At 65.7% G+C, this 450396-nt stretch carries 422 protein-coding genes, 2 tRNA genes and 1 pseudogene (2 of these 425 cut by a window edge); 221 read left to right on the forward strand and 204 right to left on the reverse strand.

All coding sequences use genetic code 11. From position 1 onward, the window contains the following. From ACLD02_RS02695 to ACLD02_RS02715, 5 genes are all read left to right on the forward strand, one after another. Positions 1-74: the end of a FecR domain-containing protein gene (locus ACLD02_RS02695; protein WP_410297861.1), read on the forward strand. The gene continues 931 nt to the left of window position 1, outside the view; only the last 74 of its 1005 coding nucleotides appear in the window; the start codon falls outside the window, past its left edge; it ends in the stop codon at positions 72-74. A gap of 78 nt (positions 75-152) precedes the next feature. After that, positions 153-2552, forward strand: coding sequence for a TonB-dependent siderophore receptor (locus ACLD02_RS02700; protein WP_410297862.1), 2400 nt, complete (start codon positions 153-155; stop codon positions 2550-2552). A gap of 82 nt (positions 2553-2634) precedes the next feature. Beyond that, entirely contained in the window at positions 2635-2931 is a 297-nt protein-coding gene (locus tag ACLD02_RS02705) for an iron uptake protein (protein ID WP_203103714.1), read from the forward strand. Positions 2932-2944: 13 nt separating this feature from the next. Next, a complete protein-coding gene (locus ACLD02_RS02710; RefSeq protein ID WP_203103712.1) occupies positions 2945-4609 on the forward strand; it encodes a PepSY-associated TM helix domain-containing protein in 1665 nt (554 codons plus the stop codon). Further along, positions 4602-4922, forward strand: a complete 321-nt coding sequence (locus ACLD02_RS02715; protein WP_203103710.1) for a DUF3325 family protein — start codon at positions 4602-4604, stop codon at positions 4920-4922. The genes ACLD02_RS02710 and ACLD02_RS02715 overlap by 8 nt, the downstream gene beginning before the upstream one ends. Before the next feature lie 15 nt (positions 4923-4937). Here ACLD02_RS02715 and ACLD02_RS02720 read toward each other — a convergent pair whose 3' ends face one another. From ACLD02_RS02720 to ACLD02_RS02735, 4 genes are read right to left on the reverse strand one after another with little or no spacing between them, the layout of a single operon-like run. Continuing rightward, positions 4938-5702 carry an SDR family NAD(P)-dependent oxidoreductase gene (locus tag ACLD02_RS02720; RefSeq protein WP_203103708.1) on the reverse strand — a complete coding sequence of 255 codons (765 nt, stop codon included), beginning with the start codon at positions 5700-5702 and terminating at the stop codon, positions 4938-4940. Positions 5703-5741: 39 nt separating this feature from the next. Further along, positions 5742-6452: a DUF6901 family protein gene (locus tag ACLD02_RS02725; protein WP_203103706.1), complete on the reverse strand. Its 711-nt coding sequence runs from the start codon at positions 6450-6452 to the stop codon at positions 5742-5744. Continuing rightward, positions 6442-7902 carry an ATP-binding protein gene (locus tag ACLD02_RS02730; RefSeq protein ID WP_410297863.1) on the reverse strand — a complete coding sequence of 487 codons (1461 nt, stop codon included), beginning with the start codon at positions 7900-7902 and terminating at the stop codon, positions 6442-6444. The genes ACLD02_RS02725 and ACLD02_RS02730 overlap by 11 nt, the downstream gene beginning before the upstream one ends. 29 nt (positions 7903-7931) lie before the next feature. Further along, on the reverse strand, positions 7932-8381 hold the full coding sequence (locus ACLD02_RS02735; RefSeq protein WP_203103701.1) for a response regulator: 450 nt from the start codon (positions 8379-8381) through the stop codon (positions 7932-7934). Positions 8382-8644: 263 nt separating this feature from the next. On the opposite strand from ACLD02_RS02735, the gene ACLD02_RS02740 reads away from it, so the two are divergent. The 11 genes from ACLD02_RS02740 (at position 8645) to ACLD02_RS02790 (ending at position 20114) form a co-directional block, all read left to right on the forward strand. Continuing rightward, on the forward strand, positions 8645-8956 hold the full coding sequence (locus tag ACLD02_RS02740) for a hypothetical protein (RefSeq protein ID WP_203103699.1): 312 nt from the start codon (positions 8645-8647) through the stop codon (positions 8954-8956). A 75-nt stretch (positions 8957-9031) separates the two neighbouring features. Further along, entirely contained in the window at positions 9032-10318 is a 1287-nt protein-coding gene (locus ACLD02_RS02745) for a TolC family protein (protein ID WP_410297864.1), read from the forward strand. Further along, a complete protein-coding gene (locus ACLD02_RS02750) occupies positions 10315-11457 on the forward strand; it encodes an efflux RND transporter periplasmic adaptor subunit (RefSeq protein ID WP_410297865.1) in 1143 nt (380 codons plus the stop codon). The genes ACLD02_RS02745 and ACLD02_RS02750 overlap by 4 nt, the downstream gene beginning before the upstream one ends. Positions 11458-11466: 9 nt before the next feature. Next, entirely contained in the window at positions 11467-14640 is a 3174-nt protein-coding gene (locus ACLD02_RS02755; RefSeq protein ID WP_410297866.1) for an efflux RND transporter permease subunit, read from the forward strand. Positions 14641-14717: 77 nt separating this feature from the next. Further along, a complete protein-coding gene (locus ACLD02_RS02760; protein ID WP_203103691.1) occupies positions 14718-14933 on the forward strand; it encodes a hypothetical protein in 216 nt (71 codons plus the stop codon). Positions 14934-15009: 76 nt separating this feature from the next. Continuing rightward, positions 15010-15735: a lipopolysaccharide kinase InaA family protein gene (locus ACLD02_RS02765; protein ID WP_410297867.1), complete on the forward strand. Its 726-nt coding sequence runs from the start codon at positions 15010-15012 to the stop codon at positions 15733-15735. Next, complete coding sequence (locus ACLD02_RS02770) at positions 15728-16375, forward strand: class I SAM-dependent methyltransferase (RefSeq protein WP_203103688.1); 648 nt, start codon at positions 15728-15730, stop codon at positions 16373-16375. Before ACLD02_RS02765 ends, ACLD02_RS02770 begins: the two co-directional genes overlap by 8 nt. Then, positions 16375-16770 carry a GtrA family protein gene (locus ACLD02_RS02775; RefSeq protein ID WP_410297868.1) on the forward strand — a complete coding sequence of 132 codons (396 nt, stop codon included), beginning with the start codon at positions 16375-16377 and terminating at the stop codon, positions 16768-16770. Before ACLD02_RS02770 ends, ACLD02_RS02775 begins: the two co-directional genes overlap by 1 nt. Continuing rightward, positions 16745-17776 carry a glycosyltransferase family 2 protein gene (locus ACLD02_RS02780; RefSeq protein ID WP_410297869.1) on the forward strand — a complete coding sequence of 344 codons (1032 nt, stop codon included), beginning with the start codon at positions 16745-16747 and terminating at the stop codon, positions 17774-17776. The genes ACLD02_RS02775 and ACLD02_RS02780 overlap by 26 nt, the downstream gene beginning before the upstream one ends. Beyond that, positions 17760-19223: a phospholipid carrier-dependent glycosyltransferase gene (locus ACLD02_RS02785; RefSeq protein ID WP_410297870.1), complete on the forward strand. Its 1464-nt coding sequence runs from the start codon at positions 17760-17762 to the stop codon at positions 19221-19223. Before ACLD02_RS02780 ends, ACLD02_RS02785 begins: the two co-directional genes overlap by 17 nt. Positions 19224-19319: 96 nt before the next feature. Further along, on the forward strand, positions 19320-20114 hold the full coding sequence (locus ACLD02_RS02790; RefSeq protein ID WP_410297871.1) for a DODA-type extradiol aromatic ring-opening family dioxygenase: 795 nt from the start codon (positions 19320-19322) through the stop codon (positions 20112-20114). A gap of 27 nt (positions 20115-20141) precedes the next feature. Here ACLD02_RS02790 and nhaD read toward each other — a convergent pair whose 3' ends face one another. Together nhaD and ACLD02_RS02800 are read right to left on the reverse strand one after the other, a co-directional pair. Continuing rightward, positions 20142-21383, reverse strand: a complete 1242-nt coding sequence (gene nhaD / locus ACLD02_RS02795) for a sodium:proton antiporter NhaD (protein ID WP_410297872.1) — start codon at positions 21381-21383, stop codon at positions 20142-20144. 95 nt (positions 21384-21478) lie between these two features. After that, complete coding sequence (locus tag ACLD02_RS02800) at positions 21479-21895, reverse strand: MerR family transcriptional regulator (protein WP_410297873.1); 417 nt, start codon at positions 21893-21895, stop codon at positions 21479-21481. 183 nt (positions 21896-22078) lie between these two features. On the opposite strand from ACLD02_RS02800, the gene ACLD02_RS02805 reads away from it, so the two are divergent. The 10 genes from ACLD02_RS02805 (at position 22079) to ACLD02_RS02850 (ending at position 30501) form a co-directional block, all read left to right on the forward strand. After that, positions 22079-22276: a type II toxin-antitoxin system VapB family antitoxin gene (locus tag ACLD02_RS02805; RefSeq protein ID WP_203103669.1), complete on the forward strand. Its 198-nt coding sequence runs from the start codon at positions 22079-22081 to the stop codon at positions 22274-22276. Then, entirely contained in the window at positions 22273-22680 is a 408-nt protein-coding gene (locus ACLD02_RS02810) for a type II toxin-antitoxin system VapC family toxin (protein ID WP_410297874.1), read from the forward strand. The genes ACLD02_RS02805 and ACLD02_RS02810 overlap by 4 nt, the downstream gene beginning before the upstream one ends. A gap of 56 nt (positions 22681-22736) precedes the next feature. Further along, positions 22737-23669, forward strand: a complete 933-nt coding sequence (locus ACLD02_RS02815; protein ID WP_410297875.1) for a cation diffusion facilitator family transporter — start codon at positions 22737-22739, stop codon at positions 23667-23669. Positions 23670-23702: 33 nt separating this feature from the next. Continuing rightward, positions 23703-24341: a cation transporter gene (locus ACLD02_RS02820; protein ID WP_410297876.1), complete on the forward strand. Its 639-nt coding sequence runs from the start codon at positions 23703-23705 to the stop codon at positions 24339-24341. A 70-nt stretch (positions 24342-24411) separates the two neighbouring features. Further along, a complete protein-coding gene (locus ACLD02_RS02825; protein ID WP_203103663.1) occupies positions 24412-24639 on the forward strand; it encodes a DUF3820 family protein in 228 nt (75 codons plus the stop codon). A gap of 87 nt (positions 24640-24726) precedes the next feature. Next, complete coding sequence (locus ACLD02_RS02830) at positions 24727-25863, forward strand: efflux RND transporter periplasmic adaptor subunit (RefSeq protein WP_410297877.1); 1137 nt, start codon at positions 24727-24729, stop codon at positions 25861-25863. Next, the gene (locus ACLD02_RS02835; RefSeq protein ID WP_203103659.1) at positions 25863-27806 is read left to right on the forward strand and encodes a MacB family efflux pump subunit; all 1944 of its coding nucleotides are present in this window, start codon (positions 25863-25865) and stop codon (positions 27804-27806) included. Before ACLD02_RS02830 ends, ACLD02_RS02835 begins: the two co-directional genes overlap by 1 nt. Positions 27807-27813: 7 nt before the next feature. Beyond that, positions 27814-29217 (forward strand): efflux transporter outer membrane subunit, encoded by a 1404-nt coding sequence (locus tag ACLD02_RS02840; RefSeq protein ID WP_410297878.1) that lies wholly within the window; start codon positions 27814-27816, stop codon positions 29215-29217. Positions 29218-29224: 7 nt separating this feature from the next. Then, entirely contained in the window at positions 29225-30130 is a 906-nt protein-coding gene (locus ACLD02_RS02845; RefSeq protein ID WP_410297879.1) for a histone deacetylase, read from the forward strand. Positions 30131-30132: 2 nt separating this feature from the next. Next, entirely contained in the window at positions 30133-30501 is a 369-nt protein-coding gene (locus tag ACLD02_RS02850) for a sirohydrochlorin chelatase (RefSeq protein ID WP_410297880.1), read from the forward strand. Positions 30502-30518: 17 nt separating this feature from the next. On the opposite strand, the gene ACLD02_RS02855 is transcribed toward ACLD02_RS02850, so the two are convergent. The 4 genes from ACLD02_RS02855 to cfa all read right to left on the reverse strand — a co-directional run bounded on the left by ACLD02_RS02855 (position 30519) and on the right by cfa (position 36883). After that, entirely contained in the window at positions 30519-31703 is a 1185-nt protein-coding gene (locus ACLD02_RS02855) for a lipid A deacylase LpxR family protein (protein ID WP_410297881.1), read from the reverse strand. Positions 31704-32043: 340 nt separating this feature from the next. After that, positions 32044-34350, reverse strand: coding sequence for a TonB-dependent siderophore receptor (locus tag ACLD02_RS02860; protein ID WP_203103651.1), 2307 nt, complete (start codon positions 34348-34350; stop codon positions 32044-32046). 112 nt (positions 34351-34462) lie between these two features. Further along, positions 34463-35617: a sigma-70 family RNA polymerase sigma factor gene (locus tag ACLD02_RS02865; RefSeq protein ID WP_410297882.1), complete on the reverse strand. Its 1155-nt coding sequence runs from the start codon at positions 35615-35617 to the stop codon at positions 34463-34465. Between the two features lie 105 nt (positions 35618-35722). Then, positions 35723-36883 carry a cyclopropane fatty acyl phospholipid synthase gene (gene cfa, locus ACLD02_RS02870; protein ID WP_410297883.1) on the reverse strand — a complete coding sequence of 387 codons (1161 nt, stop codon included), beginning with the start codon at positions 36881-36883 and terminating at the stop codon, positions 35723-35725. A 260-nt stretch (positions 36884-37143) separates the two neighbouring features. Here cfa and ACLD02_RS02875 point away from each other — a divergent pair, with 260 nt between their 5' ends. Next, a complete protein-coding gene (locus tag ACLD02_RS02875; protein ID WP_410297884.1) occupies positions 37144-38175 on the forward strand; it encodes a metal-dependent hydrolase in 1032 nt (343 codons plus the stop codon). Between the two features lie 3 nt (positions 38176-38178). Here ACLD02_RS02875 and ACLD02_RS02880 read toward each other — a convergent pair whose 3' ends face one another. Beyond that, positions 38179-39189: a zinc-binding alcohol dehydrogenase family protein gene (locus tag ACLD02_RS02880; protein WP_410297885.1), complete on the reverse strand. Its 1011-nt coding sequence runs from the start codon at positions 39187-39189 to the stop codon at positions 38179-38181. 80 nt (positions 39190-39269) lie between these two features. On the opposite strand from ACLD02_RS02880, the gene ACLD02_RS02885 reads away from it, so the two are divergent. From ACLD02_RS02885 to ACLD02_RS02910, 6 genes are all read left to right on the forward strand, one after another. Further along, positions 39270-40754 carry an amidase gene (locus tag ACLD02_RS02885; protein WP_410297886.1) on the forward strand — a complete coding sequence of 495 codons (1485 nt, stop codon included), beginning with the start codon at positions 39270-39272 and terminating at the stop codon, positions 40752-40754. Positions 40755-40975: 221 nt separating this feature from the next. Further along, positions 40976-42490 (forward strand): tripartite tricarboxylate transporter permease, encoded by a 1515-nt coding sequence (locus tag ACLD02_RS02890; protein ID WP_410297887.1) that lies wholly within the window; start codon positions 40976-40978, stop codon positions 42488-42490. Beyond that, the gene (locus ACLD02_RS02895) at positions 42487-42939 is read left to right on the forward strand and encodes a tripartite tricarboxylate transporter TctB family protein (RefSeq protein ID WP_410297888.1); all 453 of its coding nucleotides are present in this window, start codon (positions 42487-42489) and stop codon (positions 42937-42939) included. Before ACLD02_RS02890 ends, ACLD02_RS02895 begins: the two co-directional genes overlap by 4 nt. 27 nt (positions 42940-42966) lie before the next feature. Continuing rightward, entirely contained in the window at positions 42967-43989 is a 1023-nt protein-coding gene (locus ACLD02_RS02900) for a tripartite tricarboxylate transporter substrate binding protein (protein ID WP_410297889.1), read from the forward strand. Beyond that, complete coding sequence (locus tag ACLD02_RS02905) at positions 43986-45557, forward strand: rhodanese-like domain-containing protein (RefSeq protein ID WP_410297890.1); 1572 nt, start codon at positions 43986-43988, stop codon at positions 45555-45557. Before ACLD02_RS02900 ends, ACLD02_RS02905 begins: the two co-directional genes overlap by 4 nt. A 24-nt stretch (positions 45558-45581) precedes the next feature. Next, positions 45582-46463: a TauD/TfdA dioxygenase family protein gene (locus ACLD02_RS02910; RefSeq protein WP_410297891.1), complete on the forward strand. Its 882-nt coding sequence runs from the start codon at positions 45582-45584 to the stop codon at positions 46461-46463. Positions 46464-46563: 100 nt separating this feature from the next. On the opposite strand, the gene glcF is transcribed toward ACLD02_RS02910, so the two are convergent. From glcF to glcD, 3 genes are read right to left on the reverse strand one after another with little or no spacing between them, the layout of a single operon-like run. Further along, positions 46564-47790, reverse strand: coding sequence for a glycolate oxidase subunit GlcF (gene glcF / locus ACLD02_RS02915; protein ID WP_410297892.1), 1227 nt, complete (start codon positions 47788-47790; stop codon positions 46564-46566). A gap of 13 nt (positions 47791-47803) precedes the next feature. Further along, positions 47804-48859: a glycolate oxidase subunit GlcE gene (gene glcE, locus ACLD02_RS02920; protein WP_410297893.1), complete on the reverse strand. Its 1056-nt coding sequence runs from the start codon at positions 48857-48859 to the stop codon at positions 47804-47806. Next, complete coding sequence (gene glcD, locus ACLD02_RS02925) at positions 48859-50352, reverse strand: glycolate oxidase subunit GlcD (RefSeq protein WP_410297894.1); 1494 nt, start codon at positions 50350-50352, stop codon at positions 48859-48861. The genes glcE and glcD overlap by 1 nt, the downstream gene beginning before the upstream one ends. A 146-nt stretch (positions 50353-50498) precedes the next feature. Between glcD and creB the strand changes: the two genes are divergently transcribed. The 3 genes from creB to creD all read left to right on the forward strand — a co-directional run bounded on the left by creB (position 50499) and on the right by creD (position 53995). Further along, on the forward strand, positions 50499-51179 hold the full coding sequence (gene creB, locus ACLD02_RS02930) for a two-component system response regulator CreB (RefSeq protein ID WP_338015195.1): 681 nt from the start codon (positions 50499-50501) through the stop codon (positions 51177-51179). Continuing rightward, complete coding sequence (creC, locus tag ACLD02_RS02935) at positions 51176-52591, forward strand: two-component system sensor histidine kinase CreC (RefSeq protein WP_410297895.1); 1416 nt, start codon at positions 51176-51178, stop codon at positions 52589-52591. The genes creB and creC overlap by 4 nt, the downstream gene beginning before the upstream one ends. A gap of 75 nt (positions 52592-52666) precedes the next feature. Next, positions 52667-53995 carry a cell envelope integrity protein CreD gene (creD, locus tag ACLD02_RS02940; protein ID WP_410297896.1) on the forward strand — a complete coding sequence of 443 codons (1329 nt, stop codon included), beginning with the start codon at positions 52667-52669 and terminating at the stop codon, positions 53993-53995. A 44-nt stretch (positions 53996-54039) separates the two neighbouring features. Here creD and ACLD02_RS02945 read toward each other — a convergent pair whose 3' ends face one another. The 5 genes from ACLD02_RS02945 to ubiD all read right to left on the reverse strand — a co-directional run bounded on the left by ACLD02_RS02945 (position 54040) and on the right by ubiD (position 59347). Continuing rightward, entirely contained in the window at positions 54040-54393 is a 354-nt protein-coding gene (locus tag ACLD02_RS02945; protein ID WP_203103620.1) for a NirD/YgiW/YdeI family stress tolerance protein, read from the reverse strand. 239 nt (positions 54394-54632) lie between these two features. Beyond that, positions 54633-55913: an alanine racemase gene (locus ACLD02_RS02950; RefSeq protein ID WP_410297897.1), complete on the reverse strand. Its 1281-nt coding sequence runs from the start codon at positions 55911-55913 to the stop codon at positions 54633-54635. Positions 55914-55918: 5 nt separating this feature from the next. After that, entirely contained in the window at positions 55919-57286 is a 1368-nt protein-coding gene (locus ACLD02_RS02955) for a D-arabinono-1,4-lactone oxidase (RefSeq protein WP_410297898.1), read from the reverse strand. Between the two features lie 90 nt (positions 57287-57376). Then, the gene (trxC, locus tag ACLD02_RS02960) at positions 57377-57814 is read right to left on the reverse strand and encodes a thioredoxin TrxC (RefSeq protein WP_203103614.1); all 438 of its coding nucleotides are present in this window, start codon (positions 57812-57814) and stop codon (positions 57377-57379) included. 63 nt (positions 57815-57877) lie between these two features. Further along, positions 57878-59347 carry a 4-hydroxy-3-polyprenylbenzoate decarboxylase gene (ubiD, locus tag ACLD02_RS02965; RefSeq protein WP_410297899.1) on the reverse strand — a complete coding sequence of 490 codons (1470 nt, stop codon included), beginning with the start codon at positions 59345-59347 and terminating at the stop codon, positions 57878-57880. Between the two features lie 399 nt (positions 59348-59746). On the opposite strand from ubiD, the gene ACLD02_RS02970 reads away from it, so the two are divergent. The 7 genes from ACLD02_RS02970 to ACLD02_RS03000 all read left to right on the forward strand — a co-directional run bounded on the left by ACLD02_RS02970 (position 59747) and on the right by ACLD02_RS03000 (position 64890). Then, complete coding sequence (locus ACLD02_RS02970) at positions 59747-60544, forward strand: hypothetical protein (protein WP_410297900.1); 798 nt, start codon at positions 59747-59749, stop codon at positions 60542-60544. A gap of 93 nt (positions 60545-60637) precedes the next feature. Continuing rightward, positions 60638-61411 carry a hypothetical protein gene (locus tag ACLD02_RS02975; protein ID WP_410297901.1) on the forward strand — a complete coding sequence of 258 codons (774 nt, stop codon included), beginning with the start codon at positions 60638-60640 and terminating at the stop codon, positions 61409-61411. A gap of 52 nt (positions 61412-61463) precedes the next feature. Next, positions 61464-62057: a hypothetical protein gene (locus tag ACLD02_RS02980; RefSeq protein ID WP_410297902.1), complete on the forward strand. Its 594-nt coding sequence runs from the start codon at positions 61464-61466 to the stop codon at positions 62055-62057. 98 nt (positions 62058-62155) lie between these two features. Beyond that, positions 62156-62881 carry a hypothetical protein gene (locus tag ACLD02_RS02985; RefSeq protein WP_410297903.1) on the forward strand — a complete coding sequence of 242 codons (726 nt, stop codon included), beginning with the start codon at positions 62156-62158 and terminating at the stop codon, positions 62879-62881. 96 nt (positions 62882-62977) lie between these two features. After that, entirely contained in the window at positions 62978-63346 is a 369-nt protein-coding gene (locus tag ACLD02_RS02990) for a transposase (protein WP_410297904.1), read from the forward strand. 11 nt (positions 63347-63357) lie between these two features. Then, complete coding sequence (locus tag ACLD02_RS02995) at positions 63358-64188, forward strand: IS3 family transposase (RefSeq protein WP_410298624.1); 831 nt, start codon at positions 63358-63360, stop codon at positions 64186-64188. Between the two features lie 69 nt (positions 64189-64257). Further along, positions 64258-64890 carry a DUF4145 domain-containing protein gene (locus ACLD02_RS03000; protein WP_410297905.1) on the forward strand — a complete coding sequence of 211 codons (633 nt, stop codon included), beginning with the start codon at positions 64258-64260 and terminating at the stop codon, positions 64888-64890. A 119-nt stretch (positions 64891-65009) separates the two neighbouring features. Here the strand turns inward: ACLD02_RS03000 and rho are convergent, their stop codons facing one another. Both rho and trxA read right to left on the reverse strand, forming a co-directional pair. Next, positions 65010-66269, reverse strand: coding sequence for a transcription termination factor Rho (gene rho, locus ACLD02_RS03005; RefSeq protein ID WP_194297859.1), 1260 nt, complete (start codon positions 66267-66269; stop codon positions 65010-65012). A gap of 460 nt (positions 66270-66729) precedes the next feature. After that, positions 66730-67056 carry a thioredoxin TrxA gene (trxA, locus tag ACLD02_RS03010; RefSeq protein ID WP_161386184.1) on the reverse strand — a complete coding sequence of 109 codons (327 nt, stop codon included), beginning with the start codon at positions 67054-67056 and terminating at the stop codon, positions 66730-66732. A 186-nt stretch (positions 67057-67242) separates the two neighbouring features. On the opposite strand from trxA, the gene ppx reads away from it, so the two are divergent. Beyond that, positions 67243-68715: an exopolyphosphatase gene (ppx, locus tag ACLD02_RS03015; RefSeq protein ID WP_410298625.1), complete on the forward strand. Its 1473-nt coding sequence runs from the start codon at positions 67243-67245 to the stop codon at positions 68713-68715. Positions 68716-68742: 27 nt separating this feature from the next. On the opposite strand, the gene ppk1 is transcribed toward ppx, so the two are convergent. After that, on the reverse strand, positions 68743-70830 hold the full coding sequence (gene ppk1 / locus ACLD02_RS03020; RefSeq protein WP_203103590.1) for a polyphosphate kinase 1: 2088 nt from the start codon (positions 70828-70830) through the stop codon (positions 68743-68745). Positions 70831-71041: 211 nt separating this feature from the next. Between ppk1 and ACLD02_RS03025 the strand changes: the two genes are divergently transcribed. Beyond that, positions 71042-73138: a TonB-dependent siderophore receptor gene (locus ACLD02_RS03025; protein ID WP_410297906.1), complete on the forward strand. Its 2097-nt coding sequence runs from the start codon at positions 71042-71044 to the stop codon at positions 73136-73138. Between the two features lie 7 nt (positions 73139-73145). Here the strand turns inward: ACLD02_RS03025 and ACLD02_RS03030 are convergent, their stop codons facing one another. The 12 genes from ACLD02_RS03030 to ACLD02_RS03085 form a co-directional block, all read right to left on the reverse strand. Next, positions 73146-74402, reverse strand: a complete 1257-nt coding sequence (locus tag ACLD02_RS03030) for a DcaP family trimeric outer membrane transporter (protein ID WP_410297907.1) — start codon at positions 74400-74402, stop codon at positions 73146-73148. After that, on the reverse strand, positions 74395-75918 hold the full coding sequence (gene adiC, locus ACLD02_RS03035) for an arginine/agmatine antiporter (RefSeq protein WP_410297908.1): 1524 nt from the start codon (positions 75916-75918) through the stop codon (positions 74395-74397). Before adiC ends, ACLD02_RS03030 begins: the two co-directional genes overlap by 8 nt. Positions 75919-75931: 13 nt before the next feature. Continuing rightward, entirely contained in the window at positions 75932-78232 is a 2301-nt protein-coding gene (locus ACLD02_RS03040) for an Orn/Lys/Arg decarboxylase N-terminal domain-containing protein (RefSeq protein ID WP_410297909.1), read from the reverse strand. A 188-nt stretch (positions 78233-78420) separates the two neighbouring features. Continuing rightward, a complete protein-coding gene (gene hemB, locus ACLD02_RS03045) occupies positions 78421-79431 on the reverse strand; it encodes a porphobilinogen synthase (protein ID WP_203103580.1) in 1011 nt (336 codons plus the stop codon). A gap of 93 nt (positions 79432-79524) precedes the next feature. Further along, the gene (locus ACLD02_RS03050; RefSeq protein ID WP_410297910.1) at positions 79525-80124 is read right to left on the reverse strand and encodes an ANTAR domain-containing response regulator; all 600 of its coding nucleotides are present in this window, start codon (positions 80122-80124) and stop codon (positions 79525-79527) included. Continuing rightward, positions 80121-81257 carry a transporter substrate-binding protein gene (locus tag ACLD02_RS03055; RefSeq protein WP_203103576.1) on the reverse strand — a complete coding sequence of 379 codons (1137 nt, stop codon included), beginning with the start codon at positions 81255-81257 and terminating at the stop codon, positions 80121-80123. Before ACLD02_RS03055 ends, ACLD02_RS03050 begins: the two co-directional genes overlap by 4 nt. Next, positions 81254-82624 (reverse strand): amidase, encoded by a 1371-nt coding sequence (locus tag ACLD02_RS03060; RefSeq protein WP_410297911.1) that lies wholly within the window; start codon positions 82622-82624, stop codon positions 81254-81256. The genes ACLD02_RS03055 and ACLD02_RS03060 overlap by 4 nt, the downstream gene beginning before the upstream one ends. Continuing rightward, on the reverse strand, positions 82608-82763 hold the full coding sequence (locus tag ACLD02_RS03065; RefSeq protein ID WP_410297912.1) for a hypothetical protein: 156 nt from the start codon (positions 82761-82763) through the stop codon (positions 82608-82610). Before ACLD02_RS03065 ends, ACLD02_RS03060 begins: the two co-directional genes overlap by 17 nt. 1 nt (position 82764) lies before the next feature. Then, positions 82765-83463: an ABC transporter ATP-binding protein gene (locus ACLD02_RS03070; RefSeq protein ID WP_203103570.1), complete on the reverse strand. Its 699-nt coding sequence runs from the start codon at positions 83461-83463 to the stop codon at positions 82765-82767. After that, entirely contained in the window at positions 83456-85273 is a 1818-nt protein-coding gene (locus ACLD02_RS03075) for an ABC transporter permease subunit (protein ID WP_410297913.1), read from the reverse strand. The genes ACLD02_RS03070 and ACLD02_RS03075 overlap by 8 nt, the downstream gene beginning before the upstream one ends. Before the next feature lie 9 nt (positions 85274-85282). After that, positions 85283-86149: a branched-chain amino acid ABC transporter permease gene (locus ACLD02_RS03080; protein ID WP_203103566.1), complete on the reverse strand. Its 867-nt coding sequence runs from the start codon at positions 86147-86149 to the stop codon at positions 85283-85285. A gap of 36 nt (positions 86150-86185) precedes the next feature. Further along, entirely contained in the window at positions 86186-87397 is a 1212-nt protein-coding gene (locus tag ACLD02_RS03085; RefSeq protein ID WP_410297914.1) for an ABC transporter substrate-binding protein, read from the reverse strand. 263 nt (positions 87398-87660) lie between these two features. Between ACLD02_RS03085 and greB the strand changes: the two genes are divergently transcribed. Both greB and ACLD02_RS03095 read left to right on the forward strand, forming a co-directional pair. Further along, positions 87661-88164 carry a transcription elongation factor GreB gene (gene greB / locus ACLD02_RS03090; RefSeq protein ID WP_203103564.1) on the forward strand — a complete coding sequence of 168 codons (504 nt, stop codon included), beginning with the start codon at positions 87661-87663 and terminating at the stop codon, positions 88162-88164. Beyond that, on the forward strand, positions 88161-88802 hold the full coding sequence (locus ACLD02_RS03095) for a DUF502 domain-containing protein (RefSeq protein WP_203103562.1): 642 nt from the start codon (positions 88161-88163) through the stop codon (positions 88800-88802). The genes greB and ACLD02_RS03095 overlap by 4 nt, the downstream gene beginning before the upstream one ends. A gap of 148 nt (positions 88803-88950) precedes the next feature. Here ACLD02_RS03095 and ACLD02_RS03100 read toward each other — a convergent pair whose 3' ends face one another. Then, entirely contained in the window at positions 88951-90855 is a 1905-nt protein-coding gene (locus ACLD02_RS03100; protein ID WP_410297915.1) for an ATP-binding cassette domain-containing protein, read from the reverse strand. Positions 90856-90933: 78 nt separating this feature from the next. Here ACLD02_RS03100 and ACLD02_RS03105 point away from each other — a divergent pair, with 78 nt between their 5' ends. Continuing rightward, positions 90934-91416, forward strand: coding sequence for a TIGR02444 family protein (locus tag ACLD02_RS03105; protein ID WP_238400950.1), 483 nt, complete (start codon positions 90934-90936; stop codon positions 91414-91416). Here ACLD02_RS03105 and ACLD02_RS03110 read toward each other — a convergent pair. Next, entirely contained in the window at positions 91388-92137 is a 750-nt protein-coding gene (locus ACLD02_RS03110; protein WP_203103556.1) for a ParA family protein, read from the reverse strand. The genes ACLD02_RS03105 and ACLD02_RS03110 overlap by 29 nt on opposite strands. Positions 92138-92268: 131 nt before the next feature. Between ACLD02_RS03110 and ACLD02_RS03115 the strand changes: the two genes are divergently transcribed. Further along, on the forward strand, positions 92269-92598 hold the full coding sequence (locus ACLD02_RS03115; protein WP_203103554.1) for a DUF4124 domain-containing protein: 330 nt from the start codon (positions 92269-92271) through the stop codon (positions 92596-92598). Between the two features lie 21 nt (positions 92599-92619). Continuing rightward, entirely contained in the window at positions 92620-93366 is a 747-nt protein-coding gene (locus ACLD02_RS03120) for an FKBP-type peptidyl-prolyl cis-trans isomerase (protein ID WP_410297916.1), read from the forward strand. Positions 93367-93486: 120 nt separating this feature from the next. Here the strand turns inward: ACLD02_RS03120 and ACLD02_RS03125 are convergent, their stop codons facing one another. The 8 genes from ACLD02_RS03125 to ACLD02_RS03160 form a co-directional block, all read right to left on the reverse strand. After that, positions 93487-93969: an Rsd/AlgQ family anti-sigma factor gene (locus ACLD02_RS03125; protein ID WP_238400949.1), complete on the reverse strand. Its 483-nt coding sequence runs from the start codon at positions 93967-93969 to the stop codon at positions 93487-93489. Positions 93970-94137: 168 nt separating this feature from the next. Next, positions 94138-94851: an LrgB family protein gene (locus ACLD02_RS03130; protein ID WP_203103548.1), complete on the reverse strand. Its 714-nt coding sequence runs from the start codon at positions 94849-94851 to the stop codon at positions 94138-94140. Next, positions 94844-95194: a CidA/LrgA family protein gene (locus ACLD02_RS03135; RefSeq protein ID WP_203103546.1), complete on the reverse strand. Its 351-nt coding sequence runs from the start codon at positions 95192-95194 to the stop codon at positions 94844-94846. Before ACLD02_RS03135 ends, ACLD02_RS03130 begins: the two co-directional genes overlap by 8 nt. A 125-nt stretch (positions 95195-95319) precedes the next feature. After that, positions 95320-95823, reverse strand: a complete 504-nt coding sequence (locus ACLD02_RS03140) for a disulfide bond formation protein B (protein ID WP_203103544.1) — start codon at positions 95821-95823, stop codon at positions 95320-95322. A 36-nt stretch (positions 95824-95859) separates the two neighbouring features. Next, positions 95860-96051, reverse strand: a complete 192-nt coding sequence (rmf, locus tag ACLD02_RS03145) for a ribosome modulation factor (protein WP_203103542.1) — start codon at positions 96049-96051, stop codon at positions 95860-95862. A 118-nt stretch (positions 96052-96169) separates the two neighbouring features. After that, complete coding sequence (gshA, locus tag ACLD02_RS03150; protein WP_203103540.1) at positions 96170-97738, reverse strand: glutamate--cysteine ligase; 1569 nt, start codon at positions 97736-97738, stop codon at positions 96170-96172. Positions 97739-97851: 113 nt separating this feature from the next. Next, positions 97852-100194: a Tex family protein gene (locus ACLD02_RS03155; RefSeq protein ID WP_410297917.1), complete on the reverse strand. Its 2343-nt coding sequence runs from the start codon at positions 100192-100194 to the stop codon at positions 97852-97854. 117 nt (positions 100195-100311) lie between these two features. Beyond that, the gene (locus ACLD02_RS03160; protein ID WP_203103536.1) at positions 100312-100674 is read right to left on the reverse strand and encodes a PleD family two-component system response regulator; all 363 of its coding nucleotides are present in this window, start codon (positions 100672-100674) and stop codon (positions 100312-100314) included. A gap of 189 nt (positions 100675-100863) precedes the next feature. Between ACLD02_RS03160 and ompR the strand changes: the two genes are divergently transcribed. Then, positions 100864-101574, forward strand: coding sequence for a two-component system response regulator OmpR (ompR, locus tag ACLD02_RS03165; protein ID WP_203103534.1), 711 nt, complete (start codon positions 100864-100866; stop codon positions 101572-101574). 13 nt (positions 101575-101587) lie between these two features. Continuing rightward, on the forward strand, positions 101588-102904 hold the full coding sequence (locus tag ACLD02_RS03170; RefSeq protein WP_203103524.1) for an ATP-binding protein: 1317 nt from the start codon (positions 101588-101590) through the stop codon (positions 102902-102904). Positions 102905-102956: 52 nt separating this feature from the next. On the opposite strand, the gene ACLD02_RS03175 is transcribed toward ACLD02_RS03170, so the two are convergent. Beyond that, positions 102957-104156, reverse strand: coding sequence for an MFS transporter (locus ACLD02_RS03175; protein ID WP_203103522.1), 1200 nt, complete (start codon positions 104154-104156; stop codon positions 102957-102959). A 197-nt stretch (positions 104157-104353) separates the two neighbouring features. Between ACLD02_RS03175 and ACLD02_RS03180 the strand changes: the two genes are divergently transcribed. The 3 genes from ACLD02_RS03180 (at position 104354) to ACLD02_RS03190 (ending at position 108262) form a co-directional block, all read left to right on the forward strand. Continuing rightward, positions 104354-104857: a sigma-70 family RNA polymerase sigma factor gene (locus ACLD02_RS03180; protein WP_203103520.1), complete on the forward strand. Its 504-nt coding sequence runs from the start codon at positions 104354-104356 to the stop codon at positions 104855-104857. Between the two features lie 16 nt (positions 104858-104873). Beyond that, positions 104874-105824 carry a FecR family protein gene (locus ACLD02_RS03185; protein ID WP_410297918.1) on the forward strand — a complete coding sequence of 317 codons (951 nt, stop codon included), beginning with the start codon at positions 104874-104876 and terminating at the stop codon, positions 105822-105824. Positions 105825-105886: 62 nt separating this feature from the next. Further along, positions 105887-108262: a TonB-dependent receptor domain-containing protein gene (locus ACLD02_RS03190; RefSeq protein ID WP_203103516.1), complete on the forward strand. Its 2376-nt coding sequence runs from the start codon at positions 105887-105889 to the stop codon at positions 108260-108262. On the opposite strand, the gene ACLD02_RS03195 is transcribed toward ACLD02_RS03190, so the two are convergent. Next, positions 108259-110121 (reverse strand): CocE/NonD family hydrolase, encoded by a 1863-nt coding sequence (locus ACLD02_RS03195; protein WP_410297919.1) that lies wholly within the window; start codon positions 110119-110121, stop codon positions 108259-108261. The two genes, ACLD02_RS03190 and ACLD02_RS03195, sit on opposite strands and share 4 nt — an antisense overlap. A 356-nt stretch (positions 110122-110477) precedes the next feature. On the opposite strand from ACLD02_RS03195, the gene ilvD (ACLD02_RS03200) reads away from it, so the two are divergent. Further along, a complete protein-coding gene (gene ilvD, locus ACLD02_RS03200; RefSeq protein WP_203103512.1) occupies positions 110478-112151 on the forward strand; it encodes a dihydroxy-acid dehydratase in 1674 nt (557 codons plus the stop codon). A gap of 77 nt (positions 112152-112228) precedes the next feature. On the opposite strand, the gene argH is transcribed toward ilvD (ACLD02_RS03200), so the two are convergent. Then, the gene (gene argH / locus ACLD02_RS03205) at positions 112229-113620 is read right to left on the reverse strand and encodes an argininosuccinate lyase (RefSeq protein ID WP_203103510.1); all 1392 of its coding nucleotides are present in this window, start codon (positions 113618-113620) and stop codon (positions 112229-112231) included. 93 nt (positions 113621-113713) lie between these two features. On the opposite strand from argH, the gene ACLD02_RS03210 reads away from it, so the two are divergent. From ACLD02_RS03210 to ACLD02_RS03235, 6 genes are all read left to right on the forward strand, one after another. Beyond that, the gene (locus tag ACLD02_RS03210) at positions 113714-114757 is read left to right on the forward strand and encodes a sensor histidine kinase (RefSeq protein WP_410297920.1); all 1044 of its coding nucleotides are present in this window, start codon (positions 113714-113716) and stop codon (positions 114755-114757) included. Positions 114758-114786: 29 nt separating this feature from the next. After that, positions 114787-115530 carry a LytR/AlgR family response regulator transcription factor gene (locus ACLD02_RS03215; protein ID WP_203104531.1) on the forward strand — a complete coding sequence of 248 codons (744 nt, stop codon included), beginning with the start codon at positions 114787-114789 and terminating at the stop codon, positions 115528-115530. A 72-nt stretch (positions 115531-115602) separates the two neighbouring features. Further along, a complete protein-coding gene (gene hemC / locus ACLD02_RS03220) occupies positions 115603-116538 on the forward strand; it encodes a hydroxymethylbilane synthase (RefSeq protein ID WP_410297921.1) in 936 nt (311 codons plus the stop codon). Further along, the gene (locus tag ACLD02_RS03225; protein WP_410297922.1) at positions 116535-117233 is read left to right on the forward strand and encodes a uroporphyrinogen-III synthase; all 699 of its coding nucleotides are present in this window, start codon (positions 116535-116537) and stop codon (positions 117231-117233) included. Before hemC ends, ACLD02_RS03225 begins: the two co-directional genes overlap by 4 nt. A 71-nt stretch (positions 117234-117304) precedes the next feature. Beyond that, complete coding sequence (locus tag ACLD02_RS03230; RefSeq protein ID WP_410297923.1) at positions 117305-118282, forward strand: uroporphyrinogen-III C-methyltransferase; 978 nt, start codon at positions 117305-117307, stop codon at positions 118280-118282. Next, the gene (locus tag ACLD02_RS03235; RefSeq protein WP_410297924.1) at positions 118279-119517 is read left to right on the forward strand and encodes a heme biosynthesis HemY N-terminal domain-containing protein; all 1239 of its coding nucleotides are present in this window, start codon (positions 118279-118281) and stop codon (positions 119515-119517) included. The genes ACLD02_RS03230 and ACLD02_RS03235 overlap by 4 nt, the downstream gene beginning before the upstream one ends. Positions 119518-119534: 17 nt before the next feature. Here the strand turns inward: ACLD02_RS03235 and ACLD02_RS03240 are convergent, their stop codons facing one another. From ACLD02_RS03240 to ilvD (ACLD02_RS03275), 8 genes are all read right to left on the reverse strand, one after another. After that, positions 119535-120092 carry a membrane integrity-associated transporter subunit PqiC gene (locus tag ACLD02_RS03240; protein WP_410297925.1) on the reverse strand — a complete coding sequence of 186 codons (558 nt, stop codon included), beginning with the start codon at positions 120090-120092 and terminating at the stop codon, positions 119535-119537. A 48-nt stretch (positions 120093-120140) separates the two neighbouring features. Then, positions 120141-121778, reverse strand: coding sequence for an intermembrane transport protein PqiB (pqiB, locus tag ACLD02_RS03245; RefSeq protein ID WP_410297926.1), 1638 nt, complete (start codon positions 121776-121778; stop codon positions 120141-120143). Then, the gene (locus ACLD02_RS03250) at positions 121747-123069 is read right to left on the reverse strand and encodes a paraquat-inducible protein A (RefSeq protein WP_410297927.1); all 1323 of its coding nucleotides are present in this window, start codon (positions 123067-123069) and stop codon (positions 121747-121749) included. The genes pqiB and ACLD02_RS03250 overlap by 32 nt, the downstream gene beginning before the upstream one ends. A 196-nt stretch (positions 123070-123265) precedes the next feature. Further along, positions 123266-124276, reverse strand: a complete 1011-nt coding sequence (locus tag ACLD02_RS03255; protein WP_410297928.1) for a 2Fe-2S iron-sulfur cluster-binding protein — start codon at positions 124274-124276, stop codon at positions 123266-123268. Between the two features lie 8 nt (positions 124277-124284). Further along, positions 124285-124992, reverse strand: coding sequence for a class I SAM-dependent methyltransferase (locus ACLD02_RS03260; RefSeq protein WP_410297929.1), 708 nt, complete (start codon positions 124990-124992; stop codon positions 124285-124287). 2 nt (positions 124993-124994) lie between these two features. Further along, complete coding sequence (locus tag ACLD02_RS03265) at positions 124995-125381, reverse strand: MAPEG family protein (RefSeq protein ID WP_203103490.1); 387 nt, start codon at positions 125379-125381, stop codon at positions 124995-124997. 93 nt (positions 125382-125474) lie between these two features. Then, positions 125475-126776 (reverse strand): DsbA family protein, encoded by a 1302-nt coding sequence (locus ACLD02_RS03270; protein WP_410297930.1) that lies wholly within the window; start codon positions 126774-126776, stop codon positions 125475-125477. A 17-nt stretch (positions 126777-126793) separates the two neighbouring features. Then, positions 126794-128641: a dihydroxy-acid dehydratase gene (gene ilvD, locus ACLD02_RS03275; RefSeq protein ID WP_203103488.1), complete on the reverse strand. Its 1848-nt coding sequence runs from the start codon at positions 128639-128641 to the stop codon at positions 126794-126796. A 279-nt stretch (positions 128642-128920) separates the two neighbouring features. On the opposite strand from ilvD (ACLD02_RS03275), the gene vapB reads away from it, so the two are divergent. Together vapB and vapC are read left to right on the forward strand one after the other, a co-directional pair. Beyond that, entirely contained in the window at positions 128921-129151 is a 231-nt protein-coding gene (vapB, locus tag ACLD02_RS03280) for a type II toxin-antitoxin system VapB family antitoxin (RefSeq protein WP_410298626.1), read from the forward strand. Next, the gene (gene vapC / locus ACLD02_RS03285; protein WP_410297931.1) at positions 129151-129549 is read left to right on the forward strand and encodes a tRNA(fMet)-specific endonuclease VapC; all 399 of its coding nucleotides are present in this window, start codon (positions 129151-129153) and stop codon (positions 129547-129549) included. The genes vapB and vapC overlap by 1 nt, the downstream gene beginning before the upstream one ends. 12 nt (positions 129550-129561) lie before the next feature. Here vapC and argA read toward each other — a convergent pair whose 3' ends face one another. The 3 genes from argA to ACLD02_RS03300 all read right to left on the reverse strand — a co-directional run bounded on the left by argA (position 129562) and on the right by ACLD02_RS03300 (position 133055). Next, the gene (argA, locus tag ACLD02_RS03290; protein ID WP_410297932.1) at positions 129562-130899 is read right to left on the reverse strand and encodes an amino-acid N-acetyltransferase; all 1338 of its coding nucleotides are present in this window, start codon (positions 130897-130899) and stop codon (positions 129562-129564) included. 173 nt (positions 130900-131072) lie between these two features. Next, positions 131073-132341, reverse strand: coding sequence for an inorganic phosphate transporter (locus tag ACLD02_RS03295; protein WP_203103481.1), 1269 nt, complete (start codon positions 132339-132341; stop codon positions 131073-131075). A gap of 33 nt (positions 132342-132374) precedes the next feature. Then, entirely contained in the window at positions 132375-133055 is a 681-nt protein-coding gene (locus ACLD02_RS03300; RefSeq protein ID WP_203103479.1) for a TIGR00153 family protein, read from the reverse strand. Between the two features lie 247 nt (positions 133056-133302). On the opposite strand from ACLD02_RS03300, the gene ACLD02_RS03305 reads away from it, so the two are divergent. The 9 genes from ACLD02_RS03305 (at position 133303) to ACLD02_RS03345 (ending at position 145220) form a co-directional block, all read left to right on the forward strand. After that, on the forward strand, positions 133303-135036 hold the full coding sequence (locus ACLD02_RS03305; RefSeq protein WP_410298627.1) for a GspE/PulE family protein: 1734 nt from the start codon (positions 133303-133305) through the stop codon (positions 135034-135036). 71 nt (positions 135037-135107) lie between these two features. Then, positions 135108-137972, forward strand: a complete 2865-nt coding sequence (gene glnE, locus ACLD02_RS03310) for a bifunctional [glutamate--ammonia ligase]-adenylyl-L-tyrosine phosphorylase/[glutamate--ammonia-ligase] adenylyltransferase (protein ID WP_410297933.1) — start codon at positions 135108-135110, stop codon at positions 137970-137972. Positions 137973-138000: 28 nt separating this feature from the next. Beyond that, entirely contained in the window at positions 138001-138924 is a 924-nt protein-coding gene (locus tag ACLD02_RS03315) for a branched-chain amino acid transaminase (protein ID WP_203103475.1), read from the forward strand. A 5-nt stretch (positions 138925-138929) separates the two neighbouring features. Continuing rightward, entirely contained in the window at positions 138930-139976 is a 1047-nt protein-coding gene (waaF, locus tag ACLD02_RS03320; RefSeq protein ID WP_410297934.1) for a lipopolysaccharide heptosyltransferase II, read from the forward strand. Positions 139977-139992: 16 nt separating this feature from the next. Continuing rightward, positions 139993-141024 carry a lipopolysaccharide heptosyltransferase I gene (gene waaC / locus ACLD02_RS03325; RefSeq protein WP_410297935.1) on the forward strand — a complete coding sequence of 344 codons (1032 nt, stop codon included), beginning with the start codon at positions 139993-139995 and terminating at the stop codon, positions 141022-141024. After that, a complete protein-coding gene (locus ACLD02_RS03330; RefSeq protein WP_410297936.1) occupies positions 141021-142121 on the forward strand; it encodes a glycosyltransferase family 4 protein in 1101 nt (366 codons plus the stop codon). Before waaC ends, ACLD02_RS03330 begins: the two co-directional genes overlap by 4 nt. Then, positions 142118-142963, forward strand: a complete 846-nt coding sequence (rfaP, locus tag ACLD02_RS03335) for a lipopolysaccharide core heptose(I) kinase RfaP (protein WP_410297937.1) — start codon at positions 142118-142120, stop codon at positions 142961-142963. Before ACLD02_RS03330 ends, rfaP begins: the two co-directional genes overlap by 4 nt. Further along, a complete protein-coding gene (locus tag ACLD02_RS03340) occupies positions 142960-143877 on the forward strand; it encodes a glycosyltransferase family 2 protein (RefSeq protein WP_410297938.1) in 918 nt (305 codons plus the stop codon). Before rfaP ends, ACLD02_RS03340 begins: the two co-directional genes overlap by 4 nt. Then, a complete protein-coding gene (locus ACLD02_RS03345; RefSeq protein WP_410297939.1) occupies positions 143874-145220 on the forward strand; it encodes a hypothetical protein in 1347 nt (448 codons plus the stop codon). Before ACLD02_RS03340 ends, ACLD02_RS03345 begins: the two co-directional genes overlap by 4 nt. 6 nt (positions 145221-145226) lie before the next feature. Here ACLD02_RS03345 and ACLD02_RS03350 read toward each other — a convergent pair whose 3' ends face one another. The 4 genes from ACLD02_RS03350 to ACLD02_RS03365 all read right to left on the reverse strand — a co-directional run bounded on the left by ACLD02_RS03350 (position 145227) and on the right by ACLD02_RS03365 (position 149778). Next, positions 145227-146405, reverse strand: coding sequence for a hypothetical protein (locus ACLD02_RS03350; protein WP_410297940.1), 1179 nt, complete (start codon positions 146403-146405; stop codon positions 145227-145229). A gap of 27 nt (positions 146406-146432) precedes the next feature. Next, complete coding sequence (locus tag ACLD02_RS03355) at positions 146433-147626, reverse strand: O-antigen ligase family protein (RefSeq protein WP_203103459.1); 1194 nt, start codon at positions 147624-147626, stop codon at positions 146433-146435. A gap of 64 nt (positions 147627-147690) precedes the next feature. Beyond that, positions 147691-148608, reverse strand: a complete 918-nt coding sequence (gene lpxL, locus ACLD02_RS03360) for an LpxL/LpxP family Kdo(2)-lipid IV(A) lauroyl/palmitoleoyl acyltransferase (RefSeq protein ID WP_203103457.1) — start codon at positions 148606-148608, stop codon at positions 147691-147693. 3 nt (positions 148609-148611) lie between these two features. Next, complete coding sequence (locus ACLD02_RS03365; protein WP_203103455.1) at positions 148612-149778, reverse strand: hypothetical protein; 1167 nt, start codon at positions 149776-149778, stop codon at positions 148612-148614. 144 nt (positions 149779-149922) lie between these two features. Here ACLD02_RS03365 and hldE point away from each other — a divergent pair, with 144 nt between their 5' ends. Beyond that, positions 149923-151350: a bifunctional D-glycero-beta-D-manno-heptose-7-phosphate kinase/D-glycero-beta-D-manno-heptose 1-phosphate adenylyltransferase HldE gene (gene hldE / locus ACLD02_RS03370; RefSeq protein WP_203103453.1), complete on the forward strand. Its 1428-nt coding sequence runs from the start codon at positions 149923-149925 to the stop codon at positions 151348-151350. 16 nt (positions 151351-151366) lie between these two features. Here hldE and ACLD02_RS03375 read toward each other — a convergent pair whose 3' ends face one another. Both ACLD02_RS03375 and ACLD02_RS03380 read right to left on the reverse strand, forming a co-directional pair. Then, positions 151367-152428, reverse strand: coding sequence for a hypothetical protein (locus ACLD02_RS03375; protein WP_410297941.1), 1062 nt, complete (start codon positions 152426-152428; stop codon positions 151367-151369). Further along, entirely contained in the window at positions 152425-153105 is a 681-nt protein-coding gene (locus tag ACLD02_RS03380) for an HAD family hydrolase (RefSeq protein ID WP_203103449.1), read from the reverse strand. The genes ACLD02_RS03375 and ACLD02_RS03380 overlap by 4 nt, the downstream gene beginning before the upstream one ends. 181 nt (positions 153106-153286) lie before the next feature. Between ACLD02_RS03380 and ACLD02_RS03385 the strand changes: the two genes are divergently transcribed. Together ACLD02_RS03385 and ptsP are read left to right on the forward strand one after the other, a co-directional pair. Beyond that, the gene (locus tag ACLD02_RS03385) at positions 153287-153772 is read left to right on the forward strand and encodes an RNA pyrophosphohydrolase (RefSeq protein ID WP_203104525.1); all 486 of its coding nucleotides are present in this window, start codon (positions 153287-153289) and stop codon (positions 153770-153772) included. Positions 153773-153805: 33 nt separating this feature from the next. Next, entirely contained in the window at positions 153806-156076 is a 2271-nt protein-coding gene (ptsP, locus tag ACLD02_RS03390) for a phosphoenolpyruvate--protein phosphotransferase (RefSeq protein WP_203103447.1), read from the forward strand. 22 nt (positions 156077-156098) lie between these two features. Here the strand turns inward: ptsP and ACLD02_RS03395 are convergent, their stop codons facing one another. After that, on the reverse strand, positions 156099-156854 hold the full coding sequence (locus ACLD02_RS03395; protein WP_410297942.1) for an NRDE family protein: 756 nt from the start codon (positions 156852-156854) through the stop codon (positions 156099-156101). A gap of 74 nt (positions 156855-156928) precedes the next feature. Between ACLD02_RS03395 and ACLD02_RS03400 the strand changes: the two genes are divergently transcribed. Genes ACLD02_RS03400 through ACLD02_RS03415 form a run of 4 tightly spaced genes read left to right on the forward strand, consistent with a single transcriptional unit; the run spans position 156929 to position 159938 of the window. Further along, positions 156929-157732, forward strand: a complete 804-nt coding sequence (locus ACLD02_RS03400) for a sulfite exporter TauE/SafE family protein (protein ID WP_203103443.1) — start codon at positions 156929-156931, stop codon at positions 157730-157732. A 29-nt stretch (positions 157733-157761) separates the two neighbouring features. Then, a complete protein-coding gene (gene lgt / locus ACLD02_RS03405; protein ID WP_203103441.1) occupies positions 157762-158565 on the forward strand; it encodes a prolipoprotein diacylglyceryl transferase in 804 nt (267 codons plus the stop codon). A gap of 4 nt (positions 158566-158569) precedes the next feature. Further along, on the forward strand, positions 158570-159403 hold the full coding sequence (locus ACLD02_RS03410) for a thymidylate synthase (protein WP_203103439.1): 834 nt from the start codon (positions 158570-158572) through the stop codon (positions 159401-159403). Between the two features lie 25 nt (positions 159404-159428). After that, entirely contained in the window at positions 159429-159938 is a 510-nt protein-coding gene (locus ACLD02_RS03415) for a dihydrofolate reductase (protein WP_203103437.1), read from the forward strand. A 13-nt stretch (positions 159939-159951) separates the two neighbouring features. On the opposite strand, the gene ACLD02_RS03420 is transcribed toward ACLD02_RS03415, so the two are convergent. Then, on the reverse strand, positions 159952-160305 hold the full coding sequence (locus ACLD02_RS03420) for a helix-turn-helix domain-containing protein (protein WP_203103435.1): 354 nt from the start codon (positions 160303-160305) through the stop codon (positions 159952-159954). A gap of 126 nt (positions 160306-160431) precedes the next feature. Beyond that, positions 160432-160773 carry a helix-turn-helix domain-containing protein gene (locus ACLD02_RS03425; protein ID WP_203103433.1) on the reverse strand — a complete coding sequence of 114 codons (342 nt, stop codon included), beginning with the start codon at positions 160771-160773 and terminating at the stop codon, positions 160432-160434. A 162-nt stretch (positions 160774-160935) separates the two neighbouring features. Here ACLD02_RS03425 and ACLD02_RS03430 point away from each other — a divergent pair, with 162 nt between their 5' ends. Continuing rightward, on the forward strand, positions 160936-162588 hold the full coding sequence (locus tag ACLD02_RS03430) for a site-specific DNA-methyltransferase (protein ID WP_203103431.1): 1653 nt from the start codon (positions 160936-160938) through the stop codon (positions 162586-162588). Positions 162589-162605: 17 nt separating this feature from the next. Here the strand turns inward: ACLD02_RS03430 and ACLD02_RS03435 are convergent, their stop codons facing one another. Together ACLD02_RS03435 and ACLD02_RS03440 are read right to left on the reverse strand one after the other, a co-directional pair. Next, positions 162606-163298, reverse strand: a complete 693-nt coding sequence (locus ACLD02_RS03435; protein WP_410297943.1) for a hypothetical protein — start codon at positions 163296-163298, stop codon at positions 162606-162608. A gap of 86 nt (positions 163299-163384) precedes the next feature. Beyond that, the gene (locus tag ACLD02_RS03440; protein WP_203103427.1) at positions 163385-163903 is read right to left on the reverse strand and encodes a DUF6231 family protein; all 519 of its coding nucleotides are present in this window, start codon (positions 163901-163903) and stop codon (positions 163385-163387) included. A 172-nt stretch (positions 163904-164075) separates the two neighbouring features. Here ACLD02_RS03440 and ACLD02_RS03445 point away from each other — a divergent pair, with 172 nt between their 5' ends. Further along, the gene (locus ACLD02_RS03445) at positions 164076-164279 is read left to right on the forward strand and encodes a hemin uptake protein HemP (protein ID WP_203103425.1); all 204 of its coding nucleotides are present in this window, start codon (positions 164076-164078) and stop codon (positions 164277-164279) included. Positions 164280-164354: 75 nt separating this feature from the next. Continuing rightward, positions 164355-165341 (forward strand): hypothetical protein, encoded by a 987-nt coding sequence (locus ACLD02_RS03450; RefSeq protein WP_338015193.1) that lies wholly within the window; start codon positions 164355-164357, stop codon positions 165339-165341. A 77-nt stretch (positions 165342-165418) separates the two neighbouring features. Here ACLD02_RS03450 and ACLD02_RS03455 read toward each other — a convergent pair whose 3' ends face one another. The 5 genes from ACLD02_RS03455 to dapF are packed head-to-tail and all read right to left on the reverse strand — an operon-like array spanning position 165419 to position 168926. Beyond that, positions 165419-165736 (reverse strand): YqcC family protein, encoded by a 318-nt coding sequence (locus tag ACLD02_RS03455; RefSeq protein WP_410297944.1) that lies wholly within the window; start codon positions 165734-165736, stop codon positions 165419-165421. Between the two features lie 5 nt (positions 165737-165741). Beyond that, a complete protein-coding gene (locus ACLD02_RS03460) occupies positions 165742-166446 on the reverse strand; it encodes an HAD family hydrolase (RefSeq protein ID WP_410297945.1) in 705 nt (234 codons plus the stop codon). 1 nt (position 166447) lies between these two features. After that, positions 166448-167356: a tyrosine recombinase XerC gene (gene xerC / locus ACLD02_RS03465; protein WP_203103419.1), complete on the reverse strand. Its 909-nt coding sequence runs from the start codon at positions 167354-167356 to the stop codon at positions 166448-166450. A 5-nt stretch (positions 167357-167361) separates the two neighbouring features. Next, complete coding sequence (locus ACLD02_RS03470) at positions 167362-168075, reverse strand: DUF484 family protein (RefSeq protein ID WP_203103417.1); 714 nt, start codon at positions 168073-168075, stop codon at positions 167362-167364. After that, positions 168072-168926, reverse strand: a complete 855-nt coding sequence (gene dapF / locus ACLD02_RS03475) for a diaminopimelate epimerase (RefSeq protein WP_203103415.1) — start codon at positions 168924-168926, stop codon at positions 168072-168074. Before dapF ends, ACLD02_RS03470 begins: the two co-directional genes overlap by 4 nt. A gap of 184 nt (positions 168927-169110) precedes the next feature. On the opposite strand from dapF, the gene ACLD02_RS03480 reads away from it, so the two are divergent. Then, positions 169111-169941, forward strand: coding sequence for a 23S rRNA (adenine(2030)-N(6))-methyltransferase RlmJ (locus ACLD02_RS03480; protein WP_203103413.1), 831 nt, complete (start codon positions 169111-169113; stop codon positions 169939-169941). 40 nt (positions 169942-169981) lie between these two features. On the opposite strand, the gene ACLD02_RS03485 is transcribed toward ACLD02_RS03480, so the two are convergent. Genes ACLD02_RS03485 through lptM form a run of 4 tightly spaced genes read right to left on the reverse strand, consistent with a single transcriptional unit; the run spans position 169982 to position 173475 of the window. Continuing rightward, complete coding sequence (locus ACLD02_RS03485; RefSeq protein ID WP_203103411.1) at positions 169982-171202, reverse strand: glycosyl transferase; 1221 nt, start codon at positions 171200-171202, stop codon at positions 169982-169984. Further along, positions 171199-172035: an HAD-IIB family hydrolase gene (locus tag ACLD02_RS03490; RefSeq protein WP_203103409.1), complete on the reverse strand. Its 837-nt coding sequence runs from the start codon at positions 172033-172035 to the stop codon at positions 171199-171201. The genes ACLD02_RS03485 and ACLD02_RS03490 overlap by 4 nt, the downstream gene beginning before the upstream one ends. A gap of 16 nt (positions 172036-172051) precedes the next feature. Next, positions 172052-173293, reverse strand: a complete 1242-nt coding sequence (gene lysA, locus ACLD02_RS03495) for a diaminopimelate decarboxylase (RefSeq protein WP_203103406.1) — start codon at positions 173291-173293, stop codon at positions 172052-172054. Then, positions 173293-173475, reverse strand: coding sequence for an LPS translocon maturation chaperone LptM (gene lptM, locus ACLD02_RS03500; RefSeq protein ID WP_410297946.1), 183 nt, complete (start codon positions 173473-173475; stop codon positions 173293-173295). The genes lysA and lptM overlap by 1 nt, the downstream gene beginning before the upstream one ends. 203 nt (positions 173476-173678) lie before the next feature. Between lptM and ACLD02_RS03505 the strand changes: the two genes are divergently transcribed. The 3 genes from ACLD02_RS03505 to ACLD02_RS03515 all read left to right on the forward strand — a co-directional run bounded on the left by ACLD02_RS03505 (position 173679) and on the right by ACLD02_RS03515 (position 177650). Beyond that, positions 173679-174215 (forward strand): sigma-70 family RNA polymerase sigma factor, encoded by a 537-nt coding sequence (locus tag ACLD02_RS03505; protein ID WP_203103404.1) that lies wholly within the window; start codon positions 173679-173681, stop codon positions 174213-174215. Next, a complete protein-coding gene (locus ACLD02_RS03510) occupies positions 174212-175165 on the forward strand; it encodes a FecR family protein (RefSeq protein WP_410297947.1) in 954 nt (317 codons plus the stop codon). The genes ACLD02_RS03505 and ACLD02_RS03510 overlap by 4 nt, the downstream gene beginning before the upstream one ends. A gap of 70 nt (positions 175166-175235) precedes the next feature. Further along, positions 175236-177650: a TonB-dependent siderophore receptor gene (locus ACLD02_RS03515; protein WP_410297948.1), complete on the forward strand. Its 2415-nt coding sequence runs from the start codon at positions 175236-175238 to the stop codon at positions 177648-177650. 3 nt (positions 177651-177653) lie between these two features. Here the strand turns inward: ACLD02_RS03515 and ACLD02_RS03520 are convergent, their stop codons facing one another. From ACLD02_RS03520 to yrfG, 11 genes are all read right to left on the reverse strand, one after another. After that, positions 177654-178229 carry an NnrU family protein gene (locus tag ACLD02_RS03520; protein WP_410297949.1) on the reverse strand — a complete coding sequence of 192 codons (576 nt, stop codon included), beginning with the start codon at positions 178227-178229 and terminating at the stop codon, positions 177654-177656. Between the two features lie 83 nt (positions 178230-178312). Next, positions 178313-179599, reverse strand: a complete 1287-nt coding sequence (locus tag ACLD02_RS03525) for a glycerate kinase (RefSeq protein ID WP_410297950.1) — start codon at positions 179597-179599, stop codon at positions 178313-178315. Positions 179600-179677: 78 nt separating this feature from the next. After that, on the reverse strand, positions 179678-180814 hold the full coding sequence (locus ACLD02_RS03530; RefSeq protein ID WP_410297951.1) for a PQQ-dependent sugar dehydrogenase: 1137 nt from the start codon (positions 180812-180814) through the stop codon (positions 179678-179680). A 71-nt stretch (positions 180815-180885) separates the two neighbouring features. Beyond that, on the reverse strand, positions 180886-181545 hold the full coding sequence (locus ACLD02_RS03535) for a glutathione S-transferase family protein (protein WP_410297952.1): 660 nt from the start codon (positions 181543-181545) through the stop codon (positions 180886-180888). Between the two features lie 34 nt (positions 181546-181579). Then, positions 181580-182368 (reverse strand): glucose 1-dehydrogenase, encoded by a 789-nt coding sequence (locus ACLD02_RS03540; RefSeq protein ID WP_410297953.1) that lies wholly within the window; start codon positions 182366-182368, stop codon positions 181580-181582. Between the two features lie 102 nt (positions 182369-182470). Beyond that, positions 182471-183406, reverse strand: coding sequence for a YihY/virulence factor BrkB family protein (locus ACLD02_RS03545; protein WP_410297954.1), 936 nt, complete (start codon positions 183404-183406; stop codon positions 182471-182473). A gap of 36 nt (positions 183407-183442) precedes the next feature. Further along, positions 183443-184735, reverse strand: coding sequence for an NAD(P)/FAD-dependent oxidoreductase (locus ACLD02_RS03550; protein WP_203103388.1), 1293 nt, complete (start codon positions 184733-184735; stop codon positions 183443-183445). 160 nt (positions 184736-184895) lie between these two features. Further along, positions 184896-186440 carry a phosphoenolpyruvate carboxykinase gene (locus ACLD02_RS03555; RefSeq protein WP_203103386.1) on the reverse strand — a complete coding sequence of 515 codons (1545 nt, stop codon included), beginning with the start codon at positions 186438-186440 and terminating at the stop codon, positions 184896-184898. A gap of 100 nt (positions 186441-186540) precedes the next feature. Then, positions 186541-187416: an Hsp33 family molecular chaperone HslO gene (gene hslO, locus ACLD02_RS03560; RefSeq protein WP_410297955.1), complete on the reverse strand. Its 876-nt coding sequence runs from the start codon at positions 187414-187416 to the stop codon at positions 186541-186543. Beyond that, on the reverse strand, positions 187413-187808 hold the full coding sequence (locus ACLD02_RS03565) for an RNA-binding S4 domain-containing protein (RefSeq protein ID WP_203103382.1): 396 nt from the start codon (positions 187806-187808) through the stop codon (positions 187413-187415). Before ACLD02_RS03565 ends, hslO begins: the two co-directional genes overlap by 4 nt. Further along, on the reverse strand, positions 187805-188458 hold the full coding sequence (gene yrfG / locus ACLD02_RS03570; RefSeq protein ID WP_410297956.1) for a GMP/IMP nucleotidase: 654 nt from the start codon (positions 188456-188458) through the stop codon (positions 187805-187807). Before yrfG ends, ACLD02_RS03565 begins: the two co-directional genes overlap by 4 nt. A gap of 172 nt (positions 188459-188630) precedes the next feature. On the opposite strand from yrfG, the gene ACLD02_RS03575 reads away from it, so the two are divergent. Then, positions 188631-190070, forward strand: a complete 1440-nt coding sequence (locus ACLD02_RS03575; RefSeq protein ID WP_203103378.1) for an aminotransferase class I/II-fold pyridoxal phosphate-dependent enzyme — start codon at positions 188631-188633, stop codon at positions 190068-190070. Here the strand turns inward: ACLD02_RS03575 and ACLD02_RS03580 are convergent. Further along, on the reverse strand, positions 190067-192271 hold the full coding sequence (locus tag ACLD02_RS03580; RefSeq protein WP_203103376.1) for a hypothetical protein: 2205 nt from the start codon (positions 192269-192271) through the stop codon (positions 190067-190069). The genes ACLD02_RS03575 and ACLD02_RS03580 overlap by 4 nt on opposite strands. A gap of 216 nt (positions 192272-192487) precedes the next feature. Between ACLD02_RS03580 and ACLD02_RS03585 the strand changes: the two genes are divergently transcribed. Then, a complete protein-coding gene (locus tag ACLD02_RS03585) occupies positions 192488-194830 on the forward strand; it encodes a DUF6351 family protein (protein ID WP_410297957.1) in 2343 nt (780 codons plus the stop codon). A gap of 311 nt (positions 194831-195141) precedes the next feature. Here ACLD02_RS03585 and ACLD02_RS03590 read toward each other — a convergent pair whose 3' ends face one another. Both ACLD02_RS03590 and ACLD02_RS03595 read right to left on the reverse strand, forming a co-directional pair. Beyond that, the gene (locus ACLD02_RS03590; RefSeq protein WP_203103372.1) at positions 195142-195927 is read right to left on the reverse strand and encodes an aldo/keto reductase; all 786 of its coding nucleotides are present in this window, start codon (positions 195925-195927) and stop codon (positions 195142-195144) included. Further along, positions 195924-197144, reverse strand: coding sequence for an FAD-dependent oxidoreductase (locus tag ACLD02_RS03595; RefSeq protein ID WP_410297958.1), 1221 nt, complete (start codon positions 197142-197144; stop codon positions 195924-195926). The genes ACLD02_RS03590 and ACLD02_RS03595 overlap by 4 nt, the downstream gene beginning before the upstream one ends. A gap of 139 nt (positions 197145-197283) precedes the next feature. Here ACLD02_RS03595 and waaA point away from each other — a divergent pair, with 139 nt between their 5' ends. Next, complete coding sequence (gene waaA / locus ACLD02_RS03600) at positions 197284-198561, forward strand: lipid IV(A) 3-deoxy-D-manno-octulosonic acid transferase (protein WP_410297959.1); 1278 nt, start codon at positions 197284-197286, stop codon at positions 198559-198561. On the opposite strand, the gene ACLD02_RS03605 is transcribed toward waaA, so the two are convergent. Then, entirely contained in the window at positions 198507-199922 is a 1416-nt protein-coding gene (locus tag ACLD02_RS03605) for a TolC family outer membrane protein (RefSeq protein ID WP_203103366.1), read from the reverse strand. The genes waaA and ACLD02_RS03605 overlap by 55 nt on opposite strands. Before the next feature lie 237 nt (positions 199923-200159). On the opposite strand from ACLD02_RS03605, the gene thiC reads away from it, so the two are divergent. From thiC to cpdA, 4 genes are all read left to right on the forward strand, one after another. Then, positions 200160-202037 carry a phosphomethylpyrimidine synthase ThiC gene (thiC, locus tag ACLD02_RS03610; protein ID WP_338015191.1) on the forward strand — a complete coding sequence of 626 codons (1878 nt, stop codon included), beginning with the start codon at positions 200160-200162 and terminating at the stop codon, positions 202035-202037. Further along, positions 202030-202656: an NUDIX domain-containing protein gene (locus ACLD02_RS03615; RefSeq protein ID WP_203103364.1), complete on the forward strand. Its 627-nt coding sequence runs from the start codon at positions 202030-202032 to the stop codon at positions 202654-202656. Before thiC ends, ACLD02_RS03615 begins: the two co-directional genes overlap by 8 nt. Then, positions 202653-203108: a DUF1249 domain-containing protein gene (locus tag ACLD02_RS03620; RefSeq protein ID WP_203103362.1), complete on the forward strand. Its 456-nt coding sequence runs from the start codon at positions 202653-202655 to the stop codon at positions 203106-203108. The genes ACLD02_RS03615 and ACLD02_RS03620 overlap by 4 nt, the downstream gene beginning before the upstream one ends. 180 nt (positions 203109-203288) lie before the next feature. Further along, positions 203289-204116, forward strand: a complete 828-nt coding sequence (gene cpdA / locus ACLD02_RS03625; protein WP_203103360.1) for a 3',5'-cyclic-AMP phosphodiesterase — start codon at positions 203289-203291, stop codon at positions 204114-204116. On the opposite strand, the gene ACLD02_RS03630 is transcribed toward cpdA, so the two are convergent. Continuing rightward, the gene (locus tag ACLD02_RS03630; protein WP_410297960.1) at positions 204085-205737 is read right to left on the reverse strand and encodes a Na/Pi cotransporter family protein; all 1653 of its coding nucleotides are present in this window, start codon (positions 205735-205737) and stop codon (positions 204085-204087) included. The genes cpdA and ACLD02_RS03630 overlap by 32 nt on opposite strands. Positions 205738-205868: 131 nt before the next feature. Between ACLD02_RS03630 and ACLD02_RS03635 the strand changes: the two genes are divergently transcribed. The 4 genes from ACLD02_RS03635 to ACLD02_RS03650 all read left to right on the forward strand — a co-directional run bounded on the left by ACLD02_RS03635 (position 205869) and on the right by ACLD02_RS03650 (position 211699). Continuing rightward, a complete protein-coding gene (locus ACLD02_RS03635; RefSeq protein WP_203103356.1) occupies positions 205869-206453 on the forward strand; it encodes a YqiA/YcfP family alpha/beta fold hydrolase in 585 nt (194 codons plus the stop codon). 90 nt (positions 206454-206543) lie between these two features. After that, positions 206544-208430 (forward strand): DNA topoisomerase IV subunit B, encoded by a 1887-nt coding sequence (parE, locus tag ACLD02_RS03640; RefSeq protein WP_203103354.1) that lies wholly within the window; start codon positions 206544-206546, stop codon positions 208428-208430. A gap of 96 nt (positions 208431-208526) precedes the next feature. Then, positions 208527-210767 (forward strand): DNA topoisomerase IV subunit A, encoded by a 2241-nt coding sequence (parC, locus tag ACLD02_RS03645; RefSeq protein ID WP_410297961.1) that lies wholly within the window; start codon positions 208527-208529, stop codon positions 210765-210767. Between the two features lie 47 nt (positions 210768-210814). Further along, positions 210815-211699 carry an acyltransferase gene (locus ACLD02_RS03650; RefSeq protein ID WP_203103350.1) on the forward strand — a complete coding sequence of 295 codons (885 nt, stop codon included), beginning with the start codon at positions 210815-210817 and terminating at the stop codon, positions 211697-211699. An 87-nt stretch (positions 211700-211786) separates the two neighbouring features. Here ACLD02_RS03650 and ACLD02_RS03655 read toward each other — a convergent pair whose 3' ends face one another. Further along, positions 211787-212527 (reverse strand): TIGR04219 family outer membrane beta-barrel protein, encoded by a 741-nt coding sequence (locus ACLD02_RS03655; RefSeq protein ID WP_203103348.1) that lies wholly within the window; start codon positions 212525-212527, stop codon positions 211787-211789. Between the two features lie 165 nt (positions 212528-212692). On the opposite strand from ACLD02_RS03655, the gene ACLD02_RS03660 reads away from it, so the two are divergent. The 5 genes from ACLD02_RS03660 (at position 212693) to ACLD02_RS03680 (ending at position 218381) form a co-directional block, all read left to right on the forward strand. Further along, positions 212693-213229, forward strand: coding sequence for a DUF2058 domain-containing protein (locus tag ACLD02_RS03660; RefSeq protein WP_203103346.1), 537 nt, complete (start codon positions 212693-212695; stop codon positions 213227-213229). After that, complete coding sequence (locus ACLD02_RS03665) at positions 213226-214071, forward strand: S1 RNA-binding domain-containing protein (RefSeq protein ID WP_338015190.1); 846 nt, start codon at positions 213226-213228, stop codon at positions 214069-214071. The genes ACLD02_RS03660 and ACLD02_RS03665 overlap by 4 nt, the downstream gene beginning before the upstream one ends. A gap of 50 nt (positions 214072-214121) precedes the next feature. Next, positions 214122-214889 (forward strand): helix-turn-helix transcriptional regulator, encoded by a 768-nt coding sequence (locus ACLD02_RS03670; RefSeq protein ID WP_203103344.1) that lies wholly within the window; start codon positions 214122-214124, stop codon positions 214887-214889. Between the two features lie 96 nt (positions 214890-214985). After that, positions 214986-217331: a penicillin acylase family protein gene (locus tag ACLD02_RS03675; RefSeq protein WP_410297962.1), complete on the forward strand. Its 2346-nt coding sequence runs from the start codon at positions 214986-214988 to the stop codon at positions 217329-217331. Between the two features lie 129 nt (positions 217332-217460). Further along, positions 217461-218381 (forward strand): alpha/beta fold hydrolase, encoded by a 921-nt coding sequence (locus ACLD02_RS03680; protein WP_203103340.1) that lies wholly within the window; start codon positions 217461-217463, stop codon positions 218379-218381. Positions 218382-218544: 163 nt separating this feature from the next. Here ACLD02_RS03680 and epmA read toward each other — a convergent pair whose 3' ends face one another. Beyond that, positions 218545-219483: an EF-P lysine aminoacylase EpmA gene (gene epmA, locus ACLD02_RS03685; RefSeq protein ID WP_410297963.1), complete on the reverse strand. Its 939-nt coding sequence runs from the start codon at positions 219481-219483 to the stop codon at positions 218545-218547. A gap of 8 nt (positions 219484-219491) precedes the next feature. After that, positions 219492-220061 (reverse strand): elongation factor P, encoded by a 570-nt coding sequence (efp, locus tag ACLD02_RS03690; RefSeq protein WP_203103336.1) that lies wholly within the window; start codon positions 220059-220061, stop codon positions 219492-219494. 53 nt (positions 220062-220114) lie between these two features. On the opposite strand from efp, the gene epmB reads away from it, so the two are divergent. From epmB to ACLD02_RS03705, 3 genes are all read left to right on the forward strand, one after another. Beyond that, positions 220115-221122: an EF-P beta-lysylation protein EpmB gene (gene epmB / locus ACLD02_RS03695; protein ID WP_203103334.1), complete on the forward strand. Its 1008-nt coding sequence runs from the start codon at positions 220115-220117 to the stop codon at positions 221120-221122. 87 nt (positions 221123-221209) lie between these two features. Then, positions 221210-222688, forward strand: a complete 1479-nt coding sequence (locus ACLD02_RS03700) for a hypothetical protein (protein WP_203103332.1) — start codon at positions 221210-221212, stop codon at positions 222686-222688. 98 nt (positions 222689-222786) lie between these two features. Next, the gene (locus ACLD02_RS03705; RefSeq protein ID WP_203103330.1) at positions 222787-224865 is read left to right on the forward strand and encodes an EAL domain-containing protein; all 2079 of its coding nucleotides are present in this window, start codon (positions 222787-222789) and stop codon (positions 224863-224865) included. A gap of 9 nt (positions 224866-224874) precedes the next feature. Here ACLD02_RS03705 and serB read toward each other — a convergent pair whose 3' ends face one another. Then, the gene (gene serB / locus ACLD02_RS03710) at positions 224875-226104 is read right to left on the reverse strand and encodes a phosphoserine phosphatase SerB (protein WP_203103328.1); all 1230 of its coding nucleotides are present in this window, start codon (positions 226102-226104) and stop codon (positions 224875-224877) included. 152 nt (positions 226105-226256) lie between these two features. On the opposite strand from serB, the gene ACLD02_RS03715 reads away from it, so the two are divergent. Beyond that, positions 226257-227453, forward strand: a complete 1197-nt coding sequence (locus ACLD02_RS03715; protein WP_410297964.1) for a hypothetical protein — start codon at positions 226257-226259, stop codon at positions 227451-227453. Here the strand turns inward: ACLD02_RS03715 and ACLD02_RS03720 are convergent. Then, positions 227384-228193 carry a RimK family alpha-L-glutamate ligase gene (locus ACLD02_RS03720; RefSeq protein ID WP_410297965.1) on the reverse strand — a complete coding sequence of 270 codons (810 nt, stop codon included), beginning with the start codon at positions 228191-228193 and terminating at the stop codon, positions 227384-227386. The genes ACLD02_RS03715 and ACLD02_RS03720 overlap by 70 nt on opposite strands. A 146-nt stretch (positions 228194-228339) precedes the next feature. Here ACLD02_RS03720 and ACLD02_RS03725 point away from each other — a divergent pair, with 146 nt between their 5' ends. Then, on the forward strand, positions 228340-229113 hold the full coding sequence (locus ACLD02_RS03725; protein ID WP_410297966.1) for an enoyl-CoA hydratase-related protein: 774 nt from the start codon (positions 228340-228342) through the stop codon (positions 229111-229113). Between the two features lie 101 nt (positions 229114-229214). Here the strand turns inward: ACLD02_RS03725 and asd are convergent, their stop codons facing one another. The 3 genes from asd to rsgA all read right to left on the reverse strand — a co-directional run bounded on the left by asd (position 229215) and on the right by rsgA (position 232058). Next, positions 229215-230075 (reverse strand): archaetidylserine decarboxylase, encoded by an 861-nt coding sequence (asd, locus tag ACLD02_RS03730; RefSeq protein WP_410297967.1) that lies wholly within the window; start codon positions 230073-230075, stop codon positions 229215-229217. Positions 230076-230124: 49 nt separating this feature from the next. Beyond that, a complete protein-coding gene (locus ACLD02_RS03735) occupies positions 230125-230949 on the reverse strand; it encodes a sulfurtransferase (protein ID WP_203103320.1) in 825 nt (274 codons plus the stop codon). Positions 230950-231026: 77 nt separating this feature from the next. Next, positions 231027-232058, reverse strand: coding sequence for a small ribosomal subunit biogenesis GTPase RsgA (gene rsgA / locus ACLD02_RS03740; RefSeq protein ID WP_410297968.1), 1032 nt, complete (start codon positions 232056-232058; stop codon positions 231027-231029). A 151-nt stretch (positions 232059-232209) separates the two neighbouring features. On the opposite strand from rsgA, the gene orn reads away from it, so the two are divergent. Continuing rightward, on the forward strand, positions 232210-232755 hold the full coding sequence (orn, locus tag ACLD02_RS03745) for an oligoribonuclease (protein ID WP_203103316.1): 546 nt from the start codon (positions 232210-232212) through the stop codon (positions 232753-232755). A 23-nt stretch (positions 232756-232778) separates the two neighbouring features. Further along, positions 232779-233447 carry a cytochrome b/b6 domain-containing protein gene (locus ACLD02_RS03750; RefSeq protein WP_410297969.1) on the forward strand — a complete coding sequence of 223 codons (669 nt, stop codon included), beginning with the start codon at positions 232779-232781 and terminating at the stop codon, positions 233445-233447. Positions 233448-233518: 71 nt separating this feature from the next. Here ACLD02_RS03750 and ACLD02_RS03755 read toward each other — a convergent pair whose 3' ends face one another. The 3 genes from ACLD02_RS03755 to ACLD02_RS03765 form a co-directional block, all read right to left on the reverse strand. Then, entirely contained in the window at positions 233519-233953 is a 435-nt protein-coding gene (locus ACLD02_RS03755) for a c-type cytochrome (protein WP_203103312.1), read from the reverse strand. 110 nt (positions 233954-234063) lie between these two features. Then, a complete protein-coding gene (gene queG / locus ACLD02_RS03760) occupies positions 234064-235122 on the reverse strand; it encodes a tRNA epoxyqueuosine(34) reductase QueG (RefSeq protein WP_410297970.1) in 1059 nt (352 codons plus the stop codon). A gap of 12 nt (positions 235123-235134) precedes the next feature. Further along, a complete protein-coding gene (locus tag ACLD02_RS03765; protein WP_410297971.1) occupies positions 235135-236028 on the reverse strand; it encodes a DMT family transporter in 894 nt (297 codons plus the stop codon). Positions 236029-236109: 81 nt separating this feature from the next. Here ACLD02_RS03765 and ACLD02_RS03770 point away from each other — a divergent pair, with 81 nt between their 5' ends. The 19 genes from ACLD02_RS03770 (at position 236110) to ACLD02_RS03860 (ending at position 257216) form a co-directional block, all read left to right on the forward strand. Continuing rightward, positions 236110-237600 (forward strand): NAD(P)H-hydrate dehydratase, encoded by a 1491-nt coding sequence (locus ACLD02_RS03770; RefSeq protein ID WP_410297972.1) that lies wholly within the window; start codon positions 236110-236112, stop codon positions 237598-237600. Continuing rightward, positions 237590-238024, forward strand: coding sequence for a tRNA (adenosine(37)-N6)-threonylcarbamoyltransferase complex ATPase subunit type 1 TsaE (gene tsaE, locus ACLD02_RS03775; RefSeq protein WP_203103304.1), 435 nt, complete (start codon positions 237590-237592; stop codon positions 238022-238024). Before ACLD02_RS03770 ends, tsaE begins: the two co-directional genes overlap by 11 nt. Beyond that, positions 238011-239354 carry an N-acetylmuramoyl-L-alanine amidase gene (locus ACLD02_RS03780; protein ID WP_203103302.1) on the forward strand — a complete coding sequence of 448 codons (1344 nt, stop codon included), beginning with the start codon at positions 238011-238013 and terminating at the stop codon, positions 239352-239354. The genes tsaE and ACLD02_RS03780 overlap by 14 nt, the downstream gene beginning before the upstream one ends. An 11-nt stretch (positions 239355-239365) precedes the next feature. Beyond that, positions 239366-241225 carry a DNA mismatch repair endonuclease MutL gene (mutL, locus tag ACLD02_RS03785; RefSeq protein ID WP_410297973.1) on the forward strand — a complete coding sequence of 620 codons (1860 nt, stop codon included), beginning with the start codon at positions 239366-239368 and terminating at the stop codon, positions 241223-241225. Beyond that, on the forward strand, positions 241225-242217 hold the full coding sequence (gene miaA, locus ACLD02_RS03790; protein ID WP_203103298.1) for a tRNA (adenosine(37)-N6)-dimethylallyltransferase MiaA: 993 nt from the start codon (positions 241225-241227) through the stop codon (positions 242215-242217). The genes mutL and miaA overlap by 1 nt, the downstream gene beginning before the upstream one ends. A gap of 257 nt (positions 242218-242474) precedes the next feature. Then, positions 242475-242771 carry an RNA chaperone Hfq gene (hfq, locus tag ACLD02_RS03795; protein WP_203103296.1) on the forward strand — a complete coding sequence of 99 codons (297 nt, stop codon included), beginning with the start codon at positions 242475-242477 and terminating at the stop codon, positions 242769-242771. 80 nt (positions 242772-242851) lie between these two features. Then, on the forward strand, positions 242852-244219 hold the full coding sequence (hflX, locus tag ACLD02_RS03800; RefSeq protein WP_203103284.1) for a ribosome rescue GTPase HflX: 1368 nt from the start codon (positions 242852-242854) through the stop codon (positions 244217-244219). Positions 244220-244230: 11 nt separating this feature from the next. After that, positions 244231-245421 (forward strand): FtsH protease activity modulator HflK, encoded by a 1191-nt coding sequence (gene hflK, locus ACLD02_RS03805; protein ID WP_203103273.1) that lies wholly within the window; start codon positions 244231-244233, stop codon positions 245419-245421. Continuing rightward, positions 245421-246494, forward strand: coding sequence for a protease modulator HflC (gene hflC, locus ACLD02_RS03810; protein ID WP_410297974.1), 1074 nt, complete (start codon positions 245421-245423; stop codon positions 246492-246494). The genes hflK and hflC overlap by 1 nt, the downstream gene beginning before the upstream one ends. Before the next feature lie 395 nt (positions 246495-246889). Then, positions 246890-248638 carry an ATP-binding protein gene (locus ACLD02_RS03815; protein ID WP_410297975.1) on the forward strand — a complete coding sequence of 583 codons (1749 nt, stop codon included), beginning with the start codon at positions 246890-246892 and terminating at the stop codon, positions 248636-248638. Continuing rightward, positions 248635-249369, forward strand: a complete 735-nt coding sequence (locus ACLD02_RS03820) for a response regulator transcription factor (RefSeq protein WP_203103267.1) — start codon at positions 248635-248637, stop codon at positions 249367-249369. Before ACLD02_RS03815 ends, ACLD02_RS03820 begins: the two co-directional genes overlap by 4 nt. A 296-nt stretch (positions 249370-249665) precedes the next feature. Beyond that, entirely contained in the window at positions 249666-250391 is a 726-nt protein-coding gene (locus ACLD02_RS03825) for a response regulator (RefSeq protein WP_203103265.1), read from the forward strand. A 93-nt stretch (positions 250392-250484) separates the two neighbouring features. Then, positions 250485-250646, forward strand: a complete 162-nt coding sequence (locus ACLD02_RS03830) for a hypothetical protein (RefSeq protein WP_410297976.1) — start codon at positions 250485-250487, stop codon at positions 250644-250646. 55 nt (positions 250647-250701) lie between these two features. Beyond that, a complete protein-coding gene (locus ACLD02_RS03835; protein ID WP_161384568.1) occupies positions 250702-250893 on the forward strand; it encodes a DUF2065 family protein in 192 nt (63 codons plus the stop codon). A gap of 1 nt (position 250894) precedes the next feature. After that, entirely contained in the window at positions 250895-252073 is a 1179-nt protein-coding gene (locus tag ACLD02_RS03840; RefSeq protein WP_203103263.1) for an ATP phosphoribosyltransferase regulatory subunit, read from the forward strand. Between the two features lie 19 nt (positions 252074-252092). Further along, on the forward strand, positions 252093-253385 hold the full coding sequence (locus tag ACLD02_RS03845; RefSeq protein WP_203103261.1) for an adenylosuccinate synthase: 1293 nt from the start codon (positions 252093-252095) through the stop codon (positions 253383-253385). Positions 253386-253595: 210 nt separating this feature from the next. Further along, positions 253596-255038 (forward strand): alkaline phosphatase, encoded by a 1443-nt coding sequence (locus tag ACLD02_RS03850; RefSeq protein WP_410297977.1) that lies wholly within the window; start codon positions 253596-253598, stop codon positions 255036-255038. A gap of 25 nt (positions 255039-255063) precedes the next feature. Continuing rightward, complete coding sequence (locus ACLD02_RS03855) at positions 255064-256470, forward strand: alkaline phosphatase (RefSeq protein ID WP_203103257.1); 1407 nt, start codon at positions 255064-255066, stop codon at positions 256468-256470. Between the two features lie 59 nt (positions 256471-256529). Then, entirely contained in the window at positions 256530-257216 is a 687-nt protein-coding gene (locus ACLD02_RS03860) for a hypothetical protein (protein ID WP_203103255.1), read from the forward strand. An 11-nt stretch (positions 257217-257227) separates the two neighbouring features. On the opposite strand, the gene ACLD02_RS03865 is transcribed toward ACLD02_RS03860, so the two are convergent. Next, entirely contained in the window at positions 257228-257446 is a 219-nt protein-coding gene (locus tag ACLD02_RS03865) for a hypothetical protein (RefSeq protein WP_238400946.1), read from the reverse strand. A gap of 157 nt (positions 257447-257603) precedes the next feature. After that, positions 257604-257690 (reverse strand) — tRNA-Leu (locus ACLD02_RS03870). 169 nt (positions 257691-257859) lie between these two features. Between ACLD02_RS03870 and rnr the strand changes: the two genes are divergently transcribed. From rnr to ACLD02_RS03925, 11 genes are all read left to right on the forward strand, one after another. Further along, a complete protein-coding gene (gene rnr / locus ACLD02_RS03875) occupies positions 257860-260304 on the forward strand; it encodes a ribonuclease R (protein ID WP_203103253.1) in 2445 nt (814 codons plus the stop codon). Positions 260305-260390: 86 nt separating this feature from the next. Continuing rightward, positions 260391-261128: a 23S rRNA (guanosine(2251)-2'-O)-methyltransferase RlmB gene (gene rlmB / locus ACLD02_RS03880; protein ID WP_410298628.1), complete on the forward strand. Its 738-nt coding sequence runs from the start codon at positions 260391-260393 to the stop codon at positions 261126-261128. Positions 261129-261401: 273 nt separating this feature from the next. Continuing rightward, positions 261402-261743, forward strand: a complete 342-nt coding sequence (rpsF, locus tag ACLD02_RS03885; protein ID WP_203103249.1) for a 30S ribosomal protein S6 — start codon at positions 261402-261404, stop codon at positions 261741-261743. A gap of 23 nt (positions 261744-261766) precedes the next feature. After that, positions 261767-262054, forward strand: coding sequence for a primosomal replication protein N (gene priB / locus ACLD02_RS03890; RefSeq protein WP_203103247.1), 288 nt, complete (start codon positions 261767-261769; stop codon positions 262052-262054). A 21-nt stretch (positions 262055-262075) separates the two neighbouring features. Then, a complete protein-coding gene (rpsR, locus tag ACLD02_RS03895) occupies positions 262076-262306 on the forward strand; it encodes a 30S ribosomal protein S18 (protein ID WP_161384846.1) in 231 nt (76 codons plus the stop codon). 15 nt (positions 262307-262321) lie between these two features. After that, positions 262322-262774 carry a 50S ribosomal protein L9 gene (gene rplI / locus ACLD02_RS03900; RefSeq protein WP_203103238.1) on the forward strand — a complete coding sequence of 151 codons (453 nt, stop codon included), beginning with the start codon at positions 262322-262324 and terminating at the stop codon, positions 262772-262774. 117 nt (positions 262775-262891) lie between these two features. Continuing rightward, positions 262892-264283: a replicative DNA helicase gene (dnaB, locus tag ACLD02_RS03905; RefSeq protein WP_203103236.1), complete on the forward strand. Its 1392-nt coding sequence runs from the start codon at positions 262892-262894 to the stop codon at positions 264281-264283. Between the two features lie 9 nt (positions 264284-264292). Beyond that, positions 264293-265363: an alanine racemase gene (alr, locus tag ACLD02_RS03910; RefSeq protein WP_203103234.1), complete on the forward strand. Its 1071-nt coding sequence runs from the start codon at positions 264293-264295 to the stop codon at positions 265361-265363. A 58-nt stretch (positions 265364-265421) separates the two neighbouring features. After that, positions 265422-266786, forward strand: coding sequence for a DNA repair protein RadA (gene radA, locus ACLD02_RS03915; RefSeq protein WP_203103232.1), 1365 nt, complete (start codon positions 265422-265424; stop codon positions 266784-266786). A 76-nt stretch (positions 266787-266862) separates the two neighbouring features. Further along, positions 266863-267513: a potassium channel family protein gene (locus tag ACLD02_RS03920; RefSeq protein ID WP_203103230.1), complete on the forward strand. Its 651-nt coding sequence runs from the start codon at positions 266863-266865 to the stop codon at positions 267511-267513. Beyond that, positions 267510-268874 (forward strand): TrkH family potassium uptake protein, encoded by a 1365-nt coding sequence (locus ACLD02_RS03925; protein WP_203103228.1) that lies wholly within the window; start codon positions 267510-267512, stop codon positions 268872-268874. Before ACLD02_RS03920 ends, ACLD02_RS03925 begins: the two co-directional genes overlap by 4 nt. Here the strand turns inward: ACLD02_RS03925 and ACLD02_RS03930 are convergent. The 7 genes from ACLD02_RS03930 to fdhD form a co-directional block, all read right to left on the reverse strand. Then, complete coding sequence (locus ACLD02_RS03930; protein ID WP_410297978.1) at positions 268871-269674, reverse strand: DUF547 domain-containing protein; 804 nt, start codon at positions 269672-269674, stop codon at positions 268871-268873. The genes ACLD02_RS03925 and ACLD02_RS03930 overlap by 4 nt on opposite strands. Positions 269675-269747: 73 nt before the next feature. Continuing rightward, positions 269748-271892 (reverse strand): FAD-dependent oxidoreductase, encoded by a 2145-nt coding sequence (locus ACLD02_RS03935; protein WP_410297979.1) that lies wholly within the window; start codon positions 271890-271892, stop codon positions 269748-269750. 86 nt (positions 271893-271978) lie between these two features. After that, positions 271979-273022, reverse strand: coding sequence for a methyltransferase domain-containing protein (locus ACLD02_RS03940; protein WP_410297980.1), 1044 nt, complete (start codon positions 273020-273022; stop codon positions 271979-271981). 96 nt (positions 273023-273118) lie between these two features. Beyond that, positions 273119-274366, reverse strand: coding sequence for an EAL domain-containing protein (locus ACLD02_RS03945; RefSeq protein WP_203103220.1), 1248 nt, complete (start codon positions 274364-274366; stop codon positions 273119-273121). Between the two features lie 126 nt (positions 274367-274492). Further along, a complete protein-coding gene (locus ACLD02_RS03950; RefSeq protein ID WP_203103218.1) occupies positions 274493-275113 on the reverse strand; it encodes a hypothetical protein in 621 nt (206 codons plus the stop codon). Between the two features lie 18 nt (positions 275114-275131). Beyond that, positions 275132-277459: an FdhF/YdeP family oxidoreductase gene (locus ACLD02_RS03955; protein WP_410297981.1), complete on the reverse strand. Its 2328-nt coding sequence runs from the start codon at positions 277457-277459 to the stop codon at positions 275132-275134. A gap of 35 nt (positions 277460-277494) precedes the next feature. Next, the gene (gene fdhD / locus ACLD02_RS03960; protein ID WP_410297982.1) at positions 277495-278328 is read right to left on the reverse strand and encodes a formate dehydrogenase accessory sulfurtransferase FdhD; all 834 of its coding nucleotides are present in this window, start codon (positions 278326-278328) and stop codon (positions 277495-277497) included. 165 nt (positions 278329-278493) lie between these two features. Here fdhD and ACLD02_RS03965 point away from each other — a divergent pair, with 165 nt between their 5' ends. Then, complete coding sequence (locus ACLD02_RS03965; protein ID WP_410297983.1) at positions 278494-279132, forward strand: Fic/DOC family protein; 639 nt, start codon at positions 278494-278496, stop codon at positions 279130-279132. Between the two features lie 198 nt (positions 279133-279330). On the opposite strand, the gene ACLD02_RS03970 is transcribed toward ACLD02_RS03965, so the two are convergent. From ACLD02_RS03970 to ettA, 3 genes are read right to left on the reverse strand one after another with little or no spacing between them, the layout of a single operon-like run. Then, positions 279331-279558, reverse strand: coding sequence for a zf-HC2 domain-containing protein (locus tag ACLD02_RS03970; RefSeq protein ID WP_203103212.1), 228 nt, complete (start codon positions 279556-279558; stop codon positions 279331-279333). Then, a complete protein-coding gene (locus ACLD02_RS03975) occupies positions 279552-280166 on the reverse strand; it encodes an RNA polymerase sigma factor (RefSeq protein ID WP_203103210.1) in 615 nt (204 codons plus the stop codon). The genes ACLD02_RS03970 and ACLD02_RS03975 overlap by 7 nt, the downstream gene beginning before the upstream one ends. A 42-nt stretch (positions 280167-280208) precedes the next feature. Further along, positions 280209-281876 carry an energy-dependent translational throttle protein EttA gene (ettA, locus tag ACLD02_RS03980; protein WP_410297984.1) on the reverse strand — a complete coding sequence of 556 codons (1668 nt, stop codon included), beginning with the start codon at positions 281874-281876 and terminating at the stop codon, positions 280209-280211. A gap of 196 nt (positions 281877-282072) precedes the next feature. Here ettA and ACLD02_RS03985 point away from each other — a divergent pair, with 196 nt between their 5' ends. From ACLD02_RS03985 to ribD, 4 genes are all read left to right on the forward strand, one after another. Next, entirely contained in the window at positions 282073-283719 is a 1647-nt protein-coding gene (locus ACLD02_RS03985; RefSeq protein ID WP_410297985.1) for a methyl-accepting chemotaxis protein, read from the forward strand. 198 nt (positions 283720-283917) lie between these two features. Beyond that, positions 283918-285174 carry a serine hydroxymethyltransferase gene (glyA, locus tag ACLD02_RS03990; protein WP_410297986.1) on the forward strand — a complete coding sequence of 419 codons (1257 nt, stop codon included), beginning with the start codon at positions 283918-283920 and terminating at the stop codon, positions 285172-285174. A gap of 117 nt (positions 285175-285291) precedes the next feature. Continuing rightward, positions 285292-285783, forward strand: a complete 492-nt coding sequence (gene nrdR, locus ACLD02_RS03995) for a transcriptional regulator NrdR (protein WP_203103202.1) — start codon at positions 285292-285294, stop codon at positions 285781-285783. Next, positions 285780-286949 carry a bifunctional diaminohydroxyphosphoribosylaminopyrimidine deaminase/5-amino-6-(5-phosphoribosylamino)uracil reductase RibD gene (gene ribD / locus ACLD02_RS04000; protein WP_410297987.1) on the forward strand — a complete coding sequence of 390 codons (1170 nt, stop codon included), beginning with the start codon at positions 285780-285782 and terminating at the stop codon, positions 286947-286949. The genes nrdR and ribD overlap by 4 nt, the downstream gene beginning before the upstream one ends. Positions 286950-286968: 19 nt before the next feature. Here the strand turns inward: ribD and ACLD02_RS04005 are convergent, their stop codons facing one another. Next, a complete protein-coding gene (locus tag ACLD02_RS04005) occupies positions 286969-288234 on the reverse strand; it encodes a GGDEF domain-containing protein (RefSeq protein ID WP_203103192.1) in 1266 nt (421 codons plus the stop codon). Between the two features lie 378 nt (positions 288235-288612). Between ACLD02_RS04005 and paaA the strand changes: the two genes are divergently transcribed. The 9 genes from paaA to ACLD02_RS04050 all read left to right on the forward strand — a co-directional run bounded on the left by paaA (position 288613) and on the right by ACLD02_RS04050 (position 297289). Beyond that, complete coding sequence (gene paaA / locus ACLD02_RS04010) at positions 288613-289602, forward strand: 1,2-phenylacetyl-CoA epoxidase subunit PaaA (RefSeq protein ID WP_410297988.1); 990 nt, start codon at positions 288613-288615, stop codon at positions 289600-289602. Positions 289603-289728: 126 nt separating this feature from the next. Beyond that, positions 289729-290010 carry a 1,2-phenylacetyl-CoA epoxidase subunit PaaB gene (gene paaB / locus ACLD02_RS04015; protein ID WP_138772655.1) on the forward strand — a complete coding sequence of 94 codons (282 nt, stop codon included), beginning with the start codon at positions 289729-289731 and terminating at the stop codon, positions 290008-290010. Positions 290011-290021: 11 nt separating this feature from the next. Continuing rightward, the gene (gene paaC, locus ACLD02_RS04020; protein ID WP_410297989.1) at positions 290022-290777 is read left to right on the forward strand and encodes a 1,2-phenylacetyl-CoA epoxidase subunit PaaC; all 756 of its coding nucleotides are present in this window, start codon (positions 290022-290024) and stop codon (positions 290775-290777) included. Next, complete coding sequence (paaD, locus tag ACLD02_RS04025) at positions 290764-291303, forward strand: 1,2-phenylacetyl-CoA epoxidase subunit PaaD (protein WP_410297990.1); 540 nt, start codon at positions 290764-290766, stop codon at positions 291301-291303. Before paaC ends, paaD begins: the two co-directional genes overlap by 14 nt. A gap of 90 nt (positions 291304-291393) precedes the next feature. Further along, positions 291394-292470 (forward strand): 1,2-phenylacetyl-CoA epoxidase subunit PaaE, encoded by a 1077-nt coding sequence (gene paaE, locus ACLD02_RS04030; protein WP_410297991.1) that lies wholly within the window; start codon positions 291394-291396, stop codon positions 292468-292470. Between the two features lie 304 nt (positions 292471-292774). Continuing rightward, positions 292775-294826: a phenylacetic acid degradation bifunctional protein PaaZ gene (gene paaZ, locus ACLD02_RS04035; RefSeq protein ID WP_410297992.1), complete on the forward strand. Its 2052-nt coding sequence runs from the start codon at positions 292775-292777 to the stop codon at positions 294824-294826. Positions 294827-294970: 144 nt separating this feature from the next. After that, positions 294971-296014, forward strand: a complete 1044-nt coding sequence (locus tag ACLD02_RS04040) for an SIR2 family protein (RefSeq protein WP_410297993.1) — start codon at positions 294971-294973, stop codon at positions 296012-296014. A 107-nt stretch (positions 296015-296121) separates the two neighbouring features. After that, entirely contained in the window at positions 296122-296415 is a 294-nt protein-coding gene (locus tag ACLD02_RS04045; RefSeq protein WP_410297994.1) for a SymE family type I addiction module toxin, read from the forward strand. A 121-nt stretch (positions 296416-296536) separates the two neighbouring features. Beyond that, positions 296537-297289 (forward strand): DUF5131 family protein, encoded by a 753-nt coding sequence (locus ACLD02_RS04050; protein WP_410297995.1) that lies wholly within the window; start codon positions 296537-296539, stop codon positions 297287-297289. Here ACLD02_RS04050 and tcmP read toward each other — a convergent pair. Both tcmP and ACLD02_RS04060 read right to left on the reverse strand, forming a co-directional pair. Then, entirely contained in the window at positions 297270-298112 is an 843-nt protein-coding gene (tcmP, locus tag ACLD02_RS04055; RefSeq protein ID WP_410297996.1) for a three-Cys-motif partner protein TcmP, read from the reverse strand. The genes ACLD02_RS04050 and tcmP overlap by 20 nt on opposite strands. Before the next feature lie 456 nt (positions 298113-298568). Beyond that, on the reverse strand, positions 298569-299477 hold the full coding sequence (locus tag ACLD02_RS04060) for a LysR family transcriptional regulator (RefSeq protein ID WP_410297997.1): 909 nt from the start codon (positions 299475-299477) through the stop codon (positions 298569-298571). 116 nt (positions 299478-299593) lie between these two features. Here ACLD02_RS04060 and ACLD02_RS04065 point away from each other — a divergent pair, with 116 nt between their 5' ends. From ACLD02_RS04065 to ACLD02_RS04085, 5 genes are all read left to right on the forward strand, one after another. After that, positions 299594-300010 carry a VOC family protein gene (locus ACLD02_RS04065; protein ID WP_410297998.1) on the forward strand — a complete coding sequence of 139 codons (417 nt, stop codon included), beginning with the start codon at positions 299594-299596 and terminating at the stop codon, positions 300008-300010. Between the two features lie 11 nt (positions 300011-300021). Beyond that, positions 300022-300615: a glutathione S-transferase family protein gene (locus ACLD02_RS04070; RefSeq protein WP_410297999.1), complete on the forward strand. Its 594-nt coding sequence runs from the start codon at positions 300022-300024 to the stop codon at positions 300613-300615. A 157-nt stretch (positions 300616-300772) separates the two neighbouring features. Further along, the gene (locus tag ACLD02_RS04075; protein WP_410298000.1) at positions 300773-302494 is read left to right on the forward strand and encodes a tannase/feruloyl esterase family alpha/beta hydrolase; all 1722 of its coding nucleotides are present in this window, start codon (positions 300773-300775) and stop codon (positions 302492-302494) included. Between the two features lie 144 nt (positions 302495-302638). After that, positions 302639-303700: a hypothetical protein gene (locus tag ACLD02_RS04080; RefSeq protein WP_410298001.1), complete on the forward strand. Its 1062-nt coding sequence runs from the start codon at positions 302639-302641 to the stop codon at positions 303698-303700. A gap of 53 nt (positions 303701-303753) precedes the next feature. After that, positions 303754-305598 (forward strand): hypothetical protein, encoded by a 1845-nt coding sequence (locus tag ACLD02_RS04085; protein ID WP_410298002.1) that lies wholly within the window; start codon positions 303754-303756, stop codon positions 305596-305598. Here the strand turns inward: ACLD02_RS04085 and ACLD02_RS04090 are convergent. From ACLD02_RS04090 to ACLD02_RS04105, 4 genes are all read right to left on the reverse strand, one after another. Continuing rightward, a complete protein-coding gene (locus tag ACLD02_RS04090; RefSeq protein ID WP_410298003.1) occupies positions 305572-307512 on the reverse strand; it encodes an amidohydrolase in 1941 nt (646 codons plus the stop codon). The two genes, ACLD02_RS04085 and ACLD02_RS04090, sit on opposite strands and share 27 nt — an antisense overlap. 86 nt (positions 307513-307598) lie before the next feature. Further along, positions 307599-308726 carry an ABC transporter permease gene (locus ACLD02_RS04095; protein ID WP_410298004.1) on the reverse strand — a complete coding sequence of 376 codons (1128 nt, stop codon included), beginning with the start codon at positions 308724-308726 and terminating at the stop codon, positions 307599-307601. Positions 308727-308729: 3 nt separating this feature from the next. After that, positions 308730-311465 (reverse strand): ribosome-associated ATPase/putative transporter RbbA, encoded by a 2736-nt coding sequence (gene rbbA, locus ACLD02_RS04100; protein WP_410298005.1) that lies wholly within the window; start codon positions 311463-311465, stop codon positions 308730-308732. Further along, on the reverse strand, positions 311465-312535 hold the full coding sequence (locus tag ACLD02_RS04105; protein WP_410298006.1) for an HlyD family secretion protein: 1071 nt from the start codon (positions 312533-312535) through the stop codon (positions 311465-311467). The genes rbbA and ACLD02_RS04105 overlap by 1 nt, the downstream gene beginning before the upstream one ends. Positions 312536-312735: 200 nt before the next feature. Between ACLD02_RS04105 and ACLD02_RS04110 the strand changes: the two genes are divergently transcribed. Genes ACLD02_RS04110 through ACLD02_RS04120 form a run of 3 tightly spaced genes read left to right on the forward strand, consistent with a single transcriptional unit; the run spans position 312736 to position 315456 of the window. Then, positions 312736-314307 (forward strand): flavocytochrome c, encoded by a 1572-nt coding sequence (locus tag ACLD02_RS04110; protein WP_410298007.1) that lies wholly within the window; start codon positions 312736-312738, stop codon positions 314305-314307. Next, complete coding sequence (locus ACLD02_RS04115) at positions 314304-314657, forward strand: cytochrome c3 family protein (protein ID WP_410298008.1); 354 nt, start codon at positions 314304-314306, stop codon at positions 314655-314657. The genes ACLD02_RS04110 and ACLD02_RS04115 overlap by 4 nt, the downstream gene beginning before the upstream one ends. 28 nt (positions 314658-314685) lie before the next feature. Beyond that, positions 314686-315456, forward strand: coding sequence for an SDR family oxidoreductase (locus ACLD02_RS04120; protein ID WP_410298009.1), 771 nt, complete (start codon positions 314686-314688; stop codon positions 315454-315456). A gap of 12 nt (positions 315457-315468) precedes the next feature. Here ACLD02_RS04120 and nqrF read toward each other — a convergent pair whose 3' ends face one another. The 8 genes from nqrF to ACLD02_RS04160 form a co-directional block, all read right to left on the reverse strand. Then, entirely contained in the window at positions 315469-316686 is a 1218-nt protein-coding gene (gene nqrF, locus ACLD02_RS04125) for an NADH:ubiquinone reductase (Na(+)-transporting) subunit F (protein WP_410298010.1), read from the reverse strand. Beyond that, entirely contained in the window at positions 316683-317282 is a 600-nt protein-coding gene (gene nqrE / locus ACLD02_RS04130; protein ID WP_203103104.1) for an NADH:ubiquinone reductase (Na(+)-transporting) subunit E, read from the reverse strand. Before nqrE ends, nqrF begins: the two co-directional genes overlap by 4 nt. Continuing rightward, on the reverse strand, positions 317279-317935 hold the full coding sequence (locus ACLD02_RS04135; protein ID WP_203103102.1) for an NADH:ubiquinone reductase (Na(+)-transporting) subunit D: 657 nt from the start codon (positions 317933-317935) through the stop codon (positions 317279-317281). Before ACLD02_RS04135 ends, nqrE begins: the two co-directional genes overlap by 4 nt. Before the next feature lie 3 nt (positions 317936-317938). Beyond that, complete coding sequence (locus ACLD02_RS04140) at positions 317939-318745, reverse strand: FMN-binding protein (protein WP_410298011.1); 807 nt, start codon at positions 318743-318745, stop codon at positions 317939-317941. Next, positions 318738-319523, reverse strand: coding sequence for an RnfABCDGE type electron transport complex subunit D (locus tag ACLD02_RS04145; RefSeq protein WP_410298012.1), 786 nt, complete (start codon positions 319521-319523; stop codon positions 318738-318740). The genes ACLD02_RS04140 and ACLD02_RS04145 overlap by 8 nt, the downstream gene beginning before the upstream one ends. Further along, the gene (locus tag ACLD02_RS04150) at positions 319520-320767 is read right to left on the reverse strand and encodes a hypothetical protein (protein ID WP_410298013.1); all 1248 of its coding nucleotides are present in this window, start codon (positions 320765-320767) and stop codon (positions 319520-319522) included. Before ACLD02_RS04150 ends, ACLD02_RS04145 begins: the two co-directional genes overlap by 4 nt. A gap of 91 nt (positions 320768-320858) precedes the next feature. Further along, positions 320859-322226, reverse strand: a complete 1368-nt coding sequence (gene yegQ / locus ACLD02_RS04155) for a tRNA 5-hydroxyuridine modification protein YegQ (RefSeq protein ID WP_410298014.1) — start codon at positions 322224-322226, stop codon at positions 320859-320861. Positions 322227-322255: 29 nt separating this feature from the next. Continuing rightward, complete coding sequence (locus tag ACLD02_RS04160; protein ID WP_410298015.1) at positions 322256-322714, reverse strand: hypothetical protein; 459 nt, start codon at positions 322712-322714, stop codon at positions 322256-322258. Positions 322715-322928: 214 nt separating this feature from the next. Between ACLD02_RS04160 and ACLD02_RS04165 the strand changes: the two genes are divergently transcribed. Both ACLD02_RS04165 and ACLD02_RS04170 read left to right on the forward strand, forming a co-directional pair. After that, positions 322929-323525, forward strand: coding sequence for a hypothetical protein (locus ACLD02_RS04165; protein ID WP_410298016.1), 597 nt, complete (start codon positions 322929-322931; stop codon positions 323523-323525). A 63-nt stretch (positions 323526-323588) separates the two neighbouring features. Beyond that, positions 323589-325109 (forward strand): phospholipase D family protein, encoded by a 1521-nt coding sequence (locus ACLD02_RS04170; RefSeq protein ID WP_410298017.1) that lies wholly within the window; start codon positions 323589-323591, stop codon positions 325107-325109. A 177-nt stretch (positions 325110-325286) separates the two neighbouring features. On the opposite strand, the gene ACLD02_RS04175 is transcribed toward ACLD02_RS04170, so the two are convergent. Then, complete coding sequence (locus ACLD02_RS04175) at positions 325287-327116, reverse strand: 5'-nucleotidase C-terminal domain-containing protein (protein ID WP_410298018.1); 1830 nt, start codon at positions 327114-327116, stop codon at positions 325287-325289. A 196-nt stretch (positions 327117-327312) separates the two neighbouring features. On the opposite strand from ACLD02_RS04175, the gene ACLD02_RS04180 reads away from it, so the two are divergent. Beyond that, a complete protein-coding gene (locus tag ACLD02_RS04180; RefSeq protein WP_410298019.1) occupies positions 327313-327855 on the forward strand; it encodes a DUF6624 domain-containing protein in 543 nt (180 codons plus the stop codon). Then, positions 327852-328547 (forward strand): DUF3592 domain-containing protein, encoded by a 696-nt coding sequence (locus ACLD02_RS04185; RefSeq protein WP_410298020.1) that lies wholly within the window; start codon positions 327852-327854, stop codon positions 328545-328547. The genes ACLD02_RS04180 and ACLD02_RS04185 overlap by 4 nt, the downstream gene beginning before the upstream one ends. Positions 328548-328665: 118 nt before the next feature. Here the strand turns inward: ACLD02_RS04185 and oadA are convergent, their stop codons facing one another. Then, positions 328666-330486 carry a sodium-extruding oxaloacetate decarboxylase subunit alpha gene (gene oadA, locus ACLD02_RS04190; protein ID WP_410298021.1) on the reverse strand — a complete coding sequence of 607 codons (1821 nt, stop codon included), beginning with the start codon at positions 330484-330486 and terminating at the stop codon, positions 328666-328668. A gap of 17 nt (positions 330487-330503) precedes the next feature. Next, complete coding sequence (locus ACLD02_RS04195) at positions 330504-331922, reverse strand: acetyl-CoA carboxylase biotin carboxylase subunit (protein ID WP_410298022.1); 1419 nt, start codon at positions 331920-331922, stop codon at positions 330504-330506. Positions 331923-332061: 139 nt separating this feature from the next. Here ACLD02_RS04195 and ACLD02_RS04200 point away from each other — a divergent pair, with 139 nt between their 5' ends. Next, complete coding sequence (locus tag ACLD02_RS04200; RefSeq protein ID WP_203103058.1) at positions 332062-332985, forward strand: LysR family transcriptional regulator; 924 nt, start codon at positions 332062-332064, stop codon at positions 332983-332985. On the opposite strand, the gene ACLD02_RS04205 is transcribed toward ACLD02_RS04200, so the two are convergent. From ACLD02_RS04205 to ACLD02_RS04230, 6 genes are all read right to left on the reverse strand, one after another. Then, positions 332957-334003, reverse strand: a complete 1047-nt coding sequence (locus ACLD02_RS04205) for an AbrB family transcriptional regulator (protein WP_410298023.1) — start codon at positions 334001-334003, stop codon at positions 332957-332959. The two genes, ACLD02_RS04200 and ACLD02_RS04205, sit on opposite strands and share 29 nt — an antisense overlap. Before the next feature lie 43 nt (positions 334004-334046). Beyond that, positions 334047-335132, reverse strand: a complete 1086-nt coding sequence (locus ACLD02_RS04210; RefSeq protein WP_410298024.1) for a TauD/TfdA family dioxygenase — start codon at positions 335130-335132, stop codon at positions 334047-334049. 25 nt (positions 335133-335157) lie between these two features. After that, positions 335158-336669 (reverse strand): tripartite tricarboxylate transporter permease, encoded by a 1512-nt coding sequence (locus ACLD02_RS04215; protein ID WP_203103047.1) that lies wholly within the window; start codon positions 336667-336669, stop codon positions 335158-335160. Between the two features lie 18 nt (positions 336670-336687). Further along, entirely contained in the window at positions 336688-337161 is a 474-nt protein-coding gene (locus tag ACLD02_RS04220) for a tripartite tricarboxylate transporter TctB family protein (RefSeq protein ID WP_203103037.1), read from the reverse strand. Positions 337162-337225: 64 nt separating this feature from the next. Next, on the reverse strand, positions 337226-338197 hold the full coding sequence (locus ACLD02_RS04225) for a tripartite tricarboxylate transporter substrate binding protein (protein ID WP_203103035.1): 972 nt from the start codon (positions 338195-338197) through the stop codon (positions 337226-337228). A 27-nt stretch (positions 338198-338224) separates the two neighbouring features. After that, positions 338225-339271: a porin gene (locus tag ACLD02_RS04230; RefSeq protein WP_410298025.1), complete on the reverse strand. Its 1047-nt coding sequence runs from the start codon at positions 339269-339271 to the stop codon at positions 338225-338227. A 286-nt stretch (positions 339272-339557) separates the two neighbouring features. On the opposite strand from ACLD02_RS04230, the gene ACLD02_RS04235 reads away from it, so the two are divergent. After that, positions 339558-340433, forward strand: a complete 876-nt coding sequence (locus ACLD02_RS04235) for a LysR family transcriptional regulator (protein ID WP_410298026.1) — start codon at positions 339558-339560, stop codon at positions 340431-340433. An 81-nt stretch (positions 340434-340514) separates the two neighbouring features. Here the strand turns inward: ACLD02_RS04235 and ACLD02_RS04240 are convergent, their stop codons facing one another. From ACLD02_RS04240 to ACLD02_RS04260, 5 genes are all read right to left on the reverse strand, one after another. Further along, positions 340515-341219 carry an ATP-binding cassette domain-containing protein gene (locus tag ACLD02_RS04240; protein WP_203104503.1) on the reverse strand — a complete coding sequence of 235 codons (705 nt, stop codon included), beginning with the start codon at positions 341217-341219 and terminating at the stop codon, positions 340515-340517. 125 nt (positions 341220-341344) lie between these two features. Next, entirely contained in the window at positions 341345-342130 is a 786-nt protein-coding gene (locus ACLD02_RS04245) for an ABC transporter ATP-binding protein (protein WP_203103028.1), read from the reverse strand. Next, complete coding sequence (locus ACLD02_RS04250) at positions 342127-343137, reverse strand: branched-chain amino acid ABC transporter permease (protein WP_410298027.1); 1011 nt, start codon at positions 343135-343137, stop codon at positions 342127-342129. The genes ACLD02_RS04245 and ACLD02_RS04250 overlap by 4 nt, the downstream gene beginning before the upstream one ends. After that, a complete protein-coding gene (locus tag ACLD02_RS04255) occupies positions 343137-344012 on the reverse strand; it encodes a branched-chain amino acid ABC transporter permease (RefSeq protein ID WP_161384917.1) in 876 nt (291 codons plus the stop codon). Before ACLD02_RS04255 ends, ACLD02_RS04250 begins: the two co-directional genes overlap by 1 nt. A gap of 140 nt (positions 344013-344152) precedes the next feature. Further along, a complete protein-coding gene (locus tag ACLD02_RS04260) occupies positions 344153-345310 on the reverse strand; it encodes an ABC transporter substrate-binding protein (protein WP_410298028.1) in 1158 nt (385 codons plus the stop codon). A gap of 255 nt (positions 345311-345565) precedes the next feature. On the opposite strand from ACLD02_RS04260, the gene paaX reads away from it, so the two are divergent. Continuing rightward, complete coding sequence (paaX, locus tag ACLD02_RS04265) at positions 345566-346492, forward strand: phenylacetic acid degradation operon negative regulatory protein PaaX (RefSeq protein WP_238400940.1); 927 nt, start codon at positions 345566-345568, stop codon at positions 346490-346492. Here paaX and ACLD02_RS04270 read toward each other — a convergent pair. Continuing rightward, a complete protein-coding gene (locus ACLD02_RS04270) occupies positions 346489-347091 on the reverse strand; it encodes a phenylacetic acid degradation protein PaaY (RefSeq protein WP_410298029.1) in 603 nt (200 codons plus the stop codon). The genes paaX and ACLD02_RS04270 overlap by 4 nt on opposite strands. A gap of 320 nt (positions 347092-347411) precedes the next feature. Here ACLD02_RS04270 and paaG point away from each other — a divergent pair, with 320 nt between their 5' ends. The 4 genes from paaG (at position 347412) to paaK (ending at position 351331) form a co-directional block, all read left to right on the forward strand. Beyond that, positions 347412-348227, forward strand: coding sequence for a 2-(1,2-epoxy-1,2-dihydrophenyl)acetyl-CoA isomerase PaaG (gene paaG / locus ACLD02_RS04275; protein WP_410298629.1), 816 nt, complete (start codon positions 347412-347414; stop codon positions 348225-348227). A gap of 68 nt (positions 348228-348295) precedes the next feature. Beyond that, positions 348296-348757, forward strand: a complete 462-nt coding sequence (gene paaI, locus ACLD02_RS04280; RefSeq protein ID WP_410298030.1) for a hydroxyphenylacetyl-CoA thioesterase PaaI — start codon at positions 348296-348298, stop codon at positions 348755-348757. Further along, on the forward strand, positions 348754-349962 hold the full coding sequence (pcaF, locus tag ACLD02_RS04285) for a 3-oxoadipyl-CoA thiolase (protein ID WP_203103009.1): 1209 nt from the start codon (positions 348754-348756) through the stop codon (positions 349960-349962). Before paaI ends, pcaF begins: the two co-directional genes overlap by 4 nt. Positions 349963-350023: 61 nt before the next feature. After that, complete coding sequence (paaK, locus tag ACLD02_RS04290) at positions 350024-351331, forward strand: phenylacetate--CoA ligase PaaK (protein WP_203103008.1); 1308 nt, start codon at positions 350024-350026, stop codon at positions 351329-351331. A gap of 143 nt (positions 351332-351474) precedes the next feature. Here paaK and ACLD02_RS04295 read toward each other — a convergent pair whose 3' ends face one another. Continuing rightward, positions 351475-351822: a hypothetical protein gene (locus tag ACLD02_RS04295; RefSeq protein ID WP_410298031.1), complete on the reverse strand. Its 348-nt coding sequence runs from the start codon at positions 351820-351822 to the stop codon at positions 351475-351477. A gap of 478 nt (positions 351823-352300) precedes the next feature. On the opposite strand from ACLD02_RS04295, the gene ACLD02_RS04300 reads away from it, so the two are divergent. From ACLD02_RS04300 to ACLD02_RS04330, 7 genes and pseudogenes are all read left to right on the forward strand, one after another. Beyond that, a complete protein-coding gene (locus ACLD02_RS04300; RefSeq protein ID WP_410298032.1) occupies positions 352301-352495 on the forward strand; it encodes an addiction module protein in 195 nt (64 codons plus the stop codon). Then, a complete protein-coding gene (locus ACLD02_RS04305) occupies positions 352492-352818 on the forward strand; it encodes a YnfA family protein (RefSeq protein ID WP_410298033.1) in 327 nt (108 codons plus the stop codon). The genes ACLD02_RS04300 and ACLD02_RS04305 overlap by 4 nt, the downstream gene beginning before the upstream one ends. 12 nt (positions 352819-352830) lie before the next feature. Continuing rightward, positions 352831-353106, forward strand: a complete 276-nt coding sequence (locus ACLD02_RS04310) for a HigA family addiction module antitoxin (protein WP_410298034.1) — start codon at positions 352831-352833, stop codon at positions 353104-353106. Positions 353107-353350: 244 nt separating this feature from the next. After that, positions 353351-353701 carry a hypothetical protein gene (locus tag ACLD02_RS04315; RefSeq protein ID WP_410298035.1) on the forward strand — a complete coding sequence of 117 codons (351 nt, stop codon included), beginning with the start codon at positions 353351-353353 and terminating at the stop codon, positions 353699-353701. 202 nt (positions 353702-353903) lie between these two features. Next, positions 353904-354095, forward strand: a pseudogene (locus ACLD02_RS04320) (helix-turn-helix domain-containing protein); the annotation flags it as partial. 144 nt (positions 354096-354239) lie between these two features. After that, entirely contained in the window at positions 354240-354464 is a 225-nt protein-coding gene (locus tag ACLD02_RS04325) for a hypothetical protein (RefSeq protein ID WP_410298036.1), read from the forward strand. Between the two features lie 7 nt (positions 354465-354471). Beyond that, positions 354472-354918, forward strand: coding sequence for an NAD(P)H-dependent oxidoreductase (locus ACLD02_RS04330; RefSeq protein WP_410298037.1), 447 nt, complete (start codon positions 354472-354474; stop codon positions 354916-354918). Here ACLD02_RS04330 and ACLD02_RS04335 read toward each other — a convergent pair. From ACLD02_RS04335 to ACLD02_RS04405, 15 genes are all read right to left on the reverse strand, one after another. Then, positions 354860-355720 carry a putative RNA methyltransferase gene (locus ACLD02_RS04335; protein ID WP_410298038.1) on the reverse strand — a complete coding sequence of 287 codons (861 nt, stop codon included), beginning with the start codon at positions 355718-355720 and terminating at the stop codon, positions 354860-354862. The genes ACLD02_RS04330 and ACLD02_RS04335 overlap by 59 nt on opposite strands. Positions 355721-355876: 156 nt before the next feature. Beyond that, on the reverse strand, positions 355877-356077 hold the full coding sequence (locus tag ACLD02_RS04340; protein ID WP_161386046.1) for a hypothetical protein: 201 nt from the start codon (positions 356075-356077) through the stop codon (positions 355877-355879). Between the two features lie 8 nt (positions 356078-356085). Next, positions 356086-356508 (reverse strand): PH domain-containing protein, encoded by a 423-nt coding sequence (locus ACLD02_RS04345; RefSeq protein ID WP_161386045.1) that lies wholly within the window; start codon positions 356506-356508, stop codon positions 356086-356088. Between the two features lie 110 nt (positions 356509-356618). Further along, positions 356619-357521 carry a DMT family transporter gene (locus ACLD02_RS04350; RefSeq protein WP_203102987.1) on the reverse strand — a complete coding sequence of 301 codons (903 nt, stop codon included), beginning with the start codon at positions 357519-357521 and terminating at the stop codon, positions 356619-356621. 65 nt (positions 357522-357586) lie between these two features. Continuing rightward, entirely contained in the window at positions 357587-358099 is a 513-nt protein-coding gene (locus ACLD02_RS04355; RefSeq protein ID WP_410298039.1) for an aromatic-ring-hydroxylating dioxygenase subunit beta, read from the reverse strand. An 11-nt stretch (positions 358100-358110) separates the two neighbouring features. Continuing rightward, positions 358111-360963, reverse strand: a complete 2853-nt coding sequence (locus ACLD02_RS04360) for an FAD-dependent oxidoreductase (RefSeq protein WP_410298040.1) — start codon at positions 360961-360963, stop codon at positions 358111-358113. Between the two features lie 72 nt (positions 360964-361035). Beyond that, complete coding sequence (locus ACLD02_RS04365) at positions 361036-362316, reverse strand: TRAP transporter large permease (protein ID WP_203102981.1); 1281 nt, start codon at positions 362314-362316, stop codon at positions 361036-361038. A gap of 22 nt (positions 362317-362338) precedes the next feature. Beyond that, the gene (locus ACLD02_RS04370; RefSeq protein WP_203102979.1) at positions 362339-362842 is read right to left on the reverse strand and encodes a TRAP transporter small permease; all 504 of its coding nucleotides are present in this window, start codon (positions 362840-362842) and stop codon (positions 362339-362341) included. A gap of 19 nt (positions 362843-362861) precedes the next feature. After that, entirely contained in the window at positions 362862-363872 is a 1011-nt protein-coding gene (locus ACLD02_RS04375; protein WP_203102977.1) for a TRAP transporter substrate-binding protein, read from the reverse strand. Positions 363873-364120: 248 nt separating this feature from the next. Then, positions 364121-365083 carry an amidohydrolase family protein gene (locus tag ACLD02_RS04380; RefSeq protein WP_203102975.1) on the reverse strand — a complete coding sequence of 321 codons (963 nt, stop codon included), beginning with the start codon at positions 365081-365083 and terminating at the stop codon, positions 364121-364123. After that, positions 365070-365717, reverse strand: coding sequence for an isochorismatase family protein (locus tag ACLD02_RS04385; protein ID WP_410298041.1), 648 nt, complete (start codon positions 365715-365717; stop codon positions 365070-365072). The genes ACLD02_RS04380 and ACLD02_RS04385 overlap by 14 nt, the downstream gene beginning before the upstream one ends. Further along, a complete protein-coding gene (locus ACLD02_RS04390) occupies positions 365714-366487 on the reverse strand; it encodes an Asp/Glu racemase (RefSeq protein ID WP_274380672.1) in 774 nt (257 codons plus the stop codon). Before ACLD02_RS04390 ends, ACLD02_RS04385 begins: the two co-directional genes overlap by 4 nt. 25 nt (positions 366488-366512) lie before the next feature. Further along, a complete protein-coding gene (locus ACLD02_RS04395; protein ID WP_410298042.1) occupies positions 366513-367328 on the reverse strand; it encodes an alpha/beta fold hydrolase in 816 nt (271 codons plus the stop codon). Between the two features lie 247 nt (positions 367329-367575). Next, a complete protein-coding gene (locus tag ACLD02_RS04400; RefSeq protein ID WP_410298043.1) occupies positions 367576-368079 on the reverse strand; it encodes a MarR family winged helix-turn-helix transcriptional regulator in 504 nt (167 codons plus the stop codon). Positions 368080-368214: 135 nt separating this feature from the next. Next, the gene (locus tag ACLD02_RS04405) at positions 368215-369165 is read right to left on the reverse strand and encodes an AraC family transcriptional regulator (RefSeq protein ID WP_338015187.1); all 951 of its coding nucleotides are present in this window, start codon (positions 369163-369165) and stop codon (positions 368215-368217) included. A gap of 217 nt (positions 369166-369382) precedes the next feature. Here ACLD02_RS04405 and ACLD02_RS04410 point away from each other — a divergent pair, with 217 nt between their 5' ends. From ACLD02_RS04410 to ACLD02_RS04440, 7 genes are all read left to right on the forward strand, one after another. Continuing rightward, on the forward strand, positions 369383-373255 hold the full coding sequence (locus ACLD02_RS04410) for an autotransporter domain-containing protein (protein ID WP_410298044.1): 3873 nt from the start codon (positions 369383-369385) through the stop codon (positions 373253-373255). A 168-nt stretch (positions 373256-373423) separates the two neighbouring features. Next, positions 373424-374086, forward strand: a complete 663-nt coding sequence (locus ACLD02_RS04415; protein WP_203102959.1) for a riboflavin synthase — start codon at positions 373424-373426, stop codon at positions 374084-374086. 9 nt (positions 374087-374095) lie between these two features. After that, positions 374096-375205 (forward strand): bifunctional 3,4-dihydroxy-2-butanone-4-phosphate synthase/GTP cyclohydrolase II, encoded by a 1110-nt coding sequence (ribBA, locus tag ACLD02_RS04420; RefSeq protein ID WP_203102957.1) that lies wholly within the window; start codon positions 374096-374098, stop codon positions 375203-375205. A 140-nt stretch (positions 375206-375345) separates the two neighbouring features. Further along, positions 375346-375816 carry a 6,7-dimethyl-8-ribityllumazine synthase gene (gene ribE / locus ACLD02_RS04425; protein WP_410298045.1) on the forward strand — a complete coding sequence of 157 codons (471 nt, stop codon included), beginning with the start codon at positions 375346-375348 and terminating at the stop codon, positions 375814-375816. Further along, positions 375816-376316 carry a transcription antitermination factor NusB gene (gene nusB, locus ACLD02_RS04430; protein WP_203102953.1) on the forward strand — a complete coding sequence of 167 codons (501 nt, stop codon included), beginning with the start codon at positions 375816-375818 and terminating at the stop codon, positions 376314-376316. Before ribE ends, nusB begins: the two co-directional genes overlap by 1 nt. A gap of 19 nt (positions 376317-376335) precedes the next feature. Beyond that, the gene (thiL, locus tag ACLD02_RS04435) at positions 376336-377256 is read left to right on the forward strand and encodes a thiamine-phosphate kinase (protein ID WP_203102952.1); all 921 of its coding nucleotides are present in this window, start codon (positions 376336-376338) and stop codon (positions 377254-377256) included. A gap of 178 nt (positions 377257-377434) precedes the next feature. Next, positions 377435-377920, forward strand: a complete 486-nt coding sequence (locus ACLD02_RS04440) for a phosphatidylglycerophosphatase A (protein ID WP_410298046.1) — start codon at positions 377435-377437, stop codon at positions 377918-377920. 41 nt (positions 377921-377961) lie between these two features. Here the strand turns inward: ACLD02_RS04440 and dxs are convergent, their stop codons facing one another. The 4 genes from dxs to ACLD02_RS04460 all read right to left on the reverse strand — a co-directional run bounded on the left by dxs (position 377962) and on the right by ACLD02_RS04460 (position 381610). Beyond that, positions 377962-379887: a 1-deoxy-D-xylulose-5-phosphate synthase gene (dxs, locus tag ACLD02_RS04445; RefSeq protein ID WP_203102948.1), complete on the reverse strand. Its 1926-nt coding sequence runs from the start codon at positions 379885-379887 to the stop codon at positions 377962-377964. A gap of 102 nt (positions 379888-379989) precedes the next feature. Further along, positions 379990-380892 (reverse strand): polyprenyl synthetase family protein, encoded by a 903-nt coding sequence (locus ACLD02_RS04450; protein WP_410298047.1) that lies wholly within the window; start codon positions 380890-380892, stop codon positions 379990-379992. Continuing rightward, on the reverse strand, positions 380882-381118 hold the full coding sequence (locus tag ACLD02_RS04455) for an exodeoxyribonuclease VII small subunit (protein WP_203102945.1): 237 nt from the start codon (positions 381116-381118) through the stop codon (positions 380882-380884). The genes ACLD02_RS04450 and ACLD02_RS04455 overlap by 11 nt, the downstream gene beginning before the upstream one ends. Positions 381119-381208: 90 nt before the next feature. Further along, the gene (locus ACLD02_RS04460) at positions 381209-381610 is read right to left on the reverse strand and encodes a GFA family protein (RefSeq protein ID WP_203102943.1); all 402 of its coding nucleotides are present in this window, start codon (positions 381608-381610) and stop codon (positions 381209-381211) included. Positions 381611-381799: 189 nt separating this feature from the next. Between ACLD02_RS04460 and ACLD02_RS04465 the strand changes: the two genes are divergently transcribed. From ACLD02_RS04465 to ACLD02_RS04495, 7 genes are all read left to right on the forward strand, one after another. Next, entirely contained in the window at positions 381800-382729 is a 930-nt protein-coding gene (locus ACLD02_RS04465; protein WP_410298048.1) for a tRNA dihydrouridine synthase, read from the forward strand. A 163-nt stretch (positions 382730-382892) separates the two neighbouring features. After that, positions 382893-383150, forward strand: a complete 258-nt coding sequence (locus ACLD02_RS04470; RefSeq protein ID WP_203102941.1) for a DUF4212 domain-containing protein — start codon at positions 382893-382895, stop codon at positions 383148-383150. A gap of 19 nt (positions 383151-383169) precedes the next feature. Then, the gene (locus tag ACLD02_RS04475; protein WP_203102939.1) at positions 383170-384966 is read left to right on the forward strand and encodes a sodium:solute symporter family protein; all 1797 of its coding nucleotides are present in this window, start codon (positions 383170-383172) and stop codon (positions 384964-384966) included. A gap of 101 nt (positions 384967-385067) precedes the next feature. Further along, the gene (locus ACLD02_RS04480) at positions 385068-386882 is read left to right on the forward strand and encodes a DUF294 nucleotidyltransferase-like domain-containing protein (RefSeq protein WP_203102937.1); all 1815 of its coding nucleotides are present in this window, start codon (positions 385068-385070) and stop codon (positions 386880-386882) included. Positions 386883-386889: 7 nt separating this feature from the next. Next, positions 386890-387477, forward strand: coding sequence for a 3'-5' exonuclease (locus tag ACLD02_RS04485; protein WP_203104495.1), 588 nt, complete (start codon positions 386890-386892; stop codon positions 387475-387477). Positions 387478-387509: 32 nt separating this feature from the next. After that, positions 387510-387731 carry a hypothetical protein gene (locus ACLD02_RS04490; protein ID WP_203102935.1) on the forward strand — a complete coding sequence of 74 codons (222 nt, stop codon included), beginning with the start codon at positions 387510-387512 and terminating at the stop codon, positions 387729-387731. 109 nt (positions 387732-387840) lie between these two features. Further along, positions 387841-391206, forward strand: coding sequence for a NahK/ErcS family hybrid sensor histidine kinase/response regulator (locus ACLD02_RS04495; RefSeq protein ID WP_410298049.1), 3366 nt, complete (start codon positions 387841-387843; stop codon positions 391204-391206). 11 nt (positions 391207-391217) lie between these two features. Here ACLD02_RS04495 and ACLD02_RS04500 read toward each other — a convergent pair whose 3' ends face one another. The 5 genes from ACLD02_RS04500 to ACLD02_RS04520 form a co-directional block, all read right to left on the reverse strand. Further along, on the reverse strand, positions 391218-391868 hold the full coding sequence (locus ACLD02_RS04500; RefSeq protein ID WP_203104493.1) for a response regulator: 651 nt from the start codon (positions 391866-391868) through the stop codon (positions 391218-391220). 332 nt (positions 391869-392200) lie between these two features. Continuing rightward, positions 392201-392599, reverse strand: coding sequence for an ectoine synthase (locus ACLD02_RS04505; protein ID WP_203102931.1), 399 nt, complete (start codon positions 392597-392599; stop codon positions 392201-392203). Between the two features lie 86 nt (positions 392600-392685). Continuing rightward, a complete protein-coding gene (gene ectB, locus ACLD02_RS04510) occupies positions 392686-393990 on the reverse strand; it encodes a diaminobutyrate--2-oxoglutarate transaminase (protein ID WP_203102929.1) in 1305 nt (434 codons plus the stop codon). A gap of 41 nt (positions 393991-394031) precedes the next feature. After that, positions 394032-394574 carry a diaminobutyrate acetyltransferase gene (gene ectA / locus ACLD02_RS04515; protein WP_203102927.1) on the reverse strand — a complete coding sequence of 181 codons (543 nt, stop codon included), beginning with the start codon at positions 394572-394574 and terminating at the stop codon, positions 394032-394034. A 4-nt stretch (positions 394575-394578) separates the two neighbouring features. Beyond that, positions 394579-395106 carry a MarR family winged helix-turn-helix transcriptional regulator gene (locus ACLD02_RS04520; protein WP_203102925.1) on the reverse strand — a complete coding sequence of 176 codons (528 nt, stop codon included), beginning with the start codon at positions 395104-395106 and terminating at the stop codon, positions 394579-394581. Positions 395107-395357: 251 nt separating this feature from the next. On the opposite strand from ACLD02_RS04520, the gene ACLD02_RS04525 reads away from it, so the two are divergent. Then, positions 395358-395951 carry a TRAP transporter small permease gene (locus ACLD02_RS04525; RefSeq protein ID WP_203102923.1) on the forward strand — a complete coding sequence of 198 codons (594 nt, stop codon included), beginning with the start codon at positions 395358-395360 and terminating at the stop codon, positions 395949-395951. Between the two features lie 39 nt (positions 395952-395990). After that, complete coding sequence (locus ACLD02_RS04530; protein ID WP_410298050.1) at positions 395991-397274, forward strand: TRAP transporter large permease; 1284 nt, start codon at positions 395991-395993, stop codon at positions 397272-397274. 125 nt (positions 397275-397399) lie between these two features. Here the strand turns inward: ACLD02_RS04530 and dctP are convergent, their stop codons facing one another. Beyond that, positions 397400-398419 carry a TRAP transporter substrate-binding protein DctP gene (dctP, locus tag ACLD02_RS04535; protein WP_410298051.1) on the reverse strand — a complete coding sequence of 340 codons (1020 nt, stop codon included), beginning with the start codon at positions 398417-398419 and terminating at the stop codon, positions 397400-397402. Between the two features lie 167 nt (positions 398420-398586). On the opposite strand from dctP, the gene ACLD02_RS04540 reads away from it, so the two are divergent. Together ACLD02_RS04540 and folE2 are read left to right on the forward strand one after the other, a co-directional pair. After that, a complete protein-coding gene (locus tag ACLD02_RS04540) occupies positions 398587-399489 on the forward strand; it encodes a tetratricopeptide repeat protein (RefSeq protein WP_238400936.1) in 903 nt (300 codons plus the stop codon). A 182-nt stretch (positions 399490-399671) separates the two neighbouring features. Continuing rightward, positions 399672-400634 carry a GTP cyclohydrolase FolE2 gene (folE2, locus tag ACLD02_RS04545; RefSeq protein ID WP_203102917.1) on the forward strand — a complete coding sequence of 321 codons (963 nt, stop codon included), beginning with the start codon at positions 399672-399674 and terminating at the stop codon, positions 400632-400634. Positions 400635-400712: 78 nt separating this feature from the next. Here the strand turns inward: folE2 and ACLD02_RS04550 are convergent, their stop codons facing one another. The 8 genes from ACLD02_RS04550 to thrS all read right to left on the reverse strand — a co-directional run bounded on the left by ACLD02_RS04550 (position 400713) and on the right by thrS (position 409389). Further along, positions 400713-401243: an outer membrane beta-barrel protein gene (locus ACLD02_RS04550; RefSeq protein WP_203102916.1), complete on the reverse strand. Its 531-nt coding sequence runs from the start codon at positions 401241-401243 to the stop codon at positions 400713-400715. 147 nt (positions 401244-401390) lie between these two features. Continuing rightward, positions 401391-402698, reverse strand: coding sequence for a hypothetical protein (locus ACLD02_RS04555; RefSeq protein WP_410298052.1), 1308 nt, complete (start codon positions 402696-402698; stop codon positions 401391-401393). Positions 402699-402732: 34 nt separating this feature from the next. Further along, a complete protein-coding gene (locus ACLD02_RS04560; RefSeq protein WP_203102912.1) occupies positions 402733-404814 on the reverse strand; it encodes a TonB-dependent receptor domain-containing protein in 2082 nt (693 codons plus the stop codon). A 107-nt stretch (positions 404815-404921) separates the two neighbouring features. Beyond that, positions 404922-405212 (reverse strand): hypothetical protein, encoded by a 291-nt coding sequence (locus ACLD02_RS04565; protein ID WP_203102904.1) that lies wholly within the window; start codon positions 405210-405212, stop codon positions 404922-404924. Further along, positions 405205-405441 (reverse strand): membrane protein insertion efficiency factor YidD, encoded by a 237-nt coding sequence (yidD, locus tag ACLD02_RS04570; protein ID WP_203102902.1) that lies wholly within the window; start codon positions 405439-405441, stop codon positions 405205-405207. Before yidD ends, ACLD02_RS04565 begins: the two co-directional genes overlap by 8 nt. Before the next feature lie 90 nt (positions 405442-405531). Then, positions 405532-406914 carry a cysteine--tRNA ligase gene (cysS, locus tag ACLD02_RS04575; protein WP_410298053.1) on the reverse strand — a complete coding sequence of 461 codons (1383 nt, stop codon included), beginning with the start codon at positions 406912-406914 and terminating at the stop codon, positions 405532-405534. Between the two features lie 23 nt (positions 406915-406937). Continuing rightward, the gene (hisI, locus tag ACLD02_RS04580) at positions 406938-407378 is read right to left on the reverse strand and encodes a phosphoribosyl-AMP cyclohydrolase (RefSeq protein WP_203102898.1); all 441 of its coding nucleotides are present in this window, start codon (positions 407376-407378) and stop codon (positions 406938-406940) included. A gap of 94 nt (positions 407379-407472) precedes the next feature. Continuing rightward, on the reverse strand, positions 407473-409389 hold the full coding sequence (gene thrS, locus ACLD02_RS04585) for a threonine--tRNA ligase (protein WP_203102889.1): 1917 nt from the start codon (positions 409387-409389) through the stop codon (positions 407473-407475). 138 nt (positions 409390-409527) lie between these two features. On the opposite strand from thrS, the gene ACLD02_RS04590 reads away from it, so the two are divergent. Together ACLD02_RS04590 and ACLD02_RS04595 are read left to right on the forward strand one after the other, a co-directional pair. Next, positions 409528-411093, forward strand: a complete 1566-nt coding sequence (locus ACLD02_RS04590) for a GAF and HD-GYP domain-containing protein (protein ID WP_410298054.1) — start codon at positions 409528-409530, stop codon at positions 411091-411093. A gap of 13 nt (positions 411094-411106) precedes the next feature. Further along, the gene (locus ACLD02_RS04595; RefSeq protein ID WP_203102885.1) at positions 411107-412330 is read left to right on the forward strand and encodes an MFS transporter; all 1224 of its coding nucleotides are present in this window, start codon (positions 411107-411109) and stop codon (positions 412328-412330) included. A gap of 1 nt (position 412331) precedes the next feature. On the opposite strand, the gene ACLD02_RS04600 is transcribed toward ACLD02_RS04595, so the two are convergent. Next, complete coding sequence (locus ACLD02_RS04600) at positions 412332-413549, reverse strand: GGDEF domain-containing protein (RefSeq protein ID WP_238400934.1); 1218 nt, start codon at positions 413547-413549, stop codon at positions 412332-412334. A 121-nt stretch (positions 413550-413670) separates the two neighbouring features. After that, on the reverse strand, positions 413671-413943 hold the full coding sequence (locus ACLD02_RS04605; protein ID WP_203102880.1) for an Arc family DNA-binding protein: 273 nt from the start codon (positions 413941-413943) through the stop codon (positions 413671-413673). Between the two features lie 140 nt (positions 413944-414083). Here ACLD02_RS04605 and ACLD02_RS04610 point away from each other — a divergent pair, with 140 nt between their 5' ends. Then, positions 414084-415034: a LysR family transcriptional regulator gene (locus ACLD02_RS04610; protein WP_203102878.1), complete on the forward strand. Its 951-nt coding sequence runs from the start codon at positions 414084-414086 to the stop codon at positions 415032-415034. Between the two features lie 49 nt (positions 415035-415083). Here ACLD02_RS04610 and ACLD02_RS04615 read toward each other — a convergent pair whose 3' ends face one another. Further along, entirely contained in the window at positions 415084-415995 is a 912-nt protein-coding gene (locus ACLD02_RS04615) for a 6-pyruvoyl trahydropterin synthase family protein (RefSeq protein WP_203102876.1), read from the reverse strand. A 191-nt stretch (positions 415996-416186) separates the two neighbouring features. Between ACLD02_RS04615 and ACLD02_RS04620 the strand changes: the two genes are divergently transcribed. Genes ACLD02_RS04620 through ACLD02_RS04635 form a run of 4 tightly spaced genes read left to right on the forward strand, consistent with a single transcriptional unit; the run spans position 416187 to position 418184 of the window. Beyond that, positions 416187-416525, forward strand: a complete 339-nt coding sequence (locus ACLD02_RS04620) for a histidine triad nucleotide-binding protein (protein ID WP_203102873.1) — start codon at positions 416187-416189, stop codon at positions 416523-416525. Positions 416526-416581: 56 nt separating this feature from the next. Beyond that, positions 416582-416977, forward strand: coding sequence for a hypothetical protein (locus tag ACLD02_RS04625; protein ID WP_203102871.1), 396 nt, complete (start codon positions 416582-416584; stop codon positions 416975-416977). 2 nt (positions 416978-416979) lie between these two features. Then, positions 416980-417591 carry a GNAT family N-acetyltransferase gene (locus tag ACLD02_RS04630; RefSeq protein WP_238400933.1) on the forward strand — a complete coding sequence of 204 codons (612 nt, stop codon included), beginning with the start codon at positions 416980-416982 and terminating at the stop codon, positions 417589-417591. Continuing rightward, a complete protein-coding gene (locus ACLD02_RS04635) occupies positions 417588-418184 on the forward strand; it encodes an ACP phosphodiesterase (RefSeq protein ID WP_203102869.1) in 597 nt (198 codons plus the stop codon). The genes ACLD02_RS04630 and ACLD02_RS04635 overlap by 4 nt, the downstream gene beginning before the upstream one ends. Here the strand turns inward: ACLD02_RS04635 and ACLD02_RS04640 are convergent. Both ACLD02_RS04640 and ACLD02_RS04645 read right to left on the reverse strand, forming a co-directional pair. Next, positions 418161-418994, reverse strand: coding sequence for an SDR family oxidoreductase (locus ACLD02_RS04640; protein WP_410298055.1), 834 nt, complete (start codon positions 418992-418994; stop codon positions 418161-418163). The genes ACLD02_RS04635 and ACLD02_RS04640 overlap by 24 nt on opposite strands. 98 nt (positions 418995-419092) lie before the next feature. Then, on the reverse strand, positions 419093-419941 hold the full coding sequence (locus tag ACLD02_RS04645) for an alpha/beta fold hydrolase (protein WP_203102865.1): 849 nt from the start codon (positions 419939-419941) through the stop codon (positions 419093-419095). Between the two features lie 56 nt (positions 419942-419997). Between ACLD02_RS04645 and ACLD02_RS04650 the strand changes: the two genes are divergently transcribed. Continuing rightward, a complete protein-coding gene (locus tag ACLD02_RS04650) occupies positions 419998-420390 on the forward strand; it encodes a 3D domain-containing protein (protein ID WP_410298056.1) in 393 nt (130 codons plus the stop codon). On the opposite strand, the gene ACLD02_RS04655 is transcribed toward ACLD02_RS04650, so the two are convergent. From ACLD02_RS04655 to ACLD02_RS04670, 4 genes are all read right to left on the reverse strand, one after another. Continuing rightward, positions 420387-421148, reverse strand: coding sequence for an SDR family oxidoreductase (locus ACLD02_RS04655; protein ID WP_410298057.1), 762 nt, complete (start codon positions 421146-421148; stop codon positions 420387-420389). The two genes, ACLD02_RS04650 and ACLD02_RS04655, sit on opposite strands and share 4 nt — an antisense overlap. Further along, on the reverse strand, positions 421145-422092 hold the full coding sequence (locus tag ACLD02_RS04660) for an alpha/beta hydrolase (protein ID WP_410298058.1): 948 nt from the start codon (positions 422090-422092) through the stop codon (positions 421145-421147). The genes ACLD02_RS04655 and ACLD02_RS04660 overlap by 4 nt, the downstream gene beginning before the upstream one ends. Beyond that, a complete protein-coding gene (locus ACLD02_RS04665) occupies positions 422076-423530 on the reverse strand; it encodes a flavin-containing monooxygenase (RefSeq protein ID WP_203102859.1) in 1455 nt (484 codons plus the stop codon). Before ACLD02_RS04665 ends, ACLD02_RS04660 begins: the two co-directional genes overlap by 17 nt. A 122-nt stretch (positions 423531-423652) precedes the next feature. Then, positions 423653-424123 (reverse strand): LEA type 2 family protein, encoded by a 471-nt coding sequence (locus ACLD02_RS04670; RefSeq protein WP_203102858.1) that lies wholly within the window; start codon positions 424121-424123, stop codon positions 423653-423655. A gap of 78 nt (positions 424124-424201) precedes the next feature. Here ACLD02_RS04670 and ACLD02_RS04675 point away from each other — a divergent pair, with 78 nt between their 5' ends. After that, positions 424202-424396, forward strand: a complete 195-nt coding sequence (locus ACLD02_RS04675; RefSeq protein WP_203102857.1) for a hypothetical protein — start codon at positions 424202-424204, stop codon at positions 424394-424396. Between the two features lie 65 nt (positions 424397-424461). Further along, positions 424462-425802, forward strand: a complete 1341-nt coding sequence (locus tag ACLD02_RS04680; RefSeq protein ID WP_410298059.1) for a nicotinate phosphoribosyltransferase — start codon at positions 424462-424464, stop codon at positions 425800-425802. 8 nt (positions 425803-425810) lie between these two features. Here ACLD02_RS04680 and ACLD02_RS04685 read toward each other — a convergent pair whose 3' ends face one another. Then, entirely contained in the window at positions 425811-426845 is a 1035-nt protein-coding gene (locus ACLD02_RS04685; RefSeq protein ID WP_203102853.1) for a phospholipase A, read from the reverse strand. A gap of 9 nt (positions 426846-426854) precedes the next feature. Further along, complete coding sequence (locus ACLD02_RS04690) at positions 426855-427043, reverse strand: Trm112 family protein (protein ID WP_203102851.1); 189 nt, start codon at positions 427041-427043, stop codon at positions 426855-426857. A gap of 249 nt (positions 427044-427292) precedes the next feature. Between ACLD02_RS04690 and ACLD02_RS04695 the strand changes: the two genes are divergently transcribed. The 3 genes from ACLD02_RS04695 to ACLD02_RS04705 all read left to right on the forward strand — a co-directional run bounded on the left by ACLD02_RS04695 (position 427293) and on the right by ACLD02_RS04705 (position 431473). After that, positions 427293-429089 (forward strand): acyl-CoA dehydrogenase C-terminal domain-containing protein, encoded by a 1797-nt coding sequence (locus ACLD02_RS04695; protein ID WP_203102849.1) that lies wholly within the window; start codon positions 427293-427295, stop codon positions 429087-429089. Positions 429090-429238: 149 nt separating this feature from the next. After that, positions 429239-429655 (forward strand): YbaN family protein, encoded by a 417-nt coding sequence (locus ACLD02_RS04700; protein ID WP_203102847.1) that lies wholly within the window; start codon positions 429239-429241, stop codon positions 429653-429655. A 42-nt stretch (positions 429656-429697) separates the two neighbouring features. Beyond that, entirely contained in the window at positions 429698-431473 is a 1776-nt protein-coding gene (locus tag ACLD02_RS04705) for an acyl-CoA dehydrogenase C-terminal domain-containing protein (protein WP_410298060.1), read from the forward strand. A gap of 128 nt (positions 431474-431601) precedes the next feature. On the opposite strand, the gene ACLD02_RS04710 is transcribed toward ACLD02_RS04705, so the two are convergent. Then, entirely contained in the window at positions 431602-432300 is a 699-nt protein-coding gene (locus ACLD02_RS04710) for a 4'-phosphopantetheinyl transferase (RefSeq protein ID WP_203102843.1), read from the reverse strand. Positions 432301-432424: 124 nt separating this feature from the next. Here ACLD02_RS04710 and ACLD02_RS04715 point away from each other — a divergent pair, with 124 nt between their 5' ends. The 7 genes from ACLD02_RS04715 to ACLD02_RS04745 all read left to right on the forward strand — a co-directional run bounded on the left by ACLD02_RS04715 (position 432425) and on the right by ACLD02_RS04745 (position 438282). Further along, positions 432425-432985: an NADPH-dependent FMN reductase gene (locus ACLD02_RS04715; RefSeq protein WP_410298061.1), complete on the forward strand. Its 561-nt coding sequence runs from the start codon at positions 432425-432427 to the stop codon at positions 432983-432985. 30 nt (positions 432986-433015) lie between these two features. Further along, positions 433016-433738: an SDR family oxidoreductase gene (locus tag ACLD02_RS04720; RefSeq protein WP_203102833.1), complete on the forward strand. Its 723-nt coding sequence runs from the start codon at positions 433016-433018 to the stop codon at positions 433736-433738. Beyond that, on the forward strand, positions 433735-434676 hold the full coding sequence (locus ACLD02_RS04725) for an acyl-CoA dehydrogenase family protein (protein WP_410298062.1): 942 nt from the start codon (positions 433735-433737) through the stop codon (positions 434674-434676). Before ACLD02_RS04720 ends, ACLD02_RS04725 begins: the two co-directional genes overlap by 4 nt. A 436-nt stretch (positions 434677-435112) precedes the next feature. Beyond that, on the forward strand, positions 435113-435424 hold the full coding sequence (locus ACLD02_RS04730; RefSeq protein WP_203102826.1) for a DUF1330 domain-containing protein: 312 nt from the start codon (positions 435113-435115) through the stop codon (positions 435422-435424). Between the two features lie 48 nt (positions 435425-435472). Continuing rightward, positions 435473-436228 (forward strand): DUF4336 domain-containing protein, encoded by a 756-nt coding sequence (locus ACLD02_RS04735; RefSeq protein WP_410298063.1) that lies wholly within the window; start codon positions 435473-435475, stop codon positions 436226-436228. A gap of 96 nt (positions 436229-436324) precedes the next feature. Then, the gene (gene gdhA, locus ACLD02_RS04740) at positions 436325-437677 is read left to right on the forward strand and encodes an NADP-specific glutamate dehydrogenase (protein WP_410298064.1); all 1353 of its coding nucleotides are present in this window, start codon (positions 436325-436327) and stop codon (positions 437675-437677) included. Positions 437678-437883: 206 nt separating this feature from the next. Then, on the forward strand, positions 437884-438282 hold the full coding sequence (locus ACLD02_RS04745; RefSeq protein WP_410298065.1) for a GreA/GreB family elongation factor: 399 nt from the start codon (positions 437884-437886) through the stop codon (positions 438280-438282). A 229-nt stretch (positions 438283-438511) separates the two neighbouring features. Here the strand turns inward: ACLD02_RS04745 and ACLD02_RS04750 are convergent. The 5 genes from ACLD02_RS04750 to rpsU form a co-directional block, all read right to left on the reverse strand. Continuing rightward, a tRNA-Ile gene (locus ACLD02_RS04750) sits at positions 438512-438588 on the reverse strand. A gap of 55 nt (positions 438589-438643) precedes the next feature. Continuing rightward, entirely contained in the window at positions 438644-440542 is a 1899-nt protein-coding gene (gene rpoD / locus ACLD02_RS04755; protein ID WP_203102795.1) for an RNA polymerase sigma factor RpoD, read from the reverse strand. A 119-nt stretch (positions 440543-440661) separates the two neighbouring features. Further along, positions 440662-442587: a DNA primase gene (gene dnaG / locus ACLD02_RS04760; protein WP_410298066.1), complete on the reverse strand. Its 1926-nt coding sequence runs from the start codon at positions 442585-442587 to the stop codon at positions 440662-440664. A gap of 62 nt (positions 442588-442649) precedes the next feature. Then, a complete protein-coding gene (locus tag ACLD02_RS04765) occupies positions 442650-443096 on the reverse strand; it encodes a GatB/YqeY domain-containing protein (RefSeq protein ID WP_410298067.1) in 447 nt (148 codons plus the stop codon). Between the two features lie 39 nt (positions 443097-443135). Further along, the gene (rpsU, locus tag ACLD02_RS04770; protein WP_014993329.1) at positions 443136-443351 is read right to left on the reverse strand and encodes a 30S ribosomal protein S21; all 216 of its coding nucleotides are present in this window, start codon (positions 443349-443351) and stop codon (positions 443136-443138) included. A gap of 203 nt (positions 443352-443554) precedes the next feature. Between rpsU and tsaD the strand changes: the two genes are divergently transcribed. Further along, on the forward strand, positions 443555-444604 hold the full coding sequence (gene tsaD / locus ACLD02_RS04775; RefSeq protein WP_410298068.1) for a tRNA (adenosine(37)-N6)-threonylcarbamoyltransferase complex transferase subunit TsaD: 1050 nt from the start codon (positions 443555-443557) through the stop codon (positions 444602-444604). Between the two features lie 89 nt (positions 444605-444693). Here the strand turns inward: tsaD and plsY are convergent, their stop codons facing one another. Beyond that, on the reverse strand, positions 444694-445308 hold the full coding sequence (gene plsY, locus ACLD02_RS04780; protein WP_410298069.1) for a glycerol-3-phosphate 1-O-acyltransferase PlsY: 615 nt from the start codon (positions 445306-445308) through the stop codon (positions 444694-444696). Positions 445309-445355: 47 nt separating this feature from the next. Between plsY and folB the strand changes: the two genes are divergently transcribed. Both folB and folK read left to right on the forward strand, forming a co-directional pair. Beyond that, positions 445356-445712, forward strand: a complete 357-nt coding sequence (gene folB, locus ACLD02_RS04785; protein ID WP_203102778.1) for a dihydroneopterin aldolase — start codon at positions 445356-445358, stop codon at positions 445710-445712. Then, positions 445712-446203, forward strand: a complete 492-nt coding sequence (gene folK, locus ACLD02_RS04790) for a 2-amino-4-hydroxy-6-hydroxymethyldihydropteridine diphosphokinase (RefSeq protein ID WP_203102776.1) — start codon at positions 445712-445714, stop codon at positions 446201-446203. Before folB ends, folK begins: the two co-directional genes overlap by 1 nt. Positions 446204-446206: 3 nt before the next feature. Here the strand turns inward: folK and ACLD02_RS04795 are convergent, their stop codons facing one another. The 5 genes from ACLD02_RS04795 to ACLD02_RS04815 form a co-directional block, all read right to left on the reverse strand. Continuing rightward, a complete protein-coding gene (locus ACLD02_RS04795) occupies positions 446207-447136 on the reverse strand; it encodes a hypothetical protein (protein ID WP_410298070.1) in 930 nt (309 codons plus the stop codon). 80 nt (positions 447137-447216) lie between these two features. Then, a complete protein-coding gene (locus ACLD02_RS04800) occupies positions 447217-447963 on the reverse strand; it encodes a hypothetical protein (RefSeq protein WP_203102772.1) in 747 nt (248 codons plus the stop codon). A gap of 239 nt (positions 447964-448202) precedes the next feature. Then, positions 448203-449147: a hypothetical protein gene (locus ACLD02_RS04805; protein WP_203102770.1), complete on the reverse strand. Its 945-nt coding sequence runs from the start codon at positions 449145-449147 to the stop codon at positions 448203-448205. 113 nt (positions 449148-449260) lie between these two features. Further along, entirely contained in the window at positions 449261-449998 is a 738-nt protein-coding gene (locus ACLD02_RS04810) for a pteridine reductase (protein WP_410298071.1), read from the reverse strand. Beyond that, a protein-coding gene (locus ACLD02_RS04815) for a multifunctional CCA addition/repair protein (protein ID WP_203102766.1) crosses the window boundary here: on the reverse strand, positions 449986-450396 show its final stretch. It continues 831 nt past the right edge of the window; 411 of the gene's 1242 nt are visible here — the last part of the coding sequence; its start codon lies off the right edge, out of view; the stop codon is at positions 449986-449988. Before ACLD02_RS04815 ends, ACLD02_RS04810 begins: the two co-directional genes overlap by 13 nt.

A 450396-nucleotide genomic window follows, 5' to 3' on the forward strand; every position in this document is an offset into this window, starting at 1 on the left:
CGCTGCCGAGGGTGATCCCCGTGAGCGTGCATTGGCGCACCCGCTACTGGGTGACGGTGACGCGCGCGCCCTGAAATTTTTCTGCCCGATTTTCGTTCTCGCGGCACCTACTCGATGAAGCCTTTGTTTTTTGCCTGATTCGAGGGAACCGCATGATCACGACACAACCTCCGCATCGCACCCGGGTCGCCGTGGCCCTGGTTCTGCTCGCCCTGTTCGCGGCGAGCCCGGCGGTCGTCGGCGCGCAGACCGATCCGGGTGGCGCCCGGGAGGCCCGCGAGCACTATGAAATCGCCGCCGGGCCATTGGCCCCGGCGTTGCGTGCGCTGGCTAGCCGGGCCGGCATTCTGCTCACCTACAGCAGCGAGCAGACCACGGGCAAAACCACGCCGGGACTGAGCGGCGATTTTTCCGATCGGGAAGCATTGAATGCCTTGCTCGTCGGCACCGGCCTTTATGCGGAGTGGCTTGAGAATGGCGGTTATGTGTTGCGTGATAACGCCGACTCGGTGACCCGCACGCTGGCGCCGGTGGCGGTGACCGCCAACCAGCTCGGGCAGATCACGGAGGGCACCGATTCCTACACCACCGGCGCCATGGCCACCGCCACCCGGCTTGTGCTCACTCCCCGGGAAACCCCGCAATCGTTCAGCGTGGTAACACGCCAGGAAATGAACGATTTCAATCTCACCAATATCGACGAAGTGATGGCGCACACGCCCGGTGTGAACATCGTGACCTACGACAGCGAACGGACCGAGTACTACGCGCGCGGCTTCGCGATCCAGAATTTCCAATACGATGGTATCCCGATGACGCGCAATTCCGCCTATTCGGCGGGTAACACGCTCAGCGACATGGCCATCTATGACCGGGTGGAGGTCCTCAAAGGGGCCACCGGCCTGCTCACCGGCAGCGGCGATCCGGGCGCCACCCTCAATCTGATCCGCAAGAAACCCACCTATGATTTTCAGGGCCACCTGACCGGTGGCGCCGGCTCCTGGGACAATTATCGCGGTGAGCTGGATGTGTCCGGCCCGCTCAATGACAGCGGCAGCGTGCGCGGCCGAGCCGTGGCCGCGTACCAGGACCGTCACTCCCATTTGGACCGCTATCAGCGCCAGACCTCGGTGTTCTACGGTATCGTGGAAATCGACCTGTTCCCCGATACGCTGCTCACCCTGGGCGCCGACTACCAGGACAACGAGCCGGAGGGCTCAACCTGGGGCGGCATCCCCATCTACGATACCCAGGGGCACTTTAATGACCGGTCGCGCTCGTTCAATAACGGCGCGGACTGGAGTCACTGGGACCAGTACACCCGGACGGTCTTCGCCACCCTGGAGCACTACTTTGAAAATAACTGGGTGACCAAGCTGCAGCTGAATCATCAGATCAACGGTTACGACGCGGCGCTGGGGGCGGCGGCGTCCGGTAACCCGGACCCGGCCGATGGCTCCGGTGTGGGGCTCTGGCTTGGCCAGTACGTGGGCAAAACCCGCAGCAACGCCGCGGATTTATACGCCAGCGGCCCGTTCGATTTGTTCGGCCGGCGCCACGAGCTGGTGGTCGGCGGTAGCGTCAGCAAACGCATTTGGACCAACAAGGGCTATGGCGCGCCCGCCGGGTACACCGGCTCCGTGCCGGATTACTACGAGTGGCGCGGTGATATCCCCGAACCGGACTGGGAGCTGAACGGCAAGGACCGGGAGGTCATCGAAGAAAACGGTGTCTACGCCACGGCGCGTTTCAGCCTGCGTGACGACCTGACGTTGATCACCGGCGGCCGGCTGGCCAATTACCAAAGCGAGGACGTGGAAGAATCCGATGTGCCGGTGCCCTATCTGGGCCTGGTCTACGACCTTAACCACCAGGTCGCCGTGTACGGCAGTTATACCGGTATATTCAAGCCGCAGTCCGAGCGTGATGAAAGTGGTACCACCCTGGACCCGGTGGAGGGCATCAATTACGAAGCCGGCGTCAAAGTGGGGCTCTTTGACGACCGGCTGAACGCCAGCGCCGCCTATTTCCGTCTGGAGCAGGATAATTACGCGGAAGCCACCGGTGGCCTGACACCCGGTGGCGACACCGCCTACCGGGCGCTGGACGGGGTGGAGACCAAGGGCTATGAGCTGGAGCTGAGCGGGCGCCTCACGGATCGTTGGGAACTGCACGCCGGCTATACCCACAAGGTGGCGCGGCTCGACGGCGAGAAAGTCGATACCCTGGCGCCGGAGAATCAGTTCACTCTGTTCACCACCTATGATCTGAGCGGCCGGCTGGCTGGCCTCACCCTGGGCGGCGGCGCGCGCTGGCTGGACAAGACCTGGGGTGATGTCACCTATCCGCCCTCCGGCACCACCCGCCACACCGTGGACGATTACTGGGTGGTGGACGCCATGGCGCGCTACCGCTTCAACGACAGGCTGTCCGCCACCCTGAATGTGAACAACCTGCTGGATGAGGAGTACTACACCATCTTCAGCTGGTACAGCACCTATACCTGGGGTGAGCCGCGCAGCGTCAATCTGAGCGCTACCTGGCGTTTCTGATTGGTTTTGGATCGCGGTTGCGATCGGGTACCATTCGCGAGCCGCTTTTATTTACATCCTTGTCAATCCGAGTCCGATGCTCATGGCCAGTCTCACCGTTTCCCGGTTTCATCTTGTCTCACGCGTGGCCGCCGCCGTGTTGGGCGGTTACCTGTTTGTGTGGGGCGCCATGGCATTGGGCGTGGCCGGTCTGTTCGCCCTTGGCATGTCGTTTCATGATGCCGAGCACCTGTGTGCCATGCTGGCTTTTCTGGTGTATCTGGTGGTGTTTCTGTGGAGTTTCGCGGCGCCGGATTTGCGGCGGGTGTGGCTGATACTGGCCGGCGGCGGGGCGTTGATGAGCGTGCTGGCTTCCCTGATCCAGCATGCCTTGATCTGAGCGGAGTCCGATTATGATGCAGAACTTCCGCCTCGCCATGGCCTGGGTGCACACCTGGTTCGGGTTGTTGCTGGGCTTCGTGTTGATCGTGGTGTTCTTCTTTGGCTCGCTGTCCGTATTCGACCGGGAGATTGATCGCTGGGCGATTCCCGAGACCCGTTTCGAGCCACAGCCCATGCCGTCCTTCGATGAAATCCTGAGGCCGGCGTTCGAAAGCATGCAGCCCACCGAGGAGAGCGTGGCGGCCATGCGCGGCCGGGTCGACGGCCCGATGCCGGCCCATTTCGACACGCCGATTCGCTGGGGCGCCTACACCACCCACCGGGACCCGGTGCTGGGACTGTTCGCCGGCTATCAGGTGCCCAACGCCAAAAACCCGGACGAATTGGTCTGGGGCAACCGCACCATCGATCCGCGCAGCGGTGATGCCTTGCCCGACGACCGGTTGAAAATCGGCAGCCGTTTCTTCTACCCACTGCACTACAGCCTGAACCTGCACTGGATGGACCTGGGCTACTGGATCGTGGGGCTGGCGGCGCTGGTCATGCTGGTGGCCCTGGTCACCGGCGTGATCATGCACCGAAAACTGTTTCGTGAGCTGTTTACCTTCCGGCCCGGCAAGAGCAAACAGCGCAGCCTGCTGGACCTGCATAACCTGACCGGCGTGGTGGCGCTGCCGTTTCATTTCATGTTTGCCTTCACCGGGCTGGTGATCTTCGCCGGCATCTATTTCCCGGTGACGCACACCCAACTGGAACCGCTCCACGAATTGCACGAGGTGCTCGACGCCGAGGAAACCGGTCTGCCCCACGAACGCGCCGGCAAGCCGGCGGCCATGGCCTCCGTGGACGCGATGGTGCGTGAGGCGCAGCGGCGCTGGGCCGAGCGTGACATGGCCGGCGAGGTGGGTTTCCTGGCGGTGCAATACGTCGATGACGCCAATGGGTACGTGAGCGTCTACCGCGCCGGCACCGACCGTATTGCGTTGACCGGTGAAGGTATTCACTTCAAGGCATCCACCGGCGAGGTGCTGCGCGAGGACCCGCCACCCTCGGTGGTGGAGCGGGTGGACGAATTTCTTACCGGCCTGCATTTGCAGCATTTCCGCCATTGGATGCTGCGCTGGTTGTATGTGTTCGGTGGCCTGATGGGGTGCGTCTGCCTGGCCACCGGTTTTCTGTTCTTCGTCGAAAAGCGCAAGCGTCAACACGCCAAACGCGGTGAATCCGGTGCCCGTGTGGTGGATGCCCTGGCGGTGACCACGGTCACCGGCATGCTGGTGGCGACGCTGGCCATGTTGGTCGCCAACCGTTTGCTGCCCGACCATCTGCCGGGACGGGGCGATTGGGAACAATACAGTTTCTGGGGCGCCTGGTTGCTGGCCATGGCGCATGCCTTTCTGCGCACCGCGCCGGTGGCGCGGGCGCGACTGGCGCCGGCCTGGCGGGAACAATGCCTGGCCGTGGCGGTGATGGCGGTGACGGCGGTGCTGCTTAACTGGGTCACCACCGGCGACCATTTGCTACGTACCTTGCGTGACGGCTATTGGCCGGTGGCGGGTGTGGATCTGTTCATGCTGACGGGCGCGGTGATCGCGTTGCTGGCGGCGCGACGACTGGGGCTTCGGCGGCGACCGCTGCCGGTGGCGCTGACCGACGAGGAGGCAGCCCATGCCTGAGGCCCTGCTTTTGTCGCTGGCGGCGTTGCTGTGTTTGATCGGTATGGGCTGGCTGGCGCTGGCTCTGAACGTGCATTGGAAACAGGTACGGGGGGCCGCGTCGCGCGGTGTTTTCACCGCCCGGCGGCTACGCGCCATGGCGGCACTGGCGCTTCTCAGCGCGTTGCTGCTGTGCCTGAAAGTGGATCACGCCACCATGGCGTCGCTGGTGTGGGTGATGGTGCTGGCCGCCGCCGCGCTGGCGGTGGCCCTGATGCTGGCCTGGCGTCCTCGCTGGCTGGCGGTTCTGCTGGCCCGGGCGCCCCACCGCTGACGCCCGGGCCGGCGCCTATTTCAGATGGGCACCGCCGTCCACGCGCAATGCCTCGCCGGTGCTCAGGTCGCCGCCGATCACCAGGCCCAGCACCGCTTGCGCCACGGTCTCCGGGGAGGCGGCGTCGTGCAGCGCGGCGCCGGCCTTGGTCTTCGCCAGCATCTTGCCGTAGGCCTCCGAGCCCAGCCCCTTCTCCAGCCATTCGCCCTGCACGAAGCCCGGGCAGATGGCATTGACCCGAACCTCCGGACCCAACACCCGCGCCAGCGACTTGGTCATGGTCAGCAGGGCGCCCTTGGACGCGGCATAGGCGATGGAACTGCCGACCCCGGCCAGCCCGGCGATGGAGGCCATGTTGACCACGTGGGCCAGGCCGGCGGCACGCAGCGCCGGGGTGGCGGCGCGGGTCATCTGGTAAGCGCCCACCGTGTTTACTTCATAGAGGCGCAGGAAGTCGTCCTTGTCGAGGCCGTCCAGGTCGTGATGCGGGCAGAATTTAGTGGTGCCGGCGTTGTTGACCAGCACGTCGAGACGGCCGAATTCGGCCACGGTGGCGTCCACCAGGGCACGGCACTGGGCATCGTCGGCCACGTCGGCCTGGTGGATCAGGGCGCGCACGCCTTGAGCTTCGCAGTCCCGGGCCACGGCGCGGGCGCCGTCCTCGTTGCGGCTGTAGTTGATTACCACGTGGCAGCCCTGTTCCGCGAACAGGCGCGCGGTGGCGGCACCGATGCCGGAAGAGGAGCCGGTGATCAGGGCGACGGCGTTGTTCAGTTTCATTGTTATGGTCCCGTATGAGTCAAACGATGACTCGGGACGTTACTGCATTCGCCCGCCGCTGTCGCCGGTGGCGGCGGTGAACAGGTTGGCCAGGGCGTCGAGCTGGTCCTTGAGTTCCCAGTTCACGTCCTGGGAGAGAACATGCAGCAGGATCATGGCGTTGATCGGGCCGTCGGAACCGCCCTGGCGGAAACGCTGCACGAAGCAGCGATTCAGTTCACCGAGATCGCGGTAGGCCCGGTTCAGGTCGTCCAGATCAAGGGTTCGTTCCTCGCCGGAACGGGTGGCCAGATAGCGGCCCAGCAGATAGAACCCCACGGTACGCGCCAGGGTTTCGGTTTCCGTGCTGACCGGCAGGTGAAACAGGGCCATCGGACGCAGGAAGCGGGTATGCGGGCAGTCGCTGAGCGCGCACACCAGCCCGAACAGTGAACTGAGGGCCCGTTGCACCGTGGTGTGAGTGCGATATTCGCGTTGGCTATCCTCCACCCGCAGGTCGATCTCGCGGAACGATTCCCCCAGGTCCTGGTGGGGCAGGGTGTAGGCCAGGTTACGGGCGATCGGGCAGTCACGGTGGCGGGCCGGGTCCAGTGGGCAGTGACTGCACTGGCAGTGTTCCAGGCGCGCCCAGGGAGGTGCTTCATAGTCGTCGGGTACCACCAGGCCGTGGTGCTCCGGTGACAGCGTCAGGCGTACCTGGATGGCGTCCGTGTCGCCGTCGTGCAGGAAATAGCGAATCTCAGGCGGCATGGGCCTTGCCCTGTTCCGCCAGTGGCAGGCGGATGTGGAAGCGGGTGCCCTCGCCGGGCGTGCTTTGCGCGCTCAGGTTGCCGCCATGGCGTTGGATGATGTCCTGGGAAATGGACAGCCCCAGGCCGGTGCCCTTGCCGATCGGTTTGGTGGTGAAGAATGGCTCGAAGATCTGCGCCAGTTGGTCCTCGGCGATGCCGACGCCGTTGTCGGTTACCGTCAGGTGGTACCAGTGGGCGTCGGCGTGGGCCTCGATGGTGATCTCGCCTTCTTCCGGAATTGCCTGGGCGGCGTTCACCAGCAGGTTCATGAACACCTGGGAGAGCTGGCTCTCGGAACCCACCACCCGTGGCAGCTCCGGGTCGATGGCCTGTTTCACGCGCACCCGGTGCCGCAGTTCATGGCCGGCCAGGTTGAGCGCCACGTTCACGCAGCCGGCCACGTCCACCGGTGCGTAGTCCTCCTGTTTGTTGTAGGAGAAGTGCTTGAGGTCGTTGATGATTTTCTTGATGCGCTCGATGCCCTCGGCGGTCTCGCGCATCAGGGCGGGGTGGTCGCGCAGCACCACCTCCAGGGAGCGCACATTCAGCTTCAGGCTCTTCTCCGCCTGCATGAACTGCTCGAAGCGCTCCGGGTCGATGCGCCGGCGCAGACCCTGAATCACCGATGCCAGCCCCGCCAGGTATTCCTCGCAGCGGCGCAGGTTCGCCGATACGAAGGCGATCGGGCTGTTGATTTCATGGGCGATGCCCGCGGAGATGGTGCCCAGGGAGGCCATTTTCTCCGAGTGCAGCAGCATGGACTCGACCTGGTTGATCTTCTGATCCTTGTCGCGCACGGCCTGGATCAACTCGCTGTTCTGCGCCTTGATCTGGGTGATGTCGGTGCCGAAGTAGATGTAACCGTCGTCCTCGTCGGTGATGTAGGAGAGCGGGAACAGGAACATATTCACCCAGTACAGATCGCCGTTCTTCTTGCGACAGCACACCTCGCCGTTCCAGACCCCGCGCCGGGCCTGCTCGCAGCGCATGAAATGGTTTTTCAGCTCCGGGTGGTCGAGCGGGTGATGAATGCTTTCGTGGTGGCCGATCAGATCGCGGAAGTGAAAGCCGCTCAGGGTCAGGAAGCTGTCATTGGCGAAGGTCACCTGGCCCCGGGTATCGGTGGTGAGCACGCAGTATTCGTCGATGATGCGCGCCAGCGGGCCGAGTACCTTCTTGTTGAGTTTGTATTCGTTGGCGTTTACCTCGATCAGCCGCAGTTTACGGCCGAAGCTGCTCTGGCTGAGTGAGGAGAATTCCGCCAGCTTGGCCTCCACGTTCATGGATGCCCGGTAGGTTTTGTACAGAAAGAAGATGATGATCAGAAGGATCAGGGTGGACGACACCAGGAACAATCCCTGGCTGCCCATGTTGGCGAACGGCCCGTCGAGCCCCTGTAGCAGATCCATGCGCCGTTACCCCCTCGGCGTGGTTGTCATCAGCCGTCGTAGCCCATGCTCTTCAGGGCTTCGCGCTGGTCGCGCACGGTCTGGGCGAGAATCTTGTTTTCCAGCAGGACATCGCGGAATTTCAGGCCCTCCTCGATGCACTGAATCAGGTGCTCGTCCTCCCAGGGTTTGGGAATAAAGCGAAACGCGCTGGCCTGGTTGATCGCTGACATCAGGGTGTCGATGTCGATGACGCCGGTGAGCAGGATACGGATGGTGTCCGGCTGCATCTCGCGCAGGGCCTGGAGCAGTTCGATGCCGTCCAGATCCGGCATGCGGTAGTCGGTGATCACCGCGTCGAATACCGTGGTGCGGGCCCGGCGAAGGGCCTGGTTCGGATCGGTATAGGTCTCCACCTCCCAGTCCTCGCGGTCGGCGAGCACCCGGCGCAGAGCCTTCAGAATGTAGTCTTCGTCGTCGACGACCATGATCCGGTGCATGGCGGTTTCCCCTTCTTCTTATCCGGTGGTGTTGGCTGTTTTGTAACCGGAGCGGTGCCATTATGAGCGCTGCAACTCAGAAAATCACCGTATTCTCACTGATAGATCACCGATTACTACGAAGTTACTACTACCCTGGCGTCCTGCCAATGCAAATCATCGCCCCACTGCTACCGGTCGTACCCCCCGGCGGCGGGTTTTGCCCGCCGCGCGGGGGTTGCCTATACTGCTCCGGTCCTCAATCGGTTTGGCCCTGGATCCGGATGCCCCGTTTTCGCGTGCTCGTCTATCTGCTGCTCTCGCTTACCAGCATCCATGTGCTGGTGGCGGACGTGGGTGTCCATGAGCACATGATCAGCCACGACGGCGACCCGGTGCTGAGCCAGAACGAACATACCCACGCCGCCGGCGGCGCCACCGAGCTGTCGCCGCATTGCTGCCAGTGCCACGGTTTCGTGTCGCCGCTGGCGGTCGCTCCGGCACCGGTGCCGCTGGCGCCCGCACCGCGCAACAGCGGCGTGCCGGCCCTGCCCCCGGCGCCCACCTTCCAGCCTTACCGCCCTCCCATCGCCTAGCCTCCGGAGCTCCGGCTCCCCGGTTTCACCACGGGCCCGTCGCCCGTGTTATCCCGTTAACGAGGAGGCAATCCCATGAACATACTCCGGGTGTATACCCTGGGGCTGGTTCTGCTGCTGTGCGCGCCCCTGGCGAGCGCCAACGAGCAGGACTGGGCGCGCTGGTTGCAGGGGCGGCTCGCCGAGCTGCCGGCCAGTGGCGCGATCCAAGCGCGTCTCGACGCGGACCTGGCGGACAGCCGGGCCCTGGCCGAGCCGCTCTACAACCCTGAACTGAACATTGGTTACGAGAACAGTGCCGAGACCACCAGAACCGTGGGGCTCAGCCAGACCCTGGATTGGTCCGGCAAGGGCCGGGTCGGTGGCCGGGTCGGTGAGGTGGCCGCGGACCTGGCGCGGGTCCGTGGCGAGAAAGCCGCCGCCGGGCTGACCGCCGACGCCCTGCGGGCGCTGATCGATTTCGACGCCGCCCGCGCTCGCCTGGCGGCGGCGCGGGAGCAGGAGCAGCGCCTGCGGAGGCTCACCGAACTGGTGCGCCGCCGCGAGCACAGTGGCGACCTGGGCCGGGTGGACGCCAGCCTGGCTTACCTGTCGCTGGCGCGGGTGCAGCGGGCCCTGGCGGAGGCGGAAAGCGCCGCCACCGCCGCCACCGTGGTGCTACGTGAACGCCTGGCGGTGACCGCCCCGGGCCGGCCCCTGCCGGACGCCGAGCGCTGGCGGCCCCTGGACGGCGAGCCGGACGCCGGCGCGCGCTTGCCCTACAGCTATGACCTGCGCCTTGCGGAGCGGCAACTGAGCCTGGCCGAACGGGCCTCGGACCTGGCCCGCAAGGAGAAAAACACCGATCCCACCCTGGGCCTGCGGGCCGGCCGCGAAGGCGGCGAGAGCCTGTGGGGCCTGGATTTCTCCCTGCCATTGCCGCTGTTCAACACCGGCGCGCCGGAATACCAGGCCGCCCTGGCCGGTACCGAGCGCCGCCGGGCGCTACTGGAGAAGACCCGCAACGACCTGCTGGCGCGTCTGGAAGGCGCGCTCACCGACTACCGGCAACGCCGCCAGCGCTGGCGGCAGTGGCGGCATCTGGCCGACGCGCCCCTGGCCGACAGCGGCGACCTGTTGGAACGGGTCTGGCGCCAGGGCGAGCTCACTACCCAGGACTATCTGCGCGCCCTGGATGAACGGCTGCAAACACGTCAGGCCGGCGTGGAGCTGCGCCAGGCCATGCAGCGGGCCTGGGTGCACTGGCTGTATGAGAGCGCGGGCCTTTCCGGCTGGCTCCGGGGGCTCGCCGATGCCCCGGCTCCCGCCGGTGAACCTGCCGTCACCGAAGCTTCCGTCACCAAACAAGGAACCACGCCATGAAACACCTTATCGCTATTCTGGCGCTGGCCCTGTGGCTGGCGCCCCTGGCCGCCGCCGAGGACGACGGCCACGACCATGAGCGCGACCATGCCACGGCCTCAGGGCCAGGCGGGGAACAGGATCACGATCCCGCGGAAATCACCCTCGACGAGAACCAGCGCGCCATGCTCGATGTGCGCGTCGAAGCCCTGCGGGCGCGTCCGGATCAGGTACGCGCGCTGACCGTGCCGGCGGAAATCACCAGCAATCAGTACCGCACCTGGGTGGTGCCGGTGCGCATCGACTCCCAGGTGCTGGCGCGGCGCGTTTCCTTGGGCCGCCACCTGGACAAAGGCGACGCCATCGCCACGCTGTTCAGCCCGGTGATGGCCGAGTTGCAAAGCGATCTGGCCACCGCCGCCGATGAATGGCGCCGCGTGGGCCAGCTTGGCCGGCGTACCGTGGGCAATCAGCGTTATCTGGACGCCCGTGGTCGTTACCAGACCCTGCGCGCCCGGGCTCTGGGTTACGGCCTTGGCGAGGCCGATCTGGAGGCCCTGGAAAAAGGCGAGGCGGAAGAGGGCGTTTATACCCTGCGTGCCCCGGATGACGGGCTGGTGCTTACCGATGCCTTTCAGCAGGGCGAGTGGCTCACCGCCGGTCGGCCCCTGGTGACCCTGGTGGACGAGTCGACTCTGTGGGCGGAAGCGGCGCTGCCGCCCCGGCCGGGCCTGAGCGTGCCGGCCGGCACCCCGGCGCGGGTGTCCGTGGACGGCACCGAGGTGGTCGGCGAGGTGATTCAGTCCGGCCACCGGCTGGACCCGGTGACGCGTACCCTGAGCGTGCGCGTGGCGGTGCCCAACCAGGATCATCTGCTGCATCCCGGCATGTTCGCCGATGTGGCCCTGCAACTGCCGTTGCCCGACGACACCCTGTCTTTGCCCGAGGAGGCCCTGACCCGTGGTCCGGACGGTGACTGGCAGGTGTTCGTGGAGCAGGAGCCGGGCCGTTACCGGGCCATGGAAGTCACCGTGCTCGATCAGCTCGAAGGCCGGCGGCGCATTACCGGCCTTGAGCCGGGCAGCCGGGTAGTCACCCGGGGCGCCTTCTTCCTGGCCGGCGAACAGGCCAAATCCGGTTTCCAGGTTCACCAGCACTGAGGAGCGACCATGTTCAATCGAATCGTGGACTGGGCGGTGGCCAACCGTCTTCTGGTCCTGCTCGCCCTGCTGGTGCTGGTCGGCGTTACCGCCTGGCGGTTGCCGAGCCTCAAGCTGGATGCTTTCCCGGATGTGACCAATGTTCAGGTGCAGGTTAACACCGAGGCCCGAGGCCTGGCCGCCGAGGAAGTAGAGCAGTTGATTACTTACCCGATCGAGGCGGTGATGTACGCCTTGCCCCAGGTCGATGAGGTGCGTTCCATCTCCAAGACCGGCCTGTCCATCGTCACCGTGGTGTTCGATGAAGGCACCGACATCTATTTCGCCCGGCAGCTGGTGTTCGAGCGGCTGCAGGCGGCGCGGGAGGATATCCCCGACGGCGTGGGTACCCCGGAGATGGGGCCCAATACCTCCGGCCTGGGGCAGGTTTACCAGTACCTGCTCACCGCTGAACCGGGCTCCGGCATTGATGCCATGACCCTCCGCAGCCTCAACGACTGGGTGGTGAAACTGCTGCTCATGCCGGTGGGCGGCGTCACCGACGTGCTCAGTTACGGGGGCGAGGTGCGCCAGTACCAGGTCAACGTGAATCCCACCCGCCTGCTCGCCTATGACCTGACCCTCAGCGACGTCATGGACACCATCCGGGCCAACAACCGCAATGCCGGTGGCTGGTATCTGGATCGCGGCGCCGAGCAGATGGTGATCCGTGGCATGGGCTGGGTGGGCCATGGCCGGCAGGGCCTGGAGGACATCGCCGCCATGCCGGTCAAGGAGGTGAACGGCACCCTGGTGCGCGTTGGCGACCTGGCGGAGGTGGGCTTTGGCCCGGAAATTCGCCAGGGCGCCCTGACCATGACCCGGCGCGACGCCGACGGCGACCCGGAGGCGCTGGGTGAAGTGGTGGCGGGCATTGTGCTCAAACGCATGGGCGCCAATACCAAGGCCACCATCGATGGCATCGAGGCGCGGGTGGCGCGCATCGAGCAGGCATTGCCCGAGGGCGTGCGTTTCGAGCCTTTCTATAATCAGGCCGGTCTGGTCGAGAAGGCGGTATCCACGGTGGTCAACGCCCTGCTGTTGGCGTTTCTGTTCATCGTGCTGGTGCTGGCGCTGTTCTTGATGAACCTGCGCGCCACCCTGCTGGTGTTGCTGTCGATCCCGTTGTCCATCGGCGTGGCGTTGCTGGTGATGGCGTCGTTGGGCATGTCCGCCAACCTGATGTCCCTGGGGGGGCTGGCGGTGGCCATCGGCATGCTGGTGGACGGCTCCGTGGTGATGGTGGAGAACATTTTCAAGCACTTGAACCGACCGGACCCGCGCCACCCTGGCACGGGCGCGCCGCCGCCCGGCGCCAGCGCGCCGGAGGGCATAGCCCTGCGCATCAAGGACGCCGCCCAGGAAGTGGCGCGACCGGTATTTTTCGCCGCCACCATCATTCTGGTGGTGTTCGCGCCGTTGTTCGCCTTCGAGGGCGTGGAGGCGAAGATGTTCGAGCCTCTGGCGGTGAGCATCATGCTGGCCATGGCCGCCGCCGTGGTGGTGGCCCTGGTGGTGGTACCGGCGTTGGCGTCATTGATGTTCCGCCGCCCGCCCCGGGAACGGGAAAACCGTCCGGTGGCGGCCTTGGAACGTGGCTACCGGCGGCTGCTGGCGCGTGCTCGGGGCGCGCGCAAGGCCGTGATCGGCGGTGCCCTGGGGCTGCTGGCGCTGGCTCTGGCCACGTTGCCCTTCGTGGGCACAGAATTCGTGCCCACCCTGCAAGAGGGCACCCTGGCCTTGCGGGTCACGCTGGCGCCGTCGTCCAGCCTGGCCACCTCCCAGGAGGTGGGCCGCAAACTGGAACGGGAATTGATGACCTTTCCGGAGGTGACCTATGCGCTCAGCCGCGTGGGCCGCGCGGAAATCGGCGGCGACCCGGAGCCGGTCAGCAACGTGGAAATCTACATCGGCCTCAAGCCCCAGGACCAGTGGACCAGCGCCAATAGCCGTGAAGATTTGCAGCGCCAGATGCTGGCGCGGCTCAACCGCCACCCCGGGCTGCTGTTCAACTTTTCCCAGCCCATCGCCATGCGCGTGGATGAGCTGCTTTCCGGGGTCAAGGCGCAGCTTGCCATCAAGCTGTTCGGCCCGGACCTGGCGGTGCTGCGGGAAAAAGGCGAGGCCATCAACCGGGTGGTGGGCGGCGTCGACGGCGCCACCGACGTGCAGCTCGAGCAGATCGCCGGCGAGGCGCAGCTGGTAGTGGAGCCGGACCGTCGCGCGTTGAGCCGTTACGGCCTCAGCGTGGACCGGGTCATGGAGCTGGTCAGCCTGGGGCTGGGTGGCGCCAGCGCCGGCCAGGTGATCAACGGCAATGAGCGCTATGACATCCAGGTGCGGTTGGCGGAGGACGCCCGCGCCAACGCCGAGCGTATCCGCGAGCTGCGTCTGGAGACCCCGGACGGTGCCTGGGTGCGTCTGGCCGATGTGGCCCGGGTGGAGCAGATCAGCGGGCCGCCGCAGATCAGCCGCGACGACGTGCAGCGCCGGGTGGTGGTACAGGCCAACGTCAGCGGCCGCGATCTGGGCTCGGTGGTGAGCGATATCCGCGCCGCCATCGACCGGGACGTGGAGCTGCCCGCCGGCTACAGCGTCGACATCGGCGGCCAGTACGAGAACCAGCAACGGGCCCAACAACGGTTGCTGCTGGTGGTGCCGGTGGCGGTGGCGTTGATCGCGCTGCTGCTGTACTTCGCGTTCGGTTCCCTGGCCCAGGCGCTGCTGATTCTGGTCAACGTGCCCCTGGCGCTGATCGGCGGCATCCTGTCCCTGGCGCTCAGCGGCCAGTACCTGTCGGTGCCCAGCTCGGTGGGGTTCATTACCTTGTTCGGCGTTGCCGTGCTCAACGGCGTGGTGCTGGTGGAAGCCATCAACGCCCGCCTGCGCGACGGCGAAAGCGTGGAGCAGGCGGTGTTCGAAGGCGCTGTCTCGCGGCTACGACCCGTGCTGATGACCGCGCTTACCTCCATGCTGGGGTTGATCCCGATGCTGCTCGCCACCGGCGTCGGCAGCGAGGTGCAGCGCCCGCTGGCGGCGGTGATCGTCGGCGGCCTGCTCAGCGCCACCGCTCTCACCCTGCTGGTGCTGCCGGCCCTTTACCCGCTGTTCTCGCGACATAAAATCCGCGAACTGCAGCGCTGACCCATGCCGCCCCGGGCCCCGGGGCGGTTCCCGGTGCTACACTGCCCGGCGATTCCAATGTCATTGTCGGTGAGGATATGCGCAAGGGACCGTTCTGGGGCTTTCTGGTGGTGTTCGTTCTGATGCTGGTTGGCAGCCTCGCGATTAATTTTCTCACCGACCATACCCTCTATCTGGCACCGGTGATCGGTCTGGCGGGCAGCGTCTGGGCCCTGCTGCGTCTGCGCGGTATCACTCATCTGGCGGGGCTGCGCATCGGCCGTAATGAAGGTCTCGAGCGTCACCGGGACTGATTGTTTTTCGTTAAGTCTCGCTTAAGTCCCCGGTTCCACCCTGCTTTGGTGATTTGGCTGAAGAGAGGACCGGGACATGACGATTACGCATGTCGCTCCGGGCTGGCGCGCCGATCCTGGCGCCCGGGATTTGCTCACGTTCGATGACTGGTGGCGGCTGCCCGCTGATTGGGTGGAACCACCCAACTTCCGGCGTGGTGGCTGGAGCGCGGTGAGCCGCTTGACGCTGCCGGGGCCCACCGGTGAAGCGGAAACCCTTTATGTAAAGCGCCAGGTGGCTCAGTTCCGGCGCACGCCGGCCACCGGAGGCCGTCTCCGGCCGACCTATTTCCACGAATTCCAGGCACTGTCCTGGTCGCCGACGCTGCCGGTGGTGGACTGGGTCTGCTACGCGGAGCGAGGCGACCAGGCGATCCTGGTGACCCGGGCGCCACGGGGGTTCGTGCCGCTGTCCGTGCTGGCCGGGCGAATGCCCGGAGCGCATCTGGCCTGCGCGCTGGTATCGGTGGGCGCCGCCCTGGCGGTGCTGCACCGGCGCCGTCTTCAGCATGGCGCCTGCTACCCGGACCATATTCTGGTGGACCCGATCACTCTGCGGGTAAGGCTTTTGGATCTGGAACGTTGGCGTCGCCGGCTGACCGTGGCCGCCGCCGCCCGCTCCGATCTGGATCAACTGTTGCGCCGGGCGCCCTTTCTGGACCAGGCCGGTCGCGACAGCCTGCTGCGTACCGCCGGCCTTTACGCTCCCGGCTTGAAGCTGCCCGCGCCTCGCGCGCCCGATGGAATCCCTGATTATGTCTGAACAAACCCTGCCGGACCGGCGCCGCGTAAAAGCGGAGCCGAGCGCGGTACAGCATTACACGCGGCGCAAGCCCGCCAAGCACCACGCGGAAATGGCGCTGGTGGCGCGGGCGTTTCCGGCCTTGCCGCCCGGGTCGCGGGTGCTTGACGCGCCATGCGGCGCCGGCCGCCTGAGCCTGTGGCTGGCGGAACGGGACCTGCGCGTGGCGGCCCTGGATCTTGGTTCCGCGGCGGTGGTTCACACCCGGACTTTGCTGGCCACCGATGGCGCGGACGCCGAGGTGCGCGAGGGCGATGTGTTCGCGCTGCCCTGGGAGGACCGGGCCTTCCAGGCGGTGGTGTGCTTCCGCCTGCTGCATCACTTCCAGGAGCGCGCCCGGCGCCTTGCTCTGGTGCGCGAGATGGCGCGGGTCTGTGACGGTTACCTGCTGGTGTCTTACTTGTCGCCGTGGTCATTCACCGGCCTCAAGCGGCGCCTGCGCGCCGCCCTGGGCGGTCGCCGCCACCGCCAGAACCATACGTCCCTGAGCGAGCTGGTGGCGGACCTGAAGGCGGAAGGTTTTCAACTGGATCGCGACCTTGCTCAGCGGCGTTTTCTCCATTCGCTGCACCTGGCCCGCTTCGTGCGCAAGAGCCGCTAATGGAATTCGCCCGCGCCACCCGACCGCTACGGTTCTTATGCTCCGGAGGCATGGCGACCCTGGTCCACTGGCTGTCGATGGCCGGATTGATCGCGGTGGGTCTGGCGCCGGCGGTCGCCACCGCCGGTGGTGCCCTGGCCGGGGCGACCACTAATTACCCCCTGCAGCAAAAGTGGACCTTCGCAGGCGACCGTCCCGCCGGCGCGCTCCCCGGTTACGCGGTGACCTGTGTACTGGGCTGGGTATTGAACGGCGTGTTCTTTGTATTCCTTCACCAGACGCTGGCGCTGGCGGTGGCGCCGGCCCAGGTATTGACCACCGCTCTGGTGGCGTTGAGTAACTACACGCTCTACAAAAGGTGGGTCTTCCATGACGGCTCTCATCCCACGGGTTAGAACCATGGCGGAACCGGTGATCAGCCTGGTGGTGCCGTTCTACAACGAGCGCGAAGTGTTGCCGGAATGCGTGGCAAGACTGGCGCGGGTGATGGCGGGCACCGGTCTGCCGTTCGAGGCGGTTTTCGTTGACGACGGCGGTACCGATGGCGGCGCTGAATGGCTGATGGCGCGATGCACCGAGCGCCCCTGGATTCGCGTGGTGCGTTTGTCCCGGAACTTCGGCAAGGAGGCGGCGCTTACCGCCGGCCTGGATCATGCCCGCGGCGAGGCGGTGGTGGTGCTGGACGCGGACCTTCAGGACCCGCCCGAGTGCATACCAGCGATGATCCAGCGTTGGCGCGCCGGCGCCGACGTGGTGCTCATGCAGCGCCGCTCGCGGCCCGGCGAAACCCGCCTTAAACGGATCAGCGCTCATCTCTTTTATCGTTTGCTGCGTGGTTTGAGCCGCTCGGACATTCCCGCCGATACCGGGGACTTCCGGTTGATGAGCCGGCGCGCGGTGGAGGCGATAAGACGGCTGGACGAGCGCAACCGGTATATGAAGGGGCTGTTCGCCTGGGTCGGTCTGCCCACCGTGGTATTGCGCTATGACCGTGAGGCGCGGGTCGCCGGCGATAGCAAGTGGGGGTATTGGCGACTGGTGGGCCTGGCGCTGGAAGGCATCACCTCGTTTTCCGTGGCGCCGTTGCGTTGGGCGGCGGTGATTGGTGCCCTGGCCGCCATGCTGGGAGGGGGCTACGGATTGTGGATCATCGCCAAGGCGCTGATGTTCGGGGTGGCGGTACGCGGTTATCCCTCCCTGACGGCGCTGATTACTTTTCTTGGCGGGCTGCAGTTGCTGACCATCGGCATCGTGGGCGAGTACGTCGGCAAGGTGTATCTGGAAACCAAGCAAAGGCCGATCTATCTGGTGCGTGACGTGGTGGATCGCGCCAGCCTCCGCCGCGAGCCGGCGCCGCCCCGGCGCCGCTCCCTGGGAGTGCCCCATGCGGATGCCGGCTAGCCGCCGGATCGCGCCGTGGGTGTTGCTGGCGGTGGTCGTGTTAAGCCGGTTGCCGACCATGGCGCTGCTGCCTCTCACCGATACCACCGAGGCGCGCTACGGCGCCATTGCCCGGCTGATGGCGGTGACCGGCGACTGGATCACGCCCTGGTTTGCCCCCGGCGTACCGTTCTGGGGCAAGCCGCCGCTGGCGTTCTGGGTACAGGCACTGTCTTTTCTGACTCTGGGCGGCAACGAGCTGGCGCTGCGCCTGCCGTCCTGGCTGGCCTGTCTGCTGATCCTGGCGTTGGTGGCCCGTTACGCGCGCAGCCTGAGCGGCCGCGATAGCGCCCCGGTGGCGGCACTGATCGCGGCGTCATCCGGTTTGCTGTTCGTGTGCGCCGGCGCGGTGCTTACCGATCCGTTCCTGGCTCTGGGAACCACTACCTCCCTGGTTGCCGCCGGGCTGGTACTGCGTGGTGAGGGGCGGCCCTGGGGCGCGTTGTTCTTTCTCGGTCTGGTGGTGGCGTTGCTGGCCAAGGGGCCACTGGCCCTGGTGTTGGTGGGCACGCCGTTGTTCGTGTGGGCGCTATGGAGCGGTGGCTGGTGGCAACTGTGGCATCGGCTACCCTGGTGGCGCGGCGGGCTGGTCACGCTGCTGCTGACGTTGCCCTGGTACCTGGCCGCCGAACACAAGACGCCGGGGTTCCTGCATTACTTCATCGTTGGCGAGCACTTTCAGCGTTTCCTCGACGCCGGCTGGTCCGGTGACCGTTATGGCACCGCCCACGACCAGCCTCGGGGCACCATCTGGTTACTGACGCTGTACGCCGCCTTCCCCTGGTCCCTGTGGGCGCTGGTGCTACTGCCGGCCCGGCTCCGTGATGCCGAGGGGCGCGCCCGGCTGCGCGCGGCGCTCCGCGATAACGACAACCGGTTGCTGATTCCGGCCGCCTTCGTGCCTACTCTGTTTTTCACCTTTTCCGGAAATATTCTGGCCACCTATGTGCTGCCCGGGTTGCCGTTCATGGCGTTGTTGTTGACCCGGGCCCTGGGCGGGCGCGGGCGGGCATCGCGCTGGGTGCCGGGGCTGGCGCTGACGGTGCCGGTGTTGTCCCTGGTGGCGGGCGCCTATGTGCTCGCGAACCCGGGCACCCTGCGTACCGAAAAGGCGTTGCTGGCCTGCTATCAACGGCAGCCCGCCGCCCTCCGGGCGCCCCTGGTGTATCTGGACGAAGTGCCGTTCTCGGCCCGTTATTACGGCCGCGAGGCGCCTCGCGTCTGGACACCGGAGCAGGCCCGGCAGGCGCTCCGGTCGGCGCCCGGGCGACCGCTTTATCTGGCGGTGCGGCCCCGGGAGCGGGCCGCTTTTGAGCGCGGCCTGTCGGTGCCGTTGTTCGCGCTGGCGAAGGATCGTCGCTACCTTCTGCTTACCAATGTGCCGGTGGGGGCGGAGGGGTGCCGCTGAGCGTTGGCCCGGAAAAATCGATGGCACCGCGTCAATGGTTCAATCCATCGCCGGTGTCGGGCGGCGTATCCTGAAGGTCCATATCGGGAGAACGTCATGTCCTACATCGCTTACCTCACCCACGGTGGTGGCCCGCTGCCGCTGCTGAACGACCCCGGCCACCGGGAGCTGGTGGCGTCTCTGCGGGAGCTGGCGGCGGTCGCGCCGACGCCGAAGGCGATCCTGTTGGTGAGCGCCCATTGGGAAGCGTCGCCGGTGTCGCTGACCGGCCATCCGTCGCCGTCGTTGATCCACGACTACTACGGCTTCCCGGAAGCGGCCTACTCGCTGCGCTATCCGGTGCCGGGGCAGCCGGCGCTGGCGGAAAGGGCCCGGGCGCTGTTGGAGGACGCCGGGGTGCCGGCATCGGTGGACCAGGAACGCGGTCTGGACCACGGCGTGTTCGTGCCTCTGTCGCTGATGTACCCGGCGGCGGACGTGCCGGTGGTGGAGATGTCGGTGCATTCCTCCCTGGAGCCGGCTCTGCACCGGCGGCTGGGCGCGGCGCTGGCGCCGTTGCTGAATGATGGCGTGGCGCTGATCGGCTCCGGCTCCTCATTCCACAACATGGCGGTGCTGATGGGCCGGGACCGTTCGCCGGCCGCCCTGGAAGCAAACCGGGCGTTCGAGGACTGGCTGCGCGACACCCTGGCCGAGCCTGGGCTGTCGACGCTCGAACGGGGGCGGCGGCTGGATCAATGGCGGGCCGCGTCGGGCGGCGCGTTCGCCCATCCCCGCGAGGAACACCTGATGCCGGCGCTGGTGTGCGCCGGCGCCGCCGGTGACCGGCCCGGGCGGGTGTTCGCCGGCCGCATGGGCGCGGCGAACGTCAGCTCGGTGCTGTGGGTTTAGGGCGCTAGCCGGCGTCGGCGTGGGGGGCTAGCCGGCGGCCTGGAGCAGTGAGCCCAGGGCCAGCACGCCGAGGAAACCCACCGTGTAGGCCACCAGCAGGTAGCCGGAGTACTTCAGGTAGCTGCCGAAGGTGAGACCGTCCACCTTGCTCATCGCCACCACGCCGGCGGCGGAGCCGATCACCAGCAGGGAGCCGCCCACGCCCACCGCGTAGGTCAGGGTCAGCCACTGATCCAGGGTCATGCTGATGCCGGAGTTGAGCAGGGCGGCGGTCAGCGGCACGTTATCGAACAGCGACGACACCAGGCCCATCACATAGTTGGCGGCCAGCGGTGGCAGGAAGTCGTAGAGTTTCGGGAAGTAGGCCAGCACCCCCTGTTCCTTGAGCATGCCCACCAGCAGCAGTACGCCCAGGAAGAACAGCAGGGTGTCGAACTCGATCTTGCGGATGTAATCCAGGGTCGGCTCGTCGCGGTTCAGGAACTGCACCACCATGAACATCAGCGACAGCCCGAACAGGAACGTCAGCACCGGCGGAATGCCGAAAAACACATTGCCGAAAATGGTGCTCAGGATGGTGCAGAAAAACAGCACCGCCACCGCCTTGTCGCCGTTGGCGACCTCGGTGTGGCGCTTCTCCATCACCAACTCCCCGGTCAGGCCCCGGGACAGCAACAGCGACAGCACCGCCACCGCCATGAAGGCCGGCAGGCTGAGCAGAATCAGATCCGGGATTTCCACCTTGTCGGCCAGGAAAATCATCAATGTAGTGACATCGCCGGTGATCAGCGCTGTGCCGCCGGCGTTCACCGAGAACACCACCAGCACCACGTAACGCAGCATTTTCTCCCGGGGCAGACGCAGGTTCATCAGCACCGCGATGCACACCAGGGTGGCGGTGATGTTGTCGGCCATGGACGAGAAGCAGAACGCGAACAAGCCGGTGAGCAGCATCAGCTTGCGTTCGCTCATGCGCTCCGGCAGCAGGGCGTTGACGATGCCGTCGATCACCCCTTTGTGCGACAGATACGCCACCAGGGTCATGGCGGCCATCAGGAACAGCCACAGGGAGGCGATGTCGAGCAGGTTGTCATCCAGGGACGCCATCAACCCTTCAAGGGTTTCGCCGGCCGGGGGAAAGATGAAATGCAGCACCCAGACCAGGGACCCGAAGAACAGGGTGGTCTTGGCTTTATCGATGTGGACCAGGTCCTCCGCCACGATGGACACGAACCCGAGAGCCACGAGAACAAGCAGCACAACGGACATTGGGGTACTTCCAGGCAGGACTGCGGGAATGAGGCGGGGGCGATTCTAACCCCGGAGGGTCAAGAAAGCGACCTAACCGAAAGGAGCAATCGGCTTCAACCATGGTCGTGGCGGCACAGCCGGTGGTCTCCAAGCACCTCGATGACTCCGCAGTGGGCCACGTCGCCGCCGGCGCAGCGCCGGATCATGCGGTCCAGCTCGTCGCGCAGGGCGGTGAGCGCGCGGATACGATCGGCCACCGCGTCCCGGTGGCGCCGGGCCATGGCGTCCACGGCGGCACAGTCCCGATGTTTCCGGTCGCACAGATCAAGCAGCTCGCGGATGGCGCCGATGCTGAAGCCCAGTTCACGGCCATGACGGATGAAATGCAGCCGCTCCCGGTGGCGGTCGGCATAGCGGCGCTGGTTGCCGTCGCTGCGCGCCGGTTCCGGCATCAGGCCGATCTTCTCGTAGTAGCGGATGGTTTCCACCTTGCAGTCGGTGGCGCGGGACAGGGCACCGATGGAGTACATGTTTTTCCTTCTCGTTGTCCGTCATTGGAACCTGTAATGATTACAGGTATCGCGCCGGGTGTTCAGTGAAGCGGACGTGGTTTGGTCAATACGCGCTGGATATGGTCATCATTCGGTGACATATTTGATGCTTCCCGGGCGTTGTCCATTCCCGTGCCGAACCGCCGGGGTCAGGAGGTTAGCATGCGTACCACCATCAACATCGACGATGAACTGCTGGCCGAAGCCCAGCGGCTGTCCGGCGTCAAGGAGCGCACCCAGCTTATCCGCCAGGCCCTGGTGGCGCTGATCGAGCGCGAGAGCGCGCGCCGGCTGGCGCGGCTGGGTGGCTCCGAGCCGGACCTGGAGGTGGCGGCCCGTCGGCGCCCGGATTACCGGTGAGCGCCGCCGCCTCCATGGTGCTGGTGGATACCTCGGTGTGGGTCGACCATCTGCGCGCGGGCGACGCGGGTCTGGTGCGCCTGCTCGAGGCGGATCGGGTGCGCATGCATCCGTTCGTGGTGGGGGAGCTGGCCTGTGGCAACCTGGCCCGCCGCGATGAAGTCCTGGAGCTGCTGCGTGGCCTGCCCGGCGTGCCGGTGGCGGACCAGGACGAGGTGCTGTTTCTGATCGAGCGGCACGGTTTGATGGGGCGGGGCATCGGGTTCGTCGACGCCCATCTGTTGGCCGCCACGCGGCTGAGTCAGGCCACCAGCCTGTGGACCCGCGACCATCAGCTGGCCGAGGCGGCCCGGCGGCTTGGCGTGGATGGCACGCCCGGGCCGATGATTCACGACCGGGCTTGAACCTGTAGCCACTACAGGTGTTTTACTGGCGCCATCGCACCCAAGGAGGCTATTTCATGCCCCATGACCACGGCCACCATCATGGCCACGCTCACGGCCACGCCCATGGCGCGGCGCCGAATCTGAACGGCGCCTTCGCGCTGGCCATCGCCCTGAACCTGGGCTTCACCGCCGTGGAATTCGTCTACGGTTTCCTGGCGCACTCTTCGGCGCTGATGGCCGATGCCGGCCACAACCTGTCCGATGTGCTCGGCCTGGTGCTGGCCTGGGTGGGTGCGTTGCTCGCCCGCCGCGTGCCGGACAACCGCTTCACCTACGGCCTGCGCGGCAGTTCCATCCTCGCCGCCCTGGGCAACGGCATGTTCCTGATGATCGCCTGCGGCGCCATCGGCTGGGACGCCGTCCGCCGTCTCATGGACCCGCCGGAGGTGGCCTCGGTGACGGTGATGGTGGTGGCCGCCATCGGCGTGCTCATCAACACCGTCTCCGCCTGGTTGTTCGTGAAGGGCAGCAAGGAGGACCTGAACATCCGCGGCGCCTTCCTGCACCTGGCCGCCGACGCCGCGGTGTCCGTGGGCGTGGTGCTGGCCGGCCTGGCGATCCTCTACACCGGCTGGAACTGGCTGGACCCGGTGGTCAGCCTGGTGATCACCGTGGTGATCGTGGCCGGCACCTGGGGCCTGTTGAGGGATTCCCTCAAGCTGGCCCTGAACGGCGTGCCCGACAACGTCGACCTGCCCGAGGTGGACGCCTGGCTGCGTGACCGCGAGGGCGTGCTCGACACTCACGACCTGCACATCTGGGGCATGAGCACCACGGAAACCGCCCTCACCGTGCACCTGGTGATGCCCGACGGCCACCCCGGCGACGCCTGGCTGGACCGTCTCGCTGAGGATCTGCAAAGCCGCTTCGGCATCGATCACAGCACCCTGCAGGTGGAGCGCGGCGACAGCGAGCACGTCTGCGTGCTCCACGGCCACGCTCACTGATCCGTACGCCTGTCTGTTTGAAGGAGATTTCTCATGGCCTGTTGTGAACCGGAACTGGACCGTCAGGCACCGCCGGCCTACCGGCGGGTGCTCATCGCGGTGCTGGTCATCAATCTGACAATGTTCGGCGTGGAGGTACTGGTGGGGATATTCACCGGCTCCCGGGCCCTGCGTGCCGATGCCCTGGATTTTCTCGGCGACGCCGCCACCTACGGGCTCACGCTCTGGGCCCTGGGGCAGTCCCTGGTCTGGCGGACCCGCGCCGCGCGCATCAAGGGGTACTCCCTGTTGGTGCTGGGCCTGTTGGTGCTCGGCGACAGCCTGGTGAGTCTGTTTCATGGCGTGACCCCGCCCGGCGGCATGATTTCCGCCATCGGCGCCCTGGCGCTCACCGCCAATGTCACCAGCCTGTTGTTGCTGCTGCGCTATCGCGATGGCGACGCCAACATCCGTTCCGTGTGGCTGTGTACCCGCAATGACGTGATCGCCAATCTGGCGGTGATCGGCGCCGGTCTGCTGGTGCTCGCCACCGGCAGCCGCTGGCCGGACCCGCTGGTGGCGCTGGGCATCGCCGCGCTGTTCACCCACAGCGCCGTGGCGATTCTGCGCCAGGCCAACGACGAGGCGCGCGCGGGGCGGTCGCCGTCGGTCGGTTGTTGCGGCGGAGAATGAGCCGCGCGCGTTGGCAGGCGCCGCCGGGCGCGTTAGGCTGCCGGCGTTTCCCGCTCGAATCCGGCATGCCATGAGTTTCAAGAACGAAGATCTGATCGCCGTCTGCCAGCGCACCATGCCCTTCGGCAAGTACCAGGGGCGGCCGCTGGTGGACCTGCCCGAGGCTTATCTCCTGTGGTTCGCCGATCGTGGTTTTCCGCGTGGCGAGCTGGGCCGTCTGATGGCCCTGGCGATGATTCTGAGCGTGGAGAATCTTACCCATCTGGTGGCGCCGTTTCGGGAAGGCGGTGACGGCTGAGCGTGCACGCTGGTTGCGTGTGGTGCTCATATTGTTTGCATCTTTTCGCGCTAGGGTGGGCCTATTCCTAATGCAGGCGATTTCGTGATGGGTTGGATCAAGCGTCATCCTTGGGTGTCTCTCTCCGTGCTGGTTCTGGTGGTCGCGCTGGGCGCCTGGTTGTGGCCCGCCGGCGACGGCGGCGCCGGCCAGTGGCGCACCGCCGAGGTGGAGCGCACCGACATCGAGGATCTGGTCACCGCCCTGGGCACCCTGGAGCCGCTGGATTACGTGGACGTGGGCGCCCAGGTGTCCGGGCAGTTGGAGAAGCTCCACGTGGACGTGGGCGACACCGTCAAGGAAGGCCAGTTGCTGGCGGAGATCGATGCCTCCGTGCAACAGGCCCGGGTGGAAGAGGGCAAGGCGCAACTGGACGCCCTGCGCGCGCAACTGGAGCAGCAGCACGCCGAGCTGGAACTGGCGCGCCTGCAGTTCGAACGCCAGGAGCGGCTGCGCGAAGCGGACGCCACCAGCGACGATGCCTGGCAGAGCGCCCGCGCCACCCTGGCCACCACCCGCGCCCAGATCAAGGTGCTGCAGGCACAAATCAAGCAAACCCAGTCTTCCCTGGAAGGCGATCAGGCGACCCTGGGGTACGCCACCATCTACGCGCCCCGGGACGGTACCGTGGTGACCCTGGAGGCGCGCCAGGGCCAGACCCTGAACGCCAATCAGACCACGCCCACCCTGATGCGCATCGCCGACCTTTCCACCATGACGGTATCCACCCAGGTGTCCGAGGCGGACGTGGACCGGCTCTCGCCGGGCATGCCGGTGTATTTCAATACCCTGGGCAATGGCGAGGCGCGTTACGACAGCACCCTGCGGCAGGTGCTGCCGACCCCGGAGGAAGTGAACAACGTGGTGCTTTATACCGCCGAGTTCGATATCGACAACCCGGAGGGGCGCCTGATGTCCGGCATGACCGCCCAGGTGTTCTTCGTGGTCAACGCCGCCGACAACGCCCTCAGTGTGCCCGCCGGCGCGGTCAAACGGGACGCCGAAGGCACCTATGTGCGGGTGCTGTCGGCCAAGGGCGCGCCGCGCCGCCAGGCGGTGAAAACCGGGGTCACCGATCGGGTGCGCACGGAAATCACCGAGGGATTGGAAGAAGGACAAACCGTGGTGGTGGGGCAGGTTCAGGCCAAGCAAAGTGATGAACCCCGGCGCCGGGGTCTGTTCTGATGACCCCGCTGATCGAGCTGACCGGGATTCGCAAGCGTTATCCCGGCGGCGAACAGGACGTGGAGGTGCTGCACGGCATTGATCTGCGCATCGACGCGGGCGAGTTCGTGGCGATCATGGGCAGCTCCGGGTCCGGCAAGTCCACCCTGATGCACATCCTCGGTTGCCTGGACCGGCCCAGCGATGGGCAGTACCGGTTCGCCGGCCGTGACGTCAGCGAGCTGGATCACCAGGAACTGGCCTGGCTGCGCCGCGAGATGTTCGGGTTCGTGTTCCAGAGCTACCATCTGATCGGTACCGCCAGCGCTTGGGAAAACGTGGCGCTGCCCGCCATCTACGCCGGCCTGTCCCGGGACGAGCGCCGCGAGCGGGCCTGTCATCTGCTCGCCGGGCTGGGCCTGGGCGAGCGCCTGGATCACCGGCCCAATCAGTTGTCCGGCGGCCAGCAGCAGCGCGTTTCCATCGCCCGGGCATTGATGAACGGTGGCCGGGTGATCCTCGCCGACGAGCCCACCGGTGCCCTGGATAGCGCCAGCGGCGACGCCGTCATGGCGCAACTGCAGAGCCTGGCGGACCAGGGCCACACGGTGATCGTGATCACCCATGACCCGGAGGTGGCCGCCCACGCCGACCGGGTGGTGGAGCTGCACGACGGCGACATTCTGTCCGATACCCGCCGACGGCCGTCCCGGGCCGCGCCGGAAACGGCGCCGGATACCCTGAGCCCGCCCCGTGAATCCGCGTTGCCGGAGTTCGGCGAGGTGGCCGAGGCGGTGATCATGGCGTTGCGCTCACTGCGCGCCAACTGGCTGCGCACCCTGCTTACCCTGCTGGGGATCGTGATCGGCGTGGGCGCCGTGGTGGTGATGCTGGCCATTGGCCAGGGCGCCAAGCAGGACGTGGTGGCGCGCATCGGCGACATGGGCACCGACCTGCTGGTGATCCGCCCGGACCGCGGCCAGCGGCGGGTTTCCGACGGCGTTATCGCCACCCTGGTGCCGGCGGACGCGGAAGCGCTGCGGGAGGTGCCCAATGTGCGCATGGCGGTGCCGGAAATTTCCGGCAGCGTCACGGCCCGGGCCCAGGGCCGCGACATCACCACCAGCGTCAAGGCGGTCTCCAGCGACTATCCTTCCCTGCGCGACTGGCAGCCGGTGAACGGTATCTTTTTCTCGCAACGGGACCAGGATCGCTACGCGCCGGTGGCGGTGATCGGCCAGACCGTCCGTGAGAACCTGTTCGGCGACGCCGATCCTCTGGGCCAGTTCGTGTTGCTCGACAGCATCCCCTTCCAGGTGATCGGCGTGATGGGCGAGCAGGGCGCCACCAATTGGGGCGACGACCAGGACGATGTGGTGTTCGTGCCGCTGTCCACCGGCACCCTGCGTCTGTTCGGCCAGAATTACCTGCGTTCCATCACCCTGGCGGTGGACGACGTGGACCAGATTGACGTCACCGAGCAGGCGGCGGTGGAATTGCTGACTCAGCGCCACGGCACCGAGGACGTGCGCGTGTTCAACATGGCGTCGCTGCTGGACATGGTCTCCGACACCCAGAACACCCTGACCATGCTGCTCGGTTCCATCGCCGCCATTTCCCTGCTGGTGGGTGGCATCGGGGTGATGAACATCATGCTGGTGAGCGTCACCGAGCGCATTCATGAGATCGGTATCCGCATGGCCACCGGTGCTCGCCAGCGCAATATCCTGCAGCAGTTTCTCACCGAGGCGGTGGTGGTGTCGGCGCTGGGCGGTTTGATCGGCGTGGCGCTGGGCGTGGCGGTGGGGCTGCTGCTGCGGCTGTTCGGCCTGCCGATCCTATTTTCCGCGCCGGTGGCGGTGGCCGCTTTCCTGTGCGCGGCGGTGATTGGCCTGGTGTTCGGGTTCGCGCCGGCGCTCAAGGCGGCGCGTCTGAATCCGGTGGAGGCCCTATCCAATGAATAAAGGCCCAATGAACAAAGGTTTCAAAGTACAGGCCGCGCGCCACAAGCGGGTGCTGGCCATGCTGGCGCTGTCCCTGGTGGTATCCGGCTGCGCGGTACGCTCCGGGCTGGAGACGCCGCGGCCGGAGGCGCCGGAACAATGGGAGAACCAGCTCGCCGACAGCCGCGCGGCGGTAACGAACCCGGCCTGGTGGCAGGGCTTTGGCAGTGATGAACTGAACCAGCTGGTGGCCCGCGCGCTGACCGACAACACCGACCTGCAGGCCGCCGCCGCCCGGGTGCTGCAGGCGGAAGGGCGTTTGCAGCAGGCCGGCTCGTCCCTGTTTCCGAGTTTGTCGCTGGGAGGCGGCGCCTCTACCTCCGGCACCTTCGGAGGCGGCGATGGCGGCGACCAGTTCCAGGTCAACGCCAATGCCAGCTACGAGCTGGATCTGTGGGGGCGGTTGCGCAACAACAAGGCAATCGCCGAGGCCAACCTGGACGGCAGCCGTTTCGACCGTGACGCGGTGCGGCTCACGGTGCTTTCCAGCGTCGCCAGCACCTACCTGCAATGGCGCTACCTCCAGGATCGCCTGACCCTGGCGGAAGATAGCCTGGCCCTGGCCGAGCGCGTGCTCGAGGTGGTCGAGGCCAAGGTACGTTACGGCGCTGTCTCGCCCCAGGATCTGGCCCAGCAGCGCACCCTGGTGGCCAATCAGCGGGCCGCCCTGCCGGACCTGCGCCAGCAAACCCGGGAAACCCGCTATGCGCTGGCGGTGCTGGTGGGCGAAACGCCCCAGGGGTTCGTGCCTCGCGGAGGCGGCCTGGCGGCGCTGGAAGTACCGGACATTCAGCCCGGGCTGCCCGCCGACGTGCTCGCCCAGCGGCCGGACGTGGGCAGCGCCCTGGCTGGCCTGATGGCCGCCGATTACGGCGTGGCCGTGGCCCGTACCGCCTACTGGCCGTCGCTGACCCTGACCGGCAGCGCCGGTTACGCCAGCAGCTCCCTGGGTGACCTGTTCGACGGCGACGCGGTCTACAACCTGGCCGCCTCCCTCGGCCAGTTGATCTTCGACGGCGGCCAGACCCGTGGCGAGAACACCGTGGCCCGGGCCGCCTGGCTGGAGCAGGTAGCCACTTACCGGGGCGTGTTGCTCTCCGCGCTGTCCGAGGTGGATCAGAGCCTGGGCGCGGTCAACGCCCTGGACGAGCAGGGTGCTCATCGTCGCGAGGCCCTGGCCCAGGCCCGGCGTGGTTTCGAGATCGCCGAGGCGCGCTACCGGGAGGGCGAAATCGAGCTGACTTCGGTGCTCGATGCCCAGACCAGCCTGATCAGCGCGCGCCAGAACCTGCTGGAACTGCGCTACAACGAGCTGGTGGCCCGCGTCACCCTGTACCGGGTGCTGGGGCAGGGGCTGGCGAGCCCGTTATAATCGCGGCATGTCGATTCCCCTGGTTTATCACCCGAGCTACAGCTTCCCGTTCCCGGCACGCCACCGCTTTCCCATGGAGAAGTTCCGGCTCCTCCATGAGCGGCTGCGCGACGCCGGCATCGCCGGGGCGGGCAACCTGCACCGCCCGGGCCGGGCGCGCGCGCCCCTGCTGTCGCTGGCCCACTGCCCGGACTATCTGGATCGTTTCCTGAACAACCGCCTCGACGACAAGGAAGCCAAACGCATGGGGCTGCCCTGGAGCGAGGAGCTGGCGCGGCGTACCTGCATCGCGCCCATGGGTACCCTGGTTACCGCCCAACTCGCCCTCAAGCATGGCATTGCCTGTCATCTGGCGGGCGGCACTCACCATGCGCATTACGACTTTGGCTCCGGCTTTTGCATTCTCAATGATCTGGCGATCACCGCCCGGGCGTTGCTGGCCGAGCAACGGGTGCGGCGGGTGCTGATCTTCGATTGCGATGTTCACCAGGGCGACGGTACCGCCGCTATCCTCGCCAGCGAGCCCCGCGCCTTTACCTGCTCGGTGCATTGCGAAAAAAACTTTCCCACCCGCAAGATGCACAGTGACCTGGACGTGGGCCTGCCGGTGGGGCTGGGCGATGACGACTACCTGGCCATTGTCACCGACACCCTGGATGGCCTGTTGGGCGCGCTGCGTCCGGATCTGGTGTTGTACGATGCCGGGGTGGATGTCTATCAAGGCGATCCGCTCGGGCGCCTGTCCCTGAGCCTGGCCGGCCTGGCGGAACGCGAACGTCGGGTGCTGGCGCTTTGCCGCGATCATGACGTGCCGGTGGCCACGGTGATCGGTGGCGGCTACGACGATGACCGCGCCGCCCTGGCCCGCCGCCATGCCCTGGTGGTCGAGGCGGCCCATTCATTGTGGAGGTAGTGGTGAGAAAAGCCCTGTTGATCATGGCCCACGGCAGCCGCGCGGAGGCCGCCAACGAGGAGTTCAAGGCGTTGGTGGACGCGGTGGCGGAGACCACCCGGGAAGATTACGCCGCCGTGTTGCCGTGCTTTCTGGAACTGGCCCGGCCGTCGCTGCTGGAAGCCTTGCAGCAACTGGAGCACCAGCCGGTGGATACCGTCTATGTTTATCCGCTGTTCTTCAACAACGGCAAGCACGTGGCCACCGACATCCCCGCCCAGGTGGAAGAGGCCCGCGAGCGCCACCCGCACCTGACCATCGAATTGCTGGAGTACTTCGGCACCGCGCCGGGGCTGGCGTCACTGGTGCGCGAGCACATCGCCGGGCAATAGCCTGGTGTGAACAGGCCCTAGAACGTTTTTGCCACGATCAACCCGCCCCACAGCACATTGCGGTCGGCGGTGCCTTCGCGCACTTCCGAGGTGTGGCCGCGCAGTACATAACTGAGCCGCCAGCCGTTGGTGAACGAGCGGGTGTAGCCCAGCCAGGCTTCCAGGATCAGGTGGTTCAACTCGTCGCTGTCGTAGGTCACCTCGCTGTCGCGGAACTGACCCTGAAGAAAGGCGTTGTAGCCCCGCGCCACCACGGCGGCGCCGCCCCACACGTAGCTCTCGGTGGGTGCCGGGCCGCCCACGCCCCGGGAGGAACCGTCCGCGTAGCTGGCCAGCTCCGGGTTGAATTTCCACCACCGGTCGGCGATGCGTCCGCCCCGGAAACTCAGGCTCCAGCGCGCCTCGGTGAGGTAGCCGGCGGAAGCCTGCAGGGTGCTTTTTACTTCCAGGTTATCCGACGACGGATTCAGATATTTCTGCCTTGCCAGGGTGTAGCGGGCGGTGGGTTCGCCGCCTTCGCTGACCTGATGCTCCCAGCCTTCCGCGTGTTCGCTGCCGATCACCTTGTGCACCGCGTTCTGGCCGTTGCCGACGATCGCCAGGCCCAGAGCGCCAAGGGTCAGGCTGCTGTGCCAGGCCACGTTCTCGTCCCGGTCGATCCGTACCCGGGACTGCGACATGTAGAGCAGGCTGGCGTAGGGTCGGTCGTCGTACAACGGCGCCGAGGCTTCCTTGTCTTCCGGGGTGAAGCCGAACAGGCCGAACTCAACGCTATGACCGTCGATGCGTTCGCGGGCGTGGTCGCCCACGGCGAACAACCGGTCCAGGCCGGTCAGCACCGGGTTCAGGGAATACCAGACGTCGCGGGCGCTCCGGCCAGTGTGGGAAAAACTCAGGCCGTAGGTGTAATCCTGGTCGCGACCGGTGGGCACCAGGGCGTCGTTGTCGAACGCGAACGACCAGCTTTCCCGCTCCGGCTCCCGGGTCGGGTCCGACCGTGGCCGGCGGGGCGTTCGCTCCTCGCCGTCGAGCATGGCCAGCCGCGGGTTGTCGCGGTCAATGAAGGCCGCTGTGGTGGCCGGCGCCGATTGCGCCAGGGACGCGGGCGCGGTGATAACACCGATCAGAAACGCGGCGCCCAGCAGGCCGCTTTTAAGGTGAACGCCTCGCGTTCGGGAGGCGTGTTCGAATGCATCGTCCATCGTTCTCCGTTCCACGGAAATAGGTTTGCCGGATCCCGCCGCCAGGAGAGTGCCGGTATCCGGGAGCGCTATCCTGCAAGGCGCGCCGCCGGAGGCGGTAGGTCAAAGCTGGGCTTTTCTTGCCTGTTTCTGCGTCGCGGTAGGGTCTGCGTGGCGATGTTGTTAGTAGCCGTCCTGGCCGTGGCCGGGATCCTTCCCATGACGGTGCCCGCAGGCGCCGCCGTCGATCGATAGCATTGGTGATCGCGGAACGATGCGCGAGAGGGGGGATGTAAAAGCTTGTGCAAGCCGGGTGTGGACGTGATCACGTCCACACCCGGTTGTCGACGGGTTCGACGGTTCAGCGAAGCTGGTAGGTCACGGTGGCCATGACACTGCGCTCGGCGCCGAAGTAGCAGTAGTTGAGTGAATAGCAGGACGCCACGTATTCCTTGTCGAGCAGGTTGTTGGCGTTGACCCGGGCGCTCAGACCGTCGATACCGAGATGGCTGAAGTCATAACCGAGTGCCGCGTCCACCAGGGTGTAGGACGGCACTTCCCGAGTATTCTCCCGGTCCGCCTGAATGCCCTCGGTGTAGCGTACCCCGGCGCCCAGGTCGAAGCCCGCCATGGGGCCCTGGTCGAAGCGGTAATGGCCCCAGGCGGTGGCCTGGTTGCGGGGAGCCTGGTTGACCCGGTTGCCTTCGATCCCGGGCTCCGCCTTGCTGTATTCGATGTCGGTGTAGGTGTAGCTGCCCTGTACCCGGAAGCGGTCGGTGAGCAGGGTCTGTGCTTCCAGTTCCACACCCCGGGAGCGGATTTCACCGACCGGCACATAGAACGGGTTCTGCGGTTCACGGATCGCCAGGTTCTCCTGGTCGATGTGGAACAGCGACAGGGTGTAAAGGCCACGGCCGTCGCGGGGCTGATACTTGACGCCGGTTTCGTACTGGGTGCCTTCGGTAGGCTTCAGCGGGTCGCCGTTCTGGTCGGTGTAGACGCTTGGGTTGAACGACTCCGAGTAGCTCAAATAGGGCGCGAGACCGTTGTCCAGGCGGTAGAGCACGCCGGCCCGGCCGCTGAACTGCTCCTCGTCCTGGCTGGAGCGGGCACCGGTGTCCTGATTGACGTTGGCGGTACGCACCCAGTCGTAGCGGCCCCCCAGGGAGAAACGCCAGCGGTCCAGCGCGATCTGGTCACTAAGATAGACGCCGGTCTGGATCAGTTTGCGCTCATGGGGCACCGGGTCGCCAATGGCGGTGGGGGCCGCGCCGTACACTGGATCGAAGGCGTCGATGGCGGGGAAGGCTCCGCTGCTCCAGGCCGCGTCCACATCGCGGTGCTGGTAGTCGGCGCCAATCAGCAGGGTGTGTTGAAGATCGCCGGTGGCGAAGTCGGCGCGGGCCTGGTTGTCCACGGTGTAGGCATCGAGCTGTTCATCGGCGCCGGAATAGTAACGGCTGAGCTGATCACTGTTGCCCACCCACTGGTAGGAATACACCTGCTGCAGCTTCACGTCGCTGGTGATGTAGCGGAAATTCTGCCGCAGGCTCCAGGTGTCGTCGATGAAGTGCTGGAGCTGGTAGCCGAGCATTTTCTGAGTGCGCTCGAACTGCTCGTAGTCCGGCTCGCCTTCGAAGAAGGTGTTGTCGATATAGCGGCCGTTGCGGCGGTACAGGCTGCCCTCGGCGGGCACGCCGCTGTGGCTGCCACCTTGCGGATCGTCCTGGTAGTAGGCCATCAGGTCGAGCAGGGTGTTGTCGCCCAGTTCCAGGGTCAGGCTGGGCATGATCGCCCGGCGTTCCTGTTCCAGATGATCGAACTGGGTGTCGCCCTTGTCGGTCAGGCCCACCAGCCGATAGGCGACCCGGTCATTGACCGGACCGGAGAAATCGAAGCCCGCGCCCCGATAGTTGTTGGTGCCGACGCCAAAGCGCAGTTCCTGGCGGGTTTCGAACAGCGGTTTCTTGCTGGTCAGGTTGACCAGGCCGCCGGGGGAGGCGCGACCGTACAGCACCGAGGTCGGGCCCTTGACGATTTCCACCCGTTCCAGGAAATAGGGGTCGATCTGCATGGAGCTGAAGGTGCCCCCATCGCCCATGGTCTTGAGGCCATCCAGATAGATGTTGTCGATGCTGTCGTCGGAGAAACCACGCAGCGACACATAGTCATAGCGCTTGGACGCGCCGATCTGGTCGGTGAACACGCCCGGGGTATAGCGCAGGGCCTGCTGAACGGTGTCCGAACCCTGTTCCTCGATCTGCCCGCGACGTACCACGGAGATCGATTGCGGTGTTTCCAGGGTGGGCGTGTCCACCTTGGTGGCTACCTGGGCGTTCACCGCCACCGGGGCCAGGGTGCTTTCGGTTACCGGCGCCGGTTCCAGGGTGATGCTGCCGTCGTCGTTGACCTGGTAGCGCAGGCCGCTACCGGCCAGTAGATGACTCAGGGCCTGGGGCGCGCTGTAGTCACCGCGCAGCGCCGGGCTCCGCTTGTCCCGGGTGATGTCGGCTTTGTAGAGCAGCTGCACGCCGGTGGCTTCGGCCAGTTCCGCCAGGGCGGCATCCAGGGGCTGGGCCTGGATGTCGAGCTGCGCCGCCCGGACGGGGCCGAGCAGCATCAACCCGGCGGCGAGCAGCGCCAGGCGGGGGTAATTCATTGATTTCATGGAGTCGGTACCCTTTTTCAAAACGATGCAAATAGAAACCATTCGCGACAAAGGCACCCAGGAAGACGATGGCGGCTTCCATTTCTGAACCCCAAGAAGAATTTTTTTTCGTTTAATACAGCACCACCACGCCGGGCAGCTTCAGCGCCCGTACCGGCAGGGTCTGGGTAAGGGCGCTCAGCACCGCCTCGGGCTGGTCGGTGGAGAAGGTACCGCTTACCCGCCGTCCGGAGAGATCTTCGTTGAGCAGGACCAGCCGGTCCGGATGGTAGGGCCGTAGATCGCCGAGCAACTCGCCCAGGGGGCGGTCGCGGAATACCAGTCGCCCCCGCGCCCAGGCCAGCACGGCGTCGGCATCCACCGCCGTCACCTGGCCGATGTGGCCGTCGCGCCAGTGTACTTGCTGGTCGGCGGTGAGATGCCGCTGGCGGCGCCCATCGCCGGCCACCACGCTGCCCTCGGCCACGGTAAGGCGCACCGTGCCATCCCGGTGGCGCACCTCGAAGCGGGTGCCGGTGACCCGTACCCGGGCGTCGCCGGCGCGCACCAGGAACGGGTGGGCCTTGTCCCTGGCCACCTGGAACAGGGCTTCGCCACGCACCACTTCCACCCGGCGATGGTCGCCGGTGACGTCGATGTTGATGGCGCTGCGACCGTTCAGGGTCACCCGGCTGCCATCCGCCAGGGTCAGGGTGCGCTGCTCGCCGGTGCCGGTGCGCGCGTCCGCGGTCCACACCGACCAGGGCAGGCCGGCGGCCACCACGAGCAGCACTGCCACCGCCGCCAGCAGGGCGCGGCAATGGGCCAGGGCGCGGGCGATGTACTTGCCCGCCATGCGTTCGGATACCCCCAGTCGCTGGCCGATTTCGCGCTGGCTGACGCCATCCAGCCGATTCCACAGCAGTGCCTGGCGCTGGTGCTCGGGAAGATCCGCCAGGGCGTTGTTGAGGCCGTCCACCGCCTGGGCGCTGCGGGCGGCGGATTCCGGTGTCGGGGTGTCGCTTTCCAGGCTCAGACCAGGGTCGGTGAGGGCCACGGTGGTGGGGCGGCGGCGTTGCTGGCGGAGATGGTCGATCAGCAGGTTGCGGGCGATGCGGAACACGAAGGCACGGGGATTGCGTGGCGTCTCCTGCTGGCCCTCCAGCCGGCGCAGACGCAAATACACCTCATGGCACAGATCGGCGGCCTGTTCCGGCGATTCCAGGCGTCGGCACAGGTAGCCATTGAGTTCCCGGGCGTGCTGTTGAAAGAGGTCGTCGGCCTGCATGGGGTGGCGCCCGCCCCAAGGGGCCGGCCATCGTGATTGAGAATGATTCGTGATCCGTTTGCGGCATTATGCCACCGCCGCGCGGCCCCGCGCCAGGGGCCTGGATCAACGCGGTGACCGGTAAGCATGGGCACGGTGCCCGGGCTTGGAGAACACCCATTGCCAGAGCTGGATGGTACGGGCCCGGAAGGCGCCGGCGCACAGGTTCAGATAGTAGTGCCACATGCGTTGGAAACGTTCGTCATAGCGGCCCTTGAGTTCCGGCCAATGGGCCAGGAAGTTGGCGTCCCAGGCTTTCAGGGTACGCGCGTAGTCCGGGCCGAAACTGTGCACGTCCTCCACCACGTAACGGTATTCCGCGTGGCGGGCGATCTGTTTGATGGAGGGCAGCTCGCCGTTGGGGAAGATGTATTTGTCGATCCAGGCGTCGTGGCTGTTGGTGCTTTCGTTGTTGCCGATGGTGTGCAGCAGCATCAGGCCCCGGTCCTTGAGCAGATGCCGGGTGGTTTCCATGAAGGTCCGGTAGTTGCGGCGGCCGACATGCTCGAACATACCCACCGACACCACCCGGTCGTATTGGCCGCTGATTGTGCGGTAGTCCTTGAGCAGCACCTCCACCGGCAGGTCCGCGCAGCGCCGCCGGGCCAGTTCCGCCTGCTCGGTGGAGACGGTGACGCCGAGGGCACGCACCCCATAGTGGCGGGCGGCGTGGTCGAGCAGGCTGCCCCAGCCACAGCCGATGTCGAGCAGGGTCATGCCCGGTTCCAGCTCCAGCTTGCGGCAGATCAGATCCAGTTTGGCTTCCTGGGCTTCGTGCAGGGTGGTGGCATCCTTCCAGTAGCCGCAGCTGTAGGCCATGGTCGGGTCGAGCATTTTCTCGAACAGATCGTTACCCAGATCGTAATGCTGTTCCGCCACCTGGCGTGAACGTCGCAGGCTCTGGCGGTTGCGCAGGTTGTGGCCGAGCAACTGCAGGGCCAGGGTCCATTTGTTCTTGCCCAGGTCCTCGGCGCCGGCGCGCAGGATGCGGTGGATGAACTCGTCCAGGGCATCGCAGTCCCACCACCCGTCCATGTAGGATTCGCCCAGTCCCAGCGAGCGCCGGGCGGCGATGCGTGACAGGGTATCCGGGTGGTGAATCTGCATGTCCCAGGGGCGCCGGCCATTGATTTGAATGTCGGCGTTGGCGAGAACGGAGGCGATCAAGTCGTCGATGGCGCGCGACCCGGTGCGGGGGGCGTCGTCGCGGCTGCGTGAACCGAGCATACAGCATCTCCTTCAGGGTTGATTGAAGACTGCATGGGTGTCACGGGCGTCAGCATGGCTGCCCTGGGACCATTCTTTGACGCTCGTTTCACGGAAGCAAGCGCCCGGCATCATGAAAAATCGCCGAAGTTCCCCGCGGAACTTTGTTTTTACAATAATATTCAAACAGTTGGCGCGCCGGCTCCGATGGTATGAACACCTTCTATGGGTGTGATTTGGGTCCGCTATTCTTCTTTCTCGCGCTTTTTCTGGAGCAGTACATGGATTCTTTGACGCAGGCGGCGCTCGGCGGCGCCCTGGGTGGCGCGGTGCTGGGCAGCCGGCTTGGCCGTGGCGCCATTGTCGGCGGCGCGCTGCTGGCCACCCTGCCGGACCTGGATGTGCTGATCGATTACGGCGACGCGGTGGCCAACTTCTCCGAGCACCGTGGCTTCAGCCATTCACTGCTGGTGCTGGCGCCCCTGGCCACGCTGCTGGCGTGGGCGCTGAGCCGCTGGAAACCGGCGCCGGGCTTCGGCCGCTGGTGGGCGTTCACCACTCTGGTGCTGCTGACCCACCCGTTGCTGGATGCCTTCACCTCCTATGGCACCCAGCTCTGGTGGCCGCTGGGGGCGCCGGTGGCGCTCAACAGCGTGTTCATCATCGATCCGCTTTACACCCTGCCGTTACTGATCGCGGTGCTGATCGCGCTGATCAAGCCCCCAGCGCTCACCGCGCTGTCCGTGGGGCTGGGGTTGTCCAGCGCCTATCTGGCCTGGAGTCTGGTGGCCCAGCAGTGGATGACCGGGCGGGTGGAAAACGTCCTGGCGGAGCGGGGGCTTGAGGGCGCCCCGCTGATGGTGCAGCCGATGCCGTTTTCCACCCTGCTGTGGCGTGCCACCGCTGTCGCACCGGATCGTCGCCTGGAAATGGTCACCGGGGTGTTCGACGGCGACCAGCCTCTTTATGTGGAGGTCTTTCCCCGCGATCCGGGTTTGCAGGCCCAGGCCGAGCAATTGACGGACGGGCGTCGCCTGGCCTGGTTCACCGGTGGGTTTCTGGATTACCGTCGCGATGGCGACCGCCTGGTGGTCACCGACGTGCGCCTGGGCGTGCCGGGCGCCCATCCGTTTCAGTTCGTGATCGCGGACCAGGGGCTGGACGGTTGGCAACCCCTCACCAGCAGCCGGTTGCCCCGGCCGATGGTCAACGAGGAGGCCTGGCCGGCGCTATGGCGGCGCACCTTCGCTCTGGCGCCGGTGCTGTGCCTGCGCTCGCAGACCGCTGGCGACAGCGTCGCCGCCTGCCGCTAGCGGTCAGCCCCAGCCGGCCAGCACCAGCTTGCCGATGGTGGCGCCGCCTTCCAGGCGGCGGTGGGCTTCCTTGAGGTTGTCCGCGTTGATGGTGCCCAGGCTTTCGGAAAGGGTGGTTTCCAGCACGCCTGTTTCCATCAGCCGGGCGGCCTCGGCGAGGATGCGGCCCTGGCGCTCCATGTCCACGCCGAACAGGGCGCGGGTGAACATGAACTCCCAGGCGAAGCGGGCGCTCTTGGGCTTCAGCGGGTTGGTGTCCAGCGGCCCTCGGGCGTCGACGATGGAAACGATGCCGCCCAGCGGCGCCACCAGCTGACAGACGTCGTTCCAGTAACCGTCCGGTTCCTGGGCCAGCAGAATGGCGTCCACCTGCTCGATGCCCAGTTCCTTGAGTGGCGCCACCAGGCCCTGGCGGTAGTCGATGGTGTGGTGGGCGCCCATGGCCCGACACCATTCGGCGGAGCGTTCGCGGCCGGCGGTGGCGATCACCGTCATGCCGAAATGGCGCGCCGCCAGTTGCGTGGCGATGGAACCGACACCGCCGGCGCCGCCAACGATCAGCAGGGTTTTGCCCTTGGCGTTTTGCGGGGTGAGGCCGAGCTGGTCTTCCAGGGCTTCCCAGGCGGTCAGGGTGGTCAGCGGCAGAGCGGCGGCCTCTTGCAGGCCGATGCCTTCCGGCGCCTTGGCGACGATGCGCTCGTCCACGCACTGGTACTGGGCGTTGGAGCCCTGGCGCTGCATGGCGCCGGCGTACCAGACCCGGTCGCCGGGCAGAAAGCCGCGTACTTCCGAGCCCACCGCCTCGACGCGCCCGGCGGCGTCGTAGCCGAGCACCTTGTAGCCTTTTTCCGCCAGGGGGCGTTGGCGTACCTTGGTGTCCACCGGGTTCACCGACACCGCCTCCACCGCCACCAGCAGGTCCCGGGGGCCGGGTCGCGGCTGGTCCAGCTCGATGTCTTCCAGGGCGTGCACGTCCTCGATGGCGCGGGGTTGGTTGAAGCCGACTGCTTTCATGGGGCCTCCGGGCTAATGTGCTTCGTGGGGAGATTGTGGCACCGTAGGAGCGCGCTCCTACAAACAACAAGGATACCATCATGAATTTTGAAGAATACCGGCGCCACGACGGTCTGGGGTTGGCGGAGTTGGTGGCCAAGGGGGAGGTCACCGCCGAGGAAGTGCTGGAGGTGGCGATCCAGCGCGCGGAAGCGGTGAATCCCAAGCTCAACGGACTGATCATCCCGCTTTACGAAGAGGCCCGGCGGCGTGCCGGCGAGCCTTTGGAAGGCCCCTTCGCCGGCGTGCCCATGCTGGTCAAGGATCTGTTCCAGGAGATTGGCGGCGCGCCGGCTTACAGCGGCAACAAGGCGCTCAAGGAGCAGGACTTCCGCGCCCCCCGGGATTCGGAACTGGTGCGCCGCTGGAAAGCCGCCGGGGCGGTGCCGTTTGGCCGCACCAATACCCCGGAGTTCGGCTCCAAGGGCGTCACCGAGCCGGAGTCCTTCGGCGCCAGCCGCAACCCCTGGAACACGGACCATACGCCGGGTGGTTCCTCCGGCGGCTCGGCGGCGCTCACCGCCGCCGGCGTGGTGCCCTTCGCCGGGGCCAACGATGGCGGCGGCAGCATCCGCATTCCCGCCGCCTGCTGCGGCCTGTTCGGGCTCAAGCCCGGCCGTGGGCGCACCCCCTGGGGCCCGGAATTCGTGGAAGCCCTGCACGGCATTTCCGTGAACCATGTGGTGAGCCGCTCGGTGCGTGATTCCGCCGCGCTGCTGGACGCCACCCACGGCGATGAGCACGGCAGTCTGTTCCACATCGCGCCGCCGGAACGGTCCTATCTCAGCGAACTGGAGCGCGACCCGGCGCCGCTGAAAATCGGTTTCTCCCTGACTTCGCCCATCGGCACCCCGGTGGACCCGGAGGCGGTCAAGGCGGTGGAGGACACCGCCCGTCTGCTGGAAAGCCTGGGCCACCACGTGGAGGAGGCGGCGCCATCCCTCGACATGATGGCCATGAGCATGGACTGGCTGGGCATCTGGTTCACCAAGTGCGCCTCCGAGGTGGCCCGGGTCAAGCAGCTCACCGGCTGTGGTGACGAGGGCTTCGAGCTGGATACGCTGGCCATGGCCGCCTTCGGCCACGCCACCAGTGCCGACGACTACCTGGGCTTCTACCAGCGCGGCCAGCTCTACTCCCAGCAACTGGCGGACTTCCATGACCGCTATGATTTCTGGCTCACTCCCACCCTGGCCATGCAGCCGGCGGCCATCGGTGCCTCCGCCACGCCGGCCTGGCAACAAAACGCCCTCAAGGTGATCCTCAAGCTGCGCGCCAGCAAGCTGGTGATGAAATCCGGGCTGGTGGAACAGATGGCCCGGGAAAACATGAAGTACGTGCCCTTCACCCAGCTCGCCAACTTCACCGGCGTGCCGGCCATGTCGGTGCCCCTGCACTGGTGCGAAAGCGGCCTGCCCATGGGCGTGCAGTTCGTCGGCACTCATGGCGACGAAGGCCGGCTGCTGGCTCTGGCCGGGCAACTGGAAAAAGCGAAACCGTGGTTTGATCGCTGGCCGGCTGTTTAGGCCGGCGACTTATTCTTTTTTTGAATTAAAAGATATGAATTTATAATTTTAAAAGCGAGGAGCCGCTCTTTATAGTGGCGGTTCCTTTGCCCCTACCGTACCCGCGGCGGCGCTCAATATTCTGTTTGTTTGATGAGCCGCTGCGCCATGATTCCTGCCGTCGACATTGTCGCTGATGCCCCGTCTCCATGGCCGGGCTTCCCTTCCCGGGAGGCCCGTTGATGGAGTGGTTTGCCCATTTGGCGGCGGTGTTTGAACCCCTGAATCTGCTCATTCTTTTCCTGGGCGTCACCGGCGGTCTGGTGCTGGGCGCGATTCCCGGTGTCAGCCCCACCCTGTCGGTGGCCCTGCTGGTGCCGTTCACCTTTCATATGGCGCCCACCACCGGCCTGATTCTGATCGGCGCGGTCTACGCCAGCAGCATTGCCGGCGGGGCGGTCAGCGCCATTCTGATTAATGTGCCGGGGGCGCCGGCGAACATCGCCACCACCTTCGACGGTCACGAAATGGCTCGCCAGGGGCGTGCCAGTGAAGCCATGCAGTATGCGTTTACCAGCACCCTGGTCGGCGGCGTGGCGGGCATGCTGATCCTGATTTTCCTGGCGCCCCTGTTCGTGGATTACGTTCTGCGCTTCGGTCCGGCCGAGATGTTCTGGGTGGCGATCGTCGGCATCACCATCATGGCTTCCCTGGGCACCGGTTCGCTGCTCAAAGGGTTGTTCGGTGGGGCCCTGGGTATCTGGATTTCCACCATCGGTATCAGCCCGGCCACCGGGCAATCCCGGTTTGTTTTTACTCACCATCTGGACGGTGGCATCCACATCGTGGTGGCGCTGATCGCGTTTTTCGCCATCCCGCAGGTATTCCGGTTGTTGGAGTCCAGGGCCGCCGTGGCCAGCCAGGCGGTGGTCAGCCAGGCCAGCCGGCTGACCACGGTCGTGCGGAACGCCCTGGGCCATCGTCTGGCGATGGGCCTGGGCACGCTGGTGGGCGCCATCGTCGGCATTATTCCCGGCGCGGGTGGTCAGGTGGCGAGCATTATCGGCTACGACCAGGTGCGCAAGCTCAGTCGTGACAACGCCACCTTCGGGCACGGTGACCCCCGTGGCGTGGTGGCCTCGGAAAGCGCCAACAGTGCCATGGTGGGGCCGTCCCTGATTCCCCTGCTCGGGCTTGGCGTGCCCGGCAGCCCGACCTGCGCGGTGCTGCTGGGCGGCCTGCTGATTCACGGCATCTTTCCCGGTCCCAAACTGTTCGAGACCAGTGGCGGCGTGATCTGGCCGTTCCTGGGAGCCCTGCTTCTGGCGCAGGTTCTGATTTTCTTCGTGGGGCTGCAGCTGTCCCGGTTGGGGCATCTGGTCACCCGGGTTTCGCCGGCTCATCTGGCCGCCGGCATTCTGGTTCTTTCGGTGATCGGTACCTACAGCATTCAGAACAACCTGGGAGACGTCTACGTCATGGCGGGCCTGGGTGTGCTGATGTACCTCGGTATCAAGGGCGGCTTCCAACCGGCTCCGGTGGTGTTGGGCGTGATTCTCGGTCCGATCGCGGAAGAGAACTTTCAGATGGGACGCACGCTCGCCGGCCCGTCGGGCAGCGTGCTGGACTATTTCACCTCCGGCGACATCGTGCAGGTGCTGATGGCGCTGGCGGTCATCTCCCTGGCCTACGGCATGCTCGCGCCGATCTGGCGGGCCCGTCGTCGACCGGCCACCTCGGTGGGGGCCGGGCTGTGAAGGACATCGCGATTGCCCTGGTGGCGCTGACGATCTCGGTGGGATTGCTGTGGGCCGGTCTGGCGCCGGACAAACCCACGGTGTTCGCCTTTCCGAATTTCTGGGCCTGGGTGTTGTTGTCGCTATCGCTGGGCTTGCTGGTCCAGGCCCTGGCCCGCCGCGCGGTACGCGGCGCCGATGCCCGGGATGTCGCCGCGGTGACCGATTCCTTGACGCAGCTCGCCCCGCTGGTGGTGATTGGCTTTGGGTACTTCATGCTGTTTCCGGTGCTCGGCTTTTATGCCAGCGCGTTGTTGGCTTTCGCCCTGGTGTCGATGTTTTACGACTCCCTCGGCGTCGCTGCCCGGCCCTTGTTGCATGGCGCGGTGTCGCTCGTCTTTACGCTGATTCTGTATCTGATCTTCGGGGTTTTGCTGGGTGTTCAGGTGCCCGGCGGATGGCTTTTTTAATCTTACAAATACTGTTGGAGACTGATGATGGCCAATCATTCAAAAGCCAAGACGGGGAAACTGGCCGGCCTCGCCGCTCTGGTCGTGCTGATCGTGGTTGCCGCCTGGGGGCTGCGGCAAACGGGCAGCGACGGCGCCCTGGTCGGCGAGGGGGACGATTATCCGGACAAGCCCTTGTCCCTGACCGTGGCCTACGGGCCCGGCGGCGCCACGGACCTGCAGGCGCGCATTGCCGTCGAGCCGGCCGCCGAGGTGCTCGGCCAGCCGGTCAAGGTGGTGAACCGCCCCGGTGCCGGTGGCCGGGTCGGCTGGAACTGGGCGGTGGACAGCGGCGGGCGCGATGGCTATGAGCTGATCGCCTATAACCTGCCGCACATGATCGCCCAATGGACCCACGAGCCATCGCTCAGCTACAACGCCGACAACGTGGTGCCGGTGGCCAATTGGGGCGCGGATCCGGCGGTACTGGTGGTGGGCAAGGACAGCCCCTTCCAAACCGTGGCGGACGTGGTCGATTACGCGCGCGCTCATCCCGGTGAGCTGTCGGTGTCCGGCGCCGGGTTGTACACCGGCCATCATGTGGCGGCCTTGCAGTTCCAGCGCGCCGCGGGCGTGGACATCAACTTTCTTCCCGCGGAACAGGGCGGTGTGCAGGCGCTGCAGTTCGTGATTGGCGGCCAGGTTCAGGCCGGTTTCAACAATTTGTCCGACTCTTGGCGTAACCGGGATTCGCTGAAAATCCTGGCGGTGGCCGACACCGAGCGCAGCGAGTTTCTGCCGGACGTGCCCACCTTTCAGGAGGCCGGCGTGGAGGTGGACGATCTGAGCACCAACCTGCGCGGGGTGGCCGTGGTCAAGGGCGTGCCGGAACCGCACGTCGAACGTCTGGCGGAGAAACTGCCGGAAGTGTTCCGCCTGGAACAGGTGCAGACCAAGCTTAAGAATACCGGCTCCGGGTCGCTGGTCCTGGGTCCGCGGGAAACCCGTGAGCTGTTCGAGCGTAAAACCCGCGCCATCAAGGCGCTGCTCGCTCAGGACGATGCCCCGTGACGTGGACGTTATCCACCGCCGACCAGGTACGGGAGCGTTGGGTACAGGGGCGCGAAGTGGCCGTGCTCGACGTGCGCGAAGAAGGGCCGTTCTCCCGAGCCCATCCCCTGTTCGCCGCCTCCGTGCCTCTGTCGCGGCTGGAGTTGACGATCCGCCAGCGGGTGCCGCGTTCGAACGTGCCGCTGGTGGTGTACGACGACGGCGACGGTCTGGCCGGACCGGCGCTGTCCCGGTTGGAGGCCCTGGGGTACACGAACCTGAGTGTGCTGGATGGCGGCCTGCCTGCCTGGAGCGCACGGGGGGAGCTCTATCGGGATGTGAACTCCGCCAGCAAGGCGTTCGGGGAATGGGTCGAGGCGCGTTATCAGTTACCCGGCCTGGCGGCGTCGGAGTTCGAACAACGGAGGCGGGCGGGCGAGGCTTTCCTGCTGGTCGATGCTCGCCCCTTCCATGAATACCAGACCATGACCATCCCCGGCAGCGTGAGCTGCCCGGGCGCCAATCTTGCCGCGCGGGTGCCGACCTTGTTGACGGACCCGGAGACGCCGGTGGTGGTCAATTGCGCCGGGCGCACCCGCAGCCTGATCGGTGCCCAATCGCTGATCGACAGCGGCTTGCCCAACCCGGTCTACGCGCTGCGCAATGGCACCATCGGCTGGTTGCTGGCGGGCCTGGAGCTTGAATACGGCGCGCGGCGTCGAGCCTCCGATCCCGACCCGGCTTCTCTGCCTGTGATTCGAGAGCGGGTGCGGCGCCACGCACTCGACACCGGCGTGCGTTATGCCGACGGCGATGAATATCGCGCCTGGTTGGCCGAGGTGCATCACCGAACCACCTATTTCTTTGACGTTCGCGAAAGCGAGGAAGTGGAGGCCGGGCCGCTGGCGGGCTTCCGGCACGCACCGGGCGGGCAATTGGTGCAGGCCACCGACGATTATCTGGCGGTGCGGCATGCGCGCATCGTGCTTGCCGATGACGACGGGGTGCGTGCGCCAATGACGGCGTCCTGGCTGCGCCGGATGGGATGGCGTGACGTCATGGTGGTGAGCGTACCGATGGTTCGCGCCGAAGCGGCGCCGCCGAGAACGGCTCCGCCGCCCCCTCCGGACGTCCATGGCGTGACTCCGGAACAGGTGGACAGGTGGCGCCGGGAGGGGGCCGTCGTCCTGGACGTGAGTCGCAGCGACGAATACCGGGCAGCGCATGTGGAGGGCGCGCTGCAGGTAAACCGTAACCGGCTGGCCGACGCCATCGACGTGCTGAAAGTGCCCGGCCAACGGTTGGTCGTGACCAGCCAGGACGGCGCGCTGGCGAACTTCGCGGCCGCCGATCTGAAGGCGCACGGCATCGCCGTGCCGGTGCTGGCCGGCGGAAACCGGGCTTGGGCTCGGGCCGGACTGCCGCTGGTCAGCGGTGAAGGGGATTTTTTTGATGTTCCTGACGATTGTTACCGGCGGCCCTACGAAGGGACCGCCCATGGTCGCGAAGCCATGCAGGGCTACATCGACTGGGAACTGAAACTGGTCGGGCAACTGCGACGCGACGGCGTTGCCGGCTTCCTGATTTAAGTAGTGCAAGGTGAGGAAACAACAATGAGTTTATCCGAACAGTTGCCACGTATTGATGCCTTTGACGCGCCCCTGGGCGCCGAGGTGGTGGGTGCCGATCTGAGCGGTGACGATATCCGGCGGGACGTGGCCCGGACCAAGGCGGCACTCGATAAGCACCTGGTGGTGCGTTTGCGCGGTCAGAAACTGGACGAGGCGTCGCTGATCGCGTTCAGCCGACACTTTGGAGAACTGCAGCCGGCGCCGGCCTCGGAGCATTACAGCGCCGGCGCCATCGAGCGGTATCCGGAGATCTTCGTGGTGTCCAATATTCGCGAAAACGGTCGCGTGATCGGCACCCTGGGCAACGCCGAAGCCGAATGGCATACGGACATGTCCTATGTGGACGTACCGCCGGGGCCGACGATTCTGTACGCCAAGGAGGTCACGCGCAGTGGCGGTGAAACGTCTCTGTGCAACATGTTCCTGGCCTACGAGGCGCTGCCTGAAGCGTTGAAACGCCGCGTGGCCACGTTGCGATGCAAGCATGACTCGTCTTACACCAGTGCCGGTGATCTGCGCAAAGGCGCGGACGCGGTGACCTCGGCCCGTGAGGCGCCGGGCGCCATCCATCCGCTGGTGCGGGTACATCCGGTCAACGGTCGCCGTGCCCTGTATCTCGGTCGGCGCCGCAACGCCTATCTGGTGGGTCTTTCCGAGAAGGACAGCGAAGCCCTGCTCGACGAGCTTTGGTCCTACGTGACCAGACCTGAGCATATCTGGACGCAGCAATGGCAAGTGGGTGACGTGCTGCTGTGGGACAACCGCTGGACCATGCACCACCGCAATCCGTTCGACAGTGGTGAGCGACGGCTGATGTTGCGCACCCAGGTGTACGGGGAGCGGCCGCTGGCGGCGTCCGCCTGAACGCGAATCTTGCGTAGGTGCGGCCCGAGAGGTCGTCGATCGAGACTAAAGTCGCTCCTACAGCGCCGTTATCATGTCGTAGGAGCGACTTTAGTCGCGATCAGGCGTCCCGGGACAACGCCTCGTCGAGGATCTCGATCCAGTGCCGCACCGGGGTGCGGCCGGCGGCGGTGAGGTGCATCTGGCAGCCGATGTTGGCGGTGGCAATGGCATCGGGCTGGCCGCTTTCCAGGGCGTCGAGTTTTTGGTCGCGCAGTTGCCGGGCCATGGCCGGTTGGGTGATCGAGTAGGTGCCGGCGGAGCCGCAGCACAGGTGGCCGTCCGGTACCGGGGTGAGCTCGAAGCCCAGCCGGGTGAGCACGCTTTCGGTGACGCCGGCCAGGCGCTGGCCGTGTTGCAGGGTGCATGGGCATTGGAAGGCCAGCCGGCCTTCGGCGTGCACCGTCAGCGCTTCCAAAGCTTCTCCAGCGAGAAATTCCGCCGGGTCACGGGTGTGCTCGCTGACGCGGCGGGCCTTGTCGGCGTAGGCCGGGTCGTCGCGCAGCACCTTGCCGTATTCCTTGATAAAGGCGCCGCAGCCGCTGGCGGTGGGGATGATGGCTTCCACGCCGTCGTCCAGGGCGGCGATCCAGGTGTCGATATTGCGTTTGGCCCGGTCCAGGCCGGTGGCCTGGCCGTCCAAATGATAGTCCACGGCGCCGCAGCAGCCGGCCCCGGACCAGACTTCCGCGCCGATGCCCAGGCGGTCCAGCACCCGGGCGGTGGCGGCGTTGGTGTTGGGCGACAGGGCCGGTTGCACGCAGCCGGCCAGCAGCGCCACCCGGCGCGGATGGCCGCCGCCGGGCCAGGTGCCCGCCGACGGTATCCGGGCGGGGATTTTTTCCTTCAGCGCCGCCGGGGCCAGCGGTCGGGCCAGACGGCCCAGCGCCATCAGCGTGGCGAACAGCCGGGGGCGCGGCATCAGGGCGCGCAGGCCCCGGCGCAGCAGGCGTTCCCGAGGGGAGCGGGGCACCCGGCGTTCCAACTCCGGCCGGGCGATGTCCAGCAGGGAGTGGTAGTCCACGCCGGAGGGGCAGGTGGTTTCGCAGGCGCGACAGCTCAGGCAGGCGTCCAGATGTTGCTGGGTGCCTTCGCCGGGTTCGTGGCCCTCCAGCATTTCCTTGATCAGATAAATGCGTCCGCGCGGGCCATCCAGCTCGTCGCCGGTGAGTTGGTAGGTGGGGCAGGTGGCGTTGCAGAAGCCGCAGTGCACGCAGCTGCGCAGAATCGATTCCGCCTCCTCGGCGCGTGGCAGTTGGCGGGCGGTGTCGCTGAGTCGGGTTTGCATGGCCGGCCTCCGGTTACAGGTCCGCGTAGAGCCGGCCCGGGTTGAAAATCCGCTCCGGGTCCAGGCGGGCTTTCAGCGTCTGGTGGTAGCGCAGCAGGGCCGCCGGCAGCGGGTGGAACGGCGCGTCCCCCGGCTCGTCACCGCTGAAACGGGTGGCGGAACCGCCGGCGCTGGCCGCCAGTTGCCGCAGGGTGTCGGCGTCCGCGTCGCTTTTCAGCCAGCGCTGGGCGCCGCCCCAATCGCTGAGCCGGGTGCCGGGCAGGTCCAGCTCCGGGGTCGCCGGCGGCAGCGACAGCCGCCACAACGGCTTGGCGCCGTCGAAGAACGGCAGCCGGTGGTCGCGCAGCTTGCGCCAGTAGTGCGCGTCCTCCAGCGGCTCGCCGCCGATCTCCGCCACCGCCGCGTCCACCGAGCCCTGGTTGCCTTCCAGGCGCAACCGCAGCAGGCCGCCGCCGTGGCAGGCGGCGGACAGCGGCAGGCCGCGTCGGCGCCAGTTCAGTATCCGTTCCCGGGCCTGTTCGCCGGTGAGGCGCAGTTGCAGGGAGCGGCTGGCGCGTGGGCGCGGCAGCACCTTGAACGACACTTCCGTGATCAGCCCCAGGCAGCCGAAGCTGCCGGCCATCAGCCGGGACAGGTCGTAGCCGGCCACGTTCTTCATCACTTCGCCACCGAAACGCAGGTGCCGGCCCTCGCCGGTGATCACCCGGGTGCCGAGCACGAAGTCCCGCACCGAACCGGCCCAGGGCCGGCGCGGACCGGCCAGGCCGCTGGCCACCATGCCGCCGACGCTGGCGTCGCCGCCAAACAGGGGCGGCTCGAACGGCAGCATCTGGCCCTGCTCCGCCAGGGTGGCGATCAGTTCGCTGACCCGGGTGCCGGCGCGGGCGGTGACCACCAGCTCGCTGGGGTCGTAATGGACCACGCCGCTGTGGCCCAGCGTATCCAGCACCTCGCCGTCCACCGGCCGGCCCAGGTGGGATTTGCCGCCGGTACCGCGCGGGCACAGCGGGCGGCGCTCGGCGCGGGCGGCGCGTACCCGCTCCAGAAGGGCTTCGGACTGATCGCCCATCAGAACCGCTCCAGTTCGGGGAACGGCAGTTCGCCACGGTGAATGTGCATGGCGCCGAACTCCGCGCAACGGTTCAGGGTGGGGATGTTCTTGCCCGGATTGAGCAGCCGCTGCGGATCGAAGGCGGCCTTCACCGCGTGGAAGCAGGTGATCTCGTCGGCGTCGAACTGGCTGCACATCTGGTTGATCTTCTCGCGGCCCACGCCGTGCTCGCCGGTGATGCTGCCGCCGACTGCCACGCACAGCTCCAGGATGCGTCCGCCCAGGGCCTCGGCCCGTTGCAGTTGGTCGCTGTCGTTGGCGTCGAACAGAATCAGCGGGTGCATGTTGCCGTCGCCGGCATGGAAGACGTTGGCCACGCGCAGGTCGTATTCCCGGGACAACGCCTCGATGCCGGCCAGCACCTTGGGCAGCTCCCGTTTGGGGATGGTGCCGTCCATGCAGTAGTAGTCCGGCGAGATGCGGCCCACCGCCGGGAAGGCCGCCTTGCGGCCGGCCCAGAAGCGCTGGCGTTCGGCGTCGTCGCGGGCCTGGCGGATGTCGGTGGCGCCGGCGTTTTCCATCACCGCGCGCACCCGCTGGCAGTCCTCGTCCACGTCGCTTTCCACGCCGTCCAGCTCGCACAGCAGAATGGCGGCGGCGTCGCGGGGGTAGCCGGCGTGGGCGAAATCCTCGGCGGCGCACAGCGCCAGGTTGTCCATCATCTCCAGGCCGCCCGGAATGACGCCGGCGGCGATGATGTCGGCCACCGCCTGGCCGGCGTTCTCCACGCTGTCGAAGCTGGCCAGCAGCACCTTGGCGCGGGGCGGCGTCGGCAGCAGCTTCACGGTGATCTCGGTGACGATGCCGAGCATGCCCTCGGAGCCGGTGAACAGGGCCATCAGGTCGAAGCCGGGGGTATCCAGCGCGTCGCTGCCGAGCGTCAGGCACTCGCCGTCCACGGTGACGATTTCCAGCTTCAGCAGGTTGTGCACGGTGAGGCCGTATTTCAGGCAGTGCACGCCGCCGGCGTTCTCCGCCACGTTGCCGCCGATGGAACAGGCGATCTGTGACGACGGGTCCGGCGCGTAGTACAGACCATAGGGCGCGGCGGCCTGGGAAATGGCCAGGTTGCGCACGCCGGGCTGCACCCGGGCGGTGCCGGCCTCGGTGTCGATTTCGAGAATGCGGTTGAAGCGCGCCATCACCAGCAGGATGCCCTTTTCCAGCGGCAGGGCGCCGCCGGAAAGGCCGGTGCCGGCGCCCCGGGCCACCACCGGCACCCCTTCCTCGCTGGCGATGGCCATCAGCGCCTGGACCTGCGCCAGGGTGTCCGGCAGCGCCACCAGCATGGGCACGGTGCGGTAGGCGGACAGGCCGTCGCATTCGTAGGGCGTCAGATCCTCGCGACGATGCAGTACATGCAGGTCGGGCAGGTCTCGCCGCAGGCGGTTGAGCAGGGCCGCCTTGTCCACCTCGGGCAGGGGGCCGTCGAGCCGTTCATCGTAATGCATGGTTCCGCCGGACTGATGTTATTGGAATCTCGGAGGCCGGTCGTCAGTGTGCAACGGGGCCAGGGTGGCGGCAAGGGAGGCTCGACGTTGGTCGAAAGCGGTGTCGCCGATGCTATGATGAGCGCGGTTTGAACAGGGGCGCTATCGTGACGGCAAACGTGACGGCACACATTCTGATCGTTGACGACGAGCCGAGGGTGGCGGAGCCGCTGAGCTTCGCCCTCAAGCGGGAGCATTTCCGGGTCACCCACGTGGAGCGGGGCGAGCAGGCGCTGGCGGTGCTGGATAAGGACCCGCCGGCGCTGGTGGTGCTGGACGTGGGCCTGCCGGACATCAACGGCTTCGACGTGCTCAAGCGGGTGCGTCGGGACAGCGAGGTGCCGGTGCTGTTTCTGACCGCCCGCGAGGACGAACTGGACCGCATCCTGGGCCTGGAGCTGGGCGGCGATGACTATGTCACCAAGCCGTTCAGCCCCCGCGAGGTGGTGGCCCGGGTGCGCGCCATCCTCAAGCGCCAGGGCGCCGCGCCGGCGGCCACGCCGGTGCCGGACTGGCGCGTGGACGAGCACGCCGCCCGGGCCTGGTTCCGCGACCGGCCCCTCACCCTGACTCTTTCGGAATACCGGATTCTGGAAGCCCTGGTGCGGCACCCGGGCCAGGTGTTCAGCCGCGCCCGGCTGCTGGACATTTGCGGCAGCGAGGAAGACAGCTTCGAGCGCGCCGTGGACACCCATATCAAGACCCTGCGCGCCAAGCTCCGGCCCCTGGGCGGCGATGCCTGGATCGTGACCCGCCGTGGCCTGGGCTATGTGCTGGAACGGCCATGAAGCTGAGCCGCCAACTGCTGCTGATTTTCTTCCTGGTGATGGGGCTGGTGAGCTGGTTCACCATGGACCTGGTGCTCGGCGAGGCCAAGCCGCTGGTACGCCAGTCGGCGGAGGAGACCCTGGTGGACGCCGCCAACCTGCTGGCGGAAATCATCGCCTCGGACGCGGGCGAACAGCGGCTGACGATTACCCCGGATTTGCGGGCCGCTCTGCAGCGTTACGCGGACCGTTCCCCCGCCGCCTCCATCTGGGGCCTGAACAAGAACCGCACCGACACCCATATCTATGTCACCGATGCCCGGGGCGTGGTGCGGTTCGATTCCCAGGGTATGAACGAAGGCGAGGATTTCTCGCAATGGAACGATGTGTTGCTGACCCTGCAGGGCAAGTACGGCGCCCGTACCACCCGCTCCGACCCGGATGATCCCACTTCCTCGGTGCTGTACGTGGCGGCGCCGATACGTCACGACGGCACCCTGATCGGCGTGGTCACCCTGGGCAAGCCCGGCGCCTCGATCCAGCCGTTCGTGGCGCAGGCGGAGAGGCGGCTGATCCGCTACGGCTGGATGGCGCTGACCGTGTGCCTGCTGATGGGGGTTGGCCTGGCCTGGTGGATCAGCCGCCGGGTGGGGAGGTTGCGCGCCTATGCGCTGGCGGTGGCGGAAGGCGGGCGGCCGGCGCCGCCGCGCTTTCGGGTACGCGACGAAATTCACGATCTGGCGCGGGCGGTGACCGCCATGCGCCGGCGCCTGGAAGAACGCTCCCGTCTGGAAAATCACACCGCCATGCTCACCCATGAAATGAAAAGCCCGCTGGCGGCGATTCGTGGTGCCGGGGAAATTCTCGCCGAGGAAGTCAGCGACCCGGCCCTGCACCGGCTCACCGACAATGTGGTGCACGAGAGCCAGCGGCTCAGTGACCTGCTGGATCGCATGCTGGCGCTGGCCCGTCTGGAGAAACTGGAAAGCCTGCCGCCCCGACGCGATCAAGCTCTGGCACCGTTGCTGGAAGAGTGGCGCCGCAGCCGCCAGGTGCTGCTTGATGGCAAGCAGCTTGCTGTGGCACTGGAGGGCGAAGCGGTGCTGCGCCTGGACCCGGACACCGCCCGGCTGGCGCTGTTCAACCTGCTCGACAATGGGCTGCGCTTCGCCGACGCCGGCTCCACCCTGGTGGTGGCCGGCTGGCGCGACGGGGACAGCGGAGGCGTCACGGTCACCAACCACGGCCCGCGCATTCCGGACTATGCCCTGGAGCGCGTCAGCGAACGCTTCTATTCCCTACCGGCGCCGGGCGAGGAGAAAAGCTCCGGGCTGGGCCTGGCCATGGTCCGCGAAGTGGCTGAACTGCACGGCGGCTGGCTGCGCGTCGAAAACCTTGACCACGGCGTGCGCGTCACGCTTTGCCTGGGCTGAGGGCACACACGAAACGCCCACATTCCCCCCACACCCGCCGGGCAAGCTGGCCGCTCCGAACCAAGGGAGACGACCATGGCCCAGAGCCCATTGAAAAAAATCCTGATCATCATCGGCCTGATGCTGGTGTTGGTGGCGCCGCTGCTGATGATCCAGGCGAAGATCAACGAACGCCAGCAGCGCGCGGCGATGGTAAGCCAGGAGGTAAGCCGCCAATACGCCGGCGAGCAGACCGTGTCCGGCCCGGTCATCATGGTGCCCCAGGTGCGCCGCCACGAGGTTGCCTACCAGGACCAGGAAAGCGGCGAACGCCGTACCCGCGCCGAGTTCCGGCACGAGCTGGCCAGCCAGGTGCCGGACACCCTCACCATCGAAGGGCAGCTCAAGACCCGCACCCTGTACCGGGGCATCTACGGGACACCGGTCTACCAGAGTGGCCTGAACCTGGAAGCGCGTTTTCCGGAAAACTGGCAGCAGGTGTCCGACCGCGCTGTGCGCGATCGCGGCCCGGCGCTGTTGGTATTGCGGGTCGGCGATTTGCGTGGTTTGGCGGAACGGCCCCGGCTGCGTATCGGTGAACGAACCCTGCCGCTGCTGGAGCCCGGCGAGATACCGGAAGCCCTGGGCGGCAATGTGCTGGTGGCGCCGCTGCCCCGGGAACTGGAGGGGCCCTTCACCGTTTCCGTGGACCTCAACCTCAATGGCAGCCGGTCGCTGGCGGCCCTGCCCCTGGCCAAGGAAACGCGCATGACCCTGCGCGGCGACTGGCCGCACCCCGGGTTCACCGGCCTGTTGCTGCCGGCGGACCGGGAGATCTCCGACCAGGGGTTCATGGGGCGCTGGTACACCAACAGTCTGGCGGCGGCGAGCACCCTCGCCTGTGCCAGGGACACGGCGCGGTGCCAGGAGCGCGACAAGGCGTTGCGGGTGGAGCTGGTGCAGCCGGTCACCGGCCTGCTTTCCAGCGAGCGGGCACTCAAATACAGCTACCTGATCGTCGGCCTGACCTTCGCCGCTTTCTTCCTGTTCGAGGTGATGCGGCGCGTGTCCGTGCATCCCATGCAGTATCTGCTGGTGGGGCTGGCGTTGGCCATGTTCTATCTGCTGTTGGTGGCGTTGGGCGAACATCTGGATTTCGCCTGGGCCTATGGCATCGGCGGGCTGGCCTGTGTCGGCCTGATCGGCGTGTATCTCAGCGCGGTGTTGCGTTCCCGGAAAGCGGGGTGGGGGTTCGCTGGCGCCCAGGGGCTGGTGCTGGCGTTGATCTACGCCATCCTCAATGCCGAGGACTACGCCCTGCTGATGGGATCGCTGTTGCTGTTCGCCACGCTGGCGGCGGTGATGTTACTGACCCGTCATGTGGATTGGGGCGCCCACGCTCGTGGTCAGCAAGGCACGTCGTGAAGGAAAGAACGGGCCGGGGCGATGCCCCGGCCGTGGCGGTGTGATCAGCCGTCGATGGTGGCGGCGTCGGAACCCTGCATGGCGTTCACTTCTTCCACGTCCACCAGGGTGCGGCCGTCGTCGTGGTCCACTTCGCCGACCAGATCCAGGCGCGTGCCGGTCTGCAGCTGGCGGTCGCCGGTGAGGCCGGTGTCCAGTTCGATCTCGATGGTGCCGGCGGTGTCGCGCAGCAGGTAATGTTCATCTTCCATGACCTGCACCACTTCACCGCTGAGGTGCACCATCTTGCCTTCCTCAATGCCCTGCTTGATGGCGGCGCTGTCCGCCTGGATGGCGTCGCCGGCGTGGGCCACGGAGAAGGTACCCGCCAGGGCGGCGGCAATGATCAGCTTTTTCATGGCAATCCTCCTTGTTCGCTCGGATACGAGTAAGGAGTATGGCAGCCGAAAGGGCCCTTTGTTGCGGTGTGGTTGTAAAGGAGCATTAAAAGCCGGATCGGGGTTTGGTGGATTCCGTGGGCGTTGTTTCCCTCCATCCGGGCCCACACCGAGACGCTTCGGGGTAGCGTCACGCGGCTCCGTAGCTTGGATGGAGGCGGTAGGTTGCGATCATCCCGGCCCGTCATGGGGGCGGCGCGCTAAGGCCCCTCGCCCTGCGGCAGCGGCGGCCACCACCCCTGAATGGCGCCGTCGGCCACCGCCGCCAGATCGCCGAACTGCAGTAGCACGAATTCGCTCTGGGTGGGCCGGAAGAAAATCAGGTCGCCCACCTCCAGGTCGGTGGCCGGGGAGCCGTTGTACATCATCTGGTTGGTGCTCACGCCGTACAGACTATTGCTCTCGATGCCCGGCGGCGACACCGGTTGCGCTTTCCAGTAGCCGCCATAAATGAAGTAGGTGCGCCGCCGGTTCGGGTCCCACAGGGTCCAGGCGTCGCCGAGGGGCACCGGGCCGGGCAGGTCGAGGCCGTCCCGGGCCTTGAGCACCGGGGTGGCGATGAACGCCGCCGGCTCGAAGGCGGCCAGGGTGTCCAGGTCGAAGTCGCTGGGTTTGACCAGGGCGGAGCCGGCGGCCAGTTCGTTGAGTGGTGTTTCGTCGCCGTGCAGGGCGAAAGTGGGGCTGCCGGCGCCGTTGAAGGTGAGCGGCTGGTCCCGGTAGCGCGGATGGGTGTGGTACAGCCGGTCGATGAAGCCCTGGTACACCGCCTGGCTTTTGCGCAGGGAGTCCTCGCGGCTTTCCAGAATCGCCGGTACCTTGCCGACATGGGCGTCGTAGCCCATGAAACCGCTGAACGACAGATGTTCGGGGTGGGCGTCGATCAGGGTCATCAGGGCGTCCAGCTCATGGGGGTCGGCGAGGCCTCCCCGGTGCAGGCCCACGTCCAGTTCCAGGTTGACGCGCAGGCGCCGGTTCAGGCGCCGGGCCAGGCCCAGGTATTGTCGCAGCCGGGGTTCGCTGTCGATCAGCCATTGCAGCTGGCGGTCCGGGTCGAAGCCGGCGTCCGCCGGCAGCTCCTCATAGAAGCGCGCCGCCGCGTTCACCGGCATGGGCTTGCCCAGCAGCAGGTCGCAGCCCGGCTCGGCGGCGGCCAGGGCATTGATGAACGGCTGGTGGAACACCATCGCCCGGCGGCTGCCGGTTTCCGCCATCACCGCCTGGATCAGCGGCACGCTGGGCAAGGACTTGGCGACGATGCGGTAATCCCGGCCCGGTGGCAGGCGTTCCATCAGGCGCCGGCAGTTGTCGGCCAGCCGCTGGCGGTCGATAAGCAGCACCGGCCGGCCCGGGCCCCGGTTGCGCAGCAGTTCGTTGAGGCCCTGGAAATAGGGCGGATGGGGCGCGCCCCGGTCGCCGGGTTTGAGCCACCAGGCCACCGCCAGGCCGCCGCCGAGGGCGAGCAGGAAGGTGCGTCGTTTCATGGTTGTTATCCGTTTTCGAGGAACAAACGCCTGAGGTGATCATTGAGCAGACGGCCGTTTGGGTCCAGTTCCTGGCGGATTGCCAGGAAGTCGTCGAAGCGCGGGTACAGCTCGCGCAACTCCGTGGCGCCCAGGCCATGGAGTTTGCCCCAGTGGGGCCGGCCCTGGCAGCGCCTCAGCACCGGTTCGGTGGCCTCGAACAGTGGCCGGTAGTCCTGCTTGTAATACTGGTGCACGGAGATACTGGCTCCGGGGCGCTGGCTGAACATGGAGAGCAGGGTGTCGTCGGCGGCCACATAGCGGAACTCGATCGGGAAGAACACATTGATGTCGCGCTCGCGGATCGCTTCGCACACCTGGCGCAGGCAGTCCACGCCCCGCTCCGCGGGCACCGTGTATTCCATCTCGTTGAAGCGCACCGTGCGGCGGTTGGCGTAAATCTTGTGGGCCGGCCCCCAGCGGCGGTTCTCCTCGACGAAGAAAGTCACCAGTTTCTGCAGCGTCGAAGTCAGCCAGCCGGCGCGCATGGCCAGCTCGGAGACCATTTCCAGCAGATCGTTGCTGTCGTCCTGGGCCAGGTTGTCGTCTTCCCGGTCGGTGGTCGTCATGGTTTTCACGATGGCGGTACCGCCCAGGGGGAAGGCGAAGAATTCGATGTTGCGGAAGTTGTCCTTTTCCCGCGCCACGAAGTCCATGGCTTCGTCCAGGGGCAGGGTCCAGGTGTGCTCCTCCAGGCGGTAGCCGGGCGTGGTGCGCAGGGACACCTCGGTGACCAGGCCCAGGGCGCCCACCGAGCAGCGCGCGGCGTCGAACAGCTCGCCGTCCTTCGCCGTCAGCCGGTGGCGCCGGCCGGTCATGTCCAGCAGGGTGAGCCCGTCCACCTGGGCGGACAGGCTGGGCAGCCCCAGGCCGGTGCCGTGGGTGCTGGTGGCGATGGCCCCGGCCAGGGATTGCAGGTTGATGTCCGGTTCGTTGATCAGGCTTTGCCCCTCGCCCCAGGCCTGGGCGCCGGCCTGGGCGATGCGGGTGCCGGCGCCGAAGTGCAGCACGTCGCCATCGCGGCCGCGCAGGCCGGCCATCGCTTCCAGGGAGACCAGGGTGTCGTCGGTGGGCACCACGCCGCTGAACGAGTGGCTGCCGCCGAAGGCGCGCACCGTGCCGGTGGTGGCGGCCAGCAATTGCTTCAGGGCGTCCTCGGTGGCCGGATAGGCCAGATCCCGGGGGCGGGCGCTCTGGTTACCGGACCAGTTTTGCCACTGGCCGCCGCCCGGTTGCTCCGAGGCGCGGGCCAGGGTGGGCAGGGCGCCGGCCCCGGCGGTGGCCGCCAGCGCCTTGAGAAAGCCGCGGCGGTCCAGGGAAAGATTGAAAGCCATGATGGTTCCCGTTTGTTTTTATGGAACCATCGTACCAATCACGCAGCGAGGCGCAATTGACTCAGGGGCCGTCCGCCCCGGGGTCGGGAGTCACAGCCGGTAAGCGGCCAGCCACTGCTCCAGTTGCGCCGGCTGCATGGCGCCGGCCTGGCGGGCCAGCTCACGGCCCTCGCGGAACACGATCAGGGTGGGGATGCTGCGAATGCCAAAGCGCCCGGCCAGGGCCGGCTCCGCTTCGGTGTCGAGCTTGGCGAAGCGCAGGTCCGGCTCCAGCCGGCCGGCGGCCTGGGCGAACACCGGCGCCATCACCTTGCAGGGGCCGCACCAACTGGCCCAGAAATCCACCACCACGGGCAGCTCCGAGCGTTCCACCACGGCGCTGAAATTGGCGCTGGTAAGGGTGATCGGGGCGCCCTCGAACAGGGGGCGTTTGCATTTGCCGCAGCGCGGGCCGTCGGCGCGGCGGGCCGCCGGGATGCGGTTGACCGCGCCGCAGTGGGCGCAGCCCAGGGTCAGGGTGTCGGACATGACGCGGGTCTCCGGTTACGCATCTTGTTTATATGATGGCGCCGTGACCCGCTTCAAGCGCTGTCAGAGATCAATGCCGAGCTGGTCCCAGAGTTCGTCCACGCGCTGCTTCACGTCCGCGTCCATGGTGATCGGCGTGCCCCACTCGCGGCTGGTTTCACCGGGCCATTTGGTAGTGGCGTCCAGGCCCATCTTGGAGCCCAGGCCGGCCACCGGAGAAGCGAAGTCCAGGTAGTCGATGGGGGTGTTCTCCACCAGCACCGTGTCCCGGGCCGGGTCCATGCGGGTGGTGATCGCCCACATCACGTCCTTCCAGTCGCGGGCGTTCACATCGTCGTCGCAGACGATCACGAACTTGGTGTACATGAACTGGCGCAGGAACGACCACACCCCCATCATCACCCGCTTGGCATGGCCGGCGTACTGCTTCTTCATGGTCACCACCGCCATGCGGTAGGAGCAGCCCTCCGGCGGCAGATAGAAATCCACGATCTCCGGGAACTGCTTGCGCAGGATCGGCACGAACAGTTCGTTCATGGCCAGGCCCAGCACCGCCGGCTCATCCGGCGGCCGGCCGGTGTAGGTGCTGTGATAGATCGGATCGCGGCGGTGGGTGATGCGCTCCACGGTGAACACCGGGAAACGCTCCACCTCGTTGTAGTAACCGGTGTGGTCGCCGAACGGCCCCTCGTCCGCCATCTCGCCGGGATAAATATGCCCCTCCAGCACGAACTCGGCGCTGGCCGGAACCTGCAGATCCGAGCCCAGGCACTTCACCAGCTCGGTTTTGCTGCCACGCAGCAGGCCGGCGAAGGCGTACTCGCTGAGGCTGTCCGGCACCGGCGTCACCGCGCCCAGAATGGTGGCCGGGTCGGCCCCCAAGGCCACCGCCACCGGGAACGGCTCGCCCGGGTGCGCCTCTTGCCACTCCTGGAAGTCCAGCGCCCCGCCCCGATGCCCGAGCCAGCGCATGATCAGCTTGTTGCGACCGATCAACTGCTGGCGGTAGATGCCCAGGTTCTGGCGCTCCTTGTGCGGGCCCCGGGTGATCACCAGCGGCCAGGTCACCAGCGGCCCGGCGTCGCCCGGCCAGCAGGTCTGGATCGGCAGTTGGCCCAAATCCACGTCCTCGCCCTCGATCACCTGCTGCTGGCAGGGCCCGGACCCGCTCACCTTGGGGCTCATGCTCAGCACCTTGCGGAAAATCGGCAGCTTCTCCCAGGCATCGCGGAACCCCTTGGGCGGCTCCGGCTCCTTAAGAAACGCCAGCAGCTCGCCCAGCTCGCGCAGTTCCTGCACGGAATCCCGGCCCATACCCAGCGCCACCCGCCGCTCGGTGCCGAACAGATTGCCCAACACCGGAATCGAAGAGCCCTTCGGATTCTCGAACAACAACGCCGGCCCGCCCGCCTTCAGCGTGCGGTCGCAGATCTCCGTCATCTCCAGACGCGGGTCCACCTCGGCGGTAATGCGTTTCAGCTCGCCCTGCTGTTCCAGTTGCTGGATGAAGTCACGAAGATCGCGGTATTTCATGAAAAACGGTCTCGCCGGCTACAAGGTGGCGGCAGTATAACAGCCCACCCGCCGTCCACGATGCCATGACGCCACCGCCGCCCTCCCAAGGCCTGTGTAGGAGCGACTGGGCGGCACTCCGCTTCAGCCGCGATCAGCCCGGCCGGAGATCGTGACAGCATCAGAGCATCACCCGGCCACCCCGACCGCTGCCCACACGGACGCCACACTCGATACCGGTAAACACAACGGCCACGCGAACGGGGACGGACCCCACGTGAAAGGTTTGTAACTTTATGAAATATCTGATTTATTCGGGTTTATATAAAAATACGAAAGCTGGGATATGACGCTGGCGCGTTCATTGGATATTCGAGCCGGCGTCCTAATACCTGTTAGCCATTGGCAAGGAAAACTAGGATGCAAGCTAATATAGAGAAATTCAGGAAAGACCTCGATTCACTCATAAATCAGGGTCAGTTCCTTCTCGTCGCGATGCAGTATGACTGTCATCCCGAGGCCGTAGAGGAAGCGTACGGTGAAGATTTCAAGAAACTAAAGAGGTCTCTGCCAAATTTTAAAGTTGAGTACCAAGAATGGTACTCAGCCTCAAAAGCCCTGATAAAGCAGTTATTGCCCGATAGACTTTCAGACTTTACTCGGCATTATGAAAAACCCAAGCCGCGCAAAGACATCACTTTCGAAAACTACCGGATAGAGGATTACTTGCAGGGGTTGAGGGTTACTCGCGGATGGGAAAAAGAGGAGGTAGTGGGGCCGCAAGCTGCGATTCCGCACTTTGAGCAGCAGCGGGCAATTTTAAAGGCTGTGTCCACAAGGTTCGAGAGTTCCCTATATGACATAAAGCAATTGGTGCAAGCTGACCTTTTTGACTCCGAACTCGCGGCTGCACAAGAACTGTTGAAGCGGGGCTTCGTTCGAGCATCTGGCGCCGTGTGCGGAGTTGTATTAGAGAAACATTTGTCCCAAGTGGCAGAGAATCACAATATTACAACTCGTAAAAAGAATCCCACTATCAGTGACTTTAATGATCTTTTGAAACAATCTGACGTTGTGGATACACCGGAGTGGCGCCAAATTCAGAGGCTCGGCGATATCCGTAATTTGTGTGACCACAACAAAGATAGGGAACCGACCAAAGAAGAAGCTCAAGAATTAATAAGCGGGGTAGATAAATTTACCAAGACTCTGTTCTAGAGTTGGGCTAACAATCGGCTGCACAGCGACCGATTTTTCGCCGCTGCGCAGCTACAAACCGGCGCGTGAGCCGGGCGTTAAGAGGAATAGGTCATGGGGTGGATACTGATTATAATCTTAGGATTTATTGTTGTTTTCTTTTTTTTGATTAATCCTGCTGAGAAAGCCATTGTTCATGAAAATTTAGAGGAGATTTCTGACCAATATCTTGATCAAGAATACGGAAAAACCATGAGATGGGTTTCTCATTATGTGAGCGCCGGAAATAGGTTCAAAGAAAGGGCCAATAGTAGCGGTGCGTACGATAAATATATTGAATACAAAAAGAAAATTGAAAAAGAAAAAGCGCGTAGGGCGTTAGCAAGAAAATTGGTCAATTCCGTTCCAGAGTTAAAGATGGTAGAAGAAATTTCTTACAGACAGATTTTATCTGATGGGATTCTGAAAATTGCTTTTGAAATGAAGGAAAGCGGGAAAAGTGAATACGAGATAATTGATTGGTTTGTAAGGGAGGTAAACGGGGGTGGCGATGATTTCTCTGACATTGAAGAAGTGGAAGGCAATGAAAGGCTTCCTCAGGCGGACCGCTATGTTCGACCAGATCTGCCAGCTAGGCGATCATTAAATGATGTGATGCAGGAGTTTTGCATCGGTGCTGCAGAGATCTCAGGTATAGCGAATGGCTATAAGTTCTCTTTGCAAATGACAGGTGATCTGGTTGAGTTCAGTCAGGAATTAAATGATTTGGTTAAAGATGAAGGAATTCTCTCTGAGGAAGAGATGGAAGCGTCTCTCATAAGCCATGAGCAAGCCATTGTTAACCGCATAATTGTTCGTCTTGTTAAAGAACGCTATAGGCAATCTTAACAAGCCGGTGCACGCGACAAGCGCGTTACCGGAACGTTATACATAGGTACATATGATCTATTTTAGTATCAAATCAGATAGGAAATTTCTGGAGAGCTACTATCAGCTTGCCAAGTGGTTTCTATCCAATAAAGAAAAGACGTTTTCGGGTGGCTCTGTAGACGAGATAAACTACTATCTTTCTGAGGTTGGCTCCACGAGAGAGAGTTTAGCTAGAGGATTGCCAAAAGCTAAAAGACTAGCCGATATTTTTGAAATACCTGTTTTAGCCTTTGATCCTGCGCACAAGGTAAAACACCATGCATTCTCTACAATTTTGAATAATGATGCAGATGGACTTATTTCGGATGACCAAAAACTTGATCTACTAAATGAAACTATTGGGGCGTGTGGTGAATCGGAAAGAACGCAGCTATTGAAACTTATCAATCCTTTTTTCTGGCTTGGCGAGGCAATAAGTAAAGTATTGCGTTTTCCTTTTTGGGTTCTTGGGACCGCCGGCTTCAAGTCAGAGTCTTTTGAAAAAAGTTTAGCAGGTAGCGTTGTAAGGCTAATCGAGCTTGTTGCAATAATTAGCTTTTTAATCTATCTGGGCTTCAGTGAAACGGAGCTCAAAGAGGCGGTTAAAGCGCTGATAAACGTATAACCATCCAAGGCAGTGGGGCATATTTTTGCTTCGCTGCACTCAAAACGCAAAAATATGCCCCTGCTTGGGGTGTTAGGCTTAATAAGAATGGAGAAACATTGAGTACCGCGAGGTTGTTGGTCGACAGAAGAGAGCGCAGGCTGCTAGTGGTTGCCGCAGGGGCTTTTCTTCTGTTGTGTTTAATTGAGGCAAGACTTCCTCTGACAGAGTATTTATCGGGAACGATTCTTGAACCAATTCTCGTAAGCGAGGCTGCTCGAAGTATAAGTGCCGGGGTTCTGGTCAGCCTTGTGGCGGCGTATATATTCTATCTTCTGATTGACTATTTTCCTCGGTCAGCCAAGGAAGCCAAGTCGATTTTTGTTCTGAATTCGTTGCTTGCAGCAGTGCTTGATTCTTATGATCGATGTCGTGTTTTCGGGCACGAAACAGCGCTGCCTCATGTTCAGAGGCATGTTCTAGAGGGTGATTGGCTGGAGCAGACGATTATCGAAATAAAGGATCGAAACGCAAAATTTCTTCCGCTGAAGTTGGCCATGCAGACTGCACACACACGCTTGGATGACTTTAGAAATGCATTGGTTTTGGCTGTCAACCTATCCCCAGAGCGTGCGCTTCAGTGGTTGGTCATCATCGATAAGATAAGGCTCTTTTCCGAGAGGTACGGGGAACAGCCAGAGGTGCCGGAGTATAAGATACATCTGGCTGACAGTGAGTCAGACGAAAACCCTCTCCGATTGTATAAAAGAGATCTGGGGTTTCGCTTTATGGAAGTTGTTGAGGAATCGCAAAAATGGCTGCAACAGAATGGCCCTAAAGCCTAACGACGCATACTACATTGCGGCTTCGCCTCCATTTCGTAGCCGTGATCTGTAACCACTTTTGTGGACAGAGTTTTCTGTTTATGAGAGAGGTGCAGAGTGGGACAGACCAAGAAGAGAAAATACGATCGTTACACCCTGGCTTACAAGATCCAAGCCGTTGCATTGGCTAATCACCCTGACGTTAAGTCCAAGGATGTGGCAGAGTCATTGGGTATCCATCCGGTGATGCTCTATCGCTGGCAGATGGAGGCCGGGCGGTGCGAGCTCAGGGAGAATAAAAACATGAAAACGGAAAAGCCTTCCCCGGAACGGCGGCCGACCCGAGCAGATCCGACCAGGGCGACCGAAGAGAAATTGGCGGCTGCGGAGAGACGGATCAAAAAGCTGGAGCAGCAACTGGCCCAGCGCGATGACGAGATTGACTTGCTAAAAAAGGCCGAGCGGTTCTTCCAGCGGGAAAAGTAAGGCTCTATGAGCTGGTTGAGAAGAACCGTGGCCACCGTGACGTGCGCTGCCTATGCAGTCTGCTCGGCGTCTCCCGCAGCAGCTACTATGCCTGGTGCAGTCGTGCCGAGAGCGATCACCGACGCCACGACAAGTTACTGATGGGCGCGATTGTCGAGCTTCACCAGGGCTTCCGCCGGGCCTGTGGCGCCCGGCGGGTGCATCAGCAACTCCGCCAGAGTGGCCTGTCCTGCAGCATCCGGCGGGTGTCCAGGCTGATGAAAGAAGCCGGCGTTCATGCCTCCACCAAGGGGCTTTATGTGTGGAACCCGGGTCGGCATGCTTTCTATACTTCGGCGAGCAACGTACTGGCCAAGGACGCGCCGCCCTCGGGCGAAGGGCAGCACCGGGCCGGGGATTTTACCTACATAAGGACGCCGAGTGGCTGGCTCTACCATGCCGTGGTCTTGGATCTGTTCAGCCGTCGCGTGGTGGGGTGGTCGTTCAGTCGCTCGAGAAATGCGGAGCTGACCAAGAGTGCGCTTCGCATGGCGCTGTCACGACAATGCCCGCAGCCGGGCTGTGTGTTCCACTCCGACCAGGGCATCGAGTATGCCGCCCATGAGTATCGGGATCTGGTCGAGCAGGCCGGCATGCGCCGGAAGGGGAATCCACTGGACAATGCGACCGTGGAATCCTTCTTCCATACACTGAAAGCAGAACTGGTGCATCAGCGTCGGTTCGCTAATGAAATCGAAGCAGTGGCAAGAATCGTGGAGTACACCGACTTCTACAATCGCGATAGGCTCCGCTCAGGGATCGAGTACAAAAGCCCGGAGGAATACATCGGTGCGTGTGCCTGAAAGTGTCCATGAAACTGGTCGCAGATCACCGCGCGTGCTGTCGGCGTTAGCAGGTATGGCATGGAAGATATGAGGGATATCATCGAGCAGCGCTGCCGGTACTGCCAGGCCGAGGATGCATTTGACTACATTTACTGTTATGACCATCCATCCAATGACGAGTGTCCGGAAGAATACTCGTTGGCCTTGTGCAGAGCTTGCAATCAGGTCTCTCTTTTTTACAGAGAGGATGTCGAGCTAACTTTTGATAAATGTGGAGAGATTGCCACATTTCATTATCTGTGGCCTTCTGAACCAAGGTTCTTGGATTTCGAAGTTCCGGATACCGTAGGGGATTCGTATTCCGAAGCAGTCGAGGCGATTAAAGCAAAGCTCCCTATGTCTGCAGCTGCAATGATAGGTAGAACATTGGAGGCTGTTTGCAAAGATTTTGATTCAAGTTGTAAGACAATTTACCAAGGCCTCAAGCTGATGCGCGACGAAGGCGCATTAAGCGAGGAGCTCTATTCCTGGGCTAACGAGCTGAGAGTTCTTAGAAATGAGAGCGCACATGTTACAGATATCAATGTAACTTTAGATGAAGTTAATAGCTCAATGGACTTTCTCCAGTCTCTACTTGAAATAATATATAAAATACGGCCGAAGTTTAAAGAGTATTCAGCACTTCGGTCTGCTAATAAGAAAAGGCAGGCGGACGTGTAGTTCCCACGGTACAGTAGAGCGTATCAATATAAGCTGGAGGGGGCGGCCTGAAACGCAAAACGCCCCGGCGATGACCGGGGCGTTTTGCGTTACGGGGTCTTGTGGAAAGACCGCCGGTGTTACTTGCGCTTCATGGAGTCGAAGAACTCCGCGTTCGTTTTGGTCTGCTTCATGCGGTCGATGAGGAATTCCATGGCGCCGATTTCGTCCATGGGGTGCAGGACCTTGCGCAGAATCCACATCTTCTGCAGTTCGTCCTCGCTGACCAGGCGCTCTTCGCGGCGGGTGCCGGAGCGTTTGATGTTCATGGCCGGGAACACGCGCTTCTCGGCGACCTTGCGGTCCAGGTGCAGTTCCATGTTGCCGGTGCCCTTGAACTCCTCGTAGATCACTTCGTCCATCTTGGAGCCGGTTTCCACCAGGGCGGTGGCGAGGATGGTCAGGCTGCCACCTTCCTCGATGTTCCGGGCGGCGCCGAAGAAGCGCTTGGGTTTTTCCAGGGCGTGGGCGTCGACACCACCGGTGAGCACCTTGCCGGAGCTGGGCTGCACGGTGTTGTAGGCGCGCGCCAGACGGGTGATGGAGTCGAGCAGGATCACCACGTCCTGTTTGTGCTCCACCAGCCGCTTGGCTTTCTCGATCACCATCTCGGCGACTTGCACGTGGCGGGCCGGCGGTTCATCGAAGGTGGAGGCCACCACTTCGCCGCGCACCGTGCGTGACATCTCGGTCACTTCCTCGGGCCGCTCGTCGATCAGCAGCACGATCATGTGGGCTTCGGGATTGTTGCGGGCGATGGAGTGGGCGATGTTCTGCAGGAGCATGGTCTTACCGGCTTTGGGCGGGGCGACGATCAGGCCGCGCTGCCCTTTGCCGATCGGCGCCACAAGGTCGATCACCCGGGCGGTGATGTCCTCGGTGGAGCCGTTGCCGATTTCCATGACGAAGCGTTCCGTGGGGAACAGCGGCGTCAGGTTCTCGAACAGGATCTTGTTCTTGGCGTTTTCCGGGCGGTCGGTGTTGATCTCGTTGACCTTGAGCATGGCGAAGTAGCGTTCGCCATCCTTGGGGGGCCGGATCTTGCCGGAAATGGTGTCGCCGGTGCGCAGGTTGAAGCGCCGGATCTGGCTGGGGGAGACGTAGATGTCGTCCGGGCCGGCCAGGTAGGAGCCTTCCGCGGAGCGGAGGAAACCGAACCCGTCCTGCAGGATCTCCAGAACCCCGTCGCCGTAGATGTCGGAGCCGTTCTTGGCGGCTTTCTTGAGGATGGAGAAGATTACGTCCTGTTTGCGGGTTCTCGCCAGGTTCTCCAGGCCGAGTTCCTTGGCAATATCCAGCAGTTCGCCGATCGGCTTCTGTTTCAGTTCGGTTAGATTCATTGGAGTTTTACAGGGTGTCCAGAAATGAATTGACGGGATGCACCATGGGGTGGTGTCTCGATGGTCCGGCGCATCCGGGCCGACGGGCCTCGGGATGCTCTAATTGATTCGTTTTTCGGATCCAAAAATGGCGTGCATTCGCTGGGCCCTGTTTCGGCGGCCCTTACCAAAGCAATAAAGGGGGGCCGGACATGGCCTGACGCATCAAACGGGAACGAGTAAAGATGTGACCCTTGCGAATCACCGTGCGGCGGGGCCTGATTCCCAGGGGCCGGCGGCGGTGATTACCCCGTTAAGGACGTTTGCCGGAAAGGCGCAAAACGGACAAAACGGTGATCCCTGCCAGAGGGTGCGAATACGCTGATTCGGGAATGTACCATCGGGTTCGGGGGCTGTCCAGCCCGTGAAGCCAACCATTTGCGCTGGTCCCCACGGGGCTGGGCCGGTTACCGGTCCCGGTTCAGAGCGTGCTGTCCAGGAAGGCGGTGAGCTGGGACTTGGAAAGCGCGCCCACCTTGGTGGCTTCCACGTCGCCGTTCTTGAACACGGTCAGGGTGGGGATGCCACGTACGCCGTATTTCTTGGGCGTTTCCGGGTTGTCGTCGATGTTCAGCTTGGCGATGGTCAGCTTGTCCGCGTATTCGCCGGAGAGATCCTCCAGGATCGGCGCCACCATCTTGCACGGGCCGCACCAGGGCGCCCAGTAGTCCACCAGAACCGGGCCGTCGGCTTTCAGGACTTTCTCCTCGAAATCCGCGTCGGTCACGTTGATAATCTCGCCGCTCATTGAAATCTCCTGCTAGGCTCGCGGGATGTGGGGCACGCCATGCGATCATGGCAATGCAGAGGGTCATTAATATCAGGGTCTGGGGCGCGGATTTCAAGCGCGCCGGGCAATGGTGCCGACAGCGGCCGCCTATGGAGGCGCCGGCCGAATCCGCCGAGGAGGACGGTTTTGCGACAACCCGAACACATGGCCGCCATCGATCTGGGGTCGAACAGCTTCCACATGGTGGTGGCCCGCCAGGCCCAGGGCGAGGTGCGGATTCTGGAAAGCCTCTCCGAAAAAGTGCAGCTCGGCGCCGGCCTGACGCCGGATAATCAGTTGGACGCCGCCGCCCAGGAAAGGGCGCTGGAATGCCTGGGCCGCTTCGCTCAGCGGATCGCCGGCGTGCCCCGGGGCAATGTGCGCGTAGTGGGCACTAACACACTTCGCATGGCCCGTAATTCAAGCCGTTTTATCGCTCGCGCGGAGGCTCAGCTGGGCCACGATATCGAGGTGGTGGCGGGCCGCGAAGAGGCGCGCCTGATCTATCTGGGGGTGGCCCACAGCCTGGCCGATGACGCCGGCACCCGGCTGGTGGTGGACATTGGCGGTGGTTCCACGGAGCTGATCATCGGCGAGCGTTTCGAGGCCGCCGAAACCGAATCCCTGCACATGGGATGCGTCAGCTACGGGCAGCGTTTCTTCGCCGACGGGCGCATCACCGAGGCGGCTTTCCGCAAGGCGGTGACCGCCGCCCGCCAGGAAGTGTTATCCATCGAGACCAACTATCGCCGGCTCGGCTGGGCCCAGGCGGTGGGGGCTTCCGGCACCGTCAAGGCGATTGCCCAGGTGTGCGAGGAGAACGGCTGGAGCCAGGAAGGGGTCTCCCTGGAAGGGCTGGAGAAAGCACGCCGCAAGGTGATCAAGGCGGGTAGCGCGGAGGCTCTTTCGCTGAAAGGGTTGCGCGAGGATCGCAAGCCGATCTTCGCCCCCGGCCTGGCGATCCTGCTTGGCATTTTCGAGCAATTGGGTCTCGCCCATATGCAGGTGTCCGGTGGTGCCCTGCGCGAGGGGCTGCTTTACGATCTGCTCGGGCGTTTCAGCCATGAGGACGTCCGTGAGCGCAGCATCCAGGCGATTCTCAACCGCTACCATGTGGAGCGCGCCCAGGCGGAACGGGTCTCCGCTACCGCCCGCCGGCTCTACGACCAGGTGGCCGCCGCCTGGGAGCTGGACGATGAAGGCGCCGCCGATACCCTGCGCTGGGGGGCGCTGCTCCATGAACTGGGGTTGGCGGTGTCACACAGCCAGTTTCACAAGCACGGGGCCTATCTGGTGACCCACTCGGACCTGCCCGGTTTCTCCCGGGAAGAGCAGCAGGCGGTGGCGTTGCTGGTGCGTGGCCACCGTCGCAAGCTGCCGTTGTCGTCCCTGGCCGAGGCGCCGGAAGATGAGCAGGCCCGCTGGTTGCGGCTCTGCCTGATCCTGCGGCTCGCCTGCCGCCTGCACCATGCCCGCAACGACGACCCGGTGCCGCCGATCACCCTGAGCGCGGACCCGCGCGCGCTGACGCTGGAGTTCCCGGCCGGCTGGCTGGAGAACCACCCGCTTACCCAGGCGGATCTGGAGCAGGAACAGGAGTATTTCCAGGCGGCGGATTACACTCTTACCGTGCTGTAGAGCCGCTCCTACAGGCTGGTTTGGCCGTCAGGCGCCCGCCAGGGCGCTGAGCAGGGCCTGCTGGGCCAGGAAGGGCGCTTCCCCTTCCGCCGGTTGCACGCGGCTGTAGCTGCCGTCGGCATTGAGCCGCCAGGCCTGGCCATTGTCGCGCAGATAGAAGCCAAGCCCTTGCTCCAGCACCTGCGCCTTGAGTGCCGGGTCGTTCACTGGAAAGCAGGTTTCCACCCGGTTGAACAGGTTGCGATCCATCCAGTCGGCGCTGGAGCAGTAGACCAGGTCGTCGCCGGCGTGGTGGAAATGGTAGATGCGGGTGTGCTCCAGGAAACGGCCGATGATGGAGCGCACGCGGATGTTTTCCGACAGGCCCGGGATGCCCGGCCGCAGGCAGCAGATGCCGCGCACGATCAGATCGATTTCCACCCCCGCCTGGCTGGCCCGGTACAGGGCCTGCATGATGTGCTCCTCGGTAAGGGAATTGAACTTGGCGATGATGCGCGCCGGCTTGCCGGCCCGGGCCTGCTCGGTCTCGAAATTGATCCACTGGATCAGGCTTGGATGCAGGGTGAACGGCGAGTGCTTGAGCTGCTTGAGCCGCGCCGCCTTGCCCATGCCGGTGAGCTCCTGAAAGATCTTGTGGACGTCCTGGCAGAGTCCCTTTTCGGCGGTCATCAAACCATAGTCCGTGTAAATCTTGGTGGTCTTGGTGTGGTAGTTGCCGGTGCCCACATGGGCATAGCGCTTGATGCCATCGCCGTCGCGGCGCACCACCAGCAGCATCTTGGCGTGAGTTTTGTAGCCCACCACCCCGTACACCACCATGGCGCCGGCTTCCTGCAGGCGCCGCGCGCCCTCGATGTTGGATTCCTCGTCGAAGCGCGCGCGCAGCTCCACCACGGCGGTCACTTCCTTGCCGTTGCGGGCGGCGGTTTCCAGGTGGTCGAGAATCTCGGAATTGGTGCCGGTGCGGTACAGGGTCTGCTTGATCGCCAATACCCTGGGGTCCCGGGCCGCCTCGGCCAGCAGGTTGACCACCGGTGAAAAACTCTCGAACGGGTGGTGCATCAAAATGTCGCCCTGATCAATGGCGTCGAAGATGCTCTCGGTCTTGCGCACCGCCGCCGGTATGCGAGGTGTGAAGGGCGGGTAATGCAGGCGTGGCCGGTTCACGCTGGTGAACATGCGCGCCAGGTTCACCGGGCCGTTCACTTCATAGGCGTCCTGCTCGGTCAGCTCGAATTGCTCCAGCAGGTAGTCGATCAGATGACGCGGGCAGTTGTCCGCTACTTCAAGCCGCACCTCATCGCCATAGCGGCGCGACAGCAGTTCCCCCTTGAGCGCGCTGGCCAGATCCTCGACGTCCTCGTCCACCTCCAGGTCCGCGTTGCGGGTCACCCGGAACTGGTAGCAGCCGGTGGACGACATGCCGGGGAACAGATCGCTGACATGGGCGTGGATCATCGACGACAGAAAGATGAAGTTGTCGTTGCCGTTTTCGCAGATGTGCTCCGGCAGACGGATCAGCCGAGGCAGTGAACGTGGCGCCGGCACGATGGCCAGGCCCGTGGAGCGGCCGAAGGCGTCCTTGCCGTCCAGGGGCACGATGAAGTTGAGGCTCTTGTTCACCAGCCTCGGGAAGGGGTGAGCCGGGTCCAGCGCGATCGGTGTCAGCACCGGGTACACCTGCTCGCGGAAGTACTTCTTCACCCACTCCGCCTGCTGGGGTGTCCAATGTTCGCGGCGCAGGAAGTGCACGCCTTCCTCGGCCAGCGCCGGCAGCAGAATGTCCTGAAGAATGTGGTACTGGCGCTGCACCGCCTCATGGGTGACGCGGGCGATTTCGTCGAGGATCTCCTGGGCCAGCATGCCGTCCGGGCCGGGCTGTCCGGTACCCGTCTCCAGCCGGTTCTTCAGGCCCGCCACGCGGATCTCGAAGAATTCATCCATGTTGGAAGAGAAAATCAGCAGGAAGTTGAGCCGCTCCATCAGCGGGTGGTTCTCGTCCATCGCCTGCTCCAGCACCCGCAGATTGAACTGAAGCAGGCTCAATTCCCGATTGATGTAGTAATCCGGATTGTTCAGGTCGATGGCGTTGGGGTCGATGGCGATGTCGTTCATGGTCTCTTCCTGAAGCGGGCGCGGGGCCTCCCATTCCATGACATTGGTGTGACAGGGGTGTGACAGGGTGCCCGCCCGTCCCAGCTTACTCCCTTCGATCGCTGAGCGGGGAGAGGTGAGCGGGGCTTAACAATTGGTAACTGGTAAGTATAATGCGAACCATTATTATTATCTGTTGCCTAACGCGGATTGTTTTGGGAGCGACCTGATCATGCTGGATTCCTTACCCTCCACCCGGCGCGGCGTGCGCCGCGCCACCGGGGCTGTCCTCGCCCTGTCGGCGGCCTTCTGGTCGGCGGGTTTGCTGGCCCAGGAAAGCGGCAACCTGGCGCCGGTGGAAGTGGCCGATGAGGCCCCCGACGACGACTACATCACGGCGGACCAGCGCCCCCAGGCCGGCAAGCTGGACGTGCCGGTGGAAGAGCAACCCTTCGGTATCGAGGTCATCGACCGCTCGACCATGGAGGATACCGGCGCCAAGAATATTCAGGATGCGCTTCTGTACACTTCCGGTGTGTATTCCGGTAACTTCGGCTTCGACACGCGGGGCGATTCCGCCAAGATCCGTGGTCTCAATCCTTCCCTGTACATCGATGGCCTGCGCGCCAATTACGGTTCCTACAACACGGTGCGTCCCAACACCTTCGGGCTGGAGCGCATCGAAGTTCTGAAGGGACCTTCGTCGGTGCTTTACGGCCAGGCGGAACTGGGCGGCATCCTTAACGGGGTCTCCAAGCTCCCAAAGGCGAAGCAGCAAGGCGAGTTGCATGCCCAGGTCGGCAACTATGACCGTCAGCAACTGGCGGCGGACGTGACCGGCCCCCTGTCCGAGGACGGCAAGCTACTGTACCGACTGGTGGCCCTGAAGCGGAATAGCGGGACCCAGGTGGATCATGTGGATGACGACGGCTATTTGTTCGCGCCGTCGATCACCTGGTTGCCCACGGACGACACTACGGTCAGCGTGCTTTTCAACAGCCAGGAAGATACTGGCCAGGTTTCGGCCCAGTTCCTGCCGGCCCAGGGCACTATCGAGCCGGGCCCCAAGGGCGAAATCGGTTCCGACACCTTCGTCGGTGAGCCGGACTGGGACCGCTATGACCGGCGCAAGGATGAGGTCACGTTGTTCGTTGATCATCGGTTCACCGATCAATGGGGCGTGGCGGCCACGGCTCGCTATACGGAGAGCAGCTCGGAAACCCGGGAGCACTGGACCACCGTGGGCGCGAGCCCCGATGCTGACGGCAATATGCCACGCACGATCTACATGGCGGACAAGAAGACGGAAATTCTTAACTTCGACGTTCGCTTGAAGGGTGATGTCGCCCTGGGGCCTACCCGCCATAAATTGGCTCTGGGCGTGGACCGCCAGGACGCTCTGTGGGAGGAAGAAAATGTCTTTTCCGGAGCAGGTACGCCGATCAACGTTTATAACCCTCAATACGGCGACGTGGCTTACGGTGTGCTCGACCCCCAGGATGCCAATGACAACAAGATCAAGCAGACCGGCGTGTATCTGATCGACCATATGGAAATCGGTCGCGTGGTGGTCTCCGGTGCGTTGCGCCGGGATGACAGCACCAACAAGGTGTATGTGGTCGGCGGCGACAACACGGAAAGTGATGATGAGGAGACCAGCGGTCGCCTTGGTTTGATGTATCGGTTCGATTTCGGTTTGTCGCCCTACATCAGCTATTCCGAGGCCTTCGTGCCCAATCTGGGCACCACTGGCAATGGCGAGAGCCTGGACGCTACCACCGGCGAGCAGCGCGAGGCCGGTTTCAAGTATCTGTCACCACGTAAGGATCTCTCCATCACCGCGGCCTGGTTCGATATCGAGGAAACCAACCGCGTGCTGCCCAGTCCTACCAGCCCGGTGAGCCTGAGCCAGACCGGCGCCACCGTTGAGGGCTGGGAAATGGCGGTGCGTAAGAGCTGGGGGCCGGCGGCGGTACAGGCGACCTACACCAAGCTGGACGCCAAAGACGACACATCCGGGGTTCGCTTGCCCTATGTGGCGGAGGAAGTCGCCAATGTCTGGGGCAAGTACGAACTGGAAAACGGATTCCGCCTTGGTGCCGGCGTGCGTTACATCGGGGATACCGTGGGCGGTGGAGGAGGCCCGGAGATCCCGTCAGAGACCCTGTACGACGCCATGCTCGGTTACGCCACCGGCCCTTGGGATTTCAACGTGACGGTCAAGAACCTTACCGACGAGGAGTTCATCTCCTGGTGTCGCGGGCCGGGCTTCGACTGTGGTTACGGCGAACGACGCATGGTGATCGGCAACGCAAGCTATCGTTTCTGATCGGTTCCTACTTCAGGAATACATAGGTGAGGCTGGCCTGCACCCGCGTGGCGTAGCCGGTTTCACCTTGCTGATCCCGATTGCGGCCGCGCAGCACTTCAATACCGGTGGTCAGACGGTCGTTGTAGTCCCACACCAGGTTGGCGGAGCCATAGCGGCTGGAGCGGAATTCATCGTCGGCGAGCAGGTCGTTGCGTTCCAGGCGCAGGTTGCCCGCCACCAGGGTGGTGCGCAGCCGGTCCGACCAGGGATGGGTAACGCCCAGGTAGCCGCCACTGGCGCGCAGCGGTTCCACGTCGCCTTCGCCATCCACCACCGCGTCGTAACCGCTGTCGCTGATGTCGCTCAGGTAATGGGCGAAGCCCTCGCCGGTATAGCCACCGAAGGAGAGCGTCTGGCCGCCGAGCGCCACGGTGCCGGTCAGTCCGGCGGCGGCGGCCAGCCGGCTGTCCGAGCCGTCGCTCAGGCGGCGCCCCACCAGGGACAGTTTCAGGTGGCCCCGGTCGTTCTCATTCTTGTAGGCCACCACCACGTCCGGGGCGTTGCTGTCGCCGCCGCCGCCATAAAGTTCGGTGTCCGGATCTTCCAGGGAGAACAGAAGGGCGTTGTGCTCGTCCAGGGGGTGACGGTATAGCACGCCGGCCTGCAGCCGGTAAGCGCTGGCACCGGGGCCCTCGTTGTCCAGGGTGTCCGGGAAAGCGTCGATGTCCATGAAGTTGCTGAAGCCATAGCCAGCGTAGAGTCGGCTTACCTGAAAGTAGGCGTGGCGCAGCTGCAGTTGATAGCCGTCGCTGTCGCCGAACCAGTCCACCTCCAGGGCGCCCCGGGAGCCGCTGTCATGATCAATGACGTCCACGCCAATACGGCTTTGCTTGGCGTGGAACCCGAAGTGATCATCATCGCCGCCACCTCGGGTGGGAATGCTGGCGGTGACGAATTGGTCGCGGTTGCCGACAGCATGGAAGTCATAGATGCCGTCGAGCTTGATATAGCCATGGGCTTTGACTTCCACGCCGCTGTTGCCAACGGCGGTGGGCGGCCAGGCGGCGGAGCCGGACCCCAGCCGTGAGATGGTGTCGGCCCGGCCCGCCGGATTACGGGTGTTTTCCAGTTCCCGATCATCGATTTGTTGCTTGAGTTCCAGGACCTGCCGTTCCAGGTTTTCCAGGCGAAGGTTCAGATCCTCGTCGTCGGCGTGCGCCAGCGGCGTGGTGGCCAGGCCGGCGAGGGCGATCAGCGTGCCCAGACGAATCGTTTTATTCAAGGCCGGTTTCTCCCTGGGTGCTATCGGTGGCAGGGCGGCTGTCGGTGGAGTGCGCCGGGGACTCCATCACCGCTTCCCGACCTCTGATTTGCAAATTGTCATGGCGCCCCACGGACAGCCAGAACATCAGGGCCAGCGCCACCAGCGTCACGGTGAGGGTGAGATAACGCACCCAGTGAGGTGAAACGCCGCCGGGTGTTTTGCGCGCTTCCTCGATATCGTGCTGGCGGTTGAGCGCCAGCGCGTAGAACACGATGGTGGCGATCACGAAGATCAGCGACCAGCGGGTCTGTTCGCCATCGGAACCGATCAGCGCCAGCAGGCTGTAGGCCGCCGCGAACAGGATGATGATGGTGTACACCGTGTACTGGCGGTGCGGCATCTTCTTGTAGCCGAGCACCTTCAGGGCGATGGCGGAGTAGATGTAGGGCAGCAGGGTCATGATCACCGCCACCGAGGCGATCTTGCCGAATTGCTCGCTGGCGGTGGGGGACATGGTGGCCAATACTTGCAGGCTCATCAGAACGGCGACCAGCACCAGGCCGGCGGAGGGCACGCCCTTGGCATTGGTGCGCGCGAACAGGTTGCCGAACAGGCCGTCGTCGGCGGCGGCCTTGGCGGATTGCCCGACCAGCAGGGTCCAGCCGGCCAGCGAGCCAAGGCAGCCCAGCGCGGCGCACACCGCCACGATGTTGGCGGCGGTATCGCCGAAGGCGATGCGCGCCGCGTCGGCGAAGGGCGCCGAGGAGCTGACCAGTTCCTGGTTCGGGATCATGCCCATGATCACCGAGGAACTGAGGATATAGGCCACCGACGCCAGAATGACGCCGCCCACCGTGGCGATGGGGATATTGCGGCGCGGATTCTTGACCACCGCCGCCGACACCGAGGCGCTTTCCACGCCAATGAACGCCCACAGCGTGAAGGTGAGCGTGGACATGATGGCGCTGCCCGAGCTCTTGCCGGAGACGTTCCAGCCGGACGTGAAGGTATGTCCGTCAAACCAGAACCAGCCCAGCAGCGCCGTGGCCAGAATCGGAAACAGCGCCAGCATGGTGGTCATGGACTGCACCCGGCCGACCATTTTCGGGCCGAGAATATTGAAGTAGGTGAACAGCCAGATCACCGCGATCTGAGCGATGGCGAAGATCAGCGGGTTCCGTAGTGATGGGAAGAACCCGGACAGATACCCCAGGCCGGCGGTGGCCAGGGCCACGTTGCCCACCACATTGGCCAGCCAGTAGATCAGGTTGGTCTGATAACCCATGTAATTGCCGAACGCCTTGCGGGCATAGGCATAGGGCCCGCCCGCGGCGGGGTCGAGAATCGCCAGCTTCGCGAACACCAGCGCCAGGGCCACGGCGCCGCTCAGGGTGATCAGCCAGCCCACCACGGAGATGCTCCCCACGCTGGCCAGGTTGGCGGGCAGCATGAAGATGCCCGAGCCCATCATATTGCCCGCCACCATCAGGGTGACCGGCAGCAAACCGATCTTGTTGTCTTCGGCTACGCTCATGGCCGCTCCCCGCTCAGTCGTTCTTGATGCAGTACAGGTGATAGGTGCCGTCGATGACCTCGACGCCATGGTTGTCGTGCTCAAAGCCCGGGAAGCGGCGGTCGAATTCCTGCAGTGCGTTCAGGTAGCCGAGCACCGGGCCCTCCGCCGGGCCGGCGTTTTCGCCGGGCATAAGCAGCGGAATGCCCGGCGGGTAAGGCACCACGCCGGTGGCCAGGGTGCGGCCGGCCAAGGCGGAAAGCGGCAATTGCTCAACCTGGCCCTGCACCAGTTTTTCGTAGGCCCGCACCGGTGACAGGTCGGGGCTGGGCAGCACCGAGAAACTCTCGCTCATCAGCGCGGTGGTGCGCAGCGCCGCCATGGCATCGAACATGGACACCGCCAGCGTGCGCAACCCCTGGTCCGGGTTCAGACCATGGCGGTCGGCGAAGCCGGGCATGCAGCGATGCACAGGCGCGTTGGCGTCGAAATCCCTTTTAAAGGCCATCAGGGCGTTGATCAGGGTGCCCCACTTGCCTTTGGTGATGCCGATGGAAAACAGGAACAGGATGGTGAAGTCGGTGGTTTTCTCGACCACGATGCCCCGTTCATCCAGATAGGCGCTGACCACCGCGGCGGGAATGCCGGAGGCCTTCAGCTTGCCGTCGAAGCCCATGCCCGGCGTGGTGATGGACACCTTGACCGGGTCGAGCATGCAGTAATCCGCCTCCAGATTCTTGAAGCCGTGCCAGCGCTCGCCGGGGTTCAGGGTCCAGCATTCAGGCGTGCCGGCGAGCAGCTCCAGGGGGGCCTCGTGGAAGAGGTAGCGTTCCTTGCTCATCGGGTCGGTGGCGGTTTCCGGCTGCCAGACGCCGAAAAACCATTCCCCTTTCTCATCGTATTCCGTGTTCAGGCGCGCCATCACCTGGCGGAATGCCACCGCCTCGCGGATCGCGTCGCCGGTGAGCCGTTCACCGCCGGGGCCGTCCATCATGCCGGCGCTGACGTCGTTGGAGGCGATGATGCTGTACAGCGGCGAGGTGGACGCGTGCATCATGAAGGCTTCGTTGAAGCGGCTGTGTTCGATCGGGCGGCGACCATCCCGGATATGGATCATCGAGGCCTGGGACAGGGCCGCCAGTAGTTTGTGCGTGGACTGGGTGGCGAACAGGGTGGGTTTGTCGCCACGGTCCTCGCCAGGCTCGCCGTGCATGGCATAACGCTCGCGATAAATCGGATTGAAGCGGGCATAGCCGTACCAGGCTTCATCGAAATGCAGACGGTCGACGCTCTTTCCGAGCAACTCCTCCACTCGGGAAACCTTGTAGCAGAGGCCGTCATAGGTGGAGTTGGTGATCACCGCGTGCACCGGATCGCTGTTCTGGAGCCCCTGGCACAGCGGGCTGGTGGCGATGTCGTCGCGAATCGCCTCGGGCGCCAGCCGTTCCGGCGGGATCGGGCCGATCAGGCCGTAGTGATTGCGGATCGGAACCAGATAGGACGGTACCGCGCCGGACAGAGTAATCGCGTGCTCCACGGATTTGTGGCAGTTGCGATCGCACAGAACGACCTGGTCGCGGGTCGCGGAGGCCATCAGGATTACCCGGTTGGAGGTCGAGGAGCCGTTGGTCACGTAGTAGGTCCGATCGGCGCCGAACACCCTGGCCGCGTAGCGCTCGCCGGCGCCGATGGGGCCGCTGTGATCGAGCAACGAACCCATCTCGCCCACCGAGATGGAGAGATCCGAGCGCAGCATGTTTTCGCCGTAGAACTCGAAAAAGGCGCGCCCCACCGGTGCCTTCAGAAAGGCGGCGCCGCCGTGGTGGCCAGGTGTATGCCAGGAATATTCATGGACCCGGGAGAAGCGCACCAGGGCGTCGAACATGGGCGGCAGCACATGCTGCCGATAGCGTTCGATGGCCGCCAGGATGCGACCGCCAATAAAGGATGGGGTGTCTTCCATCAGCCAGATGTAGTCGCTGGCCATCTCCATGGCACGCATGGGAATGGTCTTCGCGGTTTCCCGGCTGGCGAGCAGGAAGGCGGGCACGTCGGCGCTACGCTCGCGCAGGGCCGACAGCACCTCCAGAGCGCCATGATGGGTATGGACGCCGGGCAGGCTCCAACTGGTGAGCACGCATTGAATGGCGGGTTCCGCGGTGAGCATGGCCACGGCGTCCTCGCTGTTGAGGGCGGTGACCACGGTCACGTCGCGGCGTTCCAGGTCCTCGATCAGGGCCGAGATGGCGTGGCTGGCGGAATTATCGGCGTGGCAATCCTGGCTGGCGATCAGGACCAGAATACCAAGGGGTTGGCGTTCAAGAGCGGACGGCATCGGGGGCTCCTTGCGGGCGGGGGTCCGTAATCAGTAACGCCCCGATGTAACGGGGTTATGAAAAATTATATGAATCAGTCAACTTGGTTGTCTTGATGCGGATCACGAAACCATTGGCGATGCCCGGGCCGGTCAGGCCCGGGGCGAACAGCAAGGAAAGGAGGGAGGGAAGAAGGGAAGGAGGAGGGTCAGTCGCGCTGGTTGAGCTTGAGCGCGGCGGCTTTCGCGAAGTAGGTAAGAATGCCGTCGGCGCCGGCGCGCTTGAAGGCCAGCAGGGATTCCATCATCACCTTGTCCTGGTCCAGCCAGCCATTCTGGAACGCGGCCATGTGCATGGCGTACTCGCCGCTCACCTGGTAGGCGTACACCGGGACGCGGAATTCATCCTTTACCCGGCGCACCACGTCCAGGTAGGGCATGCCCGGTTTCACCATCACCACGTCGGCGCCCTCGGCCAGATCCAGGCCGATCTCGTGGAGGGCCTCATCGGAGTTGCCCGGGTCCATTTGGTAGGTGGTCTTGTCCGCCTTGCCCAGGTTGCCGGCGGAGCCCACCGCGTCGCGGAACGGGCCATAGTAAGCCGAGGCGTATTTGGCGGAGTAGGCCATGATGCGGGTCAGGATGTGGCCCTGCTCCTCGAGCGCCTCACGGATGGCGCCGATGCGACCGTCCATCATGTCCGAGGGAGCGACCATGTCGGCGCCGGCGTCGGCGTGGGACAGCGCCTGTTTGACCAGGGCGGTGACGGTGGCTTCGTTGAGCACGTAGCCCTGGTCATCGAGGATGCCGTCCTGGCCATGGGTGGTGAACGGGTCCAGGGCCACGTCGGTGATCACGCCCATTTCCGGCACCGCCGCCTTGATCGCGCGGGTGGCGCGCTGGGCCAGCCCTTCCGGGTTCCAGGCTTCGGCGGCGTCCAGGCTTTTGACTTCCGGCGGCGTCACCGGAAACAGGGCCATGGCGGGCACGCCGAGACCGGCCAGTTGTCGTGCTTCCTCCACCAGCAGGTCGATGCTCATGCGCTCCACGCCGGGCATGGAGGGCACCGCTTCGGTGCGTTGCTCGCCGTCGAGCACGAACACGGGATAGATCAGGTCGTCCACGGTGAGGGTGTTTTCCCGCATCAGGCGGCGGGAGAAGTCGTCCTTGCGCATGCGGCGCATACGCGTGGCCGGCCAGGGGGCGCGGTGGTAAGACATGGGCCGAACCTCTCGGTAGGAAGCGATGAAAGAATTGGGAAACGAAGTTTACCAAGTCGGCGCCGGGATGGGAAAAGGGTGCTTGGGCGGCGCCTAAATCCCGTTCGCCGCGATGATGGCCTCGGCGATGCTGGCGATGCTCTGTTTGCTGCGCATGGATTTCTCGCGGATGCGCTTGTAGGCGTCGGCTTCCGATATATCGCGGCTTTCGGAAATGATCTGCACCGCTTGCTCGATCTTGCGGCGGGCTTTCAGGGTTTCGTCCAGCGAAGCGACCCGCTTGTTCAGCCGTGCTTCATGGCGGGCCAGGCTGATGGCGGTGGTCAGGGCGGCGAGCACGCCGAACAGCCGGATCGGTTTGGAAAGCACGCCATGGACGTGAAGGCGTTCCAGTTCCTCGAGAATTTCCGGGGTTTCAAAGGCGATGATGCCAATGCGGGCGATGTCCTTGGAGGTCGCCATCCAGGACAGCGCGCCCTCATCGTGAATCCGGTTCACCAGGAACAGCACCACGTCCGTCTTTTCGGGAAGCGAGGAGGGCGCCGGCCACATGCTGTCCACCCGGCAGCCGATTCGACGCAGGTGCGCGAGAAAGTTTTCCCGCTCACTATCGTCCGGATGGATCACGAGTACCTGCATGCGCCGCAAGCGGCGCAGCAGTGTCTCGCTGCGAAAAGAGAAATCGTCGCTCATGTGGCACCCGGTTCCATGACGGATCGATCATAACCGACCAGGTACGGGTCCGGTCGAATGGCGCCGTCGCCGCGCCACAGGATGTCGAAGGTCCCGTCCGCGGTGGCGCGGCCGATCAACGGGCGGATCGAGACGTGGTTGGTGTCGGCGTCCACGAACAGATCTCCGGCGGGTCCCTTCGAGACCGCGCCGGAAAGGGACGACAACAGCGCGTCGGTGTCGTCGCCGCCGGCCTGGCGCACGGCGGCGGCGAACAGATGGACCTGGGAATAGCACACCTCGGAGTAGGAACTCGGTGCTTCATCCTTGCCGTAACGCTGTTGGTAGGCGGCGCGAAAGGCGCTGTTCGCCGGGTTGGTCAGGGTCGAGAAATAGGCGGTTACCGAGATGTGGCCGCGCCGGGCTTGTGGCTGCATGCGCCGGAGTTCCGATTCCGTGGTGGTCAGCGAGGCGATCGGCAGGCGCTCGCCGCTGAAACCTTGGCGGGAGAACGCGTCGTAGAGTGAGATGCTGTCTTCGCCGACCACGGTGGAGATGATGGCGTCCGCGCCGCCATCATGCAGCGCCGAGAGCACCACGCCAAAATGGTCCTCGCTGGCACCGATGGGCACGTAGCTTTCCTGGACCACCTCGCCGCCGCTCTCGCCGAGAAACTCGTTGACGATACGGTTCACCTCCCGGGCGTAGAGCGTGTCCGAGCCGATCAGGGCAATGCGCCGTCCCTGATTCTGGAAAAGGTACTCAAGCATGGGCAAAACCACCTGGTTGGGCACCGCGCCTCCGTATACGACATTGGGTGAATACTCGAATCCTTCGTAAACCGAAGGATAGAACAAAATGCCGTTGAAGCGCTCGATCACCGGCAGCACCGCCTTGCGGCTGGCCGACAGGCAGGCGCCGAAGATCACGTTGACCCGGTGCTGCACCAGCAATTCGGTGGCGAGCGCCGCGTATTTCTCGTCGGAGCCGGCGGGATCAAGAATCACCGGCTCCAGCTTCCGGCCCGCCACGCCGCCGGCATCGTTGATCTCCTCGCATGCAAGGATTATGCCCTTGAGATGGGCGTTTTCCGTCACGGCCATCGGCCCTGATTGAGAAAACAGAACACCAATTCCCAATCGATCCGCGCTCACGATACCTCCTTACCATTGATCCGTTCGTTCAGCAGGCCGGCGATCGCCAGCAGTTCCTCGTCCTTGCCCGGGCGCCCCATGAGCATCATGCCCACGGGCAGGGCGGAGGCCGGGTTCGGCACCGGCAACGTCACGCAGGGCAGCCCGGAAAGATTACCGAGCCAGCAGAACCAGGTCATGCTGTCCTGGGTGGTCACCCGCCGCCCGCCGAAGCTCTGCCACTCTTCCCCGACCATCGGCGCGGTCACCGGCAGCGTTGGCAGGACCAGGGCATCCCATTCGCCGAGCCGGTTCAACAGCAAGCTGGTGAAGTGGGCGCGGATCGACTGGGCATTCAGGTATTCCCGTCCGGAGAGCTGTTTCCCCGCCTCAAGATGGGCCCGGGTGACGGCGCCGAAGCCTTCCGGATGATCGGCCAGACGCCGGGTATGGTAGGCGGTGGCTTCACAATGCAGGATTGCTTCCCAGGCGGAGAAGTAACTGTCCATCTGCTCAAGCTCAACGGTGGGTACCGGCAGGCCGGTGGCGTTGAGTGCCCCGACAAGGGCCGCCCGCACTTCATCGGACCGTTCCAGGCCGGCCCCGTCCAGAGCGATCAGCGCCGGCGCTTCGGCAATGGGAGGGCCGGGGTCGCGCATCGCGACGGCCCCGAAAGTGGAAGGGTCGCGACGATCCTCGCCCAGGAAGAAGGGCAACAGCAATTCCAGATCGCGCAATGTCCGGCCCAGCGGCCCGGGTGCATCCAGGGACCAGCTCAGTGGCAGTACGCCGTTGCGCGACGCCCGGCCATAGCCCGGCTTGAAGCCGTATACCCCGCAGGCCGCCGCCGGAATGCGGATCGAGCCTCCGGTATCACTGCCGAGGGCGGCACCCACGATGCCCGCCGCCACCGCTGCCGCCGAGCCGCCGCTGCTGCCGCCGGTGATGCGGCGCCGGTCGCGCGGGTTCAGGGTCTGGCCGATGGCGGACAGGCTGTTGGTCGCGCCATAGGCCCACTCATGCATGTTGGTCTTGCCGAAAATAACGGCGCCGGCGTCACGTAACCGGGCGATCACCGTGGCGTCCCGGGGGCGCGCGCCGGGCAGCGCCCGGGAGCAGGCGGTGGTGGGAAAGTCCCGGGTCAGGTAGTTGTCCTTGACCGCGATCGGGACCCCGTCGATGGGGCTCAGTGGCCGGCCGGCCTGGCGGCGATCCGTGGCCGCCGTTGCCTGGGCCATGATCGTTGTCGGATCGAGAGCCACGAAAGCATTCAGAGCCGCCTGTTGCTCCGCTCTTTGCAAGGCGTCTTGCGCCAGGGTAGCGGGCGTGACCGTGCCGGCGGCCAGAGCGGCGGCCTGCGCGGAAAGGCTTTCAAGCGCGTTTGTCATCGAAGGCCTCCGGCTTGAAGGTGTGGGCGGGTTCCTGGGGCCGGGTGGCGCGGAACCGGGCGAGGCCGCCGCGAATACGCTTCAGAGTGGCGTCGATCCGGTCTTGCTGATCCTGGGAAAGGGGGACGGTGCGTTTCATCTCATACCCCCAGCAGTTCTTGTTGAAGTGCTTTATCGCGCTCCAGGGTGGCGCGGTCGGTCTCCATCCGGATCGCCCCCTTTTCCATTACATAGGCGCGGTTGGCGATGGAGAGGCAGAAGTCGAGATCCTGTTCCGCCACCAGCATGGCGATGCCGCGTTCAATGTTGATGCGTTTAAGAACGCCGGCGATCTCATCGACGATCGAGGGCTGCACCCCTTCGGTGGGTTCGTCCAGCAGCAGTACCGTGGGCCGGATCGCCAGTGCCCGGGCCAGAGCCAGCACCTGCTGCTGGCCCCCGGAAAGGCCGCCGGCCAGATCGTGGACCTTGGGCTTGAGCATCGGGAAGTAGGTCAGCGCCTCCTCGACGGCCTCCTTGCCGTTGTGACCATTGCTTTCCGCGGCGACGGCGATGTTCTCCAGCGCCGTCATGCGAGGAAACACAAAGCGCCCCTGGGGTACGTACCCGAGGCCGTGCCGGGCCCGCCGGGCGGGTGCCGCGGGCGCGGCCAGGCCATCGATTTCCACCGTCCCGGCGATGGCCGGAATAAGCCCGGTGGCATAGCGCATCAGAGTCGATTTACCGACCCCGTTGCGGCCCAGCAGGGCGACCACGTCACCGCTGCCCACGTACAGGGATACATCCCGGATAATGATGGTCTTGCCGTAACCGCCGGTGGCGTTCGAAATCCTAAACATGTTCCCGCCTCCCTAGATAAATATCGAGAACCCGCTCGTCTTCGCGCAGCGTGTCGATGTCGCCTTGCGCGAACAGCCTGCCTTGATGGAGCACGGTGACCTGCCCCTCCAGGGTGCGCACGAACTCCATGTCGTGTTCAACGACGATGACGGTGGTGAACCTGGCCAGGATGCGCACCAGGGTGGACAGTTCCCGGGTTTCCTCCTTGGTCATGCCCGCCGCGGGTTCGTCCAACAGAACGACCCGGGGCGCCAGGCACAGCACCATGCCGATATCGAGCCATTGCTGCTGGCCATGGGACAGCACCGAAGCCCGTACCTCCGCTTGCGCCTCCAGGCCCAGCATGGAGAGCACCCGGGCGGCGATGCCGTTGGCGCGCTGGCGGTGTCGGACCCGCGAATAGGCGGCCACCCAGAGGTTCTCCCGCACCGACAGTTCGCCGAACACCTGGGGCTTCTGGTTCTTGACGCCCATGCCCGCGCGTACCCGTTGAAAGATAGGCGCGCGCGTCACATCCCGGTCGCCGATAAGAACCCGCCCTCCTTCCGGCCGGTAAACACCGACGCAGGTCTTCAGGAACGAGCTCTTGCCCGCCCCGTTCGGGCCGATCAGGGAGAACGGCTGCCCGGGAATGAACGCCAGTGATACCTCGTTGACGGGAATGACGCCGCCGAAGCGCTTGAACAACGTCTCGGCACGCAGTGATTTGGCGGGGCCGGCCTGCGCTTCGGCCTCGGACAGAATGTCCGCCAGCTCATCCGGATCGATGGATACCGCGCCGGCGCCACGGGCGGCCTCGTTAGGGTCCGGCAGCCGCGACCGCCACAGGTCGCCCAGCCCGCCGAGCACGCCTTTCTTGAGGAACAGAACCAGGCCGATCAACACCACGCCGAGGATCAGCGTGGTCTGGCCGCCCACGGCGCCGCCACCCAACCAGAAGGACAGGCCACCGATGAGCGTGGCGCCGACGAACGGGCCCGCCAGGGTGCCGAGCCCACCGACCAGTACGTAGATGGGGACCAGCAGAGCTTCCTGCACCGAGAAAATCGACGGGTTCAGATAGTTGGACCAGCCGCCGAACAAGGCCCCGGCCAGGCCGGCAAGCAGGCCGGACCAGGCGAAGTTGAGCACTTGATAACGGCGCACGTCATAGCCGAGCAGCTCCGTCTTTTCGATATCGAGACGAATGCTGTCGATGATCTTGCCGAACGTGCCGGTCATCAGCCGTTGGGTGGCGAAGTACGCAAGCGCCGCCACCAGCACCACGAACATAAGCGCGCCAGCTGGTTCCAGTGCCTCGGCACCGGCGCCGAAGCCCGGGATATAGCCGGGAATATTCGACATGCCGTTGTCGCCGCCGATCACGGCGCTGCCGGCGTCAAGCTTGAACGACTGGCTCACCGACCAGAGCAGCAGCGTGAAGGTATAGGACAGGATCGTGCTCTGCAGGGCGCCCATGCGCGCATAGAAAATAATCCAACCCAGAGCGCCGGCGACCAACGCGCCGAACAGGGCGCCGGCGGGCAGACTCCAAAGCAGGGAGTGGCCGGTGACCGCCGACAGGTTGATGGCCACCACGCTGCCGAAGTAGCCGCCAAGACCATAAAACGCGGTCTGCGCCAGGCTGAGGAAACCTCCCCGGCCCCACACCACGTCGAGGCTCAGCCCGAGCAGGCCGAAGATCACCCAGGAGGTGGCCACGTAGGCGAGGTAGGGATCAATGATTCGCGCCAGTCCCAGAGCGAGGATGGCGGCGATGAACGGGAAAATGGTTCCCGCCCGATGGTGGATAGCGTTCGAATATGACATGACCTCACCTCACAGTTTGCGGCGCCACTTGGCCGAGATCCCAAGCGGATAAAGCCAGAGGAGAGCGGCGGTGATCAGGAAGAAGAAAATGTCTCCGGCCACGGAGGTAAGGAAGCTGGCGGTGATCGAGGCCCCGCCGCCGAGCCCGATGGCGGTGAGCACGGAGCCGGTCAGAGTCACCGGGCCGGCGACCACCACGGTCAGGAACGCCTTGATGACAAAGGAAAAGCCCATGGAGGGCGTGGCGGGGACAATGGGCAGAAGTACGGCGCCGGCGAAACCGGCAAGACCACAGCCAATCGAGAAGGTGAGCGTGTTCACCCGGGTCGATTCGATGCCGATGGCCTGGGCCATTTCCGGCTGCTGAATCGATGCGCGCGCCTTCATCCCATAGACCGTGCGGGTCATCAGGAAATAGACGAACAGGCCCATCAGGGCGGCCACGCCGATCATCAGCAACGGGTAGCCCGCCAGGCTGTAATCACCGATCTGGATATTGGATTGTGGCATGCCGATACCGGGGGTCACGGTGCCGAAGATCATCACCGCCAGTTGGTAAAAGACGATGCTGATGCCCCAGGTGGCCAGCATGGTGTCGAAGATGCGCCCATACAGGCGCTTGATGATGAGAACCTCGACCAGGGCGCCGATCGCCATGGTTACGGCGACCGCGATGGGAATCGCGAGCACGAAAGGCACGCCCATCTGCGTCGCGGTCAGCGCCGAGTAGGCGCCGATCATGAGGAACTCCCCGTGGGCGAGGTTGATCACGCCCATCAGCCCGAACACCACGGCCAGACCGATGGTGGCGATAAGCAGAATGGACGCGCTGGAAAGCGACGACAGGATAACCGTCGCCAGATAGTCGATATCCATGAAAATCTCCTGAAAAATGGACGCTTGTCTTGGCGGTCAGTCCGCTTCAGGAGAGAAGTGCTCGACCAGATCGGGATCGGCGATCAGATCGCATTTCTCGTTTTCATAGAACGGCGCCACGCTCGGGAAGGTTTCGAGAATGGTGAAGTCGTGCTTGTCGTTACCCCGCGCGATGTAGATGTTCTGACGCAGGTGATGGGAGCCGGGCTCCAGCTTGACCGTGCCGTTGGGGGCCTCGAAGGTGAGGCCGCTCTCCAGGGCTTCGATAACCGCGTCGGAATCGGCGCTGCCGGCTTTTTCCACCGCTTTCGCCCATAGGTTCACCGCATTCCAGACCGCCACCGCGCCGGAGGTCAGCGGTGCCTTGATGGGATGCCGTTGTTTCCACAGTTCAATGAAGTCACGGTTGGTGGGGTTGTCCACGGCCATGTAGTAACCCTGATTGGAGATGATGCCATCGCCGGCCCGTGGTGAGACCACGACCTGCTGGTTCCCGGAACCGTAGTTGCTGGAAACGATGCCGATGGAGTCCTTCAGGCCGGCGGCGGAAAACTGCTCAAGAAAGCCGGTCTGGTTGGAGCCGACCGGCAGGGCGACCACGAAATCGGGTTTGGAGGCCTGTATCTTCTGGATCGTCGGGGTGAAGTCGGTGACGGTGAGGGCGAGGAAATCCTGGCCGACCACCTGGGCGCCAAGCGAACGGGCATACTCATGCACCCAGTGCGCGGAGATGGTTCCGAAATTGTAGTCCGGCGCCATGATATAGATGCGCTTGCCGTACTCCTTCACGGCCCACTCGATCAGCACCGAAAGCTGCTGGGAGGCGGATGTGCCGGTGACGAAGGTCTGTTTGTCGCAGGCGCCACCTTCGTACAGCGAGGCGTAAAAATAAGGGATGTCGGCTTTGCGGATGATCGGGCGTATGGCTTCCCGGGAAGAGCTGGTCAAACCGGCGAACAGGGCGTCCACCTTGTCGCGCAGGATGGCGGTGTGGGTGAACTGGGTATACTTGCTCAGCTCGGACTGAGCATCATAGCTCACCACTTTCACGGGCTCGCCGAGCAGTCCGCCGTTTTCATTGATGTTGTCCACGGCCAGTTCGAGAGCGCGCTGCTGCTCGATACCGTAAATGTTCAACGGACCGGTGACATCGAAGATGGCGCCGATTCGGGTTTCAGCCTGCGCGGCGTGGGCCGCCATCAGGGCAATGGCCGCGATGCCGTAACGAAGGAACGGAAGGGTTTTCATTGTGGGTGTCCTCTCTTTTTTTGCTGAGAGCCGGACACCAGATCAGGAATGCGAAAAATACATAGCGGGGCAACCAAGACATGATGTCCAGCTACGTCGCTTGTATTTTCCGGTGCACCTTTGCACGGGGTTGAAGCTAGCGAGCCCGGGCCGGCCTGTCAAGGGCGCTGCCGTGGGGCAGGGTCATGGCCGGGGGTTGGCCAGGCGCGCCGGCGGCGGGTAATCTGCCGATCGTCGCGATCACCGCAACCAGGAGATAACGCATGGGTCGTTGGCGCCCGAAAGGCAAACCCGCCTCCAAGTACATCACGCCGGCAGGGTACCGGAAGCTCAACGAGGAACTGCAACGCCTCTGGAAGGAGGAGCGTCCACCGATCACAAAATCGGTGCAGGAAGCCGCCGCCCAGGGCGACCGTTCCGAAAACGCCGAGTATATTTATGGCAAGAAGCAGCTCCGCGAGATCGACCGGCGCATCCGCTTTCTCAGCAAGCGCCTGGACGGCATGACGGTGGTGGATCGTCCGCCGGAGGACCCCGGGAAGGTGTTTTTCGGTGCCTGGGTGGAGCTTGAAAACGACGACGGCGAGACGGAGACCTACCGGCTGGTGGGGCCGGACGAGGCGGTTGGCGGCGAGGGGCTGATCAGCATCGACGCGCCCCTGGCCCGTGCCTTGCTCGGCAAGCGGGTGGACGATGAGGCCCGGGTTCGAACGCCCACCGGGGAACGCTGTCTGTATATCAATCGCATCTGGTATGACCACCCATGAGTAACAATCGAGTCTGGTTTTTCATTCGTAAATCCCTGTTGGGCGGTCTGGTGATCCTGCTGCCCATCTCGATCGTCGCGTTCTTCTTCAAGTGGATCTACGAAGCGGTCACCAGCCTGATCGCGCCGTTCACCGCCCTGGTGGTGCGCGGCTTCGGCCTGCCCAAGTTCGCCGCCGACTGGGTGGTGGTGACGGTGCTGGTGGTGTTCTGCTTCCTGGTCGGCACCCTGGTGGCCACCCGCCTGGGCGGCTGGATCTGGCAGCGGCTGGAAGAGAGGGGCATGGCTCATGTCCCCGGCTACCGGACGGTGAAGGAAGTGATCGTGCAGCTGTTCGGTGGCAGTCAGGACAGCCTGATGCGTGGCGAGGTGGCGCGGGTGTGGCTGTACGGGCGTCAGGTGTCGGTGACGGTGCTGGGGCTGATTACTTCCCGGCATGACGACGGCACCCTGTCGGTGTTCGTGCCCACCGGGCCCAACCCCACCTCCGGGTTCATCTACCACGTGGATGAAAATCTGGTGGAGCGCCGACCGGACATTGGCGTGGAGCAGATGATGAAGACCGTGGTGGCCTGTGGCGCTGGCAGCGCCGCCCTGCTCAAGCGCGGCGAGGCCGTGGAGCGGGATAATCGCGACTGAAGCGGAACGCCGCCCGGTCGCTCCTACGGCGTTCTTCTGGACAGTAGGAGCGACCGGGCGGCGTTCCGCTTCAGTCGCGATACCCGAAGCCGGCGCCGCGACACGGTAGGGGCGGCCGGGCGGCGTTCCGCTTCAGTCGCGATCCAGGTCAGAGCGACGCTTCCGCCTCTTCCAGCTTCTCCATGGCCTCCAGCAGCGCCATTTCCAGCTCTTCGTGGCGGTTTTTCAGTTCGCCCTGGCGGGCCAGCAACTGGTTCAGTTCGTCCTTGCGGCCGGCATCGGTATAGAGCGTTTCGTCGCCGAGCCGGCTTTCCACCTCGGCCAGGGCCTGGCTTTCCCGGTCCAGGGCCTTCTCCAGTTTCTCCATGTCCTTTTTCAGCGGCCGCAGCTGCTCGCGCCGTTTGGCGGCGTCCTGGCGCCGCTGGCGGGCATCGTCGCGACCGCCGGCGGGCTCCGCCGGGCGCCGGGCGGCCTGGGCATCGCGGCGGGACTGCTGTAACCAGCGTGCATAGTCGTCCAGGTCACCGTCGAAGGGCCGCACGGTCCCCTCGGCCACCAGTTGGAATTCATCCACGGTGGTTTCCAGCAGATGACGGTCGTGGGACACCAGCACCACCGCCCCTTCGAATTCCTGCAGGGCCAGGGTGAGGGCCTCGCGCATCTCCAGATCGAGATGGTTGGCCGGTTCGTCGAGCAGCAGCAAGGCCGGCTTCTGGTGCACGATCAGCGCCAGCGCCAGGCGTGCTTTCTCGCCGCCGGAGAACCGGCCCACCGGCTCGAACACGTCATCGCCATGGAAGCCGAAGGCGCCCAGTTCGTTGCGTACCTGTTGCTCCGTCCATTTCGGGTGGGTCCGGTTGATCAACTGGTAGGGCGTGTCGTCGGCGGCCAGCCGGTCCACCTGTTGCTGATGGAAGTAGCCCACGGTGAGATCCGGGTCCCGCTCCAGATGCCCGGCCAGGGCTGTAAGCTCACCCACCAGGGTGCGGATCAGCGTGGACTTGCCGGCGCCGTTGGGGCCGAGCAGGCCGATGCGCGACTCCGGTCGCAGGCTGAGGGTCACGCCGGCCAGAATCGGTGTGCCCGGGTAGCCGCAGGTGGCGTCGTCCAGGGTGACCATGGGGTTGGGCAGCCGGTCCGGCTTGAGGAAACCGAAACTGAAGCCGGAGTCCACGTGGGCCGGCCCGATACGCTCCAGTTTCTCCAGCGCCTTGACCCGGCTCTGCGCCTGCTTTGCCTTGGTGGCCTTGGCCTTGAAGCGGTCGATGAACTTCTGCAGGTGGGCGATCTGGACCTGCTGCTTCTCATGCATCTTCTGCTGCAGAGCAAGCTGCTCGGCGCGCTGGCGCTCGAAGTCCGAATAGGTGCCGCTGTAACGTTTCAGCCGGCCCTTTTCGATGTGCAGGATCTCTTTGACGGTGGCGTCCAGGAAGGCGCGGTCATGGGAAATCAGCATCAGCGCGCCGGGGTGCTGGATGAGCCACTGCTGGAGCCAGAGAATGGCATCCAGATCCAGGTGGTTGGTGGGCTCGTCGAGCAGCATCAAATCGGCGTCGCTGATCAACACCTGGGCCAGGTTCAGACGCATGCGCCAGCCACCGGAGAAGGCGCTCACCGGCTGCCGTTGCCGCGGTTCGGAAAAGCCCAGGCCGGCCAGCAGAGCGGCGGCGCGGGCCGGTTGCTCCCAGGCGCGCAGGGTGTCGAGGTCGGCGTGGGCGGCGGCCAGCCCGGCGTTGTCGCCGCGCGCCTGGGCGTCGGCCAGGGCGGCCTCGGCGCGGCGCAGTCCGTGATGGCCGTCGAGCACGTACTCCAGCGCCGGTTGCTCCAGTGCCGGTACTTCCTGGGCCATCATCGCCAGGCGCCAGTCCGCCGGGAGATTGAGTTCGCCGCCGTCCGGCTCCAGCTCGCCCATGATCAGCTTGAACAGGGAGCTTTTGCCGCTGCCGTTCTTGCCCACCAGGCCGACACGGGCGCCCTTGTGCAGCACGAAGCCGGCGTCCTCGAGCAGCAACTCGGAACCACGGCGCAGATTAATGTGTTCCAGGGACAGCATGGTATAAGGGGCCTCGGAGGTCGGCGGTCGAGACCGGCGCAGTGTATGGCAAGCGCCGGCGTAACAGAAGGGGACCCTATGGAGAACAACGCCACGTTATGGCGATTCGCCCTGCGCCTTTGGCGCGACAAGCGGGTCGAGAAGCTGTGCCTGCGCCTGCAGGATGAATACGGCGTGCCAGTGGCGGTGCTGCTGGTAGCGCTGTGGCTGGCGGAGGCCCGACGGCGGCCGGATGCCGCTCTGGGCCGCCGGCTGGTGGCCCGGGCTGAACAGTTCGAGGAGAACTACCTGCGACCGCTGCGGGCGGTGCGGCGGCGCGCCGCCGACCAGGGCGCTGGCCTGGTGGAGCTCAAGCGCCAGATTCAGGAGGCGGAACTGGAGGGCGAGCGGCTGCTGCTGGCCCGGCTCGGCGAGTTGGCGCAAACCCAGCCCGGCGACGAGTCGGTGTCCGCCCTCGGCTGGTTGCTGGTGGTGGTGCCGGAAGTGGGCCAGTGCCAGGGTTTGCAGGTGTTGCTGGAGGAGCTGGCGTCGGTCAGCGAAAACCTGGCAGTGAACGGATGAGATGACGCTGTACTTCCAGCCACTCGCCGATCAGCCGCCAATGATGCTGGTCGGTGTCGGTGCGCGGGCCGGCGGCCTGATCGAGCATGCTCAGCCCGTCCGCCATGGTCTGCACGTACTGCTGGGTATCGCGTAGCGTGACCAGATAGGGAATCTTCAGGCTGGTGAGAAACTGACGCAGCGCTTCGTACATGCGCGTGCGGGTGCGTGCCCGGTTGGCGATCACCGCCAGCCGTCGCGGGCGGCGCCGGTAGCTGGGCGAGAGCATCACGTTCTGCACGAAGCGGGTGGTGGCGCGAATATCAATGGGGCTGGGCAGCACCGGAATCAGCACCACCTGGGCCACGCGCAGCACATGATCCAGGGTGTGGCGGTCCATGCCCGCCGGCGAATCCACCACCACCACATCGCGGGCACGCTGCAACTGGTCCTGAAGGCGCCCCAGCGAGACCGGCTCGTCCGCTGGCCAGCCCAGCGCCTCCACGCGCGGGTCCTGGCGCAGGCGCACCCACTGGGTGGCGGATTGCTGCGGGTCCAGATCAAGCAGCGTGACCGCCTGCCCGGCATGGGCGAAGTAGGCCGCCAGATTGGTGGCCAGCGTGGTCTTGCCGCAGCCCCCCTTGCTGTTGGCCACCAGAACCACCAGCCGGCGCTCGTCCTGGCGGGCGACCCGACGAGCCACCGGCGGGGCCACGGACGGGTCCGTGCTGTTGTTCGGCATAATGATTTCCCCTCCGGCCACACTATACCCGCAATCCGTGTTTTGACAGTAGCGGTGGGACAGGCACAATGAGGCGCGCCTGGCGGGCCGTCCGGCGCCGCCAGGGGAACCAACCGGGGGGGAACGCGGTCATGCGTTATCCAGTCACATTATTCATGTTGGGCGGTGTCTTCGTGATCGCGTCCTTCACCGTGCCCCTGGGGCACGGCGAGCCGCTGCTGGACTGGCAGCGGATGCGGGATCACTGGTCACAGCCCGATCAGTGGCTGACATCCTCGCGCCTTCTTGATGGTGGCGGCGCGGGGCGAGAGGTCTATCGCTGGCGCGATGCCACGGGAAACTGGCAGTATGGCCAGATTCCACCGCCGGGCGTGGACGTGCAGACCGTTGAAGTGGAGGCGCCGACCATCATTAGCGCTCAGGATATGCGCGGCGAGGGAGCAACGGCGCAGGGAAAATAAACGTAAGCCAATGGAGGCAGAATGAAGAAGATTGCAATCGTGCTCGCCGGCAGCATCCTGCTGGCGGCCTGTGGTGGAAACGACGATAAGAGCAGTGACGTTGAGCTGAAGACCGAGGACCAGAAAGCGTCCTATGCCCTGGGTTACCGCAGCGCCGAGCAAATGAGCGCCATGGAGAACCTGGATCTGGAAGCGATGATCGCCGGTCTGCGCGACGGCTTCAGCGAGGAGCCGGAATCACGCCTCGGTGACGAGGACCTGGACCAGCTGATCCGCGACTACCAGACCCGCATGATGGAAGCGCGTCAGAAGAAGCAGGAAGAGCAGGCACAGAAAAACCTGGAGGAATCCAAGGCTTTCCTTGAGGAGAACGCCAAGAAGGATGGTGTCGAAACCACCGACAGCGGTCTGCAGTACGAAGTACTGAAGTCCGGTGAGGAAGGCGCCGAGTCCCCGACCCTGGAAGACACCGTGGAAGTGCACTACAAGGGCTCCCTGGTCGACGGCACCGTGTTTGACAGCTCCATCGAGCGTGACAAGCCGGCGGTGTTCGGCCTCAAGCACATCATCCCCGGTTGGCAGGAAGCTCTGCCGATGATGAAGGTGGGTGACAAATGGAAGCTGTTCCTGCCGCCGGAGCTTGGCTATGGCGAGCAGGGCGCCGGTGGCGACATCGGTCCCAACCAGGTGCTGATCTTCGAAGTGGAACTGCTGGATGTGAAGAAGCAGGGCAACGAAGACGCCGGCGACGAGGCCGCCACCGAGTAATTTCGGCGTGCCCCGATCGTATTGAAAAAGGCCACCTCCGGGTGGCCTTTTTCGTACCCGGCCATCATCGGGCGCCGATAGGAGCGGCTTCAGCCGCGATTCCGTGCCGCTGGCCGGCTTTCAGTGCCGCAGGGCGTGGCGGCGCGGCGCCTGGTGAACGCTGAGAATCAACTGATCTTCCAGGGCGAAGCGTTCCTCCAGCGCCAGGGTCAGCCGGTCCAGCCGTTCCGGCAACTGCTCCAGCAGCCCCAGGCAGTGATCGTCGGTGTCGAAGTCCTCGTTGAAGGCCAGGGCCTCCTCGGTGGACAGGTCCAGGCGCCGCAGAATGTGTTCCGCCAGCGCCGGTGCCGGCGCGTCCCGGTAGCGGCGCGCCTCGCGCACCAGCTCCCGGTAAACCTCGAAGTAGCCGGCGCTGATGTAGTCCATCAGCAACTGGCAGAAATCCCGTACCCGACCCTGGATGGGCGGTGGCTGGTGCTCCTCGAATTCGTTCAGGCCCTGCAGGCCGCACAGCAACACGATCAGTTGCTGGCGCTGTTCCAGCCAGGCACGCACCAACGCTTCGATGCGGCGCCATTGCATCAGGGGGGATGACGCGGACATGGCCATGGCGGTCGCTCCTTGTCCAGATTCCAGATGGGCTTTCGAGGCTAGCCCCGTCGCCGACATGGCGGCAACGGGGTAAATCGGGCGATTACCGATGGTGGCGGGAAAAACGCTGGTGGTTCATAGGGTTGCCGGTAAAGACGGATTCTTCATAAACACCGCTGGTTATATTCCGAACAGCAGGCCGGCAACCCAGGGCCACAGCCAGGGCAGCGCCAGAGCGGTGACCAGGCCGGTCAGTCCCAGGGCCAGACTGGCGAAAGCGCCGGCTTTCTCACCGTATTCGAAAGCCCGGGCGGTGCCGATGGCATGGGCCACCAGGCCCAGGGCGAAACCGCGAATACGATCATCGCGCACCCGCAGCAGCCGGAACACCGGGCCGGCCACCAGGGCGCCGACGATGCCGGTGATGGCCACCGCCCCGGCGGCCAGGGCGACGAAACCGTCGGTGCTGCGCACCACCTCCACGGCGATCGGCGTGGTGATCGATTTCGGCGCCAGGGAGCCCACCACCGGCTCCGGGGCGCCCAGCCACCAGGCCAGCAGCACGGCGATGCCGGCGGCCAGGACGGCGCCCACCAGAGTGGTGATCAGCACCGGCTTCCAGACGCTGCGCACGGTGCGCAGTTGCCGGTAGAGTGGCCAGGCCAGCGCCACCGTGGCCGGCCCCAGCAGGAAGGACAAGCCCTGGATCTGCTCGCGATACTCCTCGTAGGACAGCCCCGCCAGGGGCAGCACCACCACCACCGGAATGGAGGCCACCAGAAACGGGTGGAACACCGGCAGGCTGTGGGCCTTGCCGTAAATCCAGGTGGCCACCCGGTAGCTGGCCAGGGTGAGCAGCAGGCCGAACAGGGGGGTGTGCAGCAGATCAGTCATGGTGGTGCTCCCGGGGCATCAGCACCTTGAGCAACAGGGTCACCAGCACCATGGTCACGATGGTGCCGAACACCACCGCCACGGTAAGGGCGAGGGCGTAGTCCTGATAGCGGCTCCATTGCAGCACGATGCCCACGCCCAGCGGGAAGATCAGCAGGCTGATATGGCGGATCAGGGCGCCGGCGGCCTCGGAGACCCGGTCACCGCCGGGCAGATTGAACATCAGTGCCAGCAGCAACAGCACCATGCCCACCACCGGCGCCGGTAATGGCAAGCCGGTGAAGTGGATCACCACCTCACCAAGGAATTGGAACAACAGCAGAATCAGCAGACCATCAAGCACGGTTCAGTCTCCGCGGGCCGGATACACACGGTGGCGCGGGGCCAAACCAAATCGCGGCTGAAGCCGGCTCCTACCGAAGGGGTCGTGTAGGAGCGGCTTCAGCCGCGATTATTATGCTATTGGGTTCAGCCCCTGCGCGGGCGGAACAATTGTATCAGAGCCACGATCAGTACGCCGCCGAACACCACCAGGGACCAGCCCGGGATGGTCAGGCCGAGAAAGCGCCAGCTCACCTCGGCGCATTCCCCGGAGCCCGACAGCACCGTGGCCAGTACTTCCTGGAGCGGGAAGGCGTCGAGCATGTAGTCCAGGGATGGGCCGCAGGAGGGAACCTGATCCGGCGGCAGGCTTTGCAGCCACAGGTGGCGAATGGCGATGGCGCCGCCGCCCAGGGCGGCCAGGCCGGTCAGTATCGCGTAGACGCGCACGCCCACGCCCTTGGGGCCATGCAGGGTGGCGATCAGCAGGATCACCATTACCACGATCAGCGCCACGCGCTGGAAGATGCACAGCGGGCAGGGCTCCAGGCCCTCCACGTGCTGCATATAAAGGGCGCCCAGAAAGGCCGCCAGACAGGCAAGCAAAGTCAGTCCGTAAAGCGCGCGCGGCGCCGGGAGAAGGGTTTTCATGGTGGTTCCGATCCTTTTTTTGAGTCCTTTGCTGACTCAGACGTCGCGGGACGTGGCGGGTTCCCGGCGATCGCGCCAGGCGGCGGCGCCGGCTTCCCAGCCCTGCACCCACCATTCCATCAAGGCCTCGTCGAGGTAGGGGCACTGATTCACGCGTCCGCCGGCCATGCCCCACATGCAGCCGCGGTTATAGGCCTTCTCGAACGGATCCGACGTCGGCTCGAACATTTCCCCCTCCTTGCCCGGAAAGCGCCGGGCGCGCTGGGAACTCCATGATCGAGACTAGCACCGGAGGGCGTGGCCGCCATGGCCACTCGTTAACATTTTTCGACCCTTTATCCGACCGTCAGCCCTGGAAGTAGGCCTCCAGGTATTGTTCGAAGGGGATCTCCGGGCGCGCTTCGCATTCGGCCTGTTCGGCGAGGCTGGTTTGCGCCGCCTGGCGCAGCCGCTGGTCCACCGCCGGGTCCAGATTCTCGCCCAGGAAGTGATCCCGGTGCGCCAGTGCCTGGTTCATGGCGAAGCGGAAGAAGCCCTGGTCGTGGCTTTCCAGGGTGTCCAGGATGCGTCCGGAAGGGGTGGCGTCCGGGGTGCGGATCTTCTCGCGCTGAACCTCCAGGGCGTGGGCGTAGTCGCTACCGCCGTGGCAGCGGTCGAACAGCTCGGCGATGGGGGTCATCTGGTCGAGTTTCTCCAGGCCCCACTGGCGCAGGGTCACCGCCTTGCCCCAGTTGTCCAGCCGCACGCTGGTGTCACGGCCCTGATAGACCACCCGACGCAGGTTTTCCTTGCTGGCGTTCAGGTCGCAGCGCTCCAGTTGCTGTGATTCGCGCAGCAGGCAGTAGGTGGCGAACAGGTCCAGGAAGCGAATGTCCTGCTGATTGATGCCCACCGGCTCGAACGGGTTCAGATCCAGCGCCCGGATCTCGATGTACTCCACGCCACGCCGCTGCAGTGCCAGGGTGGGCCGTTCGCCTTTGTTAATGGCGCGCTTGGGGCGGATCGAGGAGTAGTACTCGTTCTCGATCTGCAGGATGTTGGCGTTGAGCTGCTGGTAATCGCCGTTGGCGTCGAGCACGCCGAGCTGTTCGTAGGCCGGTTCCGGCGTCTTGATGGCGTGGGTCAGGGTGTCCACGTACTCCTGGAGATTGTTGTAGCTGATCGCCAGGGACGACTGGGCGTTGTTCTGGTAACCCAGGTCACTCATGCGCAGGCTGGTGGCGTTGGGCGTGTACAGGCTGTGGTCGAAACGCTCCAGCAGGTGATGCTCTCGACCGGCCAGGAACGAGGCGCACAGGGCCGGCGAGGCGCCGAACAGGTACACCAGCAGCCAGGAATAACGCTGGAAGTTGCGGGTCAGATCGAAGTAACGCTGGGAAATATGCGCCTGCAGGGGGCGGTCGTCGCCTTCCAGCTCCCGGTTGATGCGCCAGAACTCTTCCGGGAAGGAAAAGTTGTAGTGGATGCCGGCGATGGTCTGCATCTTGCGCCCGTAGCGGTGGCCCAGACCGATACGGTAGATGTGTTTCATGCGGCCCACGTTGGAGCTGCCGTACTCGGCCACCGGCACGTCCTCGTCCTGGCCGATCATGCAGGGCATGGAGTTCACCCACAGCAGTTCGTCGCCAATGTGCCGGTAGGTGTAACGGTGCAGCTGTTCGAGGAATTCGATCGGTCGGCGCAGGCAGGTGGTGGGCGGCGTGATGAATTCCAGCAGTGCCTCGGAATAGTCCGTGGTGATGTACGGGTGGGTCAGCGCCGAGCCCAGTTCCCGGGGGTGTGGCGTGCGCGCCAGGGTGCCCTGCTCGGTGATACGCAGACTTTCCTTCTCGATGCCGCGATGAATGTCCGCCAGGGTGGCGGCGGCGTCCGAGTCCAGCAGGGCCTGGATTCGCTGGCTGAGCATGTCGGTCATGGGCCTTTCCATCTGACCGGCGGCGCCGGGGCGCCGCCAGGGGTTGTGGGCGTGAACAGCCTGTATGGTAGGGCCTGTGCGCGGGAATCGCGATCCGCGCGCGGGCCCGGCGGTCAGCCTCGTTTCTTTTGCTGTTCGAAGGCCTTGGCGAACGCCGCTCCCAGGGCCCCCTGGGATTGCGACTGCTGCTGGCCGCCGCGCTGCTTGCCACCGCCGGAGCGCTGGCCACCCTTGCGGTTGCGCGCGTTGCCCGCCGGCGCGCCGGCGGCTGGCTTGTCCTGGTGGCGGTCATCCAGGCGCATGGTCAGGCTGATGCGCTTGCGCGGCATGTCCACCTCCAGCACCTTCACCTTGACGATGTCGCCGGGCTTGACCACGTCGTGGGGGTCTTCCACGAACTTGTCGGCCAGGGCGGAGACATGCACCAGGCCGTCCTGGTGCACGCCGATGTCCACGAAGGCGCCGAAGTTGGTCACGTTGGTCACCGCGCCTTCCAGCATCATGCCCGGCTTCAGGTCGTTCAGGGTTTCCACCCCTTCCTTGAACTCGGCGGCCTTGAACTCCGGGCGCGGGTCGCGGCCCGGCTTTTCCAGCTCGCTGAGAATGTCGGTGACGGTGGGCAGGCCGAAGGTGTCGTCGGTGAATTCCGCCGGTTTCACGGATTTCAGGAACGGTGCGTCGCCGATCAGGTCCTTGAGCGGACGGCCGTGCTTCTCGGCGATCTTCTCCACCACCGGGTAGGCTTCCGGGTGCACGGAGGAGGCGTCCAGCGGATTCTCGCCGTTCATGATGCGCAGGAAGCCGGCGGCCTGCTCGAAGGTCTTGTCGCCCAGGCGCGGCACCTGCTTGAGGGCGTCGCGGTTATTGAAGGCGCCGTTCTTCTCGCGGAAGCTGACGATGTTGCCGGCGATGGTGGCGTTGAGGCCGGCGATGCGCGCCAGCAACGGCGCGCTGGCGGTGTTCACGTCCACGCCCACGGCGTTCACGCAGTCTTCCACCACCGCGTCCAGGGAACGCGACATCTTCACCTGGCTGACGTCGTGCTGGTACTGGCCCACGCCAATCGATTTGGGATCGATCTTCACCAGCTCGGCGAGCGGGTCCTGCAGGCGGCGGGCGATCGACACCGCGCCCCGGAACGACACGTCCAGATCCGGGAATTCCCGCGCCGCCAGTTCCGAGGCGGAGTACACCGAGGCGCCCGCTTCGGAGACCATGATCTTCTGCATCGCCTGCTTGTCGCGCAGGGCCTTGACCAGCTCGCCGGCCAGCTTGTCGGTTTCGCGGCTGGCGGTGCCATTGCCGATGGCGATCAGGTCCACGCCGTGCTTGGTGCACAGCTTGGCCAGGGTCGCCAGGGACTGGTCCCACTGTTTCCTGGGCTGGTGCGGGAAGATGGTGGTGTGTTCCAGCAGCTTGCCGGTGGCGTCCACCACCACCACCTTGACCCCGGTGCGCAGGCCCGGGTCCAGGCCCATGGTGGCCTTGGGGCCCGCCGGGGAGGCCATCAGCAGGCTCTTCAGGTTACGCGCGAACACCTGGATCGCCTCTTCCTCGGCCAGCTCGCGCACCCGGCCCAGCAGCTCGGTTTCCAGGTGGGTGTTGAGCTTGATCTTCCAGGTCCAGCGCATTACCTCGCCCAGCCAGGCATCGGCGGCGCGGCCCTGGTCCTTCCAGTCCGCCACCTGGGTGACCATGGCCACGCAGGGGTGGGGATCGGCGTTTTCCAGTTCCTCGGGCAGCACCATGGACACATGCAGCACGCCCTCGTTACGGCCACGGAACAGGGCCAGGGCGCGGTGGCTGGGAATTGCCTTAAGCGCTTCGCCGTGTTCGAAGTAATCGCGGAACTTGGCGCCTTCCTCTTCCTTACCGTCCGCCACCCGGGCTTGAATGTGGGCCTGGTCCCACAGCCAGGTGCGCAGCCGGGTGAGCAGCTCGGCGTTTTCGGCGAACTCCTCCATGAGGATCTGCTTGGCACCGTCCAGGGCGTCCTTGGCGGTGGCGATCTTGTGTTCCTCGTTGAGGTAGCCGGCGGCCTCGGTCTCCGGGTCCAGGGTGGGGTCCCCGATCAGCGCCCGCGCCAGCGGTTCCAGGCCCGCCTCCCGGGCGATCTGCGCGCGGGTACGGCGTTTCGGCTTGTACGGCAGGTAAAGATCTTCCAGGCGGGTCTTGGTGTCCGCCTGCTTGATCGCCTTCTCCAGCTCCGGGGTCAGCTTATCCTGCTCGGCGATGCTTTTGAGGATGGTGTCGCGCCGTTCCTCCAGCTCGCGGAGGTAGCGCAGCCGCTCCTCCAGGGTGCGCAGCTGGGTGTCGTCGAGACCGCCGGTCACCTCTTTACGGTAACGGGCGATGAAGGGCACGGTGGCGCCTTCGTCGAGCAGGGCCACGGCGGCCGCCACCTGGCGGGGCTGGGCATTGAGTTCCTGGGCGATGATCTGTTCGATGCTTTCCATGGTGGTTCCTGGCTTGCGCGTGGGCACGTTGCATGCGGGCGCTTCGATACGAAACGACCGGAATCATAGGGAATGACTCCGGTCGTTCATAGATTGACTTGACGGGGTGGGGTGTGGTTATCCCAGCACTTTACCGATCATCGCCGCCAGTTCCGCCTCCTGGGGCGGTTTGACGATGTAGCCCACGGCGCCCTGGCGCTCGCCCCAGACTTTGTCGGTCTCCTGGTCCTTGGTGGTTACCAGGACCACGGGAATGTGGTTCAGATCCTCGTCCTTGGCGATCTTGCGGGTGGCCTGGAAGCCGTTCAGCTCCGGCATCACCACGTCCATGAGAATCAGATCCGGTTGTTCCGCCCGCGCTTGCTCGATGCCTTCCATGCCATTGCTGGCGGTCACCGCCTGATGGCCCTGGCTCTCCACCATCTTCACCAGGTTGGTCAGCTGGGTCGGGGAATCATCGACCACGAGTATTTTTGCCATAGTTCGTTCCTCCACGCCGGGCAATGATAGCAAGGGCGCGGGGTCCCGTAACTTGATGAAAATCGGCACAGATTGCCAATTTGCGTCACGGCCTGGAGCGCGGTGCCGGTAATCTTTCTATACAATCCAGGCTTGCCCGGCGCCCCCCGGGCGCGGTACACCAGCCGGGCGGCAAATCCGAGGAACGTCATGAGCGAACAAGTGGAAAAGATACTGGTAGTGGACGACGACGCGCGCCTGCGTGGTCTGCTGCAGCGGTTTCTGGAAGAGCAGGGTTACGCGGTCAAGGCGGTGGCCGACGCCGAGCAGATGGACCGGGCCCTGTCGCGGGAAATCTATTCCCTGATGGTGCTGGACCTGATGTTGCCCGGCGAGGATGGCCTGTCCATCTGCCGCCGTCTGCGGGACGGCGACAATAACCTGCCGATCATCATGCTCACCGCCAAGGGCGACGACGCCGAGCGCATCGAGGGCCTGGACGCCGGCGCCGACGATTACCTGCCGAAGCCGTTCAACCCCAAGGAATTGAGCGCCCGCATCCGCGCCGTGCTGCGTCGTCATGTGCGCGAGGTGCCCGGCGCGCCCAGCAAGGAGGAATCGGTGGTCGGCTTCGGCCCCTGGACCCTGGATCTGGGCAACCGCACCCTGGCCCGCGATGGCGATCCACAACCGCTCACCACCGGCGAATTCGCGGTGCTCAAGGCGCTGGTGCAGAACCAGCGCGAGCCGCTTACCCGCGACAAGCTGATGAGCCTGGCCCGGGGTCGTGAATGGTCCGCCATGGAGCGTTCCATCGATGTCCAGGTGTCACGCCTGCGCCGTCTTCTTGAAGACGATCCGTCCAAGCCGCGCTATATCCAGACCGTGTGGGGCGTGGGCTATGTGTTCGTGCCGGACTGAGCGCTGAGCCGCCGTGGCCAGCCTGCTGCCAAAAACCGCCTTCACCCGGGCGGCGCTGATCGTCGGTCTGGTGATCGGCGTCAGCCAGGGCGTCACGCTCTGGTTTTTCGCCCGTAACGCCTACCTGCCCGGTATCCGTGAATACGCCCGCCTTACCGCTCTGCAGGCGGAATTGGTGTTCCAGCCTGGAGTGGATGCCTCCCTGGGCGAGCGTCTGGGCGAGACCACCGGCATCCTGCCCGGCACGCCGCCGGACGTGCGCACGCCCCAGACCCTGGTGCTCTCCAAACCGGTGGTGGATCGCTTCCGCCAGGAGCTCTCCGAACGCCTGGGCGAGCACGCCACGGTGCGCCTGGAAGACGACCGGCAGCCGGTCCTGTGGGTCACGGCGCCTTCCTTCGAGGGCGGCTGGCTGCGGGTGCCGATGGCGTTCTTCCGCGATTACGACCGCTATTTGCTGCTTGGCTGGGGGGTGACGGTACCGCTGCTGGCGGTGATCGGCGGCCTGCTGATCGCCCGCAGCCTGAACCGGCCGTTGCGCCGGCTGGGCCGGGTGGCGCTCAAGGTGGGGCGCGGCGAAGCGGTGCCGGTGCTCGACGACCGCACCGGCCCTACCGAGATCCAGGCGGTGAACCGGGCTTTCAACCGCATGACCAGCCAGCTCCAGCAGGCCCAGCGCGACCGGGCCCTGCTGCTGGCCGGGGTGTCCCACGACCTGCGCACGCCGCTCACCCGGCTGCGCCTGTCGGCGGAATTCCTCGACGATGAGGAAATGTCCCAGGGCATCATCGAGGACATCGAGGACATGGACGCCATTCTCGACCAGTTCATCGCCTTCATCCGCGATGGCGCCGATGAACAGCCGGACTACGAGAACCTCAACAGCCTGATCGACGAGGTGGTGGGCAAGTACCCGGCGGAGAAGCTGCGCATCCACCAGCAGGATCTGCCGCGCCTGATGCTCAAGCGGCTCACCGTCAAGCGCATGCTCTCGAACCTGATCACCAATGCGCTGAAGTATGGCGCGCCGCCGGTGGAAATCGACACCGAGGTGGACGACAACGCCCTGCGGCTGACCGTGCGCGACCACGGCAAGGGCGTGCGCGAGGAAGACATCCCGCTGCTGCTGCAGCCGTTTTCCCGGGGAGAAGTGGCGCGCACCCTGTCCGGCAGTGGCCTCGGGCTGGCCATCGTCAAGCGCATCGTCGATATGCACCACGGCGACATGCGCCTGGACAATCACCCGGACGGTGGCCTGCGGGTGCGCATCCGTTTCCCGCTCACCGGCCAGCTGGTGCAACCGGAGCCGCTCTCCGCCGGCGTGCGTTAAAACCTTTCGCGGCTGAAGCCGCTCCTGCAACGGCGCCGTCGTAGGAGCAGCTTCAGCCGCGATCCGCCGACCTCTTCTCCGCCCGGCGCCCGGCCAGGAAAATCAGGATGCCGCCGATCGCAAGAGCCGCGCCCACCAGCCCGGTGCTGGACCACACCGCGCCCTGATCGATCACCAGCCCGGCCAGCCAGGCGCCCAGGGCGTTGGCCAGGTTGAAGGCGGCGTGGTTGAGCGATGCCGCCATGGTCTGAGCGTCGCCGGCCACGTCCATGAGACGGGTCTGGATCGCCGGCCCCAGGGCGATGCTGGTGCCCACCAGACCCACGAACAGCAGCGCCGGCGCCACCCAGTCGGCGACGAAGAAGAACAGTGTCTGCACCACCAGACACCAGGCCAGAATCAGCGGGATGGCGCGGATCAGGTTCCAGTCCGCCACTCGCGCGCCCACCAGGGTGCCCAGCAGGGTGCCGACACCGAAGATCGCCAGCACCAGCGGACCCAGGGCCTCGGCCATGCCGGCCTGCTGGGTGAGGGTGGGCATCACATAGCTGAACACCGCGAACATGCCGCCGAAACCGACGCTGGCGATGCCCAGGGTGAACAACACCTGCTGGTTGGCCAGCGCGCCCAGTTCGCGCAGCGGCGAGGCGTCACGGTCGGCGGGCACGAACGGCACGAACAGCCATACCATCAGCGCGGTGGTGGTGGCGATCACCCCCACCGAGGCGAAGGCCACCGGCCAGCCGAACTGATTGCCGGCCCAGGTGCCCAGGGGCGCGCCGAGCAGAATCGCCACGGTCAGCCCCAGCATCACCCGGGCCACCGCCCGGGCGCGCTGATTGCCGGGCACCGCCGCCGCGGCCACCAGGGCGGCGACGCCGAAATAGGCGCCGTGGGGCAGGCCGGCGATAAAGCGCAGGCCCACGAACGACCAGAAGCCCGGCGCCAGGGCGCTGGCCACGTTGCCCAGCGCGAACAGCAGCATCAGACCGATCAGCAGGGTGCGTTTGGGCACCCGCGCCGCCAGGCAGGAGATCAGCGGCGCGCCTACCACCACGCCCAGGGCGTAGCTGCTGATCGCGTAGCCGACCCTCTGCGGGTCCACCGCCAGGTTGTCGGCGATCGGGTTCATCAACCCCATGATCACGAATTCGGTGGTGCCGATGGCGAAGCCGCCCAGGGCCAGGGCCAGTTCGGCGAGACGGGGGTGCGAAGCGACGGCGGGGGTATCCGCGTCGGTGGAAGAAGACATGCGCAAGCTCCGGACCGTGGGTAACGGGGAGAAAAGAGAAGGGGCGATCAGCCCGAAAAGGCGGATTCTCCCAGAAAGGGGTGAACAAACGAAGTGGGTTTTGTCTATCGCCGCCATCCATGGAGGCGAACTCAGCGTTTGCGAATGAATCTCATTTGTGCAAGCATTCCGGGATCGTTTCCCTGGCTGACGCACCCATGACCGTGGCTTCCCACAGCAACGTGCAATCCCTGTACACCGATCACTGCGGGTGGTTGCGGGCCCTGTTGTACCGGCGCCTGGGTTGTCGGGACACCGCCGCGGATCTGTCCCAGGATGTGTTCGTGCGCCTGCTGCTGAAGCCGGCCGGCACCTCGCCCCGGGAGCCCCGGGCGTTTCTGGCGAGCATCGCTCACGGTCTGGTGGTCGATCACCATCGTCGCCGGGCGGTGGAGCAGGCCTGGCGGGAAACGCTGGCGGTGCTGCCGGCGGAGAACCAGCCATCGCCGGAAGAGTATTGGGAAATCGTGGATGCGCTGGCCCGTCTGGATGCGCTGTTGGAGCACCTGCGCCCGCGCGCGCGTACCGTCTTTCTGATGGCCAAGCTCGATGGCCTCACCTACCCGGCCATCGCCGAGCGGCTGTCGGTATCCCTGAGCACCGTGGAAAAGGACATGGCGCTGGCGCTGCGGCACTGTTACCGGGTCCTGATGGGCGGTTGAGCGCCCGATCACCGCCATGAATCGCCACGACGACCTTCCCCCGGCCATCATCGAAGCCGCCATCCACTGGTCGGTGACGATGGCCTCGGGCACCGCCGACGCGGCCCAGCGCCGTGACTACCAGCACTGGCTGGACGCCGACGAACGCCATCGCCGCGCCGCCGAGCGTTTGGGCGCCATCGACGACGAGGTGCGTGGCGCGCGGCGGGCCGGCCTCCCGGTCACCGATACCCTGGATCATCTGCAACGCCGCCGGCGGCGCCGGCGCGGTCTGGGCGGTGGCCTGCTGGTCCTGGTGCTGGTGGCGGTGGGTCTGGTGGGTGGCGATGTATCGCGCCTGAGCCGGGATTATGTCACCGGCACCGGGGAGCAACAGCGCCTGCGTCTGCCCGGCGGCACCCGGGTGGTGCTCAACGCGGATACCGCCCTGGACGTGCTGGCCGGGGAAGGGAGGCCCACCCTGCGGCTGCACGCCGGCGAGATTCTGGTGGATTCCGAAGCCGCCGCCGTGGCGGACAAGCCCCGCGTGGTCACCGATGACGGTCGGCTGGATGCCCTGGGCACCCGTTTCCAGGTGTCCGCGGGCGGCTCGGGCACGGGGCTCACGGTATTGCAGGGCCGGGTCGCGGTGCATGCCGCCGGCGGCGAGTCTCTGGGCGAGGTGCGCCCCGGTCGGGGCTGGCGCCTGGCGGACGGCACGTTGGCGCCGGGCACCACGGGGCTGCGCGCCGGAAGTTGGGAAGACGGCGTGGTGGAGGCCCGGGACGCGCCCCTGGCCGAGGTGCTTAAGGCGCTGGGGCATTATCGCGCCGGCTGGCTTGGCTACGACCAGGCCGTCGCCGGCCTTAAGGTCACCGGTGTGTTCCAGCTCAACGATACCGACGCCGCCCTGGACGCCATCGCCCAGAGCCTGCCGGTGCGCGTGGTGCACCGTACCCGGTGGTGGGTGCGCGTGGAGAAAAAATAATTTACGGGTTCCGGGTGTCTGGTTCGGCATGGAAGTAAAGACACCATCAGGGGACGACCTTCATGCCTATCTCCACTCCTTCCGGCTGGCGGGCCACCTGCCGCCGGCTGTTGCTTCCTGTTTGCCTGGCCGCGCCGCTGGCGCTACCGGTCGCGGTGGCGGCGCAGAGCGCCGTGGACAGCCGCCATGCCACCCATGACTTCGCGATCCCGGCCGGGCCCCTGGCCGATGCACTGGCGAGTCTGGCCCGCCAGGCCGGCCTGACCATGTCGGCGTCGCCGGCGCTGCTGGACGGGCGCCAGGCCTCCGCCGTGCAAGGCCGATATGGCGTTCAGGATGCCCTCGACCGGATGCTCGCCGGCACCGGCCTGCGTTACCGCTTCACCGGCGACAACAGCTTCGTTCTGGAGCCGGCTCCGGCGCCACGGGCGGCGGTGCTTGGCCCGGTAAAGGTGTACGGCGCCAAGACCACCACCCAGCTTGAGGACACCACCGCCAGTGTCGGCGTGGTCACCAGCGAGGAGATCGAGCAGGGCGAGATCGGCAGCTTCCGGGATGCCTTCCGTACCCTGGGCAACGTCATGGATGGCGACTGGCCGGACGCCGGCTTCGTGATCCGGGGCATCAATTCCGAAGGCCTGACACCGGGCGGCGATCCGCTCGCCAGCCTCTATGTGGACGGCGCCCGGCAGACCGTCAACGGCGCCCGGCGCGGTGCCCGGGGGCTGTGGGACGTGGAACAGGTGGAAGTCTATCGCGGCCCGCAGTCCACGCTCACCGGTCGCGCCGCTCTGGCCGGCGCCGTCTATGTGAAAACCAAGGACCCGACCTTCGAGCCGGAATCACGAGTGCGCCTGGCCGGTGGTTCCATGAAGACCCGGGAAGCGGCGGTGATGAACAGCGGCCCGCTGATCGATGACGAGCTGGCGTATCGTTTCTCCGCCGAGTATCACACCAGCGAGAACGACATCCATTACCCCACCTACGAGTCGTTCAAGCGCTACGATGACTTCATCGAGGATGAGTACTATCAACTGCGCGGCAAGCTGCTGTGGCTGCCGGAGGCGCTGCCCGATACCAATGCCCTGCTGAGCTATTCGTTCTCCCATGATTCGCCCTATGTGGACGACATCGGTGGCCCGCAACTGGGCTTCGATTACGATGACCGGCGCGGCGACTTCAACACCCCGGTGTTCGTCGAGGCGCGCGAGGCGGAGACCCACAATCTGTCGCTGGAGATCACCCATGCCCTGGGCGCCGATCTGACCCTGACCTCATTGACCGCCTGGTCGGATACCGACATGGACCGTCCCTCGGTGAACGAGGGCACCGCCGGCGAGACCAACGTGATGCGCGGCGACAGTCAGCAGAGCATCATCAGCCAGGAACTGCGCGCCAACTACGACCGGGATCGCTGGCGCTGGGTGTCCGGCCTGTACGCGGCCCGTGAAGAGGATCGGGGGCGCTACGCGCGGCCGGATTATTTCGGTAATTCCGACGTCAGCCGCACCGGGCGGGATCTGGATAACCTGGCTCTGTTCGGGGAGGCGGGGTATCGCTTCAAGCCGGGCTGGGAGGCGGTGCTGGGGGGGCGCGTCGATTATACCTCGGTGGACGAAAATGCCTTCTTCGCCCGCAATGGCGGCGTGGTCACCGATGATCGCACCTCCCACAGCAACACGGTGTTCCTGCCCAAGATGGCGCTGATCCGTACCCTGGCGCCCATGCACACCCTGGGCTTCACGGTGCAGAAAGGCTATCGCTCCGGTGGTGCCGGCATTCAGCGCAGCAGCAACACCGAGTACCGCTACGACGACGAGCAGACCTGGACCTACGAGCTGTCCTACAAGGGCGTGGCGCTGGACCGGCGCTTGCAGTTGTCCGCCAACCTGTTCTACACCGACTGGAGCGACCAGCAGGTCGGGGTGCTGGCCACCCCCGGGGACTCCACCTCCCGGCGCGTCACCAACGCCGGTGAATCGTCCCTCAAAGGCTTCGAGCTGGAAGGCCGCTATCGATTCAACCCGCGCTGGTCCGGGTTCGCGTCCATCGGCTATGTGGACACGGAATTCGACGAGTTCGTCGACAACAGCCTGGGCGATCTGAGCGGCCTGCCGTTCCCGGAAGCGCCGGAATGGAACGCGGCCCTGGGCGCTTTCTACCAGCATCCGCGCGGTTTCTTCGCCGGCGCCGATGCCAAGTACGTGTCCCGCTACCTGGCCCGCTTTGGCGCCGACCCGCAGGAATACGTGGATGGTTACACGGTCACCAACGCGCGGCTCGGTCTGCGCGCCGATGGCTGGACCGTGACGCTGTACTCGGAGAACGTGTTCGAGCGTGATTACTACGTCTACAACGACCGCAACACCAGCGGCGACGTGGCCGCGACCCTGGGGCCGCGGCGCGTCACCGCCTTGAGCGTGGAAATGGAGTTCTAGCCGGCCGGCACCAGCGGGATGTTCACCCGCGACGGCATTGCCGGCGTGCTGTACACGGTGAGCGCGCCGAGCAGACCGCGCAGCAGATCCGGAACCGGGCTCAGACCATGGGGCAGGTCGCTGGCGCCGACGCTCACGCGCAGCCTGTGGCCAGCGGGGATCACGGCGCTGGTGGGGAACACCTCCACGTCGGCGCGGAACGGTCGCAGCGGCCGGATTTCCTGGCCACTGCGGGCGGTGAAGGGATGCCAAGGCTGCACCAGCTTGCCATTCATGAAGCGCGAGCGCAGCGGGTCGAACTCGCTCATGGAGGCCATCTGGATGCCGTTGGTGAGTTCCCTGGAGAGGCCGTTCGGGTCCACCACGCTGACGCGCACCACCACATTGGTGTCCAGGCCGGTGGTGGAAGCCCAGATCTGACCGCCAATGGGGCCGTTGATGACCATGTCCTCTTCCAGCGGCTCGCTGGTGTAGACCGCCTCCAGCAACTCCGACAGGTTGTTCTGCTCGCTGCAGGGCGGTGTGATCAGGCCGAGCACGCCGGCGGTCCACTGGCTGGCGCTGGCCGAACACAGGCCGTTGAGCGGCGTTTGCAGCAGCGAGGTTTGCGCGCCGTCCGCCCCCGGCGCCTGGCGGTCCAGAGCGCCGAACAGGGGCAGGCCAGGCTGGCCGTGCAAGTAGAACACCTCGGCGCGGGCTTGCGGATGCGGCCAGTCCTTGGCGGTGCGGTAATGTTCCTCACCGGTGTGGTACTGAGTCACCGGCGGGAAGCGTTCGGCGCCGGTGTCCATGCCCTTCAGATAGTGGTCGAACCAGGCCAGGCGGATGTTGGCCAGCGCCGGCACGCCGTCGGCGGGCAGCCCGGCGCCGCTGGAGCCGTCCAGATGTTCCCAGGGGCCGATCAGCAGCTTGCTGTCGGTGCCGTTGTTCTTCAGCGCCTCGTAAATCAGAGGCTCGCCCCGTTGAAAGATGTCGCGCAGTCCACCTACCACGAAGGTCGGCGCCTTGATCCGGTCGATCCGTTCCAGCGGTGAACGGGCCCGCCAGAACTCAGTGTTGTACTTGTGCTCGTCGCCGAGCAGGGCGCCGCCCACCACCGGAACCGGAAACTCGGTGAGGGTGCCGGTAAGGTGGTCGAGCAGCGTTTCCAGATAGTAAAGCGGCTGGTCGTTATCCAGGCCCACCGGCGTGGGCACCAGCCCCAGGCCGGTGACCAGGGCCACCCACAAGGGAATGAAACCGGCGTTGATCTGGCCGCCCTGGAACACGATGTCCCGGTAGGCGTCGCCCATTGGCACGATGGCGAAGATGGCGTCCACGCCCGCCGGGCGCTGGGCGCCGGCGAGCAGGCCGGTGATGCCCATGTAGGAGGCGCCGTTCATGCCCAGGGTGCCGTTGCTCCAGGGTTGGGCATCGATGTAATCGAGCAGTTCGCCGATGTCCTCGTGGTCGGTTTCCCCGAACGCCTGCCAGGTGCCTTCCGAGGCGCCGGTGCCGCGCAGGTCGGCGATGATGTAGGCGTAACCGCGCTTGACCAGATAGGGATCGGCGGCGCCGATCAGTCCCAGTGCCTGGTTGTAGCCGGTGAAGGTGGCCACCACCGGGAAGGGGCCCGGCGCCGGGTTGCCGTCCTCGTCGGCGGGCAGGGTCACCGAGGCGGACAGCCGGATGCCGTCGCGCAGGGTGATCAGCTGTTGCGGCAGGGTGACGGTGTTGGGGTATTCCTCGGGGCGGTCGTAGGGGGCGTCCCAGTCCAGGTTTACCGGCTCCGGTTCTGGTTCCGGCTCCGGTTCCGGTTCCAGGGGGCCGCCCGTGCCGCCGCCGCCGCCGTCATTGCCGCCGGCGTTGGGTGTTTCCACGGTTGATCCGCCCCCGGAGGCGGAGCCCCCTCCGCCGCCGCCACAGGCGGTCAGAACGAGTATCAGGGAAGCGAGCAAACAGAAAAACGGCAGGCGTCGACGCACCGGCGGGGTCAGTAGCATGGTTGGATCTCCGGATATTGTTGGACGTAGAGGAGTGGTCCAGAGGATCGCTCAGGGTAAGCGGGAGAACGGGCCGGTTCTGTTGCGCGGTGGTGCGCAACGGTGAAGAAAAAAGACCTTTTCTTGTCATCGTGTAAAGCATCGCGCGGGTCTGAACGCGGGCCCCGGGCTGGTATGCTGGGTGGCCGAGTTTCGATACGCGCCAGGGCGCGTCCATCCAGCAGGAGAAGTTCATGAGCGAGGACAAACGGCGCCGTTATTCCGCCCCCGTGGTGGATGGCCTGGGCAAGGCGCCCAGCCGTGCCATGCTGCGCGCCACCGGTTTCACCGACGAGGATTTCCAGAAACCCCAGGTCGGTATCGCCTCCACCTGGAGCCGGGTGACGCCCTGTAACATGCACATCGACGGCCTGGCGGACGAGGCAGGCCGAGGCGCCGACGGCGCCGGCGGCAAGAGCGTGATCTTCAACACCATCACCGTGTCCGACGGCATCGCCAATGGCACCGAGGGCATGAAGTATTCGCTGGTGTCCCGGGAAGTGATCGCCGATTCCATTGAGACCGTGGCCGGCTGCGAGGGCTTCGACGGCCTGGTGGCCATCGGTGGCTGCGACAAGAACATGCCCGGCTGCCTGATGGGCCTGGCGCGGCTCAACCGGCCCTCGGTGTTCGTCTACGGTGGCACCATCAAGCCGGGCAAGAACCACACCGATCTGGTGTCCGTGTTCGAGGCGGTGGGCGCCCACGCCAAGGGCGACAAGTCACTGATCGAAGTGAAGCAGGTGGAAGAAGAGGCGATCCCCGGGCCGGGTTCGTGCGGTGGCATGTACACCGCCAACACCATGGCCAGTGCCATTGAGGCCCTGGGCATGAGTCTGCCGGGCAGTTCCGCCCAAAACGCCGAGGACAACGACAAGCTGGAGGACTGCCGCGCCGCCGGCGCCGCCGTGCTGGAATTGCTCGAGCGGGATATCAAGCCCCGCGACATCCTCACCCGGGAAGCGTTCGAGAACGCCATCACCGTGGTCATCGCCCTGGGCGGCTCCACCAACGCCGTGCTGCACCTGCTGGCCCTGGCGCACACCGTGGACGTACCCCTGTCCCTGGAGGATTTCACGCGCATCGGCCAACGCGTGCCGGTGCTGGCGGACCTGCGCCCCAGCGGCCACTACATGATGAGTGAACTGGTGGCCATCGGCGGTATCCAGCCGTTGATGAAGACCCTGCTCGACGCCGGCCTGCTGCACGGCGGTTGCCTCACCGTCACCGGCAATACTCTGGCGGAAAACCTGGCCACCGTGGCGCCCTATCCGGAACAGCAGGACATCATTCACGCCCTGGACAACCCGATCAAAAAGGACAGCCACCTGCGCATTCTGTACGGCAACCTGGCGCCCACCGGCGCGGTGGCCAAGATCACCGGCAAGGAAGGCACCTTCTTCAAGGGCACCGCCCGGGTGTTCCACTCCGAGGAAGAGGCCACCGACCGCATCATGGACGGCACCGTCACCGCCGGTGACGTGCTGGTGATTCGTTATGAAGGGCCCCGGGGTGGTCCGGGCATGCGGGAAATGCTGACCCCCACCTCGGCGATCATGGGCCGGGGTCTGGGCAACGACGTGGCGCTGATCACCGACGGCCGCTTCTCTGGCGGCAGCCACGGTTTCGTGGTCGGGCACGTGACCCCGGAGGCTCAGGAAGGCGGGCCCATCGCCCTGGTGGAAACCGGCGACGAGATCGTCATCGACGCCGAGGCGGACACCATCACCCTGAACGTGGACGACGCCGAGTTCGAGCGCCGCCGGGCGGCCTGGACCGCGCCGTCGCCGCGCTACACCCGGGGCGTTTTGTCCAAATACGCCAGGACCGTCAGCTCCGCCTCCCTGGGCGCCATCACCGACGGCTGATCCCGGGGTGCCGGGCAGCGTTCCGCTTCAGTCGCGATCCGCGCATGCTGAATCGCGACTGAAGCCGCTCCTACGGTTCAGGCGTTCACTACTTTCCGGCCCCGCGCCACGGCGGCCCGCACCTGATCCGGGGCGGTGCCGCCGATGTGGTTGCGGGCGCTCACCGAGCCTTCCAGGGTCAGTACCTCGAACACATCGTCGTCGATCTGGTCGCTGAACTGGCGCAGCTCCGACAGGGACATCTCGCTGAGGTCCTTTTTCTTGTCCACGCCGTAGGCCACCGCCTTGCCGACAATCTCGTGGGAGTCGCGGAAGGCAATGCCCTTGCGCACAAGATAGTCGGCCAGGTCGGTGGCGGTGGCGAAGCCGCGGCGGGCGGCTTCGCGCATCACTTCGCGGTTCGGTTCCAGGGCCGGGATCATGTCGGCGAAGGCGCGCAGGCAGCCGGCCAGGGTGTCCACCGCGTCGTAAAGCGGTTCCTTGTCTTCCTGGTTGTCCTTGTTGTAAGCCAGCGGCTGGCTTTTCATCAGGGTCAGCAGGGCGATCAGGTGGCCGTTGACGCGGCCGGTCTTGCCACGCACCAGCTCGGGCACGTCCGGGTTCTTTTTCTGCGGCATGATCGAGCTGCCGGTGCAGAAGCGGTCGGGCAGGTCGATAAAGTTGAACTGGGCGCTGGTCCACAGCACCAGCTCCTCGCTGATCCGCGACAGGTGAGTAACGCACAACGCGGTCAGGGCGCAGAATTCGATGGCGAAGTCCCGGTCGCTGACCGCGTCCAGGGAGTTCTCGCAGACGCCGTCGAAACCGAGCAGCTCACAGGTGCGTTCGCGCAGGATCGGGTAGGTGGTGCCGGCCAGGGCAGCGGCGCCCAGGGGCATGCGGTTGACCCGTTTGCGGCAATCGCGCAGGCGCTCGCGGTCGCGCTTGAGCATTTCGAACCAGGCCAGCAGGTGGTGGCCGAAGGTCACCGGCTGGGCGGTCTGTAAATGGGTGAAGCCGGGCATGATGGTGGCCGCTTCGCGCTCCGCCAGATCCAGCAGGCCGGTCATCAGGCGGGTCATCTCGCCGTCGATCAGGTCGATCTCGTCGCGCAGCCACAGGCGGATGTCGGTGGCCACCTGGTCGTTGCGGGAACGGCCGGTGTGCAGCTTTTTGCCGGTGATGCCGATCTTGTCGGTGAGCCGTGCCTCGATGTTCATGTGCACGTCTTCCAGGGCCACGGACCACTGGAAGTCCCCGGCCTCGATCTCGGCGCGGATCTCGTCCAGCCCCTGGATAATGGCGTCGCGCTCGTCGTTGGTGAGCACGCCGGCCTCGGCGAGCATGGTGGCGTGGGCCTGGGAACCCTGGATATCCTGCCGGTACATGCGCTGGTCGAAACCGACGCTGGCGGTGAATTCCTGCACGAAGGCATCGGTGGATTCACTGAAGCGGCCGCCCCAGAGTTGGTTTTGCTGCTGATCACTCATCTCGTTGCTCGCGTCCGGCGCTGAATTGACGGGGCGCGCAGTATAGCACCGCCGGACGGTGGTATCGTAGGCGGTAAAACGATAAGTGACGCCATGACCGAACCGCGAGCCAACGTTTTCCTGCCCAACCTGTGCACCACCCGCGCCGTGCTGGTGGTGGTGGTGGTCTCCGAGCTGATGGCCATCGTCATCACCCTGGTGGCGGGCTACTTCGAGCCGTTCGGGATCGAGCGGCTGGCGCTTACTTCCCTGTTTATCCAGTGGGTGGGGCTGACCTCGGCGGGGTTGGTGTGCCACCTGCGCGACCGTCTCAATCGCTTGCCCTCGGCCTGGTCGGCGCTGGCGGTGGTGGGCCTGGTGGTGCTCGACACCCTGGTGTTCAGCCTGCTGGCGCGTGGGTTGCTGGGCTGGGCCTCCGACGGCGCGGCGGTGGGGGCACTGTGGCACTGGGACATCCTCTCCAACGTGCTGATCGCGGCCATCGTCGCCGGCCTGATCATGCGTTACTTCTACGTGCAGGAGCAGTTGCGCCTCAAGGAGCGCGCCGAGCTGCGCTCGCGCATTCAGGCGCTGCAGTCGCGCATTCGTCCCCATTTTCTGTTCAATTCCATGAACATCATCGCCAGCCTGGTGCGGGTCGATCCGGACGCCGCCGAACAGGCCGTGGAGGACCTGTCGCGGCTGTTCCGCGCCAGCCTCAGGGACTCCTCCGACCACCAGGTGACCCTGGCCGAGGAATTGTCGCTGTGCGAGCGTTACGCGCGCATCGAAAGCCTGCGTCTGGGGGAGCGGCTGCGAGTCGAATGGCGGGTGGACCTGGACCCCGAAAACGTGTTTCTGCCGCTTTTGACGTTGCAGCCCTTGCTGGAAAATGCGATCTATCACGGTATCCAACCCCTGGCCGAGGGGGGCGTGGTTACCGTTCACGCCCGCCAGGAGGGGGCCCGGGTGATGATCGGGGTGCGTAATCCGCGCCCCGATCACGGCAGCGACCACCGGGGCAACCGCATGGCGCTGGACAACATCCGGCACCGGCTCGAGGCGCTGTACGGCGCCGCCGTGCGGGTGGAGGCGATGGACGAACAACAATACTACGAGGTCCGGATCAGTTATCCGTCCGGCGAACGGCCCGGCTAGAGGGGAAGGCGATGGAGGACGTAGCCAAGATGAAGGTGCTGGTGTGCGACGATGAAGCGCTCGCCCGCCTGCGACTTAAACGGCTGGTGGAACTGGCCCACATGGAGGTCACCGGAGAAGCCGCCAGCGGCCGTGAAGCGGTGGAATGCGCCGGTCGCACGCGCCCGGACGTGGTGCTCATGGATATCCGCATGCCGGACATGGATGGCCTGGAAGCGGCCGCCCATCTGCAGAAGATGGAGCACCCGCCGGCGGTGATTTTCTGCACCGCCTACGACGAGCACGCCTTGCAGGCGTTCCGTGTGCACGCGGTGGATTACCTGCTCAAGCCGGTCAACGCCGACGATCTCAACCGGGCCCTGCGCAAGACCCGCTCCCTGAACCGGGTGCAGGTGGCGGAGATGAGCCACAAGCTGCTGGTCAACCGGCCACGCCGCCGCCGTCATCTGAGCGCCCGTACCCACCGCGGTCTGGAGGTGGTGCCGATCGAGGAGGTGCGCTATTTCCAGGCCGACCAGAAATACGTGGCGGTGCATTTCGGTGGCGGTTATGTGCTCATCGACGAGCCGCTCAAGGCGCTGGAAGAGGAATTCGAGGATCTGTTCGTGCGCATTCACCGCAGCACCCTGGCCTCGATGCACTACATCGAGAGCCTGGAGTGCTCGCCCCAGGGGCACTTCGAGGTGCACCTGCGTGGTGTCGAGGAGCCGCTGCCGGTGAGCCGGCGGCACATGGCCGGTTTGCGCAAGGCTCTTACCGGCAAGAAAAAATAGCCGCGCCGGCGTTCGGCGAAGCATCGCCTTTTCCATTACAATCCGGCTTCCATTCGTCGTTCCGGAGCTTCCATGTCCGCCGAGATCCTGCGCATCGCCACCCGTTCCAGTCCCCTTGCCGTCTGGCAGGCGGAATACGTGCAAAAACGGCTGGAAGCCCTGCACCCGGGTTTGCGCGTGGAACTGGTGCGCATCAAGACCCAGGGCGACAAGATTCTCGATACCCCCTTGGCCAAGATCGGTGGCAAGGGCCTGTTCGTGAAGGAGCTGGAAGAGGCGATGATGGACGGCCGCGCCGACATCGCCGTGCATTCCATGAAGGACGTGCCCATGGAACTGCCCGAGGGCATGGCGCTGCCGGTGATCTGTGAGCGTGAGGACCCCCGCGACGCCTTCGTTTCCAACCACCATGAATCGCTGATGGCGTTGCCGGAAGGCGCTCGTCTGGGTACCTCCAGCCTGCGCCGTCAGGCCCAGGTGCTGGCCAACCGGCCGGACCTGCGTGTGTCCAGTCTGCGCGGCAATGTGCAGACCCGCCTGGGCAAGCTCGACGACGGCCAGTTCGACGCCATCATCCTGGCTTCCGCCGGCCTCAAGCGGCTGGAAATGCATGAGCGCATTCGCTACGACATGCCGCCGGAGGAGTCCCTGCCGGCGGTGGGGCAAGGCGCCGTGGGCATCGAGTGCCGTGATGGTGACGCGCGTACCATCGAGCTGCTGACTCCGCTCAGTGATCCGCGGACCTGGGACCGGGTCACCGCCGAGCGCGCCATGAACCGGCGGCTGGAAGGCGGCTGTCAGGTGCCCATCGCCGGTTTTGCCCTGCTCGAGGATGACGGCCGCCTGTGGCTGCGCGGCCTGGTGGCCAGCGAGGACGGCAAGACGGTGCTGCGCGCCGAGGATCGCGCCCCCCGGGAACAGGCCGTCGAGCTCGGCCGAAGCATCGCCGAGGCCCTGCTGGAGCAGGGTGCCGACCGCATTCTCCAGGATCTCTACGACCGGGCATGAGCCGGGTTCTGATCACCCGTCCCGCCGGCCAGGGCGAGGCGCTCGCGGCGCGGCTGCGCGCCGCCGGCCATGACGTCGAGCTGGTGCCGGCGCTGCGCATCGAGCCGCTGCCGCTGGCCGACGAGCACCGGCGCCGGCTGCTGGATCTCGACCTTTACCACGCGGTCTTCTTCGTCAGCGCCAACGCCGCCCATCACGCCCTCGCGGCGATGGCGGACCTCTGGCCGCAGTGGCCGGTGGGGCTGCACTGGCTGGCGGTGGGTGAATCCACCGCGGCGGTTATCCGCCAGGCCGGCCTGACACCGGCATACCCGCGTAGCGGGTTCAACTCCGAGGCGGTGCTGGCGTTGCCGTGCCTGGCGGAGGTGAGGGACCGGCGCATTCTGATTTGCCGTGGTGATGGCGGCCGCGACTGGCTGGCCGCGCGCCTGCGCGAACGGGGTGCCACCGTGGACGTGATACCGTTCTACCGGCGCCTTCCCGACCCGCGCCGGCACTGTCCCGACGGCATCGATACGGTGATGATCACCAGCGTCGAAGGCTGGCGGGCCCTGGCCGACCGGATCGCGGCGGACATCATGGTGATCGCCGCCGGCGATCGAGTGGCCGCCGCCGTGGCCGCCAGCCACGCCGGGCCGGTGATCACCGCCGCCAGTGCCCACGACTCGGACATGCTGGCGGCCTTGCCCGGCTAGACGCGCCGGGTCGCGCTCATTATCTTGAGTTGATTGCCGGGAAAGGGAACACACCAATAAAGGGAGACCCCATGACGCACCGCCCCCTCCGCCGCCAACAGGGCCTGAGCCTGTGGCCGCTGCTCATCGTGATCGTGATTCTGGCCGCCCTGGGCGCCGCCGGCTGGTGGGGCTGGCAGCAATGGCGGGTGCTGGAAAACGATCGCCAGAGCCTGGACGGCCGCATCGCCGAACTGCGCGCGGAGCTCGATCAACAGAGCCGCGAGCGGCGCCAGGCGGAGCAGGCGCTGCGCGATCAGCAGGAACGCCTGCAGGCGCGCCTGGCCCGGGATCGTGAAGCGTTGGCGGATGTGCGCCAGGGCGGCCAGACCCTGTGGCTGGCCAACGAGGCGGAGGCGCTGGCCAGCCTGGCCGGGCAGCGGCTGCTGCTCACCGGTGACGCCGCCGCCGCCCGGCGCTTGCTGGAGGCCGCCGACCAGACCCTGGCACGGCTCGACGATCCCGACGCGCTGCCGGCCCGCCAGGCCCTGGCGGTGGACATGGAGAAGCTCAACGGCGCATTGCAGGTGGACATTCAGGCCATGGTGCTGCGCCTGGGTGCCCTGCAGGCGCTGGTGCCGGAGCTGGCGATGCCGGAGCGGGACGCGCCGCCGGAGGCGCCGGTGCCGGACCAGGACCAGGGCTGGTGGGCCCGGTTGCTCTCGCAACTTCCGGTGACGGTGCGCCGCCACGAAGGTGAGGTGCCCCTGCCGCTTACCGAAACCCAGGCCGCCACCGTGCGCCTGACCCTGGATGCCAGCCTGCAACAGGCCCGGCTGGCGTTGATGCAGGGCCGTGAAGAAGCCTATCGCCAGGCCCTGGACAGCGCCCGCGCCACGCTTGACCAGTGGTTCCGCGACGATCAGGGCCGGGTGCGTCAGATCCGTGCCGCCCTGGACGAGCTGGACGGTCAGGCGGTGAGCCAGGCGTTGCCGGACATCGGCGCCGGTCTGGATGCCATCCGCCAGCTCAAGCGTGACCTGCTCAAGCGCGAGGAGGGCGGCCAATGAAGAAAGCCCTGCTGCTGATCGTGGCGGCCCTGGTGGCCGCCACTTTGCTGGGGCGCTGGATGGCGGCGGATTCCGGCTACCTGCTGGTGATCCGTGACCACTGGCGTCTGGAAAGCACCCTCGGCTTCGCGGTGCTGGCGCTGATTCTGGGCGCGGTGGCCCTGGTGGTGCTGACTCTGTTCCTGAACCTGCTGTGGAATGCCGCCGAACCGCTGCGCGCCACCCGTCGCTTCCGCCTGCGGGTGGCGCGCCGGCGGTTGCGCAGCGGTTTCATCCTGCTTATGGATGGCGAACCGGAAAAGGCGGAGCGGTTGCTCAGCGCCGCCGGTCGTGATGGCGACTGGCCCCTGGCGGCCTGGCTGCTGGCCGCCGAGTGCGCCCGCCAGCGCGGTGACGCCGAGGCGCTGGAGCGATATCTGGATGCGGCCGCTCGCTGCCGCCGTGGCGACGCCGTGGCCGGTCTGATGCGTGCCCGTTTCGCCCTGGACGAAGGCCGCCCGGACCAGGCCCGGCGGGAGTTGCAGGGGCTGGCGGAACGGGCGCCGGGCAACCGCCGCGTGCAGGTATTGTACGCCGACGTGCTGGAACGCGAGCGGGACTGGGAGGCGCTGTGCGCCCTGTTGCCGCGCCTGCGCCGCGCTCTCGGCGAGCAGCAGGCGGCGCGTCGGGAACGGCGCGCCTGGCTGGCGCGGTTGCAGCACCTGGGCCAGAAGCCCGGCTTCAACGACGCGGAAAGCCGCGCCAGGGAACTGCGCGAGCTGTGGAAGGCGGTGCCTACCGCCCTCAAGCACGATCCGGCCATGGTGGCTCGCTATGCCGGTTTCCTGGCGCAATTGGGGGAAGGCCGCCGCGCTCTGCAACTGGTCCGTGATCAGTTGGAGCGGGACTGGGATGACCGTCTGCCGCCGGTGCTGGAAGCCATCGACGATTTGTCGCCGGATGATCTGCTGCAGACCCTGGAAAAATGGCTGGTGGAGCGCCCCGGCAACGCCGCCGTGCTGGTTACCGCCGGGCGGGTGGCGCTGAAGGCGCGGCTGTGGGGCAAGGCGCAGAATTTCTTCGAAGCCGCCGCTAACTCCAGCCAGAGCGCCACCGCCCTGGCGGAGCTGTCACGGCTGTACCTGGCCCTGGGGGATCGCACCAAGGCGGCCCGGGTGCTGGAACGGCGGGTGGCGGAGCTGGGCGGATCGCTGCCGGCTTTGCCATTGCCGGAGAATGCGACTCAGCATTCTTGAGGCTTCGGCGCACCGCTTCAGTCGCGATCATCCCGATCACCGGAATTCTCCACTCTGGCGTCGTGCATCAACGCCGCCAGCCGCCGGGCGATATCCCCGGCTGCTTCCATCCAGGCGGCGTCCAGGCGCAGCACCAGTTCCTCGTAACCGTCCCGCTCCAGCGCCTGGCGCTTGTCGAAGGTGCCGCCGACCGGGGGCCCGCCCGTGCCCTGGAAGCGCCATTCGCCGCTGACCCGGGCATCGCCGTCGGTGGTGCCCTGGAAGCGGCTCACCGTGACCCGCAATTCGCCGTCCGTTTTCGGCAGTGCCGCCGCGAGTGATCGTTTCAACTGCTCCTCCAGGGGCTCGGCCCAGCGGTGCGAGCGGGCACTGGTCAGGGTGGCGGGGCCGGTTTCCAGCACCAGGCCGGCCTGATCCAGGTAGCCGGCCACCTGAAGGCGCAGCGCCAGGGGCTGCTGTTGCGCCGCCAGGCGGGCCGAGGGCAGCAGGTAATGCCGTTCGCCGGTAACGGGTGCCTGGGCGCAGGCGGTCAGGGCCAGCAGCATCAGTAGCAGGAGAGGAAGTCTGATTGCCATCTTTGGCTCCGGGCGGTTGTTTGGTTGGTCATTGTCATGCGCTCAGGGCTATTCATCTCGCGCTCTGGGCAGGGGGTCCTCCGGCGGTTCGCGGGAGAAGATCAGGGCGTTGGGCTTTTCGCGCAGGGTGCGCAGCAGCGGCTCGGCGTCGCGCAGCACCTGCTCCAGGCGCTCCAGGGTATCGGAGAGCTGCTGGCCATCGGCGCCGGACAGGCCGTCCAGGGTTCGCTCCAGGGAGGCCAGGGTGTCGTTGAGCTGCCCCGGAAGCTGCCGGGTGCGCGGGTCGCCGAGCAGGGCTTCCAGGCGCTGCGCGGTGGCGCTGATTTCCTTGAGGGTGGCCTCGGAGGCGGCCAGGTTGCGGTCCAGCCCCTCGGCGATGTCCCGCAGCGGCAGGCTATTGAGGGTGTCCAGCAGGCCGCTGATCTGATTCTCGATCTGCGCCAGGCCATTGGAGGTGGTCGGGAACACCGGCACGCTCTCGAACCGGGTCGGCTCGTAGGCGGGCACGTCACGGTGGAAGTTGAGGTCCACGAACAGGGCGCCGGTAAGCAGGTTGCCGGATTTCAGCGAGGCGCGCAGGCCGTTGCCGAACATGCGCTCCAGGCGTTCGCGCCAGTCGTCCAGCAATACCTCGCTGCCCTGGGTGATGCGTTGCGGTTCGACGCGGATCAAGACCGGTATCGAGAAGCGGCTCAGCGAATCCGGCTGTTCACCGGTGAATTTCCAGGGCACCTGCTCCACGGTGCCCATGCGCACGCCCCGGTATTCCACCGGCGCCCCCCGGCTCAGGCCGCGCACCGTGTCTTCCACCAGCAGGACATATTCCAGGTACTGATCGAACAGCCCCCGGCGGGCCGCCTCCTGGTCGGCGTAGAGGGTGTACTCATCGCCCTCCTTGGCGGGGCTGCCGGCGGGCATGGTGTCGTCGGGCACGCCGAAGGCGATGCCGCCGCCGAGCAGAGTCTCCAACGATTGCAGATTGACCCGGAAGCCCTGGGAATCGAGCTGAAAGCCGACCCCGGACACACTCCAGAAGCGCGTGGTATCGGAGACCAGCACGTCGTAGGGCTTCTCGATGAAAATGCGGTGCTCGATGCTGCGGTCCTCGGCGATGAATTCGGTGTCCACCACCCGGCCCACGGTGAGGTTGCGGAACGTTACCGGATCGCCAGTGGTGACGCTGTTGCCCGGTTCACTGTGCAGGGTCAGGTACAGACCCCGGGCACCGGCCTCGGTAACCGGTGGTTGCTCCTCCACGGTGAAGCGGCGCTTCTTCTCGTTACCATCGCCGGGCAGCAGCTCGATGTAGGCGCCGGACAGCACCGTGCCCAGGCCGCTGATCCCTTCCCGGCCAATACGGGGTTTGACCACCCAGAAGCGGGTGTCCTCGTTGAGCATGCGGTCGGCGCCGTCCTGCATGCGCGCGGTGACCAGGGTATGGCGCAGGTCCTCGGACAGGGTCACGGTCTCCACCGTGCCGACCTGCACGCTGCGAGTCTTGATCGGCGTCTTGCCGGCCTCGATGCCTTCCGCGTCCTGCAGCTTCAGGGTGATCATCGGGCCCTGGCCGGCGAGATGATCGAACGCCAGCCACAGGCCGATCAACAACGCCGCCAGCGGGATCAGCCAGACCGGCGAGAGACGGGGCAGGCGCTCATGAACGGCGCGCGAGGGAGTCGAGCTCATTGTCATCCCGGGGTTGGGCGTCCGGTTCCGGGGCCGGCCCCTGCCGGTCCCAGATCAAACGCGGATCGAAACTGAAAGCGGCCAGCATGGTCAGCACCACCACCGCCGCGAAGGCCAGGCCACCGGGACCCGGGTCGATGGACAGCAGATTGCCCAGTCGCACCAGGGCCACCACGATGGCCACCACGAACACATCGATCATCGACCAGCGACCGACCCATTCGGTAATCCGATACAGGCGCATCTGGGCGGCCATGTCGAGGGGCGCGTCCCGGCGTGCCGCCAGGCACAGCCAGGCGAGAGCCATGATCTTGCCGAAGGGTACCAGAACACTGGCGGTAAAGATGATCAGGGCGATCGGCCAGTCGCCGTGCTGGAGAAACTGCAGCACGCCGGAAATGATGGTGGCCGGCTGGGTGTGGCCCAGGCTGGTGGTGATCATGATCGGATACAGGTGCGCCGGAAAGCAGAACAGGGTGGCCGCCACCAGTAGCGCCCAGGTGCGCTGCAGGCTGCCCGGATGGCGCCGATGCAGGCGACCGCCGCAGCGCACGCAATGCCGGTGGCCATCCAGGGCCTGGAGCTGGCCACACTGCTCGCAGCCCACCAGGCCCTGGGCGGCGGCGGTCATACCGGGCCGGGCCCCGGCGGGAACCTTTGGCGGGCCGGCCAGGCGCGCCCACAGCGCCAGCGGGTGAAGGCGCTGAACCGTGATCAGCAGTGCCAGGGCGAAGCCGGTGAAGGCCCAGAAGCCCGGTTCCAGGGACACCTCCGCCATGCCCACGATCTTGATCAGGCTGACCAGGGCGGCGATGGCAAACACGTCGGCCATCATCCAGGGTTGCCAGCGGGGCAGGGCGCGCACCAGGGCGGCGGTGCCGGGCAGTGGCCCGGCGCGCCGGCGCAGGCTGGCGTGCACCCACAGCAAAGCGCCCAGGAAACAGGCTGGCAGCACCACGATGGTGGCGAACACCACCACCGCCAGGGCGGGGTGGTGGAAGGCGGCCAGCTGGGTGGCGGCATCCAGCAGCCCCATCTGGTCGCCGACGCCATTTTTCTCGAAGCGGATATAGGGAAACGCCAGCGCCACCGCGAGCAGGATCAGGGCGGTCACCGCCAGGGCCGGGCTGGTCTGGTCATGGACCGTATGGCGGGCCAGCGGGTGCCGGCAGCGCGGGCAGCGCACCCATTCCCCCGGCGCCGGATCGGTCACCGACAGCACCAGGTCGCACTGCGGGCAGGGCAACAGGGTGGCGTGGGGATCGGTGCTCGGGGGGCGGGTATCGTCCATGGGGCGACCGTAGACTGGGGATGGCTTATTGTGCCGGGCGGGGGGTGTGGACGCCAGACGCTGGACGCTGGACGCTTTAACCCGGGCCTGAAATCCATGGCGCGCCACGGCCAGGAAGGTGAGGCCGGGCAGGAAACACACCATTCCTTCCAGCTCAGGGTTTTAGCGTCCGGCGTCCGGCGTCCAGCGTCTGGCGTTATTCCCGAGGCGCGTAATCGAACACGTCGGAGTGGATGTTCTCCGCCGGCACCCCTTCCTCCACCAGAGCGTCGAACACCGCCCAGGCCATGGCCGGGGAGCCGCCCACGTAGAACAGCGGTTCGCGGGGTTCGGCCAGGGCTTCCAGGGCCGCTTCGTGGACCAGACCCACGGCGTGGCCGGGCTTGCTCATGTCCGACAGGGCGGTGACGGCGTGGAAGTCGCGCAGTTGCGCGCTCCAGCGGGCGGGCAGGTCGGGCAGATAAAGGTCATCCTCGGTGCGCGCGCCCCAGAACAGGCGTACCGGCAGCGGATAGTCCAGCTCGATCAGACGTTCGATCATCGCCTTCACCGGGGCGAAGCCGGTGGAGCCGCAGATAAACCACAGTGGCCGGTCGGGGGCGCCATCGATGAAACGCTGGCCGTCCGGCAGGGTCACCGCCACCGTGGCGCGTTCGCTCAGATCCGCCATGATGGCGTGGGCGGCACTATTGTCGGTGGCGTGGCGCACATGCAACTCCAGATCGCGACCGCCGGGGGCGTTGGCGATCGAGAACGGGTAGCTGCCATGCTCCAGCTCCAGAATCAGGTACTGGCCGGCGTGCCAGCGTACCGCCTTGCCGGCGGGCAGACGCAGCCACACCCGGGTGACATCGTGGTTGAGCGGTTCTCGCTGGACAATCTGGCACTGCAGTCGGTGCACGGGCAATTCGCCCGGCGCGGTGATCTCTGGCACGTCGATCTCGCAATCGCTGATCGGAATGGCCACGCAGTATAGCACCCGGTCCGCCCGGGGCTCGCCGGCGTGGATGATCGTGTCTTCGTGGGCGCCGCCACCGCGAGTGTGGCGTACCGAGCCGGCGCCGAGCCGGCCCAGGCAGCGCTCGCAGACGCCGTTGCGGCAGGCATGGGGAAAGCCGAATCCGGCCTCCCGGCCGGCGCTCAGGATGGGGACGCCGTCCGGGCAGATCAAGGTATGGCGCCCGTTGATCAGGACACGGTGGGCCACGGCGGGCTTCAGCCCACCTTGCGGCCGGTGATGATGCTCTTCACATGCTCCAGGTCCGCCCAGGCCCCTTCGGCGAAGATTTTCTTCACGTCGTCCACCACCGCCTGATAGCCATAACGGGGATGGGCGTCGTGCACCGCCACCCGGGCGCCGGGGTTGAGGTGTGGCTCGAAATCCTTGAAGTCCCGGTAGGCCTGTTCATGGTTGCCGTCGATCCACAGGAAGTCGATCTTCACCGACGGGTCCCACTGGGCGGCGGCTTCCTGGGAATAGCCCTCGATCAGGTCGAACATGCCTTCGAAGCCGTTGCGGCGCAGCCGCTCGGCCACCAGCGCCTTGGTGGGCTTGTTTTCCAGCGGCACCAGGTTGTCGGTGAGCTCCTCCTGCTTGCCCAGGTCGGAGTTGAACGGGTCGATGGCGTAGATGTGTCCGCCTTTCTTCTTCAGGCCGCGCAGCAGGTAACTGGTGGACAGACCGCCGTAGCAGCCGATCTCCACCACCACGCCGCCCTTGGGCACCTGGCTTGACCACTGGGTGAGCATGGCCGCCTCTGTGTGGCGGATCATGCCGCCGTAGGCGCGTTTGTCATACTTGCGGCCACGCAGCAGGCCCATCACGTTGTGATAGACCGGCCGCGAAAAGCCGCTGATCAGTTTCGGGCCTTTCTCGGTCCAGGCTTTTTCCAGAAAGGCGTTGGTCGATTCAGTTGCTGCCATCTTTAACCCGCGGTGCCGACGAAAAGAGCAATGATACAGCCCATGCCGAAAAACCACACCAGGGAGCGAGCGCTGGCCCAGTCGGCGATGTAACAGACGCCATAGAGCACCCGGCTGAGCACGAAGGCCACGGCGATGCCGTCGATGGTGCCCTGGGGCGCGGTGTGCGCCAGTTGGGCGATGATCACCGCCGCGGCGAATGCCGGGTTGATCTCGAAGCTGTTCTGCTGGGCCCAGTGGGCGCGTTTGCGGGCGCCGCTGAGGGTCTCCAGGAATTCCCGGGGGTTATGGTTCTCGCGCAGGCCGAAGCCGCCCTGGAACTTGGCGAACCCGGTGAAGGCGAAGGGAAGCAGAAAAGCGACCAGTACACACCAGAAGGCTAACGTCATGAATCAGGTCCTCGCTGTATTTGTTGTGTTGTGGAGCGGCTGAACAGGCGAGCCGCCCGGCCGCTCCTACGGTGGCCCGGCGGGCCGCCGGGATCAATGACCGTTGCGTAACAGGACCCGCTCCACCAGGGCCAACCGGTCCTGGCCCCAGATCAGGGTGTCGCCGCTCTGGAAGCTCGGCACGCCCCAGCCGCCGGCGTCCATCATCGCCGCCCGGTTGGCCTCGGCGCGGGCCTGCCACTGGTCGTCGCCCAGCCAGCGGCGGGCCCGGTTCCAGTCCAGGCCGGCCTGCCGGGCCAGCCGCGACAGGCCGGCGTCGCCGGCCACGTCCACGCCCTGGCTCCAGATGCCCCGGGCGGCGGTGAGCAGCCACTCGCGCAGGCGGCCCTCCTTTTCCGCGAACGGCCACAGCGCCATGCAGCGTTCCACGCCCGGGCCCACCGGGTCCTGGATCTTGCCGAACGGCACGCCGTGCAGCCGCGCTTCCCGGGCCGCGTCGGTGACGATGTAGAGACGCTTGGCCCGGGGCACGGTCAGGCCGCGCATCACCATGGGCAGTATCGGCCGTACCTCCAGCTCCACGCCGTAGTGGTCGGCCAGGGCGTAGGCGCGCTCCAGGGCCAGGTAGGAATAGGGGCTGCGAAACGAGAAATAGAACGCCAGACGTGTGCCTTCCGGTGCCGCAGGGCCGTCCAGACGGGCGTGCTTGGCGGCCCCGTAGTCCAGCGGCCAGGGCCCCCCACCCAGGCCCAGTGCTTCCAGGCGCCGGGCCAGATGGTCGAGCCGTTCCAGGCTCCAGTACCACTCACCCTGGTAATGCAGCGTGGCCGTCAGGTAGTGGCCGTCGGCGAGGAACTGGTCGCGGCGGGCCTCCATGGCGAGCCGCGCCTGGTCCTCGGGCTGTTGGCCATGGCTGGCGAGCAGTTGCTCCAGGCGTTCGTCGTCGCCGGCCCAGAGCGCCTGGCCCAGAGCATGGGCCAGGCTCCAGAAGCGTTCGTCGCCTTCATGCTTGAGCAGGCAGCGGGTTGCCGCCAGGGCGCGTTCCGGGTCCGGTGGCGTTGCCCCGGTGGGGAATTCCAGGCCGTGCAATTCGGCCAGGGCGGCGGCGTCCTGGGGCGCCAGGTCGCGCAGCATATCCGGCGCCGGGTACAGATTGGCGTCCAGGTAGAGCATCACCCGGGGAATGATGCGCAGTCCGAAGTGCTCGCCGAAGGCCGGCAGAGCCTGGGCCATGAGCAGGGAATAGGGGTCGTCGACGCGGAAATGGAAGGTGGCTTCGTGGGGGCGGCGGGCCAGCCGCCGGCGCCATTCCAGAAGCCGGCGGCGCCAGCGCTCCCGGCCCGGGCTGGTGAGCAGCCGGGCCAGGTGGGGCATCAGTCGGCGTTGCAGGCTCATCCGTGACCCTCCCGCCGTTACTCGCCGATCTGGCCGAGGTCGCGTACCGCCCCGCGGTCGGCGCTGGTGGCCAGGGCGGCATAGGCGCGCAAGGCGGTGGATACGTTGCGCTGCCGGATCTCCTTGGGCCGCCAGGCCAGCTTGCCGCGTTTCTCCATTTTTTCCCGGCGGTGGGCCAGTTCCTCGTCGCTTACCGCCAGACGGATGGTGCGGTTGGGGATGTCGATCTCGATGGTGTCGCCTTCCTCCACCAGGGCGATGGCGCCGCCCTCCGCCGCTTCCGGTGAGGCGTGGCCGATCGACAGCCCGGAGGTGCCGCCGGAGAAGCGGCCATCGGTGAGCAGCGCGCAGCTTTTACCCAGGCCCTTGGATTTCAGATAGCTGGTGGGGTAGAGCATTTCCTGCATGCCGGGGCCGCCTTTCGGACCCTCGTAGCGGATCACCACCACGTCGCCGGCCACGATCTGATCGCCGAGGATGGCGCGTACCGCGGAGTCCTGGGATTCGAACACCCGCGCCCGACCGGTGAAGGTGAGGATGGAGTCGTCCACGCCGGCGGTCTTTACGATGCAGCCCCGTTCGGCGATGTTGCCGTACAGCACCGCGAGCCCGCCGTCCTTGCTGTAGGCATGCTCGTAGTCACGGATGCAGCCGTTGGCGCGGTCGGTGTCCAGGCTGTCCCAGCGGGTGTCCTGGCTGAACGCGGTCTGGGTGGGGATGCCCGCCGGCCCGGCGGTGTACATCTTCTTCACCCCCTCGTCGCTGGTGCGCACCACGTCATAGTGCTCCAGCGCCTCGGCCACGGTGGCGGAATGCACCATGGGCAGGTCCCGGTGCAGCAGGCCGGCCCGGTCCAGCTCGCCGAGAATGCCCATCACGCCGCCGGCGCGGTGCACGTCTTCCATGTGGTACTTCTGGGTCGCCGGCGCCACCTTGGACAGGCACGGCACCTTGCGGCTGAGCCGGTCGATGTGTTCCATGGTGAAGTCCACCCCGCCTTCCTGGGCGGCGGCCAGCAGGTGCAGCACGGTGTTGGTGGAGCCGCCCATGGCGATGTCCAGGCTCATGGCGTTCTCGAACGCCTTGAAGGAGGCAATGTTGCGCGGCAGCACGTTCTCCATGTCCTGTTCGTAATAGAGCCGCGCCAGGTCGACGATGCGGCGGCCGGCTTCCAGGAACAGTTCGCGGCGGTCGGCGTGGGTGGCCAGCAGCGAGCCATTGCCCGGCAGCGACAGGCCCAGGGCCTCGGTGAGGCAGTTCATGGAGTTGGCGGTGAACATGCCGGAGCAGGAGCCGCAGGTGGGGCAGGCGGAGCGTTCCACCTCGGCCACGGTGGCGTCGTCCACCTTGTCGTCGGCGGCCATCACCATGGCGTCCACCAGGTCCAGTTTCTGCTCGCCCAGTTTGGTCTTGCCCGCTTCCATGGGGCCGCCGGAGACAAAAATCACCGGGATGTTCAGGCGCATGGCGGCCATCAGCATCCCCGGGGTGATCTTGTCGCAGTTGGAGATGCACACCAGGGCGTCGGCGCAGTGGGCGTTGACCATGTATTCCACGGAGTCGGCGATGATGTCGCGGCTGGGCAGCGAATAGAGCATGCCATCGTGGCCCATGGCGATGCCGTCGTCGACCGCGATGGTGTTGAATTCCTTGGCGATGCCGCCCGCGCGTTCCACCTCGCCGGCCACCAGTTGGCCCATGTCCTTCAGATGCACATGGCCCGGCACGAACTGGGTGAAGGAGTTGGCGATGGCGATGATCGGCTTGCCGAAATCGTCGTCCTTCATGCCGGTGGCGCGCCACAGGGCACGGGCGCCGGCCATGTTGCGGCCATGGGTGGTGGTGCGGGAGCGGTACTGGGGCATGGGATCCTCGCTGCTGCCGGGTGTTCGGGACCGGGCATTGTAGCGCAGCGCGGCGGGCAAGGGGGAATATCGCTTGTCCCGGTGTGGGCCAGGGCGCACACACTATCCGGGATGTCCTACATACCAGCCTGTGCGGGAGTGTTAGCGTTCGCCGTGAACGGAACAAAAAGGAGGCAGGACATGGAAAGTCGAATTGAGGAAGTGGCGTATATCCCGTTGACATATACAACACGAAGAGCGAGCATGACGGCGTTGATCCGTAATCCGGAGGAAGGCGCCATGGAAAAGACCACTGTATTCAAGAGCAACCGCACCCAGGCGGTGCGCCTGCCCAAGGCGGTCGCCTTCCCGGATGACGTCAAGCAGGTGGAGATCGTGGCCCTGGGCCGGGCGCGCCTCATCGTGCCCGCCGGGGAGGCGTGGGACTCCTGGTTCGAAGGAGCGGACGTAAGCACGGATTTCATGGCCGACCGCCAGCAGCCGGATGATCAGGAGCGCGAGGGGTTCTGATGCTGAAATATATGCTGGATACCAATATCTGCATCTTCACCATCAAGAACAAACCCACGTCGGTGCGCGAGTCGTTCCAGCGTTGTCAGGGCCGCATGTGCATCAGTAGCGTTACGCTGATGGAGTTGATTTACGGCACCGAACGTTCGGCCCGCCCCCGGGACAACCTGGACGTGGTGGAAGGGTTCGCGGCGCGCCTGGCGGTGCTTGACTACGGCACCGAGGCGGCCGTGCACACCGGTGAACTGCGCGCGGAATTGGCCCGGGCGGGCACCCCCATCGGCCCCTATGACCAGATGATCGCCGGCCACGCCCGCGCCCTGGGTCTGATCCTGGTCACCCACAATAGCCGCGAGTTCGACCGGGTGCCTGGCCTGCGCGTGGAAGACTGGGTGTAGCGCCCGGGGCGGCTACAGGCTCTTAACGAACACCTTGGAGTTGCGCTGCCAGTTGTACAGCGCCTGGCGCTGGGCGGGCAGGGCATCCACGCTGGCCGGCTCGAAGCCCTGTTCCCGGAACCAGTGGGCGGTGCGGGTGGTGAGCACGAACAGCTTTTGCAGGCTCTGCTCGCGGGCGCGTCGTTCCAGGTAGCGCAGCAGTTGCAGGCCGCGCTCGCTGTTGCGGTAGTGCGGGTGCACCGCCACGCAGGCCAGCTCGCCGATTTTCTCTTCCGGGAACGGGTAGAGGGCGGCGCAGCCGATCACCATGCCGTCGCGTTCGATGATGGCGAAGCGATGAATCTCGTTTTCCAGCCGTTCCCGGGAGCGGCGCACCAGGGTGCCGTCCTCTTCCAGGGGGGCGAGCAGTTCCAGGATGCCGCCGACGTCGTCGATGCGCGCGCCGCGCAGGGTCTCGTAGGTTTCCCGGGTGACCATGGTGCCGCAGCCATCGCGGGTGAACAGCTCGCGGATCAGGGCGCCGTCCTCGCGGGCATCAAGCAGGTGGGCGCGGGCCACGCCGTTGCTGGCGGCGTGGCAGGCGGCGGTGAGCTGGCGGTCCACCGGGTCGGTGCTGAAGCGCTCCTGGGCGAGCAGGCGGCCGGCCTCCTGGGGGGTGAGTTCGCGCAGCAGGCGGCCTTCATCGTCGTCCACGCGCAGGCCCTCGCCAAGCACGATGAGCTTGTCGGCGGCCAGGGCGATGGCGGTGTTGGAGACCACTTCCTCGGCGTTCAGATTGAACAGTTCACCGGTGGGCGAGGCGCCCAGGGGCGAGAGCATGACCACGTTGCCGGCGTCCAGCTGGCGGCGGATGGCGTCCACCTGGATGCGCCGCACCTCGCCGGTGTGCTGGTAATCGAAGCCGTTGCGCACGCCCACCGGTTTGGCGATCACGAAGTTGCCGCTGATCAGTTGGATGGCGGCGTTATGCATGGGCGAGTTGGACAGCCCCATGGAGAACAGCCCTTCCAGCTTGAGGCGCAGGGCGCCCACCGCGGCGGTCACCTCTTCCAGGGCGGCGGCGTCGGTGATGCGGGTGTGGTTCTCGAAGCGGCTCTCCAGCCCGGCGGCGTCCACCCGCCGGCCGATTTGCGGCCGGGCGCCGTGCACCAGCACCAGCCGCGCGCCCAGGGCGTTGAGCATGGCCAGGTCATGAACCAGCGCCGGCAGGCGCGGTGAATCCAGCACCTCGCCGCTGATCAGCACCACGAAGGTGCGATCGCGGTGAGCGTTGATGTACGGCGATGAATTGCGGAACCAGGCGACCTGGTTGTCGGTGTCGGACACGGGGCTCTCGGTGTGGGTGGTCATGGTGGGAGTATAGCGAGAAAGAGAGGTTTGCACGCAACACGCAACACGCTACACGCACGCGCTTCGCGCTACACGCAAACACGCCAAGCCTTTGGGCGAGGGTTTTGACTTCGCGTGCAAGCGTGCTTGCGTGTAGCGCGAAGCGCGTGCGTGCTGCGTGTTCGTGTTGCCCCTTAAGCCCCGAACAGCCCCTTGAAGAAGTAGAAAAACAGAATCGACAGCAGCGCTCCGGCCGGCAGCGTCACCACCCAGGAGGTGAAGATGGTGCCGATCACGCGCAGGTTCAGCGAACCGATGCCGCGCGCCATGCCAACGCCCAGCACCGCGCCCACCAGGGTGTGGGTGGTGGAGATCGGCAGGCCGGTGCCGGAGGCCAGCACCACGGTGGTGGCGGCGCCCAGCTCGGCGGCGAAGCCGCGGCTGGGGGTCAGGGCGGTGATCTTGGTGCCCACGGTGGCCATCACCCGGGCGCCGAGAAGGGCCAGGCCGAAGACGATGCCCATGGCGCCCACCAGCAGAATCCAGCTGGGCATTTCAGCGGCCTCGCCGATGGCGCCCTCGTTGACAATGACGCTGTTGATGGCGGCCAGCGGCCCCACCGCGTTCGCCACGTCGTTGGAGCCATGGGCGAAGGCCATGGCGCAGGCGGTGAAGATCATCAGTACCGCGAAGATGCGTTCCACGGAGCTGTAGCGGAAGTCCTTGTCGGCTTCCGGGTCCGGCTTGATGCGCGACAGGATGGCGCCGCCCAGCAGCGCCACCGCCACACCGCCGATCAGTGCCCAGGCCAGGCTGGCGCCGAAGCTCACGTCCAGACCGATGTGTTTGAGGCCTTTCACCAGCGTCACGGCGGTGAGCACGTAGCCGACCAGGAACATGTAGAAGGGCACCACTCGTTTGGCGCGCTGGAAGGGGTCGTCGTGATTGAGCACCAGGCGGTGCACGCTTTTGATCAGGAAGAAGGAAATAAAGCCGGCCAGCAGTGGAGAAGTGATCCAACTGGCGACGATGGAGCCCACTTTCTCCCAGTGCACCGCGTCCATGCCCACGCCAACGGCGGCGAACCCGACGATGGCGCCGACGATGGAGTGGGTGGTGGACACCGGCCAGCCGGCCCAGGATGCCACCACCAGCCAGATCCCCGCCGCCAGCAGCGCGGCCAGCATGCCGTAGATCAGATAATGCGGTGTCTCGCTGAACACGCCGGCGTCGACGATGCCCTTGCGCACCGTGGCGGTGACCTCGCCACCGGCCAGGTAGGCGCCGGCGAATTCGAAGATGATGGCGATCAGAACCGCCTGCTTCACGGTCAGCGCGCCGGCGCCCACCGAGGTTCCCATGGCGTTGGCGACATCATTGGCCCCCACGCCCCAGGCCATCAGGAAGCCGAACGCGCCGGCGATAAGCAGCATCAGCATGCTGTGTTCGAGCATCCACTCCATTGAGGAACCCCTGGTCTTGGTGCTGAGTGGTTTTTACCGGGCGAGCAGCAGTTGCAGACGGCCGCCCACCTTCTGGGCCCGGTCGGCCAGGTCGCCGATCCAGTCGATGATTTTGTAGAGAAAGATCACGTCCACCGGCGGCAGCTCGGCTTCCAGCTTGAACAGCTGCGAGCGGATGATGATCTGTTGCTCATCATTGGCCCGTTCCAGGCGGTCGAGCTCTTCGATGAGGTCCTCCACCAGCCGGATCTCACGACCGCTGAAGCCGGTTTCCACCAGCTCATCCAGCTCGTTGATCGCCTTGCGGGCCTGGGCGGAGGTGTCGATGGCGCCCTGCAGATAGTCGTTCATGGCGGTGGCCAGGGAGGCGGGGATGGTCATCTGCCGGCCCAACATCAGCCCGGCGATGTCCTTGGCCTTGTTGGCCACCTTGTCCTGTACGCTGACCAACTCCAGCAAATCGGAGCGTGGCACCGGCAGGAACAGGCTCTTGGGCAGGTTGAGGCGAAACTGCTTCTTCATTTCGTCGGCCTGGTTTTCCAGGTCGGCGACGCGCTGGCGCGCGGCCTTGGCGCGCTCCCAGTCACTGGCGCTGATGGCGGCGAAGAAATCACCCAGCCCCACTGCGCATTCATGCACCGTGTCGTAGTGCTGTTGCAGGGGTTTGATGGGGGAGCGGCCGAACAGGCCGGCGATCGAGCTTCCGAAGGACATGGGGGTCACCCTGTAACGGAAAGGTCATATTTATGGGGCGCGAGTATAGAGGGGATGCCGCGACCCGTCCACGGGACCCCGGCCAGGGCCTGGCCGGGACCGGTTCAGATTCCGATGAATCGGGGATGGCGGCAAGCCCCGGCGCGGACTACAGTGGCCTGAAACCGAACCAAGCAGGGGGAACATCGTGTCCGTCACCGCCGTGCCCGCGCACCGCCAGGGCCAGGAAGTGGACGTCCGCTGGGTGATGCGCGAGCTGCTCGAGGAGCAGCGCGTCAGCCGCGAGGACTTCAATGTCATTTCCACCACGCCGCGGGAGAACAAGGAACTCAACTGGCATCCGCTGGAAGTGGTGGCCAAATACCGGCTGGTGGACCTGAGCCATGGTCAGCGGGTGCTGGACATGGAGTTCCTGTCGCGATGGCTGGCGGAAAAAAGCGGCCTGCCGCTGTATCACATCGACCCTCTCAAGGTGGATGTGGACCAGGTGACCCGGGTGATGAGCTACGCCTTCGCCGAGCGCCACGGCATCGTTGCCCTGGAGAGCCTTCGCGACCGGGTGGTGGTGGCCTGCGACCAGCCGTTCAAGCTGGATTGGCGGGAACACCTGCGCCAGGTGCTCGGTGATCGCGAGCTGGAAACGGTGTTCGCCAACCCGGAGCAACTGCGCCGCTACCGCATCGAGTTCTACAACCTGAGTCGTTCCATCGCCGGCGCCGCCCGCGCCGGAGGCCAGGAACTCTCCAATATCACCAACTTCGAGCAGTTGCTGGAGGTGGGCAAGGGGCACCACGACGCCGACGATCAGCACATCGTCAACATCGTCGACTGGATTCTGCAGTACGCCTTCTCGCAGCGCGCCAGCGATATCCATCTGGAGCCCCGCCGGGACCAGGGGCGCATGCGCTTTCGCATCGACGGCGTGCTTCATGACGTCTACGAATTGCCGGCGGCGATCATGGCGGCGGTGACCAGCCGCCTGAAGATTCTCTCCCGGCTTAACGTGGCGGAGAAACGCAAGCCCCAGGACGGTCGCCTGAAGACCAAATCCCCGGATGGCGACGAGGTGGAGTTGCGTATTTCCACTCTGCCCACCGCCTTCGGCGAGAAGATGGTGATGCGCATCTTCGACCCGGACGTGCTGGTGCGCAGCTTCGCCCAGCTCGGCTTCAGCCGCGAGGACCACGAGCACTGGCGGGACATGACCGGCCACACCCATGGCATCGTGTTCGTCACCGGCCCCACCGGTTCCGGCAAGACCACCACCCTGTACTCCACCCTCAAGCAACTGGCCACCAGCGAGGTCAATGTCTGCACCATCGAGGACCCCATCGAGATGGTGGAGCCCAGCTTCAACCAGATGCAGGTGCAGGCCAATATCGAAGTGGATTTCGCCCAGGGCGTGAAGGCCATGCTGCGCCAGGACCCGGACATCATAATGATCGGCGAGATCCGCGACCTGGCCACCGCCGACATGGCGATCCAGGCGGCGCTCACCGGCCACCTGGTGCTGTCCACCCTGCACACCAACGACGCGCCGTCGTCCATTACCCGGCTGGCGGATCTGGGCGTGCCGCCCTATCTGATTTCGGCCACGGTGATCGGCGTCATGGCCCAGCGTCTGGTGCGGACCCTGTGCCCGCACTGCAAGGCGCCGGCGAAGCCGGACCCGGCGGCCTGGCAGGAGCTGGTGCGCCCGTTCAAGATGGCCATGCCGGACACCGTCCATCAGCCGGTGGGTTGCCTGGAATGCCGGGGCACCGGCTATTTGGGCCGCATGGGCGTGTACGAGACGATGCCCTTCAACGGCGCCCTCAAGGGCATGGTGGGGCGCGGCGAGGACCTGGAGACCCTGACCCGCCAGGCGGTCAAGAATGGCATGAGGCCGCTGCGCATCAGCGGCGCCCGCAAGGTGGCCCAGGGCCTCACCACCATCGAGGAAGTGATGCGGGTGACCCCGTCCCAGGACGTGCTGCTGTGATCCTTGGAGAATGCAGGAGCGGTCGCTTCTTGGATTGGCTTTCCCCTCAAGGCCGTGGACAATAGCCCACCATGACGGATCCTGACTATTCGAGCCTGCCCGACGAACTCTCCGTGCTGGTGACCCGGCACTGGCAGCGTTTTCAGGAGGTGGGCCACGCTCTCCCCGACGACCTGTTGAACGACCTGCCCCGTGTGTGGGCCGGCTCCGACTACGTGGCCGAGCAATTCATCCGCGACCCGGAGCTGGGCGAATGGCTCGCCGCCAGCCCGTTGCGACGACGGCTGGACGGCAGCGAGCTGGGCGGGCAGGTGCGCGAGGCGGTGATGGCGTGTGACGACGAGGACGCTCTCAAGGCGACCCTGCGGCGCCTGCGTCATCGCCACATGGTGCGGTTGATCTGGCGCGATCTGGCCGGCCTGGCGGACTACCATGCCACCGTGGCCGACCTGTCCTTGCTGGCCGACACCCTGATCGACACCGCCCTGGAGCGGCTGCACGGTTGGGCCTGCGAGCGCAACGGCACGCCCCGTGACGAGCATGGCGACCCGGTCCGGCTGGTGGTGCTGGCCATGGGCAAGCTGGGCGCCCGGGAGCTCAACCTGTCCTCGGACATCGACCTGATTTTCGCCTACGAGCACGAGGGGGAGATCCCCGGCGAGCGTCGCAACCTCACCCACCATCAGTTCTTCCTGCGTCTGGGTCAGCAGTTGATCAAGGTGCTCGACCAGAACACCGCCGACGGCTTCGTGTTCCGCGTGGACATGAGGCTCCGCCCCTGGGGCAAGAGCGGCGCCCTGGCGATCGGCTTCGACGCCATGGAGCACTACTACGAAAACCAGGGTCGCGAATGGGAGCGCTACGCGCTGATCAAGATGCGCCCGGTGGCCGGCGATCTGGGCGCTGGCGCCCGCCTGATCGAGCGGCTCAATCCGTTCGTGTACCGTCGCTACATCGATTACGGCGCGTTTGAATCCCTGCGCGAGATGAAAGCGCTGATCGAGCGGGAGGTGAACCGCAAGGGCATGCAGGCGGACGTCAAGCTGGGCGCCGGTGGCATCCGCGAGGTGGAGTTCATCGTGCAGGCGTTCCAGTTGATCCGGGGTGGTCAGCTCCCGGCCCTGCGCGAGCCCAACCTGATCAGGATGCTGCCGCGCCTGGCCGAGGAGGGCATGCTGCCCGAGGACGTGGTCGCCGAGCTGGGTGACGCCTATGTATTCCTGCGCGACGTGGAGCACCGTTTGCAGGCGGTGGCCGACCGCCAGACCCAGCGCCTGCCGGACGACGAACTGGGCTGGCAGCGCCTCACCTTCGCCATGGATTTTTCCGCCCGCCCGGCCTTCGAGCGTGCTTTACGCCGTCATCGCGAGCAGGTGCGCTTCCACTTCAGCCAGGTGATCGCCGACCCCCAGGAAGAAACCGAGGTGTCCGAGGGCGACCAGGATCTGCTTGACCTGTGGCTGGGGCAGCTTGATCGCGACGACGCGGTGGCGCGCCTGGCCGGGGTGGGCGTCCAGGAACCCGAGGAGGTGCTGGCGGCCCTGGAAGGCCTGCGCGAATCGCGGGCGGTGATGAACATGCAGCGCATCGGCCGTGAACGTCTCGACCGGCTCATGCCGTTGCTGCTGGAAGCCCTGGGCTACCAGGGCCACGGCAAGGTCACCGCCGAGCGGCTGGTGGCCTTTATCGAGGCGGTGGCGCGGCGCAGCGCCTACATCGCGCTGCTGGTGGAGAACCCGGGAGCGCTCACGCAACTGGTCAAGCTGTCCGGGGCGAGCCCCTGGATCGCCGAACGCCTGGCCCGTCACCCGGTGTTGCTCGACGAACTGCTGGACGTCAGCACCCTCTACTCGCCACCCAACCGCGCCCAGCTCGACGACGAACTGCGCCAGCAATTGCTGCGCGTGGCCGAGGACGACCTGGAACAGCAGATGGAGGTGCTGCGTAACTTCAAGCAGGCCCACCTGCTGCGCGTGGCCGCCTCCGAGGTCACCGAGGTGCTGCCGCTGATGAAGGTCAGCGACTACCTTACCTGGCTGGCCGAGGCGATTCTCAACCAGGTGGTGCTGCTTGCCTGGGAGCCCCTGGTGGAGCGCCATGGCCGCCCCGAGCGCACCGACGGTCAACCCTGCAACCCGGATTTCGTGGTGGTGGGCTACGGCAAGCTGGGCGGCATCGAGCTGGGTCACAATTCCGACCTGGATCTGGTGTTCCTGCACGACGCCGCTTCCGGCGGCGGCACCGACGGCGACAAGCCGGTCTCCAACGAGCAGTTCTATGCCCGCCTGGGCCAGCGTATCGTGCATATCCTTTCCACCCGCACCATGAGCGGCCAGCTCTACGAGGTGGATACCCGATTGCGGCCCAGCGGCAGCGCCGGCCTGTTGGTGTCGTCCATGGACGCTTTCCGCAAATACCAGCTCAACGATGCCTGGACCTGGGAACACCAGGCCCTGGTGCGTGCCCGGGTGGTGGCCGGCTGCAGCCGCGCCCGGGAGCGGTTCGATGCCATCCGCCACGACGTTCTGTGCCAGAGCCGGGACGCCGGCAGCCTGCGCCGCGATGTGCTGGCCATGCGCGAGAAGATGGTCGACCACCTGGCCGCGCGTCAGCCGGGCCGGTTCCATCTCAAGCAGGATCCGGGAGGTATCGTCGATATCGAATTTATGGTGCAATATGGTGTACTTAGATGGGCCTCCTCCCACGGTGAACTGACCCGGTTCACCGACAACGTGCGGCTTCTTGAAACCCTCGCCGCCCTGGAATTGATGCCGGCTCAGGATGCTGGCCTGCTGCGGGAAGCCTACCTGGCTTACCGGTCCGCGGCTCATCGCGCTTCACTGCGCAAGGAAAAATCCATCGTCGACGACTCCCAGTTCCGCGATCTGCGGGAGGGGGTGCGGGCGACATGGGAACAATGGTTTGCGGACGCCTAACCCTATTTGAATGAGGAGAAAAACCGCCATGTCCATGGCTGATCGAGACGGTGTTATCTGGTTGGATGGCGAGCTGGTTCCGTGGCGCGATGCCAAGATCCACGTGCTGACCCACACCCTGCATTACGGCATGGGCGCGTTCGAAGGGGTGCGGGCCTACGAAACCGACCGTGGTCCGGCGATCTTCCGTCTCAAGGAACACACCGACCGGTTGTTCAACAGCGCCAAGATCCTGTCCATGAAGGTGCCCTTCACCAAGGAGCAGATCAACGACGCCCAGACCACCGTGATCCGTGAAAACAAGCTGCCCCACGCCTACCTGCGTCCGCTGGTGTTCTACGGCAGCGAGGCCATGGGCCTGCGCGCCAACGGCCTGTCCGTGCACGTCGCGGTGGCCGGCTGGGAATGGCCGTCCTACATGTCGCCGGAAGCGCTGGAACTGGGCATCAAGGTGCGCACCTCCAGCTACACTCGTCACCACGTCAACATCACCATGTGCAAGGCCAAGTCCTCCGGCAGCTACATGAACTCCATGCTGGCGCTCAACGAAGCCCTGTCTGGCGGTGCCGACGAGGCCCTGCTGCTGGACAACGAAGGCTACGTGGCGGAAGGCTCCGGCGAGAACGTGTTCGTGATCCGCGATGGCGTGCTGCACACCCCGGAGCTGACCTCCTGCCTGGACGGCATCACCCGCAAGACCATCATCGAGTTGGCCGAGGAGCGCGGCTACAAGGTGCGTGAGCGGCGCATCACCCGCGATGAGCTGTACATCGCCGACGAGGCGTTCTTCACCGGCACCGCCGCCGAGGTGACCCCGATCCGCGAGCTGGATGGTCGTATCATCGGTGAAGGCAAGCGCGGGCCGATCACCGAGGAACTGCAGTCGGTGTACTTCGATCTGGTGCGCGGCAAGTCCGACCAGCACCGGGACTGGCTCACCTTCGCGTCCTGAACCGAGTGACGGAACCGGCGCGCCCGCGCATTCTGGTGGTCGGCCCATCCTGGGTGGGCGACATGGTGATGGCGCAGACCCTGTTCGCCGATCTCAAGCGCCAGGGTGACTGCGACATCGACGTGTTGGCGCCGGCCTGGTGCCGGCCGCTGCTGTCGCGCATGCCCGAGGTGCGCCGGCCTCTGGATCTGCCGTTCGGCCATGGTGAGCTCAAGCTGCGCCAGCGCCGCGCCGAGGGCCGCGCTCTGCGTGGCCGCTATGACCGCGCCTATGTGTTGCCCAACTCCCTGAAATCAGCGCTGCTGCCGTTCTGGGCCCGGGTGCCCCGGCGCACCGGTTGGCGGGGTGAAATGCGCTACGGCCTGCTCAACGACGTGCGTACCCTGGACAAGGAACGCTACCCGCTGATGGTGCAGCGTTTCGTGGCCCTGGCCCGGACGCCGGATGCCCCGGTGCCGACCCTGGACGAGATTCGCCCGCCGCACCTGGAGGTGGACCCACTGGCCGTGGACGCCGCCCGGGAGCAGCACGATCTGGCCGCTGACCGTCCGGTTCTGGGCCTGTGTCCCGGCGCCGAGTTCGGCCCCGCCAAGCGCTGGCCGGAATACCACTACGCCGCCGTGGCCCGGGACTGGATCGAGAAAGGCGGGCGGGTGTGGCTGTTCGGCTCCGGCAAGGACCGACCGGTGGCGGACGCCATCATCGCCGATCTGCCCGAGGCCCAGCGCGGTGAAACCCGCATCCTGGCCGGCGCCACCAGCCTGGAGCAGGCGGTGGATCTGCTGTCCGCCACCGATGCCGTGGTCAGTAACGATTCCGGGCTGATGCACATCGCCGCCGCCCTGAACCGGCCCCTGGTGGCGGTGTACGGCTCCACCTCGCCGGGCTTCACGCCGCCGCTCGGCGACCGGGTGGCGATGGAACGCCTGGGGCTGGATTGCAGCCCCTGTTTTCAGCGCGAGTGCCCCCTGGGCCACCTCAACTGCCTGCGTCAGCTGGAGCCGGACCGGGTGATCCGGGCGTTGGCCGGCTTGTCCGACGACGCCGCATAGGGGACGCTACACCGTTATGCGCGTCCTTCTGATCAAGACGTCGTCGATGGGCGACGTCATCCATACGCTTCCGGCCATCACCGACGCGGCCCGGGCATTGCCCGGGCTGCGTCTGGACTGGGTGGTGGAAGCGCCGTTCGCCGACCTGGCCGGGCGCCACCCCGCCGTGGACCGGGTGTTGCCCAGCCGGCTGCGCGAATGGCGCCGGCACCCGCTGCGGGCCCGCCGTAGCGGTGAATGGGGCGGCTTCAAGGAGGCCCTGCGCGAACACAACTATGACGCGGTCATTGATGCACAGGGTCTGATCAAGAGCGCCTTCGTGACCCGCCTGGCCAAAGGCCCCAAGTATGGCCTGGACCGTATTTCCGCCCGCGAAGGGTTGTCCGCCCGGGTGCTTGATCACCCGTTGCCGGTGCCCCGGGGCGGCCACGCGGTGACCCGGGTGCGCACCCTGTTCGCCCTGGCGCTGGGTTACCCGCTGCCCGACGACGATCCGGATTATGGGCTGGTGCGCGAGCACACGCCGCGTCCGCTCACCGAGCCCGGCGCCGAGCTGGTGTTCTGCCACGGCACCACCTGGCCCACCAAGCATTACCCGGAAGCCTATTGGCGGGCCCTGGCGGAAAAGGCCGCCGGCGCCGGCCACCGGGTGCATCTCCCCTGGGGCAATGACGTGGAACGGGCGCGCGCGGAGCGGCTGGCCCGGGACCTGGACGGCGTTGCCGTGCTGCCGCGCCTGTCGCTGTCGGCGCTCACCGACAGGTTGCTGCACTGGGACGCCTTCGTCGCCGTGGACACCGGCCTGGCCCATCTGGCCGCCGCCGCCGGCTTGCCCGGGGTCGGCCTGTACGGGCCCACTGATCCTCGTCTCACCGGCGTGTGGGGCCCGCGCGCCCGATCCCTGGCGGCGGAGTTTCCCTGCGCCCCCTGTGTGCAGGAGAAATGCACTTACCGGGGCAGCCTGGGCCAGGGGGTGGAGCCGCCCTGTTTCAGCAGTTTGAAACCGCACCGGGTGTGGCAACGGCTGATCGAGGTGAGCGGGCCATGAAGCTGGCGTTCCTGTTGTTCGAGTATTTCCCCTACGGCGGGCTGCAGCGCGACATGCTGGCCATCGCCGAGGCCGCCGAGGCGCGTGGCCACCAGGTGACGGTATTCACCCGCGCCTGGCACGCCGAACGGCCCGCGACGCCCCGGGTGGAAACCGTGGCGGTGGCCGCGCGCAGCAATCACGGCCGTGACGCCGCCTTCGTGGCGGCGGTGCGGGGCCGGCTGGCCGGTTTCGACCGGGTGGTGGGGTTTAACAAGATGCCCGGGCTGGACTGGTACTACGCCGCCGACGGTTGCCTGGCGGCCCGTTACCGGGGACCGCGTCGCTGGCTGCCACGTTATCGCAGCAAGCTGGCCATGGAGGCAGCGGTGTTCGACCCGGCCGCGGCCACCGGCGTGCTGTCCATCTCACCGCTGCAACGGGCCCTCTACCAGCGTCACTACGGCACCCCGGACGCCCGTTTCGTGGACCTGCCGCCGGGCATCCGCCACGATCGCGCCCTGCCGGAAGATTACGCCCTGCGCCGCGCCCGCCTGCGCACCGAGCTGGGCATCGGCGAAACCACGCCGATGCTGCTGTTCGTGGGCTCCGGGTTCCGCACCAAGGGGCTGGACCGGGCGATCCGCGCCCTGGCCCGGCTGCCGGAGGAAACCCGCCTGTTCGTGGTGGGTGACGACAACGCCGGGCCCTACCGGCGCCTGGCCCGGCGCCTGAACGTGGACAGCCGGGTACGCTTCATGGGCGGTCAGGACAACGTGCCCGAGTGGCTGTGGTCGGCGGATTTGCTGATCCACCCGGCCTACGCCGAGAATACCGGTACGGTGCTGCTGGAAGCCGCCGTGGCCGGCCTGCCGGTGCTGACCGCCCGCGCCTGCGGCTACGCCGGCTATATCCGTGACGGCGGCCTGGGCCGGGTGCTGGACGACCCGGACGGCGAGGAACTGGCGGCGGCCGCCACCGACCTGCTGGCGTGCCCCCGGGATCACTGGCGGGAACAGGGCCGGCGCTTCGCCGCCGACGCCGACATATACGGCCTGGTGGAGCGCGCCGTGGACGCCATCGAACAGGACGCCACTGAACAAAAGGAACCGCGATGACCCTTTACCTGCGCGACGACCTGGCCCGGGCCTGGGACGGCCTGGACCCCTTCGAGCAGGCGGCGCGCCAGCGCGGCGATGTGTTCCGCGCCCGCGAGGGCCGGCGCACACTGCGCTTCGAGGCCGGCGGCCGGCACTATTTCCTCAAGTACCACGCCGGCATCGGCTGGAAGGAAATCTTCAAGAATCTGAGCCAGGCCAAGCTGCCGATTCTGGGGGCCCTGTCCGAGGTGCGCGCCATTCGCGCCCTGGAAAACGCCGGCGTGGCCACCTTGAGCATCGCCGGTTACGGCCAGCGTGGCGGCAACCCGGCGCGGCGCCGGTCGTTCCTGGTCACCGACGAACTGATGCACACCATCAGCCTGGAAGAGCTCGGCGAACGCTGGCGTACCGACCCGGGCCCGGCGCCGTTCAAGTGGGCCCTGATACACCGGGTCGGCGAGATCGCCAAGGCGATGCACGACGCCGGCGTCAATCACCGGGATTTCTACCTGGGGCATTTTCTGATCGCGCGCTCGGCGGTGGAACGCCACGACGCCAGCGCGCCGCTCCATCTGATCGACCTGCACCGCTCCCAGGTCCGTGGCCGGGTGCCGCGCCGTTGGCGGGTCAAGGACATCGGTGGCCTGTATTTTTCCACCGCCCGGCTCGGGCTGACCCGCCGTGACCTGCTGCGCTTCGTGCGCGCCTACACCGACATGCCGCTGCGCGATGCCCTGCCGGACAAGGCTCGTTTGCTGGCGGCCAGCCGCCACGAAGGTGAACGCATCTATCGTCGCTACTTCGAGAAGGAGCCGGGTTTCCCGCTGCCATTCAGCGAACACCCGGGCAAGGATATATGAGCGGCGCTCCCGGTTTCTCGATCGTCATTCCGGCCTACAACTACGCCCACGTCATCGAGCGGGCGCTGGCCTCCGCCGTGGCGCAGGAGTACGCGCCCTTCGAGGTGATGGTGATCAACGACGGCTCCACCGATGACACCGCCGAGGTGCTGGCGGAGCTGGCCCGGCGGCTGCCCGTGCCGTTCCGTGTCATCGACCAGGACAACGCCGGCCTGGCGGCGGTGCGTAACCGGGGCGTTCGCGAGGCCGGCCACGACTGGCTGCTGTTTCTGGACGCCGACGATGAATTGTGCGCCGGCGCCCTCCGCCGGCTGGCGGACACCATCATCGCCAGGCCGGCTGCGCGCATGATTATCGGTGGTCACCTGGCCGACGATGGCCGGCGCCGGGACCGCATCACGCCGCCGTCGGTGAGCGACGATCCGCGCGGTAACTTCCAGGCCTACCTGGACAAGACCCTGACGCTGTCCAACGGCGCTTGCGCCATGCACCGGGAGCTGTTCACGCGCACTGCCTACGATCCGGCCCTGCGTCACACGGAGGACCTGCCGGTGTTCGCCCATGTGCTGGCGAATTACCCGGTGGCGGTTTGTCCGGAGCCGGTGGCCGTGATCCATAAGCACTCGGACAGTATGCGCCATGATCTGGATGCCGCCCTGGCGGTGGGCATGGACCTGGAGGCGATAATCTTCGACAACAATGGCCTGCCGGAATGGGCCGCCGGGGACCGGCGCCGTTACCGTGCCCGCCGGGCGATCTCCCTGCTCAAGCTGGCGGACCGTCATCGGCGCCCGGAGCTGGTGCGGCGCTTTTTCCGCATCGCGTTGCGCGCCGACTGGCGCCAGGCATTGCATCCACGCTATCTGCGCCGCTATCTTGCCAGCTTGATCCGAGGGACCGGGGACCGGACTTGAGCGGCGACGACAGCACTCCCACCTACGACGATTGGCACGATCTGGCCCGTCGCGACTGGCGCACCGCCGGTCTGTTCACGGTTTCCGTGGGCAGCCGGCCGCTGCGCGCCGAGGCGATCCTGCGCCACCTGCCCGGGCGGCGCCTGGCGGTGCGCGCCCAATGGCGCGGCGAGACCGTGTTCGCCAAACTTTTCTTTGCTGGCCACCAGGACGAAGCGCGCCGGGAAGTGGCCCGTCACCGGGAACTGATCGAGGCCGGTCTGGCGGTGCCGGCACTGCTCTATGAAGGCTTTGACAGCCATGGGGCGGTGCTGGTCACTGACTGGGTAGCCGGCCAGTCCGGTCAGGCGGCCCTGCGCGGCGAGCAGGGCGTGGCGCTCGGCGAGGGCCTGCTGGACAGTTTGTTCAGCCTTTACCAGGCCGGTCTGCGCCAGCTCGATCTGCACCTGGACAACTTCCTGTACGATGGAGAACGCTTCCTGGTCATCGACGCTGGCGAGATGGCGCCCCTGCCCGGCGGCCTGCGCGCCGAGCCGGCGATCCTCGACAACCTGGCGCTGTTCTGTGCCCAACTGCCCCTGGATCTTCGCGACGCCCTGATGGAGAAGGTCGTCGAGCGCCTGCGCCGCACCGGCATCAGCCCGGCGCCGCTGGCCGCCATGGTGCGGCGGCGCAGCAACCGCCGGCTGAGCAGCGCGATGAGAAAGTGGCGCCGTGAATCCTCCGCCATCGGTGTGTGGAGCGAAAACGACGAGGACTGGTTGTACCGCCGCGCACTGGCCGACGACGAGCGCGATGCCCTGGCCGACGCGCTCCGCGAGCCGGCGTCGTTGCCGAGCATCAAGCAGGGCAGCCGTATCAGCGTGTACGGCGACGACCGCTGGATCATCAAGCATTACCGGGAAACCGGCTGGAAGGCGCGCCTGCGGCGCCGTTTGTTCCGGGGGCGTGGTGACGTGTCCTGGGTGATGGGCTGGACCTGGGCGCTGCTCGGCGTGCCCACGCCGCGCCCGGTGATGCTGCGCCGCTGCCCGGACGGCCAGGCGGTGATCGCTTTCCCTCGCCTGCCCGGCGAGCCGCTCAGCCGGCTGATGGAAGAGCAGCGCGAACGGGCGCTGCGGGTGGCGCCCACCGTTTTGTCCTGGCTGGACCGGTTGCACCGCACCGGCTTCTGGCACGGCGACACCAAGGCTCAGAATATGCTGGTGGATGATGCCGACAACCCGTCTTTCATCGATCTGGACGGCGCCGGTTTCAGCCCCTGGCGGCACCGTGCCATGGGTAAGGGCGCCCGGGAAAACCGGCGCTTCGAGGCGAACTGGTCGCAGTTCTCCGAGCAGTAAGGTTGCTCAGGGCAGGCTGGCGACCGGGGTTGGCGCCTTGCCCCGGGCCAGCGCCACGATGGTGTCCGCCAGGCTGGCCACGGGGCGCTCCCGGTGCTCGATGTGATGGCGGGCGAAGGCATCCAGGCGCGCTGCCCAGTCCCGCCCGTCCCCGTTCAGGCTGGCCATGGCCTGTTCCAGCCCTTGCGGGGTCGTTACCCGGGGCAGTCCGAACCGTTCGCATTGGAAATAATCCGGGTGCTGGCCCAGCACCATCACCGGCACGCCGGCGATGGCGCAGTCGATGATGGCGTTGGTATAGCCGCTCCACACCGCCGTGATCGCGGCCATCGCCTGTTCCAGGGTTTCCCCTTCCGGTCGCATGCGGATCGCCAGGTCGCTGCCGGCCCAGTCGCGCCAGGGGCGGCCGCTGCCACGCGGGTGCGGGCGCACCCACAGGGTCCAGTCCGGATGCGCCGCCAGCCACTGGCGGGCCAACTCACAGCTCTGCCGGTAGGCGTCACCGTCTTCCTCATCGGGGCCGGCGCCGAGAAACAGCAGCGCCTTTGAAGGCGCGGTGGCCGGGTCGCGCGGCGCGGGCAGCGGAAAATAGGGCCCCGCGAAAAGTACTTGGGTGTCGCCAAACCCGGGCTCGCCCTGGCGCAGGTATTCCAGTGAGCTGTTGCCGAACACCGCGTAGTAATCGAAGTCGTGGAAGCGCAGCTTGCTGGACTGATCGCTAAGGATGCCGTGGGCGAGATGGAGAATCCGCGTTTCCGGTGGCCGGAAGGCACGCAGGAAGGTGCTTACTGGCGAACCGTTGCGCTCGGTAAGAATCACCCGGGCCCGGTGGCGCGCCAGCAAATCGCAGGCATGGGCGGCGGCGGCGTATAGCGGCGCCGGGACCGGCCGGGGAGGTGGGCGCAGCGCCCGGCGATCGTCGCCAGCCACGGTTTCCGCGACGCTCAGACCGGCTTGGCGCAGTGCGTCCAGCAGGGCTGCTTTGCGGCCCAGGCGGCGGGATTTTTCCGAGGGGTGGACCAACAGCACATCGCAAGCATGGGGCGTCACCGGCGGGTTGCGTGAAAGCCCGCGTGCCCACAGGCCGCGCAGGCTCTCGCGTAGCCACCAGATCGCCCGGTCCGGCGCTGGGCGGTGGGCGGTCAGATGGCGTTGCAGTGCCTTGAAGTGCGGGTCGTCGCGCATCCGTAGCCGGTCCCCCGGGAGTGTCGGTCAGGCGGGCCGCCGCTGGCGTTGCGTGCAGGCCGCCAGCAGCGCCATGGGAATCCATACGCTGGGCCAATTGTACATAAAGGGTGTGTACGGATGGACGCCGTCGAACAGTACCGCGGTCAGCCCGGTGGCCAGGGCCGCCAGGGCGAGATGGGCTTTATACCCGGGGTACAGAGAGCGCCACGCCGAGGGCAGCCAGATCATGATCCACAGCGCCAGCCCCACGAACCCCAGATAATAAAGCACCGACAGGTAATAATTATGCGGGTGGCTGTACACATCCGGCCTGCCGTTATCCGGCCGGATGATGTGAAGGTCCGGCATCTGGCCGGCCATGGCGTGGCCAAACAGGGGCCGCTCGGAGATGGCGTTCCAGGTTTCGGTCCAGATCGCGAAGCGGTTGCTGGCGCCGCGCTCGACGATGATGTCCGGTTTGATCACGAAGATCGAACCGATGATCACGCCGACCAGAAGTAACGGCACGATCAGTTTCTTCTTCAGCGTCACCAGCGGCAGGATCAGGCAGCCCGCCACCAGCGCCACCAGGGTCGAGCGTCGCTGGTTGGCGATCAGATAGACCACGATCATCAGGGTGGCGGCGTAAGGGGCGAGCCGCACCATCAGGCTCTGGGGTAACCGGGACGCGGCCAGGAATGCGAAGAACGGCAGCGTCACGAAGTACATGCTGGCATGCAGCTGGTTGGTGGAGAGGGTGATGAAGCGGTTGATATGGAACACTTCGAAATTGCCGTACAACTGATCCGAGAACGGCCGCCCGACGACGAAGTAGTAGCAGTAGAAATCCACCATCGCCACCAGGGCGCCGAACAGAATGCCGCCCAGCAGGGCGCGCCAGAACAGGGTGGCATGGGTGCGCAGAATCGCCTGGGTAAAGGCGAACAGGGTGAAAATCTGGAAGAAGGCGCGGGTGAAGCGGGTCACGTTGGGTTGTTCGGCGAAGAAGGTGGAGGCGGTGGCGAACACCAGGAACACCAGCAACCACAGGTTCTGCTTCAGGAAGCCGCGCACATCGCTCAGATGCACCCGGACGGCGTACACGAAGGCGGGCACGAAAAACAGCACATCGAGCACGTTAAGCAGCCGCGGGCGGCGGTCGAACATCAGCAGACCGCCGAAAAACAGGCAGAATGACACCGTCATCCACACCAGCAGCAGCTTTTCTTTTCTAGTCATTCAGGCACTCCATGGGATGGGGAGCTCGTTCGGGAAAGCGCTCGTCACGGCCGCACTCTTGTTGTCAGGGGCGATACGGTGAGCGCCCGTCCGGTTGGTGCTTGAAGCGCTTGTGCACCCACAGGTACTGCTCCGGGTGCTTGCGCACATAGTGTTCGATGGTGCGGTTGATGCGCGCGGTATCCGCCTCGTCGTCGCCGCCCGGGAAATCCTCCAGGGGCGCGCCGAACTCGATTTCGTAGCGTCCCCCGGGCAGCCGGTAATGGGCGCACGGGATGACCACCGCCTTGCCCATTCTGGCGATGCGGCTGGTGGCGGTGATGGTGGCCGCCGGCACGCCGAAAAAGGGCACGAACACCGCGTGCCGGGTGCCGTAGTCCTGGTCCGGCGCATACCAGACCACTTCGCCCTGGCGCAGCAGTCGCACTGTCTGGCGCAGGTCGTTGCGGTCCACGGAATGGTTCACCCAGGCGCCCCGTCCCTCGGAGATCAGCTTATCCAGCAGGGGGTTGTCGTTGGGACGATAGACCACGCTGAAGCGAAAGAATTTCCCCAGCAGGCGGCTGCCCACGTCAATCGAGTTGAAGTGCATGCCCAGCAGCAGCACGCCACGACCTTCCGCGCGGGCCGCTTCCAGGTGCTCCAGGCCGGTGACGTTCAGGCGCTCGCCCAGGTCGATGCGCCGGTTGTGGAAGCTGCCCGCCATCTCCAGGATCGCCTCGCCGGTGCTGACCATCACCTGGCGCGCCAGGCGCTCGCGTTCCGCCTCGGACAGTTCCGGGAAGCACAGCTTCAGGTTGATCAGGGCGACCCGGCGACGGTCCCGGGCCAGATACCAGGCCAGCCGGCCCACGCCGCGTCCGGTGGCCAGCAGCAGATCCCAGGGCAACTGCCCGATCAGCCAGAACAGAGCCAGCCCCAGGCGTGTGGGCCACAGGCGCGGGTCGGCGGGATGCGCGGGGCGTTGGCGGCGCTTACCCATGCGTTAGCGGAGCGGCGGAAGCCGGGAGTCGCGGTGGCTGAGGCTGGCCAGCATCAGACCCAGGGGCAGCCACAGGCACATCCAACTGGGATGGAAGGGCACCAGCAGGTAGGCACCGGCGCTGAGCATGGTCAGCAGGCCGGGCAGCAGGCTGACCAGAAACACGGCGCCTTCGCGGTGCTTCTGGTCGCTGTCGGGCAGGTTCCAGGCGGGCACCGCCCAGGCCGCCAGGAACAGCACCAGACCGATCAGGCCGGTGCTGTGGATCACCGCCAGCAGAATGTTGTTGGGGTGCGGCAGCACGCGCAGGCCATCGGGGATGCCCTCGAGCAGCGAATCACCGCCCTCCTGGCTGAAGCCGTTGCCGAAAATCGGGTGGCTGAAATACATTTGCGCCTGGCGCAGCACCTCGAAGTCCAGTGCCAGGTACAGCGCCACGGCGCCGGCCAGGGCGGCCAGTACCCGCTGGCCGTAACGCAGCAGTATCCAGCCCAGGGCCATCACCAGCAGCATGATGCCGGTGTGGGCCTGCACCGCCACCAGGAAGGTGAAGCCCACCAGAGCGCCGGCGCCACGGCGCGCGCCCTTGGGAGTCAGGCCTTCATCCAGGGCCTGGGCGAGCAGGATGAACGAGGGCGCCACCAGGCCCATGGTGCTGATCAGCGGGCCGGGCTGGGGCAGATTGAAGATCAGGCTGGCCGGCTCGCTGAACAGGGGGCTGTCCAGGGGCTGGATGGTGTAATAGCTGACCATGATCACCGCCAGTACCACCATGGCGGTCATGGCGCCGTTGGCCAGGGACAGCTTCAGGGTGTTGCGGTAATACAGATGCAGCCAGCGCAGCATGCCCACCAGGATCACCACCTGGACCACCGCGCGCACCGTGCGCGAGGCATTCACGTCCTCGGCCCACAGCATGCTCAGCATGGTCCAGCCCAGGAAGGCGTATAAAGGCACCAGCCAGGGGTCGAGCAGCAGCTTACGGTCGCCGCTCACCAGGGCGCGGGTGAGCAGCGTCAGGGAAGGCACGAAGAACAGCACATCGACGACGTTGAGCAGAGCCACCCGGGAGTGGAACAGAAAGGGGCCGGTGAACATCACCGCGAAGGAGACCGTCAGCCACAGTCTTAACCATCTGCCCTGCTGCGCGTTGTGGCGCAATGCCGTCATAGAGTTCCGTCCCGTTCGATATGCAACAACCGGCCGGCGCGGCGTGCCCGCGGCGGCGAGCGGGAAAGTGTACTCAGCCCGGCTGCCCGCATCCACCGCTATGCTACACTTCGCGGCTATCATGAGCCTAGATGGAGTAGGGCGATGCCCAACCTGGAGATCCCTCCGTTCGGCCAGGCCCGGGTCCTGGTGGCCGGTGACGTCATGCTCGACCGCTACTGGCACGGCCCCACCGGTCGCATCTCACCGGAAGCACCGGTGCCGGTGGTACGTGTCACCGAGCTGGAGGATCGCCCCGGCGGCGCCGCCAACGTGGCCCTGAACATGGCGGCCCTGGGCGCCCGCGCCGAGTTGGTGGGCATCACCGGCGACGACGAGGCCGCCGGCATCCTGCGGGAGCGCCTGGCCGCCGCCGACGTCACCTGCGATTTCCAGAAAGTGCCCGGGCTGCCCACCATCACCAAATTAAGGGTGGTGAGCCGCCAGCAGCAACTGCTGCGTCTGGACTTCGAGGAATCCTTCCTGGACCAGGACCCGGCGCCGTTCGCGGACAAGGTGCACGCCCGGTTGGCCGGCTGCGGCGCCCTGGTGCTTTCCGATTACGCCAAGGGCGCCCTGCGTGATTGCCCGGGGCTGATCCGGCTGGCCCGGGAGGCCGGCGTGCCGGTGCTGGTGGACCCCAAGGGCAGCGATTTCGAGCGCTATCGCGGCGCCACCCTGCTGACCCCGAATCTATCCGAGTTCGAGGCGGTGGTGGGCCCGGTTCCCGATGAGAAGACCCTGGCGGAGAAAGGCCAGGCGCTGATGGCGGAGCTGGACCTGGAGGCGCTGCTGGTGACCCGCAGTGAGCGCGGCATGACGTTGCTGCGCGCTGGCCAGCCGGAGCGCCATCTGCCCACCCACGCCCGCGAGGTGTTCGACGTCACCGGCGCCGGCGACACGGTGATCTCCACCCTGGCGGTGGCCCTGGCCGCCGGCGCGCCCCTGGAGGACGCCGTGGCTCTGGCCAACATCGCCGCCGGCATCGTGGTCGGCAAGCTGGGCACCGCCGTGGTCAGCGCCCCGGAACTGCGCCGGGCGGTGCACCAGGCCGGTGGCCCGGGTCGCGGCGCGATGACCGAGGAGCAGTTGCTGCTGGCCATCGAGGACGCCCGCGCCCAGGGCGAGACCATCGTGTTCACCAACGGCTGCTTCGACATCATCCACGCTGGCCATGTGGGCTACCTGGATTCCGCCCGCCGCCTGGGCGACCGGCTGGTGCTGGCGGTCAACAGCGACGAGTCGGTGAAGCGGCTGAAAGGGCCGGGCCGGCCGATTAATCCCCTGGACCGCCGCATGGCGGTGCTGGCGGCGCTTGAAGCGGTGGACTACGTGGTGGCGTTCGATACCGACACCCCGGAGCCGCTGCTGGAGAAGATCAAGCCGGACGTGCTGGTCAAAGGCGGCGATTACACCGTGGACCAGGTGGTGGGCGCGCCCATCGTGCAGGCCTACGGCGGGCGCGTCGAGGTGCTCGATTTCGCCGAGAATATCTCCACCACCCACATCGTGCAGCGCATCCGGGGCGAGTGACCGCTCGCGTCGTGGGCTAGCCGCGAACCGCGGCGGCGGGGCTGATGCCGCCGCCCGCTTCTTCCTCGCCGTCCCCACCCTGGTCGCCGTCCTGGCTGAGCCAGGCGTGCATCGGGGCCCAGTCCCCCTGTTCCACGGCCTTCCCGAGGGCGGCCTGGAAACCGGGCCGGCTGGCCTCCAGGGCCTGGCGGAGCGGACCGTTGGCCTCGGCGGCCAGTTGTGCCAGCGCCGCGTCGGGTTGGGCGGCGTCGATAATCTCGATGCTGCGCGCTGGCAGATAGAGGCCCGCTTCCGGGTCGGTGGCGCCATGCTGCTCTTGCAGCGCCGCCAGGCGTTGGTCCAGCCGGCCCAGGGCGCAGCGCAGCGCGACCGCCCCCACCGGTGCGTCCTTGGCCAGCGCGTTCAGATCCCTTGAAAGCTGCGCGCCGGCCAGCCGCAGGTAGTCACGCCGGCGTGCCGGGGCGTCCACCGCCGGGACGCTTTCGCCTCCGTCCGTGGTGGGGGTCGGGGTGGCGGCGCCGGCCTGGAAGTCCATCGCCTGACGCGGCGCGTCGGGCACCCCGGCCAGCAGCAAGCGCAGCGGCTGAAAGCCCAGCGCCACCTCGCCGTCGGCGGTGGCGCCCTGCTGCCGGCGCAGGCTGGCGGCGGTCAGTTCCAGGGCCGGGTCGTTGACGATGCCGGAATCCGGCCAGGCGGGCAGGCCGTCCACGTAGGCCGGGTAGAAAGGCCAGGCATCGAGGCGGTTCAGACGGTCCAGCTCGCCGTGCTGGCAGGCACCGGCGGCCAGCATCAGCCAGTGGCGGTTGAAGGCGCGGTACAGGCCCTCCCAGGCGCCCTGGGCGGTGGCCAGGGTGTCCTCGTCCGGTTGTTCCAGCAGGGCGGCCAGGGCCTCCCGCCAGGCCTGGTGCTGTTCGTCCAGGGCCCGGGCGCCGGTCGCGTCACTCAGGGTGGCGGTGGCCGGCGCGGCGAGGTCCTGGCGGCTACCCTGGTCCGGGGTGTCCGGTGCCGCCGGTTCCTGCTGCGGGGCGTCGCAGGCCGCCAGGGCCAGCGCCAGGGTCAGGCCCAGCCACCGTTTCACGACAGGGCTCCGGCGGTTTCGTCGCGCAGCGACAGAATCGGCCAGCCGCGTTCCCGGGCGGCCCGCGCCAGGGTCGGGTCCGGGTCCACCGCCACCGGGTGGTCCACTTTGCCGAGCAGGGGCAGATCGTTGTGCGAGTCACTGTAGAACCAGCTGCCCGCCAGGCTTTCGCCGTGGGCGTCGAGCCAGTGGCCGAGGCGCTCCACCTTGCCTTCGCGGTAGCTGGGCACGCCGGCCACCCGGCCGGTGTAGAGGCCGTCGCCGTCCCGCTCCGCCCGGGTGGCGATCAGGTGTGGCACGCCCAGGCGCTCGGCGATTGGCGCGGTGATGAAATCATTGGTGGCGGTGATGATCATCAGGGTGTGACCGCGTTCGCGATGGTCGGCCACCAGCGCTTCGGCGCGAGGCAGCCAGAGGGCGTCGATAACCTCCTCCATGAAGGCCTGGCGCAGAGCATCCAGCTCTTCCAGCGGGCGCTTCTTGAGTTCCGAGAGCACGAACTCCTGATAGGCCAGGATGTCCAGACTGCCGTCCAGGTAGTCCTGGTAGAAGCGGTCGTTGGCCGCCTGGTAGCGCTCGGCGTCCACCTCGCCGCGGCGGACCAGAAAATCCCCCCACTGGTGGTCGGAATCGCCGGCGATCAGCGTATTGTCGAGGTCAAAAATGGCCAGTGTCATCGCAGCAACTCCCGGTATTCGCGTGCGCGCCGTAGCTTACCAGAGCGGCCCGTGGTTGGCAGTCGATTGATCGGCGCCGGGCCGACAAGGTTTAATGGGAGCATTGCGCGCCTGTACGGCTGGGCTTGGCGATTTCTCGCCCGCCCCGTGCCGCGCCATGGGATTGAAGGCAATGACAGGCATCATCGACGAGAAAGGATATCGGCTTAACGTTGGCATCGTGATCGCCGGCCCGGATGGCCGGGTGTTCTGGGGCCGCCGCATCGGCAACCGGGATGCCTGGCAGTTTCCCCAGGGCGGCATGATGCCCGGCGAAAGCCCCGAGGACACCCTGTTCAGGGAACTGGAAGAGGAAACCGGCCTGTTGCGCGAGCACGTCAGTGTGCTCGCCACCACCGAGGGCTGGCTCACCTACCGTTTGCCGCGCCGCTTCCTGCGCCCGCCGCGTAACCGCCCGGTGTGCATCGGACAGCGCCAGAAGTGGTTTTTGTTGCGGCTCGACGCCGCCGATGAAGCCATTGATCTGGCTCGTTCACCGGCGCCGGAATTTCAGGACTGGCGGTGGGTAAACTACTGGTACCCGATCCGCAAGGTGGTGCACTTCAAGCGTGGCGTCTATGCCCGGGCGCTGCGCGAGTTGGCACCGGCCTTGCGTGGCCGCCGCTAGCGGCCATCCCGATCACAAAGGAGAATATCGCCCATGCTCGACACCCTACGGCGCATCGTGCAGGAAGTGAACAACGCGCCGGACATCCGCTCCGCCCTGGACCTGATGGCCCAGCGGGTGCGCGATGCCATGGGCACCGAGGTGTGTTCCATTTATTTGCGTGACAACACCGAGGAGCGTTACGTGCTGATGGCCTCCGAGGGCCTCAAGCGCGAGGCGGTGGGGCGGGTCAGCCTGGGTTTTTCCGAAGGTCTGGTGGGGCAGGTAGGGCTGCGTGAGGAGCCGATCAACCTGGAAGACGCCTTTGCCCACCCCAAGTTCCATTATCTGGCGGAGACCGGCGAGGACCCGTTCCATGCCTTCCTGGGCGTGCCGGTGATGCACCATGGCAAGGTGCTGGGCATCCTGGTGGTGCAGCAGCGCGACGCCCGCCGCTTCGACCAGAGCGAGGAAGCTTTCCTGATCACCATTTCCGCCCAGTTGTCGGCGGTGATCGCCCATGCCCATGCCTCCGGCGTACTGTTCGAACAGCTCGATGCCCACGAGGACCTGCCCAGTTTCCATGATGGCCAGCCCGGCGCTTCCGGCGCGGCCATCGGCACCGGCGTGCTGTTGTTTCCGGAGGCGGATCTGTCCGCGGTGCCGGACCGGGAACCGGAGGACATCAGCGCCGAGATCGCCCTGCTCGACGAAGCGCTGGTGCGGGTGCGCCAGGAAATCCGCGACCTGGCGGAGCGGGCCAAAACCACCCTGGGCGCCGAGGAGCAGGCTCTGTTCGATGTGTACCTGCGCATGCTCGACCGCCATGCCCTGCCCGCCGAGGTGGTGGCCAGGATTCGCGAGGGCCAGTGGGCCCAGGGCGCCCTGCGCACGGTGGTGGACGCCCATGTGCACAACTTCGAGATGATGGACGATCCCTACCTGCGGGAGCGGGCCGCCGATGTGCGCGACCTGGGGCGGCGGGTCCTGGGGCAGCTGCAAAGCCGCAGCCGGCGCCGTATCACCTTCCCGGAGCACTGCATCCTGCTGGGTGACGACGTGTCCGCGCCGATGCTCATGGAGCTGCCCCAGGAGAACATCGTCGGCATCGCCACCACGCGCGGCTCGCGCAACTCGCACATGGCCATCGTGGCGCGGGCCATGGGCATTCCCACCGTGGTGGGCGCGCAGAATCTGCCGCTCAAGAAGCTGGATGGCAAGGAACTGATCGTCGATGGCTTTCGCGGCCGCGTGATCGCCAACGCCTCGGCGGAACTCAAGGAGCAGTTCCAGGAAATCATCGCCGAGGAACGCCACCTGCAGGCGGGCCTGGAAAAACTCCGCGACCTGCCGGCGCAAACCGAGGACGGCGAGCGCATTCGTTTGCAGGTGAACACCGGTCTGATGACGGACATCAACCGCTCCATCGAGCGTGGCGCGGAAGGCGTCGGCCTGTACCGCACCGAGATTCCCTTCATGGTGCGCGACCGCTTTCCTTCGGAGGAAGAGCAGCGTTTGATTTACCGCGAGCAGCTGTCCGCCTTCGCCCCGCACCCGGTGACCATGCGCACCCTGGACGTGGGCGGCGACAAGGCGCTCAGTTACTTCCCCATCGAGGAGGAAAACCCGTTCCTCGGCTGGCGCGGCATCCGCCTGACCCTGGACCACCCGGAAATCTTCATCGTGCAGGTGCGCGCCATGCTCAAGGCCGCCGAGGGGCTGGATAACCTGCGTATCATGCTGCCCATGATCACCAGCGTGATCGAGGCCGAGGAAGCCCAGCACCTGATCCACCGGGCCTGGCTGGAAGTGCGCGAGGAAGGGGTGGACGTGGCGATGCCCCCGGTGGGCGTGATGATCGAGGTGCCCGCCTCGGTGTACCAGGCCCGGGCCCTGGCCCAGCGGGTCGATTTTCTGTCCGTGGGCACCAACGACCTGACCCAGTATCTGCTGGCGGTGGATCGTAATAACCGGCAGGTGTCCGACCTCTACAACTCCTGCCATCCGGCGGTGCTGCACGCCCTGCTGCATGTGGTCGAGCAGGCCCACGAGGAGGGCAAGCCGGTGTCGGTGTGTGGCGAAATGGCCGGCGACCCGAGTACCGCCCTGCTGTTGCTGGCCATGGGCTACGACACCCTGTCCATGAACGCCTCCAACCTGCTGCGGGTGAAGGCGGCGGTGCGTCAGGTGAACATGGGCTTCCTGCGCCAGTTGCTCAACGAGGTGCTGGCCATGGACAACGGCGAGGTGATCGCTTCCTACCTGGACCTGCAGCTCACCAAGGTGGGCCTGGGCGACCTGATCCGCCACCGCAAGGCCGCCTGAAAGAACCGCCGCCCGGCCGCTCCTACGGAGAACCGGCGCTGTAGCGTGGCGGGCCGTCGGGATTGCCGTCCGGGCGCCAGCTTTGTTCCGCCATTTCCGGCTCGCCGTGGGCGTGCAGTTTCACCGCCGAGCTGGCGCGGGTGCCGTACTCCGGGGATTGAATGAACACCGGCGCCACCAGGCGCTCCAGGGCCAGGTTCACGCCGGTATCCGGCAACGCTGAATCCGGCGGCTGGTGGCGATCGTTCACCACCTCGAGCAGCGCACCCAGGTCGGCGCCCCCGGCGATGGCCGCCGTCAGCCGTGCCTTGCCGCGCTCCACCTTGGGCCAGGGGTCGTCCAACAGACCGTTGGACAGCCCGTGCACGCCCGGCGCCACCGCCCGGGGCGGCGCGCCCCGGTTGCTCAGATACCAGAGCGCCTGGCGGTCCCCCACCAGCAGGTTGAAGCCGGCGTAACGGTGCTGGTGTTCAGTCAGGGCCCGGCAGAACGCTTCCGGGGTGTCCTCGCTTTCCAGGAAGGCGCTGGGCAGCAGCCCCCGGGACAGCTCGCCGTCGCCACGCTCGGCCACCGGCTCCCGGAAATTGGTGATCACCGCGAAACGCCCGGCCCGGTGGATGCCCAGCCAGGTGCCGCCGGCCCGGCGGTCCAGGCCATGGAAGACCTGGCCGCGCCAGCGCGCCGGCTCCGTGGGACGGGCGTGGAATTCATCCCGGTTGGCGGCCACGGTAAGGGGCGTGTCGGCGCCGGGGCGCCACTCGAACAGCACGATGCACATAAGGAGACTTCGCTGGATAGGACAGGATCAAAACGGCCTGCTAGCATAACCGCCATTTCCGGCAGGGGACATCCATGACGCTAGTGCTGATCTGCGCCCTGATCGGGCTCGCCGCCGGCCTGATGGGCGGCGCCCTGGGCCTGGGCGGCGGCGTGGTGATCGTGCCGCCGCTGATTTACCTGTTCCATGGTCGTGGCTTCGACGAGGCGATCGTGGCGCAAATGGCGGTGGGCACCTCCCTGGCGACCATCATCGTTACCGCGCTCAGCTCCGTGCGCGCTCACCATAAAGCCGGCTATGTGCGCTGGCCGGTGGCCGGGCGGCTGGCCGGGGGCATCGTGGTAGGGGCACTGATCGGCGCGGTGGTCGCCGACCGCCTGTCCGGCGTGGCCCTGACCCGGCTGTTCGGCTTTTTCGCCATCGTCATCGCGCTGCAGATGCTGCTGCGCCGTCCGGCGGCGACCCCGGTGGGCGAGGACCTGCCGGAACGGCTGCCCGGCACCGGCGGGCTGGCCGCCGCCGGTGGGCTGATCGGTGGTATTTCCAGCCTGTTCGGCATTGGCGGCGGTTCGCTGACGGTGCCGTTTTTGTCCTGGTGCCGCCTGCCGATGCAGAACGCGGTGGCGATCTCCGCCGCCTGCGGGCTGCCCATCGCCCTGGCCGGCAGTCTGGGATTCGTGATCACTGGCTGGGGGCGGTCGGAATTGCCGCCCTGGAGCCTGGGATATGTGTACTTGCCGGCCGCCCTGGCCATCGTGGTGACCAGTTTTCCGATGGCCAAGGTGGGCGCGCGGCTCAGCCACCGCCTGCCCTCGGCCCTGTTGCGACGTATCTTCGCGCTGTTCCTGATCGCCATCGGTCTGGAGCTGCTATTGTGAGTGGCCGCCGGCCCTGACGGAGTAAAGGCATGGAGTTTCCCCGTATCGACCCGGTGGCGCTGGCCATCGGCCCCCTGCAGATTCACTGGTATGGCCTGATGTACCTGGTGGGTTTCGTGGGGGGCTGGTGGCTGCTGCGCCATCGCGCCGGTCGCCCGGACAGCGGCTGGACCCGGGAGCAGGTCAGCGACCTGGTGTTCTACGTGGCGCTGGGGGTGATCCTCGGCGGTCGGGTCGGCTATGTGCTGTTCTATAATTTCGGCAAGTTCCTGGACGACCCGCTGTGGCTGTTCGAGATCTGGACCGGCGGCATGAGTTTCCACGGCGGCGCCCTGGGCGTGCTGGTGGCGTTCTGGCTGCTGGCGCGCAAATTCGGCAAGCGTTATTTCAGCGTCGCCGACTACGCCGTGCCGGTGGTCCCGATCGGTTTGGGCGCCGGTCGCCTGGGTAACTTTATCAACGGCGAGTTGTGGGGCCACCCGGCGGATGTACCCTGGGCCATGGTCTTTCCCGCCGATCCCATGGGCGTGCCGCGCCACCCTTCGCAGCTCTATGAATTCCTGCTCGAGGGTGTGGTGCTGTTCCTGGTGCTGTGGTTCTATTCCGCCCGCCCGCGCGCGGCGGGCGCCGTCACCGGGCTGTTTGGCCTGGGCTATGGGCTGGCCCGCACCTTCGTGGAGTTTTTCCGCGAGCCCGACGCGCACATCGGCTACCTGGCCGGCGGCTGGCTGACCATGGGCATGCTGCTCAGCATCCCGATGATCATCCTCGGCGCCGCCCTGATGTTCTGGGCCTACCGGCACGATGACCGGGCGGCCCCGGCAAGGAAGTAATGGCATGAAGCAATACCTGGACCTGCTCCGCACCGCCCGTTATGAGGGCGTGATCAAGGGCGATCGCACCGGCACCGGCACCCGTGCCCTGTTCGGCCACCAGATGCGTTTCAATCTGGCCCACGGTTTCCCGCTGGTGACCACCAAGAAAGTGCATCTGAAATCCATCATCCATGAGCTGCTGTGGTTCCTGTCCGGTGACACCAATATCGGCTACCTGAAGGAAAACGGCGTCAGTATCTGGGATGAATGGGCCACCGAGGACGGTGATCTGGGGCCGGTGTACGGTGAGCAGTGGCGTTGCTGGCCCACCGCCGATGGCGCCGTCATCGACCAGATCGATGAGGTACTCGCCGAGATTCGCCGCAACCCGGATTCCCGCCGCCTGGTGGTGAGCGCCTGGAACCCGGCGGTGCTGCCGGACCCGCGCCTGTCGCCCAGGGAGAACGCGGCCATGGGGCGGCAGGCGCTGCCACCGTGCCACTGTCTGTTCCAATTCTATGTGGCCGACGGCAAGCTCAGTTGTCAGCTTTACCAGCGCAGTGGCGACATCTTTCTCGGCGTGCCCTTCAATATCGCCTCCTACGCGCTGCTGACGCTGATGATCGCCCAGGTTTGCGATCTGCGGCCCGGTGATTTCGTGCATACCCTGGGGGACGCCCATCTCTACAGCAATCACCTGGAGCAGGCGGATCGGCAACTGGCCCGCGAACCCCGGCCGTTGCCACGCATGAAGCTCAACCCGGCGGTGAAGGACCTGTATGCGTTCCGCTATGAGGATTTCACCCTGGAAGGCTACGATCCACACTCGCACATCAAGGCGCCGGTGGCGGTCTGACCGCTGTCGGCCACGAGGAGACCCAATGAGCATTCGTCTGGCGATGATGGCCGCCAAGGCCAGCAATAACGTCATCGGCCGCGACAACAAACTGCCCTGGTACCTGCCCAACGACCTCAAGTACTTCAAGCAGGTCACCCTGGGAAAACCCATCGTCATGGGCCGCAACACCTGGGAATCTCTGAAACGGCCTCTGCCGGGGCGTACCAATATCGTGATCAGCCGCCAGCCGGACTACCAGGCGGAAGGCGCGAAGGTGGTGGAGACTCTGGACCAGGCGTTGGAGCTGGCCGGGCACGTTGCCCACATCGATGGCCAGGATGAAGTAGTGGTGATCGGTGGTGCGCAGATTTACGCCCTGGCGCTGCCCCGGGCGGATCGGCTCTACCTCACCGAAGTGCACGCCGAGGTGCCCGGCGACACCTATTTTCCGGTGCTGGACGCGGCGCAATGGCGGGAAATCGGTCGGGATGATTTCCAGGCCGAAGGGCCCAACCCCTACGATTATTCCTTCGTGATTTACCAGCGCGCCTGAACGGCGCGCCCGTTCACGACAATCCCTTGCTGTCGCGAATGTCCTCGGCAATGCGCATAAGCAATCGTCGCCGCGACGGCGTCAGCGCGGAAACGATGCTGATCAGTTCGCGGGTTTCCTTGTCGAAGGCGCTGGCCGGGTCGCGGAGATGGGGCGTTCTGGAACGCCCCTCCAGTTCCTCGAACAGCTCGGTGAGCGACATCTCCAGGGCCGCGCACAGGCGCCCCAGACGCTGCACGGACACATCCTGACGGTTGCGTTCGATGCGCGACAGATTGCCCGCGTCCGTACCGGCCCGGTACGCCACCTCTTCGAGGGTTTCTTCCCGGCGCTGGCGCCGTTCCTTGAGAATGCCACCTATATCCATGCTGATAAGTGTCGGTAGCCGCTCTGGCGCCCTCAATGTGTTAATTGCAACCGTGCAAATCACGGTTTGTGCTTATAGGCAATATGACGTGGCCGCCCCTTGAAATCGTGCAAGGGCGGACGCCCGTTACTCCTTGCCGGGCGCCAGGCGCGCGGTGAACGACACCTGCAGACGGTCGCCGGAGGTCAGTTCCAACCCGCCGCCGGAGGCGCCGTTGTAGTCCGCCGCGACATCGCCGACATGGTGGCCCCGGCGGCGCTCCAGGCGGCGCACGAACTCTTCCGGCTTCCAGTTCAGGGCATCGCACAGAGCGAGCATGCGGGGCACGCTGAGCTGCTGCTCGTTGCGTTCGATGCGTGACAAATTGCCCGGATCGGTGTGTGCCCGGGAGGCGACCTGTTTGAGGGTCTTGCCTTGTTGAAGACGGCGTTCGCGCAGAAGGCCGCCGATGTCGAGATCCTTGGTCATGGTTATGTCCTTTCCTTGAGTGGTGAGGGGCGAGACCGGAAATCCGGTCTGCGCTCTGGGTTTTTGTAGTCTTCCGGCTGCAAAATAGCAAGAATTTTCCATTGCTATTGTGCCAAATTGTATGATTTGATTTTTGCAATGCAAATGGAAAATGACAAAACCATGGATGAACGGACATTCTGGCCGGTCCCGGGGGAGGGGTTGGAGCCTTTGGCGCTGGCGGACCCGGGCGGTGATCACGACGAGGGCGATTACGCCTTCATCTGGCCGGGCAAGGCGGCGGCCCGGGCCGGGATCCGGGCGCCGGCACGGGGCGTGCTGCGCGCGCTGCCGGAGCATTCCCTGCGCTTCGAGGATGCGCCCCACTCGGTGATCGAGGGCGATAACCTGGTGGTGCTGAGGAGCCTGCGCGCCGCCTACCAGGGCCGGGTGAAGATGATCTACATCGATCCGCCCTACAACACCGGCCGTGATTTTCTCTACCCGGATAACTACCGCGATGGCGCCGGCGCCCACCCGGACGGGCGTTACCACGGGCGCTGGCTGAGCATGATGTACCCGCGCCTGGCCCTGGCCCGGGAGCTGCTGAGCGAGGACGGTGTGCTGTTCGTCAGCATCGACGACCACGAGGTCCATGTGCTGCGTCTGGTGCTCGACGAGCTGTTCGGTTCGCGTAACTTCGTGGCCATGTTCCCCTGGCAGTCGCGCACTTCCCGACAGAACGATACCGATCTGTGCGTGCAGCACGAATACGTGCTCGCCTATGCCCGCCGGCGCCGTGCCCGGCTGCGTCGCCTGAAACCGGATAACCAGGCCCTCTGGTATCGTGAGCCGGGTTTCGCCGCCTACCCCGAGCCGGTGAAAAGCGATCGCTACCGCAACCCGGACAACGACCCGCGTGGCCCCTGGAAAGCGGACCCCTTCGATGCCCCCAATCGCCGGCCACGGCTGACCTACCCGATCCGCAATCCGCACACCGGCGAGGAGTTCTGGCCACCTCCGGGCCGCTGCTGGCGCACCGGGCCCGAGCGCTTTGAAGCATTACGCGCGGACGGGCGCATCGTGTTCGGGCGCAGTGGCCGGGCCCGCCCGCAACTGAAAGTGTTCCTGGAGGAAAAGCGCGCTTTCGGCGAGGTGGCCGCCACCTGGCTGGATGGTGTCACCTTCGGCACCGCCACCGGAGGCACCCGGGAACTGCAGGCGCTGTTCGACGGCGAGGTGCCGTTCGCCTATCCCAAGCCCACGGCGTTGTTGCGTTTCCTGTTGCGGCTGGCCACCGGGCCGGATGATCTGGTGCTGGATTTCTTCGCCGGCAGTGGCGCCACCGGGCAGGCGGTGCTGGCGCAGAACCTGGAGGACGGTGGCCGCCGTCGTTGCCTGCTGGTGCAGCTACCGGAGCCCACCGGTGATTCGCGTTGGCCGACCATCGCCGATCTGACCCGGGAGCGGCTGCGCCGGGCCGCCGTGGCGCTGGGTAGCGAGGAGGGCTTTCGAGTCTGGCGGCATGCCCCGACGCGACCGGCTCGTCCGGACCCCTGGCACTGGTTGCCGGAACTGGGTCTGCCCCTGGATACGCGGTTGCGCGCGGTGCCGCTGGGCGCGATTACCGCCCACGCCCTGGAACATGAGGGCCGGCGCTGGCTGTTGGTTGCCTCGGAGGCACTGGAGGAAGCGGAGCAGGACGCGCTGCTGGCGCGGGACATGGACGTGCTGGTGCTATCGCGGCGGGCGCTGACGGCGGCGGTGGACTTCCGTCGCCGCCTGGAGGCGTTTCCCGAGACCCGCCGTCCGGAGCTCAAGACCGTGCCCGCCTGAGCGGATAGCGTGCCGGCTCAGTCCCGGGCCGGCGCCGCCGGCGGCTCGTCCGCCAGGGTCCAGAAGCGGAAGGCCACCACGTTCACCAGGGTCGCCAGCAGGCCCGTGATCAGGCCGGTGACCAGCAGGGTGCCGGCGTTTTCGCCGAGCAGCCCGATCACCAGGCTGTTGACCACCGCCGCCAGCGCGAACACCAGCAGGCCGGACAGCACCAGGTTCAGCAGCAGTGGCCACTGGCAGGCCGATGACCGCTCGAAGGCTGACTGCAGGGATTGTAGCGGCCCTTCGTTACGCAGCAACAGCCGGAAAGGCGCGAAGCAGAGGCGGGCGTAGATCCACAACGCCGGGAAGAACAGCAGCATCCACCCCACCGATACCGCCAGGGCCATCATGAAGTAGGTGGCCAGCAGGAACGGGAATCGCGCCAGCGCCGGTAGCACACAGGCGAGCAGCCCGCGCGGGCGGCCATGCTGAATGCTGGCCAGTTGCACGATCAGGGCGCCTTCGGCGAGCGGACGGATCAGCAGCAGCAACGCCATGCTCAGCGCGTTGAACCCCACCACCTTGCCGTCGGCGCCGTTGACGATCACTGGCCCCAGCAGCCATTGCAGGGCTTCACCGAGCAGCGTGAACGGGGCACTGACCAGAAACAGGGCGGCCAGATGGCGGCGCCAGAAATAGAGGGATTCCTTGAGACGTTGCAGGATCATGGCGGGGTACCTTGCGCGAACCGCCGACACCATACGTCAGCCGCCGGGCCTTGACCAGCGCCGCGGCGCGACGCTGGCCCGCCCGGTCACCACCAGTACTTGCCCCAGTTTTCCGGGTTCGCCCAGAAGCGAGGGTTGTTCCAGGAACGCCGGAAGTTGTAGCTGTCCAGGTCGTAGCTGTAGATATCCAGTTCGCGGCCTTCCTGGGCGAAATGGCCTTCCTCCCGGCAGCCCAGGGCGAGGAAGCCGTTGTGTGCCCAGCGCAGTTTCTCCGGCGCCAGACGCGGCTGATACACCGCGACGATGGAATCGGTGTGCAGGTTGCGCAGCAGGCCCAGCAGGGCCTCGCCATCGCGGCGGCTCATGTACTCAAGCTGATCGGCGACCACGGCCATGTCCACCCGCTGGATGCGTTCCAGTTCGTCGAACGGATTCAACTCCTGAATATGGATGAGTTCGCAATCGTGGTCCCGGGCCCAGTGTTCGGCCACCGGCACCGGATTGAGGCTGAGGGTCAGCAGGCTTTTCGGCTGGTGGCTGTCGAGAATGGCCGCCAGCTTTTCCTGCGGCGTTTCAATGGCGTTGGAAGCAATGGCTGTATTCATGGCTTTCAGTCTAGGGCGGTTAAGGAAGGACCTCCAGGCCCGGCCATCGGGAATAGGCCGCCTTTTGGCTGTGACGCTGTTAAAAATTGTTTGCCACGAGGGTCACAAGGGCGTTGACGGTATCGATTTAACTAATGATAATGATTCTCAAATACATTTAAGGAGAAATGTCATGTCCCAAGGCACCCTGACCCGCGCGCACAATCCCGCCCTGGCCAGCCGCCGGCCCGCCGGTCGTCGCATCGCCATCGCCGACGACAGCAGCGTGGCCAGCCGGGCACTGCTTAACCAGGACGGCAAGCTGTGGATCGAGCACGGTGGCGAGCGCTACCTGCTGCGGCGCACCGCTAACGACCGGTTGATCCTGACCAAATAAAACCGAGTTCTCCCTGACTGTGGAAAGCCAGCCGTCGCCAGCTGCCCACTCCCTGATTTCGCAAGGAGGCCCGCCGTGACGGTGACAACCCTGATGCCCAAGACCCAGGCATCCACCACTTTTCATCATTGCCGAGCCGCCCTCGGTGACCGGGTACTGCGGCTCCAGGACGAGCCCCTGGCCATCCTCAAGGGGCTCTATCGGCTGGGGGCCCTGGTGGTCACCACCTTCGCCGACGGTGGCCGGGTATCCCAATCGATGCGCTATCCGGCCCTGCTTAACGGCGAGGACGGGCTGGAATCCAGGGGCAGCCAGTGCCGCCTCAACCAGCACCTGAACCTGCCCCTGTGGCGTTCGGTGATGGCGGTGCTGGCGCCGGTGGCGGATCTGCCCGCCCGCAGCCTGCTGTTCTTCGACCGCTTCGGCGAACCGGTGCAGCAAATGGCGGTGGCGCCGGAAACCGGCGGCCTGGCCTTCGAGGAGCTGGTGTGCGCCATGCTGCACCCCGATCAGCGCCAACTGGGCGCGCCGCCGCCACGTCTGCCGGTGCCGCCGGCGGCGGTGCCCTCGGTGGCCGAGCTGGAGCGGCAGTGGTCCCACGGCGACGACGACGGCTTCAATGAGTTGTTGGCGCGGGTCGGCGACCGCCGCCAGGTGTTGTACCAGGCGGTGCGCGACAAGTTCGCCTGCCCGGTGCGGGCGGAGACCGTGCCCTCCCTGCTGGCGCTGGCCAGCCGCCGGGAGCACGGCTTCACGGTGTGCACCGGCAACAGCGGCGTGCGGTTGTGCATGACCGCGCCCTGGTCGGCGCCACGCTGGCAAAAGGGGCATTGCCATCTGGCCCATAACGGCGTGTTGGTGTCCCTGGACATGGGCCGGGTGGCCAGTGTCTGGCGGTTGCGCCGGCCCGGCGCCGGCCGGGTGGTCACCGCTCTTGAAGGGCTGGATGCCCAGGGCCGCTGGCTGTGGACTCTGTCCGGTGGTGAGGATGAGAACGGCTGGTTGGCTTTGTTGGGCGACAGCCTGATTCAGGAGGGGGCGCCTGGCCGCCGCATGGCGTAGGGCGTGATCGCGACTGAAGTCGCTCCTACCACACGATCCAGACCGCGGTAGGAGCGACTTCAGTCGCGATCTCACGGTTAGAAGTGGCCGTCGAACTCGCGGAGCAGGTCCACCAGCCGGTCGGTTTCCTCGGGCAGGTCGCGCAGGGTTTCCTCGGCCAGTGGCGCCACGTCGCATTGCGCCGGCAGCGGGTGGTTCTCGGCCAGGATCGCCCGGAAGCGGGCGATGAACACCCATTGCAGCCATTGGGTAAAGGCCATGGTGTCGGCGAAGAAGGGGGTGGCGCTTTCGAACGCCGCCGGCTCCGGCGGCAGGCCTTCCCAAAGGTTCAGGCTTTCCATTTCCGTCTGCAGGTCGTCGAGCAGGCCGTTCAGGGCGAGGCGGGTGTCGGTCATGGCGATCAGTTGTCCAGTAGCGGCAGCAGGTCGGTGAGTTCCCGCAGATGATGAATGTGATGGGCCGGCCGGTCCAGGTCCGCCGGCCAGTCCAGATCGATCAGGTTGGCCCACACCGCCTGAAAACCGTGCCGGCGGGCCGCATCCACATCCTCCAGCGGATGGTCGCCCACATGCAGGGCCTGGTCCGCTGATACTCCGGCGCTGCGCAGGGCGGCATGGAACATGTCCGGCTCCGGCTTGCGCCGGCCCACGCTTTCCGCGGAATGATGGAAGGCGAACAAGTCGTCGATGCCGACTCGCTTCAGATCCGAATTGCCGTTGCTGAGTGCCCCCAGGGCGTAGCTGTCCGCCAGGGTCTCGAGTACCTCAAGGGCGCCGGGGAAGAAGGTCACCTGGTTGCGCGCCTGGTGGAAAACCTGGAAAGCATCGGCGGCGATATGGCGGGCTTCCCGGTCGGCGAAGCCGGCGGCGATGAAGGCCTCGGCCATGGCGTCGCGGCGTAGCCGGGTGAGGTTGTTCAGGTAATCCGGGTGTTCACGCACCAGGCGGTCGCGTACCGCGCGGATGCGGCCAGCGGTGAGCGCCTCGGCGGCGTCCGGGTGGCGCTCGGCGATCCATTCGCTGGTGGCGCGCTCCGCCTGCCGGATCACCTCGTCCACCGGCCACAGGGTGTTGTCCAGGTCGAAGGTGATCAGTCGCAGCGCCATGTCAGGAATCCTCTTTTTCGTTCTTGCGTTGTGCCCGTGGGTGGGCGCCGTCGTACACCTTGGCCAGGTGCTGGAAGTCCAGGTGGGTATAGACCTGGGTGGTGCTCAGGTTGGCGTGGCCAAGCAATTCCTGGACGGCGCGCAGGTCACCGGAATTCTCCAGCACGTGGGTGGCGAACGAATGACGCAGCTTGTGTGGGTGCAGATGATCGCCCAGACCACGGGCACGGGCGGCGCGGCGCAGTCGCTGCTGCACGGCGGAGGGCGACAGGCGGCGACCGCGCTGGCTGACGAACAGAGCGCGCTCCTCCGGGTCGTGGGCCAGGCTGGGGCGCGCCTGGAGCCAGGCGCGCAGGGCCGCCAGGGCCGGCTTGCCCACCGGCAGTACCCGGGTCTTGTTGCCCTTGCCGGTGACCACCAGCTCCGCCGACCCGGCGGAAACGCTGTCCAGGTCCAGGCTGAGCAATTCCGCCAGCCGCAGGCCACAGCCATACAGCAGCTCCAGCATGGCCTGGTCGCGGCGCGCCAGGGGGCCGTCGCCGTCCGGGTGGTCGAGCAGGGCGCGGGTCTGGTCGGCGTCCAGGGCCTTGGGCAGGCGGCGTCCGCTTTTCGGGGCGCGCACGTCCAAAGCGGGATTGTCGGTGGCGCGCCGTTCGCGGATCAGCCAGGTGTAGAAGGTGCGCAGCGAGGACAGCAACCGCTGCAGGCTGCGCCCGCCCAGGCCGCGCCGGTGCAGGCGCGCCACCAGGGCGCGCACGTCGTGGGCGGTGACCGCCGCCCAGTCCAGATCCAGGGCTTCGGCGGCGGTGTTCAGGTCGCGGCGGTAGTGTTTGACGGTGTGCGGCGACAGCCGCCGCTCACTGGCCAGGTGGCGGACGAAGGCGTCGATGGCCGCCTGCCGGGAGTCCACGGCGGTCAGGCGCGTTGCGCGTGGCGGGCGGCGGCGGGGCCGCTCACTTCCACCAGCCGGCGGCTGAGCACCTGGCCGATGTGGGTGATGAACAGGGTGCCCAGGGAACTGCGGAAGTGCATGGCATCGGCGCTGCCAATGGCCAGCACGCCCAGGCGGCCATTATGCTCCAGGGGCACCACGGCGGCGGATTTGACCTGCTCCGCCCGGTCCTGGAACAGCGCTTCCAGCTCCGCCTGGCGCAGGATGCCGCACACCGCCTTGCCGGTGCGCAGCAGCGGGCCCAGGGCGCTGGGCAGGTCGTCCGGGTCCATGAATCGCACCTGTTTGCGCACCTCGCCAAGCAGCTTGGCTTCCCGGTCGTGGAGCAACAGGGACACGGTGTCGCAGCGGAATTCATCCTCCAGGCCGCGCAGCAACTGGCGCAGCAGCTTGTCGGTGCTGCGCGCTTCCAGCAGCGCCAGGGTCAGGCGGCGGGTGTGTTCGAACAGCAGGTCGTTTTCCCGGGCCACGTCGATCAGCCCGTTGAGCCGTTCGCGCAGTTCCTGATTGCGGTCGCGCAGGATCGAGGCCTGGCGTTCCAGCAGCGAAACCGCCGGCCCGCGCGGGTCCGGCAAACGCATCAGTTCGAGCAGGTCGGGCCGATCCTGGAAGAATTCCGGATGGCGGCGCAGAAAGGCGGCCACCTGATCGGCGCCGGGCAGGGTATCGTCGGTCATGCGGGAGCCTCCACGTCGATTTCGCCATCATAGACACGGCTGGCCGGGCCTGTCATCCGGATGCCACCCTGGCCGTCGTAATGCACCTGCAGGGTGCCGCCGGCCAGATGCACGGTGACGTCGTCGTCCAGCAGGCCTCGGCGCTGGCCACACACCACCGCGGCGCAGGCACCGGAGCCGCAGGCCAGGGTTTCGCCGGCGCCGCGCTCGAACACCCGCAGGCGGATCTCGTGGCGGTTGAGAATCTGCATGAAGCCGGCGTTAACCCGCTCCGGGAAGCGCTCGTGGCGCTCCAGCTCCGGGCCCAGGGTGGCCACCGGCGCGGTATCCACGTTTTCCACCAGCAGCACCACATGGGGGTTGCCCAGGCCCACGGCGGACACTTCATAGGCGTTCTGGCCGGCCACCAGGATATAGGTGTCCGCCTCGGCGTCGGCCTGGAACGGGATCGCCGCCGGCGCCCAGCGCGGCGCCCCCATGTCCACGGTCACCAGGCCGTCGTCGGTGACTTTCAGGGTCATCAGGCCCTCGGCGGTTTCCACCCGGATTTCGTGCTTGCGGGTCAGGCCCTGGTCGCGCACGAAGCGTGCGAAACAGCGCGCCCCGTTGCCGCACTGGCTCACCTCGGAGCCATCGCTGTTGAAGATCCGGTAGCGGAAGTCCACGCCCTCGTGGCGGGGCGGCTGTACCACCAGCAACTGATCGAAACCGACGCCGAAGTGACGGTCACCCAGGCGTCGCAAATCCGTCTCCGACAGCGGAGGGCCATCCTCGGGGAGGGGCTGCGACAGGCCGTCGACGACCATGAAGTCGTTGCCGAGGCCGTGCATTTTGGTAAAGCGAAGGCGCATGGGGGAACCCGTCGGGCTGTTTGTCTGGACGCACTATTGTACGGGCCGCTCGGGCGCGGGAACAGGGCGGGGAGAGGACCGGGGCAACGGAGAGGCCGGTCCGGCCGCGGCAACAGCAAAAGTCTATCGCGGCTGAAGCCGCTCCTACCTACAATGGGCGGCTCCCAACGCCGCGGATGCACCCATGCTCTCCTATCGCCACTCCTACCACGCCGGCAACTTCGCGGACGTGCTCAAGCATATGGTCCAGGTGGCGGTGCTCGATCACCTGCGCCTCAAGGACAAGCCGTTCGTGGTGCACGATACCCACGGCGGCGCCGGGCTGTACGCCGTGGACGACGCCCATATGCAGAAAACCGGGGAATACCGGGAAGGTATCGGTCGCCTTTGGGAGCAGCGCTTCGAGGCGCCGCTGATCAACCGCTACCTGAATGTGGTGGCCGGTTTCAGCCGCCCGGGAGCGCTTAGCCATTACCCCGGCTCGCCGGCGATCAGCGCCGCCCTGCTGCGCGAGCAGGACCGCCTGCAGGTCACCGAACTGCACGGCACCGATTTCGAACTGCTGGAAGCCCGTTTCCAGGACGACCGGCGCGTCCGCGTGGTCAAACAGGACGCCCTGGCCGGCATCAAGGCATTGCTGCCGCCGGCCCACAAACGGGGGCTGGTGCTGATCGACCCGTCCTATGAACTGGGCGGCGACGAGGCCGCCACCCTGGCGGCCGTGGAGGAGGGGCTGCGGCGCTTCAATACCGGTTGTTTCGCGATCTGGTACCCGCTGCTGGAGCGGCGCCGGGCGGACCGGTTCGCGGCGCGGCTCATGGCCCTGGCGCCCCAGCACCTGCGCGCGGAGTTGTGCGTGCTCCGCGACGGCGGCGCCCGGGGCATGACCGGCTCCGGCATGGTGGTACTCAACCCGCCCTGGACCCTGGGCGAGCAATTGCGGGCGGCTCTGCCGGTCCTGCACCGCACCCTCAGCCAGGGCGGCGGCGGCCAGCAGTTGGTCCTGTCTCAGTAGGAGCGGCCCGAGACGCGGCCCAGATGGAGAGACCAACCCTTCAAACGTCCCCGGCGTTGTCGAGCTCCACCGCCTCGTGAAGGCGATCCAACAGATCCGGGAAGGCCGCCTGCACCCGGTTCCAGCTGGGAATGAAGGGCTTGTCCCGGGGATGCTCGAGGAAGGCGTGGCCGGCCACCATCAGGTTGTCGGCGAACAGCTCCACCGCCTGCTCCTCGCTGTGCCGGTCGAGTTTAAGGCCGTTCATCAGGGCGTCGTTGTAGTAAGCCTCGATCAGGTCCAGAGCGATGCGGTAATAGGTTGCCTTGATGGTGCGGAAATCCTCCGCGTTAATCTGCACCCCCAGGGTCGCCAGTTTGCGGTACAGCGCCTTGGCGATGTCCAGGCTCATGCGGTTCAGGCCACCGGCCTGGTCGTCCTCGGACATCGGCTGGTGCTTGTGGTCATAGGCGTCGGCGATGTCCACCTGGCACAGCCGCTTGGTGGAGTAATTGCGGTGTACCTCGGAAAGCACGCCGATCTCCAGCCCCCAGTCGCTGGGAATACGGATGCTCTCCAGCAGGTCGGTGCGCATGGAGAACTCCCCGGACAGTGGATAGCGGTAGCTGTCCAGATACTCCAGGTAGGGCAGGTTGCCGTAGATCTTCTTCAGAGCGCGCAGCATCGGCGTCACCATCAGCCGCGCCACCCGGCCATTGAGCTTGCCGTCGGCGATGCGCGGGTAATAGCCCTTGCAGAACTCGTAGTTGAACTGGGGGTTGGCCACCGGGTAGATCAGCCGCGCCAGCAGGCCACGGTCGTAGGTGACGATGTCGCAGTCGTGCAGCGCCACCGCCTCGGTGCGCCGGGAAATCTGCGCGTAGCCGCCGCAATACCAGACATTGCGGCCCTTGCCCGGCTCCGAGGGCGCCAGGTCCTCGGTCTGAAGCTCCGCGTCCAGGGCGCGCAGGCGCGGGCCGTCGTTCCACAGGATGCGGTGGTGCTGGGGCAGGCGGGAAAAGAACTCGCGGGCGCGCAGGAACTGGTCCCGGTCGGCCCGGTCCAGGCCGATGATGATCTCGTTGAGGTAGGGCACCCGCGCCAGCTCATCGACGATATGGTTCAGTGCCGGCCCCTCCAGCTCCGAATACAGCGACGGCAGGATCAGCCCCATGGGCCGGCGCCGGGCGCAGCGCACCAGCTCCTGTTCCAGATCCTCCAGGGAACGCTGGTTCAGATTGTGGAAATTGGTGATCACGCCGTTCTGGTAGAAATCGCTCATCCGCCGTCCTCCAAGGAATTGCTCAACCAGTGGTCCAGCCCCTCCGCCCAGCCCCGGGGGCCGCTGTGCCGGGTGCGGTACAGATGCTCGTGGGGCACGGTTACCGGCAGCCCGTGGGCGCCTCGAATCAGCACCGCCCGGTCCGAGGCGGTGAGCAGGGGCACATCGTTGGGGCCGTCGCCCAGGCCCAGGGTGGCGGGCCGCACCCGGTGCAGGGCCCGGAAACGCTCGGCCAGCCAGCGCACCGCCCGGCCCTTGTCCACATGGCCCATGACGTGATGGAAGCGCCCTCCCCGGGTCACGGTCAGGCCGTCCCGTTGCAAGGCCATGCAAAAGCGCCGCCAACCCGGCTCATCGCCATCCCAGATCAGCGGCTGGCTGCCTTCCCGGCGGCGCGCCAGGGCCGCTTCCGAGGGCGACAGACCGGTCAGCTCGGCCACCTCCGCGTCATTCAGCTCCGACAGCAGGCGCACCGGCGCATCCTGTTCGGCGGCCAGCCGGTGCAGACGCCCGGCCAGGGAGGCGGCATCGTCGCCGGGGGTAAGCAGGGTAAGGTCATCGACGTCGGCGGGCGGATCGTCCGGGCGTCGCCAGGTGGTGGGCAGGCCGATCACGGCCCCGTTCTCGGCCACGAAGGGGGTGCCGGCGAGACCCAACTCCCGGCGCAGGGCGGTCAGTTCGGCGCGGGTCTTGCTGGTCACCGGGATTACCGCCGCGCCGGCGGCGGCCAGCCGTTCCAGCCAGGGCGCCGCCGGCGACCAGTCGTAGTCGTGGTGATCCAGCAGGGAGCCGTCCAGATCCGTGAACACCAGCAGCCGGCGGTCGAGGATCATGGCGGCGTCCCCGGCCTCAAGGGAGCAGGGTTTCCAGGCGCAACTGATCCTCGAGGGTCTCCCGAGCGCGCACCAGGAAGGCCTGATCGCCGTCCACCATGACTTCGGCGGGACGGTTGCGGCTGTTGTAGTTGCTGGCCATGGCGAAGCCGTAGGCGCCGGCGGAACGCACCGCCAGCAAATCGCCGGGCTCCAGGGCCAGGGCCCGATCCTTGCCCAGGAAGTCGCCGGTTTCGCACACCGGGCCCACGATGTCCCAGTCGCGGCAATCCGCCTCGTGGGGCGTTACCGGCACGATGTCCTGCCAGGCGGAGTACAGGCTTGGCCGGATCAGATCGTTCATGGCGCCGTCGACGATGGCGAAGTTACGGTGCTCGGTGGGCTTGAGGAACAGCACCTGGGTGATGAACAGCCCGGCGTTGGCGGCGATCGAGCGGCCCGGCTCGATGTGCACCGGCAGTTCGCCGGGGATGTGCTTGAGCAGCGCCGCCACATAGTCCGCCGCCGCCGGCGGGGTCTCGTCCCGGTAGGTCACGCCCAGGCCGCCGCCCAGATCCAGGTGGTGGATCTCGATGCCCAGGGCCTGCAGTTCGCCGAGCAACTTGAGCACGCGCTCCAGGGCATCCTCGAACGGGTCCAGCCGGGTCAACTGGCTGCCGATGTGGCAGTCGATGCCGCGCACCGTGATGTGCGGCAGTTCGGTGGCGCGCTGGTACAGCGCCGGTGCCTTCTGGATGTCGACGCCGAATTTGTTTTCCTTGAGCCCGGTGGAGATGTACGGATGGGTCTGGGCGTCCACGTCCGGATTGACGCGAATCGAGATCGGCGCGCGGGTGTCCAGCTCGCCGGCCACCAGATTGAGCAGTTCCAGCTCGGCGGCGGATTCCACGTTAAAGCAATGGATGCCGGCCTTCAGGGCAGCGGCCATTTCCTCGGCGGTCTTGCCGACCCCGGAAAACACGATCTTGTCCGGGTCGCCGCCGGCGCGCAGCACCCGCTCCAGCTCGCCGCCGGAGACGATGTCGAAGCCGGCGCCGCAGCGTGCCAGCACGTTGAGCACCGCCAGGTTGCTGTTCGCCTTTACCGCGTAGCAGATGCGGTGCGGATGGTCGCCGAAGGCCTCATCGAAGGCGTTGTAACGCTCCTCCAGCGCCGCCCGGGAATACAGATAAAGGGGCGTGTCAAAGCGTTCCGCCAGTTGTGCCACTGGCATTTCCTCGGCGAACAGCGTGCCGTCGCGATAGGAGAAAGGGTCCATCAGTTTTGTTCCGAGTCGTCGTCCTGTTTGCCGTCGGCGTCCTCATCGTCGGACGTGGCCGCGGGCGTGTCCTGGGCCGGTGGCGCCGCCCGGGCCGGCTCCTGGGGCGCGAAGTACAGCGGGCCTTTCTGGCCACAACCGGCCAGCAGCGCGGTGATCATCACTACACCGAATGCGCGCATCGAAAAACTCCGGGTTGAGCGATAAGGTCGGGGTCCGTGAACCCGGCAGTATAGCCGCTCTGGCGCGGCGTATCAGTGCCCCGGCCGTGAAAAAAGGTCGGAACCCGGCACGAAGCCGTCCGCTGGTTTGCCGTGAGAATGGTTATTATTTATATTGCCCGCTCTTTCCAATGGCAAAGGGCGAGGGGCCGCGCGGCATTCCTATGACCGACAGAGCGGAACGCAACCAAGCGCAAGCGAGCCTGCGGCGGGAACTGGGCGTGCTGTACGCCGACCACCACGGCTGGCTGTCCGGCTGGTTGCGGTCTCGGGTGGGCTGTTCCCACACCGCCGCCGATCTTGCCCAGGACACCTACTTGCGGGTGTTGGTGCGGGGCCGGTTGCCGGAGCCGCACCAGTCGCGCCGGCATCTGACCCGCATCGCCAAGGGGTTGATGATCGACCTGTTCCGCCGCCGGCGCATCGAGGCTGCCTACCTGGAGGCCCTGCGCGAGCTTCCCGAGCCGGAGGTGCCTTCCGAAGAGACCCGGGCCCAGGTAATCGAAACCCTGGTGGAAATCGACGCCCTGCTGCACCGCTTGCCGGACAAACCCCGCCGCGCCTTCCTGATGTCCCGTCTGGAAGGTTTGTCCTATGCCGTCATCGCCGAGCGCCTGGGGGTGTCCGTGTCCTCGGTGGAGAAGTACATCGCCCGGGGCCTGGAAGTGTGCCTGCGTGCCGCCCTGGAGCGCCGCCCGTGAGCGACGACCTCCTGGACCCGGCCCTGGTGCGCGAGGCAAGCCGCTGGCTGGCGCGCCTGGGCCGGGACGACGCCGACCACGGCGATCACGCCGCCTGCGACGCCTGGCGCCGGGCGGACCCCCGCCACGAGCGGGTCTGGCGGCACCTGCTGGAGCTGGACGGCGCCCTGCGTTCGGTACCGGCCCACGCTGCCCGTAGCGATCTGCTGGCCCGGCGCGCGCCCCTGACCCGGCGCCAGGTGCTGGGCCTGGGCGCGGCGGCGCTCACCCTTGGCGCCCTGGGCTATGGCGGTGCCCGCCAGGGCCTGTGGCAGCGACAATGGGCGGATCTGGCCACCGGCGTTGGCGAGGCCGCCACCCATACCCTGGCCGATGGCACCGTTCTGGTGCTCAACACCGATACCGCCCTGGACGTGGACTTCAACGACCGGGGGCGGGAAATTCGCCTGCACCGGGGGGAAGTGCTGGTGACCACCGGCCATGGCGATGCCCGGCCTTTCCGGGTGCGCACCCGGGACGGCGCGGTGCGGCCCCTGGGCACCCGTTTCACGGTACGCCGCACCGACCGGGACACCCGCGTGGCGGTGTACCAGGGGGCCGTGTCGCTGCGCGCCAGCGGCGAGGCCCGGCCGGTGCGTCTCGACGCGGGTCATGGCGCGGCCTTCCGCGCCGGCCGGGTGGGCACGCCGCGCCCGCTTACCGAGGAGGCGCCGGCCTGGCGGCGCGGGCAACTGGTGGCGGAGCGCATGACCGTGGCGGAATTCGCCGACGAGCTGGCCCGTTACCGCCACGGGCTGGTGCAGTACCAGCCCGAGGTGGCCGGCCTGCGGGTCACCGGTGTGTTTTCGCTCACCGACACGGACCGCGCGCTGGACGCGCTGGCCCGGGCTCTGCCGGTGCGGGTGCGCCACTACACGCCGTTGTGGATCCGCATCGAGAAAAAAGATTGAGGGATCGCCGCGTTCGTTCGGAAGACCAGTAGAAGACACTGAAATTCCGATGTGATCGAGAGGGGACCCCATGACCGTATTTTCGCGCCGCGCCGCCGGCTCCGCCGTGGCTGGCCTGCTGGGCGCCGCCACGCTGGTCGTCGTGCCGGCCCTGCTGGTGCCCGCCCCGGCTCGCGCCCAGGCGCCGGCGGCGGCACCCGCGCAAGACACCCGCCAGCGTTTCGACATTGCCGCCGGCGACCTGGACCGGGTGCTCAACCGCTTCGCCGTGGCCGCCGGCCTGGAACTGTCCATCGACGCCGGGCTCACCGCCGGTAAGGCCAGTCCCGGCTTGCGCGGTCGCTACAGCGCCCGGGAAGGGCTCGCTGAACTGCTTGCCGGCACCGGCTTGTACGCCGACTTCCAGGGGCCGCGCACGGTCACCGTGCATGCCTCCCGGACGCGTCGGCTGGCGCCGGTATCCGTGCGCGGCAGCGGGTTGGCCGCGGACCCGGGCCGCACCGAGGACAGCGGGGCCTATGCCGCCGAGGTGGTGACCATCGGCAAGAGCGCCCGCTCCCTGCGCGAAACGCCGCAGTCGGTATCGGTGGTCACCCGCCAGCAGCTCGACGAGCAGAATGCCCATACACTGGCCGAAGCCATGCGCTACGCCACCGGCATCACGGTGTCCGGCTACGGCACCGGTACCGACAACGTCTCGTCCCGGGGCTATGACTTCAACAGCTACCAGATCGATGGCATGCCGGTGGGCGCCGGGCAGGGCACCTGGAGCACCAGTTTCTTCGACATGGCGCTCTACGACCGCGTGGAAATCTGGCGCGGCCCCACCGGCTTGCTGGACGGCGCCGGCGACCCCGGCGGCACCCTGAACTTCGTGCGCAAGCGCGCCCGCCGCCAGTTCCAGGCCAGCGGCGCGTTGTCCGCCGGTTCCTGGGATGCCTACCGGGGCGAGCTGGACGTTACCGGCCCGCTTAGCGAGGGCGGTCGTCTGCGCGGCCGGGCGGTGGCGGTGTACGACGACCGCCAATCGTTCACCGATTACGTTTATTCGAAAAAGAAGGTGATCTACGGCACCCTGGCCTACGACCTCACGGACCGCACCACGCTGACCGCCGGCGCCGCCCACCAGAGCGGTGATTTCCGGCCCTTTTACGGGGTCTCGATCTATCCGGACGGGGAGCTCGCGCATCTGTCCCGCTCCACCTTCGTGGGCGCGGACTGGGGCTACAAGGACGACAGCATCACCAGCGTCTTCGCCGAGCTGGCCCACGCTCTGGACAACGGCGGCCGCGCCACGGTGAGCGCCCGCCGGCTGCGGCGTCGCGCCGACAGCAAACACCTGGGCTGGGGTGCCACGCCCATCGACCCCAACACCGGCCTGGTGGGCATGCTGCCGATCGCCATCGAAACCGAAGAGGTGGACACCGCCGTGGACGCCCACCTGAACCTGCCGTTCGCCGCTTTCGGTGGCCAGCACGAACTGCTGGTGGGCGCCAACTGGCGTCGCAACCGCCGGGACGTGGGCTACAACCTGTCCAGTTACGGCCAGGGCATCATCTACCAGGACATCTTCAACCCGGACGTGCATGTCCCGGAGCCGGATCTGGCGGTGGAAAACAGCACCGAAGCCACCACCGAGCAGTCGGCGCTCTATGGTCAGGTGCGCCTGCGGCCCCTGGACAACACCACCGTACTGTTGGGCGGGCAGCTGGCCTGGTGGAACACCGAGGACCGGCTCAACGACCAGGCGGAGCAAAGCCGGCCCCGGGAGTTCGTGCCTTACGCCGGCATCGTCCAGGATCTGACCCGGCGGCTCTCGGCCTACGCCAGCTACAGCACCATCTTCGCGCCGCAGACCACCCGTGATAGCAACGACGACATCCTGGAACCTCGCGAGGGCCGCCAGTACGAGATCGGCCTCAAGGCCGAAGGGCTGACGCGGCGCATTACCGCCCAGGCGGCGCTGTTCCGTATCGAGGACCGCAACCGCTCAATGACCGATCCGGCGGCGCCTCCGGGAACCGGCTACGCCATCGCCGCCGGCGAGGTGGTCAGCGAGGGCGGCGAACTGGAGATCAGCGGTGAGCTGCTGCCGCGCTGGAATCTGAAGGCCGGCTACACCTACACCGACACCGAGTACCAGGAAGGGGGCGAGGGCGTGTTCAACAGTCAGGTGCCACGCCACGCTTTCAGCCTGTGGACCCGTTATCGTTTCGCGCCGGGGTCCCTGGATGGCCTGTCCGTGGGTGGCGGGGTGCGCTCGCAGAGCCAGATCTGGTATGAGACCCAGGGCATCCGCGCTACCCAGGAGCACTTCACCGTGACCACCCTTCAGGCGGGCTACCGTTACGCGCCGGGCTCCGAGGTCACTCTTACCGTGGACAACGTCTTCGACGAGTACTATTACTCGCGCCTGGGTGGCACCCGGCAGACCTATTTCGGCGCGCCGCGCAGCGTGACACTGAGCCTGCGCCACGCCTTCTGAGCGTCAGGCGCCGGGCATCACCGGCACGCCGATCAGCCAGGCGTGCAGCACGCCGGCGAACAGGCCGTACAACACCAGGCCCAGCACCACGGTGATCAGGGTGGCGGCGCCCCGGCCGCCGCCACCGGCGGCCGGCTCCCGGCGCCGGGCGGCGCGGAACGCCAGGATCGCCCAGACCAGGAAGGCCACGAACAGGATGATGTCGCCGAGCCGGCCATTGGCCAGCAGGTGGGCCAGGGCCCACACCTTCACCGCCAGCAGCATGGGGTGGCCGAGACGGGCCTTGAGGGCATTGCCGGGCACATAGGCGGCCACCAGCAGGATCATCGCCGGAATCATCAGCAACAGGGTGAGGTGGCGAAGGGCGGTGGGTGGCTGCCATACCCACACCGGGTCCAGCCGGGTCTGGCCGTAGCCCCAGATCACCAGCACCAGCCCGATCAGGGCCACCACGGAGTACAGGCCTTTCCAGGCCATCGGACCCATTCGCTGGATGCGTGCCTGGCGCCAGGGCTCGGCGACGATGCGAATCGAGTGCACGCCGAGGAACACGACGAGTCCCAGAATCATTATGGCCATGACCGGCTTCCTTATATCGGTGGCTGAGTCTCCGGCGAGCATAGCCGACCGGCGCCGGGCCGGTCACTGACCCGGGCGCCTGCTCAGGTGATCAGGATGGCGCGGAAGTCGTTCACGTTGGTGCCGGTGGGGCCGCTGTCCAGGCTGTCGCCGAGGGCCTGGAAAAACCCGTGGCCGTCGTTGTCATCCAGGGCGGCGCGGGCATCCAGGCCGCGTTCGGCGGCGCGGTCCAGGGTGTCCGGCGTCCACCAGGCGCCGGCCAGTTCGGCGCCGCCGTCGACGCCGTCGGTGTCGGCGAACAGGGCGTGCACGTTGGGAGCGGGACCGAGCGCCAGGCCAAAGCCCAGAAGCCCTTCCACATTGCGCCCGCCCACGCCCTGGCCGCGCACCGTCACCGTGGTCTCGCCGCCACTCAGCAATACGCAGGGCGCCGCCACCGGCTGGCCGTGGCGGCGTGCCTGGCCGGCGATGCCAGCCAGCACCCGGCCCAGTTCCCGGGCTTCGCCTTCCAGGCCGTCGCCGAGAATCAAAGGCGTGACGCCGGCGGCCCGGGCGGCCTGGGCGGCGGCCTCCAGGGCGGTCTGGGCGCTGGCCGCCAGGGTTACCGTGTTGCCGGCCAGGCGTTCATCGTCCGGTTTCACGGTTTCGCTGTCCGGCTGCTCCAGGTGGGCGCGCACCGACGGCGGCGTGTCGATGTGGTAACGACGCAGAATGGCCAGCGCGTCCTGGCGCCGGGTGGGATCGGCCACGGTGGGCCCGGAGGCAATGTCCCAGGGGGCATCGCCGGGCACGTCGGAGATCAGCAGGCTGTGCACCGGGGCCGGGTGGCAGGCGGCGGCCAGGCGACCGCCCTTGATCGCCGACAGATGCCGCCGAACGGTGTTCATCTCGGAGATGGTGGCGCCGCTGCGCAACAGTGCCCGGCTGAGAGCCTGTTTGTCGGCCAGGGTCAGGCCGGGGGCGGGCAACGGCAGCAGGGAAGAGCCGCCGCCGGAGATCAGGGCGATCACACGGTCCTCGGCGGTGAGGCCTTCGGCCAGCGCCAGCATGCGCCGGGCGGCCTGTTCGCCGGCGGCATCCGGCACCGGGTGGGCGGCTTCCACCACTTCGATGTGGCGGGTCGGCACCGCCTGGCCGTGGCGGGTCACCACCAGGCCCTCGAGACACGCCGGGTCGCCGGGCCAGTGTTGCTCCAGCACCGCGGCCATGTGCGCCGCCGCCTTGCCGGCGCCCAGCACCAGGGTACGCCCTGGCGCGGGCCCGGGCAGGCGCGGCGGCAGGCAGTGTTCGGGAAGAGACGCCGTCACGGCGGCATGGAACAGGGATTCGAGAAAAGCACGGGGATTCTTCATCCCCACAGCTTCGATCATTGTGACTCGCGACGGAAGACCACTCTGAAACGGTTGCTCATATTGATGACACCGGTCACATGGCCCGGACTATTTGGGCTAGCCGTCCAGCGGCGGATTCAGGCGCAGCAGGGCGCCGTCCGGACTGTCGGTTAGCAGGTAGAGGTGCCCGTCCGGGCCCTGGCGGACATCGCGGATGCGTTCGCCCCGTTTGTTCAGGTAGCGCAGTTCCGCCACCGCCTCGGTGCCATTGAAGCGCACCCGGTTCAGGTGGGTGAGTTTGAGCGCGCCGGACAGCACGTCGCCGCGCCAGTCCGGGTAGCGCTCGCTGGTGACGAAGGCCAGGCCCGAGGGAGCGATGGAGGGCACCCAGTAGTGCAGAGGCTGGGCGTAGCCTTCCTTCTTTTCCTCACCGATAGTGGGGCCATAGTATTCCTTGCCGTAGGTAATCACCGGCCAGCCGTAGTTGACGCCGGCTTCCACCCGGTTGATCTCGTCGCCGCCACGGGGGCCATGCTCATTGAGCCAGGGCTCGCCGGTGTCCGGGTGCAGCGCCAGGCCCTGGGGGTTGCGGTGGCCCCAGCTCCAGATTTCCGGCCGGGCGTTGGCGTCGCCGACCAGCGGATTGTCCTCGGGTACCCGGCCGTCGTCGTGCAACCGCAGCACGCTGCCGCCATGCTCGCTGTTGTCCTGGGCGCGCTCGCGCTGGCCCCGGTCGCCGATGGTGAGAAACAGGTAGCCGTCGTCGTCGATGACCATGCGCCCGCCAAAGTGCTTGGCGGTGTCGGTGCAGGCGCTTTCCGCCACGAACAGATTCTCGAAGTCGACCAGTTCACCGTCGTGGTACACGCCCCGGCCCACCGCGGTGGTGGCGCCGCCGTCGCCGCAGGCCTTGGCGTAGCTCAGGTAAACCAGCCGATTGTTCTGGAAATCCGGATGGGGCAGCACGTCGAACAGGCCGCCCTGGCCCTTGGCCACCACCGCCGGCACACCGGTGACGGGCTTGTCCCGCAATTCACCCTGGACCACCCGGCGCAGGGTACCGCCGCGTTCGCTGATCAGCCATTCGCTGTCGGACAGAAACGCCAGCGACCAGGGATGGGCCAGCCCTTCCACCACCGGCGTCGCGGTGAGGTCGGTGCGTTCCTGGGGCGTCAACGGGGCGTCGGCTCCGGCGCAGCCGGCCATCAGGGCGGCGAACAGGACCAGGGCGGAGTGAGAAAGACGGGGCGGCATGGCGGGCTCCGGTGCTGGGGGAGACGGCCATTGAGCATGCCATGTCGCCGAGGCGCCGTGAAGGCGGTGGTTTATTTGCCGCCGCGAGCGTATTTGAGGAACTTCGCCATGGCGGCGTCGCGTTCGGCGGCCACCTGCTTGGCGCTGTCGCGCTGGTTGAGGCGCTGGAGCAGGTCGGCGCTGCCTGGCGCTTCGGCAAGCAGGTCCAGGCCGAACAGCTTGCCGGCCACCGCCTGGGCCAGGTCGGCGCTGTACAGGAACAGAGCGTCGGCGGCGCTGAGCAGGTCACCGGCCAGGTAGGGTGAGAAGTCCGCCACCCGGTTCAGGGCGCGAATGCCCTTGAGCAGGGCCTCGCGGGTCTGTTCCTTGGTTTCGTCGCTGACCTGGCCGCCGAAGAACACTTCCGGATAGCAGCGGCGGGCGGGTAACTCGATGTACAGTTCCACCAGCTTGGCCAGCTCCTTGACCCGGGCGCGCTGGACCGGGTCCGCCGGATAGAAGGCCGGGCCGTCGGTGGTATCGTCCAGGTATTCCAGGATCACACTGGTTTCGCACAGGTGACCCTGGTCGGTTTCCAGCACTGGCACCTTGCCCATGGGGCTGACGGCCAGCACGGCATCGTCCTGGGTGGGGTAGAGGGTGACCTGCTCAAAGGGCACGCCCTTTTCCAGCAGGACGAATTTCACCATGTTCACATAGTTGCTGGCGTCGAAGCCGTGCAGTTTCAGCATCCGGTTTCTCCCGAAAAAATAAAGGTAGGTTGGATCAAAGCGCGGTCAGGCCGCCGTCCACCGCCAGTTGATGGCCGGTGACGAAGGACGAAGCGCCGGACAGCAGCCAGCGCACCGCCTCGGCCACTTCGCCGGCTTCGCCGACCCGCCCGAGGGGATGCATGGCGGCGTGGAACTGGCGCTGTTTTTCCTCGCTGGCGTAGCCGGCCCGGGCCGCCTGCTCGATGGCGCGCTCCATCATGGCGGTGCGAATGATGCCCGGGCAGACGGTGTTCACGCGGATACCCTGGCGGGCGTACTCGGCGGCCACGCTCTTGGTCATGCCCACCACGGCGTGTTTGCTGCCGGCGTAGGCGGCCTTGCGTGGTGCGCCCACCAGCCCGGCCACGGAGGCGGTGTTGACGATACTGCCGCCGCCGTCGGCGGCCATGGCGGCGGTCTGGTGCTTCATGCACAGCCACACGCCCTTGACGTTAATGGCCATGATCCGGTCGAACAGGGCCTCGTCCACCTCCGCCACCTTGTGGTTTTCTTCCTCGATGCCGGCGTTGTTGAAGGCGCCGTCCAGGCCGCCGTAGGCGTCCACGGTGGCGTTCACGAGAGCCGCCACCTGATTGTCCCGGGTCACGTCCACCCGCTGGGCGCGGGCTTCGCCGCCACCGGCGCGGATCGCCCGGGCGGTGGCTTCGGCGGCGTCGGCGTCGATGTCGCCGAGCATCAGGCGGGCACCCTCGGCGGCCAGCCGTTCGGCGGTGACCCGGCCGATGCCCGAGCCCGCTCCGGTAATCACGATGGCCTTGCCGGCCAGTCCTTGATCGCCCATGGCGCTTTTCTCCGTTGTTATCGAATACCTACTGTAGCGGATTGGCGACACGGTCCGGCATTGTCAAAAGCGCCAAGAAAGTAGTGACAGGCGCCTCGCGCCTCAGGCCGGCGGTTTCGCCGGCCCGTCGTCGGACGGGGTCTCGGTGAAGTGGCGGTAAACGCGTACCGCGCTGGCGCTGGGGCGTACCGATACGCCCCGGGCCTCGGTGTGGGCGCGGGTGATGGCGGCGCCGAACAACAGGATCAGCGACGAGTAGTAGACCCACAGCAACAGCAGCACCAGGGAACCAGCGGCGCCGTAGGTGGAAGCGGTGGCGGTGTGTGACAGATAAAAGGCGATCAGGAAGCGCCCCAGGATGAACAGCAAGGCGGTGATCAAGGCGCCCAGGCGCACGTCTCGCCAGCGCAGCACCGCGTCCGGCAGTACCTTGAAGATGGTGGCGAACAACAGGGTGATCACCGCCACGGAGACCAGGCTTTCCAGGCCCACCGCCAGGCCGGCGGGGATCGGCAGCCAGTCCCGGGCGAACACCATCACGCTTTGCACCAGCACGCTGAGAAACAGCGATACCAGCAACACGAAGCCGATGGACAGCACCACCGTGAGTGACATCAAGCGGCTCTTGAGCAGCGCCAGGATGGTGTTGCGCGATGGCCGCGGCGCCAGGTCCCAGATGGTGTTGAGCGAGCGCTGCATCTGGCCGAACACCGTGGTGGCGCCCACCAGCATGGCGCCAAGACCGACCAGGGTTGGCACGATGCCGCTGCTGTCCAGGCGGCTGCGTTCCACCGCCTCGCGTACGGTCTGGGCCGCTTCCGGGCCAACGGTGTCGTTCAGTTGCGTCATGATCTGGGCCATGGCGGCGTCGGTGCTCATCACCAGGCTGATCACCTGTACCGCCAGGATCACCACCGGGGCGATGGAAAACAGAGTGAAGAACGCCAGCGCGCCGGCGTGGCTGATGGCGTTGGCGTCCATCCAGAAGCGCAACGCCTGGCGAAATACACCAACCCAGTCACGCACCGCTGCTTTCATCGCCGCTCTCCGTTGGCCGGTCCGTCGCGGGGGCGGTCAGTGCAGTTTCAGGCGTGGGCGCACCAGTTTGCTGAAGCGGCCGGCGGCCAGCAGCAGCAGGGTGCGCGGCCAGCCGTACAGCGCCGCCTGGTGCATGCGGTACAGGCCCACGTACATGATGCGCGCCAGCCAGCCCTCGACGAAGAAGTTGCCTCCTTTCAGGTTGCCCATCAGCATGCCCACGGAGCTGTAATTGGACAGTGACACCAGGGAGCCGTGGTCGCGGTATTCGAACGGCTTGGCGTCCCGGTTCATCAGCACGCGCTGCAGGTTCTTGGCGGTGTGATGAGCCATTTGCTGGGCGGACTGGGCCCGGGGTGGAATCGGCTTCTCGGCGCCTTCCGGTTTCAGGAAGGCGCAGTCGCCGATCACGAACACCCGCTCGTTGCCCTTGGCCTGCAGTGTGGGTTCCACTTCGATCTGATTGATCTTGTTGACCTGGAAACCGTCCAGCTTGCCAAGAAATTCCGGTGCCTTGACGCCGGCCGCCCAGACCATCAGGTCCGCCGCCAGGGTTTCGCCATCCTTGGTGATCAGGGCGTGCTCGTTGGCTTCGGCCACCATGACGCTGGTGCGCACGGTCACGCCCAGGGCTTCCAGGCGGGTTTGCGCGGCGGCGGAGACTCGCTCGGACAGCGCCGGAAGAATGCGTGGCATGGCTTCCACCAGGGTCACGTTGAGCTGCTTGCGATCCAGGTGCTCGTGGCCGTAGAGCTTGAGCATCGCCACCGCGTGGTGAATTTCCGCCGCCAGTTCGACGCCGGTGGCGCCGCCACCGACGATCGCCACGGACACCGGGTCGTTGCGGTAGTTGGCCTGCAGGCAGGTGTTCATGAAGCGTTCGCGGAAGCGTTCCGCCTGGGCGCGGGTGTCCATGAACAGGCAGTGTTCGCGCACGCCGGGGGTGCCGAAATCGTTGCTCTGGCTACCCACGGCGATCACCAGGTAGTCGTAATCCAGTTCCCGCTCGGGCAGCACCTGCTCGCCGTCGGCGTCGGTGATCGGCGCCAGCACCAGGGTGCGCCGTTCCTTGTCCACCCGGGTCAGGGTACCCGGCTCGAAGCGGTAGTGATTGAGGCGTGCGTGGGCGCGGTAGTCCACCGCGTCCAGGTCCGCGTCGATGGCGCCGGTGGCCACCTCGTGAAAACGCGGCTTCCAGACATGGATGCTGCTGGTGTCCACGAGGGTGATGTCGGCACGGCCGTACTTGCCGAGCTTGCGGCCCAGCTGAGTGACCAGTGGCAGGCCGCCGGCGCCGCCGCCGACCACGACAATCTTGGGTTTGCTCATCAATGGACTCCTTGCGTCACGGCGGCCAGTCTAACGCCGTGGGGGAAAGGCGTGAAATTGTCCGTTGGGACTGTTTTTCGACTTTTGACCCATGGGTCAAAGGGCCATGAACGAAAAAGCCCGCCGGTTGGCGGGCTTTTTCAGCGGCGGAGCCGGCGGCTCAGGCCTTCGGCCCGGCGTTATGGATCTCGTCGGAGACGTCCGCGTACTTCTCGGCGAAGTTGGCCTCGAACTGGCGGGCCAGATCGCGGGCACTGGCCTCGTAGTTCTCCGGGTTGGCCCAGGTGGCCTTGGGCTGGAGCAGTTTGTCGTCCACGCCGGGCACGCTTTTGGGCACGTCCAGGTTGATGATGTCCAGGTGCTCGGTTTCCGCCTCGTCCAGCTCACCGCTGAGGATGGCATCGATCACGCCGCGGGTGGTGGGGATGCTGAAACGCTCGCCTTCACCGTAGGGGCCGCCGGTCCAGCCGGTGTTGACCAGGTAGACCTTGGAGCCGAATTCCTTGACCCGCTTGATCAGCAGCTCGGCGTATTCGCCGGCGCGGCGCGGGAAGAAGGGGGCGCCGAAGCAGGTGGAGAAGGTGCTCTTGATGCCCTTGCCGGCGCCCACCTCGGTGGAACCCACCAGGGCGGTGTAGCCGCTCAGGAAGTGGTAGGCGGCGCCTTCGTGGGTGAGCCGTGATACCGGCGGCAGCACTCCGGTCAGGTCACAGGTCAGGAAGATCACGTGCTTGGGTTCGCCGGCGTGGTTCTCGATCACGCGCTTTTCCACGTTTTCCAGCGGATAGGCGGCGCGGGTGTTCTCGGTCAACGACACATCGTTGTAGTCCGGCACCCGGGTTTCCTCGTTGAGGATCACGTTTTCCAGCACCGCGCCGAAGCGGATCGCGTCCCAGATGATCGGCTCGTTCTTCTGGCTCAGGTCGATGCACTTGGCGTAGCAGCCGCCTTCGATGTTGAACACCACGTCCTTGCCCCAGCCGTGCTCGTCGTCACCGATCAGGTAACGGGCCGGGTCGGCGGACAGGGTGGTCTTGCCGGTACCGGACAGGCCGAAGAACAGGGCCACGTCGCCGTTCTCGCCGACGTTGGCGGAGCAGTGCATTGGCAGCACGTCTTTTTCCGGCAGCAGGAAATTCTGCGCCGAGAACATGGCCTTCTTCATCTCCCCGGCGTAGCGCATGCCGGCGATCAGGATCTTGCGCTGGGCGAAGTTGAAGATCACGCAGCCGTCGGAGTTGGTGCCGTCGCGCTCCGGGTCGCACTGAAAGTTCACCGCGTGCAGGATCTGCCATTCTTCCTTGGCGCGCGGGTTGTACTTGTCCGGGCGGATGAACAGGGTGTTGGCGAACAGATTGTGCCAGGCGGTCTGGGCGGTGACCTTGACCGGCAGGTAATGGTCGGCGTCGGCGCCCACATGCAGGTGGGAGACGAAGGTGTCGTCCTCGGCGGCGAAGGCCGCGACCCGATCCCACAGCGCGTCGAACTTGTCCGCCTCGAACGGGCGGTTGATGGGGCCCCAGTGAATGTGCTCACTGGTGCTGGGCTCATCGACGATGAAGCGGTCCATGGGGGAACGGCCGGTACGGTGGCCGGTTTCCACCACCAGGGCGCCGCTATCGGAGAGGCGACCCTCGTTGCGCTGAATGGCCAGCTCAACGAGCTGTGCCGGGCTGAGATCGTTATAGGTCATAGGATTGGTCATGGTTCTTCCTGGGCTTTCCGCCTGGCTACGCTGACAGGCGCGCGATTATGACAGAAAAGCGGCCCGCTGGCGACGCCGCCCCGGGCCCGTGCCGCCGGGGTTATCGGGTTTCCGCTTCGCGGACCAGTTCGGCCAGATCCACGGCGTCGAAGTGCTCCCGGGAAAGGCAGAAATCGCAGGTCAGGGTGGCTTCGCCATCTTCCTCGAGAAGCTGGCGAAGCTCGGCGGCGCCCAGCGACAGCAGGGCGTCGCGGGTGCGTTCCCGGGAGCAGGTGCAGCCGAAACGCAGCCCCTGTGGCGTGGGCAGCCGGGGTGGGGTTTCATGGAACAGCCGGCGCAATACCGTCTCGGTATCCAGGTCCAGCAGCTCCTCCATGGTCAGGGTATCCGCCAGGGTCTCCAGGTGCCGCCAGTGTTCGGCGTTGTGCTCATTGCCGGCGGCGCGGTCCGGCAGGCGCTGCAGAAGCATGCCCGCCGCCCGGCCATTGCCGGCGGCCAGCCACAGTCGCGTGGGCAATTGTTCGGACTGCTGGAAGTAACCTTCCAGGCAGCGTGCCAGGGTGTCGCCCTCCAGGGGCACGATGCCCTGGTACTGGCGGCCCCGGGCCGGGGTGATGGTGATCACCATGGTGCCGTCGCCGATCAGATCGGTGACCGTGGCCGGGCAGTCGGCGGCCCGCTCGTCGTGGCGGGCCAGGGCGCGTAGCTGGCCGTCATGGGTGCACTCGGCGAGCAGCAGGGACACCGGGCCACGGCCCTGGGCCTGCAGGCTCAGCCGGCCCTCGAACTTGAGGGTGCCGGTGAGCAGCGCCACGGCGGCCACCGCCTCGCCCACCAGCCCCTGTACGACCATGGGATAGTCATGGGCGCCGAGCACCTCGGCCAGGCTGCGCTCCAGGCGCACCAGCTCGCCACGGATATCGGAATCGGGAAACAGGAAGCGTTGCTTTTGGTCGGCTGCCGGGTTGTCGGTCACAGTTCACCTTCATGGTCACGTCGGAAGCGCGCCAGGTCGCGGCGCTCCTTCTTGCTTGGTTTGTGGTCGGGGATCGGGGCGGCCAGGCGCGCGAGGCGGCGGCGCTCGGCGCCCTGCTCGCGCAGGGCGATGCTGTCCTCGGTCTCCCGGTACAATTGCTGGGCGGCGCTGGCCGGGCCGCGCTTGTTGCTCAGGCCCTCCACCACCACCGTCCATTGGATGTCGCCCTTGCGGATGGTAAGCACGCTGCCCGGCTGCACTGCCTTGCTGGGCTTGGCCTTGGCGCCATCCACTTGCACCTTGCCGCCCTCGATGGCCTGCTTGGCCTGCCCCCGGGTCTTGAAGAAGCGGGCCGCCCACAGCCAGGAATCGACGCGGGTGCCGTCGCTCATGGCAGCACCCGCAGGAAGTCGTCGATGGCCGGGAACGGGTCGGTGTCGGCCCGCGCCGGCAGGCTGGAGTCCGGCTGCCGGATGCTGGCCAGATGGCCCAGGCCGTACAGTCGCCCGGAGTGCAGCACCGGCAGGGAATCGTCCACCAGCAGGGCCCGTTCCGGGTCGAACGGGTGGGCGTCGCGCAGCCGGTGCCAGAAATCCTGGGCTTCCTTGGGGTGCCCGTAATCGTGGCTGGACACCAGCGCATCGAAATAGCGGTCGATACCGGTGCGCGCCAGCTTCAGCTCCAGGGCCTGGCGGTGGGCGTTGGTGACCATGATCACGCGTCGCGGGCTGTCCGCCAGGGCCGCCAGGAACGCTTCGGCGCCGGGGCGCACGCTGATGCGGTGGGCCGCCGCGCGTTTCAGGTCGGCGATGTTCAGGTTCAGCTCGCGGGTCCAGAAATCCAGACAGTACCAGTTAAGGGTGCCCAGATGGCTGGCGATCCAGTCGTGCAGGATGCGCTCCGCCTCCGGGTAGTCCAGGCCGCGGCTGAGTGCGTACTGCTCGGGCACGTGGCACTGCCAGAACCAGTTGTCGAAGGCCAGGTCCAGCAGGGTGCCGTCCATGTCCAGCAGCACGGTGTCGATGTCGGTCCAGTCGATCATTGCCTCGCCTGCGTCGGGGGCGGTGGATCGCGGCTTCAGCCGCGATCCACCGAGGGCGCACAGTATGCAATATAGGGGCGGTCGCCGAAATACAAAGGCCCCGGGCGCGGTTACAAACCGGGCTGGGTAGGGCAGAATGATGTCATTCCGATAACAACAACAGGTGTCGCCGGTGATCGACGACCGGTTCCTCTACGAACGTATCAGCCGCCGTCTGCTTGAGCAGATTGGTGCCGGGTCCTTCGCCGTGGGGCAGAAACTGCCTTCGGTGCGGCGCATGAGCGCCCTGTTCAAGGTCAGCGTCAATACCGTGATGCAGAGCTACCGCCAGCTCGAGGCGGAGGGCTACCTGGATATCCGCCCCCAATCCGGCGTTTATGTGCGCAGCTCCGATGTCCTCGACATCCCGGAACCGGACGGTTCCCGCTACCCGCTGCTGCCGGTGGAAGTGTCGCTCAGCGAGCAGGTGCTGCATTACATGGAGCTGCACGCGGACCCGGCCATGGTACGGCTGGGCATCGCCCTGCCGGGCCCTGAGGTGCTGCCGGTGGACCGGGTGATGGCCACCATCCGTGATGTCACCCGCCACCATGCTCTGGACGCCTGGGACTACATGCACCCCAACGGCTGTCCCCTGTTTACCCACCATCTGGCGCGCCGCAGCCTGTCCTACGAGGTGCCGGTCACCGCCGAGGACATCATCGTCACCAGCGGCGCCATGGAGGCGCTGTCCCTGGCGTTGCGCAGCGTCAGCCGGCCGGGTGATACCGTGGTGGTGGAATCGCCCACCTACTACGGCGCCCTGCTGCTGCTGGAAACCCACCAGCGCAAGGTGGTGGAGGTGCCCACTCATCCACGCCAGGGCATCAGCCTCAGTGCCCTGGAACAGGTGTTCCGGCGCGGTGGCGTGGCCGCCTGCCTGGTGTCCACCAATGCCCAGAATCCACTCGGCTTCACCATGAGCCTGGAACGCAAGGCGGCCCTGGTGGCGCTCTCCGAACGCTACCAGGTGCCGCTGATCGAGAACGACGTTTGGGGCGATACCGTTTACCGGGAGCAGGCGCCGCCGGCCAAGGCGTTCGATCGCAGCGGGCTGGTGCTCTATTGCAGCAGCTTTTCCAAGAGTCTGATGCCGGGCCTGCGCATCGGCTGGGCGGCGGCGGGCCGGTTCCAGAAGCGCTTCCGGGAACTCAAGCAACTGAGCACCATTACGTCCACCTCGATCTCGCAGATCGTCATGGGGCGGCTACTGGAAAGCGGCTTCTACGCTCAGCATCTGCGCGAACTGCGCGGCCATCTGCAACAACAGGTGGACGCCATGGCCCGGGAGGTGCGCCGCTGTTTCCCGCCCGGCACCCGGCTGACCCGACCCACCGGTGGCTGCGTGCTGTGGGTGCGCCTGCCCGGCCGGGTGGACACCCGGGCCCTGTTCCAGCGCGCCGCCGCCCGTGGCATCCATGTGTTCCCCGGCGGCGTCTTTTCCCTGGATGGCAAGCACGCCGATTATCTGCGCCTCAACGCCGGCAGCCCGGTCACCGCTCAGGTGCGCCGGGCCTTGTGCTGGCTGGGGGAAACCGCCGCCGAGCTGGCGGCGGAGAACAAGCGGCGCTAGTCGCGGCTGAGGCCGGTGTAGTCGTCGCTGTAGCAGGGCGTGTTCCCGCACACATCCACCACCGCGCCGAACGATTTCAGGAATTCCGACTTTTGCAGCCGGGCGCTGACCGTGTTGCGCGGCGATTCGTGGGGGTCCTCGCCGGCTACCGGACCGGTGTTGGTGAGCGGCGCGAAGGGCGTGCCGTGGCCGCTGAGCGGGTCATGGTCGCCGCTGTCCCAGACCATCAGGGCATGGCCGTGGTAGGGGTATTGCTCGATGCGGTCGATGTCCACATAGGGGTTGGCGTCCGGATGCTCGCCGAGGCGGGCGGTGGGCTCGTGCATGGCGGCGCCGATGGTGCGGGCCATGATTTCCGCGCTCCATTCCGTGACCAGGTGATCGCCCAGGGCCGGATGCAGCAGCACCCGCTTGCCGGTGGGGGTGCCGGGCAGGTAGCGACCGGCCAGGTGGCTCAGATAGCCGTTGTTCTCGGCCCGGTCCCAGAGCATTTGCATCAGGCCCAACGTAAGGCTGCGGTCCAGTTCATTGGGATAGGCCTGATAGAGAATCACCCCGAAACGTTCCGCGAAGGGGCCATAGCGGCGTAGCAGCAGGCTGTAATTGCTGCCCGGCACGCCCAGTACGCCGCGCTGGATATTGGGCGCGGTGGCCACCAGCGCGCCACCCAGGATGCCGCCCTGGCTATTGCCATCGTAGAACACCTCGGTGGGGTCGTAGATCAGGGTATCGTCTGGTCCATGGTGGAAGGCCGGATGAGAGGCAAAGCCGTCCGGGTGCCGCAGCAGTTCGGCCAGGAACATGGCGTTGAGCAGGCCCTGCTGACTGCGGTCAAGCTGGTTGGGCAGCTGCGACAGGTCCGCCAGAAGGCGGTGGATCACCCCGGCCAGGAAATCCTCCTGGGCCATGCCGATCCAGTCGGTGGCGCAGAACAGAATGTTGTGCTCGGTCTGCATGGCGCGCACGTTGCCGGAGCGGAACTCACCGCCGGGCCCTTCGCCGAACAGACCATGGCCATAGAGCGCCGCCCGCGCCGGCGTCACCGGGCTGTTGGGATCGTCGAAGTCGGCCACCGCGGTGTCCGGTACCTGGCAGCGGAAGCGCGCGGTGACGGTATCGTCGCCGTTGAACCGGGTGGGCAGGGCATCCGGGTCGGTGTTGTCGTCATAGTGGAAACGGGAGCCGGGCACGCCGCCGGCCTGGTTCAGGAAGTTGGGCACCTGGAAGGTTCCGCTGATGCCCCTGCTCAAACCGGAGCGCGGGCTGCCCTGGATGCTCTCGCCCACCTCGTCCACGGTGAACGACGGCGCGCCGCCGCCCAGGCTGGCGAAGGCCTGGTCGCGGATGTGCAGCAGCCGTTCGGTGAGGCTCTTCTGGCTGGCCACGGTAAAGGACCAGGCCTGCACCAGCCCGTCCCGCTCGATGCCATGGCTTTCCAGGGTGGTGAACAGGGTGTTCATGGCGTCCCGCCGGGCCTCCAGCACCGGCTGGCCGGTATCCAACCCGTCCCGGTAAGCCCTGAACAGGGGCGTCGCCGCGATGGCCTGGCCCTGGCTGTCCACCAGATTGCGCAGTACCACCAGATAGGTGCGTCCTTCGATCAGGTTTTTCGCCGGGCGGATGATCAGTGCCCGACCCTCGTCGCTGCTGGCATTGGCGTCCAGTTCCGCCCAGATCAGTTGCCGCTCGCCGGTTTCAGCGTCCAGCACCAGGATCGGCGCGTCCGGATTCCTGGCCTCGGACAGATCCCCGATGCCCACCGCGCCGCTGGCGGCCAGGTCCACATCCGCCACCCGCGTCTGAATCATGGCCCCCGGCGAAAAGCCGTCGTTACGGTTCCACTCGGTGGGGTCGATGGGCGTGGCCTCGGTGGTCTCCACGCCGGTGGGCGCGTAGGGGTTGGCGGCAATGGACACGGGCTGGGCCACCGGCATTGCCTGGGGCTGGAAATTCACCCGTCGGCCGGTGGGCGTGGTGCTGTCGGCGCGGGTAAAGAAGTCGTTGGGGAACGGGTACAGGCAACGGTCGGTAACGGTCAGATCGCAGTATTCGGCGGTGTTCAGATCCAGGCCGGAGAGGTCCACCCCGGGGGCGGGTTCCGCCCCGCCGGAGGAGCTTGAGCCGCCGCAGCCGGACAGCAGGATGAATACGCAGGCGGCGCCGGTGGCCAGGGCCGCGCCGGGGAATCGGAGCAAGGGCATGGTTGGGTCTCCCGAAATTTATTTGTTGTTGTGTGCTGATTATTGGGCCACTCAACCGCTGGGTGAACCAGATACAGTTGCCAGGATTCCACTGCAACAGTCCCGCCACTGTGTCAGCCATTTACGGAAAACTGTATCTGTTATGCCGCCGCCGTCGCTCCTACCTTGAAGCCACCGGGTCATGGCCTGGATAACAACAATATCGAGGAGAGCATCATGTCAGTACGCGTAACGGGCGGCGCGCTCGCGTTGGCGGTCGCCAGTCTGCTTGCCGCCTGCGGCGGCGATTCCAGTTCCAGTTCTTCCGAGGCGGCGCCGTCCGCCAGCCTGCGGGTGGTGTCCAGCGAGCCACAATGGGTTAGTGGCGGTGATGCCCGGGTGGCGGTGCGCGGTGATGCCGACCTGCTGGCCGGGGCGCACCTGCGCCTCAACGGCGAGGATCTGGACACCGAAGGATTCCAGGCCAGCGGCGAAGGCGTCGAGGGGATGGTCCGTGGCCTTGAACAGGGCGACAACGAACTCACGGTCTGGCACCCGGATCACGGTACCCTGGCCCGCCTCACCCTCACCAACTATCCGGTGGAGGGACCGATGTTTTCCGGCCCGCATCAGTACCCCTTTGTGTGCACCACGGTATCCGAGCTGGGCAAGCAGCCGCTGGTGGACACCGATGGCAACGAGGGCTTTCCGGTCTATGACGACCAGAATCAGCAGATCGGGCTGAGCCGCGACTGCGGCATCGAGCCCTACACCGAATACTGGTACCGCACCACCGGCGGCCAGTATCAACCGCTGCCGGATGGCGGTTCCCGCCCGGCGGACATGGCCACCACCATCCTGTCGGACGGCCGCGAGGTGGATTTCGTGGTGCGCTGGGAACGCGGCACCATCAACCGCTTTATCTATTCCATCGCCATGCTCGCCGAGGCCGGCGAGGAAGCCGGTTCCCTGGACACCGGCCTGTGGAACGGGCGCCTGATGTTCCGCTTCCAGGGTGGCGTGGGCATTGGTCACACGCAGGGCAGCATGGATTACAAACGCCGTGCGCTGCAGCCGGATGTGCTCGGCCAGGGCTACGCCATCATTTACTCCACCGGCACCCGCATGAGCGAGCACTACAATATGCAAGTGGGGGGCGAGACCGCGCTGATGGTCAAGGAGCGGTTCCTGGAGGAATACGGCGAGCCACTGTACACGGTGGGGCTGGGCGCCTCCGGCGGTGCCATTCAGCAATACGTGTACGCGCAGAATCACCCGGGTTTGATCGACGCGGCGATTCCGGTGCAAAGCTACCCGGACATGGTCACCCAGACCATCCACATCGGTGACTGCGAGTTGCTTGAGTACTACATGGACGCCACCGACAAGGACAACCCCAAGTGGGCGACCACCAAGAACCGTACCTGGCTGGTGGGCCTCAACGCGGAGGACGACGTGGAAGATCCGCTCTACGCCGCCAAGCAGCAGCTCGGTTATGGCGGCGCGCCGGGTTCCACCGAGTGCGTGGAATCCTGGCGCGGCCTCACGCCCCTGACCATGAATCCCTACTACGGCCAGGCCGACAACCAGGATCAGATGCAGCCGCCGGGTCTGATGGCCACGGTGAACTGGAGCCACTACGACGACCTGCGCAACATCTACGGCGTCGATGGCGACGGCTATCCGCACACCCTGTTCGACAACGTGGGCGTGCAGTACGGCCTGGAATCATTGAACGCGCACCGCATTACCCCGGAGGAATTCCTCGACCTGAATGCCCGGGTGGGGGGTTGGAAGGACCAGAAGGACATGGTGCAGGAAGGCTTCCCGTTCCTGGGCAGCGAGCAGGATGTGATGAACGATCCGTCCATCTTTGACCCCTGGAGCAGCCGCAACATGACCCTGGGCAGCGACCCGTCGTCGCCGGCGCCGCGCACCGAGGGTGACCTGGAAGCCATGAACGGCGCCTACCAGTCCGGGATGGTGTTCCACGGCGAGGCGGAAGGCATTCCGATCATCGATTACCGTCCCTACCTGGAACACGAGCTGGACATGCACAACGTGCATCAGTCCTTCGTGGTGCGCCAGCGCATGCGGGACCATGACGGTGATGCGGACAATCAGGTGATCTGGTTCACCGACGCGCGGCCCGAGGAAAACTACAGCGCGGTTCCCCTGGCTCTGGAGGTGATCGACGACTGGATGGCCAATCTGCGCGCCAACCCGGAAGCCGGCGTGGCCGGCAACAAACCGGAGCTGGCGGTGGATACCTGCTTCGACACCGACGGCAACCTGATCGCCCGGGGCGACGATGTCTGGAACGGCATTCTGGATGAGCAGGACGACGGAGCCTGCACCGCGCACTTCCCGGTCCATTCCACCTCGCGGATCGTCGCCGGCGCGCCGATTCAGGGCGATGTGTTCAAGTGCGCGCTGAAGCCCATGTCGGTGGCCCTGGAGGACGGCACCTACGGCACCTGGCAGCCCACTTCCGACCAGGTGAACCGCCTCAACGCCATCTTCCCCGACGGCGTGTGCGACTACAGCCAGCCCGACCAGGGCCGGCCGGAGGATTTGTGAGATAGCGCCCAGGCGCTTGATCGGGAGAGCTCGATCCTTGTGTCCTCGTCAGGCTCGGGACGCCGGCAACGGTGATGTTTGACGAGTCTCGGCCCCGCTTCGGCGGGGCTTTTTTTGTTGATCGAGCTTTGGCGGGAAATCGATGCGGGAGGTCTCTATCCGGGACGCGGATCTGTGTGGGTGCCTTCCGGGATCGCTCAAGCCATTCCTGGGCGCTCCCGTTTTTGGCATCCCTGCCAAAAAGGGTCCCGGAAGGGCGTCGCGCCCTGAGCCGCGCCCCGGCTGGAGCGAAATTTCCTGCCAAAGCGCGGCTATGCTTCCCCGCAGGCACGTCGGGCCTTGGCGACGTTCTCTTCCAGGTGCGCCGGATTCACGGTGCCGGCGATCACCGCGCCCACGCCCGGCGTGCCCAGCACCAGGTCCAGGCTGGCCTGTACCGGGTCCGGGTGGTCGGCGGCCAGGTGGCCGCTGGCGAAGGCCTTCTTGATCAGAATGCCCTTGCCGTGTTCAGCGGCGTAGTCGATCACCGGCTTTTCGTCGCGCTCGGCCAGGTTGTAGGTGACCATGGCCAGATCGGCGCGGCGCAGGGTTTCCAGGCCGCCTTCCACGGTCTTGGTGGAAACGCCAGTGGCGCGGATTTTCCCTTCCCGTTTCAGATCGTCGAGCACTTCCAGGGTGCCCTGGCGCAGCACCTCCAGATCGTTGCCGTCGGAGTGCACCAGCACGCAATCCAGATAATCGGTGGCCAGCCGGCGCAGGCTGCGTTCCACCGAGGCGCGGGTATGCTCCGGGCTGAAGTCGAAGTGGCTTTGGCCATTGTCGAATTCCTCCCCCACCTTGGAGACGATCACCCAGTGGTGGCGGTCGGTAAGCAGCTCGCCGAGCCGCTCCTCGCTGCGGCCGTAGGCCGGGGCGGTATCGATCAGATTGATGCCCAGGTCCCGGGCACGGGCCAGCAGGTGGCGCACCGCGTCGTCGTCCGGGATGGAGAAGGCGGTGGGGTATTTGACGCCCTGGTCGCGGCCGATCTTCACCGTGCCCAGGCCCAGGGCGCTCACCGTCAGGCCGGTGTCGCCGAGCGCGCGCAGGAAACTCATCCGTGCTCTCCGAAGCAGCGGTACCACTGGGGCTGGCCCACCGGGGCCCGGGGCAGAGCCTCGGGCAACTCGCCCAGGGGCGCGCCGGGGGTCAGGCCGTGCTCGGCCACCAGGGCGTCGACCCGGTCGCCCAGGTCCGGGGCCAGGGTCAGCTTGGTGGGCCAGGTGATGATCAGATCGCGGTCCCGGCGGGCGTAGGCGTTGTCCGGCTTGGCCAGGCCATGCTGGCGCGGCTCGGCGCGGGCCACATCGAGAGTGGCGAAACGGGCGTCGCTGAAATCCAGCCATGGGAACAGGGCGTCCAGCTCGGCGCGGGCGGCGGCGATCTGCTGTTGGTCGCTGCGCTCCACGCCTTTTTCCGCCAGTTCGCCGCCCAGGTACCAGACCAGGTCACCGTCCGGCAGCTCGTGGGTGGTGACGGTGAGACGCGGCTTGTTGCTGGCGCCCACGCAGTGCGCATAGAGCCGGTGCCCCAGCCGGTGCTTGACCAGTACCATTTTCAAGGGCCGGCTCTGAGCCGCTTCGCGGGGAAACAGCCGGCTTTTCTGGGCGTCGGCGAGCAGGGCGGCGTTGCCCTCGCCGGCGGCCAGCACGGTGAGGCGCGGCTCGATGCGCACGCCGTTGATGGATACCGCGCGCAGGCCGTCATCGCTCCATTCCAGCTGGTCCTGGCCCGGTTCGAAGCACAGCAGCCGGTCGCGCACCGGCGCCACCAGCACCCGCAGCAGGCTTTCCGTGTCCACCACCAGATCGTCGAGCCGGTAAACCCGGCCCTTGAAGCGTGGGTTGGCCAGGGCCGAGGGGAACTGGTCACGGCTCAGTTTTTCGATCCGCCCGCGCAGCATCTTGCTGGCGAAGAAACTGGTCATGCGGCTGGCCACGGAGCCGGTGGACCACAGGTTCTGGGTATCGGAGAGCACCCGCAGGCCGCTCAGGTCGACGTTGTCGCGGCCGTCGATGGCGGCACGCCAGCGGTCCGGCATGCCGGCGATCGCCTCGGACTCGCTGGACAGGCCGCCGCCCAGAGCGTATTTCAGGCCGCCGTGGATAATGCCCTGGCTGGCCAGGGTCTGGGCGCCGCCCAGGGTGCCGGTTTCCAGCAGCAGGCACTGGAAGCCGCGGGCCCGCAGGCTGTGCATCAGCCACAGGCCGGCGATGCCGCCGCCGAAGATCAGAATGTCCGGTGTCAGGCTGGGCGCCCGGGCGTTGTCGGTCATGGCTCTACCTCGGTTCAATGCGCGGCTATGCTAGCATAGGAGGGGAAAGACGCTTGCACGCAACACGCTTGCACGTCCGCCCGCGGCGCGTGCAAGCGTGTTGCGTGTTTGCGTGCAGGTGCTCTCCCAAGGATTTTTCATGCGCTCGCTGTACACCCTGCTCTGGTACTTCTCCCTGCCCCTGTTATTCCTGCGCCTGTGGTGGCGCGGCCGGCGCGCGCCCGCCTACCGGCAACGCTGGCGCGAGCGCCTGGCGCTGGGCTACCGGCGCGGCACCCTGAATGGCAGCGTCTGGGTGCACGCGGTGTCCGTGGGCGAGACCCTGGCGGCGGCACCGCTTATCGAGGGGTTACTGGCGGCCCATCCGGACACGCCTCTGGTGGTGACCACCACCACCCCCACCGGCTCGGAGCGGGTGCGTGCTTTGTTCGGCGAGCGCGTCACCCATGTTTACTGCCCCTGGGAATTGCCCGGTGCCTACCGGCGTTTCCTGGATGCTTTCGATCCCCGCCTGGTGGTGATCCTGGAAACCGAGCTGTGGCCGAATCTGTGCGCCGCCGCCAAGGCCCGGGGGGCGAAACTGCTGCTGATGAACGGCCGGCTTTCGGAGAAAAGCTACCGGGGCTACGCCAGGCTGCCGCGCCTGGTGCGGCCGATGCTGGCGCGTTTCGACACCCTGGCGGTGCAGACCGAAGCGGAGGCCCGCCGCTTCGAGGCATTGGGCGCGAGCCGGTCGCGGCTGGTGGTCAACGGCAGCGTCAAATTCGACCTGACCCTGGACGACGCGGTGCGTGAACGGGCCGCCGCGTTGCGCGTGCCCTGGGGCGAGCGGCCGGTGTGGATCGCCGCCAGCACCCACCCGGGCGAGGACGAGATCGTGCTGGCTTCCCACCGGCGCTTGCGGGCCACGCATCCGGACGCCCTGCTGATTCTGGTGCCGCGCCATCCGGAGCGCTTCGACGACGTCGCCGCCCTGGTACGGCGAGCCGGCCTGGGGCTCGCCCGCCGCAGCCGGCAGGAGGCGGTGGACGACGGCGTCGCGGTTTACCTGGCGGACACCATGGGTGAGCTGCTGATGCTGTTCGGCGCCGCCGATCTGGCCTTCGTGGGCGGCTCCCTGGTGCCGGTGGGTGGTCACAACCTGCTGGAGCCGGCGGCCTGGGGCAAGCCGGTGCTGACCGGGCCCCATCTGCACAATTTCACCGCCATCGCCGCCCTGCTGGACGAAGCCGGAGCGCTCTCGGTGGTGTCGGGAGAGGAGCAACTGGCGGCGACGCTGGCCGCCCTTCACGACGACGCCGGCGAGCGCCGGCGTCGGGGGGAAGCGGCGGCCGGGGTGGTGGCCGCCAATCGGGGCGCGCTTCAGCGCGGGCTGAACATTTGCGCTTCGCTCTGGCCTTCCAGGTCCGGGTTGTAAAGATCCAGGGTCTCCTGGCCGGACAGCCACTCGTTCACCGCCACCAGATCCTCCACGTCCAGTTCGCCGGCGGCGGACTTCAGCGTCAGGGTATCCAGGATGTAGTCGTAGCGGGCATTGGCGTAGTCGCGCTGGGCGGCGTACAGGGCCTGTTGGGCGTTGAGCACGTCGACCACGTTGCGGGTGCCCACCTCATAGCCGGACTGGGTGGCTTCCAGGGCGGAGCGGGCGGAACGGATCGCCTGCTTGCGGGCCTGCACGCGCAGGGCGTCCGCTTCCACGGTGCGGTAGGAGGTGCGCGCCTGCTGGCTGATGTCGCGGATCGCCTGCTCGTATTGCTGCTGGGCGGCGTCCGCTTGCAACGCGGCCTGCTTGCGCTGGCTGTTCAGGCCGCCGCCGCGGAACAGCGGCATGCTCACTTCGATACCCACCTGGGTGCCGTGGTTGTCCGGCGTGATACCGGTGCTGCCGCTGCCCACGGCGGCGCCGGAATCGTCGTCCGGGTCGGTGTGGTTGTGGGTGTAGCTGCCCACCAGTTGCACCTGGGGCATCATGGCGCCGAACTGGCGGTCGGCGGTGAAGCCGGCGGCCTTGGCGTTGTACTGGGCGGCCAGGATCTGCGGGTTCTGGTAAGCGGCCTTGTCGATCCAATCGGTCATGACCGCCGGCTCCGGCCCGGCCATGGGCAGCTCCTCGCGCAGTTCCGCCAGGGTTTCCCACTGACGGCCGGTGAGGGTCTCGAGCTGGTCCCGGGCGATCTCGAATTCCTGGCGGGCGACGATCAGGTTCACCCGGGTCAGGTCATAGGCGGCCTGGGCTTCTTCCACGTCGGTGCTGGGCACCAGGCCCACGTCGAAGCGTTCCTGGGTCTGTTCCAGCTGGCGGCCGATGGCCTTCTCCTCGGCCTGGGCGGAGACCAGGGTGTCCCAGGCGCGCAGCACGCCGAAGTAGCCCTGGGCGGTGCGCAGCACGAAGTCCTGGCGGGCCTGGTAGAAATTGGCCTGGGCCACGGAGGTGAATGCCTTGGCTTCCTTGTAGCCGTAGAAGGCGTCCAGGCGGAACAGCGGCTGGGCCAGGGTCACGGTGGTGGCCTCGCTGTCATACTCGAGATCAACGTCGCCGTCCTCGATGGTGCGATCGTTCCGGTAGCTGCCGTAGGAGGCGTCGAGGGTCGGCAGCAAGGCGGCGCGGCCCTGTACCAGGGTTTCCTGCTCCGCTTCCCAGGTCTTGCGATCGGCGCGCCAAGTGCCATCGTAATCCCAGGCCGCATTGGCCACGTCGGTGAGATCGGCGGCCTGGACGGCGCCGGTGGCCAGCAGGGCCATCAGCATGCCGAGGGGCGTTAGGGAACTGCGCTTCATGGGTTCATCCACCGTGTTTAGGGTTCTTGGAAAGCTGAACTGGGCAGTATGGTAATAGTAAGTCCACCGGATTGACACTCCCGCCCGACCGGAATGCCGCCGTGTCGCGGTTGTTCGGCTTTGACACCGTGGCTATAGTGGGGCCTGCCGCCGACCTCCCCCCGTGGGCCGTCCGCCGGACGGGTTCCGGGAGCGGGGCGTCTTCCTCCCTATTCATACGCAGCCTGGAGGCCGAACGTGCCCGACGAGCAACGTCACGCCGTACCCAATGCCATCGACGAAGCCTGCCAGCCTATCGCGGGTTCGCGAAAAATTTATGTGACCGGCAGCCGGGCCGATATCCGGGTGCCGATGCGGGAAATCCGCCAACAGCCCACGCCTCTGGCGGACGGGAAGTTCGAGGATAACCCGCCGCTGGCGGTTTATGATACCTCCGGTCCCTACACCGACCCGGACGCCAGCATCGATGTGCGCCAGGGCCTGCCCGCCCTGCGTGGTGCCTGGATCGAGGAACGGGGCGACAGTGAGCAACTGGATGGCCTGACCAGTGAATTCGGCCGTCGCCGCGCCCGCGACATCGCCACCGAGGGATTGCGGTTTCCGCATGTGCGCGCGCCGCGCCGCGCCCGTGCCGGCGCCAATGTATCTCAGATGCACTATGCCCGGCAGGGCATCATCACGCCGGAGATGGAGTTCATCGCCATCCGTGAAAATCAGCGGCTGCGCGAGCACCGCGAGGCGGGGCTGCCCACCGGCCAGCATCCGGGGCAGAGCTTTGGCGCCGCGATTCCCGATGAGATCACGCCGGAATTCGTGCGCGACGAGGTGGCGCGCGGTCGGGCGGTGATCCCGGCCAACATCAACCACCCGGAAATCGAGCCGATGATCATCGGCCGCAATTTCCTCACCAAGATCAACGCCAATATCGGCAACTCCGCGGTCACTTCGTCCATCGAGGAAGAGGTGTCCAAGATGACCTGGGCCACCCGCTGGGGTGGCGATACGGTGATGGATCTGTCCACCGGCCAGAACATCCACGAAACCCGCGAGTGGATTCTGCGCAACTCGCCGGTGCCGATCGGTACCGTGCCGATCTACCAGGCCCTGGAAAAGGTCAACGGCATCGCCGAGGACCTGACCTGGGAGATCTATCGCGACACGCTGATCGAACAGGCGGAGCAAGGCGTCGATTACTTCACCATCCACGCCGGCGTGCTGCTGCGCTACGTGCCGATGACCGCCAATCGCACCACCGGCATCGTGTCGCGCGGTGGCTCGATCATGGCCAAGTGGTGCCTGGCGCATCATACGGAGAGTTTCCTCTATACCCACTTCGAGGAAATTTGCGAGATCATGAAGGCCTATGACGTCACCTTCAGCCTGGGCGACGGTCTGCGCCCCGGGTCCCTGGCGGACGCCAACGACGAGGCCCAGTTCTCCGAGCTGCGCACCCTCGGCGAACTCACCAAGATTGCCTGGAAGCATGACGTGCAGGTGATGATCGAGGGCCCCGGCCATGTGCCGATGCACATGATCAAGCAGAACATGGACGAGCAGCTCAAGCACTGCGACGAGGCGCCGTTCTATACGCTTGGGCCGTTGACTCTTGATATTTCCCCGGGCTACGACCACATCAGCAGCGCCATCGGCGCCGCCATGATCGGCTGGTACGGCACCGCCATGCTCTGCTACGTGACGCCCAAGGAGCACCTCGGGCTGCCCAACCGGGAAGACGTGAAGGAAGGCATCATTACCTACAAGATCGCCGCCCACGCCGCCGATCTGGCCAAGGGCCACCCGGGTGCCCAGCTTCGTGACAACGCGTTGTCCAAGGCGCGCTTCGAATTCCGCTGGGAAGATCAGTTCAACCTGGGGCTGGACCCGGACCGGGCGCGGGCCTTCCACGACGAGACCCTGCCCAAGCAGGCGCACAAGGTGGCGCATTTCTGCTCCATGTGCGGGCCCAAGTTCTGTTCCATGAAGATCAGCCAGGAGGTACGCGATACCTATGGTGATGGTCGTGCCCAGGTGGCGGAGGCGGAAGCCGGCATGGAAGAGAAGTCCCGGGAGTTTCGTGACAAGGGAGCGGAGATTTATCACAAAGCCCATGAATGATCCGAAACCGGTCTTCACCGTCAAGGACGTGGAAATCCTGGAACGGGAAACCCCGTTCCAGGGCTTTTTCCGGGTCGAGCGGCTGACTCTGCGTCACCGCCATTACGAGGGCGGCTGGGGCGCGCCGGTCACGCGTGAACTGTTCGTGCGTCCGCCGGCGGCGGCGGTGCTGCCCTATGATCCGGTGCGTGGCGAAATTCTGCTGGTCGAGCAATTTCGCGTCGGCGCGCTGGAGTGGCGCGACACCCCCTGGTGCCTGGAGCTGGTGGCCGGCCTCGCCGATAAGGAAGGCGAGCCGGTGGCCGATCTGGTGCGCCGCGAAGCGTTCGAGGAAGCCGGCGTGGAAATCGGCGATCTGCGCCCGGTGGCCCATTACATGCCCAGCCCCGGCGGTTCCAACGAGCGGCTCCGGGTGTTTGTCGGCCAGGCGGATTTGAGCGAGGCCGGCGGCATCCACGGTGTCGCCGACGAAGGGGAGGACATTCGCGTGGTGGTGCAGCCGGTGTCCGCCATCGAGTCGTTGCTCCAGAGTGGCCGGGTGGACAATGCCGCCTCGCTGATCGCCCTGCAATGGCTGCTGTTGCACCGTGACGCTCTGGACCGGGAGTGGCGCCCGTGAGTGGCGCGCGCCGCTACCGGCTGGACTTTCGCGACCTGATGGCTCAATGCGAGTCCAACTACGCGCGCCTGCAGCCGCTGCTGCGGGCCCTGGGCGAGCGCGACAGCCTGGACCTGACCTTGGGCCGCGAGCGCGTTCGCACGGTGTCGATCCAGGTGCTGGAGCGTTCCCCCTACACCACCACCCTGCGCCTGCAGGACCAGGCGGTGCACGATGCCATGCCGGCGCCCCGGCTCACCGTGCGCCTCTACCACGATGCCCGCCTGGCGGAAGTCACCGAGGCAAGCCCGTTCCGGCGTGTGCAGGCCCGCTATCCCTATCCCAATTCGCACATGCATCAGCGTGACGAGAAGGCCCAGTGGAACCGCTTCCTGGGAGAATGGCTCAGCCATGTGCGCGATCACGGGCACGACACCGCCGAGCCCTGGCGCCGTTCCGGCACCGGGGATTGACGGCGGCTGCTTTTCGGAGTGCGTAATGGTTCCTGAAACGGGAACCCCCTTCTGGCAAACCGCCACTATCTTAGATATAACCGTATGTCCGCCGGCCTCCAAGGGGAGGAGACCGGTATCGCCGCCTGGGAACGCCGGCATCAACGACGACGACCTGAAATAACGAGAACGCGGGGGATCATGAACGACGGGAGCGGGGCTTTGACGCAACCGGTGAGACCGCTGCGCGTGGTGCAGCTATCCGACTTTCACCTCTTCGCCGATCCGCAGGGCTGTCTGCTGGGGCTGAACACCCAGTTCAGTCTGGATAAGGTGCTGGAGCGGGTGCGACAGGAGCAGGCCGCGCCGGACCTGGTGGTGGCCACCGGCGACCTGTCCCAGGACGGTTCCTTCGAATCCTATCAGCGCCTGGAGCGGACCCTGGCGGAATTGCCGGCGCCCATCTACTGGCTGGAAGGCAACCATGACAAGCCGGCCCCCATGATGCGTGCCCTCAAGGACCATGAAGCGCGCATCAGCCCCTGTGTCGCCGAGCTGGGCAGCTGGACCCTGGTGCTGCTCGATTCCACCATCCCCGGCGAGGTGCCCGGTGACCTGTTCGAGGAGGACCTGGCCTTCCTCGACCGGGCCCTGTCCGAAGCCCGCGGCGAGCACCTGCTGGTGTGCCTGCACCATCACCCTGTGCCGATGAACAGCCGCTGGCTGGATACCCAGCTGGTCGGCAGCGCCGAGCGCTTCTTCAAGGTCATCGATGCCCACCCCCGGGTGCGCGGCATTCTCTGGGGGCATGTGCACCAGGAATATGACGGCCACCGTAATGGGGTGCGCTTGCTGTCGGTGCCGAGCACCTGCGTGCAGTTCAAACCCGGCAGCGATGACTTCGCCGTGGACGACGCCAACCCCGGTTACCGCTGGCTGGACCTGTACCCCGACGGCGGCATCGAAACCGCCGTCAGCCGGGTGGAAGGCATCGACTTCAAGGTCGATTTCTCCGTGAAGGGCTACTGAACGCCGGCCCGTCCGGTTCCTCGAATTCCAGCGTTGAAAACGCCACCGCGCAGAACAACGAGTTCAGTCTTTTCATGTCGCCAATCAGTTCCAGGTGCAGGGAACTGGTCTCGATGCTCTGCACCACCCGGCGGTGCAGACGTTCCAGATGGGCGTGGGAGAGCTGGCGCTGGCGGTCCCGGAAGCGGTCCTTCTCGATCAGCAGCTGGCGGGCGCTTTCCGGGTCGCCGTCGAGAAACACGGACAGGCCCAGGCGCAGGTTGTCATGCAGCTGCCCGTGCAGATCGATCAGTTCCCGCAGGCCGCTGTCGGAGAATGCCCGGCGCCGGGCGGTCTTGCGGTCGCGGACCTTCTCCATCATGTGCTCGATCTGGTCGCCGGCCTGCTCCAGGTTGATGCTCATCTCCATTACCTGGGACCAGCGATGCTGGTCGGTGTCGTGCAGTTGCTCCCGGGACACCCGGGCCAGATACAGCTTGATGCCGGTGTAGAGCGCGTCCAGTTCGTCGTCCTGACGGCCCAGGTCCCGGGCCGGGCCGGGGCGTTCGTCGCGCAGCGCCTCGAGGATGGCATCAAGCATCGCTTCCACGGTGTCGCCCATGCGCAGCACCTCCCGGGTGGCGTTGGCCAGGGCCAGCCGTGGCCGGTCCAGGGCCGCCGGGTCCAGATGGCGGGGCCGGGGAGCGTCGCCGTGACTACCTGAGTCCGGCATCAAACGGGTGGTGAAGCGCGCCATGACACCGGTGAACGGCAGCAACAGCAGGCAGCGGGCGCCATTGTAGACGACATGAAAGCCGATCACCCGGTCCTGATCGTCGAACGGCAGGGTAGTCAGCCAGTCCGCCAGCCAGGGTACCGCTGGCAGCACCAGGGCCAGCCCGAGCAGCTTGAACAGCAGGTTGCCCAGGGTCACGCGCCGGCCGGCGGCATTGTGCAGGCTGGTATTCATCAGTGCCAGCAGGCCGCTGCCCACGTTGGCGCCCACCACCAACGCCAGGGCCACCGGCAGCGGCAATACCCCGGCGGCGGCCAGGGTGGCGGTGAGCAGCACCGCCGCCAGGCTCGACCAGGTGAGCATGGCGAACAGGGCGCCGACCACGGCGTCCAGCATCAGGTCGCCGGTGAGGGACTGGAACAGCACCTGCACGCCCCGGGCCTCGGTGATCGGGGCCATGGCGTCGATGATCAACTCCAGGGCCAGCAGGATCAGCCCCAGGCCGATGGCCACCCGCCCCAGCTGGCCGGCACGGCTCTGCTTGCGAGACAGAAACAGGGGCACGCCGACGATCACCAGCAGCGGCCACAGCCATGACAGGTCCAGGGTCAGCACCCGGGCCATCACCGCGGTGCCCAGGTCGGCGCCCAGCAGAATCGCCAGGGCGGTGGCCAGGGGCATCAGCCGGTCGGCCACGAAACCGCTGGCCAGCAGGGCGGTGGCGTTGCTGCTTTGCACCAGCGCGGTGACGCCGGTGCCGGCGGCGAACGCCAGCGGTCGGTTCAGGCGGCCGCCCAGCAGGCGCCGCAGGCGCGCGCCATACACCCGCAGCACGCCTGTGCGGACGATGTGGGTGCCCCATACCAGCAGGGCCACCGCGGAAACCAGGTGCAGCAGGGTCATCATGGTGGTGCCGGCCTCCCGCTCCTTCGGATGGTCATCGCACCGTTATAACACGTCGCCGGCATTGGCCGCCGCCGACGCGGCGGGTACCCTTGGTGCCCGTGACCGATCCCGACGCCCAGGATGGACCCCCGATGAGTCAGACCGCTCTTTCCCTCGTTTACATCCATGGCTTCAACAGCTCGCCGGCGTCATTCAAGGCCGGCGTATTGCGCGACGTGTTCGAGCGCGCCGGTGCCGGCGAGCGCCTGTATATCCCGGCGCTGCCGCCGGAGCCGCGCCGCGCCATGGCAACCCTGGAGGCGACCCTGGCCGCCGCGGGGCCCTGCGCGCTGCTGGGGTCGTCCCTGGGGGGCTTCTATGCCACCTGGCTGGCGGAGCACCATGATCTGCGCGCGGTGCTGGTCAATCCGGCGGTGCGGCCCTGGCGACTACTGGACAAATACACAGGTATCAATCATAACTATCACACCGGCGAAGCCTATGAGCTGGACCCGGCCTGGGTGGAACAACTACGCCACTACGCGGTGCCGGAGCCGGGCAAACCCGAGCAGTTGCTGCTGCTCACCCAGACCGGCGACGAGTCCCTGGACTGGCGCGAGGGCTGGGAATACTACGCCGACTGTCACCTCTACCGGGGACTGGGTGGCAGCCACGGCTTTGATGACTTCGACGCCTTTATTCCGCTAGTGTTGCGCTTTTGCGGAATAGAGCTTTAAACCGCCTGACGCTGGACGCCAGACGCCGGACGCTTGAATTGCCCGGCGCCTGGCGTCCGGCATCAAGCGTCAAGCGCATTTAGGAAATCTATGAGCAACGCCTACACCTCCGAGAACATCGAGGTCCTCTCGGGCCTGGAACCGGTGCGCAAACGCCCGGGCATGTACACCGACACCAGCCGCCCCAACCACCTGATCCAGGAAGTGGTCGACAACTCCGTGGACGAGGCCCTGGCCGGCCACGCCAAGAGCATCCGCGTCACGCTGCTGGCGGACGGTGGCATTGAAGTGGAAGACGATGGCCGCGGCATGCCCGTGGACCCGCACCCGGTGCAGAAGAAGCCCGGCGTGGAAGTGATCCTCGCCACCCTGCACGCCGGCGGCAAGTTCTCCAACAAGAACTACCAGTTCTCCGGCGGCCTGCACGGGGTCGGCGTGTCGGTGGTCAACGCCCTTTCGAAAAAGCTGGAAGTGCTGGTCAAGCGCGACGGTCAGTTGCACCGCATGGAATTCGGCGGCGGTGAGAAGGTCAGCGACCTGGAAGTGGTCGACACGGTGGGCAAGCGCAACACCGGCACCATCATGCGCTTCTGGCCGGACGAGAAATATTTCGATTCACCGAAGATTTCGGTATCGCGTCTGCGCCACCTGCTGCGCGCCAAGGCAGTGCTGTGCCCGGGGCTGAACGTGACCCTGGACAACAAGCAGACTGGCGAAAGCGAAACCTGGGAATTCGCCGACGGCCTGGTGGAATACCTGGTGGACAGCACCCGGGGCTGGGAGCGGGTACCGTCGGAGCCGTTCGATGGCGCCATGAGCGGCGACACCGAGGCGGTGGACTGGGCGGTGCTGTGGCTGCCGGAAGGCGGCGAGCTGGTCACCGAGTCCTATGTGAACCTGATTCCCACCGCCCAGGGCGGCACCCACGTGAACGGCCTGCGCTCCGGCCTGCTGGAGGCGATGCGCGAGTTCTGCGAATTCCGCAACCTGCTGCCGCGCGGCGTCAAGCTGACCCCCGAGGACATCTGGGACCGGGCCTGTTACGTGCTCAGCGTGAAAATGCAGGACCCGATGTTCGCCGGCCAGACCAAGGAGCGGCTCAGCTCCCGGCAGACCGCGCCGTTCGTGTCCGGGGTGGTCAAGGACGCCTTCTCCCTGTGGCTCAACCAGCACACCGACGAGGCCGAGCGCCTCGCCGAGCTGTGCATCAACAACGCTCAGAAGCGCCTGCGGGCCGCCAAGAAAGTGACCCGCAAGAAAGTGGTCAGCGGCCCGGCGCTGCCCGGCAAACTGGCGGACTGCACCAGCGACGATCCGGCCCAGACCGAAATTTTCCTGGTCGAAGGGGACTCCGCCGGCGGCTCCGCCAAGCAGGCCCGCGACCGGGTCTACCAGGCGATCATGCCGCTGCGCGGCAAGATCCTGAACACCTGGGAAGTGGACCCGGGGGAAGTGCTGGGCAGCCAGGAAATCCACGACATCGCCGTGGCCCTGGGCATCGAGCCGGGCAGCGACGATCTCACCGGCCTGCGCTACGGCAAGGTGTGCATCCTCGCCGACGCGGACTCCGACGGGCTGCACATCGCCACCCTGCTGTGCGCCCTGTTCCTGCGTCACTTCCCGTCGCTGGTGCGCGGCGGCCACGTGTTCGTGGCGATGCCGCCGCTGTACCGCATCGACGTGGGCAAGGACGTCTATTACGCCCTCGACCAGGAGGAGCGCGCCGGCGTGCTCGACCGCATCAAGGCGGAGAAAAAACGCGGCAAGGTCAGCGTCACCCGCTTCAAGGGGCTCGGTGAGATGAGCCCCCTGCAGCTACGCGAGACCACCATGGCCCGGGACACCCGCCGCCTGGTACGCCTGAGCGTGGATGGCGCTGACGATACCCATCAGCTGATGGACATGCTGCTGAGCAAAAAGCGCGCCTCCGACCGCAAGGTCTGGCTGGAACAGAAAGGCAACCTGGCCGAAGTATAAAGGCGCTTGCACGCGACACGCTTACACGCTGGCGCGCTTTTTCGCGTGTAGCGTGTCAGCGTGTTGCGTGCAAGCCAACGAGCATAGCGAGTAATCATGGCTGACGATTTCGAAGATCTTTCCCTCCGCGATTACACGGAGAAGGCGTACCTGGACTATTCCATGTACGTGATCATGGACCGGGCCCTGCCGAAGATCGGCGATGGCCTGAAGCCGGTGCAGCGGCGCATCATCTACGCGATGAGCGAGCTGGGCCTGAAGAACACCGCCAAATACAAGAAGTCCGCCCGTACCGTGGGCGACGTGCTGGGTAAGTTCCACCCCCATGGCGACTCGGCCTGCTACGAGGCCATGGTGCTGATGGCGCAACCGTTCAGCTACCGCTACCCGCTGGTGGACGGCCAGGGCAACTGGGGCAGCCCGGATGATCCCAAGTCGTTCGCGGCAATGCGTTACACCGAATCCAAGCTGGCCCCCTACGCGGAAGTGCTGCTCTCCGAGCTGGGCCAGGGCACGGTGGAATGGGTGCCCAACTTCGACGGCACCATGGACGAGCCCAAGCTGCTGCCGGCGCGTCTGCCCAATGTGCTGCTCAACGGCACCACCGGCATCGCCGTGGGCATGAGCACCGACATTCCGCCGCACAACCTGAAGGAAGTGGCGCGGGCCTGTATCCATTTGCTCAAGGACCCGGGTGCCTCGCTGGATGATCTGCTTGAGCATATTCAGGGCCCGGACTTTCCCACCGAGGCGGAGATCGTCACGCCCCGCAATGACCTCATTCGCATGTACGCGGAGGGCAAGGGCAGCCTCAAGCAGCGCGCCGTGTACGAGCGCGAGGAAAACGACATCGTGGTCACGGCGCTGCCGTACCAGGTGTCCGGCGCCAAGGTGCTGGAGCAGATCGCCGACCTGATGCAGAAGAAAAAGCTGCCGATGGTCAGCGACCTGCGTGACGAATCCGACCACGAGAATCCCACTCGCCTGGTGATCACGCCGCGTTCCAATCGCGTGGACGTGGAACAGCTGATGAGCCATTTGTTCGCCAGCACCGACCTGGAGAAAAACTACCGGGTCAATCTGAACATGATCGGCATCGACGAGCGGCCCCAGGTGAAAAGCCTGGACACCATTCTCAACGAGTGGCTGCAGTTCCGGCTGGTCACCGTGCGCCGGCGCCTGCAGCATCGTCTGGACAAGGTGCTGGACCGTCTGCACATCCTGGAAGGCTTGCTGGCGGCGTACCTGAACATCGACGAGGTGATCGAGATCATCCGTCGGGAGGACGCGCCCAAGCCGGTGCTGATGGAGCGCTTCGGGCTCAGTGACCGTCAGGCGGAAGCGATCCTGGAACTGAAACTGCGCCACTTGGCGAAGCTGGAGGAAATGAAGATTCGCGGTGAGCAGGACGAGCTCGCCGAGGAGCGCGCCCACCTGCAGGCGACCCTGGATTCGCCGGCGAAGATGAAGAAGCTGATCGCCTCCGAGCTGGAAGAGGACATGGAGAAATACGGCGACGAGCGCCGTTCTCCGCTGGTCGAGCGCGCCGAGGCCCGGGCCCTGGACGAGACCGATCTGGTCAGCGCCGATCCGGTCACCGTGGTGTTGTCCGAGAAGGGCTGGATTCGTGCCGCCAAGGGCCACGACGTGGACGCCGCCGGCCTCAGCTACAAAGCCGGGGATAAATTCCTGGCCGCCGCCCAGGGCAAATCCAACCAGCCGGTGTGCTTCCTGGATTCCACCGGGCGCAGTTATTCGCTGCCCACCCATACCCTGCCCAGCGCGCGGGGGCAGGGCGAGCCCCTGTCCGGCCGCGTCAGTCCGCCGTCCGGCGCCAGCTTCGTGGCGGCGGTGATCGGCAAGGAACAGGACGCCTACCTGATGAGCACGGACGCCGGTTACGGTTTTATCGTCCGCTACGGCGACCTGCTGGCCAACAAGAAGGCCGGCAAGAACGTGCTCAATGTGCCCAAGGGCGCCAGGGTACTGGCGCCGCACCCGGTGGGTGACCCGCGCCAGGATGTGATCGCGTTGGTTTCCAACGAAGGCCGGTTGCTGGTGTTCCCGGTGCGGGATCTGCCGGAGATGGCCCGGGGCAAGGGCAACAAGATGATGTCGATCCCGTCGGCGCGGGTGGCGGACCGCTCCGAGTTCGTCCAGGACGTCCAGGTGCTGGGGCCGGAGGACCTGCTGGTGATCCGCGCCGGCAAGCGCCACCTGAGTCTCAAACCCGGCGATCTGGAGCACTACATGGGCGAACGTGGCCGGCGCGGCGCCAAGCTGCCCCGCGGCTTCCAGAACGTGGATGTGCTCGAGGTGGAGCGGCGCGGTGATTAAGCTTTTTCGGTATCATCCGCTTTGATCCGAGGAAGAGGAGCGGGCGGATGCGGGCCCAGTTGACCGGTATCGTTACGTTTTTGCTGTTGTTGTTGAACACCCTGGTTTTGATCGGGCCGATGATGCTGGTGGCGTTGCTCAAACTGGTGGTGCCGGGGCGGGCCAACAAGGCCCGCCTGTCCGCCTGGGTAATGTGGATCGCCGAGACCTGGGCGGAAATCTGCAAGGCGATCTTCGCGTTAATGACACCCACCCGCTGGGATATTCGTGGCGATGAAGACCTGCGCGGCGATACCTCCTACCTGGTGGTGAGCAACCACCAGTCCTGGGTGGACATCGCCGCCCTGGTGCAGACCTTCAACCGCAAGACGCCGTACTTCAAATTTTTTCTCAAGAAGGAACTGATCTGGGTGCCGTTCCTGGGGCTGGCGTTCTGGGCCCTGGATTATCCCTTCATGAAGCGCCACACCAAGAGCCAGTTGGAAAAGCGGCCGCACCTGAAGGGCAAGGATCTGGAAATCACCCGGGCAGCCTGCGAAAAGTTCGTGGACATGCCGGTGACGGTGGTGAATTTTCTGGAAGGCACCCGCTGCACGCCGGAAAAACAGGCCCGGCAGAATTCGCCGTACACCCATCTGCTGCGGCCCAAGGCCGGTGGCGTGGCCTTCGTGCTGGCGGCCCTGGGCGAGAACCTGGATGCCTTGCTGGATGTGACCGTGGTGTACCCGGGCGGCAAGCCGCCGGGCTTCTGGGCGCTGCTCAGTGGTCGGGTGCCACGGGTGATCGTGGACGTGCGCACGCTCAAGCTGGAGCCCTGGTTGTGGCAGGGTGACTACCAGGAGGATCGGGCGTTTCGCGCGCGGGTACAGAAGTGGGTGAGTGGCCTGTGGGCCGAGAAGGACGCCCGCATCGAAGCACTGATGAAGGAATAGCCGGGTCGTGTGCCGCCCGGTCGCTCCTACCTACGTGCCTCCGTTGTAGGAGCGACCGGGCGGCGTACCGCTTCAGTCGCGATGGCGTCAGAACGCCAGGGTGGCGGCGAGATAGGGCCCGCCGATTTCCAGATCGGAATCCAGGTCGCCCACGTCATCCAGGTCGATTTCCATGCGCGAATAGCCTGCTTCCACGCCCAGCAGGAAGTCCGAGCGCCAGCCGACACGGGCGGTGTAATCCCGCATGCCGCTGCCGTCGTACTCCACCGCGTTGACCTCGCCGCCCACGTACACGCCGGTCAGCGGCAGGTTGGCATGCACCGCCAGATGGCCCATCGGGAACGTCTCATCGGCCTTCTCGTTGGCGGCGTTGCCGAGGGTGTCGGAGCGGATGGTGATGTCCGCCTCCAGGCGCCGCACGGTAATCCCCAGATCCAGCTTCACCACGTTGTCCAGCGGGGTCCAGTAGAAGGTGCCGTCGAGCATCTCCAGATCGTATTCGGAGGACACCTCGCCGGTGAAGGTCTGGTCGTCGAAGGTCACCGGGTCGATCAGGGTGTTGCGTCCGTCGTCGGACAGGTCCATGTGCCGCAGGCGCACATTGGGCAGGATGGGCACGGCGTGTTCAACGCCCACGAACAGCACGGTCTGGTCGCTGTCGTCGAAGCCCAGGTCATCTTCCATGTCGATGTCGTTACCGCCGGAGGCGATGGTGCCGGAGGTTTCCGTGTCCCAGCTGTAGCCGCCGGCGTAGACATCCACCAGGGGCGCAGCCTGGGTGACGGGGGCGGTGGCCGCCAGCGCGGCGAGCAGAGTCAGACGCTTCATGGTTCCTGGTCCTTCTTTTGATAGGTATCGGGGGCAGTATTGCATTGCCATAAACAGCCACAAAGGCGGTTAATCAGTGTTTTACCTTTGTCGGTCGCAGGATGGCGTCAAGGCGGCGCTTTCCTTTATGCTCATGCCGTCAGCAAACCTGTGCACGGATTCACCATGGCCAATTCATTGCAAGACCAGCTCATGAAAGCGGGGCTGGCGGACAAAAAGAAGGCGCGCCGCGCCAAACAGGCGAAGCGCGAGGATGCCAATCGCGCCAAGCGAGGCGAGATCGAGTTCGAGGACCCGGCGGAGCGTGCCCGGCGCCAGCGCGCCGAACAGGCGGAGCGCGACCGCGCGCTCGAAAAGGAGCGCCACGAACGTCAGCGCGAGCGGGAAATCGCCGCCCAGATCCGTCAATTGATCGAGACCCACCGGATTGATCGCGGTAACGGCGAGCACAGCTACCAGTTCGTGCAGGACAAGAAGATCAAGAAGCTCAATGTCACCGGCAAGCAACAGGATCAGCTTGCCCGGGGGCTGATCGCCATCGTCATGCTCGGCGAAGGCCATGAACTGGTGCCGGCGCCGATCGCCGAGAAAATCCGCCAGCGCGATCAGCGGGTGGTGGTGCTGCTCAATGAAAAAGGCGCCGCCGATGAAGGGGACGACCCCTATGCCGATTACCCGATTCCCGACGACTTGATGTGGTGAGCACCGACCATACGGGCGATTGCCCCTCCATCGGTGCCGTCGCGGTCTTGCCGGTGGCACGCCGAGTACGCGCCGGGCTACTGCTGGATGGCGGAGCCCTCGGCGAGCTGTTGCTGCCGGCCCGGGAGCTGGGCGACGGCGAGCCGCCGGCGGCGCTGCGTGTGTTTATCTACCAGGATGGCGACGGCCAGGCCCGGGCCAGCGCCCGCTTGCCCCGGCTGCTGCCCGGCCAGGTGGGCCGCTTGAAGGTGGTGTCGGTGAGCCGGGTGGGTGCCTTCCTGGACTGGGGGCTGCCCAAGGATCTGTTGCTGCCGTTCGCCGAGCAGGGTAACCGGCCGGAGCCGGGCCGCTGGCAGACCGTGCGTGTGGTGCGCGATCACGAGGGGCGCCTGTTCGCCAGCGCGCGCCTCGACCGGTGGCTGGCGGATACCTGTGACGACTTCGCCCAGGGGGATGCGGTGTCCCTGGTGGTGGTACAGCGTACCGAGCTGGGCTACAAGGTGGCGGTGGAGGGTCGCTACTGGGGCCTGCTGGCGGAGGAAGGCCAACGCGACCTGAAACCGGGCCAGCGGCTCACCGGCTATGTGCAGCGGCTGCGCGCGGACCGGCGCCTGAGCCTGTCTCTGAACCCGCCCGGCGCCGCCAAGCGCGAAGGGGTGGCGGAGCAGGTCCTGCGGCGGTTGCAACAGGCGAACGGTTTTCTGCCGCTGGGCGACAAGAGCCCGCCGGACGACATCCGTGCCACCTTTGGCTGTAGCAAGAACGCGTTCAAACAGGCCATCGGCAAGCTCTACAAGGAGGGTTCGATCATCATCGAGCCGGCCGGCATTCGTCTGCGCTAGGGCCTGTTCGTCACCGAAAAAACCAATAACAACTTCTCGGGAAGCGAACCATGGCGCATCCAAACCGTTTGTACGTATGGGACGACCGGTTTCTGTATCTGACCGACGCCATCGTGTCCGGCCTGACCCAGCGGCATACGCTGACGCTGCTGGTGTCGCTGGGCGACGAAGGCTTCCGCCTCGGCGATGAGCAGGGGCGGGTCGGTGAGTATCCGGCGGCGCTGGTGGGCAATCAGACCGCCCGCTCCCTGGACGCCAGCCGCGCGCCGTTGCTGTCCATGAACTTCGACCCGCAAAGCTACGAATACCATTGCCTGGCCGCCATGCTCGGCCGTCACCCGGTACGCCCGGTGATCGTCACCCCCGGGTGGATCGACCCGGCCGTTCTGCGCACCGCTCGGGAGGGAACCCTGGATGCCGCCGGCCTGTTCCGGCTGAGCACCGCCTTGCCGCGGGCCTTGAGCGGTTATCGCCCGATCCGCATGCCGATGGACATGCGGGTGATCCATATCGCCCAGAAGATCAAAAAAGAGCTGCCGCTCACCAGTACCCTGGAGGAACTGGCCGCCGAAGTGGGGGTGTCCGCCCACCGTCTGCGTCATTTGTTCTCCGACAAGCTGGGTATCTCGATCAAGAGCTATACTCTGTGGGCGCGCATGCGCCGGGCGGTGGAGCTGATCGCCCACGGAGAAGCGCTGTCCGTGGTGGCCCACGATGTAGGATTCTCCGACGCCGCCCACCTGACCCGTACCCTCAAGCAGTTTTTCGGGCTGACCCCTTCCTTCGTGGCCCGGGGCATGGACGTGCGCATGCTGTAATAGCCGCTGCGTTCAAGTGCCGGCGCCCGCTTTGCCCTAGGCTTTCCCGACTGGATACCGCCCGGTGTCCGAAATAACAAGAATCGGGAGACTTCAATGAAAACCCTGTTCCGACCCTCCATGTGGTCGCGGGGCGCCGTGCTCGGCGCCGCCGTGATCCTGGCCGCCTGTGGCGGTGACAGCTCCTCCTCTTCGCCGTCGACCGACAGTGACGGCTACCAGGCCACCATCGAACGCACCACCTACGGTATTCCGCACATCACCGCCGAAACCTACGGCGGCGCCGGTTACGGCCACGGTTACGCCATCGCCGAGGACAATCTGTGCGTGCTTGCCTCCGCCTATGTCACTTTCCGAGGCGAGGGCTCCCGCTACTTTGGTCCGGACGCCCCGGCGGCGCCCATGGGCACCTTCGGCAGCCCGACCAACAAGGACGCCGATTTCTTCTTCCGTTTCGTGGTCAACGATGACCAGGTGGCCATGTTCCGCGACGCGCAGCCGGCGGATGTGCGCGAGCTGGCCCAGGGCTTCGCCGCCGGGTTCAGCCGCTACGTGCGTGAGGTAAAAGGTGGCGAGCACGGCGGCCGTCATCTCACCTGCCGGGACGAGCCCTGGCTGGCGACCATCACCGAGCAGGACGTGTTCCGGCGTCTGGTGGCCTTGAACCTGGCCGCCAGCAGTTCCAACCAACTGGCGGCCATCGTCAACGCCCAGCCGCCCTCATCGCCCAGCCCCACGGGCCTGGTGCGCGCCGCCGCCGAGGTGCCCCTGGACGAACACCGCTTCTGGGTGGGCGGCGAGGAAGGCATCGGCAGCAACACCCTGGCGTTCGGCGCCGACGCCACCGAATCCGGCGGCGGGCTGTTGTTCGCCAACCCGCACTGGTACCTGGAAGGCGTGGATCGCTTCTATCAGTTGCAGATGACCATTCCCGGCGAATTGAATGTTTCCGGGGTCGCCATCATGGGCGCGCCCATGGTGCTGCTGGGTTTCAACAACAACATCGCCTGGGCTCACACGGTGTCCACGGCGCGCCGCTTCACCCCGTACTTTCTGCAGATGTCCGATGCCACGCACTACATGAAGGACGGCCAGGAAAGGGCGCTGGAAGCAGTGGAAATCACCATCCAAAAGAAACAACCGGACGGCTCCCTGGTGCCGGAAACCCGCACCCTGTACCGTTCCGAATACGGTCCCATGGTGGATTACCACAACCCGCAACTGCCGGGCTGGACCAACACCACCGCGCTTACCCTGCGTGATATCAACCTGGAGAACACCCAGTCCTTCCAGAACTTCCTGGCCTTCGATCAGGCGGACTCCCTGGACGATTTCTATGCCGCCATCGAGGAGCACGTGGGCATCCCCTGGGTGAACACCACCGCCATCGGTCGGGGTGATGAGCGCGCCCTGTACTCCGACATCACCGCCGTGCCCAACGTGCCGGACAGCCTGGTGGCTAACTGCGCCATGGGCATGCTGGCCAGCGGCCTGCCACTGCTTAACGGCACCACGTCCGACTGTGACTGGCGTCAGGACCCGGACGCGGTATTGCCCGGCGCCTTTGGCCCGGCCAACCTGCCTCACCTGTTCCGCCGTGATTACGTGGCCAACATGAACGACAGCTACTGGCTCACCAACGCCAATGCGCCGCTCACCGGCTATGCCGGCATTATCGGCCAGCAAGACTATCAGCAGAGCCTGCGCAGCCGCATGGGCCACACCCTGGTGGAAGACCGCTTCAACAGCCGTGACGGCTTCGCCGGCTCGCAGATCAACAGCACGCGACTGCGCGACATCGTTCTCAACAGCCGGGTGCTCAGCGCCGAGCTGCTCAAGGAGCCGGTGCTCACGGCGGTCTGCGGCGGCACCCTGAGCGCGGATGAGCAACAAGCCTGCCAGGTTCTTCAGAACTGGGATAACACCGGCAACCTGAATGCCGTGGGCGCCCACGTCTGGACCGCCATCCATGAACGTCTTGCCGCTATCGAGGATCTGTGGGCGGTGCCTTTCGACGCCCAGGACCCGGTGCACACGCCGCGCGGCCTGAACACCGGCAACAGCGACGTGCTCACCGCCGTGCGGCAGGCCTTCAGCGACGGCGTGGCGGAGGTGGTGGACAATGGCGACGCGCTGGATGCTCCACTGAGCGAGGTGCAGACCTACGCCAAGGCCGACACCGACATCCCGCAATATGGCGGCGAGGGCAGCGAGGGCTACTTCACCGTGCTGCGTAACACCTACCTGCACGTGGTGGATTTCCCGGAGGGTGAGCCGGTGCGTGCCTACACGCTGCTGTCCCACGGCGTGTCCACCGATCCCACCAGTCCGCACTACGCGGATTACACCGAGGCCTACTCGCGCAAGCAATGGCACCGGGTGCCCTTCACCCGCGAGCAGATCGAGAACGCGCGCATCTCCATTACCGAGATCAGCGAGTAACCGACCCGGGCGGCCCCGATCATCCGGGGCCGTTCGCCGGCCCGACGGGCCAGAATGCCCGGCGGCGCTTGTGGGCGCGGCCGGGCTTTTTTATGTTGTGCGCCTGTCCCCATCGAGAGAGAGGCGCCCATGGCCACCGGCACGGTGCACAGCAACGGTATCGAACTGTTCTACGAAACCCGCGGTCCGCAGGATGGCGTTCCGCTGGTGTTCATAATGGGCTTGTCGGCGCAGCTGGTGTTCTGGCCCGAGGGGTTGCTCGACGCCCTGGCCAATCGCGGTTACCGGGTGATCGCCTTCGACAACCGGGATGCCGGCAAGTCCACGCGCATCCGCAAGCCTTTCAAATACGGCCCTGTGCAGGCGATGCTGCGCCACATGGTGGGCCTCAAGGTGCACGCCCCCTACACCCTGAGCGATCTGGTCGACGACACCATGGGCTTGTTGGATGCCCTGGATATCCAGAAGGCCCACCTGGTGGGCGCTTCCATGGGGGGCATGGTGGTGCAGCTGGCGGCGGCCACCCGGTCGGACCGGGTGCTCAGCGCCACCTCCATCATGTCCAGCACCAACAGCCCGCTGTTGCCACCGCCCAAGCCGGCGGCGCTGAAAACCCTGGTGGCGCCCCGGGTGGAAATCGAAAACGTGGATCAATACGTGGCGTTCGGCCTGGACATGATGGCGAAGCTGGGCGGCACCCTGGACCCTGGCCGCGACGAGCTGGAGAACATGTTCCGGCGCAGTTGGGAGCGCGGCCTAAACCCGCGTGGCATCCGCAACCAGTTCCTGGCCATTCTGGCCACCGGCAACCTCACTAAAAGGCTCAAGCGGGTGCGCTGTCCGGTGCAGGTGATCCACGGCGGCGCCGACCCGCTGATCCGCCCTGCCGGTGGCAAGGCCTCGGCGCGGGCCATCCCCGGCGCCCGGCTGACCATCATCGACGGCATGGGCCACGACCTGCCGCCCTCGGCGCAGCCGCGCATCGTCGAACTGATCGACGCCAACTGTCAGCGGGTGGCGGAAGAGAAAGCGGTGGCGGTGGGGGTTTGAGGGGGGCTGGACGCCAGACGCCGGACGCCGGACGCTCAACCCGGGCCTGAAACCCATGGTGCGCTACGGCCAGGAAGGTGAGGCCGGGCAGGAAACACACCATTCCTTCCAGCGCAGGGTTTTAGCGTCCAGCGTCCGGCGTCCAGCGTCAGGCACCTAAAGCTCATGCTCGCCCAAAGGGAAACGGCCACACCTGCTCAATACGCCCGGCGCCGCTGAGCACCATCTGTAGCCGCTCCAGGCCCAGGGCCACGCCGCTGCACGGCGGCAGGCCCGCCCGCATCGCGGCCAGCAGATAGGGGTCGGCGGTCATCGGCCGTTTACCGGCGGCGCGGCGCTTTTCATTGTCCCGTTCGAAGCGGCGCGCCTGTTCGTCGGCGTCCAGCAGCTCCTGGTAACCGTTGGCCAGCTCCAGGCCCCGGTGGTAGATCTCGAAGCGGCGCGCCACCCGGGCGCCGTCCCTGTCCTCGGAGGTTTGCGCCAGGGCCGCCGCCCAGCCGGGGAAATCCGTGACCACGGTGAGCAGCGCCGGGTCCAGGGCCGGCTCCACCTCCAGGGCCATCAGATAGTCCACCGCCTGGGGGCCGCTCAGACCCGCCGGGGCGCCGGCCTGTTCCGCCCGGGCGGCCAGCTCCGCCGCCGCGCTGGTGAGCGGGTCCAGCCCGGTCACCGAAGCGAACAGCTCGCGGAAGCGGCGGCGCTCGGCGCCGGCGCCGCACAGCGGGCCCAGCAGCGCCAGACATTCGTCCACCAGGGCATCCAGGTCGAAACCGGGCCGGTACCATTCCAGCAGGGTGAATTCCGGGTTATGGCGGGCGCCGGCCTCGCCATCACGGAACGCCCGGGCGATCTGGTAGATCGGCCCGCTACCGGCGGCCAGCAGCCGTTTCATATGGTATTCAGGCGAGGTTTGCAGCCAGCCGTGGCCGGGGACTTCGATGGCGTCGATGTGCTCGTCACTGACGGCGTGGGCGGCCAGCAGCGGTGTGCTCACCTCGAGCACGCCGCGCGCATCAAAAAAGGCGCGCACCGACCGTAGCAGGTCGGCGCGCGCCTTCAGGGCATCGTGGGCGGTGGTGGGGCGCCAGGATGCATCGCTCATCAGCGTGCTCAGTTCTTGATGCGGCCCACGTATTCGCCGGTGCGGGTGTCCACCTTGATCACCTCGCCTTCCTGCACGAACAGCGGCACGCGAACCACCGCGCCGGTGCTCAGGGTGGCCGGCTTGCCGCCGGTGCCGGCGGTGTCGCCCTTCAGGCCCGGGTCGGTCTGCACGATCTCCAGCTCCACGAAGTTGGGCGGCGACACGCTCAGCGGCTCACCGTTGTACAGGGTGACCTCGCACATGTCCTCTTCCTTCAGCCACTGCTTGGCGTCGCCCACGGCGTCGGCGCCGGCCGGCTTCTGGTCGAAGGTGTTGGGGTCCATGAAGTGCCAGAATTCGCCATCGCTGTAGATGTACTGCATGGTGACGTCGAGAACGTCGGCGCCTTCCAGGCTGTCGCCGGACTTGAAGGTGCGCTCGATCACCTTGCCGGTCTTCAGGTTACGCAGTTTCACGCGATTGAAGGCCTGGCCCTTGCCCGGTTTGACGAACTCGTTTTCGATGATCGAACACGGGTCGCCGTCGAGCATGAGCTTCAAGCCGGATTTGAATTCGCTGGTAGAATAGCTGGCCATAGACTCTGATCCACTGTTGCGGGAATTTCCGGATGGCTTTGAAAAGGTTGGCCATGATAACTCAGGAGGCCGACGGTTGGCAGGTGCCCGATTGGCGCCGCCTGCAGGCGGACCTGGTCACCGACGTGGCGGTCCTGTGTGAGAGCCTGGGACTGGACCCGGCGCGGCTGCCCGGCGGCGTCGACACCACCAGCGATTTCCCGCTGCGCGTGCCGCGCCGTTACCTGGAGCGCATTGAGCCCGGCAACCCGGACGACCCCCTGCTGCGCCAGGTGCTGGCCAGCGGCCGGGAGCGGGAAAGCGTGCCCGGTTATGGCGCCGACCCCCTTGACGAGGCCACCCACACCCCGGTGCCCGGCCTGCTGCACAAGTACCATGGCCGCGCCCTGCTGGTGGTTACCGGGGCCTGCGCGGTGCATTGCCGCTACTGTTTCCGCCGCCACTTCCCGTACCAGACCCATCTGTCCGGGGGGCGCTGGAAGCGGGCCCTGGAGTGGCTGCGCGGCCGTGATGACATTCGCGAGGTGATCCTCAGCGGCGGCGACCCCCTGACCCTGGGCAATGAACGGCTGGCCTCCCTGCTCGAGGAACTGGCGGCGATTCCCCATCTCGACCGGCTGCGCCTGCACAGCCGCACCCCGGTAGTGATCCCCGAACGTCTCGACGATGGCCTGTTGAGCCTGCTGGACACGCCGCGCTGGCGCACCACCCTGGTGTTGCACGCCAACCATCCCCGGGAGATCGACGCCGGGCTGGTGGACCGCTGCCGGACCCTGACGCGGGCCGGCGTGACCCTGCTCAACCAGGCGGTGCTGCTGGCCGGGGTCAACGACGACGCCGACACCCTGGCGGCGCTGTCCGATGCGCTCCACGACGCCGGCGTGCTGCCTTACTACCTGCATCAGTTGGACGCGGTGGCCGGCGCCGCTCATTTCGCCGTGCCCGATCACCGCGCCCGGGCCCTGCACGCCGCTTTACGCGCCCGCCTGCCCGGTTTTCTGGTGCCCCGGCTGGCCCGGGAAGAGCCCGGCGAGGCGGCCAAGACAGTGCTGGCTGGTTAATTTACAAGCAGGTGTTTTTCCCGTACGGTTTTGTGATTCAGTTCACAAAATAGCGGGCGACGGGGCCCGTCGGTGAGGGAGACACCGATGCACGAGGCTTGGCCAACGGATTTGGCATGGGCGCTGCCGCCCGATGCCGATCAACCCATCGAAACACTGTCCCTGGGCAGCGACTGGCCGCGACGCCTGCGAGCCTGGCTGGCGACACTGCCCATCGATGAACCGATGAGGGACCCACGGCGTGGCGTGCTGCCTCTGCTGCGGCTTGTCGAGGAGCTCGCTCGCCTGCGGGTGGATGCGCGCCGCCGTCTGGCGCTTCTTGAGGAGGTGCGTTCCTGTGTGCACCAGCTTGCCCAGGTCCTGGAGGCGGATTTCCTGAACCAGCCCCTGGTGCCACCGGCGCGCAGCCGGGCCGCCGCCGACCATGCCCAGGCTCTGTTCGAGCAACTGGCGCGGGGCTACCAGGCGGTGGCCGTGGCGCTGCTCAAGGGGCGTTTGGGCCCGTCCGCCCGCCAGGCCGCCGCCACTGCCTTGCAGCGGGCCGCCGAGGCACTGGCCCAGCGATTGTGCCTGGCCTGGTTGCTGTATACCCCGGTGCCGGAAGGTTTGTGGAGGCGCCTGCACCGTCTTTATGCCACCGCTGAACACCATGCTCTGCAAACCGTCACCGTGGCCGATTCGCTGCTGCCCGGACGCGAGGGCTCGGTGCACAGCGCCTACGCCCGCTTGCTGCTGGTGGCCAGTGCCCAGCCCAACCGGTTGCGCCCCGCCGCCTTGCTCGCCCTGTACCGGGGGGCGGGCCACTGGGCGCATTGGCTGTCACTGCACGGGGATCGCCGTCAGGCCCGTTTCCGGGTGGACCCGGAAAGCGACCAGGGGCCGTGGCCGGTGGGCCGGACGGCCCCGCCCGGGCACCTCTATTTTGACCCCCGGCCCCTGGCCCAGGCCCTGGTGGATGGGGACGGAGGCCCCGGTGTCAGCCCACAGGGCGACATTCTGTTGAGTCAGTTGCGAGCGGTCTGGCTGAGTGTGCCGGATCGTGCCCGGCCACGGCATGCGGTCACCGGCGAGGCCGGCCTGCTGCTTGGCCTGAAAGCCGCCCACGACAGCCTGGAACCGGGCGGTGGTGAGCTGGACCCGCATCCGGTGCATTGGCTGGACCGTGCCGAAGGCGGCTGCCGGCTGGCCTGGGAAGGCGCTACGCCTCGGGGCCTGCGCACCGGCGCGCCGGTGGCGGTGCGTGACCCGGAGGCCGGTGTTTGGCGGGTTGGGGAGGTACGCTGGGTGGCCCGCCAAGGCGACGGCGCACAGCTGGGCGTGGCCCTGTTGCCCGCCGGTACCCGTCCGGTACGGCTCAGTCATGGTTACGGCGACACCCTGCCGTCCCCGGCCCTGTTGATCCCCGGTGGTGTCGATCGGGCGGAGGAATCCCTGCTGGTTCCCACCGCCGAATTTCGCCCAGGGGCGCGGATCACCCTTTGGGAGGGGCCGCCCCGACTGGCCCGCCTGGCCACCCGGGTGGCCGCCTCCCCGGATGTCACTCGCTTCATCTTGCGCCCGGATTGACCTCCGCCGAGGCGATTGCGTTGATCCAGGTCTTTGGCGAACGGAGCGGCGTCAGGCACAATGTATGCCCTACGAATAACGGATGAGCACTGGCGCCGATGACATACGCTCTCGATACCCTCCGCTTGCTGATCGCCCATGACTCCCAGGATGAAGCCGAGCAACTGATGAACGCTCTGCGCAATGCTGGCCGGGCGACCCGGGCGCAACTGGCGTTGAATGAGGACGACCTGGTGCGGGCGCTCAAGGGCGGGGCCTGGGAACTGATGCTGTGCCGGCCGAGCTTCGGCAACGGTACCTTCGAGAGTGCCATGGCCCACATCAACCGGCTCGGCAAGGCGCTGCCGGTGGTTTTGCTCAGCGACGACTACAACGCGGAAATCGTCCGTGACGCCTACAATGCCGGTGCCCGCGCGGTGGCCCCCAAGGACGACCGTGAGCTGCTGATGCAGTGTGTCGACCGGCTCATGGAGTTTCTGCGCCTGCGCAAGGAGCTGCAGCACTCGGAGATCACCCGCCACGAGGCGGAGAAGCGTCTTCGATTACTGATGGACCAGAGCCGTGACGCCATCGCCTATGTGCTGGACGGCATGCATATCCACGCCAACGAAAACTATGCCCGTATGTTCGGCTATGACGACGCCGATGAGCTGGCCGGCGTGCCGATCATGGACATGGTGTCCGCCGATGACCACGATCGCCTCAAGCAGTTGCTGCGCAGCCGCGCCCAGGATCAGAGCCAGACCAACGAACTGGAATGCCGGGGCGTGCACACCGACGGTAACGAGTTCGGCGCCAACTTCATTTTCTCGCCGAGCACCTTCGATGGCGAGGCCTGCACCCAGATCGTGATTCGCGCCACCGGCCTGGATGAAAACGCCCTGCAGGAGCGGCTTCACGAGATCAGTCAGACCGACCAGGTCACCGGCCTCTACAGCCGCACCTGGTTCATGGAACAACTGGATCAGGCGGTCAGCGACGCGGCCCGGCAGGGCGAACTGGCGGCGGTGCTGTATCTGCGCCTGGACGATTTCGAGCATCATCAATCGCGCCTCGGCATGGAAGGCGCCGACGACGCCCTGCGCGTGGTGGCGGACTGGCTGCGCGGCCACTGCGTCGGCGCCAAGCTGGCGCGGGTGGACGGCGAGGATTTCGCGGTGCTCAAGCCGGTGGCCGACATCGACGAAGCGGCTGCCCTGGCCGAGGAGCTGCGCGCCGGCATCGAGACGCTGATGCCCGAGGTGGCGGCGCGCACCGTGCACATCACCGCCAGCCTGGGCGTGGCTTTCGCCCGCGAGGACGCGCGCAGCAGCCAGGACATCCTCACCAAGGCGCTCAAGTGCTGCAACCAGGCCCAGCGGCAGAACGACGAACAGGGCAATGCCATCAAGATCCACGATCCCATGGACGATGTGGCCGCCGGTTCCAACGAGGCGGTTGCCCTGAGCATCCGCCAGGCCCTGGAAAAAAGCAGCTTCCGTCTCAGGTATCAGCCGCTGATGAGCCTGCGCGACGAAGGCGAGCAGATTTTCGAGGTGTTCGTGCACATGCCCCAGAAACAGGGCGACGACCTGGCCGCCGCGGACTTCATGCCGGTGGCGGCGGAGCTCGGCATGGCTGGCAAGGTGGATCGCTGGGTGGTACTCAACGCCATGCGCGCCGCCGCCGCCCTGGACGAGAAGGTTACCCTGCTGGTCAATCTGAGCGGTTACTCCCTGGGCGAGGCGGGGCTGGCGGAATGGCTCACCAAGGCCATGCGCGCGGCGCGTCTGTCCGGTGAGCAGGTGATCTTTCAGTTTTCCGAGGGCGACGCGGTCAACTACCTCAAGCAGGCCGGCGCCTTCGCCGAGACCATGCGCAAACAGGGCTGCGGGCTGTCCATCAGCCGCTTCGGCGGTGGCCTCGACCCGTTCAAACTGTTCGAGCACATCCCCGCCACCATGGTGAAGTTCGAAGGCTCGTTCACCCAGGAGCTGGGCAAGGCGGAAAGCCGCGAGCGTTTCGCGGAACTGATTCAGCAAGTGCAGGGCAGCGGGCGGCGCACCCTGGTCGGTTTCGTGGAATCCGCCGCGCAGATGCAGACCCTGTGGACGCTGGGTGGGGTGGATTACCTGCAGGGCTATTACCTGCAGGCACCAATGGATCGCCTGGAGGCGGCGGAAACCACCGACGGCTGAGAATCGCGGCTACCGCAACAGCTCCGCCTGGTCCTTGTCCCGCACTCCGATCAGATAAAGGATGCCGTCCAGCCCCAAGGTGGAAATGGAGTGTTCGGCGTTCTTCTTCACCAGCGGTTTGGCGCGGAAGGCGATGCCCAGCCCGGCGGCGCCCAGCATGGGCAGGTCGTTGGCGCCGTCTCCCACGGCGATCACCTGCTCCATGTCGATGCCCTCGCGGGCGGCGATCTCGCGCAGCAGCTCCGCCTTGCGCTCACCGTTGACGATCGGTTCCGCCACCTCGCCGGTGACCCTGCCTTCCTTGATCTTCAGCTCGTTGGCGTAGACGTAATCGATGCCCAGCAGCCCCTGCAGCCAGTGCCCGAACCAGGTGAAACCGCCGGATAGAATCGCCGTACGGTAACCCAGTGCCTTCAGCGTGCTGACCAGGCGTCGCGCGCCTTCCGTCAGCTCGATGCGGTCGCGGACCCGCTCCAGGGCCCCTTCATCCAAGCCCTTGAGCAGCGCCACCCGGGCGCGAAAGCTCTCGTTGAAGTCCAGTTCGCCGCGCATGGCCCGTTCGGTGATGGCGCTCACCTGTTCGGCGACGCCGGCCTCCACGGCCAGTTCGTCGATCACCTCGGATCGGATCAGGGTGGAGTCCATGTCGAACACCACCAGCCGGCGGTTGCGGCGGAAAGCATTGTCACGCTGGAAGGCGATGTCCAGGTTGCGTTCGTTGGCAATGCCCAGGAAGGCGGCACGCATGGCGGCGGTGTCGCGGGGTTCGCCGCGCACCGAGATCTCCACGCAGGCGCGCCCGTCCGGATCGCCGTCCTCGCCCTCCAGGCGCACGCGCCCGGACAGCCGCGCGATGCTGTCGATGTTGAGGTTATTCTCCGCCACCACGGTGGTTACGTCGCCGAGCTGCTCGGCGGTGATCTTGCGAGACAGCAGGGTGATGATGTGGCGGTCCTTGCCCTGGCCGGACACCCACTGCTCGTAGCGGTCCTTGTCGATGGGCCGGAAGCGCACCGAGGTGTCGCGTTTGTGGGCCTCGAACAGCAGATCCTTGAGCATGGAGGAAGCGTCCGCTCCGGGCGGCACCTCCACCAGGATGCCCAGCGACAGGGTGTCGTGGATCACCGCCTGGCCGATATCCAGGATGTTGAGGTGGTAGCGGGCCAGAATACGGGTGAAGGCGGCGGTGAGTCCGGGACGGTCGTTGCCGGACACCTGGATGAGAATGATCTCGCGCACGCTCTGGGGCTCTCCTTGGGGGCCGTGGGTCGCTGAATGGAACGGCGTCCAAGATTACCAGAAAAGCGCCGCCGGTTGAGGCCCCGGCCAAGCGGGGCGGCGCCAAGGCGGGTATACTCGGCGCCCATTGAACCAAGCGAGGATGGCACCGCATGGCCCTGTGGCAACAGCTTTTGGAGCAAGGGCGTCCGTACCTGCGGCGCGAAAAACGGCTGCTGTGGGAGCTGGCGTTGATGTTGCTGGTGGCCCTGGTGATCGGCGTTTATTTCCTGGAACACTTCTCCAGCCGTCTGGCCGCCGAGCAGCGCGTGCAGTTGGAAGCCCTGGCGCGCCAGACCGCGCTGCGTGCCGCCGAATCCCTGGCCGGCGACGATCTGATCGGCCTGAACGTGATCGCCCGGGAAACCCGCGCCCTGGCGCCGGTGGCCGGAGCACGCTTTCTCGATACCGCCCGGGAGCCGGTCACCGGTGAGCTGCCGGAGCAGGCGCCGGTGGTCGTGGAGGTGCCAGTGGCCCTGCCCGACGGCGAACTGGCCGGTTCCCTGCAGCTGGCGGCACGGGCCGACCCGGCGCCGCGCCAGCGGCTGGAGACCGGCTATGTACTGGTGGTGCTGGGGATACTGATGCTGCGGCTGGCCGGCGAGGCCATTTACCGGCGGCTGTTTCGCCCGGAACCTCCCGCCGCGCAAACGGCGCCGCCCCCGGACGATCGTCCGGCGCCCCGGGTAGGGCCGGACGAGCCGGCGCAGGATGCCGGGCCGGCGGTGGAGTTGCGCCTGAGCGTGGTGAATTTCGATTACTACCAGCAGCGCTACACCCGCGCCGCTCTGGAACACCTGCTGGACGATTACCACCGGCTTCTGGACCAGGTGGTGGCGCTCTATGGCGGTCGCGTGGTGGTCGGCCTGGGGGAGCGGGCGCGGGTACGTTTCAGTGCTGAGTCGTTGTCCGCCGCCGCTTTCTCGGCGCTGTGCGCCGGCTTGTTGTTCCTGCGCGTGGCGCGTCTGCAGGCGCCGCGCCGCAAGGCGGCCCAGTCCCCGGCGCTGGAGTTCAAGGCGCTGATCAGCGAGCAGTTCCGCGAGACGGAAAGCTGGGCGCTGTGCCTGGCCGGCGTGCCCGGACGGCTGCATGTGCCGGAAAGCGAGCTGACCCGTGCCGAGCTGGATGTAAAGGCGCTCTACCAGACCGATCGGGCCCTGGTGGTGCGGGCCGGCGAGCAGCAGGTGCGCCTGCAGCCGGTGGAGCAGCTCGCCTACCGCTACCAGACCCTGCTGCGCACTCAGGCGGAAACGGTGATGGGTGCCGGTTCCGGAGACAATGGCGAAGGCGAGACCTCGTCCAGCAAATAGGCACGCATGGCGGCGCCCACCCGTTGCGGCAGGTCGGCCATGCCCTGGTTGCCGAACAGCCGGTTGAATTCCAGCACATAGGGTTGGTCGTCCACCCAGGCCACGTCGAAGCCGGCATGATCGATGCGCAGGCGGTGGGCCAGGTCCAGCACCAGCTCCAAGGCGGCGTCGGGCACCGGCAGGTCCACGCGCACCCGGGCACCCCGGGCCAGGTTGTTATGGAAGCTGGTGCCCTCGCGCCAGTAGCTGGCGACCACCGCGCGGCCCACCACCACCACTCGCAGATCGCGCACGATGGGCAGCAGCTTCTGGATGTACAGCGCCTCGTGGCGAGCGGCGTAGTCCAGGAACTGCTGGCGGTTCTCCACCAGGAACACCCCGTCGCCCTCGCTGGAGCGCACCCGCTTGGCCACGAACGGGAAGGTCCAGGTGTCCAGGATGCGGCTCACGCCACTGTGGCTGGAGGGCAGGATCTCGGTTTCGGGCACGTTGTCCGGGCAGGCCAGCCGCAGGGCCCGGGTCATCTCGATCTTGTCGTGGCCCAGGTGGTAGGTGGCCAGGCTTGGGAAGATCGGCTGACCGAGCACATAGTGCAGCGCGTGCAATTGCCAGTAGGCGGGAAACAGCAGCCAGTCCGCGTTGGCCAGCTCATCGCGCTGGGCGAACATGTGCTCGGGTTTGATATAGCGCACCCCGGGCAGGCCCAGGGTGCGGAAGGGATCGAAGGAAATCAGTTTCAAGGCCGACGGACCTCGCGCAACGTAACCGGCGATTTATAGGACGAAAACCGACCGCCGGCAAGCCCCCGCGCGACGCTTCCGGTCATGGCATTCCCGCCGGCGGCGCACTAACCTTTCGCGCAGTGAATCAATCAAGGGAGACAACCGTGGAATTACCGGCACCGGAAAGCGGCCAGATCCTGGTCAAGACCACTGAATCGGTGATGGCGATCACTTTGAACCGGCCCGACAAACTCAATGCCCTGACCGGCGCCATGTATCAGGACCTGGTCAGCCTGCTGGCGTTCGCGTCCGACAGTGACGACATCGGCGCGGTGTTGATCGAGGGCGAGGGTAAGTCGTTTTGCGCGGGCAACGATCTGGCCGATTTCCTGGCCGCCGGCAACGGTACCGGGGATGGCACGGAGGCCGGCGCGGCGCCGTTCATTCGCGCGGTGAGCCGTTTCGAGAAGCCGCTGGTGGTGGCGGTGCAGGGCAACGCGGTGGGGGTGGGCACCACCATGCTGTTGCACGCGGACATCGTGGTGGCCGCCGACGATGCCAGGTTCATTACTCCGTTCGTCGATCTGGGGGCGGTGCCGGAGGCCGGTTCCTCGAAGTTGCTGCCGGCCTGGCTGGGTTATCAGCGCGCGGCGCGCATGCTGCTGGTGGGCGAGCCGTTGACCGCCGAGGAGGCGGCCCAGGCCGGGCTGGTGGCGCGGGTGGTGGAGCGGGCGCAACTGGAGGGCGCCGCCCGCCAGTACGCGGTGGCCCTGGCCGCCAAGCCGCGCCGTGCCATGCGCGAGAGCAAGCGACTGATGCGCGAGGCGGCGGAAATGCGTCTGCACGATCTGGTTGATCACGACCTGGCGTTGTTCGCGGAGATGCTCAAGGGTGACGAGGCCAAGGCGATTCTGGCCGCCAAGCTCGGGAAGAAATAAGGGCCGCGTGGGTTTCTTCGGGCGTGTTCCTCCAGCCGGGCCACGCCGACTCGCTACGGGGTAGCGTCACGCGCGGCTTCGTAGGTGTGTGGGGGGGGCGGTTACCGGAACCGCCCGAAGGCCTGGCCCATGCGCACGGTGTCGCCGGGCAGGGCGGCGGCGTCGAAGCCGGCGGTGCCTTCCGGGAACAGCAGAATCACCGTGGAACCGAGCATGAAGCGGCCCAGCTCCGCGCCTTTCTCCAGCACCACCGACCCTGGATCGCGGTAGTCGCGGCGCGTGATGTCGGTGGCCTGGGGCGTCACCTGGCCGGCGAACACGGTTTCGATGCCGGCGACGATCATGGCGCCCACCATCACTACGGCCATGGGCCCGCGTTCGGTGTCGAACACGCACACCAGCCGTTCGTTGCGGGCAAACAGCCGTGGCACCCGTTCCGTGGTGGCCTGGTTCACCGAGAACAGTCGTCCGGGCACATGGATCGTTTCCCGCAGGGTGCCGGAGCAGGGCATGTGCACCCGATGGTAGTCCTTGGGAGAGAGATAGACGGTGGCGAAATCGCCGTTGCTGAATTCGGCGGCCAGGGCACCGTCGCCGCCGAGCAGTTCGAAGGCGGAGTAGTGGCGCCCCTTGGCCTGGAACAAGTCGCCGCCGCGCAGGCTGCCACGCTGGCTGACGGTGCCGTCCGCCGGGCAGGCGAGTGCGTTGTCGTCGCCGGTGATCGGGCGGGCGCCGTCCTTCAGGGCCCGGGTGAAGAAGGCATTGAAGTTCTCGAAGCGATCCGGGTCCTCGATGTCCGCCTCGCTCAGGTCCACGTCGAAGCGGCGGATGAAGGTGTTGATGAAGGTGGTCTTGATCCAGGGGATTTCGCTACGCGCCACCCAGCCCACCAGCCGCGACAGCCAATGCTGGGGCAGGCAGTACTGGACGGCCACGAATACTTTGTCTTTCAGCTCGCTCACGGCGGGCTCTCCGTACGGGCCGGGCACGGGCCCGGCGGGGTGGGTGGTGTTATTCGGATTTTTCCACCGGCGTATCCGGGTGGTTGCCCCATTCGGCCCAGGAGCCCGGATAACCGCGGATATCCTGGAATCCCAGGATCTTGCCCAGCAGCCAGGTGAGGCTGGAGCGGTGGTGGGTCTGGCAGTGAGTGATCACCTGCTTGTCGCCCCGGATGCCGCGCTCCGCCAGTTCCCGGCGCAGTTCGTCCAGGTCGCGCAGGCGCAGGTTATTGCTTTTGTCCATGGCGTCGGTCCACTCATAGTGAACGGCGCCGGGGATGTGGCCGGCTTTCTGGGCGAAGGCGCGCACCCCGGAAAATTCTTCCTCGGAGCGGGCGTCCCAGATCACCACATCCGGGTCCTGGTGGTGGGCGAGCACATGTTCCAGGTCCACGCTGGTGCGCGGATCATGCTCCGCCACCCGGTAGTCGCTGGCCTCGGGCTCGGTGGTTTCCGTTTCGGTACGCAGGTCCTCCGCCAGCCAGCCGTGGATGCCTCCATTCAGGTAGCTGTAGCGTTTGTGGCCGATGGCGTCCAGGGTCCACAGCAGGCGCCCGGCCCAGCCGCCGCCCTCGTCATCGTAGGCCACCACCCAGGTGTCCGGGGTCAGGCCGAGTTCCGAGAACAGCGCCGCCAGGCGGTCGTCGTCGGGCAGCAGGCCCGGTGCCGGCTGGGTGCCGGCCAGCAGGCGCTGGTAGTCCAGGTGGATGGCGCCGGGTACATGGGCCTGTTCGTACACCTGGCTCTTGCACAGATCGATGATCAGCAGATCCGGCGCGTCCAGATGGCGGGCGAGTTCGGCGGGTTCGATGAGAAGCGGCAGTTCAGTGGTCATGGTGAGTCTTCGTGGTTGCCGGTGGGGGCCATTGTAATGAACGACAGGGAAGGTGTCAGATCGGTTCCTGGCCAGGATCAGGACTGATAACGCTGTCGCGCCTGTTCATCCAGGGTGGCGGCGATCTGAAAAAAGTTATTAAGCCGCTCCGCGCTGATCCGACCCTGGTCCGCCGCTTCTTGCAGAGCACAGCCGGGCTCGTGGCGGTGGGTGCAGTTGCGAAACCGGCAATGACCGGCCAATTCCGCCAGTTCCCGGTAGCCGCGCAGCAGCTCCTCCTCGCCGATGTGCCAGAGGCCGAATTCGCGGATGCCCGGGGAATCGATCAGATGGCCCCCGCCGTCCAGATGGAACAGGCGCGCGGTGGTGGTGGTGTGCTGGCCCAGGCCGGACACGTCCGATAGCGATCCCACCGCCAGCTCCGCCTCCGGCAGCAGGGCGTTGACCAGTGACGACTTACCCACGCCGGACTGGCCCACGAACGCCACCGTGCCGCCGGTCAAGGCGGCACGCAGTTCCGCCAGGCCGTCCCGGGTAGTGGCCGATACCCGCGCCAGCGGGTAACCGAGGTCCTGATAAAGGGCCACCAGGCGGTCCACGTTGGCGGTATTGTCCGGGGTCACCAGATCCGCTTTGTTGAGCACCAGGGTGGCGGGGATGCCGGATAGCTCGGCGGCCACCAAATAGCGGTCGAGCAAAACGCTGGAGGGCTCCGGGCGCGGCGCGAATACCACCAGCAGCCGATCCAGGTTGGCGGCCACCGGCTTCAGGTTGCCATAGTTATCCGGGCGCTTGAGCACGGTGGCCCGGGGCATCAGCGCGGTGACCACGCCGTCCCCCTCGCTGCGCGGGGCCTGCCAGATCACCCGGTCGCCTACCACCAGTTGCTCCAGGTTGGCGCGGAAATGGCAGCGCGTCGGCGGGGCCTCCTCGGCCTCCACCAGCACCTGCCCGCCGAAATGCGCCACCACGGTGCCTTCCTGTTCCTCGCCCAGGTCGGTGGCCGTCGGATGGGCATGTTCCGCCTTGCGTTGCGCGCGGTCGCGCCGCTCCTGCTGAATCTTTTCGATACGCCAGCGCTGCCGCCGGTTGAGTTTACGTTTTGCCATAAAAGCGTGGCGATTTCGCCGCCGATACAGGGTGAAGGATGCAGGATACAGGAACCCGGGCGTCGCGGGCACGGCCTTATGGCTGGCAGGTCCGGCTCCGCGCTGTATCCTGTACCCTGAATCCTGTATCGACTTTTTTGCCGGGAAAACCATGACGCAATCACGAGACAACCTGATCTGGATCGATCTGGAAATGACCGGGCTGGACCCCAGCCATGACCGTATCATCGAGGTCGCCACCATCGTCACCGACGCCCACCTGAATATTCTGGCCGAAGGGCCGGTGATGGCGGTCAGGCAAAGCGACGCCCTGCTTGACGGCATGGATGAGTGGAACACCCGTCACCACAACAATTCCGGCCTGGTGGAACGGGTCCGTCGCAGCGACGTGGACGAGGCCGAAGCCGAACGCCGCACCCTGGCGTTTCTGGAGCAATACCTGGAAACCGGCGCCTCGCCCATGTGCGGCAACAGCATCTGCCAGGATCGCCGTTTCCTGGCCAATTACATGCCGCGTCTGGAGGCATTCTTCCACTACCGGAATCTGGATGTCTCCACCCTCAAGGAACTGGCCCGGCGCTGGAAGCCGGACATCCTGGCCGGCTTCCAGAAAGCCAACAAGCACCTGGCCCTGGATGACATTCGTGAGTCCATCGAGGAACTCGCCTACTACCGCGAGCATCTCATTCAGCTTTAGGGTCGTTACCGGGAGGGTTGATCGTGAAAGGCGCGGAGCAGCGAACGGAAAAAGGGCGGGTCTGGGATCTGCCCACCCGCTTGTTTCACTGGACCCTGGTGGGGCTGTTCGGTTTCCTGTGGTATTCCGGCGGCGGCAGCAGCGCCGAGATGGACTGGCACATGCTGGCCGGTTACGCCTTGCTGGCGCTGTTGCTGTTCCGGGTTCTGTGGGGGTTCTGGGGCTCGCGGCACAGCCGGTTCCGGGACTTTCTCACCGCGCCGGCGGCGGCGGCGCGCTACGGGCTGGCGTTCGCGCGCGGTCGGGCGCCGGTCTACCGGGGGCATAACCCCCTGGGTGGCTGGATGGTGGTGGTGATGCTGGTGTTGCTGCTGGCCCAGGTGGTCAGCGGCCTGTTCGCCACCGATGACATCAGTATCGACGGCCCCCTCAATCACCTGGTGTCCTCGTCACTGGCCGGCGCGTTCACCGATTTCCACGGCCTCAATATCAACCTGTTGCTGATGCTGGCGGGCCTGCACGTGGCGGCGGTAGCCGCTCACCGGCTGCGCGGCGAGCGGCTGGTGGGCGCCATGATCAGCGGGCGTAAGCCCGGCGCGGATGACGCCGCCCCGGCTCCCGCCTGGCGGGCCCTGGTGCTGGCGGTGCTGGCGACGGCGGTGGTGTGGCTGGTGCTGGCGCTGGCCGGCTGAAGCCGCTCCTGCCGCTATCCGCCATATGTAGGAGCGGCTTCAGCCGCGATCGGCCGGCGGACGATTCGCAGCTACTTGCGGTAATCGTCGTGGCAGGCCTTGCAGGCCTGGCCCACCTTGCCCACCTGGTCGAGCATGGCTTGCTGGTCGCCTTCCCGGGCCAGGCTGGCCAGGGTGCTTGCCCGTTCCTCGAAGTCGCGGGCCTTGGCATCGAAGTCGTCCCGGTTCTCCCAGATCGCCGGCTTGGCGTCGCTGCCTTCCGCGGTACCTTCCTGGAAGCCCTCCCAGGGCAGCGTGGAGAGTTCCTCCAGAATACCCGCCTTGCGCTCGAAAACGGCCTGGTCGAACGGCTGCTCGCCCTTGGCCATGGCACCCAGGGTGCCGAAGTGCCAGGCGATCACGTGGAAGATGGAATGGCGATACCCGGCCGCTTCGTTGGGCCCACTGGAGCAGGCGCTCAACAGTGGCGCGGTGATGGCGAGCATGATCAGGGCTGGCTTTTTCATGGCTGGCGTTCCCTCTTGGTCGATAATTGAAAAACGTTCCCCCGGTTTGAAGGCGTCATCCCGACGGCGGTTCCCCGAAGGCGGTCCTGACAGTCTAAAGAATACGAACTTTACATGCTGGTCTTGTTTCGCAACCGGCGCAGAGCCCATTCCACATGTTCGCGCACCAGCTCGCTGGGGTCCTGGCGGGCCGCTTGCAGAGCCGCCAGCGCCACCGGGCTGGCCGGGCCATTGCCCAGGCCGACCGCCAGATTGCGCCGCCAGCGCTGAAAGCCGGCGCGGCGGATCGGTGAGCCGGCGGTGCGTTCCAGGAAGGTGGCTTCGTTCCATTCGAACAGCTCCACCAGCTCCCGGTCCTCCAGGCCGTGGCGTGGCCGGAAATCGGTCTCGCCGCTGTGCGAGGCGAAGCGATTCCAGGGGCACATCAACTGGCAGTCGTCGCAGCCGAACACCCGGTTGCCGATGCCCGGCCTGAGATCCTCGGGAATCGAGCCGTCATGCTCGATGGTCAGGTAGGAGATGCAGCGCCGGGCGTCCAGTTGGTAGGGCGCGACGATGGCGTCGGTGGGGCATACCGTCATGCAGGCCGAGCACTTGCCGCAATGGTCCTCGCCGGGGGTGTCCACCGGCAGCGGCAGGTCGGTGTACAGCTCGCCAAGAAAGAACCAACTGCCGGCGTCCCGATTGAGCAGCAGGGTGTGCTTGCCCTGCCAGCCTAGACCGGCCTTTTCCGCCAGCGGTTTTTCCATCACCGGGGCGCTGTCCACGAACGCCCGGGCCAGGCGCGTGCCGCTGACTTCCTGGCGAATCCAGTCCGCCAGCCGCGCCAGGCGTTTGCGGATCACCTTGTGGTAATCCCGGCCCAGGGCGTAGCGCGACACATAGGCTTTGTCCTTTTGCCGCAGCACCTTCACCGGCTGGGTGTCCGGTGGCAGGTAATCCATGCGGAACGACAGCACGCGCACCGTGTCCGGTTCCAGCTCCGTGGGACGCGAGCGCTTGTTGCCGTGGGCGGCCATCCAGTCCATGCCGGCATGGCGGCCCGCGGCCAGCCAGTCATGCAGACGTTGTTCCGCCAGGTTCAGATCCGGGTCGGCCACGCCCATCTGCTGGAAGCCCAGTTCCCGGGCCTGGTGGGCGATACGGCGCTTCAGGTGGTCGAGGTCCATGGCGTCCGTGAATCAGTCGGTGGCGGCCACCGGCGCCGGTTCGCGCCGTTGCCGGGCGGTAACGAACAACGAGGCCGCCACCACCAGGGCGCCGCCGGTGATGGCCAGGGGGCCTGGAGTTTCCGACAATACCAGAGCCGCCAGCAGGGTGGCGTAGGGGACCTGCAGGGCCAGGGTGAACGACACCGTGGTGGCGCTCAAACGGCGCAGACCATGGGTGATCAGGGTGTGCGGTACGGCGGTGAACACCGTGCCCAGCAACAGCAGCAGGCCCCAGGTGGATGGTGCCAGCCGCAGCGGCGAGGTACTCAGGAAAGGCGCGAACACCAGGGCGGTGAGCGCACCCTGGTAGAGCATCACCTGAGGGCCGGAGACACCCTCCAGGAAGCGTTTTTGCAGCAGATTCCGCAGTGAATAGAGCACCGCGGAGAAGATCCCCACCGCCAGCCCCAGGGGCACGTTGCCGCCCAGGCCGCTCTCCAGACCGATCAGCGTGACGCCGGCCAGCACCGCCAGGCCGGCCACCAGCGCATAGCCGCGCGGCGCCCGGCGGTGCAGCAGGGGCGGTTCGATCACGGCGGTGATCACCGGGAAGGTCAGCAGCGCCACCACGCCCACCGCCACCGAGGACACCTGCATGGCGTGGAAGTAGGTCATCCAGTGCACCGCGAACAGCAGGCCGCCCACCAGCATGGCCAGATAATGGCGCGGTGACGGCAAGCGGAGCCGGGCGCGGCCCAGCAGCATCACCACCAGCAGGGCGAGCGCGGCGATGCCGCCGCGCAGGCCGGTGATGTCCAGCGCCGGCAGCGGCACCAGCTTGGCGAACAGTGCCGTGCCGGCGAGCATGAAGGCGGCCAGGTGGAGGCCGTAGAGGTCCCAGTGGGGCTCGGAGCGAGGCGGCATGATGGTCCCGTGGTCGGTATAAAATAGGAACAGGTATACTGTCGTCGCATACCGCAACGACGGAGCCAAGGATAGCAGCGAATGCCCCTGAGATCGTTACCCGACCGCCTCTACAGCGCGGCGCAAACCCGCGAATTGGACCGACTGGCCGGCGACGCCGGTTTGTCCGGCGAGGAATTGATGGAGCGCGCCGGTCGCGCCGCCTTTGAACTGTTGGTACAGCGCTGGCCGGGCCTGTCGCGGCCGGTGGTTCTGTGTGGCGGCGGCAACAATGGTGGCGACGGCTATGTGGTCGCGCGCCTGGCCCGGGAAGCCGGCCTGGACCCGGTGATCCTCCAGGATAAGCCGGTGGAGGCCATGAAAGGCGATGCCCTGACCATGGCCCGCCGGGCGCGGGACGCCGGCGTGCCGATGCGTCCGCTGAGCCTGGACAGCCTGCCAAAAGATGCGCCGGTGCTGGTGGATGCTTTGCTGGGCACCGGCCTGTCCGGGGCCCTGAGCGAGGACAAGCGTGCCCTGATCCTGGCCCTGGACGCGTTGCGCAAGCCGGTGCTGGCGGTGGATGTGCCCTCCGGGCTGGCGGCGGACACCGGCGCATCCACCGGCGCCGTGCTGCACGCCCGGTGCACGCTGACCTATATCGGCGTGAACCGGGGGCTGCTCACCGGCATTGGGCCGGTCTGCACCGGCGAGCTGCTGTTCGATGACCTGGGTGTCGATGAGCGGGTGCACGCCCGCATCGACGCGCCGGTATGGCGGCCGACCCCGGCGGACCTGCGCCGTGCCCTGCCACGCCGTGCCCGGGACGGATACAAGAAAACCTACGGCCATGTCCTGGTGATCGGCGGTGACCACGGTTTCGGTGGCGCACCGATGATGACCGCCCAGGCCGCCGGCCATGCCGGCGCCGGCCTGGTCAGCCTGGCCACCCGCGCCGAGCACGTGGCGCCGCTGTTGGCGCGCCAGCCGGAAATCATGGCGCGGGCGGTGGACGGCGCGACGGATCTGGCGCCGCTGCTGGAGCAAGCCACGGTGGTGGCGGTGGGGCCGGGGCTGGGTCGTGATGCCTGGGGACGGGCCCTGCTGGAAGCGGCCCTGGACAGCGGCCTGCCGCTGGTGGTGGACGCCGATGCCCTGACCCTGTTGGCGGAGTGGGGCGTGGACGCCCGCGACGACTGGGTACTGACGCCGCACCCGGGGGAGGCGGCCCGGCTGCTGGGCAGCGACACCGGCGCCGTCCAGGCGGACCGTTTCGCGGCGGTGGAAAGCCTGGCGGCCCGTTACGGCGGTACCGCCCTGCTCAAGGGGCTGGGCACCCTGGTGCGCGGCGCCGAGGGCACCGCGCTGATCAGTGATGGCAACCCGGGCATGGGCAGCGGTGGCATGGGCGACCTGCTCACCGGGGTGATCGCCGCCCTGCGCGCCCAGGGGCTGGCGCCTTACCGGGCCGCCGCCCTGGGCGCCATGGCCCACGCCCGCGCCGCCGACCGGGCCGCCGCCCGGGACGGCGAGCGAGGCCTGCTCGCCACCGATCTGCTTATCGACCTGCGCCGGGAGTTGAATGACTACTGAACGCCATTATCTGGCCGACGAGGCCGCCACCCTGGCGCTGGGCGCCGACCTGGGGCGCCGTCTGACGCCGGGGAGCTGCGTCTATCTGCGTGGTGACCTGGGTGCCGGCAAGACCACGCTGATGCGCGGCCTGCTTCACGGGCTCGGCCACCGGGGCGCGGTAAAAAGTCCCACCTATACCCTGGTGGAACCCTATGAAGTGGGTGGGGTCCCTATCTATCATTTCGACCTGTATCGGTTGGGCGACCCCGAGGAACTGGAGATGATCGGCATCCGCGACTATTTTGACGGACGGGCCCTGTGCGTGCTGGAGTGGCCCGACCGGGGCCGGGGCATGATTCCCGAACCGGATCTTACCGTGACCCTGACCGTGGACGGTCGGGGACGACAGGCGAATTTGGATTGGGCCCATGGCCAACATTGAGCGACCGACTCCGCCCCGACTGATCGCCCTGTGCATACTGGCGCTGGGCTGTCTGGCCTCGGTGCCGGCCGCCGCCGTCACCGTGGACTCGGTGCGCCTGCACCGGGCGCCGGATCACACCCGCATCGTCTTTGATCTGCCCGAGCCGGTGGAGCACAGTCTGGACAAGCTGGCCAACCCGGACCGGGTGGTGGTGGATCTGCCGGACACCGAACTCGACTTCGATATGATGTCGCTGGACATCAGCGACAGCCCGATCAAGGACATCCGCGTCGGCAAGCACCCGGACATGACCCGGGTGGTATTCGATCTCAACGAGGCGGTGCGGCCACGCACCAACCTGCTCAAACCGGTGTCGCCGCACAACTGGCGGCTGGTGGTGGATCTGTTCGACAAGGACCCGAAGCCGGTGAAGACCGTGGACAAGCCGGACGCGGCCACCGGCGCGCCCCGCGACATGATCGTCGCCATCGACGCCGGCCATGGCGGCGAGGACCCGGGTGCGTCCGGGCCGGGTAATCTGCGTGAAAAGGACGTGGTGCTGCAGATCGCCAAGAAGGTGAAGGCGCGCATCGACGCCCAGCCCGGCATGAAGGCGGTGATGGTGCGCGATGGCGACTACTATGTGCCGTTGGCGGAGCGGCGCCGCATCGCCCGCCAGGACAACCACGCCGATGTGTTCATCTCGATCCATGCCGATGCCTTCACCGATCCGCGCGCCCATGGCGCCAGCGTGTTCGCCCTGTCCAACCGGGGCGCCACCAGCGCCCGTGCCCGCTATCTGGCGAAAATGGCCAACGAATCGGACAAGGTGGCCGGCGTCTACGAGGAAGAGAAGGACGATTCCAATCTGCTCAGCGTGCTTGCCGACATGCGCATGAGTGGTTCCATGGCGCACAGCCTGTATCTGGGCCGTCAGATCCTCGCCGAAATGGGCCAGGTGACGCGCCTGCACGGCGGCCGCGACACCGTGGAGCAGGCCGCGTTCGTGGTGCTCAAGGAGCCGGAGATGGTATCCGTGCTGGTGGAAACCGGCTTTATCTCCAATAAGGAAGAAGCGCGGAATTTGCGTTCCAGCGCCCATCAGGAGAAACTCGCGCGCTCCATCGAGGCCGGCGTGGAGCGCTATTTCCGCACCCACCCGGCGCCGGGTAGCTGGTTCGCCGCCCAGCGCAGCCAGAACGGCGACCAGTATCGCATCCAGCCCGGCGATACCCTGTCCGGCATCGCCCGCCGGCACCAGGTCAGCGAGCAGTCGCTGCGCTCCGCCAACAATATTCAGGATGACCGCATCATCGTCGGCCAGACGCTGGTCATCCCCCAATCCTGAGGTTTTTCACCGTGGCAAAGATTCACCGCCTGGATTCCCGGCTCGCCAACCAGATCGCCGCCGGCGAGGTGGTGGAGCGGCCCGCCTCGGTGCTCAAGGAACTGCTGGAAAACGCTCTGGACGCCGAAGCCCGGCAGATCACCGTGGATGTGGAGCAGGGCGGCATCAAGCTGATCAAGGTGCGCGACGATGGCACCGGCATCGGCGAGGAGGATTTGCCGCTGGCGCTGTCCCGGCATGCCACCAGCAAGATTCAGAGCCAGGAAGACCTGGAAGCCATCGGCACCCTGGGCTTTCGCGGCGAGGCGCTGGCGGCGATCAGCTCGGTGTCCCGGCTCACTCTGGCCAGTAACGACGGTGCCCAGGCCCAGGGCTGGCAGGTGTCCGTGGAGGGCCGCGACATGGCCCCCAGCGTGGCCCCCGCCGCTCACCCGCGTGGCACCACCGTGACCATGCGCGACCTGTTCTTCAACACGCCGGCCCGGCGCCGTTTCCTGCGTACCGAGAAGACCGAGTTCAACCACCTGGAAGAGGTGTTCCGGCGGGTCGCCCTGAGCGAATTCCAGACCGCCTTCCGGCTTACCCATAATCAGAAGGTGATTCACCAGTTGCCCGCCGGCGACGACGCCACCCTGCGCGCCGCCCGGGTGGCGCGGCTGTGTGGCCGCGCTTTCATGGAGCAGGCCATGGAGGTGGACATCGAGCACGGCGGCCTGCGCCTGCATGGCTGGATGGGGCTGCCCACCTTTTCCCGCTCCCAGGCGGACCTGCAGTACTTCTACGTCAATGGCCGGGTGATCCGCGACAAGGTGGTCAACCACGCGGTACGCCAGGCTTACTCCGATGTGCTCTACCACGGTCGCCATCCGGCCTATGTGCTGTTTTTCGAGGTCGACCCGGCGTTGGTGGACGTCAACGTGCACCCCACCAAGCACGAGGTGCGTTTCCGCGAGCAGCGCATGGTGCACGATTTCCTGTTCCGCACCCTGCACCGGACCATCGCCGAGGTGCGCCCCGGCGCCGACGGCCATGCCGAAGTGCCGCTGACCGATCAGGTTCAGCCGGCGCCCACCCAGGGCAGCATGCCGCTGACCACGCCGCGTCCGGATACCGGCGGCGGTGGTGTCGGGGGCGCGGGGGGCTTCGGCGGCGGGGGCGGCTATCCGGGGCCGGTGCCGGGGCGGCCAGCGGCGGTGGCCGATGGCGCCCGCCAGGCCGGTGCCTACGGTGCTCTGGTGGGTGCGCCCGCCGCCGGCACGCCCGCCGCCGCGCCACAGCCGGGCCAGACCCCGCCGCTGGGCTACGCGGTGGCGCAATTGCATGGCATCTTCATCATCGCCGAAAACGAGCACGGCATGGTGCTGGTGGATATGCACGCCGCTCATGAACGGATTACCTACGAGCGCCTCAAGCGCGACTGGGCCGAGGCCAAGGTGCGCAGCCAGCCGTTGCTGGTGCCGGTGTCCATGGCGGTGTCCTCCCGGGAGGCGGACTTCGCCGAGCAGCAGCCGGAGGTGTTCGAGCGCCTGGGCTTTCTGGTTGAACGCGCCGGGCCGGAAACCCTGGTGGTGCGCGAGGTGCCGGCGCTGCTGCGTAACGCGGACAGCGAAACCCTGGTGCGCGACGTGCTTTCCGACCTGCTCGCCCAGGGTTCCAGCGAGCGCATTGAGCAGCAGCTCGATGCCTTGCTCTCGTCCATGGCCTGCCACGGCAGCGTGCGCGCCAACCGGCGCCTGACGGTGCCGGAAATGAATGCCCTGCTGCGGGACATGGAAGCCACCGAGCGTTCCGGCCAGTGCAATCACGGGCGGCCTACCTGGACCCAGATGAGCGTCAAGGAACTGGATCGCCTGTTCATGCGGGGTCAGTAATGGGCGCCGTACCCGGGGCATCGCTGCCGGTGATCTTGCTGATGGGCCCCACCGCCGCCGGTAAGACCGACCTGGCCATCGAGGCCGCCGAAACCCTGCCGGTGGAGCTGATCAACGTGGACTCCGCCCTGGTCTATCGCGGCCTGGACATCGGCGCCGCGCGCCCCTCCGACGATGAGTTGGCCCGCGCCCCGCACCGCCTGCTGGGTTTTCGCGACCCGGCCGAGCCCTATTCGGCGGCGGATTTCCGCGCCGACGCGCTCGGCGAAATCGAATCCATCGCCGCCGCCGGCCGGATTCCGCTGCTGGTGGGCGGCACCATGTTGTATTTCAAGGCCCTGGTGGAGGGGCTGGCGCCGCTGCCGGAGGCGGACGCGGCGGTGCGCGCCGACATCGCCGCCCTGGCGGCGCGCGACGGCTGGCCGGCGGTGCACCGGGCGCTGGCCGAGGTGGACCCGGCCAGCGCCGCCCGTCTCAAGCCCACTGACCGCCAGCGCCTGCAGCGCGCCCTGGAGGTATACCGACTCACCGGTCGCCCACTGAGCGCTTTCCACGGCGAACACGATACCGCCGCCGAGCCCCTGGCGGATGGCTTTTATCGCTTCCCGGGCCTGGCCCGGCCGGTGCTTAGTCTGGCGGTGGCGCCGCCCCGCGAGGAGCTGCACCGGCGCATCGAGTCCCGTTTCCATGCCATGCTCGAGGCGGGGCTGGTGGAAGAGGTGGCGGCACTGCGCGCCCGCGCTGACCTGCACGGCGAGCTGCCGGCCCTCAAGGCGGTGGGCTATCGTCAGGTTTGGCGTTATTTAGAGGGCCAATGGGATTACATGACCATGGTGGAAAAAGGTATTATCGCTACCCGGCAGCTGGCCAAACGGCAGCTCACCTGGCTGCGTAAATGGCCCGGTCTTACCTGGTACGACGGCGCCCGTGACGAGAGTCGCAGGGCGTGCGTTGCCCGTCTTGCAGGCGTTTGTAAAACCGTGTTTAGTTGAATCGAGGGTTCCGGAGGGCGCAATTGCTCCCTTGAGGCTTGTTTTTATTGGGACCAAGCCCCATAGAGGACCACGATGACGCAGGGCTTTACGAAGGGTGGGGCTGAAACCTTTTTCGGGGAAGGCTGCCAAAGAGAAGTCCTTGGCCCGCGGGCCGTCCGGCAGGGATGGCCGGCCTCGCGAAGCCCGGACGTAAGCGCTGATGATTGCCCGAACGCTTGGGCGCTCACTTTTTATGAACGTTAAGGAGATTTGCCATGTCAAAAGGGCACTCGCTACAAGACCCTTTTCTCAATGCGCTGAGAAAGGAACGCATCCCGGTTTCCATCTTCCTGGTGAACGGCATCAAACTGCAAGGGCAGATTGAGTCCTTTGATCAGTATGTGGTTCTGCTGAAAAACGCGGTCAGCCAGATGGTTTACAAACACGCTATTTCCACCGTGGTACCGGCCCGCAACCCGCGCGCCGCGGGCGGAGGCGGCAACCCGGCAATGCAGGGCGGCCAGCAAGCCGGCCACCAAGGGGGCATAGGTGACGATTTCGGCAACCAGTAAGCCGCCAATCGCCTTCCTCCCTCGCCAAAGCCACGCCGAACGGCGTGGCTTTGCTTTTTGTGTCCTTTACACTGGAACCCATGGATCTTTTTGATCGTACCGAACAGGTGCGCACCGGCGCCGGCGAGAAAGCGGTGCTGGTTCATCTGGAACTGCCCGACGCCCTGGGGCGCGAGGACCTGGACGAATTTCACCATTTGGTGACCTCTTCCGGGGTCGAGCCCGTGGCGGAACTGGTGAGCAAGCGCGACCGGCCCGACCCGGCGCTGTTCATCGGCTCCGGCAAGGCCGAGGAACTGGCTGACCTGGTGCGCGAGCACGAGGCCGACGTGGTGCTGTTCAACCATGCCCTGAGCGCCGGACAGGAACGGAACCTGGAGCGCGCGGTGAAATGCCGGGTGCTCGACCGCACCGGTCTGATCCTGGATATTTTCGCCCAGCGCGCCCGCACCCACGAGGGGCGGCTGCAGGTGGAACTGGCCCAGCTTCAGCATTTGTCCACCCGCCTGGTGCGTGGCTGGACCCACCTGGAGCGCCAGAAGGGCGGCATTGGCCTGCGAGGGCCCGGTGAGACCCAGCTGGAAACCGACCGGCGCCTGCTGCGCGAGCGTATCCGTTCGATTCAGACGCGGCTGGATAAGGTGCGCAAGCAGCGCGCTCAGGGCCGGCGTGCCCGGGATCGCTCGGAAACCCCGCTGATTTCCCTGGTGGGCTACACCAACGCCGGCAAGTCCACCCTGTTCAATGCGCTGACCACCGGTGATGTCTACGTGGCCGACCAGTTGTTCGCCACCCTGGACCCGACCCTGCGCAAGGTGCGCGTGCCGGGCGTGGGCCCGGCGATCCTGGCGGATACGGTGGGTTTCATTCGTCATCTGCCGCACCGGCTGGTGCAGGCGTTTCGCGCCACCCTGGAAGAAACCGTTAACGCGTCCTTGCTGCTGCATGTGACCGACTGTAGTGCCGAGGAACGGGACGCCAATGTGGCGGCGGTGGACGAGGTGCTGGAGGAAATCGGCGCCGATCAGGTGCCTGTGTTGCACGTTTACAACAAAGTGGACCGTCTCGAAGAGGGGGCCCGCCTGGAGCGCGACGAGCAGGGACTGCCCTGGCGAGTGTGGTTGTCGGCGGCCACCGGTGAAGGTTTTGACCTGCTCAACCAGGCGATCGCCGAACGGCTGGCTGATCGTTGGGTGGACCGCTGGTTGCGGCTGCCACCCTGGGCGGGCAAGCTGCGCGCGCGTCTGCACGAGGCCGGCGAGGTGACCGATGAGCAGGCGGCCACGGATGGGGGCATGCTGTTGCGGGTGCACGTCAATCGGGTGCACTTCGAGCGATTGCTGCGCGAGGCGGGGCTGGACGAGGAACAGGTAAAGGTACCGGACCCGTCGGTTGCAGACGCGGAGACCCCTTCCTACAATCCTGGACGCTCGCACAGAGCGGGATAACGGAGAATTCAATGGCCTGGAATGAACCCGGCGGCAACAAGCCCAGGGACCCCTGGGGCGGGGGTGGCGGTGGCGGCGATCAGCGCCCACCGGATCTCGATGAAGCACTGAAGAACCTCAAGGATCGTATCAACAGCCTGTTTGGCGGCAAGAGCGGCGGCGGTGGCGGTGGCAAGAAGCCGTCCGGCGGCTTCCCTGGCGGCCTGCTGGCGGTGGTGCTGGTGATCCTGGTGGTCGGCTATGTATTGATGGGCTTCTACGTGGTGGATCAGAGCCAGCGCGCGGTGGTGCTGCGTTTTGGTGAGTTCAACCGCATGGTGGACCCGGGCCTCAACTGGCGTGCCCCGGTCATCGAGCAGACCATGAAAGTCGATGTCGGCCAGAATCGCAGCTACGAGCTCAGCGAGGAGATGCTCACCGAGGACACCAACATCGTGGCGGTGACCCTGGAGGTGCAGTACAAGGTGCTCGACCCGCAGGCCTACCTGCTGCGCGTCGGTGCCCCGGAAGCCATCCTCGAACACGCCACCAGTTCCGCGCTGCGGCACGTGGTGGGCAGTTCCACCATGGACGGCGTTCTCAAGGACCGCCGCGAGGACATTCGTCTTGAGGTGCGCGAGCGCCTGCAGGATTACCTGGACCGCTACAATACCGGCCTGGTGATCAACCAGGTGGTGCTGGACAAGACCGCCGCGCCGGAAGCGGTGCGCGACGCCTTCGACGACGTCGCCAAGGCCAAGGAAGACGAGGACCGTTTCAAGAAGGAAGCGGAAGCCTATTACAACTCGGTGATCCCGCAGGCCCGTGGTGAGGGTGCCCGCATCGGCGCGGAAGCCGAGGCCTACAAAGCCCGGGTGGTGGCGGAAGCCGAAGGTGACGCGGCGCGCTTCAACGACCTGGTGGCCGAATACCGCAAGGCGCCGGAAGTGACCCGGCAGCGCCTCTATCTGGACACCATCACCGAAGTGCTGAGCAAGTCCAGCAAGGTGCTGGCGGATATCCCCAACGGCGACAGCCTGATGTACCTGCCCCTGGATCAGATGCTCAAGGGTCGCGCCGGCAAGACCGACACCCGCGGCGGCGCATCCAGTGGCGGCACCGGCGGGGCGTCGAATCCGGCCAGCGCCGGCGCCGATGACGGCGGCAGTGGCCGCAAGACGTCGCGCAGCCTGTACCAAAGCAACCGCACGGAGATTCGCTGATGAGCACACGTAGCTGGCTGGTGCTGGTGGCAGTGGGCGTGCTGTTGCTGCTGGCCCTGGATTCGTTCTACATCGTCAATGAAACCGAGAAGGCCGTGCTGAAGCGCTTCAGCCGGGTGGAGCAGGCGGACATCGAGCCGGGTATTTACCCCAAGGTGCCGCTGATCGACGAGGTGATTCGCGTGGACGGGCGTCTGCTCACCCACGACGTGCCCACCCAGTCGTTCCTCACCGCCGAGAAGAAGCTGCTTAACGTGGATGCCTTCGTGACCTGGCGCATCGCCGACGTGCAGCGCTATATCGTCAGTGTCGGCGCTGGCGCCAACAGCGGTCTGGCCATGGAGCGGCGGGCGCGGGAACTGCTCGATCCGCGCGTCAACGAGGCGTTGCGCAACCAGTTCGCCTCGCGCACCGTGCAGGAAGTGGTGGCCGGTCGCGGTGGTGCCCTGCCCGATGAGGCCCTGGACCCGTCCGCGGTGAGCAGCGGAGAATTGATGAACGGGACCACCTCCGCCGCCGAGGAGGCCGATGCCTCCACCTCCGGGGATGAGAGCGCCGCCTCCGGGCAGCCGGACCCGGACGCCGGCAGCGGCCCGCCGCCGGAAAAGGACGACCAGCGCGAGGAGTTGATGAACTCCGTGGCCGAGGAAGTGAACGCGGCCACCATGGAGGACCTGGGGATCGAAGTGGTGGATGTGCGCGTCAAGCAGGTCGACTGGCCGGAGCAGGTTCGCGGTCGGGTATTCGACCGCATGCGCGCCGAACGGGCCCGCGATGCCGCCGAGCATCGTGCCCGTGGTCGCGAGGTGGCCGAGCGTATCCGCGCCGCCGCCGACCGTGAGCGCACCGAAATCCTGGCTCGTGCCTACGAGGGCGCGCAGAAGATGCGCGGTGAGGGCGACGCCCGCGCCACCAACATCTATGCCAACGCCTACTCCAAGGACCGGGAATTCTTCCGCTTCTATCGCAGCCTGCAGGCCTACCGGGACAGCTTCAGTTCCTCGGACGACCTGCTGATCCTGTCGCCGGACAGCGAATTCTTCCGCTACATGAAGGATTCGGGTTCGAACTGATCCGCGCCGACGATGAAAAAACCCGCCTTCTGGCGGGTTTTTTTTTGGTTCATTGTGCATTACCGCAATAGGCGTTCCGCGCGGCCTGGCGGGCTGGATACCCCTGTATGAGCGGCTTCAGCCGCGCCCTCCGGGCAAAGCGCCCGCCGTTGCCTTTCTGGCCTCGCCGGTGGGGGTCGACGAAGGTGGCAATGGGGAAGGTGGAACAATAATGGTAATAATAGGGTTTCGCGGAGCGTATTCCTCGCGTGAGGATTCGATTAGGGTGAAGGGCTTGAGAGTGAATTACCATTAATCAAATAATGGCATAATGAGGAGTCGGGAGTCCCCCTGATGGGCGGGCCTTCGAGGCCCTCCGTCCACGCGTGCCGCCAGCGCAGGGAGAACAAGGCTGAATGCACAGAAAAGCGCGGTATTGGCTGGAACGGGTAGTGGGGGAGGGTGACCGTCACGGCGCGGTGACGCTGCAACTGGTGTTGCTGATTCTTGGCGTGCTGATCCCGTTTTGCTGGTCGCTGCGGCTGTTGGGCGGCGGGCCGCTGGGGGAATTGGAACGATTTTATCTGGTCATCCACGGTTGGGTGGCGGGTTTTGCCTGGCTGGGTTTTCTGTTGATTCGCCGCGGGCGATTCCGGTTCGCCGCCCGGCTGTTTCTGGCCGGCAGTCTGGCAATGATCATGCTGGTGTATCTGCTGTCCGGTATCCGCAGCCCGGGGCCGGCCCAGATCGCCCATGTGTTTCCTTTGGCCCTGGCCGGCGTCTTGTTCGGACGCCGGGCATTGTGGGGGGTGCTGGTGTTTACCTGGTTGTGCGTGCTGGTGGGGGTCGGACATGAACTTTATGTCGGTACCGCCCCGGGGTTGGCCCTTGAGATCGCCGCCGGCCTGATGGTCAGTTTTCTCGTCGTGGCGGTGGTCTTCGACGGCTCGCTGACCAGCCTGGCCACCAGCCTGGACGATGTGGAAACCCGGCGCCGGGAACTGGAAGCGGCGCGTCGCTCCTTGAAAGCCGAAAAAGAAGAACGGGAACAGACCATGGAGCAACTGGTGCACGTACAGAAGGTCAAGGCCATCGGCCAGTTGGCCGGCGGCGTGGCCCATGATTTCAATAATATTCTCGGTGTCATTCTTGGTTACGCGCAGTGGCGTGAACGGCGCCGTGAGCCAGCGGAATTGCTCGAGGCCCTGGCCGGCGTGGAAACCGCCGCCCGGCGCGGCGCGGCGATCAGTCGCAAATTGCTCAACTTCAGCCGCCAGGACGTGGCGCACCCGGAAGTGTTTGATGTGTGCGAGGCACTACGAGGCCTGGAGGGCATGCTGCGCCAGTTGTTCGATCCGCGCGTGCGCATCGAGTTGCTGTTGCCGGAAGAGGTTCTGCCGGTGCGCATTGACCGGGGACAGTTCGAACTGGCGGTGCTGAACGTGGCCACCAACGCCCGCGATGCGATGCCGGAAGGCGGCCACTTCCGGTTGGCGGTCGGTCGGCAAGAACAAGACGCCTCGCGGGTGGAAATTGACCTGAGCGATACCGGCGTGGGCATGGACGAGAACGTGCGCCGGCGCATCTTCGAGCCGTTCTTCACCACCAAGGGGCAAAGCAGCGGCACCGGGTTGGGGCTGGCGGTGGTCGGCAAGGTGATCAACGAAGCCGGCGGCGCCATCGAGGTGCAAAGCCGGCCCGGGGCGGGCAGTCGCTTCCGGCTGCTGCTGCCGCACCGCGAGCTGGCGGCGCCGCCCGGCGGTGTGCATTCGCCGCTGGTGCTGCTGGTCGATGATGACGATGAATTGCGCGCCATGCTTGGCGCGACCCTGGAAAACGGTGGTTGTCGGGTGCTTGGTGCTCGCGATGGTGAGGAAGCCTGGCGGGTGATCGGTCGTGGCCGGATACCGGATGTGCTGGTCACCGACCTGCGCATGCCCGGGCTGGGCGGGCCGGCGCTGATTCGACGGTTGCGCCCGCTTTACCCCGAGCTGGCGATTATTCTGATCTCCGATTATCTGCCCGAGGCGGGGGCGCTGGCCCGGGAGCTGCCGCCGGACGTGGAGCGGCTGGTGAAGCCGTTCTCCCCACACCTGCTGTTGCAATACGTGTTTATGTTGACCACTTGGACGCTGGAAGAAGGCAAAGAAGGAGAGGGTGGATGAGCGAACGACGTCTTGATGTGGTGGTCGTCGAGGACGACCCCGAGCAACGGGAACTGGTGGTGAATGAAATCGCCGCCAACGGTTTCAACGTCAAGGGCTGTGCCGATGCCACTGCCCTGTGGCGCCATATGACGGTATCACGCTGCGACCTCATCGTGCTGGATGTGGGGCTGCCCGGCGAGGACGGCCTGTCGGTGGCGGAGCATCTGCGCAGTGCCTCCCAGGTGGGCATCGTCATGCTGACCGGCTACGCCACCAGCTCCGACCAGGTGAACGGGCTGCGCCACGGTGCCGACGCTTACCTCACCAAGCCGGTGGACTACGGCGTCCTGGTGGCCACCCTGGAAAGCCTGGGGCGGCGTTTGCGCGGCACCATGGATGTGCCGGAGATGGCGGATCCGGAGCCCGGCCAGGAGAACCTTTGGCGGCTGGTGGCCGATGGCTGGAAACTGCGCACGCCGGACCAGCAGGACGTCACCCTCACCGCCTACGAACGTGACATGCTGCGCTGCCTGATCGAAGCCGGGGGGCGACCAATCGATCGGGAGACCCTGATCGGTGCCCTGACCCCGGACGTGCACGATTTCGATCCGCACCGCCTGGAGATGGTGATCTACCGGTTGCGCCGCAAAATCCGCGCGGTCAGCGAATGGACCCTGCCCCTGGAGGCGGTACGTGGCGTGGGCTACCTGGTAAACGACATGCGAGAGTACAGCGGCGTGCCCGGGTGACCGGAGAGCGGCAACGGTTCAGGATGGGGTTGTGAGTCAGTGGTGAGTGGGCGGCTACGTCCAGATTGGTGAAGCGGATCACACTTTTCCCTAGAGTCCCGCAAACCAGATAGCGAACCACGACCCTGTCCGCCGGAATAGTCGGCGTTCCGATCACCTGACCTTGGGGACGCGCCGGACGGTACCCCGCGGAACGGGGCCGTCATGGTGACGACCGTTCTTTATGCCGTTTTTGGGAAAGCGCCGAGGCCACCGGCGAGCGCCGCGGGCCCCGGTTACTCCGGGGGGGCGCCGTCGTGGCTGACCGCCCGCTCCGCGTGGCGGTGGTCGAGGACTACGGCCCGATGCGGGCGCTATTGGTGCGCGAGCTGGTGGCCGGCGGATTCCGCGCGGTGGGGTACCCGGACGCCGCGTCCCTGTGGAGGCACTTCCCCGGCGAGGTCTTCGACCTGGTGGTCCTCAATATCGGCCTGCCCGATGAGGATGGTTTCTCGGTCAGCCGGCGGCTGCGTCGGGAGAGCCGGATACCGGTGGTGATGGTATCCGGTTACGGCAGCAACGAACATCAGTTGCTGGGTCTGCGCGAAGGCGCCGATGCCTATCTGGTCAAGCCGGTGGACATCCACGTGCTGGTCGCCACGCTGGAGCGGCTGGCGCGGCGGCTGCGGCTGGAGGACCGGGGCGCTCCGCCACGCTCCGCCGGCTGGTGGCTGGCCGAGGACGGCTGGCTGCTGCGGACCCCGGACAACCGCGAAATCGCTCTCAACGGCCATGAACGGGTGCTTCTGTCGCGCCTGCTGGCCGCCGCGGGTGCCTGGGTGCCGGACCCGGAACTGGTGTCCGCCCTGGCCGGCCAGTCGCGCCCCGGAGAGCGCCCGGTGCCGGCCCGCCTGTTCCGCCGCCTGCGCCGTAAGATCGCCGCCTTTACCGGCCTGCCGCCGCCGCTTGAAAGCCGCGCCGGTGCCCATCGTTTCGCCACCCTGATCAACGAAGATGCCTATCGCCGGCGGTGGTCGCCGTGAGGCGGCCATGAGCCGGGGAAGACCGGGCCATGGGTGTGCGCGGGCGGTTCACCGCCTAGCATTGGGGCCGCTGATCGGGACCGGGGAAAAGGGATGAGAAGTCTGAACCACCGCTTCGCCACCGTGCTATTCGTGCTGCAGGTGCTGCTCGCCGCCTTTGCCGTGGGGCTCGCCGTGCATGGCCAACTGGCCCGTGCCGGGCCGGCCGATGACGCCGGCTCCGCGAAGGTGTCTGTGCTTTGGAGGACGTGTTAGAATGCCGTAACCGGGCCCGAGGGACCCGGTTTTTTTGTGGCTATCGGGCGGTGCGATGGACGCGAGCGTACTGATCACGGCGCTGTGCCTGGTTCTGGTCATCGAGGGCATTCCCCTGTTCCTGGCGCCGGCGCGTATGCGCCGGGCGGCGCGGGAACTGGCCGATCTGGATAGTCGCGTGCTGAGACTCATCGGGCTGGCCGCCATGTTATTGGGTGCCGGCCTCCTGCTGCTAACACGGTCCTAGGATGAATCAGGAAGAACAGTGGCTCCTGCCCGACGGCGTCGAGGAAGTCCTCCCCGAACGCGCCCGGGCCATCGAAGAATTGCGGCGGCGCGCCCTGGATCTGTACCGGTCCTGGGGCTACGAACTGGTGTTCCCGCCGCTGATCGAATTCCTGGAATCCCTGCTTAACGGCGCCGGCCGTGATCTCGAGCGGGATACCTTCAAGATCACCGACCAGCTCAGCGGTCGCCTGATGGGCGTGCGCGCCGACATGACTCCGCAGGTGGCGCGCATCGACGCCCACGGCCTGCGCCGCGACGCCCCCACCCGGCTGTGCTATTGCTCCACCGCCCTGCGCGCCAAGCCGCCCCAGGCCGGCGGCACCCGGCTGCCGTATCAACTGGGCGTGGAACTGTTCGGCCATGATGGTGCCGACAGCGACCTGGAAGTGATCCTGCTGCTTCTGGAAACCCTGGATCTTGTCGGAGCCGGCGACCGGGTGGTGTTGGATCTGGGCCATGTGGGCATTTTTCGTGCCCTGGTCGCCGCCTGCGATCTGTCGGAAGCCGACCAGGCCGCCCTGGAAGACATCTACCTGCGCAAGGCACGCACCGAACTGGAACAGTTCGTGGCCAGCCGCGCGCTGCCCGATGCCGCTCGCCACGCCCTGGCGGCGCTGCCGTTCCTGGACGGCGACGCCACGGTGTTCCCGCAGGCGCGCGAACTGCTGGCGGCGTTTCCCGCCGCCACCGAGGCGCTGACGGAGCTGGAAAGCCTGGTAAGCGTACTGCGCGCGCGCGGGGCCCGGGTGCACCTGGACCTGGGTGAACTGCGCGGGTACCACTACCACACCGGCTGCGTGTTCGCCGCCTACCTGCCCGGCGACAGTGAGCCGCTGGCCAAGGGCGGCCGCTACGATCACATCGGCGAAGTGTTCGGCCGCGCCCGGCCGGCCACCGGCTTCAGTGCCGATCTGAAAAAACTGGCGTCGTTGGCGCCGGTCACCCGGGGCGGCGGTATTCTCGCCCGGGGCGTGCTCACCGATGCCGTCTTTACCGATCGCGTGGCGCGCCTGCGCGCCGACGGCGAGCGGGTGGTGCTGGCTCTGGCCGGCGCCGACAACGACCCGGGCGAGCTCGGGTGCGACCGCGAACTGGTGGCCGCCGACGGCGGCTGGACCCTCCAACCCATTTCCTCCTGACAGGCCAAAGCGAACAGCCATGGGCAAGAACGTCGTAATTCTCGGTACCCAATGGGGTGATGAAGGCAAGGGCAAGATCGTCGATCTGCTCACCGACCAGGCCGCCTATGTGGCCCGCTTCCAGGGCGGCCACAATGCCGGCCACACCCTGGTGATCGACGGTGAGAAAACCGTCCTGCATCTGATTCCCTCCGGCATCCTGCGCGAAAACGTCCAGTGCCTGATCGGCAACGGCGTGGTGCTGTCGCTGGAGGCGCTGCTCAATGAAATCCGCGGCCTGGAAGAGAAAGGCGTGCCGGTGCGCGAGCGCCTGCGTCTGTCCTCCGCCTGCCCGCTGATCCTGCCGGTGCACGTGGCCCTGGACCAGGCCCGGGAAGTGGCCCGTGGTGCCCAGAAGATCGGCACCACCGGGCGCGGCATCGGCCCCGCCTACGAAGACAAGGTGGCCCGTCGCGGCGTGCGCCTGGGCGATGTGTTCCACCGTGAACGGTTCGCCGCCAAGCTTGGCGAGGTGATGGACTACCACAACTTCATCCTGCGCAGCTTCTACAATGCCGAGCCGGTGGATTTCCAGCAGACCCTGGATGAGACTCTGGCCCTGGCCGAGGAGATCCGGTCGTTGGTATGCGACGTCACCGCGCGCTTGCACGGGGCACGCGAGCGGGGCGAGAACATTATGTTCGAAGGTGCCCAGGGCACCCTGCTGGACATTGACCACGGCACCTACCCGTACGTCACCAGCTCCAACACCACCGCCGGCGGTACCGCCACCGGCTCCGGCTTCGGCCCGCTTTACCTGGACTACGTGCTGGGCATCACCAAGGCTTACACCACCCGGGTCGGTGGCGGTCCGTTCCCCACCGAGCTGTTCGACGAAACCGGTCGCCACCTGGCGGAAAAGGGCCACGAATTCGGTGCCACCACCGGTCGCGCCCGTCGCTGCGGCTGGTTCGACGCCATTGCCTTGAAGCGGGCCATTCAGATCAACTCGATCAGCGGCCTGTGCCTGACCAAGCTGGACGTGCTCGACGGCCTGGAAGAGGTGAACATCTGCGTGGGCTACAAGGGCCCGGACGGTGAGACCCTGGAATGTGCCTGGGACGCGGACAGCTACGCGGAAGTGACGCCGGTGTACGAATCCGTGCCTGGCTGGCGGGAATCCACCATCGGCGTGAAGAAGCTCGAGGATCTGCCGGAAAACGCCCGCGCTTACCTCAAGCGCATCGAGGAAGTGACCGGCGCGCCCATCGATATCATCTCCACCGGCCCGGACCGGGCCGAGACCATCATCAAGCGCCACCCGTTCGGGTAAGCCACTACATGGGCCCCGCCACTCGGAGGGGCCCGTGCTTTCCCTTCGCCGTTAGCCTTTTTTCAGTGGGATTGTGACCGGGTTCCGGTTGTCTGGCTGCTGTCTTTTTCCTATCGCCTAACTGTCATGAAGCGCCGTGATACTCACCTTTGGGACCGACCCGGGGTTAGTAAAGGTCGGCGGAAATGGACACCATGACAGGATAATCCGATGAAGATGCTCAAGATGGCAGGGCTGGCCCTGGCCGTGACTCTGGCGGGTTGCGGCGGTGATAGCGACAACGACAATAACGGTACGCCGCCGCCCTCTGAAACCAGCAAGAAAAACGTATTGTTCTTTCTGGGTGATGGTATGGGGATCACCACGCTGACCGCCATGCGAATCTACGAAGCGGGAGAAGCCGGCAGCATCACCATTGATGAGCTTCCCGAATCTGCCTTCGTGCGCACCTATTCCGAGGACGGTCAGGTGACCGATAGCGCGCCGTCCATGGCCGCCTATATGACCGGCGTGAAGATGAAGAACGAAGTCATCTCCATGAGCACCGGCACCAACGCCTACGCGCCGGACGGTTCCCAATACGTGGACGCCGACGGCAACACCACCTGTGAGCAAGGTAATGGTTCACCGGTACCCACCTTGCTGGAAAAAATGAAAGCCAGCGGTTACGCCACCGGCGTGGTTACCACCACCCGGGTCACCCATGCCACTCCGGCGACCACCTACGCGCACCTGTGCAACCGTAATGGTGAGAACACCATCGCCGCGCAGATGGTGCCCGGTGGAGAAGGCTACAACGCCGCCCTGGGCGATGGCATCGATGTGGTGCTGGGCGGCGGCCGTCGTCATTTTCTGGCTAACGACAACGGTGGGCGTCGCACCGATGGTCGCGATCTGATCGCGGAAATGCAGGAGGCCGGCTACCAGTACGCCTCCAGCACTTCCGAACTGATGGACGTGGCCGATGAGGACCGTGTGCTGGGTATCTTCACCAGCAGCGATATGAGTTATGAGCTGGATCGCGTTCCCCAGCAGGAACCCAGTCTGGAAGAGATGACCAGCAAGGCCATCGATATGCTGCATGCCCGTGACAGCGGTTTCTTCCTGATGGTGGAAGGGGGGCGTATCGACCACGCGTTGCACGCCAGCAATGCCAAGCGCGCGCTGACCGACGGTATCGCCTTCGATAATGCTATCGCCGCGGCGTTGGAAAAAATGGAAAACATTGACCCGGGCCTGAAAAACACCCTGATCGTGGTGACCGCCGACCATGATCACACTCTGGTGATCAATGGCTACGCCGAACGAACCGGAGCGACCACTGACGGTCACGCCGGCGTGCTGGGCCTGGTTCGCAACTATGCCAACGGTCCGAACAAGGGGACTCCTCGCACCGATGTGGACGGCAACCCCTATACCATTCTCGGCTTCGGCAATGGCCCGAACCGACCGGACAGCCGCGTGGCCCTGGATGAGACCACCACCGCCGGGAACGATTACCTGCAAGAGGCCACCATCCAGTTGAGCAGCGAAACCCACGGTGGCGGCGACGTCTACCTGGGCGCCACCGGCATGGGCGCCGACGCCTTCCACGGCGTCATCGACAACACCGAGGTGTTCGAGAAGATCACCGCCATCCTCGATCTGGAATAAACCGCCAACCACGCAGGAGAACATCATGAAAGCTTCCATCATTGGCGGTGCGCTGATTTGCTGTGCCGCCGCTCTGGCCACTCAGAACGCGGCCGCCGAGGCCAAGAACATCATTTTCTTCCTGGGCGACGGCATGGGCCCGGTGACGCAAACCGCCGCGCGCATCTACGCGGGTGAAAAACTCGGCCTGGAGATTCCGGAGCGGCATAAGCTGGCCATGGAGCAGTTGCCCTACGCCGCCCGCATCAAAACCTACTCCGAAGACGCCCAGACCACCGACAGCGCCCCGGGCATGGCCAGCTACATGACCGGCATGAAATCCAAGAACGAAGTGATTTCGATGACGCCGGACACCAACCCCAACGACGCCAACGGCAACCCTTACCAGACCAATGGCGACAGCACCTGCCCGGCCAGTGGCAACGGCGAGCGCGCGCAAACGCTGCTGGAAATCCTCAAGGCGCGCGGCTATGGCACCGGCGTGGTATCCACCACGCGCATCACCCACGCCACTCCGGCTACCACCTACGCCCATATCTGCAATCGCAACGCGGAGAACACCATCGCCGCGCAAATGGTGCCGGGCGGTGACGGCTACAACGGCGAGCTGGGCGACGACGGCATCGACGTGATCCTCGGCGGTGGCCGCCGTCACTTTCTGCCCACCACCGACGGCGGGCGGCGCACCGACGGCCGCGACCTGCTGGTGGAAATGCAGAACGCCGGCTACACCTATGTGAGCACCGGTTCCGAGCTGGCCGGCGTGAACCTGGCGGGCACCGACAAGCTGTTCGGGATCTTCAACAGCAGTGACCTGAATTACGAGCTGGACCGGGTTAACGGCGACTTGAACGAGCCGAGCCTGGCGGACATGACCAGCGCCGCCATCGACATCCTGTCGCGCAACCAGGACGGCTATTTCCTGATGGTGGAAGGTGGCCGTATCGACCACGCGCTGCATGGCACCAACGCCAAGCGCGCGCTGGAAGACACGCTGGCCTTCGACGAAGCCATCGCCACGGCGGTGAGCAAGGTAGATATGGAAGACACGCTAATCGTGGTTACCGCCGACCATGACCACGTGATGGCCTTTAACGGTTACTCCAAGATTGGCAATCCGGTGCTTGGGCTGCTTAAGGAATATCGCAGTGGTGAGCTGGCGTTGGACGCTCAGGGCAAGCCCTTCACTACCCTGGTGTTTGGCAACGGTGGTGGCCCCCGCGAGGCGAGCCGTGCCACCCTGACTGAAAGCGAGGTTTTGGAAGACGATTACCTGCAGGAAGTGGGTGTGCGTCTCGGTGGTCCGGGCAGCGAGACGCACGGTGGTGGTGACATCCGTCTCACCGCCGGCGGCGCAGGTAGTGAACAGTTCAAGGGCACCCTGAACAACATCGAGGTGTTCGGTCTGATTCAGGACGCGATGGGGCTGTAATGCTTCGCGTTTCAAAGGGTGGTCGTTTCCGGCCACCCTTTTTTATGGAGAAGGAAAACGTGAGTAAAGTTATCAATCGCATGGGGTGCCTGGCCGTGGCGCTGGTTCTGATGATGCCGCCGGTCGCCTCGGCCGAGCCAGTCGAGGCGTTGCGTGTCGAATACCAGCAATGGCAGATCGGACGTGACGGCGTACGCCAGCAAATGGACTACGCGGAAACCCTGTACCGCGAGGAAAACGCCCTGTGGATCGAGCGTGAGATCCCGGAGGCGGCGGAACGGGAACACGACCAGCACGCCCACGGCGGGTTGGGCCACAAACATGCCGATGTGGTGGGCGCGCCGCTGTGGATTCGCCGCGATGGCCAGGGCAACCTGGACGTCAAACTGGTGGATCGCCACGAGAAACGACTCATCGATATCGCTCGCCCCTACTATGGCAACGTGGGGTTCGACGGCCATTGGGCGGAAAGCTGGGCACTGGCGGACCCGCGCGCACTGGAATCCCTGAAGCCGGCGTCCACCGACGAAAATGGCAGAGAAACCTATCAATTGGAGCGGGGCGATCATAGCATCACTCTGGTATGGGATCCGACTGGGCGTTACGCGGTGTCGATCATCGCGCAGGGCAGGCAAGGCCTGTCCGGGCGTACAATTCGTGCCACCCCGTTGGCGGCACCCGACAACATGCCCTGGGATGACCTGGGAGATTATCGGGACCGGGATTACTCGGATTTGCTGGATTGAGTCGGAAGGGCTCAGCGCCGGCGGCGGGTGATGATGACCAGGGCGATGGTCAGGCCCAGGACGCCGGCGGGAAACAGCAACAACAGGCGCTCGCGGCGTTCGATCTTCTCGCGTTGGGCATTGGCTTTCTGGATTTCCGGATGGACCGCGCCGTCATCCTGCTGGGCGGGGGCGGGCGGAGCCATCGTCAGGCCCAGGGCAAGCATCAGGGAAAGGATCAATAAGCGCATGCGGTACCGGCGTCGTTCACGAAGGAGATGCTGGCCGCCTTTTCGCGGGCGGCTCCGAGGCCGGATAGTGGGCCAGTTCGGCGGGGCATGCAAGGCCACCGGCCGGGAGTCCGGCCGAGAAACGAAAAAGGCTCCCTGTTGGGAGCCTTTCTCTAATTGGTGCCGAGGAGAGGACTTGAACCTCCACGGGGTTGCCCCCACTAGCACCTGAAGCTAGCGTGTCTACCAATTTCACCACCTCGGCGAGTCGCGATTCGTTTCGAGAACGCTTCATCGCGAAAGCGCGTGCATTCTAGTATATGATGACCGGATGTCAACGGTTGATTTCCTCTCTTTTCCCGCTGCGTTAAGGTAGCCGCCACTGGCGCCGCCTCGGGGCGCGCTAATACATGTATTTTCATAGAGGTTGTTGAATGTCCAGGAAACGCTACAAGGATCCCCACGCGGACCGGGAAGCGGAGAAATACGAAAATCCGGTGCCCAGCCGCGAATTGATCCTTAAGGTCCTCGACGACCAGGGAAAGCCGCTCGGCAAGCATCAGCTCGCCGACATCCTGGAGGTGGGTGAGGACGGCGAGGTGGGCCTGGAGCGCCGCCTCAAGGCGATGCTGCGCGACGGCCAGCTGGTGGAGAACCGCAACGGCAAGGTGGGCATCGCCTCGCGCATGGACCTGATCGCCGGTCGGGTGCAGGCGCACCGCGACGGTTTCGGCTTCCTGATCGCCGACGAGCCCGGTCGCAAGGATTTGTTCCTGGCCCCGCGCCAGATGCAGAAGGTGATGGACGGCGACCGGGTGCTGGTCAGCGTGGCCGGCTTCAACCGGTTTGGAAAGGAAGAGGCGCGCATCGTCGAGATCGCCGAGCGGGCGGTCACCGAGATCGTTGGCCGCTACCGCCAGGAGGCCGGCGTGGCCTTCATCGATCCGGAAAACCGCCGCATTACCAAGGAAGTGCTGGTCGAGGACCACAACGACATCAAGCCGGCCCCCGGCGACCATGTCCGTGCCGAGATCACCCAGTACCCGTCCCGGGACCACAACGTGCTGGTGCGCCTGGAAGAGATCATCGCCACGCCGGATCAGCCGGGCATGGAAGTGGATGTGGCCCTGCGCCGTTTCGAGATTCCCCACCAGTGGCCGGAGGGCGTGGAAGCCGACGCGGAGCGCTTCGGCGCCGAGGTGCCCCATCCCGCCAAGGCCCACCGGGTGGACCTGCGCGACCTGCCGCTGGTGACCATCGACGGCGAGGACGCCCGCGACTTTGACGATGCCGTCTACGTGGAGCGCCGCAAGCGCGGCGGTTGGCGGCTGATCGTGGCGATCGCCGACGTCAGCCATTACGTGCACCCCAACAGCCCGCTGGACAACGAAGCCCACAAGCGTGGCAATTCGGTGTACTTCCCCAACCGGGTGGTACCGATGTTGCCGGAGGCCCTGTCCAACGGTCTGTGCTCGCTGAACCCCCATGTGGACCGGCTGTGTCTGTATTGCGACATGCTGGTGTCCGCCAATGGCCGGGTGTCGCGCTTCGTGTTCCGCGAGGGCGTGATGCGCTCCCGTCACCGTCTCACCTACACCAAGGTGGGCGCGCTCATCGAGGAGCCGGAATCGCAGCTGGCGATCAAGACCGTGGACAGCCTGGACGACGAGTCCCTGGATTCGATCTGGGCCTTCCACGAGATGTACACCGCCCTGCGCCGGCGCCGGGAGCTGCGCGGCGCCATCGATTTCGAGAGCGACGAGAGCCGCATTCTCTACGACGAGCACCAGAAGATCCGCGACATTGTGCCGGTGCATCGCAACGTGGCCCACGTGATGATCGAGGAGGCCATGCTGGCCGCCAACATCTGCGCCGCCCGCCTGCTGGAAAAAGCCGGTGTGCCGACCCTGTTCCGTAACCACGAGCCGCCCAAGGAAGAGCGCCTGGCCAATCTGCAGCAGTTCCTGGGCGGGCTGGGTCTGAGCCTGGCCTGGTCGGAAGGCTCCATCACCCCGCAGGTGTTCCAGGAACTGGGCGAGGCCATCGCCGAGCGTCCGGACCGTCAGGTGATCCAGACCATGATGTTGCGCACCATGTCCCAGGCTAAGTACGAGGCGGAGGTGAAGGGTCACTTCGGGCTGGCGTACAACGCCTATACCCACTTCACCTCGCCGATTCGCCGTTACCCGGACCTGCTGGTGCACCGCGCCATCCGCTATCTGATCCGTGGCGGCGCCGAGACGCCCCACGCGGACAACCCGGGCGATTTGCCGGCGATCCCCCAGGATCACATTCTGCCCTACAGCCAGAGCGGCATGGTCGCCATGGGCGAGCACTGCTCGATGACCGAGCGGCGCGCCGACGAGGCCACCCGAGACGTGGTGCAGTGGCTCAAGTGTCAGTACATGGAGGATCACCTGGGCGAGGAATTCGATGGCGTGGTCAGTGGCGTGGCCGCCTTCGGTCTGTTCATCCAGATCCAGGATCTGCACATCGACGGCCTGGTGCACGTGGCCAACCTGGACAGCGACTATTACCACTTCGACGACGTCAACATGGCGCTGATCGGGGAATCCTCCGGGCGCCGTTTCAGCCTTGGTGACGGCGTGCGGGTGAAGGTGGCCGGCGTGCACACCGACGAACGCAAGATCGACCTGGAGCTGATCAGCAGCACGCCCGCCAAGGGGCGGCGTGGCGGCGGCAAGAAAAAAGCCGCCAGCGGCAACAAAAAAGCCTCCGGTGGGCAGTCCAGGGGCGGCTCCGGGAAAGGTGCTTCCGAACGCGAGAAGCTGGCCCGGGGCGAAATCCCCAAGGGCGGCAAGGGTGATGGCAAGAGCGATGGCAAGGGCGGCGCCGGCAAGCGCCGTCGCCGCCGCTGAGCACGGCCGCCATGAGCGACCCGCAAGCGCCGCGCCGCCCGGCCGGCAAGCCCGGTGCCCGCAAGGGCGGCCAGGCCAAGCCGCTGATGTATTCCGGCATCCACGCCGTGGAGTCGTTGTTGAGGCATCGCCCGGAGGGCGTGCTGGAGCTGTTCGTGCTGGACAGCCGCGCCAGGCGCGGTGACGCCCGCCTGGAGACCCTGATGATCGCCGCCCGGGACCAGGGCATCGCCGTGCAACTGGCGCGCCGCGAATCCCTGGACAAGCTGGCCGGCCCGCAGAACCAGGGCGTGGCTGCCCGGGCCCGGCCGCGCCGGCCCGGTGACGATGCCGCCCTGGCCGATTATCTGGATCGCCTGGGCCGCCCGCCGCTGCTGTTGATCCTGGAAGGCGTCACCGATCCGCACAACCTGGGCGCTTGCCTGCGCAGTGCCGACGCCGCCGGGGTGGATGCGGTGATCGTGCCGCGTCGCCATGCCGCCGGCCTGACCCCGGTGGCCTGCCGCAGCGCCGCCGGCGCCGCCGAGTCGCTGCCGTACTTCGAGGTGGGCAACCTGGCACGGCTGCTGGAAGGCCTCCAGGAGCGCGGCATCCGCGTCGCCGGCACCGCCCTTCAAGAGCACAGCGCGTCGCTGTTCGAGTATCAACCGCCGGCGGCCCTGGCGTTGGTCATGGGCGCCGAGGGCGAGGGCCTGCGGCGCCTGACCCTGGAGCGCTGCGACGATTTGCTGGCGATTCCCATGGCCGGCTATGTACAGAGCCTGAACGTGTCCGTGGCCACCGGGGTGGTGTTGTTCCATATCCGCGCCGCGTTGGCGCGCTAACACGCTTACATGCTGGCACGCTAAATCGGTGCCACCGGCCCGTCTTGCGGGTTTGCAGAAAGCGGGGTGCCAATTCGCAATCCGTTCCGCCGCGGGTTTTGACTTAGCGTGTAAGCGTGTAAGCGTGTTGGGCCTCGCGTGCCAGCGCCCTTGAGCCCGGACGCCGTCTGGGCTAGAATCCCCGCCCTTCCGCTTTTCCGGTCCGCCGGGAGGGCGGAACTCCTTGCCTCACCGCCTACCGTGGGAGGCTGCGCAATCCGAAAGGAGACCACAATGCGTCATTATGAAGTCGTGTTCCTGGTCCATCCGGACCAGAGTGAACAAGTTCCCGCCATGGTGGAACGCTACGTCGCCATCGTTACCGATGGTGGTGGCATCATCCACCGTCAGGAAGATTGGGGCCGCCGTCAGCTGGCCTACCCGATCAACAAGATCCACAAGGCACACTACGTGCTGCTGAACATCGAATGTGACGGCGACACCCTCGCCGAACTGGAAAACACCTTCCGGTTCAACGATGCCGTAATCCGTCACCTTGTGGTTCGCCGTCATCGGGCCATCCCCGAAGCCTCGCCGCTGGCGAAATCCAACGAGAAGGAGGAGGCCGCCAGCTGATTTCCGACGGCAATCACTGCCAGATGACCGGTGTCATCGCCCGCCTGGAACAGGCGGCGGTTACTCCGGCCGGTGTGTCCCGCCAGCGGTTCTGGCTGGAACATCGCTCCCGGCAGGAGGAAGACGGTCACCCCCGTGAAGTCCAGGTACGTCTCGCCGTGGTTCTGGTCGGTCGCAAGGCCGAACTGATCCAGGGTTTGAAGGAAGGACAAAACGTGAAGGTGACGGGGTTTCTCAGCCGGGCCGGTTACAAGGGCGAAGCCCGCGACCGGGTGCAGTTGATTGCGGAAACACTGGTGCCCCTGGACTAGGAATCGAGAGGAGAATTATCCATGGCCCGTTTTTATCGCCGTCGCAAGTTCTGCCGCTTCACCGCGGAAGGTGTCGAGTTCATTGACTACAAGGACCTCGACACCCTGAAAGCCTACATCACCGAGACCGGCAAGATCGTGCCCAGCCGCATCACCGGCACCAAGGCGCGCTATCAGCGTCAGCTGGCCACCGCTGTCAAGCAGGCCCGCTTCCTGGCGCTGCTGCCGTACTCCGACAGCCACGACAATTAAGCCGAGGGGACCGTCATGCAAGTGATCCTGCTGGAAACCATCAAGAACCTGGGTGACCTGGGCTCCGTGGTGGACGTTCGCCCCGGTTACGGTCGTAACTTCCTGATCCCGCAAGGCAAGGCCCTGCCGGCGACCAAGGACAATCTGGCCGAGGTGGAAGCACGCCGCGCCGAGCTGGAGAAGCAAGCCGCCGAGCAACTCAGCGCCGCCGAAGGCCGTGCCGAGAAGCTGGCCGAAGCCAACGTTACCGTGGCCGCCAAGTCCGGCGACGAAGGCAAGCTGTTCGGCTCCGTGGGCACCGTCAACATCGCCGATGCCATCACCGAGCAGACCGGCGTGGAAGTGGCCAAGGCCGAGGTCAAACTGCCCTATGGCGCGATCCGCCAGACCGGCGAGTACGAGATCGACCTGACCCTGCACGCCGACGTGACCGTGACCATCAAGCTGACGGTGGTGCCCCAGGAATAAGGGCCTCGCCGCCAGTGTTCCCGGCCGGGTTTGCCCGACCGGGGGCGCGGTGACAGAATCAAGGGCACCGTCCGGTCTCGGGCGGTGCCTTTTTCGTTTACGCCATGCGGACCCGCCATGACCGAACCCCTAAGCCTGGACGATCACCTGCCGGATAACTTGCGCGTTCCCCCCAATTCCCTGGAAGCGGAACAGGCGGTACTGGGGGGGCTGCTGCTCAACAACGACGCCTGGGACGATGTGGCCGAGCGGGTCGGCGTCAAGGACTTCTACCGCAAGGAACACCGGCAGATCTTCGAAGTGATCGGCCAGTTGGTGGAAGAGGAAAAGCCCAGTGACCTGGTGACCGTGTCTCAGGCGCTCACTCACCTCGGGCAGTTGGAAGAAACCGGCGGCATGACCTACCTGTCGGAGCTGGCCCGCAACACTCCCAGCGCCGCCAACATCACCGCCTACGCGGACATCGTCCGCGAACGCAGTATTCTGCGGCAGTTGATCCAGGTGTCCCACCGCATCGCCGACCAGTCCTTCCAGCCCAAGGGCAAGCCTTCCCTGGAGATCCTCGACGACGCCGAATCGTCGATTTTCGAGATCGCCGAGCAGCAAAAAAAGGGCGATGGCCCTCAGAACATCAAGGCGGTGCTCAAGAAGGCGGTGGACCGCATCGACGAGCTGTACCGCAACAAGAACTCGCTGACCGGTCTGACCACCGGTTTCGAGGAGCTGGACAAGATGACCGCCGGCCTGCAGCCCGCCGACATGGTGGTGGTGGCAGGCCGGCCTTCCATGGGTAAGACCACCTTCGCCATGAACCTGTGCGAGAACGTGGCGCTCAAGGCCCACAAGCCGGTGCTGGTGTTTTCCATGGAGATGCCCGCGGATTCCATCGTCATGCGGATGCTGTCGTCCCTGGGGCGCATCAACCAGGGCGCGATCCGTTCCGGTCGCCTGGAGCAGGACGACTGGCCGCGCATCACCTCGGCGATCCAGATGCTCAGCGAACAGAAGTTCTACATCGACGACACGCCGGCGCTGAGCCCGCTGGAAATGCGCGCCCGCGCCCGCCGGGTGGCGCGCGAATGCGGTGGCGAGCTGGGCATGATCATGGTCGATTACCTGCAGCTCATGCAGGTGCCCGGCGCCGACAGCCGGGTCAACGAGATCTCGGAGATCTCGCGCTCGCTCAAGGGGTTGGCGAAGGAACTCAACTGCCCGCTGATCGCGCTGTCGCAGCTCAACCGCTCCCTGGAACAGCGCCCCAACAAACGCCCGGTAATGTCGGACCTGCGGGAATCCGGGGCCATCGAGCAGGACGCCGACTTGATCATGTTCCTCTATCGCGACGAGGTTTATAACCAGGACACCACGGAAAAAGGCATCGCCGAGGTAATCATCGGCAAGCAGCGGAACGGCCCCATCGGCACGACACGCCTGGCGTTCCGCGGTGAGTTCACCCGCTTCGACGACCTGGCGCCGGAGTATTATCAGCAATACAGCAGCGACGAGTAGGAGCGGGCCATGCGCGGTACCCTGCTAGAGCTGCGCCCCGCCGCGCTCGCCGCCAATGCCCGCCGGGCGCGGGCGCTGGCCGGCGGTGCCCGGGTGTTCGCCATGGTCAAGGCGGACGGCTACGGCCACGGCCTGGGGCTGGCGGCCAGGGCCCTGGCCCACCAGGTGGATGGCCTGGGCGTGGCGGTAATGGAGGAGGCCCAGGCACTGCGCCACCTGGGGCTGGCCCATCCGCTGCTGGTGGCGGAAGGGTTCTTCGACGCCGACGAGCTGGCTCTGGCCGCGCGCCTGCACGCCGAGGTGGTGGTGCATTCGCCCTGGCAGGTGGATCTGCTGGTCGCCCGCCCCCAGCCGGTGGGCGTCTGGCTCAAGGTCAATACCGGCATGAACCGTCTCGGCATGGCCCCGGACCTGGCCCGCGCCCAGGCCGCCCGGCTGCGCGGTCTGAAGGGCGTGCGGCTGCTTGGCGTGATGAGTCATTTCGCCTGTGCCGACGTCGCGGACGATCCGCTCACCGAGCATCAACTTGAACTGGCCCGAACCCTGGCCGGCGAGTTGGGGGTGCCGCTGAGCGCCGCCAACTCCGCCGCGCTGATTCGCTACCCTCGGGCCCGTGCCGAGCGGGTGCGCCCGGGTATCATGCTGTATGGCTCTTCCCCCTTCGCATGGCGCGCCGCCGCCGACCTGGACCTGAGCGTTACCCAGCGTTTCAGTGCCCGACTGATCGCCATCAACCCGGTGCAGGCCGGCGATAGCGTCGGCTACGGCGCCACCTGGACCGCTACCGGACCAGGGCGCATCGGCGTGGTGGCGGTGGGCTACGGCGACGGCTACCCGCGCCATGCCCCCAACGGCACCCCCCTGGCGGTGAACGGCCGGCGCACCGTGCTCGCCGGGCGGGTGTCCATGGACATGATCACCGTGGATCTGAACGGCATCGATGCCCGGGTCGGCGATGAGGTGGAGCTGTGGGGTGATGTGGTGTCCGTGGATGAAGTGGCTGCTGCCTGCGGTACCATCAGCTACGAATTGTTCTGTCAGATCACTGCTCGACCGGTGCGGGTGATCACCGAATCGTGATACCGCCACTGTAGGAGCGCCGCCGGGCCGCTCCTGCAGAGCGAATGAAGGAGCCGTCGTGGCAAAAAAGAAAACCGCCTTTGTGTGCACTGACTGCGGTGCCGACTTCCCCAAATGGCAGGGCCAGTGCCCGGCCTGTGGCGCCTGGAACACCCTGCAGGAATTCGTGGTCGACCAGGCCACGCCGAAAACCCGTTCCAGCGGTCGCGGCGGCTACACCGGCCAGCTCTCCGAGGTGCGCAACCTGGACGAGATCGTGCTGGAGGAAACGCCACGTATCGGCACCGGCATGGGCGAGCTGGACCGGGTGCTGGGCGGCGGCCTGGTGCCGGGCTCGGCGATCCTGATCGGCGGCCACCCGGGCGCCGGCAAATCCACCCTGCTGCTGCAGACCCTGTGCCGACTGGCCGACCAGCAGCATTGCCTGTACATCACCGGCGAGGAATCCCTGGCCCAGGTGGCGCTGCGCGCCGACCGTCTCAAGCTGCCCAAGGACAAGCTGCGGCTGGCGGCGGAAACCGACGTGGAGCAGATCATCGAACTGGCCCGCAAGGAGCAGCCGCGCCTGCTGGTGGTGGACTCGATCCAGGTGATGTACCTGTCCGGCCTGCAATCGGCGCCGGGCTCGGTGGCCCAGGTGCGCGAATGCGCCGCCGCCCTGACCCGCTTCGCCAAGCAAACCGGCACCGTGTTGCTGCTGGTGGGTCACGTCACCAAGGACGGCACCCTGGCCGGGCCCAAGGTGCTGGAGCACATGATCGACTGCTCGCTGATGCTGGAAGGCTCCACGGACTCGCGCTTTCGCACCCTGCGCGGGCTGAAGAACCGGTTCGGCGCGGTCAACGAGCTGGGTGTGTTCGCCATGACCGGCGAGGGTCTGAAGGAAGTGAAGAACCCGTCCGCCATCTTCCTCAACCGCGCCGAGGAAATCGCCGCCGGGTCCCTGGTGACGGTGGTCTGGGAAGGCACCCGGCCGTTGCTGGTGGAGCTGCAGGCGCTGGTGGACGCCAGCCACTTCGGCAATCCGCGCCGGGTGTGCGTGGGTCTGGAGGCCAACCGGCTGGCGATGCTGCTGGCGGTGCTGCACCGCCACGGTGGCATTCAGGTGGGTGACCAGGACGTGTTCGCCAACGTGGTGGGCGGCGTCAAGGTGGCGGAAACCGCCGCGGACCTGGCGCTGGTGTTGTCGATCGTGTCCAGCTTCCGGGACCGGCCCCTGGGCCGGGACCTGGTGGTGTTCGGCGAGATCGGCCTGTCCGGCGAGATCCGCCCGGTTCCCCAGGGCCAGGAGCGTTTGCATGAAGCGGTGAAACACGGCTTTCGCCGTGCCATCATTCCCAAGGCCAACCTGCCCCGGCAGCGGCCGGAAGGCGTCGAGGTGATTGCCGTGAGCACCCTCGCCGAAGCCCTGGAACAGTTATAGTAGGAGCGACTTCAGTCGCGAAGCGGAGGTCATTCGCGGCTAAAGCCGCTCCTGCAAAAACCGGAAAGGAGCGTGCATGAAGAAGCAATTCGCGGTAATCGGGCTGGGCGGGTTCGGCGAGGCGGTGGCCTTGGAGTTGATGCGTCTCGGCCATGAAGTGCTGGGCGTGGACTCCGACCAGGACAAAGCCAACCACCTGGGCGACAAGCTCACCCAGACGGTGATCACCAACGCCACCGACGAAGACGCCCTGGCGGAACTGGATCTGGACCGCTTCGACGCCGTTCTGGTAGCCATAGGCGCTCATATCGAGGCCAGCATTCTGTGCACCATGATGGTCAAATCCCTGGGCGCCAAGGAGGTCTGGGTCAAGGCCATCACCCCCACGCATCACAAGATCGTCGAGAAGCTGGGCGCCGACCGGGTGCTGCATCCGGAATACGAAATGGGCCTGCGCGTGGCGCAGAGCCTGGCGCACCCCAACATGCTCGACTACATCGGTCTGGGGGATAACTACTTCGTCATCGAGATCCGCCCCGGCGAGGTACTGGAGGACCGGCCCCTGTCCGACCTGCGCATCGATGATTTCGAGGTACGCCTGCTGGCCATCAAGCATGGTCAGAGCGTGAGCCTCAGCCCGGACCCGGAGCAGCGCCTGCGCCGCAACGACCACCTGGTGCTGGTCGGCGAGGAACAGGCCCTGCGGCGTTTTTCGGCGAGCCTGTGAGAACCTGGCACCCGGGCCTGCGCGGCCGCGCCGCCCGCCAGTTGCGCCGCGCCTGGCGGTACGGACCGCCGGTGATCCTGGCGGCCAGCTTCGCGGTGCTGATCGTGATCGGTGCGCTGCTGTTGTGGCTGCCGGTGGCCAGCGAGGACGGCCTGAGTTTGTGGCAGGCGCTGTTCACCGCCTGCTCGGCGGTGACCGTCACGGGCCTGGTGGTGGTGGACACCGGCGCCCAGCTCACCCTGTTCGGGCAGGCCGTGGTACTGGTGCTGATTCATCTCGGTGGTCTCGGCCTGATGACCTTCGCCGCGCTCACCGTGATGGCCCTGGGCGGACGCTTCGGTCTGCGCGGCCAGCGGTTGGTGCGTGAAGCACTGGACCAGACCTCCCCCGGTGATGTGCTCGCCCTGGTGCGTCATGTGGCGCTGCTGGCGTTTTCCCTGGAAGCGGTGGGCGTGATCCTGTTGGCCACTGTCTGGGTGCCGGAAATGGGCTGGGCCCGCGGGCTCTGGTTCAGTCTGTTCCATGCCGTCTCCGCCTTCAATAACGCCGGTTTCGGCTTGCTGCCGGACAGCCTCTCCGCCTGGGCCGGCCATCCGCTGGTCAATATCGTCATCACCGCGTTGTTCATCATCGGCGGCCTGGGGTTCACCGTGGTGGTGGATCTGTGGCGCCGCCGCCGTTTTCAGGCCCTGACCCTGCACAGCAAGCTGACCCTGGTGGGCACCCTGGTGCTGGCGGTGGGCGGTGGCTTATTGATCCTGCTGCTGGAATGGAACAACGCGCGCACCCTGGGGGCGCTGCCGGTGGGCGAACGCTTCTGGGCCGCCTGGTTCACGGCGGTGACGCCGCGCACCGCCGGTTTCAACACGGTGGACACGGCGGGCCTGGGCGTGCCGGCCATGCTGTTGGTGATGTTCCTGATGTTTATTGGGGGCGGCAGCAACTCCACCGCCTCGGGCATCAAGGTCAGCACCTTCATGGTTTTGCTGCTGTCCACCCGTGCTTTTCTGATGGGCAATGCGCAGACCACCATCTTCCGGCGCGCGGTGGCCCGGGACGCGGTATTCCGCGCCCACGCGGTGGTCATGCTGAGCCTGATCCTGCTGGCGCTGGCGTGTTTTATTCTGGTGGTGCTGGCGCCCGAACAGGCGCCACTGGATGTGTTTTTCGAGGCGGTGTCCGCGTTCGGCACGGTGGGTTTGTCCCGGGGCCTTACCGCCGATCTTTCCGCGCCGGCCCAGGGCATTCTCATGCTGCTGATGTTCGTGGGTCGCATCGGGCCGTTGGCGTTCGCCTATGCACTGGCTCGCCCGCGACCCGCCAAGGTACGTTTCACCGAGGATCAGGTTCAGATCGGTTAGTGCCCGCCGCCATCGTTGAGCGACCAGTCGTAGTCGAGAAAGTCGATTTCCAGGTCGCCGTCGCGCAGCGCCGCACGGACCGTATCGGGCAGGCCCAGGGCATCGCCGTGGGCCGCCAGCCAGGCACCGAGATCCCCGCCCGCCGTTTCGAAGTCGGATTCATACCAGTTGAAGATCGGCGAGACCTCCAGGGCGCCGTCGCGGTAGCGGTTGCGTTGCCGGTCGGAGAGAAAGCGGCGGGTGGCGTCGTCGAGCTGGTCGTTCAGACGGGCACCGGTGTAGGCCTCCGGGCGCAGTGCCGGGCAGCCCACCGAGGCGCAGTTCACGGCGAAATGAATGCGCTCGTCCATCAGCGCCGGGTTGCCCCGGATCATTCCGTGCTCCAGTTCGTCCAGGGTGCGTTCTTCGCCGAGCAGCGAGAAGAAGCGTTGTTTCCAGGGGCCTCGGAAGATCGAGCCAATATCGCGGATGGAATCGGGACGTGGCTCCTGGCGCAGGATCAATTCCACGGTGAAGGCGTTGTAGGCGTTGATCAGGAACGCCAGCCGTGAAGCCCGGGGAAAGCTCTGGAAGCGTTCGGTGGGCAATGCGCTGAGTTGTCCCAGGTAGCCGCGCAGTGCTTCCCGGTCGGCGGCGAAACCGTCGTAATCCACCGTCGAGGCGACGCCGTCGCGGCGCCAGGTCACATGCTGCTGGAGCAGCCTGTCCCAGGCCGAGTGATCGAAGTCCGTGGCGGCAAGGGCCGGGGGCGCCGCCCAGGGCATCAGCAGTAACAACAAAAGCCAGCGGGGAAGGCGCATGGCGGGTCTCCTGAAGCGAATGCACTTCAGAATACCCGCTTGCGCGTGGTGTTGAAGTGACGGGGTGGCCACGTCAGCGTTGCCAATCGTGAAAGCGTTGCACCCAGTTCAGCAGGGTTTCGGGTTTGTGCGCCTGCTTCCACTGGCCGGCGGCGAACTTGTTCGCCTCCGCCCGGGTGGGGTAGATGTGGATAGTGCCGAGGATCTTGTTCAAACCCAGACCGTGCTTCATGGCCAGCACGTATTCGCTGATCAGATCGGAGGCGGCCTCGCCCACCAGGGTGACGCCAAGAATGGTGTCCTTGCCTGGCGGTGTCAGTATCTTCACGAAACCCTGGTCGCTGCCGTCGGCGATGGCCCGGTCCAGATCGTCGATGCCATAGCGGGTCACTTCCACTTCGATGCCCCGTTCGCGGGCTTCGTCCTCGTTGAGGCCCACCCGCGCTACCTCCGGCGACGTGAAGGTGGCCCAGGGGATGACCCGGTAATCCGCCTTGAAGGTCTTGATGCGACCGAACAGGGCGTTCACGGCGGCGTACCAGGCTTGATGCGCGGCCACATGGGTGAATTGGTAAGGGCCGGCCACGTCGCCGCAGGCCAGGATGTTGGGAAAGCGCGTGCGCAGGCGCTCGTCCAGGTCCAGGGTGCCATTGTCGCGGGTGGCGATGCCCAGTTGCTCCAGTCCCAGGCCGGCGCTGTTGGCACGCCGGCCCACCGCCACCAGCACCGCGTCGAAAGCCAGGCGCCGTTCGCCGTCCTGGCTCTCCGCGTACAGCACCTGCTCCCCTTGCTCCACGGCGAAGCGCGCGGCGCGGTGCCCGGTGAGCAGGGTCACGCCATCCGCGGTCAGGGCGTGGGCCACGGCGTGTGCCGCGTCCTCGTCCTCCCTGGGCAATACCCGCGGAGATTGCTCCACCTGAGTCACCGCGCTGCCCAGACGGGCGAAACTCTGCGCCAGCTCGCAGCCGATCGGCCCGCCGCCCAGCACCAGCAGACGGGGTGGCAGCTCATTCAAATCCCAGAGGTTTTCCGAGGTCAGCACGCGTACCTGGTCGATGCCGTCGATGGGCGGTACGAACGGTCGCGCGCCGGTGGCGATGATTATCGCCCGGGTGGTCAGTCGTTGCTCGCCATCGGCGGTGTCGATGGCCACTTCCCAGGGGGATACGAGCCGCGCCCGGCCGCGGATGCAGTCCACCCCCAGGGCGCTGTAGCGCTCCACGGAATCGTGGGGTTCGATGCGGTCGATCACTCGCTGGATACGGGCCTGGATATCGGCGAAGTCGAACTCGGTGATAATGCGCTTGAAGCCGTAACGGGCCGGCTCTTTTCCCAGATGTGCCAGGGACGCGCTCTTGATCAATGCCTTGGACGGCACGCAGCCGGTATTCAGGCAGTCGCCGCCCATTTTGTCCGCCTCGATCAGCGATACTTTCGCTTTTACCGTGGCGGCGATATAGGCACTCACCAGGCCGGCGGAGCCGGCACCGATCACGATCAGGTTGCGATCGAAGTGCTTGGGTTTTGAATAATCGCGATAGACCTTGCGCCGTTGCACCAGCGCGAGCACCGCCTTGGCCAGCCACGGGAACAGGCCCAGCAACACGAACGCGCCCAGCAGTTCCGGCGACAGCAACCCGGACAGCCGGTCCAGCTCGCCCAACTGAGTGCCCGCGTTCACATACACCGCGGTGCCCGCCAGCATGCCCACCTGGCTTACCCAGTAAAACGTCCAGGTCCTCAACGGCGTCAGCGCCATCACCAGGTTGATCACGAAAAACGGGAACGCCGGAATTAACCGTAACGTGAAAAGGTAAAACGCGCCGTCCTTCTCCACCCCCGCATTGATCTTCTTCAGCCGCTCGCCGAACCGTTCCTGCACCGCGTCCTTGAACAGAAACCGGGCGGCCAGAAACGCCAGTGTCGCTCCCACGCTGGACGCGAACGATACCAGAAGCAACGCCACCCAGAACCCGAACAACGCTCCCGCCGCCAGCGTCATGATCGCCGCCCCCGGCAAGCTCAACGCCGTCACAAGCACATACAACGCGAAGAACCCGCCCAGCACCGCCACCGGATGTTCACCGGCCAACGCCTGAAACGCTCCGCGCTGCTCCTTCAAATAATCCAGGCTCAGGTACTGACCCACATCGAAAAAGAAGTAGCCCGCCACCAGCGTCACGATCACCAACAGCAACGCCACCTTCTTAATACTCATAACCTCTCCTGAATCCGAATTACCGGAGCGCTGAGGTTTCCGGATAGCGCTGCGCCGTTTCGCCCCTCTGGAGGGGCAAGCACTCACTAACAACAAGCATCGGGCGACGAACCAACGTCACTTTCCTCGAAGGGCACACTCAACCCACACCCCTCGAAAATCCCAAAATGCCGGGAAAAATCCCCGATAAATTCAAAATGCCCGGCAAACCGGCTCTCCGCCAACATCAACCAGGTATTCCCGCAAACGGGAAAGACCCGCCCGGTCTCCATCACATGGTGATCGTCCAGCACGAAGGCGTCTGGCTGCTCCGCCAGCGTACCCTGGTAAATCACCGCCTGGCCGTAATCCTCGCAGGCCGGCTCCAGAGCCTCGATATTGAAAAGACGGTAGGTGGCGGAATAAAACCGGATACTGCCCAGCTTTGCCTCGATGGCCGGGTTGTCCACGGTCAGACGCCGGGATTCCACCAGTCGGGGATCGCCGAACCCGCCCCTCCTGGCAAGATTGAGAAAGTCATTCCAGTACAGAGCGCCCGCCAGACACTCGCCGTACAGCACCGGGTCCGTGGTCAGCGCCGCCGGTACCCGCCGGTCCGCGTACACATCGGAAAAATAGAACTCGCCGCCGGGTTTGAGCAGCCGTTTAACGTCGCCGATCACCTTGGCCTTGTCGGTGCTCAGGTTGATCACGCAGTTGGACACCACGATATCGAAATAGCCGCTCTCCAGCTCGAGAGCGTCCAGTTCCTCGATATAGCCTTTCAGAAAGCGCACGTTGCTTTCGGCGAACCCGAACGCTTCCCGGTGGTAATCCTGGTGGCGCCGGGCCACGGCCAGTTGCTCGTCGGTCATGTCCACGCCCACCACCTCACCGGTTTCCCCCACCAGGGCCGACAGTAAATAAACGTCGCGACCGGAGCCGCAGCCCAGATCGAGTACGCGCATGCCCTCCAGAGCCGCCGGCGCCACCAGACCGCAGCCGTAATAGCGGCTCACCACCTCGTCGTGGAGGCGGGCGAGCAGGGGTTTGAGGTGGGCCGGCGGCGTCTGGTCGCAGCAGGCGTTGGTCTGCAGGTCCTGGCTGCCAGAGAGATGCTGGCCGTAATACTGTTGAACGTCTTCACGCACGGGGAGAACCTCTTGCTGTAGCGGCGAAACGGGGCACCAGTCCGACGCTATCAGGGGTCGGGGCCCTTCTCCGTGAAGAAAACAGGAAAGTCGGCCCTAGTCCAGGCCGGCGAGGCGGAGGGCTTCCTCCAACTGAAGGGGTTTGCCGATGAAATAGCCCTGTACCTTTTCCACGCCGAGCCGCCGCAGGGTGTCCAGCTCGGTCTCGGATTCCACCCCTTCGGCGATCACCCGGGCATTGATAACCTCCGCGAAGCGAATCAGGGCCGCCGCCAGAGCCTGGCGGGCGCGGTCGGTGTGAATGTCGCGGATCAGGCTGAGGTCCAGTTTGATGGTGTCCGCCGATAGCTCCAGTACATGCTGGAAGCTGGCGTAACCGGCACCGGCATCGTCCACCGCGATCTGTACGCCTTTTTCGCGCAATGGCGCCAGTGCCGCGCGCAGCGCCTGATAGTCGGCGATGCGCGCGTGTTCGGTGACCTCCAGCAAAGTGCGCTGTGGCGGCCAGTTGGAAAGGCAAGCCAGGAAGTTATCCTTGAGCAGATGGGCGGGGGAAACGTTCAGGGAAACATAAAGGGGCGCGGGGATCGCCCGTGCCGCCTCCAGGGCGCTCTCCACGGCCAGCTTTTCCAGCTCCAGACCCAGCCCCACCCGCTGGGCATCCGCGAACCATGAATCCGGCGAGCGATACGGCTCGGAGTGGAAGCGGGTCAGTGCCTCGAAGCCCACCACTTTGCGCTCGGTCATGTGAAAAATCGGCTGGAACAGGGTGGTAAGCCGGCGCCCCTCGATGAGTGTGAGTACGCTTTCCTTGATGCGGCGCCCTCGGTTTTGCTGTTCTTCCTGCTTGTTGATCAGGCGCCCGGCAAAATCCGCGAACGCGCGTAAAAGGGCGAGATCCCGCTGGTCGAGATCGGCGCCGGTCTGGTGGTCGAAGCAGCAGAAACTGCCGTACAGAGAGCCGTCCGGCAACCGGATGGGCACGCCGATGTAATTGGCGATGTTCAACTCGCCGGTGACGGCCATGTGCCGGGTCAGCGGATTTTCGGCGGTATTGGGAACGATGCCCGCCAGCTCACCGGTGGAGATATAGTGGCAGTAGCTTTCTGGAAGGGTGTGTGAGTCGCCGGGCTGCATGGCGGCGGCTTGCCGCCGGCTGTCCACGTAGCGGATCAGGCGTCGGCCATCCACGAATTCGGAAATAAACGCCACGTCCATGCCCAGGTGGCTGCGCAACGTGGTAAGAATATGCTGGATGTCCTGGGTATCCTGGTCCAGATCCAGGTCAGCGACGTCCTCTTCGCCGCTGGCGAGGAGCGGGGTGATCAGGCTGTCATCCCCCATGATATTCCCCGAAATAAGGCACGGAGGTTTCAGGCTATCGCCCGCTTTGGCAAAGATCAACGACCCGCCTCGGGAAGGGCGGGCCGGTATCATCAGGCGATACGCGCCGGCGCTGGCGAATGGTGGTCAGTGTGGCCGGTCCTGAGTCGCGGGCGGCGGCGATTCGCTACCGCCGGGGAGGCGGTGCCGGCGCCAGGTACGTTCCCACCATATGCCACTGATCAGCCCGAGCAGGAGGCCGCCGGCACCCAGGGCCGGACGCCAGCCGGCGAGATCGAATGCCGGGGCGCGGATGGATGCCGGGAAATAGCGGGTGACGGCGCCGGGGCGGCGGCTGAACCGCTGCAAGTAGGCACCAATATGGTCGCCGGTGGCGAGCGGAGCCGGGCTTTGCACAGTGAGCCGTTCCGGGCCCGGGCCCGGCCAGACGACACGCACCTCGCAGCGATGGCCGAGCCACGACAACAACGGGTCGCGCTGGCAGCCGTGTAGCGCCGATACCGTACCGGTGCGCAGGGCTTTGCCTTTATCCGCGTACAGCACCGTGGCGATATCCATGGCCGCGGTGGGAATCAGAAAGCCCACCGCCAGGCAGAGGATCACGCGCAGGTGGCCGACGACTTTATCCCCGCCCGGGCTTTGTTGAGGATGAGCCAGGCCCCGGCGGCAATGGCGCAGGTCCAGGACCGCCAGGGTTACCAGCGCCGCCAGCAGACCCGCCAGACACAATGCCAGAAAGCCGCTCACCGGACCCGTCCTTCGCGGTCAGGCGATGCGTGCGGGGGCACGGCTGGCTTCCAGACGAATGGCGATCAGCTTGGAGGTGGGCGTGAAACTGCCATCGCCATAGCTGTCCATGGGCACCAGTGGATTGGTTTCCGGGTAGTAAGCAGCGGCCTGACCGGCGGGCACGTCGTACTCCAGCAGGGTGAAGTCGCTGACGCGACGCTCCACCCCATCACGCCACAGCGACACCAGATCGACTTTGTCGCCGGGGCGAAAACCCAGGCGCTTTATGTCGGCGCCGTTGGCGAACAACACCTTGCGGCCATTGTGCACGCCCCGGTAGCGGTCATGCAGGCCGTAGATGGTGGTGTTGTACTGATCGTGGGATCTCAGTGTTTGCAACACCAGATCCGGCTCGTCGCCACGGGCCAGGAGCTCGCCGTCCACCAGACTGTCCGGCAGCGGGTTGGCAGCCACGCGCGCGCGACCGCTGTCGGTATGCCATGCACGGTCGCGGGCCGGATTGCCCAGGTAAAAGCCGCCCGGGTGCTTGAGCCGTTCGTTGAAACGCTCGAAGCCGGGAATGGTGTCCTGAATCAGGTCGCGGATGCGATCGTAGTCCTCCACCAGGGCGGACCAGTCCACCGGCGTCTTGCCCAGGGTGGCTTCGGCGATACCGGCGATGATCGCCGGCTCGGACCGCATCTGTTCCGACAGTGGTTTCAGCTGGCCGTGGGAGATATGCACCATGGAGAAGGAGTCCTCCACGGTCACGCCTTGCGGTCCGCCTTTCTGGATGTCTATGTCGGTGCGGCCCAGGCACGGCAGGATCAGCGCCTCGGTGCCGCACACCAGATGGCTGCGGTTGAGTTTGGTGCTGATCTGCACGGTCAGTTCGCAACTGCGCAGGGCCTCGTGGGTGCGCGGTGTATCCGGGGTGGCCTGGGCGAAGTTGCCGCCCAGCGCCAGGAACACCTTGAGCTTGCCGGCCACCATGGCCTGCAGGGTGGTGATTACGTTGTAGCCCGGCTCCCGGGGCGGCTGAAAACCGAAACGTTTCTCCAGGGCGTCCAGCAGCGCCGCCGGCGGCTCGTCGGCGATGCCCACGGTGCGGTCGCCCTGCACATTGGAGTGGCCGCGTACCGGGCACAGGCCGGCGCCTTCGCCGAACTGGCCACGCAGCAGCTGCAGGTTGGCGATCTCCTGAATGGTGGGCACGGAGTGTTTGTGCTGGGTGATGCCCATGGCCCAGCAGATGATCACCCGTTTGCTGTCGCGGTGGATGCGCGCGGCATGCTCGATGACATCGCGGCTCAGGCCGGACTGTGTTTCGATCCGCTCCCAGGAAGTGGCGTCCACCTCCGCCAGATAGCCGTCCATGCCGTCGGTGTGCTCGGCGATAAAGGCGTGATCGAACACCGGCTCGCCGCCGTTCTCCGTGGCCTCCCGGTCCCACTGCAGCAGCCATTTGACCATGCCGCGCACCGCCGCCATATCGCCACCCAGGGCCGGACGGAAGTAGGCGGTGTTCAACGGTGAGGAGCCGCCGGTGAGCATTTCCCTCGGGTCCTGGGGCGCCTGGAAGCGTTCCAGGCCGCGCTCGCGGAGCGGGTTGAACACCGCCACCTGGGCGCCGCGTTTCACCGCGTCGCGGATCGGCTCGAGCATGCGCGGGTGGTTGGTGCCCGGGTTCTGGCCAAACAGGAACAGGGCATCCGCCTTCTCGAAATCCTCGAAGGTCACGGTGCCCTTGCCGGTGCCGATGCTTTCGGACAGGGCCACGCCGCTGGCCTCATGGCACATGTTGGAGCAGTCCGGGAAGTTGTTGGTGCCGAAGGCGCGCACGAACAGCTGGTACAGGTAGGCCACTTCGTTGCTGGCTCGGCCCGACGTGTAAAAGGCGGCGTCGTGGGGGCTGTCCAGGTTCTTCAAATGACGGGCGATCAGCGCGAAGGCGTTGTCCCAGGCGATCGGTTCATAGTGGTCCGTGTCGCGGTTGTAAACCATCGGCTCGGTGAGCCGGCCCTGGAATTCCAGCCAGTAATCGTCCTGCTTGAGCAGATCGGAGACACTGTGTTTCTCGAAGAAGGCGGCGTCCACACGGCGGCTGGTGGCTTCCCAGTTCACCGCCTTGGCGCCGTTCTCGCAGAATTTGATCATGCCGCCCTGGGGCGCTTCGCCCCAGGCGCAGCCGGGGCAATCGAAACCGTTGCTCTTGTTGGTTTTCACCATGGCGAACAGGTTCTTGAACGGCTGCTTGCTCTCGAACCAGTGGTCGGTGACGGCGCGCAACGCGCCCCAACCGGCGGCGGGGCCCGGGTAGGGCTTGAAGCGCAACCGGTCGGCGGGGGTATGAGGATCACTCATGGGGTTCTCCGTGTTCCCGGGCCCGATGTCCGGGATCAGCGTATCGGGCTGTACAGGCGCGGCGCGCCGTGTCGGGGTTGATGAATCAGGTTCAGTTCGCTGCGGCGCGCCTGGCGCACGCTCAGCGAGGACGGCGCGGACAGGCTCACCAAAGTGCCGGCGCCGGCGCGCACCGCCTTGTGGATCAGCTCCAGCCCGCAGCGGCTGGTGACCGCCAGGAAGCCGTCCGCCGGGTCCAGCCCCTGGCGCGCGCAGGCGCCAATCAGCTTGTCCAGGGCGTTGTGTCGGCCAATGTCCTCCCGGCAAATCCGCGTTTCGCCGGTGCCGTCCACGTAGATTGCCGCGTGCATGGCGCCGCTGTGCCGGGCCAGCCGTTGGGTGGCGTTGAAACGCTCGCGTAATCCTTCCAGGTGCTCTCGAGGCGGCGGAGGCTCCCACTCGCGCACCGGCAGTGGCGGCAGCGCCTGGTCCAGGGCCTCCACGCCGCACAGCCCACAGCCGCCGGTGCCGGCCTGGCCGCGCCGCTGCTGCTTGAAGCCGGCGAAGGCCCGGCTGCTCAGCGTTACCGCCACGTCCACCGCGTCTTCCAGGGCCGTCAGTTCGATGTCGTAGAGGGCACTGGCGTGGTCCACCAGCCCGGCGGTCAGCGTGAAACCGGTGACAAAGTCCTCCAAGTGTTCCGGAGTGGCCATCATCACCGCGTGATTGATGCCGTTGTAGCTGATCGCGACCGCCACCTCGGCGGCCAGCGCCTGCTCACCGCCGGCGCCGTCGGCGCCGTATTCCCGGTAAGCAAAGCGAGGAGACGGATCGTTCAGCGTTTCCTGGATGGGATCATGCCCGGCGTCGTGCCGGGGCGGGGAGGTCATGCCGGTGCCTCTTGCGGTCGGAAAGCATTCTGCCCGAGAGGATAAGCGCTTCGCGCGCGCTGGCCAAATAACGAATGCCTATCGGCCAATTGGCCGTGCCGTGGCCTTGGCGCCCGGGCCGGAATCGTCGATGCTTTGGTCACTCGTTGACGAGAGGCAGGCGCAGTGAATCAGGGACGCTACGATACGGCCGGTTCACCGGAAGGCGAATGGGAACCGGGCTCGGAGGAACAGGTGCTGGCCAATCAGCTTGGGGTTACCGACCCCTGTCTGATGGACCAGATTGAGCTCGATGGTTTGAACTATCTCTATCAGAGTGTGTACGAATCCGTGACCGAAGACGAAACGCTGGGCATGGAGGACATCATTGTCTGGCACCGGGAATGGCTGGGGGGTATTTACGCCTGGGCGGGCCAGTATCGGACCGTCAATATGAGCAAGAATGGCTTTCCGTTCGCCGCCGCCGCCCAGTTGCCCCGTCTCGCCGAGGAGCTGGATCAGATGATCCAGGAATCAACGCCATGTCTTGGTATGGCGGAGGAGGAACTGGTTGCCGCGATTGCCAGAACCCACGTCGAGTTTGTTCTTGTGCACCCTTTTCGGGAAGGCAATGGGCGCATCGCCCGGTTGCTGGCGGATATCATGGCCCTTCAGGCGGGTAAGGCGGGGCTGGATTTTTCCAGTTGGGACCGGGACCGGGATAATTACTTCGCCGCCATTCAGCAGGGGCTTGGTGAGGATTATGGGGCGATGGAAGCGTTTGTCAGCTCTGCCTTGCGGGACGCCGAGTCGGATGTTTTTTGAGTTTGGCCTTGATCACCTTTACCGATTCGCCGGTTTCAATGGCGGTGGAACTGGCCACGGAGCGGGCACGAACACGCCACGCGCCGCCTGCCCGGCGGAGATGGGGGTTGGTCTCGGAAAGAGGTGCGGTGCCGCGTTTTCTATTCATGACGCCATTATACCCGCTCTGAAACCTATCCCGAAAGCGGTTTGAAAGCGTTAACGCCGTGGTTCCAGCCGCTCCAGCACCGCCCGGGTGTCGCGTTCGTTCAGGGGCGGCGGCGGTTGATGAAGGTGGTGGGTGAGGGCGTCGAGCTGGCGCAGGTAGCGGCGACAGTGGCGGCAGATCAGCAAGTGCGTTCGCAACGCCATCCTCCGACCGGTGCGCAGTTCGGCGCCGTCGATCAGCAGGTCGGCCTGATTGACCAGATCTCGGCATTTCAGCATTCGCCGGTCTCCTGAAAGTGATCCACCATCTGGAAAATGCGGGCCCGGGCCCGGTGCAGCAGCACCCGGGCATTGGATGCGCTGACCTCCAGGATGTGACAGATGGCGTCGAAATCCAGCCCCTGCACGTCACGCAGCTGCAGCAGCAGGCGCTGGTTGTCGGGCAGAGCCGCCAGGTTCTTTTCCAGGCAATGCTGCAGCTCATCCCGGGTCAGCAGGGTGTCCGGCCCGGTGAGGTCCCAGTGACGCGGCGGGTCCCGCCAGTGGCCGCCGGGTTTGAAGCGGTGGTCCAGGGCGTCGCCGCCGTCCTCGGTGGGATCGAACGGTATTTCCCGGCCGCCACGACGCAGCTGCATGCGGGCCTGGTTGATGACGATGCGGGTGAGCCAGGTAAGCAGGGTGCTGCGGCCCTCAAAGCGGGGCAGTGCACGGTGGGCGGCGATCCAGGCGTCCTGGACCGCTTCCTCGGCGTCCGCCGGGCTGACCAGGGTGCGGGCGGTGGCCAGAAGGCGCGGATGATAGCCGCGCACCAGCGCCGCCAGGGCGGCACGGTCCCCGGCGCGCAGGCGGGCGATGAAGTCGTCGCTTTCCAGATCCTGCTCCGTCATGGGCCTTTATGGCTCCCCGATTTTTTCGCGTCCAGCGTCCAGCTATACCTCGATACGCTTGTACTTCATGCGCTTGGGTTGCAGGGCGTCGTCGCCGAGCTGCTTGCGGCGGTATTCCTCGAACTCGGTGTAGGAGCCCTCGAACCATTCCACCTGCGCATCGCCCTCGAACGCCAGGATGTGGGTGGCCACCCGGTCCAGGAACCAGCGGTCGTGCGAAATCACCACCGCGCAGCCGGGGAAGGCCAGCAGCGCTTCCTCCAAGGCCCGCAGGGTTTCCACGTCCAGGTCGTTGGTAGGCTCATCGAGCAGCAGCACGTTGGCGCCCTGCTTGAGCAGCTTGGCCAGGTGCAGGCGGTTGCGCTCACCGCCGGACAGGTCGCCGACCCGCTTCTGCTGGTCGCCGCCCTTGAAGTTGAAGCGGCCCAGGTAGGCGCGGCTGGGCACCTCGTAGTTGCCGATTTTCAGAATGTCATTGCCGTCGGACACTTCTTCCCAGACCGTCTTTTTGCTGTCCAGGTCCTCGCGGCTCTGGTCCACGTAGGCCAGGTCCACGGTGTCGCCCTTGTCGATCTCGCCGGAATCCGGGGTTTCCTCGCCGGTGAGCATGCGGAACAGGGTGGTCTTACCGGCGCCGTTGGGGCCGATAATGCCGACGATGGCGCCGCGCGGGATCGAGAAGTTCAGGTTCTCGTAGAGCAGCTTGCCGTCGAACTGCTTGCTGACATCCTTGATCTCGAACACCTTCTCGCCCAGGCGTTCGCCGGGTGGAATGTACAGCTCCTGGGTTTCGTTACGCTTCTGGAAATCCTGGCTGGCCAATTCCTCGAAGGCGTTGACCCGGGCCTTGTTCTTGGCGCGCCGGCCTTTCGGATTCTGGCGTACCCACTCCAGTTCTTTCTCCACGGTCTTGCGGTGGGCGCTTTCCGCCTTGGCTTCCTGTTCCAGGCGCTGCTCTTTCTGCTCCAGCCAGGAGGAATAGTTGCCTTTCCAGGGGATGCCCTCGCCCCGGTCCAGCTCCAGAATCCACTCGCAGGAGTTGTCCAGGAAGTAGCGGTCGTGGGTCACCGCCACCACGGTGCCGGGGAATTCGTGCAGGAAGCGCTCCAGCCAGGCCACCGACTCCGCGTCCAGGTGGTTGGTGGGCTCGTCCAGCAGCAGCATGTCCGGGGCGCTCATCAGCAGCCGGCACAGCGCCACCCGGCGACGCTCACCGCCGGACAGATTGGCCACGTTGGCGTCCCAGGGCGGCAGACGCAGGGCGTCGGCGGCGATGTCCAGGCGCCGCTCGATGTTGTGGGCGTCGGTGGCCTCGATGATGTTTTCCAGCTTGGCCTGTTCCTCGGCCAGCTTCTCGAAGTCCGCGTCTTCTTCCGCGTAGGCGGCGTACACCTCTTCCAGTCGGGTCTGGGCGTTGCGGATCTCGGACAGTGATTCCTCGACGATTTCGCGCACGTTCTTGTCCGGGTCCAGCTCCGGCTCCTGGGGCAGGTAGCCGATGTTGATGCCCGGCTGCGGACGCGCCTCGCCGATGTAGTCCTTGTCGACCCCGGCCATGATGCGCAACAGAGTGGATTTACCCGCGCCGTTGAGACCCAGCACGCCGATTTTGGCGCCCGGAAAGAACGACAAGGAGATGTCCTTGAGAATCTGCTTCTTGGGTGGGACGACCTTGCCCACCTTATCCATGGTGAAGATGTACTGGGACATAGAAAGAAACTGCCTGAAATCGCTTTGAAAAGCCCGCCATACGGGGCACGGACGGAATGGCGCCTAAACTAACCGAACCCGCGCCGGGATGAAAGCCCGCTCAAGTTCCCGGCGCCCGCGCCGATACCCAGCGCGAAGAACAATGAATGGTGGGTGCCATGTACGCCCGCCCTGACCCGCACTGAGGAGTCGAGCCGTGTTTGCCAATTTCAACCGGATCAATGTGAAGTATGGCGCGGCCTTTATCGGCGTGGCCTTGGCGTTGCTGGTGGTGGTCACCGCCAACGCCATGCTGGTGCACACCGTGAAGACGCGCATGGTGGAGGTGGCGGAGGTATTCAACCAGGCTTTGTCGCTGACGCTGAACGCCGACCGCGACTTGTATCAGGCACGCATCGCGGAGATGTCCTATCTGGCCACGGTGCCGGATACCGCCGAGGCGCAAGCCAGCCGCCAGGCCTTCGAGGAGAACGCGGATCAGGCCCGGGACCGTCTTAAGCAGGTGGCGGCGCTGCTGGCGCCCTACACCGACACCGACGAGCAATTGCAGCGGTTCCAGGCGCTTTACGGCACCTGGCGCGAGGACGCTACCCGGGTATTCACCCTGTATGACGACCAGGATATCGGTGGTGCCATGGAGCAGCTTGATGGTGCCTCCCGGGATGCGTTCCAGGCGCTGCGCGGCTTTTACGATGAAACCGGGCAGGCCGTGGATGCCCGGGTCCAGGCTTTGGAAGCGGAAACCCTGGCCCAGGTGGCGCGCCAGCAGACCCTGGTGATCGGCTTCGCCGTGGTGGTGGGGCTGATGGCCGTGGCGGTGGCACTGATCGGCCCGCACCTGATGTCCAAGGCGATCCGCCAGGTCAGCCAGCGCATCCGCGAGATCACCCAGGGCGATGGTGACCTCACCGCCCGCATCGACAGCCACCGCCGGGACGAAATCGGTGAGCTGGCGCGGGAGTTCAACGCCTTCATCGAGCGCATCGACACCACCCTGCAAGCGGTGCGCGACAATGCCGTGGGGGTCAACCGGGCTTCCGATGAGATCGCCCAGGGCAGCCAGGACCTGGCCTCTCGCACCGAGCAGTCCGCCGCCAACCTGCAGCAGACCTCCGCCTCCATGGAGCAGATCACCACCACGGTACGCAATACCTCCGACGCCGCCCGGCAGGCCGAGGGCATGGCCCAGGCCACCGTGGACGTGGCTCGTCGCGGGCAAGAGGCGATGCGCGAGGTGGAAGCCACCATGGACGAAATCAGCGATTCGTCCGCCAAGATCAACGAAATCATCGCGATGATTGATGGCATCGCCTTCCAGACCAACATTCTCGCCCTGAATGCCTCCGTGGAGGCGGCCCGGGCCGGCGAGCACGGCAAGGGCTTCGCCGTGGTGGCCCAGGAAGTACGCACCCTGGCCGGTCGCTCCGGCGACGCCTCCCGGGAGATCCGCGCGCTGGTGGACCGCTCCGTGAGCTCCACCCGGAACGGCGCCGGCATGGTCAAGAACGCGGGCCGCACCATGGAGGAGATCGTCGAAAGCATCGACAAGGTGACCCGGGTGATCAGCGACATCAGCACCGGCGCCCAGGAGCAAAGCCAGGGCATCGGCCAGGTGAACACCGCGGTTACCGAGCTGGATACCATGACCCAGCACAACGCCTCCCTGGTGGAGGAAACCAGCGCCGCCGCCGAGTCCATGCGCCAGCAGGCGGCGGCCCTGGCACGGCTGATCGCCGGCTTCCGCCTGAGCGATGGCGGCGGTGGGCAACCGGAAAGCCGCGCGCCGATGCTCCGCGCGGTGCCGTCGGATCGCACCGGCGGCGGGAAGGACTTGGCCGCCTGAAACCCGGGGGCCACGGGCGTAAGCCGCTTCCACGATGCTCTCGGGCCTCCATGGGAGCGGCCTCCGCCGCGAAACCCATCCCGCGTCATCTTGAGCCCCGGTCATGGTTTTCCTGAATCCCCTTCAAGTGCCATCCGGCGCGGTTTTGGGTAGAATACGCGCCCCTGACACCCACCATTGCACGACGACAGGTAACCCATGTTCCCGAAATCCATGTCCATCGCCGAGTTCGACCCGGAAATCCAGGCCGCCATCGACGCCGAGCGCGAGCGCCAGGAACAGCACATCGAGCTGATCGCCTCCGAGAACTACGCTTCCCCGCGGGTCATGGAAGCCCAGGGCTCCGTGCTCACCAACAAGTACGCCGAGGGCTACCCGGGCAAGCGCTACTACGGTGGCTGCGAGAACGTGGACGTGGTCGAGCAACTGGCCATTGATCGCGCCCGTGAGCTGTTCGGCGCCGACTGGGCCAACGTGCAGCCGCACTCCGGTTCCCAGGCCAACGCCGCTGTCTACATGGCGGTGCTCAAGCCCGGCGACACCGTGCTCGGCATGAGCCTGGACGCCGGTGGCCACCTGACCCACGGCGCCAAGCCCAACTTCTCCGGCAAGATGTACAACGCCGTTCAGTACGGCCTGGACAACGACACCGGCCTGATCGACTACGACCAGGTGGAAAAACTGGCCCGCGAGCACAAGCCGAAGATGATCGTCGCCGGCTTCTCCGCCTACTCCCAGGTGGTGGACTGGCAGCGCTTCCGCGACATCGCCGATGAAGTGGGCGCCATTCTGCTGGTGGACATGGCCCACGTGGCCGGCCTGGTCGCCGCCGGTGTCTACCCGAGCCCGGTGGGCATCGCCGACATCACCACCACCACCACCCACAAGACCATCGGCGGCCCGCGCGGCGGCCTGATCATGGGCAAGGCCAACGAGGATCTGCAGAAGAAGATCAATTCCGCGGTCTTCCCCGGCGGTCAGGGTGGCCCCCTGGAGCACGTCATCGCCGCCAAGGCGATCTGCTTCAAGGAAGCCATGGACCCGTCGTTCAAGACCTACCAGCAGAACGTGGTGAAGAACGCCAAGGCCATGGCCAAGGTGTTCATCGACCGTGGCTATGACGTGGTTTCCAACGGCACCGAGAACCACCTGTTCCTGCTCAGCCTGATCAAGCAGGACATCACCGGTAAGGACGCCGACGCCGCCCTCGGCCGCGCCCACATCACCGTGAACAAAAACGCCGTACCCAACGACCCGCGTTCCCCGTTCGTCACCTCCGGCCTGCGTATCGGCTCCCCGTCCATCACCCGCCGGGGCTTCAACGAACAGGACGCCACCGAGCTGGCCGGCTGGATCTGCGACATCCTCGACAACATGGGCGACGAAGCGGTGATCGACGAAGTGCGCGGCAAGGTCAGCGAGATCTGCAAGCGCCTGCCGGTGTACGAGCGCTAAAAAGCCGATACAGGATGCAGGATTCAGGATGAAGGGCGACCGTGGGATCGGCCGATTTTCCCTGTATCCTGTAACCTGCATCTTGTATCGCGGCCGAAGGCCGCTTCGGAGAACACCATGTATTGCCCCTTCTGTGGAGCTCAGGACACCAAGGTTATCGATTCCCGCCTGGTCGCCGACGGCGGCCAGGTGCGGCGTCGCCGCGAGTGTTTGAGTTGTTCGGAGCGTTTCACCACCTTCGAAACCGCCGAACTGGTAATGCCCCGGGTGATTAAATCCGACGGCACCCGCGAGCCCTTCAACGAAAGTAAGTTGCGTGCCGGCATGCTCCGCGCCCTGGAAAAGCGACCGGTGAGCATGGAGGACCTGGAAGCCGCGATCAGCCGTCTGTGCCATCGGCTGCGGGCCACCGGCGAGCGGGAAGTGCCGGCCCGGGAAGTGGGCGAGTTCGTCATGGAAGCCCTGCGGGAACTGGATGACGTGGCCTATGTGCGCTTCGCCTCCGTGTACCGCAGCTTCCAGGACATCTCCGAATTCGCCGCCGAGGTGGACCGCCTGCGCAAGGGCGGCCGCAAGGACGGCCCGGGTGACGACCAGGGCGGCGCATGAGCGACGCCGCCTTCGATCAGCAGTGCATGCTACGCGCCCTCTACCTGGCCCGGCGCGCGCTCTACACCACCGACCCCAACCCCCGCGTGGGCTGCGTGCTGGCCCGCGATGGCGCCATCATCGCCGAGGGCTTCCACCCGCGTGCCGGGGAACCCCATGCGGAACGGCATGCCCTGGCCGCCGCCGGCGATGCCGCCCGGGGCGCCACCGCCTACGTCACCCTGGAACCCTGCTCGCACACCGGTCGCACCGGTCCCTGCGCCGATGCCCTGATCCAGGCTGGCCTGGCCCGGGTGGTAGTGGCCATGCAGGACCCCAACCCGCGAGTGGCCGGCAACGGCCTGCGCAAGCTGCGCGACGCCGGTATCGAAGTGGAGGTGGGCCTGCAGGAGCAGGAAGCACGGGCGCTGAACCCGGGGTTCATTCGCCGCATGACCGGCCAGCGTCCCCTGGTGCGCATCAAGGCCGCCGCCAGCCTGGACGGGCGCACCGCCATGGCCAGCGGCGAATCCCAGTGGATCACCGGGCCGCAAGCCCGGGAGGATGTGCAGCGGCTGCGCGCGCGCAGCTCCGCCATTGTCACCGGCGTTGGCACGGTGCTGGCGGACCGGCCCTCCTACACGGTGCGCCCGGAGCAATGGATTCTGGGCCGTTACCATGATTATGGCGACGGCGAGGTGCGCCCGCCGCTGCGGGTGATCCTGGACCCGGCCCTGCGTACGCCGCCGGATAGCCCGGTGGTCACCGCCGATGGCCCCTGCCTGATTGCCCATGGCGAGGCCGCCCCGGCGGAACCCCGGGCGGCGCTCGAGCGGGCCGGCGCCGAGCTGCTCGTGCTGCCCCTGGCGACGCGGCCGGAGGGCGCCCCGGAAGCGCCCCGGCCGGAGGAGCGTCGCGGCCTGGATCTCGCCGCGCTGCTGGCGGAGCTGGCCCGCCGTGAGTGCAACGAGGTGCTGGTGGAATGCGGTGCCACCCTGGCCGGCGCCTTCGTGCGTGAGCGCCTGTTCGACGAACTGATCGTCTACATGGCACCCACCCTGCTGGGCCGTGACGCCCGCGCCTTGTTCGACCTGCCCCTGGAACGCATGGCTGATCAGATGCGTCTGCGCTGGACGGACGTTCGCCATCTGGGCGACGATCTGCGCCTGACCCTGACTCCGGCCTGACGCTGCTTGGACCTGACGCTCAGGGCGCGATGGCGAGCCGGTTGCGGCCCTCCGCCTTGGCCCGGTACAGCGCCCGGTCGGCGCGCTCCAGAGTCGCCCGCCAATTGTCGTCGGTCAGCTCCGCGAAGCCCACGCTGGCGCTCATCTCCAGGCCCGGCGTGCCGGTGTCCAGATGGCGGAATGCGTGCAACAACCGCTCCGCCACCGCCAGCGCCGCGTCACTGTCCGCCTCGCTTAGATAGACCACGAACTCGTCGCCGCCCCAGCGGCAAGCCAGATCCTGCTCGCGCAGGGTATGGCGGATGCCGTCCGCCACGGCTCGGATCAGGCGGTCGCCCTGTTCATGGCCATGGAGGTCGTTGACCGCCTTGAAGTGGTCAAGATCGATAAACAGCAGCCCGCCAGTGGCGCCATCCGGCAGCCGGTCAAGGTGCTGCTCCATGTAGGCGCGATTAAACAGCCCGGAAAGCGGGTCACGGGTGGCCTTATCCTCCAATCGGCGCATCTTGTGATCATAGTGGGTGCGCTCACGCAGGGTTTTGGAGTAATGCATCGCCATGGCGGCGAAGGCGCCGATCTGGAACACCGCGCAGCCCAGCGTGAGGCCGCTGAAAGGTAGCGCCTCCAGCCCCAGCTCCCGCAAGGTGTCATGCACCCCGGCTAGAAAGAATACCGTGAAACCGAACACCGTCATTCGCCACAGCAACCGCCCGTGGGCCCGGCGTGCGCGGCGCAGCATGGCGAAAGCAACCGCCACCAGGGTGGCCAGGCAGGCCACGTAGACCGGCGCGGCCAGGGCGCCGTAATCCGCGAATACACCCACCGGCGTCACCCGATACCGGTCGGAGGCAATCACCAGCCGTGGGTCGTCGACCCAGAACAGCCCGGCCAACAGGGCGCCCAGCAGATAGATCGGCAATAAGCGCCTTGATGGTATGCGACGGTCACCCAGTACCTGGTGCAGCGCCACCAGGGAGGCCAGCGATAGGATCACCGCGCTCAGGGACACCCGGTACGGCACCATGACGCTTTCCAGGCGGTTTTCCATCAGGCAGATGCGCACAGCGATGTCGCCGGCCACGTAGGTGGTGGCGCACAGGTTGGCCACGGTGAAATGCAGCGCCACTGGCGCTTCCCGGTCGCCGTTGCGGTACAGCGCCACGGTGAATACCACCAGCAGGCTGGACAGGGTGCCCGTGGCGCCCACCGCCATGATCTTCGCCCACAATGCCCAGGTATCCACGCCCGAGCCCGTCAGGCCGGCGACCACGATTTCATTCGGCATACAGCCCCATCCGCGACAACAACTCCCCGCGAAAAGGGTAGCAAAAGCGGTGGCGGGCCGCCGCTTTCCGAGGTGTTAACGCGTTGTCTTTTGGTTCTTGCCTCATAGAGGGAGCCCCGTAGTACAGGCTCTGTATCGTATTGTTAATGACGGTGGGGTTGGGAGGCCATCGCCGGGGCCTGGGTAACACCAGGAAATGGCAGAGGTATTGCCATAAAAAACAAGGATTTATGTATATTCATGGCGGCAAGAAAAACGACCATCATAAATATGATACGTAATTGAGATATTGACACCAAATTATGTGTCGTATAAAAAGGAGCCATTCATGGCGGAAACCCCGGCCCCGGCGTTCCGCCCACGCATCAAGGAGGCACCATGTACGCACAACAGGTGGACACCGGCAGCAAGGGCCTGAAGAGCCTGGACGAGATGAGCCCGGAAGAACGCCACTTCCAGGAGAAGGTGGACGCGGAAGTCCGCATCGAGCCCAAGAACTGGATGCCCGACGGCTACCGCAAGACGCTGATTCGCCAGATCTCCCAGCATGCCCACTCCGAGATCGTCGGCATGCTGCCGGAGGGCAACTGGCTGACCCGCGCGCCTTCGCTGAAACGCAAGCTGCAGCTGATGGCCAAGATCCAGGACGAGGCCGGCCATGGCCTGTACCTGTACAGCGCCATGGAAACCCTGGGCGCGGACCGCGACGAGGAAATCGAGAAGCTGCACCGGGGCGAAGTGAAGTTCTCCTCCATCTTCACCTATCCGACGCTCACCTGGGCGGACATGGGCGCCATCGGCTGGCTGGTGGACGGCGCCGCCATCGTCAACCAGGTGCCCCTGCAGCGCTGCTCCTATGGTCCCTATTCCCGCGCCATGATCCGCGTCTGTAAGGAAGAGAGCTTCCACCAGCGCCAGGGTTACGAAATCCTGCTGACCATGATGCGCGAAGGCACCGACGAGCAGAAAGAGATGGTGCAGGACGCCATCAACCGTTTCTGGTGGCCGTCGCTGATGATGTTCGGCCCGTCCGACACCAACTCGCCCAACTCCGCCCAGTCCATGGCCTGGAAGATCAAGCGCCACAGCAACGACGAACTGCGTCAGCGCTTCCTGGACCAGACCGTGCCGCAACTGGAATTCCTCGGCTGCACCGCCCCGGACCCGGACCTGAAATGGAACGAGGAAACCGGCCACTACGACTTCGGCGAGATCGACTGGCAGGAATTCTTCGACGTGCTCAAGGGCCACAGCCCCTGCGGCATCGAGCGCATCCAGCAGCGCAAGAAAGCCATCGACGACGGCCAGTGGGTGCGCGACGCCGCCGTGGCCTACGCCGAGAAGAAACAAGCGAACAACGCCGCCTGAAGGCGATCGCGGCTAAAGCGGAATGCCGCCCGGTCGCTCCTACGGGGAGGCATCCACATGCTGTAGGAGCGACTTCAGTCGCGATCCCCACAACAAACGCAAACGCAGCACAACCGGAACACGACAATGGCAGACTGGACCCTCTTCGAAGTCTTCGTGCGCAGCAAGCACGGCCTCAACCACAAACACGTGGGCAGCGTGCACGCCGCCGACGCCACCATGGCCCTGGAAAACGCCCGCGAGCTGTACACCCGCCGCAGCGAAGGCGTGAGCCTCTGGGTGGTGCCCGCCGAGCAAATCACCGCCAGCGCCGGCGACGAGAAAGAACCCTTCTTCGACCCCGCCGACGACAAGGTCTACCGCCACGCCAGCTTCTACAAGCTGCCCCCGGAAGTGGACCAGATGTGAGGAGCGCGACGATGACTAACGATCAAGCACTCACCGAATATCTTCTGCGCCTGGCCGACACCGACATGGTGCTGGCCCAGCGCTTCTGCGAATGGTGCGGCAACGCCCCGGCGCTGGAAGAGGAAATGGCGATGCTGAACGCCGGCCTGGACCTGATCGGCCAGGCGCGCAACTGGTACGACTACGTCGCCGAACTGCGCGACGACGGCCGCGACGCCGACTTTCTCGCCTTCCGCCGCAACGAACGGGAATACCGCAACCTGCTGATCGCGGAACAGCCCCGCGGCGACTACGCGGTGACCACGGCCAAGCAGTTCTTCTTCGACGTCTGGCACCACCTGGTGCTCACCCGGCTCACCGAATCCAATGACGAACGCATCGCCGGCATCGCCGCCAAGGGCTTGAAGGAAGTTACCTACCACCGCCGCCGCTCCACCGAATGGATGCTGCGCCTGGGGCAGGGCACCGACGAAAGCCATCGCCGTCTCACCGACGCCGTGCAATCCCTGTGGCGCTTCACCTACGAGCTCACCGACACCGACGAGATCGAGGACCAGCTCGCCGAGGCGGGCATCGGCGCCGGCAACGTGGGCGACGCCTGGCGCAACGAAGTGGCCCGCGTGTTCGCCGAGGCCGGCCTGGCGCTGCCGGAACCGGCGCGCCACTTCTACATGGACGGCAAGAACGGCAAACACACCGAGCATCTGGGCTTTTTGCTGGCCGAGATGCAGTACCTGCCGCGGGCCTACCCCGATGCAACCTGGTGATCTGATCTACCGCGAGCGCAAAGCCTACCAAGGCCCCGCGCTCGGCGAAGACGACCTGCCCCGGGCCTGGGAATGCCTCACCGAGGTGATGGACCCGGAAGTGCCCGTGGTCAGCGTGGTCGATCTGGGCATGATCCGCGCGGTGGAATGGGAGGGCGACCGCCTCAAGGTCAAAGTCTCGCCCACCTACTCCGGCTGCCCGGCCACCGAAGTGATCGAGCGCGACGTGCAAGAAGCCCTGGAAGACACCGGCTTCAAGAACCCGCGCATCGAACGGGTGCTGGCCCCGGCCTGGACCACCGACTGGATCACCGACCAGGGCCGCGCCGCGCTCCAAGCCTACGGCATCGCGCCGCCGCCGAAAGGCGAGGGCAGGGCAACGCTGACGGACCCGGGCCCGGCGGAATGCCCGCACTGCGGCAGCACCGACACCGTCCAGGTCAGTGAATTCGGCTCGACCGCCTGCAAGGCGCTCTATAAGTGCCGCGACTGCCTGGAGCCGTTCGATTACTTCAAGTGCCTCTGAATCGGCCACCTGAATGCGGTCTTTTGAATCAAGAGCGGGCCGCCGCCAAGCACGCGGCCCCTCGAAACCGAAAAGTGAAGAGTTCGCGCCATGAACCAATTTCATTCCCTGACCATCCGTGAAGTGCGCCCGGAAACCCGCGAAGCCGTCTCCATCGCCTTCGACGTCCCGCCGGAGCTCCGCGACACCTTCCGCTTCACCCAGGGCCAGCACCTGATCGTGCGCACCCACATGGACGGCGAGGAAGTGCGCCGCTCCTACTCCATCTGCACCGGCGTCCACGACGGCGACCTGCGCGTGGCGGTGAAGAAAGTCCCCGGCGGCCGCTTCTCCGGCTTCGCCAACGGCGACCTGAAACAAGGCGACACCCTGGAAGTGATGCCCCCCAGCGGCCACTTCTTTATCGACCTGGACCCGGAACGCCAGGCCCACTACCTGGCGGTGGCCGCCGGCAGCGGCATCACGCCGATCCTGTCGATCATCAAAACCACCCTGGAAGCCGAGCCCCACAGCCAATTCACGCTGCTCTACGGCAACCGCTCCAGCAACTCCACCCTGTTCCGCGAAGCGCTCAGCGACCTGAAGAACGCCTACCTGGGCCGCTTCAACGTGATCTACCTGTTCAGCCGCGAACAGCAGGACGTGGACCTCTACAACGGCCGCATCGACGCCGACAAATGCGACGCCATCTTCTCCCGCTGGCTCGACACCCCGAACCTGCACGCCGCCTTTCTCTGCGGCCCGCAATCCATGACGGAGACCGTCAAGGAACGCCTGGTCGCCAACGGCCTGGACAAAAGCCGCGTGCACTTCGAACTGTTCGGCGTGGAAGGGCAAACCCAGCGTAAGCACCGCGCCCCGGAAGAAGTGACCGACGACGAAGACAAAACCCAGGTCACCATCATCGCCGACGGCCGCGAAGTACTCGTGGAGCTGCCCCGGGACAGCAAAAACATCCTCGACGCCGCCAACGAAAATGGCGCCGACCTGCCGTTCTCCTGCAAGGCCGGCGTCTGCTCCACCTGCCGCTGCAAGGTGGTGGAAGGCGAAGTGGAAATGGACAACAACTTCGCCCTCGAAGACTACGAAGTCGCCGCCGGCTACGTGCTCTCCTGTCAGAGCTACCCGGTTACCGACAAGGTGGTCCTGGATTTCGATCAGCCCTAGGACAGGTATCGAGGCGCTGGGTCGCTATCGCCGGACACCGGACGCTTTAAACCCATCGCGACTGAAGTCGCTCCTACGGCCCGATCCGAAGCCGCTGTAGGAGCGACCGGGGCGCGCAGCCTTCAGTCGCGATACCCGGCGCCACAAGCAGGCACCCCGGCAGACAACACGCCGTAGAAGCGGCCGGCGCGCGCAGCTTTCAGCCGCGATCCCCCGGCAGCCGCCCACCAAGGCGGCCCAAACAAAACACAGGCCGCGGCCCCAAGAAGCCGCGCCCATACGCAGACAAACAAGGAGCCACGCCATGACCGTTCTCCAAAGCTACCTCGCCGGCCAATGGCTCGGCACACAGCCCGCCAAACCCCTGGCCAGCGCCATCAACGGCGAGATCGTCGCCCATACCCACGACGACGCCCCCGACTTCGCCGCCGCCGTGGACTACGCCCGCACCACCGGCACCCGCGAACTGCTCAAGCTCGACTTCCAGGAGCGCGCCGCCCGCCTCAAGGCCATGGCGCTCTACCTGCAAGAACACAAAAAAGAGCTCTACAAACTCTCGCGCCACACCGGCGCCACCAAAGGCGACAACGCCTTCGACATCGACGGCGGCTTCGGCACCCTGTTCGCCTACGCCAGCATGGGCCGCAAGGAGCTGCCTTCCGGCAACGTCCTCCACGAAGGCCCGGTGGTCCCCCTCGGCAAGGAAAACCACTTCGCCGCCACCCACATCCTGGTGCCGCGCCGGGGCGTCGCCGTGCACATCAACGCCTTCAACTTCCCGGTCTGGGGCATGCTGGAAAAATTCGCCGGCAACTTCCTCGCCGGCATGCCGTGCCTGGTGAAACCGGCCACCGCCACCAGCTACCTCACCGCCGCCTGCGTGCGCCTGATGCAAGACTCCGGCGCGCTGCCGGAAGGCGCCCTTCAGCTGATCATCGGCGGCACGGGTGATTTGCTCGACCAGCTCGACGAACAGGACATGGTCACCTTCACCGGCTCGGCCAACACCGCCCGCAAACTGCGCGCGCACCCCAACCTCATCAACCGCTCCATCCCCTTCAACGCCGAAGCGGACTCCCTCAACAGCGCCATCCTCGCCCCGGACGTCACCCCCGACGACGAGGAATTCGACCTGCTGGCCAAGGAAGTGGTCCGCGAAATGACCGTTAAAGCCGGCCAGAAATGCACCGCCATCCGCCGCATCCTGGTGCCCCAACAACACCTGGACGCCTTCGGCGAACGCCTCATCCAACGCCTGGAAAAAATCACCCTCGGCGACCCGAATGAAGAAGGCGTGCGCATGGGCGCGCTCGCCTCCCTGGACCAGAAAGAAGACGTGGCCGCCGCCGTCAACGACCTGCTCAACACTTCCGAATGCATCTTCGGCGGCAACGGCGACCCGCAACCCATCGGCCAAGGCACCGACAAAGGCGCCTTCTTCGGCCCGCGCCTGCTGCGCAGCACCGATCCTCATGCGGAAGGCGGCGCCCACGACATCGAAGCCTTCGGCCCGGTCAGCACCCTCATGGGCTACGGCGACCTGGATGAAGCCATCGCCCTCGCCGACAAAGGCAAAGGCAGCCTGGTCACCACCTTCGCCACCAAAGACCCCCAAAACGCCGCCCGCGCCATCCCGGTCCTTGCGGCCCGCCACGGCCGCCTGCAAGTGCTCAACGCCGAATCCGCCCAGGAATCCACCGGCCACGGCGCGCCGCTCCCCATGCTCAAACACGGCGGCCCCGGCCGCGCCGGCGGCGGTGAAGAACTCGGCGGCATCCGCGCCGTGCGCCACTACCTCCAGCGCACCGCCATCCAAGGCTCCCCCACCATGCTCGCCGCCGTCACCGGCGAATACGTGCGCGGCGCCGAAGTACTCGAAACCGACGTGCACCCCTTCCGCCGCCACTTCGACGACCTCGCCATCGGCGAATCCCTGCTCACCCACCGCCGCACCGTCACCGAAGCCGACATCGTCAACTTCGGCTGCCTCTCCGGCGACCACTTCTACATGCACTTCGACGACATCGCCGCCAAAGACTCCCAATTCGGCAAACGCATCGCCCACGGCTACTTTCTCCTCTCCGCCGCCGCCGGCCTCTTCGTCTCCCCGGCCCCCGGCCCCGTCCTCGCCAACTACGGCCTCGACACCCTGCGCTTCATCACCCCCGTCGGCGCCGGCGACACCATCCAGGCCCGCCTGACGTGCAAGAGAAAGATCGACCAAGGCAAAGCCGCCCCCGACGGCACCCCCCAAGGCGTGGTGGTCTGGGACGTGCAAGTCAAAAACCAGGACGACGAACTCGTCGCCAGCTACGACATCCTCACGCTGGTGGCGAAGAAGAAAGGGGACGCATAACTCGTGTGGTGAGTTAGTCCTTACTCTTTAAATCCGGGCTTCCTTGGTGATGGCCGCTCCTTTTGGGGCGGCCTTTTTTTTGCAATCATCGTGGCTCTGTTGTTCGTGTACACATAAGCCTTACTATCTGGCGAAGGAGAGAGTATGGATAGGATCGTCTATGTATTAGGTGCTGGCTTTTCGGCGCCTTTAGGCTTGCCCGTCATGAGTAATTTCTTGTTCAAATCGAAGGATATGTATCTTTCTGATCCAGAAAAATATGAACACTTCGATAAGGTTTTTGAAAAAATACAAGAGATATCAGTGGCGAAAAATTACTACAAGACAAACCTTTTCAATATAGAAGAAATTCTTTCCATACTGGAAATGTCTGAGTTTTTGGATGGCCTCAGGCTAAAAGACGATTTTGTGCGTTATATAAGGGATGTCATCGATTTTTATACGCCTCGCCTGGGTGAGATTCATAGGCCTGGGAATTGGGATGATTTCGTGTTCGGGCGTGGTGAGAATAACAAGCTGTTCGGGTTTTTTGTTGCCAACCTTTTTGGAATAAAGTTTAGGGAGCATGATGATAGGCAGAGAGGGAAAAGAACTTTTTTTGCTGATATTTCAAGAAATAGAAATAAATATGATGTTATTTCTTTGAATTATGATTTGGTTTTAGAGGGTTACTCCGATTTCATAAATGAAAATTATCAAGTGGATAGGCCGTTAAGTTTTATAAAGTCTCAATATAAGGAGGGTGACGATTCCCCTCATTTGGCGAAGTTGCACGGATGTGTGGAGGGTGGGAATATTGTTCCGCCAACATGGGCTAAGGGGAGGGATTCAGGTATTGTTCCTGCTTGGAAAGCTGCTTTCTCGATCTTGGAGGGTGCCTCTCATTTGAGGTTTATAGGCTACTCTCTTCCGGATGCGGATTCCTATATTAAATATCTTCTGAAGTCTGCTGTTTTGAAGTCCCAAAATTTGAAGTCGATAGATGTTATATGTATCGACTCTGATGGAAGCACAAAGAAGCGGTACGATGATTTTTTTGACTTTCCCTTCTATAGATTTAAAAATTGCTCGGTTTTGGATTATTTAAAAGGTTTGCTGGAAACTATGCCGAGCAAGGTAGCTCAGCCATTTAAAGAAGTTGATGCGGCTTTAATTGAAACGGGGCATGAAAAGTTCATGAAAAGTTGATTTTCTATTGTTTTTCGGAGTGGGTTGTGCCAGATTTAAAAGCACTGCCTCCGGGTGCGGCAACACCCGAAGGCAGCTAACCACAACAGACTGTACAGGAGTCCATCATGGCTGAGCGCAATCATAAGCCACGCGCCCGCGTGGGTAAAAGCGAATCCCCCAAACCCAACCGCGAATTTCCCTATATTCGCCACCTCAAGGTCCACCCCGGCCAGTACTACTCGTCCGGCGGGCCTCTGTATCTCCACCTAAGCCGACCGCCCAAGCCCCCGGTGCCCTGGGTCCACGTGAAGGGCTACTGGCTCGCCGAGGCCGGCTTCGCCATCGGCACCCAACTGGAGGTCGAAGTCAGCGAAGGCCGTCTGGTGATCTCGGCGGCCCCCGAGCCCTCCGGCGCCTGACCGCCGCCCGCGCCGCCGCCTTGCCGGGCGGCGGCGTTATTCGCATTTTTCTCATGGTGCAACGGTGTTGCGAGGCGTGTAATCTGCGCCGCAAGGGTCGCGCAGTACAGGAAGGCATAAAGTGAGCACTTACTCGGACATAGAATGGACTGAACAGACCTGGAACCCGGTTACCGGCTGCACCAAGGTGTCGCCCGGTTGTAAGCACTGTTACGCCGAGGTCATGGCTCGTCGCCTGAAAGCCATGAATGCCGCCGGCTATGAAGACGGATTCGCCCTGCGGCTTATGCCGGACCGTCTCGAGCAGCCGCTGCGTCGGCGTAAGCCCACCGTGTATTTCGTTAACTCCATGAGCGATCTCTTCCACGAGGACGTTCCCGACCAGTACATTGATCGGGTCATGGAGGTCATCACGAAGACCCCGCAGCATACCTACCAAATTTTGACCAAGCGCGCGGAGCGTATCCGCGACTATTACTCCAGCCGCCCGGTGCCGCCGAATGTGTGGCTGGGCGTGTCGGTGGAGGACCGTAAATACGGCCTGCCCCGTATTCCCCACCTCAGAGGCGTCGCCGCCAAGGTTAGGTTCTTATCCGTGGAGCCCCTGCTGGAAGATCTCGGCGAGTTCGATTTAAGTGGTATCGATTGGGTCATCGTGGGCGGCGAATCCGGCCACAAGGCTCGCCCCATGAAGATGGAATGGGTGCGAAACGTTCAAGCGCAATGCGACACCGCGCAAGTTCCTTTTTTCTTCAAGCAGTGGGGCGTTTGGGGCGAGGACGGCGTCAAGCGAAGCAAAAAGGCAAATGGCCGCCTCCTGGACGGCCAGTTGTACGATGAATACCCCAGGATTCCTATTTCTGAGATTTCCTGATCGCCGCGGAGAGTTTCCGGGCCAGTCCCTGGGCAGCAGGGCTAGAGTTTGAGACGCCGAAATAGAGAAGAAACAATAAGCGGCCGCGCTGATCCAGATGGAATGGATCGTCCACGAAAGGGAAAAGCCGCCGCAGGTGTGTTGTGACGAAGTCGATGACCTTTTTGTAGTCCTGTCGCCGAACCTCCTCCCTGTGCTCACCAAAGAGATCCATGGTGAGGGGCTGTTCTTCGTAAAGCTCTTTCCAATCCGAGGTTCCCAGCATGCGCTCAATCGCACCGCCCCATTCGTCACGGGGCCCGTTTCTGGGTGTGACCCTGAGTAGCGTCGATATCGGGAAAAGAAGCCAAAGGTCCACTTTCTCGGTTTTTCTTATGGCTTTGAGAGTCGACCACTCCAGCTCCGAGCTATAGGGGTCGAGGAAAATGATGGCCCGATCCATCGGGCGCATGTCGCGGCAAAACTGCTGCACAAACACATTGGCGTCTTCTTGGGTCACATTGACTTTCTTGTCGGGATGCTGTGCCGCCAATTCCCGCAACGCTTTGACGTGATCAGGATTGGTGTCGTTGAAATGGTAGTGGTCAAAAGGGTGCTTGCATTCAAGGGCGCGCGTCGCCGACCCCTTTAATGTCTCGATCTCTTTAATGAGAGAGTGGGTAGGGTCATCCTCGCCATCCCTCTGCCCGGTCCCCGCAAAAGCATCCACATAGTGAAAGTTGAACCGTTGATTTTTCATGGCGGTTGTATAGATATCCAGGTAATTCTCCAGGGTATCGAGTTTTACCCTCGTCCAATCGCCGCCAAAGCTGTGCCTTGTCATGGTTTTATCCCCCGTCCGTGAGTGGATCTTCTTTCATTACCTATATTCTCATTTCTCCAACAAGATGGTGAGGGTTTTGCTTGTTCCGTAAGTGCTGAATAGCAATTGATGTATTCAAAATAGAGTGTGGAAGTTCGAGGGTTGTACATTTCCGAGGGGCTGTTGCTCGCCCTGACAGGCCGCACATCTATACTTCGCCTGAGTTTGCGGTTTCTCAATGACCAATGTCTTGGCGAGGCCCGGCCGATTTACTGAAGAAAGCTCGGTTTCCGGCCGTTTTACTGCAAACCCGGCCAAATGACTGAATTATAAGAGAGTATCACTCCTGCACTGCACCAGTGGCGCTTGCCGAGCCGCCCGATTCCTAAAATACCTATTCTGGGTTAATGGATACCCAAGGCGGGTATCTTCCTGATGGATGGCTTATGAGCCGATTCACTCCAGGCCTTCTCGGCACTAACCCTTTCTGTTGGCCGCCTCCGCCAACCGCTCCTTCAAAGCCCCCTCCACCGCTTCCATAAAATGCCGCACCCGCGGCGAGAGCAAACGGCTGTGCGGAAACACAAACTGCACGGGCATGGGCGGCGGGTTGTAGTCGCTGAGCACGGGCACCAGGGTGCCGTGTTCGAAGTCGTGTTGGGCCTGGTAGCTGAGCACGCGGCAGAGGCCGAGGCCGTCGCGGGCGGCGGCGAGTTGGGTGTCGACCTGGTTGGCGCGGATGAGTGGGTCGATGCGTTGGGGCCAGGGTTTGCCGTCCACCTGGAAGTGCCAGGTGCTGCCGGCGGGGGCGAAGCAGACGGTGGGCCAGTGGGCGAGGTCCTGGGGGTGTTGGGGGTGGCCACGTTGTTGGATGAGGTCGGGGCTGGCGCAGAGGACGTAGCCGGTGTGGCCGAGGGGGCGGGCGATGAGGGTGCTGTCGGCGAGGTGGCCGATGCGCAGGGCGAGGTCGAAGCCTTCTTCGAGCAGGTCGGTGACGCGGTCGAGGAGGGTGAGTTCGGCGCGCATGTGCGGGTGTTGTTTGAGCCACTGGTTGAGCAGGGGGGTGAGGTGGAGGTGGCCGAACATCACGGGAGCGGTGATGGAGAGGGTGCCGGCGGGTTCGCTGCGGTGGCTGTCGAGGCGGGCTTCGGCGGTGTGGATGTCGGCGAGGATCTGGCGGCAGTGTTGCAGGTAGTCGCGGCCTTCGTTGGTGAGGGCGAGGCGGCGGGTACTGCGGTTGAGCAGGCGCACGCCGAGGTGCTGTTCCAGGCCGGCGAGGGTGCGGACGATGGCGGCGGGGGAGCGGTCCAGTTTGTCGCCGGCGGCGGAGAGGCTGCCCTGGTCGACGATGGCGACGAAGGTGCTCATGGCTTTGAGTTTGTCCATGGGAGGCGCGCGGCTCCATCTTTGCGAAAAGCTGAATAAAGCTAACAGCTTGGCGCCATTTATTGAACTTAAAGAAAGGCGTGTACTGGGCTTCCTTTTCACAGAGGGAGCCAGTGATGAAACAACCGCAGCCCATTCGCGAGTACGACCACGTGGGCATCCGCGTCAGCGATCGCCAGGAGGCGGTGGCGTTTTACGAACAGCTCGGGTTCAAGGAGGTGCGTCGTTTCGAGCGGTTCGAGGCCAACGAGATGGAGACGCCGGGTGGCGTGCGGATCAATCTGATTTTCAACGGCACTCGCCTGCCCCATGGCCGCAACGTGCTGCTGGACGAGCCGGTGAAACTGCCGGGCGTGACCCATCCGGCGTTCGTGGTGGACGACCTGTATGCCTTGAAGGAGTGGCTGGATCAGGCGGGCATCGAGATCACCGAGGGCATCCACCGCCTGGGCCCGCGCCGCATCACCCTGTTTATCCGCGACCCGGATCGCAACGTGCTGGAGTTCAACCAACTGCTTCCGGAAACCGAATAAGGAGTCTCGCCATGAAACTGTACGATATGGAATTGTCCGGTAACTGCTACAAGGTGCGCTTGTTCGCCGCTCTGGTGGGCGTCGAGCTGGAGCTGGTGCCGGTGGATCTGGCCGCCGGCGAGCACCAGCAGTCGCCGTTTATCGATCTGAACCCGTGGGCCCAGGTGCCGGTGTCGCAGGACGGCGACGTGCTGCTGCGCGATTCCCAGGCGATCCTGGTCTATCTGGCGCGCCGTTACGGCGGCCACCAGTGGTGGCCGGACAGCCCGGCCCACCAGGGCGAGGTGATGCAGTGGCTCTCCACTGCCGCCAATGAAATCCACGCCGGCCCCAATGCGGCGAGGCTGGTCGACAAGTTCGGTTACCCGCTGGATAAGGCGCGGGCCCTGGCGGTGAGCGACCGGGTGTTGCCGCTGATCGAGCGGTACCTGAGCGAGCATCGCTGGCTGGCCCTGGGCCGGCCGACGCTGGCCGAGTGCGCGGTGTTTCCCTACATCGCCCTGGGCTGGGAAGGCGGTGTGAGCCTGGAGCCGTACCCGGCCATCCGCGCCTGGATCGAGCGCATCAAGGCGTTGCCGGGGTTCGTGGCGATGCCTGGCGTGTAACAAAGGCCGATAGCCGAAAAGCACCTTTATGTTTATTCACTAACGTTCGAGTGAATATGGTCGCCGGCCGTCCTATGATGCCAGAACACCGTGCCCGCGCCGGGCACGGTGCCAAGACAGACAACCCGACCAATAACGACAACACCGGGAGAGCATCATGAAAACAACAAACGGCCTGCAACGGCTGGGCATCACCCTGTGCGGTCTGTCCGCCTTGGCCCTGGTGGGCTGTGGTGGCGACAGCGACCACGATGACGTCGAACAACCCCAATCCCAATCCTTGAGCTGCGAGCAGTTGCCGGGGCTGGCGATTCCCGCCGATGCCTTCGCGCTGGCGACCTCCGGCGGTGAAGTGACGGCGGCCACGGTGGTGGCCGCCAGCGGCAGCGGCGCGGCGGCGTTGCCGGAGCACTGTATGGTGGAGGGGCGCATCGCGCCGGTGGACCCGGCGGCGCCGGACATTTTGTTCAAGGTGGCGTTGCCCGCCGACTGGAACAAGAAAGCGCTGATGTTCGGCGGCGGCGGTTTCAACGGTTCCATCCCCAATATCACCGGCAATATCGCCCAGGGTGCGGTGGACCAGCCGCTGCCGGTGGCGCGCGGCTACGCCACCTTCGCCAGCGACTCCGGGCACCAGGCCAATGCGCTCGGGTCCCAGGACGGCCGCTGGGGGTTGAATGACGAGGCGGTGGACAACTTCGCCGGCGATGCGCTGAAGAAAACCCGCGATGCTTCCATGTTCATCATCAACAAGCGCTACGGCAGCGCGCCGGCGCACAGCTATTTCGCCGGCGGTTCCACCGGCGGCCGCGAGGCGCTGACCAGCATCCAGCGCTGGCCGGACGATTGGGACGGGGCCATCGCCTGGTACCCGGCCTGGAACGACACGGAAGCGCTGCTGGCCGGCCAGCATTACAGCCGCGCCCTGTCCCAGCCCGGCGCCTACCCGAGTTTCGCCAAGCGGCAGTTGCTGCTGGACGCGGCCCTGGAAGCCTGCGACGAGCTGGACGGGCTGGCGGACGAGCTGATCAATGACCAGCGCCAGTGTAATGCGATCTTCGACCCGTCCACCGCCGTGGTGAACGGTAATCCGCTGCGCTGCCCCGGCGGTGGTGACGACGGCGACAGCTGTTTGTCCGACGCGCAGATCAACGCCCTGAAAACCATGGACCAGGGCGTGACCTTCAACTTCCCGCTGGCCAGCGGCGAGACCGGCTACCCGGGCTCCAACGTGTGGGGCGCGGATCTGGGCATCGACACCAGCACCCCGGTGGGCAACACCATCACCTTCCTGAACTTCGGTTACACCGCGCCGGTGTTTCCGAACATGCCGCAGTACGCGCCCTACCTGAGCGTGCTGGTGGATCAGTGGGTGAAGTACTCCGTGGCCCGGGACGCCTCCTTCAACTCCTACAACCTGGACCCGATCAATCCGGCGCCCCAGTACGCGCAGCGCATCAGCGAGCTGAGCGTGGGCCTGAACGCGGGCACCAATATTTCCGCGTTCGAGGCGCGCGGCGGCAAGCTGCTGCTGGCCCACGGTATGTCCGACGTGCTGGTGAGCACCCGTGCCACCGAGATGTACTACGGCCGGCTGCTGAATCAGATGGGCGCGGAAAAAGTGGATTCGTTCGTGCGCTTCTATGAAGTGGCGGGCTTCGGCCACGCGGCCAGCCTAAGCTTCAACGCCACCTGGGATTCGCTGACCGCGCTGGAGGACTGGGTGGAAGACGGCACCGCGCCGGAGAATCAGGTGACCACGGACACCGTGGGCGCACCGGGCCGCACCCGGCCGCTGTGCGACTATCCGGCCTGGCCGCGCTATATCGACGGCGGCGACCCGATGGAAGCGGCCTCGTTCGAGTGCGCGCTGGAGTAACGGCCCGGCGCGGACCCGTAATCGGTTGGCGGTGGTAATGCGGCCCGGCTCACGCTCCGTGGGCCACCGCATTGCGCCGCTCCCGCCCGCCGGGTAGGTTCTGGATAACGAACCGACCGGTGGGGCGGAGCCCCTTCTACCATCATGGCCGATACCCGATCTTCTGCTCGCTCCGTTTTGTCCCTGGTGCTGCTGTCTCCGATCTCGCTGGCCGCGCCTTTGTCGGTCACGCCCCTGCCCCTGGACGATGCGGAACAGGTGGAAGCGTACCGCTTTCCACTGGTAACCGGCGGTGTGGAAGCGGAGGCCATCAATACCTGGCTGCAGGTTCAGGTGCTGGAGCGTTATCCGTTCTGCACGGAAATCGCGCCGTTCGAGCGCGTTGGCCCGGACCCGCACGGCTGGGGCATCCGCCGCCTGGATTATCAGGTCACCGGCAACACCCCGGCGTATCTGTCGCTGGCCATCGACGGCGATTTCCTCGGCGCCTACGACACTCAGTACCAAAGCCACTTTACTTTTGATGCCAGTACCGGCCGGCCCCTGGATCTGGCCGATTTCTTTAGCAAGGGCGGCCTGAGCGATTTCCAAGCGCGGGTACAACGACAGTGGCGGGACGAAATCCGCGCGGTGCTGTCGGCGCCTTCGGAGCTGGACGACGAGGACCGACAGGTACAGCGCGAGCACTACGAAAACTGTCTCGACGTTCTGAAGGAGTCGCGAACGTCCTGGGATTTTTTCGTCGATGACGCGGGCCTGCATGTGCGCTGGCAGTGCGGTTTCGGTCGCGCGTTTCGGGCGTTGGATGAGCTGGGCACGCTGCAAGCCGGCGGCGATGCCGAAACGCTACGGCCCTGGCTCAGCGACTTCGGGGCCTGCGCCCTGGCCGGTGCCCGGACATCGTGCCCACGCACCTACGGCGAGAAGGGCGTGTATTTCGGGCGCATTGACCGGCACCGGATCGTGCTGGTGCTGAATGGCGAAAGCGGTGGTTCCTACGCCTACCGGAACGTGGGCACGCCGATTCCCCTGCGTCTGACCAGTCGGAAAAACGAAGCGCTGATTCTCAAGTGGGAGGGCGACACGCCGGCGGGGCGGGAAATGTTCATTCTGGAACCGGAGGCGGACGGCTTCCGGGGTGTCTGGATGCGAAGGACCGATCCGGCGCCGTTCGACGTTGAACTGATGGCCAGGCCTCAACCATGAGCCGGGTGGCGTGGAAAGCGCGGAGCCTGGTCGGAGCGCTCGCGGGAGTCGCTATGTCCTTGTTCATGGCCCCGGCGGACGCCGGCGACTTTCCCGAACAAAGCCGCGCGGATTGGCGGGCGTCCACGGAGCGAGAGGCATTCTTGCCGCGCACCCCCGCCGCGCTGCGGGTGCCGGTGGTGGTGTTTGGCGAAGGCCGTCGCTTTGCATCCGAACGGGCGGTGGTGCTGGTGGACGCCGACTACGAGACGGTGCTTGAAGTGATCGAGCCCGCCTGGGCCAGGCTTGGATGGACGCTGGATACGGCGCCGCAAACGGTGGCGGACTGGCCCGACCCCTGGCGCCGCTGGTGGCTGGCCGCCAACCCGCAGGCGCGCCGTGCCTGGGTGGACCAGGGGCTGGCCCCGGCGCTGCGGCGGGCGGTGAGCCAGGGCGCCCTGACGGAACCGGAAAGCGCCGCCCGCCAGCGGCGCTTGCTGGCCAATGTGGCGTCCGACTCGGAAAGGATGCGTGACCTGCCCGGCTTTTCAACCCGGTTGGCGGGCGCGCGCTTCGTCCACGAAAGGCGGGAGGACAAGGTGCCGGTGACGGACTCCGCCCGGCTGCTGGACCTGAGCCCGATCCTCGGGCGGCCAGCGTCCGCCATCGTGCTGCAACGCTGCCAGTCCATTCCGCTGCCGGAACCGGTGGCGGGTAACTGGGGCGCGGCGCCTCAGTCCAAACCCCAGTGTCTGGTGCCGGCGCGTTGGCTGACCACCACCCTGGAGGCGCTGGCGGGCCAGTGGCCGGAGCAAGCGCTGCGCCTGTCCGATGACGTATCCCTTTGGATGCCTTCCGTGCCGGTGCCGGAGACCCTGCCGGCGCCCCGCTGGCGGTCGCCCGACGGCGCGGGCGCGCCGGTGAAACCGAGGGTCCGGGACCTGCGCAGCGACGATGCCCTGCAACTGAAAGCCATGGCGCCGGGGAGCGACGGCGCCTTTTTGCTGGGCGTGGACCGCCAGGCGCGGGTGGAGGGCGAGGACCGTATGATCGCCGAGCTATGGAGCCTGGACCCGGAGGCGGAGCAGGTCCAGGTGCTGTGGCGGGCGGCGGAGGGCGCCGACCGGCTCACGGCCACGGCCTCCGGCGTGTATTTTTCCGGCCGCCCGTTCGGCGAATCGCTGCCCGCCCTGTTTCGTTATCACGATGGCGAAGTGACGCACCTGCCGTTGCCGGAAGACCGCCGCCGCGCCCTGCAGGGCGGTGCCTGGGTCGCCACCGGCGACCGGTCGCAACTCGTGGAGCGGGGCGTGGACGGAATACGCGCCTGGCAGGACGGGGCGCTCTCGCCCCGGCGGGCGGTGCCGCGCGCGGCGGCAATGTCCGGGCGCTTACGGGTGCTGGGCGGCGGCGACAGCCTGTGGGTGGAGGACGATCACGGCGTGGCGGCGCTGAGTTGGAAGGACGGCGCGACCCGTCGCGCCTTCCCGGTACCGCCGCGTGTGGCCGGGGCGCCGGCGGTGACCTATCCGGACGGCCTGGACCCGCGCACCGCCCTGGTGACGGGCGCGGGCACGGTGTCGGAGACGGGCCGCTGGCTGGCCACGGCCTTCGCCGTGGAAGGCCCGGATGCCCGGGCCGGCGTCCATGTGCTGGACACCGACAAGGGCTCCGTGCTCGCTTCCATCGTTCTGCCCGGCGCCACCGGCGTGCGGCTGGCGGCGGCCTCGCCGGATGGCCGCTACCTGGCCCTGTACGACGACGGCGGCGCGCTCACCCTGTGGCGGCCCCGTGCCGGTGCCGTGGCCAAGACACTGGCGCCCCCCGCCAGCGCCCTGGCGGACCTGAGCTTCTCGGCGGACGGCGCCACCCTGCACGGCGTGGGCGGCCGTTTACTGATGAGCTGGCCGCTGGACTGAGTCGCCGCCGGCCTCGGCCGGATGCCCGGCGCCGGTGAGGCGGTGGAAGATCACCTCCAGGCCCGGCGCGAAGCAGCCGTCACCGCCGTAGTGGTCATGTTCATGAGCATGATCATGTGCATGAGCATGAGCGGCCAGCGCCGGTGCCAGGCCCAGGGCGGGCGGTACGCCGGCGGTATCGCCGGTGTCGCGGTGGTAGATGCTTGCGCCTTCCTTGATGGTCTCTTCCACGCGCAGGTCGACCAGGGTGGCCGGTTCCACGGTGAGCGGGTTGTCCGAGAGCACCACGAAGTCCGCCAGCTTGCCCACTTCGATGGAGCCCTTGCTGTCTTCCTCGAAGTGCTGCCAGGCGGACCACAGGGTCATCGCCTTCAGCGCCGTCATCACGTCCACTTTCTGGTTCTCGCCCAGCACCCGGCCGCTGCGGGTGGTGCGGTTCACGGTGGCGTCGAGCACGCGCATGGAATCCGGCAGCGCCACCGGGGCGTCGTGGTGGGTGGTGAAGCGCATGCCCCGCTCGCGCAGCCAGCCGGTGGGGGAGATGTTTTCCGCCCGCTGCGGGCCGAGCACGGAATCCCGGTGCCAGTCGCCCCAATAGAAGGTGTGCATGGGGAACAGGGACGGAAAGATGCCCAGCTCTTGTAGCGCCGGGATCTGGTCCTTGCGCAGGGTCTGGCCGTGGATCAGCACCGGGCGCACATCCACACCGGGCACCCGGGCCTCGGCTTCCCGCCAGCCCATGATCATCTGGTCGATGGCCCGGTCGCCGTTGGCGTGGGTCAGCGTTTGCCAGCGGTTTTCCAGGGCTTGCGTGTAGACCTCCACCACCTTGTCGTCGTCCACCACGCCGTAGCCGGCGTAGTCGGCGCCCTTGCCCTCCGGCGGCTGGTAATAGGGTTCGGTGAGCCAGGCGGTCTTGCCCTGGGGCGAGCCGTCCAGGGTCAGCTTGATGCCGCCGATGCGGAAGTGGTTGTGGTATTGCGGCGTGCTCTCCACGTTGTGATAGAACGGCGGCACCATCAGCTCCGCCACGCCCGGATTAAGAATGTCCGGGTAGGAGACGATGTCCGCGCGCAGGGCGCCGGCATTGGCCGCCGCTTCGGCGATCTTTACGTGCATCGGCGCGCTGCGGCCGTCCTGCAGCGTGGTGTAGCCATAGCGGGTGTAGAGCTTCTCGCCCTCCCGCAGCATGGCGATGGCCTGCTGCGGATTCATTTTCGGGAACAGCTTGCCCAGGGCCATGAAGAAGGCGTTCTCTTCCAGCAGCCCGTTGGGTTCGCCGGTGGCCGGGTCCTTGCCGATCATCCCGCCTTTGGGGTTGTCGCTGTCGGCGGTGATGCCCAGCTGCTTGAGGCCGGCGCTGTTGACCACGCCGAAGTGGGCGGACTGATGAATCACCAGCACCGGCTGATCGGTGCTCACCCGGTCCAGCTCTTCCCGGGTGGGATGGCGTTGTTCGGTCAGTTGCGAATCGTCATAGCCGAAGCCGTAGATCAGGCCGAACTGCTCGCGCAGCACCGAGTCCCTGGAAAACGTTTTCAGTGTGTCGACCATGGACGCCACGTCGGTGACGCCGCCGTCCGGTGGCGGCAGCAGGTTGGCGCTCATCGCCTGGAAGCCGACGAAGAACACATGGCCGTGGGCGTCCACGAAGCCGGGCAGCAGGGCGCGGCCTTGCAGGTCGTGCATGACGGTGGTCTCGCCCTGGTAGCGCAACACCGCCTTGCGTTTGCCCACGGCGACGATGCGCCCGTCGCGCACCGCCACGGCTTCCGCCCGAGGGTGCGCGTCGTCGATGGTGATGATCGGTCCGTTCAGCCAGATGGCGTCCGCCGGTTCGGCGGGTGGTGCGTGCTGGCATCCCGCCAAGGCCGCCAGCGTCAGCGCCGGCAACAGCCGTTTCAGTAAAGTCATGGCTCTCCCCTTTGTTCTTGATGATTGTTGTTCGGGCGGTGAGGTCGCGGTCACCGTGAGCCATCATACCCTTTTGGCGTGCGGCCTCAGGCCATTTTGACGATGGTGTTGCGAAAGCGGCGCAGGGAGAGCGCGAACAGCACGCCGCCAATGGCCAGCAACGCCAGGCATTGCGGCCACACCACGTCCAGGCCGGCGCCCCGGAACAGGATCGCCTGGCTGAGCTGTATGAAGTGGGTGGTGGGCGCCGCCAGCATGATGTCCTGCACCGGGCCGGGCATGCTCTCGCGGGGCGTGTTGCCGCCGGAGAGCATCTGCAGGGGCATGATGATCAGGATCAGCAGCATGGCGAACTGCGGCATGTTGCGGGCCAGGGTGGCCATGAAAATGCCCATGGAGGCGGTGGCGAACAGGCACAGCGCCGCGCCGGCGAAGAACAGCGGCAGGGAGCCGGCCACCGGCACGTCCAGCACGCCGCGCACCACCACGGTGATGGACACCCAGGCGGCCAGCAGCACCACCAGCCCCATGGACCAGATCTTGGCGAGCATGATCTCGGCCGGGGTCACCGGCATCACCAGAAGGTGCTCCACGGTGCCCCGCTCCCGTTCGCGGATCAGCGCGGCGCCGGTGAGAATGATGGACAGCATGGCGATGTAGTCGATCACTTCCACCAGGGCGCCGAACCAGGCCGGGTCCAGGGATGGATTGAAGCGGGCGCGCAGGGCCAGGTCCACCGGCGGTTCGGTGGTGTGGCGGTAGCGCTGGGCGAATTCGGTGATTTCGCCCATCACGATGTTTTGCACGTGGCCGCTGCCGACAAAGGCCTGGTTCATGCTGGTGGCGTCCACGTTGAGCTGGATCATCGGCGAGCGGCCGGCCAGCAGGTCCCGCTGGAAATTCCCGGGGATCACCATGGCGAAGGTGTACAGGCCCTGGTCCATGCCCGGGTCCATGCCGGCCCAGTCGATGCGGCGCGGCGTGCTGAAGTGGGGCGGGTAAAAGGCCGAGGTTATGCGCTGTGAAAGCGGTGACCGGTCCTCGTCGACGATGGCGATGGGCGCGTTGCTGAGGGTTTCCGGCATGGCCGTGGCGGCGCTGTAGACGCCTAGGGTGAACACATAAACGATCAGCAGCAGCATGGCCGGGTCGCGCCACAGGCTCCACAGCTCCTTGGTACCCAGGCGATAGCTGTTGGCGAGGAAGCGGCCCATGGCTCAGCGCTCCTGTTTGCGCAGCAGCAGGATGGCGGCGCCGACGATCACCGGCGCGGCGATCAGCAGCGGCAGCAGTGAGGCCCGCAGATCCTGGAAGCCGAGGGCCTTGTTAAAGACGCCGCGGCTGATGGTGATCATGTGGGTGGCCGGATAGAGCTCGCCGAACCAGCGCGCGCCGCCCTGCAGGGAAGACACCGGGTCGGTGAGCCCGGAAAACAGAACGGCGGGCATCATGGTGCCGATCATGGCGAAGAACATGGCGGCGATCTGGCTGCGGGTGACGCTGGAGGCCAGCAGGCCCATGCCCGTGGCGCAGACGCTGAAGATCAGCGCGGCCAGTATCAGGGTGAGGAAGCTGCCTTTCACCGGCACGCCGAACAGCGTCACCGCCATCAGCGTCATCATCAGGAAGTTGAGCATCGCCAGTGCCACGTAGGGCAGCTGCTTGCCGAGAATGAACTCGGCGCGCCGGGTCGGCGTGATGTAGAGGTTGATGATCGAGCCGCTTTCCTTCTCGCGCACCACCGCCAGGGCCGCGAGCATGGCCGGCAGCATCAGCAGCAGCAGGGGAATCACCGCGGGCACCATGGCCGGCAGGCTTTCCACGTCCGGGTTGTAGCGAAAGCGGGTCTCGATGCCGGCCAGCGGGGCGGCGGGCCGGCCGCTGCTCGCCGCCGCCTGTTCGGCGAGCCAGTGCTGGTGGATGCCCTGCACATAGCCCTGGACCACCTCGGCCCGTTGCGGCATGGCGCCGTCGATCCAGGCGCCGATGCGCACCGGCTGGCCGCGCATCAGGTCGCGGCCGAAGCCGGGCGGGATCTCCAGCGCCAGGCTCAGCTCGCCGCTGCGCATGCGGCGGTCCAGTTCGGCGTAGCTCTGGAGCGGTGGCCGTTCGGTGAAATAGCGCGATCCGGCCAGCCCCAGGGTGTAGCTTTCGCTCACCGTGGTCTGGTCCCGGTCCAGCACCGCGTAGCGCAGGTCCTCCACATCCATGGTGATGCCGAAGCCCATCACCAGCATCAGCAGCGCGGAGCCAACCAGCGCCAGGGTGGCGCGCACCGGGTCGCGCTGCAGCTCCAGGGCTTCCCGCCACAGATAGGTGAACAGCCGGCGCGGGCTGAATGGGCGGGGCCGGGCACGGGGGCCGGCGCGGGTCGGGCCATCGGGCAGGGTGTCGCTCTCGCCCTCGCCGGCGCCCGCCTCGATCAGACACTCGATGAAGGCCTGTTCCAGGGTGGCGGCGTTGCGTTTCGCCACCAGGGCGTCGGGCCGGTCGCTGTCCAGCACCTTGCCGGCGTGCATCAGGGAAATGCGGTCGCAGCGTTCCGCTTCGTTCATGAAATGCGAGGACAAAAAGATCGTCACCCGGTCCCGCCGCGACAGTTCCACCAGCAAGCGCCAGAAGGCGTCCCGGGCCACCGGGTCCACGCCGGAGGTGGGCTCGTCGAGAATCAGCAGCTCCGGCTTGTGCACCATGGCCACCGCCAGGGACAGGCGCTGGCGGTGGCCCAGGGGCAGGTTGCCCGGCAAGCTGTCGGCCACGTCGGCCAGATCGAAGCGCGCTTCCATGTCGGCGACCCGGGCATCGATCTGGTCCACCGGCACCTGGAACAGGCGCGCGTGCAGGGCCAGGTTCTGGCGCACCGTCAGCTCGCCGTACAGCGAGAAGGTCTGCGACATATAGCCCACCCGGCGGCGCACCGCGATGTCGCGGGGATCGATTTCGTGGCCGAACAGCCAGGCGCGGCCTTCGCTGGCTTCCAGCAGGCCGGTGAGCATTTTCATGGTGGTGGTCTTGCCGCAGCCGTTGGAGCCCAGGAAGCCGAAGATCTCGCCCCGGCGGATGCGGAAGCTGACATGGTCCACCGCCACGAAATCGCCGAAGCGCATGGTCAGCCCCTCGGCCTGGATGGCGATGTCGTCGCCGTCGCCGCGCAGCGGCGGAATCGTCACCGCCGAATGGCCGCGCTTTTTGTCCTCGGGCAGCAGTTCGATGAAAGCGGTTTCCAGGGAAGTGGTGCCGGTGGTCGCCAGCAGTTCGGCGGGCGTGCCGGTGGCCAGCACCCGGCCGGCGTCCAGGGCCACCAGCCAGTCGAACCGTTGCGCCTCGTCCATGTAGGCGGTGGCCACGATCACGCTCATCGCCGGCCGCTGGGCGCGCAGGCGCGCGATCAGGTCCCAGAACCGGGCGCGCGCCAGCGGGTCCACCCCGGTGGTGGGTTCATCCAGAATCAGCAGGTCCGGATCGTGGATCAGCGCGCAGCACAGGCCGAGCTTTTGCTTCATGCCGCCGGACAACTTGCCGGCGGGGCGGTCGAGAAAATCGTGCAGGCCGGTGGCGGCGGTGATCTCGTCGATGCGCCGGCGGCGCTCGGCGGCACCGTGGCCGAACAGGCGGGCGAAGAACTGAAGGTTTTCTTCCACCGACAGAGTCGGGTAGAGGTTCTTGCCCAGGCCCTGGGGCATGTAGGCGATGCGCGGGCTGACGCGGTTGCGGTGGGCGCGGCTGGCCATGTCGCCCCCCAATACCCGCACGCTGCCGTCCTGGACCGCCTGGGCCCCGGCCATCAACGCCAGCAGGCTGGACTTGCCCACGCCGTCCGGGCCGATCAGCCCGACGATGCGGCCGGCGGGAATGGACAGGGTGATGCCCGCCAGGGCCTCGGTCTTGCCATGGCGCAGGCGCACCGCCCGCAGCCGGCAGACCTCCTCGGGCGTGGCGTCCGGCGCCGTCATCAGGGCGCCCGCGGGGTCAGGCGGGCGGGCCATGCCCGGTCGGGGTCGAGGCGCACCCAGGCTTCACCGGGCAGGCCGGTCTTGACGTATTCCAGGTGTTCGCGCAGCAGCTCGCGATCGATCCGTGCCTTGACCCTGAACATCAGCTTCTGCCGTTCGCTGGCGGTTTCCACGGTCTTGGGGGTGAACTGCGCCTCGCTGGCCACGAACGAGATGCGCGCCGGGATTACGTAGTCCGGCGCCGCGTCCAGCACGATGCGCGCCTCCGCGCCCAGCGCGATGCGGCCGGCGGCCTGGGTGGGCAGGAAGAAGGTCATGTACACGTCGGACAGGTCGATCAGGTTCAGCACCCGGCCGCCGGCGCCCAGCACCTCGCCGGGCTGGGCCACGCGGAACTGCACGCGGCCGTCCCGGGGCGCCTTGAGCTGGCTGTCCTCGATTTCCGCCTGGATCCGCTCAAGGGTGGCGTCCATGGCCTCCACCTGGGAACGGGCGCTGATCAGCTGGGCGCGGGCGGCGACGATGGCGGAATCCGCCGAGGCCACCTGGGCCCGGGCGGCGGCCACCGCCGCCTCGGCGCTGCGCGTGCGGGCGCGGTCGTCGTCCAGGACCTGCGCCGAGATCGCGCCGGTCCGGTTCAGGCTTTCGGAACGGGCCAGCCGGCTCCGTGCCGCGTCCAGCTCCGCCTCCGCTCGCCGTACCTGGGCTTCCATGGCGGCCTTGTCGCTGCGCCGCATGGCCACCTGCGCCTCGGCGCTGGCCACCGCGTTGATCGCCTGGCGGCGCTGGGCGGCGGCTTCCCGGGACTGCGCCTCCAGGGTTTCGATGCGCATGGTGGCGAGCACCTGGCCGGCTTTCACGAAGTCGCCTTCCTCCACGTGGATGTCCTCCACCCGGCCGGCCAGTTTGGTGGCGATGTCGATCTCGGTGGCCTCGATGCGGCCGTTGCCGCTGGCGAAGGCGCCGTCGTCGTTCTCGGCCTGATACTGGCGCCAGCCGTACCAAGCGGTCAGGGCCAGGGCGGCGACGATGACGGCGGGCAGCAGACCTTTTTTGATAAGCGGTTTCATGGGGCTCTCGATGGTTCCGTCCCGGGAATCGTCGCCGATCCCGTCCCCGGGGTATCTCCGGGGCGGTAGGTTTCTTGACCTGGGTCAAGGAGATACGGGGAACCTCTGCGAATCTGAGTGCTTTGTGATCAATTCCTTCGGTCTCGCGTCACCTCGCTGGGAACGTTCGCGCCGGGCCGACGGCTAACAGGAGGTTTGTCGTGAGCAATAAGCAAACGCATCGTTTTCAGGCCCTGACCCGCCGCCAGCTGCTGAAAGCCGGCGGCGCTTCGATGCTCGGCGGGTTGGCCCTGGGGGCCGCCGGCCTGAGCCGCCAGGCCCGCGCCGAGGCCATGCCGGACAAGATGCCGGCTAAGTGGGACGAAGAGGTGGACGTGGTGGTGGTGGGTTCCGGCTTCGCCGGGCTGGCCGCCGCCCACGAGGCGGCGAAGGCCGGCGCGTCCGTGGCCCTGCTGGAGAAAATGCGCACCCCCGGGGGCAATTCCATCATCAGTGGTGGCGTGATCGCCGCCGCCGGTTCGCCGTTGCAGGCCAAGCAGGGCATCAAGGATTCGCCGGACAGCCTTTATGAGGACATGCTCAAGGCCGGTCTCTATTTGAACCAGCCGGAACTGGCGCGGATCGTCGCCGACCAATCGGTGGAGACCGTGCAGTGGACCATCGACGAACTGGGCGTGGAGTATTCCGGGTTGTCGCACATGGGCGGCCACGCGGTGCCGCGCTCCTACAGCGTCGCGTCCGGCAGCGGCGCCGGCATCATCGAGCCGCAGCTGGCCCGGCTCAAGGAGCTGGGCGTGGAGCCGCGTACCGGCATGCTGTTGAAGCGCCTGTTGCGCGACGACGATGGGCGGGTAAAAGGCGTGATCGTCCATCGCGGTTTCCGCCATCCGGACCTGGAAAGCGGCACGCCGGTGGCCATCAAGGCGCGGCGGGCCGTGGTCATGGCCTCCGGCGGCTTCGGCGCCGATCCGGTGTTCCGTGCCCTCCAGGACCCGCGTCTGGGCGGCGACCTGGACACCACCAACCAGCCCGGTGCCACCGCCGAGGCGCTGCGCGCCGCGCTGCACGCCGGCTGCATTCTGGTGCAGCCCTCCTGGATTCAGCTTGGCCCCTGGACCAGCCCCGATGAACGGGGCTTCGGCATGGCGCCCCATTTCGTGCAGGGCGTCACCGCCTCCTACGGTCTGTGGGTGGACACCCGCACTGGCAAGCGCTTCGTCAACGAGCTGGCGGACCGTAAGACCCGCGCCGACGCCATTCTCGCCGCCGGCAACAAGACCATCGCCTTCGCCGACGCCAAGGGCTATGGCAAAGGCACCATGGATACCTCGCAGCAGCGCCTGGGGCGGATGAAACGGAGCGGCGCCCTGATGGAATACGGCTCCCTGGAAGAGATGGCGCGGGCCCACGATATTCCGGTGAGCGAGCTGAAGGCCACGGTGAAGGCGTTCAACGACAGCGTCGACGCCGGCAAGGATTCGGAATTCGGTCGCTACATGGCCGCCAACGTGGACAAGATTGACACGCCGCCCTACTACGTCATGCGACTCTCGCCGAAGATCCACCACACCATGGGGGGCTGCGCGATCAACAGCCGGGCCCAGGCCCTGGACGTGCTGTCCAACCAGCCGATTCCTGGCCTGTATGTGGCCGGGGAGGCCAGCGGCGGCGTGCACGGCGCGTCCCGGTTGGGCTCCTGCGCCTACGCGGACTGTCTCACCTTTGGTCGCATCGCGGGGCGTAATGCCGCCGCGCAGGAGCGTTGGGCATGAGACAGGCGCAGGATCGCCTGGGCTTGAGGCTGGTCTTGCTGGTGGCGCTGGTCGGGTTCGCCGCCGGAGCGGCGGCGCAGCTCGACCAGCACCATGCCCTGAACGACGTGCCCTGCCAGGCCTGCCACGGAGCGGCGGAGCCGCCCACGGCGGTGGCCACCGAACAGTGCCTGGGCTGCCACGGTCCGCTGGAGGACCTGGGGGCCCTCACCGAGAAGGTGTCGCCGACCAATCCCCATTCCACGCCCCACGGCGCCACGTTCGCCGAATGCGACCTGTGCCACCGGGTGCATGGCCCATCGGAGAACTTTTGCGCCCAGTGTCATGACTTCAACTTCACCGTGCCATGAACGTGGCCGGGAACACAGGAGATGAGCAATGGCGATGCTGACCGATAAAGTGGCTTTGGTAACCGGCGCCGGCGCGGGCATTGGCCGCGCCACGGCGCTCAAATTCGCGGAAGAAGGCGCCCGGGTGGTGGTGGCGGATCTGAACGTGGCCGGCGGCGAGGAAACCGTCGCGCTGATCAAGAAGCAGGGCGGCGAGGCGCTATTCACCCGTGCCGACGTTACCGACGCGGCGGCGGTGGACGCCCTGATCCGCACCGCCGTGGACAGCTTCGGCCGCCTGGATTGCGCCTGCAATAACGCCGGCATCGAGGGCGCGGTGGTGCCGTTCACCGACCAGTCCGAGGACGACTACGAGGCGGTCATGAGGGTCAACGCCAAGGGCACCTTTCTGTGCCTGCGCGCCGAGATCCGGCAGATGCTCCAGAACGGCGGCGGCGCCATCGTCAATCTCGCCTCCATCGCCGGACTGATCGGCTTCACCGGGCTGGCGCCCTATGTGGCGTCCAAGCACGCGGTGAACGGCCTGACCAAGAACGCCGCCCTGGAGTTCGGCAAGCAGGGCATTCGCGTCAATTCCGTGTGCCCCGGCGGCATCGATACCCGCATGCTGGATTCCCTGGCGGACCAGGCCAGCGGCGGCGCGCAATCCTCCCGGGACATGATGGAGCCGCTGCACCCCATCGGCCGCATCGGTACGCCGGAGGAGGTGGCGGAGCTGATCGTGTGGCTGTGTTCGCCCCGGGCGTCCTTCGTCACCGGCGCCAACATTCCGGTGGATGGCGGCTACGTGGCGCAATGAGCGCCGGCCGCGTCAGGCGCTGAATTCGTCGTTGAGGATGGCGGTGGGCTCCACGCCCTGCTCATCAAGCATGGCCAGCACCGCCTCCATCATCAGCGGCGGGCCGCACAGGTAGTATTCGCAGTCCTGGGGCGCGGGGTGGTGCTTGAGGTAGTCCTCGTACACCACCTCGTGGATAAAGCCGGTGCGGCCGGTCCAGTGGTCCTCCGGGGCCGGCTCGGAAAGGGCCGCCGCCCAGGAAAAATTCCCGTGCTGTTCCGCCAGGTCATCGAACTCCTGCCGATAGAAAAGATCGGCCAGGCCGCGCGCGCCGTACCAGAAACTCATGCGGTGGGTGCCGCCCCGGGCGAGCTGATCATGGATCATGGCCCGCAGCGGCGCCATGCCCACGCCGCCGCCGATAAAGATCTTTTCCTTGTCGGTATCGCGCACGAAAAAATCGCCGAACGGCCCGGAGACCGCCACCGGGTCTCCGGCCTTCAGGCTGAACAGGTAGGACGAAACGATGCCCGGCGGCACCGGGCCGGCGCCGACCGGCGGTAGCGCCAGGCGAATGTCCAGCACGATGCGGCCCTGGTCCCGCGGTCGGCTGGCGATGGAGTAGGCCCGGTGGGTGGGCGCCGGGTTGTGCGCGCTGAGCGTTTTCACGCCGAGCCGCTCCCAGGCCGGCTCGAAGCGTGCCTCCACCGGCAGGTCGGCCAGATTGAGCGCGTAGGCCGGTGCCTCGATCTGCACATAGGCACCGGCCCGGAAGCGGAATTCCGCGTCGTCCGGCACGCGCAGCACCAGTTCCCGGATCAGCGGCGCCAGTTGGGTGGCCCGCTCCACTTCGCAGGTCCACTGCTCCGCCGCCAGAATGTCGTCCGGCACCGTCACCGACAATGGCCCCCGGATCACCACCTGGCAGGCCAGCCGCTGGCCGTCACGCAGCTGCGCCGCGCTGAGCAGGGCCTGCTCCGTGGGCAGCGCGGCGCCGCCGCCCGCCGTGACCTTCAGACGGCATTGGCCGCAGGTGCCGGCGCCGGCGCAGGCCGAGGGCACCGCGATGCCGGCGTTATTGAGGGCGCCGAGCAGGCGCTCCCCGGTGGTGGCCGTGACCTCGCGATCACCATTGACGGTGAGCGTCACCGGTTTGGCCGGCGACAGGGCGGAACGGGCCGTCATCACCAGCAGCGACAGCGCCAGGATCAGGGCGACGATCAGGCCGGTGGCAAGCAGCGTCTGCGTCATGGCCCGATCTCCGCGAACGCGGTGAAGCCCATGGACAGCAGGCCGGTGACGATGAACGCCATGCCCAGCCCGCGCAGCCCGGCGGGGATATCGGCGTAATTGAGCCGTTCGCGCAGGGCGGCAAGTGCCACGATGGCCAGTGCCCAGCCCACGCCGCTGCCGAAGCCGAACACCAGGCTTTCGCTGAAGGTGTACTTGTTCTCCACCATGAACAGGGAGCCGCCGAGAATGGCGCAGTTCACGGTGATCAGTGGCAAATAGATGCCCAGGGTGCGGTACAGCGCCGGCAGGTAGCGGTCCAGCACCAGTTCCAGAATCTGCACCATGGCGGCGATCACGGCGATAAAGGCGATCAGCTTGAGGAAGGTGAGGTCCATGCCCGCCAGGCCCAGGGCGGCCCAGGTATCGGCCCGCAGCAGATACTCGAAGATCAGGAAGTTCAGGGGCACGGTGATGGTTTGCACCACGATCAGGGCGATGCCCAGGCCGGCGGCGGTGCTCAGGCGTTTGGAAACAGCCAGGAAAGTGCAGATGCCGAGAAAGAAACTGAGCGCCAGATTGTCGGCGAACACCGAGCGCAGGAACAGATCGATCATGGTCGTCTCTCCTCGGTGTCCGGCGCGATCTTGAAGTCCGGCGGCTCGATCTGCCCTTGGCGCACGGAGCGCAGCGCCCAGATCAGCAGGCCGAGAATGAAGAAGGCGCTGGGTGCCAGCAGCATGAACTTGAGCGGCGTGAACCCGCTGCCGTCGGTGGCGACCGGCAGCACCGGCCAGCCGAACAGGGTACCGGCGCCGAACAGCTCCCGCAGGAAGGCGACGATCAGCAGAATCAGCGAGTAGCCCAGGCCGTTACCCAGGGCGTCCAGGGCCGCCGGCCCCGGCGGATTGTGCATGGCGAAGGCCTCGGCGCGCCCCAGCACCAGACAGTTGGTGACGATCAGCCCCACGAAGATGGACAGCCGCTGACTGATCGGGAAGGCGTAGGCCTGGATGATTTCGTCCGCCACCACCACCAGGGAGGCGATCAGGGTGATCTGCACGATCAGCCGGATGGACGAGGGAATGTGGCGGCGGATGGTCGAGATGATCACGCTGCTGGCCATCAGCACCAGGGTGAGAGCCACCGCCATGGTGGCGGCGGTGGTCAGCGAGGTGGTGACCGCCAGCGCCGAACAGATGCCGAGGATCTGCAGGGTCACCGGGTTGTTGTCGAGGATCGGGTGGGACAGCACGCGCAACCATTTCATCGTTCAGCGCCCGTCCTTCGCCAGCCGTTCCAGCACCGGGCCGAAGCCGTCCGGGCCGAGCCAGAATTGAATGCCGTTATTGATGGCGTTGCCGGTGCGGGTGGCGCCGGTGATGCCTTCCACCTGGAACTCGTCGGTGCCACCGCCGCGCACCACGCTCAAGCGGAGCTGGCCATCCGGGCCGGCCACGCGCTTGCCCCGCCAGCGCGCCTGCCAGGCCGGGTCGTCGATGCGCGCGCCCAGCCCCGGAGTTTCCCCCTGCTCGACGATGGAGAACGCGGCCACCGTTTGGAGGTCGCCTTCCAGGGCCAGGTTGGCGCGGATGGTGGACTGGTAGCCCTGGGTGACCACCGGCAGGATCACCAGCCTCAGCCGGCCGTCCTCGCGCAGCACATGGATCGGTACGAGGTCGGGGCGCTCGCCGAGACCGGCCAGGTCGCGCTCCGGGTCGAGCGGCGTGGTGGAGACCGGGTCGCTGAAGGCGTGCTCCACGTCCAGGGTGTCGGGGGCGACGTCCCGCGCCGGCTCGCCGGTGCGCAGGTCGATGATCAGGGTTTCCAGCTCGTCGCCGCCGGTGCGCTCGATCAGGGCCGCCATGTCCGGCATGGCGGCCAGCATGGCGTCCATGCGCGCCGCCTGCTCGGCGCGCCGGTTGGCTTGTTGCACCGGGTCCAGGATCACCGCCGTGGCGGACACGATCACGGTGCACACGGCGGACACCAGGAAGGCCACCGCCAGGGTCTTGGCGCGGCTCTCATTGGGCAGCGCCAGCAGCTTGCGCCACAGGCTCAGCGGGTTCAGGTCAGGCATCGGGCGGTCTCCAGGAGCGGATCGTGGCGGCGATCACGGCGGCGTCGATCAGTGGCGCGAACAGGGACGCGACCAGGGTCGCCAGAACCACCGCCCGGGGGCCGTCAAAAACGCCGTCGTGCCAGCCGAACAGCACCAGCAGCACGCCGGCGAGGGCCCCCTGGAACCAGCGCCCCGGCCGGGTCGCCGAGGACGCCACCGGGTCGCCGGCCAGGAACACCAGGCCAAACAGGGCGCTGCCCTGGCTCAGGACCGCGCCGGCGGCCTGGTCCATGGCCAGGGACGTGGCCACCACGCCGAGCAGGGTGGCGAGCAGCAGTTGCCAGGAGAGCACGCCGGTGACCAACAGCATCAGCGCGCCGGGCACCACCGCCAGGGCCAGCGGCGCCCCCCCGGTGGGCACCGGGGTGGCCGGGAAGGCGAAGTACAGAAAAGCCAGGGTGGCCACGGCCGGATTGATGACGTTGCGTCCCCAGCCACCGAAAATCTGCTCGCCGAGCACGATGCCGAAGCTGGCCGCCAGCAGCATTTGCCAGGGCTGGAAGTCGCCGGCGGCCAGCACGCCCACGGCGAACGCCGTGGCCACGGCGATGGGCGACACCGGTTGGGCGCGGGTCCACAGAAACACCAGTTGCCAACCCAACGCCGCCAGCAGTGTCCAGACCATGGCCTCCAGGGCGGCGACGCTGAAGCCGGCGATGGCCCCGGCCGCCGCCGGCAGGGTGGCGGCGACGATCAGCCAGGCCAGGGTGTCGCGATGCCAGACGCCGCCTCTCATGCTTCTCTCTCCAGGTGGTCGAGAACGGCGCGCAGCCGTCGTCCGAAATCCGTTTGGCCGCCGGTGACGTAGGTGGCCAGGGCCAGATCTTCCTCGGCGAGATGCAGGCAACCGAGGCGCGTGGCGGCTTCCACGTCGCCGATGGACAACGCGCGCAGAAGTGGCACCACCGGGGCGGTGCTGCCCAGGGTCCGCTCCAGGCTTTGGGTGGGAATGAACGGCGCCGGTCGCCGCGCCTGGCGTAGAGCGTCGAGCAGCCAGTGGGTACGGCGCGGCGGTGGCCGGTCGAGTACGGTGACCTGGCGGTGATAGCGGCCCAGGAAGGCACTCTCGCGACCGGCCAGCACCGGGCCGGACAGGATCACCTTGGCGCCGGAGGCCGCATCGGGCCCGACCAGGGCGTGCAGATCGGCGCCCTGGGGCACGCGCACCAAGCGTGGATCGCGGCTGCCCGGGCCGGACAGCGCGACGATCCGGAACGGGTCGATGCGACCGGTGGCGAGCAGATGGCCGATGGCGATCAGGTCCTGATAATCGATGTGCCAGACCACCTCGCCACGGCGGGGCAGCCACAGCCTGGCGATGTGGGTGCCGACCAGACCGGCCGGGTGCGGGCCCGCGCAATCCACCACCCGGAGTTGAGCGTCCCCGGTGGACAGGGGTGGCCCGGGGGCCTGGCAGAGGAATACGGGGCCGTCGGTGAGCAGCCTTACCGCCGCCAGGCCACGCGCGAAATGGTCGCCCCGTTCCTGGATGAGGGGGCGCGGGTCCGGGGCGTGGGGCGCGGTGTCGATGGCGGTGACGAACACCGCCGCCGGGGAAGTTCGCGGCGCGGCGATGCGTTCGAAGGGGCGGGCGCGAAGCGCCGGCCATTGGCCGGCTTCGAGCAGCAGGGCGCGCAGGCCCCAGGCGTCGCCGGCGCGGGAGACATCGAAGGCGCGCCGCTGATCCTCGCCGTTGGCGGCGATGACAAGGGCGGCCAGCCGGCGCCGCCGGCCGGTCTCGATGCGCTCCACCCGACCGGACAGCGGGGCGCAGAATAGCAGGTCGGGGTCGGCCCGGTCGCGCAGAACCGGCGTGCCGGCCAGCACCGGCTGGCCCGGTTCCACCAGCGGTTCGACGCGCCGGTGGCCCAGGTCGTCGCCGAGCAGGCCGATCCTGGAGGGGACGATGTCCCGATCGACCCGGGACGCTGGCGCGCCCTTGAGGGGAACGGTCAGTCCACGCCGCACCACAATCCGCATAGGCCCCTCAGATCCGTGCCGCCCCACGGCCAGCGTGGGGCGAGGTGGGTGCCCGGGCCGGCCCCGGACGCCGGGCAAACATCCCAGCAGATTAGGAGTGGGCCACTGGTTGTTTATTGATCTGCGTCAAAGTGGCGCCGGAGTCCGGCGCGCGCCTGTCCAGGCAGCGGGCCAGCATGGCGAAGCCGAGTGCCTCGTCACCCAGGCCGTCGGGACGAGGAATACGCACCACATGGCCGTCTCCGGGCGCTACCTGAATGGCGTCGCCCTGTTGATTCTCCAGCCCGTCCAGTTGGAAGCGACGGTTACCCTCCGGCGTGATCAACAGCACCTGGTCGCCGCGCTCAAAGCGGTTTTTCACCGCCAGGGTCAGCCAGTGGTCGTCGGCCTCGATCACCTCCGCCGCCAATTGCTGGCTGCCCAGATGGGCGGTGCCGGCTTCGTAATGCTGGTAGGCCTGGGGCGGATGGCGGCGGAAGAAGCCCTCGGTGTAGCCCCGGTGGGAGAGGGCTTCCAGGTCGTCCATGAGCGCCATGTCGAAGGGCCGCCCGGCGGCGGCGTCATTCAATGCGCGCCGGTAGACCTGGGCGGTGCGGACGGCGTAGTAGACCGACTTGGTGCGGCCCTCGATCTTCAGCGAGTGCACGCCCATGTCGGCCAGGGCCTGAACGTGCTGCACCGCGCGCAGGTCCCGGGAGTTCATGATGTAGGTGCCGTGCTCGTCCTCGTGCAGGGCGATGGCGCGGCCCGGGTCGTTGGGCTCCGCCACCAGCAGCGAGGGGGGCTCGCGCACCGGGATCAGGTCGCCGCTGTCGTCGGCGCGGGCGGCCACCGGCTTGTAGTCCCAGCGGCAGGCGTTGGTGCAGGCGCCCTGGTTGGCGTCGCGGTGGTTCATGTAGCCGGACAGCAAACAGCGGCCGGAATAGGCCATGCACAGGGCGCCGTGGACGAACACTTCCAGCTCCATGGCCGGCACTTTTTCACGGATTTCCCGGATTTCGTCCAGGGCCAGCTCCCGGGACAGGATCACCCGCTGGATGCCGTGGCGGCGCCAGAATTCCACGGTGGCGTAATTGACCGCGTTGGCCTGCACGGAAAGATGGATGGGCTGCTCCGGCCAGCGTTCGCGCACCATCATGATCAGGCCCGGGTCGGACATGATCAGCGCATCCGGACCCAGCTCGATGATGGGTTCCAGATCGCGCAGGTAGCTGCGCACCTTGTCGTTGTGCGGGCTGACGTTGGAGGCCAGATAGAATTGTTTGCCTCGGGCGCGGGCTTCGGCGATGCCCTCCGCCAGGGCGGCTTCGTTCTTGAAGCTGTTGTTGCGCACCCGCAGGGAGTAACGGGGCTGGCCGGCGTAGACGGCATCGGCTCCGTAGGCGAAGGCGTAACGCAAATGCTTGAGGGTGCCGGCCGGAGACAGCAGCTCCGGCGCGGCGGGGGTGGTATCGGGCATGGATGGGTCTCGGAGGTGGCGCGCGGTACTCAGAGGTCGTCCAGCTCGCCGGCGTCCCGGGCCATGCGCCTGGCTTCGTTCTGTTCCAGTTCCAGCAGGTTGGTCATCAGCGCCTGGGTGCTGGGCACTTCCGCGCGGCTGGCCATGTAACGGTAGAACTCGATGATCTTGTTGTGCTGGGCCAGCACGGCGCTGATGATCTCGTCCGTACTCTTGTTCTTGAAGTCGGCGGCGCAGGCCTCGTGGGGCCGCACCGGCGCCTTCTCGAAGAATTCGTAAGCCCAACTGTGCAGCGCCGCCGGGTCGGCGTCCTTCTGGCTGCTTTCCAGGATACGGTTGAGGCGGGTTTCGTGCTCCTGGACATAGTCGAGCAGCATGCGCACTTTCTCCTGGCGGCTGCCGGCGCCGCAGTGAGCGGCGCAGTCGGCCAGGTTGCGGTGCACGGCCCGGGTCCAGTCCAGGACATCGGAGAAGGTCTCCACTTTCATCGCGGTCTTCCTGTCATAGCCGGACTCCTTATTTTGGAATAAGAGTCATAACACCCTAATCGCTCCCCGTTGGTCGCTTTTTGATCTGCATCAAAACAGCGTGCTCGGGCCGTTTCACGGTTAGGCGCCGGTTTCGTTGCCGAGGCGGCGGCGCTTGGGTAGGTTGGTCCACCCTTTTGACGTGTTAGCGGGATGAATAACCGTGGAGAGAACCTTGGCGTCCTTGGGGCGTTGGCTGGCATTGTCGGTGATCGGTGGCGTGGCGTTGTTCATGGCGGTGGCCCGCTGGGGCGAATCGGCCCGGGCGGAGGAGCGAAGCGGCTGGTTGTACCAGCAGTTCGGCGATCAGGGCGTGGTGCTGGGCATGCTGGCCATGGGGCTGGTGTTCCTGGTGCTGGGGCTGATCGGCATGGCGCGCTCCGGCCGCGCCCTGTGGCGCCACCGGCAGGCGGGCAGTCCGTCTTCGCCGCCCAGCGCCGCGACGCCCGGTGGCGTGCGTCTGGCCGGCGGATTGCTGCTCACCGGCGGCGTGCTGTGGACGGTGTTTTACCTGGGTGGCAAGGCCCGCGCCCTGGCCACCGGCGCGGCCGCCGTGGAGTACGGCTATCTGGCGGTGCTGGTCGGGCCGCTGGCGGTGGCGCTGGGGCTGTTCTATCTGCAGGTGCGGCCCGGCACGCTGCAGGGCGTGCAGGCCATGAACCGGCGCGAGCGGCTGTGGTTCCTGGTGTTCCTGGCCGTCGGCATACTCGCCGGCGTGGCGCTGGGCGTCGGCCTGCCGGTCTGGGCGCCGATGCTGGCGGGCGGTCCCTGAGCGCGGTGGGGTACACTTGCCCGGCGGTGCCCTGACAAGGAGAGAATCATTAAAACCCCCGCCTTGATCGTATTGCTGCTGGCGGCCCTGGTGTCCGGGTGCGCGCTGCCGTCCCTGGACGGGCGCTCCGCGTCCCGGGCCCTGTCGCCGGAGGAAAGCCGCGCCACGGCGCTGGGGCGGGCGTTGCGCCCGGAGGCGCTGCGCCATCCCGGCCTCACCGGCGTGTCGCCCCTGCCGGACGCCCACGATGCCTTCGCCTCCCGGGTGCTGCTGTCCATGGCGGCGGAGAAAACCCTGGATGTGCAGTACTACATCTGGCACGACGACGTCACCGGCATGCTGCTGTTGCGCGCCCTGTATCAGGCCGCCGAGCGGGGCGTGCGGGTGCGCCTGTTGCTGGACGACAACGGCACCGCCGGGTTGGACGACGACCTGGCGGCGCTGGCCACGCACCCCAATATCGAAGTCCGCCTGTTCAACCCTTTCGTGGTGCGCCGGCCCAAATGGCTGGGCTATGCGTACGACTTTTCCCGGTTGAACCGGCGCATGCACAACAAGGCGTTCATCGCCGACAACCAGGCGCTGATCGCCGGCGGTCGCAATGTGGGTGACGAATACTTCGGCGCCTCCGACGGCATGTTGTTCAACGATCTGGATGTGCTGCTGGTGGGCGAGGTGGTGGATTCGGCGTCCCGGGATTTCGACCGCTACTGGGGCAGCCGCTCCGCCTATCCGGTGGCGCGGATTCTGTCGTCCCCGCCAGAGGACGCACTGGCCGGTTTCGTGGCCCGGGCGGAGGCACTCAAGGCGTCGCCGGCGGCGGCGGACTACCAGCGCGTGATCGCCGCCTCGCAATTCGTCACCCGGCTGATGGAGCGTTCCCTGGAACTGGAATGGGTGCCGGTGGAAATGGTCAGCGACGACCCGGCCAAGGGGCTCGACGAAGCCGAGCCGGAAGGCCTGCTGATCCATCAGATGGAAGCGGCCCTGGGCGCGCCTCGGGATTCGCTGCTGCTGGTCTCGCCCTATTTCGTGCCCACCGCCGACGGCACCGACGCCTTCCGCGCCCTGCGCCGCCAGGGCGTCACTGTGAAAGTACTGACCAACTCCCTGGCCGCCACCGACGTGGCGGCGGTGCACGCCGGTTACCAGAAACGACGCAAGGCGCTGCTGAAAGCCGGCGTGGAACTCTACGAGCTGCGCCGGCTGTCGCCGTCGAAGCGCAACGAAAGCGCCGGGCCGTTCGGCAGTTCCGGCTCCAGCCTGCACGCCAAGACCTTCGCCGTGGACGGCGAGCGGGTGTTCGTGGGCTCGTTCAATTTCGACCCGCGCTCGGCGAACCTGAACACCGAGCTGGGTTTCCTGATTCACAGCGAAGCCCTGGCCAGCCGCATCGACGCCGCCTTCGAAACCGTGATTCCGGCCAACGCCTACGCGGTGAAACGGGATGACGACGGCGACCTGTACTGGCTGGAGCCGGACCAGGGTGGCACCGTTCGCCATGAGCGGGAACCGGCCACCAGTGTCTGGCGCCGGGGGTGGGTGCGCTTCGTCTCCTGGCTGCCGGTGGAATGGCTGCTATAAATCGGAGATTTGGTAGGAGCGACTTCAGTCGCGATTTACCGCGGTGCTATCTTCATCGCGACTGAAGTCGCTCCTACACCAAGGTCTTCAATCGCGGAGCCAAGTCCTTTCGTGGTCGGCGGGCAGCCCATAAAAAAGCCGGGCGGAAACCTCCGCCCGGCTTGATCGTTCCGGCGACTAGCGCAGGTCGGTGACGGACTTGAGGCTGTACTGGTTCGGGTCCAGCGCCGGCAGGGTCTGATCGGGCAGCTCTTCGCGGAAGTACTCCAGCAGCGGCACCACATAGGTGACGTTGGAGTCCTCGAAGGCATCCGGGTTGTTGGCCTGCACCTCGCCGAAGGTGACGTAGCCGTCCTTGCCCTGGCCGGTGAAGGAGTTGGTGGCCACCGAGTAGGTTTCGCTTTCCACGATGGGCGCCCAGTTGCCGTTGTCGTCGCGCACTTCCACGTTTTCGATGCCGGTGCCTTCCGGGGCGCCCAGCGTCACGTCGTAGCGCAGGCCGGCGGAGTAGGGGAAGGCGCCGGTGGAGGCGGAGATGCCCTGGGCGTAGTCCAGGCCTTCGTTGAGCACCTTGACGATCTCGGCGCCGGTCATATCGATGGTGACCACGGTGTTGGAGAACGGCAGGATGTCGTAGGCGTTGGCCACGGTGAAGGTGCCGTCGTTGAGCGGCGCGCGCACGCCGCCGGCGTTCTGGATCGCCACGTCGGCCTTGGGCAGATACTTCAGGAAGGCGTCGGCCACCACCCAGGCGGCGTAGCTGCCGGTGGGCGTGTCGCCGGCGTTGAACGGCGCCGGGATGCGCTCGAAGGGCATCGGTTCGGTGACCTGGCCCAGGGTTTCCTGCTTGAAGCTTTCCATCTGCTCTTTATAGGGCGCCAGGATGTCCAGGATTTGCTGGGATTCCTCGGCGGTGCGGATGGTGGTGAGATCGTCGATCACTCCGTTGATGCGGGCGGTCTGGTCCGCGTCGGCGGTGACCCAGGCGCCGCCGGCGTCCTGCACCTGGTAGGGCCCGCCCACCAGCAGTTCCATGTTGCCGTCGATGTCGGTGACCACGCCGTCCGCGTCGAAGTCGATGTTCAGCCGCCCGAGGCCCTTGGCGTATTCCCAGGCTTGCACGATGTACACCGGCTTGCCGTCCGGGTCCTGGACCACGGTGGGGTAGTCGCCGTCCACCTCCAGGCCCATGGCGGCCAGTTCGCCGGTGGAGTCCAGTACGTTGTGGGTGTCGCCGCCGATGATCACGTCGATGTCGCGCACATTTTCGGCGAGCACCTGGTCGAACTCATAGCCCAGGTGGCTGAGCACGATGAACTTGTTGATGCCCTGATCCTTCAGCGCATAGATGTGGTCGCGCACGGACAGGATCTCGTCGTCGAATTCCACCGCGTCGGTGACCAGGGAGGACTCCCGGGTTTTCTCCACTTTCAGCACGCCGATCACGGCCACCCTCTCGCCGTCGATCTCCTTGACCACGTAGGGCTTGATGTCGGAGTTGAACAGCGGGCTGTCCACGGTGGGATGGATGTTGCCGGTGATCACCGGGAAGTTGGCGATTTCCAGCAGGTCGCGAAGGTGTGCCTCGCCTTCGTCGAACTCATGGTTGCCGAGCTGGTAGGCGTCCAGGCCCAGCGTGTTGAACACTTTGAAGTCCACCTCGCCCTTGAACAGGCTGAAATAGAGGGTGCCGTTCAGCTCGCCGTTGTTGAGCACCAGGGTATGGTCGTCCCGGTAGTCGTTCATGGCGGTGATGATGCGCGGGAAGCCGCCCAGGCTCAGCCGTACCGGCTCGTTGCCGGGCTGGTCCGGGTCGTAGTCGATGTTCAGGTCGTAGCTCTGGCCTTCGAAATAGGAGTGGTGGTCATTGGTGTACAGAACCTGAAGGTTAAGTGGCTTCGCCTCCTCGGAGGCGTTGCCATGGTGGTCATCATCACCGCCGCAGGCGGCGAGAAAAAGTGACAAGCCGGTGACGGCAAGGGCCGGAAAACGGAGTTGGAAAGGCACGGTCGGCTCCCATGGATTCGAATTAAAGGTCAGCCCGCGAGGCTAGACAGCGGGGATGACAGCGCGGTGGCAGTTTCGTGTCGGCGTTGTTTTCGTATCGGTGTTGTCTTGATCGCCGACGGTGCCCTGATTCCAATTGGTGAAGCTGGTAAAGTGCCGTCCTCCACAGGCAGGACCAACACCCACGAGGATGACCATGAACCAGGAACTCGCCGATCGACTCACGGCCATGGCCGAGGACGACAAACGCACCCTGGCGGTGCTCACCGAGCGCGGTGAACTGCCCGCGCCGGACTACCACCCGGAGATGCGCGCCGTTCATGAACGCAACGCCGAGGCTCTGGAACGGATTCTCGATGAGCACGGCTGGCCCGGCGTGACCCTGGCGGGGGAGGCAGGTGGCGAGGCGGCCTGGTTGATCGCCCAGCACGCCATGTCACGGCTGGACCTGATGGCGCGTTGCGCCACGGCGGTGGAAGAGGCCGCCTCGGTGGGTGACGCTCCGGGCTGGCAGTCCGCCTATCTGCGCGACCGTCTGTGCGTGCTCAACGGCGAGCCGCAGCGCTACGGCACCCAGTTCGACATGGACGAGGAGGGCTGGCCGGTACCGTGCCCGATCGCCGACCCGGCCATGGTCAACCTGCGTCGCTGGGCCCTGGGTCTGGACAGCCTGGAAGACCGGGTGGAAAAACTCCGCGAGCGGGAACGCGAGCGCCGTGCACGAGGCGCTGAATCATGAAAGTCACTACCGTGGCCGGTGGCGGCCTGCTGCTTTTTGGTGTCCTGACCCTGGCGGGCAGCGCTGCGTCGGCGGTGAGTACTTCCCGTTTTCTGGAGACGGCGGTGACCACCTCCGGCGTGGTTACCGACCTGGTGCCCAAGCGGGACAGTGACGGAGACGTCCTGTACAGCCCGAAGGTGCATTTTCGCGACCGTGACGGTCGCAGCGTGGTGTTCGTGCCCAATATGAGCAGCCGCCCACCGGCTTACTCGGTGGGCGAGGGTGTGGAAGTGCTGTACGCGCCCGGCGACAGCGGTGACGCCCGGATCAGGAGTTTCTTTTCCCTGTGGGGCTTATCGCTGATCGCCGGGGTGGTGGGCCTCATTCTGACCGTGGTGGGAACCGGCTTGCTGCTGTGGCCCAGATGGAAAGCGCGCAAGGTGGCCTGGCTGCGCAAGAATGGCCAGAAGGTGGCCGCCGAGCCGGTGGAGGTGGTGTTGGACCACTCCCTGCAAGTGAATGGCCGCCACCCCTACCGGATCGTATGCCAGTGGAGCGATCCGGTGAGTGGCGAGACCCATGTGTTTCGCAGCGACGCGCTCTGGGCCGACCCGAGCCCGGCCCTCGGCAGTCAGCCGCTGACCGTCTGGGTGGCGCCGGACAATCCGCGCCGTTACCACGTGGATCTCGCGTTCCTGGAAGCGCGATAGAACGCGCCTACTTTTTTGGTGGGATAAAAAAACGCCGCGACGGTTAAGGCGAACGTCGCGGCGGTGAAAACGGCGCCCGGGGCGGGCGCCGGTGGAGTCGAACCCCGTAAGGGAAAAATCAGCGCACTTCGATCAATACTTCCCCCGGCGTCACTCGGTCGCCCTTGGCGACGAAGATGCCCTGCACGGTGCCGCCGCTGGGGGCCTGTACCTCGGATTCCATTTTCATTGCTTCGATCACCAATACCGGCTGGCCGGCTTTCACTTCGTCGCCTTCCGCCACCAGCACATCGACGATGTTGCCGGGCATGTTGGTGGTCACGTCGCCGGGGCCGCCTGCCTGCTTGCGGCCGCCTTCCCCGTCGCCTTTCTGGTAGGCGTTGAGCGGCTCGAAGATCACTTCCTCGGGCATGCCGTCCAGGGTCAGGAAGAAGCGGCGCTTGTCGCTGCCCTTCAGGCCCACCCCGGTGATCGCCACCTGATAGGTTTCGCCGTGCACGTCGATCATGAACTCGGTGGGCTGGCCGGCCACTTCGGCGGCGGCCTGGCCGCTGTCCGGCGGCAGCAGCGGCTCGGGTTTGAGCGTGCCGGCGGCCCGTTCTTCCAGGAAGGCACGGCCGATGTCCGGGAACATGGCGAAGGTGAGCACGTCCTCTTCGTTGCCTGCCAGTTCGCCGATGTCCTGGCGCAGCTTGTCCAGCTCCCGGGGCAGCAGGTCCGCCGGGCGCTGGTCGATGACCTCCTCGTTGCCCACGGCGCGCCGTTGCAGGGTGGTGTCCACCGGCGCCGGGGCGGCGCCGTAGTGGCCCAGCAAATAGCGCTTCACTTCATTGGTGATGGTCTTGTAGCGCTCGCCGGCGAGCACGTTCATCACCGCCTGGGTGCCGACGATCTGCGAGGTGGGCGTGACCAGTGGCGGGTAGCCCAGATCCTCGCGAACCCGGGGGATTTCCGCGAACACCTGGTCGATCTTGTCCAGGGCGCCCTGTTCCTTCAGCTGGTTGGCCAGGTTGGACATCATGCCGCCGGGCACCTGGTTGACCTGCACACCGATGTCCTCGCGGGTGTAGTCACTCTCAAACTGATGGTACTTCTTGCGCACCTCGCGGAAGTGGTCGGCGATGGGCTGCAGTTTCTCCAGATCGAGCCCGGTGTCGTAAGGCGTGCCTTTCAGGGCCGCCACCATGGACTCCGTGGCCGGGTGGCTGGTGCCGCCGGCGAACGGCGACATGGCCGTATCGATATGGTCCACGCCATTCTCGATGGCTTTCAGTTGGCACATCGGGGCCAGCCCGGAGGTGTTGTGAGAATGCAGGAACAGGGGCAGGTCCACCGCGTCCTTGAGGGCGGCCACCAGCTCGCCGGTGGCATAAGGGGTGAGCAGGCCGGCCATGTCCTTGATGGCGATGGAGTCGCTGCCCATGTCGGCGAGGCGCCGAGCCAGAGCCACGAACCGCTCCGGGGTGTGCACCGGGCCGGTGGTGTAGCAGAGCGTGCCCTGGGCGTGCTTGCCGTTGGCCTTCACCGCGCGCAGGGCGGTTTCCAGGTTGCGCGGGTCGTTCATGGCGTCGAACACCCGGAATACGTCGATGCCGTTGGCGGCGGCGCGTTCCACGAAGGCGTCCACCACGTCGTCGCCGTAGTGGCGGTAGCCGAGCAGGTTCTGGCCGCGCAGCAGCATTTGCAGGCGGCTGTTGGGCAGCGCCTGGCGCAGTTGCCGCAGCCGCTCCCAGGGATCTTCCTTGAGAAACCGCACGCAGGCGTCGAAGGTGGCGCCGCCCCACACCTCCAGGGACCAGAAGCCGGCCGCGTCCAGTTGTTCGCAGATCGGCAGCATGTCCTCGGTGCGCAGGCGCGTGGCGATCAGCGATTGGTGACCGTCGCGCAGCACCACGTCGGTGACTTCGATTTTCTTGCTTTTTGTGGCGTTCGTATTCATGGCGGGATCTCCTGCGCTTAAAGCCCGGTGTGAGCGGCAATCGCCGCGGCGATGGCCAGCGCGATCTCTTCGGGATTGGATTTTTCCGAGTAACTCAGCAGTTCCGGATGGGCGTCCACGTAGCCGGTGTCGAACTGGCCGCTACGGAAACCGGGATCGTCGAGAATTTTCAGGTAATAGGGCGCGGTGGTTTTCACTCCCTGCAGGCGCATGTCGTGGATGGCGCGCTTGGCGCGATCCAGGGCGCCTTCCCAACTCAGATTCCAGGCGATCAGTTTCAGGCACATGGAATCGAAGTAGGGTGGGATGGTGTAGCCGGTGTAGATGGCGGTATCCACCCGCACGCCCGGGCCACCCGGCGCGTAGTAGCGGCTGATGCGGCCGAAGCTGGGCAGGAAGTTGTTCTTCGGGTCCTCGGCATTGATGCGGAACTGCAGCGCGAAGCCTTGGTGGCGGATGTCGCTCTGTTGGTGGGCCAGGGGTTCTCCAGCGGCCACGCGGATCTGTTCGCGCACGATGTCCACGCCGGTGATCTGCTCGGTGATGGTGTGTTCCACCTGCACCCGGGTGTTCATCTCCATGAAGTACACCTGGTTGCCGGTGAACAGGAACTCCACGGTACCGGCATTGGTGTAGCCCACCGCCTCGGCGGCGCGTACCGCCAGGTCGCCTACGTAGGTGCGTTGCTCCGGGGTGAGCTGGGGCGACGGAGCGATCTCGATCAGCTTTTGATTGCGGCGTTGGATCGAGCAGTCCCGTTCGAACAGATGAATGGTGTTGCCGTGATGGTCGGCGAGGATCTGCACCTCGATATGTCGCGGGTCGACGATGCACTTTTCCAGGAACACGTCGGCGCTGCCAAACGCCTTGGTGGCTTCCGAGACCACCCGTTCGTAGTTACGCGCCAGCTCGTCCTCGTCGTCGCAGCGGCGGATGCCGCGACCGCCGCCGCCGGAGGTGGCCTTCAGCATCACCGGGTAGCCCACCCGGCGCGCTTCGCGGCGGGCCTCGTCCAGGTCCGCCAGGTTGTTTTCCGAGCCCGGCGTCACCGGCACGCCGGCTTCGATCATCGCCTGGCGGGCGCGGGTTTTGTCGCCCATGCGGCGGATTACCTCCGCCCGCGGGCCGATGAAGGTAATGCCGCGCTGGGCGCAGATGTCCGCCAGTTCGGCGTTCTCGGAGAGGAAGCCGTAGCCCGGGTGCAGGGCATCGCAGCCGGTCTGCACCGCCACGTTGACGATATGGTGTGGGTTCAGATAGCCCGCCAGCGGGTCGTCGCCCAGGCTGTAGGCCTCGTCGGCGCGTTTCACGTGCAGCGCGTACCGGTCCGGTTCGGTGTAAACCGCCACCGAACGAATGCCCAGCTCCGCGCAAGCGCGGACGATGCGCACCGCGATCTCACCACGGTTGGCGATGAGGATTTTTCTTATGGCCATGCGTGTACTCCCGATCAGCCCAAGGGCCGCTTAATGTTCCGCAAGGTACCGGGAACATGGCGGCCAAAAGAAATTGATATTACTATCATCAGGCATAACCAATTCATTATGTGTGAGCGCTCGCTCTCTTGGGAAAGCAATGAGCACGGCCTATCTGAATCGTCTGACCCTGCGCCAGGTGCGTATCTTCCTCACCGTCTGTCAACAGGAAAGCTACTCCCGGGCCGCCGAGGAACTGGCTCTCACCCAGCCGGCGGTGAGCGCCCAGGTGCGCAATCTGGAGGAGTTGATCGGCGAGCCACTGTTCGATTACGTAGGCAAACGGCTTTCCCTGACCCCGGCGGGACGGGCCATGCGCCGCGCCGGCCAGGATCTGATGCGCCGCCTGGTACGGGTGGAAATGGAGCTGGCGGAACTGCGCGGGGTGATGCAGGGCACCCTGACCCTGGCGGTGGAAAGCAGCGCTCAGTACTTCATGCCCGAGCGGCTGGCGGCCTTCTGCCGGCGTCACCCGGAAGTGGAAGTGCGAATGCGCGTGCTCAACCACGGCGAGGCCCTGAAGAGCCTGCGCGAGGACCGCTACGACCTGACCATCATGGGCCAGGTGCCTGACGACCGGCGGCTGCGCTTCGTGCCCTTCCGCCAGAACGATCTGGTGGCGGTGGCCGGTCCGGGGCATCCGCTGCGGGACACCGAAGCGGTGCCGCTGACCCGTTTCCTGGAATTCCCCCTGCTCAGCCGGGAGCCCGGCTCCGGCACCCGGCTGGTGTTCGAGGAGTTGTGCCAGAGCCGTGGGCTGCGCCCCGGTCGCCGGCAGCAACTGGGCTCCCAGGAGGCGGTCAAGGCCGGGGTGATCGCCGGCCTGGGGCTGGCGGTGCTGCCCCGGGACGCCTGCCGGGAGGAACTGGCGGCCGGGCGTTTGGTGACCCTGGACGTGGACGGACTGCCCCTGAAGCGCTCCTGGTGCGTGGTGCACCCCCGTGCCCGCCACCTGACGCCGGTGGCCGACGCCTTCCTCCAGGCCCTCACTGCTCCTATGGGGCGGGCGGTTGGTGGCGGGTGAGGTACTTCGCCCACAGCGGTGCCACCAGCATAAGCGCCACGATGCGCAGCAGGTGATGGAAGGCCACGAACATGGGGTCCAGGTTCAAGGCCACCGCCAGAATCGCCAGCTCGCCGATGCCGCCCGGGGCCATGGCCATCAGCGCCACGTCCCGGGGTACCGCGATGGCTTGATGCACGAGCTCCGCGAACAGCGCCAGAATCAGCAGGGAGAGCAGCGTCGCCACGAACGACTCCAACAGATGGCGGCGCAGCAGCGACAGGGATAACCCACGGAACCGGGAGCCGATGGCGCAGCCCAGCACCAACAGCATCAGGTTCATGCCCCAGTCCGGCATCCGCAGGGAGGCGACTCCAAAGCCGGACAACAGGCCGGATACCACCAGGGGCAGCATCAAGGCGGCGGTGGGAATGCGCAGCCGGTTACCGAGCGGAATCAGCAGCGGCAGCATGGCTATCAGCCAGAGGTTCTCGAAATGCGCTGCGGCGTTTTCGCCCCGGCCTCCGTCCACGCCTTCGTAGAGCCAGAACAGCGGTGGCAGGATCAGCAGCACCAGAATAATGCGCAGGGACTGAGAAATCGCCACCCGGCGCGGATCGCCGCCGCTGGCTTCGCCCATCATGATCATCGCGGTCATCGCGCCCGGCGCCGCCGAGAACCAGGCGGTAACCGGGTCGAAACCGCAACGCCGGAACCAGGCGGCGACGACGCTGGTGGACGCCGCCACCCCGGCCAGCAGCAAGGCGCCGGAGATCGGCCAATCCACCAGCCGGGCCACCAGCTCCGGTGTCATCCGGCTGCCCAGGACCAGCCCCAGCACGCCAAGGAAAGCCAGCCGCAGATTCTCCGGCACCGCCACCCGGGCCCCGCCGATGGAAGCCGCCAGGTTGGTCACCAGGGGGCCGAGCATCCAGGCCAGAGGCAGACCGATATGGGCGGCCAGTACGCCGCCGACGGTGCCCACCATCAGTGAGCGTAGCAAAGGTGGGCCCCAGCGATCCGTCATCCCCGGGGCCATGGCGTTGCGCTCCCGGTGGACGGCGGCGTCGATGCGAACGGCATCATGAAAACACGTTGCGCATGCCGTGGTAGCGGGCCTGACGACGCTCATAGTCAAGGAACGTCTCGGTGATGTGCTTGCCCCGATTGCCGCCGCGCACGGAGCCTGGGCGGGTGTCCTTGAAGGCGGCCACCCAGTCGTCCGGCAGCGGCTGGGAATTGGGGAGCGTCATCCACAGGCGCAGCATGTGCCGTTTTTTCTCTTCCTCCTCGAAGTCCTCGAAATCGGTTCGCGAATGCACCACGGTGTAATTGTTGAGAAGCTGCATGTCGCCCTTCTCGATATTCATGGAAAAACAGAAGCGCGGGTCCGGCAGCAGGGTGTCGAGAAGATCCAGCACCTCCACCTGTTGGTCGGTGAGCCGGGGCACCTGCTCGAAGTATTCCTGGGCGGCGGTGATGTTCTTTCGGTTGGTGCGGAACGCGGGGAAGCCGTCCTTTTCCCCGTACAGAGGGCAGGGGTAGACCGGAGGCTCGTCGTCGGCGCCGGCGCCTTGCAGGCTGAAATAAAAGGGCGTGCGCAGGGCGTCTTCCAGGTCCGGGCGGGTCCGGCGGATCTCGTCGATCACCGCCAGGGAACTGGTGATCAGGCTGGTGCCGCCGGCCTTGGCCGGGTGCAGGCACAGCAGCGACACCACGTCGCAGAAATCCACGTGGAAATCCAGGCCGGCGTTGGTGTTGTAACCGCGCCCGCCGTTGACCTTGTAGCTGCCGCTGGCGTCTTTCACCGAGGTCATGATGTCGCTGGCCCGGTTCTGTGTCCGGCACACGCCGATGTGCAGCCCCAGGCCCCAGTAGATCCGCCGGGCCTCCTCCACCGACCAGCGTTCCACGGGCATGCCGCGAATCAGGCAGAAGCCCCAGTCGCGCTGGGTGCTGTCGAAGGCATTCTTGAAGAAAGCGCGGGCGTGTTCGCGGAGGGGGAAATCGTCCGGTGTCCAGTCGAGCATTGCTTTGCCCGTTTCATCGGCGTGCTGGAGGGCGCGATCGAGATCGTCGCCCAGGGTCGGGTCGAGCGGTCGAATCCAGCTTCGGTCGTTGCGGACGTCGTCGGCCAGCCATGGGCGGCACTGGGTTTTCCGGTTCATGGAGTTCTCCTTGTACATCGGTCGGTCAATGGGCCGCGGCCCGCCGAAGGCGGGCGCGGGTGAATCGGGTCAGGGGCTTAAGCAATGAAAAGGCGATCACCGAAACCGTGAACAACGCCAGCCCGACGGACAGCGGGGAAGGGAATAGCGCGGTCCAGGGATCGACGCTCAGCATGAAAGCGAGTCGCAGGTTCTCCTCGGCCATGGGGCCGAGCAGGACGCCGAGAACAATGGGCGCCAGCGGCACCTGGAAGTGGGACAGCACCATGCCAATGGCGCCGAACACCAGCAGCAGTTGGATGTCGAACAGGCTGTTGTTGACCGCGTAAACACCGACCATGCTCAGGGAAAGCACGATCGGGATCAGCAGAGCCGGCGGAATGTCGAGCACCCGCACGAACAACCGTGAGCCGAGCAGCCCCAGGGGAATCAGCAGCGCGGCGGTGATCACCATCTGCAGCATGAAGCCGTACACTTCGTTGGGGTTGCTCTGAAACAGTTCCGGTCCGGGTTGCAGACCGTGCACCAGCAGGCCGCCGAGAATCACCGCCGACACCGAGCTGCCCGGCACGCCCAGGGTCAGGGCGGGCACCAGGGCGGCGCCATTGTCCGCGTTGTTGCCACACTCGGCGGCGGCCACGCCTTCCTCGGCGCCGTAACCGAACCGTGCCGGGTCGCGGGCGGAGCGCTTGCTTTCGTTATAGCTGAGAAAAGACGCCATGTTGCCGCCGACCCCGGGCAGCAATCCCACGAACACACCGATCAACGACGATTTCAGCCAGGTGGGCAGCAGCTGGGGCAGATAGGGACGAAGCCGGCCATCGCCGGCGTCCTCCGCCCGGTCCGTTTCCCGCCCGCCGGGGAGGGCACCCGCGGCAAGCTTCAGGGTGGGCGGAATACCGAACAGCCCGATCAGCACCACCACGATATTGACGCCGTTCACCAGCTCCACGAAGCCGAAAGTGAAGCGTTCCTGGCCGCCGATGGTGTCGATGCCGATCAGACCGATGAGCAAGCCGAAGCCGGCGGCGAAAACGCCCTTGGCGATGCTTTTGCCCAGCAACAGGGAGAGGCTGGAAAGCCCGAACAGGGCCACCCAGAAATAGTCCGAGGGCCCGAACAACAGGGTTACCCGGGCAAGCGGTGGTGCCAGCAACAACAGCACGAGCCCGCTGATCAGCCCGCCGATGGCGGAGGAAAACACCGCCACGCGCAGCGCCAGCTTGCCCCGGCCTTGCTCCGCCATGGGCCGGCCATCGAAGATGGTGGCCACGGAAGCCGGTGTGCCCGGCACGCCCAGCAGAATGGAGGGAATCGCGCCGCCATACATGGCGCCGTTGTAGATGCCCGCCATCAGCCCGAGCCCGACCAGGGGATCGAGGCCGAAGCTCAGCGGGATCAGCACGGCGATGCCCATGGTGGCGCTGAGACCGGGCAGGGCGCCGATGCAGATGCCCAGCAGGGTGCCGCCCAGCATGGCGATGAGGTTAGCCGGTTCCAGGATCACCAGGAACGCGGAGAGAATGGAGTCAAACATAGGGAAACCGGTTGCTGATTACGAAAACGGAACGCCCGAGGGAAGCTGCCTGCCGAAGCCCTCGATGAAGACCAGGTACACCAGCGCCTCGAATGTCAGGGCGGTAAAGGCGATCACCCGCCAGTGCCGGAAATCCAGAACCAAAGGCACGATGATGAGCAGCAGGGTGGTCGCCGGGAAGTAGCCGACCCAGGGCGTCAGCACACAGGTCAGAAGGAAAGCCAGGCCGGCGCCGGCGCCGCGTTTGAGGGCGCCGCCTTCGGGGAACGGGGGGCGCGCGGGGCGGTGGCGCAGCAGCTTGAGCGCGCAGACGCAGAGCATGGACATGCCGGCCAGTGCCATGACGGCGCACACCGCCAGAGGAAACCAGCGACCGGCGCCGGAGAGGCGAAGCGCGCTGAACGATGGAACGGAGGTACCGGCCAGGACCAGAACGGCGAACACCAGATCGTGCCAGGGGGCGGTATCCGCTGCATCGGGGTGACGGCTCATGAGGACTCCCTTTACGTTGGTGAATGGGGACCGGCCCTATCCGTCGGGCCGGTCGTGGCACCTGTTACTGGTCCACCCAGGGTCGCTTTTCCCACAGGGCGGTCATTTCCTGGTACAGGGTGTCGGCGAGACGCTGCTGCTCGGGACCGGACATATAGCGCAGCAGATACAGCCGCTTGCGTGCCGCTTCGCGGAATTCCGGGTTGGCGACCGCGCGCGCCAGCGCATCGTGCAGCCTGGCCTCCACCTCCGTGTCCAGGCCGGCCGGCGCGATCATGCCGCGATAGGAGCCGCCCACCACGTCGTAGCCCAGCTCCCTGGCGGTGGGCACCTCGGGCAGCAGATCGCTGCGCTGCTCCGCCATCACCGCGAGCACCCGGATACCACCGGATTTCACGTTGCCGGCGGCTTCCGCCAGGCCCATGGAACTGGCCGAGATGTGGCCACCCATCAGCGCCGCCCGGCTTCGGGAGCCGCCGTTGAAGGGAATGCTGGTGGCTTCCACGCCGGCCGCCAGCAGGAAGCGTTCGAAGGTAGTGTGCTGGGCGCCGCCCCGGCCCGGGTTGCCGACCCGGGCCTCACCGGGATGAGCGCGGGCGTTCTCCACCCATTGATCCAGGCTGTCGAACTCGCTGTCGGCGTTCACCAGGATGGCGGTGGGGTCGAGGATGATGTTGCCCAGGAAGGTGAAGTCCTTGAGGGCGTAGTCCGGCTCCCGCTCGATCAGTGGATTGATGATGCCCGGCATATTGGACATGGCCAGGGTGTAGCCGTCCGGTTTGGCGTGGGCGATTTCGGTGAAGCTGATCTCGCCGCTGCCGCCGGGCCGGTTGACCACGTTGATGGTGATGTCGCCGCCCAGCTCGTCTTCGAGATAGGGAGTGAGCGTGCGCGCCAGTACATCGGTGCTGCCGCCGGCGGAGTAGCCGACGATCAGATCGATATCGCGGTTCGGGTAGTCGGCGCTGGCGGTCTGCGCGGAGAGGAACAGTATTCCGGCGGTGATCGCGGCGATGGCGGGGTGGTTAGAGAACATGGCGGGTCTCCTTTGTTGTGAGTATTTCTAGAATTTGATGCGGCTGCCGGTGACGACCATGGCCATGTCGTCGTAGCTGGCATGGCGGCGGTCCAGCTCGAAACGGCGCACCGCGCCGAACACCTCCAGCCAGTCCAACGGCTTGTAGACGTAGTTGGCGCCCACATAGGTGGCGCGGTCACCGCGCCGGTTCAGGTCATCGGTGATGCCGTAATCCACGGATGAAGCGTGTTTGCCGGCACGGTAGCCGAGCCGGAAGGTGGTGTTGGTGGCGGAACGGGAAGCGTCGGTGTCGAGGCGCGAATACGAAATCGCGCCATTGAGACCGTTGTCGAGCAGCACCGAGGCGGAGCCGCCCAGGGTTTCGTTGTCGTCGGCGCCGGGGACCTTTTCGCTGGAATAACCGACGCCTACCGAGACCTTGGCGAAATCCGCCCGGGCGCTGTACAGCGCGGAGGCTTCATAGACCATGTCGTCCTTGCGACCGACGCTGGCGCGCAGCGTCAACGGGCCCGGCCCGGTGCTGTGATAGGCGATACGGTCGTAGCGACTTTCGAAGTCGAAGTTGGCCATGACGTCGCTCAGCGTCGGGCCGGCGTTACCCTGTTCGAAAAACGTGAAGCTTCCGCCCATCAGGTGGGCGTGGCCGAGCAGCGACACCATGTTGGTGCCGGACAGATCCACGTGGGTCAGGCCATTGGCGGCGCCATCGCCCTGGCCCAGATAGACGGCGCCAAAGCCGCCGCTTATGAACAACTCCGCGCGGCGCTCCTTGAGCTCGGCGGAAACGCTGGGCCGGGTGCGGGAGATCGACGACGAGGGGTTGGATTCATAGCCCATCTCGAACCGTGCGCCGGCCCGCAGGCCATCGTGAATGCGGTCGCTGGCCACGATCCGGAAGCGACTGGCGCTGTTCTTGTTATCGACAAAGTACGTCTCGGCCCCTTCTCCATCATCCAGCGCCAGGATCGCGCGGTTGATGTGGCCGGAAACCGTTACCTCGGGAGACGCCTGCACCCCGGTGCACAGAAACAGTGGCACCAGAACACAGGCCGGATGGATTTTTGTTTTCATCACTTGGCCTTTTCCTGTCATTAAATGCGATGACGATTCCCGGATTTTTCGAAAAATTGTTTGATGGATAATTTTTGGAAGATTGCCGGGAGCGACGGAAAAGGTAGGAAAAATACGGTGCCGGGAACAAACGAAATAAATTCGTTATGGAATAAACATTTTCTTATGTGTTTTTTGTTGCGGGTTAAACATTTAAATTGCGCCGCCGTCGCGATGGATTAAGTTGATGGGTTCCATGCCGCGTCCGGGGCGGTCCTTTTCCGGGCCTTAGTGCGGAGCTGAACCCATGAAGATCGATTTTTTCATCACGCTTCAGAAAGCCATCGATACCGGCAGCTTCGCGATGGCGGCGAAGGCGGTGCATGTCACGCCCAGCGCGGTCAGCATGCAAATGAAATCCCTGGAGCGCTATTTCGGGAAGGCGCTGTTTCATCGCTCCGGGCAGCACGTACGCCCGACCCGGTTCGCCCTGGAGTTGAGCGACCGGATCCGGCCGACGGTGGACTGCCTTCTTGAAATGAAAGGCGGCGACCGGGATGCACTGGGCGGCTGCGTGACGCTGGGCGTGGTGAGGATGATGCAGCCGTCGGTGCTGCCGACGCTGTACCGGACCCTGCGCGACCGGGGGCATGACATCCTGATCCGCTGCGTGCCCGGGCGCTCCCGGGATCTGATCGAGGCGGTCAAGACCGGCGAGATCGGCGCGGCGGTGGTGGCGGAGCCGGACGGCGCCCGCCGCAAACAACTCAGCTGGCGGTTGATCCGTGAGGAGCCCTTCTACCTGATGACCCCCTGCGGGGTGCGCTACGGCGGCAACAGGGCGCGGCTCCGGGAACTGGACTGGGTCGGTTATGACCGGGACACGGTGCTTGGCCGGCTGTCCCGGAAGATCGCCGGTGATTATTTCCAGGCGGCGGCGCCGACCCTGGAACTGCAGTCTCCCCAGGCGATCTCCGCCATGGTGGCGGCGGGCTTCGGCGCCGCGGTGATGATCCTGCCCGGCGAGGATCCGCGGCGGCTGAAGGGGGTGGACGTGCACAGGCTGCCGGACACGGCGCCGGTGGTGCGCTTCTCCCTGCTGACCCGCAAGGCCGATCGGCGCGACCCGGTGCTCGATGAGGTAGCCCGCTGCATCCTGCCTTGTAGCCCGCCCCCGGCCTGACCGCGAAGCAAAAAAAAGCGCCGCGGAGGTGGCCCGCGCGGCGCCTGCTCGATAATCGGGGCGGGCTCAATGCCCGCCGGGTCAGCCGCCCAGGTAGGCGGCCTTCACACTCTCGTCGTTGAGCAACGCCTCGCCGCTGCCGGTGGCGACGATGTCGCCGGTTTCCAGCACATAGCCGCGATCGGCGATGGCCAGGGCTTCCGAAGCGTTCTGCTCGACCACGAAGATGGTGATGCCTTCGCGTTTCAGTTCCGTGATGATGGCGAAGATCTCCTCGATGATCAGCGGCGCCAGGCCCATGCTCGGTTCGTCCAGCAGCAGCAGGCGCGGTTTCGCCATCAGTGCCCGGCCCATGGCCAGCATCTGCTGCTGGCCGCCGGACAGATTGCCGGCGTGCAGGCGGCGCTTTTCCTTGAGGATCGGGAAGCGCCGGTACATGGCTTCCAGGTCGTCGGCCACACCCTTGTCGCGGCGGCGGCTGAAGGCGCCCAGCATCAGGTTGTCCTCCACGGACAGGCCAGCGAACACCTGGCGTCCTTCCGGCACCTGAACGATGCCGCGGTGAACCCGGTCGGCGGCCTTGCGCCGGTTCAGATCCTCGCCGTCGAAGGTGACGGTGCCGGCGGTGAGCGGTTGCAGGCCGGAGATCACCCTCAGCAGGGTGGACTTGCCGGCGCCGTTGGCGCCCACCAGGGCCACGGTCTCGCCGGGGTGGATGGCCACGTCCAGGCCGTGCAGGGCCTCGATGCGACCGTAGCCGGTGCGGATACCCTTCAGGTCCAGCAGGGGCGTGTCGCCCTCGGCGATGGGGCCGGCGCCGCCGTCGGCGCGTTCACCGGGGGTGGCGCCGTCGTCGAAGGCACGCGACCGTTGTTCACTCCGGGGCGCGGCGGGCGTGGAGAGGGTGGCGTTCATGCGGTGGCCTCCTCGCGGGGATTGCGGTTGCCCAGGTAGGCGTCGATCACGTCCGGGTTGGCGCGGATCTCCTCCGGGGTGCCCTCGGCCAGCTTGCGACCGTAGCAGAGCACCAGTACCTGGTCGGAAATGCTCATCACCAGTTTCATATCGTGTTCCACCAACACCACCGTGATACCCCGGTCGGCGATCCGGCGGATCACGTCGCGCAGGGCGTCGGTTTCGTTGCGGTTGAGTCCGGCGGCGGGTTCGTCGAGCAGCAGGATGTCCGGTGAGGACGCCAGGGCGCGGGCGATTTCCAGACGCTTGAGGGCGCCGTAGGGCATCGCCGAGGCGTGGTGCTGGACATACTGGCCGCAGCCGACGAACTCCATCAGCTCGGCGCATTCCTCGCGACACTGCTGATCCGCCCGGCGCAGGGCAGGCAGCTTGAACAGGGAAGTGAAGGTGCCCTGTTTGAGGTGCCGGTGGCGGCCCAGCATGACGTTTTCCAGGGCCGTCATATTCATGCAGATCTGCAGGTTCTGAAAGGTGCGGCACATGCCCAGCGGCGCCAGTTCGTGGGGCTGGTGGCCGGCCAGGCTGCGGCCGTTCAGATGCACGCTGCCACTGCTGGGCTGGTAGAGCCCGGTGATCAGATTGAACAGGGTGGTCTTGCCGGCGCCGTTGGGGCCGATGATGGAATGGATGCGGCCTTTTTCCACCTGGAAGCTCAGGTCCTCCACGGCGTGCACGCCGCCGAATTCCTTGCCCAGTTGGTCCACGGAAAGCAATGCGGTCATGGGGCCTCCTTCTGGAAGCGGCGCGCCAGGGTCGGTACCAGGCCGCGCGGCATGAAGATCATTACCGCCATCAGAATGGCGCCGAACAGCACCATCTCCAACTCCTGGAAACCGGTCAGGAACTGCGGAATCAGCAGCAGGATGGCGGCGCCCAGGATTACCCCGTAGGTGGACGCCATGCCGCCCAGCACGACGATGGTGATCAGCTCGATGGAGTGGGTGAACGAGGCGATGTTGGGAGTGATGAAGCCGCCATAGTAGCCGTACAGGCTGCCCGCCAGGCTGGCGTAGACGGCGGAGATCACGAACACCCGCAGCTTGAATTTGCCGGTGTCGACGCCGGCCACCTGGGCGGCGATCTCCGAGCCGTGCAGGGCGCGCAGGGCGCGGCCCAGGGGCGAGTCGATCAGGTTCAACGCGAACAGCACCGACAGAAACAGGAAGCCGGCGGCGATGCCGTACCACACCTGGGTGCCGGTGATGGTGAGGCCGAACAGATCATAGCTGCCGAACACGCTCAGCTCATGGCCGAATACGCTCAGTGGCGCCACCGGCAGGCCGTCCGGCCCGCCGGTGAGCTGGTCCTCGTTGTTGAGCACGATGGCGGCGATCACGCCCAGGCCCAGGGTCGCCATGGACAAGTAATGGCCCTTGAGGTGGAGGATCGGTTTGCCCACCAGCCAGGCCAGCACCGCGACCCCGACGGCGGCCAGCAGCATGGCCGGCACCGGCGTGATCTCGTAGTTCTGCACCAGCAGGGCGCTGCCGTAGGCGCCGGCGGCGTAGAACGCCGCGTGGCCCAGACTGATCTGGCCGGCGTAGCCCACCAGCAGATTCAGGCCCACCGCCACGGCGGCGGTCAGGGCGATCTTGATCATCAGGTCGTAGTGGTAGTCGTTGCCGGCGAACAGTGGCAGCGCCAGCAACACCACGGCCAGGGCCAGCAGGCCCGGCCATTTGGCGGGCGCCCGGACCCGGGATGGACGGTGCGGAATCGCTTCGCTCATTACACTCGCTCCACGGCGCGGCTGCCCAGCAGGCCGTTGGGCAGGAAGAACAGGATGGCCAGAATGATCACGAACGGCACCGCGTCCTTGTAATCCGACGAGATGTAGCCGGCGGTGTAGGCTTCGGCCAGGCCCAGCAGCAGGCCACCGAGAATGGCGCCGGTACTGCTGCCCAGGCCACCGATGGCGGCGGCGATGAAGCCTTTCAGGCCGAGCATGATGCCGATGTCATAGGAGGTCAGGGTGATGGGCGCCACGATCACGCCGGCGGCGGCGCCGATCACCGCCGAGATGCCGAACGCCATCATCAGGATGGCGCTGGTCTTGATGCCCATCAGGCTGGCCGCGTCCTTGTTCATGGAGGTGGCCAACAGTGCCTTGCCCAGGGCGGTGCGGGTGAAGAACAGCCCCAGGGCGGTGACCAGTACCGCGGCGATGCCGAGAATCCACAAACTCTGGGTGAGCAGGGTGGCGCCGCCCAGGCTGATCGATTCGGTGGCGCTGAAATTCGGCAGGGCATGGTATTCCTTGCCCCAGAACACCTGCGCCAGCCCGCGCAGGAAGATGGAGGCGCCGATGGTGATGATGATCAGCGTCACTACGTCGGCGTTCTTGGCCGGCGCGATGGCCAGGCGGTGCAGCAGGATGCCGGCCACCCCGGCCATGGCGATGGCCAGGGGAATGGCGAAGTAGATCGGCACGCCGGCGTCCATCAGGACCACGGTGCCCATGCCGCCGATCATCAGGAATTCGCCCTGGGCGAAGTTGATCACGTGGCTGGCGTTGTAGATCAGGGTGAAACCCAGGGCCACCAACGCATAGATGGCGCCCAGGGTGATCCCCGAGAAGGTGAACTGGAAAAATTCGCTGAACATGATTCTGCCCGGGATGGTCGTGGGAGGAGGGCGGCGGGGGACGGGGCTGGGGCGGAGGATCGCGACTGAAGTCGCTCCTACATCGTGCCAGGCAGGCACGGCCCGGTAGGAGCGGCGTCAGTCGCGATTCGGCCTTGGGATTATTCCGTCAACGCCCAGTCGCCATCCTCCACCTGAAGGATGCGGAAGGATTCCGCGTCGAGGCCCATGTGGTCCTCGGCGCTCATCCGGTAGGTGCCGGTGACGCCCACGGCGCCGTCGATGCTTTCCAGCGCGTCGCGCACCTTGGCCTTGTCGGTGCCGCCGGCCTTGTTGATCGCCTGGATGGCCAGTTGCAGGCCGTCGTAGGCGTAGGCGCCAAAGGTGGAAACCGACTCGTCATAGCGGCTTTCGTAGTCGCTCTTGTAGCGGTTCAGCACTTCGTACTGGGGATCGGATTCCGGCAGCTTGTCCGCCACCAGCAGCGCGGAAGCGGGCAGGCGCAGGCCTTCGGCGGCGTCGCCGGCCAGTTCCAGGAAGCTGTCGGAGGCCACGCCGTGGGACTGGTAGAACGGCAGATCAATGCCCAGTTGCGCGTAGTTGCGGGTCACGATCGCCGGGCCCTGACCAAAGTCGAAGTTGAGAATCGCCTGCACGCCGTCGGTGTTGCGGATGCGGGTGAGCTGGGCGGTGGTGTCGGTGTCCTTCGGGTTGTAGGTCTCGTCGGCAACGATCTCGATGCCGAAGTTGCCGGCCTCTTCCTTGGTCACGTTGCGACCGGAGGCGCCGAAGCCGCCAGTGCCGGAGATCAGGCCGATCTTGGTGAGGCCGCGTTCCTTCATGTCCATCAGAATCCGGCGCGCCGCCTGACGGTCGGACTGCGGGGTCTTGAACACCCATTTCTTCACCGGGGTGGTGATGGTCTCGGCGCCGGCCAGGGAGATGAACGGCACGCCGGCCTGTTGGATCAGCGGCACCGCCGCCATGGTGGCGCCGGTGGTGGAGCCGCCGACGATCAGGTCGACGCGGTCCTGGCGCAGCAGGCGGTTGGCGAAGGTGCGTGCCTTGGAGGCGTCGCCGGCGTCGTCATAGTGGATCAGCTCCAGCTGTTTGCCGAGCACGCCGCCGCGTTCGTTGATCTTGTCGATGTACAACTCCAGGGTTTTCAATTCCGGATCGCCGAGGAAGGAGGCCGGTCCGGTAACAGAAAGGAAGGAGCCGATTCGGATGGTGTCCGCGGCCTGGGCGGGCACGGTGGCCAGGGTCAGACCGAGGGCGGTGACCGCGCCAGCGGCCAGCTGTTTCAGCGTTCTTTTCATTATCGCACCTTTTGAGCGTATGCCAGTTGTTCTTATGCGGGCCTCTGTTGTCCCATCGGGCCCGTCGATAGGCACAGGTATAAAGCGATACGGCATGCAAGTCAATACGGCGTTTAATGTGTCATAAAAGTGGACCTATGCCGCCAAGTCCCCGATTTAGCGTGGAATTCGTGTGTTGTTTGTGTCATACAGATGGGCCGTTTGGTAGTATGTCGAATCTTTTCGAGGGACCGTTCCGGCAATGGGGGTAGGGTTTTGGACCTGCAGTCCGATCATCTGGAAACGCTGATCAAACGCTTTCAACAGCGCCGCCCGCTGCGCACCGGCTCACTGATCATCACCGTGTTCGGGGATGCCATCGTGCCCCGGGGCGGCACCGTCTGGCTGGGCAGCCTGATCGAGCTGCTCGCGCCCATGGGCGTCAATCAGCGCTTGGTGCGCACCTCCGTGTTCCGCCTCACCCGCGAAGGCTGGCTGATCGCCGAGAAGGTGGGCCGGCGCAGCTACTACGGCCTCACCGGCGCCGGGCGGCGCCGCTTCGAAAAAGCCTTCAAGCGCGTTTACTCCGGAGGCCAGCCGGCCTGGGACGGTGCCTGGACCCTGGTGGTGCTCAACCAGCTGGACGCTGACCGCCGTCGTGATGTGCGCCAGGAGCTGGAATGGATGGGCTTCGGCGCCTTCGCGCCCACGGTGCTGGCGCACCCGGGCGTGGACCGCGCCGAGCTGAACGCCTCCCTCCAGGAGCTGGGCGCCCTGGACGACGTTATTCTGTTCCAGACCGACACCGTGGATCAATTCGCCACCCGGCCCCTGCGCCGCCTGGTGCGCGAGGCCTGGAATCTGGATCAGCTGGCCGAGGGGTATGGCGAGTTTCTGAATCAGTTCCGTCCGCTGTGGAACCAGATGCGCAAGGAGAAGAACCTGTCTCCCAAGGAGTGCTTCCTGGCGCGCACCCTGCTGATCCACGAATACAGGAAACTACTGCTGCGCGATCCGCTGTTACCCGACGAGCTGTTGCCCGCCGATTGGGAAGGCCGCGCCGCCCGGCAACTGGCCCGCAACCTCTACCGGCTCACCGGCCAGGGCGCGGAAACCTGGATCAGCCAGCACGCCGAAACCGCCCAGGGCCCGCTGCCGGAGGCCGGGGACGGCTTCTACCAGCGCTTCGGCGGCCTCGACTAGCTCGCTGCTTTTTCGCCTTTGGGGGCGATCTTGTTGGTTTGCATGCGCGGGCGGTCCGCTTCCATTTCGGTGAGTGGGTCGCAGGGCTTCATGGCTCGCTGGTAGCGGCGCGCCAGCTCCTGGTATTCCAGGGTCCCTTCGTATTTCCAGCGCACTTCTTCCTCGCTGAGCTCGCGCTTCACCACCGCCGGGGCGCCGATCACCATGGAGCGCGGCGGGCAGCTGAAGCGGCCCTTGACCAGGGCGCCGGCGGCGACGATGGAAGATTCACCGATCTCCGCGTAATCCAGGATCACCGCGTTCATGCCCACCATGGCATTGCGCCCGATGCGGCAGCCGTGCAGCACCGCGCCGTGGCCGATGTGGCCGTCTTGTTCGACGATGGTGTCGGTGCCGGGGAAGCCGTGCATCACGCAGGTATCCTGCAGGTTGGCGCCGCGCTCCAGTATCAAGCGGCCGAAGTCGCCGCGCAGGCTGGCGCAGGGGCCCACGTAGCAGTCCGGGCCCACGATCACGTCGCCGATCAACACGGCGGTGGGGTCCACATAGGCGTCCGGGTGAATCACGGGGGTGATGCCTTCAAGCTGGTAACAGGGCATGGGGAAATCTCCAGGAAAACGGGCCCAAAGGCCGTGACGGGGTGGCCGATTAAGCTACATGACCTCTAAAGGGCGAGCAAACAGACAGTTTTGTAACACTAGAGAGTGCCCGTTAAGGGTTTCGATAACTGGCTGATAAAAAAGGAAAATTCGGTTGAGAAGTGGCGTAGATGTTTTCTGGTTAATCTAAATGCGATACATGAATTGGATAACTATGTATTGACTGGTGTCATGTTTGGGCTATGCTCGTTACCAGGTCGCGGCTCGCCGTGGGCGACCGCTTTTTCGTCAGCCAGTCACTGCCAGCACAGAGGCGCACCATGGCCTACGACACCATTGAATTCTCGCTCCGCGACGGCGTGGCCACCCTGGTCCTGAACCGTCCGGATCGGCTCAACAGCTTCAACGAAGCCATGCATCAGGAAGTGCGTCAGGCGCTTACCGAGGTGCAGGCGGCGGTGGACGCCGGCGATTGTCGGGCGCTGCTGCTCACCGGCAACGGCCGTGGCTTCTGCGCCGGCCAGGATCTGTCCGACCGCGCTGTTTCTCCTAAGGACGGAGCGCCGGGCGCCGAGATGCCGGATCTGGGTTATTCCATCGAGACGTACTACAACCCGTTGATCCGCACCCTTACCGCCCTGCCGGTACCGGTAGTGTGCGCGGTCAACGGCGTGGCCGCCGGTGCCGGAGCCAACATCGCCCTGGCCTGCGACCTGGTGCTGGCGGCACGCTCCGCCAGCTTTACCCAGGCGTTCGCCAGGATCGGCCTGGTGCCGGATTCCGGCGGCACCTGGCAGCTGCCCCGGCAGGTAGGCCTGGCCCGTGCCAAGGGCCTGGCCATGCTGGGTGATAAGCTCAGTGCCGAGCAGGCGGAAACCTGGGGTTTGATCTGGCGGGTGGTGGACGACGAGGCCCTGCGCGACGAGGCCGCCGGCCTGGCCGCCCATCTGGCGACCCAGCCCACCCGTGGGCTGGCGTTGATCAAGCAGGCGCTTAACGAAAGCGGCACCAACGATCTGGACACCCAGCTCGACCTGGAGCGCGACCTGCAGCGCCAGGCCGGCCGCACCGCCGATTACCGCGAAGGCGTCGCCGCCTTCATGGAAAAACGCAGCCCGAAATTCTCGGGCCAATAAGTCAATAAATACATACGCAGAGGGGCCTTGGCGGTTCTGGCGCCGGGGTCCCCAGGGAGAGCAGTACCATGCCCGAGTCCTCCGCCACGGTGGATGCCGGCGCCCTGGCACGGCAATGCGCCGACGCCATGTACGCCCGTGACCGCGCCAGCCAGGCCCTGAACATGCAAGTACAGAGTGTGGCGCCGGGCCACGCCGTACTCACCATGCCGATCACCGAGACCATGATCCAGGGGCACGACTCCTGCCACGGTGGCTATATTTTCACCCTGGCGGATTCTGCCTTCGCCTTCGCCTGTAATTCCTATAACGAAGCCACCGTGGCCTCCGGTTGCTCCATTGAATACGTGGCGCCGGGCAAGCTGGGCGACACCCTCACCGCCGACGCCAGGGAACAGACCCGCAAGGGCCGCACCGGCGTCTACGACGTGCGCGTCACCAACGGCGACGGCGAGCTGGTGGCTTTGTTCCGTGGCAAGTCCTACAAAATCCGTGGTCCGGTGATTCATGAACAGGAGGGCGACGCATGAGCGACGCATTGATTTTCGATGCCATCCGTACCCCGGTGGGCCGCTACGGCGGCGCCCTGGCCGCCGTGCGCGCCGATGACCTGGGCGCGATTCCCATGAAGGCGCTGATGGAGCGTCACGCGGACGTGGACTGGAGCGCCGTGGACGATGTGTTCTACGGCTGCGCCAACCAGGCCGGCGAGGACAACCGCAACGTGGCGCGCATGAGTGCCCTGCTGGCGGGCCTGCCGGTGGACGTGCCCGGCGTCACCCTGAACCGTTTGTGCGGCTCCGGCATGGACGCGGTGGGCAGCGCCGCCCGCGCCCTGCGTTGTGGCGAAGGGCAGCTGATGATCGCCGGCGGCGTGGAATCCATGTCCCGGGCGCCGTTTGTCATGGGCAAGGCGGAGCAGGCGTTTTCCCGCCAGGCGGACATCTTCGATACCACCATCGGCTGGCGCTTCGTCAATAAACTGATGAAGGACCAGTACGGCATCGACTCCATGCCGGAAACCGCTGAGAACGTGGCCGAGCAGTTCAAGATCAGCCGCGAGGACCAGGACGCCTTTGCTGTACGCAGCCAGCAGAAGGCCGGCCGGGCGATGGCCGACGGCACCTTCGCCGACGAGATCGTGCCGGTGAGCGTGCCGCGCCGTAAGCAGGACCCGCTGATCGTCCGCGACGACGAACACCCGCGTCCGCAGACCACCCTGGAGGCGCTGGCCAAACTGCCGACGCCGTTCCGCCGCGAAGGCGGCAGCGTCACCGCCGGCAACGCCTCCGGCGTCAACGACGGCGCCTGCGCCCTGCTGATGGGCAGCGAGGCCGCCGCGCAACGCTGGAACCTGAAGCCCCGCGCCCGGGTGCTGGGCATGGCCACCGCCGGGGTGGAACCGCGCATCATGGGCATCGGCCCGGCGCCGGCCACGCAAAAAGTGCTGGCCACCACCGGCCTGAAGCTGGCCGATATGGATGTCATCGAGCTGAACGAGGCGTTCGCGTCCCAGTCCCTGGCGGTCCTGCGCGAGCTGGGTCTGCCGGACGACGCCGAGCACGTGAACCCCAATGGCGGCGCCATTGCCCTGGGCCATCCCCTGGGCATGAGCGGCGCGCGCCTGATCACCACCGCCCTCCACGAGCTGGAGCGCCGCCAGGGCCGCTACGCCCTGTGCACCATGTGCATCGGCGTTGGCCAGGGCATCGCGGTGATCATCGAAAGAATCTGAAGCAACGCAGCCGGGCGCGGCGCGCCCATTCATTAGAGAATAAAGAGAGGCGGAGATGGATATGCCATTCAACCTTGAGAACCGTTTCGACTCGGTGGAGATGAGCGACGTTGCCCAGCTCCGCGAGCTGCAGCTCGACCGCATGCGCTGGAGTCTTACCCACGCCTACAACAACGTGCCCTTCTACCGGAAGAGCTTCGATGATGCCGGCGTGCATCCCTACGACCTGCGTAGCCTGGACGACCTGCGGCACTTTCCGTTCACGGTGAAGAATGACCTGCGCGACAACTACCCGTTCGGCATGGTGGCGGTGCCCATGCGCGAAGTGGTGCGCGTGCACGCCTCCAGCGGCACCACCGGCAAACCCACCGTGGTGGCCTACACCCAGAACGACATCGACGTGTGGTCCGACGTGATGGCGCGCTCGATCCGCGCCGGCGGCGGCCATGCCGGTGACAAGGTGCACGTGGCCTACGGCTACGGCCTGTTCACCGGCGGCCTGGGTGCTCACTACGGCGCCGAGCGTCTGGGTTGCACCGTGATCCCCATGTCCGGCGGACAGACCGAGAAACAAGTCCAGCTGATCAACGACTTCAAGCCGGACATCATCATGGTCACCCCCTCCTACATGCTTAACATCGCCGACGAGATGGAGCGCCAGGGCCTGGACCCGAAAGCCTCCAGCCTGCGGGTGGGCATCTTCGGCGCCGAGCCCTGGACCCAGACCATGCGCGAGGAGCTGGAAGCGCGTCTCGGCATCCACGCCCTGGACATCTACGGCCTCTCCGAAGTGATGGGTCCCGGCGTCGGCATGGAATGCATCGAAACCAAGGACGGCCCGACCATCTGGGAAGACCACTTCTATCCGGAGATCATCAACCCGGAAACCGGCGAAGTGCTGCCCGACGGCGAATACGGCGAGCTGGTGTTTACCTCGCTCAGCAAGGAAGCGCTGCCGATCATCCGCTACCGCACCCGCGACCTGACCCGGCTGCTGCCCGGCCAGGCCCGCCCCATGCGCCGCATCGACAAGATCACCGGCCGCAGCGACGACATGCTGATCATTCGAGGCGTGAACGTGTTCCCCACCCAGGTGGAAGAGCAGATCCTCAAGATCGAAGCCCTGGCCCCGCACTACGAAATCCACGTCGAAAAGGAAGGGAACCTGGACCACGTCACCGTGCGCGTGGAACTGAAACCGGAAGCCGCGCCCCAGGCCGAAACCCTCACCGTGGAAGTGGTCAAGGAGCTGCAGCACCGGGTGAAAACCCACATCGGCATCAGCACCAAAGTGGACCTGGCCGCCCCCGGCACCCTGGCCCGCTCCGAAGGCAAAGCCAAACACGTCTTCGACAACCGCCCCAAATAATCACGTCCCAACGCGCGCTCACCGCGCTACCGGCCGCGCCGCCACCCCGGCGTTGGCCGGCCCCTCCGGGGGGCGGGGTCGGGCCTCACCAACCCCTCGATTTTATTGGTTTCAAAAGCGCATATCGGCAAGCATTTTCCTCGTCAAAACCTGAAAATGGCAGGTCTTTGCAGCAAAAAGATGATCGCCTCGAAGGCTAAGTAGACCGCTCCCCAAAGAGCCATATAGAACCAGCCGCTTGCGATGCCCGGGCCGCAATAGGTCTCGGTAAGGCAGTGAAACATCCGGCTGATCATTCGTATCTCTACCCACAAGGTCGCGCTTATGGCCAAAACTACCATGTAAGGCGCAATCTTTTTATATGGTTCTGAAGGAAAACGAAATGAAATATTTCTCAAGGTTCGCCAGAAGCGAACGGGAAATAAACCGATGGCGAACAGCCCGATAAAGCCCAAAAGGTAAATCAGACCACTAAAAATATCCGCTTTCATGGGGCTCCTTGCACTTGGCGTGGAGGAATTTGATGTGTTGCTGAATCCAATTCTTGTCAATCTTGAAGGCCGTGACTGCTTCGTCATGCCCTCTCTGCTTTGGTCCCGTCGCTTCCCGCGACCAACCCATTGCTGTGTGACGGGCTGGACCTCAGCAACCTCTTGATTCTATTGTCATCAATGCCCTTGTTGGCAAGCGTTTATCCCCTTGGGAGTCTGTTGTCTTAAGAGAATCGGTGCTTTGGGTGTGGGCGTAAGAGCTCGCCGTTGCTTCCTTAAAACCTTTTTATCGGGTCTATCCAAACTGTTTAAAGGCAAGAAAACCCATTTAGAGACGAGAAAATTATTATAAATCAGCAAGTAATAGAGGTCCGTTCCGATGCCCCTCCCCTTTTTTTGCGGTATGGCCTTTCGCTCTGGTCTGCGCCGCTGTCCAGGGCTACTCTGTATGGGAAGTCTTGCAACGCGGTGTAGATCGATGAGTTCAACCAAGGACATTATCAATCAGGCGATGGCGTTGCATCCCGAGGAGCGTGCCATCGTCGTTGAGCAGTTGCTGCTGAGTCTGGATTCGCCGGATCAGGCGCTGGACGATCTTTGGGCGGAAGAGGCGGAAGCCCGTCTTGATGCCTATGAGCACGGTGATCTTTATACATTGACCTTGCACTCGTGATCACGCCCTTCTTGTATGTCGCCGCCGCCCTGGCGGAGATCGCCGGTTGTTTTTCCATGTGGGCCTGGTGGCGGCTGGAGAAGTCGCCGCTGTGGCTGGTGCCCGGCCTGCTGAGTCTGACGCTGTTCGCCTGGCTGCTCAGCCTGGTGGACACCGATTACGCCGGCCGTGCCTATGCCGCCTATGGCGGTGTTTACATCGTGATGTCGCTGCTCTGGCTGTGGATCGTGGAACATCGGGCGCCGGATCGCTGGGATCTGCTGGGCGCCGGGATCTGTTTGGTTGGCGCAGGCATCATTCTCTTAGGGCCCAGAGCCGGATAGGTGTTTCCGATTATGATCCCCAAAAACAGAGTCAGTACGCAACCCGGGGTGATTCTGCTTAAGGAATTCCCCGAGCCCCTGGAGCAGACGCAAAAGGCGTTGGCCGAGCATCTAGGCATTTCCGTGCAAAGGGTCAATGAGATCGTGCGCGGCAAACGCGGTATTTCCCCGGAAACCGCCTGGTTGTTCGCCGAGGCGTTCCAGACCGCGCCGGAGTTCTGGCTTATCCTGCAAGCCAACCACGATCTTTCCCGTCATCGCCCGGAGCGGCATGTGGCGCCGCTGTAAGCTATCTCTTGGCTTGGGTTATGGGTCTAATAATTAATTCCTCAGCCGCTTCTGTCCTGAGGCAGCCGGGCGCGAAATATGGTGTTTCTGAAGACATCGTAGGTGTTGTTGGATCGTCGGTTATCAGCGCTCTTTCGGGCGGTCGTATTGGGGCTATGGTGAGTGTGCAAGCATCAATGACGTCATACTTTACTCAAAACATTTTGGAATGCGAATGATAAAAAAGGAATATAGGAGTATTGAGGTGGCCTGGGTGGAAACGATGTATGGGTTTCTCGTCATGACTCCTGCTTTATTCTACAATTATTTTGGAAGCGTTCTTATTGGTGTCGGTGTTTTGGTTTTTACTGCCTTTTCTATGTATCTATGTCGTCCTGTGAGGTTTCTTTTTTTTGCTGATGCCTTTTTTAGATTTGCAATTTGTTTTTCTTATGCTGTTTCCTTTTTTGTTTTTGCTTTGATGATTGTGAGTTCCTTTGGTTATTTTGCAATTATTTGTGCTGTGGTTTTGTCGGCTTTTACATTTATATTTATGTGGCTCTATAAGCTAGAAAAAAAGCTTGAAGGGTTTGGTTGGAAAAACGTGGAGAAGTAGACGTGCCCATGTTAAGAGGAAGAATCGTTTGGCGGGGAAAAGGGTGTTGTTCTGGAAGACTGGTTTTTAATGATCATTCAATGAATTGTGCCGGGCCAAGCATGCAAGCCAGGGTGTTGTCAGAATCCACTGTGATACCAGTAACGGCATGATTTATCTGCGTGTGTGATTCATAGACATCCTTTCAATATGCTCGGGAGTCATGAACAGAGAAATTCGGCAGCGATTGCAGTGGGTCAAGCTTTACGAGGAGCACGGGGGGCGGTTATGTGTGTCGCCGCTGCGGTATATCTAGACCGGCCACTTCGAAAGTGGTGGCGAAGATACCAAGAGGCTGGTTTGGCCAGCCTAGAAAGCCAAAGTAGGCGCCCTCTACGCTCTCCTGCCGCCAAAATCGACCCATATGAGGAGGGGCTCATGGAGTACGGCATCAAGTTTCGGCCAAATAAACCAGGCTCCCCTCATCTGAATGGGAAAGTAGAGAGGTCTCAGAAAACCGAAAAGTTGGAGTTTTACGCAACTATCGAAATGGAGTCTGATGAGCTTCCGGATCGCCATTGCTGAATGGCAGCACTATTACAACTGGGGCCGCCCTCACAGCGCTCATGGAGGTAAGAGTCTGATGGAACGTTTCTTCGATTTAATCCACGACACGCCTTTCTGGGATGAGGTGTACGACCTCTATGATCCTGAGAAAGAGCGGATACATGATCCAAACTACAAGCTCGACCTACGGCTAGAAAAAGTGAAACGATCTCTATGAATCACACATGCTGGGCGTGCCGCTCTACAACTACAGCTACCCGGCGGCGTTCAAGGACTGGATCGATCAGATCGTGCGGGTGGAACGGACCATTTCCTTCGACCCCTCGAACCTGGACCATCCGATGGGGCCATTGCTCAACGATCGCCCCCGCCACGCGGTGATTTTGTCGTCCCGGGGCGGTCACGGTCTGGGCGCCGGCGGCCCGCTGGCGCACATGAATCACCTGGAAGCCAGTGTCCGCACCGCGCTGGGATTGATCGGCATCGAATATTTCCATGAAGTGGCCATCGAGTATCAGGAGGAGGGCGGCGAACGGTTACAGCGCTCCATTCGCGACGCCCTGGCGGAGGTGGAGAGTCTGGTGGGCCGCCTGCAATCGACAGGCGATGAGTTCAAACAAGAACATAATCAATGTCACGCTCGAATCGCATCAGGCGTACATCCACGGTGACGTTGAGCGTTTCAAGAGCCGCCGCTCGCGCCCGGCCTTCGGCGCTGGCGCGGTAGAGATGCGGTGTCATCGCCAACAGGTCGGCGATGGGTTGCGCGCCGGCCAGCTTGAGCGGATAGCGAATCGTCTCGGTCCCCAGCAGGGTAAAGCCCGGTGGCGTTTCCGGGTGGTCCGCGCGCTCCGGCTTGAGTGCCGGATAGATGATCTCGCGCAGCTCACGCAGATGATCGGGCCCGGCATCGACCTGCAACAGCACGCCGCCGGGCTTCAGCACGCGCGCGAACTCGTCATACATGGGAAAGCCGAACAGGCACAGCAGCCGGTCGAGCGTGGCCGGTAGCACGGGGAGCCTGGCGTTGCTGCCCACGACCCAGCGGGCGTGTTTATCCTGTTTCGCGGCGGCCAGCACCGCCGGTTTGGAAATATCCACCCCGATTAGTGCCAGGGGCGGCGTTCCATCGGCGAAACGGGCCAGTTCACGCAGGTAGTGGCCCTCGCCGCAACCGGCATCGAGACAGTGAGCCATCGTATCCGCCGATAGCCCTTCCAGCGCCGCGCGGCTCACCGCTTCGGCAATCGGGAGGTAATGACCCGCGGCGAGAAAGCGCTGACGGGCCGCCACCATTTCCGTGCTGTCGCCCGGGTCGCGTGACCGCTTGCGCTGCACCGGAAGCAGGTGGACGTAGCCCTGGCGGGCGATATCGAAACTGTGGCCGGCGGCGCAACGCCAGGTGCGGTCACATTGCCGCAGTGGCTCGCCATCCAACGGGCAGGCCAGCGCCTGAAAAGGGGTAATGTTCATGGTTGGCCGCGTGCCCCGCATGATGCTACGAAGAGCCCGCCGATAGACGGGCTCTGAAAGGCTTCATTCTACCCTGTGAGGCTTTTTAAAACCGGAAAAGCATTTATAAATCAATAAGCGGCCGGGGGACGACTCCGATGGGATGGTCCGTTCACCCTAGGGGAGGGCGATCCAGATCATCAACAGACCGGCGGCGAGGCCGAGGAAGAACAGGCCCCATAGAGTGCCGATATTGGTTTCGTCGCCGAATTTGTCGGAGAGTTTGATGGCGCGGGCGAACAGGGCGATGCCGGACACCGCGCCCAGGATCAGCAGCGCCAGACCGACGATCAGAAGAATAATGTCGAAGGGAGTCATGGTGGTCCTTATTCCACGTCGAATTCGCGCACGCCTTTATGGGTGCGGCACTCTTCCACGTACTGGCGCAGTTTCTCGCGCAGCTCCTCGCCGTTTTCGATGGCCCGGATGGTGACCACCGGGCTGGTGCGGTCGGAGGTGCGCAGGATCACGTTGCCGAGGGAAAACAGACGCAGAAAGAAAGGTTCTTCAAGCTGGTAATCGCGGACCCGGTACAGCTCCAGCTCGTTGGTCTTGCGGTTGAGCACGCCGTAGCGGGTGCGCAGCCGCTGGGTGGTGAGTTCGTACTTGGTGTACTTCACCTCCAGCCAGCGCCACAGGGCGATAAACAGCGGGATCACCAGGAAAAACAACAGCCCGCACACAATGAAGGTGCCCAGGTTGACCACCTGGGAGGGGGTGCCGTACCAGACGTCTTTCTCTTCGCGCATGGCCATCTCTTTGTCTTCGATAGCCGGTTTGTACCATTGACGGCGGCGTGGCTCGACGCCGTTTTACAGTTTTAGAGGAATTTTGCGGGATTTGACGCCGATGGGCCGGGTCAGGCGTGGGCGCCTTTGTGGAACAGAAGGGTGCCGGCGGCCACCAGCAGCACGGCCAAACCGAGGAACGGCGGCGGTGCTTCGCCCAGGGCAAGGATGGCGATCAGGCTGCCGACCACGGCGGCCACGGTGCCAATCTGGCTCAGGTAAACCGGGCCGGCCATTTTCTGCAGCACGAAGTAGAACGAATACAACACCGAGAATACCCCCACCTCCACCCACAGCAGGCGCACGGTGTCGCGGTTGGCCAGCAGCTCCGCGCTTTGCTCCGGTTCGAGCAGCAGTACGCAGGGCACCAGCATCAAGGCAGCACCGATCTCCATCAACCCGGCCAGAAACAGCGGCGAGGTATTCGCCGGCCAGCGCAGAGAGCGGTACACATTACCGGCGGCGAGCATCATCGGCATGGCCAGTACTAGCAGGGCCCAGCCCGGTGAAGCACTGGCGCTGCCCGCCTTGGCGGCGGCCAGCAGGAGGCCGCCGGCCAGGCCCAGGGCCACGCCGGTGAAGCGCAGCAGTCTCACCCGCTCAAGGCGCATCAGCGTGGCGATGATCCAGGTGAACAGCACCGGGAAGGCAAAGCTCATGGACAGGTAGCCGGCGCCCACATGGCGCACCGCGAGAAAACCCAGCGCCGTGGGGGCCGCCAGCAGAAAGCCGGAGACCAGGCCGTATTCCAGGGTGCGGCGGTTGATGGGCATGGGCTGGCGGGCCAGTGCGGAGAGCGCGGTGAGGATAAGCCCGGCGCCGCCGATGCCCACCATCAGAAAGGTAAGCCGGGGTGCGCCGGCCTGGTCCGCCAATTTGGCGAGAATCAGGGAAAGACCTAGGAAGGTGCCCACCAGCAGCAGGCAAGCGAACGCCGCCGGTCCGGCCTTGCCGGTGCCTGTAAGGTTGGACATAACCTTCTCCGTGGCGGGGGTGGGCGGAATTAAAAAAGGCGCGCCACACGGGCGCGCCAAGAGGGTTACACGGGGTGGACCAGTGCGTTATCCAAGAGCAGGTTGTCGTAGATGGCACGCCGTTCCTGGAGTTTGAGCTCGCCGTTTTCGAACACGAAGCGGTCCAGGTAGCAGCCCACCTGGTGCAGGGTAGCGGTGGGCTGGTCCATCAAAACCTGGGTGAGCATGTAGTTGGCGCCGGCGACGATGGTGCCGTCGTCCTGGGGCTCGGCGTAGGTGTTGGTGACGAAGTGCCGTAAATAACGGGGCGCGAACATGGAGGTTTCCAGAATCGCCAGGGCGCGGTCCTTGAGCATGCCCTTGCCTTCGCAGTACACCAGGCCCACGGGGAGCTTCGCGGTGTGGTTTTCCCGGGCCGAGATCACGTAGTAGGCATCCTCGGTGAAAAATTCCACCCAGTCGTGCAGGCGGCCGTCGTCCAGGGCGCGGCAGTAGTCAGTGTTGAAGCGCTCGATGGCGTGGACCAGTTGCGCCTGGTCGAGCCCGGGAGCGGCTTGGGTTTTTTTGATGGCTTCCATAAGAATCTCCCTTATTCGATGTCCAGGGCCTTGCGCCAGCTTTTGTACATGGCGCGGATGGCGGATTCGGAAATCAGCGTATCGGCGGTGCCGGCGGGGGTGTCCGGGTCCAGCGCCACCAGGTGCTCACCCGGTTGGGTCCGCTTCATGCCGTCCTGGACGAACTTGATCGCTTCGTTGTCTTCCAGACCGAGGAAACCGGCGGGGCCCATCAGGTTGCCTTGCCGCAGACGATGGCGGGTCATTTCCTCGTCGTCGTCGGCGAAGCCGAACATGGTCCAGTTCATGACGAATTCATCGGGGCCGCTGGGCACGATCTGACGCACGCCCAGGGTGTTCATTTCCCGCTGCACGATCAGGTTCGGCCAGACGGTGAGCATGGTCACGCTCCAGTCCGAGTTGAACTCGGGGATGAAGTCGAGCATGTCCTCGCGCTCCAACTGGAACTCCGGACGATAGGCGCGCATTTCCTTGCGGTTTTCCTCGCTGACGTTGCTGCCATCGCTTTTCGCCGAGGCCATGGCGCCGTGCAGGCCGGTTTCATCGCAGATCATTTGCGACTTGTTGCCGGCCACCAGCAGACCGAAGCTGACCAGGAAGGTGTGCAGCAGGGTGGCGTGGTAGGGGTCCTTAAGGTTCTCGTGGTAGAGCTTCCAGTTGCCCGGCAGGGAGTTGCGGTAGTAGCCCAGCAGCTTCAGCTCGCGGCCGTCGAAGGTGGCGTCGAACTCGCGCAGCATGTCCGGGCCCAGGTAGTCTTCCAGCGGCTTCATGTCGTGGTCGAAGGACGCGAACACCACGCCGTGGCGGGTGGTCACCTTCAGTTTGGTGGGGCCATGGTCGCAGGTCTTGAAGTCCTTGGGCATGCCGCCTTTGCCGTCCACGCCCCGCCGGAAGGGTACCCCGGCCAGGTTGCCCTTCAGGTCATAGGACCATTGATGGTAGGGGCACACGAACTCTTCCGCGTTGCCGCGCAGGTCACGGCAGAACTGGGCGGCCCGGTGGGAACAGCGGTTGACGAACACATTGATGTCGCCGTCTTCGTCGCGGCTGACCACCACCGGCGTCGGGCCCACGTTGCTCTGTTTGAAATCACCAGCGTTGGGTATTTCCACTTCCAGGGCCACATAGTTCCAGGTCGAGCCGTGGAAAATGCGCTCCACTTCCAGTTCGAAAATGTAGGGGTCGGTATATACCCAGTCCGGCACGCGGGTCAGACCTTCCCGGGGCCAGACATAGTAGTTGGACAGATCGCTCATCGTTCCTCTCCGGAGTGGGGCGGGCAGTCGGGCATCACCGGCGGCGCCGGCGGTGTTTTCCAAAAGGCGGTTCAGGGCATCCACGGACAGGCCCCGGCGCAGCCATTCACGACCCCGGCGGATGGCGCCGGGGTCGTTGAAGGCGATCACCCCGGTGAGGCGCTCGCCATTGTGAAAGTACAGGGTTTCGGCACCGTTCGAGCCGGGTTTGGCGACCATCTGGTCGTCCGCCGTGGGCAGGCCCAGCATCTGGATGTTGTGCGCGAACTGGTCGCTCCAGAACCAGGGTACGACGTCGTGGGCGGTGTCCTGGCCGGCCATGGTGCGGGCGGCGGCGGCAGCCTGTTCCTGGGCGTTCTGCCAGGATTCCAGCCGCAGCAGGGTGCCGTCCTCGCGGCGGGTGACGGCGACATCGCCGGCGGCGAACACGCTGTCCAGGCTGGTGTGGCCGTAGCGGTCCACCACGATGCCGTTATCGATTTCCAGGCCCAGGCTCTCCGCCAGGGCGGTTTCCGGAATCACGCCGATGCCGACCAGGACGCTGTCCACCTGGAGGGTGTCGCCGTTATTCAGTTTGAGGGCCACGCCGCCGTCGGCGGCTTCAAAAGCGGTGGTCTGCACATCGGTGAGGATGCGCACGCCGTTCCGTTCGGCCAGCTTGTGCACGCGCAGTGCCGCTAGCGGATGCAGCGCGCGGCTGCAGATGCGCGGCGCGGCTTCCACGAGGGTCACTTCGCAGCCCCGTTGGCGGGCGGCGGAGGCCACTTCCAGGCCGATAAAGCCGCTGCCGATAATGGCGATATGGCGGCCGGGTTGCAGGGCGCGCTTGAAGGCGATGGCGTCTTCCAGGGTACGCAGGCTGTGCACCGCCGACAGGTCGGCCCCCGGGATCGGTAGTGGCCTCGGCGAGGCTCCGGTAGCCAGCAGCAGTTGATCGTAGGCGTGGGTTTCGCCGTTGCTGGCGGTCAGCGTTTTCCGTTCCGCGTCGATGGCGGCCACGGTTACGCCCAGGTGCAGCTCAATGTTCAACTGCTCCGCCGCCGGCCCGTCCAGCAGGGTCGGCCCATGCAGCGGGGCTTCACCGAGCAGGATCGCCTTGGACAGCGGCGGGCGCTCGTAGGGCAGCGCCTGCTCGCGGGCAAACAGCTTCACGGTGCCGGTAAAGCCGGCGTCGCGCAGGGCGCGGGCGGCGCTGGCCGCGGCCTGGCCGCCGCCGACAATGACGAAGCAGCGGTCATCGCGCTCCTCGGCCATGGCGATGCGGTTGTCGGCGGGCGCCTCGGCAATCTCCGCCGGGCGGCTGACATCCACGAACACCTGGCCGTCTTCCACCTTCACCGCGTAGGTGTCGAGATCCTTGTTCACTGGCCCGGACAGAGCTTTGCCGGTACGTACATCGAACACCGCCTGGTGCAGCGGGCATTCCACGCAACCGTCTTCCACGAAGCCGTCGCTGAGCAGAGCGAACTGGTGTGTGCAGATGTTGCCGGTGGCCAGGTAATCCTCGCCGAACCGGTACAGCGCTACCGCCACCTTGTCGATGGTGACGGCCATGACGCCGCCGTCGGGGGACAGGTCCCCGGCGTTTTCTATCAATGTCCAGGCCATGATGATCGTCCTCGATATTTAATCAGTATACTTCCTATTTGTTCGTGAGGGTACACCACCGCCCCCTTCCGGTCAGTGCAATAGCTGAGGCAGGAAGGTGGACAGGGGCGGGAACAGGGTGACCAGGGCCAGGACCACCAGATTGACCAGCAGGAACGGCCAGATACCGGCGATGATCTCCGTTACCGGTACGCGCAGGGCGCTGGAGGCAACGAACAGATCCAGCCCGAACGGGGGCGTGATGGTGCCGATGGCCACGTTCAGTACCACGATGATGCCGAATTGCACCGGGTCCACGCCCAAGGCCATGGCCACCGGCGCCAGCACCGGCACCAGCACGATCTGCATGGATACCGGGTCCATGAACATACCGGCGATCAGGAATACCACGTTCACCACCAGCAGGAACTGCAGCGCGGTGATGTTGGCGTCGGCGATGAAGCCGCCGATGGCGGCGGGTACGCCGGCCACGGTGACCAGGTAGCTGGCGAAGCTGCCGACCGCCAGGATGATGAACAGGGTGGTTGTGACCAGTGCCGAGGATTCCGCCACCTTGGCCACGCCCTTCCAGCTCAGTGCCCTGGTGATCAGGGTCTCCACCAGCAGCGCGTAGAGCGCCGCCACGGCGGCCGCTTCGGTGGTGGTGAACGCGCCGCTGTAAATGCCGCCGAGAATGATCACCGGCATGCCCAGGGGCAGCAGTGCCGCGCTTACCGCCTTGCGCCGGGTCTCACGGTCCGCTTTTTCCTGCAGCTTGGGGGCATCGCGCAGGCTGCGGATGTGCACGTAAACGGAAAAGCAGAATGCCAGCAGGCAGCCCACGGCCAGACCGGCGGCGAACAGATCGATGATCGAGGTGCCGGTGAGCCAGCCATAGATGATCAGGGTGATGCTGGGTGGCACCAGCAGGGAAACCTCGGCGGTGGCGACGATCAGGCCTACCGCGAAGGAGCGGCTGCTGCCGGTCTCGATCAGGCGTGGGAACAGGATCTTGCCGAGCCCGGCCACGGTGGCCGGTGCCGAGCCGCTCACCGCGCCAAACGCGAAGCAGGCCCCGGTGGTGGTATGGCCGAGCCCGCCCCGGCGATGGCCGATGAATGCCTCCACCATGCCGGTGAGACGGGCGGCGATGCTGCCCCGCGCCATTAGTTCGGCGGCGAAGATGAACAGTGGGATGGCCAGCAGGGTGGACTGGTTTATACCGCCGATCATCTTCTGGATCATCACGATGTCGGGCAGGTTTTCCAGGAACAGATGCTTACCGACCAGGCCGGATACACCCAGCACCAGGAAAATTTCCGCGCCGGCGATGAACAGCGCCACGGCGACGCAGGTTACGAGAAACGGTTTCATGAACAATCCTTGCCGTCGGGGCTCATTCGGCGTGGTCGTCCGGCGCCGGCCGATGGGTGGGAAACAGCACGTAGCGCAGATAACGCAGTGTCAGCAAAGCCATGCCCAACGGTAGCGCCGCGTACAACCAGCCCATGGAAATATCCAGCATGTTGCTGACCTGGCCGGTGGCGACGATGCGCTGCAGAAACTGCCAGCCGAGCACCGCCACGTAGGCGCAGAACAGCGCGCCCACCAGATCGAGAACGCGCTGAATCCACAACAGCAAGGCCGGGCCGATGAACCGTTGCAGCAGGTTCATGGACACATGGCGTCCCTTGTCCATGGTGTATCCCAGGCTCACGCAAACCAGCCAGACAAGCAGAAAGCGGGACAGCTCCTCGATACCGTCGAAATGCCGCGCCAGGCCGGGGGCCAGATTGTAGAGAATCACGTTGAGGCCGTAGAGGCAGGGCAGGGCCAGCATCAGACAGACCATCAGGGTCCGTTCCGCGAAGGCCAGCCCGGCCCAGAACTTGATCCACATGAGCCGCTCCGGAGCGCCGTTATTGAGTGATGTCGTCGTACACGCCTTCGTACAGGTCGATCAGCTCCTGCCCTTTGTCACCGGCCTGGTCGAGAAAGGCATCCCGGGCGGCGGGGTACATTTTGTCGCGCAGGGCCTGCTGTTCGGCGGCATCCAGCTCATTGATGGTAAGGCCGGAGGCTTTGATTTCTTCCAGAGCATGCTTCTGGTTCTCACCTTTCACGCGGGCCAGTTCCAGAGCGTTATCGGTGAATACCTGGCGCACGGTGTTCTTGTCGTCGTCGGACAGGCCAGACCAGAAAGTGGGGCTGAACAACACCACGTTTTCCACCACGCCATGGGCGGACAGCAGCAAGTATTTCTGTACTTCGTGGAATTTCATCCGGGCGATGGAATCCAGCGGGTTCTCCTGGCCGTCGACCACGCCGGTTTGCAGGGAGGTATAAACATCACCGAACGGGATCGGCATGGCCTGGGCGCCCACTGCTTCGAACTGGGCGCGCAATACGCGGGAATCCATGATACGGAATTTCTGGCCTTGGAAGTCGTCGATGCCCTCCAGTTTCTTGTTGGAGGTGAAATGCTTGAAGCCGCCAGGCCACAGGGCCACGGCCACGAAGCCACGATCCTTGAAGGAATCGAGCAAGGCTTTGCCGAACTTGCTTTTGCGGAGCTGGTTGGCCTGGTCGTCGTTGGTGGGCAGTAGATAGGGGATATCGAGGATCGACACAAGCGGGTTGAAGCCGCCGATGAAGGCGGCGGGTACCACCACTGCATCCTGCATGCCCAACTGCACCGCTTCGGTCATGGCGCGGGCATTACCCAGTTGCGAGGACGGGAACACGGAAAAGGTCACCCGTCCGTCGGTTTGTTCCGCGATTTGCTCGGCGCTGAGTTTGAGGACCTGGTCCAGGGGTTGGCCGGAGGCCTCCACATGGCCGACGCGGGCTGCCTGGCCGAGGCCGGGCAGAGTGAGGAGCAGTGTGCCGAGAATGAGAAGACCGTGGCGTAAGGCTGCGTATGCTTTCATCGTTCGATACCTATTGCTGCGTTGTTAATAGTCAGTATGCTGATTGGTTGCCTGGGGCTAAGGGGGGATTAGCAAGCCCCGTGCCAGACAACGATGCCGCAAGTCCTTGGTTTGATGGACTTTTGGCAGCGGTCCTCGACTTTTTTTGTATACTAGAGCACTTGGCTGGTGCGTTTGCACCGCTTCGGTTCAAATGGCGGGTCGCTGCGCCTTATTTTTATATTCGTGATGCGTTTTTGGGTCGCTATTCAGAGTTTAAGAAGGCGTTTGGCGTTGCCTCGGCATACTTTCTCTCGCACCGCGTCACTCATCGGTGCTTCCTCGATGAAGCGGGCCGCCAGTTCGGTGGATTCATAAGGGTAATCCACGGAGAACAGAACCGCGTCCTCGCCCATCTCGCCGATGGCGGCCATCAGGGTGGGGGCCGAGCACACGCCGGAGGTGGTGATCACGATATTGCGACCGAAATACCGTGAAGGTGGCAATTCCAGGGACACGCCCTGGGCGTACACCGGGAAGCGGCTGTCGAAACGCCAGCGCATGAACGGCAGACCTTCGCCCATATGACCCAGGATGATCTTCAGGTCCGGGAAGCGATCGAACACGCCGCCGAACAGCAGGCGCAGGGCATGGGTACCGGTTTCCACGCCCCAGCCCCAGACCGCGCCGGCCAGTTCCGGGTGGCCACGCATGGAATCCACTTCCTTCCAGGGGTTGATCGGGTGCAGGTACATTGGCACGTCCAGATCCTGCATGCGTTCCCAGAACACATCGTAGGCCGGGTCGTCGTAGTAGGCGCCGTTGGTATGGCCGTTGATCAGTGAGCCCTTGAAACCGAGTTCGCGCACCGCGTGTTCCAGTTCGTCGGCGGCGGCCTTCGGGTCCTGCATGGCCAGGGTGGCGAAGCCCGCGTAGCGGTCCCCATGGGGCGCAATGCGTTCAGCCAGGTAATCGTTGTTTTCGCGGGCGCGGCGGATTGCCCGGGCGGTATCGGCTTCCGCCTGAACGCTGGGCCCGGACTGGGAAAGCACCACGGTTTCGATACCGTGGCGATCCATCTCTTCCAGACGCAGACGGTCGAAATCGTCCAGGCGCGCGGCCAGGTCGCCCTGGTTGGCGGTATCGATCTTGTCGAAAAACATGGCGGTGTATTCCTGAAAACCCGGTGCCATGAAGTGCTCTTCCAGAGCGATTTTTCTAATCGTGGTCATGAAGAAACCCTTTTTCTTGCAGGTGTGCGAGGAAGTCGGCGCCGTCGATCACGTCGCCGTACTTACCGTTGATGTCGAACAGGTTGGCCTCGTGGGGTTGCGGGTGGCGGTCGCCTACTGCCTGGCGGATGACCATGACGCGGAAGCCGTGCTGAAGGCCGTCCACCGCCGAGGCGCGGATACAGCCGCTGGTTGAGCAGCCGATCAACACCAGGGTATCGATGCCGAGGGCGGTGAGGGTGGCGGCCAGGGAGGTGCCGAAGAAAGCGCTGGCATACTGTTTGGTGATTACCAGCTCGTTATCGCGCGGTGCCACTTCGTCACAGAATTCCGCCAGCGGATTGCCGTCCACCATGGCCTTCATCACCGGCGCTTTTTTCACCCAGACGCCACCGTCAATGAATTGCCCTGGCTGGTAACGGATGTTGGTGTGGATCACCGGAATGCCGGCCCGGCGGGCAGCGGCCAGGGCCTGGGCGGCGTGGGGCAGGGCAGCCACCACGCCGGGGGCATGAAGATCGGCGCCTTCGGTGGTGTAGGCCTTCATGAAATCAATACTGAGCAGAGCGGCGCGCTCGCCGAAGCCGATGCGCGTGTCCCAGACGCCGGCGTAGTTGTCACTGGGGGAGCTCATGATGCCTTGACCTCCGGCGTCGGATAGCGGCCGCTGAGCAGGGCACCAGCGCCGGGCACCACCGGTTCCAGGCCGAGCCGGTCGAGCATGCCGCGCACGGTGCACACGGCGGTGGACACCACCGGGATGCCCAGTGCGTCTTCCACGGTCTGGATCGCCGGCAGCGAGGGCATTTGCACGCAGGCCGACAGCACCACCGCGTCGACGCCGGCGGTCTTCAGTTCGGCGACGTCCTCGATCAGCTTCAACGGATCGCGACGACCCACTTCCAGATTGTCGGGTATCTCGAAGCAGCGCCAGTCGCTCACTTGCACGCCTTCATGCTCGATGTAGGCCACCACCTTCTCGGTGAGCGGCTTCATGTAGGGCGCCAGCAGTGCCACTTTCCTGGCGCCGAGAATCTCCAGGCCTTCCACCAGGGCGCCGGCGGAGGTCATCACCGGCGCGTCGCAGTGGTTGTCCCGGGCGGCCTGGCGCAGTTCCGCCTCGGTCTGGCGGTGGTAGCCCAGACCCTGGGCCATGATCGCCACCAGGCAGGCGGTACTCATCACGTCCACGCGGGCGTCCGCCAGTTCCGCGGCGCAACGCACGCCCTGGCTGTTCATGGCCTTCAACTCCTCCGGCGTTACCTTGTGCATGCGCATGCGGCTGGAGTGGAAGGTGAAGCGTTCCGGGAAACGGCTTTCCCGGGCGTGCAGCATGGCCGGGATTTCCGTTTCCATGGTGGTGTTGGAACTGGGGACGATCTGTCCGATGCGATAGGTGGTCATGGCGGAGTCCTGTAGCGGGCGTCGGTTAGAGGGGCTGGCCGAGCAATTCGGAGAGCGCCTGGAAAAAGCCCTCGAAATCGTCCCAGGGGATCATGTGGCCGGCATTGCCGGCGCGGGCGATGCGCAGGCCCGGCGCCAGTTGGCGCAGCTCTTCTTCGTCCTCGGGCTGAATCACGCCGCCGCGACCGGCCACCATCAGGCCAAGGTCCAGATTGCTCAGCGCCGGCAAGTCGGCGTGCACGTCGTCCTGGTGGAAACCGTCGAAGCTTTCGCGCACCGCGCGCGGGTCGCAGGTGTGCAGCCATTCGGCGCGTAGCCGCACTTGTTCGTCGCTCCAGGTGGGGCAGTAGTGGCGCATGCGCTCGCCGTCGATACCGCGCTGGCATTCAAGGATGGAGTCCTCGTACCAGGGCCAGGCACTGGGATATTCGCGGCGCCCGGGGCCGGAAACCGGCGGGTCCACCAGCATCAGACGGCGGATACCGCTGGCATCGCCACCACGGCGGGCGGCACGGATGCCATGGCGAGCGCCCATGGAGTGGCCGACCAGGGTGACATCGGCCAACGCCAGGGCGTCGATCAGCGCAAGAATGTCGTCGGCGCAGGCATCCAGGCCATAGTCCAGATGGTCGCCGCTTTCCGAAAGGCCGCGGCCGCGTACGTCGAGCACCCAGGTGTCGAAGTGCCGGCCCAGGCGCTCGGCGACGAACTCCCAGGTGATCGCCGGGCTGGTGATACCCGGGATCAGCAGCAAGGCCGGGCCCTGGCCGCCATAACGCAGGAAATGCTGGCGGATGCCGTTAGCGTGAATCTGGCCGCCGTACTGAAAAGTGCGGGTCATGGTGCCTCCCCGAACAAAAAAAGGGCGCCCCCCGGCTCCTGGCGGGGCCGGGGGGCATGGAAGTCACTGGAATATATATCAGTATACTTCCTAATTTCAAGGAGGGTCTCGCCGAAGAGGTGTTTACTAAGCCTTTGTTTTTAATGTGAAAAAATATCGCATCCGGTCCGTGTCGCCAAAATAATATAATCAGTGTGCTTCCCAAATGGCGGTAATCCCGGATGCCAAGGGTTCATCGGGAGGGGGGTCAGGTGGGATGAAAAACGGCACGCCCAAGGTGGTTATTGGCGCTGACCAGCCGCATCAGCATCATGATGAAGGCGTTCTGATCTTCAGGGGGCAGCGGCGCAAGCAGCTTTTCCTGTGCCCGGCGCATGCTGTCGTACATCTCCTTGGTGACCCGCTCGCCGTCCGGGGTGAGCCGGCTCAGCTTCATGCGACGGTCGCGCTTGCTGGGGTGGCGGCTCACCAGTCCGCGCTTTTCCAGGCGGCGCAGAATGTCCGCCGCGTTGCTGCGGTCGATGCCCACTTCCTGGGCGAGGGAGATCTGGTCGATGTCCGGGTGTTCCCGCAGCTCGGTGAGAATACCGTACTGAACCGGTGTCAGATCGAACTCCTCGCATTCGCTGAGGAACAGCGCATAGTGAATCTGATTGAGGCGTCGGATCAGAAAGCCGGCCCGGCTCCATAGCGGCATGGTTTCCGAGTCCAGCGGCAATGGGTTGATGGGCCCTTTGTCTTGCTTCTTCATTACCCCTGTTTCCTCCAATGATCGGGGCCGGCGTCGCGCGGGCGCCGGCCGGGGGGACACGGTTGATGGGAGTGTCGGGTTCGAGGCAGGCAAATAGTGCATGTTTTTCCTGTTCCCGTCGAACCGGTGTCGGGCTCAGCGTGTCAGGGCCCGGCGCAGGGTGCGGGCCGGCGGTTCGCCGAAGCGGGCGCGGTAGGCGCGCGAGAAATTGCTGACGTGCCCGTAGCCCACCCGCGCCGCCACCACCTTGACCGGTGCTTCGCCGGTTTCCAGCAGTCTCTGGGCTAGGTCCAGGCGTTCACCGCGAATGAACTCCGCGCAGGAGCGTCGTTCCCGATGCTGAAATAACTGATTGAGACGGCTTTCGGACAGGCCGGCGCGGTCAGCCAGGGTGGGAATCGACAACGGGGCGCCCGGGTCGTCGAGAATGGATTCGCGGATTTCCCGGAAGGCCTGCTCCTCCCAGGCGGGCAGTTCCTCCGACGTCGTGCTGTCGCAATAATTTTCCAGAATTTCGGACAGGAACAACAAAGCCGCGCCCTCCATCTTCATGCCGCGACACAGGCCCTGGGCGTGTACCGCGAACAAGCTGGTGGCGAGCTGCCGAAGGCGACCGCTAGGATGCAGGGCGCGCACCGCCACCTTGTCACCATAGTCGCCGAGAAACGGCGCCAGGGTGGCCGGCAGCTCGCCGCCCAGATGCTCGCGCAGTACATCCAGGGTACAGGCCACGCCAATGTGTCGGACCTGTTCGCCCCGACTCAGGTGAAAGCAGGTGCCGCTAATGTCGGTGCGCACCAGCAGGGCGCGCTCGGGCGTCACCTTGTGTTGGCTGCCGTCGGGGAGCGCCATGCCGGACTGGCCCTGAATATGGAAAATGCTACCGATCCAGGGCTGCTGAAAGGTGGGGCGATCCAATTGCAGTGCGCAATCCTCTCCTGCCCGATAATCAACCCGGTACAACACCAGGCCGCTGGCCAGTTCCAGCCGTTCCATTCTTCCCCGCACGCCAGGCAGCTCGAAGCGCTCCCCTCCACCCATTTCCAGCTCATGGACAGTGTCCGTCTGGTTGTTTTTTCCGCTCACTCCGGGGCCCCCTTTTAGATCATCCCTGTTGTCTTTTTTGAATGATAACTTTCACGAAATTCATAAAACGATGCCGTGGTGAGGCGACCGGCGCCTTGCTATTTTTCTGCACCATCGTTGATAAAAATACCGAATCGAGGGTGCGATGTCCTGTTCTCCTTCCGGCCCTTGGGGGGCTGCTTTTATTCAAAAAAAATACATCGGGTTGTGTTTTTCCATGGTGCTGTTGCCGGCGATGGCGTCGGCGGTGTCCGGTACGCCGGGCGCCGGTGGCAGCGGTTCAGATGGCGTGCGCGGCGGCGCTGGGGGCGAGGGCGGCGGCGCGATGATCAACGCCGATGCGTCGCTGTCCATCGGCGCCGGCACCGAGTATGAAGGGGGCGCGGGTGGTCAGGGACATGCACTGGATGGCTATTACGATGCCGCGGACACCGCCGTCTTCGGCTTGGACGGAGCGGCATCGCTGGCCGGCCAGAGAGGTATCGCCGCCGGTGACAGCTTCAGTATCACTATTGATGGTGTAACGAAAACCATCACGATCAGCGCCACCGATACTTTGCCGGACATCGCCAACAAGATAAACGGTGCCTTCGCCGGCGGTCGTATCAGCGCCTATGCCACGAACCGTGGCGGCAGCGATTACCTGTCGATCACACAGACGGCGTATCTCTACAACATCGAGATGAACGACGTGACCAACACGCCGCTGGCGGCCCTGGGGCTCGACCGGGTGCTGGCCCGGCCGTTTGATCACGGTGGGCATGGTGGCGCCGGTGGCGACGGGTTGGTGCGGCAAGGGGCGGATCGGGTCACCGATAATGCCGGCGAGCTGTACGGTGGCCAGGGCGGCGAAGGCGGCTTCTCGGACTATTACGTGGCCGGTGAAGGGGGCCGGGGCGGCGTTGGCGGCGATGCTTTCCGTGACATGGACGGTGGCGGCACGCTAACCAATGAAACCAGTGGTTTCATTCAAGGTGGAAACGGCGGCGCCGGCGGTGTCGGCAGCACCTACGATTATCCCGCCTACGGCGGCGCGGGTGGAAACGGCGGCACCGGCGTGCGCATGGTGGGCGGTGCCCTGATCAACCAGGGCGACATTCTCGGCGGCGATGGCGGCCTCGGTGAGCAGGGCGGTGACGGGGGCACCGCCGGTGACGCGGTGTGGATCGACGATGCGGTGACCGTGCGGCAGTTATCCGGCGGTCTTTATGGCGGCTGGGGGGGTGACAGCGTTGGCGCCGGCGGCGATGGCGCCGATGGCGGCGCGGGCCTGCGCCTTACCGGAAGCGGCGCCAATGTAGAGATTCTGGGTGGCGAGGTGGTGGGGGGCCGGGGCGGCGATGGTGCCCAGAGTGGGGATGGCGGTGCCGGCATCGTCATGGACGGCGGCGATCTGATGATCGCCACCGGCGCCGAGGTGCAAGGTGGCGGCAGCGGTTTCGTCGGTTTCGGCATGGTGGCGGAGGGCGGCGTCGGCGTCAGCGGCGAGGATCTGGATGTCACCTTGGGCGGCACGGTGAGTGGCGGAACCCGCAGTGACGGCAGTAACCGCGCCGCTGCCATCCATTTCACCGGCGGCGCCAACCGGCTGACACTGCTGAGTGGCTTCCAGCAGAGCGGCGGGGTCCGGGCCGAGGGCGGCAATGATGTGCTGGCCCTGGGCGGCACCGACGACGGCATCTTCAATCTGGGCGACATCGGTACCGCGTTCCAGGGCTTCGAGGGCTTCGCCAAGCGCGGCGCCGGCACCTGGAGGCTGATCGGCAACGGTGCCCAGAACTGGTTGATCGAAGGGGGCACCCTGGCCGGCAACAGCGACGCGCTTCGGGGGGATGTGACCAACCAGGGCGTGCTGCGCTTTGAGCAGAGCCTGGACGGCGTCTACGCCGGCACCGTCAGCGGCGCCGGGGTGCTGGAAAAAACCGGCGCGGGCGTGCTGACCCTGAGTGGCGCCAATGGTCATGCCGGCGGCACCCTGGTCCGCGAGGGCGGCCTGTCGGTGGCCTCCGATGGCGCCCTGGGCGGCGGTGATCTGGGCCTGGATGGCGGCACGCTGATCGTTACCGGCACCGGCTTCGGCGGTACCGCCCGGCAACTGCAACTGGGCGCCGGTGGCGGCACCCTGGACGTGACCGTCGCCGGCCATGCCCTGATCTGGGACGGCCGCCTGGTCGGCCCGGGGGCTTTCGAGAAAACCGGTGCCGGCGATCTGGTGCTCACCGCCGCCAATACCTTTAGCGGCGGGCTGACCGTGAGCGACGGCACGCTCACCGGTGCCGCCGCCAGCCTGGGCAGCGGTGATATCGTCAATAACGCCACCCTGGTCATCGACCAGGCCGACGATGCCATGCTGAGCAACGGGTTCGCGGGCACTGGTGCGTTCCGCAAAGCCGGCACCGGCTGGTTGACGCTCGGCGGGGACGGCACCGCTTTCACCGGCGCCACGCGGATCGGCCAGGGTGGCCTGGCGGTAAACGGTGATTGGCGAAGCAGTGCCATGACCGTGGCCGACGGCGCCACCCTGGGCGGTAGCGGCCGGGTCGGCGCCACCGAGGTGGAAGCCGGCGGTACCCTGGCGGCGGGTAACTCCATCGGTACCCTGGCCGTGGACGGCGACCTGACCCTGAACAGCGGCGCCACCCTGGCGGTGGAAGTGGACCCGTCCGGTGGGGATGGTGACCGCGTCGAGGTGACCGGCCAGGCCAGCCTGGCCGGTTCGGTGGTCCATGTCGGCGCCGATGGCGGCTATCGCCCACTCAGCCAGTACACCTTTCTCCACGCCGATGGGGGTATTGTCGGCCAGTTCGACGACGTCTCCTCGGACTTCGCCTTTCTTGATCCGTCCCTGGTGTACGACAGCCATGATGTGAGCCTGCTGCTGGCGCGCAACAACGTGCGCTTTGCCAGCCTGGCGGAGACCGACAACCAGCGGGCGCTGGCGGCCTACGCGGAAACCCTGCCCACCGGCGAGGCCGCGCAACAGTATTTGCTGCCGCTCAGCGGAGCCCGGGTAGCGGCGGCGTTCGCGGCGCTTGGTGGTGACAGCCTGCTGGCCGGCCCCACGGTGGCGGTGGCGTTGCAGCGTCAGTTCGCGGATGCCCTGCGTCAGCGTGGCGGTGCCCTGGACGGCGGCTCGCGGGCCACGCTGAACGAGCGCCTGCAACGGGGGTTGCAGGCGCTGGCGGCACCCGGTAGTGGCGGCGAGCGCGCCGTAACCCCCACCGGGCTGACGCCGACCCGCGCGGCCGCCGACGGTGGTGACGAGCACGGCGGCGTCTGGGTGCAGGCGCGTTCCTCCCGTTACCAGGAGGACAGTGATTTCCCCACCGGCAATGCCGCCTACACTTTCCGGGGCGAGCAACTGGCCGTGGGCCTGGACGGGCGCCGGGGTGCCTGGCTGCTGGGCGCCGCCGTCGGGCGCGGGCAGGGCGAGTTTCACTATGATAACCGGGACGCGGATGGTGACCTGAAGGCCTGGTTCGCCGGCCTTTACGGACGCTGGCAGGGGAACGATGGGCTCTACGCGCGGGGCGACCTCAACTACGGCCGCGCCCGGGTGGATCACACTCGCACCATCGGTGCCGGGGTACTCGCCGAGTCCGACAGCGACCTGCGCAGCCTGCGTGTGGATCTGGAAGCCGGCGTCGATCTGATCCAGGGCGACCTTGTGTTGCGGCCCTATGGTCGCCTGGCCTGGACCCGGCTGGAGCGGGACGCCTTCACTGAAACCGGGGCCGGAGCGCTGGGGCTGGCCGTGGACGACACCACCCTGGGCGTGGGGGAAGCCGCCGTGGGGGTCGACGGCGCCCGTTACTTCCAGCTCGGGCGCCGGCGCCTGAGTCTGCACGCCGGGCTGGCCCTGGAGCGTGGCTTCGGTGACGCCCGTGCCGAGCAGGATGCCGCCTTCGTCGGGGCCGGGGGTGCCTTCCGGGTGGCCGGAGCCGAACGTGACCGCCTGCAGCTGGCCCCGCATCTGGGCGTGGGGCTGGCGGTGAATCCGGCTCTGTCCCTGTGGGCCGGTTATCAAGGCCGTCTGGGTGGCGAGCACCACAGCCAGGGGGCGCTGATCAGCGGCCGTCTTACCTGGTAACCCTTCCCCTCCCTTCTCTCGCCGTCGCCTTCCTCGCCCCGGGTTTGGACTGAATCCTCCGGGGCGTTTATGATTGCGCTCCTCCTGCATATTTCCGCGCGCCCGGCGGTTCTCCCGCACGTTCGGCCGGTCTTCACCGGCGTCCGCATCCGGCACAGAGGTACAGTCATGTTTACAGGCATCATTGAAGCCCAGGGACGGGTGGCGGCGCTGACCCCCGCCAACGGGGACGTGACGCTGCGCATCCAGAGCGCCGAACTGGATTTCGGCGACGTCAAACTGGGCGATTCGATCGCCGTCAACGGCGTTTGCCTGACGGTCACCGCCCTGGACGGCGGCGACGCCTTCAGCGCCGACGTGTCCGGCGAGACCCTGTCGCTGACCTCCCTGAAGCAAATCAAGGTCGGCAGCCGGGTGAACCTGGAGAAGGCGATGACGCCCTCCACGCGCATGGGCGGCCACCTGGTCAGCGGCCACGTGGACGGGCTGGGCACGGTCAAGGCGATGACCCCGGACGCGCGCTCGGTGCGCATCGACATCGAGGCGCCGGCGGAGCTGGCCCGCTACATCGCCCAGAAGGGCTCGATCACCGTGGACGGTATCAGCCTGACGGTGAACAGCGTGGACGGCGCGGTGTTCTCCCTGAACATCATTCCCCACACGCAGGAGGTCACCACCATCCAGGATTGGGCGGTGGGGACGCCAGTGAACCTGGAAGTTGATATCATTGCGCGCTACCTGGAGCGGCTGCTGCTCGGCGAGCGCGCCGCCCAACCCGGCTCCCAGGGCATTTCCACGGCCTTTCTGGCCGAGCACGGGTTTCTGAAATAAGGCGGACTTATGCAGTTGAACAGTATCGAGGAACTGATCGAGGACATTCGTCAGGGCAAGATGGTGATCCTGATGGATGACGAGGATCGGGAAAACGAAGGCGACCTGGTGATGGCCGCCGAGCACGTCACCCCGGACGCCATCAATTTCATGGCCCGTTACGCCTGTGGCCTGATCTGCATGCCGATGTCCAAGGAACGCTGCGAACAGCTCGACCTGCCGCTCATGGTCAGTGCCAACGGCAGCGGCTTCGGCACCAAGTTCACGGTCTCCATCGAGGCCCGCGAAGGGGTTTCCACCGGCATTTCCGCCGCCGACCGGGCGCGCACCGTGCAGGCCGCGGTGGCGCCGGACGCCAAGGCCTCCGACATCGTGCAGCCCGGCCACATCTTTCCGCTGATGGCCGAACCCGGTGGCGTGCTGCGCCGCGCCGGTCATACCGAGGCGGCCTGCGACCTGGCTTCCATGGCCGGCTGCGAGCCCGCCGGGGTGATTTGCGAGGTGATGAACCAGGACGGCTCCATGGCCCGTCGCCCGGACCTGGAAACCTTCGCCAAGGAGCACGGCATCAAGATCGGCACCATCGCCGACCTGATTCAGTACCGGGCCCTCAACGAGCAAACCATCGAGCAGGTTTCCGAGCACCCGCTGGATACCTGGTACGGCCAGTTCCGGCTGGTGGCCTTCAACGATACCGTGGATGGCCACCTGCACGTGGCCCTGGTGAAGGGCGAGATCCACGAGGACAAGGAAGTGGTGGTGCGCGTGCATCAGGTGGACCCGCTGCGCGACCTGATGAGCGCCAAACTGGATGGCCGCACCGGCTGGAACATGCACCGGGTGCTGGAAGCGCTGTCGGAAGCGGAAGCCGGGGTGGTGATCATCCTCGGGCAGGACGAGGATTCCGAGCCCAGCCTCAACCGGCTGCGCGCCTTCTTTGAAGGCGCCACCCCGCAACCCAAGGGCGAGTCCCGGGCCTATCGCAACATTGGCACCGGCTCACAGATTCTCAAGGCGCTGGGTGTGCGCAAGATGCGCCTGCTCAGCTCGCCGATGCGCTTCAACGCGCTCTCCGGCTTCGGTCTGGAGATCGTCGAATACGTGGAAGCGGACGGCTAAAACGCTGGACGCTTGACGCCGGACGCGAGACGCTGCTTCCCGGAAAGCGTCAGGCGTCCAGCGTCGAGCGTCCGGCTTCCCTATAAAAACGCCGTAAACATTGGCCCCTGCCAATAGCGATCGGCCAGAAGGACGGAAACATGCACGACATCAAGACCTTCGAAGGCACTCTGAACAACGTGGGTGGCCGCTACGCCCTGGTGGTGACCCGTTTCAACAGCTTCGTGGTGGAAGCCCTGCTCGCCGGCGCGGTGGACGCCCTGGTTCGTCATAGCGTGAGCCGCGACGACATCGAGATCATCCGCGTACCCGGCGCCTGGGAACTGCCGGTGGCGGTCAAGAACCTGCTCGCCAAACGCGACTATGACGCGGTGGTGGCGCTGGGCGCGGTGATCCGTGGCGGCACCGCTCACTTCGAGTACGTGGCCGGTGAAGCGGCCAAGGGCCTGGCGGCGGTGCAGAACGAATCCGGCGTGCCGGTGGCGTTCGGTGTACTGACCGTGGACAGCATCGAGCAAGCCATCGAGCGCAGCGGCACCAAAGCCGGCAACAAAGGCGCCGAGGCGGCCCTGTCCGCTCTGGAAATGGTTTCCCTGCTCAAGGCGCTTTGATGACCGTTCCGTCTTCCCCCAGCGCGCGCCGCAAGGCTCGCCGTTACGCTCTGCAGGCGCTCTACCAGTGGCAACTGGCCGGCAGCGCGCTGAGCGACATCGAGGCGCAGTTCCTGGCCAGCAACGATATGGAAAAGGTGGATCGAACCTATTTCCATGATCTGCTGCACGGCGTGCCGGCTCGGGTCGGCGAGCTGGATGAGGCGTTGCGGCCCTTCCTTGACCGCCGGGTGGAGGAGTTGTCCCAGGTGGAGAAGGCGTTGCTTCGGATCGGTGCCTTCGAGCTCAAGGAGCGTCTGGACGTACCCTACCGGGTGGTGATCAACGAGGGCATCGAACTGGCCAAGGTGTTCGGTGCCGAGGACTCCTTCAAATACGTCAATGGCGTGCTCGACAAGCTGGCGCGGCGGCTGCGCTCGGCGGAAACCGCCCACCGTCGCCGCGAGCCGGGCAACGATGGCCAGGCGGACAACGATGGCCAAGAGGGCGGCGACGCCTGAACCGACCGGGAGGCGGGCCATGGATGAATTCTCCCTGATCGAACGATACTTTCGCCGCCCCGGCCCGGGCGGCGAGGGCGTGCTGCTGGGGCCCGGCGACGACGCCGCCCTGCTGGCTCCGCCCGCCGGCGAACAGCTGGTGATGACCCTGGATACCAGCATCGCCGGCCGCCATTTTCCCGACGACCTGCCCCCCTTCGAGACCGGCCACCGCTGCCTGGCGGTGAATCTTTCCGACCTGTACGCCATGGGTGCCCGCCCGCTCTGGTTCCTGTTGTCGTTGACCCTGCCCGAGGTGGACGAAGCCTGGCTGGCGGAGTTCAGCCGGGGGATGTTCGCCCTGGCGGACCGGGCCGGCATCGACCTGGTCGGTGGCGACATGACCCGCGGCCCGCTGAGCGTGGCGATCCAGGCCACCGGCGCGGTGCGCGCCGACCGGGTGTTGCGCCGCGACGGCGCGCTGCCTGGCCAGCTTCTGGCGGTGGGCGGCGTGCCCGGCCTCGGAGGCCTGGGGCTGCGCCACTGGCAAGCCGGCCAACGGGACAGCGCCAGCGCTCGCCATTTCGCCGCCCCGGATCTGGATCTCACCCTGGGACAGCGGCTGGCCGGTCGGGCCGGGGCCTGCATCGACATCTCCGACGGCCTGCTCCAGGATCTGGGTCATATGCTCAAGGCCAGCGGCGGCCTGGGCGCGGTGATCGACACCGCGGCCCTGCCGGTGAACGACGAGCTGGCCGCCCTGGATTTGGCCGACCGCCTGGCGCTGCAGTTGTCCGGCGGCGACGATTACCGTCTGCTGTTCACCTGGCCCGCCGACGAGCCCTTGCCGGAGGGCACCCATGCTATCGGCCGCGTCACCGGCCCCGGCCCGGTGCGCCTGCGCGACGCGGACGGCGCCGAGCGCCCCGCCGACGCCCCCGGCTGGCGCCATTTCCCGTAGGAACGCCGCGGCATTGTTGTGTAGGAGCGGCTTTAGCCGCGATGGCCGCACCGGTTGATCGCGGCTAAAGCCGCTCCTACAGAGGAGAGGAGCGTTACGGCGGCCATCGCGGCTAAAGCGGATTGCCGCCCAGCCGCTCCTGCAACAGCCGCACGGAATCCAACCAAGGAAACGCCCTATGCATCCGGAATCCTTTCTCGTCCTGCTGGCCCAGGGCCTGGGCGCCGGTCTTTCCCCCTGGGCGCCGGGCACGCTGGCCTCGTTGCTGTTTCTGCTGCTCTGGTGGCCGCTGGCGCGGCTGCCTCGGTCTCGCTATCTGTTGGTGGTGCTGGTGGTGGCGGCGGCCGGTGTGCCGCTTTGCGGGCTGGCCTCCCAGGCGCTGGGCATCCATGACGCGGGCTCGGTGGTCTGGGATGAACTGGGTGGATTGTTGCTGGCCCTGGCGGTGGTGCCCCGGCGCCCGGTCTGGGGGCTGGCGGGGTTCGCCGTGTTCCGATTTTTCGATGTGCTCAAGCCGGGGCCGGTGGGCTGGGCGGACCTGCACCTGAACGGTGGCCTGGGGATCGTACTGGACGACCTGGTGGCCGGCGCCCTGGCGCTGGTGGTGCTTTCCGCCGTAGGAGCGGCTTTAGCCGCGATGGCCGCACCGGTTGATCGCGACTGAAGCGGAACGCCGCCCGGCCGCTCCTACAGACAGGGCCGGGTTCAGGCCCGGTGGGGCAGGGCGGTGTCCAGGCGCTTGAGACGCTCGCGTACGCTGGCCTCGATGCCGTCGGCGTCCAGGCCGTGCTGCGCCAACAGATCCTCGCGCTTGCCGTGGTGGATGAAGTGGTCCGGCAGCCCCAGGTTAAGCACCGGTACCGCCAGGCCTTCTTCCAGCACCAGCTCGTTCACCGCCGAGCCGGCGCCGCCCATGCGCTGGTGATCTTCCAGGGTGACCAGCAGGCCGTGCTGGCCGGCGGCGTCCAGCACCGCCTCCCGGTCCAGGGGTTTCACCCAGCGCATATCGATAACGGTGGCGTCCAGCTTTTCCGCCGCCTTCAGAGCCGCCGGCACCAGGGCGCCGAAGGCAAGCAGGGCGACCGGGCCCTTGCCCTGGCGCAGGGTGCGGCTCTTGCCAATGGGCAGTGGCGTCATTTCTCGCTGGATGGTGGCGCCAGGGCCGGTGCCACGGGGGTAACGCACCGCCGCCGGACCCTGGTGCAGCCAGGCGGTGTAAAGCAGTTGCCGGCACTCGTTCTCGTCGGAAGGCGCCGCCACGATCATGTTGGGCACGGTGCGCAGGTAGGCGAGATCGAACACGCCGCCGTGGGTGGCGCCGTCCTCGCCCACCAGGCCGGCCCGGTCCAGGCCGAAGGTCACGTCCAGGTTCTGCAGCGCCACGTCGTGGATCAACTGATCGTAGGCGCGCTGCAGGAAGGTGGAATAGATCGCCACTACCGGCTTACGGCCCTCGCAGGCCATGCCGCCGGCCAGGGTCACCGCGTGCTGCTCGCAAATCGCCACGTCATGGTAGCGGTCCGGAAAGCGGCGCGCGAAATCGACCATGCCCGAACCCTCGCACATGGCCGGGGTGATGCCGATCAGGCGCTGGTCGCGCTCGGCCAGATCGCACAGCCAGTCGCCGAACACCTGCTGGTACTTGGGGCCCGCGGCCGGGGCCGCCGGCTTGGCCGGCGTCACCTTGGGCTTGGGCTCGATCTTGTTGATCGCGTGGTAGCCCACCGGGTCCGCCTCGGCGGGGCCGAAACCCTTGCCCTTGGTGGTGTACACATGCAGCAATTGCGGACCTTCCAGGTCACGCATGGTGGCCAGGGTGGCGGTCAGTTCATCGAGATCATGGCCGTCGATGGGGCCGATGTAATTGAAGCCGATGGCCTCGAACAGCATGTCCGGGCTCACCATGTTCTTCATGCTCTCCTCGGTGCGGCGCACGAAGTCCCAGGCCGCCGGCATGGCCGAGAGCACCTTCTTGCCGCCCTCGCGCAGGGCGATGTAGGTCTTGGAGGCCCAGATGCGGGCGAAGTAGTTGGCCAGCCCGCCCACGTTGTGGCCGATGGACATGGTGTTGTCGTTGAGCACCACCAGCAGGTTGGCGCGGGTGTGGGCGGCGTGGCTGAGCGCCTCGAAGGCCTGGCCGGCGGTCATCGCGCCGTCGCCGATCACCGCCACCGTGCGGCGTTTCTCGCCGGCGTTCTCGGCGCCCAGGGCCATGCCCAGGGCGGCGCTGATGGAGGTGGAGGAATGGCCCACGCCAAAGGTGTCGTACTCGGATTCAGCGCGGTTGGGGAAACCGGACGGGCCATCCTGCTGGCGCACCTTGAGCAGGTCGTCGCGACGGCCAGTGAGGATCTTGTGCGGGTAGCACTGGTGGCCCACGTCCCACACCAGCCGGTCGTGGGGGGTGTCGAACAGATAGTGCAGCGCCACCGTCAGTTCCACCACGCCCAGGCCGGCGCCGAAGTGGCCGCCACTGCGGCCCACCGCGTAGAGCAGGTAGGCGCGCAGCTCGTCGGCCAGCCGTTCCAGCTCCGCCTCGGGAAGGCGGCGCAGGTCCGCCGGCGCCAGGACATCGTCCAGAAGGGGCGTGCGCGGGCGGGTCAGCGGAATGTCGGTGAACGTTTTTGGCATGGATATCGAGCCTGATTCAGTCGGCGGCGAAGGCATCGATTATAACGGTCGGAGCGGGTCCCCGTCAGGGGTGCCGACCGACCCCTTTGCCGGGCGCCGGGGTCAGTGGGTGCGTTGCACGATGTAGTGCGCCAATTGTTGCAATGGGCGGGCGGCTTCGCCGCAGCCCTCCAGCGCCCGCCGGGCCTGATCGCACAGAGTCTGGGCGCGCTGGCGGCTGGCCTCCAGGCCGAGCAGCGCCGGGAAAGTGCTTTTACCGTGTTTTTCATCCGACTTGCTGGGTTTGCCCAACTGGTCGGTGTCGGCGGTGACATCGAGAATGTCGTCCTGAATCTGGAACGCCAGCCCGATGGCGTCGCCAAAGGCGACCAACGCGCTTTCCAAAGCCGGGTCCGGCCGTTCCGCGGCGTGGTAGCCAAGCAGCAGACTGGCGGTGATCAGGCGACCGGTCTTCAGGTAATGCATGCGCTCCAGGGCGCTCACGTCCTGCAGCTGGCCGTGGGCGGCCATGTCCAGCATCTGGCCGGCGGCCATGCCGGCGCCGCCGGCGGCGCGGCACAGCACCCGTGACATGGCGACCCGGGCGGCGTCGGAGTAATCACCGGCGTCGCTGAGCAGCTCGAAGGCCAGGGTGAGCAGGGTGTCGCCGGCCAGGATCGCGGTGGCCTCGTCGAAGGCCCGGTGGCAGGTGGGCTGGCCCCGGCGCAGGTCGTCGTCGTCCATGGCTGGCAGGTCGTCGTGGACCAGGGAATAGGCGTGGATCGATTCCACCGCCACCGCCGCCACGTCGGCCTGGTCCGTGTCGCCGCCGGCCAGGCGGCAGGCGGCGTACACCAGCATCGGACGGATTCGCTTGCCGCCGGCCAGGGCGGCGTAGCGCATTGCCTCGGCGAGGCGCGGGCTGGCGCTGTTGGCGGGGTCGGGCAGGAGGTGGCGCAGGGCGTTTTCAAGCCGGGCGCGGCTGTCCTCGGCAAAGTCGTCGAAATGGTTCAAGTCAGGCGTCATCGCGGTTTTCGAACGGGGCGGGTTCCCCTTCCGGGTCCTGATCAAGCAGGATCCGTACCTTCTGCTCGGCCTGGGTCAGGGCCTGCTGGCATTCCCGGGTGAGCTTGACGCCCTGTTCGAAGGCCTGCAGGGATTCCTCCAGGGTGAGTTCACCGGATTCCATCCGCTCCACCAGGGCTTCCAGGCTGTCCAGGGCTTCTTCCAATTGCGGGGCTTTGTTGGCCATGAGTCTCTCTCTCTGAACGCGGCGCAACACTACTGTAGCGCCGCGGAGGGGTCAATCCGGGCCAGCGCCCGACCCGGGGTGGCCTGGTTTTCAGGTGTTGGGGGTTTGTGAGTACTTCTTAGCTCCAAGCCCCGGCTCATACCAGCCGGCCCGATCGTCCCAGAAGATGTGATCGTCCGGGTCCTGGCCGGGGTCCCGGTCCAGGCCGCCGGCGGGGACGATGGCCAGATCGTCGCGGGTGTGGGGCACCATGCCGCCACATAGCTGGCAGAAGGCCCGGGAGAATCGGGTTCCCGGCAGATCGTAGCGGCGCACCGAATCCTCGCCGGCGAGCCACTCCAGGTGGCTGGCCGGCGCCATCAGATTGGCGGCATGGGCGGTGCCGCTGAAACGGCGGCAGCGCGAGCAATGGCACAGATGGAATTGATGAAATGGGCCCTGGATGCGGTAGCGCACCTGGCCGCACAAGCAGCCTCCTTCATGGGTACTCATGGGGACAATCCTCATTCCAAAAGGGTCTAACCATGGCCTTCCGCCGGGGAGCGCCGGCTCCTATAGTGAAATGCCCGCCCGGTGGTCGCAAGCGGCTTCTTCCTCTGATCTCCTTTAATCTATGGCGTTTCGCTTGCGATACGGGCGGGGTCCCTCGCCGGCACCGCCACGCTGTTATACTCCGCGCCCATGAAACTGATCCTCGCCCCCATGGAGGGCCTGGCGGACTATTGGGTACGCCGGGCGCTCACCGATGTTGGCCATTACGACTGGTGCGTCAGCGAATTCGTGCGCGTCAGCGGCATGCTGTTGCCGCCACGGGTCTTTTATCGCTGGTGCCCGGAATTGCGCGATGGCGCGCGTACCCGGGCCGGTACGCCGGTGCATCTGCAGCTGTTGGGGTCCGACCCGGCCTGTATGGCCGACAATGCGGCGCGCGCCGTGGAACTGGGAGCGCCGGCCATTGACCTGAACTTCGGTTGCCCGGCGAAGACCGTGAACCGCCATCGCGGCGGCGCGGTACTGCTGGATGAGCCGGAGCTGGTGCACGCGGTGACGGCGGCGGTGCGGCGGGCGGTGCCGGAGCCCGTTCCGGTATCGGTGAAGATGCGTCTTGGCAACGCCGATGATGCCCGTGCCCTGGATAATGCGCGGGCCGTGGAGGACGCCGGCGCCGCCTGGCTCACCGTGCACGGACGCACCAAGCGTCAGGGATACCGACCGCCGGCTTATTGGGATCGCATCGGCGCGATCCGCGAGGCGGTGTCCCTGCCGGTGATCGCCAACGGTGAAATCTGGAATGTCGAGGATGCGCGTCGCTGCCAGCGCGAAAGTGGTTGCCCGGACCTGATGCTGGGCCGGGGCGCGGTGGCCGATCCTTTGCTGGTGCGAGCAGTGCGCGGCGGTGCCCCGGCGAGCTGGCCCGAGGTGCTGGCGGTGCTGGGGGATTTCGGCGAGTCGATTTTCGATACCGGCACCGAGCCGCAGCTGTGCGGCCGCGTGAAACAATGGCTCAGTTATTCTCGTCGCCGCTGGCCGGAGGCGGCGGCGCTGTTGCAGAGCGTTAAGCGGGAAACCCGCATTCGCCCCCTGGTGGCGACCCTTCACCGCACGGCCTGAAGCCGCTCCTGCCGTTGCCGCCTTCGACCTTCGTCGAACCTCCGTCGGGCTGGAGCCCGCGTCAGCCGGGCCTTCGACTAAAGTCATACTGTGGCGACCCATCCCTTTGTTTAGTCTTCCTGGCAGCAAGAGTTTTACCGTCAGTACGCAGAGGGGTAAACCAATGAGAGAAGAAAACGCCCGCGCCTACTGGGCCGCCAACGTGAAGTTGATCCTGAGTTATCTGGTCGTGTGGTTCGTCGTGTCCTATGGCTGCGGCATTCTGCTCGCCGATGTGCTCAACAACATTCAGTTTTTCGGTTTCAAGCTGGGTTTCTGGTTCGCACAACAAGGCTCGATCTATGTGTTCCTGGCGCTGATCATCATGTATGCGCGCTCGATGAACAAACTGGATCGCAAATTCGACGTCCACGAAGAGTAATAACAAGAGGACCGGAAAAATGGATGTTCAACTGCTCACCTATATCTTCGTGGGCGCGTCGTTCGCGCTCTATATCGGCATCGCGATCTGGTCGCGGGCCGCGTCCACGAAGGACTTTTATGTCGCCGGCGGTGGCGTGTCGCCGATCGCCAACGGTGCCGCTACCGCGGCGGACTGGATGTCGGCGGCCTCGTTCATTTCCATGGCGGGCATCATCGCCTATGCCGGCTACGATGCCTCGGTGTATCTGATGGGCTGGACCGGTGGCTATGTGCTGCTGGCGATGTTGTTGGCCCCTTACCTGCGTAAGTTTGGCAAGTTCACGGTGCCGGATTTCATCGGTGACCGTTATTACTCCAACGTCGCCCGCACGGTGGCGGTGGTCTGCGTTATTTTCGTGTCGTTCACCTACGTGGCCGGGCAGATGCGCGGTGTCGGTATCGTGTTCGCCCGCTTCCTGGAAGTGGATGTGAACCTGGGCGTGATCATCGGCATGGCGATCGTGTTTTTCTACGCGGTGCTGGGTGGCATGAAGGGCATTACCTATACCCAGGTGGCGCAGTACTGTGTATTGATTTTCGCCTTCCTGGTACCGGCGGTGTTCCTTTCCATCCTGATGACCGGTCATGTCCTGCCGCAAACCGGGTTTGGTGCCACGGTGCTTGATGCCGCCGGGAATGACACCGGCGTGTATCTGCTCGAACGGCTTGATCAGATCGTCCAGGATCTTGGCTTCGGCGCCTACACCGACGGTAGCAAGAGCACCATTGATGTGTTCTTCATCACCGCGGCGCTGATGTGTGGCACCGCCGGCCTGCCCCATGTGATCGTGCGTTTCTTCACCGTGCCCACGGTACGTGACGCGCGTATCAGCGCTGGCTGGGCACTGTTCTTCATCGCCCTGCTGTACACCACCGCGCCGGCGGTGGGCGCGTTCGCGCGCACCAACCTGATCGAGACCGTCAACAACGCCGAATACGAGCAACTGCCGGAGTGGTTCTACAACTGGGAGAACTCCGGGCTGATCGGCTGGCTCGACAAGAACGGCGACGGCCGCGTGCAGATGGCCGCCGGCGACCCCTTCCAGGGCAAGCCCAACTTCGCCGGTGATCGCAATCAGACGGCCGGTGATTTCGGCCAGCGGGTGGTCACCAATGCCCCCACTGATAATAAATCCGAGGTCTATATCGACCGCGACATCATCGTGCTGGCCAACCCGGAAATCGGCAATCTGCCGGCCTGGGTGATCGCGCTGGTGGCGGCCGGTGGCGTGGCGGCGGCGCTGTCCACGGCGGCCGGCTTGTTGTTGGTGATCTCATCGGCGGTATCCCATGATTTGCTCAAGAAGACCCTGAAACCGGATATCACCGAGAAGCAGGAGTTGATGGCCGCCCGGCTGGCCGCCATCGTGGCGATCTGTATCGCCGGCTACTTCGGGATCAATCCACCCGGGTTCGTGGCCCAGGTGGTGGCGTTCGCCTTCGGGCTCGCCGCGGCCAGCTTCTTCCCGGTGATTCTGATGGGCATCTTCTACCGTCGCATGAACAAGGAAGGGGCGATCGCCGGCATGGCGGTGGGCCTGATCTTCACCTTCTCCTACATCGTGTACTTCAAGTTCGTGTCGCCGGAGCTGAACAGCGCCGAGCACTGGCTGTTCGGGGTGTCGCCGGAAGGCATTGGCACCGTGGGCATGATCCTCAACTTCCTGGTGGCTTTCCTGGTGTCTCGCGTGACCGCGGCGCCGCCGGAGGAAATCCAGCACATCGTCGAGGATATCCGTGTACCGCGGGGCGCCGGCCAGGCCCACGCCCACTGACGCGCGATGACCCAAAACGGAGTAAAGTGAAAATCGGGGCGGCGCCTGGCGTCGCCCCGATTGCCGTTATGGAGGCCCCCGCGCGGGCGGGGTGAATCGCCATGATTGATGTGGATTTCGAGCAACCGCCGTTCTCACTGCTGGACGAAGGGCAGCGCGGGCGCCTTAAGGCGGCCATGGAAATGGCTTACTTCGAGGCCGGCGAGGTTTTGCTGGAGGCACGCCACCCGGCGCCCTCCGTATATCTGGTGCACAAGGGCGCGGTGCTGGAACTGGACCCGACCCTGCCGGCGGACGCGGGTCGCCTTGGGGTATATACCGCCGGGGATCTGTTCGGCGCCATGAGCGTGCTCAATGGCCGCAGCCGTTACCGTTTCGTCACCGAGGAAGAAACCCTCTGTTATCTGATCCCCGCCGAGCTGTTCAGGACCCTCTGCGAGGAACAGCCGGCGTTCGCGGATTACTTCCGGCAGCGGCTGGCGAGCAAGAACCGGCTGCTGGCCGAGCGCCGGGAAGGCGGCGTCACCATGGCCGGCTTCATGCTGGCGCGGGTCAACCAGTGCATGCGTGAGCCGCTGATCCTGCCCAGCGGAGGCACCGTCCAGCAGGCGGTGGCGGCGCTTAATGAGCGCCAGGTGGACAGCCTGCTGGTGGAGCGCGACGGCCATGTGGGCGTGATCACCAAGACCGACCTGTTGCGCGGCTTGGTCAACGAGGGGCTGACCCCCGCCTCGCCGGCGTTGTCACTGGCCACCTTCGAGTTGATCAAGGCGCCGCCGGAGGAGTACCTGTTCGCTGCCCTGGTAAGCATGACGCGCAGTCGCGTGGAGCGGGTGGTGGTGATGGAGGGCCGCAAACCGGTGGGCGTGGTGGAGCTTACCGATGTGCTCAGCTTTTTCTCCAGCCGCTCCTACGTGGTGGGCCTGGAGGTGGAGCGCGCGGACAGCCTGGAGGCGCTCTCCCTGGCCAGCGCCCGGTTGCCGGAACTGGTGCGGGCCTTGATGGCCCAGGGCGTGAAAATGCGCTTCGCCATGGATCTTCTGGCCGCTCTCAATGGCCGCATCATCAGCAAGGCGTTCCAGTTCGTGGTGCCCGAGGCAGACCAGGAACACGGCTGCCTGCTGGTGTTGGGCAGCGAGGGGCGCGGCGAACAGATTCTCAAGACCGACCAGGACAATGCATTGATTCTGGATGATGCCGCCGACTGGCCGGAGCGTGATGAATACATGCGCCGTTTCACCGAGACGCTGCTGTCGCTGGGGTATCCGCGTTGCCCGGGCAATATCATGGTGTCCAACCCGGACTGGGTGGGTTCGGTATCGCGCTGGCGCGAGCAGATTTCCCGCTGGGCCGGGCAGGGAGATGACGCGGCGATGATGAACCTGGCGATTCTGATCGACGCCCATCCGGTGGCGGGCCGGACGGAACTGGTGGCTGGGCTGCGCGAGGCTTTGTTCCAGCGCTGCAGTGGCGACCAGATCCTGCTGTCGCGATTCGCGCGGCCATCGCTCAAATTCTCCACGCCTCTGAACTGGTTCGGCGCGCTTAAGAAACCGGACCAGGGCATCGATATCAAGAAGGGCGGGCTGTTTCCGGTGGTTCACGGGGTACGCTCCATGACTCTTGAGCAACGGATCGAGGAGACCGGCACCCTGGCGCGGCTGGAACGGCTGGTCGACGCCGGACAGATGGAGGCGGCCTTCGCCGAGGAGTTGGGCGAGGCCATGGCGCTGTTTTCCGAGCTGCGCCTCAAACAGCAACTGATGCGCCTGGAGGGGGAGGCCGGTGATTTGCCCGGCAACCAGCTGCAGGTGGAGCGGCTCACCGCTCTGGAGCGGGACCTGCTGCGGGATTCGCTGCAGGTGGTCAATGAATTCAAGAAACGCCTGTCCCGGCGTTTCCATCTGGAATATTGAGGTGGCGATGCTGAAAAGGCTGGTACAGAAGCGCCGGCATGGTAACGGCCCCCACGGTCATTTGTTCGAGACGCCGGATGGCAGTGAGCTGATGGCGCTGGATTGCGAGACCACCGGCCTGGACCCGCGCCGCGCGGAGCTGGTGTCGGTGGCGGCGGTGCCGATCCGGGGTGGCCGGGTGTGCGCCGGCGCCGCCCTGGACCTTCATATGGCGCCGCCGCCCAGTCTGGATGGCGAGTCGATTTGTATTCACCGTTTGCGCGGAGTGGATCTGGCCGGAGGCCTCGAGGTGGACGAGGCCCTGGAGCAGTTGCTGGCGTTCGTCGGCAACCGGCCCCTGGTGGGCTGGTGCCTGGATTTCGATCTGGCGGTACTCAATCGCTACCTGCGTCCCCGGTTGGGGTTCGCTCTGCCCAATCCAGTGGTGGAGTTGTCTGATCTTTATCGCAAGCGTGAGCGCTATCGCAGCCCGGAGGCGCTGCCGGATCTGCGTTTCGAGAAAGTGGCCGGTAAGCTGGGCGTGCCGGTGATCGGCCGTCATACCGCTCGCGGCGACGCCACCACGGCGGCGCTGATGTACCTGAAACTCAAGTAGCGGTCCGCGACGGTCCGCCGGGGAGAATAACAATGCAATATCTGCAAGGCGCCTTGTTGCTCGGCGGCCTGCTGTTGGTGGCGCTGGCCTACGGCCGCTACATCCGGCGTACCGGTGACTGGTCCGGCGTGCTGCGTTTCTGGGCCAGGGGCATGGCTCTGTCGGTGGTGGAATTCAAGATCCAGCGTGCCGGGCTGATGGTGCTGATGCTGGCGGTGGTGGTACGGTTCTGCCAGGTTTTGTTTCAGTGGTGATGCCTTGTTGAGTCTATGGCAACTGGGGCTGATGGCCCTGTTGTACGTGATGGTGCTGTTCATCATCGCCTGATGGGGCGACCGGGCGGAGCGGCGCGGGCTGCCGGTGGTGAACAACGCCTGGACCTACAGCCTGGGGCTGGGAGTGTACTGCACCTCCTGGACGTTTTATGGCGCCGTGGGTGAGGCGGCCCACAGTGGCTGGACTTACCTGCCCATCTATCTGGGCCCGATCCTTACCATGCTGCTTGGTGGTGAGCTGATCTATAAGCTGGTATCGGTGGGTAAGCAGCACCACATTACCTCGATCGCCGACTTCCTGGCGGCGCGCTATGGTAAATCCCGGCAACTGGCGGTGCTGGTCACGGTGGTGGCCATCGTCGGCGTGTTGCCTTACATCGCCCTGCAGCTCAAGGCGGTGACCCTGTCCTTCGAGCATGTGGTGGGAGCCAGCGCCACGCCACCGTTGGATATCGCCCTGGCGGTTTCGGCCTTGATGGCGGTATTCACCCTGCTGTTCGGCACCCGCCATATCGACGCGACGGAACACCAGTCCGGCCTGATGCTGGCGGTCAGCTTCGAGTCCTTCATCAAGCTGGTGGCGTTCGTGATCATGGGGCTGTTCTGCCTGTTCGTGGTGTTCGAGGGGCCGGCGGACCTGTGGCGGCGGGTGATGGCGGCGCCGGATTTGCGCGCCACCTTCGAGCCGGCGCTGTTCTCGCAGAACTTCGTCACCGCCCTGTTGCTGTCGATGCTGGCGATCCTGTGCCTGCCGCGCCAGTTTCATGCCGGGGTGGTGGAAAATAATGACATCCAGCACCTGCGCAAGGCGCGCTGGCTGATGCCGTTGTACCTGGCGCTGTTCGCCGTGTTCGTGCTGCCGATCGTGGCCGCCGGGCTGCTGACCCAGCCTCACTCCGGGTCCGCGGACATGTACATGCTGTCGTTGCCCATGGCGGCCGGCAACAACGCCATGATGCTGCTGGCGTTTATCGGTGGTATCGCCGCCGCCACCGGCATGGTGATCATGTCCACCATGGCGCTGGCGATCATGCTCACCAATGAGGTGCTGATGCCGGCCTGGGTGCAGTACCGTATCCAGGGCGATGAGGAATTGTCCGACCTGAGCAACCAGGTGCGCTTGCTGCGGCGGCTGAGCATCGTGGTGCTGCTGGCCTTGGCGTTCGTGTTCCATATCATGATCGACCGTTTCGAGGGCCTGGCTCGCATTGGTTTGCTGTCCTTTGCCGCCGTGGCGCAACTGGCGCCGGCGTTGATCGGCGGCCTCTACTGGCACCGTGGCCACCAGAGTGGCGCCTTCGTCGGGCTGATCGTCGGTTTTCTGGTGTGGGCCTATTGCCTGTTGCTGCCTTTGCTGCTGCCCATGGAGTGGGTGGATTACCTGAATAGCCATGGCCTGTTCGGCCTCGGGTTGCTGCGCCCCTATGCGCTGTTCGGTATCGAGGGCCTGGCACCGCTTACCCATGGCGTGTTCTGGAGCCTGAGCCTGAACCTGGTGGCCTATGTGGCGTTCTCCCGGCGCGCCCGGCATTCGCCACTGGACGAGACTCAGGCCACCCGCTTCGTGGACACGCCCACGGACTGGTGGCGGGAAGGCATGGGCCATCCGTTGATCACCACCGGCGAGCTGCTGCAGGTGTGCGAGCGCGGGCTGGGGCATCCCCGTGCCCGGCCGCTGTTCTTCGATTACCTGCATCGCCGACAGATTTCCGAGGACCCGTCCCTGCCGGCCCCTCTGCACCTGGTACGTTACGTGGAGCGGCTGCTGGCCGGTGCCATGGGTGCCTCCACCGCGCGCATCGTGATGGGTTCTCTGCTCAGCAAGCAGAGCGTGCGCCGCGATGACATGGTGCGCATCATGGATGAGGCGTCGCAGCTGATTCAGTTCAACCACCAGTTGTTGCGCACCACCATCGAGACCATCAGTCAGGGTATTTGCGTGGTGGACCGGGACCTGAACATCGTCGCCTGGAACCAGGCCTACGTGAATCTGTTCGGCTACCCGGAAGGGTTTATTCGCCTGGGCCGGCCTATTGAGGAAGTTTACCGTCACAACGCGGAACGCGGCTTTTACGATGGCCGGGACCTGGAACAGGATGTGCGCAAGCGGGTACAGCTATTGCGCGAGGGCAGTGCCCACAGCTTCGAGCGGGAGCTGCCCAATGGCGTGATCGTGGAGGTGCGTGGCAATCCCATGGAAGGTGGTGGCTTTGTCAGCACCTACATGGATATCACCGAGCGTAAGCGCGATGAGATCGCTCTGCGTCAGATCAACGAGAACCTGGAGCAGATGGTCTCCGAGCGTACCCGGCGACTGTCCGAGGTGAACAGCCAGCTCGAGCAGGCCAACGAGGGCAAGACCCGTTTCCTGGCCGCCGCCGGCCATGATCTGATGCAGCCGCTCAACGCGGCCCAGTTGTTCGCCTCGTCGTTGTCCCAGCGGCTTGGGCAACGCGATGGTGAGTTCGGTTACGAACGTCAGGTGCTGGGGCACATCGATAGTTCCTTGCGCGCCGCCGAGCAGATTATTTCGGCGTTGTTGGAAATCAGCCGCCTGGACACCGGCACCATGCAGGCCAACCCCGCTACCGTGGCGGTGCGCCCCCTGATGCAGCAGCTTGGCCAGGAATTCAGCGTGCTGGCCAGGGCCGAAGGGCTTTCCCTGCGCACCGTGTACAGCGATCTCTACGTGCGCACCGACGAGGCACTGCTGCGCCGGGTGCTGCAGAATTTGCTGTCCAACGCCGTCCGCTATACCGAACGGGGCAGGGTGTTGTTCGGCTGCCGGCGGCGTGGCGACACCCTGCGTATCGAGATCTGGGATACCGGCCCGGGTATCCCCGAGGACCAGCAGACCAAGGTGTTCCACGAGTTCATGCGGCTGCCCCAGCAGGGGCGCCGGCAGGTCAAGGGGCTGGGGCTGGGGCTGGCGATTGCGGACCGCATCTGCCGATTGCTGGGCCACCGCATCACGGTGCAGTCCTGGCCCGGCAAGGGCACGGTGTTCTCGGTGTACGTGCCGCTGGCCGGGGCGGCGGCGGTGGAAGAGACCACCCCGATCCCGGCCCCGGCACTGGAAGATCGCCATGATCTGGCCGGCACCCGCGTGTTCTGCGTGGACAATGATCCCGCCTTGCTGGCCAGCCTGGAAGCCTTGCTGCGCGCTTTGGGCTGCGAGCCGGTCACCGCCGGCTCCCGGGAGGAGGCCCTGCGCAAAGCCCATGGCCAACCGGAACCGGACCTGCTGCTGGTGGATTACCAACTGGATGGTGGCGAGACCGGTTTCCAGGTCATCGAAGCCCTGGATGGTTATTGGGAGGACGTGGTGCCGGCGATGCTGATCACCGCAGATCGGCGCGCCGAGGTTCAGGCCCGGGCGCGGGAAAAGGGCGTTGGTTTCCTACAGAAGCCGGTCAGCGAGGAGACCATTCTCAATGTCCTGCGCGGGCTGTAACCGTAACGGCGTTATTCCAGGCCCGGCGGTTCGATGGCGAGGTCCTTGAGTGCCAGCACCGCCTGGGTACGGTTGCGCACGCCGAGCTTGCGGAAGATCGCCGTCATGTGTGCTTTCACGGTGGCTTCGGAAACCTCCAGCTCGTAGGCGATGACCTTGTTCTGCATGCCTTCCATGAGCATGCCCATGACCCGGAACTGCTGCGGCGTGAGGCTGGTGATGCGTTCGCGCATGCCGGCGAAATCGCCGGGCTCGGGAGGAAGGGGGCGACGGGCATAGTCCGGTACCCAGAGCTCGCCGTCGATGATTCTGGAAAGTGCCCGGGTCATGTCGTCCACGGACGCGGACTTGGGAATGAACCCGTCGGCGCCGAACTGGATGGAGCGCTGGATCACGTCCAGGGCCTCGTTGGCGGAGATCACCACCAGCGGCACCTTGTTGTACAGCTCACGCAGATAGATCAGGCCGGAAAAGCCATGGGTGCCGGGCATGTGAAGGTCCAGCAGGATCAGGTCGAAGGGCACCTGATCCTCGCCCAGGCGTTCCAGGGAGGCCAGGGAATCCGCCTCGAAAATGTCGGCGTGTTCGAAGCTCACGTCCACGGCCTGGCGCAGCGCGGCACGAAAAAGGGGATGGTCGTCGGCGATCAGTATTTTCATTATTGGGGCCTGTGACTCGTTGTCCCGGCAGTATACACGGCGGAAGCGGGCCTGCCGCCGCCGGCCTTCGGCAAAGTGATCCGATGGGCAAAAAAAGAGAGGGCCCCCCACCAGGGAGGGCACCGTGGAAACTCTCCGGAGCCATATTGTCGGAGCAAGGCAAGGTTGTCACCCGGTGCGCGGCGGGTTCCCCGACCGCCGCGCTGGTGCGGTTACTATCCAGGAACGCCCGCCGCCCCTGAATTAGACCTTGGTCGCAGAAAACCGACCGTGTGCCGAACACAAAAAAGCGGAGCCTTGAGCTCCGCTTTCGGGGGCGTGACGAACGCTGGCGATCAGTCCAGGTCAGCGGGATAGACGCCGTTTTCGTCGTGTACTTCCTTGCCGCTCAACGGCGGTGTGAAGGCACAGGCCACCACCATGTCCTCGTCCTCGCCACCGTACAGGTAGTGCTCGTCGTGCTGGTCGAGCAGGTAGATGGTGCCCGGCGTCAGCTCGTACACGTCGCCGGTATCGACCATCTCGATCTTGCCCTTGCCGGACATCACGTACACCGATTCCCAATGGTTGGCGTATTTGATGTGGGTCTTGGTGCCCTTGAAGATGGTGGTGATGTTGAAGGAGTGGCCCATGCCGTCTTCCTTCAGGGACAACCGCACGGATTGCCAGTTGCCATTCTCGGCCACCACGCGGCGCTCGGTTTTTTCGGCTTCCGCCAAGGTGCGAACGATCATCGACTACCTCCTGAACATTCTGAAACGCTGAAAGGGTAAATAGGGGAAACGGGCCGGCCACCCGGGGTGGCCGGCTCGGACGGGGTTCAACCCGCCAGGCTGGAAACGGAGTGAGCGTCGCCGCGTTTGATGCGGTCCTTCATGACCTCGGCCACGCTTTCCTTGATCACGTCCATGGCGTGGTGCAGCTCTTCCTCGGACACGGTCAGCGGGCACAGGGTCTTGATTACCTGGTCGTCGGCGCCGGAGGTTTCGATCACCAGCTTGCGCTTGAACGCCGCCTTGGTGATTTCCTCGGCCAGCTCGCCGTCGCGGCATACCAGGCCCTGCATCATGCCCCGACCGTTCAGGTAGAACCAGTGATCATCATAAGCGCCGGCGATGTCGCGGAAGCGCTCGGTGATGATGTCGCCCTTCTTCTGCACTTCCTTGGCAAAGCTGTCATCGCTCCAGAAATGCTCCAGTGCCTTGGCGGCGGTGGCGAAGGCCAGGTTATGGCCACGGAAGGTGCCGTTGTGCTCGCCGGGTTTCCACTGGTCCAGTTCCGGCTTAAGCAGAACCACCGCCAGGGGCAGGCCGTAGCCACTCAGTGACTTGGACAGGGTGATGATGTCCGGCTTGATGCCCACGTCATCGAAGCTGAAGAAGGTCCCGGTGCGGCCGCAGCCGGCCTGGATGTCGTCCAGGATCATCAGCATGTCGTGCTTGCGGCACACGTGCTCCAGGTTGCGCAGCCACTCAAAGCTGGCCGCGTTGATGCCGCCTTCGCCCTGCACGGTCTCGACGATCACGGCGGCCGGGTGGTCGATGCCGCTGGAGGAGTCGCACAGCACTTTGTCCAGGTATTGGGTGGTGTCGAAGGCATCGCCCAGGTAACCGTCGTAGGGCATCACGCTAACGCCGCCCATGGTCACGCCGGCGGCGCCCCGGTGGTGGCTGTTGCCGGTGGCGGACAGCGCACCCAGTGTCACCCCGTGGAAGCCGTTGGTGAAGCTGATGATATTCTCGCGGCCCTTGATGTTACGGGCGATCTTCAGCGCCGCTTCCACCGCGTTGGTGCCGGTGGGCCCGGGGAACTGAACCACGTGGTCCATTTCGCGCGGCTTGAGAACGTATTCGTCCAGTGCTTCCAGGAACTGGCGCTTGGCCACGGTGTGCATGTCCAGGCCGTGCACGATGTAGTCGTTCTCGATGTAGTCGAGCAGCACTTTCTTCAGGACCGGGTTGTTGTGGCCGTAGTTCAGGGTGCCGGCGCCGGCCAGGAAGTCCAGGTAGGCGATGCCTTCCTCGTCGTACAGGTAGCTGCCCTGGGCTTTCTGAAAAACCACCGGGAAGCTGCGTGCGTAACTCTGCACTTCGGACTCAATATTCTCGAAAATTTCCGTATCCATGGCTCTGTCTACCTCGCTAACTGTCTGGTCGAATTCCGGGTTCAGGCGTCGTCCCGATTGAACGGGCCGATGCGCAGCAGGTGTTCATCGTTGTGCTCACCCGCGAAGTGGATGCGTGAATCGAAGAGGATGAACTCCTCGGTGGGCATCCGCCGTTCATAGGCAAAGCTGCGGAACATGCCCCAGGACGCTTCATTGTCCGGGGTGATGGTGGTCTCGATGAACTGCACGTTTTCCGTTTCATCGCGATGGATGAGGTGGTCCAGCATGCGCTTGGCGAGACCCTTCCCGCGTGCCTTCTCGTGCACCGCCACTTGCCATACGAACAGGGTGTTCTGCTGTTTGGGCGGGATGTAGCCGGAGATGAAACCCACCAGATCACCGTCCATTTCCGCGGCCACGGAGGTATCCGCGAAATGGGTGCATTGCAGCAGATTGCAGTACACCGAGTTCTCGTCCAGCGGCTTGCACTCCGCGATCAGCTTGTGCACCCGCGCGCCGTCCTGACTTTCGGGCTTGCGGAGAATGATGTCGTCTTTGTCGTCAGCGGAAGATGAAGCCGCTTTTTTGTCGTCTGCGAGCATGATGTCACTTCTGGTCGGTTTCGAAGGAAGAGTCGGCGCGCCGGCGACCCGCCGTGGGCTGTACGCGATCGATGGCGCCCAGATCCAGCACCGGGGAGGCGTCGATATCGCCGGCGTTCATCATTGCCGCGACCCGCTGCAGTGAACTGAGAATCAGGGATTGTTCCCAGTCCTCCAGGTGCGAGAAGCGCGACATGAATTCGTCCTGCAGCGGCGTCGGCGCGCGCTCCATGATGTCGCGTCCGGCGTCGGTCAAATAAGCATAAACCCGCCGTTTATCCCGTTCACCCCTCTTGCGCTCGATCAGCCCGCGCTTTTCCAGGCGGTCGAGGATGGTGGTGACGGTGGCCTGGCTGACCGATACCTCGGTGGCGATATCACCCATGGTCATCTCGCCCTGGGACGCGATGGCCTGGAGGATCAGCAGTTGCGGCGCGGTGAGGCCGGCGACCTTGCTCAGCTTGCGCGAGTAGAGGTCGGTGGCGCGAATAATCTGGCGTAGGGCAATCAGCACTTCGTCGTGTCTGGCCATGGTCGTTAATTCTCTGGTTAACAAACCAATGTGACCGTGTGAAGACAAGGTCATTTTGATGTGAAAGCAGCGTTTGTCGAATGAATAACGGCCATGGCCGGGATATTCCTTGCGATCAGTGGTAGGCTAGTTTAGAGGTATAATATTTAGATGTCAAAGTAGTTATTGGCGGTGAGCGGTGTCCTTCCGCAACAGGCCGACATGCCGCCGTTGCGTTGATGAAAGGTAAACAGTGTGGTTGTATTGGGCCGATGAAGTTCGCGTTTAAAGGATTGCTTGCCGTCCTCGCGGTGCTCGACCGGACCATTGGCGTGCTTGAGCGCCTGGTGATCGGCGCCACCGTTCTGGTCATGGCGCTGTTGATGAGCGCCCATGTGGTGGGCCAGTTGATCTTCGACAAGGGGATTCCCGGCACCTACGAAGTCACCGAGATGCTGATCGTGGTGATGACCTTCGTGGGGGTCAGTTACGCTGCCCGTCACGCCCGGCATATCCGCATGTCCGCGCTCTACGAGCAACTGCACGGTGCCCCTCGCAAGGGCCTGCTGATGCTGATCTGTGCCGGCACCGCCGCCTTGATGTTCTATTTCGCCTGGAAATCCGGCCAGTACGTGGTGGACATCCACGACCGTGGCCGGGTCAGTTCATCCCTGGGCATGCCCATGTGGATCGTCTACCTGGCGCTGCCCGCCGGGTTCGGCCTGGCCGGTATCCAGTATCTGCTGACCCTGGCCCGCAATGCCTTGACGCCGGGCATCTGGCGCTCGTTCAACGAACGGGAAACCTATTCCGACGTGCCAGTGCACGGGGTGGAGGCGGGGGGCGAGTATGACGATCGCGCCTGAACCACTGTACCGCCATCATCGCCGGGGGGGAGGTCCCGCATGCTGATCGTTCTTGCCCTGATCATGCTCGTGCTGCTGTTGCTGGGCTACCCGATGATGGTGCCGCTGGCGGTGGGCACCCTGTTCATGATGTTCTCCGGCATGACCTTCTTCGGCCCGGAGCAGGCGGTAACCTGGATGATCACCGGGGTCGGCAGCTGGGTGCTGGCGGCGGTGCCGATGTTCATTTTCGCCGCTGATATTCTCACCAAGGGGCATACCGCCAACCGCCTGCTGGATCTGGTGGATGCGTTCAGCCGCCACTGGCGCGGCGGGTTGCCGATCACCACGGCGGCGGGCTGCGCGGTGTTCGGCGCGGTGTCCGGTTCCACCCAGGCGACCGTGGTGGCCATGGGTGGCCCGATGCGTCCGCGCTTGCTGGCCAAGGGCTATCCCGACAGCTTCGCGCTGGCGTTGATCATCAATGCCAGCGACATTGCCCTGCTGATTCCCCCGAGCATTGGTTTCATCGTCTATGGCGTGGTGATGGGCACTTCCATTGGTGACCTGTTTCTGGCCGGCATCCTGCCTGGCATTCTGGTTTTGCTGATGTTCGCCGCCTATTGCTGGGTGGGGGCCCGTCTCAAGGGTATTGAGCCGGAGCCCCGGGCCAGTTGGGACGAGCGTTTCAAGGCGATACGCCGGGCGATTCTGCCGCTGGGTTTCCCGGTACTGGTGGTGGGCGGCATCTACCTGGGCTTTTTCAGCGCCGTGGAGGCGTCCGCCGTGGCGGTGGCCTATGCGCTGCTGCTGGAGGTGGTGATTTACCGCAAAGTGAGCCTTCGCGATCTGGGTGGTCTGGCGTTGTCCTCGGGGATGATCACCGCCGTGGTATTCATTCTGGTGGCGGTCGGTGCCGCTTTCTCGCATACCCTGGGCACCGCCGGCGTGCCGGAGCAGTTGCTGGGGCCGGCCATCGAGGCCATTGACGACAACAAGACCGCCGCCCTGGCGCTGATCGCGGTGGCTTTCTTTATCGGCTGCATGTTCGTGGACCCGATCGTGGTGATCCTGATCCTGGTGCCGATCTTCAAGCCGCTGGTGGAGTCCGCCGGGCTGGACCCGGTGCACGTGGGGGTGATCGTTACCCTGCAGGCGGCGATCGGTTCCGCGACGCCGCCGTTCGGTTGCGACATCTTTACCGCCATCGCGGTGTTCCGCCGGCCCTATATGGACGTGATTCGCGGTACGCCGCCGTTCATCCTGATGTTGATGCTGGCCACGGTAATCCTGATTGCCTACCCGCAGATTTCCCTCTGGCTGCCGTCTTTGGGCAGCTCCTGACGGACGGGGCGCCGCGCCTTTCGGTAAATCCGTTGTGCCGCTTCGAGGTAGCGTCCCGGTCGTTCCTACAGCAATTCCAAAGCCCGGCGCGGGGCCGGGCTTTGGGGGCGTGGTGGGGATGGGGACTATTCGCCGCCGGCCTGTTTGAACGCCTTGAGCAGGATATTCAGGGACTGCTCGCCGCGCTCGCCGACCTCGTCGATGTAGGTCTGGCGCACCGGCTTGGCCAACTTGCGGAAGGCGTCCCGCTGGGCGTCGTCGAGCTCGATGATGGTGATGTCGCTCTTCGACTTGATGGTTTCCAGGCGCTCCTGGTTGAACCGGGTCTGCATGTCGTGGCCGGCCTGAACCAGGCGGGTGGTGACCTGGTCGAGCATGGCGCGCTGCTCGTCGGAGAGACCGTCGTACCAGTCGGCGTTGCCCATCAGGGTGGCCACGAACTGGGACTGGCGGGCGAAGATCATATGGCTCTGCACTTCGTAGAACCCCATTTCCTCATGGGCGAATACCGGCTGAATGTTGGCGTCCGCCTGGCCTTGTTGCAGCGCGCTGTACAGTTCGCCGTAGGCGATGGTGGTGGGGGAGGCGCCATAGGCCTGATAGGTGGTGCGCAGCAGGCTGTTGTCCATTACCCGGATCTTCAGACCTTTCATGTCCGCGGGGGATTGGATCGCCTGGTCGGCGGTCCAGACCTGATAGCCCTCGGGCAGCTCGGCCAGCGGCACCAGGTCGCGCTGGCGGAACGACTGCTGCCAGGCCTCGCTTTTCAAAAAGCCGTCGCTGTTGAGCACCTTGGCGGTTTCCAGCTGGTCGGCGGGCATGATGAAGTTGAGGTTGAGGAGCTGGCTTTCAGGGACGGTGCCGCCGAGGGCGCCGGAGCCGAAGCCGAGCTGGATGGCGCCGCCCTGGACCGCGTCGTAGAGGGCGGAATAGGTGGAGCCCCAGGTGCCATAGGGCAGCAGCTGCACGGTGATGTCGCCGCCGCTTTTCTCCTCGACCAGCTCCTTGAACTGCTCCGCGTAGCGGTGCTGAACGCTGCCTTCGATTTCTTCCAGGCCGATGCGCCAGGTTTCCGCGCTGGCGCCGGCGCTGAACGCCAGTAAGCCGAGCGCGGCCACGGCGCCCATGAGTCGTTGCTTTCTCATGAAACTCCTTGATGGTGGCATTCGGGGGTCAACTCACTACATTGCATACGGCCAGGCCTGTCAAGGCGTGGTGGTTCGCGTTCACGGCTTTCAGGCTGGCGCCGACCGGGGCTTAATGCCACCATACGCCGGCGTATCGGTAACCTATTGGTAAAGAGGAAAGGGTCTTGTTCAAGCGATGCCTGAAGGCGGTGATCTGGGGATTGTGGCTGACCATGAGTGTGGGCGCCGCGGCCCAGCAGGAGCCCGCCGAACCGCGTCCTGAAGCGGAGAGCGAGATCGAGAAGGGGCCGGTGATTTCCCAGTTTCGGGAGAACTGGATTCTCGGTGAATTGCGCTCCATCCGGCAGGACATGATGGAGTACCGCAACGACATGAACCGTATCGTCACCGACCGCGAGCTGGAGGTGGCGGACAAGGCCATGGGCTACGCCACCAATACGGTTACCTATTTCTTCTATCTGATCGCCGGTGCCGCCTCGATCCTGGCCCTGGTGGGCTGGTCCACGATCCGCGACCTGAAGGACAACATCCGTGTCTACGCCGAGAAGGAAATGTCCCGGCTGACGGTGGAATACGAGTCGCGGCTGGCGGACCTGGAGCAGGAGCTGCGCCAGAAGTCCCGCACCATCGCCGAGAACCAGGAAGAGATCGAGCGCACCAACGAGATCCACAGCCTGTGGCTGAAAGCCACCAAGGAAGGCAGCTACAAGGAGAAGATCGAGCTTTACGACCGCATCCTCGAGTTGCGCCCGGACGACCCGGAAGCGCTGGCCTGGAAAGCCGACGCCGCCCTGGAGCTGGGCGAGCAGCGCTGGGCGCTGAGCCTGTGCGACCGGGTGCTGGAGGTGGACGAGGACAACGCCCATGCGCTCTATCAGCGCGCCTGCGCCTGGGCCGGGCTGGGGGAAACCGACAACGCCCTCAACGACCTTCAGCAGGCGGTGAGCATTTCCGATGCGTTGCGCCGTCACGCCCGCGCCGAGGAGATGTTCGTTCCGTTGCGTGAAATGGACCGTTTCCAGGAATTGGTCGGCGGCCCCGAGGACGACCTGGACATCACCCTGTAGCGGGTTTATAGACCGGGCCTGTCGTCGCCATTGTCAATCCCTCATCGCCGGGAGGTCTATTTGTCCCGGTGATTCTGCTACACTTCGCGTCCCTGTGTGATCGGGCGATGACAATCAGGTTGCCATTCTGTTCACCTGATCGGCGTCATGCTTCGCCGCCGTCGTCCCTACGGAGATTCCCCATGAAGCGCGATAGTGGTGCCGGAACCACAAAATCCATGCCGGACGTGGCCTCCAATTCCATGGTGGACCACCTGCATACCACCCTGGACTGGGTCGGCATGAGCCAGATTCACCTGCCCGCCCGGGTCAGCGATACCCTGGCCGGCGAGCGTCCGGTGAGCACCTCGATTCAGGCCTATGTGAGCCTGTCCAACCCGGACGCCAAGGGCATTCATATGTCCCGGCTGTATCTGATGCTGGAGGAGACCTTCGGTGATCATTCGGTCAGCGCTTCGTCCATCGAAACCCTGCTCGACAACTTCCTGAACACCCACGAGGGGCTTAGCGACCAGGCCTTCGTGCAGTTCGATTTCGAGTACTCCATGCGCCGCCCCGCGCTCAAGAGCAGCTATGCCGGCTGGAAGAGCTACCCGGTGACCATCAAGGCCACCAAGGCCGGCGAAGGGCTGCGCCTGGAGCTGGCGGTGGAAGTGCCGTATTCCTCCACCTGCCCGTGCTCGGCGGCCCTGGCCCGACAACTGATCCAGGAGCAGTTCCGTGAGGACTTCGGTGGTGATGGCCAGGTGGATATGGAGAAGGTGTTCGAGTGGCTGGGCACCGAGGAAGGCATCATGGCCACCCCGCACAGCCAGCGTTCCGTGGCGCAGGTGCGCGTGGTGCTGGATACCGGTTGCGACGAGGCCTTCCCGATCACCGCCCTGATCGACACCATCGAGGGCGCGCTCAAGACTCCGGTGCAGACCGCCGTGAAGCGGGTCGACGAGCAGGAATTCGCCAAGCTCAACGGGCAGAACCTGATGTTCTGTGAGGACGCCGCCCGGCGCCTCAAGCAGGCTCTGAATGGCCAGCAGTGCTACCAGGACTTCTGGCTGCGGGTGAACCACCTGGAGAGCCTGCATGCCCATGACGCGGTGGCCATCGTCACCAAGGGCGTGGACGGTGGTTACCTGCCGATTCCCTGATTGGCGGCGGGCCGTTTCCGAATACAAAAAAGCCGCGCGACGCGCGGCTTTTTTGTGCCTGGCTGGGCCGGGTGACGCTCAGAAGCGGCCGTTCAGGCCAATACCGATATTGCTCACCTCATCGCCACCGCGATCCACGGCACGCAGATACTCCACGCTCACGAACACCACGTCGGTCAGGCTGATATCGGCGCCCAGCCCCAGGGAGAGGTCCGTGTAGTTGTCGCCTTTGGAACCACCGCCGGGGTAATCAATGGTGGTTTCCATGCGGGTCAGGCCAATCAGGCCGTAGGGGCGCACCGGCAGCGTGTTGGGAAACTGACCACGGAAATAAGCACCGTAGTAACGGTCGATCTCCACGTCGGCGCCGCCACCCAGGCTGTCGTCACCGATGCCCAGGCCCAGGCGCAGTTCGCCACCCAGGGTCTCGTTGCGGTTGATCCAGCTACCGAATTTGAATTGCAGCGCGTTGGGATCGGCGCTGCCGCCACGGTCGGGCTCGATGTCGCTGCGCACGTAATCCAGGCCGGCGTAACCCGCCGCCATCGCGGGCACGGAAAGAACGGAAAGGGGCAGGGCAAGGCCAGCGGCCAACAGCCATCGTTTCATGGGGGACTCCGAATTCCACTGCTTTGAGGATGACCCCCATTGTAGTGAAAAGCCGCGCCCATGGCGACGCGGTGTATCGCGACTGAAGTCGCTCCTACAGCAATATCGTAGGAGCGACTTTAGTCGCGAAAGGGCGCGTGACGACGATCAATGCTCGTGATCGTGTTCGTCTTCCCCGGTTTCCTCTCCGTGGTCGTGCTCGCCGGCGATACCGGTCCAGGCCAGGCCGGTGGGGGCGAAGTCCAGGGCCACGGTTTCCACCGACAGGTTTTCCAGGTCGAGGACATGCAGTGCCGGTGCCGCCGGGTCGGTGACGAACGCCTGTTCGGCGGCGGCGCTCACCGCCAGGGCCGGCGCCGGGCCGGCGGCGGGCACGTCGTCGAGCAGTGGCACGGTGCCGCGATGGGACCAGTCGGCGGTTTCCAGCACATGCAGACTCCCCTCGCTGTCAAGGATCAGCAGGTGCTCTCCGTGAGCGTCGAAGGCCCGGGCCAGGGCGGTCACCGCGGCGCCGCCGCCGTCCACGGCACCGTCGCGCCAGTCGGTTTCGGTGGCGGTTTCCGCCTCCGGATCAATCACATAGAGGTTGTCGCCCGGGTAGGAAAACGCCGCCAGTTCCGCCACGTCGGGGTGGCCGAGTACCGAGGTCAGCCGTTCCGCCACCGCGATCTTGTGGGCGTGGAAGTGATCGTCGTGCAGCTCCACCAGCAGGGCGCCGTCCTGGCAGCCGAACACCGTGTACAGGCCGCTGGTGGCGGCGCCGTGCAGGCCCGGGCAGGCGGTGCCGAGCTCGCCTTCGTCGTGGAAATGGTCACCGTGCAGCTCGAACACGGTGACGCCGTCCGCGGCGTCGCCGCTGGTGGCCGTGTGACTGGCCAACACCAGGCCTTCCAGGGGTTCGGCAACGCCATGGTGGGCGGTGTCCAGCGTCTGGGAGGCCAGCACCCCGCCGGCTTCCAGGCTTTCATCGCTGAACAGTTGGAAGCTGCTCATTTGCGCGGCGCCATCGTCGCCGTCGAAGAACAGCGCGCCATGCTCGCCATTGACCCGGTAATGGGTGGGTGCCACCCCATTGAGCGTGAAGGCCAGCATGGAGGGCGCGTCCTCATGCACATGGTCGTCATGTTGGTGGATGCCGTTGTCCAGGAATTCCACCTGATCGTCGTCACGCTGAAGGATTACCGCGTAGCGGCTTTCCGGGCTGGCGTACACCGCAGTGGCCGGATGCACCAGGGCGAAATCGGCGATCGTCTCGCCGCTTTCCAGGTCATGCACATAAACCCGTGAGTGGGCGCCGTCGGCATGGGTGAATACCAGGCGACCGGCCGAGTCGGTATGTTCGTGATCATGGTCATCGCCGGGTAACTCGGTGCTGCCGGTGTCGTTGTTGCAGGCGGCAAGCAGGACCGATGCCGCCAGCAGGGCGGCGCCGGTGGGGAAAAAATACCGTTTCATTGTTGTCTCCGAATTCGTTTCGTCGTGGTCCGCGTCAGAAGGTCATGCGCACGCCGGCGGTCAGATTGCGACCGGGTTCCGGAACGGTGCGCGCCAGGAAGGACGCGTGATTCCACACTTCCTCGCCGAGCAGGTTGCTGCCGCGCAGGAAGACGCTGTATTGGGGGCTGCCGGTGAAGGTGTAGCTCACCGTGGCATTGAGCATGTCGTGGCCGGGGGTGCGGCTTTCGAAGCCGGCGATCTGGTCCTGCGCGAACACCCGGTAGAACTCCAGCTCCCCGTCGAAGGCGCGCCAGAAGGTGTTCAGGCGCCCGCCCAGTCTTTGCGCGGGGATGCGTGGCAGTTCGTTGCCACCGTCATCGAACTCGGCGCGCACCACGTCACCGAACAGGGTGGTGGAGAACCGCTCGGTCCACTGATAGGTGGCTTCGGCTTCCGCGCCGATGAAGGTCACGTCCGCCTGGCTGTACTTGATCAGGCGGAATTCCTCGATCTGGTCCAGGGTGCGGGCATAGACGTAGTTGTCCACCTGGTTATGGAACAGTCCCAGGTCGAAGGTCAGATCACCGTTCACCTTGCGCAGGTTGAGGCCCACGTTATGGGAGGTTTCCGTCTCCAGACTGTCGTCGTTGGCGCTGCCGCCACAGGTGTACCGGTCGGCGAGCAGGCCGCACTCATAGGTGTTGGTGGCCAGGTGCACCCCCTGGGCATAGACCTCCTGGGCCTGGGCCAGGCGCTGGGAGCGGGCCAGGGACAGCGACACGTTGTAGTCCGGGCGGAACGCCCAGGTCAGCGCGGTGGACAGGGAAGCGGCGCTATCGCTTTCCGAGGGCAGTGGCCGGTCCGCGTCATCCGGGTCGAGCTTCTGGTGCTCGAAGCGGGCACCGGCTTCCAGTTGCCAGCGATCATTGAAACGGTAGCGTTCCACGGCGAACAGCGCGGCGACCCGGGTGTCGGTCCTGGGCACCACCGCTTCCTCACCGGAGGTTTCGATGCGACCGTCGGAGAACTGGGTGCCCACGGTGCCGCGCCAGCCCAGGATCGGGGCGTGCTCCGCTTCTACCCGGGCGTCCACGCCGCGATGCCGGAAGGTGGTGCCGATGGCGTCTTCCTCGATTTCATGGTGGCGGTAGTCAGTGTGGCTGGCGCGCAGGCGTACCGCCTCCACGCCGGCGAACGGTTGACGGTACTCGCCACGCAGGTCCACCCGGCGGCTGTCGAGATCCACGAACGGCGCTTCATGCTCACCGTGCTCGTGTTCGTGGCCGGCTTCTTCGCATTCCAGGCTGGCGCCGTTGGAGGTGCAGCCTTCGAATTCGTGACTGTGGCCCGGCAGTCCGTAGAGATCTCCCCGGTAGGAGTAGGCCAGGCCCAGGTAGCCCCGGTCGCCGATCCAGGACAGGCCGACGCTGGCATTGTTGCTCTCCGCCCAAGTGCCGTTGATGGTCGGGTCGGTGAAGCCGTTGACTTCATAGTCGCTCGCTTCGCGGCGGGCGCCTTCCACGTGCAGGGCCAGGTGCTCGCCGGCCCGGGTAGTCAGGCCCACGGCACCGGCGCTTTCGTCGGCCACGGTGTTGCCGCGCGCGGAGAAGAAGCCTTCCACCGGTTTATCCGGCATGCGGGTGGGGATCTTGTCATCCAGCACGTTGACCACGCCGCCGATGGCGCCGCCGCCGTAGAGCAGGGTAGACGGGCCACGCAGCACTTCCACCTTGCGGCTGAGCATGGGTTCCACGGTGGTGGCGTGGTCCGGGGAAATCTCCGACATATCGAACAGACGGGCGCCATCGGATAGCACGCTGACCCGGGGCGCGGTCTGGCCGCGGATTACCGGCCGGCTGCTGCCGGCGCCGAAGGTGTCCGCGTGCACGCCAGGCAGGCCATTCAGCGTGTCGCCGAGAGTGGCTTCGCTTTGTTGGAACAGCAGGTCGCCGTCCAGCAGATCGAAGGAGGCCGGGGTCAGGTCGGCGTCACTGCCCAGGGGCAGGGCGGAGACCTCCACGGCCTCCAGTTGGTGGTCCTCGGTGGCCGGCTCGGCGGCGCTCACGTAGCCGCACAGGGCCACCAGGGCGGCCGCCGTGGCCGGCGCCGCCAGAGGGGCGTTGAAGCGTTTCATGTTGTCTCCTGATATACAGCCGCGACCGGCGTCCATGGCCAGGGGCCACGGAGGGACGCGGGATCGGCGCGCGCCGGGCGCGCCCTCGGAATGTTACGAATCCGGGGTCAGGAGAGTCGGGGGGGCGCACGCGCCAGGTGGACGCTGGCGGCGACCTGGTAGGGAGGGAGAACCGGGCCGGTATTCAGCGGTGCCCCGGCGGGGGCCGGCGGTGGTGCCACCAACAGCGACGGTGCCGCCGCCATGCCGTGGCCATGGAGCGCCTGGCAATCGTGCTGGGCCACCACGTCACGGTGGCTATCGAAGATGTGGCTGGGGGCGTGCCAGGCGAGCACCGCTTGCGCCACCAGCAGCAGGGCGGCGAACAGCAGGTGCCGGCGCGGGCGGAGGTCAGTCATCGGTCGGTTCGCCTTCGCGACCGGGCACCGGATCGAAACCGCCAGGGTGCCAGGGGTGGCATTTGCAAAGGCGTTTCGCCGCCAGGGCGCTACCGCGCAGGCTGCCATGGGTTTCCACCGCCTGCCGGGCGTACTCCGAGCAGGTCGGATAGAAACGGCACTGGTTGCCCACCCAGGGGCTGAGCACCAGTTGGTAGAGCCGCAGACTGGCAAGCAAAACGGGTTTCAAAACGGCATCCGAAACAGAGACTGAACGTAACTGCCCATCATAGAACGAACAATATGACAAAAACCACCATGGCTCCGGTGGTAGTCCACTTCAGGCGCGGGTCCAGCGGGTGCCCTCGCGGGTATCCTCCAACTGGATGCCGGCGTCCTTGAGCTGGTCGCGAATCTCGTCGGCGCGGGCGAAATTCCGGTCCTTTTTGGCCTGGGTGCGTTGGGCGACCAGGTCGTCGATGGCGGCGGCGTCCAGGTCGTCGTCGCCGGCCTTCTTGTTCTGGAACCAGGCGGTGGGGTCCGCGTCCAGCAGCCCCAGCAGGTCGGCGCCGGCCAGCAGCTCGGCCTTGAGCGCCGGCTTGTCGGCGGGCTCCGCCTTGTTCAGCCGGGCGGCGATGCCGTGCAGGGCGCTGATCGCCTCGGAGGTGTTCAGATCATCGAGCAGCGCCAACCGTACCGGGTGATCCTCGGGCAGGGTGTAGCCAGTCGCGGCGGTCACGGATTCGCCGCGCCCGAGCAATGCGTAGTAGAGAGAATCCAGGCTGCGTTCGGCCTGCTCCAGCAGTTCAGCGGAGAAATTCAGCGGCGACCGGTAATGGCTGGACAACAGAGCAAAGCGCAGCACCTCGCCGGGGTATTCCTTGAGCAGCTCGCGGACCAGGCGGAAGTTGCCCAGGGACTTGGACATCTTCTCGCCGTCGATGTTGATGTAGCCGTTGTGCATCCAGTAGCGCACGTACTCGGTGCCGTGGGCGCAGCAGCCCTGGGCGATTTCGTTCTCGTGGTGCGGGAAGATCAGATCCTGGCCGCCACCGTGGATGTCGATCACGTCGCCGAGGTGTTTGTGGATCATCGCCGAGCATTCGATGTGCCAGCCGGGGCGACCCCGGCCCCAGGGGGAATCCCAGCCGGGCTGGTCCGCGTCGCTGGGCTTCCACAGCACGAAATCACCGGGGTGGCGCTTGTAGTCGGCCACTTCCACCCGCGCACCGGCCAGCATGTCTTCCAGGTTGCGGCCGGAGAGCTTGCCGTAGTCGGGCATGGATTCCACCGCGAACAGCACGTGGCCCTGGGATTCGTAGGCGTGGCCCTTGGCGATCAGGGTCTCGATCATGGCGATCATGTCGCCGATGTGATCGGTGGCCATCGGAGTGATCGACGGGTCCAGAGCGCCGAGGGCGGCCATGTCTTCCTGAAAGGCGGTGGTGAAGCGCCGGGTGAGGGCGTCCATGGATTCACCGGTATCCGCGCAGGCCTTGATGATCTTGTCATCGATGTCGGTGATGTTGCGGGCGTACACCACCCCTGGGTAAAGGCGCTTGAGCAGCCGGTAGAGCACGTCGAACACCACCACCGGGCGGGCGTTGCCGATGTGCACGTAGTTATAGACCGTGGGGCCGCACACGTAGAGCGTCACGCGATTCGGGTCCAGAGGAACGAAGTCGTCCTTGGTGCCGGTGAGGGTGTTGTGCAGTTTCAGCATCCGGGTGCGGTCCTGGGGCCGGTTTATTTCGAGGTGTCTTTGCCGTACAGCTCCGCCGGGTCGATCAGCGGCGTCTTGTCGATGGTGGCCCGGTCGCCGTCCAGCTTCCAGTAGAAGCAGTCCCGTCGCCCGGTGTGGCAGGCCGGACCGGTCTGGTCCACCCGCGCCAGCAGCACGTCGCCGTCGCAGTCCACGCGCAGTTCCTTGAGCGTCTGCACCTGGCCGGAGGATTCCCCCTTACGCCACAGAGTGCCCCGCGAACGGGAGTAGTAACAGACCCGGCCGGTGGCCAGTGTCTCCTCGATGGCGGCCCGGTTCATCCAGGCGAACATCAGCACCTCGCCGGTGTCGTGCTGCTGGGCGATCACCGGCACCAGGCCGGCGTCGTTGAGCACCAGGTTATCCAGCGCCTCGCCCAGCGATACGCTGAAGCCTTCCGGTTGCCGTTCGTTCTCTTTGAACATGATGCCTCCTGCCTCGCCGCCGTAGGAGCGACTTCAGTCGCGATCCGCAAGGCGGTTGATCGTGACTGAAGTCGCTCCTACAACACCGGGGCCGTCAGATCGGTGAGCGGGTCTCCCGGAAGAGGGCGTCCACCGCTTCTTCCAGGCCGGCTTCCTCGGTGTCCTTGGAGCCCAGGCTGCGGATCGCTACCTTGCGCTCCTCCGCTTCCTTCTCGCCCACCACCCAGATGCGAGGGGTTTTCGCCTTGGAGTGTTCGCGCACCTTGAAGCCGATTTTCTCGTTGCGGGTATCCAGCTCCGCCGGCACGCCCCGGGCCTTGAGCAGGGCCACCGCCTCGGCGGCGTAATCGTCCACCGCGTTGGTGATGGTGCACACCACCACCGGGGTGGGCGCCATCCACAGAGGCAGGTGGCCGGCGGTGGATTCAATCAGGATGCCGAGGAAGCGCTCCAGGGAGCCGAGCACCGCCCGGTGCAGCATCACCGGCCGTTGGCGCGAGCCATCCTCGGCCACGTATTCGGCGTCGAGTCGTTCGGGCAGCACGAAGTCCACCTGCAGGGTGCCGCATTGCCAGTCCCGTCCGATGGCGTCGCGCAGCACGAACTCCAGTTTCGGGCCATAGAAGGCGCCTTCGCCCGGGTTCAGTTCACATTCCAGGCCCAGGGATTCCACCGCCTCGCGCAGGGCCGACTCCGCCTTGTCCCAGGTGGCGTCGGTGCCGGCGCGTTTTTCCGGCCGGTCGGAGAATTTGATGCGGAACTGCTCGAAGCCAAAGTCCTTGTACACCTCACGCAGCATCTGGATGAAGGTGGCGGTTTCCTCGTTGACCTGGCCCTCGGTGCAGAAGATATGCCCGTCGTCCTGGCTGAACGAGCGTGCCCGCATCAGGCCGTGCAGCGCGCCGTGGGCCTCATTGCGGAACAGGGCCGTGAACTCGCCCATGCGGATCGGCAGGTCCCGGTAGCTTTTGATGCCCTGGTTGAAGATCTGCACGTGGCCGGGGCAGTTCATCGGCTTGATCGCCATCTCCCGGTCATCGTGGGTACAGACCGTGAACATGTCGTCGGAATACTTATCCCAATGGCCGGATTTTTCCCACAGCACCCGGTCCATCATCTGCGGCGTCGACACCTCGTCGTAGCCGTACTTGATCATCTTGTCGCGGATGTAGTTTTCCAGGTTCTTGCGCAGGCGCCAGCCCTTGGCGTGCCAGAACATGCTGCCCACCGCTTCCTGCTGGGTGTGGAACAGGTCCATTTCCCGGGCCAGTTTGCGGTGATCGCGTTTCTCCGCTTCCTCGAGCTGTTTGAGGTAGGCGCCGAGTTCCTTCTTATCCCGCCAGGCCGTGCCATAGATGCGCTGTAGCTGGGCGTTGTCGGCGTTGCCGCGCCAGTAGGCGCCGGCCACCTTCATCAGTTTGAAGCCGTCGCCCAGCTTGCTGGTGGCGGGCAGATGCGGGCCCCGGCACAGGTCGATGAAATCGCCCTGACGGTACAGGGAGACTTCCTGGTCGGCGGGCAGGTCGCGGATGATTTCGGCCTTGAACTCCTCGCCCTGGTCCAGAAAGAAGCGGATTGCCTCGTCGCGGTCCCATACCTCACGGCGGATGTCCTCATTGCGGCGCACGATCTCCTGCATGCGCTTCTCGATCGCCTTGAGATCCTCAGGGGTGAAGGGCTCTTCCCGGTGAAAGTCGTAATAGAAGCCGTTCTCAATGGTCGGCCCGATGGTCACCTGGGTGCCGGGGAACAGCTCCTGGACCGCCTCCGCCATTACATGGGCGGCATCGTGGCGAATCAGCTCCAGGGCATCGTCGTGGTCCCGGGTGATGATTTCCACTTCGGTGCCATCCGTGAGCGGCAGGTAGACGTCCGTGAGGCGCCCGTCGGCCCTGGCGGCCAGGGCCTGCTTGGCGAGTTTCTTGCTGATCCGCTCGGCGATCTCCAGGGCGGAGGCCGGCTGATCAAACTCCATGGTTGCCCCATCGGGCAGTCGGTAGCGCACGCTCATGAATGAAAAGGGGTCCGAGGCTAAGGGTTGCGGAACCGAGGAATGGTAGGCAATCGACCGGCGCCGTTCAAGCGGCCCCGCTTTACCGGCACGATGGGCTGTGCCTATGCTAGGCCGGCCTGACAACGGAATGACGCCATGAGCAAGCTGGAAGGGGTGCCTGGCACCCAGCTACCACCCCTGTTGCGGGTGGCCCGCCAGATCAACGTCCAGAGCGACCTGGCGCCGCTCGCACGCACGGTGCTGAAGGAGGCCCTGGGGCTGGCCCGGGCCGAGGCCGGCGTGCTCTGGCTGCGTCGCGAGGAGCAGCATGGCGAGTGGCTGGAATGCGCCGGCCAGGCTCTGGACGGCGAGGACCCGGGCGCCGACCCGGGGCCGGACCAGCCGCGCCTGTCTTTGGACGAGGCCGGCGCCGGGCACCCGGCGGCACGGACCGTGCACCGCGGCGGCGTGCTGCATCTTACCGGCGCGGCGCTGGATGAAGCGGACCATACCCGTCTGGTACCGGGGTTGGTGACCCGGGTGGTGTCGCTGCTGCTGGTGCCGCTGACCAACCATGAAGGCCGGGTGGTGGGTGTGCTGCAGTTGGTCAACGCGCGCGGTGAAGCCGGTGCCGGGCCCTTTCCGGTGCGCACCCGGGCCCTGCTGGAAGCACTCGGTGGCTACGCCGGCATCGCCCTCAACAACCTGATGCTGGTCCAGGAACTCAAGGACCTTCTGGATGCCTTCGTGAAGGTGTTCGCCCGTGCCATCGACGCCAAGAGCTCTCACACCAGCGCCCACTGCGAACGGGTGCCCCTGCTCACCGAACTGCTCGCCCGTGCCGCCTGCGATGACGCCACTGCCTTCGCCGATTTCCAGCTCGACGAGGACGAATGGTATGAGCTGCGCGTGGCGGCATGGCTGCACGACTGCGGCAAGCTGGCGATTCCGGATTCGGTGCTCGACAAGGCCACCAAGCTGCACGGCCTGCATGACCGCATAGAACTGGTGGCGGCGCGTTTCTCGGCGATGCGTTCGGAAGTGGAGCGGCACTATCTGCGCGATTGCCTGGAGTCCCCGGACCGGGAAGCGGAACACCGGCGCCGCCGGCAGGAGGACATTGATGCCCTGGAAGCGGATCTGGCGTTTCTGGAGCGCATCAATATCGGCGGTGAAACCATGGCCGCCGAGGACGTGGCGCGGGTGAGGCGTATCGCCGAGCGCCCCTGGGTGGATGCCCGGGGTGAAACCCGACCGCTGCTCAGTGATGACGAGGTGGCCAACCTCTGTATCACCCGGGGCACGCTCACCGAGGAAGAGCGGCGCATCATTAACAGCCACATGGACGTCACCCTGGATATGCTGGAGTCGCTGCCTTTTCCGCGCAAGCTGCGGCGTGTGCCGGAATACGCCGGGGGGCACCACGAGCGTATGGATGGCACCGGCTTTCCGCGCGGTCTGACCCGGGAGCAGATGTCGATTCCGGCCCGGATCATGGCCATCGCCGATGTGTTCGAGGCCCTCACCGCGCGAGAACGACCCTACAAAACGCCGCTGAAAATCTCCGAGGCCCTGGGCATCATGCAGCGCATGCGCGACAATCGGCACCTTGATCCGGACCTCTACCGGCTGTTCCTGGACGCCGGGGTCTGGCGCGACTACGCGCGCGCCGCCCTGGACCCGGAACAGCTGGACGTGGATGATCCCACGCCTTTCCGATAACGGACCCGAAAGCATGCCATCGAACGCCGCTCCGGCGACGATGCCGTCCTGGTTGGTGCTGATGCTGGCCACCGCCTGCGGCTTGATCGTCGCCAATATCTATTATTCCCAGCCCCTGGTGGGGCCCATCGCCGAGTCGCTTTCCCTGTCGCCGGGGGCGGCCGGTCTGATCGTCACCATGACCCAGGTGGGTTACGGCGCCGGTCTGCTGCTGGTGGTACCCCTGGGGGACCTGGTGGAAAACCGTCGCCTGGTGATCGCGGTGGTGCTGCTCGCCGCCTTGGCGCTCGTCGCCGCCCTGTTCGCCCGCCATGCGACCACCTTCCTGGCGGCCGCTCTGGGCATTGGCTTCGGCTCGGTGGCGGTGCAGATTCTGCTGCCCTACGCCGCCCATCTGGCGCCGGCGGAGCGCCGGGGGCAGGTAGTGGGCACGGTCATGAGCGGCCTGATGCTGGGCATCATGTTGGCGCGACCGGTGGCCAGCGCGCTCACCCAGGCATTCGGTTGGCAGGCGGTGTTCGTGGTGTCGGCGGTGATGATGGTGGCGTTGAGTCTGGTGCTGGCGCGGGTGATGCCGGAGCGATGGCCCAAGCCGGGCCCCGGCTATGGCGGTTTGCTGCTGTCCATGGGCTGGTTGCTGCGCCATACCCCGATTCTGCGTCGGCGCGCTCTTTACCAGGCCTTCCTGTTCGCCGCCTTCAGCCTGTTCTGGACCGCGGTGCCCCTGCTGCTGGCCAGCCCGCTATACGGCTTCAGCCAGGGCGGTATCGCTCTGTTCGGCCTGGCCGGGGTGGCCGGCGCGGTGGCGGCGCCCATTGCCGGGCGGCTGGCGGATCGGGGTTTTACCCGACCGGCCACGGTGGTCGCCATGCTGATCTCCAGCGCCGCCCTCGGCCTCACCCTGCTGGCCGAGCCCGGCTCCACCCTGGCGGTGGCGATGCTGGTGACGGCGGCGGTGGTGTTGGATTTCGGCGTGTCCGCCAACGTGGTGCTGGGTCAGCGTGCCATTTACGGCCTCGGCGACACCTACCGGGGCCGCCTCAACGGCCTGTACATGGCGACCTTTTTCACCGGTGGGGCACTGGGTTCCGCCGTGGGCGGCTGGTCCCAGGCCCACGGTGGCTGGTCGCTGACCGCCACCATCGGGGCGCTGCTGCCCCTGGCGGCGCTGGGTTATTTCCTCACGGAACTGGCGCTGGGGGTGCCGGAGCCGTCCTGGCTGGAAGGCGAAGCCTGACTCACAGGGCCAGCACCCGGCCCTGGTCATCCATGTAGGCCACCTGGTTGCGACCGGCGCCCTTGGCTTGATAAAGCGCCTCGTCGGCGCACTTGATCAGGGTATTGGCGTCGGCGGCCTGTTGCCCGGCACAGGCCACGCCGACGCTGATGGTCACCACCTGGCTGACCCGTGAGCCGCTGTGAGGCAGCCCCAACTGCTCGATACGGGTACGCATGCGTTCGGCGACCACCAACGCGTCCTTGAGGCTGGTGTTGGCGAGCACCACCATGAACTCCTCGCCGCCGTAGCGGGCCACGAAGTCCTTGTCGCCCTGGGTCAGGGCACGAGGAATGGACGCGATCGCCTTGAGGCACTCGTCGCCGGCCAGGTGCCCGTAGGTGTCGTTGTACTGTTTGAAGAAATCGATATCGAACAGCAGCAGGGTGACCCGCTCCTGGCCGCGCCCGAAGCCATGCAGTAGCTCATCCAGCCGGCTTTCCATGCCGCGCCGGTTGAGGCAGCCGGTCAGGCCGTCCACGGTGGCCTGACTCTCCAGGACCCGGTTGGCGGAATGCAGTTCGTCGCGGTGCTGGAACAGGACGTTCTCGGACAGGAAATGCTGGCGCAGCAGGCGCTCATAGATGTACTGGCCGAACAGGCTCATGCTGGCGCTGGACAACGACAGCAGCAACAACACCAGGGACAGCTCCTCGCTGGTGCCCCCTCCCCGATAGAGGCAGGCGGCGAGCACGCCGATCATCGCCAGGCTGCCGGTCACCGCCCAGTAAAAGGGCACCCGCAGCAGTACCGACATGAGCAGAATCGCCAGCGGCGTTTGCAGAAACAGGCTGAATGCCAACGGGTGGTTCACGGTCACCGCCATCCAATCGCCGGTGAGGGCAACCGCCATGGCCAGGGCCATGCTCATGCCATGCAGCCAGCGCCGCCATTCCCCGTGCCGCGCCACCAGCGCGGTGGCCACGGCCAGCATCAGACACAGCAGCCGTGGTCGCCAGGTGCTGGCGGCTACCTCCGGCGACAGGAAGAATTCCAGGGCCAGAGCCAGCGACAACAGCACCGCTACGTTGAGTGCCGCCCACGGCGCCACCCGCGCCACGCTGTCGCGGAAAAAGTCGGCGAAATCCCGCTCCAGGGGGGCGGGCAGGCGCAGGTGCCAGGGCAGATGGATGTCGTTGCCGCTGGGCAGCCGGCTCATCCGTTGCGATTCGTCCTTCAACTGCGTTCCATCCCTCCGACGTGCCCGCCCCATGGGCGGAAGCCATTTGTTAGGCGTACGGAAAATGTGCGTTTAAGAGTAACAGCATTGATTGGTTCAATGCGCCCCCGATGAAGGGGGCTCAGTCGAGCAGGGCGAGCAGGGCCTGGCGTTTGGCCGGGGAGAGGCCCCGGAAGCGGTCGAGCAGGTAGCGTTCTTCGTCGCCGGCGGGCACGGCCTGCCGAGCCACCGGCAGGCTGTCGGGCCAGTGCCCCAGGCTATGCTTCAAACGCGCCACGATTTCCGCATTCATACTGCGATGGCCGAGGTGGGCGGCGCTGGCGATGCGATCGCGCATACCGCCCGGAAAACGCACCACGAACTTCTCCACGCGTGGTTGCTCCTGCTGTTTCATAGTCCCTGCCGCACCTTGGGAAAAAGAGCACCATACGCATTAATTTGCTAAACGGCGATGTCCCCGGTGCCCCGTCGCTCCAGAAAGCGACCTGGTTAACAGTTAGAATTCCATCGGTTTCACGGGTTATTATTCAGACCATGAATCTCGCCAGCGCCGACCTCAATTTGCTGAAATACCTGGACGTTCTTCTGCGTGAGAAGAACGTGACCCGGGCCGCCGAGCAGCTGGGCATCACCCAGCCGGCCATGAGCAACAGCCTCAAGCGGCTGCGCCTGATGTTCGGCGACCCGTTGCTGATCCGTACCAGCGAAGGCATGACCGCCACCGATCGCGCCCAGGAGTTGCAGCCCCTGGTGCGCCAGTTGATTGCCCAGGCCGAAGCCCTGTTCACCCCGGAGGATGGTTTCCAGCCCTCGGACAGCCGGCGGGTGTTCCGCATCATGACCAGTGACTATGCCGAGGCCACATTGGTACCGCACATCGTGCGACGCCTGCGTGAAGAGGCGCCCAACGTGGTACTGGATTTCCTGACCCCTTCGGACGTGAGCTACCCGGACATGGAGCAGGGGCGGGTGGACATGGCGCTGAACCGCTTTAACGAGATTCCCGGCTCCTTCCACCAGGTGACGCTGTGGCGCGACACCTTCTCCTGCCTGCTCAACCGGGATAATCCCATCGCCGATCACTTCGACCTGGACAGCTACCTGTCGGCCCAGCACATCTGGGTGTCGAAGACCGGCTTCGGGGTGGGCTTTGGCATGAATCCGGAGAAGCTCGGCGGGCTGGGCTGGATCGACCACGCCCTGCAGCGGCTGGGCCGCAGCCGCAAGATCAGCATCTTTACCCGGCATTATCAGATGCCGGCGCTGCTGGCCATGAACAATGACCTGGTGGCCACATTGCCCAGCCGGGTGGCGCGCATGCAGGTGCAAAATGACAACCTGGTGATCAAGGCGCCGCCGTTCGAGATTCCCGAGTTCGAGCTGAAGATGGCCTGGTCGCCCCTGCTGCACCACAACACCGCGCACCGCTGGTTGCGCCGCCTGATTCAGGAAGAAACCGAGAGCATCCTGGCGCAAACCGACTGAAAAGCGGTGAACAGTTAAGAGTTAACTGTTCACCGCTTTTCAGGGCGGGTCACAGCACTGAAGAGCCGGTGAGCCAGCCGCCCTTGGCGCGGCCCGGGTTGTCCTCGCCGGCCTCGGCGATGGCGCCCTTGCCGACGCCTTCGAAGGCGCGCACGCGGAAGCGCTTGCCCGGTGCTTCCCGGGCCAGTTCACCGGCGATGTGCCCGGCCAGGTTCTCCACCGTGGAGTCGTGGTTCACCAGATAGCAGTGGTCTTCCGGGATCACCAGCTCGAAGTGGCCCTGTTCGGCATCGTAGCGGAACCGGTGGTGGGGTACTTCATCCACGTAGTAAGTGCCTTCCAGGTCTTCCTCGGTGCCGATGTAGATGTCTTCCCAGCGGTCCGCCCAGAGCTTTTCCCAGTAGCGGCTGCGGCGGCCGTTCTCGAAAATTTCGATGCCGGAACGGTGACCATGGGCAATGCGCTGGCAATTGCCGTCGTGTTTCTTGAGACCGTGGGAGTAATGGTAGAAAGGCGCCGTGCCGGTGTCCTCCTCGCGCAGAATCACGCGTACCTCGGCGACATTGGACGGCACCGTCTCCCGGATCAGCTCCATCAGGTAGAGCGTCACGCCGGCCTTGGAAATCTCCATGCCTGGCAGGCTCAGTACCGCCGCCGCCGGCGATACCATGCGAATTTCGCCGGCCAGATAACGCCAGGCCAGGCTCAGGTGCCCGTCGTCACGCTCGTGCAGGTCGAGCTGTTCGCTGTCGCGGGGCACCAGCAACCGGTGGTCGACGCGCTCGTCGACGGTGCGTTTAACGGTTTTCTTGATGTGGCCGAAGTCGAACACCATGCCCTGGGCGTCCAGTTCACCGGACAGCTCCAGATCCACGATCCACGACTCGCCCACCATGCCGCGCTTGGCGTGGAGATAGGAAAAATCCACCACGGTCAGGTTTTCAACGAACAACGTGGCCATAAGGTCTCGTCGGTTTAGAGGGTGGGTGAAGTCAAGGCGCCATTATAGTCAGTCGGGCGCCGTGGACTCACCCCGGGTTTTGTAAATTGCTGGTGCCGCATGGTCGGGGTGTGATCGGGATCATGATCGACGTGAAGGCCGGCGTGTTCTATCGTTGGGCCTTTCCGATCCTGGCAGGCTGGAGACAGGCCATGAGCGAAACGATTTTTTCCAAGATCATCGACCGGGAGATTCCCGCCGATATCATTTACGAGGATGACCAGTGCCTGGCGTTCAGGGACATCAACCCCCAGGCACCCACCCATTTCCTGGTGATCCCCCGGAAACCGATCCCCAAGCTGTCCGATGCGCAAGGGGAAGACAAGGAACTGCTTGGGCATCTGCTGCTGGTGGCCGGTCAGGTGGCCGCCGAGCAGGGGCTGGAGGACTTCCGCCTCAACGTGAACAATGGCGCTGGCGCCAGCCAGACCGTGTTCCACCTGCATGTGCACGTGTTGGGTGGCCGGCCCTTTTCCTGGCCGCCGGGCTGAATTCCCCGCCCGGGCACCATGGACACGACGAACAATAATAATCAGGAGTGCGTGCGATGAAGCGATGGATGATTCCTCTTCTCTCCCTTTCCCTGGCCGCCCCGGTGCTGGCGGTGCCGCCGGAGAACCCGGATCAGGTGAAGGGAATGATCAACGATCTGGAAACCCTGGCGGGCCAGGGCCGTGCCCTCAAGAGCGGCCATGATCCGGCGGACCCGGCGGCGGTAACGGCATGCCGGGCGGAGCACGGTGCCCTTCACGACCGGGCCGTGGCCCTGCGTGATGGCGCCGCCACGCTGCCACAGCTGGCCTACCGGGTGAATCTGACCATGGCGGCCAGTGCCGCCGTGGCCTGCGTGGCCTGCGACCAGGGCGCCGACAAGTGCGACGCCGTGGCGCCGGCTTTGGAGCGGGTGCGCCACCAGATGAACACCCCACCCGCCAAGGAGTGACCATGGAAAGCATGGCCAAGGATCGTTGGATCGAACCGGTGGTTCTGGAAGGGGAACGGGTGTGCCTGGAACCGCTGAGCCAGGCCCACGCCGGCGACCTGGCCGACGCCTGCCGTGACGGTGAACTGTGGAAGCTCTGGTACACCTTCGCCCCGGCGCCGGAACGGGTCGGTGATTACATCGCCACGGCCCTGGCCGGTCGGGAGCACGGCGAGATGCCGTTCGCGGTGCGCCACAAGGACAGCGGCCGGGTGGTGGGCAGCACCCGCTTCTTCCGTGTCGACGAGGACAACCGTCGCCTGGAGCTGGGGCATACCTGGTATGCGCGCCGCTGCCAGCGCACCGGGCTGAACACCGAGTGCAAGTGGCTGCTGCTGCGCCATGCTTTCGAGACCCTGGATGCGATCGCCGTGGAGTTGCGCACGCACTGGCACAATCGCGCCTCGCGGTCGGCCATCGCGCGGCTCGGCGCCAAGCAGGACGGCGTGCTGCGCAACCACACCATCAGCGCCGACGGGGTCTACCGGGATACCGTGGTGTTCTCGATCATCAACCACGAATGGCCGGCGGTGCGCCAGAACCTGCGCTTCCTGATGGAGCGGGGCGGCCGGTGAACTACTTCGCCCACCTGGCGCTGGCGCGGCCCACGCCGGCTTCCAAGGTCGGTAATCTGTTGGGTGATTTCATGCGCGGGGTGCGCGAGGAAGAGCTGCCGCCGCCGGTACGTCAGGGGTTGCGCAACCACCGGCTGGTGGACCGCGTCACCGATGGACACCCGCCGGTGCGTGACAGCCGCCGGCTGTTCGCCGCCCCGCGGCGCCGTTTCGCCGGGGTGGCCCTGGATGTTCTGTTCGATCACTTCCTGGTGCGCCACTGGGAACGCTTCCACGATCACGACCTGGACACCGCCCTGGATCACGACTATCGCTTGCTGCGCGCCGGCGAACCGTTAATGCCGGCGGACATGCGCGCGGTGGTGGAACGCATGGTCAGCCAGGACTGGATTCGTCGCTACGCGGAGCTGGACACCGTGGGCCGGGCGCTGGACCGGATCGCCGCCCGGGTGCGCTTCGCCAACCGCTTCCAGGGCTGCCAGACGGACATCGAGCGCCACTACCGGGAGTTGGAAGCGGTGTTCCTGGACCTTTACCCACGCCTGCAACGGGCGGTGGCCGAGCAGGCTCTAGAGCGGGTTGATGCCCAGTAGCGCCATGCTGTCCTGATAAAGCCGTTCCGCCACTTTCTTGTTGCGTGCCCGGGGCGACCGGGCGGCGGGGCCCTTGGCGTCGAAGTAGCCGCCGGTAACGCCGTCCAGAGCCGGGTCCATGGCCAGCCGTGCCGGCAGCCGCGCGGCTTTCTCCGGGGTGGTCAGGGTGGGGCGGATCAGCTTCATCAGCGGCTCCGGTACATGCCGGAAAATGGGGGTGTCGACGCCGCCGGGGTGCAGGGCGTTGCTGGTGATGTCCTGGCCGGCCAGGCGCTGGGCCAGCACATCACTGAACAGAATGTTGCCCAGCTTGGACTGGCCGTAGGCGTCCATCACCAGGTAGGGCCGGCGCCCGCGCCAGGTGCGGGAATTGATGCGCCCCAGCCAGTGGGCCACCGAGGCCACATGCAACACCCGGGCGCCGGGTCGTTGCTGCAGCAGTGGCAGCAGCAGGTGGGTGAGCAGCACCGGGGCAAGATAATTGACCCCGAACTGCATCTCGAAGCCGTCGGCGGTGAATTGCTGGCGGCTGGGCACCACGCCGGCGTTGTTGATCAGCACGTCCAGCCCGTCCAGTTCATCGTTGAGGCGGCGGGCGCAGCCGCGCACCTTGGTGAGATCCGCCAGATCCAGCTCGAACAGCCGTACCCGGGCATCGGGCTGGTTGTTCTTGATGCGTGCCAGGGCCGCCTGGCCCTTACTCTGGTCGCGGCAGGCGAGGATCACCTCCGCCCCCTGTTCCGCCAGTTGCTCGGCGGTGCACAGACCAATGCCGGAATTGCCGCCGGTGATCAGAACCCGTTTACTCATGGTGTCGCGGTCTCCTTTCCGTCGTGGGAATGAACAGGCCTCACAAGCCTAGCAAATTCGGCGCCAGTTACCGGGACAGTAACGCCGGCCCGGGGCCGTCATTCCGGCAACTCCGTCGTCGCCGGCAGCCAGGCGAGAATGGCATCCACCACTTGGGGCCAGTGCCGTCCCTGCAGCAGAAGGTGCGGGCCGTTCGTGAAGAAGCGGTAGGCGCCGTGATCGCCCAGGTGTGCGTTGAGGCGCCGGATGCCCACCGCCGGCACCGAGGTATCCTGGCCGCCATACAGCACCAGGGTGGGAAGGGAGAGCGCCGGCGCCGCGTCACTGGCGTCGTCGGCCAACAGGATCAGGCCCCGGTAGGCATCCAGGCGCACCCGCCGCATCACCAGCGGGTCCTCGGCCAGACGGCGGGCGGCCCCGGGGGCGAGCTTCGGGTCGTCCGGTGGCCGGGCTACCTTGAGCCGGTAGCCCGGCGCCACGGTGGCCGCGGCGGCGATCAGAACATTCCAGCCGTAGCGCAGTCGAATCCCTTCACGCACCGCCGGCGCGGCGAGGATCAGCCCGTCCAGGGGCAGATCCGGGTGGCGGGCCGCCACCAGCATGGCCACCGCGCCGCCCAGACTCTCGCCGAGCAGGTACAGGGGGCGATCAGGATAACGGTCCGCCAGCCGCCGGGTCAGCGCGGCGGCGTCGTCCACCAGCCGGGCCTCGCCGGCCCAGTGATCGTCGAGGTTTCGGCCGCCAAAGCCGGCCTGGTCGAAGGCATACACGCTGTAGCCGGCTTCGGCCAGGGCGGGGGCCGCCAGATTGAAGGCGGCGGCGTGGTCGCCGAAACTGTGCAAAGCGACAATCACGCCGCGCGGCTCGCCGGTCGCCGCCCACACCCGGGGTTCCGCCGGGGGCGGGGTGGGCGGCGCGCCGGCGCACGCGGAAAGAAGCAGCAGCATCAATGGGTACCAGAGGGAACGTAGCGATGTCATCGACGCAGTCTGACGAAAGCCGGGTGAAGAGCGGGTTCAGGGTGTTGGGCCTGGCGGCGTTGCTGCTCGCTTGTGGGCCGGTGGTGGCGGATTCCTTCGAGGAGGAGGCCAGCGTCACCGCCACGGCCTTCAATTCCCTGCCCGGCCAGGGCGCCGGTGATGATCACAGCCTGGCGGCCTGGGGCGACACCCTGGTGCCCGGCATGAAAGCCATCGCCGTGTCCCGGGATCTGCTCGGCCAGGGGCTGGATTACGGCACCCCGGTTCGCATCGAGGGCCTGGACGGCATTTGGTACGTGCGCGACAAGATGCACCGGCGCTGGCGCAACAAGATCGATATCTACATGGGCGAGGACCGCGACGCCGCCCTGGAGTGGGGCCGGCGCCGGGTCACCATCCAGTGGGACGAGGATTAGGGCCGGCTCAGCCAGCGCATCAGTTCCCGGGTGGCCCAGCGCGGCGTCAGCTTTTCCATCAGCACGGTGAGCCGGAACGGCAGCCCCACCGGGGTGTGCACCCGGTCGCTGCCCAGGGCGCGCTCCGCCGCCGCCGCGATTTCCTCGGCGCTCAGCTTCACTCCCATCCGCTTGACCACCGGCGCCTGGAAGGCCTGGTCGCGGACCATGGGCGTGTCCACGAACGGTGGCATCAGGTCCTGCACGCGGATGCCGTGGCGGCGCCATTCCAGGTCCAGGGCCTCGGTGAGGCCGCGCACCGCGAACTTGGACGCTGAATACACCGCCAAGTGCGGCACGCCGTAAAGCGCCGAGGCGGAGCTCATGTTCAGCACGTGGGGCCGGTCGGCCCCTTTCAGGTGCGGCAGGCAGGCCAGGCACATATTGAGGGTGCCCTGCACGTTGATCTCCAGGGTGCGACGGTGCAGCTCCGGGTCCACGTCTTCCACGAACCCCATGCGCAGGATGCCGGCGCCATTGAACAGCACGTCCAAGCCGCCGGCCTCGGCCGCGAAGGCATCCGCCGCCGCCTGGCAGGCTTGCGCGTCGCGCACGTCCAGGGCGCGGCTCCAGACGCGCTCCCCCATTTCCGCCCGCAGGGCGGTCAGCGCCTGGTCGTTGACGTCCAGCAACCCCACCGACCAGCCCCGGGAATGAAAACGGCGGGCGGTGGCCTGGCCGATACCGCTGGCCGCGCCAGTGATCAGGATACGGCTCATGGCGCGCCTCGCGTGGCGCCGGCCAGGTGGCCGCTCAGGAAAGCCTGGATGTCCGCCAGCGCCCGGTCGGCGTCGGCGAGCACGCCGCCGTGCAGTTGGAACACATGCCAGCGACCGGGGAAGCACTGGTAGCGGGCTTCGGTATCGGCCTCGTCCAGGGCCTCCGCCAACCGTTCGCTGTCGGCGCGCAGGATCTCATCGCCCCCGCACTGAATCAGCAACGGCGGCAGGCCGTTGAGGTCACCGTGCAGGGGCGAGGCGGCGGGGTGGTCCCGGCGTCCGCGGGCATAGGCGTCGGCGGCGGCGTTCAGCCAGGGCAGGCTGAGCATGGCCTCGCCTTCCGCCTTCTCCGGTGTATTCGCCAGGGTCAGGTCCACCCACGGCGAGAGCAGTACGCCCGCCGCCGGCGGTGGCAGGGTGGCGCCGTCACGCAGGTGCTGCAGGAACGCCAGGCTCAGACCGCCGCCGGCGGAATCGCCGGCTACCGCCATGCGCGCCGGGTCATGGTCCTGCTCCAGAAGGGCGCGGTATACGGTGATGGCATCGTCCAGGGCCGCCGGACAGGGGGCTTCCGGCGCCAGCCGGTAGTCCACCACCACCACGGTGGCGTCCAGATCCCGGGCCAGGCGGGTGGTCAGGGCGCGGTGGGTGCCCGGGCCGCCGCTGACGTAGCCGCCACCGTGCAGGTAGAGCAGCGTGGCGGCGCGGCCTTCGCCCACCACTTCCACCGGCACGCCGCCGAAGCGCGCGTGGCGACGCGGCACGCCCCGGGCGGGCAGGGTGGCGCGGGCCACCGTGGCCAGCCAGCGCCGTTGCAGGCCGACCGGCGCGCGCGCCTGGAAAGCGGGGCTGAGCAGGGTTTTCAGGCTGCCGCGCAGGGTGGCGGCGATCAGGCGTTGTGACGGGGTTTCCGTCACGCCGCCCTGTTCACGGATGCAACTCATAATCGCGAGGGTCCAGTCGTCGGGTGCGGTGCCGGTAACGGAAGGTGAAACCGGGCCAGTTGTTGGTGTTCTTGCCGCTTTCGGTCTTGTACCAGCTGTCGCAGCCTTGTCCCCAGACGCTGTCGCGCAGGCGCGCCTGGATCTCCCGGTTGAAGCGGTCCTGTACCTGAGCGGTTACTTCCAGGCCACCCACGCCGGGGCGCTCCAGCTCCTCCAGGGCGCTCAGCACATAGCTGATCTGGGACTCCAGCATGTAGACGATGGAGTTGTGACCCAGGTTGGTGTTGGGGCCGTACAGCATGAACAGGTTGGGGAAGCCGTGCACGGTGATGCCCAGGTAGGCCTCGGCGCCGTCTCGCCAGGCCTGGTTCAGATCCCGGCCCTGACGGCCCAGGATGGTCATCGGCGCCAGGAAATCGGTGGCCTGGAAGCCGGTGCCGAAAATCAGCACGTCGGCGTCGTGGTGGTGGCCGTCCGTATCCACGAGGCCGGTTTCGTCCACCGCCGCCACGCCGCCGGTGTGTACCTCGATGCCGAAGCGTTCGATGGCCTGGAAGTAATCGTTGGAGATCAGGATGCGCTTGCAGCCCATGGGGTAATCCGGGGTCAGCTTCTCGCGCAGCACGGGGTCGCTGATGGTGCGCCGCAGGTAGCGCTGGAACAGCCACTGATAGACCTTCATCACCCCCTGCAGGGCGGTGAAGCCCAGTACCCGGGTTTCGTTCTGGGCATAGACCCGGGCCCGGTCCAGCGTCTGCAGCCAGGGCAACCGGGCCATCAGCCGCTGCTCCAGGGGGGAGTAGGGGCGGTCCGGTTTGGGGATCACATAGGCGGCGGAGCGCTGGAACAGCTTCACCTTGCGCGCCTGCCTGGCCACCTCCGGCACGAACTGGATGGCGCTGGCGCCGGTACCCACCACCGCCACCGTCTTGCCGGCCAGGTCCGCGTCGTGGTCCCAGCGGGCGCTGTGGAAGGCCGGCCCCTGGAAACGCTCCAGCCCCGGTACCCGGGGCCAGGCCGGCCGGTTCAACTGGCCGGTGGCGGTGATCAGGGCGCGGGCGGTGAGCTCGCCCTGGTCGGTGACGATCCGCCACAGGCCGGCGTCCTCGTCGAAGCGCGCCTCGCGCACCTCGGTGCCCAGGCGCAGATGGCGTTCCAGGTCATGATCCCGGGCGCAGCGCTTCAAATAATCGAGAATCTCCGCCTGGGGCGCGAAGCGGCGTGACCAGTCGAACTTACGGGCGAAGGAAAAGGAATACAGATGGGATGGCACGTCACAGGCGGCGCCAGGGTAGGTGTTGTCCCGCCAGGCGCCACCGACCTGGCCCGCTTTCTCGAGAATCACCAGCGAATGCCGGCCCCGTTTTTTCAACTCGATGGCCATGCCCAGGCCGCCGAAGCCGGCGCCAATGATCGCCACCTGAAAATCCGCTTGCATGGAAGGGTCCCTGCCAGAAAACCTTACTCTAGCCCGCCGGCCGGCGCCGGGGGATGACCGTAACGCTCGACCGGGTGGCCGCCCTGGTCAGGTCGCGGCTCCGGGGCCGGCGTGGGGTGGTTTTATCGCAGTGGCACCGTGTCCGGTAGCCGGAACTCGCCGCGCTGATCGAAGCTCAGCGGCAGGGCCAGACCCTGGACCCGGGCGGTGCCCTTGATCCGGTAGTCCAGCGGCGCGCCGGGGTCCTGTTGCAAGGCTTTCAACTTGCTCAGGGTCTGCATCAGGCTGGTGGTGATGCGGGTGCTTACCAGGGCGTCGCCCATGGCGGGCAGGGTCACCTTGTCGCCGGTCAGGCCGCGCGCCAGCTTCTCGCCATTGACGAACAGTTCATAGTCCAGGCTTTTCAGGGTCAGATCCCGGTCATTGGGGTTGCGCGCGCGCAGTACCACCTGCCACTGTTGCTCGAACACGCTGACCTGCTCCAACCGGAGGCTGGAGAGGTTCACCTCCGGGGCCTCCAGGCCGCTCAGTGTCTGGCAGGCGCCAAGCAGTAACAGCAGCCCCAGAACGCCGCATCGGGCCAGGATTCGCATAGTTATCTCCGTGTAGTGATGAGAGAACCCCCGCCGCCGGATGATACCGTACGGGGGCGGCAATACCAGGAACCGATCATGAACCGCTTCACCATTGAATGTCGCCAGGGCGACATCGCCAACCAGACCGACATGGACGCGCTGTCCACCGGCGCCTTCGGCTATCCGCTGGCCGAGGCGGCGCGCATCGCGGTGACCACGGTGGCCGCGGAGGGCGCCGCCCTGGCCGCCCACCGGGCGGTGCTGGATGAACGGCCCGGTCACCGGGCTTGAAAAGCGCCGCCGGCGGAGCAATTGATGGCGGTATCGCAACGACTGTGTAGCCAAAGGAAGCGCCGATGACCGCTGTCTGGCCGCGGGTGGACGAACTGGGTCTGCTCACCGATCTGTACGAACTGAACATGGCCCAGGCCTATCACCTGGATGGCAAAAAGGGCGAGGCGCTGTTCAGCCTGTTCTACCGGGTGCTGCCCGGGCAGCGCAATTACGTGGTGGCCTGCGGCCAGGAGCACGCCGCCCGGCTGATCACCGAACTGCGGTTCCCGGAGGAGCAGGTACGCCGGCTGGCGCCGCTGGGGTTCCGCGCGGAGTTCCTCGACTGGCTGGCGGATTTCCGCTTCAGTGGCGAGGTGCGGGCGTTGCCGGAGGGGGCTCTGGTGTTTCCCCAGGAGCCGTTGCTGGAGCTGCGTGCCCCGGTGGCCGAGGGGCAGTTGCTGGAAAGCCTGCTGATGAATTACGTGAACCTGGAAACCCTGCTCGCCTCCAAGGCCGCCCGGGTGGTGCGCGCCGCCGCCGGCACGCCGGTGCTGGATTTCGGCATGCGTCGCATGCACGGCCTGGAAGCGGCCTGGCGTAGCGTGCGTGCCTACCGGGTGGCGGGCATCGGCGCCACCAGTAACGTACTCGGTGGGCTCAGTTTCGACCTGCCCCTGCGCGGCACCATGGCCCACTCCTACATCCAGTCTTTCGACCGGGAAATCGACGCCTTCCGGCGCTATGCCCGGGACTACCCCGGCACCACCCTGCTGGTGGATACCTATGACTGCCTGGCGGCGGTGGACAAGGTGATTAGCCTGGTGCGCGAGGAGGGGCTCGAGGTGGGCGCCGTGCGTATCGACTCCGGTGACCTGGTGGCCCAGGCCCGCGCCGTCCGGGACAAGCTCGACGGCGCCGGCCTCGATGGCGTGAGGGTGGTGGTCAGCGGTGGCCTGGACGAATGGAAAGTGGCCGCCCTGGTGGCCTCCGGCGCCCCCATCGATGGTTTCGGCGTGGGCACGGAAATGGGCTCGGTGGCCGATGCCCCGTCCCTGGATTTCGCCTACAAGCTCACCGAATACGACGGGCGCCCGCGTCTTAAGGCATCGCCGGGCAAGCCGGTTTACCCCAGCGCCAAGCAGGTGTGGCGACAATACGACGGCGAAGGCCGGTTGGTGGGCGACGAGATCACCGCCGCCCACGAGGAGCGCCATGGCGAGCCTCTGCTGCGGACCGTGGTGGCCGGCGGCGAGCCGGTGGTACCGCCGCCGGACCCGGACGCCGCCCGCGAACGCCTGCGCCGGGAGCTGGCTTCGCTGCCGGCGCCTCTGCTCGGTACCGACCGGGCCGACACGCCCTATCCGGTGACGTTCAGCGAGGCCCTGGAGAACCTGCGCCGGCGTACCCTGGACAGCCTGCCCTGAGCGGCCCTCTAGAGCGTATCGGTGAGCAGGATGCCCAGGCTGAAGCGGGTCTCGTAGTCGTCGTAGTTGATCATTGAGTCGCCATAGCCGGTGAACACCTGCACCAGCCCCTTGAAGCGCTCGTTGATGGGGTAGGAGTAATTGATGCGACCTGCGCCCTTGTTATCCGAGCGCAGGTTGTTGCGCAGCATCACCTCCACCACATGGTTGCCGAAGGCGCGCGACACCTCCAGCTCGAAATGGCCCATGTATTTTTCCATGTCCGGGTTGTTGTCGCCGCGCGGATCCAGGGGATAGTCCTTGTCATCCTCGGGAATCCGGTACCAGGGCATGAACGACACGTAATACTGGCCGATTTGCGAAATATGGCGCACGTAGAGCCGGTTCCAGCTTCGTGAGGTGGGCTCGTCCCGACCGTTGGAATCATGGCGGAAGCCAAAGGCCATCAACTCCGTCTTCACCGGCCCCAGCTCCCAGTTCATCGGCTTGGCGACGAAGATCTCCGGCGTGAAGTTGATTTCCCGGAACGGGCTCGATTCGCTTTTGTTGTAGGCCTGCCAGAAGAACAGGCCGGTGAACGCCATATACAGAGTGCTGCCGTTCCAGAAGTCATCGTAGAGCGGTGCCTTCAGCGAAATCTGGAATTTGACCTCCTCGGAGTCCAGGTTCTGGCCCTGGCGGTCCGGGTCATTCCACTGAGGGTTGGACCAGTGGCTGTAGGGCAGCAGGTAGTTGCGCCGGTGCGGGGTGATCACAAAGGGGTTGTCCTGGCTGGAGCGTTCCAGAGCCAGGCGGGTGCGCAGGGCGTCCTCGTGAGCGGAGCGCTTTTCGGGCTTCTCCTTGTCCTCGAGGCACCAGCCGCGCAACTGGGCGGCGGTGATGTTATCGTCGGCGTCCCGGGCGGCGCGCAGCAGGCAATCGTTCTGCTTCTGCTCGGCGGTCATGGTCTGATCGGCTTCCGGTACCGGAGCCTGGTCGCCGGACTCGGCGGCATGCAGGGGCGCCGCCAGGGCCAGCAGCAGGGCGAACAGCGAGCGGGGCATGGACGGTCCTTACAGTGAGCGCAGCTCGTCTTCGCCGAGCGCGCGGGCTTCTTCCTCCAGCATCACCGGGATGCCGTCTCGTACCGGGTAGGCGAGGCCGCTGGCCTTGCATTTGAGTTCCTCGCGCTGCTCGTCGTAGATCAGCGGTGCCTTGCTGACCGGGCAGACCAGGATGTCCAGCAGATTGGGGTCGATCATGGGGGTACTCCTGTGGGCGAACCCAAGAATAAGAGGCCTTCGGAGGCGGACTATACCAGCCTTGTCCGACAAAAGTGATTTCAAACGCTTGTTTGACTTATGGGTCACAAATAGTTGTGGGCAGCGCCTCCAGGGCACGGCTACCATTTCAATCCCTGACGATGGACCCGCCCCGCCCGCTGTTTTCCTCTCAGCCCGTTCCGGGGCCGGTTTTCCCGCTTACCACAGAGTGTTTTAGGGAGACCTGACATGCCCGAATACAAAGCTCCCCTGCGCGACATGCGTTTCGTGCTCAACGAGGTTCTGGATCTGGATGGCCACTACGCCAAGCTGGGTCTGGAAGAGGTGAACAGCGAACTGCTCAACGCCTTCCTTGAGGAAGGCGCCAAGTTCGCCGAAAACGAACTGGCACCCCTGAACCGCTCCGGCGACGAGGAAGGCTGCCACTTCGAGGATGGCGTGGTGACCACGCCGAGCGGCTTCAAGGAAGCCTATGCCAAGTACGTGGAAGGTGGCTGGCCGGCCATCAATGGCGACCCGGAATTCGGCGGCCAGGGCCTGCCCGGCTCCTCCAGCATCGCCATCTCCGAAATGACCGGCACCGCCAACTGGTCCTGGAGCATGTATCCGGGCCTGTCCCACGGCGCCGTGGCCACCATCGAGGAGCACGGCACCGATGAGCAGAAGAACGCCTACCTGCCGAAGCTGACCAGCGGTGAATGGACCGGCACCATGTGCCTCACCGAGCCGCACTGCGGCTCCGACCTGGGCATCCTGAAAACCAAGGCCGAGCCCAACGCCGACGGCAGCTACAGCATCACCGGCACCAAGATCTTCATCTCCGCCGGCGAACACGACATGGCCGAGAACATCGTCCACATCGTGCTGGCGCGCCTGCCGGACGCCCCCAAGGGCACCAAGGGCATTTCCCTGTTCATCGTGCCCAAGTTCCTCACCGACGGAAACGGCGGTGTGGGCGAGCGCAACGGCGTGACCTGCGGCTCCATCGAACACAAGATGGGCATCAAGGCCTCCGCCACCTGCGTGATGAACTTCGACGGCGCCACCGGCTACCTGATCGGCCCGGAAAATAAAGGTCTGAACTGCATGTTCACCTTTATGAACTTCGCTCGTCTCGGTACCGCCATCCAGGGCGTGGCCCATGCCGAACTGGGCTTCCAGGGTGGCCTGGCCTACGCCAAGGAACGCCTCGCCATGCGCAGCCTGTCCGGCCCGAAAAACCCGGACGGCCCGGCGGACCCGATCATCGTGCACCCGGATGTGCGCCGCATGCTGCTCACCTCCAAGGCGTTCGCCGAAGGCGGTCGCGCGCTGGTCTACCTGTGCGCCCAGCTCGGCGACCAGGTGAAGCTGGCCCGCGACGACGCCGAGCGTGAACAGGCCCACGATCTGATGGCTCTGCTCACCCCGATCGCCAAGGCATTCGTCACCGAAGTCGGTCTGGAAGCGGCCAACCACGGCGTGCAGATCTATGGCGGCCACGGCTTCATCCGCGAATGGGGCATGGAGCAGAACGTGCGCGACGCGCGCATCTCCACCCTGTACGAAGGCACCACCGGCATTCAGGCGCTGGACCTGCTGGGCCGCAAGGTGATGATGACCCAGGGGCAGGCGCTGCGGAACTTCACCAAGATCGTGCACAAGTTCTGTGAGGCCCAGGCCGATAACGGTGAGCTCAAGGAACTGATCGACCCGGTGGCGGCTTACAACAAGGAGTGGGGCGAGCTGACCCAGGCGATCGCCATGCAGGCCATGCAGAACCCGGACTACGTGGGCGCCGCCTCGGTGGACTACCTGATGTACTCCGGCTACGTGACCCTCGGCTACCTGTGGGCGCGCATGGCCGCCAAGGCCCAGGAGCAACTGGCCGCCGGCACCGGCGACGAGGACTTCTACAAGGCCAAGATCAGCACCGCCCGCTTCTACATGAAGCGCATCCTGCCGCGCGCGGCGGGTCATAAGGGCGCCATCGAAGGCGGTCTCGACTGCATGATGGAACTGGACGCGGAACACTTCGCGTTCTGATCCGGCGCCCTTCGGCGACCCTGAAAAACCCCGCTCCGGCGGGGTTTTTTATGGACGGATGGCCGCGCCGTTGATCGCGGCTGAAGCCGCTCCTACGGCACCTCGTGACGGGGTCCGCCATCGCCGGCTTTATGTTTTATACTGCCGGCATGTTGCGTACTTTGTTATGGCGGAGTCTGGCGCTTCTCTGCGTGGCCCTCGGGCTGATTGGCGTGGTGGTGCCGGGCATGCCGACCACCGTGTTCATGCTGATCGCCGCCTGGGCGGGAACCCGGGGCTGGCCACGCCTGGAGACCTGGCTGGTTAGCCATCCACGCTTCGGGCCGCCGATCGTGCTGTGGCGCGAACAGCGCGCCATGTCCCGCCGGGCCAAGTGCGCCGCTTCCACGGTGATGCTGATCAGCGTCGCCATCATCGCCGTTTCCCCGGCGCCCAACGTGGTGAAAATCGGCGTGCCATTGTTCTTGTGCGGGCTGCTGTTGTGGATGTGGCGTCGGCCGGAACCGACCCCGGAGGATGAACGGCGGGTCACAAATAAACATTTACGGCCCGTTCGCCGGGACTAAACTATCCTCCCGCAACGCAAGCCAGCTTCGGGAGATTCACCAATGGCCACCTACAAAGCGCCGCTGGAAGACATGCGGTTCATTCTGAACGACGTGTTCCAGGCCGACCAACTCTGGGCGTCCATGAGCGCCACCGCCGACGTGACCCGGGATCTGTCCGACGCCATCCTGGACGAGGCGGGCAAGATGGTGGAGAACCTGCTGTTCCCGCTCAACCGTGACGGTGACGAAGAGGGCTGTCACTTCGACAACGGCCAGGTCACCACCCCGAAAGGCTTCAAGGAAGCGTTCAAGACCTACGCCGAAAATGGCTGGACCGCCTTCTCCGGCAATCCGGAATTCGGCGGCCAGGGCATGCCCAAGTCGCTGGCGGTGCTGTTCGAGGAAATGATGCACAGCGCCAACTCCTCGTTCGCGCTCTATCCCGCGCTCACCAACGGCGCCACCCTGTGTCTGGATGCCCACGCCAGCGATGAGCTCAAGCAGGCCTACCTGCCCAAGCTTTACAGCGGCGAATGGAGCGGCACCATGTGCCTGACCGAGCCGCACTGCGGCACCGACCTGGGCATCATGCGTTCCAAGGCGGTGCCCGCCGATGATGGCTCCTACGCGATCTCCGGTACCAAGATCTTCATCACCGGCGGCGAGCACGACCTGGTGGACAACATCATCCACCTGGTGCTGGCCAAGCTGCCGGACGCGCCCGCCGGGTCCAAGGGCATCTCCCTGTTCCTGGTGCCCAAGTTCCTGCCCGACGCCGACGGCAATCCGGGCGAGCGCAACGGCGTGGCCGCCGGTTCCATTGAGCACAAGATGGGCATCAAGGGCTCCGCCACCTGCGTGATGAATTTCGACGACGCCAAAGGCTGGCTGATCGGCGAGCCCAACCAGGGCCTGGCCGCCATGTTCACGATGATGAACTACGAGCGCCTGTCCATCGGTATCCAGGGCCTGGGCCTGGGCGAGGTTAGCTACCAGAGCGCCGCCGACTACGCCCGCGAGCGCCTGCAGGGCCGCGCCGCCACCGGCGTCCAGAACGAAGGCGGCAACGCCGATCCGATCATCGTGCACGGGGACGTGCGCCGCATGTTGCTGACCATGCGCGCCCTCAACGAAGGTGGCCGCGCCCTCTCCACCTACGTGGGCATGGAGTTGGATAAAGCCAAGTTCTCCGAGGATGACGCCGAGCGCAAGGCCGCCCAGGACCGGGTGGCGCTGATGACCCCCATCGCCAAGGCGTTCTTTACCGATCGCGGCTTCGAGACCACCGTGCTCGGCCAGCAGGTATTCGGTGGCCACGGCTATGTGCGTGAGTGGGGCATGGAGCAGTTCGTGCGCGACTGCCGCATCTCGCAGATCTACGAAGGCACCAACGGTATCCAGGCGCTGGACCTGGCCGGCCGCAAGGTGACCCGCAATGGCGGCAAGTACGTGGACGCCTTCCTGGCCGACGTGCGCGCCTGGATCGATGACAACGCCAACCAGCAGGGCCTGGACAGCATCCGCGAACGGCTGGTGGCCGCCGTGGACCTTCTGGAAAGCACCACCGCCGAGCTGCTGCGCCAGGCCGGCGACAACCCGGACACGGTCAACGCCAGCGCGGTGGAGTACCTGGACCTGTTCGGCTACGTCACCTACGCCTGGCTGTGGGCGCGCATGATGGTCACCGCCACGCAACGGGACGACGACTTCGGCCGCGCCAAGGTCACCGTCGGCCGCTTCTACTTCGAGCGCCTGCTGCCCCGCGCCGGCGCCCTGGCCGAGCAGATCAAGGCCGGGCCGGCCACCATGATGGGGCTGGATCAGGACCTGTTCTGATCGCTTGAATAACGGCTGGCCGTTGCCACCATGGGAACCTCGCTGGATGGTTCCGGTGGGGGCGATGGTTTATCGCGGCTGAAGCCGTTCCTAGGGAGGCAAGGAATGCCCCACTGTAGGAGCGGCTTCTAGCCCCGTGGCAGCGCCACCCAGCTCAACACGCCCGCCTCTTCATCCCGCCATTGCGCGCTCACCACGGCACCCCGCCGCCACTGGTTGGACAAGTCGCATAGCAGCGCGATGCGATCCTCCGCCACCATCTCCGCGTCCTGAAAATAGAAGCGCACCCCGGTCAGTGGATAGAGCGTCTTGAACAGGCTTTCCTTGATGGAAAACACCCGGGTCAGGCGGCGGGCGAAGGCGTCATCATCCAGTTCGCTCAGCTCATGCCGTTCCCGAGGGGTGAGAATCTGGCCGGCCAGTCGACGGGCCCTGGCCGGTACCAGCCACTGTTCCCGGTCTAGACCCAGGCCCAGCCAGAGCCGGCCATCGCCGGTGAGCGCGGCGGCTTCGCCGTGGGAGTGGGTGATGGCGCCGACGGCACCGTCCGGCCAGCGCGGCGCCCGGTCGGCGCCGGGCGCGGGGATGGCGTCCTGACCCAGGGCCAGGGTCAGGCCGGCGCGGGCGCACACCCGGCCGGCCAGGTACTCGGCGCGGCGTTTGGCCACCGCCCGTTCCAGCCCCGGTGGCAGCGGCACGCCGGCCTGGTCGAAGGCGTCCTCGGTGAAGGCCTCGGGGCGGTAACCGCAGCGCGCCAGCACCAGGCCGGGGCCCCGGTCGAGGGTTCGCAGATCGTGCAGGCAGGCGGGCAGGGGGGCATCGGGCATGGCGCCTAGAATAGTGCCTGCAAGGCGGCCCGACCAGCGCCGGGCATTGCGTCCCGCACTCGGATAGTGCTAAACCCGGTGTTCGCATTCTTCACGCATTCCGCCATTGCACAAGGAGTCGACCATGCTTCGTCTGAATGTGATCATCGCCAGCACCCGCCCGGGCCGGGTGGGTTCCACGGTGGGTACCTGGTTTTATGAACTGGCCCGCCAGCACGGCAACTTCGATGCCCGCTGGGTGGACCTGGTGGATTTCAATCTGCCGGTGTTCGACGAGCCCTACCACCCCCGGCAGCAGAACTATCAGCATGAACACACCAAGCGTTGGGCCGCCAGCGTGGACGAGGCGGATGCCTACGTGTTCGTGGTTCCGGAATACAATTTCGGGCCTACGCCGGCGCTGCTCAACGCGCTCAATTACGTCTACCACGAGTGGAATTACAAGCCGGCGGCGTTCGTCAGTTACGGCGGCATTTCCGGCGGCATGCGCTCGGTGGAAGCCACCAAACCGACCCTCACTACCCTGAAGATGATGCCGCTGATCGAGCAGGTGGCGGTGCCCATGGTGCAGGAGCAACTTGAGAACGGCGCCTTCAAGGCCAAGGATATCCAGGAGAAATCCGCCATTGCCATGCTCGATGAGCTGGAGCGTTGGGCGGACGCGCTCAAACCGATGCGCGGCTGAAAACAATAAACAACATATGGGAGAGCTTGAATGAAACGCCGTACTTACCTGATCACCGGTGCCACCAAGGGTATTGGCCGCGCCACCGCCGAGCGGCTGGCCGCCGCCGGCCATGGCGTGGTGGGCATTGCCCGTCATGGGGACGATCCGGATTTCCCCGGTACCCTGGTCAGCGCCGATCTGGGGGATCGCGACCAGACCGACGCGGTGCTCAAGGACCTTACCGGTCGCTTCGACTTCGACGGCGTGGTCAACAACGTGGGCATGATCAAGCCCCAGGCCCTGGGTGAAATCGATCTGGATACCTTCGACGCGATCCACGCCCTGCATCTGCACCCGGCGATCCAGGCCAGCCAGGCGCTGCTGCCGGGCATGAAGGCGCGCGGCTGGGGCCGCATCGTCAATGTCTCCAGCCTGACCATTTTCGGCCTGCCCGGGCGCACCGCCTACGGTAGCGCCAAGGCCGCCATGGTCAACTTCACCCGCACCTGGGCCCTGGAGCTCGCGCCGACCGGGATCACCGTCAACGCCATCGCCCCGGGACCCATCGAGACCGAGCTGTTCCGCGCCAATAACCCGGAAGGCAGCGACCGGGAAGCCGCCTACTTGGCCATGGTGCCCATGGATCGCCTGGGTGAGCCCCGGGAAATCGCCGCCACCCTGGCCTTCATGCTGGGCGAGGACAGCGGCTATATGACCGGCCAGACGATCTGCGTGGATGGCGGCGCTTCCGTCGGGCGGGCCGCGTTTTGAGCGGGCGCTGGGAGGCGTTGCGTGCCCTTCTGAGCGCCTCGACGACGATCACCCCACCGGCCGATCTGGCGGCGTGGAGCCAGGGCTGGGAGGAGCTGGTCGCCGGCGATCACGGCCCGGTGGCGCTGGCCTTGCACGGCGGTTTTGCCGCCGACCGGGTGGGCTGGGCATTCGCCGCCGGCTACCAGGCCGCGCTGCGCCGGCTGCTGGCCAACTTCGGCCTGGCCCCCGACGCCGCCATTCGGTTGGCCCTGTGCGCCACCGAGGAAGGCGGTAACCGGCCCCGGGACATCGCCACCGCGCTGCGCGCGGACGGCGCCGGTTGGCGGCTGAACGGCGGGAAAAGCTGGATCACTCTGGGGCCGGTCTGTAGCGAACTGCTGGTGGTGGCACGGCTGGACCAGGGTGGCGAGCCGTCGGCGCCGCCGACGCTGAAAGTGGCACGAGTGCCGGCGGATGCCCCCGGGGTCCGGCTGCGCGACAAAGCCCCTCTGGCCTTCGTGCCGGAGATTCCTCACACCGCCGCCACCTTCGAAGCGGTGGCCCTGCCTGAAAACGCCCTGCTGGACGGGGATGGCTACGACACCGTGGTGAAACCGTTCCGCACCGTGGAGGACACCTTCATCGCCCTGGCCGTGCAAGCCTGGCTGCTCCGCGAGGCCCGCGCCCGGAACTGGCCGGCGGACTTCGCGGAAGCGCTGACCGCCAGCCTGGTGACCCTGGCCGCGCTCAGCGACCGGCCCGCCGATGACCCGGTGACGCATCTGGCCCTGGCCGGGGCCCTGGCCCGTACCCAGGCCCTGTATCAGGACGCGGACCGGCTGTGGGATGGTGAGGGCGACGAAGCCGCCGAACGCTGGCGCCGCGACCGGCCCTTGTTCCAGGTCGCCGGCAAGGCCCGTGCCCTGCGCGCCCAACGGGCCTGGGAACAACTGTAGCCGTTGTCGCAGGTGTTGTTGCAGGAGCGGCTTCAGCCGCGAAAGCGATATGCGGATCGCGGCGGGGGATGATCGCGGCTGAAGCCGCTCCTACAAACGGCGAAGCCGCCTCTCAGCGTACAGGGATGGCCTGAAGGAAACCGGCGCTTTGGTTGTCGGTGATTTCCACTACCCGGCTCTGCCGGTCCTGATGGACCGCCTGGCCGGGTGACACCGGCGGGTAGCCTTGCGCCGGCCAGCATCGACAGCGTCAGCAACCCGAGGAAAAGCGGTGGAAAAGGGGCGACCGGGATCAAGGCGAGTATCCATCCATGAACAGGCGCCCGTTATAACAGGCGAGCCCCCGGACCGGCCAGGAACCGCCGGGCAAACCGGTCATTGCCCGCGCCGCCACGCCGATGGATAGTCAGGGTTTTATCGTAATGAGGACCTGGTCATGAAATGCTATGCGATTGCGATGATCGACTTTACCGACTCGGGTTGGATCAAGGATTATGTCGCCCGGGTCACGCCTATGGTGGAACGGCTCGGCGGCCGTTACCTGGCGCGTACCAACCGGGTCGACCGGATTGAAGGGGAGGGTCCGCCGCCGGGGACCTTGTTGATTATCGAGTTTCCCTCCCGGCAGGTGGCGGAGGGTTTCTACCACAGCGAGGAATACGCCCCCTTTAAAGCGGCCCGGCAACGGGGATCGGTGGGGCCCTTCTTCCTGGTCGATGGTATCGACGGTTCCGCCGCCCCAGCCTGACCCGGCGTACCGGTTCCAGCATCTTTCTTTCCTGGCAGGGAGCGATCAATGACACGCTCACCAGAGCAAACCGCCGCGGCCCACCAGGAGTGCCGCCATGACATCCCGGTGCAGGTTGGCGAGGACCTGTGGCTGGTGGATGGCCCGGTGGTGGACTTCTACCGGCTCTCGTATCCCACCCGCTCGGTGATCGCGCGCCTGCCCGACGGCGGCCTCTGGGTCTGGTCGCCGGTCCCGCTGACCCCGGCCCTGCGTGCCTTCGTGGACGATCTTGGCCCGGTACGGTATCTGATCAGCCCCAACAAACTGCACCACCTCTACCTGGGCGAGTGGCAACAGGCCTGGCCGGACGCTGAACTCTGGGGGCCGCGTTCCACGCAGCGCAAAAGGACCGATCTCACCTTCACTGGTACCCTGGGCGACACCGCGCCACCGGCCTGGGCGGATGCCCTGGATCAAATCTGGCTGCGTGAAGCCTTGTTTCTTGATGAAGTGGTATTCTTCCACCGCCTGTCACGCACCGTGATCCTGGCGGACTTCAGTGAAGCGTTCAGTGACGATTTCCTGCGCCGCCACTGGAAGCCCTGGCAGCGTTGGATCGCGCGACTGTGGGGCATTACCGAACGGCCGGGCAAGGCGCCTCTGGAAGTGCGCCTGAGTACCCTGCGCCGCCGCCGCGCGCGGCAGCGGGTGCGCCGGATGCTTGCCTGGCAGCCGGAGAAGGTGATCATGGCCCACGGCGTCTGGCGTGCTGAAAACGGCACCGCCTTTCTGCGTCAGGTGTTCTCCTGGCTCGACGTTTAGCGGTCACCGACCACCGGGCAAGCCGCCCGTATTTCTTTTTTGTGTTTTATTTTCCGAGCCGCTTCATTGTTCGGCTCTTTGCTACAGGGAGTTTTTATGAGCCATGTTTCCAGCGTGATGGACGGTCTGCGACAAAGCAGTCCGGGACAAACCGAGTTCTACCAGGCGGTGGAGGAAGTGCTGGAGGTGCTTGCTCCAGTGCTGGATGCCGATCCCCGCTACCGGAGCGAGGGGGTGGTCGAGCGCTTGCTTGAACCGGAGCGCCAGATCCTGTTCCGCGTCGCCTGGGTGGATGACGCCGGCAACGTGCGGGTCAACAAAGGCTACCGCGTTCAGTTCAATTCCGCCCTCGGCCCTTACAAGGGCGGGCTGCGTTTTCACCCCAGCGTGAACAGCGGCATCATCAAGTTCCTCGGCTTCGAGCAGATCTTCAAGAACGCACTCACCGGCTTGCCCCTCGGTGGCGGCAAGGGCGGCGCGGACTTCGACCCCAAGGGCCGCAGCCAGGGCGAAGTGATGCGCTTTTGCCAGGCGTTCATGACCGCCCTGTACCGTCATATCGGCGCCACGGTGGACGTGCCCGCCGGTGACATCGGCGTCGGCCACCGCGAGATCGGTTACCTGTACGGCCAGTACCGGCGCCTCAGCGGCCGTTTTGAAGGGGTGCTCACCGGTAAATCCACCGGCTGGGGTGGCTCCCTCGGCCGCAAGGAAGCCACCGGCTACGGCTGTGTGTACTTCGCCGAGAACATGCTCGCCGAAAAAGGCGAAACCCTGGAAGGCAAACGCTGTCTGGTGTCCGGCGCCGGTAATGTGGCGCTCTACACCATGGAAAAACTGCTGGAGCTGGGCGCCCGGCCGATCACCTGCTCCGATTCCAGTGGCACCCTGATCCACACCGACGGGCTGGACGTGCCGCTGTTGAAGACCATCAAGGAGCGCGACCGGGCAGCGCTGCGGAGCTACCTCGATACCCACCACGACGCCACCTTTATCCCGGTCAGCGACTATGACGGCGGCCGCCTGCCGGTATGGCGCCAGGAAGGCGACCTGGCGTTCCCCTGCGCCACCCAGAACGAACTGCTCGGAGCGGACGCCGAAACCTTGCTGGCCAACGGTGTGTACTGCGTCTCCGAAGGCGCCAACATGCCCTGTACCCGCGACGCCGTGTCCCTGTTCCTGCGCGCCGGCATCAGCTACGGGCCGGGCAAGGCCGCCAACGCCGGCGGTGTCGCCGTCAGCCAGCTGGAAATGCAGCAAAATGCCGCCATGGCGCGCTGGTCCGCCGAGCAGGTGGACCGCACCCTGCGCACCATCATGAGCGACATCCACCGCCGCGCCAGCGAAACCGCCCTGGAATTCGGCGCGCCGGGCAATCTGGTGCTGGGCGCCAACATTGCCGGCTTCCGCCGTGTCGCCGATGCCATGATCGACCAGGGGGTGTTTTAACCGGCATTTCATCACGCCGGCTTGCTTTATATTTTTGTTGGGCTATGGTCGGACGTTGAGTTCATTCATGGTTCGAGGCACGCCGTGATTATTTGTCGGATTTATCTGATCACTCCCCCCACCTTTCTCCGCTAAGCCGGACGGGCTCGCCCGTCCGGCGTCTCATCGTTTTCCATATTGTTTATTTCCAATCAGGAGATGTGCTGATGGCGCCCCGGCGTGCGCGTTGGCGCCTGCCCGGCTTTTCCGAAAAGGCGCGCGGATATCTGTCCGTTCGCGAATGGTGGATGTTGTCCCCCCATTTGCTCGGCGGCTTGTTGGCAAGAATGGAAGAAAGGAAGCGTAAACGGGACCACTCGGCGATCGCCGACATCGGCACCAGGGTCTGGATCGTCGACCTGGACCACGGCGGCGAAATGGATTTCGTCCTGGTGAAACCCGGCCACGCCAAGCCCAATCACCGCTTCATATCGATCCTCTCGCCGTTCGGCGAGGCGCTCTTCGGCGCCCGCGTCGGCGACATGGTCCACCCCCGTTTTCTCGGCCACGAATACAGTGTGCTGATCACACGAGTAGAACCCTGCAAGGAGTCAAATCATGAGTAAGGAAAAAGAAAAGAAAAAAGCGAAAAGATCGCTGAAGGAAAAACGCCGCGATAAGAAAGAAAAGAAATAGCGAATTGCCCGGCGCGAGCGAAGCGAGTGGTGGGGTGAGGAGGACCGAAGCACAGCTTCGCAGCGGACGAACGCTGAAACAGGGATGTTTCGGCTGGGGTGATATGAGGCACACACGTGGCGCCAGGGACGGCGGCGCCGGCGTTTGATGAGGGATGAGTGGTGGGCCCACCAGGACTTGAACCTGGAACCAACGGATTATGAGTCCGCTGCTCTAACCAATTGAGCTATAGGCCCCCAAAAAAAATGGCCCGGGCGGCGATGCCGTCCGGGCCGGTAGTTATAAACCAGCTTACATGTCCGCGTCCAGGAAACTGCGGAGGTGTTCGCTGCGCGACGGGTGGCGCAGTTTGCGCAGGGCCTTGGCTTCGATCTGGCGGATACGCTCCCGGGTCACGTCGAACTGCTTGCCGACTTCTTCCAGGGTGTGGTCCGTGTTCATGTCGATGCCGAAGCGCATGCGCAGCACCTTGGCTTCCCGGGCGGTGAGGTTGGCCAGCACTTCCCGGGTGGCTTCTTCCAGGCCCAGGGAGGTGGCGGAGTCCACCGGGGAGTCCATGTTGCCGTCCTCGATGAAGTCGCCCAGGCTGGAATCCTCGTCGTCGCCGATCGGGGTTTCCATGGAGATCGGTTCCTTGGCGATCTTCAGTACCTTGCGCACCTTGTCTTCCGGCATTTCCAGCCGCACGCCCAGTTCTTCCGGGGTCGGTTCGCGGCCCATTTCCTGGAGCATCTGGCGCTGCACGCGGTTGATCTTGTTGATCGTCTCTATCATGTGCACCGGAATCCGGATGGTGCGGGCCTGGTCCGCGATGGAGCGGGTAATGGCCTGCCGGATCCACCAGGTGGCGTAGGTGGAGAACTTGTAACCGCGACGGTATTCGAACTTGTCCACGGCTTTCATCAGGCCGATGTTGCCTTCCTGGATCAGGTCCAGGAACTGCAGGCCGCGGTTGGTGTACTTCTTGGCGATGGAGATCACCAGGCGCAGGTTGGCCTCGACCATCTCTTTCTTGGCGCGGCGGGCCTTGGCTTCGCCGATGGAGATGCGGCGGTTGATTTCCTTGATGTCCGCCACCGGCAGGCCGACGATTTCTTCCAGCGTCAGGATCTTGCGCTGGTTGCGCTGGATGTCTTCCTTCATCAGGCCCAGCTTGCCGGCCACTTCCTTGGACTTCTTGCCCTTCAACTGGTTGTCGACCCAGTCCAGGTTGGTCTCGTTGCCCGGGAACACCTTGATGAAGTCGCGGCGCGGCATGCCGGCGCGGCGGATCGCCAGGGTCATGATCTGGCGTTCGAACTTGCGCACCGTGTCCAGGTGGTTGCGGGCCGCGTTGAGCAGCTCGTCATAGATGCGCGGCACCAGCTTGAACAGGGTGAAGTGATCGGCGAGGGCTTCCAGCGCCTTGGCGGTGCTGGCGTGGTCGCGACCGTTGCGCTTCAGGGAGCGCTCGGCCTTCTCGTAGCGCTTGCGCAGCTCGGCGAAGCGCTCCGCGGCCAGTACCGGGTCCAGGCCGCCTTCATCTTCCTCGTCGTCGTCGTCCTTGTCCTTATCCTTGTCCTCGTCGTCGTCTTCTTCGTCCTCTTCCTTCTTGGCGGCCTCGGCTTCCTCCTTCTTCTTCTGGCTGAAGCGGGGCTCCTTGTTGGCGGCGGTGGCGGCGGCGCCGTCGTCATTCGGGTCCAGATAGCCGGCGATCACGTCGGTGAGCTTGCGCTCCTCGTCGATGATGCGCTGGTATTCATCAAGGACCATTTCCACCGCGCCGGGCCAATAGGCCATGGCGTGCATCACTTCCCGGGTGCCTTCCTCGATGCGCTTGGCGATTTCGATTTCGCCTTCCCGGGTGAGCAACTCCACGGTGCCCATCTCGCGCATGTACATGCGCACCGGGTCGGTGGTGCGGCCGGGCTCATTCTCCACGGAGGCGAGCACGGCGGCGGCTTCCTCGGCGGCGATCTCGTCGGTGCTTTCCGCACTCTCGTCCATCATGATCTGATCGGCATCGGTGGCTTTCTCGACCACGGTGATGCCCATGTCATTGATCATCTGGATGATGTCTTCCACCTGATCCGTGTCAGTGATGGATTCGGGAAGGTGGTCGTTCACCTCGGCGTAGGTCAGGTAGCCCTGTTCCTTGCCCAGCGCGATCAAAAGCTTCAGCTGTGATTGCTGCTGTTTCTGAGACGTCATGCGAAAAGTCCGTAGGTTGACGAGGTGTCGTTGGGAAACGGCATATTATACGTGGATATGGGGGCTGGAGCCAGTTTGGTCAAGCCCCCGGGTCTTCACGCCAGGGTGGCCCGGGCCGGTCAGACGGGCCCTTGGCGGGCCCGGGAACGGGCCTGGGAGAGCGCCTGGATCAGCTCCCCGAGGCGGGATGCGTCAGGATTGGGGCGGCGCTGCTCTTCTTCAAGGGCCTGCTCCAGAGCGAGGATGCGCAGGTGCCCCAGGGCGTCTTCCCAGTAGCGGCGCGCCACGTCCGCGTCCATGGGCGGCTTGAGCGCCTCGCGCAGTAGCGCCGACAGGGATTCGCCATGGTCCAGGGCCATGGCGGCACCCAGCAGCGCGGCCGGCGAGCCGCCCTGGTCCCGGGCGGTGGCGGCCACCTGCTGCAGCAGGTCGCGCTGGTCCAGTTCCAGCTCCTCCAGGCCCTCTGGCAGGGGGTGTTCATCCAGCACCTGCGGGTGCGAGAGGAGCACCAGCACCAACCGCTCCACCAGGGTCAGGCCGGCGCCCCGGGAGCGCGGCGGACGCCGGCGTGGAGGTCGGGCCGGGGCGTTTCCCTCGGGGAAATCCGCCCAGTCTGGTGGCGGGCCCGGGTCGCCTTCCGGCGGTGGTGCGTCCCAGGGCCCGGGATCAGCGTCCCTGGGCGCCGGTTCGGGCCGTGCCGGCGGCGGTTCCGGAGCCGTCCGGCGCGGTTTGGGCAGGCTTTCGCGGAGTTTTTCCAGGGCGCCGCGTTCCAGCCGGGTGAGCCGCGCCAGTTCCTCTTCCAGCAGAGCCCGGTAGACCGGGCCGGCGGGTTTGTCGAGGAACGGCAGGGCGAGCCGGGCCAGGCGGGCGCGACCGTCCACGGTGTTCAGGTCCAGCCCTTCGGAGAGGTGCCGGAACAGATAGGTGGCCAGGGTGTCCGCTTTGTCAGTGAGCGCTAACAAAGCTTCCGGGCCCTGGGCGCGTACCAGCGTGTCCGGGTCCTCGCCTTCGGGCAGGAACAAAAAACGCGCCTGCTTGCCGTCGTCCAGCACCGGCAGGGCGGATTCCAGGGCCCGCCAGGCGGCGCGCCGGCCGGCGTTGTCGCCGTCGAAGCAGAACACCACCTCGTTAACCTGCCGGAACAGGGTGTGGCAGTGGTCCTCGCTGGTGGCGGTGCCCAGGGTGGCCACCGCGTTGGGCACGCCATGCTGGGCCAGGGCGATCACGTCCATGTAGCCTTCCACCACGTACAGGCGGTCGGTCTTGTCCCGGCTCTGGCGCCACTCCCACAGGCCGTACAGTTCCTTGCCCTTGTGGAACACCGGAGTTTCCGGGCTGTTCAGGTATTTGGGCTTGCCGTCGCCGAGTACCCGGCCGCCGAAGCCGATGGTGCGGCCACGGCCATCGCGGATCGGGAACTGGATGCGGTCGCGGAATTTGTCGTAGGTGCGGCCGCTGTCTTCCTTGCGCACCAGCAGGCCGGCGGTGAGGGCCTGTTCGATGCCCTCGTTGTCCAGGCTCAGGCCCTGGCTCAGATTGTCGTAGCCCGGTGGCGCGAAGCCGAGCCCGTAGCGGGCGGCGATCTGGCCGGTGAGGCCGCGACCCTTGAGGTAGCTCACCGCCTTCTGGCGCTCCGGGGCGTGCTTGAGCTGCTGGCGGTAGAAGCGTTCCGCCCGGGCCAGCAGGTCATAGAGGGTCTGCAGCCGGTCGCGGCGGGCCTTTTCCTTGCGGGCGTCGCCGCCCCCCTCGCGGGGCACTTCCATGCCGGCCCGGGTGGCCAGCTGTTCCACTGCCTCCGGGAAGCTGAGGTGGTCGTACTCCATCAGGAAGCCGACCGCGTTGCCGGAGGCGCCGCAGCCGAAGCAGTAGTAGAACTGCTTGTCCGGAGCCACGGTGAAAGAAGGCGTCTTTTCCTGATGGAAGGGGCAGCAGGCCGAATAGTTGCGGCCGGTCTTTTTCAGGGGCACGCGGGAATCGATCAGCGCCACCAGATCGGTGCGCGCCAGAAGATCCTGGATGAAGTGTTCGGGAATGCGGCCGGCCATGGAAGGGAATCTTCCTCGCAGTGACGCGCCGGATCAAGCAATGGCGCGGGCCAGCGATGATCCTAGGCTAGACGTTGTTTGACCTTGCCGCTGACGGCGCCGATGTCGGCGCGGCCCTGCAACCGCGGCTTGAGCACGCCCATCACCTTGCCCATGTCCTGCATGCCGGAGGCACCGGTCTGGGCGATGGCCTGCTCGATCAGAGCCTGGATTTCCGTCTCGTCAAGCTGGGCGGGCAGGAATTCCTGGAGCACCGCGATTTCCGCTTCTTCCACCTCGGCCAGATCGGCCCGGTTGGCGTCGCGGTACTGGCTGGCGGCATCCTTGCGCTGCTTGATCTGCTTGTCGAGCAGCGCCAGAACGCGCGCGTCGTCCAGCTCAATACGTTCATCCACCTCGACCTGCTTGATCGCGGCGGTGGCCATGCGAAGCGTTCCCAGGCGCGCTTTATCCCTGGCGCGCATGGCGTCCTTCACGGCGGCGTTGAGTTGGTCCTGGAGCGCGCTCATGACGAAACCGGAAACGCCGGGCGGGGCCCGGCGTTGTCCTTAGTACAGACGCTTACGCGCCAGCTGCTCGCGCTGCAGCTTTTTCAGGTGACGCTTTACAGCGGCGGCCCGCTTGCGCTTACGCTCCTGGGTGGGCTTCTCGTAGTTCTCGCGACGACGGACTTCGGAGAGCACACCGGCTTTTTCGCAGGAACGCTTGAAACGGCGCAGGGCCACGTCGAAGGGTTCGCCTTCTTTCACTTTCACCTGAGGCATGAAGTATCACCTACCTTGAATATTGAATATTGCGGTTAATTGGGGCTGTCGGGGCTCAGGTGTCCCTGGGGCGGCAATGGGCCACCCAGACAGCGAGGCGCGAATTCTACCTGAGCCCGGAGAAAATGCAAAGCATGGCCCTTGGCGGTATCATGCGCGTCCCGGTCGGGCATCGCGCCCGCGCCGGCGAAACGGGAGCAAAAATGCGCGTATTGGGCATCGAATCCAGCTGCGACGAGACCGGCGTCGCCCTCTATGACACGGAGCGCGGCCTGCTCGGCCAGGCGCTGTTCAGTCAGATCGACATGCACGCCGCCTATGGGGGCGTGGTGCCGGAACTGGCCAGCCGCGATCATGTGCGCCGCGTGCTGCCGCTGATCCGCCAGGTGCTCAGCGAGGCCGGCTGCGGGCCGGAGCAGGTGGACGGTGTCGCCTTCACCGCCGGCCCGGGCCTGGCCGGGGCCCTGCTGGTGGGGGCTGGCGTGGGCCGCTCCCTGGCCTACGGCTGGGGCGTGCCGGCGGTGCCGGTGCACCATATGGAAGGCCACCTGCTGGCGCCGTTGCTGGAGGAAGCGCCGCGGCCCGGAGAAGAGCGCCCCGATTTCCCGTTCGTGGCACTGCTGGTCAGCGGCGGCCACTCCCTGCTGCTGGAAGCCCGCGCCCTGGGCGACTATCGGCCCCTGGGCGAGTCCGTTGACGACGCCGCTGGCGAAGCCTTCGATAAGGTCGCCAAGATGATGGGGCTGGGGTATCCGGGCGGGCCGCGCATCGCCGCCCTGGCGGAGAAGGGCGAGGCGGGCAGGTTCCGCTTTCCCCGGCCGATGACCGACCGCCCCGGCCTGGACATGAGCTTCTCCGGCCTGAAGACCTTCACCCTTAATACCATCAATGATCTGGGTGGCGCCGACGCCCTGTCCGACCAGGACCGGGCGGACATCGCCCTGGCGTTCCAGGACGCGGCGGTGGATACCCTGGTGATCAAGTGCCGGCGGGCCATGGAGCAGACCGGCGGCGAGCGGCTGGTGGTGGCCGGTGGCGTCAGCGCCAACCGTTCGTTGCGGGAAAAGCTGGACGCGGCCATGGCCAAACGGGGCGTGCGGGTGTTCTACCCGGGGCTGGCCTACTGCACCGACAATGGCGCCATGATCGCCTACGCCGGAGCCCTGCGGTTGGCCGCCGGGGAGCACAGCGGCCTGCCCATCGCCGTACGCCCGCGCTGGCCGCTGGCGGAGCTGAACCCGCTGAGCGCCTGATCGCGGGCTTTCATCGCGACTGAAGCGGAGTGCCGCCCAGTCGCTCCTACAAGGTCCGTTGTAGGAGCGACTTCAGTCGCGATCAGCCACTACCGCTTACCGCGAAACCCCAGTTCCTCGCCGCTGAGCAGCTTGGCCAGGTTGGTGCGGTGGCGGAAGATCATGATGGCGGTGAGCGCCACCATCGGCCAGAACGCCGCCGGCAGCCAGAACCACAGGCTGATGGGCGCGGCCACGAAGGCGCTCAGCGATGCCACCGAGGAAATCCGCGTCAGCGCGAACACCAGCAGCCAGACCGCGCCGGCCACCAGGCCGCTGGGCCAGTGCAGTGGGAACAGCAGCCCGAAGGCGGTGGCCACGCCCTTGCCGCCACGGAACTGGAAGAACACCGGGAACAGATGACCCAGGAAGGCGCAGAAGCCGACCAGGGCGGCGGCGAAGGCGTTCATGCCCAGGCCGTAGGCCAGCGCCACCGGGAGGGTGCCCTTGAGCACGTCGCCCAGCAGGGTGAGGGCGGCGGCGGGTTTGCCGCCGATGCGCAGCACATTGGTGGCGCCCGGGTTACTGGAGCCCTCGGTGCGCGGGTCCGGGTAGCCGAACAGCCGGCACACCAGAATGGCGCTGGAAATCGATCCCAGCAGGTAGGCGGCCGCGCACAAAGGCAGCAGCCAGACTCCACTTTCCTGTAATGCTAAGGTGTCCACCGGCTATAATCCCGTTCTCAGAATCGTCGGCATTATCAAGGACCAGCATGGACATCGTCTATATCAGCGACCTCAAGGTGGACACGGTGATCGGCATCTACGACTGGGAGCGCCGTATCCGACAGACCGTGAGCCTGGATCTGGAAATGGCGGCGGACATCCGCCGCGCCGCCGCCAGCGATCACATCGATGATGCCTTGAACTACAAGGCCATCGGCAAGCGCATCATCCAATACATCGAGGAGAGCGACTTCCAGCTGGTGGAGACCCTGGCGGAGCGGGTGGCGCAACTGGTGCTGGAGGAGTTCGGCGTGTCCTGGCTGAAGCTTCGCTTGAGCAAGCCCGGTGCCCTGCGCGGTTCCCGGGACGTGGGCGTGATCATCGAGCGCGGGGAGCGTGCCTGATGGCAAGGGTGTATTTAAGCCTCGGCTCCAATATCGACCGCGATCACAATATCCGCTCTGGCCTGGACCGGCTGGCCGCGGAGTTCGGTGACCTCGATCTCAGCCCGGTGTACGAAAGCGAAGCGGTGGGCTTCAGTGGCGACGCCTTCTACAACCTGGTGGCGGCCCTGGATACCGACCTGCCGGTGGGCGAACTGGCCAACCGGCTGCGCGACATTGAACGGGCCCACGGCCGGGTGCGCGGCGAAAAGAAATTCTCCAGCCGCACCCTGGACATCGATATCCTTACCTATGGCGACCTTACCGGCGAGGTGGAAGGCGTCAAACTGCCCCGGGGCGAGATCCTCAAGCACGCCTTCGTGCTGCGCCCGCTCGCCGATCTCGCTCCCTCCGCCGAGCACCCGGTGCTCAAGCGCGGCTACGCGGCGCTGCTCGACGAATACCGCTTCCCCGAACAGCGCCTGTGGCAGGTGCCTTTTCTCTGGCCCTGATTGCTAGAAAATGAAGTTGCCCTGGGACCACTCCAGAAAACCCTCGCAATCATAGGTGTCGGTGACACCATTCACGGTCACCTGGAGGGTCTCGTTGTCGATGATGGACAGGTTCAACGAGGTACCTTCGTCGCCTTCCATGGTCAGATCTCCCCGATCTGGGCACTCGATCATTTCATCGTGTGAATGGTAGAGCGGCACATGGGTGGTCAGGGTGACGCTGCCCTGAAGCGGGCTGCTAAAACTCAGTTGCCCTTCCATGGTCAGCGATTCGGGCCCGCGGCCGCCCTCTTCGATCTCAAGGCCGAACCCGTTGAACGTCCAGCTCGAATCGACTTGCCACGGGTTCTGGCTGCCACCTTGCCGGGACGTGAACTCCAGGCTGCCGTTGAAATCACGGATACTGGCGATCGCCATGCCGTAGCTCGACGGTGAGATATGCACGGCGCCGTCCGCTTGAAGTGTCTCTTCCCAATACGGGTCGGGGCGAAGGGTATGTAGCGCGTAATCTTCCATGGTCATGGTGAACGGCGATACATCCTGTTCGTTCTCGAACGCGAACCGGACGTGGCCATCCGCCCAGGTGGTCTCGCCGTAGTATTGCTCGACGGCGCAGTTGTCGAACCGCGCCTGGTCGGGGCGGTTGCCGGTCATGGCGCCATCCACGGTGCCCTCGGGATCGTTCAGGCAGGTTTCCTGGCTCGCGCCCATGCCCGCGTACATGACCAGATACAAAAGTGCATCGGGCAGAACGCGGGGTGTATCCAGCGCCAGTCGTAACGCCTCGGCGGCGTTCTCGTCGCTGAGCACCAGGGAATTGGGCGTCTCCGACCCTGGTTCCTCCGCGCTGCTCGAGGAGGATTCATTACAGGCGCACAGCAGCGCTCCCGTGGCGAGCAAGGCCGCCACGGCCGGATGTTTTCGAGTGAACATTTTTAGCCCCCAATGGAGAGAACGGGCCCGGCCCGCCGCCCGTTTCCATCGGGCGGTCGGATCCGAGCCCGGTTAGTGGATCAGTCTTCGATGAATGCCAGGTATTCGTCGCAGGTGCGTTCCGGTTGCGCCACGCCGTTCACCGACACCACGATGTGGTCCTCGCCGTTGAAGGTGACGCTGGTGTAGCTGCCGTCCTCGGCGGTCAGGGTGAGGGTGCCGGCGGTCGCGCAGGAGGAGCCGGAGGGGCGACGCAGCCCAGTGTCGCCGGTGTCGACGGTCAGATAGGTGTCACCGTCCGGTAGGGAAAGGCGGCCGCTCATGATCTGGATGATGTCGGTGCCACTTACCGAGCTTTCAACCACGAAATCCTTGAAGCTCATCGCCACGTTCTGATTGTCGGAAGGAAACTCGCGGATGAACCGGTAGTCGCCGTTGGCCGTATAGCTGGGCGGTGAGGACGGGCCGTTCGGGAACTCCATGGTGCCGTCGAATCTGACCTGTTGGTTATCATCGCCGAGCACGGTTTCCTCGGAGAAGTCGTCCATGATCAGGCCTGTCAGAGTGCCGCCCGCGTCATATTCAAACGTCACCACACCGTCGGTCAGAGATGAGAAACCGGGCCCGAAATCCTCGCTGCAGGCGTTGTAGGTGATCCGTGATACGCGGTTTTCGGCGTCGGTTTCCACCTGGACGTCACCACTGCTGAAGCAGGGTCCGGGGATCGCGTTATTGGCCAGCGCCGGGCCGTAGTTAATGATCTTCGGCGCAGCGAAATAACTGGCCGTGGATTGGTCGAGCGCGGTGGGCGCGCTGTCTTCGGACACCGTCGATTCCGGTGCGTGGTAGCTGTCTTCTTCACAGGCGGCAAGAAGCAGGCAGGCAGAGAAAGTAGCGACCATGCATAACGGTGTCGCCCGACGTGAAGTGTAAGAATAAAGTCTCATTTTCGGATGTCCCCCGGCAATTTTTTCTTAAAAATAATGGAAAATTTGCAATAAAATTTTTTGGGAGACTATCCGCATGATGAGCAAAAAGGAAATGAATTTTTCCGGCGTGGCGGGATTCAGTGGGCGATTACCAGCACGTTCATCGGATCGGTGAGATCAAGCAGTTGACCGCAGTTGATCAGGTCGCCGTCGCCATTGGTGGTCAGCACCGCTTCATTGGCGTTAGGAATGGTCAGACGGATGTAGCCGCCGTCGGCGCCGGTCACGGTGAGGTCGCCGGAGTCCGGGCAGGCCGCCATGGAGGTGGAAAGCGGGGCGTCGGTGTACACGTCCACGAATCCCCGGGCCTGTCCGTCGCCGAACAGGGTCAGCCGTCCGCTGGCACCCATGCCCATGCCGCCGGTCATCGGGTTCACGGAGAAAGGTATCGCGAAGTCCTGTAACCGCCACCGCCAATGGTTGAGGGCGATGTCGTCTTCCAGGTAGTCGAAGTCCAGTGTCAGGTCGGCGTCGCTGATACTGGCGAAGGGCAGGCCGGTGACCGGATCCGGCGTCATTCGCAGCGCGCCGTCGAGACGGGTTCGGTTGCCATACAGGGTGCCTTGTCGTGTTTCGCGCAGGTGGGAGGTAAACCCGGATGCCTGGATGCGGAAGGGGGAGCCCGGGGTGTCGTCCTCATAGTCGATGGCCAGTTCGCCATCCAGCGTCAGGGTGGTGTCGGGGCCCAGGGAGGTCAGGCAATCGCGGTATTCGATGGCGGTGATCCGCTGGTCGCCACCGGCCTGCCGATCCCGCCGCAGCGTGCCGTCATTTTCGCAGGAGGTTACCGGCAGCGCGAAGGTGTGGAGATTCAGGTCGTAGGTCACGTTCAATGTCATCAGCGTGGTGATGAACATCACTTCGCCCAACAGACCATCGCCGTTGTGTTCGTCGATGGTCAGGGCGGTGGGGGTGGTGGCTGGCGGTGATGCTTCGCCGCGACGATGATCGTGGTCACCGCCACAGGCGGCCAGTGAAAGAGCAAGCACGGGCAGTGCCCGGCGCAGCAGCGTTGAAGGCATGGAGGTTCCCCCTGAGGTGTCGTTATTGTGATGCTTGAGTCTGCCAGGGGGAGGCGGGGGGTGGCTTTCACCGGTGTCCCGGGAGGTTGTGCGGTTTGTCCCGCAGCGCCGGCTCAGGCGCCGGCCAGGGTGAGCGAGCGGCCGCCGTCCACGGCCAGGATCTGGCCGGTCACATAGGGCGCGTCGAGGGCCAGCCAGGCCACGGTGCTGGCGATGTCATCCGGGTCGCCGGCGCGCTTCAGCGCGGTGGCGCCAAGAATGGCGGCCTGATCCTCGCCGCCTTGCTCCGGCCACAGAATGGGGCCGGGGGAGACGCCGTTGACGCGTACCGCCGGGCCAAGCTCCCGGGCCAGGCTTTTGGTCATCATCGCCAGGCCGGCCTTGGCCATGCAGTAGAGAGGGTGGGCCGCCAGGGGCTTTTCCGCGTAGACATCGACGATGTTGACGATGGCGCCGCCACCGTCGCGGGCCAGGGCCTCGGCGAGCCCCTGGCTGAGCAGGAAGGGCGCGCGCAGGTTGCTGTGCATGAGTGCGTCCCAGTCGTCGTCGCCGGCATCCGCCAGCGGCGTGGGATAGAAACTGGACGCGTTGTTGACCAGCAGGTCCATGCCGCCAAAATGGTCAAGGGCGCGTGCCGCCAGGTCGCGTACCGCGTCCGGGTCGTTCAGGTCGGCGCGCAAGGTGGCGGCGCTGTCCGGGCGCAGGCCGTTGAGGCGATCGGCCAGTGCCACGGCGTCCGCTTCACTGTGCCGGTAATGAATCAGTACCCGGCAACCGCGTTCGTGGAGGGTGTGCGCGATGCGCGCGCCGATGCGGCGAGCTCCGCCGGTGACCAGGGCTATTGGCGCCATTGCTGGGTGAACTCCCGTTTGTATTCCCGGATGGCCTTGATGCGTTTTTCTTCCAGGGCGCGGCCCAGGGCGGGGCCGGCCAGGCCGGCTTCGCGCAGGGCGGTGGCGTCCACCTGGCGTACCGCCTCGGCCGCGCCATTGAGAAATTCGCCCTGCGGGAAGGGGGCCTTGGGGTCGGCGGCGCAGGTGCGCGCGTCGGCCTCGCAGGCGCTCAGGAAAAACTTCAGCCGCCGGGGGCGGCGAAGCACGTCCAGACTGTGAAGCAGCTCCCAGATGTCCACCGCGCGCAGATTGAAAACGCGATGCGCGCGCCGTTGCCAGCGGGCCATGGTGACACCGGCGTCGGCCATTTCCCTGGGCACCTTGAGTCGCTCCGCGAACTCCCGTGCCAGCACTTC

It is taken from the genome of Alloalcanivorax sp. C16-2 (assembly GCF_046507615.1).
In the GTDB taxonomy this organism is placed as follows: domain Bacteria; phylum Pseudomonadota; class Gammaproteobacteria; order Pseudomonadales; family Alcanivoracaceae; genus Alloalcanivorax; species Alloalcanivorax marinus_A.

Excerpts from the sequence above, each read along its gene's own strand:
- ACLD02_RS02700 (WP_410297862.1), top strand. The coding sequence starts at position 153 with ATGATCACGACACAACCTCCGCATCGCACCCGGGTCGCCGTGGCCCTG.
- ACLD02_RS02705 (WP_203103714.1), top strand. The coding sequence starts at position 2,635 with ATGGCCAGTCTCACCGTTTCCCGGTTTCATCTTGTCTCACGCGTGGCC.
- ACLD02_RS02710 (WP_203103712.1), top strand. The coding sequence starts at position 2,945 with ATGATGCAGAACTTCCGCCTCGCCATGGCCTGGGTGCACACCTGGTTC.
- ACLD02_RS02715 (WP_203103710.1), top strand. The coding sequence starts at position 4,602 with ATGCCTGAGGCCCTGCTTTTGTCGCTGGCGGCGTTGCTGTGTTTGATC.
- ACLD02_RS02720 (WP_203103708.1), bottom strand. The coding sequence starts at position 5,702 with ATGAAACTGAACAACGCCGTCGCCCTGATCACCGGCTCCTCTTCCGGC.
- ACLD02_RS02725 (WP_203103706.1), bottom strand. The coding sequence starts at position 6,452 with ATGCCGCCTGAGATTCGCTATTTCCTGCACGACGGCGACACGGACGCC.
- ACLD02_RS02730 (WP_410297863.1), bottom strand. The coding sequence starts at position 7,902 with ATGGATCTGCTACAGGGGCTCGACGGGCCGTTCGCCAACATGGGCAGC.
- ACLD02_RS02735 (WP_203103701.1), bottom strand. The coding sequence starts at position 8,381 with ATGCACCGGATCATGGTCGTCGACGACGAAGACTACATTCTGAAGGCT.
- ACLD02_RS02740 (WP_203103699.1), top strand. The coding sequence starts at position 8,645 with ATGCCCCGTTTTCGCGTGCTCGTCTATCTGCTGCTCTCGCTTACCAGC.
- ACLD02_RS02745 (WP_410297864.1), top strand. The coding sequence starts at position 9,032 with ATGAACATACTCCGGGTGTATACCCTGGGGCTGGTTCTGCTGCTGTGC.
- ACLD02_RS02750 (WP_410297865.1), top strand. The coding sequence starts at position 10,315 with ATGAAACACCTTATCGCTATTCTGGCGCTGGCCCTGTGGCTGGCGCCC.
- ACLD02_RS02755 (WP_410297866.1), top strand. The coding sequence starts at position 11,467 with ATGTTCAATCGAATCGTGGACTGGGCGGTGGCCAACCGTCTTCTGGTC.
- ACLD02_RS02760 (WP_203103691.1), top strand. The coding sequence starts at position 14,718 with ATGCGCAAGGGACCGTTCTGGGGCTTTCTGGTGGTGTTCGTTCTGATG.
- ACLD02_RS02765 (WP_410297867.1), top strand. The coding sequence starts at position 15,010 with ATGACGATTACGCATGTCGCTCCGGGCTGGCGCGCCGATCCTGGCGCC.
- ACLD02_RS02770 (WP_203103688.1), top strand. The coding sequence starts at position 15,728 with ATGTCTGAACAAACCCTGCCGGACCGGCGCCGCGTAAAAGCGGAGCCG.
- ACLD02_RS02775 (WP_410297868.1), top strand. The coding sequence starts at position 16,375 with ATGGAATTCGCCCGCGCCACCCGACCGCTACGGTTCTTATGCTCCGGA.
- ACLD02_RS02780 (WP_410297869.1), top strand. The coding sequence starts at position 16,745 with ATGACGGCTCTCATCCCACGGGTTAGAACCATGGCGGAACCGGTGATC.
- ACLD02_RS02785 (WP_410297870.1), top strand. The coding sequence starts at position 17,760 with ATGCGGATGCCGGCTAGCCGCCGGATCGCGCCGTGGGTGTTGCTGGCG.
- ACLD02_RS02790 (WP_410297871.1), top strand. The coding sequence starts at position 19,320 with ATGTCCTACATCGCTTACCTCACCCACGGTGGTGGCCCGCTGCCGCTG.
- nhaD (WP_410297872.1), bottom strand. The coding sequence starts at position 21,383 with ATGTCCGTTGTGCTGCTTGTTCTCGTGGCTCTCGGGTTCGTGTCCATC.
- ACLD02_RS02800 (WP_410297873.1), bottom strand. The coding sequence starts at position 21,895 with ATGTACTCCATCGGTGCCCTGTCCCGCGCCACCGACTGCAAGGTGGAA.
- ACLD02_RS02805 (WP_203103669.1), top strand. The coding sequence starts at position 22,079 with ATGCGTACCACCATCAACATCGACGATGAACTGCTGGCCGAAGCCCAG.
- ACLD02_RS02815 (WP_410297875.1), top strand. The coding sequence starts at position 22,737 with ATGCCCCATGACCACGGCCACCATCATGGCCACGCTCACGGCCACGCC.
- ACLD02_RS02820 (WP_410297876.1), top strand. The coding sequence starts at position 23,703 with ATGGCCTGTTGTGAACCGGAACTGGACCGTCAGGCACCGCCGGCCTAC.
- ACLD02_RS02825 (WP_203103663.1), top strand. The coding sequence starts at position 24,412 with ATGAGTTTCAAGAACGAAGATCTGATCGCCGTCTGCCAGCGCACCATG.
- ACLD02_RS02830 (WP_410297877.1), top strand. The coding sequence starts at position 24,727 with ATGGGTTGGATCAAGCGTCATCCTTGGGTGTCTCTCTCCGTGCTGGTT.
- ACLD02_RS02835 (WP_203103659.1), top strand. The coding sequence starts at position 25,863 with ATGACCCCGCTGATCGAGCTGACCGGGATTCGCAAGCGTTATCCCGGC.
- ACLD02_RS02840 (WP_410297878.1), top strand. The coding sequence starts at position 27,814 with ATGAACAAAGGTTTCAAAGTACAGGCCGCGCGCCACAAGCGGGTGCTG.
- ACLD02_RS02845 (WP_410297879.1), top strand. The coding sequence starts at position 29,225 with ATGTCGATTCCCCTGGTTTATCACCCGAGCTACAGCTTCCCGTTCCCG.
- ACLD02_RS02855 (WP_410297881.1), bottom strand. The coding sequence starts at position 31,703 with ATGGACGATGCATTCGAACACGCCTCCCGAACGCGAGGCGTTCACCTT.
- ACLD02_RS02860 (WP_203103651.1), bottom strand. The coding sequence starts at position 34,350 with ATGAAATCAATGAATTACCCCCGCCTGGCGCTGCTCGCCGCCGGGTTG.
- ACLD02_RS02865 (WP_410297882.1), bottom strand. The coding sequence starts at position 35,617 with ATGCAGGCCGACGACCTCTTTCAACAGCACGCCCGGGAACTCAATGGC.
- cfa (WP_410297883.1), bottom strand. The coding sequence starts at position 36,883 with ATGCTCGGTTCACGCAGCCGCGACGACGCCCCCCGCACCGGGTCGCGC.
- ACLD02_RS02875 (WP_410297884.1), top strand. The coding sequence starts at position 37,144 with ATGGATTCTTTGACGCAGGCGGCGCTCGGCGGCGCCCTGGGTGGCGCG.
- ACLD02_RS02880 (WP_410297885.1), bottom strand. The coding sequence starts at position 39,189 with ATGAAAGCAGTCGGCTTCAACCAACCCCGCGCCATCGAGGACGTGCAC.
- ACLD02_RS02885 (WP_410297886.1), top strand. The coding sequence starts at position 39,270 with ATGAATTTTGAAGAATACCGGCGCCACGACGGTCTGGGGTTGGCGGAG.
- ACLD02_RS02890 (WP_410297887.1), top strand. The coding sequence starts at position 40,976 with ATGGAGTGGTTTGCCCATTTGGCGGCGGTGTTTGAACCCCTGAATCTG.
- ACLD02_RS02900 (WP_410297889.1), top strand. The coding sequence starts at position 42,967 with ATGGCCAATCATTCAAAAGCCAAGACGGGGAAACTGGCCGGCCTCGCC.
- ACLD02_RS02910 (WP_410297891.1), top strand. The coding sequence starts at position 45,582 with ATGAGTTTATCCGAACAGTTGCCACGTATTGATGCCTTTGACGCGCCC.
- glcF (WP_410297892.1), bottom strand. The coding sequence starts at position 47,790 with ATGCAAACCCGACTCAGCGACACCGCCCGCCAACTGCCACGCGCCGAG.
- glcE (WP_410297893.1), bottom strand. The coding sequence starts at position 48,859 with ATGGGCGATCAGTCCGAAGCCCTTCTGGAGCGGGTACGCGCCGCCCGC.
- glcD (WP_410297894.1), bottom strand. The coding sequence starts at position 50,352 with ATGCATTACGATGAACGGCTCGACGGCCCCCTGCCCGAGGTGGACAAG.
- creC (WP_410297895.1), top strand. The coding sequence starts at position 51,176 with ATGAAGCTGAGCCGCCAACTGCTGCTGATTTTCTTCCTGGTGATGGGG.
- creD (WP_410297896.1), top strand. The coding sequence starts at position 52,667 with ATGGCCCAGAGCCCATTGAAAAAAATCCTGATCATCATCGGCCTGATG.
- ACLD02_RS02945 (WP_203103620.1), bottom strand. The coding sequence starts at position 54,393 with ATGAAAAAGCTGATCATTGCCGCCGCCCTGGCGGGTACCTTCTCCGTG.
- ACLD02_RS02950 (WP_410297897.1), bottom strand. The coding sequence starts at position 55,913 with ATGAAACGACGCACCTTCCTGCTCGCCCTCGGCGGCGGCCTGGCGGTG.
- ACLD02_RS02955 (WP_410297898.1), bottom strand. The coding sequence starts at position 57,286 with ATGGCTTTCAATCTTTCCCTGGACCGCCGCGGCTTTCTCAAGGCGCTG.
- trxC (WP_203103614.1), bottom strand. The coding sequence starts at position 57,814 with ATGTCCGACACCCTGACCCTGGGCTGCGCCCACTGCGGCGCGGTCAAC.
- ubiD (WP_410297899.1), bottom strand. The coding sequence starts at position 59,347 with ATGAAATACCGCGATCTTCGTGACTTCATCCAGCAACTGGAACAGCAG.
- ACLD02_RS02970 (WP_410297900.1), top strand. The coding sequence starts at position 59,747 with ATGCAAGCTAATATAGAGAAATTCAGGAAAGACCTCGATTCACTCATA.
- ACLD02_RS02975 (WP_410297901.1), top strand. The coding sequence starts at position 60,638 with ATGGGGTGGATACTGATTATAATCTTAGGATTTATTGTTGTTTTCTTT.
- ACLD02_RS02980 (WP_410297902.1), top strand. The coding sequence starts at position 61,464 with ATGATCTATTTTAGTATCAAATCAGATAGGAAATTTCTGGAGAGCTAC.
- ACLD02_RS03000 (WP_410297905.1), top strand. The coding sequence starts at position 64,258 with ATGAGGGATATCATCGAGCAGCGCTGCCGGTACTGCCAGGCCGAGGAT.
- rho (WP_194297859.1), bottom strand. The coding sequence starts at position 66,269 with ATGAATCTAACCGAACTGAAACAGAAGCCGATCGGCGAACTGCTGGAT.
- trxA (WP_161386184.1), bottom strand. The coding sequence starts at position 67,056 with ATGAGCGGCGAGATTATCAACGTGACCGACGCGGATTTCGAGGAGAAA.
- ppx (WP_410298625.1), top strand. The coding sequence starts at position 67,243 with ATGGCCGCCATCGATCTGGGGTCGAACAGCTTCCACATGGTGGTGGCC.
- ppk1 (WP_203103590.1), bottom strand. The coding sequence starts at position 70,830 with ATGAACGACATCGCCATCGACCCCAACGCCATCGACCTGAACAATCCG.
- ACLD02_RS03025 (WP_410297906.1), top strand. The coding sequence starts at position 71,042 with ATGCTGGATTCCTTACCCTCCACCCGGCGCGGCGTGCGCCGCGCCACC.
- adiC (WP_410297908.1), bottom strand. The coding sequence starts at position 75,918 with ATGAGCGTAGCCGAAGACAACAAGATCGGTTTGCTGCCGGTCACCCTG.
- ACLD02_RS03040 (WP_410297909.1), bottom strand. The coding sequence starts at position 78,232 with ATGCCGTCCGCTCTTGAACGCCAACCCCTTGGTATTCTGGTCCTGATC.
- hemB (WP_203103580.1), bottom strand. The coding sequence starts at position 79,431 with ATGTCTTACCACCGCGCCCCCTGGCCGGCCACGCGTATGCGCCGCATG.
- ACLD02_RS03050 (WP_410297910.1), bottom strand. The coding sequence starts at position 80,124 with ATGAGCGACGATTTCTCTTTTCGCAGCGAGACACTGCTGCGCCGCTTG.
- ACLD02_RS03060 (WP_410297911.1), bottom strand. The coding sequence starts at position 82,624 with ATGACAAACGCGCTTGAAAGCCTTTCCGCGCAGGCCGCCGCTCTGGCC.
- ACLD02_RS03065 (WP_410297912.1), bottom strand. The coding sequence starts at position 82,763 with ATGAAACGCACCGTCCCCCTTTCCCAGGATCAGCAAGACCGGATCGAC.
- ACLD02_RS03070 (WP_203103570.1), bottom strand. The coding sequence starts at position 83,463 with ATGTTTAGGATTTCGAACGCCACCGGCGGTTACGGCAAGACCATCATT.
- ACLD02_RS03075 (WP_410297913.1), bottom strand. The coding sequence starts at position 85,273 with ATGTCATATTCGAACGCTATCCACCATCGGGCGGGAACCATTTTCCCG.
- ACLD02_RS03080 (WP_203103566.1), bottom strand. The coding sequence starts at position 86,149 with ATGGATATCGACTATCTGGCGACGGTTATCCTGTCGTCGCTTTCCAGC.
- ACLD02_RS03085 (WP_410297914.1), bottom strand. The coding sequence starts at position 87,397 with ATGAAAACCCTTCCGTTCCTTCGTTACGGCATCGCGGCCATTGCCCTG.
- greB (WP_203103564.1), top strand. The coding sequence starts at position 87,661 with ATGGGTCGTTGGCGCCCGAAAGGCAAACCCGCCTCCAAGTACATCACG.
- ACLD02_RS03095 (WP_203103562.1), top strand. The coding sequence starts at position 88,161 with ATGAGTAACAATCGAGTCTGGTTTTTCATTCGTAAATCCCTGTTGGGC.
- ACLD02_RS03100 (WP_410297915.1), bottom strand. The coding sequence starts at position 90,855 with ATGCTGTCCCTGGAACACATTAATCTGCGCCGTGGTTCCGAGTTGCTG.
- ACLD02_RS03105 (WP_238400950.1), top strand. The coding sequence starts at position 90,934 with ATGGAGAACAACGCCACGTTATGGCGATTCGCCCTGCGCCTTTGGCGC.
- ACLD02_RS03110 (WP_203103556.1), bottom strand. The coding sequence starts at position 92,137 with ATGCCGAACAACAGCACGGACCCGTCCGTGGCCCCGCCGGTGGCTCGT.
- ACLD02_RS03115 (WP_203103554.1), top strand. The coding sequence starts at position 92,269 with ATGCGTTATCCAGTCACATTATTCATGTTGGGCGGTGTCTTCGTGATC.
- ACLD02_RS03120 (WP_410297916.1), top strand. The coding sequence starts at position 92,620 with ATGAAGAAGATTGCAATCGTGCTCGCCGGCAGCATCCTGCTGGCGGCC.
- ACLD02_RS03125 (WP_238400949.1), bottom strand. The coding sequence starts at position 93,969 with ATGTCCGCGTCATCCCCCCTGATGCAATGGCGCCGCATCGAAGCGTTG.
- ACLD02_RS03130 (WP_203103548.1), bottom strand. The coding sequence starts at position 94,851 with ATGACTGATCTGCTGCACACCCCCCTGTTCGGCCTGCTGCTCACCCTG.
- ACLD02_RS03140 (WP_203103544.1), bottom strand. The coding sequence starts at position 95,823 with ATGAAAACCCTTCTCCCGGCGCCGCGCGCGCTTTACGGACTGACTTTG.
- rmf (WP_203103542.1), bottom strand. The coding sequence starts at position 96,051 with ATGTTCGAGCCGACGTCGGATCCGTTCGAGAAGGCCTATAACCGCGGC.
- gshA (WP_203103540.1), bottom strand. The coding sequence starts at position 97,738 with ATGACCGACATGCTCAGCCAGCGAATCCAGGCCCTGCTGGACTCGGAC.
- ACLD02_RS03155 (WP_410297917.1), bottom strand. The coding sequence starts at position 100,194 with ATGGAAAGCATCGAACAGATCATCGCCCAGGAACTCAATGCCCAGCCC.
- ACLD02_RS03160 (WP_203103536.1), bottom strand. The coding sequence starts at position 100,674 with ATGGCAAAAATACTCGTGGTCGATGATTCCCCGACCCAGCTGACCAAC.
- ompR (WP_203103534.1), top strand. The coding sequence starts at position 100,864 with ATGAGCGAACAAGTGGAAAAGATACTGGTAGTGGACGACGACGCGCGC.
- ACLD02_RS03175 (WP_203103522.1), bottom strand. The coding sequence starts at position 104,156 with ATGTCTTCTTCCACCGACGCGGATACCCCCGCCGTCGCTTCGCACCCC.
- ACLD02_RS03180 (WP_203103520.1), top strand. The coding sequence starts at position 104,354 with ATGACCGTGGCTTCCCACAGCAACGTGCAATCCCTGTACACCGATCAC.
- ACLD02_RS03185 (WP_410297918.1), top strand. The coding sequence starts at position 104,874 with ATGAATCGCCACGACGACCTTCCCCCGGCCATCATCGAAGCCGCCATC.
- ACLD02_RS03190 (WP_203103516.1), top strand. The coding sequence starts at position 105,887 with ATGCCTATCTCCACTCCTTCCGGCTGGCGGGCCACCTGCCGCCGGCTG.
- ilvD (WP_203103512.1), top strand. The coding sequence starts at position 110,478 with ATGAGCGAGGACAAACGGCGCCGTTATTCCGCCCCCGTGGTGGATGGC.
- argH (WP_203103510.1), bottom strand. The coding sequence starts at position 113,620 with ATGAGTGATCAGCAGCAAAACCAACTCTGGGGCGGCCGCTTCAGTGAA.
- ACLD02_RS03210 (WP_410297920.1), top strand. The coding sequence starts at position 113,714 with ATGACCGAACCGCGAGCCAACGTTTTCCTGCCCAACCTGTGCACCACC.
- ACLD02_RS03215 (WP_203104531.1), top strand. The coding sequence starts at position 114,787 with ATGAAGGTGCTGGTGTGCGACGATGAAGCGCTCGCCCGCCTGCGACTT.
- hemC (WP_410297921.1), top strand. The coding sequence starts at position 115,603 with ATGTCCGCCGAGATCCTGCGCATCGCCACCCGTTCCAGTCCCCTTGCC.
- ACLD02_RS03225 (WP_410297922.1), top strand. The coding sequence starts at position 116,535 with ATGAGCCGGGTTCTGATCACCCGTCCCGCCGGCCAGGGCGAGGCGCTC.
- ACLD02_RS03230 (WP_410297923.1), top strand. The coding sequence starts at position 117,305 with ATGACGCACCGCCCCCTCCGCCGCCAACAGGGCCTGAGCCTGTGGCCG.
- ACLD02_RS03235 (WP_410297924.1), top strand. The coding sequence starts at position 118,279 with ATGAAGAAAGCCCTGCTGCTGATCGTGGCGGCCCTGGTGGCCGCCACT.
- ACLD02_RS03240 (WP_410297925.1), bottom strand. The coding sequence starts at position 120,092 with ATGGCAATCAGACTTCCTCTCCTGCTACTGATGCTGCTGGCCCTGACC.
- pqiB (WP_410297926.1), bottom strand. The coding sequence starts at position 121,778 with ATGAGCTCGACTCCCTCGCGCGCCGTTCATGAGCGCCTGCCCCGTCTC.
- ACLD02_RS03250 (WP_410297927.1), bottom strand. The coding sequence starts at position 123,069 with ATGGACGATACCCGCCCCCCGAGCACCGATCCCCACGCCACCCTGTTG.
- ACLD02_RS03260 (WP_410297929.1), bottom strand. The coding sequence starts at position 124,992 with ATGGCAGCAACTGAATCGACCAACGCCTTTCTGGAAAAAGCCTGGACC.
- ACLD02_RS03265 (WP_203103490.1), bottom strand. The coding sequence starts at position 125,381 with ATGACGTTAGCCTTCTGGTGTGTACTGGTCGCTTTTCTGCTTCCCTTC.
- ACLD02_RS03270 (WP_410297930.1), bottom strand. The coding sequence starts at position 126,776 with ATGAGCCTGCAACGCCGACTGATGCCCCACCTGGCCCGGCTGCTCACC.
- ilvD (WP_203103488.1), bottom strand. The coding sequence starts at position 128,641 with ATGCCCCAGTACCGCTCCCGCACCACCACCCATGGCCGCAACATGGCC.
- vapB (WP_410298626.1), top strand. The coding sequence starts at position 128,921 with ATGGAAAAGACCACTGTATTCAAGAGCAACCGCACCCAGGCGGTGCGC.
- vapC (WP_410297931.1), top strand. The coding sequence starts at position 129,151 with ATGCTGAAATATATGCTGGATACCAATATCTGCATCTTCACCATCAAG.
- argA (WP_410297932.1), bottom strand. The coding sequence starts at position 130,899 with ATGACCACCCACACCGAGAGCCCCGTGTCCGACACCGACAACCAGGTC.
- ACLD02_RS03295 (WP_203103481.1), bottom strand. The coding sequence starts at position 132,341 with ATGGAGTGGATGCTCGAACACAGCATGCTGATGCTGCTTATCGCCGGC.
- ACLD02_RS03300 (WP_203103479.1), bottom strand. The coding sequence starts at position 133,055 with ATGTCCTTCGGAAGCTCGATCGCCGGCCTGTTCGGCCGCTCCCCCATC.
- ACLD02_RS03305 (WP_410298627.1), top strand. The coding sequence starts at position 133,303 with ATGCGCGAGCTGCTCGAGGAGCAGCGCGTCAGCCGCGAGGACTTCAAT.
- glnE (WP_410297933.1), top strand. The coding sequence starts at position 135,108 with ATGACGGATCCTGACTATTCGAGCCTGCCCGACGAACTCTCCGTGCTG.
- ACLD02_RS03315 (WP_203103475.1), top strand. The coding sequence starts at position 138,001 with ATGTCCATGGCTGATCGAGACGGTGTTATCTGGTTGGATGGCGAGCTG.
- waaC (WP_410297935.1), top strand. The coding sequence starts at position 139,993 with ATGCGCGTCCTTCTGATCAAGACGTCGTCGATGGGCGACGTCATCCAT.
- ACLD02_RS03330 (WP_410297936.1), top strand. The coding sequence starts at position 141,021 with ATGAAGCTGGCGTTCCTGTTGTTCGAGTATTTCCCCTACGGCGGGCTG.
- rfaP (WP_410297937.1), top strand. The coding sequence starts at position 142,118 with ATGACCCTTTACCTGCGCGACGACCTGGCCCGGGCCTGGGACGGCCTG.
- ACLD02_RS03340 (WP_410297938.1), top strand. The coding sequence starts at position 142,960 with ATGAGCGGCGCTCCCGGTTTCTCGATCGTCATTCCGGCCTACAACTAC.
- ACLD02_RS03350 (WP_410297940.1), bottom strand. The coding sequence starts at position 146,405 with ATGCGCGACGACCCGCACTTCAAGGCACTGCAACGCCATCTGACCGCC.
- ACLD02_RS03355 (WP_203103459.1), bottom strand. The coding sequence starts at position 147,626 with ATGACTAGAAAAGAAAAGCTGCTGCTGGTGTGGATGACGGTGTCATTC.
- lpxL (WP_203103457.1), bottom strand. The coding sequence starts at position 148,608 with ATGGGTAAGCGCCGCCAACGCCCCGCGCATCCCGCCGACCCGCGCCTG.
- ACLD02_RS03365 (WP_203103455.1), bottom strand. The coding sequence starts at position 149,778 with ATGACGGCATTGCGCCACAACGCGCAGCAGGGCAGATGGTTAAGACTG.
- hldE (WP_203103453.1), top strand. The coding sequence starts at position 149,923 with ATGCCCAACCTGGAGATCCCTCCGTTCGGCCAGGCCCGGGTCCTGGTG.
- ACLD02_RS03380 (WP_203103449.1), bottom strand. The coding sequence starts at position 153,105 with ATGACACTGGCCATTTTTGACCTCGACAATACGCTGATCGCCGGCGAT.
- ptsP (WP_203103447.1), top strand. The coding sequence starts at position 153,806 with ATGCTCGACACCCTACGGCGCATCGTGCAGGAAGTGAACAACGCGCCG.
- ACLD02_RS03395 (WP_410297942.1), bottom strand. The coding sequence starts at position 156,854 with ATGTGCATCGTGCTGTTCGAGTGGCGCCCCGGCGCCGACACGCCCCTT.
- ACLD02_RS03400 (WP_203103443.1), top strand. The coding sequence starts at position 156,929 with ATGACGCTAGTGCTGATCTGCGCCCTGATCGGGCTCGCCGCCGGCCTG.
- lgt (WP_203103441.1), top strand. The coding sequence starts at position 157,762 with ATGGAGTTTCCCCGTATCGACCCGGTGGCGCTGGCCATCGGCCCCCTG.
- ACLD02_RS03410 (WP_203103439.1), top strand. The coding sequence starts at position 158,570 with ATGAAGCAATACCTGGACCTGCTCCGCACCGCCCGTTATGAGGGCGTG.
- ACLD02_RS03415 (WP_203103437.1), top strand. The coding sequence starts at position 159,429 with ATGAGCATTCGTCTGGCGATGATGGCCGCCAAGGCCAGCAATAACGTC.
- ACLD02_RS03420 (WP_203103435.1), bottom strand. The coding sequence starts at position 160,305 with ATGGATATAGGTGGCATTCTCAAGGAACGGCGCCAGCGCCGGGAAGAA.
- ACLD02_RS03425 (WP_203103433.1), bottom strand. The coding sequence starts at position 160,773 with ATGACCAAGGATCTCGACATCGGCGGCCTTCTGCGCGAACGCCGTCTT.
- ACLD02_RS03430 (WP_203103431.1), top strand. The coding sequence starts at position 160,936 with ATGGATGAACGGACATTCTGGCCGGTCCCGGGGGAGGGGTTGGAGCCT.
- ACLD02_RS03435 (WP_410297943.1), bottom strand. The coding sequence starts at position 163,298 with ATGATCCTGCAACGTCTCAAGGAATCCCTCTATTTCTGGCGCCGCCAT.
- ACLD02_RS03440 (WP_203103427.1), bottom strand. The coding sequence starts at position 163,903 with ATGAATACAGCCATTGCTTCCAACGCCATTGAAACGCCGCAGGAAAAG.
- ACLD02_RS03445 (WP_203103425.1), top strand. The coding sequence starts at position 164,076 with ATGTCCCAAGGCACCCTGACCCGCGCGCACAATCCCGCCCTGGCCAGC.
- ACLD02_RS03455 (WP_410297944.1), bottom strand. The coding sequence starts at position 165,736 with ATGACCGACACCCGCCTCGCCCTGAACGGCCTGCTCGACGACCTGCAG.
- ACLD02_RS03460 (WP_410297945.1), bottom strand. The coding sequence starts at position 166,446 with ATGGCGCTGCGACTGATCACCTTCGACCTGGACAACACCCTGTGGCCG.
- ACLD02_RS03470 (WP_203103417.1), bottom strand. The coding sequence starts at position 168,075 with ATGACCGACGATACCCTGCCCGGCGCCGATCAGGTGGCCGCCTTTCTG.
- dapF (WP_203103415.1), bottom strand. The coding sequence starts at position 168,926 with ATGCGCCTTCGCTTTACCAAAATGCACGGCCTCGGCAACGACTTCATG.
- ACLD02_RS03480 (WP_203103413.1), top strand. The coding sequence starts at position 169,111 with ATGCTCTCCTATCGCCACTCCTACCACGCCGGCAACTTCGCGGACGTG.
- ACLD02_RS03485 (WP_203103411.1), bottom strand. The coding sequence starts at position 171,202 with ATGAGCGATTTCTACCAGAACGGCGTGATCACCAATTTCCACAATCTG.
- ACLD02_RS03490 (WP_203103409.1), bottom strand. The coding sequence starts at position 172,035 with ATGATCCTCGACCGCCGGCTGCTGGTGTTCACGGATCTGGACGGCTCC.
- lysA (WP_203103406.1), bottom strand. The coding sequence starts at position 173,293 with ATGGACCCTTTCTCCTATCGCGACGGCACGCTGTTCGCCGAGGAAATG.
- lptM (WP_410297946.1), bottom strand. The coding sequence starts at position 173,475 with ATGCGCGCATTCGGTGTAGTGATGATCACCGCGCTGCTGGCCGGTTGT.
- ACLD02_RS03505 (WP_203103404.1), top strand. The coding sequence starts at position 173,679 with ATGACCGACAGAGCGGAACGCAACCAAGCGCAAGCGAGCCTGCGGCGG.
- ACLD02_RS03515 (WP_410297948.1), top strand. The coding sequence starts at position 175,236 with ATGACCGTATTTTCGCGCCGCGCCGCCGGCTCCGCCGTGGCTGGCCTG.
- ACLD02_RS03520 (WP_410297949.1), bottom strand. The coding sequence starts at position 178,229 with ATGGCCATAATGATTCTGGGACTCGTCGTGTTCCTCGGCGTGCACTCG.
- ACLD02_RS03525 (WP_410297950.1), bottom strand. The coding sequence starts at position 179,599 with ATGATCGAAGCTGTGGGGATGAAGAATCCCCGTGCTTTTCTCGAATCC.
- ACLD02_RS03530 (WP_410297951.1), bottom strand. The coding sequence starts at position 180,814 with ATGCCGCCCCGTCTTTCTCACTCCGCCCTGGTCCTGTTCGCCGCCCTG.
- ACLD02_RS03535 (WP_410297952.1), bottom strand. The coding sequence starts at position 181,545 with ATGCTGAAACTGCACGGCTTCGACGCCAGCAACTATGTGAACATGGTG.
- ACLD02_RS03540 (WP_410297953.1), bottom strand. The coding sequence starts at position 182,368 with ATGGGCGATCAAGGACTGGCCGGCAAGGCCATCGTGATTACCGGAGCG.
- ACLD02_RS03545 (WP_410297954.1), bottom strand. The coding sequence starts at position 183,406 with ATGAAAGCAGCGGTGCGTGACTGGGTTGGTGTATTTCGCCAGGCGTTG.
- ACLD02_RS03550 (WP_203103388.1), bottom strand. The coding sequence starts at position 184,735 with ATGAGCAAACCCAAGATTGTCGTGGTCGGCGGCGGCGCCGGCGGCCTG.
- ACLD02_RS03555 (WP_203103386.1), bottom strand. The coding sequence starts at position 186,440 with ATGACCAATCCTATGACCTATAACGATCTCAGCCCGGCACAGCTCGTT.
- ACLD02_RS03565 (WP_203103382.1), bottom strand. The coding sequence starts at position 187,808 with ATGAGCGACGGCACCCGCGTCGATTCCTGGCTGTGGGCGGCCCGCTTC.
- yrfG (WP_410297956.1), bottom strand. The coding sequence starts at position 188,458 with ATGATCGACTGGACCGACATCGACACCGTGCTGCTGGACATGGACGGC.
- ACLD02_RS03580 (WP_203103376.1), bottom strand. The coding sequence starts at position 192,271 with ATGCCCTTGCTCCGATTCCCCGGCGCGGCCCTGGCCACCGGCGCCGCC.
- ACLD02_RS03585 (WP_410297957.1), top strand. The coding sequence starts at position 192,488 with ATGTCAGTACGCGTAACGGGCGGCGCGCTCGCGTTGGCGGTCGCCAGT.
- ACLD02_RS03590 (WP_203103372.1), bottom strand. The coding sequence starts at position 195,927 with ATGAGTTTCCTGCGCGCGCTCGGCGACACCGGCCTGACGGTGAGCGCC.
- ACLD02_RS03595 (WP_410297958.1), bottom strand. The coding sequence starts at position 197,144 with ATGACCGACAACGCCCGGGCGCCCAGCCTGACACCGGACATTCTGATC.
- waaA (WP_410297959.1), top strand. The coding sequence starts at position 197,284 with ATGCGCTCGCTGTACACCCTGCTCTGGTACTTCTCCCTGCCCCTGTTA.
- ACLD02_RS03605 (WP_203103366.1), bottom strand. The coding sequence starts at position 199,922 with ATGAAGCGCAGTTCCCTAACGCCCCTCGGCATGCTGATGGCCCTGCTG.
- ACLD02_RS03615 (WP_203103364.1), top strand. The coding sequence starts at position 202,030 with ATGAATGATCCGAAACCGGTCTTCACCGTCAAGGACGTGGAAATCCTG.
- cpdA (WP_203103360.1), top strand. The coding sequence starts at position 203,289 with ATGAACGACGGGAGCGGGGCTTTGACGCAACCGGTGAGACCGCTGCGC.
- ACLD02_RS03630 (WP_410297960.1), bottom strand. The coding sequence starts at position 205,737 with ATGATGACCCTGCTGCACCTGGTTTCCGCGGTGGCCCTGCTGGTATGG.
- ACLD02_RS03635 (WP_203103356.1), top strand. The coding sequence starts at position 205,869 with ATGAGTCAGACCGCTCTTTCCCTCGTTTACATCCATGGCTTCAACAGC.
- parE (WP_203103354.1), top strand. The coding sequence starts at position 206,544 with ATGAGCAACGCCTACACCTCCGAGAACATCGAGGTCCTCTCGGGCCTG.
- parC (WP_410297961.1), top strand. The coding sequence starts at position 208,527 with ATGGCTGACGATTTCGAAGATCTTTCCCTCCGCGATTACACGGAGAAG.
- ACLD02_RS03650 (WP_203103350.1), top strand. The coding sequence starts at position 210,815 with ATGCGGGCCCAGTTGACCGGTATCGTTACGTTTTTGCTGTTGTTGTTG.
- ACLD02_RS03655 (WP_203103348.1), bottom strand. The coding sequence starts at position 212,527 with ATGAAGCGTCTGACTCTGCTCGCCGCGCTGGCGGCCACCGCCCCCGTC.
- ACLD02_RS03660 (WP_203103346.1), top strand. The coding sequence starts at position 212,693 with ATGGCCAATTCATTGCAAGACCAGCTCATGAAAGCGGGGCTGGCGGAC.
- ACLD02_RS03670 (WP_203103344.1), top strand. The coding sequence starts at position 214,122 with ATGGCGCATCCAAACCGTTTGTACGTATGGGACGACCGGTTTCTGTAT.
- ACLD02_RS03675 (WP_410297962.1), top strand. The coding sequence starts at position 214,986 with ATGAAAACCCTGTTCCGACCCTCCATGTGGTCGCGGGGCGCCGTGCTC.
- ACLD02_RS03680 (WP_203103340.1), top strand. The coding sequence starts at position 217,461 with ATGGCCACCGGCACGGTGCACAGCAACGGTATCGAACTGTTCTACGAA.
- epmA (WP_410297963.1), bottom strand. The coding sequence starts at position 219,483 with ATGAGCGATGCATCCTGGCGCCCCACCACCGCCCACGATGCCCTGAAG.
- efp (WP_203103336.1), bottom strand. The coding sequence starts at position 220,061 with ATGGCCAGCTATTCTACCAGCGAATTCAAATCCGGCTTGAAGCTCATG.
- epmB (WP_203103334.1), top strand. The coding sequence starts at position 220,115 with ATGATAACTCAGGAGGCCGACGGTTGGCAGGTGCCCGATTGGCGCCGC.
- ACLD02_RS03700 (WP_203103332.1), top strand. The coding sequence starts at position 221,210 with ATGCACGAGGCTTGGCCAACGGATTTGGCATGGGCGCTGCCGCCCGAT.
- ACLD02_RS03705 (WP_203103330.1), top strand. The coding sequence starts at position 222,787 with ATGACATACGCTCTCGATACCCTCCGCTTGCTGATCGCCCATGACTCC.
- ACLD02_RS03715 (WP_410297964.1), top strand. The coding sequence starts at position 226,257 with ATGGCCCTGTGGCAACAGCTTTTGGAGCAAGGGCGTCCGTACCTGCGG.
- ACLD02_RS03735 (WP_203103320.1), bottom strand. The coding sequence starts at position 230,949 with ATGACCACTGAACTGCCGCTTCTCATCGAACCCGCCGAACTCGCCCGC.
- rsgA (WP_410297968.1), bottom strand. The coding sequence starts at position 232,058 with ATGGCAAAACGTAAACTCAACCGGCGGCAGCGCTGGCGTATCGAAAAG.
- orn (WP_203103316.1), top strand. The coding sequence starts at position 232,210 with ATGACGCAATCACGAGACAACCTGATCTGGATCGATCTGGAAATGACC.
- ACLD02_RS03755 (WP_203103312.1), bottom strand. The coding sequence starts at position 233,953 with ATGAAAAAGCCAGCCCTGATCATGCTCGCCATCACCGCGCCACTGTTG.
- queG (WP_410297970.1), bottom strand. The coding sequence starts at position 235,122 with ATGGACCTCGACCACCTGAAGCGCCGTATCGCCCACCAGGCCCGGGAA.
- ACLD02_RS03765 (WP_410297971.1), bottom strand. The coding sequence starts at position 236,028 with ATGCCGCCTCGCTCCGAGCCCCACTGGGACCTCTACGGCCTCCACCTG.
- ACLD02_RS03770 (WP_410297972.1), top strand. The coding sequence starts at position 236,110 with ATGCCCCTGAGATCGTTACCCGACCGCCTCTACAGCGCGGCGCAAACC.
- tsaE (WP_203103304.1), top strand. The coding sequence starts at position 237,590 with ATGACTACTGAACGCCATTATCTGGCCGACGAGGCCGCCACCCTGGCG.
- ACLD02_RS03780 (WP_203103302.1), top strand. The coding sequence starts at position 238,011 with ATGGCCAACATTGAGCGACCGACTCCGCCCCGACTGATCGCCCTGTGC.
- miaA (WP_203103298.1), top strand. The coding sequence starts at position 241,225 with ATGGGCGCCGTACCCGGGGCATCGCTGCCGGTGATCTTGCTGATGGGC.
- hfq (WP_203103296.1), top strand. The coding sequence starts at position 242,475 with ATGTCAAAAGGGCACTCGCTACAAGACCCTTTTCTCAATGCGCTGAGA.
- hflX (WP_203103284.1), top strand. The coding sequence starts at position 242,852 with ATGGATCTTTTTGATCGTACCGAACAGGTGCGCACCGGCGCCGGCGAG.
- hflK (WP_203103273.1), top strand. The coding sequence starts at position 244,231 with ATGGCCTGGAATGAACCCGGCGGCAACAAGCCCAGGGACCCCTGGGGC.
- hflC (WP_410297974.1), top strand. The coding sequence starts at position 245,421 with ATGAGCACACGTAGCTGGCTGGTGCTGGTGGCAGTGGGCGTGCTGTTG.
- ACLD02_RS03815 (WP_410297975.1), top strand. The coding sequence starts at position 246,890 with ATGCACAGAAAAGCGCGGTATTGGCTGGAACGGGTAGTGGGGGAGGGT.
- ACLD02_RS03820 (WP_203103267.1), top strand. The coding sequence starts at position 248,635 with ATGAGCGAACGACGTCTTGATGTGGTGGTCGTCGAGGACGACCCCGAG.
- ACLD02_RS03830 (WP_410297976.1), top strand. The coding sequence starts at position 250,485 with ATGAGAAGTCTGAACCACCGCTTCGCCACCGTGCTATTCGTGCTGCAG.
- ACLD02_RS03835 (WP_161384568.1), top strand. The coding sequence starts at position 250,702 with ATGGACGCGAGCGTACTGATCACGGCGCTGTGCCTGGTTCTGGTCATC.
- ACLD02_RS03840 (WP_203103263.1), top strand. The coding sequence starts at position 250,895 with ATGAATCAGGAAGAACAGTGGCTCCTGCCCGACGGCGTCGAGGAAGTC.
- ACLD02_RS03845 (WP_203103261.1), top strand. The coding sequence starts at position 252,093 with ATGGGCAAGAACGTCGTAATTCTCGGTACCCAATGGGGTGATGAAGGC.
- ACLD02_RS03850 (WP_410297977.1), top strand. The coding sequence starts at position 253,596 with ATGAAGATGCTCAAGATGGCAGGGCTGGCCCTGGCCGTGACTCTGGCG.
- ACLD02_RS03855 (WP_203103257.1), top strand. The coding sequence starts at position 255,064 with ATGAAAGCTTCCATCATTGGCGGTGCGCTGATTTGCTGTGCCGCCGCT.
- ACLD02_RS03865 (WP_238400946.1), bottom strand. The coding sequence starts at position 257,446 with ATGCGCTTATTGATCCTTTCCCTGATGCTTGCCCTGGGCCTGACGATG.
- rnr (WP_203103253.1), top strand. The coding sequence starts at position 257,860 with ATGTCCAGGAAACGCTACAAGGATCCCCACGCGGACCGGGAAGCGGAG.
- rlmB (WP_410298628.1), top strand. The coding sequence starts at position 260,391 with ATGTATTCCGGCATCCACGCCGTGGAGTCGTTGTTGAGGCATCGCCCG.
- rpsF (WP_203103249.1), top strand. The coding sequence starts at position 261,402 with ATGCGTCATTATGAAGTCGTGTTCCTGGTCCATCCGGACCAGAGTGAA.
- priB (WP_203103247.1), top strand. The coding sequence starts at position 261,767 with ATGACCGGTGTCATCGCCCGCCTGGAACAGGCGGCGGTTACTCCGGCC.
- rpsR (WP_161384846.1), top strand. The coding sequence starts at position 262,076 with ATGGCCCGTTTTTATCGCCGTCGCAAGTTCTGCCGCTTCACCGCGGAA.
- rplI (WP_203103238.1), top strand. The coding sequence starts at position 262,322 with ATGCAAGTGATCCTGCTGGAAACCATCAAGAACCTGGGTGACCTGGGC.
- dnaB (WP_203103236.1), top strand. The coding sequence starts at position 262,892 with ATGACCGAACCCCTAAGCCTGGACGATCACCTGCCGGATAACTTGCGC.
- alr (WP_203103234.1), top strand. The coding sequence starts at position 264,293 with ATGCGCGGTACCCTGCTAGAGCTGCGCCCCGCCGCGCTCGCCGCCAAT.
- ACLD02_RS03920 (WP_203103230.1), top strand. The coding sequence starts at position 266,863 with ATGAAGAAGCAATTCGCGGTAATCGGGCTGGGCGGGTTCGGCGAGGCG.
- ACLD02_RS03930 (WP_410297978.1), bottom strand. The coding sequence starts at position 269,674 with ATGCGCCTTCCCCGCTGGCTTTTGTTGTTACTGCTGATGCCCTGGGCG.
- ACLD02_RS03935 (WP_410297979.1), bottom strand. The coding sequence starts at position 271,892 with ATGAGTATTAAGAAGGTGGCGTTGCTGTTGGTGATCGTGACGCTGGTG.
- ACLD02_RS03945 (WP_203103220.1), bottom strand. The coding sequence starts at position 274,366 with ATGGGGGATGACAGCCTGATCACCCCGCTCCTCGCCAGCGGCGAAGAG.
- ACLD02_RS03955 (WP_410297981.1), bottom strand. The coding sequence starts at position 277,459 with ATGAGTGATCCTCATACCCCCGCCGACCGGTTGCGCTTCAAGCCCTAC.
- fdhD (WP_410297982.1), bottom strand. The coding sequence starts at position 278,328 with ATGACCTCCCCGCCCCGGCACGACGCCGGGCATGATCCCATCCAGGAA.
- ACLD02_RS03970 (WP_203103212.1), bottom strand. The coding sequence starts at position 279,558 with ATGCTGAAATGCCGAGATCTGGTCAATCAGGCCGACCTGCTGATCGAC.
- ACLD02_RS03975 (WP_203103210.1), bottom strand. The coding sequence starts at position 280,166 with ATGACGGAGCAGGATCTGGAAAGCGACGACTTCATCGCCCGCCTGCGC.
- ettA (WP_410297984.1), bottom strand. The coding sequence starts at position 281,876 with ATGTCCCAGTACATCTTCACCATGGATAAGGTGGGCAAGGTCGTCCCA.
- glyA (WP_410297986.1), top strand. The coding sequence starts at position 283,918 with ATGTTCCCGAAATCCATGTCCATCGCCGAGTTCGACCCGGAAATCCAG.
- nrdR (WP_203103202.1), top strand. The coding sequence starts at position 285,292 with ATGTATTGCCCCTTCTGTGGAGCTCAGGACACCAAGGTTATCGATTCC.
- ribD (WP_410297987.1), top strand. The coding sequence starts at position 285,780 with ATGAGCGACGCCGCCTTCGATCAGCAGTGCATGCTACGCGCCCTCTAC.
- ACLD02_RS04005 (WP_203103192.1), bottom strand. The coding sequence starts at position 288,234 with ATGCCGAATGAAATCGTGGTCGCCGGCCTGACGGGCTCGGGCGTGGAT.
- paaA (WP_410297988.1), top strand. The coding sequence starts at position 288,613 with ATGTACGCACAACAGGTGGACACCGGCAGCAAGGGCCTGAAGAGCCTG.
- paaB (WP_138772655.1), top strand. The coding sequence starts at position 289,729 with ATGGCAGACTGGACCCTCTTCGAAGTCTTCGTGCGCAGCAAGCACGGC.
- paaC (WP_410297989.1), top strand. The coding sequence starts at position 290,022 with ATGACTAACGATCAAGCACTCACCGAATATCTTCTGCGCCTGGCCGAC.
- paaD (WP_410297990.1), top strand. The coding sequence starts at position 290,764 with ATGCAACCTGGTGATCTGATCTACCGCGAGCGCAAAGCCTACCAAGGC.
- paaE (WP_410297991.1), top strand. The coding sequence starts at position 291,394 with ATGAACCAATTTCATTCCCTGACCATCCGTGAAGTGCGCCCGGAAACC.
- paaZ (WP_410297992.1), top strand. The coding sequence starts at position 292,775 with ATGACCGTTCTCCAAAGCTACCTCGCCGGCCAATGGCTCGGCACACAG.
- ACLD02_RS04040 (WP_410297993.1), top strand. The coding sequence starts at position 294,971 with ATGGATAGGATCGTCTATGTATTAGGTGCTGGCTTTTCGGCGCCTTTA.
- ACLD02_RS04045 (WP_410297994.1), top strand. The coding sequence starts at position 296,122 with ATGGCTGAGCGCAATCATAAGCCACGCGCCCGCGTGGGTAAAAGCGAA.
- tcmP (WP_410297996.1), bottom strand. The coding sequence starts at position 298,112 with ATGACAAGGCACAGCTTTGGCGGCGATTGGACGAGGGTAAAACTCGAT.
- ACLD02_RS04060 (WP_410297997.1), bottom strand. The coding sequence starts at position 299,477 with ATGGACAAACTCAAAGCCATGAGCACCTTCGTCGCCATCGTCGACCAG.
- ACLD02_RS04065 (WP_410297998.1), top strand. The coding sequence starts at position 299,594 with ATGAAACAACCGCAGCCCATTCGCGAGTACGACCACGTGGGCATCCGC.
- ACLD02_RS04070 (WP_410297999.1), top strand. The coding sequence starts at position 300,022 with ATGAAACTGTACGATATGGAATTGTCCGGTAACTGCTACAAGGTGCGC.
- ACLD02_RS04075 (WP_410298000.1), top strand. The coding sequence starts at position 300,773 with ATGAAAACAACAAACGGCCTGCAACGGCTGGGCATCACCCTGTGCGGT.
- ACLD02_RS04080 (WP_410298001.1), top strand. The coding sequence starts at position 302,639 with ATGGCCGATACCCGATCTTCTGCTCGCTCCGTTTTGTCCCTGGTGCTG.
- ACLD02_RS04085 (WP_410298002.1), top strand. The coding sequence starts at position 303,754 with ATGTCCTTGTTCATGGCCCCGGCGGACGCCGGCGACTTTCCCGAACAA.
- ACLD02_RS04090 (WP_410298003.1), bottom strand. The coding sequence starts at position 307,512 with ATGACTTTACTGAAACGGCTGTTGCCGGCGCTGACGCTGGCGGCCTTG.
- ACLD02_RS04095 (WP_410298004.1), bottom strand. The coding sequence starts at position 308,726 with ATGGGCCGCTTCCTCGCCAACAGCTATCGCCTGGGTACCAAGGAGCTG.
- rbbA (WP_410298005.1), bottom strand. The coding sequence starts at position 311,465 with ATGACGGCGCCGGACGCCACGCCCGAGGAGGTCTGCCGGCTGCGGGCG.
- ACLD02_RS04105 (WP_410298006.1), bottom strand. The coding sequence starts at position 312,535 with ATGAAACCGCTTATCAAAAAAGGTCTGCTGCCCGCCGTCATCGTCGCC.
- ACLD02_RS04115 (WP_410298008.1), top strand. The coding sequence starts at position 314,304 with ATGAGACAGGCGCAGGATCGCCTGGGCTTGAGGCTGGTCTTGCTGGTG.
- ACLD02_RS04120 (WP_410298009.1), top strand. The coding sequence starts at position 314,686 with ATGGCGATGCTGACCGATAAAGTGGCTTTGGTAACCGGCGCCGGCGCG.
- nqrF (WP_410298010.1), bottom strand. The coding sequence starts at position 316,686 with ATGACGCAGACGCTGCTTGCCACCGGCCTGATCGTCGCCCTGATCCTG.
- nqrE (WP_203103104.1), bottom strand. The coding sequence starts at position 317,282 with ATGATCGATCTGTTCCTGCGCTCGGTGTTCGCCGACAATCTGGCGCTC.
- ACLD02_RS04135 (WP_203103102.1), bottom strand. The coding sequence starts at position 317,935 with ATGAAATGGTTGCGCGTGCTGTCCCACCCGATCCTCGACAACAACCCG.
- ACLD02_RS04140 (WP_410298011.1), bottom strand. The coding sequence starts at position 318,745 with ATGCCTGACCTGAACCCGCTGAGCCTGTGGCGCAAGCTGCTGGCGCTG.
- ACLD02_RS04145 (WP_410298012.1), bottom strand. The coding sequence starts at position 319,523 with ATGAGAGGCGGCGTCTGGCATCGCGACACCCTGGCCTGGCTGATCGTC.
- ACLD02_RS04150 (WP_410298013.1), bottom strand. The coding sequence starts at position 320,767 with ATGCGGATTGTGGTGCGGCGTGGACTGACCGTTCCCCTCAAGGGCGCG.
- yegQ (WP_410298014.1), bottom strand. The coding sequence starts at position 322,226 with ATGCCCGATACCACCCCCGCCGCGCCGGAGCTGCTGTCTCCGGCCGGC.
- ACLD02_RS04160 (WP_410298015.1), bottom strand. The coding sequence starts at position 322,714 with ATGAAAGTGGAGACCTTCTCCGATGTCCTGGACTGGACCCGGGCCGTG.
- ACLD02_RS04180 (WP_410298019.1), top strand. The coding sequence starts at position 327,313 with ATGAACCAGGAACTCGCCGATCGACTCACGGCCATGGCCGAGGACGAC.
- ACLD02_RS04185 (WP_410298020.1), top strand. The coding sequence starts at position 327,852 with ATGAAAGTCACTACCGTGGCCGGTGGCGGCCTGCTGCTTTTTGGTGTC.
- oadA (WP_410298021.1), bottom strand. The coding sequence starts at position 330,486 with ATGAATACGAACGCCACAAAAAGCAAGAAAATCGAAGTCACCGACGTG.
- ACLD02_RS04195 (WP_410298022.1), bottom strand. The coding sequence starts at position 331,922 with ATGGCCATAAGAAAAATCCTCATCGCCAACCGTGGTGAGATCGCGGTG.
- ACLD02_RS04200 (WP_203103058.1), top strand. The coding sequence starts at position 332,062 with ATGAGCACGGCCTATCTGAATCGTCTGACCCTGCGCCAGGTGCGTATC.
- ACLD02_RS04205 (WP_410298023.1), bottom strand. The coding sequence starts at position 334,003 with ATGGCCCCGGGGATGACGGATCGCTGGGGCCCACCTTTGCTACGCTCA.
- ACLD02_RS04210 (WP_410298024.1), bottom strand. The coding sequence starts at position 335,132 with ATGAACCGGAAAACCCAGTGCCGCCCATGGCTGGCCGACGACGTCCGC.
- ACLD02_RS04215 (WP_203103047.1), bottom strand. The coding sequence starts at position 336,669 with ATGTTTGACTCCATTCTCTCCGCGTTCCTGGTGATCCTGGAACCGGCT.
- ACLD02_RS04220 (WP_203103037.1), bottom strand. The coding sequence starts at position 337,161 with ATGAGCCGTCACCCCGATGCAGCGGATACCGCCCCCTGGCACGATCTG.
- ACLD02_RS04225 (WP_203103035.1), bottom strand. The coding sequence starts at position 338,197 with ATGTTCTCTAACCACCCCGCCATCGCCGCGATCACCGCCGGAATACTG.
- ACLD02_RS04230 (WP_410298025.1), bottom strand. The coding sequence starts at position 339,271 with ATGAAAACAAAAATCCATCCGGCCTGTGTTCTGGTGCCACTGTTTCTG.
- ACLD02_RS04235 (WP_410298026.1), top strand. The coding sequence starts at position 339,558 with ATGAAGATCGATTTTTTCATCACGCTTCAGAAAGCCATCGATACCGGC.
- ACLD02_RS04245 (WP_203103028.1), bottom strand. The coding sequence starts at position 342,130 with ATGACCGCATTGCTTTCCGTGGACCAACTGGGCAAGGAATTCGGCGGC.
- ACLD02_RS04250 (WP_410298027.1), bottom strand. The coding sequence starts at position 343,137 with ATGAGCGAAGCGATTCCGCACCGTCCATCCCGGGTCCGGGCGCCCGCC.
- ACLD02_RS04255 (WP_161384917.1), bottom strand. The coding sequence starts at position 344,012 with ATGTTCAGCGAATTTTTCCAGTTCACCTTCTCGGGGATCACCCTGGGC.
- ACLD02_RS04260 (WP_410298028.1), bottom strand. The coding sequence starts at position 345,310 with ATGAAAAGAACGCTGAAACAGCTGGCCGCTGGCGCGGTCACCGCCCTC.
- ACLD02_RS04270 (WP_410298029.1), bottom strand. The coding sequence starts at position 347,091 with ATGCCCTGTTACCAGCTTGAAGGCATCACCCCCGTGATTCACCCGGAC.
- paaG (WP_410298629.1), top strand. The coding sequence starts at position 347,412 with ATGGCCTACGACACCATTGAATTCTCGCTCCGCGACGGCGTGGCCACC.
- paaI (WP_410298030.1), top strand. The coding sequence starts at position 348,296 with ATGCCCGAGTCCTCCGCCACGGTGGATGCCGGCGCCCTGGCACGGCAA.
- pcaF (WP_203103009.1), top strand. The coding sequence starts at position 348,754 with ATGAGCGACGCATTGATTTTCGATGCCATCCGTACCCCGGTGGGCCGC.
- paaK (WP_203103008.1), top strand. The coding sequence starts at position 350,024 with ATGCCATTCAACCTTGAGAACCGTTTCGACTCGGTGGAGATGAGCGAC.
- ACLD02_RS04295 (WP_410298031.1), bottom strand. The coding sequence starts at position 351,822 with ATGAAAGCGGATATTTTTAGTGGTCTGATTTACCTTTTGGGCTTTATC.
- ACLD02_RS04300 (WP_410298032.1), top strand. The coding sequence starts at position 352,301 with ATGAGTTCAACCAAGGACATTATCAATCAGGCGATGGCGTTGCATCCC.
- ACLD02_RS04310 (WP_410298034.1), top strand. The coding sequence starts at position 352,831 with ATGATCCCCAAAAACAGAGTCAGTACGCAACCCGGGGTGATTCTGCTT.
- ACLD02_RS04325 (WP_410298036.1), top strand. The coding sequence starts at position 354,240 with ATGAGCTTCCGGATCGCCATTGCTGAATGGCAGCACTATTACAACTGG.
- ACLD02_RS04330 (WP_410298037.1), top strand. The coding sequence starts at position 354,472 with ATGCTGGGCGTGCCGCTCTACAACTACAGCTACCCGGCGGCGTTCAAG.
- ACLD02_RS04335 (WP_410298038.1), bottom strand. The coding sequence starts at position 355,720 with ATGAACATTACCCCTTTTCAGGCGCTGGCCTGCCCGTTGGATGGCGAG.
- ACLD02_RS04340 (WP_161386046.1), bottom strand. The coding sequence starts at position 356,077 with ATGACTCCCTTCGACATTATTCTTCTGATCGTCGGTCTGGCGCTGCTG.
- ACLD02_RS04345 (WP_161386045.1), bottom strand. The coding sequence starts at position 356,508 with ATGCGCGAAGAGAAAGACGTCTGGTACGGCACCCCCTCCCAGGTGGTC.
- ACLD02_RS04350 (WP_203102987.1), bottom strand. The coding sequence starts at position 357,521 with ATGTCCAACCTTACAGGCACCGGCAAGGCCGGACCGGCGGCGTTCGCT.
- ACLD02_RS04355 (WP_410298039.1), bottom strand. The coding sequence starts at position 358,099 with ATGGAAGCCATCAAAAAAACCCAAGCCGCTCCCGGGCTCGACCAGGCG.
- ACLD02_RS04360 (WP_410298040.1), bottom strand. The coding sequence starts at position 360,963 with ATGGCCTGGACATTGATAGAAAACGCCGGGGACCTGTCCCCCGACGGC.
- ACLD02_RS04365 (WP_203102981.1), bottom strand. The coding sequence starts at position 362,316 with ATGAAACCGTTTCTCGTAACCTGCGTCGCCGTGGCGCTGTTCATCGCC.
- ACLD02_RS04370 (WP_203102979.1), bottom strand. The coding sequence starts at position 362,842 with ATGTGGATCAAGTTCTGGGCCGGGCTGGCCTTCGCGGAACGGACCCTG.
- ACLD02_RS04375 (WP_203102977.1), bottom strand. The coding sequence starts at position 363,872 with ATGAAAGCATACGCAGCCTTACGCCACGGTCTTCTCATTCTCGGCACA.
- ACLD02_RS04380 (WP_203102975.1), bottom strand. The coding sequence starts at position 365,083 with ATGACCACGATTAGAAAAATCGCTCTGGAAGAGCACTTCATGGCACCG.
- ACLD02_RS04385 (WP_410298041.1), bottom strand. The coding sequence starts at position 365,717 with ATGAGCTCCCCCAGTGACAACTACGCCGGCGTCTGGGACACGCGCATC.
- ACLD02_RS04390 (WP_274380672.1), bottom strand. The coding sequence starts at position 366,487 with ATGACCACCTATCGCATCGGACAGATCGTCCCCAGTTCCAACACCACC.
- ACLD02_RS04395 (WP_410298042.1), bottom strand. The coding sequence starts at position 367,328 with ATGACCCGCACTTTTCAGTACGGCGGCCAGATTCACGCTAACGGCATC.
- ACLD02_RS04400 (WP_410298043.1), bottom strand. The coding sequence starts at position 368,079 with ATGAAGAAGCAAGACAAAGGGCCCATCAACCCATTGCCGCTGGACTCG.
- ACLD02_RS04410 (WP_410298044.1), top strand. The coding sequence starts at position 369,383 with ATGGTGCTGTTGCCGGCGATGGCGTCGGCGGTGTCCGGTACGCCGGGC.
- ACLD02_RS04415 (WP_203102959.1), top strand. The coding sequence starts at position 373,424 with ATGTTTACAGGCATCATTGAAGCCCAGGGACGGGTGGCGGCGCTGACC.
- ribBA (WP_203102957.1), top strand. The coding sequence starts at position 374,096 with ATGCAGTTGAACAGTATCGAGGAACTGATCGAGGACATTCGTCAGGGC.
- ribE (WP_410298045.1), top strand. The coding sequence starts at position 375,346 with ATGCACGACATCAAGACCTTCGAAGGCACTCTGAACAACGTGGGTGGC.
- nusB (WP_203102953.1), top strand. The coding sequence starts at position 375,816 with ATGACCGTTCCGTCTTCCCCCAGCGCGCGCCGCAAGGCTCGCCGTTAC.
- thiL (WP_203102952.1), top strand. The coding sequence starts at position 376,336 with ATGGATGAATTCTCCCTGATCGAACGATACTTTCGCCGCCCCGGCCCG.
- ACLD02_RS04440 (WP_410298046.1), top strand. The coding sequence starts at position 377,435 with ATGCATCCGGAATCCTTTCTCGTCCTGCTGGCCCAGGGCCTGGGCGCC.
- dxs (WP_203102948.1), bottom strand. The coding sequence starts at position 379,887 with ATGCCAAAAACGTTCACCGACATTCCGCTGACCCGCCCGCGCACGCCC.
- ACLD02_RS04450 (WP_410298047.1), bottom strand. The coding sequence starts at position 380,892 with ATGACGCCTGACTTGAACCATTTCGACGACTTTGCCGAGGACAGCCGC.
- ACLD02_RS04455 (WP_203102945.1), bottom strand. The coding sequence starts at position 381,118 with ATGGCCAACAAAGCCCCGCAATTGGAAGAAGCCCTGGACAGCCTGGAA.
- ACLD02_RS04460 (WP_203102943.1), bottom strand. The coding sequence starts at position 381,610 with ATGAGTACCCATGAAGGAGGCTGCTTGTGCGGCCAGGTGCGCTACCGC.
- ACLD02_RS04465 (WP_410298048.1), top strand. The coding sequence starts at position 381,800 with ATGAAACTGATCCTCGCCCCCATGGAGGGCCTGGCGGACTATTGGGTA.
- ACLD02_RS04470 (WP_203102941.1), top strand. The coding sequence starts at position 382,893 with ATGAGAGAAGAAAACGCCCGCGCCTACTGGGCCGCCAACGTGAAGTTG.
- ACLD02_RS04475 (WP_203102939.1), top strand. The coding sequence starts at position 383,170 with ATGGATGTTCAACTGCTCACCTATATCTTCGTGGGCGCGTCGTTCGCG.
- ACLD02_RS04480 (WP_203102937.1), top strand. The coding sequence starts at position 385,068 with ATGATTGATGTGGATTTCGAGCAACCGCCGTTCTCACTGCTGGACGAA.
- ACLD02_RS04485 (WP_203104495.1), top strand. The coding sequence starts at position 386,890 with ATGCTGAAAAGGCTGGTACAGAAGCGCCGGCATGGTAACGGCCCCCAC.
- ACLD02_RS04490 (WP_203102935.1), top strand. The coding sequence starts at position 387,510 with ATGCAATATCTGCAAGGCGCCTTGTTGCTCGGCGGCCTGCTGTTGGTG.
- ACLD02_RS04505 (WP_203102931.1), bottom strand. The coding sequence starts at position 392,599 with ATGATCGTTCGCACCTTGGCGGAAGCCGAAAAAACCGAGCGCCGCGTG.
- ectB (WP_203102929.1), bottom strand. The coding sequence starts at position 393,990 with ATGGATACGGAAATTTTCGAGAATATTGAGTCCGAAGTGCAGAGTTAC.
- ectA (WP_203102927.1), bottom strand. The coding sequence starts at position 394,574 with ATGCTCGCAGACGACAAAAAAGCGGCTTCATCTTCCGCTGACGACAAA.
- ACLD02_RS04520 (WP_203102925.1), bottom strand. The coding sequence starts at position 395,106 with ATGGCCAGACACGACGAAGTGCTGATTGCCCTACGCCAGATTATTCGC.
- ACLD02_RS04525 (WP_203102923.1), top strand. The coding sequence starts at position 395,358 with ATGAAGTTCGCGTTTAAAGGATTGCTTGCCGTCCTCGCGGTGCTCGAC.
- ACLD02_RS04530 (WP_410298050.1), top strand. The coding sequence starts at position 395,991 with ATGCTGATCGTTCTTGCCCTGATCATGCTCGTGCTGCTGTTGCTGGGC.
- dctP (WP_410298051.1), bottom strand. The coding sequence starts at position 398,419 with ATGAGAAAGCAACGACTCATGGGCGCCGTGGCCGCGCTCGGCTTACTG.
- folE2 (WP_203102917.1), top strand. The coding sequence starts at position 399,672 with ATGAAGCGCGATAGTGGTGCCGGAACCACAAAATCCATGCCGGACGTG.
- ACLD02_RS04550 (WP_203102916.1), bottom strand. The coding sequence starts at position 401,243 with ATGAAACGATGGCTGTTGGCCGCTGGCCTTGCCCTGCCCCTTTCCGTT.
- ACLD02_RS04555 (WP_410298052.1), bottom strand. The coding sequence starts at position 402,698 with ATGAAACGGTATTTTTTCCCCACCGGCGCCGCCCTGCTGGCGGCATCG.
- ACLD02_RS04560 (WP_203102912.1), bottom strand. The coding sequence starts at position 404,814 with ATGAAACGCTTCAACGCCCCTCTGGCGGCGCCGGCCACGGCGGCCGCC.
- ACLD02_RS04565 (WP_203102904.1), bottom strand. The coding sequence starts at position 405,212 with ATGACTGACCTCCGCCCGCGCCGGCACCTGCTGTTCGCCGCCCTGCTG.
- cysS (WP_410298053.1), bottom strand. The coding sequence starts at position 406,914 with ATGCTGAAACTGCACAACACCCTCACCGGCACCAAGGACGACTTCGTT.
- hisI (WP_203102898.1), bottom strand. The coding sequence starts at position 407,378 with ATGTTCAAAGAGAACGAACGGCAACCGGAAGGCTTCAGCGTATCGCTG.
- thrS (WP_203102889.1), bottom strand. The coding sequence starts at position 409,389 with ATGAGCGTGCGCTACCGACTGCCCGATGGGGCAACCATGGAGTTTGAT.
- ACLD02_RS04590 (WP_410298054.1), top strand. The coding sequence starts at position 409,528 with ATGAGCAAGCTGGAAGGGGTGCCTGGCACCCAGCTACCACCCCTGTTG.
- ACLD02_RS04595 (WP_203102885.1), top strand. The coding sequence starts at position 411,107 with ATGCCATCGAACGCCGCTCCGGCGACGATGCCGTCCTGGTTGGTGCTG.
- ACLD02_RS04605 (WP_203102880.1), bottom strand. The coding sequence starts at position 413,943 with ATGAAACAGCAGGAGCAACCACGCGTGGAGAAGTTCGTGGTGCGTTTT.
- ACLD02_RS04610 (WP_203102878.1), top strand. The coding sequence starts at position 414,084 with ATGAATCTCGCCAGCGCCGACCTCAATTTGCTGAAATACCTGGACGTT.
- ACLD02_RS04615 (WP_203102876.1), bottom strand. The coding sequence starts at position 415,995 with ATGGCCACGTTGTTCGTTGAAAACCTGACCGTGGTGGATTTTTCCTAT.
- ACLD02_RS04620 (WP_203102873.1), top strand. The coding sequence starts at position 416,187 with ATGAGCGAAACGATTTTTTCCAAGATCATCGACCGGGAGATTCCCGCC.
- ACLD02_RS04625 (WP_203102871.1), top strand. The coding sequence starts at position 416,582 with ATGAAGCGATGGATGATTCCTCTTCTCTCCCTTTCCCTGGCCGCCCCG.
- ACLD02_RS04630 (WP_238400933.1), top strand. The coding sequence starts at position 416,980 with ATGGAAAGCATGGCCAAGGATCGTTGGATCGAACCGGTGGTTCTGGAA.
- ACLD02_RS04640 (WP_410298055.1), bottom strand. The coding sequence starts at position 418,994 with ATGAGTAAACGGGTTCTGATCACCGGCGGCAATTCCGGCATTGGTCTG.
- ACLD02_RS04645 (WP_203102865.1), bottom strand. The coding sequence starts at position 419,941 with ATGCTGCTGCTTCTTTCCGCGTGCGCCGGCGCGCCGCCCACCCCGCCC.
- ACLD02_RS04655 (WP_410298057.1), bottom strand. The coding sequence starts at position 421,148 with ATGAGCCGTATCCTGATCACTGGCGCGGCCAGCGGTATCGGCCAGGCC.
- ACLD02_RS04660 (WP_410298058.1), bottom strand. The coding sequence starts at position 422,092 with ATGAGTTGCATCCGTGAACAGGGCGGCGTGACGGAAACCCCGTCACAA.
- ACLD02_RS04665 (WP_203102859.1), bottom strand. The coding sequence starts at position 423,530 with ATGCAAGCGGATTTTCAGGTGGCGATCATTGGCGCCGGCTTCGGCGGC.
- ACLD02_RS04670 (WP_203102858.1), bottom strand. The coding sequence starts at position 424,123 with ATGCGAATCCTGGCCCGATGCGGCGTTCTGGGGCTGCTGTTACTGCTT.
- ACLD02_RS04675 (WP_203102857.1), top strand. The coding sequence starts at position 424,202 with ATGAACCGCTTCACCATTGAATGTCGCCAGGGCGACATCGCCAACCAG.
- ACLD02_RS04680 (WP_410298059.1), top strand. The coding sequence starts at position 424,462 with ATGACCGCTGTCTGGCCGCGGGTGGACGAACTGGGTCTGCTCACCGAT.
- ACLD02_RS04685 (WP_203102853.1), bottom strand. The coding sequence starts at position 426,845 with ATGCCCCGCTCGCTGTTCGCCCTGCTGCTGGCCCTGGCGGCGCCCCTG.
- ACLD02_RS04690 (WP_203102851.1), bottom strand. The coding sequence starts at position 427,043 with ATGATCGACCCCAATCTGCTGGACATCCTGGTCTGCCCGGTCAGCAAG.
- ACLD02_RS04695 (WP_203102849.1), top strand. The coding sequence starts at position 427,293 with ATGCCCGAATACAAAGCTCCCCTGCGCGACATGCGTTTCGTGCTCAAC.
- ACLD02_RS04700 (WP_203102847.1), top strand. The coding sequence starts at position 429,239 with ATGTTGCGTACTTTGTTATGGCGGAGTCTGGCGCTTCTCTGCGTGGCC.
- ACLD02_RS04705 (WP_410298060.1), top strand. The coding sequence starts at position 429,698 with ATGGCCACCTACAAAGCGCCGCTGGAAGACATGCGGTTCATTCTGAAC.
- ACLD02_RS04710 (WP_203102843.1), bottom strand. The coding sequence starts at position 432,300 with ATGCCCGATGCCCCCCTGCCCGCCTGCCTGCACGATCTGCGAACCCTC.
- ACLD02_RS04715 (WP_410298061.1), top strand. The coding sequence starts at position 432,425 with ATGCTTCGTCTGAATGTGATCATCGCCAGCACCCGCCCGGGCCGGGTG.
- ACLD02_RS04720 (WP_203102833.1), top strand. The coding sequence starts at position 433,016 with ATGAAACGCCGTACTTACCTGATCACCGGTGCCACCAAGGGTATTGGC.
- ACLD02_RS04730 (WP_203102826.1), top strand. The coding sequence starts at position 435,113 with ATGAAATGCTATGCGATTGCGATGATCGACTTTACCGACTCGGGTTGG.
- ACLD02_RS04735 (WP_410298063.1), top strand. The coding sequence starts at position 435,473 with ATGACACGCTCACCAGAGCAAACCGCCGCGGCCCACCAGGAGTGCCGC.
- gdhA (WP_410298064.1), top strand. The coding sequence starts at position 436,325 with ATGAGCCATGTTTCCAGCGTGATGGACGGTCTGCGACAAAGCAGTCCG.
- ACLD02_RS04745 (WP_410298065.1), top strand. The coding sequence starts at position 437,884 with ATGGCGCCCCGGCGTGCGCGTTGGCGCCTGCCCGGCTTTTCCGAAAAG.
- rpoD (WP_203102795.1), bottom strand. The coding sequence starts at position 440,542 with ATGACGTCTCAGAAACAGCAGCAATCACAGCTGAAGCTTTTGATCGCG.
- dnaG (WP_410298066.1), bottom strand. The coding sequence starts at position 442,587 with ATGGCCGGCCGCATTCCCGAACACTTCATCCAGGATCTTCTGGCGCGC.
- ACLD02_RS04765 (WP_410298067.1), bottom strand. The coding sequence starts at position 443,096 with ATGAGCGCGCTCCAGGACCAACTCAACGCCGCCGTGAAGGACGCCATG.
- rpsU (WP_014993329.1), bottom strand. The coding sequence starts at position 443,351 with ATGCCTCAGGTGAAAGTGAAAGAAGGCGAACCCTTCGACGTGGCCCTG.
- tsaD (WP_410298068.1), top strand. The coding sequence starts at position 443,555 with ATGCGCGTATTGGGCATCGAATCCAGCTGCGACGAGACCGGCGTCGCC.
- folB (WP_203102778.1), top strand. The coding sequence starts at position 445,356 with ATGGACATCGTCTATATCAGCGACCTCAAGGTGGACACGGTGATCGGC.
- folK (WP_203102776.1), top strand. The coding sequence starts at position 445,712 with ATGGCAAGGGTGTATTTAAGCCTCGGCTCCAATATCGACCGCGATCAC.
- ACLD02_RS04795 (WP_410298070.1), bottom strand. The coding sequence starts at position 447,136 with ATGTTCACTCGAAAACATCCGGCCGTGGCGGCCTTGCTCGCCACGGGA.
- ACLD02_RS04805 (WP_203102770.1), bottom strand. The coding sequence starts at position 449,147 with ATGCCTTCAACGCTGCTGCGCCGGGCACTGCCCGTGCTTGCTCTTTCA.
- ACLD02_RS04810 (WP_410298071.1), bottom strand. The coding sequence starts at position 449,998 with ATGGCGCCAATAGCCCTGGTCACCGGCGGAGCTCGCCGCATCGGCGCG.